Annotated in this window: 308 protein-coding genes, 3 tRNA genes and 1 pseudogene (1 of these 312 only partly in view); 143 read left to right on the forward strand and 169 right to left on the reverse strand. The window is 33.0% G+C overall.

All coding sequences use genetic code 11. From position 1 onward, the window contains the following. Nucleotides 1-506 carry the 3' portion of an SDR family NAD(P)-dependent oxidoreductase gene (locus IEW40_RS06090; RefSeq protein ID WP_188617184.1) on the forward strand. It extends 244 nt beyond the left edge of the window, so only the last 506 of its 750 coding nucleotides appear in the window; the start codon falls outside the window, past its left edge; the stop codon is at nt 504-506. Nucleotides 507-591: 85 nt separating this feature from the next. Continuing rightward, nucleotides 592-1,275 (forward strand): tRNA (adenosine(37)-N6)-threonylcarbamoyltransferase complex dimerization subunit type 1 TsaB, encoded by a 684-nt coding sequence (gene tsaB, locus IEW40_RS06095; protein WP_188617185.1) that lies wholly within the window; start codon nt 592-594, stop codon nt 1,273-1,275. Between the two features lie 38 nt (nt 1,276-1,313). Here the strand turns inward: tsaB and porW are convergent, their stop codons facing one another. From porW to IEW40_RS06125, 6 genes are all read right to left on the reverse strand, one after another. Beyond that, nucleotides 1,314-3,809 carry a type IX secretion system periplasmic lipoprotein PorW/SprE gene (porW, locus tag IEW40_RS06100; protein ID WP_188617186.1) on the reverse strand — a complete coding sequence of 832 codons (2,496 nt, stop codon included), beginning with the start codon at nt 3,807-3,809 and terminating at the stop codon, nt 1,314-1,316. 68 nt (nt 3,810-3,877) lie between these two features. Then, on the reverse strand, nt 3,878-4,447 hold the full coding sequence (locus IEW40_RS06105; RefSeq protein WP_188617187.1) for a Maf family nucleotide pyrophosphatase: 570 nt from the start codon (nt 4,445-4,447) through the stop codon (nt 3,878-3,880). Between the two features lie 83 nt (nt 4,448-4,530). Beyond that, on the reverse strand, nt 4,531-5,049 hold the full coding sequence (locus IEW40_RS06110) for a KdsC family phosphatase (protein WP_188617188.1): 519 nt from the start codon (nt 5,047-5,049) through the stop codon (nt 4,531-4,533). 83 nt (nt 5,050-5,132) lie between these two features. Continuing rightward, nucleotides 5,133-5,882 carry a Rossmann-like and DUF2520 domain-containing protein gene (locus tag IEW40_RS06115; RefSeq protein ID WP_188617189.1) on the reverse strand — a complete coding sequence of 250 codons (750 nt, stop codon included), beginning with the start codon at nt 5,880-5,882 and terminating at the stop codon, nt 5,133-5,135. Nucleotides 5,883-5,901: 19 nt separating this feature from the next. Continuing rightward, complete coding sequence (locus IEW40_RS06120; protein ID WP_188617498.1) at nt 5,902-6,825, reverse strand: glycosyltransferase family 9 protein; 924 nt, start codon at nt 6,823-6,825, stop codon at nt 5,902-5,904. A 44-nt stretch (nt 6,826-6,869) separates the two neighbouring features. Then, complete coding sequence (locus IEW40_RS06125; RefSeq protein ID WP_188617190.1) at nt 6,870-7,289, reverse strand: SufE family protein; 420 nt, start codon at nt 7,287-7,289, stop codon at nt 6,870-6,872. Between the two features lie 127 nt (nt 7,290-7,416). Here IEW40_RS06125 and IEW40_RS06130 point away from each other — a divergent pair, with 127 nt between their 5' ends. From IEW40_RS06130 to IEW40_RS06150, 5 genes are all read left to right on the forward strand, one after another. After that, entirely contained in the window at nt 7,417-8,397 is a 981-nt protein-coding gene (locus IEW40_RS06130) for a GNAT family N-acetyltransferase (RefSeq protein WP_188617191.1), read from the forward strand. A gap of 40 nt (nt 8,398-8,437) precedes the next feature. Then, nucleotides 8,438-9,538: a DegT/DnrJ/EryC1/StrS family aminotransferase gene (locus IEW40_RS06135; RefSeq protein ID WP_188617192.1), complete on the forward strand. Its 1,101-nt coding sequence runs from the start codon at nt 8,438-8,440 to the stop codon at nt 9,536-9,538. A gap of 2 nt (nt 9,539-9,540) precedes the next feature. Then, nucleotides 9,541-10,974 carry an oligosaccharide flippase family protein gene (locus tag IEW40_RS06140; protein ID WP_188617193.1) on the forward strand — a complete coding sequence of 478 codons (1,434 nt, stop codon included), beginning with the start codon at nt 9,541-9,543 and terminating at the stop codon, nt 10,972-10,974. 83 nt (nt 10,975-11,057) lie between these two features. Then, entirely contained in the window at nt 11,058-11,708 is a 651-nt protein-coding gene (locus tag IEW40_RS06145; protein WP_188617194.1) for an acyltransferase, read from the forward strand. Next, nucleotides 11,705-12,097: a sugar 3,4-ketoisomerase gene (locus tag IEW40_RS06150; protein WP_188617195.1), complete on the forward strand. Its 393-nt coding sequence runs from the start codon at nt 11,705-11,707 to the stop codon at nt 12,095-12,097. The genes IEW40_RS06145 and IEW40_RS06150 overlap by 4 nt, the downstream gene beginning before the upstream one ends. Here IEW40_RS06150 and IEW40_RS06155 read toward each other — a convergent pair. Further along, nucleotides 12,085-12,981, reverse strand: coding sequence for a glycosyltransferase family 2 protein (locus tag IEW40_RS06155; RefSeq protein WP_188617196.1), 897 nt, complete (start codon nt 12,979-12,981; stop codon nt 12,085-12,087). The genes IEW40_RS06150 and IEW40_RS06155 overlap by 13 nt on opposite strands. 1 nt (nt 12,982) lies before the next feature. Here IEW40_RS06155 and IEW40_RS06160 point away from each other — a divergent pair, with 1 nt between their 5' ends. Next, complete coding sequence (locus IEW40_RS06160; protein WP_188617197.1) at nt 12,983-14,092, forward strand: glycosyltransferase; 1,110 nt, start codon at nt 12,983-12,985, stop codon at nt 14,090-14,092. Here the strand turns inward: IEW40_RS06160 and IEW40_RS06165 are convergent. Together IEW40_RS06165 and IEW40_RS06170 are read right to left on the reverse strand one after the other, a co-directional pair. Then, nucleotides 14,076-15,014: a glycosyltransferase family 2 protein gene (locus IEW40_RS06165; RefSeq protein WP_188617198.1), complete on the reverse strand. Its 939-nt coding sequence runs from the start codon at nt 15,012-15,014 to the stop codon at nt 14,076-14,078. The two genes, IEW40_RS06160 and IEW40_RS06165, sit on opposite strands and share 17 nt — an antisense overlap. A gap of 2 nt (nt 15,015-15,016) precedes the next feature. Continuing rightward, on the reverse strand, nt 15,017-15,235 hold the full coding sequence (locus IEW40_RS06170) for a uroporphyrinogen decarboxylase (RefSeq protein ID WP_188617199.1): 219 nt from the start codon (nt 15,233-15,235) through the stop codon (nt 15,017-15,019). Nucleotides 15,236-15,382: 147 nt separating this feature from the next. Between IEW40_RS06170 and IEW40_RS06175 the strand changes: the two genes are divergently transcribed. Next, nucleotides 15,383-17,899 carry an ATP-dependent Clp protease ATP-binding subunit gene (locus IEW40_RS06175; RefSeq protein ID WP_188617200.1) on the forward strand — a complete coding sequence of 839 codons (2,517 nt, stop codon included), beginning with the start codon at nt 15,383-15,385 and terminating at the stop codon, nt 17,897-17,899. Nucleotides 17,900-17,938: 39 nt separating this feature from the next. On the opposite strand, the gene IEW40_RS06180 is transcribed toward IEW40_RS06175, so the two are convergent. The 3 genes from IEW40_RS06180 to IEW40_RS06190 form a co-directional block, all read right to left on the reverse strand. Further along, nucleotides 17,939-19,027 (reverse strand): ImmA/IrrE family metallo-endopeptidase, encoded by a 1,089-nt coding sequence (locus IEW40_RS06180; RefSeq protein WP_188617201.1) that lies wholly within the window; start codon nt 19,025-19,027, stop codon nt 17,939-17,941. Nucleotides 19,028-19,079: 52 nt separating this feature from the next. Then, the gene (locus IEW40_RS06185; protein WP_188617202.1) at nt 19,080-19,730 is read right to left on the reverse strand and encodes a hypothetical protein; all 651 of its coding nucleotides are present in this window, start codon (nt 19,728-19,730) and stop codon (nt 19,080-19,082) included. 197 nt (nt 19,731-19,927) lie between these two features. After that, the gene (locus IEW40_RS06190; RefSeq protein ID WP_188617203.1) at nt 19,928-20,458 is read right to left on the reverse strand and encodes a hypothetical protein; all 531 of its coding nucleotides are present in this window, start codon (nt 20,456-20,458) and stop codon (nt 19,928-19,930) included. Nucleotides 20,459-20,801: 343 nt separating this feature from the next. Between IEW40_RS06190 and mnmA the strand changes: the two genes are divergently transcribed. Together mnmA and IEW40_RS06200 are read left to right on the forward strand one after the other, a co-directional pair. Then, nucleotides 20,802-21,989, forward strand: coding sequence for a tRNA 2-thiouridine(34) synthase MnmA (gene mnmA / locus IEW40_RS06195; RefSeq protein ID WP_188617204.1), 1,188 nt, complete (start codon nt 20,802-20,804; stop codon nt 21,987-21,989). A 134-nt stretch (nt 21,990-22,123) separates the two neighbouring features. Further along, complete coding sequence (locus IEW40_RS06200) at nt 22,124-23,353, forward strand: DUF6051 family protein (RefSeq protein WP_188617205.1); 1,230 nt, start codon at nt 22,124-22,126, stop codon at nt 23,351-23,353. A 2-nt stretch (nt 23,354-23,355) separates the two neighbouring features. Here IEW40_RS06200 and IEW40_RS06205 read toward each other — a convergent pair whose 3' ends face one another. The 11 genes from IEW40_RS06205 to IEW40_RS06255 all read right to left on the reverse strand — a co-directional run bounded on the left by IEW40_RS06205 (nt 23,356) and on the right by IEW40_RS06255 (nt 32,470). After that, nucleotides 23,356-23,670 carry a hypothetical protein gene (locus IEW40_RS06205; protein ID WP_188617206.1) on the reverse strand — a complete coding sequence of 105 codons (315 nt, stop codon included), beginning with the start codon at nt 23,668-23,670 and terminating at the stop codon, nt 23,356-23,358. A 7-nt stretch (nt 23,671-23,677) separates the two neighbouring features. Beyond that, nucleotides 23,678-24,421, reverse strand: a complete 744-nt coding sequence (locus IEW40_RS06210; protein WP_188617207.1) for a LytR/AlgR family response regulator transcription factor — start codon at nt 24,419-24,421, stop codon at nt 23,678-23,680. Nucleotides 24,422-24,496: 75 nt separating this feature from the next. After that, nucleotides 24,497-24,787, reverse strand: coding sequence for a 2TM domain-containing protein (locus tag IEW40_RS06215; protein ID WP_188617208.1), 291 nt, complete (start codon nt 24,785-24,787; stop codon nt 24,497-24,499). Next, nucleotides 24,774-25,070 (reverse strand): 2TM domain-containing protein, encoded by a 297-nt coding sequence (locus IEW40_RS06220; RefSeq protein WP_188617209.1) that lies wholly within the window; start codon nt 25,068-25,070, stop codon nt 24,774-24,776. Before IEW40_RS06220 ends, IEW40_RS06215 begins: the two co-directional genes overlap by 14 nt. Before the next feature lie 2 nt (nt 25,071-25,072). Continuing rightward, on the reverse strand, nt 25,073-25,384 hold the full coding sequence (locus tag IEW40_RS06225) for a 2TM domain-containing protein (RefSeq protein ID WP_188617210.1): 312 nt from the start codon (nt 25,382-25,384) through the stop codon (nt 25,073-25,075). Beyond that, nucleotides 25,375-26,721: a 2TM domain-containing protein gene (locus tag IEW40_RS06230; RefSeq protein ID WP_188617211.1), complete on the reverse strand. Its 1,347-nt coding sequence runs from the start codon at nt 26,719-26,721 to the stop codon at nt 25,375-25,377. The genes IEW40_RS06225 and IEW40_RS06230 overlap by 10 nt, the downstream gene beginning before the upstream one ends. Before the next feature lie 17 nt (nt 26,722-26,738). After that, nucleotides 26,739-27,026 (reverse strand): 2TM domain-containing protein, encoded by a 288-nt coding sequence (locus tag IEW40_RS06235; RefSeq protein ID WP_188617212.1) that lies wholly within the window; start codon nt 27,024-27,026, stop codon nt 26,739-26,741. Nucleotides 27,027-27,289: 263 nt separating this feature from the next. After that, nucleotides 27,290-27,946 carry a hypothetical protein gene (locus IEW40_RS06240; protein WP_188617213.1) on the reverse strand — a complete coding sequence of 219 codons (657 nt, stop codon included), beginning with the start codon at nt 27,944-27,946 and terminating at the stop codon, nt 27,290-27,292. A 183-nt stretch (nt 27,947-28,129) separates the two neighbouring features. Further along, nucleotides 28,130-30,343 carry a TonB-dependent receptor gene (locus tag IEW40_RS06245; RefSeq protein WP_188617214.1) on the reverse strand — a complete coding sequence of 738 codons (2,214 nt, stop codon included), beginning with the start codon at nt 30,341-30,343 and terminating at the stop codon, nt 28,130-28,132. A 206-nt stretch (nt 30,344-30,549) separates the two neighbouring features. Then, a complete protein-coding gene (locus tag IEW40_RS06250) occupies nt 30,550-31,455 on the reverse strand; it encodes an AraC family transcriptional regulator (RefSeq protein WP_188617215.1) in 906 nt (301 codons plus the stop codon). A 127-nt stretch (nt 31,456-31,582) separates the two neighbouring features. Further along, nucleotides 31,583-32,470 carry a GLPGLI family protein gene (locus tag IEW40_RS06255; protein ID WP_188617216.1) on the reverse strand — a complete coding sequence of 296 codons (888 nt, stop codon included), beginning with the start codon at nt 32,468-32,470 and terminating at the stop codon, nt 31,583-31,585. A 124-nt stretch (nt 32,471-32,594) separates the two neighbouring features. Between IEW40_RS06255 and IEW40_RS06260 the strand changes: the two genes are divergently transcribed. Beyond that, nucleotides 32,595-34,385 (forward strand): DUF885 domain-containing protein, encoded by a 1,791-nt coding sequence (locus tag IEW40_RS06260; RefSeq protein WP_188617217.1) that lies wholly within the window; start codon nt 32,595-32,597, stop codon nt 34,383-34,385. A gap of 90 nt (nt 34,386-34,475) precedes the next feature. Continuing rightward, a complete protein-coding gene (locus tag IEW40_RS06265) occupies nt 34,476-34,895 on the forward strand; it encodes an endonuclease domain-containing protein (protein ID WP_188617218.1) in 420 nt (139 codons plus the stop codon). Between the two features lie 82 nt (nt 34,896-34,977). Here IEW40_RS06265 and nth read toward each other — a convergent pair whose 3' ends face one another. Then, nucleotides 34,978-35,598 carry an endonuclease III gene (nth, locus tag IEW40_RS06270; protein ID WP_188617219.1) on the reverse strand — a complete coding sequence of 207 codons (621 nt, stop codon included), beginning with the start codon at nt 35,596-35,598 and terminating at the stop codon, nt 34,978-34,980. A 99-nt stretch (nt 35,599-35,697) separates the two neighbouring features. On the opposite strand from nth, the gene IEW40_RS06275 reads away from it, so the two are divergent. Together IEW40_RS06275 and bcp are read left to right on the forward strand one after the other, a co-directional pair. Beyond that, the gene (locus IEW40_RS06275; RefSeq protein WP_188617220.1) at nt 35,698-36,639 is read left to right on the forward strand and encodes an alpha/beta fold hydrolase; all 942 of its coding nucleotides are present in this window, start codon (nt 35,698-35,700) and stop codon (nt 36,637-36,639) included. A gap of 2 nt (nt 36,640-36,641) precedes the next feature. Continuing rightward, nucleotides 36,642-37,088, forward strand: coding sequence for a thioredoxin-dependent thiol peroxidase (gene bcp / locus IEW40_RS06280; RefSeq protein ID WP_188617221.1), 447 nt, complete (start codon nt 36,642-36,644; stop codon nt 37,086-37,088). An 84-nt stretch (nt 37,089-37,172) separates the two neighbouring features. On the opposite strand, the gene IEW40_RS06285 is transcribed toward bcp, so the two are convergent. Together IEW40_RS06285 and IEW40_RS06290 are read right to left on the reverse strand one after the other, a co-directional pair. Further along, nucleotides 37,173-37,682, reverse strand: coding sequence for a GNAT family N-acetyltransferase (locus tag IEW40_RS06285; protein ID WP_188617222.1), 510 nt, complete (start codon nt 37,680-37,682; stop codon nt 37,173-37,175). A gap of 97 nt (nt 37,683-37,779) precedes the next feature. Next, entirely contained in the window at nt 37,780-39,912 is a 2,133-nt protein-coding gene (locus IEW40_RS06290; RefSeq protein WP_188617223.1) for a S46 family peptidase, read from the reverse strand. Nucleotides 39,913-40,009: 97 nt separating this feature from the next. Here IEW40_RS06290 and IEW40_RS06295 point away from each other — a divergent pair, with 97 nt between their 5' ends. From IEW40_RS06295 to IEW40_RS06320, 6 genes are all read left to right on the forward strand, one after another. Beyond that, a complete protein-coding gene (locus IEW40_RS06295) occupies nt 40,010-40,429 on the forward strand; it encodes an META domain-containing protein (RefSeq protein WP_188617224.1) in 420 nt (139 codons plus the stop codon). A 66-nt stretch (nt 40,430-40,495) separates the two neighbouring features. Continuing rightward, nucleotides 40,496-40,759 (forward strand): SemiSWEET family sugar transporter, encoded by a 264-nt coding sequence (locus tag IEW40_RS06300; protein WP_188617225.1) that lies wholly within the window; start codon nt 40,496-40,498, stop codon nt 40,757-40,759. 88 nt (nt 40,760-40,847) lie between these two features. Further along, a complete protein-coding gene (gene hflX, locus IEW40_RS06305) occupies nt 40,848-42,059 on the forward strand; it encodes a GTPase HflX (protein WP_188617226.1) in 1,212 nt (403 codons plus the stop codon). Between the two features lie 637 nt (nt 42,060-42,696). Further along, nucleotides 42,697-43,416 (forward strand): DNA alkylation repair protein, encoded by a 720-nt coding sequence (locus IEW40_RS06310; protein ID WP_188617227.1) that lies wholly within the window; start codon nt 42,697-42,699, stop codon nt 43,414-43,416. Between the two features lie 12 nt (nt 43,417-43,428). Then, nucleotides 43,429-43,752 carry a DUF6122 family protein gene (locus IEW40_RS06315; RefSeq protein WP_308421286.1) on the forward strand — a complete coding sequence of 108 codons (324 nt, stop codon included), beginning with the start codon at nt 43,429-43,431 and terminating at the stop codon, nt 43,750-43,752. A gap of 36 nt (nt 43,753-43,788) precedes the next feature. Continuing rightward, a complete protein-coding gene (locus IEW40_RS06320; RefSeq protein ID WP_188617228.1) occupies nt 43,789-44,859 on the forward strand; it encodes a calcium:cation antiporter in 1,071 nt (356 codons plus the stop codon). Here the strand turns inward: IEW40_RS06320 and IEW40_RS06325 are convergent. Next, a complete protein-coding gene (locus tag IEW40_RS06325) occupies nt 44,856-45,236 on the reverse strand; it encodes a group III truncated hemoglobin (protein WP_188617229.1) in 381 nt (126 codons plus the stop codon). The two genes, IEW40_RS06320 and IEW40_RS06325, sit on opposite strands and share 4 nt — an antisense overlap. A 63-nt stretch (nt 45,237-45,299) precedes the next feature. Here IEW40_RS06325 and IEW40_RS06330 point away from each other — a divergent pair, with 63 nt between their 5' ends. Further along, entirely contained in the window at nt 45,300-46,235 is a 936-nt protein-coding gene (locus IEW40_RS06330) for an ion channel (RefSeq protein ID WP_188617230.1), read from the forward strand. An 83-nt stretch (nt 46,236-46,318) separates the two neighbouring features. Then, entirely contained in the window at nt 46,319-46,804 is a 486-nt protein-coding gene (locus IEW40_RS06335) for a YkgJ family cysteine cluster protein (protein WP_188617231.1), read from the forward strand. Nucleotides 46,805-47,024: 220 nt separating this feature from the next. Here the strand turns inward: IEW40_RS06335 and gdhA are convergent, their stop codons facing one another. The 3 genes from gdhA to IEW40_RS06350 all read right to left on the reverse strand — a co-directional run bounded on the left by gdhA (nt 47,025) and on the right by IEW40_RS06350 (nt 50,461). Beyond that, complete coding sequence (gene gdhA / locus IEW40_RS06340; RefSeq protein WP_188617232.1) at nt 47,025-48,383, reverse strand: NADP-specific glutamate dehydrogenase; 1,359 nt, start codon at nt 48,381-48,383, stop codon at nt 47,025-47,027. 186 nt (nt 48,384-48,569) lie between these two features. Continuing rightward, a complete protein-coding gene (gene dprA, locus IEW40_RS06345; RefSeq protein ID WP_188617500.1) occupies nt 48,570-49,673 on the reverse strand; it encodes a DNA-processing protein DprA in 1,104 nt (367 codons plus the stop codon). Between the two features lie 17 nt (nt 49,674-49,690). Beyond that, nucleotides 49,691-50,461 (reverse strand): rhomboid family intramembrane serine protease, encoded by a 771-nt coding sequence (locus tag IEW40_RS06350; protein WP_188617233.1) that lies wholly within the window; start codon nt 50,459-50,461, stop codon nt 49,691-49,693. 183 nt (nt 50,462-50,644) lie between these two features. Between IEW40_RS06350 and IEW40_RS06355 the strand changes: the two genes are divergently transcribed. Continuing rightward, a complete protein-coding gene (locus tag IEW40_RS06355; RefSeq protein ID WP_188617234.1) occupies nt 50,645-51,751 on the forward strand; it encodes a DUF3078 domain-containing protein in 1,107 nt (368 codons plus the stop codon). 14 nt (nt 51,752-51,765) lie between these two features. Next, the gene (locus IEW40_RS06360) at nt 51,766-52,668 is read left to right on the forward strand and encodes a DUF3078 domain-containing protein (RefSeq protein ID WP_188617501.1); all 903 of its coding nucleotides are present in this window, start codon (nt 51,766-51,768) and stop codon (nt 52,666-52,668) included. A gap of 34 nt (nt 52,669-52,702) precedes the next feature. Here IEW40_RS06360 and IEW40_RS06365 read toward each other — a convergent pair whose 3' ends face one another. The 7 genes from IEW40_RS06365 to IEW40_RS06395 all read right to left on the reverse strand — a co-directional run bounded on the left by IEW40_RS06365 (nt 52,703) and on the right by IEW40_RS06395 (nt 62,088). Further along, the gene (locus tag IEW40_RS06365; RefSeq protein ID WP_188617235.1) at nt 52,703-54,238 is read right to left on the reverse strand and encodes a YifB family Mg chelatase-like AAA ATPase; all 1,536 of its coding nucleotides are present in this window, start codon (nt 54,236-54,238) and stop codon (nt 52,703-52,705) included. Nucleotides 54,239-54,331: 93 nt separating this feature from the next. Next, nucleotides 54,332-54,889, reverse strand: coding sequence for a YdcF family protein (locus tag IEW40_RS06370; RefSeq protein WP_188617236.1), 558 nt, complete (start codon nt 54,887-54,889; stop codon nt 54,332-54,334). Nucleotides 54,890-54,895: 6 nt separating this feature from the next. Then, nucleotides 54,896-56,161 carry a DUF6080 domain-containing protein gene (locus tag IEW40_RS06375; RefSeq protein ID WP_188617237.1) on the reverse strand — a complete coding sequence of 422 codons (1,266 nt, stop codon included), beginning with the start codon at nt 56,159-56,161 and terminating at the stop codon, nt 54,896-54,898. A gap of 216 nt (nt 56,162-56,377) precedes the next feature. Beyond that, nucleotides 56,378-57,922 carry a protein adenylyltransferase SelO gene (locus IEW40_RS06380; protein ID WP_188617238.1) on the reverse strand — a complete coding sequence of 515 codons (1,545 nt, stop codon included), beginning with the start codon at nt 57,920-57,922 and terminating at the stop codon, nt 56,378-56,380. A gap of 64 nt (nt 57,923-57,986) precedes the next feature. Beyond that, a complete protein-coding gene (locus IEW40_RS06385; RefSeq protein WP_188617239.1) occupies nt 57,987-60,356 on the reverse strand; it encodes a penicillin-binding protein 1A in 2,370 nt (789 codons plus the stop codon). A 6-nt stretch (nt 60,357-60,362) separates the two neighbouring features. Next, the gene (locus IEW40_RS06390) at nt 60,363-60,830 is read right to left on the reverse strand and encodes a gliding motility lipoprotein GldH (protein WP_188617240.1); all 468 of its coding nucleotides are present in this window, start codon (nt 60,828-60,830) and stop codon (nt 60,363-60,365) included. Then, nucleotides 60,823-62,088 (reverse strand): PSP1 domain-containing protein, encoded by a 1,266-nt coding sequence (locus IEW40_RS06395; RefSeq protein WP_188617241.1) that lies wholly within the window; start codon nt 62,086-62,088, stop codon nt 60,823-60,825. The genes IEW40_RS06390 and IEW40_RS06395 overlap by 8 nt, the downstream gene beginning before the upstream one ends. A gap of 411 nt (nt 62,089-62,499) precedes the next feature. On the opposite strand from IEW40_RS06395, the gene IEW40_RS06400 reads away from it, so the two are divergent. From IEW40_RS06400 to IEW40_RS06440, 9 genes are all read left to right on the forward strand, one after another. Further along, entirely contained in the window at nt 62,500-63,732 is a 1,233-nt protein-coding gene (locus IEW40_RS06400; protein ID WP_188617242.1) for an OmpP1/FadL family transporter, read from the forward strand. A 12-nt stretch (nt 63,733-63,744) separates the two neighbouring features. Continuing rightward, entirely contained in the window at nt 63,745-65,235 is a 1,491-nt protein-coding gene (locus IEW40_RS06405; RefSeq protein WP_188617243.1) for an SGNH/GDSL hydrolase family protein, read from the forward strand. An 83-nt stretch (nt 65,236-65,318) separates the two neighbouring features. Continuing rightward, a complete protein-coding gene (locus IEW40_RS06410; RefSeq protein WP_188617244.1) occupies nt 65,319-66,257 on the forward strand; it encodes a ribose-phosphate pyrophosphokinase in 939 nt (312 codons plus the stop codon). Between the two features lie 45 nt (nt 66,258-66,302). Beyond that, the gene (locus IEW40_RS06415; protein WP_188617245.1) at nt 66,303-66,938 is read left to right on the forward strand and encodes a 50S ribosomal protein L25/general stress protein Ctc; all 636 of its coding nucleotides are present in this window, start codon (nt 66,303-66,305) and stop codon (nt 66,936-66,938) included. A gap of 127 nt (nt 66,939-67,065) precedes the next feature. Beyond that, nucleotides 67,066-67,617, forward strand: coding sequence for an RNA polymerase sigma factor (locus tag IEW40_RS06420; RefSeq protein WP_188617246.1), 552 nt, complete (start codon nt 67,066-67,068; stop codon nt 67,615-67,617). A gap of 25 nt (nt 67,618-67,642) precedes the next feature. Then, nucleotides 67,643-68,170: a hypothetical protein gene (locus IEW40_RS06425; protein WP_188617247.1), complete on the forward strand. Its 528-nt coding sequence runs from the start codon at nt 67,643-67,645 to the stop codon at nt 68,168-68,170. 3 nt (nt 68,171-68,173) lie between these two features. Beyond that, complete coding sequence (locus IEW40_RS06430) at nt 68,174-68,701, forward strand: hypothetical protein (protein ID WP_188617248.1); 528 nt, start codon at nt 68,174-68,176, stop codon at nt 68,699-68,701. 93 nt (nt 68,702-68,794) lie between these two features. Further along, entirely contained in the window at nt 68,795-70,591 is a 1,797-nt protein-coding gene (gene lepA / locus IEW40_RS06435) for a translation elongation factor 4 (RefSeq protein ID WP_188617249.1), read from the forward strand. A gap of 77 nt (nt 70,592-70,668) precedes the next feature. After that, nucleotides 70,669-72,378: a M14 family metallopeptidase gene (locus tag IEW40_RS06440; RefSeq protein WP_188617250.1), complete on the forward strand. Its 1,710-nt coding sequence runs from the start codon at nt 70,669-70,671 to the stop codon at nt 72,376-72,378. Between the two features lie 34 nt (nt 72,379-72,412). Here IEW40_RS06440 and IEW40_RS06445 read toward each other — a convergent pair whose 3' ends face one another. Continuing rightward, nucleotides 72,413-73,294: a cupin-like domain-containing protein gene (locus IEW40_RS06445; protein WP_188617251.1), complete on the reverse strand. Its 882-nt coding sequence runs from the start codon at nt 73,292-73,294 to the stop codon at nt 72,413-72,415. Nucleotides 73,295-73,691: 397 nt separating this feature from the next. On the opposite strand from IEW40_RS06445, the gene IEW40_RS06450 reads away from it, so the two are divergent. The 5 genes from IEW40_RS06450 to IEW40_RS06470 all read left to right on the forward strand — a co-directional run bounded on the left by IEW40_RS06450 (nt 73,692) and on the right by IEW40_RS06470 (nt 79,219). Further along, nucleotides 73,692-76,400 (forward strand): carboxypeptidase regulatory-like domain-containing protein, encoded by a 2,709-nt coding sequence (locus tag IEW40_RS06450; protein WP_188617252.1) that lies wholly within the window; start codon nt 73,692-73,694, stop codon nt 76,398-76,400. A gap of 161 nt (nt 76,401-76,561) precedes the next feature. Further along, nucleotides 76,562-77,020 carry a hypothetical protein gene (locus IEW40_RS06455; protein ID WP_188617253.1) on the forward strand — a complete coding sequence of 153 codons (459 nt, stop codon included), beginning with the start codon at nt 76,562-76,564 and terminating at the stop codon, nt 77,018-77,020. 127 nt (nt 77,021-77,147) lie between these two features. Further along, complete coding sequence (locus IEW40_RS06460) at nt 77,148-77,828, forward strand: MotA/TolQ/ExbB proton channel family protein (RefSeq protein WP_188617254.1); 681 nt, start codon at nt 77,148-77,150, stop codon at nt 77,826-77,828. 48 nt (nt 77,829-77,876) lie between these two features. Beyond that, nucleotides 77,877-78,272: an ExbD/TolR family protein gene (locus IEW40_RS06465; RefSeq protein WP_188617255.1), complete on the forward strand. Its 396-nt coding sequence runs from the start codon at nt 77,877-77,879 to the stop codon at nt 78,270-78,272. Between the two features lie 68 nt (nt 78,273-78,340). Then, on the forward strand, nt 78,341-79,219 hold the full coding sequence (locus IEW40_RS06470) for a ferric siderophore ABC transporter substrate-binding protein (RefSeq protein ID WP_188617256.1): 879 nt from the start codon (nt 78,341-78,343) through the stop codon (nt 79,217-79,219). Here the strand turns inward: IEW40_RS06470 and IEW40_RS06475 are convergent. Both IEW40_RS06475 and IEW40_RS06480 read right to left on the reverse strand, forming a co-directional pair. Next, complete coding sequence (locus IEW40_RS06475; RefSeq protein ID WP_188617257.1) at nt 79,209-79,427, reverse strand: (4Fe-4S)-binding protein; 219 nt, start codon at nt 79,425-79,427, stop codon at nt 79,209-79,211. The genes IEW40_RS06470 and IEW40_RS06475 overlap by 11 nt on opposite strands. 21 nt (nt 79,428-79,448) lie before the next feature. Continuing rightward, entirely contained in the window at nt 79,449-79,730 is a 282-nt protein-coding gene (locus IEW40_RS06480; protein WP_188617258.1) for a GNAT family N-acetyltransferase, read from the reverse strand. Between the two features lie 177 nt (nt 79,731-79,907). Here IEW40_RS06480 and IEW40_RS06485 point away from each other — a divergent pair, with 177 nt between their 5' ends. From IEW40_RS06485 to IEW40_RS06495, 3 genes are all read left to right on the forward strand, one after another. Next, nucleotides 79,908-81,104 carry a bifunctional folylpolyglutamate synthase/dihydrofolate synthase gene (locus tag IEW40_RS06485; protein WP_188617502.1) on the forward strand — a complete coding sequence of 399 codons (1,197 nt, stop codon included), beginning with the start codon at nt 79,908-79,910 and terminating at the stop codon, nt 81,102-81,104. 41 nt (nt 81,105-81,145) lie between these two features. After that, a tRNA-Val gene (locus IEW40_RS06490) sits at nt 81,146-81,220 on the forward strand. A gap of 32 nt (nt 81,221-81,252) precedes the next feature. Beyond that, nucleotides 81,253-81,327 (forward strand) — tRNA-Val (locus IEW40_RS06495). Nucleotides 81,328-81,488: 161 nt separating this feature from the next. Here IEW40_RS06495 and IEW40_RS06500 read toward each other — a convergent pair. Next, a complete protein-coding gene (locus IEW40_RS06500) occupies nt 81,489-81,680 on the reverse strand; it encodes a hypothetical protein (protein WP_229663392.1) in 192 nt (63 codons plus the stop codon). 392 nt (nt 81,681-82,072) lie between these two features. Between IEW40_RS06500 and IEW40_RS06505 the strand changes: the two genes are divergently transcribed. Genes IEW40_RS06505 through IEW40_RS06515 form a run of 3 tightly spaced genes read left to right on the forward strand, consistent with a single transcriptional unit; the run spans nt 82,073 to nt 83,713 of the window. Beyond that, nucleotides 82,073-82,684: a hypothetical protein gene (locus IEW40_RS06505; RefSeq protein WP_188617259.1), complete on the forward strand. Its 612-nt coding sequence runs from the start codon at nt 82,073-82,075 to the stop codon at nt 82,682-82,684. Between the two features lie 3 nt (nt 82,685-82,687). Then, entirely contained in the window at nt 82,688-83,281 is a 594-nt protein-coding gene (locus IEW40_RS06510; protein WP_188617260.1) for a hypothetical protein, read from the forward strand. Beyond that, nucleotides 83,282-83,713 carry a nucleoside deaminase gene (locus IEW40_RS06515; RefSeq protein ID WP_188617261.1) on the forward strand — a complete coding sequence of 144 codons (432 nt, stop codon included), beginning with the start codon at nt 83,282-83,284 and terminating at the stop codon, nt 83,711-83,713. Between the two features lie 19 nt (nt 83,714-83,732). On the opposite strand, the gene IEW40_RS06520 is transcribed toward IEW40_RS06515, so the two are convergent. The 3 genes from IEW40_RS06520 to IEW40_RS06530 form a co-directional block, all read right to left on the reverse strand. Further along, a complete protein-coding gene (locus IEW40_RS06520) occupies nt 83,733-84,491 on the reverse strand; it encodes a type III pantothenate kinase (protein WP_188617262.1) in 759 nt (252 codons plus the stop codon). A gap of 40 nt (nt 84,492-84,531) precedes the next feature. Further along, the gene (locus IEW40_RS06525) at nt 84,532-86,373 is read right to left on the reverse strand and encodes a M1 family metallopeptidase (RefSeq protein ID WP_188617263.1); all 1,842 of its coding nucleotides are present in this window, start codon (nt 86,371-86,373) and stop codon (nt 84,532-84,534) included. Nucleotides 86,374-86,481: 108 nt separating this feature from the next. Then, a complete protein-coding gene (locus IEW40_RS06530; RefSeq protein ID WP_188617264.1) occupies nt 86,482-88,170 on the reverse strand; it encodes a DUF6909 family protein in 1,689 nt (562 codons plus the stop codon). 261 nt (nt 88,171-88,431) lie between these two features. On the opposite strand from IEW40_RS06530, the gene IEW40_RS06535 reads away from it, so the two are divergent. The 3 genes from IEW40_RS06535 (at nt 88,432) to IEW40_RS06545 (ending at nt 92,071) form a co-directional block, all read left to right on the forward strand. Continuing rightward, nucleotides 88,432-90,627 carry a glutamine synthetase III family protein gene (locus IEW40_RS06535; RefSeq protein WP_188617265.1) on the forward strand — a complete coding sequence of 732 codons (2,196 nt, stop codon included), beginning with the start codon at nt 88,432-88,434 and terminating at the stop codon, nt 90,625-90,627. 45 nt (nt 90,628-90,672) lie between these two features. After that, entirely contained in the window at nt 90,673-91,134 is a 462-nt protein-coding gene (locus IEW40_RS06540; RefSeq protein ID WP_188617266.1) for a GNAT family N-acetyltransferase, read from the forward strand. Nucleotides 91,135-91,429: 295 nt separating this feature from the next. Beyond that, the gene (locus IEW40_RS06545; RefSeq protein WP_188617267.1) at nt 91,430-92,071 is read left to right on the forward strand and encodes a C40 family peptidase; all 642 of its coding nucleotides are present in this window, start codon (nt 91,430-91,432) and stop codon (nt 92,069-92,071) included. A gap of 55 nt (nt 92,072-92,126) precedes the next feature. On the opposite strand, the gene rodA is transcribed toward IEW40_RS06545, so the two are convergent. From rodA to IEW40_RS06570, 5 genes are read right to left on the reverse strand one after another with little or no spacing between them, the layout of a single operon-like run. Beyond that, complete coding sequence (gene rodA, locus IEW40_RS06550) at nt 92,127-93,356, reverse strand: rod shape-determining protein RodA (RefSeq protein WP_188617268.1); 1,230 nt, start codon at nt 93,354-93,356, stop codon at nt 92,127-92,129. Nucleotide 93,357: 1 nt separating this feature from the next. Then, on the reverse strand, nt 93,358-95,334 hold the full coding sequence (locus tag IEW40_RS06555) for a peptidoglycan D,D-transpeptidase FtsI family protein (RefSeq protein ID WP_188617269.1): 1,977 nt from the start codon (nt 95,332-95,334) through the stop codon (nt 93,358-93,360). Then, nucleotides 95,331-95,837: a rod shape-determining protein MreD gene (locus IEW40_RS06560; protein ID WP_188617270.1), complete on the reverse strand. Its 507-nt coding sequence runs from the start codon at nt 95,835-95,837 to the stop codon at nt 95,331-95,333. The genes IEW40_RS06555 and IEW40_RS06560 overlap by 4 nt, the downstream gene beginning before the upstream one ends. Next, nucleotides 95,830-96,678: a rod shape-determining protein MreC gene (gene mreC / locus IEW40_RS06565; protein WP_188617271.1), complete on the reverse strand. Its 849-nt coding sequence runs from the start codon at nt 96,676-96,678 to the stop codon at nt 95,830-95,832. Before mreC ends, IEW40_RS06560 begins: the two co-directional genes overlap by 8 nt. A gap of 21 nt (nt 96,679-96,699) precedes the next feature. Beyond that, nucleotides 96,700-97,725 carry a rod shape-determining protein gene (locus IEW40_RS06570; RefSeq protein ID WP_188617272.1) on the reverse strand — a complete coding sequence of 342 codons (1,026 nt, stop codon included), beginning with the start codon at nt 97,723-97,725 and terminating at the stop codon, nt 96,700-96,702. Between the two features lie 200 nt (nt 97,726-97,925). Between IEW40_RS06570 and IEW40_RS06575 the strand changes: the two genes are divergently transcribed. From IEW40_RS06575 to IEW40_RS06600, 6 genes are all read left to right on the forward strand, one after another. Beyond that, a complete protein-coding gene (locus IEW40_RS06575) occupies nt 97,926-98,339 on the forward strand; it encodes a GNAT family N-acetyltransferase (protein WP_188617273.1) in 414 nt (137 codons plus the stop codon). Nucleotides 98,340-98,411: 72 nt separating this feature from the next. Continuing rightward, nucleotides 98,412-99,689 (forward strand): glutamyl-tRNA reductase, encoded by a 1,278-nt coding sequence (hemA, locus tag IEW40_RS06580; protein WP_188617274.1) that lies wholly within the window; start codon nt 98,412-98,414, stop codon nt 99,687-99,689. Nucleotides 99,690-99,743: 54 nt separating this feature from the next. Continuing rightward, nucleotides 99,744-100,652, forward strand: coding sequence for a hydroxymethylbilane synthase (hemC, locus tag IEW40_RS06585; RefSeq protein ID WP_188617275.1), 909 nt, complete (start codon nt 99,744-99,746; stop codon nt 100,650-100,652). Nucleotides 100,653-100,667: 15 nt separating this feature from the next. Next, the gene (locus IEW40_RS06590) at nt 100,668-101,348 is read left to right on the forward strand and encodes a uroporphyrinogen-III synthase (RefSeq protein WP_188617276.1); all 681 of its coding nucleotides are present in this window, start codon (nt 100,668-100,670) and stop codon (nt 101,346-101,348) included. A gap of 17 nt (nt 101,349-101,365) precedes the next feature. Beyond that, nucleotides 101,366-102,391 (forward strand): uroporphyrinogen decarboxylase, encoded by a 1,026-nt coding sequence (gene hemE, locus IEW40_RS06595; protein WP_188617277.1) that lies wholly within the window; start codon nt 101,366-101,368, stop codon nt 102,389-102,391. 22 nt (nt 102,392-102,413) lie between these two features. Further along, on the forward strand, nt 102,414-103,049 hold the full coding sequence (locus IEW40_RS06600) for a hypothetical protein (protein WP_188617278.1): 636 nt from the start codon (nt 102,414-102,416) through the stop codon (nt 103,047-103,049). Between the two features lie 62 nt (nt 103,050-103,111). Here the strand turns inward: IEW40_RS06600 and IEW40_RS06605 are convergent, their stop codons facing one another. The 19 genes from IEW40_RS06605 to mraZ form a co-directional block, all read right to left on the reverse strand. Beyond that, on the reverse strand, nt 103,112-103,744 hold the full coding sequence (locus tag IEW40_RS06605) for a nitroreductase family protein (protein WP_188617279.1): 633 nt from the start codon (nt 103,742-103,744) through the stop codon (nt 103,112-103,114). A 187-nt stretch (nt 103,745-103,931) separates the two neighbouring features. Continuing rightward, nucleotides 103,932-104,426: a hypothetical protein gene (locus IEW40_RS06610; RefSeq protein ID WP_188617280.1), complete on the reverse strand. Its 495-nt coding sequence runs from the start codon at nt 104,424-104,426 to the stop codon at nt 103,932-103,934. Beyond that, complete coding sequence (locus IEW40_RS06615) at nt 104,426-105,943, reverse strand: GH3 auxin-responsive promoter family protein (protein WP_188617281.1); 1,518 nt, start codon at nt 105,941-105,943, stop codon at nt 104,426-104,428. The genes IEW40_RS06610 and IEW40_RS06615 overlap by 1 nt, the downstream gene beginning before the upstream one ends. A gap of 292 nt (nt 105,944-106,235) precedes the next feature. Continuing rightward, on the reverse strand, nt 106,236-106,646 hold the full coding sequence (locus IEW40_RS06620) for a BrxA/BrxB family bacilliredoxin (RefSeq protein ID WP_188617282.1): 411 nt from the start codon (nt 106,644-106,646) through the stop codon (nt 106,236-106,238). 186 nt (nt 106,647-106,832) lie between these two features. Further along, on the reverse strand, nt 106,833-107,279 hold the full coding sequence (locus IEW40_RS06625) for a GatB/YqeY domain-containing protein (protein ID WP_188617283.1): 447 nt from the start codon (nt 107,277-107,279) through the stop codon (nt 106,833-106,835). 42 nt (nt 107,280-107,321) lie between these two features. Beyond that, complete coding sequence (gene ftsZ, locus IEW40_RS06630) at nt 107,322-109,205, reverse strand: cell division protein FtsZ (RefSeq protein WP_188617284.1); 1,884 nt, start codon at nt 109,203-109,205, stop codon at nt 107,322-107,324. Between the two features lie 41 nt (nt 109,206-109,246). Beyond that, on the reverse strand, nt 109,247-110,623 hold the full coding sequence (gene ftsA / locus IEW40_RS06635) for a cell division protein FtsA (protein ID WP_188617285.1): 1,377 nt from the start codon (nt 110,621-110,623) through the stop codon (nt 109,247-109,249). Nucleotides 110,624-110,642: 19 nt separating this feature from the next. Continuing rightward, entirely contained in the window at nt 110,643-111,473 is an 831-nt protein-coding gene (locus IEW40_RS06640) for a cell division protein FtsQ/DivIB (RefSeq protein WP_229663393.1), read from the reverse strand. A 45-nt stretch (nt 111,474-111,518) separates the two neighbouring features. Continuing rightward, nucleotides 111,519-112,874, reverse strand: coding sequence for a UDP-N-acetylmuramate--L-alanine ligase (murC, locus tag IEW40_RS06645; RefSeq protein ID WP_188617286.1), 1,356 nt, complete (start codon nt 112,872-112,874; stop codon nt 111,519-111,521). Nucleotides 112,875-112,886: 12 nt separating this feature from the next. Further along, on the reverse strand, nt 112,887-113,495 hold the full coding sequence (locus IEW40_RS06650) for a hypothetical protein (RefSeq protein WP_188617287.1): 609 nt from the start codon (nt 113,493-113,495) through the stop codon (nt 112,887-112,889). 63 nt (nt 113,496-113,558) lie between these two features. Then, nucleotides 113,559-114,692, reverse strand: coding sequence for an undecaprenyldiphospho-muramoylpentapeptide beta-N-acetylglucosaminyltransferase (gene murG, locus IEW40_RS06655; RefSeq protein WP_188617288.1), 1,134 nt, complete (start codon nt 114,690-114,692; stop codon nt 113,559-113,561). 91 nt (nt 114,693-114,783) lie between these two features. Further along, nucleotides 114,784-116,016, reverse strand: a complete 1,233-nt coding sequence (locus tag IEW40_RS06660) for an FtsW/RodA/SpoVE family cell cycle protein (protein WP_188617289.1) — start codon at nt 116,014-116,016, stop codon at nt 114,784-114,786. A gap of 24 nt (nt 116,017-116,040) precedes the next feature. Then, the gene (murD, locus tag IEW40_RS06665) at nt 116,041-117,384 is read right to left on the reverse strand and encodes a UDP-N-acetylmuramoyl-L-alanine--D-glutamate ligase (RefSeq protein ID WP_188617290.1); all 1,344 of its coding nucleotides are present in this window, start codon (nt 117,382-117,384) and stop codon (nt 116,041-116,043) included. A gap of 81 nt (nt 117,385-117,465) precedes the next feature. After that, on the reverse strand, nt 117,466-118,707 hold the full coding sequence (gene mraY, locus IEW40_RS06670) for a phospho-N-acetylmuramoyl-pentapeptide-transferase (protein ID WP_188617291.1): 1,242 nt from the start codon (nt 118,705-118,707) through the stop codon (nt 117,466-117,468). Between the two features lie 70 nt (nt 118,708-118,777). Continuing rightward, nucleotides 118,778-120,238: a UDP-N-acetylmuramoyl-L-alanyl-D-glutamate--2,6-diaminopimelate ligase gene (locus IEW40_RS06675; protein WP_188617292.1), complete on the reverse strand. Its 1,461-nt coding sequence runs from the start codon at nt 120,236-120,238 to the stop codon at nt 118,778-118,780. Nucleotides 120,239-120,421: 183 nt separating this feature from the next. Next, nucleotides 120,422-122,449, reverse strand: a complete 2,028-nt coding sequence (locus IEW40_RS06680) for a penicillin-binding transpeptidase domain-containing protein (RefSeq protein WP_188617293.1) — start codon at nt 122,447-122,449, stop codon at nt 120,422-120,424. Beyond that, entirely contained in the window at nt 122,433-122,804 is a 372-nt protein-coding gene (locus tag IEW40_RS06685; RefSeq protein ID WP_188617294.1) for an FtsL-like putative cell division protein, read from the reverse strand. Before IEW40_RS06685 ends, IEW40_RS06680 begins: the two co-directional genes overlap by 17 nt. 53 nt (nt 122,805-122,857) lie before the next feature. After that, nucleotides 122,858-123,751 carry a 16S rRNA (cytosine(1402)-N(4))-methyltransferase RsmH gene (rsmH, locus tag IEW40_RS06690; protein ID WP_188617295.1) on the reverse strand — a complete coding sequence of 298 codons (894 nt, stop codon included), beginning with the start codon at nt 123,749-123,751 and terminating at the stop codon, nt 122,858-122,860. Between the two features lie 31 nt (nt 123,752-123,782). Further along, the gene (gene mraZ, locus IEW40_RS06695; RefSeq protein WP_188617296.1) at nt 123,783-124,250 is read right to left on the reverse strand and encodes a division/cell wall cluster transcriptional repressor MraZ; all 468 of its coding nucleotides are present in this window, start codon (nt 124,248-124,250) and stop codon (nt 123,783-123,785) included. 254 nt (nt 124,251-124,504) lie between these two features. Here mraZ and IEW40_RS06700 point away from each other — a divergent pair, with 254 nt between their 5' ends. The 3 genes from IEW40_RS06700 (at nt 124,505) to IEW40_RS06710 (ending at nt 126,435) form a co-directional block, all read left to right on the forward strand. Further along, nucleotides 124,505-125,266, forward strand: a complete 762-nt coding sequence (locus IEW40_RS06700) for an alpha/beta fold hydrolase (protein WP_188617297.1) — start codon at nt 124,505-124,507, stop codon at nt 125,264-125,266. Nucleotides 125,267-125,365: 99 nt separating this feature from the next. Next, a complete protein-coding gene (yihA, locus tag IEW40_RS06705; RefSeq protein WP_188617298.1) occupies nt 125,366-125,986 on the forward strand; it encodes a ribosome biogenesis GTP-binding protein YihA/YsxC in 621 nt (206 codons plus the stop codon). Then, entirely contained in the window at nt 125,986-126,435 is a 450-nt protein-coding gene (locus IEW40_RS06710; RefSeq protein WP_188617299.1) for a GNAT family N-acetyltransferase, read from the forward strand. The genes yihA and IEW40_RS06710 overlap by 1 nt, the downstream gene beginning before the upstream one ends. Nucleotides 126,436-126,803: 368 nt before the next feature. Here the strand turns inward: IEW40_RS06710 and IEW40_RS06715 are convergent, their stop codons facing one another. The 7 genes from IEW40_RS06715 to IEW40_RS06745 form a co-directional block, all read right to left on the reverse strand. Further along, complete coding sequence (locus tag IEW40_RS06715) at nt 126,804-127,466, reverse strand: response regulator (protein WP_188617300.1); 663 nt, start codon at nt 127,464-127,466, stop codon at nt 126,804-126,806. Nucleotides 127,467-127,469: 3 nt separating this feature from the next. Beyond that, nucleotides 127,470-129,134 carry a tetratricopeptide repeat-containing sensor histidine kinase gene (locus IEW40_RS06720; RefSeq protein ID WP_188617301.1) on the reverse strand — a complete coding sequence of 555 codons (1,665 nt, stop codon included), beginning with the start codon at nt 129,132-129,134 and terminating at the stop codon, nt 127,470-127,472. 72 nt (nt 129,135-129,206) lie between these two features. After that, entirely contained in the window at nt 129,207-129,845 is a 639-nt protein-coding gene (gene msrA, locus IEW40_RS06725) for a peptide-methionine (S)-S-oxide reductase MsrA (RefSeq protein WP_188617302.1), read from the reverse strand. Between the two features lie 42 nt (nt 129,846-129,887). Then, nucleotides 129,888-130,418, reverse strand: coding sequence for a DUF3575 domain-containing protein (locus IEW40_RS06730; RefSeq protein WP_188617303.1), 531 nt, complete (start codon nt 130,416-130,418; stop codon nt 129,888-129,890). 118 nt (nt 130,419-130,536) lie between these two features. Further along, nucleotides 130,537-133,611 carry a preprotein translocase subunit SecA gene (secA, locus tag IEW40_RS06735; protein WP_188617304.1) on the reverse strand — a complete coding sequence of 1,025 codons (3,075 nt, stop codon included), beginning with the start codon at nt 133,609-133,611 and terminating at the stop codon, nt 130,537-130,539. A gap of 137 nt (nt 133,612-133,748) precedes the next feature. Next, nucleotides 133,749-133,970, reverse strand: a complete 222-nt coding sequence (locus IEW40_RS06740) for a DUF2795 domain-containing protein (protein WP_002662059.1) — start codon at nt 133,968-133,970, stop codon at nt 133,749-133,751. A 74-nt stretch (nt 133,971-134,044) separates the two neighbouring features. After that, nucleotides 134,045-135,073, reverse strand: coding sequence for a GDP-mannose 4,6-dehydratase (locus IEW40_RS06745; protein ID WP_188617305.1), 1,029 nt, complete (start codon nt 135,071-135,073; stop codon nt 134,045-134,047). Between the two features lie 370 nt (nt 135,074-135,443). Here IEW40_RS06745 and IEW40_RS06750 point away from each other — a divergent pair, with 370 nt between their 5' ends. Then, on the forward strand, nt 135,444-136,238 hold the full coding sequence (locus IEW40_RS06750; RefSeq protein ID WP_188617306.1) for a DUF2797 domain-containing protein: 795 nt from the start codon (nt 135,444-135,446) through the stop codon (nt 136,236-136,238). 65 nt (nt 136,239-136,303) lie between these two features. Beyond that, complete coding sequence (locus IEW40_RS06755) at nt 136,304-138,406, forward strand: hypothetical protein (RefSeq protein ID WP_188617307.1); 2,103 nt, start codon at nt 136,304-136,306, stop codon at nt 138,404-138,406. A 52-nt stretch (nt 138,407-138,458) separates the two neighbouring features. On the opposite strand, the gene IEW40_RS06760 is transcribed toward IEW40_RS06755, so the two are convergent. The 4 genes from IEW40_RS06760 to rplU form a co-directional block, all read right to left on the reverse strand. Beyond that, nucleotides 138,459-140,573, reverse strand: a complete 2,115-nt coding sequence (locus IEW40_RS06760) for a prolyl oligopeptidase family serine peptidase (RefSeq protein ID WP_188617308.1) — start codon at nt 140,571-140,573, stop codon at nt 138,459-138,461. A gap of 62 nt (nt 140,574-140,635) precedes the next feature. Further along, entirely contained in the window at nt 140,636-141,814 is a 1,179-nt protein-coding gene (locus IEW40_RS06765) for a T9SS type A sorting domain-containing protein (protein WP_188617309.1), read from the reverse strand. Between the two features lie 129 nt (nt 141,815-141,943). After that, entirely contained in the window at nt 141,944-142,201 is a 258-nt protein-coding gene (rpmA, locus tag IEW40_RS06770) for a 50S ribosomal protein L27 (protein WP_002984034.1), read from the reverse strand. A 30-nt stretch (nt 142,202-142,231) separates the two neighbouring features. Beyond that, the gene (gene rplU / locus IEW40_RS06775; protein ID WP_188617310.1) at nt 142,232-142,651 is read right to left on the reverse strand and encodes a 50S ribosomal protein L21; all 420 of its coding nucleotides are present in this window, start codon (nt 142,649-142,651) and stop codon (nt 142,232-142,234) included. Nucleotides 142,652-142,777: 126 nt separating this feature from the next. Between rplU and IEW40_RS06780 the strand changes: the two genes are divergently transcribed. From IEW40_RS06780 to tnaA, 4 genes are all read left to right on the forward strand, one after another. Then, nucleotides 142,778-143,890 carry an acyltransferase family protein gene (locus tag IEW40_RS06780; RefSeq protein ID WP_188617311.1) on the forward strand — a complete coding sequence of 371 codons (1,113 nt, stop codon included), beginning with the start codon at nt 142,778-142,780 and terminating at the stop codon, nt 143,888-143,890. Between the two features lie 28 nt (nt 143,891-143,918). Beyond that, entirely contained in the window at nt 143,919-144,497 is a 579-nt protein-coding gene (locus IEW40_RS06785; protein WP_188617312.1) for a MiaE family protein, read from the forward strand. 60 nt (nt 144,498-144,557) lie between these two features. Continuing rightward, nucleotides 144,558-145,187 carry a DUF502 domain-containing protein gene (locus IEW40_RS06790; protein ID WP_188617313.1) on the forward strand — a complete coding sequence of 210 codons (630 nt, stop codon included), beginning with the start codon at nt 144,558-144,560 and terminating at the stop codon, nt 145,185-145,187. A 99-nt stretch (nt 145,188-145,286) separates the two neighbouring features. Then, complete coding sequence (gene tnaA / locus IEW40_RS06795) at nt 145,287-146,663, forward strand: tryptophanase TnaA (protein ID WP_188617314.1); 1,377 nt, start codon at nt 145,287-145,289, stop codon at nt 146,661-146,663. 29 nt (nt 146,664-146,692) lie between these two features. Here tnaA and IEW40_RS06800 read toward each other — a convergent pair whose 3' ends face one another. Further along, a complete protein-coding gene (locus IEW40_RS06800; protein ID WP_188617315.1) occupies nt 146,693-147,073 on the reverse strand; it encodes a hypothetical protein in 381 nt (126 codons plus the stop codon). Nucleotides 147,074-147,105: 32 nt separating this feature from the next. Between IEW40_RS06800 and IEW40_RS06805 the strand changes: the two genes are divergently transcribed. The 3 genes from IEW40_RS06805 to IEW40_RS06815 all read left to right on the forward strand — a co-directional run bounded on the left by IEW40_RS06805 (nt 147,106) and on the right by IEW40_RS06815 (nt 150,465). After that, the gene (locus IEW40_RS06805; RefSeq protein ID WP_229663394.1) at nt 147,106-148,596 is read left to right on the forward strand and encodes a GFO_1087 family putative carboxy terminal peptidase; all 1,491 of its coding nucleotides are present in this window, start codon (nt 147,106-147,108) and stop codon (nt 148,594-148,596) included. 121 nt (nt 148,597-148,717) lie between these two features. Beyond that, complete coding sequence (locus IEW40_RS06810) at nt 148,718-149,089, forward strand: BlaI/MecI/CopY family transcriptional regulator (protein WP_188617317.1); 372 nt, start codon at nt 148,718-148,720, stop codon at nt 149,087-149,089. Next, nucleotides 149,089-150,465: a M56 family metallopeptidase gene (locus IEW40_RS06815; RefSeq protein WP_188617318.1), complete on the forward strand. Its 1,377-nt coding sequence runs from the start codon at nt 149,089-149,091 to the stop codon at nt 150,463-150,465. The genes IEW40_RS06810 and IEW40_RS06815 overlap by 1 nt, the downstream gene beginning before the upstream one ends. Nucleotides 150,466-150,520: 55 nt before the next feature. Here IEW40_RS06815 and IEW40_RS06820 read toward each other — a convergent pair whose 3' ends face one another. Continuing rightward, nucleotides 150,521-151,027: a DUF6646 family protein gene (locus IEW40_RS06820; RefSeq protein WP_188617319.1), complete on the reverse strand. Its 507-nt coding sequence runs from the start codon at nt 151,025-151,027 to the stop codon at nt 150,521-150,523. 74 nt (nt 151,028-151,101) lie between these two features. Next, nucleotides 151,102-152,325, reverse strand: coding sequence for a PQQ-dependent sugar dehydrogenase (locus IEW40_RS06825; RefSeq protein ID WP_188617320.1), 1,224 nt, complete (start codon nt 152,323-152,325; stop codon nt 151,102-151,104). Between the two features lie 128 nt (nt 152,326-152,453). On the opposite strand from IEW40_RS06825, the gene uvrB reads away from it, so the two are divergent. The 3 genes from uvrB (at nt 152,454) to IEW40_RS06840 (ending at nt 155,736) form a co-directional block, all read left to right on the forward strand. Beyond that, nucleotides 152,454-154,445: an excinuclease ABC subunit UvrB gene (gene uvrB / locus IEW40_RS06830; protein WP_188617321.1), complete on the forward strand. Its 1,992-nt coding sequence runs from the start codon at nt 152,454-152,456 to the stop codon at nt 154,443-154,445. A gap of 16 nt (nt 154,446-154,461) precedes the next feature. Further along, on the forward strand, nt 154,462-154,839 hold the full coding sequence (locus IEW40_RS06835; RefSeq protein ID WP_188617322.1) for a hypothetical protein: 378 nt from the start codon (nt 154,462-154,464) through the stop codon (nt 154,837-154,839). A gap of 99 nt (nt 154,840-154,938) precedes the next feature. Beyond that, nucleotides 154,939-155,736, forward strand: a complete 798-nt coding sequence (locus IEW40_RS06840) for a hypothetical protein (protein ID WP_188617323.1) — start codon at nt 154,939-154,941, stop codon at nt 155,734-155,736. A 17-nt stretch (nt 155,737-155,753) separates the two neighbouring features. On the opposite strand, the gene IEW40_RS06845 is transcribed toward IEW40_RS06840, so the two are convergent. From IEW40_RS06845 to IEW40_RS06860, 4 genes are all read right to left on the reverse strand, one after another. Beyond that, on the reverse strand, nt 155,754-156,014 hold the full coding sequence (locus IEW40_RS06845) for a DUF3820 family protein (protein ID WP_188617324.1): 261 nt from the start codon (nt 156,012-156,014) through the stop codon (nt 155,754-155,756). A 4-nt stretch (nt 156,015-156,018) separates the two neighbouring features. Further along, on the reverse strand, nt 156,019-157,110 hold the full coding sequence (locus tag IEW40_RS06850; protein ID WP_188617325.1) for an AI-2E family transporter: 1,092 nt from the start codon (nt 157,108-157,110) through the stop codon (nt 156,019-156,021). Nucleotides 157,111-157,177: 67 nt separating this feature from the next. Continuing rightward, entirely contained in the window at nt 157,178-157,936 is a 759-nt protein-coding gene (locus IEW40_RS06855) for a hypothetical protein (protein ID WP_188617326.1), read from the reverse strand. 57 nt (nt 157,937-157,993) lie between these two features. Next, a complete protein-coding gene (locus IEW40_RS06860) occupies nt 157,994-158,716 on the reverse strand; it encodes a hypothetical protein (protein WP_188617327.1) in 723 nt (240 codons plus the stop codon). Nucleotides 158,717-158,916: 200 nt separating this feature from the next. Between IEW40_RS06860 and IEW40_RS06865 the strand changes: the two genes are divergently transcribed. From IEW40_RS06865 to IEW40_RS06875, 3 genes are all read left to right on the forward strand, one after another. Next, the gene (locus IEW40_RS06865) at nt 158,917-159,915 is read left to right on the forward strand and encodes an aminodeoxychorismate synthase component I (protein WP_188617328.1); all 999 of its coding nucleotides are present in this window, start codon (nt 158,917-158,919) and stop codon (nt 159,913-159,915) included. Continuing rightward, nucleotides 159,899-160,525 carry an aminotransferase class IV gene (locus tag IEW40_RS06870; protein WP_188617329.1) on the forward strand — a complete coding sequence of 209 codons (627 nt, stop codon included), beginning with the start codon at nt 159,899-159,901 and terminating at the stop codon, nt 160,523-160,525. Before IEW40_RS06865 ends, IEW40_RS06870 begins: the two co-directional genes overlap by 17 nt. Before the next feature lie 70 nt (nt 160,526-160,595). Beyond that, nucleotides 160,596-161,171: a hypothetical protein gene (locus IEW40_RS06875; protein WP_188617330.1), complete on the forward strand. Its 576-nt coding sequence runs from the start codon at nt 160,596-160,598 to the stop codon at nt 161,169-161,171. Between the two features lie 46 nt (nt 161,172-161,217). Here the strand turns inward: IEW40_RS06875 and menD are convergent, their stop codons facing one another. Then, nucleotides 161,218-162,885, reverse strand: coding sequence for a 2-succinyl-5-enolpyruvyl-6-hydroxy-3-cyclohexene-1-carboxylic-acid synthase (menD, locus tag IEW40_RS06880; RefSeq protein WP_188617331.1), 1,668 nt, complete (start codon nt 162,883-162,885; stop codon nt 161,218-161,220). A gap of 211 nt (nt 162,886-163,096) precedes the next feature. On the opposite strand from menD, the gene IEW40_RS06885 reads away from it, so the two are divergent. Next, the gene (locus IEW40_RS06885; protein WP_188617332.1) at nt 163,097-164,113 is read left to right on the forward strand and encodes a right-handed parallel beta-helix repeat-containing protein; all 1,017 of its coding nucleotides are present in this window, start codon (nt 163,097-163,099) and stop codon (nt 164,111-164,113) included. Between the two features lie 51 nt (nt 164,114-164,164). Further along, nucleotides 164,165-165,577: a T9SS type A sorting domain-containing protein gene (locus tag IEW40_RS06890; protein WP_188617333.1), complete on the forward strand. Its 1,413-nt coding sequence runs from the start codon at nt 164,165-164,167 to the stop codon at nt 165,575-165,577. Between the two features lie 31 nt (nt 165,578-165,608). On the opposite strand, the gene IEW40_RS06895 is transcribed toward IEW40_RS06890, so the two are convergent. Together IEW40_RS06895 and IEW40_RS06900 are read right to left on the reverse strand one after the other, a co-directional pair. Continuing rightward, entirely contained in the window at nt 165,609-166,652 is a 1,044-nt protein-coding gene (locus IEW40_RS06895; protein WP_188617334.1) for a PA0069 family radical SAM protein, read from the reverse strand. A gap of 194 nt (nt 166,653-166,846) precedes the next feature. Continuing rightward, nucleotides 166,847-167,143: a hypothetical protein gene (locus IEW40_RS06900; protein WP_188617512.1), complete on the reverse strand. Its 297-nt coding sequence runs from the start codon at nt 167,141-167,143 to the stop codon at nt 166,847-166,849. A 287-nt stretch (nt 167,144-167,430) separates the two neighbouring features. On the opposite strand from IEW40_RS06900, the gene IEW40_RS06905 reads away from it, so the two are divergent. The 4 genes from IEW40_RS06905 to IEW40_RS06920 are packed head-to-tail and all read left to right on the forward strand — an operon-like array spanning nt 167,431 to nt 172,098. After that, nucleotides 167,431-169,251: a KAP family P-loop NTPase fold protein gene (locus tag IEW40_RS06905; RefSeq protein ID WP_188617335.1), complete on the forward strand. Its 1,821-nt coding sequence runs from the start codon at nt 167,431-167,433 to the stop codon at nt 169,249-169,251. Between the two features lie 3 nt (nt 169,252-169,254). Then, nucleotides 169,255-170,079: a Qat anti-phage system associated protein QatB gene (locus IEW40_RS06910; protein ID WP_188617336.1), complete on the forward strand. Its 825-nt coding sequence runs from the start codon at nt 169,255-169,257 to the stop codon at nt 170,077-170,079. Beyond that, on the forward strand, nt 170,076-171,374 hold the full coding sequence (qatC, locus tag IEW40_RS06915; RefSeq protein ID WP_188617337.1) for a Qat anti-phage system QueC-like protein QatC: 1,299 nt from the start codon (nt 170,076-170,078) through the stop codon (nt 171,372-171,374). The genes IEW40_RS06910 and qatC overlap by 4 nt, the downstream gene beginning before the upstream one ends. Continuing rightward, entirely contained in the window at nt 171,367-172,098 is a 732-nt protein-coding gene (locus IEW40_RS06920; RefSeq protein WP_188617338.1) for a TatD family hydrolase, read from the forward strand. The genes qatC and IEW40_RS06920 overlap by 8 nt, the downstream gene beginning before the upstream one ends. A 53-nt stretch (nt 172,099-172,151) precedes the next feature. Here IEW40_RS06920 and IEW40_RS14160 read toward each other — a convergent pair whose 3' ends face one another. From IEW40_RS14160 to IEW40_RS06945, 5 genes are all read right to left on the reverse strand, one after another. Further along, nucleotides 172,152-172,307: a DUF3871 family protein gene (locus tag IEW40_RS14160; protein WP_229663403.1), complete on the reverse strand. Its 156-nt coding sequence runs from the start codon at nt 172,305-172,307 to the stop codon at nt 172,152-172,154. 374 nt (nt 172,308-172,681) lie between these two features. Further along, the gene (locus IEW40_RS06930; RefSeq protein WP_188617339.1) at nt 172,682-173,767 is read right to left on the reverse strand and encodes a Fic family protein; all 1,086 of its coding nucleotides are present in this window, start codon (nt 173,765-173,767) and stop codon (nt 172,682-172,684) included. A gap of 252 nt (nt 173,768-174,019) precedes the next feature. Next, nucleotides 174,020-174,093 (reverse strand) — tRNA-Asn (locus IEW40_RS06935). Between the two features lie 71 nt (nt 174,094-174,164). Beyond that, nucleotides 174,165-175,502: an RIP metalloprotease RseP gene (gene rseP, locus IEW40_RS06940; RefSeq protein ID WP_188617340.1), complete on the reverse strand. Its 1,338-nt coding sequence runs from the start codon at nt 175,500-175,502 to the stop codon at nt 174,165-174,167. Nucleotides 175,503-175,611: 109 nt separating this feature from the next. Next, nucleotides 175,612-176,049 (reverse strand): DUF6646 family protein, encoded by a 438-nt coding sequence (locus IEW40_RS06945; RefSeq protein ID WP_188617341.1) that lies wholly within the window; start codon nt 176,047-176,049, stop codon nt 175,612-175,614. A 114-nt stretch (nt 176,050-176,163) separates the two neighbouring features. Between IEW40_RS06945 and IEW40_RS06950 the strand changes: the two genes are divergently transcribed. Beyond that, nucleotides 176,164-176,913, forward strand: a complete 750-nt coding sequence (locus IEW40_RS06950; RefSeq protein WP_188617342.1) for an amidohydrolase — start codon at nt 176,164-176,166, stop codon at nt 176,911-176,913. Nucleotides 176,914-176,962: 49 nt separating this feature from the next. Here the strand turns inward: IEW40_RS06950 and IEW40_RS06955 are convergent, their stop codons facing one another. The 19 genes from IEW40_RS06955 to IEW40_RS07045 all read right to left on the reverse strand — a co-directional run bounded on the left by IEW40_RS06955 (nt 176,963) and on the right by IEW40_RS07045 (nt 191,541). Next, nucleotides 176,963-177,376: a YybH family protein gene (locus tag IEW40_RS06955; RefSeq protein WP_188617343.1), complete on the reverse strand. Its 414-nt coding sequence runs from the start codon at nt 177,374-177,376 to the stop codon at nt 176,963-176,965. Between the two features lie 54 nt (nt 177,377-177,430). After that, nucleotides 177,431-178,267: a proline and serine-rich protein 1 family protein gene (locus IEW40_RS06960; RefSeq protein WP_188617344.1), complete on the reverse strand. Its 837-nt coding sequence runs from the start codon at nt 178,265-178,267 to the stop codon at nt 177,431-177,433. Nucleotides 178,268-178,500: 233 nt separating this feature from the next. Then, a complete protein-coding gene (locus tag IEW40_RS06965) occupies nt 178,501-179,379 on the reverse strand; it encodes an AraC family transcriptional regulator (protein WP_188617345.1) in 879 nt (292 codons plus the stop codon). A 13-nt stretch (nt 179,380-179,392) separates the two neighbouring features. After that, on the reverse strand, nt 179,393-179,692 hold the full coding sequence (locus IEW40_RS06970) for a thioredoxin family protein (RefSeq protein WP_188617346.1): 300 nt from the start codon (nt 179,690-179,692) through the stop codon (nt 179,393-179,395). A gap of 6 nt (nt 179,693-179,698) precedes the next feature. Then, nucleotides 179,699-179,911, reverse strand: a complete 213-nt coding sequence (locus IEW40_RS06975; protein ID WP_188617347.1) for a hypothetical protein — start codon at nt 179,909-179,911, stop codon at nt 179,699-179,701. After that, complete coding sequence (locus IEW40_RS06980; RefSeq protein WP_188617348.1) at nt 179,911-180,222, reverse strand: rhodanese-like domain-containing protein; 312 nt, start codon at nt 180,220-180,222, stop codon at nt 179,911-179,913. The genes IEW40_RS06975 and IEW40_RS06980 overlap by 1 nt, the downstream gene beginning before the upstream one ends. A gap of 3 nt (nt 180,223-180,225) precedes the next feature. Then, nucleotides 180,226-180,429: a DUF6132 family protein gene (locus IEW40_RS06985; protein ID WP_188617349.1), complete on the reverse strand. Its 204-nt coding sequence runs from the start codon at nt 180,427-180,429 to the stop codon at nt 180,226-180,228. Then, a complete protein-coding gene (locus IEW40_RS06990) occupies nt 180,426-180,632 on the reverse strand; it encodes a YgaP family membrane protein (RefSeq protein ID WP_188617350.1) in 207 nt (68 codons plus the stop codon). The genes IEW40_RS06985 and IEW40_RS06990 overlap by 4 nt, the downstream gene beginning before the upstream one ends. Nucleotides 180,633-180,664: 32 nt before the next feature. Continuing rightward, a complete protein-coding gene (locus tag IEW40_RS06995; protein WP_229663395.1) occupies nt 180,665-181,246 on the reverse strand; it encodes a methyltransferase domain-containing protein in 582 nt (193 codons plus the stop codon). A gap of 428 nt (nt 181,247-181,674) precedes the next feature. Next, the gene (locus tag IEW40_RS07000; protein WP_188617351.1) at nt 181,675-182,466 is read right to left on the reverse strand and encodes a sulfite exporter TauE/SafE family protein; all 792 of its coding nucleotides are present in this window, start codon (nt 182,464-182,466) and stop codon (nt 181,675-181,677) included. A 68-nt stretch (nt 182,467-182,534) separates the two neighbouring features. Further along, a complete protein-coding gene (locus IEW40_RS07005) occupies nt 182,535-183,950 on the reverse strand; it encodes an MBL fold metallo-hydrolase (protein ID WP_188617352.1) in 1,416 nt (471 codons plus the stop codon). Nucleotides 183,951-184,078: 128 nt separating this feature from the next. After that, a complete protein-coding gene (locus tag IEW40_RS07010) occupies nt 184,079-184,867 on the reverse strand; it encodes a sulfite exporter TauE/SafE family protein (RefSeq protein ID WP_188617353.1) in 789 nt (262 codons plus the stop codon). Nucleotides 184,868-184,907: 40 nt separating this feature from the next. After that, entirely contained in the window at nt 184,908-185,522 is a 615-nt protein-coding gene (locus IEW40_RS07015; protein WP_188617354.1) for a Crp/Fnr family transcriptional regulator, read from the reverse strand. 4 nt (nt 185,523-185,526) lie between these two features. Continuing rightward, the gene (locus IEW40_RS07020; RefSeq protein WP_188617355.1) at nt 185,527-185,970 is read right to left on the reverse strand and encodes a hypothetical protein; all 444 of its coding nucleotides are present in this window, start codon (nt 185,968-185,970) and stop codon (nt 185,527-185,529) included. 169 nt (nt 185,971-186,139) lie between these two features. Then, on the reverse strand, nt 186,140-188,134 hold the full coding sequence (locus IEW40_RS07025) for a TonB-dependent receptor domain-containing protein (RefSeq protein ID WP_188617356.1): 1,995 nt from the start codon (nt 188,132-188,134) through the stop codon (nt 186,140-186,142). Between the two features lie 3 nt (nt 188,135-188,137). After that, nucleotides 188,138-189,079, reverse strand: a complete 942-nt coding sequence (locus IEW40_RS07030; RefSeq protein ID WP_188617357.1) for a transporter family protein — start codon at nt 189,077-189,079, stop codon at nt 188,138-188,140. Nucleotides 189,080-189,088: 9 nt separating this feature from the next. Beyond that, entirely contained in the window at nt 189,089-190,138 is a 1,050-nt protein-coding gene (locus IEW40_RS07035; protein ID WP_188617358.1) for a cytochrome-c peroxidase, read from the reverse strand. 60 nt (nt 190,139-190,198) lie between these two features. Next, a complete protein-coding gene (locus IEW40_RS07040; RefSeq protein WP_188617359.1) occupies nt 190,199-191,038 on the reverse strand; it encodes an MbnP family protein in 840 nt (279 codons plus the stop codon). Between the two features lie 134 nt (nt 191,039-191,172). Continuing rightward, on the reverse strand, nt 191,173-191,541 hold the full coding sequence (locus tag IEW40_RS07045; RefSeq protein WP_188617360.1) for a hypothetical protein: 369 nt from the start codon (nt 191,539-191,541) through the stop codon (nt 191,173-191,175). A 136-nt stretch (nt 191,542-191,677) separates the two neighbouring features. Between IEW40_RS07045 and IEW40_RS07050 the strand changes: the two genes are divergently transcribed. From IEW40_RS07050 to IEW40_RS07075, 6 genes are all read left to right on the forward strand, one after another. Beyond that, entirely contained in the window at nt 191,678-193,213 is a 1,536-nt protein-coding gene (locus IEW40_RS07050) for a helicase HerA-like domain-containing protein (protein ID WP_188617361.1), read from the forward strand. 76 nt (nt 193,214-193,289) lie between these two features. Next, on the forward strand, nt 193,290-195,758 hold the full coding sequence (locus IEW40_RS07055; protein ID WP_188617362.1) for a DUF7619 domain-containing protein: 2,469 nt from the start codon (nt 193,290-193,292) through the stop codon (nt 195,756-195,758). A gap of 111 nt (nt 195,759-195,869) precedes the next feature. Then, entirely contained in the window at nt 195,870-197,093 is a 1,224-nt protein-coding gene (locus tag IEW40_RS07060) for a 3'-5' exonuclease (RefSeq protein ID WP_188617363.1), read from the forward strand. Between the two features lie 258 nt (nt 197,094-197,351). Beyond that, entirely contained in the window at nt 197,352-198,551 is a 1,200-nt protein-coding gene (lysA, locus tag IEW40_RS07065; RefSeq protein ID WP_188617364.1) for a diaminopimelate decarboxylase, read from the forward strand. Between the two features lie 30 nt (nt 198,552-198,581). Beyond that, the gene (locus IEW40_RS07070) at nt 198,582-199,001 is read left to right on the forward strand and encodes an energy transducer TonB family protein (protein ID WP_188617365.1); all 420 of its coding nucleotides are present in this window, start codon (nt 198,582-198,584) and stop codon (nt 198,999-199,001) included. Nucleotides 199,002-199,104: 103 nt separating this feature from the next. Then, a complete protein-coding gene (locus tag IEW40_RS07075; RefSeq protein WP_188617366.1) occupies nt 199,105-199,614 on the forward strand; it encodes a hypothetical protein in 510 nt (169 codons plus the stop codon). 26 nt (nt 199,615-199,640) lie between these two features. Here IEW40_RS07075 and IEW40_RS07080 read toward each other — a convergent pair whose 3' ends face one another. The 3 genes from IEW40_RS07080 to scpA form a co-directional block, all read right to left on the reverse strand. Next, nucleotides 199,641-199,844: a DUF2281 domain-containing protein gene (locus IEW40_RS07080; RefSeq protein ID WP_188617367.1), complete on the reverse strand. Its 204-nt coding sequence runs from the start codon at nt 199,842-199,844 to the stop codon at nt 199,641-199,643. 116 nt (nt 199,845-199,960) lie between these two features. Next, nucleotides 199,961-200,956 carry an enolase C-terminal domain-like protein gene (locus IEW40_RS07085; protein WP_188617368.1) on the reverse strand — a complete coding sequence of 332 codons (996 nt, stop codon included), beginning with the start codon at nt 200,954-200,956 and terminating at the stop codon, nt 199,961-199,963. Nucleotides 200,957-201,018: 62 nt separating this feature from the next. Then, complete coding sequence (gene scpA, locus IEW40_RS07090) at nt 201,019-203,142, reverse strand: methylmalonyl-CoA mutase (RefSeq protein ID WP_188617369.1); 2,124 nt, start codon at nt 203,140-203,142, stop codon at nt 201,019-201,021. 432 nt (nt 203,143-203,574) lie between these two features. Between scpA and pflB the strand changes: the two genes are divergently transcribed. Beyond that, nucleotides 203,575-205,800, forward strand: a complete 2,226-nt coding sequence (gene pflB / locus IEW40_RS07095) for a formate C-acetyltransferase (RefSeq protein WP_188617370.1) — start codon at nt 203,575-203,577, stop codon at nt 205,798-205,800. Between the two features lie 86 nt (nt 205,801-205,886). After that, entirely contained in the window at nt 205,887-206,633 is a 747-nt protein-coding gene (pflA, locus tag IEW40_RS07100) for a pyruvate formate-lyase-activating protein (protein WP_188617371.1), read from the forward strand. 86 nt (nt 206,634-206,719) lie between these two features. Here the strand turns inward: pflA and prfA are convergent, their stop codons facing one another. Continuing rightward, nucleotides 206,720-207,802, reverse strand: coding sequence for a peptide chain release factor 1 (prfA, locus tag IEW40_RS07105; protein WP_188617372.1), 1,083 nt, complete (start codon nt 207,800-207,802; stop codon nt 206,720-206,722). Nucleotides 207,803-207,971: 169 nt separating this feature from the next. Then, entirely contained in the window at nt 207,972-208,244 is a 273-nt protein-coding gene (locus IEW40_RS07110) for a hypothetical protein (protein WP_188617373.1), read from the reverse strand. Nucleotides 208,245-208,527: 283 nt separating this feature from the next. Here IEW40_RS07110 and IEW40_RS07115 point away from each other — a divergent pair, with 283 nt between their 5' ends. Continuing rightward, a complete protein-coding gene (locus IEW40_RS07115; protein ID WP_188617374.1) occupies nt 208,528-210,999 on the forward strand; it encodes an FAD-dependent oxidoreductase in 2,472 nt (823 codons plus the stop codon). A 70-nt stretch (nt 211,000-211,069) separates the two neighbouring features. Here IEW40_RS07115 and IEW40_RS07120 read toward each other — a convergent pair whose 3' ends face one another. The 3 genes from IEW40_RS07120 to IEW40_RS07130 all read right to left on the reverse strand — a co-directional run bounded on the left by IEW40_RS07120 (nt 211,070) and on the right by IEW40_RS07130 (nt 215,051). Continuing rightward, nucleotides 211,070-212,677 (reverse strand): fumarate hydratase, encoded by a 1,608-nt coding sequence (locus tag IEW40_RS07120; protein WP_308421289.1) that lies wholly within the window; start codon nt 212,675-212,677, stop codon nt 211,070-211,072. A 175-nt stretch (nt 212,678-212,852) separates the two neighbouring features. Then, the gene (locus IEW40_RS07125; RefSeq protein WP_188617375.1) at nt 212,853-213,560 is read right to left on the reverse strand and encodes an ABC transporter ATP-binding protein; all 708 of its coding nucleotides are present in this window, start codon (nt 213,558-213,560) and stop codon (nt 212,853-212,855) included. 18 nt (nt 213,561-213,578) lie between these two features. After that, a complete protein-coding gene (locus IEW40_RS07130; RefSeq protein WP_229663396.1) occupies nt 213,579-215,051 on the reverse strand; it encodes a DUF5687 family protein in 1,473 nt (490 codons plus the stop codon). Between the two features lie 193 nt (nt 215,052-215,244). On the opposite strand from IEW40_RS07130, the pseudogene IEW40_RS14265 reads away from it, so the two are divergent. The 3 genes and pseudogenes from IEW40_RS14265 to IEW40_RS07140 form a co-directional block, all read left to right on the forward strand. Continuing rightward, nucleotides 215,245-215,442, forward strand: a pseudogene (locus IEW40_RS14265) (zinc-ribbon domain-containing protein); the annotation flags it as partial. 24 nt (nt 215,443-215,466) lie between these two features. After that, nucleotides 215,467-216,087 (forward strand): hypothetical protein, encoded by a 621-nt coding sequence (locus tag IEW40_RS07135; protein ID WP_229663397.1) that lies wholly within the window; start codon nt 215,467-215,469, stop codon nt 216,085-216,087. After that, nucleotides 216,084-216,695 (forward strand): hypothetical protein, encoded by a 612-nt coding sequence (locus IEW40_RS07140; RefSeq protein WP_188617377.1) that lies wholly within the window; start codon nt 216,084-216,086, stop codon nt 216,693-216,695. Before IEW40_RS07135 ends, IEW40_RS07140 begins: the two co-directional genes overlap by 4 nt. Here IEW40_RS07140 and IEW40_RS07145 read toward each other — a convergent pair. The 6 genes from IEW40_RS07145 to IEW40_RS07170 form a co-directional block, all read right to left on the reverse strand. Continuing rightward, nucleotides 216,689-218,344 carry a DNA repair protein RecN gene (locus tag IEW40_RS07145; RefSeq protein WP_188617378.1) on the reverse strand — a complete coding sequence of 552 codons (1,656 nt, stop codon included), beginning with the start codon at nt 218,342-218,344 and terminating at the stop codon, nt 216,689-216,691. The genes IEW40_RS07140 and IEW40_RS07145 overlap by 7 nt on opposite strands. Before the next feature lie 129 nt (nt 218,345-218,473). Continuing rightward, nucleotides 218,474-219,376 carry a type IX secretion system protein PorD gene (gene porD, locus IEW40_RS07150; protein WP_188617379.1) on the reverse strand — a complete coding sequence of 301 codons (903 nt, stop codon included), beginning with the start codon at nt 219,374-219,376 and terminating at the stop codon, nt 218,474-218,476. Between the two features lie 34 nt (nt 219,377-219,410). Next, nucleotides 219,411-220,616 (reverse strand): bifunctional phosphopantothenoylcysteine decarboxylase/phosphopantothenate--cysteine ligase CoaBC, encoded by a 1,206-nt coding sequence (coaBC, locus tag IEW40_RS07155; protein ID WP_188617380.1) that lies wholly within the window; start codon nt 220,614-220,616, stop codon nt 219,411-219,413. A 105-nt stretch (nt 220,617-220,721) separates the two neighbouring features. Continuing rightward, the gene (locus tag IEW40_RS07160; RefSeq protein WP_188617381.1) at nt 220,722-221,045 is read right to left on the reverse strand and encodes a DNA-directed RNA polymerase subunit omega; all 324 of its coding nucleotides are present in this window, start codon (nt 221,043-221,045) and stop codon (nt 220,722-220,724) included. Nucleotides 221,046-221,083: 38 nt separating this feature from the next. Further along, complete coding sequence (locus IEW40_RS07165; protein WP_188617382.1) at nt 221,084-222,070, reverse strand: outer membrane protein assembly factor BamD; 987 nt, start codon at nt 222,068-222,070, stop codon at nt 221,084-221,086. A gap of 105 nt (nt 222,071-222,175) precedes the next feature. Then, a complete protein-coding gene (locus IEW40_RS07170) occupies nt 222,176-222,799 on the reverse strand; it encodes a TetR/AcrR family transcriptional regulator (RefSeq protein WP_188617383.1) in 624 nt (207 codons plus the stop codon). Nucleotides 222,800-222,899: 100 nt separating this feature from the next. On the opposite strand from IEW40_RS07170, the gene IEW40_RS07175 reads away from it, so the two are divergent. The 4 genes from IEW40_RS07175 to IEW40_RS07190 are packed head-to-tail and all read left to right on the forward strand — an operon-like array spanning nt 222,900 to nt 225,369. Then, on the forward strand, nt 222,900-223,529 hold the full coding sequence (locus tag IEW40_RS07175) for a TatD family hydrolase (protein ID WP_188617384.1): 630 nt from the start codon (nt 222,900-222,902) through the stop codon (nt 223,527-223,529). 52 nt (nt 223,530-223,581) lie between these two features. Further along, a complete protein-coding gene (locus tag IEW40_RS07180; RefSeq protein WP_188617385.1) occupies nt 223,582-224,310 on the forward strand; it encodes a tRNA threonylcarbamoyladenosine dehydratase in 729 nt (242 codons plus the stop codon). A gap of 47 nt (nt 224,311-224,357) precedes the next feature. Further along, nucleotides 224,358-224,708, forward strand: a complete 351-nt coding sequence (gene rnpA, locus IEW40_RS07185) for a ribonuclease P protein component (RefSeq protein ID WP_188617386.1) — start codon at nt 224,358-224,360, stop codon at nt 224,706-224,708. A 55-nt stretch (nt 224,709-224,763) separates the two neighbouring features. After that, a complete protein-coding gene (locus IEW40_RS07190; protein WP_188617387.1) occupies nt 224,764-225,369 on the forward strand; it encodes a DUF4126 domain-containing protein in 606 nt (201 codons plus the stop codon). Between the two features lie 55 nt (nt 225,370-225,424). Here the strand turns inward: IEW40_RS07190 and IEW40_RS07195 are convergent, their stop codons facing one another. The 5 genes from IEW40_RS07195 to IEW40_RS07215 all read right to left on the reverse strand — a co-directional run bounded on the left by IEW40_RS07195 (nt 225,425) and on the right by IEW40_RS07215 (nt 230,880). Further along, the gene (locus IEW40_RS07195) at nt 225,425-227,134 is read right to left on the reverse strand and encodes a DUF8458 domain-containing protein (protein ID WP_188617388.1); all 1,710 of its coding nucleotides are present in this window, start codon (nt 227,132-227,134) and stop codon (nt 225,425-225,427) included. 1 nt (nt 227,135) lies between these two features. Then, nucleotides 227,136-227,693, reverse strand: a complete 558-nt coding sequence (lptE, locus tag IEW40_RS07200; RefSeq protein ID WP_188617389.1) for an LPS assembly lipoprotein LptE — start codon at nt 227,691-227,693, stop codon at nt 227,136-227,138. Nucleotide 227,694: 1 nt separating this feature from the next. Next, complete coding sequence (locus IEW40_RS07205; protein ID WP_188617390.1) at nt 227,695-228,987, reverse strand: sigma-54 interaction domain-containing protein; 1,293 nt, start codon at nt 228,985-228,987, stop codon at nt 227,695-227,697. A gap of 56 nt (nt 228,988-229,043) precedes the next feature. After that, nucleotides 229,044-230,477, reverse strand: coding sequence for a tRNA (N6-isopentenyl adenosine(37)-C2)-methylthiotransferase MiaB (gene miaB, locus IEW40_RS07210; protein WP_188617391.1), 1,434 nt, complete (start codon nt 230,475-230,477; stop codon nt 229,044-229,046). Nucleotides 230,478-230,580: 103 nt separating this feature from the next. After that, complete coding sequence (locus IEW40_RS07215) at nt 230,581-230,880, reverse strand: cytochrome C (protein ID WP_188617392.1); 300 nt, start codon at nt 230,878-230,880, stop codon at nt 230,581-230,583. 144 nt (nt 230,881-231,024) lie between these two features. Here IEW40_RS07215 and meaB point away from each other — a divergent pair, with 144 nt between their 5' ends. Beyond that, nucleotides 231,025-232,011, forward strand: coding sequence for a methylmalonyl Co-A mutase-associated GTPase MeaB (meaB, locus tag IEW40_RS07220; RefSeq protein WP_188617393.1), 987 nt, complete (start codon nt 231,025-231,027; stop codon nt 232,009-232,011). 5 nt (nt 232,012-232,016) lie between these two features. Here the strand turns inward: meaB and IEW40_RS07225 are convergent, their stop codons facing one another. Continuing rightward, the gene (locus IEW40_RS07225; protein ID WP_188617394.1) at nt 232,017-232,553 is read right to left on the reverse strand and encodes a DUF4251 domain-containing protein; all 537 of its coding nucleotides are present in this window, start codon (nt 232,551-232,553) and stop codon (nt 232,017-232,019) included. Nucleotides 232,554-232,700: 147 nt separating this feature from the next. On the opposite strand from IEW40_RS07225, the gene IEW40_RS07230 reads away from it, so the two are divergent. Together IEW40_RS07230 and IEW40_RS07235 are read left to right on the forward strand one after the other, a co-directional pair. Beyond that, the gene (locus tag IEW40_RS07230; RefSeq protein ID WP_188617395.1) at nt 232,701-233,507 is read left to right on the forward strand and encodes a M48 family metallopeptidase; all 807 of its coding nucleotides are present in this window, start codon (nt 232,701-232,703) and stop codon (nt 233,505-233,507) included. A gap of 77 nt (nt 233,508-233,584) precedes the next feature. Beyond that, nucleotides 233,585-233,899 carry a hypothetical protein gene (locus IEW40_RS07235; RefSeq protein WP_188617396.1) on the forward strand — a complete coding sequence of 105 codons (315 nt, stop codon included), beginning with the start codon at nt 233,585-233,587 and terminating at the stop codon, nt 233,897-233,899. A gap of 57 nt (nt 233,900-233,956) precedes the next feature. Here IEW40_RS07235 and IEW40_RS07240 read toward each other — a convergent pair whose 3' ends face one another. The 7 genes from IEW40_RS07240 to pgi form a co-directional block, all read right to left on the reverse strand. Continuing rightward, nucleotides 233,957-234,577 carry an outer membrane beta-barrel protein gene (locus IEW40_RS07240; RefSeq protein WP_229663398.1) on the reverse strand — a complete coding sequence of 207 codons (621 nt, stop codon included), beginning with the start codon at nt 234,575-234,577 and terminating at the stop codon, nt 233,957-233,959. Then, entirely contained in the window at nt 234,564-235,376 is an 813-nt protein-coding gene (locus IEW40_RS07245; protein ID WP_188617397.1) for an ABC transporter ATP-binding protein, read from the reverse strand. Before IEW40_RS07245 ends, IEW40_RS07240 begins: the two co-directional genes overlap by 14 nt. Next, nucleotides 235,376-236,125: an MlaE family ABC transporter permease gene (locus tag IEW40_RS07250; protein WP_188617398.1), complete on the reverse strand. Its 750-nt coding sequence runs from the start codon at nt 236,123-236,125 to the stop codon at nt 235,376-235,378. The genes IEW40_RS07245 and IEW40_RS07250 overlap by 1 nt, the downstream gene beginning before the upstream one ends. Before the next feature lie 58 nt (nt 236,126-236,183). Then, nucleotides 236,184-237,554 carry an exopolysaccharide biosynthesis polyprenyl glycosylphosphotransferase gene (locus IEW40_RS07255; protein WP_188617399.1) on the reverse strand — a complete coding sequence of 457 codons (1,371 nt, stop codon included), beginning with the start codon at nt 237,552-237,554 and terminating at the stop codon, nt 236,184-236,186. A gap of 21 nt (nt 237,555-237,575) precedes the next feature. Then, nucleotides 237,576-238,205: a 7-carboxy-7-deazaguanine synthase QueE gene (locus tag IEW40_RS07260; RefSeq protein WP_188617400.1), complete on the reverse strand. Its 630-nt coding sequence runs from the start codon at nt 238,203-238,205 to the stop codon at nt 237,576-237,578. Between the two features lie 81 nt (nt 238,206-238,286). Next, nucleotides 238,287-239,171 (reverse strand): bifunctional 5,10-methylenetetrahydrofolate dehydrogenase/5,10-methenyltetrahydrofolate cyclohydrolase, encoded by an 885-nt coding sequence (locus tag IEW40_RS07265; protein WP_188617401.1) that lies wholly within the window; start codon nt 239,169-239,171, stop codon nt 238,287-238,289. 35 nt (nt 239,172-239,206) lie between these two features. After that, nucleotides 239,207-240,847 carry a glucose-6-phosphate isomerase gene (pgi, locus tag IEW40_RS07270; RefSeq protein ID WP_188617402.1) on the reverse strand — a complete coding sequence of 547 codons (1,641 nt, stop codon included), beginning with the start codon at nt 240,845-240,847 and terminating at the stop codon, nt 239,207-239,209. Between the two features lie 158 nt (nt 240,848-241,005). Here pgi and IEW40_RS07275 point away from each other — a divergent pair, with 158 nt between their 5' ends. Next, nucleotides 241,006-242,436: a glycoside hydrolase family 125 protein gene (locus tag IEW40_RS07275; RefSeq protein ID WP_188617403.1), complete on the forward strand. Its 1,431-nt coding sequence runs from the start codon at nt 241,006-241,008 to the stop codon at nt 242,434-242,436. Between the two features lie 99 nt (nt 242,437-242,535). On the opposite strand, the gene IEW40_RS07280 is transcribed toward IEW40_RS07275, so the two are convergent. The 3 genes from IEW40_RS07280 to lon all read right to left on the reverse strand — a co-directional run bounded on the left by IEW40_RS07280 (nt 242,536) and on the right by lon (nt 247,230). After that, entirely contained in the window at nt 242,536-243,447 is a 912-nt protein-coding gene (locus IEW40_RS07280; protein WP_188617404.1) for a DUF4349 domain-containing protein, read from the reverse strand. Between the two features lie 138 nt (nt 243,448-243,585). Next, nucleotides 243,586-244,698 carry an AI-2E family transporter gene (locus IEW40_RS07285; RefSeq protein ID WP_188617405.1) on the reverse strand — a complete coding sequence of 371 codons (1,113 nt, stop codon included), beginning with the start codon at nt 244,696-244,698 and terminating at the stop codon, nt 243,586-243,588. Nucleotides 244,699-244,836: 138 nt separating this feature from the next. Further along, on the reverse strand, nt 244,837-247,230 hold the full coding sequence (gene lon, locus IEW40_RS07290) for an endopeptidase La (RefSeq protein WP_188617406.1): 2,394 nt from the start codon (nt 247,228-247,230) through the stop codon (nt 244,837-244,839). Nucleotides 247,231-247,480: 250 nt separating this feature from the next. Between lon and IEW40_RS07295 the strand changes: the two genes are divergently transcribed. From IEW40_RS07295 to serS, 7 genes are all read left to right on the forward strand, one after another. After that, nucleotides 247,481-249,619, forward strand: a complete 2,139-nt coding sequence (locus IEW40_RS07295; protein ID WP_188617407.1) for a peptidylprolyl isomerase — start codon at nt 247,481-247,483, stop codon at nt 249,617-249,619. A 127-nt stretch (nt 249,620-249,746) separates the two neighbouring features. Then, complete coding sequence (locus tag IEW40_RS07300; protein ID WP_188617408.1) at nt 249,747-250,691, forward strand: MlaD family protein; 945 nt, start codon at nt 249,747-249,749, stop codon at nt 250,689-250,691. Nucleotides 250,692-250,725: 34 nt separating this feature from the next. Then, nucleotides 250,726-252,054: a 4Fe-4S dicluster domain-containing protein gene (locus IEW40_RS07305; protein ID WP_188617409.1), complete on the forward strand. Its 1,329-nt coding sequence runs from the start codon at nt 250,726-250,728 to the stop codon at nt 252,052-252,054. A gap of 84 nt (nt 252,055-252,138) precedes the next feature. After that, nucleotides 252,139-252,924, forward strand: coding sequence for a (Fe-S)-binding protein (locus tag IEW40_RS07310; protein WP_188617410.1), 786 nt, complete (start codon nt 252,139-252,141; stop codon nt 252,922-252,924). A gap of 75 nt (nt 252,925-252,999) precedes the next feature. Next, a complete protein-coding gene (locus tag IEW40_RS07315) occupies nt 253,000-253,488 on the forward strand; it encodes a hypothetical protein (protein ID WP_188617411.1) in 489 nt (162 codons plus the stop codon). 118 nt (nt 253,489-253,606) lie between these two features. Next, complete coding sequence (locus IEW40_RS07320; RefSeq protein WP_188617412.1) at nt 253,607-254,089, forward strand: hypothetical protein; 483 nt, start codon at nt 253,607-253,609, stop codon at nt 254,087-254,089. Nucleotides 254,090-254,184: 95 nt separating this feature from the next. After that, nucleotides 254,185-255,453: a serine--tRNA ligase gene (gene serS / locus IEW40_RS07325; RefSeq protein WP_188617413.1), complete on the forward strand. Its 1,269-nt coding sequence runs from the start codon at nt 254,185-254,187 to the stop codon at nt 255,451-255,453. Nucleotides 255,454-255,534: 81 nt separating this feature from the next. Here serS and IEW40_RS07330 read toward each other — a convergent pair whose 3' ends face one another. The 9 genes from IEW40_RS07330 to IEW40_RS07370 form a co-directional block, all read right to left on the reverse strand. Then, nucleotides 255,535-255,813: an NIL domain-containing protein gene (locus IEW40_RS07330; RefSeq protein WP_188617414.1), complete on the reverse strand. Its 279-nt coding sequence runs from the start codon at nt 255,811-255,813 to the stop codon at nt 255,535-255,537. Between the two features lie 294 nt (nt 255,814-256,107). Next, nucleotides 256,108-256,842, reverse strand: a complete 735-nt coding sequence (locus IEW40_RS07335) for a sulfite exporter TauE/SafE family protein (protein WP_188617415.1) — start codon at nt 256,840-256,842, stop codon at nt 256,108-256,110. Beyond that, nucleotides 256,833-257,300 (reverse strand): FixH family protein, encoded by a 468-nt coding sequence (locus tag IEW40_RS07340; RefSeq protein ID WP_188617416.1) that lies wholly within the window; start codon nt 257,298-257,300, stop codon nt 256,833-256,835. Before IEW40_RS07340 ends, IEW40_RS07335 begins: the two co-directional genes overlap by 10 nt. A 20-nt stretch (nt 257,301-257,320) precedes the next feature. After that, nucleotides 257,321-258,763 (reverse strand): cytochrome c oxidase accessory protein CcoG, encoded by a 1,443-nt coding sequence (gene ccoG / locus IEW40_RS07345; RefSeq protein WP_188617417.1) that lies wholly within the window; start codon nt 258,761-258,763, stop codon nt 257,321-257,323. A gap of 68 nt (nt 258,764-258,831) precedes the next feature. Continuing rightward, nucleotides 258,832-259,701, reverse strand: coding sequence for a cbb3-type cytochrome c oxidase N-terminal domain-containing protein (locus IEW40_RS07350; RefSeq protein WP_188617418.1), 870 nt, complete (start codon nt 259,699-259,701; stop codon nt 258,832-258,834). A 21-nt stretch (nt 259,702-259,722) separates the two neighbouring features. Continuing rightward, nucleotides 259,723-259,905: a cbb3-type cytochrome c oxidase subunit 3 gene (locus IEW40_RS07355; protein ID WP_188617419.1), complete on the reverse strand. Its 183-nt coding sequence runs from the start codon at nt 259,903-259,905 to the stop codon at nt 259,723-259,725. A 26-nt stretch (nt 259,906-259,931) separates the two neighbouring features. Further along, on the reverse strand, nt 259,932-262,205 hold the full coding sequence (gene ccoN, locus IEW40_RS07360) for a cytochrome-c oxidase, cbb3-type subunit I (protein WP_188617420.1): 2,274 nt from the start codon (nt 262,203-262,205) through the stop codon (nt 259,932-259,934). A 20-nt stretch (nt 262,206-262,225) separates the two neighbouring features. Beyond that, nucleotides 262,226-262,402: a cbb3-type cytochrome oxidase assembly protein CcoS gene (ccoS, locus tag IEW40_RS07365; protein WP_262891244.1), complete on the reverse strand. Its 177-nt coding sequence runs from the start codon at nt 262,400-262,402 to the stop codon at nt 262,226-262,228. 126 nt (nt 262,403-262,528) lie between these two features. Then, nucleotides 262,529-264,901: a heavy metal translocating P-type ATPase gene (locus tag IEW40_RS07370; protein ID WP_188617421.1), complete on the reverse strand. Its 2,373-nt coding sequence runs from the start codon at nt 264,899-264,901 to the stop codon at nt 262,529-262,531. A 105-nt stretch (nt 264,902-265,006) separates the two neighbouring features. Here IEW40_RS07370 and IEW40_RS07375 point away from each other — a divergent pair, with 105 nt between their 5' ends. The 3 genes from IEW40_RS07375 (at nt 265,007) to IEW40_RS07385 (ending at nt 267,409) form a co-directional block, all read left to right on the forward strand. Beyond that, nucleotides 265,007-265,720 (forward strand): Crp/Fnr family transcriptional regulator, encoded by a 714-nt coding sequence (locus IEW40_RS07375; protein WP_188617422.1) that lies wholly within the window; start codon nt 265,007-265,009, stop codon nt 265,718-265,720. Nucleotides 265,721-265,807: 87 nt separating this feature from the next. Beyond that, nucleotides 265,808-266,623: a 3-methyl-2-oxobutanoate hydroxymethyltransferase gene (panB, locus tag IEW40_RS07380; RefSeq protein ID WP_188617423.1), complete on the forward strand. Its 816-nt coding sequence runs from the start codon at nt 265,808-265,810 to the stop codon at nt 266,621-266,623. A gap of 87 nt (nt 266,624-266,710) precedes the next feature. After that, nucleotides 266,711-267,409 (forward strand): RluA family pseudouridine synthase, encoded by a 699-nt coding sequence (locus IEW40_RS07385; protein ID WP_188617424.1) that lies wholly within the window; start codon nt 266,711-266,713, stop codon nt 267,407-267,409. A gap of 31 nt (nt 267,410-267,440) precedes the next feature. Here IEW40_RS07385 and IEW40_RS07390 read toward each other — a convergent pair whose 3' ends face one another. Both IEW40_RS07390 and IEW40_RS07395 read right to left on the reverse strand, forming a co-directional pair. After that, nucleotides 267,441-269,663 (reverse strand): TonB-dependent receptor domain-containing protein, encoded by a 2,223-nt coding sequence (locus IEW40_RS07390; protein ID WP_188617425.1) that lies wholly within the window; start codon nt 269,661-269,663, stop codon nt 267,441-267,443. 106 nt (nt 269,664-269,769) lie between these two features. After that, on the reverse strand, nt 269,770-271,626 hold the full coding sequence (locus tag IEW40_RS07395) for a TlpA family protein disulfide reductase (protein ID WP_188617426.1): 1,857 nt from the start codon (nt 271,624-271,626) through the stop codon (nt 269,770-269,772). Between the two features lie 466 nt (nt 271,627-272,092). On the opposite strand from IEW40_RS07395, the gene IEW40_RS07400 reads away from it, so the two are divergent. Both IEW40_RS07400 and IEW40_RS07405 read left to right on the forward strand, forming a co-directional pair. Next, entirely contained in the window at nt 272,093-272,791 is a 699-nt protein-coding gene (locus IEW40_RS07400; RefSeq protein ID WP_188617427.1) for a sensor histidine kinase, read from the forward strand. Then, nucleotides 272,788-273,486 (forward strand): LytR/AlgR family response regulator transcription factor, encoded by a 699-nt coding sequence (locus IEW40_RS07405; protein ID WP_188617428.1) that lies wholly within the window; start codon nt 272,788-272,790, stop codon nt 273,484-273,486. The genes IEW40_RS07400 and IEW40_RS07405 overlap by 4 nt, the downstream gene beginning before the upstream one ends. 52 nt (nt 273,487-273,538) lie before the next feature. On the opposite strand, the gene IEW40_RS07410 is transcribed toward IEW40_RS07405, so the two are convergent. Together IEW40_RS07410 and IEW40_RS07415 are read right to left on the reverse strand one after the other, a co-directional pair. Beyond that, nucleotides 273,539-275,812: an aconitate hydratase gene (locus IEW40_RS07410; RefSeq protein WP_188617429.1), complete on the reverse strand. Its 2,274-nt coding sequence runs from the start codon at nt 275,810-275,812 to the stop codon at nt 273,539-273,541. 282 nt (nt 275,813-276,094) lie between these two features. Further along, the gene (locus IEW40_RS07415) at nt 276,095-278,875 is read right to left on the reverse strand and encodes a bifunctional aconitate hydratase 2/2-methylisocitrate dehydratase (RefSeq protein ID WP_188617430.1); all 2,781 of its coding nucleotides are present in this window, start codon (nt 278,873-278,875) and stop codon (nt 276,095-276,097) included. Between the two features lie 297 nt (nt 278,876-279,172). Between IEW40_RS07415 and IEW40_RS14270 the strand changes: the two genes are divergently transcribed. The 10 genes from IEW40_RS14270 to IEW40_RS07465 all read left to right on the forward strand — a co-directional run bounded on the left by IEW40_RS14270 (nt 279,173) and on the right by IEW40_RS07465 (nt 290,417). Then, nucleotides 279,173-279,541, forward strand: coding sequence for a DUF2752 domain-containing protein (locus tag IEW40_RS14270; RefSeq protein WP_188617431.1), 369 nt, complete (start codon nt 279,173-279,175; stop codon nt 279,539-279,541). A gap of 309 nt (nt 279,542-279,850) precedes the next feature. Continuing rightward, nucleotides 279,851-281,953, forward strand: a complete 2,103-nt coding sequence (locus IEW40_RS07425) for a TonB-dependent receptor (protein ID WP_188617432.1) — start codon at nt 279,851-279,853, stop codon at nt 281,951-281,953. A gap of 207 nt (nt 281,954-282,160) precedes the next feature. Continuing rightward, a complete protein-coding gene (locus IEW40_RS07430; protein ID WP_188617433.1) occupies nt 282,161-283,288 on the forward strand; it encodes a T9SS type A sorting domain-containing protein in 1,128 nt (375 codons plus the stop codon). Nucleotides 283,289-283,391: 103 nt separating this feature from the next. Next, entirely contained in the window at nt 283,392-284,135 is a 744-nt protein-coding gene (locus IEW40_RS07435) for a T9SS type A sorting domain-containing protein (RefSeq protein ID WP_188617434.1), read from the forward strand. A gap of 88 nt (nt 284,136-284,223) precedes the next feature. Continuing rightward, on the forward strand, nt 284,224-284,910 hold the full coding sequence (locus tag IEW40_RS07440) for a hypothetical protein (RefSeq protein ID WP_188617435.1): 687 nt from the start codon (nt 284,224-284,226) through the stop codon (nt 284,908-284,910). Nucleotides 284,911-284,924: 14 nt separating this feature from the next. Then, nucleotides 284,925-285,437 carry an acyl-CoA thioesterase gene (locus IEW40_RS07445; protein ID WP_188617436.1) on the forward strand — a complete coding sequence of 171 codons (513 nt, stop codon included), beginning with the start codon at nt 284,925-284,927 and terminating at the stop codon, nt 285,435-285,437. A gap of 137 nt (nt 285,438-285,574) precedes the next feature. Next, nucleotides 285,575-286,510 (forward strand): 2-hydroxyacid dehydrogenase, encoded by a 936-nt coding sequence (locus IEW40_RS07450; protein ID WP_188617437.1) that lies wholly within the window; start codon nt 285,575-285,577, stop codon nt 286,508-286,510. A 167-nt stretch (nt 286,511-286,677) separates the two neighbouring features. Next, a complete protein-coding gene (locus IEW40_RS07455; protein WP_188617438.1) occupies nt 286,678-287,934 on the forward strand; it encodes a serine hydrolase domain-containing protein in 1,257 nt (418 codons plus the stop codon). Nucleotides 287,935-288,350: 416 nt separating this feature from the next. Further along, nucleotides 288,351-289,964, forward strand: a complete 1,614-nt coding sequence (locus IEW40_RS07460) for an Ig-like domain-containing domain (protein ID WP_188617439.1) — start codon at nt 288,351-288,353, stop codon at nt 289,962-289,964. Nucleotides 289,965-289,967: 3 nt separating this feature from the next. Beyond that, nucleotides 289,968-290,417, forward strand: coding sequence for a heme-binding domain-containing protein (locus IEW40_RS07465; protein WP_188617440.1), 450 nt, complete (start codon nt 289,968-289,970; stop codon nt 290,415-290,417). 38 nt (nt 290,418-290,455) lie between these two features. Here IEW40_RS07465 and IEW40_RS07470 read toward each other — a convergent pair whose 3' ends face one another. The 5 genes from IEW40_RS07470 to IEW40_RS07490 form a co-directional block, all read right to left on the reverse strand. After that, nucleotides 290,456-290,965, reverse strand: coding sequence for an NUDIX hydrolase (locus tag IEW40_RS07470; RefSeq protein WP_188617441.1), 510 nt, complete (start codon nt 290,963-290,965; stop codon nt 290,456-290,458). Then, on the reverse strand, nt 290,962-291,864 hold the full coding sequence (gene xerD / locus IEW40_RS07475; RefSeq protein ID WP_188617442.1) for a site-specific tyrosine recombinase XerD: 903 nt from the start codon (nt 291,862-291,864) through the stop codon (nt 290,962-290,964). The genes IEW40_RS07470 and xerD overlap by 4 nt, the downstream gene beginning before the upstream one ends. A gap of 76 nt (nt 291,865-291,940) precedes the next feature. Then, entirely contained in the window at nt 291,941-292,360 is a 420-nt protein-coding gene (locus IEW40_RS07480) for a deoxycytidylate deaminase (RefSeq protein ID WP_188617443.1), read from the reverse strand. 46 nt (nt 292,361-292,406) lie between these two features. Next, nucleotides 292,407-293,174 (reverse strand): enoyl-CoA hydratase/isomerase family protein, encoded by a 768-nt coding sequence (locus tag IEW40_RS07485; RefSeq protein ID WP_188617444.1) that lies wholly within the window; start codon nt 293,172-293,174, stop codon nt 292,407-292,409. A gap of 88 nt (nt 293,175-293,262) precedes the next feature. Continuing rightward, entirely contained in the window at nt 293,263-294,747 is a 1,485-nt protein-coding gene (locus tag IEW40_RS07490) for a catalase (protein ID WP_188617445.1), read from the reverse strand. A gap of 186 nt (nt 294,748-294,933) precedes the next feature. On the opposite strand from IEW40_RS07490, the gene IEW40_RS07495 reads away from it, so the two are divergent. The 5 genes from IEW40_RS07495 (at nt 294,934) to IEW40_RS07515 (ending at nt 299,647) form a co-directional block, all read left to right on the forward strand. Beyond that, nucleotides 294,934-295,887, forward strand: a complete 954-nt coding sequence (locus tag IEW40_RS07495) for a LysR substrate-binding domain-containing protein (RefSeq protein ID WP_188617446.1) — start codon at nt 294,934-294,936, stop codon at nt 295,885-295,887. Between the two features lie 221 nt (nt 295,888-296,108). Further along, nucleotides 296,109-297,389 carry a methionine adenosyltransferase gene (gene metK, locus IEW40_RS07500; RefSeq protein ID WP_188617447.1) on the forward strand — a complete coding sequence of 427 codons (1,281 nt, stop codon included), beginning with the start codon at nt 296,109-296,111 and terminating at the stop codon, nt 297,387-297,389. A gap of 73 nt (nt 297,390-297,462) precedes the next feature. Beyond that, the gene (locus IEW40_RS07505) at nt 297,463-297,939 is read left to right on the forward strand and encodes a hypothetical protein (protein ID WP_188617448.1); all 477 of its coding nucleotides are present in this window, start codon (nt 297,463-297,465) and stop codon (nt 297,937-297,939) included. Between the two features lie 191 nt (nt 297,940-298,130). Further along, nucleotides 298,131-298,727 carry an RNA polymerase sigma factor gene (locus IEW40_RS07510; protein WP_188617449.1) on the forward strand — a complete coding sequence of 199 codons (597 nt, stop codon included), beginning with the start codon at nt 298,131-298,133 and terminating at the stop codon, nt 298,725-298,727. A gap of 221 nt (nt 298,728-298,948) precedes the next feature. Beyond that, a complete protein-coding gene (locus IEW40_RS07515) occupies nt 298,949-299,647 on the forward strand; it encodes a YjjG family noncanonical pyrimidine nucleotidase (protein WP_188617450.1) in 699 nt (232 codons plus the stop codon). Between the two features lie 39 nt (nt 299,648-299,686). Here IEW40_RS07515 and IEW40_RS07520 read toward each other — a convergent pair whose 3' ends face one another. The 8 genes from IEW40_RS07520 to IEW40_RS07555 form a co-directional block, all read right to left on the reverse strand. Further along, a complete protein-coding gene (locus tag IEW40_RS07520; protein ID WP_188617451.1) occupies nt 299,687-301,423 on the reverse strand; it encodes an APC family permease in 1,737 nt (578 codons plus the stop codon). Between the two features lie 32 nt (nt 301,424-301,455). Next, complete coding sequence (gene trpS / locus IEW40_RS07525) at nt 301,456-302,424, reverse strand: tryptophan--tRNA ligase (protein WP_188617452.1); 969 nt, start codon at nt 302,422-302,424, stop codon at nt 301,456-301,458. A 492-nt stretch (nt 302,425-302,916) separates the two neighbouring features. Continuing rightward, nucleotides 302,917-303,558 carry a SanA/YdcF family protein gene (locus IEW40_RS07530; RefSeq protein ID WP_188617453.1) on the reverse strand — a complete coding sequence of 214 codons (642 nt, stop codon included), beginning with the start codon at nt 303,556-303,558 and terminating at the stop codon, nt 302,917-302,919. Between the two features lie 3 nt (nt 303,559-303,561). Beyond that, the gene (locus tag IEW40_RS07535) at nt 303,562-304,185 is read right to left on the reverse strand and encodes a lipoprotein signal peptidase (protein ID WP_188617454.1); all 624 of its coding nucleotides are present in this window, start codon (nt 304,183-304,185) and stop codon (nt 303,562-303,564) included. A 19-nt stretch (nt 304,186-304,204) separates the two neighbouring features. Further along, the gene (locus tag IEW40_RS07540) at nt 304,205-304,396 is read right to left on the reverse strand and encodes a DUF6576 domain-containing protein (RefSeq protein ID WP_229663399.1); all 192 of its coding nucleotides are present in this window, start codon (nt 304,394-304,396) and stop codon (nt 304,205-304,207) included. A 144-nt stretch (nt 304,397-304,540) separates the two neighbouring features. Continuing rightward, the gene (locus IEW40_RS07545; protein WP_188617455.1) at nt 304,541-304,921 is read right to left on the reverse strand and encodes a TraR/DksA family transcriptional regulator; all 381 of its coding nucleotides are present in this window, start codon (nt 304,919-304,921) and stop codon (nt 304,541-304,543) included. 94 nt (nt 304,922-305,015) lie between these two features. Beyond that, nucleotides 305,016-308,423, reverse strand: coding sequence for an isoleucine--tRNA ligase (gene ileS / locus IEW40_RS07550; protein WP_188617456.1), 3,408 nt, complete (start codon nt 308,421-308,423; stop codon nt 305,016-305,018). Nucleotides 308,424-308,530: 107 nt separating this feature from the next. Further along, the gene (locus IEW40_RS07555) at nt 308,531-309,025 is read right to left on the reverse strand and encodes a DUF2062 domain-containing protein (protein WP_229663400.1); all 495 of its coding nucleotides are present in this window, start codon (nt 309,023-309,025) and stop codon (nt 308,531-308,533) included. Nucleotides 309,026-309,162: 137 nt separating this feature from the next. Here IEW40_RS07555 and topA point away from each other — a divergent pair, with 137 nt between their 5' ends. From topA to IEW40_RS07640, 17 genes are all read left to right on the forward strand, one after another. Continuing rightward, on the forward strand, nt 309,163-311,685 hold the full coding sequence (topA, locus tag IEW40_RS07560; RefSeq protein WP_188617457.1) for a type I DNA topoisomerase: 2,523 nt from the start codon (nt 309,163-309,165) through the stop codon (nt 311,683-311,685). A gap of 153 nt (nt 311,686-311,838) precedes the next feature. Continuing rightward, complete coding sequence (locus tag IEW40_RS07565) at nt 311,839-312,384, forward strand: hypothetical protein (RefSeq protein WP_188617458.1); 546 nt, start codon at nt 311,839-311,841, stop codon at nt 312,382-312,384. Between the two features lie 94 nt (nt 312,385-312,478). Beyond that, on the forward strand, nt 312,479-312,952 hold the full coding sequence (locus IEW40_RS07570; RefSeq protein WP_188617459.1) for a hypothetical protein: 474 nt from the start codon (nt 312,479-312,481) through the stop codon (nt 312,950-312,952). 27 nt (nt 312,953-312,979) lie between these two features. Further along, entirely contained in the window at nt 312,980-314,056 is a 1,077-nt protein-coding gene (locus tag IEW40_RS07575) for an arginase family protein (protein ID WP_188617460.1), read from the forward strand. An 88-nt stretch (nt 314,057-314,144) separates the two neighbouring features. Beyond that, a complete protein-coding gene (locus IEW40_RS07580) occupies nt 314,145-315,131 on the forward strand; it encodes a glycosyltransferase (RefSeq protein WP_188617461.1) in 987 nt (328 codons plus the stop codon). 7 nt (nt 315,132-315,138) lie between these two features. Beyond that, nucleotides 315,139-316,275: an EpsG family protein gene (locus IEW40_RS07585; protein ID WP_188617462.1), complete on the forward strand. Its 1,137-nt coding sequence runs from the start codon at nt 315,139-315,141 to the stop codon at nt 316,273-316,275. A gap of 6 nt (nt 316,276-316,281) precedes the next feature. Further along, entirely contained in the window at nt 316,282-317,400 is a 1,119-nt protein-coding gene (locus IEW40_RS07590) for a glycosyltransferase family 4 protein (RefSeq protein WP_188617463.1), read from the forward strand. A 25-nt stretch (nt 317,401-317,425) separates the two neighbouring features. Continuing rightward, the gene (locus IEW40_RS07595; RefSeq protein WP_188617464.1) at nt 317,426-318,220 is read left to right on the forward strand and encodes a polysaccharide biosynthesis/export family protein; all 795 of its coding nucleotides are present in this window, start codon (nt 317,426-317,428) and stop codon (nt 318,218-318,220) included. Nucleotides 318,221-318,225: 5 nt separating this feature from the next. Next, nucleotides 318,226-320,730 carry an exopolysaccharide transport family protein gene (locus IEW40_RS07600; RefSeq protein WP_188617465.1) on the forward strand — a complete coding sequence of 835 codons (2,505 nt, stop codon included), beginning with the start codon at nt 318,226-318,228 and terminating at the stop codon, nt 320,728-320,730. Nucleotides 320,731-320,938: 208 nt separating this feature from the next. Continuing rightward, complete coding sequence (porG, locus tag IEW40_RS07605) at nt 320,939-321,841, forward strand: type IX secretion system protein PorG (RefSeq protein ID WP_188617466.1); 903 nt, start codon at nt 320,939-320,941, stop codon at nt 321,839-321,841. Between the two features lie 3 nt (nt 321,842-321,844). Continuing rightward, nucleotides 321,845-322,594, forward strand: coding sequence for an undecaprenyl pyrophosphate synthase (gene uppS, locus IEW40_RS07610; RefSeq protein WP_188617467.1), 750 nt, complete (start codon nt 321,845-321,847; stop codon nt 322,592-322,594). Nucleotides 322,595-322,624: 30 nt separating this feature from the next. Further along, the gene (locus IEW40_RS07615; protein WP_188617468.1) at nt 322,625-325,141 is read left to right on the forward strand and encodes a BamA/OMP85 family outer membrane protein; all 2,517 of its coding nucleotides are present in this window, start codon (nt 322,625-322,627) and stop codon (nt 325,139-325,141) included. A 10-nt stretch (nt 325,142-325,151) separates the two neighbouring features. Continuing rightward, nucleotides 325,152-325,730: an OmpH/Skp family outer membrane protein gene (locus tag IEW40_RS07620; protein WP_188617469.1), complete on the forward strand. Its 579-nt coding sequence runs from the start codon at nt 325,152-325,154 to the stop codon at nt 325,728-325,730. Between the two features lie 33 nt (nt 325,731-325,763). Next, entirely contained in the window at nt 325,764-326,264 is a 501-nt protein-coding gene (locus tag IEW40_RS07625) for an OmpH/Skp family outer membrane protein (RefSeq protein ID WP_188617470.1), read from the forward strand. Between the two features lie 113 nt (nt 326,265-326,377). Continuing rightward, a complete protein-coding gene (locus tag IEW40_RS07630; protein WP_188617471.1) occupies nt 326,378-326,869 on the forward strand; it encodes an acyl-CoA thioesterase in 492 nt (163 codons plus the stop codon). Further along, complete coding sequence (gene rfbD, locus IEW40_RS07635; RefSeq protein ID WP_188617472.1) at nt 326,859-327,725, forward strand: dTDP-4-dehydrorhamnose reductase; 867 nt, start codon at nt 326,859-326,861, stop codon at nt 327,723-327,725. The genes IEW40_RS07630 and rfbD overlap by 11 nt, the downstream gene beginning before the upstream one ends. Before the next feature lie 2 nt (nt 327,726-327,727). Next, nucleotides 327,728-328,414 (forward strand): hypothetical protein, encoded by a 687-nt coding sequence (locus tag IEW40_RS07640; RefSeq protein ID WP_188617473.1) that lies wholly within the window; start codon nt 327,728-327,730, stop codon nt 328,412-328,414. Nucleotides 328,415-328,865: the final 451 nt, after the last annotated feature.

Genomic DNA, 328,865 nt, shown 5'->3' on the forward strand with positions numbered 1-328,865 from the left:
TTAATAATGCAGGAAATGCGCACGGTTTAGAGCCCATTTCAGAGGCCAATGTTTCGGATTGGGATGCGATGATGGATGGAAATGTAAAAGGACTACTCTACGTTTCTCAACCGATTATTAAATTAATGAAATCTAAAAATTCTGGACATATTGTGAATATTTCTTCCGTAGCAGCAAGACAAACGTATGCTAACGGAACGGTTTATTGCGCAAGTAAAAAAGCAGTTGATGTCATTTCCGAAGGAATGCGTCTTGAACTTACAGAATTTGGAATTAAAGTAACCAATGTACAACCAGGAGCAGTAGAAACCGATTTTTCTAAAATAAGATTTAAAGGTGACGAAGAACGTGCCGCAACCGTTTATGCAGGTTATGAACCATTAATTGCCGAAGATATTGCCGATGCAATTTCGTATTGTGTAAATGCCCCAGACCGAGTTTCTATTGCCGAAATTTGTATTTATCCAAAAGCACAAGCGGAACCGAGAACGATTTATAGAAAATAATTTTAGAATTAGGAAATTAGTTAGCGGGATAATATCTTTGCAGTTCGATTATCATTTATCAATCATCATTTATCAATTAAATTCCGTGAAAATCCTCCACATAGAAACCTCATCACGAAACTGTTCTGTTGCCATTTCTGATGGCGAAGAATTGTTATGTCTTTGCGAAGAAGTTTCAGAAAACTACAAACAATCTGAATCTTTGCACACTTTTGTAGAATGGGCAATAGAAGGCGCAGAAATTTCTTTGAAAGATATAGAAGCCGTTTCTTTAGGAAAAGGACCGGGTTCTTATACAGGTTTAAGAATTGGCGCAGCTTCTGCAAAAGGTTTTTGCTACGGATTGAAAGTTCCTTTAATTGCAGTAAATTCTTTAGAAACGATGATAGAGCCGTTTTTAGGGCAAAACTATGATATAATCATTCCATTAATCGATGCGAGAAGAATGGAGGTTTATTGCGCTGTTTATGATGGAAATTCTGGCAAAATGATTTCGGAAACAGAAGCCAAAATTCTAGACGAACAATCTTTCAAAGAATTAGAAGGAAAAAAAATACTTTTTGTAGGAGATGGAGCGAAAAAAGCACAAGAAATTTTACAAATTTCTAATGCAGATTTTAATCAAGAAGTTTATCCTTCAGCAAAATATCTCATAAAAAAATCGGTGGAAAAATTAAATCGACAAGATTTTGAAGATGTAGCTTATTTCGAGCCATTTTATCTGAAAGATTTCCACGGTGTAAAGAAAAAATCTTCAGAAAATTTATAAAAAATAAAGCGAAATTGAAAACTCAATTTCGCTTTTTATTATCTATCTTTTTTAGGTTCTATAGGTTTTAAGGGCAAAGGGTCTGGTTCATTCATTTCCTTATTATTAATTTTTGGAGGCGTTGTAGAACTGTTTGGAGTAAAGTTAGGCTGTATGGCATCATTATTCTTAATTTCCACTTTTTTATCCTCTATTTTGGTGTTTATAGGTTTATTAATAGGATTTCCGTTGGCGTCAAATTGCTCTACTTTTAAGTCGCTTTTCAAAAACTGAAGCATTTCTTTAGCTTTTATTCCTTCAGGTGTTTTAGGATAGTTCAGCATTAATTGTTCTAACTGTAGAATCATAATTTCTTTACCAGCCGTTTTTGCCGTGTTGAATGCTTGTAGCAAAGCAAATTTAGGAATTAATACATCCTTCGGAAATTGCTTTTGCGCATCTTCAATCAGTTTTCTAGAATCTTCATATTTTCCTTCTTCATAGAGTTGGTAAGCATCTGTATATTTCTTCTGAACCTCTGTATCAGAAGATGTAAATTCTGCTTTTTTAGGATTTTTAACAAATTCTGCGATGGAAGTATAAGGGTATTTTTCTAAAATTAGTTGTTTGGCACGTTCAGCATCTTTAGGATTTTTCTCGTAATTCATAGAAAAAATCTGGTAAAGTGCTTGTTGCTCTGTCTCTTCGTCTGTTTTAGAATCTACCAAATCATACAATGTTTTAGTAGCCAAAGGGACATTAGAAAAAAAATTGTCATACATTCTACCAAGGCCTAGACTTGCAGTATCTCTATTTTTTTTGAGGGCAGCGAGTTCTTCTGTTTTAGCAGGAATTTTTTCGATATAGAAATCTGGTTCATACCTTCTAGGATTGGGTGCAGAAGTTATGCCAAGAGCTTCGTTTTTAAGGTCTTCTATAGAATTTTGTTTAGCAGAAGTACGCCAATTGTCTGTAGGGGCTCTGTTTCCCCAGATTTGTTTAAATGCAGATTCTCCCTTAGAAATGGTAGATTGACTGGCAAAATAAAAACCCTTACTTCCTCCGCTGAAATCCATAAAAGAACTGCTATTGTCAGTTCCATTTAGTAAAGCAAAATCAGTAGTTTCGAATTTATTATTTTTCTCTTTTTCAGCTTTTTTGCGCTCTAGCTCTTCTTTTGCTTCTTTGGTTTTTAAAGTTTCAATATGTTTGTTAAAGTAAGCCAATCTCTCATCATTTGACATTTTGGTTAGATTCAGAATGCTGTCATTTTTCTTGATGAGGTAATAGTTTTTAGAAACTTTTTTTATGTTTTCGGTTAGCGATTTCAGGTTTTCTTTTGCTGGAAGATAATTCATTGAAGCATAGGCAGAATCGTAGTAAACTCCGGCACTCAGATAATCATTCTCATCAAAATGTTTTTTCCCAATTTCATAATACGCCAAACCTCTGATTTGGGGATCTGAAACTTTTTCTTTGATAGATTTTCTGAAAAAATCTTGTGCATCGTCTTTTTTACCAGCTTTATTTGCCATTAAACCCAATGCATAATAAAACTCATTTTTACGAGAGGCGTATGTTCCTTTTTTGCTTATTTTTTCTAAATATTCTTTTGCGCCTTCATAATCATCATCTTTTCCATTGAAGGTTTTGGCAATTTCTATTTGAGATTTCACTTCAAATTCAAAATCTCTAGCGTTTTTATAAGCCGTCACAAAACTTTCTCGGGCTTCTTCATTTTTACCCAAACTCGCTAGAATTTGACCTCTTAGAAAAGCAATTCTACTTCTTAATTTCTTATTTTTGTTGAATTGATAAGCTTCTTCTAATTCGGTGATGGCCTCTTCTTTTTTGCCTGCTTCTAGTAGCATTTCAGAGTAGAAAACGCTCAATAATTTTTTCTCAGATTTTCTTAATTTTTCTTTTTTTAAATCTCTGAAATTTTCATCAGCTTGATAATAATCTTTCATCTTGCCATAAGCGTAAGCTTCATAGACTTTTACCAAGTTGAGTCTTTTATCTTTGGCAAAATTTTTCTTCAAAATATTGATGGCGTCTAGCGCTTCTAAAGCTTTTCCTTGAAAAAGTCTGGCTTTGGCTAAAAGAAGATAAGCATCAAAAATCTGTTTATTTTTTTCTTTACCATTAAACAGCATCGAATGTTTTTCAATGGCTTTCAAAGCTTTTATTTCTGCGATTTGAAGTGAGCCTGCTTTGTTGCTGTTTCCAACAGAAGTACCGCCATCAAAATCATCTTCTTTAAAAAAATCTGAAGGAGGTGTAGTGCCCGCTTGAGATGAAAAACCTAGATTTCCCATATTTTCTGGGGAAATTTGTTCTTCGTAAGTAAGCAGTTTAATGTATGGTGCGTAGAAATTATCCTTATAAGATTTTTCTCTATTGGTAAGTTCAGATTTCAAGGCTTCTTGTCCGTTAAAAAGTACATTATATTGAGTGGTGAAACCTTGATATTTTCTATTAATAAAACCGTCTTTTCTTGGCGAACAAGCCAAGATGGTGGTTAAAATCAATAGAAATGGGATGTTTTTTTTCATCGAAGTGTTTTAATAACAAAAATTGCTTTGTTTTATTGTGAAGAGCAATAAATAAACACGTAAAAATACTAAAAATTTTGTAAACCTAATTCTTTCAAAGTTTTGTAAACCAAATGAGTTGGCAATCCCATAATGGTGTAAAAACAGCCATTAATTCTAGAAATTTTTGCCATTCCTAACCATTCTTGTATGCCGTAACTACCAGCCTTATCAAATGGTTGATAATTTTTGATATAATAATCGATTTCTTCCTTAGAAATTTCTGTAAATTCTACCTCGGCAACATCCGTTATGGTGATGATTTTTTCTGAGGTTTTAAAAGAAATTCCGGTGTAAACTTGATGGGTTTTTCCGGATAAATGAGAGAGCATTTCTACCGCTTCTTCCCTATTTTTTGGCTTTCCGAGAACTTTATTTTCAAAAGCAACTACCGTATCAGCTGTCAGTAAAATTTCATTTTCTAATAAATTCCTAAAAGCATTGGCTTTAAGTTCAGAAAGATAAGAAGCTATGTCTTTTACTTCTAAATTTTCTGGAAAAATTTCGTCACAATTGATAGAAATCACTTCAAAATCAAAGCCTAAACTTTGCAAAAGTTCTTTCCTTCTTGGCGAATTAGAACCGAGTAATATTTTCATTTACGATTTGAGATTTGAGATTTGAGATTTGAGATTTGAGAAAATGTTTTAAAGTTAATCAATTATCATTCATCAAGAATCAATTATATAGACTGCGTGTTATCTTCCTCCCAATTTCCTTGCACTTTCATCACTTGTTCTATCACATCTCTTACCGCACCTTTTCCACCATAAATAGGAGAAATATAGTCCGAAATTACTTTCACTTCAGCCACAGAATTGGGCGGACAAGCAGAAATTCCAGAAACTTTCATCATTTTGATGTCTGGAATATCATCTCCCATCGTAAGAATTTCTTCATTATTGAGGTTGTATTTTGCCTTAAATTCTTCGAATTTCTCTATTTTGTGATGCACTTTTGCATAATAATCAGTGATGCCTAAATAATGAATTCTGTGACGAACCATTGGATCATCCCCGCCAGTTATTACACAGATTTTGTATCCTTTTTTCAATGCTTTTACCACTGCATAACCGTCTAAAACATTCATTACACGGCACATATTTCCTTCGGGTAAAAGATAAACGCTTCCGTCTGTGAAAACGCCGTCCACATCAAAAACAAAGGCTTTTATATTTTTTAATTTTTCTAAATGACTCATATAATTTACGATTTGAGATTTAAGATTTTGGATTGATGATTTTGAAAAGAATAATTCGTAATTCTAAAATCGCACATCCAAAATTAAGAATACATTTTCTTTATCGATTCGTTTAAGGTTTTATAAATTTTCAGTTTTTCCTCGTCGGTAATCAGTTGTTCGTGGAGTTCTAGAATTCTGTTGTCTCCTCTCACAGCAGGTCCGGTTTGAGCTAATTTAGGTTCTAGTTCGTGAATTTTCTGCGTTGTTTCATCAATTAAAGGTAAAAAATATTCAAACGGAATGTTTTGACTGTCAGAAATTTCTTTGGCTCTTGCAAATAAATGATTCACAAAATTACACGCAAAAACCGCCGTTAAATGAATGTATTTCCTTTTTTTATTATCAGCAAGCATTACATTTTTTGAAATTTTTGAAGCTAAATTTTTCAAAATTTCAGCATCTTCTTCGTTTTCAGCATCTATGAAAAAAGGAATTTTATGGTAATCTAATTTTTTAGATTTTGAAAAAGTTTGAAGCGGATAAAAAACTGATTTTCTGTAATTTCCTGCCAATGCTTCACGTGAAACAGAGCCAGAAGTATGAGCTACCAAACAATTTTCTTTTTTAATAAGTGCAGAAACTTCTGCAATAGAAGAATCACTAACAGAAATAATATACAAATCTGCTTCTGCAAGAGTTTCTGTAGAAAAAGGAATGTGCAGTTCTTCTGAAATTTTAGAAAGTTCAGTTGCATTTCTGCCAAAAATTTGAGACACTTCTACTCCACTTTTTTTGAAAGCTTTTGCCAAGTGATAGGCTACATTTCCAGAACCAATAATTACGATTTGCATAGTACAAAGGTAAGAAACACTAGGGTTTAATTTTATTTAGAATTTCTGAAATTTCTATTTGGTTAAGGCAAGCGTAATCTCCTCTGTAACAAGGCTTATTCCCAAAAACAGAACAAGGCCTGCATTCTAAATTTTTAATTTCTACAATATCATTTTCAGATTGTCCATAACCTAAAAATCCAGCAAAACAATGGGTAGCGCCCCAAACCGAAACTACTCTAGTTCCTACCAAACTTGCGAGGTGCATATTGGCAGAGTCCATAGAAATCATCAGTTCTAGCTCAGCTATTTTCTTTAGTTCTTCTTTTAGAGAAAGTTTACCAGCTAGAGAAGTTACATTTTCTAATTCTAGCTCCCATTTTGATAAGATTTCCACTTCTTTTTTACCACCTCCGAAAAGATAAATTTGATAATTTTTAGAAAGTGTTTTCACCAATTCTAAAGATTTTTCAATCGGAAGCATTTTTCCTTCGTGCTGTGCAAAAGGCGCAAAACCAATTCCAGATTTTTGAAGAGAATTTTTGGGAAGTTGATGAGAAAGTTTTAGAGAAAAGCCTAATTTCCTGAAAACATCTGCGTATCTTTCTGTAGTGGGTTTCAGAGGTTTTTTAACTTTATTTTCCTTTCTGGTCAATTGTTTTTTTTTGGTTCTGCCTTTGTCTAAAGTTGCCGTTTTTCTTCGACTCAGTTTAAATAAAATCGTCATAATTTTAGAACGAAGAACATCATGCAAATCGGCCACATATCTGGGTTGAAATTCTTGATTAAGTTCTTTCACCAATTTTCTTAGACCAAAAACTCCTTTGTAATCATCTAGATTCACACCACGGAAAGTCAATCGCTCTACTCCATCGAATAAATCTGCAAAGTTTTTTCTTGAAACAAAAACAATTTCTGTATCAGGATTTTGTGCCAAAAATTCTTTTAGAACAGGCACAATCATTGCCACATCTCCAAAAGCCGAAAAACGATATGCTAAGATTTTTTTCACGATTTTAACTGAAACGCTACGGCGTAAAATTTAATTTGCTTAGTCATCGCCATCAAACCATTGGCTCTAGAAGGCGATAAAAATTCTTGCAAACCAATTTTTGAAATAAAATCAAAGTCAGAATCCAAGATTTCTTTAGTAGTATGTCCGCTGTAGATTCTCACCAAAAGAGACACAATTCCTTTCGGTAAAATTCCGTCAGAATCTGCATTGAAGAAGAGTTTTCCGTCTCTGAATTCGGCGTCTAACCAAACTTTAGACTGGCAACCTTTAATCAGATTTTCTTCAGATTTTTTTTCTTCTGGCAAACCTTTCAGTTCTTTTCCCAAGTCTATAATGTATTCATATTTCTGCTCCCAATCGTCCAGAAACTCGAATTCGTCTATAATTTCTTGTTGTTTTTCTTGAATTGTCATTTAGCAAAATTAGTAAAAGTTTTAGATAGAAAAGCATCTGATAAAGGGAATTAATTTATTTACGATGCAGTTTAGTAATATTGTATATTTGTTTTTTGTATTAAAATGGGCAGAAATTTTATCAATAATGAATAAAATTACAATTCGAAATTATAATGAAACTGATTTTGAAGCTTGGAATCAAATGGTTTCTGAAGCTAAAAACAGTACATTTCTTTTTGATAGACGTTTTATGGAGTATCATCAAGAAAAGTTTCAAGATTTTTCATTGATGGCTTTTGATGAAAAAAATGAACTTATTGCCATATTGCCTGCTCATAAAATAGGTAATGAAGTATATTCTCATCTTGGATTAACCTATGGTGGTATTATAACGAAAAAAGACCTGAGAGCAACTGTTTTTTTTGATGTTTTTTCTGAAATTTTAAAATTTTTATTTCATCAAGGAATTCTTTTTTTGCATTGGAAAGAAGTGCCTTATTTTTATCATTCTTACCCAAGTGATGAGTGGAAATATTTAGCATTTGTTACTGAATCTGAACTTTATAGAAGAGATTTATGTGCAGTAGTGAATCTGAGGGAGGAATTTAAAATCTCTGATTCTGTAATTAGAAATGCAAAATGGTGTGAAAATCAGGGCTATTATTATCAAAAATCTGAGCAATGGAAAGAGTTTTGGGAAGAAATTCTAACGCCTGAATTAGAAAAAAGACACCAAGCAAAACCAGTACATCAATTAGAAGAAATTTTGAGACTAAAAGCCAATTTTGAAGGAAATATTTTCTTTTATGGAGTTTTTTTGGCAAACCAATTGCTTGGTGGCACGGTGGTTTTTGTAAACAAAAAAGTCATTCATTCTCAGTATATTTCCGTAAAATCTGAATTTAAGAACAAGAAGGTTTTGGATTTTCTTCATTACAAATTGATTAAAGAAGAATTCAAAGATTTTGATTATTTTGATTTTGGTATTTCAAACGAAGAAAATGGCAGAAAAACCAATATGGGACTGCTTTTTTGGAAAGAAGGTTTCGGAGCTAGAGGAATATCTCAAGATTTTTATAAAATATCGACCAAAAATTTTAGTTTAATAGAAGAAATGTTTTTGTAAAGAAGAAATATTTTTTCTTTCTACAAAGTTCCCTTAAGTAATGATAAAATATCTAGACCTAAAAAAGTTGAATGAACCCTACGAAGAAATCATTCTAGAAAAAACAAGAAGTTTACTTTCTAGCGGATGGTATATTTTGGGCAAAGAAGTTGAAAATTTCGAAAGAGAATATGCCTCTTATTGCGGCGTGAAACATGCTATAGGGGTAGGGAATGGATTAGATGCATTGGTTTTGATATTTAAAGCCTATATAGAATTAGGCAAACTAGAGAAAGGAGACCAAATATTAGTACCCGCAAATTCTTACATTGCAAGCATTCTTGCAGTTATAGAGGCCGGATTAACACCGAAATTGGTAGATGTAAATTTAGAAAATTATAATCTGGACATTCATGCTGTAAAAAAAGCAGTAGAACCTAAAACTAAAGGAATTTTATCGGTACATCTTTATGGTCAAATAACTGAAGGTCAAGAGATAAGAAGTTTTTGTGATGAGCATGGGCTACTGATGATAGAAGACGCAGCACAAGCACATGGAGCAAAAGAAGGCTTGAAAAGAGCTGGCGCAATTGGTCACGCTGCTGGTTTTAGTTTTTACCCCGGGAAAAATTTAGGATGTCTAGGAGATGGAGGAGCAGTAACTACCAATAACGATAAGTTAGCCAATTGTATAAAAGCCCTTAGAAATTATGGTTCGGAAGAGAAATACAAAAATATTTACAAAGGAGTAAATTCTAGACTTGATGAAATTCAGGCGAGTATCCTTACCGAAAAATTAAAAAACCTAGACCAAGACAACCAAAAAAGAAGAGCAATCGCAGAAAGATATATCAATGAAATAAAGAATAAAAATGTGGAAATTCCGTTATGGGATAAGACTGAGAATCATGTGTTTCATATTTTTGGGGTGAGAGAAAAAGACCGAAATCATTTTCAGGATTATCTTCACCAAAATCAAATATATACCATGATACATTACCCAATTCCGCCACATAAGCAAGATTGTATGAAAGAGTTTTCGCAACTGAGTTTTCCTGTTTCAGAGCAAATACACAGAGAAATTATAAGTTTGCCCTGCCACCAGATGCTAACAGAAGATGAAATAAGTTTTATAATTAATGTAATAAATAATTATAAATAGCTGTGATTCAGAAGGATAAAATATTAAAAAGCATAACAGTTTTTGGTGGATTACAATTCTTGAATTTAGCTATAGGGATTATTAGGTCTAAGTTAGCCGCTGTTTGGTTAGGAACACAAGGGGTTGGTTTTTTAGGGCTTATCGTTACAACATTTAACCTTTTGGTAGGAATTTTAAATTTAGGATTACCAACAAGTACGATTAAACATCTTTCAGGTAAGTCTGGCAACACACTATCTAAGAATATAAGGGTAGTTGAAATTTTATCAATTGTTCTTGGGCTAGTTGGAGGCTTAATTTGTTTAATTTTTGCAAGAATTTTATCGGAAAATACCTTTAAAACTACAGATTACACCTGGGCGTTTCAATTATTATCTGTTTCTCTGTTTCTAAAGCAGATTTCTAGCATTTATTCTAGTATAATTCAAAGTAGAGTAAATCTAAAACATCTGGCTAATGCTAATATCGTTGCTAATTTAATTGGGATTTTATTTACATTACCTTTATATTATTATTATAGAATAGATGGTATTATCTATAATATCATGGTAGTTGGGCTTGTAGAGTTAATCGTTTTTTATGTTTTCTTCAAAAAATTAAAATTTGAGAATGCAAAAATAAGTGAGAAAGATTTTGTTAACGAATCCAAAGAGATTCTAGGGGATGGATTTTTTTTTAATCTAAGTGGTAATTTAACGCTTTTATCAAGCTATTTACTCCAAGTTTTTATAACTTATTACGGAGGGATGATAATATTGGGAAATTATTTTTCTGGCTATACCATTCTAAATACCTATGTCTCTATTATTTTTACAGCAATGAGTGTAGATTATTTCCCAAGAGTCTCTAAGAATAAGGAAGATATCAAGGCCATGAACGAAGAGGTCAATTTTCAGATTTTTATTGGCATTGTTTTGCTACTACCTATCTTACTTTTTTTATTAATTTTCTCAGAAATTGTCATTGAAATTTTATTTAGCAAAGATTTTTTAGAAACAGCTTTATACGTACAGATTGCCGTTTTAGGAGTGTTTTTCAAGTTATTTTCTTGGTCATTAGGTTTTATTATTCTTGCAAAAGGAAGCAGAAAAATGATTATTAGCAACGCACTACTTTTCAATGTTCTTTTTATAGTAATACATATTTTAGGATTCTATATAAAAGGTCTTATTGGTCTTGCTGTAGCTTCTAACGTTTACTTCTTACTACATCTGTTGTGGAATTATTGGTTGACCAATAAAAAATTGAACGTAATTGTAGAGAAAAAACAACTAAAATTGTACTTTTATTGTTCATTAATACTCTTAATAAGCATAGTGATTAATTATGTTGCGTTAGACTCAATACTCAAAAAAGCCATACTATCAACTATTTTAGTTTTTTCATCTATTTGGTCATTAAAACAGATGAATTTAATTTTTAAATGGATAAAATGAAAAAAAAATATTTTCAATTAAAAAGTAAAATTAAGCTATATATTAAAATAAATTGGATAAAAACAATATACATTAATTTTAAAATGCTTTCTTTAGACCAAGCAAAGAAATTACCAATTATAGTTTTTGGCAAATGTTCTTTCAAAAATTTAGAAGGTAAAATTGTTTTAGAAGGAGAATCTTTTTTTGGAAGGATAGGAATAGGACAGAAATATCAAATATTTGAAAAAGAGAAAGGTATTTCGGAGTTTCGAATCGCAGGTGAACTAAGATTTCAAGGAAGAGCACAGTTTGGAACAGATTGTAGGGTATTTGTAGGAGAAAACGCGATTTTCACGTTGGGTGATATGGCTTCAATAGGAGGTGATAGTTCATTAATATGCACACAAAAGATTTCTCTCGGCAGATTTTGTAGAATGGGATCAGAGACCTTTATTACTGATTCTAATTTTCATGCGATGAAAAACACCGCAACAGGAGAAATTCATCCAAAATCTTTTGAAATTTGCTTAGGAAATTATAATTTTATAGCCACAAGAGTAACAATAATGGGAAAAACCAAAACACCAGATTTTTGCACCGTAGCATCTTGTTCGTTGATTAATAAAAATTTTTCTGAGTTTGGAGAAAACATTCTTATAGGAGGAGTGCCAGCTAAATTACTTAAACAAAACCTCAAAAGAGATTGGGAGGGGGAGAAACAATCTTTAGAGCATTACTTGAAAATACAATGAATTCCAAAATAATAAATCTTCCAAAAATTGAAGACACAAGGGGAAATCTCTCTGTGATTGAAAAAAATAACATTCCCTTTTCTATCAAAAGAGTTTACTATCTCTATGATGTGCCTAGCGGAGCAGAAAGGGGAGGGCATGCTCATAAGGAACAAGAAGAATTTATTGTTTCTGTATCAGGAAGTTTTGATGTCATTTTGAATAATGGAGAACACGAGGAATCATATACTCTGAATAAACCAAATCAGGGGCTTTATGTAGCCCAAAAAACATGGCGAGAACTTAGAAACTTCTCTTCTGGAGCGGTTTGTTTGGTTGTTTCTTCGGGTGAGTTTGATGAGGATGACTACATCAGAGATTTTGAAGACTTTTTGAACTATTTAAAGTAAATAGATGCTCTGCATTTTAGCTCTAATAGAAAAAACTTGAAAAAATCTACCCAATTGTTGTTTAGATAGCATTGTTCTATACTGTAATGTATTCTTTTTAAAAGAGCTTTATTTTCTTTAGAATTATTCCTTTTTATGGCTTCTGTGTATATCACCATCAGAGAGAGATTAATTTTTTTTGCAAAATTATTTTTTTGATGAAATTGATTGCCTAGAGAATTGTCTAAATTTCTTTTTTCCATTAAAAATTCATCTAGAAAAGCAATTCTATGACGATATGAAAGACGAAGCCAATAATCTAAATCTTCAAAAACAAGACTTTCATTATATCCGTTTAAAAGTTCAAAGTGTTTACGTCTCATCATTGCAGATACAGAACACATGCATAATCCACCACTTAGCAAACTTTCATAGGTGGTTGTGAATAAATTTTGGTCTAAAACGTTTCCATCATCGTTTACCGCAAAGTAATGATTGATAAATTTTCCATTGGCGTCAATATTATTTGCGTTGCCAAAAATTAATCCCACATTTTCATCTTGGCTTAAGAAGAAATTGACTTGTTTTTCAATACAATCTGGTAGTAGTCTATCGTCAGCAGAAAGGTCAATTAAAAAATTACCTTTAGATTTTTTGAAAGCCAAATTAAAAGCTTTGTTATGACTTATTGTGGTTGGCAGATTTATAAAAACTGTTTCGGGGTATTGTAAAAAAAAATTTTGTATTACATCAAAAGAATAATCGCTACTGCCATTATTAATCACAATAAGTTCTATATTTGTGTAAGATTGTTTCACTACAGATTCTAGAGCTTCCCAAACATAAAGCTCATGATTGTAGCAATTACAAATAACAGTTACTAAGGGTGAATTTTCGGTATTCATTATGATGAAAAGCAAAGATAAGGAAAACAAAATCAAAATAGCACTTATAAGTTATTCATTATCTTCTGGTGGACTAGAGAGAGTAATCGCCAATTCATCTATTATGTTTAATGAAATGAATATAGAAGTGGACCTTCATATTTTAGAGGCTGAAATTCACTACCCGTTTGCAGGAACCATTTTTGTTTACGACATTAAAAACAAATCCATATTAGAAAAAATTAGAAAATATGAATTGTTAAGAAAGAACCTAAAAAATAATAATTACAACCTAATTATTGACCATAGGTATAGACTAAGCCCTAGTTCAGAGTTTTTTTGGCAATATTATATTTACAGCAAACAAAAGGTGGTGAATTATATCCATAGCTCAGTATTATTGCATTATTTTTCTTCTTTGAATAGAAAATTAATAAATCTTATTTTCAGGAAAAGACTTTTTTTATCAGTTTCTAAAGAGATTGAATCTAAAGTGAAAATTAATTTTCCTTCGCAAAAAATAAAAACAATATATAATCCAATATCATTTTCAAAACCAGAAATAAAACCAGAAGTTCAGAAGTATATTGTAACAATATCCAGAATGGATTTCGGGAATACTAAGCAAGTAGATGTGCTTTTAGAATGTTTCGCCAAAAGCAAACTGCCTAATAATGATTATAAGTTAATAATTATAGGTTCGGGAGAAAAACAAACAGAGATGGAATTATTGGCAAAACAACTTAATGTTTCGAATCAAGTGATATTTAAAGGGTTTTTAGAAAATCCATATCATTATCTTAAAAATGCTTTTTTTACAACATTAACAAGCAAGTACGAAGGCTTGCCAACCGTTCTAATAGAATCTTTGATGCTAGGAACCCCAGTAGTCTCTTTTGACTGCGAAACCGGGCCAAATGAAATTATTAAAAATGAAATTAATGGACTTTTGGTAGATAATCAAAACAAGATAGCATTTATAGAAGCAATGAATCGTATGATTAGCGAGCCAGAACTATATCAAAAATTAAAATCAAATGCAGTAAAATCTGTTGAAAAATTTTCTATCCATCAGATAAAATATGAATGGGAAAAGTTTTTGAATAAAGAAATAATTAATGATAAATATTAAAATCAATGCCAAATTTTTTCAGGTATCTTTTGCCATAAAGAGCATATCGCAAAATAAATGCAGGCATAGACAAAAGTAATTTCACTTTTGGTTCAATATTTTCTCTTTCTACTTCTTTTAAATAGAATTTTTTTTTCTCTTTATTTCCAAATGTATGAAAATGCAGCGCATATTCAATTCTGTATACATCGAGGAATTTTTTTAAGCTAGGATTATTTTTTTCGTCTTCTAAAAATTGATCAAAAGTTGGAAGTTTTTTTTCATTGATTTTGATTCTAGAAAGACTTTTGTTTGTTTGAAGAAAATTATAAATAACAGTAGTGTTTTTGCAAATTACTACATTGTGCTTTAATGCTATTCTTATCCAATAATCAATATCTTCTCCATTATACAATGTATTATCAAAAAAACCGATATTTTTAATAACCGTATGATGAATAGTGTTGGCAGATGAATTGCCTATTCGGCTCTTTATGCTACTCCCAAAAAAATCTTTTACATAACCCTCATATTCCTCAGAAATATCTATAAATTTACAGTAAGAATATTTACCATCAGCTATTTTAGTTTTGTATCTACTGCAATACATACCCGCATCAGGAAACTTTTTAATCGTAAAAAAAAGATTTTCAAGATAATCATTTGTCCATTCATCATCTGCATCTAAAAAACAAAAGTATTCTCCCTCAGCCATTTCCATACCTTTGTTTCTAGCAATAGAAACGCCTTGGTTATTTTGATGGAAAATTTTTATTCTACTATCGGTAAATCTTTTAATTTTTTCTAGACTAGCATCATTAGAACCATCATTCACGATTATAATTTCATAATCATTAAATGTTTGATTCAAAACACTTTGAAGAGTCTTTTCTATAAAAACCTCTTTATTGTACAACGGAATAATGATACTGAAGTAAGCCAATCTTAGTCTTTTTTAATCAAGTGATAAACTTGTATTACACTTAAAATAGCATTTGGGATAATTACCGGCCAAAGCATCCCACTGAAAACGCCATAAACAACAAAAGCAATGCATCCTACTAAGTTTACAATTCTTATTTTTTTTAAATCCTTTAGCATAAAACTAAGAATTACAAAAATCGAGGCTAGATAACCTACATATTCTGACCAATTTTCGCTCATATATAAAAATTTGGACGACAAATTTACTCTTATTTTTATAAAATAATGTCATTAAGTCATAATAATAGTTTGGTAAAGTATTTGTAACTTTGATTTGTAAATAAGTTTTTGTACTTATTTTCAAAACATTAAATTGAGGAAATTGCTATGGAAAATAAATTCTCAGAAGGCCTAAACAAAGTCTTCAAACAAAGTAAAACTGAGGCAAAAAGACTACAAAGCGAGTTTCTTTCTACAGAACATTTCTTGCTAGGAATTATTAATACGGATAATTCTGCCAAAGAAATTTTAGAAAACTTAAACGCTGACCTTACTCAGATTAAAAGAAAGATAGAAAGCATGAATGTCAATACCAATCCTTTTGCAGAAGAAAAGGATAGTATTTCATTGACCAAACTGGCAGACTACGCCCTAAAAAGAGCCGACTTAGAAAGCAGACAGTATAAATCTTCAGAAATTAATACCGTACACCTTTTACTTGGAATTCTTTATAAAATTGAAGACCCTGCAACTAGTATTTTAGGTTCTTATGATGTTGATTATGAAAGTGTTGCTAAAGAATATCAAGCCATGCTCAAAAATTCTGGGCAGCTCCCAAAAAGTTCTGCGTATGATGACGACGAAGAGAGAGAAGAGTACGGCCAAATGAAAAAGCCTACCGGAAATATAGGAGCAGGAAAAAGCAAAACACCTACGCTAGATAATTTCGGTAGAGACCTTACAGCTCTTGCTTCAGAAGGAAAACTAGACCCTGTAATCGGTAGAGAAAAAGAAATAGAGAGAGTTTCTCAGATTCTATCTAGACGTAAGAAAAACAACCCGTTATTAATTGGTGAACCAGGCGTAGGTAAATCTGCGATTGCTGAAGGCTTGGCCCTTAGAATTCATCAGAAAAAAGTATCTAGAGTTCTTTATGGGAAACGTGTAATTACACTTGATTTAGCAAGTTTAGTTGCTGGAACCAAATACAGAGGTCAGTTCGAAGAAAGAATGAAAGCCATCATGACAGAACTAGAGAAAAATAGAGATGTCATTCTTTTCATAGATGAACTTCACACGATTGTTGGCGCAGGAAGTTCTACAGGAAGTTTAGACGCTTCTAATATGTTTAAACCTGCTTTGGCAAGAGGAGAAATTCAATGCATTGGTGCTACAACTTTAGACGAATACCGTCAATACATAGAAAAAGATGGCGCTTTAGAAAGACGTTTCCAAAAAGTAATGGTAGAGCCTACTTCTATCGAAGAAACCATCTTGATTTTGAATCAAATTAAAGACAAATACGAAGACCATCATAATGTAACCTATACAGACGAAGCCATTGCAGCCTGTGTAAACCTTACTTCTAGATACATTACAGACCGATTTTTACCAGACAAAGCCATTGATGCTATGGACGAAGCTGGCTCTAGAGTGTATATCAAAAATATGAAAGTGCCTACCGAAATTATTGAGCACGAAGCTAAAATTGAGGAAATTAAGGAACTGAAACAAAAAGCAGTAAAAGCTCAAGATTATTTAGAAGCCAGAAGATTAAAAGACGAAGAAGAGCAGTTACAAATGGAACTTTCTGTAGCCCAAGAAAAATGGGACAAAGAAGTGAAAGAGAAAAAGGAACAAGTAACCGAAGAAAATGTAGCTGAGGTGGTTTCTATGATGTCTGGAGTTCCAGTAACCAAAGTGGGGAAAAACGAAATGGACAAATTGGCCAATATGGATAATTTGCTCAACGGAAAAGTAATCGGCCAAACAGATGCGGTGAAAAAAGTGGTAAAAGCCATCCAAAGAAACAGAGCAGGTCTTAAAGACCCAAACAGACCAATTGGAACTTTTATTTTCTTAGGAACTACAGGTGTTGGTAAAACTGAATTGGCTAAAGTAATGGCTCGTGAATTATTCGATTCTGATGATTCTTTGATCAGAATTGACATGAGTGAATACATGGAAAAATTTGCGGTTTCTAGATTGGTTGGTGCGCCTCCAGGATACGTAGGTTACGAAGAAGGCGGGCAATTAACCGAAGCTGTGAGAAGAAAACCATACGCTGTAATTCTTCTAGACGAGATAGAAAAAGCTCACCCAGATGTTTTCAATATTTTGTTACAAATTCTAGACGAAGGTCACGTAACCGATTCTTTGGGCAGAAAAGTAGATTTTAGAAACACCATTATCATTTTAACTTCTAATATCGGAACTAGAGACTTGAAAGATTTCGGTGATGGAGTAGGATTTGGTACTTCTGCCAAAAAGTCTAATACAGATGCCAGAGCAAGAGCAACCATAGAAAGCGCCCTCAAAAAAGCGTTTTCACCAGAATTCTTAAATAGAATAGACGACATCATTATCTTTAATGCACTTGAAAAAGATGATATTAAGAAAATTATAGATTTAGAATTAAACAAACTGTACAAACGTTTAGAAAAACTAAACTACAAAGTTCAGTTAACTGATGAAGCCAAAGATTTCATTGCAGAAAAAGGTTGGGACAAAGATTTCGGAGCTAGACCACTGAAAAGAGCTATCCAAAAATATATAGAAGACCTTTTGGCAGAAATGTTGGTAAACAAACAGTTTACCGAAGGCGAAGAAGTAATTCTGAAACTAAACGAAGCCAAAGATGCTCTAGAAGGTGAAACCTCTATGAAATCTAAAGAAAAAGCTTAAAAATAGAAACCTCCGAAAATTTTTTCGGAGGTTTTTTAGTTAATTAAGAACAATTTTTAATTTGGTTCTTAATGGTACATTTTCTTTACCAAAAAGTTCTTCTCTTAACTTTTCTGTAAAACCTAATTGTTTGTAAAATCCGTTTTCTGTTTCAGATTCTAAAAGTTTAAACATTTTATTTAAAAGTGTGGGTTTTGCAATCTCAAACTCTAAAGGTTCTTGTTTTCTTATTGGTGCTAATTTCATCATCCAAAAGCGAAGTGTTTGTTGTGATATTGTGCCTAATGAATATGCACGATATACTAATGATGAAATTGACATATTCCATTCTAATTTCAAAGATTTTAGTTTCTCAAGTGTTAGTTGTCTCAAAGAAGATTTTATATCTTTTTCTGGAGCTAAAAAAGAAGCAGCAAAGTTATTTGCTTCCGCTTCGATATCTCTGTCAATTGAAATTAAATCTTCAAAGTGTAATAGGAGATGTCCGAGTTCGTGAGCTATTGTGAAAACTTTTCTAGAATTAGGTATTTTATCATTTACTAAAATAACGGGAATTCCTTTCACATAAAAGCTAACTCCATCAAACTTATTATTATCAGAAGAAATAAAATCATAATCAAAAAAATGAATTATTATACCTTTACTTTCTAATAAATCAACAATATTGTTGATTGGCCCTCTACCAATTCCGAATTTTAATCTGATTTCTGTAGCTAAATATTCAAAATCAATTTTAAACTCATTGTCTTTCTCTTTAATAAAATCGTCAGTATTAATTTTAGGAAGACCATCAGCGTCTAAATCTATAATTTCTAAAGCTTCAGAAATAGTGTTGTGTAACAAGTTGAGTCTTGATTCAAAAAGAGCAAGCTTTGTTTTGGTTATTGAGGATAATTTTCTGTAAAATAGTTTTTGATTTACATTTTCTACATTTCTTTTAAAGAAACTGGGTTCAAAATATTCTTTAAATTTTTCAATTTGATTTTCTTCAAGGTTTTTATCTCCTTTCTCTAACTTACTAATAACAGGTTGAGATACACCAAGTAACTTTGCAAACTGCGATTGATTTAATCCATAAAAATCTCTAACAATTTTAATGGAAAATCCATTGTAAGCATTTGTTTCCATTTTATATATTTTTTAAAAAGAACTTTGACTTTTTGATTTCTTCGGGTTAGAACTAAGCTATTGCTGAATCTGAATCAGATTCACCGTTTTGTTTATTTTTTGATTTTATAATGTTTTCAGTATTTACTTTAGAAACCTCTCTAATTCCATATTCTAAAGCGATACCTCCTCCATGATAATATTGCAGATTTACAAAATCTATAAAATCAGTAGTTTTCTTAAAACCAACAAAAAGTATTGGCGGAGAGGTTTTAAGATTTAATTTTGAAATTTCTGCACTCATTTTTTTAGACATTGTAAAAGGCAAGCCTTGTAAAACATCTTCGAATCTTTTTGTTTTCATGCCTTCAACGGTGTTTTCCTTACCTAAAGCTTTGAAACATAAAAAGAAACTATTGTCAACTAAAGCATAAGTCATTCTATAAGTTTCGAAAAACTTGACTCTATGTCTAGTCTTCTCATTGGCTAAAATCCTAGCTTTAAAAATGTCAATAATTGCATTGTTTAGAAGCATTGATTGCAGCGTTTTTTTACTAAAGAGATTAGGTTCGGTTTTCACCAAACCTAAAACTTTAGCATTACCTTCTGTTACTGCTTGATAAGCAGTTTCTAAAATTTCTTTGCAAATATTTGGTCTAAAATTTGCAAGATATCCGGTAAAAGTATTAGTTTTACCAAGAAAATAAAAATTAATATTTTTCATTAAAGTGTAAAGTATTTAATGGAGAAATCAAAAAAGTCAAAGAACTTAAAGCATCTTGCGCGAACAAGGTGCTTTTTTCTTGCATATAAATTATGCACTATACAAAAGTAATAAAATATTTTAATATTAAACAAAATGTGGATAAATATTCTAAAAATATTTATCCACAATAACAGAATTATGTTTTTTATTCATTTTTACAACCCAAAAACAAACCCAACTTGTGGCACAAACCCACTACTGAAAATACTATTATTTTCTTTCCAAAGTACATTATACATTACGCCTAATTGCATATAAGCACGGTTGCCAACTCTGGTCATATAACCGCCGCCTAAAAAGAGTGCAGCTTCATCAAAACCGTATCTTTGTCCTGTAGTTTTATCTTTTTGGTTGATGATGAATTCCTGAAATTGCCCGCTTAGATAGAAATTTCTCCCAAAATAGTAATTAGCAAAAGGGCCAATTCCAAATAAAGTAGAAGAGTAGTAATCTGTATTGAGGAAGTTAAAACCAGCTAAAATACCTGCTTCTAAATTTTCTGTAACCTTATAACCAACTCTAGGTGAAATAGAAAGTCCGAAGCCAGAATTACTACCGAAACCACCAGAAATACCGGCACTTCCTCCGAAAGTCCATTTAGAATTGCCAATTTGTGTAGAACCACCAATCTGCGCAGAGAGACTGATGGATGAGGCTATGAGCAAGGAAAGAATAATTTTTTTCATTTGTTTTTTATGTTTTTTTGATGATTAATTTATAGGTAAATGTATAAAAAATACCAATGTGGAGAAAGTGAAAACTGAAAAGAAACTTATTTTATAGCCCCGATGGAAGCATTGTCTGAGCTCTTTTTAAAATTTTCTTTGTAAGGAGAACCCCTTTTTGCGTTCAAAACGCAGAAAGGGGTTGTGGTTGGGAGAAAATTTTAAAAAAGCGAGTGCGTACAGCGGGACTGCGTGTGATAGAATTTCTAAATATCTTGCTTCTAAAAATTTATGAAATTATTGTTGTAATTTTGCAGCATCAAAACTAAGGGCTCCCGTGAAGAGTCTCGTAAAATTGAAAAAAATGAAAATAGTAGTAGGACTTTCTGGCGGTGTAGATTCTAGTGTAGCTGCCTATTTATTACAAAAACAAGGTCACGAAGTTATCGGGCTTTTTATGCGAAATTGGAATGATGCTTCCGTAACTTTGGAAGACGAATGTCCTTGGATAGAAGACAGCAATGACGCCCTTTTAGTGGCAAAAAAACTCGGAATTCCTTTCCAAGTGATTGATATGAGCGAACTCTACAAAGAGCGCATTGTAGATTATATGTTTGCCGAATATGAAAAGGGTAGAACACCCAATCCTGATGTTCTTTGTAACCGAGAAGTGAAATTTGATGTTTTTCTAGAAACTGCGCTTTCACTTGGTGCAGATAAAGTAGCAACGGGACATTATGCAAGATTAGATTCTTTTACCAATGAAAATGGGGAAGAAGTGTATCAACTTTTGGCTGGTAAAGATAACAACAAAGACCAAAGTTATTTTTTGTGTCAATTAAGTCAAAAACAGCTTTCTAAAGCGCTTTTCCCGATTGGTGAACTCACCAAACCAGAAGTAAGAGAAATTGCCAGAGAAATGGAATTGGCAACTGCCGATAAAAAAGATTCTCAAGGTTTGTGTTTCATAGGGAAAGTTAGTTTGCCGACTTTTCTTCAGCAACAATTAAAAGCCAAAGAAGGTGAAATTGTAGAAATTTTCAGTGATTTTGCTGAATATCACAAAGAAAAACCTGAATTTTCTTCAAAATTAGAAGAACTAGAATATCTCTCAGCAAAAATTCATTACAAAAAATCAGACGGAAAAGTAATTGGCAAACATCAGGGGGCACAATTCTATACAATCGGGCAAAGCAAAGGCTTAGGAATTGGCGGTCACAAAGAATCTTGTTTCCTCATTTCCAGAGATATGGAAAATAATTTGGTTTATGTAGGAGAAGGAAGAAATTTCCCAGGATTGTATAGAAAAGCTTTGAAAATAGATAATTCAGAATTGCATTGGGTTCGTGAAGATTTACGTCTTAAAAACGGAGAATCTATGGAAGTTTTGGCGAGAATACGTTACCGTCAACCGTTAGAAAAAGCCATGCTTTATCAGTTTGAAGAAGGATTTTTCATAGAATTCGAAAATCCACAATCTGCTATAGCGGAAGGACAGTTCGCAGCTTGGTATGTAGGCGAAGAATTGCTAGGAAGTGGGGTGATTTCGTAAAAAATTAAAAATATATACAAAGAGCAGTCTATTTCAGGCTGCTTTTTTTATGTTTAGAATAAGAAAAACCTTATAAATAAGGGCTTTGAAGCAATAAATACTTTTATTTTGAAGTTATAATTAAAATGATGCTTATGAATTACAATGAACTCTATGAAATTTTAAAAGAAAACTTCGAAAAAGAAGGAAATTTTAAGACCATTGAAGACCTCAATGTAACGATAGAAACCATTCATTTTCATTCTAAAAAAGCAGATTTACTCAATGGTTCTTTTTCTTCCACTTCTTGCGAAAAACACCAAACACATTTTAAGGAAAGTAATGAAAATCAAACACTTTACGGTTTTTCAAGTGTCGATGTAAAAGATTTTGACATCGAAAGAAATAAGCATTTTGACTATTATATTCTCAAAAGAGCAGATGTAGAAGTTGCAGAAGGAACGCTTATTTTTTTCCATGGATTGAATGAAAAAAAGTGGGATAAATATTTGCCTTGGGCTTATGAATTGGCTCAAAAAACTAAGAAAGCCATTATTCTTTTCCCGATTGCATTTCACATGAACAGAGCCGAAGAAATCTGGAGCGATAGACATGCGATGGTAGAAATAGCACAATTCAGAAAGAAAAATTATCCCGAAAATACTAATTGTTCTTTTGTAAATGCGGCGATAAGTTCTCGTTTAGAATCTCATCCTCAAAGAATTTTTTGGTCTGGTTTTCAGACATATTCAGATGTAATACAAGTGGTGAAAGATATTAGGAATCAACAAATTAAAAGTATTTCAACTGAAACTTCTATAGATTTGTTTGGCTATTCTATTGGTTCGTTTTTGTCAATGATTCTAAAAATGGCAGACCCCGAAGGAATTTTTGAAAATTCAAAATTATTCTGTTTTTGTGGCGGAATGACGATTGACAGAATGTTCCCAATTTCTAAATACATTATGGACGCAAGAGCTGCCATAAAAATGCAAACCGTTTTTGCGGAATTGTTAAGTTCTGATTTCCAGTCTGATGAAAGATTAGGTCATTTTCAGGACGAAAAATTACACCCTCAGGAAAGTTGGTTCAAAATGATGTTGAGGTACAATTATTTCCAAAAAGAAAGAGAAGAAAGAATTAGAAAACTGCATCATCAAATCAAACTCTATGTCCTTGAAAAAGATGAAGTTGCACCACCCATAGAAGCGCTCAATACTTTGCAAGGCGGTTACAGAAATATAAAAACTGAGGTAGAAATTCAGGATTTTCCGTATGAATATTCGCACATGGTTCCGTTTCCTTTAACCAATAAAATTCAGAAAGAAGTTACGGAAGCTTTTCAGCATTTTATCAATTCTGCAAGTGAGTTTTATAATTGTTGATATTAAAAAGCATTAATAATAACCGCGCCACGTTTTTCTACGCCGTAAATTGTTTTTGCGCCATTTTCATTCAAAAGATTTACAGATTCTATTCTAGATTTTTTTAAAGGAATTTTTATAGTGTCTAGATTTTCATCATATTTAAAAACTTCACCATTAATAATGATAAGGGGATTTTTAGATAAAATTCCATCTGAATAGCCTCTTTTTACTTCTTGGTTGAGGAAAAATTTGTCATCATTTTTTTCTTCTAAAACAAAGGTTTTTGGATGGCAACTCATTAAGAATAGAACAACAAAAGCAGTCAATTTTTTCATATTTCAATTATTTTACCAACCAATCTTTAAAATCTTTCACGCGTTCTCTACTTACCGTAATTTCCTCGGAAGGTTGTGCTTGTAATTCTACTTTATAATACGGTGAAGTGTGGATGTTTTTTATACAATCTGAACTGATGATAAACTGTCTATTCACTCGGAAAAACGTCTTTTCATCTAACACTTCTTCCAGTTCATCTAATGTAAAATCTGTAGGGAAACTTCGTTCTAAAGTTTGGGCGTAAACAATTTTATTTTCAGAATAAAAACAACAAATTTCTTCGGTTTTTATCACCTTTAAATTGTACCCGATTTTCACTAAAATTCTAGACAATTTCGGTTGGTCTTCTTTGATTAAAGATTTCATTTCCAAAGCGTTGTGCGTTTCTTCGGAAGGTAAAAAACTTTTGAATTTTTCAATTGCTTTGGCTAAATCTTCTTCGGAAATTGGCTTCAATAAGTAATCAATAGAATTGAGTTTGAAGGCTTTCAACGTGTATTGATCAAAAGCTGTAGTGTAAATGATGAAGCTTTTGGTAGGGATTTTTTCAAAAATATCAAAAGACAAACCATCGCCTAAAACAATGTCTGAAAATATCAATTTTGGGTGTTCATTTTTACTGAACCAATCTACCGCTTCTTCTACAGAATGAATAGTTGCAACCAATTGTAAATCAGTAAAATTGCTCAGTAATCTTTCGAGTTTTCTAGCAGCTGGTTTTTCGTCTTCTATGATAATTGTTCTAATCATTTTTCAAAAAGTTTGAATTGGTTTGATGTGGTTTGAATTGGTTTAAAAAAGTTAATTGTTAAATAAACAACGCCATCACCTCTTATCTTTATCCATTAATTCTCGGATTTTCTTTTCTTCCCAGTTTTTTCCGAGGAAAAAGTTAGGCAAAAATACAGATAAACCGTGGGAAGCTAAACCTATTCCCCAAAAGAAAGTTCCCCAGAAATTTTTGAATTCAAAATTACCTGTTTTTTGGTGGTTAACGAAAACGAGAAGAATATTTACCAATACAAAAACCAAGGCGTGTATATAAAATCCTTTGATTTGCTTGATGCGCTTTTTAGCTTGTAAATATTTGATATTTTCTTTGTTATAATTTTCCATTTGAGTTGTTTTTAAGGTTTCTTTCAATCATTTTTCTTTCCCAATCGTAATCAAAAACAAAAAGTTTCACAGCTTTTACTGCCAAGATAATCCCCCAAATCCAGAAAATAATAGAAACTCTCCCGAATCCGAAATTAAATTCATTCAACTGAAATATGTTTTCTCTATTGAAAAATATAAATACAATGCAGAAAACCAATACATTAACTCCGAATTTTCTGATTTTTGCTACGTGTTCTCTGGCTGCTTCATATTTTATTTTGTCAAGTTCTCGATTTTCCATCATTATTTATTTTTGAGTTGTTTATCCATTAATTGTTTTGTTTTTCTTTCTTCCCAATTATGGAAATAAGGCACAAAAAGGTAAATGCCATAACCAAAAAGAAAAATGGCCCAAGAAACAACCATCCAAACCGCATAATTTCTTGAAATATCAAAGATGTTTCCGTTGTAATTTTTTCTTACAATTAAGTAACCTATGATTAGAAATCCTAGAACCATATAATAATACGTTTTGATTTCTTTTACTCTCTTTTCTGCTTTTTTGTAAGCAATATTTTTGTTAGAATTTTCTTGATTTTCCATAGCTATTTCCATTTATTAGCGTCTTTTTCTTCTTTTTCTAGGTATTTTCTAATTTGTCTTTCTTCCCAATCTTTGCCAATTCCGAAGACTTGAAAAGCGTGTGCTACCACACCAATTCCCCAACCTAGCATTGGCCAAAATGCCCAATAATAGCCAGGAGAAGTTTTCCAATTGATGATGAATAAAAATGGGATAAAAATACAATATGAGATAAGATTTCCATAGAAACCTTTCAGTTCTTCTACTCTTTTGGCTGCTTTTTCGTAAGCCATTTGTTCTTCTGAAGGAGAGTATGTGTTCATAGCTTTTATTTTTTCTTTTAAAATAGGGAGTTTTACTCGGAAAAAATCTTCTGATTTTTCCACAAAAACATTTCTGTTGGTTAATAAATTATATCTCGAAACAATGTTGGCCAAACCTACTCCGGTAGATTTATTAGGCAATTCTCTGGTTTGCAAATTGTTTTCAATGATAAGGTTTCCGTTTTCTGCAAAGATTTTGATGTTCAAAGGTTTAGAGGAAGTTGCAAAATTATGTTTGATAGAATTTTCAAGCAAAAGCTGCAAAGAAAGTGGCACTACAAACCCTTTTTTGTCTTCGTCTGAAATAATGAATTCAAAAGTTACCGCATCTTCGAATCGGGTTTTCAACAATTCGCAATAGGTCTTTGCAAAATCTATTTCTTCTTCTACCGAAACCAATTCTTTGTCTTTTTGTTCGAGAACATATCTGTAAATCTTTGACATTGAGTTCGTAAACTGTTGTGCTTGCTTTGGGTTTTCTTCAATCAGAGAATCTAAAACATTCAGAGAATTGAATAAAAAATGCGGGTCTAATTGATTTTTAAGACTTTCAAATTGTGCATTGGCAGATTTAGCGATGAGTTTTTGTTCGACTACTTCTTTTTTAGCATTTTGTTTCATAGCCTGCATAAAACCTTTAGCGTGAAGAAATGCCGAGATAAGTAATGCAAAATTGATAAAAAACCAATTGGTAAAATTCCATTTTGAACTGAAAAATTCTGCGGGATTTAAACCTTGAATTAGTACAAAATTGATGTAATTGAGAAGGTATGTTAAAGAAATATTTAAAATTAATGTGCCAAGGATGGCAAAGATTGTTCTTTTATTAGTTTCTTCTGACCAAGAAAATTTTTTGTCAAGATAATCATTTAGAAAACCATTACCAATCCCGTATCCAAAAGTGTACATTACTGAAATAAGGAAAGTATAGATGTAGTTTTCTAATGATTTTTCGGGTGAGGTCAAGAGGAAAAACAAGATGCTTCCTCCGAAACTTATCCAAAGTAACGTTTTAAGGCTTTTTCTAAAATTTTCTATGGAGAACATTTCTAAAAATTTACTAATTATTTGTTCATATATTCTTTAATTTTTCTTTCTTCCCAGTTGTTACCTAGGATAAAATCTGGTGCAAAAACAGACATGGCGTGTGCCAATAAACCGAATCCCCAGAAAAGGGCCGTCATATAACCATCTGTATTAGCAAAACCTTTGTTGGCGATCACACTGTTTGAAACTATAATCATTAGGTTTACACAAATATAAACAATCGCGTGAATGTAAAAACCTTTAATTCTTTTTACTTTTCTTTTGGCCATTTCTAATTTGCTGTTGGTTGTGTTGTAAGTTTCCATTTTTTTAAGTTTTTAAAATTAATATTTTGTGATTGTGTAGATGTTTTAATTTCTTGATGTAAAGGTATTGTAGGAGAGGATGTTTTCAAATTATATGTTACTGAACGGTAATTTTTTTGTACTGAACGGTATTTTCAAGGGTTCCCCTCTTTCAGAAGGGTGGCTGAGCGAAGCGAAGTCGGGGTGTCAAAAAAATAAAAAAACAAAAAACCCTTTTTGCGTTTGGAACGTAAAAAGGGTTTTGAAAAAATCTAATTGATAGTTTATTTAGCCTGAGAGATAAAATAATTCGCTTCGCCTTGTCCCCAATTTGGATCAACAGAAGATTTTATTTTGTAAGTTTTGAATTGTTCCAAAGCTTTCTTGAAAAGTTCAATACCTTTAGATTTACTTCCCCCGAATTGCTCAGGAGTGTAATATAAATCTTCGGCTTCTAGAATGGAAATTCTAGGATTTTCAGGATCCAATTCTTTAGCTTTAGCTAATGCTTGTTGTGCGGCTTGGCCTTCGGTTTGCCATCTTTCCATAGGATTTACCATCATTTTCAATCCGTGGTTCATTTTTTTCAAAAGAAAAATTTCTGCGTTATTTGGCGAAAGCGCTTCAGCTTTGTCAATATAATTTTGAGCTTCTTTTGCTACATCATCTAATTGAGCGACTTGATTTTTCTGCATCAGCTCTCTTCCTTTTTTGATGATAGAAAGAGCGGCATAATAATACGGTTGCCAAAGTGTTTTTTCTTTGTCTCCAATTCTTGCAAAATCATTGGCTTGAGCAGTGTAATCATCAGGATTAGCTTTAGGCATTTCAATCATTTGAACTTTTGGAAGCATCGCTTTTTCGTAAGCAGTTTGAGCGAAGCTGTAAGTTGTTGTAAATGTGATTGCAAGGGCTAAAATGGTTTTTTGTAACGTTTTCATATTAACTGTTTTTTAATTGTTTAAATTTTATGGTTCAAAGATATATTGATAGTTGTGTTTTTAAAATTTTAGTTCACCGAATGGTTGTTTTTCTTAACTGAATGGTTTTTACTACCCCGTCAAAATTTTCTTCTTGGAAAATTTTGCCACCCCTTCTACAGAAGGAGAATATTTACAGGCTATTTATAAATTATTATTAATCGCTTCTTGTGTTTTATCAGTTCCGAAACTGATAAACCAACCTACAAAAACAAAGGTGTCTACTGGTGGTTTTATAGCAGAAGAACGCATTCCGTCACTAGAAAAATTATAACCAAATATGTTTTTAGCTCCTAAAACATTGTTGATTGCCAGAACAAAAACTGAGAAAGATTTTGCGTCTTTTTTACCAATACTAGGCACGTAATTTACACTGAAATTCAATACGTTGTAGTCTTTTACTTTTCCTTGGTTTTTAAGAACTGTATTTCCGTTTTCTTCTACAAAATTGTAGTAAGGTCTTCCAGAATTGTAGTTGTAAGAAAGGTTAAACCCAGTTTTCCATTCGGTGATAAATTTTTTAGCTACAACAGAAACGGTGTGTTTTGCAGCAAAATTTGGGAATAACGCTTGATTGTAGTTCAGATATTCTCTTTTAGAATCTAGGTAAGAGTAAGAAATCCAATAGTCAATATTTTTCAAAGTTTTTTTGTCTCTCCAGAAAAGTTCCACCCCTTTTGCATAACCGCTTCCGTTGTTATTGATGGCAACAGGTCTGTAAAGATTGGTAGAAGTTTTTAGTAAATCTTCATATTTTTTGTAAAAAGTTTCCAATCTTAAGCTTCTTCCATCTACGTTTCTTTGAACTTGAAAAATATAATGGTCAGCTCTCTGATAATTCGGGTTATAATTGGCATCAAAATATCTGCTTTCTGGATTTTGATAAAAAATTCCATAAGCTAATGAGCTTGTCCAGTCCTTTGAAATTCTGTAACCTAAGGCAAATCTTGGAGAAAAATTCCATTGTTTGATGGCGTCTGAATGTTCTGCTCTTGCTCCTACTTGAACAGATAAATTATTGCTAATTCCTAAATTGGTTTCTGCAAACAATGAAGTGATTTTATCTTTGAAAATATAATTTTCATTAGCAATAGAGACCCAAGTTTTCTCTTGAGAGTCATTAAATTCTACACCTGCTTTTATGTTAGAAATTTTATATAATTTTCTTTCGATTACGGCTTTTGCGTTGAAATAATTTCCTTTAGAATCTAAGTCATAACCGAATACTTCCGAGCCGTTTTTTTCATTTTTAAAGTTTAAAATGTTTTGGTTAAAAGTATATGAACTACCTAAACTCAAAGTGTATTTACCATATTTTTCTCTGTAAGAAAGTGAATGAAAAGTATTTTTACCTTTTTGGTTGATTTTGTCAGTATCAGAATTACCTTCTAAACTAGGGAAAGCTAATTTCATAGAACTGCCATCATAACTACCATAATATTTGATAAAACCGCCGCCTTTTGTTTTAATTCTAAAATTTCCGTTACCTCCAAAACTTTGTGGAGCTTTTTCGAAATCTGTATTAAAATTAAGAATTTTTTGCATCAATTCTAAGTTAGAATATCCTAAAGAAGCACCAAAAGAATGTGTACGCTCTTTATTCACTTGCTGAATGGTGCCACTTGCAAAAATGGGAGAAATCCCGAAATCTGCAGAATTTCTTTCTGGCAAATCTATACTTTCTAAAGCCAAAATTCCTGACAATGCTTGTCCGTACAAAGCAGAATAACCACCGCTTGAGAAAACATTTCCTTTAAAAAGGGTAGTGTTCAGCCTATCCATTGCTTTAATTCCTGGAACAGAATTGCCAAAATAATTATTCACCAAATTTCCGTCCATAAAAAACTTAGTTTCAGAGCCTGTTCCTCCTCTCACGAAAAGACCTTCAGATTCTCCTACTTTTTGAACGCCCGGTTGTGTTTCTAAAAATGAGGTGATTTGTGCATTAGAACCAGCGGTAGTAAGAACATCCATTGGTGTAAAAAGTGCTGAAGCGCGTTTTTTATCACTTGCTTCCATACTTCCTGCGGAAATAACTACCGCGTCTATTTCGTTCACCGATTCTTTTAGTTGAACGTTTAAAGCAATGCTTTTGTCTTCAATATTTAAAGGTTTTTCAATTTCTATAAATTTGGGATGAGAGAAAACCAGCGTTAGATTTCCTTTTTCTGTAGTTTCAAATTTGTAATTCCCAGCTTCATCTGTTGTAGCGCCATCATAAGTGTCTTTCAGGGAAACTGAAACGTCTTTTAGGGGTTTGCTATTTCTTCCTAAAACCTTTCCAGAAATGGTGATTTGTGAGAATAAAGTTAGCGATAAGATAAAAGTAAAAGCAAAAGTTAAAATACGAGTTTGCATAATTGTTTGTTTTTGATGGAGCAAAGGTATTTTAGCTTCATTTTGAAATGAAATAAGTTTCACCGAATGGTAAGAATAATCTACTGAACTGTAATTTTTTTAATTTTTCTTTGACACCCCGACTTCGCTTCGCTCAGCCACCCCTCTGAAAGAGGGGAACCCTTCTAACAAATTTAATTCAATTTAGAAATTGGGATTTCAAAAGACTAAATTATAGGAATGCAAAAATCTACCCTACATTTTTTCTCTGGATGTTCTTTAAAATTATTGTGATAAATTTCAAAAGGAAAAGTTCTTTTATATTGATAACCGTTTTCATTCATCCAAAGGAAAAGACTTTGCCACGCTTTTTCAAATTCGTGAATGCCAATAAAGTAACTTCCTACAATATGTCTCCCTTTTGGTAACGTTTCAGGGAAAATTTCGCCATCGGTTTTTATAGGTTCATCAAGTAGCATACAAGCGTGAATTCTCACTTTATCTGGTGCCGTAACTTTGAAACTATCGTGATAAACAGAAATCATTTTCACGTTTTCTCTCGGGAAAAGATTTTTAGAAATTCCCCAAGAAATCAACTTATTGTAAGCATTATCAATATTTTGGACACCTATACTTAAAACAGATGCGAGATTCATTTCGGGCAATTCTTTTACTTCAATTTTTGCGTTGGTTTCCATAAAATTTTTCATTTGATTGATGTTGTAAAGATATTGCTGAAAAACAACTTCTTTTTGTCCGATATTGCTATTCATTGGTAAAATCTTGCTGAAATATTCAGGAGATTTTTTCCTAAAATCCGTCGGAGAAATGCCAAAATATTTCTTGAAAGTTTTGCTGAAAGTAGAATTGCTTTTGAAGCCAACTTCCGAGAAAATTTCTTCTAAAGATTTATTTTTTTGATGAGAAAGCAACATTGCAGATTTTTCCATCCTGTTTCTGGTGATGTATTCTTGCAAGGTTTCACCAATAATTCCTCGGAAAATTCTGTGAAAATGAAACGGAGAATAGTTGCCTGTTTCTGCTAAATTTTCAAGCGAAAGTTCATTGTCCAAATTCTCTTCAATGAAATTGAGTACTTTTCTAATTCTTTTGATGTGTTCTTCGGAAGTCAATTTTTTGTTTTTTACAAATATATAAGTTCTTTCTCTTCAAAAATGGTCTAATCTTGCGAAAAATAAAAGCTCGGAAAATATCTCCGAGCTTTCACAAAAATTTAGTTTGATATGAAGAAAGTGAATTTTATTTTTTAGTTTTTGGTTGAGCCAATTCTATGGTATTATCTGAAGCTGCATAAAAATCTTTGATCATTCTTTCTTGATCATTAATCATTTCTCCTACGGTTTTATCACTTCCCGGCATTTTTGCAGACAGTTGATTCTGCGGGATTTGCCCTCTTATAGAAGCAAAAGGATCTTTTTTGTAGGTTTCGAAAGAAGACTCAAATTTATCTCTAGGAATAATTTTTAATTCTTTACTTCCCCCAAATTGAGCTTGAAGTTTTTCACTGTAAGAAAGTTCTTCAAATTCTTTTAGCTTTTTGTTAGCAGTAAGAACCCAAGAATAATTTTTATCAGCATCTTCTAATTTTACAATTAATCCAGGTAAACCAGCAAATTTATAAGGACCATCAGGAAACGGAATCGCTTCTGTAAACCAAGCGGTCCATTTTCTGCCACCAAATTCTGTGGTAGCTTTTTGGGCATCGTAATCACCTATTTTTTGTTTATCACTTGTAATATTCCACTGAAGAGGAGTTTCATCAATATACCCAAAATCAGAGTTTAGCATTCTTTCGCTAAAGGTAGATTTCATGGAAGGATATTCTTTGGTAATTTTGTATGCAAATTTTGGCATTTGTATGCTTTTTGACAAATCTTTGAAAATGCCAGCTTTTTGCATTTTTTCAACTTCTATCTTTAATACAGAATCCTGAGATACGGTAAGATAATCTCTGTATAATGATTTTTTGTCTGTAATGTCTAAAATCATTACCGCTTTTTTCAAAGAATCAATCCCTTTTTTTGGCTTGTAAGTCAATTCGTAAAAAAATCTGTTGGCAGCAGTTTGTGCACTAGCAAACGCCACTAAAAATAATAAAGCAAAGCTTAAAGATTTATACCATTTCATTTTTTTAATGTTTTCTTAATTAGTAAGACTTTTGAAAAAATGTTACAAAAACAAAAATTTTTTTTTCATCAAAAACTTTCGCAGAGAATTTAATTTATAATTTTGTGAGAAATAGAAATTGAAAATGAAAACATTACGAAACGCAGTGATAGCGATTTTTGCAGGATTAAGTTTAATGATTAGTTGTAAAAAATCTGATATAGCCTTGCCAAAATCCGAAGCCAATATAGACAGCATCTCCTCTAAATATTATGAAGGTTACCTTAAAATGTATCCGCTAGAAGCTACAATGCAAGGCGATTCTAGATATAATGATTTGCTTTCTAACAATATAAGTAATGAGTTTATTTCTAAAGAAATAGAGTTCTACACCGAAACTCAAAAAAAATTAAAATCAATAGAGTATGATGATTTGTCTGATGAACAAAAAACGGTGTATGATGTTCTAGATTATACATTGAAAGATAAAATTGAAAGATATGCCTATCATCCAGAATTGTTGCCTTTTAGTCAGTTCGAAGGATTGCCGCTAGATTTTCCGTTATTAGGAAGTGCCGAAGGAAATCAACCCTTTAAGACAACCAAAGATTATGACAATTGGTTAAAAAGAATAGACGCTTTCGTGGTTTGGATGAATACGGCGGAGAAAAATTTCAGAGAAGGAATGAAACAAAACGTGGTTCTTCCCAAAAAATTGGTCGTTAAAATGATTCCTCAAATGCACAGCGAAGAAATTATTTCGGAGAATTTTGAGAAAAATATTTTTTATGGACCAATTAAAAAAATGCCAAAAAACTTCTCTGAAAAAGATAAAGAAAAATACACCAAACTATACCAAGAAGCCATCAAAACAAAGATTATACCTATTTACCAAAAAATGGGTGATTTTCTGGAAAAAGAATATTTGCCAAAAGCCAGAAACACAGATGGAATAAATGCGATACCGAACGGAAAAAACACCTACGAGTTTTTAGCTCAATCTTGGACGACTACCAATCTAAAGCCTGAAGAAATCAATAAAATAGGGCTTGAACAAGTTGCGATGTTAAGAGCCGAAATGGAAAAGGTGAAAACACAATTAGGTTTCAAAGGAAGTCTAGAGCAATTCTTGACCAGCTTGAAAACCGATAAAAAAGCAATGCCATATAAAACACCAGAAGAAGTAATTGTTGCTTTCAACGGAATTCTGAAAAAAATAGAACCGAAATTGCCTTCAATGTTCAGTAAATTCCCGAAAACTCCTTTCGAGATTAGAAGAACAGAAAAATTTAGAGAAGCGAGTGCAAGCGCAGAATACAAACAAGGAACTCCAGACGGAAAACGCCCAGGGATTTTCTACACCCCAATTCCAGACGCTACCAAATATAATGTAACCAATGGTTTTGAATCTTTATTCCTCCACGAAGCTATTCCGGGACATCATTACCAAGTTTCGCTTCAACAAGAAAATACAGAAATTCCTAAATTTATGAGATTTGGTTGGTTCGGAGCTTATGGTGAAGGTTGGGCTCATTACACCGAAACGCTCGGTCCAGAATTTGGTTTATATACAGACCCGTATCAAAAAATGGGATATTTAAGCGATCAAATGTTGCGCGCAGTTCGCCTCGTTGTTGATACAGGAATTCACACAGGGAAAATGACCAGAGAAGAAGCCATTAAATATTACCTGAGCAATATTTCTGATTCCGAAGAAGGTGCAACCGCAGCAATTGAGCGTTATATGGCAATTCCAGGACAAGCATTAGGCTATAAAATTGGGTCTCTTAAAATTCTAGAATTAAGAGCGAAATACCAAAAACAACTTGGGAATAAATTCAACCTAGCTAAATTTCATGATGAAATTTTGAATCAAGGTTGTCTTCCGTTATCTGTTCTCGAAAGAAAAATGGAACTTTGGGCGAAGAAACAGTGAAGATGACAGAACAGAATTAGAAGGGTTCCCCTCTTTCAGAGGGGTGGCTGAGCGAAGCGAAGTCGGGGTGTCAAGAAAATATTTTAGAAAATGGAAGCCATTAGAATTATAAAATTCAAAAATTATGAAATCAAAAAAAATCTAATAGAGAATTTACCTTACAATCCAAAGTTGAAAGAATTTGCTAAAAATCTAAGAAAATCCAGAAATCTGGCAGAAGTTCTTTTTTGGAATGAGGTAAAATCAAAAAAGTTTCATTCTTTAGATTTTGATAGACAAAGAGTTATTGATAATTGTATTGTTGATTTTTATGTGAAAAGTCTTGGTTTGATAATAGAAATTGATGGTTGGTATCACGAATTTAAAAAAGAAAAAGATGAGGTAAGACAAAAATATTTGGAAAGCCTTGGAATCAAATTTTTTCGAGTTTCTGATTTTGATGTAAAGAGAAATATGATGTTGGTTTTACAAGATTTAGAAAATTTTATTGTTGAAAATTATAAGTTGTAGAAATTTCATTCTAATTTTTTGACACCACGTCATTCGTAAACGAATCACACCCCTCTGAAAGAGGGGAACCCATCTAAGAAAATTACTTTTCAAAAAGCATCTTCGTAATATAATCTCGTTCCTGATTTCCTCTTGCCGGAGAATATTCTCTGCCGTAGAAAATAATCTGGAGGTGAAGTTTATTCCAAGTTTCTTTAGGGAATAGCTTTTTGGCATCGTTTTCGGTTTGTACCACGTTTTTACCTTCGGTCAATTTCCATTGTTTCATCAGTCTATGAATATGAGTGTCGACAGGAAATGCAGGGACACCAAAAGCCTGACTCATTACCACAGAAGCAGTTTTATGCCCAACTCCAGCCAAGTTTTCTAAATCTTCAAAAGTAGCGGGAACTTCACCATTGTGTTTTTCTAAAAGTTGATTGGCCATCAGTTTTAAATTTTTGGCTTTGGTGGTAGAAAGTCCGATTTCTTTAATTAATTCCTTGATTTCGGGCTCTTCCAAAGCAGCCATTTTTTCTGGAGTTGGGGCTACAGAAAAAAGTTTTGGTGTCACTTCGTTTACTTTTTTATCAGTGGTTTGAGCAGAAAGAGCAACGGCAACCAAAAGTTCGTATGGGTTTTTGTGATTCAGTGGAATAGGAACTTCAGGATAGATTTTTTCTAACTCTGTCATTACAATTTTTGCGCGCTCTTTCTTATTCATTTTATGTAAATTTGAACAAAAATAAATAATCTTTGTGAGTTTGCCACTCTATGATGAAAGGAGCAAGATTTTATATTATTTTCCAAAAAAACCAATTAGATGGGAAATACTCTACCAGAAAAAGATTTTTTGAATAGAACTCATCATCAAATCTTCGGACAAGAAAATCTAGACATCAAGGCTAGTGTTTTGATTTTACATGGGATGAAAGAACATTCTGGAAGATATATTGCATTTGCAAAATTTTTAGCAAAAGAAGGCTATAAAGTACTTATTTACGACCATCCGGGGCATGGAAAATCATCTTCAAATGAAGGATTGGGCTATTTTAGAAAAGAAAACCCTCACCAATTATTAATAGAGTACAGTAAAAGGATGTCCGATTTTTTGAAAGAATCTACCCCGAATAAACCACATATTATTGTTGGTCATTCTATGGGATCTTTCATTGCTAGAAATATGATGAAACATTCTGCAAGAGATTTTGATGCGGCAGTAATCATAGGAACTGGCGGAAGAAGACCAGAAATAAAATGGATGAGAAATACTTTTAAACACCTCAATTCATTTGCACATTTGCATAAAAGTGAATGGTTCAATCATTTTTTCGATTTTATCAATAGTTTATATTTCATCAAAGAAGTTCCTTTTGAGCAAGACAGTTGGTTAAGTGTAGATTTAGAAAATAGAAAACAATACAGGGCAGATGAATTGAAGGTCAAAAATTTTTCAATTAATGGATTTTATGGTCTTTTTGCCCTTGTAGAGGAAGCTACCCAAAAAAATTGGGCAGAGAATATTCCCAAAGATTTCCCCATGCTATTTGTAAGTGGCGAAAAAGACCCGATAGGAAATTTTGGGAAAGGAGTAGAAAAAACAGTTTTTGAATTGAAAAAAAACGGGTTTTCAAATGTTTATTTCAAATTATATGAAGAGATGAGACACGAAATTTTAAATGAAGTAATTAAAGAAACCGTGTATCAGGACATACTGAATTGGATGAATCTACAAGTAGAGAATAAAAACTATAAAAATATATAAACATGTTAAAAGTAGGTGAAAAACTTCCAGATTTCCAAGTGGAAAATCAAGACGGAAATTTGGTAAAATCTTCAGATTTTAAAGGAAAAAAATTGGTGGTTTTCTTTTATCCAAAAGCCAATACACCAGGTTGTACCGCAGAAGCGTGTAATTTAAACGAGAACATAGAATATCTTACCAAACAAGGTTTTACCATTCTAGGAATATCAGCAGATTCGGTGAAATTACAGAAAAAATTTCATACCAAATTTGAATTTCAATATGATTTATTGGCTGATGAAACCCACGAAATTTGCGAAAAATTTGGGGTATGGCAACTGAAAAAATTTATGGGAAAAGAATTTATGGGAATCGTGAGAACCACTTTTTTGTTTGATGAAAATTCGGTGTGTACAGAAGTCATAGAAAAAGTAGATACAAAAGACCACGCTGCGCAGATTTTGAAGTAAGTCAGTTTCTCGCTGATTGAGCAGATTAGGCAAATTAAAAAAATAAAGTAATCTGCTTTATGAGCTATGTCTGCAAGCGAATTTTTAAAGTTCAGCTTCGTAATACAACAATTCTTCTGGATCTCCTTCCATGAAGAATTTTTTTTGGAATTCTAGGCCCAGTTTTTCTAGTAATTTTCTAGATGAGTGATTGTATTCTACGGTAATTCCTCCTAATTTTTTCAAACCAAATTCATCTTTTGCCAATTGTTTCAAAAGAGAAGCAGCTTCGTAAGCGTAGCCTTTACCTTCGAATTCTTCAAAAAAAGCAAAACCAATATCTGGTGTTTCTAGATTTGGACGAACGTAAATTCCACAAAATCCAATTTTAGAACTGTCGGATTTTAAAATTACGGTGTAATTTCCAAAACCCATTTTCTCGTGCTGAGGAAACATTTTTTGGATGATGTAGTTTTCTGCATCTTCTAGAGTTCTTATATTTCTATCACCTATGTATTGGTAATATTTTGGTGTGTTCATTATTTTAAAAATAAACTCACTGTCTTCTATGTCTGTTGGTTTCAGAATCAGTCTTTCTGTTTCGTAATCTTTCATATTATGGCTTTAAGCATCTTCGAAATTATGAAAAATATTTCACAAAAAAACCTCGAAGAATTTCCTTCGAGGTTTATATGTAAAGTTTTTTGAGATGTTATTTTCTAATGTCCATCTCTTTTAATAAATAACCAGCACCGTGGTATTTGTCCATTACCCAAAGTAAGAATCTTACATCTAGGTTGATAGTTTTTTGCCATTGTTTTTCGAAAACGATGTCACCAGAAAGTGCTTCAGAATTTCCGTCAAAAGCAAGACCGATTAATTCACCTTTTCCGTTCATAATTGGCGAACCAGAGTTTCCACCTGTAATGTCGTTGTCACTCAAGAAGTTAACCGGCATGTAACCTTTTTTGTCTTTATACGCTCCGAAATCTTTCTTTTTGTATAAATCTAATAATCTCTGAGGTAAATCAAACTCGGCATCGCCTTTTTTGTATTTAGCGACCATACCTGTCATATCCGTATAGAAATTATCTTTTACACCGTAGTATTGTCTATCTTTTCTAATCGGCAATCTGTCTACTTTACCTGTGGTAAGTCTCATAGTTGAATTAGCATCTGGATAGAATGCTTTATCTGGATTCGCTTTTCTAAGACCATCTAGATATAATCTAGTGTTTTTAGCAAATTGGTCATCTGCTTTTACATATTTGTCACCAAACATCATCGCTTCAGAAACCATTACGCCAGAAAATCTGTAAAGCGGATCGTTTTCTAGAGCTTCTTTGCTAGGATTGTCAATAAATTTAAGAACAGATTCTTTAGTTGCGAAAATAGAACCAGCAGTTTGATTCGCCAATTCAGTAGGAACAGCATACTTAAGAACAGGCAATTGATAATCAAATGGTACTTTAGCTTTGTAAAGCGCAAGCATGGTTTGTAACATATCTTTTTCTACTTCCGGATGGAAACCATCATAAGTAGATTCTATTTGTGAGGTCAACTTACCTTTCATAGCAGCTCTTCCGGCAGCATCTTGTTCTGTGTAAGATTTAAGTGCAGAACCAACTCTGAAAGGAATTACAGAATATTTAGCATTTCTTTGGAACTGAGAAGCGTAGTTTCTTTCTAAATTTCTATCAGCAATTAATTTGTAATAAGCTTCAATTTCAGAAAGTACATTGCCATAAGTAGCTTTATTTTCTGGTTGATTTGCCCACTCTTGGAATTTTGCTTCTACTTTTTGTTTGTCTGCAATCGTTCCGTTTTTGTTCACAGATTCTATCGTTCCGGCTCTGTTTTTCCAATAATTAGCTACAGAAGCGTATTGAGAAGCGTAGTCTAATCTAGTGCCAGTGTCTTTGTCCATGTATTTTTTCATGACATCCATAGCAGTTTTAGAAGCATCTACCCAACCTACATAATCTTTGGTAACCAATTGATTAATTCCAAATGAAGTTAAATATCTATTGGTTCTACCTGGGTAACCTACAATCATGGTAAAATCTCCAGGTTGTACTCCTTTTACAGAAACAGGGAGATAATATTTAGGTTTAAGAGGAACATTATTTAAAGAATATTCTGCAGGATTTCCATTGGCATCCGCATAAATTCTGAAAACAGAGAAATCACCAGTGTGTCTTGGCCATTCCCAGTTGTCTGTATCGCCACCGTATTTACCAATAGATTCTGTAGGTGTACCAACCAATCTTACATCTTTATAATCTTGATATACAAAATAATAGAATTCATTTCCATTAAAGAAATCTCTTACCACTACGGTATATTTGCCATTTTCTGAATTTTCTTTTTGAATGGCTTTGTACTCAGCTGCTATAATGGCATTTCTTTCATCGGCAGACATTATATTATTGAGTTTAGCATTTATTCTAGCCGTTACATCGTCCATTCTTACCAAAAATCTTACTGAAAGTCCTTTTGCGGGAAGTTCTTCTTTATTATTCATAGCGAAGAAACCATCTTTCAAATAATTTTTTTCTGGAGTAGAAAGTGAAGCAATTGCATCATAACCGCAGTGGTGATTGGTAAAAACCAAACCTTCTTTAGAAACCACTTCTGCAGTACAACCACCACCGAACTGAACAATCCCATCTTTTAGACTAGAATGGTTCACAGAATAAATTTCTTCTGGAGTAAGGTGCAAACCTTGTTTTTGTAAATCTGTGCCGTTTAATCTTTTAACGAGCATCATCAGCCACATTCCTTCATCAGCTTTTATCTGAAGGAAACTTAGCATAAACGTAAGTAATAAAAATACTTTTTTCATTGAATTTAAAAATTATTGTTGCTGTAAATTTAAGAATTATATGTCGTTTCAGAAAATTGGTATAATTTTAGAAGTATCTGTTACAAAAATAAATATTATGAAAGTAAAAGTATTATTGGTATCCCTTTTTTCAATCCTTTTTTTAGGGATAAGTTGTTCATCTCAAAGTCAATTACCTCATTACAACAGAGAGTGGATGTTGGTTGATTTTCAAGGATTTACCAAAGATGAATTGATGAAAAACAAAGCAAATATCAATTTAACTCAAAAGGAAAAAGGAAACGCCAAAATGGGCTGTAACAACATGTTTTTTTCTTATAAAATTAAAAATAATCACCGAATAGAGTTTTCGCAAATAGGTTCTACCATGATGTATTGTGACGGAAATATGAAACTAGAACAAGATTTTGGGAAACTTCTTCCTACCATGAAACATTACGAAATAAAAGGACATTTCTTAACCTTAAAAAATGACAGTGGACAAACCATGAAATTTATTGCCGCAGATTGGGATTGATTTTTATGATTGATAAATGATAAATGATGATTGATTTTATCTAAATTTGTTAAAATTTTATTATTGATGAATTTTAACCCAGAGATACTTGGCTTAATAGCAGGAACGCTTTCTTGCATTACCTTCGTTCCGCAAATTTTTAAAACTTGGAAATCAAAATCGGTAAAAGATATATCGGTCATGTCTTTTATGATTGTAGTCATCAGCACCTTAATTTGGCTGGTTTACGGAATTTGGAAACAACTTCCTTCAGTAATTTTAACCAATGTTGTGGTTTGTTTATCAGCAATTATTATGCTTTTGCTGAAGTGGAAATATTCTGAAAAATAACCATTAAAACATGCGGGAAATAATTTTCACTAAATTTGCAAAAATCAAGCGGAAAGCAGATTGCTGAATGCCGAAAGCAAAATAATATATGCTAGAAAAAAAAGACCATCAATACGAAACCGCCGTTTTAGTCGGCTTAATTACACAACATCAAGACGAAGAAAAACTCACAGAATATCTAGATGAGCTAGAATTTCTTGCGTTTACAGCAGGTGCCACGGTAGACAAACGTTTTACCCAAAAATTATCACAACCAGATTCCAAAACTTTTGTAGGAAGCGGAAAAGCCGAAGAAATTAAAAATTATGTAAAAGAAAACGAAATAGGAACCGTCATTTTTGATGATGAACTTTCACCTTCTCAATTGAAAAATTTAGAGAAAGAAATGGAAGTGAAAATCCTCGACAGGACCAACCTAATTCTAGATATTTTTGCACAAAGAGCGCAAACTTCTTATGCAAGAACGCAAGTAGAACTCGCTCAATATCAATATCTTCTTCCGAGATTAACTAGGATGTGGACGCACTTGGAACGCCAAAAAGGAGGAATCGGAATGCGTGGACCTGGTGAAACGGAAATCGAAACTGATAGACGTATCATCAGAGACAGAATTACGCTCTTGAAAGACAAGTTGAAAACCATCGACAAACAAATGGCTACTCAACGAAACAATCGTGGAAAAGTGGTACGTGTTGCGCTGGTTGGTTATACCAATGTCGGGAAATCTACGTTAATGAATGCCCTTTCTAAATCTGAAGTTTTTGCAGAAAATAAATTATTTGCAACACTTGACACTACGGTTAGAAAAGTGGTAATAGGGAATTTGCCGTTTTTATTGACGGATACCGTTGGTTTTATTAGAAAATTACCGACACAATTGGTAGAAAGTTTCAAATCTACGCTTGATGAAGTTCGTGAAGCCGATTTATTGGTTCACGTGGTAGATATTTCGCATGAAAGTTTTGAAGACCACATAGATTCTGTCAACCAAATTTTACAAGAAATTGAGGCACACCAAAAACCAATGGTGATGGTTTTCAATAAAATAGATGCTTTTGCCTACGAGAAAAAAGAGGAAGACGATCTTACACCAGCCACCAAAAAGAATGTTTCTCTTGAAGAATGGAAAAAAACTTGGATGGCAAAATCGAAATTTCCAACCGTTTTTATTTCGGCACTTACTAAAGAAAATTTCCCTGAAATGAAGAAAATGATTTATGATGAGGTGCACAAAATTCATATTTCTAGATTTCCTTATAACGATTTCTTGTTTGAGTATTATGATGACGAGGAAAAATAGAATGGGAGCGTTTTAGAGTGGTAGAATTGCAGAGTTTTTGAGTGAGCTCCGTAGGAGCGAAAGGTTTGTAATGCATTAATAAGTACTAAATAAGCTCCGTAGGAGCGGAAGAAAAATGAAAGGAAACGACAATTGTATTATAAAATCGAAAACATTTATTTTCATTTATTTTTTTGGAATAATTGCTCATTTATTTATTTTTTTCTGGCTTCTAATTTTTATTGTATCAGTTGTTTTTGGAGAAAACTTTAAAATCTACTACCTATTTAATATTACATTTTTAATAATTCTAGGTTTGATTTTTTATGCATTTTCAATTTTTCTAAGGTCAATAATGATTACTGAAAAGGAAATTAGTATTAAATTTTTATTCTTTAAAATCAAATGTTATGAATGTCTTTTTTTTGATTACTGATTTACTTCGATTGAAAGAGGAAAAGGAGGTATTTCTGAAGTGTTTTATTTAGTTAAAGACAAAAAACTAAAAATAAGAATTTCAAGCGGTGTGTATAAAAACTATTTTCAATTGAAAGAGGTATTAATTAAAAAAATTGAATATAAAGGAATGTTAGAATTAAATTTTTCGGATAATTTCAATTGTTTTTTAGGCAACAAAATAAATAAACTTCCTTAATTTATGACTCTCCACGACCAAATCTTTGAAGCCCTACAATTTCTTTCCAATCCAGAGAAGAAAGAATTTCTACCCTATTTTTTCAAAACAGGAAAAGGTGAATATGCCGAAGGAGACAAATTCATTGGCGTGGTAGTTCCAGATTCTAGGAAATTGGTGAAAGAATTTTGGCAAAAAGCTGAACTTCATGATGTTCAAGAAATTTTGAAATCAGAATTTCACGAAATGAGATTGGTGGCGCTTTTGATTTTGGTCAACAAATTTGAAAAATCTAAAGATAAAACCGAACAAAAAAGCCTTGTAGATTTTTATCTGAAAAACACCAAGTACATCAACAATTGGGATTTGGTAGATTTGTCTTGCTATAAATTGTTAGGAAGGTATTGTTTTGAAAATCAGAAAGATGATGTTTTAAGAAAACTTTCTAATTCCGAAAACATGTGGGAAAAACGAATCGCTATCGTTGCAACGATGCACCATATTAAAAAAGGAAAAATCTTTGATTTGACCAAAGAATTGGTATTGAACAACCTCAATCATCCTCACGATTTAATGCACAAAGCCAACGGTTGGCTCTTGAGAGAAATAGGAAATAAAGACGAAGAAGTTTTGCTCGATTTTCTAAAAATTCATTACCAAAATATGCCCAGAACCACGCTTCGCTACGCCATAGAAAAACTAGAAGAAGACCTAAGACAAGATTTTTTGAAAGGTAGAATTTAAAATTATATTTTTTTGGAAATAGCTAAAATATCAGTTCATTATTTCTTACACCTTGTTTTCCCGGTGTTTATTGCTTTGTTTTTTTTCAGACAAAACTGGAAAAAAGCTTATCTCATCATGCTATGCACTATGCTGGTAGATGTAGACCATCTTTTAGCAACACCCATGTTTGACAGCCATCGTTGTAGTATAGGTTTTCATCCTTTGCATTCTTATTATGCAATAGTAGTTTATGCGTTAGGAAGTATCTTTTTAAAAGGAGATTACAGAATAATTTCGGTGGGATTATTGTTTCACATGCTGACCGATTTTCAAGATTACTATTGTTGGAATTAGAAAAAGTTGTATTTTTATTGTGCTAATACAATAATCATGAATCTAAAAGGACTTTTTCAGTGGACAGTTTATATTCCGATAATTTCTGCTTTTTTCTACTCTTCGGGTTTGTTAGCTCAGGAAGGATGGTTTAGTGTAATAGGTGCTTTTCTACTTATAGGAAGTGTCTTATCTGCGGTGCATCATGCAGAAGTAGTGGCACATAAGGTAGGTGAGCCTTTCGGAACCATTATTTTGGCGATATGTATTACTATTTTAGAGGTTTCTCTTATTATTTCACTCATGATTGCTGGCGGAGAAAAAGCAATGACCTATGCCAGAGATACCGTGTTTGCAGCGATTATGTTGATTCTTAACGGTATATTGGGGGTCTGCATTTGGATTGGAGGGGTAAAGTTCAAAGAACAGTTTTTTGCCCAATCATCTACCACTACTTCTTTGGTGAGTTTAGTAGCCATTTTAGTGATGACTCTAATTCTCCCTAATGTTACGGTAAGTGAGGCAGGACCTTTTTATAATACTTCTCAACTTATTTTTGTTTCCCTTGCCAGTTTGTTAATTTATGGTACTTTTTTAATGGTACAAACGGTGCGCCACAGAAATTATTTTATAGTAGCTGGGGATAAAGAAAAACCAGCAAATCCGCCTACCTTAAAGAAAACCTTTCTAAGCCTTGGCTTGTTGATTGTCTGTTTGGCAGTGGTTGTTTTTATGGCCAAAGCATTATCTCCTGCCATAGAAGGATTGGTTGTAAAAATGGGCGCTCCAAAAACTTTAGTAGGAGTAATCATTGCAGCAGTAGTACTACTTCCCGAAGGAATAGCAGCCATAAGAGCCGCTTATAATAATAGAATTCAATCTTCCCTTAATTTGGCTTTAGGTTCTGCATTAGCAAGTATAGGTCTCACAATTCCTGCAGTTTCCGTGGTTTGTATTTTATACGATATCCCATTGGTTTTAGGGATTGATAAGATTTCGATTATACTTCTGAGTCTCTCTGTATTTACTGCAATGCTGTCTCTAAGTCGTGGAAAAACGAATATTCTCTACGGAATGGTACTATTGGTAAACTTAGCAGCTTATATTTTCTACATTATTGTTCCTTAAGAGAGTTTTCTTGCCATTTCCATTTTATAAGCCATCAGATTTGCAATATTTTCTGCTTTTGTTTTGGCAGAATCTGCTATTTCCCCAGTGAAGTTTTCATCAATAGTTTGTTTCCAGAGCTTTAGCCACGTTTCGAAATGGTGTTTTTCCATAGCTGCCATTTCGTTGATGGGATAATGTGCTCCCATGGGATTTCCATCAAATTTTACAGTGGCAAACAATACAGATTCCCAGAAAATGTACATTTTGGGCAAGTGTTTTTTCCAATTGACTTGTGCTAAATCATTAAAGAAAAAGCCAATTTCGGAAGTCTTTACTTTATCATAGAAAGCATTGACCAGAATTTTTATATCATGGGTTGTTTTGATATCTTCCATGGCGCTAAATTAAGATAATTTAATCTTATTTCTATAGTTTTAACTTTTTTCTACATTTGTGTTATGGGAAAACTCAATCAAAAAATTAAAGAAGAAAAAGACAGCGGCTTTTCTACAGTGGTTTCCGGAAGATTTACCAACAAAGACGGAAGGTACAATGTAAAGAGAAAAGGGGTCAATTTGTTTGACAGATACAGTTGGTATCATACTTTTTTGCTCTTGCCAAGGTTTAAATTTATTGGGATTTTGGTGATAGCATACGTAATTGCCAACCTTATTTTCGCATCTATATATTACGCCATAGGAATAGAGCACCTTACAGGAATTGATAAAAGTTCACCCGTTCGAGAATTTGTAGATGTTTTTTTCTTTAGCGCACAGACTTTTACTACCGTAGGTTACGGCAGAATAGCACCAGTGGGGGCATTGGCTAGTTTTGTAGCCACTTTCGAAGCGTTTTTAGGATTGCTTTGTTTTGCAATAGCTACGGGTTTATTCTACGGAAGATTTTCTAGACCTAGAGCTTTTATTAAGTTTAGCGAAATTGCTGTAGTAGCACCTTTTGAAGAAGAAATGGCCATCATGTTTAGAGCAGCTCCTTTCAAAAACAATATGCTTTCTGAGGCAGAAGTTACCATTACTGCAGCGATTGAAGAAACTAAAAATGGTAAATTGGTAAGTAAATTTTATCAATTAGAGCCTACACTCCAAAAAATTAATAGCTTTAGCCTCAACTGGACCATTGTACATAAAATAGATAGCAATTCTCCGTTTTATGGTTACACAAAAGAAGATTTTAACAATACAGATATCGAGTTAATCATTATGATTAAAGCTTTTGATGAAGTTTTTGCAAATACAGTGGTGCAAAGAACGTCATATATTACTTCAGAAATTATCTATGGCGCACAGTTTTTGCCAATGTATCATTCTTCCAAAGACAACAAAACCACCATTTTGGATTTGGATAAGATTGATGAATACAAAAGAGTTGAATGATAATAGTAAATGAAGTTTCGTTTGAAAAATTTGAATTTTTTTCAATAAATCTAACCTTTTCATGCAATTTTGAAACTTAGAGAATGGATTTAGAATTTTATAAAAGCCAAGCTTTACAAAAGAATAAAGAACATAAAAAGTTTTTAGAGAGCCTAAAAAAGAAACCTCCGAAAAACTTAGATTATGTTGTACAAGATACTCATGATGAGGTTTTTGAGGAGATAGATTGCCTAGAATGTGCCAATTGTTGTAAAACCACAGGCCCTCTCTATACTGAAAAAGACATCGAAAGAATTGCAAAACATCTCAGAATGAAACCTGCAGATTTTGAAGCTAAATTTTTAAGAACAGACGAAGACCAGGATAAAGTTTTGCAAAATCTCCCTTGTTTTTTCTTAAATGATGACAATACGTGTAGCATATACGAAGTAAGGCCAAAAGCGTGTAGAGAATATCCGCATACCGACCGAAAAAAGATTTATCAAATCAATAATCTTACTTTAAAAAATACGGTGATTTGCCCTGCCGCTTATGTTTTTGTAGAAAAGATGATGGAAAAAATACGTTGAATTGCGTGAGCGATAGTAGCGGAAATCCTTTTTTGTGGCTGGTTTAGCATGGAAAAAAGATTGCAGCGGATAGCGCGGTCTTTTCACAAAAAAGTGAGGGATATTGGCTTTGGATTTTATGAAAAGACACGCCCAAAAATAAAAAGCCTCAGATTGCTCTGAGACTTCTTACCTTTCAAATTTACTTTTTATATTATGGGTTGATGATGAAAATCAAAAATTAGACAACACCCTGAGCAAGCATAGCTTCTGCTACTTTTACAAAACCTGCAATATTAGCTCCTTTTACGTAGTTTACATAGCCTGTTTCGTCTTTTCCGTATTTCATACAAGCATTGTGAATGCCAATCATTATTTCTTTTAATCTGGCATCTACTTCTTCCGAAGTCCAGTTCAATCTAATGGCATTCTGTGTCATTTCTAAACCAGAAGTGGCTACACCACCAGCATTTGAAGCTTTGCCCGGTGAGAATAAAACGTGATTGTCTAAGAAATAATTGATAGCGTCTAAAGTAGATGGCATGTTAGCCGCTTCTACCACACACATACAACCATTTTCTACTAATTTTTTAGCGTCTTCTAGGTCTAGTTCGTTTTGGGTAGCAGATGGTATTGCTACATCACATTTCACTTCCCAAGGTCTCTTGCCAGCATGGAATTCTGCGCTTGGATATTGTTTTACGTAATCTTCAGCTCTGTTGTTACCAGATGCTCTTAGCTCTAGCAAATAATCAATTTTTTCGCCAGTAATTCCGTCTTTGTCATATACATAACCGTCTGGTCCAGAGATGGTAACAGCTTTGCCGCCTAGTTCTTCAATTTTTTTGATAACGCCCCAAGCTACGTTTCCGAAACCTGATACGGTAACCGTTTTACCTTTGAAATCTTGACCTTTAGTTTTTAGCATTTGTTCTCCGAAGTAAACTACACCGTAACCAGTAGCTTCTGGTCTAATGAGTGAGCCTCCGTATGCTAAGCCTTTACCTGTAAGAACTCCGGTAAATTCGTTTCTAATTCTTTTATATTGTCCGAAAAGATAACCAATTTCTCTAGCACCTACGCCTATATCACCAGCAGGAACGTCTGTTTCAGGCCCGATATGTTTGCACATTTCTGTCATAAATGATTGGCAGAAACTCATCACTTCACGGTCAGATTTGCCTGTAGGGTCAAAATCAGAACCTCCTTTTCCTCCTCCCATTGGTAAGGTTGTCAATGAGTTTTTGAAAACTTGCTCAAACGCTAAAAATTTTAATACCGATAAATTTACCGTTGGATGAAATCTAATCCCTCCCTTATATGGTCCGATAGCAGAATTCATTTGGATTCTGAAACCTCTGTTAACTTGTATTTCGCCTTTATCATCTACCCAAGGAACACGGAAGATAATCACTCTTTCTGGTTCTGCCATTCTTTCTAAAAGCTTCATTCCTCTATATTCTTTTTTTGTTAATATAAATGGAATTACGGTAACCGCCACTTCTTTTACTGCTTGTAAAAATTCTGGCTCGTTAGGATTTTTTGCTTCTATTTTTGCAATGAATTCTTGGATTTTTTGTTCAGCATTATAATGTTCCATAGATGTTATGAATTAATACAGACAAATTTAATTTTTTTTTCTATTCTTGCAAGGGTATTTTTAGGTTTATTGATAATAATATAATTTATGTTAAAAAATTTGATAATTTCATAATTTCAATCTGTCTTTTTATAAATATGCAGATAAATTATGAATTTTTAAAGAATTTTAGAATCAATATATTTTTTAAGCGATTGAATATTGTTTCCCAGAATGAGCCTTTATATATGATTTTAGCTCTAAATCTAGTAAAATTGGCAATAATTTAAAGGGTGGTATTTCTAATTTTTCACTTAAATCATCTAAAGAAATTTGCTTGTTTTTAGCAATACAATCATAGATAGGTTGTGCCTCTTGATTCAATGTAATCATCTCAGGTTCAAAAAGACTCGGAATATTTGTTTTTTCCTTATTTAAACCTAACTCATCCAAAATATCTTGATACTTACTGATGATTCTAGCTTTGTTCTGAGAAATGATAAGATTACAACCTTGGCTGTAGGGGTCAGAGATTTTGCCCGGTAATGCATATACCTCTCTATTGTAACTATTGGCATAGCTTACAGTACTCATAGAGCCTCCGCCAAAGGCCGTTTCTACCACAATGGTCAAGCCCGAAAAACCCGCCACAATTCTATTTCTTTGTAAAAAATGTTCTCTATCGGGCTTTTCATTAGAAGTAAATTCTGAAAGAATGGCGCCCCCTCGTTCAAGCATTTCTTTAGCTAATTTTTTATGCTGCGAAGGGTAGAGCAAATGTAGACCATGAGCTAATACACCCACAGTAGAGATATTGTTTTTAAGTGCTTCGGTGTGTGCACAGCCATCTGTTCCAAGTGCTAATCCGCTTACAATCAATAGGTTTTTGTCTTTTAGTAATGTCATAAGTTCCTCTATGAAAGCTTTTCCATAGGGCGTCATATTTCGGGTTCCTACGATAGAGACGGGGATCAAGTTTTCATCATATTCTCCTTTCTGATAGAGAATTGCAGGGGCGTCATCACATTGAGAAAGTAATTTGGGGAGTTGGTTGTGATGGCGTAGTAGAATTTTGATATTGTTTTTTTCGCAAAAATTAAGTTCATTTTCTGCGAATTTTAAAAATTCTTCGTTGCCGATGTCTTTAATGATTCGGCTGCCAAATCCTGGGATTTCTTTTAAAAGCTTTTTTGATAAAAGCCAAGCTTCCTTTGCGGAACCAGCGGCTTCTATCAATTTCATAAAATTTACATCCCCGATGTGAGGAGTAGCTCGTAATGCAACTGAGTATAAGACTTCTTCCTGAAACATTCCCAAAAATAGCAAAATTATTTCTTTCTAATCTCATCTAGTCTTTCCCAAATGTCATCTTTTTTAAGTTTTGGCTTTTCTGTGAAGTGTTCAGGATGGTTCTGTATGTATTCTTGCCATAGTTTATCATCTTTTTCACTATAATAATTAGGAAATTCCCAGATAAATCTTTTCTTTTTTTCCTGGTGTTTTTTCCTAAAAATAATTGCCAATGCTAAGCCTACCACAGCGCCTGAAAGATGTGCCTGCCAAGAAATTTTGCTGGGTTGGTCTAATTGATAAAACAATTCTTCCGGAAATATCCCCCAAATCAAACTCCCATAATATAAAGCGACTACCAAGGCTACTGCCAATAAAGTTTTATCTTTTCTGAAAATACCGCTAAAAAAAATGAAAAAAGCCAATAGATAGACAATTCCACTTGCACCAATGATGCAACTGTAAACAGGTTCTTGACCAAAAAAATTCATCGGGGGCAGCAACCAAACTATCAGCCCAGTGCTTATCCAACCCCATAATAAAACTTGATTGGCCAATTTAGGATAAAACTGAAAAAGCATGAAAAATAATACTGCAATAGGAACTGAGTTTCCGGCGATATGCTCTAAATTTCCATGAAGAAGTGGCGAAAAGACAACTCCCTTTAAACCTTCTGGAACTAAAGGAATTAGAGAGCCATCGCAATGGTCGATGAGGCCTATATTTTGCATAAAAAATCCAATCCACATTGCAGAAAGCATGAGCAGAGGCGCAATTATAGATTTTTTATGGATGACGTTCTTTATCATGATGTATTAAGACTCAAATTGATTGCCAAAGCAATTTTATGGAAAAAATGGCTAATTTTGTTATGAATTTGTTGAAATTATAGACAAAAAGTAACATTTATGCCCTATTGTGTAAGCTTAAAACAAATACATATTGTATTTTTGAGGCATAATAACTTATACAATCAAATATTGAAAGGACAGATGAAAAAGTTTTGGGTTTATTTTTTAATTTTTTGGGGAGGTAATGTTTTTTTCGGACAAATTAATGATTCCAAAAAAATAATCGATTCACTTACGGCAAACAGCTGGAGAAAAAGCCTACCTGATATAGACAGCATCACAGAAGCATCTCTTGTAGGTATTAAAATAAAAGTCAAAGATACCATCATCTTAAAATCGACCAAAGTACTTCCTGAATTGGGCTACGAGGTGCCAATTACTCCTTTTCAACTCATCAAATATAAAGAAGACAAAAGTTGGTTCTTCTTCGGACAAAACAGCTTAGTCTTTAACCAAGCAAGTTTTAGCAATTGGAATTCTGGAGGAAATAACAACATTGGGTCTATTGCTAAAGTGAACTATAACCTTAGTTTTAAAAAAGGAAAACACTTCCTCGAAAACAACTTTCAGTTAGGTTATGGTTTTGTTGCCAATAAAGGTCAAACAACGAGAAAAACAGAAGATTATATCAATATTATGTCTAATTATGGATACGATATTGGCAGAAATTATTATCTCTCAGCAGGTTTGCAATTTGTTTCTCAATTTGCTCCGGGATATGATTTTACAGCAACTCCAGACCCTAACTATAATGATAGAATTTCAAAATTTCTCGCGCCTGCTTTTGTCAATTTAGGGGTCGGTATTTCCTACAACCCCAGCGAGAATTTTCAGGTCATAGTAAGACCAATAAACGGCAAATTTACCATCGTTAATGACCCCTTGCTTCAAAAGAAAGGGATGTTTGGTCTAGAAAAAGATGGAGAAAGCCTTAGAAAAGAACTCGGGACTATGGTCAATTTTCTATACCGAATTAAAATTTACAAAGACATTAATCTGGTCAATAAGTTAAATTTCTTTACCAATTATCTTTCTCACACCGAAAGAGTAGACATTGCCTACAGCGGAACATTAAATCTTAGACTTAACAAGTTGATTTCTACAACAATAACGGGTGATGTTTTGTATGACCATGACCAGATAGCTAAGCTTCAAGTTAAGCAAACCCTTGGCATTGGATTTATCTACAACATAGGGATTGAAGAAAAACCTAAACCTAAAAAACTGATAAAGCCTTTTGCTAATTAAATAATATTAAGATGATGAAAAAAATTTTACTCGCAACATTTGCTTTTTTTGCTGTAGGAGCGTCTGCGCAAGAAAAACCTGTAGATTCTACAAAACATTGGTCTGTAATAGGTCAAAATACTTTAATGCTTAACCAAGCTGCTTTTTCTAATTGGGTAGGTGGAGGTGCCAATAGTTTTGGCTGGCTCGCTGGGGTAAATTATAATTTAGTCTATAAAAAAGACAAAAATTTACTAGAAAATACAATCATTCTAGGTTATGGGCAAAACAACACACAAGGTCTTGGCACTAGAAAAAGTCAAGACATTATTAATTTGGCTTCTAACTACGGATATGAAATTGGAAAAAATTGGTACGCTTCTGCTGGGGTTGGCTTTATCTCTCAATTTACCAATGGTTACGAAGATGGTAACAATCCTGCAGCGAAGAAAATTTCTAATTTTATGGCTCCTGGTTACCTTTCTCTAGGCGCTGGTTTTACCTACAGACCTAGCGAAAACTTTACTTTAACTCTTAGGCCTGCCAACGCCAGATGGACTTTTGTACTAGATAAAGAACTACAAAAAGCTGGAAATTATGGCTTAAAAAATGATGGGGATTCTTCTCTTTTCCAATTGGGTTTCTTTGCAGGCTCTACTTATAAATTAAAACTAATGGAGAACATTACCCTTCTTAATAATGCTTCTGTTTTTTCTAATTACTTAGACCACCCAGAAAGATTAGTGCTAAGTTACGGCGGAGTTCTGAATATGAAAATTAATAAATTCATCTCTACCAATGTGACTCTAGATTTATTATACGACCATAATCAAATTATGAAAACCCAGCTCAAACAAACTCTAGGAGTAGGTTTTGCTTATAATATTGATAATGGAGTGAAATTTAAAGAAGACAAAAGAAATAAAGATTGGAAATAGATTCTACCGAAACCACTGCTCGCCAGTGGTTTTTTTATGCATTCCAAAATTCTCTATCTAGACTTCTATATTGTATGGCCTCTGAAATATGATGAGATAATATATTTTCAGAAAGTTCTAAATCTGCTATGGTTCTAGAAACCTTCAAAATCCTGTCATAAGCTCTTGCCGAAAGATTGAGCTTTTCCATCGCGTTTTTAATCAAATTTTTACTGTCGTCATCCAAAATACAATATTTTTCAATTTCTTTTGGCCCAATCTGCGCATTGTAGTTGATTTCTAAATCTTTGTAACGTTCGGTTTGCATTTCTCTAGCTTTCAGTACTCTTTCCCGAATCGAAATACTGCTTTCGCCTTTTCTTCGGTCAGATAATTGCTCGAATTCTACTTTTTGAACCTCTATATGAATATCAATTCTGTCTAAAAGTGGCCCAGAAAGCTTGTTCATATACCGTTGCATCTCAAACTGAGAAGAAGTGTTATTAGGATCATCAGGGAAATAACCACTTGGGCTAGGGTTCATACTGGCAACCAGCATAAAACTGGCAGGATAATTTACGGTAAATCTAGCTCTAGAAATGGTGACTTCTCGGTCTTCTAAAGGTTGTCGCATTACTTCTAAAACCGTTCTTTTAAATTCTGGCATTTCATCCAAAAACAAAACCCCATTATGAGCCAAAGAAATCTCACCAGGTTGAGGATAACTTCCTCCGCCAACCAATGCCACATCAGAAATGGTGTGATGCGGACTTCTAAACGGGCGAACCGTCATCAACGAAGAATTTTTCTCCATTTTGCCAGCTACAGAATGAATTTTGGTGGTTTCTAAAGCTTCTTTGATGGTTAAAGGGGGCAAAATACTTGGTACTCGTTTTGCCAGCATTGTTTTTCCGCTTCCGGGTGGACCAATCAAGATAATATTGTGCCCGCCTGCCGCCGCCACCTCCATCGCTCTTTTAGCAGTTTCTTGACCTTTCACTTCTGAAAAATCGTACGGAAAATTATCTATTTTTTCTTGAAATTCTTTTCTGGTGTCAAATTCGGTTCTCTCAAGAGGAATTCCCTCGTTGAAGAAATCAATCACTTGCTTTATATTTTCTACGCCATATACTTCTAGGTTGTTAACGATAGCAGCTTCTCTGGTGTTCTGTTTAGGGAGAATAATCCCTTTGAAACCTTCTTCTCTGGCTTTTATAGCAATCGGCAAAACTCCTTTTATAGGTTGCAAACCTCCGTCTAGCGAAAGTTCACCCATAATGATGTATTTTTCTAAATTTTCGGCATTAATGAGATCAGAAGCCGCCAAAATCCCAATCGCAATGCTCAAATCATAAGCAGAACCTTCTTTTCTAAGGTCTGCAGGTGCCATATTGATGGTGATTTTTTTTCCAGGAATTTTGAAACCTACATTTTTGAGCGCAGCATTGATTCTGTAACTGCTTTCTTTGATGGCATTATCAGGAAGACCGACCAAATGGTATCCTATTCCAGGAGAATCTACATTAACTTCTATTGTGATGGTTTGGGCTGAAACACCGTGTATTGCACTTCCATAGATTTTTACAAGCATCGTTACTAGTTTTGTTTGATGTAAAAATAAATAAAAAATTTTAATCAAAAAAAGAGAGATAGTAACAACTAGATAGAATTTGGTTTAAAATATTTAAAAAACTTCTTTATAATAACCAAAAAACTCTCTGGAAACAGCATAGAAGTCTCGCCATTCAAAATAATTTGGACTTGCGCTTTCTATGTTCTGAAATCCTTGTTTTCTGAAAAGCATTTTAGTTCTGGTCTGGTGAAAATATTGCGAAACGCAAATTGCTGTTTTATAGTCTAAGCTGTCTAAAATTTTAATTGAATTTTCTACCGTTTTTTCGGTGTCATTCCCGAAATTATCAACGATAATATTTGGGCTTGAAATCTGATTTTCAATAAGATATTTCTCCATTTCGTTGGCTTCCCAAAATCCTTCTTTTCCTAAACCACCGCTTACAATAATTTTCTTTACTCTTCCGTTTTTGTACAATTCAATGCTTTTGTCAAGTCTGGCTTTCAATCTGTCAGAAAGAGTTCCGTCTTTATTTACTTTATTTCCTAGAACAATGGCTACATCTGCTTTGGTGTTTTTGTCATTCAATCCGTCAAAAATAATAAAAATGGAATGTGCTAAAAACCAAATCCCAAGAAAAGAAAAAACTATTTTGAAAAACTTTTTCACGAATTTTTATCTGTAATTTTTATCTAAAAACCAAAAGAATTCTTCCATTCTATAAATATTATTCGCTATTAAAAAGACGAATAAAATCCCAACAAAAACCGTAAGAAAAGAAAGCATTTTCGGAGAATTTTTATATCCGAAAAACAACCAACCGAGCATCATAGGAACTACGAAAATAAAATGTCCGCCGTAAATGTAAGAAGTGTGCAGACCAAATTTTAAAACACAATGAATGATGATATCCACAAAAAACGAAAGCATCAAAATCTGAACAAATTTGTTTTTGAAATTTTTAAAATAACTCCAAAAAACGAGAATAAGAACCGCCGCAACAAATAGGTAAGGAATTACAGACGAAAAAACATCCATAAAAATAGCGTTGTAATGGAAACCTTTTTTATTGTGATAATCTCTCACCACGAAATTTGAAAAAATCATATTTCCCCCGAAAAACCAAGACGAAATCATATCCCAAAGTGGTGTAACTTTTGGCTTAGAAAATTTCTCGTATTGTTCGCCCGTTTTCGTGAAAATTCTCATATAATCCCAATCTAATCGGTACAAAAACAACAAAACGAAAACCGCTGCTGAAATCACAACTCTAATCACAGCATTGAAAAATGTTTTGAAATTTTTGAATAAATTTTTCTCAAAAAGTATGGGGATATAGACTTTTACAATATTGGTAATCGTTAAACCACCAACTAAAACCGAAGCAAAAGTTAAAGGAAATAGAGAAATTTTCTTTTCTTTTTTGAGTTTTGCCGCTGCGTAATAATTAAAAGCTATCAAAAAAAGCAAGGTGTAAGTATAAGTTTCTGGCGTGAAAGAAAGTAAAATAGGAGTCGTGAAAAATGCAAAGAAAACTGTAATTAATAAATTGATTTTCAATGGAATTCTAACGATGTTTCTTAAATATTTGAATAATTGAACTAAAGCCAAACTCACCGCAAAATTGCTAAACCAAGCCAAAACCAATCGAAAAATTTCGTTCTTTTTACCCTCTGAAATCCAAAGTGCAAATTTTCTAATCCAATCGAAGAAATAATTAGAAAGCGGATGCCTCTCAAAACCACCACCTGTCATTATAATCGAACGATTGTCAAAACTAAAATACGCGTCCCAAGGAATTCTATCGTCAAATATAATTCTGTAATTCAGTGCGATATACGTCCCTAAAACTCCGTAAGATGTAAGGAAAACGATGAACAAAATCCATTCTACCAGATTGCTCGGGAAAATCAGTTTTAAAGTGTCTTTGACTTTTTTCAAGGATAAAATTTTTGCAAAAATAAATTATTTCAACACAATGAGTGGAAATAATTTTTTACTTTATTTATAATCTCTACAGAGATTGAACGTTGATAACGCAGATTTTACGGATTAAAGCAGATTTTCTATTTTATTTTTACAGAAGATTAAATTTATTCAAAAAAATATCAGTGAAAAATCTGTAAAATCAGCGTCATTTGTGTTCCAAAAAAAGGACTAAGAAGAACAAGAAAGCGAACTACAACCAACTACACCTTCATATTTTTCTGGTCTTTTTACTGAAAATTCTGGATAGATTTCTTCGTAAGGTTTTTGCAAAGCATTCCAAAGTTTGTCAAATAATTCTGTTTTTCCTTCTTCCATTTCTGCAATGCAATCGTAAAGCAAATAGTTTCTCAATACAAATTTCGGATTGGTTTTTTGCATCAATTTTCTGCTTTCTTCCCTAGAAATTTGATTGTTTGAAAGTCTTTGTCTATAATTTTCTACAAATTCTATCACCAAGGTTTCATGTTCCTTATTCAAATTCTGATAGAATGATTTTTTGAAATGTTCTACAATATCCAAACCTTCTTCAAGTGTTTCTAACTGATTGAAAAACAACGTATAGTCTGTAGAAATTTCTTCCATTAGTTTTTGCCAAGAAGTGAAAAAATCGGCGTCATATCTTTCTAGTTTTTCAAACCCAAATTTCTTAGCCATCATTTCATCGTGCTTTTTCCAAAACATTTCACTGTAATCAATTAAGATTTTTTCCAGCGCTGCTTCATCTTTAATTAAAGGAAAAAGTGCATTGGCTAATTGAATTAAATTCCAATGAGCAATGTGTGCTTGTTTGCCAAAAGCGTATCTTCTTCCTGGTAAATCGGTAGTATTTGAAGTAAAATTGAGATTGTATTCATCTAAAAAGGAGAATGGTCCGTAATCAATGGTGTTGCCAATAATGCTCATATTATCGGTATTCATCACACCATGTGTAAATCCTACACGAATCCATTCTACAATCATATCGGCGGTTTTTTCACCTGCTTTTTTAAAAAATTCTAGATATTTATCTGTTGAATTTTTATCGATTTCTGGGAAATAATTTTCGATGGTAAAATCTGCAAGTTTTTGTAAAGTATCCAATTCATTTCTTGCAGCTAATAATTCAAAATGCCCAAATCTTAAAAAGGTTTCGGAAGTTCTGATGACAACGGCGCCTTGTTCGAAATCAACATTTCCGTTGTACATAACGTCTCTAGCCACTTTTTCGCCAGTTAAAGAAAGAGAAAGCGCTCTAGTTGTAGGAATTCCTAAATGAAACATCGCTTCACTCATCAAATATTCTCTTATGGAAGAACGAAGAACTGCTCTACCGTCTGCATGACGAGAATAGGGAGTGGCACCAGCTCCCTTCCATTGGATTTCTGTAAATTTTCCTTCAGAATTTTGAATTTCTCCTGCGTAAATTGCTCTTCCGTCACCTAATTGTCCTGCCCATTGCCCAAACTGATGTCCTGCATAAGCCGTGGAAAAAGTTTTTAGATTTTCTGGAAGCTGAGTGGCGTTTAAGAAGTCTTTATCTTCTTGATTTTCAATGCTTCCAAGTCCTATTTCTTTGGCTAAATTTTCGTTGAAATGAAGCAACATCGCTTTTTTAAAACCATAAATTTCAGTGAGAGCAAAAAAGAAATTAGGGGTTTGCCTTTGCGCAGGATTTCCAGAAAAATCTCCCGGAAAAATTTCCAAATATCGTTGTGTAATTGTAGCTAAATTCATTTTGCAAAACTAAAGCATTTCCCACAAAAAACCGCTTCAAAAAGATTGAAACGGTTGATATGTTTTATTGATTAAAATCGATATCTTCTTTGTTGAGTTTATCGTTCATGTTTTCTTCCTTAGGCTTAGCTTTAGGCTTTTCTTCTACCGGTTTAGGATTTTTGATTTGGTCTAGCGTTTGTAAACCGCCTTCGTCACCATAACCACTGCCCATACCTCTTAGGTCGTCACAGCCGCCGTTCCAATCAGATGGTTTTATAAACTTATCATCAGGGAGAATGCCGAGAGATTTGTCTGCCCAAACTTTTTTCATAAATATACCCCAAATAGGAAGTGCCATTCTAGCACCTTGACCTTCGCCAGTGCTCCAAAAGTGGGTAGCTCTGTCTTCCCAGCCAACCCAAACTCCTGTGGCTAGGTTAGGGGTAATTCCCATAAACCAACCGTCTGAGTTGTTTTGTGTAGTTCCAGTTTTGCCTGCAATTTCTACTTCTGCCGGGATGCCTAATCTTCTAAGTTCTCCTGAAGCTGTACCAAATTTAGTAACGCCCATCATAAGGTCTACCATGGTGTAGGCGTATTTTTCGTTCATTACTTCTTTGGTTTCATTTTTTACTTCTTTAATTACCCTACCATTGGCATCTTCTATACGCCATATCATCTCTGGTTTTACATAATTTCCAAAGTTTCCGAAAGTACTATAAGCGCCAAGCATTTCGTAGATGGTGATGTCAGATGAACCTAAAGCTACTGCAAGTTGTCCTCTTGGAATTTCTTCAGTTACACCTAGGTCTCTTGCTAGTTTAATCACATTGTCAGGGCCTGCCATATCCATTAACCTAACAGCAACTGGGTTGAGAGAATTGGCTAATGCTTGTCTTAATGTAGGATTTCCTCCTCTACCAGGAACTCTATAACCTCTTTCGTTAAATGTGGCATTAGATACGGTAGAACAAGGGGTCATACCCAAATTCATAATGGCGGTAGCGTAAACAAAAGGCTTGAAAGTAGAACCTACTTGTCTTTTTCCTTGTTTCACATGGTCATATTGGAAATGCTGCCAATCAATACCTCCTACCCAAGCTTTGATTTCCCCAGTTCCGGGGTTCATAGACATCAATCCTGCTTGTGCAATTTGTTTGTGATATCTTATAGAATCGTAAGGTGACATTTCTGTTTCTTTTTCGCCTTCCCAAGTAAATATTGAAGTTTTGGTTGGTGTCTTGAAATCCATCATAATAGAATCTTCAGAAACGCCAGCGGCTGCCAACTGCTTATATCTTCCGGTACGTTTCATGGCCTGAAGCATAATTTTGTCGATTTCATTTTTCTTTAAGAAATAGAAAGGTCTATTAGGATTTCTTCTTTGTTCTGCGTCAAAGCCTTTTTGTAGATTCGTTAAATGTTCTTTTATTGCTTCTTCCGCATATTTTTGCATTTTAGAATCTAAAGTAACATAGATTTTAAGACCATCACGGAAAAGATTGACGTTTTTACCTGTTTCTTTTTCGTATTCTTCTAAATATTTTTGAATTTCTTTTCTTAAGAAGAATTTGTAATAAGCAGAGTAACCATCGCTTACGTTTTCTACCGGGTGAAAATCTACATTGATTGGTTCTGCTATTACTTTATCATGTGTAGTTTGGTCTATATAGCCGGTTTCTAACATCTGATCAAGAACTACATTTCTTCTCTTAATAGCTCTATCCATGTACCTTATAGGGTTGTTTCTTCTCGGATTTTCTAGCATAGCTACAAAAGTAGCCGCTTCAGAAAGTGTAAGGTCTTTGGCAGATTTATTAAAATAAACTTTAGAGGCGAGTTCTATACCATTTGCATTATGTAGAAAATCGAACTTGTTAAAATATAAGGTTACAATTTCCTCTTTGGTATATCTTTTCTCAAGACTTACGGCTACTACCCATTCTTTAAGCTTTTGGATAGCTCTCATGATGGGATTTGTAGATGGGTTTTTAGTAAATAATAACTTTGCAAGCTGCTGAGTAATGGTAGAACCGCCACCTCTGGCGCCTCCATATCTTATGGCTCTACCTATAGACTTCATGTCGATACCAGAATGCTCTCTAAATCTTTCATCTTCTTTAGCTTGTAATGCATAGATTAAATGTTGAGGCAAATCTTTATAAGTAACAGGGATGGTCTTTTCTTTTTCAAATTTACCCAATAATACCCCGTCAGAAGAGATGATTTCTGAAGCTACATAAATATCGGGATTTTCTAGTTCTTGCACATCTGGCATGTCACCAAGGAATCCTTGAGAAACGGCAAAAAATAGAAACGCAATTCCTAGTACTACTGCAGCTAAGCCTGTCCAAATGTACTTTACCCATTTTTTATAGCCTTGCTTGTTACCGTTCTTTTTAGGAGGAAGCGGAAATGTATGCGTGCTCCCTTGTTTTATCGTGTTTTCCATAGATGATTATGGTTGAGTTGAATTTTCAATTTTTACGCCAATGTCTTCTATACCTTTTAAAGTTTTAGTTCTCATCCCATGTTGCAAGGTAATTTGGTATTTACCATTGCTCGGAAATTTAAACTGAGTTTGGTATAAAAACAAGGCTTCCTTTGTCTCTCCAAATCCCGTACCAATCCATTCTCCTGTAGGTTTGGCAAGTAGGTAATTCAAAGTGTCTACTTTTGAGGTTTTTTCCTTTTCTGCCTTGAAACTCGAAATTAAAAACAAATTATTATAAGGATATTGATTGTTATTTCTTACAATAAAAATGATGTTTTTCGGCTGTTCAGCATCTTTGATATCAAAAACAAATGTTTGTTTCTGGTTTTGTCCCCATTGATTATTGATTTCTTTCATCTGCACGTCTTCATTATTCGGAGCGCAACCAATAACTGTAAGTAAAACGAAAAATATCAAAAAATATTTATTCATTGTTTTTTCTTTTGGGTGGAAACTTCTTTTTATGTTTGAATGGTTTTTTCTGGTCTTTTTGTTCAGGATTTCTTTTTTCAGCAGTATTTTGTTGGTTTTCACTACTGTTGTTAGGGGTTTTGTTGTTGTTTTGTTGGAAATTTCCTTTGTTTCTTTGCTTATTTCTTTTCTTTTCGAAACGGTCTAGATTGTTTTCTTGAATTAAATCGACTGTGACAGGTTTATCATCTAAGGCAAATGACTTAAGGTCCTCTAGTGGAGTAGCTTTTTTGCCTTTTTTGTTCATAGAAATCATCTTTTTCACATCTGCTACATCTATGTCATACCAAGCCATAGAATTTTCTACATAAGCAAACCACATTTTACGTTTGAAAACATCTATTTTTATACAAAAAGCTCTTCCTTTTTCGGTGTCTAATACCGTGTTAGATGAAGGGAAATCATTCAGCGCATCTACATAACTGTCGAGCTCAAAATTAAGACAGCATTTCAACTTACCACATTGACCAGCTAGTTTAAGAGGATTAATGCTTAACTGCTGGTATCTTGCTGCATTGGTATTTACAGACCTAAAATCAGTAAGCCACGTAGAACAACATAATTCTCTTCCGCAAGAGCCTATGCCTCCTACTTTGGCAGACTCTTGTCTATAACCAATCTGCTTCATATCTATCTTGGTTTTGAAAGCAGAAGCGTATTCTTTAATCAATTGGCGGAAATCTACTCTTCCCTCCGCGGTATAATAAAATGTTGCTTTTGCACCATCACCTTGATATTCTACATCGGTAATTTTCATCTCAAGATGTAGATTTTTAGCAATTTTTCTAGCTTGTATTTTTACAGATTCCTCTTTTTTTCTAACCTCTTGCCATATTTCTATGTCTTTTTGGCTAGAAATACGATAAATTTTGGGAGCAAGCTCTTCGTTGAAGTTTTTTTTCTTCATCTGAATTCTTACCAATTCTCCAGTAAGGCTTACCACGCCTATATCATGGCCCGGATTAGATTCTACAGTTACTACGCTTCCTAAGTGCAAAGGAAGTTGGTTTACATTATGATAATAGCTCTTTCTATCGTTTTTAAACCTCACCTCTACCATTGGGCATTTGCTCTGTTGAGGAGCCTTTACCGTAGAAAGCCAGTCAAAAACATTTAATTTATAACTATTGCCACAAGTGTCTACATTAGAACAACCTGTGGTGCTTTTTGTAGCACATGAATGTGTAGAATCTCCGGATGTATTACATCCACAACTCATATATTATATTTTTAATTCTTGCAAATTTAGTATAATTTTTAAATTCTAAAGATAAATAATTTTTTTAGGAGATTCTTACTTTTTTAATTTTTATTATTATTGTTAATTTAACAAAAACATTGAATATAATTTAATAAAATGTGATTTTTGATATCGAATCTATATTAAAAACAATGGCCTTCTAATGCATTACATAACGATTGTTTAACAAATATTTTATTAAACAAGCGTTTAATTATTTGAATCGTATGATTTCTTAAGTGTCTTGTAATGAATTATTTGTGAGTTTTTAATTGTTTTGATGTAAAATAAACAATGGAGTTTGATAACAAATTGTTTAATTTTTTTAATTTAATTTTAACATTTATACATAAAATAATTTTATATTTGGCACATTAATAATTAAATAACATGAAAAGAATTTTAATAACTACAGCTCTATTGGCCGGCGTTATGACTTATGCTGGGGGATTTAGAGTTTCTCTACAAGGAGTTAAGCAACTTGCAATGGCGCACACAAGTGCACACGCCGAAGACGCAAGTGTTGCTTTTTTTAACCCTGCAGGGATTTCATTCATTCCTAACAAACTTAGTGTTGCAGTAGGTGCATTTGGTGCAAAAAGTGAAGTTGAATACCAAAATCTTTCTACGCTTCAATCCTTCAAAACAGACAACCCATTAGGAACCCCTCTTTATGCAGCGATTGCTTATAAAGTGAGCAATACCATTTCATTAGGGCTTAGTGTGGCTACGCCTTTTGGAAGTACCGTAAAATGGGCTGATGACTGGGCAGGAAATGAAATGGTACAAAAAATGGAACTGAAGAGTTTCTATTTTCAACCAATGGTTTCTTTCAAGTTCAATGAATGGGCTTCTATAGGAGGTAGCTTTATTTATGCGAAAGGATTAGTAGATTGGGATAAAGCGGTAAATCAATTAGGAGGTACTCTTAATATCAATGACGAAAAAGCTTCAGGTACTGGTTTTGGGTTTGGTTTTTATTTTAAACCAAGTGATAATCTAGATGTAAGTATTGCATATCGTTCTCCAGTAGAAATGGAGGCAAAAAACGGAACAGCAACTTTCAATATTTCATCTGCTCTTTATCCTAATTTAGGACTTAATGCTCAAGGACAAGATTCGTTTACTGCTACTCTGCCTCTAGTGGAAGAGTACACCATTGGGGTAACCTATAAAGTAACTCCTAAATGGCTAGTTTCTGCTGATTTCAACTACCATGGTTGGGAGAGATACAACAAATTGACGCTTGACTTTGCTAATGCTCCTATTGGTAACCAAGCAGACCCTACTATTTTAAGTACTCCTAAAAACTTCCACAATGCTAAAACTTTTAGATTCGGTACACAATATATGTTTACAGACAAATTTGCCGGAAGATTAGGTTACTATTATGATGAATCTCCTTATACTGATGAGTATTTTATCCCAGAAACTCCATCTTTTGATGCAAGCGTGGTTACAGGAGGTATCGGGTACAAATTCGGAAAACTAGGGGTAGACCTCTCTGCTGCTTTTTCTTTCCCAGAATCAAGAGAGGTAAAGAACGCATATTACAATTTCTATGGACAAGCTAAAGCAAAAGCAATGTACTTTGGACTAGGCTTATCTTATAATGCATTTTAATTTTATAAAACTATGAAAAAGATATTAATTTCTTCTTTAGCCGTTGCTGGTTTACTTTTTACCGTAAGTTGTAATACTGATTTTGAAACGGATGTTAAAGATGTAAAAGTAACTAACGGAACCGCGGATTTTACAAAATATGTGGCACTAGGAAACTCTCTTACTTCAGGGTATAGAGATGGAGCACTCTACCTAGATGGACAAAACGAATCTTATCCCTCTATGATTGCTCAACAAATGAAATTGGCAGGTGGAGCGGCTAATTTTTCTCAACCTTTAATGTCAGATAATTTAGGGGGTATTCCAGCGGTAGGTATTTCTAATAAATTGATTTTAGCGGTTTCTGCTACAGGGGCATTGTCTCCTACAGTGGCTTCAGGCTCTGCAACCAATACCATCGCTAATATTTACAAGCCTGAATCTCCTATTTATAATTTAGGGGTGCCTGGTGCTAAGTCTTATCATTTAGTGGCTCCTGGGTATGGAAATGCTGCAGGATTAGCTACGGGTACCGCAAACCCATATTTTGTAAGATTCTCTTCATCTCCTACTACCTCAGTATTAGCAGATGCTATGAAAATCAACCCTACATTTTTCTCATTATGGATTGGGAATAATGATGTTTTAGGATATGCAACTTCTGGTGGAGATGGCTCTAACCCAATCACTACTGAAGCTTTATTCACTCAAGCTTATACTGCATTAATTACTACTTTGACCTCTGCTGGTGCTAAAGGAGTGGTTGCAAATATACCAGAAGTAACTACCATTCCATTTTTTACAACGGTACCTTACAACCCTGTTCCTCTAGACCAAGCATCTGTGACAGCCTTGAATGCCCAAGTTTTCGGACCACTTAAACAAATCCTTACGGCTTACGGACAAGGCTCTAGATTGAATTTATTAGGACTAACTAATAATCCATTGTTAATCAAAGACGAAAGCCTTACCAATCTATCTACCCAAATTACTACTGCACTTATCGGAGCAGGTGTAAACGCTCAACAAGCAGGTTTGATGGGAATGGTTTTTGGACAAGCAAGACATGCTACCAAAGCAGACTTAATTCCGCTTACAACTTCTTCTGTAATTGGTACTGCTCCTAGCTCTCCTTTGGCAGTGGCTCCTTTTAATAAGTATGGTGTTACTTTCCCATTAGAAGATAAACATGTGCTTATGGCAAATGAAGTAGCAGAAGTGTCTACCGCAACTGGTAAGTTTAATGATATCATCTACAGTTTAGCATCATCTAAAGGCTTAGCTTTCGTAGACGCAAATGCTAAAATGAAAGAACTTTCTAAGTCATCAGGAATCCAATTTGATGGAGTAAAATATACAGCAAGATTTGTAACCGGAGGAACCTTCTCGCTCGATGGGGTGCACCTTACAGGAAGAGGTTATGCGGTTATTGCTAATGAATTTATAAAAGCAATTAATAATAAGTATGGCTCAACGTTGCCAATGGTAAATCCAAATGGTTATTCTGGGGTTACATTCCCTTAATAAATAAATTTTTTTATTAAAACCACCTGATGTTTTTCAGGTGGTTTTATTTTTTTAAATTTGCACAAGTAAAAAAAGTAAAAATGTTAGATCAAGCTACCTATTTGTTTAGTACCAGAACCAGTAAAGTATTAGCAGAAAAAATCGCCGCTCACTACGGTCAAGAATTAGGAAAAATTAATTTCCAACAATTCAGTGATGGTGAATTTGAACCCGTTCTAGACCAATCTGTAAGAGGTGGAAGGGTTTTTCTAATTGGCTCTACGTTTCCTCCAGCAGATAATCTTCTTGAACTATTGTTAATGATAGACGCGGCTAAAAGAGCTTCAGCTAAAAACATTACCGTAGTAGTCCCTTATTATGGTCTTGCTAGACAAGATAGAAAAGATAAACCAAGAGCACCTATTGGCGCCAAGTTGGTAGCCAATCTACTCACTGCAGCTGGCGCTACCAGAGTAATGACAATGGATTTACACGCAGACCAAATTCAAGGTTTCTTTGAAATTCCTGTAGACCACCTATATGCTTCTACTATTTTTGTAGATTATATAAAGTCATTAAATCTGGATAACCTTACCATCGCTTCACCAGATATGGGAGGCGCCAAAAGAGCGAAAAACTATGCCGGTTATCTAGGAGCTGAAGTTGTAATCGCTTATAAGGAACGAAAAAAAGCAAATGTGGTAGAAGAAATGTTCCTAATTGGGGATGTTAAAGACAGAAATGTAATCCTTATTGATGACATGGTAGACACTGCAGGCACACTTTGCAAAGCAGCAGAAATTCTAATCAAAAATGGAGCAAAATCAGTAAGAGCAATGGCTACCCACGCTGTATTTTCGGGTAAAGCCTATGAAAATATAGAAAATTCTCAAATCAGCGAGGTTATCGTAACAGACACAATACCAGTAAAAACGGAATTATCCTCTAAAATCAAAGTGCTAAGCTGCGCTGCTCTTTTTGCTGATGTTATGAAAATGGTGCACGAACATAAATCTATTAGTGATAAATTTATCATTTAATAAAAAAGTAGTATATTTGCACCCTGAAATTTTAAATATTTATAAATGAAATCTATTACAATTCAAGGACAGAAAAGAGAAAACGTGGGCAAAAAGTCTACAAAAGCTCTACGTGATGCTGAATTAGTTCCTTGTGTTGTTTATGGAGGTGAGCAACCAATCAATTTCTCTACTGCTGAGAAATCGTTCAAAAACTTGGTTTACACTCCTGATGCACACACGGTAGTAATTGAGCTAGAAGGGAAAAAAATTGATGCTGTTTTACAAGACATCCAATTTCACCCAATTACAGACAAAATCTTACATGCAGACTTCTATCAATTGAGCGCTGATAAACCAGTAGTTATGGAAGTACCAGTAAGAATTACAGGTCGTGCTAAAGGGGTTGTTGCTGGGGGTGTTCTAAGACAATCTTTCAGAAAATTAAGATTAAAAGCTCTTCCTGCTAACTTACCAGACGAAATCGTAATTGATGTTACTCCACTTAGAATTGGTAACAAATTGTATGTTGGAAGCATCAAAAACGAAGCTTACACTTTCTTGCACCCAGACAATGCAGTAGTAGCTGCTGTTAAGATGTCTAGAAATGCTATGAAAGGTGGCGCTGCTGTTATGGATGACGATGATGATGAAGAAACAGAAGGTGCTGCTCCAGAAGCAGAAGCTGCATCAGCAGAATAATTTGAATCTTTTTTCAAAACATACCAAACCATCGAATTTTTTCGATGGTTTTTTTATGTCTAAAATTTTTTTAATTTTAAATTTAACTTTTTAAAGAATTCATTATCAAAGATAAGAATGCCAATCAATGAAGCTCACGGATAAAGAAATAATCATGCTGATGTCTCAGTCCCAAACCTCTGAAAAAGGTTTGAGAGCGATGATGGATACCTACCAAAGTAGACTCTATTGGCACGTTAGAAGGCTAATTGTGCAACATGATGTGGCGCAAGATGTATTGCAAGATACTTTTATTAAGGCTTTTCAAAATTTTGCCCAATTCAAAAATGATAGCCAACTCTACACTTGGCTCTACAGAATTGCCACCAATGAAGCCTTGCAACAATTGGCAAAAATGAAAAAAATGCAAAAATCAGACGAAGATGCAGAGAATCATATGCAGAGATTAGTAGCAGATAACGCAGACCACAATGCAGAAGAAATTCAGATTTTGTTACAAAAGGCCATACAAACATTACCAGAAAAGCAAAAATTGGTTTTCAACATAAGGTACTATGATGAATTGCCTTTTGAAGAAATAAGTAAAATTCTAGACATGAGCGTAAGTACTTGCAAGACAAATTACCATTACTCCAAAGAAAAAATAGAAAATTACATCAGAGAAAACCACGAATTATAAAAGATAACCATCAAAAATAGAAGTGATGAAAGAATTAGATTTAGATAAATTAGAACGCAAAACCCCTTATACAACTCCAGAGAATTTTTTCGAGGAGATGCAAGCCAATGTTCTGAAACAAACCACTCTGAAAAATAAAAAAGAAACCAAAATCTTTAAACTTAATTTTTCTACCCTAACTTCTATGGCTGCATCATTGGTCCTTGTCTTAGGGTTTACTTTCCTTTGGAAAACCAATCAAGCAGATATTACAACGACAACAGAAACAGATAGCGTGGTCAACGTAAAAACGCATGCTAAAGAAACTAATATGCTAACTAACCAAGACATAACCACCGTCACAGAAGTGCACCAAGTCGCAAAAGAAATACAGAAACAATCAGAAACTACAAAGGCTAATGTACCCACTTCTGGTACTGCTTCTGACATAAAAACAACCGCCAAAGCTGCAGACTTAAATTATGACCAACTCCTTAATTCTCTTACAGACGAAGAGTTGAAAGAACTAAGCAAAAACACAGACCAAGATATATATTTAGAACTTTTTAATTAAAAAATGATGAAAAATACAATATACACCTTATTCCTCTTGATTTTTTTTGTGACCACAAAAGCGCAAGAAACCCCAAGACCAGACTTTAAAAACATGTCTCAGGAACAACGAAGAGAATATATTAAAAACCTTTCTCCTGAACAAAGAATGAAGCTAATGCATGATGCTGCCGCTATGATGACCATCAGAAACCTACAAGTTCCCGCAGAAAAGCAAGAAGCTTTTAAAAAGTTACTCTTTGAATATGGCCAAAGCCAAAAAGCCATCAAAGACAAATTTAAAAACAATAATGTTTCTGAATTTGATTTATCAGACGCAGAAGCGAAAAAATTACTCGACCAAAGTTTTGACCTAGGCCAACAATTGCTCAACAATAGAAAGGTGTATGCAGAAAAATTCTTGAAAATATTAACCCCTCAACAAGTTCTTAAACTCTTTAAACAAGAGGGTAAAATGAGAGAAAAATTGATGGAAAGAAGAGATAAAATGGGACCACCTCCAGGTCGTGGACCTATGATAGATGTTCAATAATGGTTATTATCTAAACTTCGGAAACTTTCCGAAGTTTTTTATTTTCTGTAAATTCCATTAAAATCAATATCTTTGCAAATCATTAGAAAAAGAATGAAAAACATTAGAAATTTTTGCATCATTGCACATATAGACCACGGAAAATCTACGCTTGCAGATAGACTTTTAGAATATACCAACACGGTATCTCAGAGAGAATTGCAAGCGCAAACCCTAGATGATATGGATTTGGAAAAAGAGCGTGGTATTACCATAAAATCTCACGCCATCCAAATGGATTATGAATATAAAGGAGAAAAATACATCCTAAACCTTATTGATACTCCTGGGCACGTAGATTTTTCTTACGAAGTGTCTCGTTCTATAGCAGCTTGCGAAGGTGCACTTCTTATTGTAGATGCTGCGCAAAGCATTCAGGCTCAGACGATTTCTAACTTGTATTTAGCGTTAGAAAACGATTTAGAAATCATCCCTATTCTTAATAAAATAGATTTACCATCTGCCAATCCAGAAGAAGTTACCGATGAAATCGTAAATCTTTTGGGTTGTAAACCAGAAGACGTTTTGCGCGTTTCTGGTAAAACCGGAGCTGGCGTTCATGAATTGCTTGAACAAATTGTGGAAAGAATTCCAGCGCCTGTTGGTGATGAAAATGCACCGCTTCAGGCCTTGATTTTCGATTCTGTTTACAATCCTTTTAGAGGAATTGAAGCTTACTTTAAAGTAGTAAACGGTAAAATTTCTAAAGGAGAGAAAGTAAAATTCATGGCGACGGATAAAGTCTATGAAGCAGATGAGGTAGGAACATTGAAATTAAAACAGGCCCCGAAATCTGAAATTAAATGCGGAGACGTAGGCTATATTATTTCTGGAATTAAAGACGCTAGAGAAGTAAAAGTAGGTGATACCATTACATCTATGGCCAATCCTGCTGCCGAAGCAATTGATGGTTTCGAAGATGTAAAACCTATGGTTTTTGCAGGAATTTATCCTATAGAATCAGAAGATTTTGAAGAATTGAGATTCTCTTTAGAAAAATTAAGATTGAATGATGCTTCTTTGGTTTTCGAACCAGAAAGTTCTGCAGCATTAGGTTTCGGTTTCCGTTGTGGTTTCTTAGGAATGCTTCACATGGAAATTGTTCAGGAAAGACTCGACAGAGAATTTAATATGAACGTAATTACTACCGTTCCTAACGTTTCGTATTTTGGTTATTCTAAAAAAGAACCAGAAGTTCCTATTTTGATTAACAACCCATCAGAAATGATGGATCCTATCGCTCTAGACAGGGTAGAAGAGCCATATATAAAAGCAACCATCATCACAAAATCTGATTTCGTAGGTGCAGTAATGACGCTTTGTATCGAAAAACGTGGCGAAATTGTAAACCAATCTTACTTAACATCAGATCGTGTAGAATTGGTGTTTAATATGCCGCTTTCTGAAGTAGTTTTTGATTTTTATGACAGGCTGAAATCTATTTCTAAAGGTTATGCAAGTTTTGATTACCATCCAATTGGTTTTAGAGCTTCTAAATTGGTGAAAATGGATATTTTGATTAATGGAGATATGGTAGATGCACTTTCTTCGTTAATTCACGATAGCAACGCGTATTACATTGGTAAAAAAATGTGCGAAAAACTGAGAGAACTGATTCCTCGTCAACAATTTGATATTGCGATTCAGGCAGCTCTTGGTGCGAAAGTAATTGCCCGTGAAAACGTAAAAGCCTTGAGAAAAGACGTTACCGCAAAATGTTATGGTGGTGATATTTCCAGAAAACGTAAACTCCTAGAAAAGCAGAAAGAAGGAAAGAAAAAGATGAAGCAAATCGGAAGAGTAGAAGTTCCACAATCTGCATTTATGGCAGTTTTGAAATTGAATGACTAGTTTTTTTCTCACAGAATACACAAAATCCACAGAAATTTCTGTGGATTTTTTTTAATTTCGTCTAAAAATTCCTTTCAATGAAAAAAATTACGCTACTTTTTCTCTTTCAAACTATATTTTCTTTTGCTCAAGATTTTAAAACACCTTACGAAAAAGGCAACGGAAACCAAACCACCACTTACGAAGAAATGGTGAAATTCTATGACGATTTAGACAAAAATTTCGAAAGTATTTCGGTGGTAGAAAAAGGAAAAGATGACAACGGAGAACCTATTAGAGTAGTGATTTTCAATGTTTCTAAAACTAAGAAATTTAAATTTCTAAATCCTGTAATTCTAATCAACAATGGCATTCATCCTGGTGAAAGTGACGGAATAGACGCTACAATGATGCTGATGCGAGAATTGGCTTTAGGAAAAATAAAAGTGCCACAAAATACCAAAGTTGCTGCTATTGAAGCCTACAATATTTCGGGAATGCAAAGACGAGGCAAATTCTCTAGAGCCAATCAAAACGGACCAGAAGAACACGGTTTTCGTGGGAATGCCAGAAATTTTGACTTGAACAGAGATTTTATCAAAAATGATACAGAAAACGCTAAAGCTTTTCAAGAGATTTTTCATTGGCTAGAGCCTATTTATTTTATTGATAATCACGTAAGTAACGGCGCAGATTATCAGTACACTTTTACCTATATTTCTACCAATAAAGAAAGATTGGGCAATTCTCTCGGGACGTATTTTCACCAAGAAATGCAACCGAAATTGATTGAAAATCTAGAAAAAGAGAAAATTCTGAGTGTGCCATACGTTAACATTCACGGTGATACGCCAGACGAAGGTTTCCCAGCATTTATGGATTCTCCAAGATACGCTACGGGCTACACCACGCTTTTTAACACGGCAGGAACGGTGGCAGAAACGCATATGCTAAAACCTTACAAAGACCGCGTAAAAGCTACGTATGAATATATGAAACATTCTATCAATTTTGTAGATGAGAATTACATGAAAATTACAGAAAAAATGATGGAAGAATTCACGAATTATTTGCCTAAAAAGAAGTACACCATCAAATGGAAATTAGACAGTACCAAATACAGCTTTATTGATTTCAAAGGTTATGAAGCAGGCAAAAAACCAAGCGATATTTCTGGTAAACCAAGACTTTTCTATGACAGAAACAAACCTTTTACCAGAAAAGTAAAATTCTTTGATACTTACAAAACCGACAAAGAAATTGTAATCCCAACTTACTATGTAATTCCAAAATCTGAAACGAAAATCATTGAAAATTTAAAACGCAATCAAATAAAAATCAAGGAAATACAATCAGATTCTTTGATTTCTGTGGAATCTTATAAAATTACAGATTTTAAGACAGTAAAATACCCTTATGAAGGTCATTATTTGCATTATGACACCAATGTTTCCAAAAAATCCGAAACACTTCGTTTCAAAAAAGGCGATTATTTGGTGCCAACGAAGCAGATTGGGGTAAAATTTCTACTCGAAACACTAGAACCAGAAGCAATAGATTCTTACTTTAACTGGAATTTTTTTGATGGTATTCTGAGCCAAAAAGAATATTTCTCAGATTACGTTTTCGAAGATACCGCAGCAGAATTACTGAAAAATAACAAAGCACTAAAAACAGCTTTCGAAATGAAAAAAGCAGTAGAAAAAGACTTTGCCGAAAACGGAGCTGCGCAATTAGAATGGGTGTATAAAAACTCCGAATATTATGAAGGAACGGTAAATCAATATCCTATTTATAGAATTTTGTAAAAAGTAAATCCTCAGAAATTTCTGAGGATTTGTATTATCTAGGAAGCCCAGCTTTTTTTGCTTTTTCAGCGCGTTTTATGGCAAGCCCTTCTTTCCAATCCATATATTTTTTCTTGAATTTAGATTTCATCAAATCATCAAATTTTCTTTGTACCGTAAGATTCCAAAGAGAATGTGCTTTTACAGCCCAAGATTTGTCCCAAGCTCTCAGTGAAATAGAGAAACTTCCGTCAAGATATTTCATCCAATGCCACCAACCAGTTGGCATAAAAAGAGTATCTCCGTGTTCTAAGAAGCATTCTATACCTTCTACACCATCTAATGCTGGGAATTTTTCGAAATCAGGATTAGAAATGTCATAATCTTCTAGTGCGTAAGTTGCGTATGGAATTTGGTACAATCTTTCTTTCCACTTGTAATCAAAAAGCAGAATGTGTTTTCTACCGTTGAAATGCGTATGGAAAATATGTGCCATATCAATATCAAAATGCAAGAAAGTGACAGAACCTTTTCCTCCGAAAAACATATTAGGATATTTGTCTAAAAAACCTCCCATTAAATCTTTAGGAGAAAGGTAGTCTTTTAGTAATTTGGGAGCATGTTTTATAGGGTCAAATAAGAAAATTCTTAAATCTGTAGGTGTATTTCTGATGAGCTCTATATAATCTGCAAATTTCATTTTAGCAGCAGAAGCGTTGATGGGCGCTGCAGGATCAGCTTTAGAAGAATCATATAACGGGACTTCTACATCTCCCACCGTTTCTTTCATATAATCTAAGTTCCATTTTTCGTAGGCTGGCCAGTTTTTTGCCATACCACGAATAACTACAGGAATTCTAGGTTTTAGATATTTTTCTTCGAATTCTTCTTTGGTGATATTTTCTACAACATCTATAGGTTTTAAAATTAAAGCCATTTCTTAAAATTTAATACTAATTTACAAAAATAATTAATATTGGGTTAATGATGAAAAATTAGAGTTTAAACCACACTAAATGGGTTAAAAATTTTCAAAAACCCTAAAAAAGTAACTTAGACACATTTCAAAATAGTAAAACAAGGCTTCTACTCTCCATTGAAAACATTTCTTAGGTACGCTAAAATGCATCAATCTTGAATTTTAGATGCACAAAGTTAAAACATCTAGCTTTGCGAAGCGTTTACGCCTTGCTCTCATAAAATAATGAATAATTAAGATAAATTCTTTGCGATTACTTTTAATGAGTTTAACCTATGCATATAATTATTATCTAAACTTTTGTAACATTTAGAAAAAAACTTGTACTAACTTCTTAGTGATAAAAACTTTAATTATGAAAAAAATTGCTTCAATAGCATTCTTATTTATTTTTACAACCCTCATTTTCGCACAAAAAACAATCTCAGGGAAAGTATATGGAGAAGACAAAAAGCCGCTTCCTAGCGCCAGTGTAACCATAGAAGAAATTGGCAAAAATGCCATTCTTTCTTACGCCATTACTGATGCCAACGGAAATTACAAAGTGACTTTTACCTCTAATGATGCTAAAGTAAATGTAAAAGTAAAAGCGTTTAATTATAAAACCACCATTAACCAATATGATAATGCCACACAAACGCTTAACTTCAATTTAGAAGTGCAAGCGACTGAAATTAAAGAAGTTAAACTGAAAACCAAATTGGTAACCAAACGTGGGGACACCATTTCTTATGATTTAAAATCTTTTGAAAGCAAAGCAGACCGTACTTTGGCAGACGTGCTCAAAAAAATGCCAGGGGTAGAGGTGAACAAAGACGGGTCTATCCTTTACCAAGGTGAGCCGATTAATAAATTCTATGTCAACGGAAAAGACCTCATGGAAGGAGGTTATGGCACCATCAATAATTCTCTGCCAAAAGATGCCGTACAAAAAGTAGAAATTCTAGAAAATCACCAACCCGTGAAAATTCTTCAAGATAAATTGGCCTCGGAGAATGCCGCCATCAACGTAAAATTGAAAAATTCTGTCACCATGACCGGTAGAGGTGAAGCATCTCTAGGGGTAGCACCTTCTCTTTGGAATCTGAAACTTTCGCCAATGCTATTTACCCCAAAAGTACAATGGGTTCTTAATTATAAAACCAATAACATAGGTGACCAAGTAGAAAGAGAAAACCAAATTATGGCTTTCGGAAATAGATTCGAAGGCGTGAGAAGAAACTTTTCTGAAAATTCTTGGTTAAGTGTAGAGAATGCAGTTACGCCTAATAATATTCCAGTTAATCGATATTTATTTAATAAAGTACATTACGTTTCTGCAAATTTGCTTACCAACATATCAAAAGATTGGGAGTTTAAGGCAAATACCAGCTATACGAATAATGCAATAGATAGAGAAAGTATTGTAAATACTTATAATGCTAATGGGAATTTAACAAATAGAACGTCTGTAGCTAATAATTTCTATACCAATCAAGCCAAAGGAGAAATTATTTTTTCTAAAAATGCCAATAAGAGTTTTTTCAAAAATACAACCACCTACAATGGACTTTGGAATACAGATGTAGCCAAAACAGTAAACGTTATTAATTCTGACCAAAGAAACAAAACACCATCTAATAATTTTCAAAACTCTTTAAGTGCTATTATTCCTTGGAAAGAAAAATTGGTGAATGTAATGTCTTTTATAAGCTATAGAGATGATAAACAAGACTTATTTATTAATCCGGCTAATTATGTTTTATCTTTGCAAACTGAGGCTCAAAATAGTGATTTGATTCATCAATTTTTAAACCTTAAAACTTTTGAAACCATTCATTCAGCTTCTATTGGTTTTTCTAAAAATAGCTGGACTTTTACCCCAGAAGTAGGTCTCAATTATTCTACCAATAAGTTAATAACTGACCTAAACGGAGAGACCAGTGGAGGAGTTCAGAATTTTGGAACAAGTTATGAAAACAATCTCAAATTCAAAAGTTTAAAGCCTTATGCACAGATGATGGCAAATTTTAAAAAAGGAGGTTTTGAAGCTAATTTAACTTTCCCTGTTAATTTTAATAACATTACTGCTACAGATTCTCAAAATTTAGACAAGTCACTAAATAAAGTCACTTATGAACCGAGATTATTTGCCAGATATGACCTTACCTCTTTTTGGAAAATTTCAGCATTCTCGGGTATAAGTAATTCTTTTGGAACAATAAGTGATATTTATTCTGGAAAGATTTTACTTTCTAGTACCAATTTATCTACAAAAGATACAGATATTCAGCAATCAACTTCTAAGTTTGTAGGATCTGCTTTAGAATATAGAAATCCATTAAATAACATATTCTTTAACGTAAGATATAATTTTAATGACAGAAGTAATAATATAAGTTACAGAAATTTTCTTAATATAAACACTCAACAACTTACAGTTAAGGGATACAACTTAGAAAATGTAGGTAGCTCTAATTCGATTAGAACAGAGCTAGGAAAGTATTTCCCAAAATTTAAAACCAATGCTTCTGTGGGGTACAGTTATTCATTAGGAAAGTCTCAACAATTGCAAGCAATTCTTATAACTCCTAGTGATGATATTTCTAACTTTCCACCACCAACTGAAGCGGATTTCCAAAATGTAAAATCAAATAATCAAGGTATAACTTTTAAATTCAATAATAACTATTTCTCTTGGTTAAGTGTAGACTATAACGCGAGTTTATCTTTTGTTAAATCAGAAATTTTTGGAACTAAATATACCAAAAACACCTCCAAGAATTTTAATCACACACTTTCTACTTATTTGTACCCTATTAAAGACCACACCATTGGTTTTACTTGGGACGAACTTCAGTTCCAAAATGCAGGAGCAACAAAAAAGAATTCTTTCTATGATATTTCTTATCAATATTCTCTAACCAAAGAAAAAATGGATATAGAACTTAAAGTAGTTAATATAGCCAATACCAATGCTTTTGAAGATATAAGATTTGACTCTACACTTAATCAAGTAAGAGAGACATCAGTAAACATCAGACCAAGACAAGTTTTATTAACCGTAAAATTCAACTTTAAGTAATCTATTACAAGACAGCTATAAGAACGCAATATGAATTTATTGCGTTTTTTTTATGATATTTTTTCAAAAAATACCAATCGTTTTATAATTTTTTTATCTTTGTTAAACACATTGCATTTTAAATTATAAACACTTAAACAAAACTTTCTTTAAACACCATTATGAAAGGGATTTTAAAAATCTATCATCCAGAAGAAACCCTTAAATACAACATCCAAAGCACTTATTGCAAAGCGGTTTATCTTAATTCTAAAAATTTCCTAGAAGTAGAAATTATTACTGATGACTCTCTAGACCATGTAGATGATGATTCTCTTCAATACAATTTTCCGCAGCTCTCTTTAGACGTATTTGATTTTCCGATAGATACCAATGAATTGGAAGGCAAAACCTTCAATGTAGAAGATACCGAAGATGATTCTTACACCGAAGTTGATTTGTATGATGACGAGGAAGCTTTTCTCTATGAAAACGAACTCTCTTTTTCTAAAGACGAAAATGACAATCTGCAACTCTTTTGGCAAGGCAAAATAGACGATTTCTATACCGGTTCAGATGAGCCCCTGCTTTTCAAACTGAAATGTCATTTTAAACCAGATGACATAGAAGTAGAAGATTAATCTCACTTTTATCCAATAGATTTTTTTGAAGGAAATTTCTTTCAAAAAGCATCCTCATTTAAGGAATTATCCCATAATTTTTCCTTACATTTATCGTTATTATTAGGTCTAATATAAATTTCAAAAAATGTTTTTACAAGCCAATACATTAGCACAAAATACCACAGTACAAAAACAAGTATTCTCCCTCTGGGACATCCTCTTCAGCGGAGGTATCCTTGGGAATACCATTATGATTGCTATTTTCCTCCTCGGGATTTTGGCACTTTATGTGTTTTTTGAAAGATATTTCTTCATCAAAAGAGCATCCAAAGAAAATCCTAATTTTCTAGAAAATATTAAAGATTGTATTCACGATGGTAGAATAGAAGCTGCCATAGACCTTTGCCGAAGAACAGATTCACCAGAATCTAGAATGATAGAAAAAGGACTTACCAGAATCGGAAGACCCATTTCAGATATTTCTAACGCTATGCTAAACCAAGGGCAATTAGAAGTGTCTAAATTAGAAAAAAACCTCAATTTACTAGCCTCCGCTTCAGGGGCCGCACCTATGCTGGGCTTCCTAGGAACGGTAGTGGGGATGATTATGGCGTTCTTCGAAATTTCTAACGTTACAGGGGCGGTTTCTCCAAAATTGTTAGCATCTGGAATTTACACCGCAATGGCTACTACCGCAGTGGGGCTTTTCGTAGGAATTCCGGCCTATTTTTTCTATAATATCTTGGTTACCAAAGTAGATAGATTGGTGCTCAAAATTCAAACCCATGTCAATGAATTTTTAGACACCCTGAACAAGCCTCTTTAACCTAAACTCAATTTTTACCTTAAACTTAACCTTAACCTCTAATCTAAAATGGAATTAAGACGTAAAAACAGAGTAAGCGCAGAATTTAGTATGGCTTCCATGACGGATATTATCTTCCTATTGCTGATATTTTTTATGATTACCAGTTCTGCCATCAGCCAAAGTGCAATAGATGTTAATTTGCCTAAAGCATCTGCCCAAGACCCTAGCGTTACAGACCCTACCACGGTCACCATCAATGCTGATGGGAAATATTTTGTAAATGACTTAGAAGTCCCAAAAGAACAACTAGAACAAAATATTGTGAAATTAGTAGATGGCACTCCCAACCCTACTTTTACCATCAGAGCAGACGAAAACACCAAGCATAAAGACGTAGTTTTTGCCATGGAAATTGCAGAAAAACATAAATATGGCCTTGCCATTGCTACCGTGCAAGAATAATCATTTGAAACGGATTTTAGACTGTTTTGTGAAAATTAATTTTAAACTGGCTTTAGCCTAAAAGTATATTGGAAACCACTACTCAACATAAAAAAGAAGAAAGAAAAGACCAAATGAAAAGCGCTACACTCACTGCGCTTATCACGGCTTTGCTGTTTTTCCTGATTTTTTATTATCAGTTCATTAGAGAAATTCCGAAAGAAGAAAAAGTAACCACCATGCTCATCAATTTCGGAGACAACCGAAACGGAAACGCCGCAGAAGAACCCTCTAATCAAGAAGGAAGCTTAGCGTCATCAGAAATCTATATCCCCGAAGAACTGAAAACACCTGAACCACCCGTAGAAAAAACGGTAGAAACTCCAAAAGCAGAAGAAAAACCTACAGAAAAATTAGTGACGGGTAAGTCAGAAAAAGCAACCATTGCCAAATCCGATAAAAAAGAAAAAACAACGGATAAAACGACAAAAAATACTGAAAAATCTACCAATAAAACCTCAGACAATAAAACATCTTCCGCCAAAAATACTTCGGATAAAAAAGCACAAGGAGACGGACAAGGTACTGCCGCCATCGGAAATTTAATCAAAGGTAGAGGCTCTAAAACGGGTTCGCAAGGCAATAATGGCACTACAGGAAACGCAGGTGACCCATTAGGTGGAAACGGAAATGGAGACAGCAAAATTGGGGTAGATCGAAAATTGATTTCCTTTATCCCAGGCACCATGGGACGTGGCGGAGAGCAGCCACCACACAATTGTAGCGCCTCTGGCACGGTCAATATTGCCTACACCGTAGACAAAGCGGGCAATGTAATCTCTGCACGCCGTGGCAGCGGCATTTCAGACCCTTGCGTAGTTACTGCAGCGGTAATTTGGGTAAAAAAATACGTGAAAGCAGAAAAAGCATCCTCCAATTCCACAGGGGTTTATAAAATTACTTTTTAATAGACAAAGCTCCAGAAGGGCATTTAGCTACAGTAGAAACTATTTTTTCTGAAGTAGAATTTTCCATCTGCACCCAAGGTTTTTCTTTTGGCTTAAAAACTTCAGATAGATTTTTCACACAATTTGCAGAGTGAGTGCATTTAGATGCTTCCCAAAGTACGGTTACTTCGCCGTTTGTATATTCTTTAATATTGCTATTTTCGTTCATTGTTTTTGATTTTTTTAAAAATTAGAAAAGTACATCTTTATAATCATCAGTTTTATCAAAAACCCTTTTAGCGAAAGGACAAAGAGGGAGTATTTTAACGTGCTTTTCTCTTGCCATTTCTACAGCTTTATGTACCAACTTTTTTCCGATTCCTTTCCCGCCCAGTTTCTCTGAAACTTCCGTATGGTCTATTATTATTTTGTCTTCACCAGACCAAACGTAGGTCATTTCGGCTATGATTTCATCATTTTCTTCAATGAAAAAAATCCCTTTTTTGCCGTTATCTTTTTGTTGGATTTCCATAAAATTTGTTATTTGATGTTTTTCAAAATTAGTGAAAAAGAATGACAATTTAGGTTTAAATTTTAGAATGAAAATAGGTTTCCTTATCTTTGAATAAAAATTTTTGTGTCAAAAAATACGCTAATTTCTTTTTCCGAAAAAGCTTATCAAAAAGCATTGGATTGGCTTTTTGTACAAATGCCCAATTACCAAGTTGATGGGCAAAAAGCCTATAAGCCAGGTTTAGAAAACATTACCAAACTCTGTGATTTTTTTGGAAATCCACAAGATAAACTAAAAACCATTCATATAGGCGGAACCAACGGCAAAGGCTCTACCAGCAATATGCTAGCTTCTGTTCTTCAAGAACAAGGTTACAAAGTAGGTTTATATAACTCTCCTCATCTCATAGATTTTACAGAAAGAATTAAAGTCAACGGCGCTAATTGTGACAAAGAATTTGTCTTTGATTTCATTCTTCAACTGAAAAAGCTACCCCAAGACATCAAACCTTCTTTTTTTGAATTCACTACCATTATGGCATTTGAATATTTCCATCAAAAAAAGGTTGATTTTGCAATTATTGAAGTAGGTTTAGGAGGGAGGTTAGATTCTACCAACATCATTACGCCTTTGGTTTCAGCCATTACCAACGTAGATTTAGACCATCAAAATATTTTAGGAGAAACCCTACAAGAAATTGCCACAGAAAAAGCAGGAATTGTCAAACCCAATGTCCCTATCATTTCTGGTGACGAAAGAGATTTGGTCAAGAATATCATCAAACAAAAAGCCTCAGAAAATCAATCCTTATTTGTAGACGCTACAGAGATTTCTACCCACTTAGAAACAGATTTGAAAGGGAATTATCAAAAAAAGAACATTCGTGTAGTTATAGCATTGGTTAATGAACTTAGGAAACTAAACATCACCATCTCTGACAATTCGATTGAAAAAGGCTTGTTAAAGGTGCATCAAAACACCAAATTCATTGGCAGATGGTTCCAATTTTCTGAACATCCTTTAATCATTTGTGATACGGCACACAATCAGGCTGGCCTCGAAATGGTTTTTGACCAACTCAATAACATTCACAAATTCAAGCATATCGTGTTAGGTTTTGTCAATGATAAAAAAATAGATGAAGTCTTGAAAATTCTTCCAAAAAATGCACATTATTATTTTGTAAAACCCGCAATCAACAGAGGAAGAGACCCAAAAGACTATGAAAAGTTATTGATTCTTTCAAAAATAAACTATCAAATTTTCGATAGCGTAAACGCTGGTTTTCAGGCTGCTAAAATGGTTTGTAATGAAGAAGAAATGATATTTGTAGGCGGAAGCAACTTTGTAGTAGGAGAATTTTTAGAAAAAAATTTGTCAATCCCGCAATAAGTTGTATATTTGCACCACTCAAAACGAGAAATCGCGAAAGAGGGTTCTTAGCTCAGTTGGTTCAGAGCATCTGGTTTACACCCAGAGGGTCGGGGGTTCGAATCCCTCAGGACCCACAAAAAAGGAACGAAACCTTTTCAAAAAATTAGGGTTCTTAGCTCAGTTGGTTCAGAGCATCTGGTTTACACCCAGAGGGTCGGGGGTTCGAATCCCTCAGGACCCACAAATAAAAAATCTCACAGCAATGTGAGATTTTTTTGTTTCTATATATTTATTTTCTATTGTTGGTTCAGAGCATCCCGATTTATCATCGGGAGAGTCGGGGGTTCGAATCCCTCAGGACCCACAGAAATAAAAAATCTCACAGCAATGTGAGATTTTTGTTTATTTTTTAAATTCATTTTTTATTGGTTGTTGCACAAAGTTACAAACTTTATCCAGCAGGGCACTATCTAAACCTGAGTAGTTTCTTGCAGAACTAAAGTAATCAATTTCGACTTCTATTACAATCATTTCCTTTACAGGGTTTTGATGAATATATTTTATTTTTTCCTTAATCCATTGAGTTGAAAACATTTCTTCTGCACAACAACCCACCTTCTTTACAAATTTAATTCAAATAACCCTCGAACTTCATAAAGAACAACCTTCAAAATCATTACTTATACCTCGTATCTCGAAGCTGTCATTTTCGAGTTCTCTTTAGGGTTTGTTCGGCGTTTTTCACAAAAATCCTCAATTTTAAATGTTTTCAATCCTTACTCCTCACTCTGCCAATCCTTACTACTTATTGACAATTAATTTTATCTACATCAAAGGCATAGATAAAGCATAGATAAAGCATAGATAGTGTATGAAAAAGGCATAAAAAATATAGGGAAATACCAGTCCTATTTTCTTTCACTTTAAAGGGTAGCATTTTCTTATTTCCAAATAATTATTATATTTGCATTACACAAATGATACGGATGAAAACTTTTTTAATAACTACGCTTCTTGCGTTGTGCAATTTTGTTGCGGCACAACAACACCCAGAATTCAAAGAGATTAAAGACTATTTTGACTCTCAAAAATCACTTCTTAAAACTGAATTCCAAAAAAAGTATATATCAGAAACCAATCCCTTGGTAAAGGATAGGATTAAAAAAGATTATGCAGTGTTTATGCAAAAAATAGATAGCATAAAAAATGTAGCATATCTAGGCGCCTTAATTCGTGTAAAAAATACAGAAGACTTATCGAAAATTGTGCATCACCCAGAAGTTAACATTAACGCTGAAGAAGTTGAAAAGCCAGAATTTCCCAATGGAATTAACTCTTTAAGAGAAAAAGTAGCTGACCTTTTTTACTCAGAAGGAATCATCCCAGAGGGCAAAGAATTAAACACAACTCTAAAATTCGTAGTAGAAAAAGATGGCAGCATCTCTGAAGTATGTGCAGAGGGAGAAACACCTGCTTTTAACAAACAAGCAGAAATTGCATTATATTTGTTACCAGATAAGTTTAAAAAACCAGGAACGGTAAATGGTAATGCGGTAAGGTATGTTTTTAAAATGCCCATCCGAATGAGATTAGAATAAAATATGTTAAGAATTATATTGTTTTTCTTTATTACTCTAAATGCAAGTGTAGCTGCACAACAGTTGCAAAGTTTGAAGATTATCAAAACGAAATATGATAGCATTGCTAAAGTAAATAAGGAAGAGTATTTACTCGCTTTGAATGAAAATAATCAAAATAAGATTATTGCTGCTCAAAATAAAATAATAGAAGCTGGGTTTAAAAGAACAGCAGATTATAAAAAAGCAGTTGAAGATTTTCTTAACAACCAAAAATTGGCAGCCCCAAGCAATTTACCGATAGACAGTTCTAAGACTGAAATAAGAGCCAGCTACTCTTTGGGCCTTGAAAGGTTGTATAAAGAAGTACATAGTTTTATATCTAAAAACATCGATGTAGGTAGTTCAGAATATGATGCTGCGAGTTCTAAAATTCACTTTTTTGTTCAAAATGACAACACTTTATTTATAGAAAAAGTAGAAGGAACAGATTCTAACTTTAATAGAATAGCACTTTTAGCTTTTTTGATGACAGAAGGCACTTGGACTTCAGCAAGTCAGTACGGAAGAAATGTTAAATCAAAATTTGTTCTACCAGTCACTTTAAAATTAGAATAAATGTTTTCTCACGAATATTTTATGAAAATGGCTCTTCAAGAAGCCGAAGCTGCCAAAAACCTAGATGAAGTTCCTATTGGTTGTGTGATTGTGATGAAGGATAGGGTAATTGCTAGAGGTCATAACCTTACAGAGCAACTGAATGATGTAACCGCACACGCCGAAATGCAAGCTATCACTTCTGCTGCTAATTTTCTTGGCGGAAAATACCTTAAAGATTGCACCCTATATGTGACTTTAGAGCCTTGTGTAATGTGTGCAGGAGCTTTAACTTGGTCTCAAATTTCTAAAGTAGTGATTGGTGCAAGGGACGAAAAGCGTGGTTTTATCAACAAAAATCTTCAATTACATCCCAAAACAGAAATCATAACGGGCATTCTAGAAAATGAATGTTCGGTTTTAGTAAAAGAATTTTTTAAAGAAAAAAGGTAACCCAATCGGTTACCTTTTGTTATTTGTCTTTTCCTAAGAAGTAAAGCCCTTTTAAAGTATGCAGTTTGTCTGCAACATCTATTTTATTGGTCAAGGGTTGATAAACGTGCGAAACGCCACCAGTTGCAATCACAAAACAATTGTCTTTTACTTCTTCATTTATTCTATCTATAAAACCTTCTACCATTCCTAGAAATCCGTAAACCATACCAGAAGTCATACAAGAAACGGTATCGTGGCCTAAGACAGATTTTGGTTTAGTGAGCTCTATTTCAGGTAATTGTGCGGTTTGTTTGACAAGAGAGTTAAGGGAAGTAATAATCCCTGGCGCGATGATTACGCCTAGAACTTCGCCATCTTTATCAATACAACTTGCCGTAAGTGCCGTCCCGAAATCTAGAATAATTTTCTTTTTTTCGGGATAAAGAAAGTGGGCGGCTACCAAATTGGCATAGATGTCTGTTCCCATTTGATTAGACTTATGGTGAACTGGCGAATGCGTTTTTCTGTCAACAATTACAGCTTCTAATCCGTGGATTTTATAAAGAGCGCTACTAATATCGTGTGTCAACTGAGGAACAACAGAGCCTATTATGATTTTGTCAACTTTGGAAACATCTACAAAATAGGTTTGGTATAAAATTTTGAACTGAACAAAAAATTCATCTCTTGTTCTGTATGGTTTTGTATTGATAATCCAAGAAGTGGTGCAGTGGTCATCTTCAAAAAGGCCAAATCTCACATTGGTATTACCTACATTGATAACAATACTTGTCATTTTAATAATTTGAAGCCAAATTTAGCAATTTCACATTAATCTATTTAACTTCTAGAGTATTATTTTCAGGATTTACGTCTGCCAATCTTTGGCTGAAATCTATGCCTATCACTTTCAGTTCGTCTTTTTTATAAGGAATAGAAAAAGTGTATTCTTTTGCGGTCCAATTCCAATAGTCTAACGTTTGGAAATTTCCATAAAAATCAGTTTTTTTAGGACTTCTCATCATATTTAGTGGAATGTGATAATTGATGGTTTTATTGTCTTTAGTTAAAACATTAAAATCAATAGGCATAGGCACATCACTATTATTTACAAGGGTAATTGTAGTGTAAGTGTCTCCATATTTTACATCTTTTATGGCGTAATCTATGGTTTTGGTGGTGTTTATCCAGTAATGATAAAACCATTTAAGATCCATCCCAGAAATTTGCTGTGCAATGTGCATAAAATCTCTATCACTAGGGTGTTTCAAATGCCAATCTTGATAGTATTTTTTCATCACTTTTGATAGGGTTTCTTCTCCCATAATGTAGCCCAGTTCTACCAAAAATAATTCGCCTTTGGTATAAGAAGCTACAGAATAGGCCGTGCCATTATCGTGATGGTCTGCCAACCAAGACGCAGGTTCTTCTCTGCCAGACTTTGCAAAATAAGCGTAACCTTTTAGACTGTTTATAAAAGGATTGGCTTCGTTTGGTTTTGGGAAAAGTTGATACATTACATAACTTTCTGCATAGCTGGTAAAGCCTTCGTCTAGCCAAGGTTTAGTGCTTTCATTAGTGGCTAGCATTTGCTGAAACCAAGAGTGACTTCCTTCGTGGATCATTAATCCTAGTAATCCTTCTAGGCTTCTAGACTCTCCTAAAATCATGGTGCACATTCCGTATTCCATACCACCGTCACCACCTTGTACAAAACTGTAAGTTGGGTAAACATATCTGCCAAATGTATTGTTCATAATTTGAAAATATTTGGTGATATAAGGTTTTGCTTCTTCCCAATATCTAGTTTTTTCGGATTTTTGATATACAAAGAAAACTTTCGGACCATCTGGCACCACAAAGCTTTCTACACTATAATCTTTATCTGCAGCCCAAGCGAAATCTAGCATGTTTTTGGCAGTAAATTTCCAAGTTGCTTTATTGTCTTTGTCTGTTTTAATGTCAGGATTTTCAGTGTAACCCTTTACTTCTGAAGGATTTTCTAAAATTCCACCTGCGCCTATTACGTAATCTTTATCAATTTTAATGGTTACATCAAAATCTGCAAAAGGAGCATGGAATTCTCTTCCTACATAATCAAAAGTTGCCCAACCGTCATAATCATATTCAGCGATTTTAGGATACCATTGCGTCATCGTCATATCAATTCCTTCGCGGTTGTTTCTTCCGCTTCTGCGGATTTGTTTCGGAACTACAGAATCCCAATCCATCGTAAATGTGGTGGTTGAGTTGGGTTTTATTTTTTCGTTGAGGTAAACTTTCATAATGGTTTCTTGTACCTCAAATTTTAGGTCTTTGCCGTTTTGTTTAATCCAATTAATTTTTTGGCTTCCTTCTTCATCTTTTGGGATGGTAGAGAGTCTAGAAACTCCGTTTTCTGCTAATCTTCCGTCTGCATTTTTTCCTTGATTTTGCACCCGTTGATCCATCATAGAACAAGGTTTGAAAGCGTTCCAATACAAGTGGAAATAAACTACAGAAAGTTCATCTGGAGAATTATTGGTGTATTGTATTTCTTGTTTTCCGTGATAAGCAAAATTGGCAGCATCTACTTCTATGTTCATTTTGTATTTGGCGTATTGTTGATAATACGCTTCTTGCTGCGCAGAAAATAATCCGAATGCTAAAAGAAAAATTGCTAAAAATTTTTGAGTCATAGGTGATTTTTTTTCAAAGATAGAATTTTTTGTGTTTTTTATGATGTTATGTAAAATAAAAATCCCCTCAAAAATAAATTTGAGAGGACTATCAATAAATTTTAAGAATTATTTCTTCGTTTTTGCCACCTTAGAAGAATTGAAGATTTTCTCTAAAATCCTTAATGTAATAAGATACGTTGGTTTTACCCCAGTTAATCCTAAACCACCTGAAGAAAGTGTGCTTCCTGTTTCTAGCGGATTATCAGATGCATAGTAAGCGTAGCATACAAACAATTCTCCTTCAATATGTTTTCTAATCATAGATGCAATTTGGATGGCTTTTTGGTAATGTGCGCCTTCCATTTCTAGGCCTACAGTTTTCCAAGAGCTGTTCATAAAATAAGAAAGAATGTCTTTGTTCTGAAGAGATGTTCCTAAAACGGTAAGCATACTTCCTTCGAAAGCTCTCAATTCATCATCTTGGAAATCTTCTAACTTCAAAGCGTTTTCAAACGGATAATTATCGGCAGTTCCTTCGAAAATATGAGAGGTAGGAATCATAATGTCTCCTTTTTCACCAGTCAAAATTCCTGCTTTACCCATGATTGAAACAGATTTTACATTCATGGTATAGGTATTTCCTCCATATTCAAACGGTCGTAGCAATTCGTCCATAATTTCGAAAGCTTGCTCACCGAAAGCGTAATCAAAAACCATGATTACATCATTTCCTTTGTAAGAAATTCCAGAAAATGGAGAGTTGCTGAGGTCGGTTTTAGATAAATCAATCAACTGTACATCAATATTACTTCCGCTGTTGTCATCTATATAAATCATTCCCTTTTCAATAGCGTAATCTAAGACTTTGTCTCTTAGGTCTTTACTGCTAGAGATTTCTTCGTAAAGAGAATAATCTACTTCTTTTTTGGTTTTGTGTTTCAAAGCTGCATTGGCGAAAATCATATTTTTCACACTGTGCATATTAGCAGAAATAATGTGTAAAGGTCTATTAAGCAAATCATTATCGCCTAGCACCTTTTTCACATTAGCTGCCCATTTTTCTCCAAAATAATGGTGACCAACTCTTTCTTTTAAGATAGCACTGAAGTGAACCTCTCTTTCTCTGATTTGTTTATAATCATCATTGCTGGCTTTACCTAGGTGATAAATAATTTTGAAAAGCCTGTCAGGGTTCTTGTCATCCCCGAAATTGTTATAAGCGGTAAGGGTCTCGTCAAAAGTTCTTCCCAGAAGAGAAGAAAGGTGAATGAGTGCCACTTCTTTTTCTTTTCTACTAAATTTTTTTTCTCCTTTTGCAACCTCTTCTATGATGGTCCAAGAGCGTTTTGGTTCTCCTGTTTCGTCTTGTAAGAAAGCTAGGTTTCTAATTTTGTCTGCTTCTATATATAAGAAGGTAAGGTGAGTAAGGATGTCATAGATTTCAGAACGCCCAAGAAGAACTTCTATATTCATTTGACTTTCATCTATTCTATAACAATTTCTTCTGCGTTTTTTTGGTACTATCGGCTCAAAGCTTCCTTTGTCAAAACCTTCGTCTGAAGTAAGGTGTACAAAAGCGCATTCTTCTATACCTTCTGGTAATCTATCTAGTACATATAATAAACCGTCTAATTCTATTTTATTAGGAACGTTCATGGTTCCATAGATTTCTGGGTTTATAATTTTCAACAAGTTTCTTAAGCTCTCTCCCGATACTCCTGAAGGCTTAAAAAATCCTCTGTAAAATAAGTGTCTCATAGAGACGTACAGTCTTTCAATAGCTTCTGTTGTTTCTCTTGCTCTAGAATTTGCCATATTGTTGTTGTTAAGATAAAAGTCTGCAAAGATGCAAAAAATATTTCAAATTATGAAGGATTAGGTTTAAAATATTAACCTTAAGGGTTTTGGGATGAAGAGTCGTGTTAAAAATTTATTAAAAATTTAGATAGCTTCCCTTTGATTAATGTTGTTTTTAATATTAAATTTAATTCATTTTACAAATATACCCCTAAAAAAGATGGGGTAATTTTAATTTGTATTTAAAAAATTGTTAATTTTGTCAAAAATATATTGCCGATGTCAACATTGAGATTTAAAGCGTTAGAAACGCTACCATTCAAAAATTTCAGGAAAGAGAATAATGTAGAGATTCCTGCTAAATTATCAGAATTGTTCTGTGAGAACGTATTTTCTGAACAAACAATGAGAGAATATCTTACCAAAGAAGCATTCTCTTCAATTATTGATGCTATTAAAAAAGGCACAAAAATTCAAAGACACATTGCAGACCAAGTAGCTGTAGCGATGAAAGATTGGGCGATGTCTAAAGGCGTTACTCACTATACACACTGGTTTCAGCCATTAACTGGGGCAACTGCAGAAAAACACGATTCATTTTTTACACCAATAGAAGGAGGTAGAGCTATTGAAAGATTCAGCGGAGGTATGCTTATTCAACAAGAGCCAGATGCGTCTTCTTTCCCTAATGGTGGAATTAGAAATACATTCGAAGCTAGAGGTTATACCGCATGGGACCCTACTTCTCCTGCTTTTATTATGGGAACTACTCTTTGTATTCCTTCTATCTTTATTTCTTACACTGGTGAAACATTAGATTATAAAGCACCTTTATTAAGAGCTTTGCATTCAGTAGACGAAGCGGCTACTTCAGTGATGCATTATTTTGATAAAAATGTAGAAAAAGTAACGCCTACTCTAGGTTGGGAGCAAGAATATTTCTTAATAGATTCTGCATTACACCAATCAAGACCAGATTTAGTATTAACAGGTAAAACATTATTAGGTCACGCTCCTGCAAAAGGACAACAATTAGATGACCATTATTTCGGTTCTATTCCAACTAGAGTTATGAACTTTATGAAGGAGCTAGAGATTGAATGTATGAAATTAGGTATTCCTGTTACAACTCGTCATAATGAGGTAGCTCCTAATCAGTTTGAGCTTGCTCCTATGTTTGAGGAAGTAAACGTAGCCATCGACCACAATTCATTATTAATGGATGTAATGGGAAGAGTAGCTAATAAACACCACTTCAAAGTATTATTACACGAAAAACCATTTGCGGGAATTAACGGTAGTGGTAAGCACAATAACTGGTCTCTAGCGACAAACACTGGAGAAAATTTATTAAGCCCAGGTAAAAATCCTAAGAAAAATCTACAGTTTTTAACTTTCTTTATCAATACCATTAAAGCGGTTTATGAATATGCAGATCTTTTAAGAGCTAGTATCGCTTCTGCTAATAATGACCATAGACTAGGAGCTAACGAAGCGCCGCCTGCTATCATCTCAGTATTTATTGGTTCTCAGTTGTACAAAGTGCTTAATGAGCTAGAAAAAGTAACTGATGGTAAACTTTCTCCTGAAGAAAAAACAGAACTTAAACTAAATGTAGTAGGAAAAATTCCTGAAATTTTATTAGATAATACCGATAGAAACAGAACTTCTCCATTTGCATTTACAGGAAATAAATTCGAAATCAGAGCGGTAGGTTCTTCTGCTAACTGTGCAGAACCTATGACTGTAATGAATGCAATTATGGCAAAACAATTAAGAGATTTCAAGGTAGAAGTTGATGCTCTTATTGAAAAAGGTCTTAAGAAAGATGAAGCTATCTTTAATGTACTTAGAGAATACATCAAACAATCTAAAAACATTATGTTTGAAGGTGACGGATATTCTGATGATTGGGCAAAAGAGGCTAAAAAAAGAGGTTTAAGCAATCTAAAAACTACTCCAGAAGCTCTTAAAAAAGAGATGGATAAAAAGTTTGTAGAATTGTATGAAGAACTAGGTATTTACTCTCACAGAGAAGTAGAAGCTAGAAACGAAATCAAATTAGAAAAATATTCTACAACCATTGATATTGAAGCTAGAGTAATTGCTGATATTGCTAGAAACCACATCATTCCTGCTGCATTAAACTATCAAAACAGATTAATAGAAAATGTAAAAGGACTAAAAGATATTTTCAGCGAAAAAGAATTCAAAGCTATTGCTAAAGAACAATTGAGCTTAATTACTCAGATTTCTGAAAATGTTTCTAAAATTAAATTAGGAGTAGAAGAATTACTTGTCGCTAAAGAAAAAGCAAAAGGAACTTCTGATAGTCAAAAACAAGCGGAAGCATATTGTTTTAATGTTAAAACTTTATTTGATGGAATCAGAGAAGCATCAGACGCATTAGAAATGATGGTAGATGATGAGCTTTGGCCATTAACCAAGTACAGAGAAATGTTATTCACAAGATAATTTCTTATAAGTCCCTCTCAATCGAGAGGGATTTTTTTTCAAACAATGGAAGAAAATTTCAAAATAATAAGAACCAATTCAGAAAATATTGATTTTACAAAATTGGTCAAAGATTTAGACCTGTTTTTGGCCGATATTGACGGAGAAGAACATTCTTTCTATGCTCAGTTTAACAAGATTACTACTATTAAGCATTGTGTAGTTCTGTATGTTAATGATTCGCCAGTATCTTGTGGAGCTTTTAAATTGTATCAAAATGAAAAGGTTGAAGTTAAAAGAATGTACACCAAACCAGAGTTTAGAGGATATAATTTTGCTAAAAAAGTTTTAGAAGAATTAGAAAATTGGGCATTAGAAGAAGGCTTTTCTAAATGCATTTTAGAAACGGGGAAAAAACAAAAATCAGCAGTGAAATTATATCAAAAAATGGGATACAATATCATACCAAACTACGGTCAATACAAAGAAATTGAGAATAGTATATGCTTTGAAAAGGTTCTGAAATAGAATTGGTTAAGTATATTTTAGAATTTAAATAGGATGAACCATATCTTAAAAACCAGAGCATTATAGACAGGTCTTATGTAATTTGTAGATGAGGTCTATTTTATGTTAAAATTTCTTAAAAAAATAAAATTGAGTGCAACCGAAAATAGAGCCTTTCCGGTTGTTTTTTTTTAACATATTAATTGCAAATGTTAAAAAATGTTAAATCTTTTTTAAGACTGATAAATGTCAACACCAAAAAAAATCAGATATTATACATTTGTCCCGTCTAAGAAAAGAAATAACAAGTAATAATATGAAGAAAAGAGTTTTCATTTACACGATTGCGATGATATCGTTTTTCTCTTTGCAGTCATGTGTTACCAACTATGTAGTTTCTACACCTACTCAATACAAAACTAATGCCAATCTAGAGGAAATAGACACAAAAAACCTTACCGCAGCTAATAAAAGCACCTATAATAGTTACAATGTCAATTTTGCCAATGCGCAAAAATCTGAACTAGCAGCAGCTATTACAAGTGCTATTTCATTAGAAAAAACAATAGATGATATTTTGGGTGAGGCAAATACTTACCTTGGCACTCCTTATAGATTTGGAGGAACCACTAGAAATGGAATAGACTGCTCAGCTTTTGTACTCAATGTGTTTGGGGAAACCACAGGTATAGAACTCCCTAGAGTTGCAGCAGAACAGGCTCAATTAGGTGAAAGAGTAGAAAAACAAGAACTTCAAAAAGGTGATTTAGTTTTTTTCTCACAAGGAGGTAGAATTTCTCACGTAGGAATTGTGCAAGAAGTAAGCGCAGATGGGGATATAAAATTTATACACGCCGCTACTTCTAGAGGAGTAATGATTTCATCATTAAATGATTCCTATTGGGGGAGAAAGTTTAGATTTGCAAAAAGAATTATAAAACAACAACCGCAACAGTAAATAATTGATTTAATAAAAAAATCCTCCAAATTAATTAATTTGGAGGATTTTTGTTTTATACCAATGAATTCTTATCTGTATAGTTGAGTTTAAAGAAAATAGCGGTCATGATAGAAAAGGCTAAAAAAGAGCTTCCTCCGTAACTGAAATAGGGCAAAGGTATTCCCACGGTAGGGAAAAGGCCCATTACCATTCCAAGATTGATGGCGAAATGCATCAATAAAACACCTGCAAAACAATAACCGAAAACCCTACTAAAAGTTGTTTTCTGTGTTTCGGCAAGGTAATAAATTCTACCAATGAAAATGGCATAAAAAATAACCAGTAGTGAACTTCCGAAAAATCCCCATTCTTCTCCTACCGTACAAAAAATGTAATCTGTTTCTTGCTCTGGCACAAATTTTCCCTGCGTAACAGAGCCTTCTTTGTATCCTTTACCCCAAAAACCTCCAGAACCAATAGCTGTTTTAGAATAAAGCAAGTTGTAACCAGAGGTATCTCTGAATGCTTTTTCGCCTTTGTAGAGCACTTCTATTCTCTCCCTTTGGTGTTTAGGTAGTTTTTCAAGAATTTTAGGTGTACCATAGCTTATACCTGACAAAAGTAAAAAGCCTCCTGCAAATGAAGCAATGGTAGGAATGGTCCATATAATTCTATTAAAATTAAAAAACAGAAAAATTGCCAGTATAATAAATAATCCTAAAATAATATATATTGGATTAAAAGCGATGGAAAGTAAAAAAACGCTGGCTAAAATAAAACCAATCCCAAACAGCCATCCGCTCAGCCCTTCTCTATATAAAGCGATAATGAAGGTAGTAAAAACAAGCAAAGAACCTACATCTGGAATGCTAAGAACAGCAACCGCAGGAATTCCTATGATGGCAAAAGTAGTCAATAAAGATTTTCTATTATTCCAATTAAAATCTGGCCCAGAAACATAACTTGCAAGCATAAGTGAAACTCCAATTTTGGCAAATTCTACAGGTTGTATGGTAAAACCACCTATTTTATACCAATTTTTTTGTCCTTTTATTTCACTACCTAATACATGCAAACCAAGTAAAGAAATGACACCAAGGATAAAAAATACAACAGCAAAGTTTTCGAAAAACTTGCTTCTCATCATAAAAATAATAAGGCCTACGAATAAAGAGATAAAGAAGAAAATCAATTGTTTTTCTCCAAGTCCACTATCAACACTATAAATGTTGACAACCGCAAAAATAGAAATGGCGAGATATAAAAAAATGCCAAGCTTATCTAGTCCTTCTGCCCATTTCATTTTAAGTTAATTTTTTAGTTTTTTTATTTTTATTATCATTCCTTTTATTCAGTTGTTGTAAACTGTCTTGCAGTTTTTTAAGCCTTATAGAATCTAAATCTTCTTTGGGTTTGCCATGTTCTTTGTACCATTGTCTCTTGTATTCACCCATGAAACTGGCATTAATCATTTTTTTATAAAGATGTTCTCTTTTTAGCGTTCCTGTGATATATTTTTCTGCAATTACAGTACACGCTGGCCCTGCCCAAGTTGCCCCGAAGCCAGCATGCTCCATCACAGCAGCTACTACAATTTTGGGTTTGTCTGCTGGAGCGATTAGAGTAAAAATAGAATTATCTTTTCCTTGCGGTACTTGTGCGGTTCCAGTTTTAGCTAATTGGGTAAAATCACTTGATTTTAGGCTAGCTCCAGTGCCTCTAAGCATCACGGCTTCCATACCCTTCATAACCAAATCATAATATTTCTGATTTTGAACTTTGGTAAGATGTTTTTTCTTAAATCTTGGGTCAGGGTTAGGCTTTCCGTCTATAGATTTTACAATATGTGGAGTGTAGTACCAACCTTTATTGGCAATAGCTGCGGTGTAATTGGCTAACTGAAGAGGTGTGATTAGAACATCGCCTTGCCCCATACCGTTAAAAATAGAACCATTTTGAGTGTATAAAGGATTCCAATTTTTTGATTTTAGATTGCTTCTTTTTTCATAAAATTCACCACTCGGTATTCTTCCTTTTGCGCCAACTGCTAAATCATTATTCATGAATTTATTAAGACCAAAACTTTCCATGATTTCTTTCCATTCATTCACTCCTTTGGTAGGGTTACCTGGATATTTATTCATGATAGAGATAAATGCATAAGAGAAATAGCAGTTACTAGAAACTTGGATGGAAGGAATCAAAGGTTCTGCACCACCGTGACCTTTTATACTTAAACCTCTATAGTAAAAACCTCTTCCGCATGGAAAAATAGTGTTTTCATCCATTACACCCATTTGCATAGCCGCAAGAGCAGTTAATAATTTAAAAGTAGAACCAGGTGGATAAGCTGCTTGTAGAGCTCTATCAAAAGTTGGCTTATTGTCATAAAGGGTGTCTTTTGATAATCGGTAAATATTCTTTTTCTTTTGAGGACCTGTAAATAAGTTAGGGTCAATGTCTGGACCTGTGGCAAGTACTAAGATTTCTCCGTTATTAGGGTCTAGTGCAACAATGGCCCCGTGTTTATTGACCAGCATTTCTTCTGCCATTCTTTGCAAATCATAGTCTATGGTAAGGGTAAGGTCTTTTCCTGAAACTACATCTTTATCTAGACTTCCGTTTTTGTATGAACCTACATTCCTTAATCTAATGTCTTTTTGAATATATTTCATCCCCTTTTCACCTCTTAATTCCTTTTCGTATGACCTTTCTACACCTGTAATTCCGGCAATATCACCAGGAAGATAATAAGTAGAATCTCTTTTGATGTAGTTTTCGTTTACTTGATTGGTATATCCTAATAAATTACCAGAGGTAGTAACTTCATACTTCCTTTGTGGACGTTCTACGATGCTAAATGCAGGGTATTTGAAAATAATTTCTTGAATTCTCGCAATTTCTTCTCTACTCATATCACTCATAAAAGTCATTGGGGTAAGCCTTGAGTAGTATTTATCTTTTTTGAGAGCTTCTACTTTGTTGATAAAATCTTTTTTGGTAATTCTTAAAAGATTACAAAAGCCAAGCGTATCAAAATCTGGCTTCATGAGATTTTGTGTAAAAGAAATCTCATAAGAAGGTTGATTGCCTACCAGAATTTTGCCGTTTCGGTCAAAAATAATTCCTCTTTGTGGGATTACATATTCTATTTTGATAGATGTATTCGCAGCATTTAATGCATATCTATCTGTAAATAACTGTAAATAAGCCAATCTTGCTACAAAAATAATAGCAATGATAAATATGGTAATGGTAATTTTAATATAGGCAGGTTTCAAACTTTTTCTTTGATTTTAAATGCTAATGTGTAGATAAGTACAAATATAATTGAAATAACGCTTGTAATTAAAATATTGAGCATAACTTCAAAAAATCTATCGAATTTAAAAAATTCTATGCTTTGTACTAAAAACTGATGCAAAAAAATACTTGAAAAAATATAAAATAAAAACTGTGACCACTGAAGGTTGTGAAATGAGAAAATATCAGATGATACTTCAGTAGAAGTTTTAAAAATTATGGTTCTGAAATAAGCGATCAAAGTTGTGGCAAACGCATTAATCCCCCATGTGCCTAAGAAGGCATCTATTGCCAACCCTAATAAAAAACTTGCAGTTAAAAAAACATATAAGTTTCTATAAAAAGGATAAAAAAGCACGAAAATGGTGTATATAACAGGGGTGTATTTTCCTGCGATGTCTATTCTATTAAACAAAAAAATCTGTAGCGCAACAAGCACCATCATCATTACAAGGTCGGTAAAAATGTTTCTACTAATCATTTTTTATTGCTGCATCTAGCGTGTCTTGAATTTGTTTAAGTTCTAGTTTTTTTAAATTTCTTACTACGAAAACTTTCTGTAGATTCCCCATTTTTTGGTTCAATTCCACTGAAATGTCCCAATATCCGGTTTTAGAATCTACTTCGTATCCTGCAACTCTTCCTATCATCTTCCCTTGTGGAAAAATAGAGGATTTCCCATCAGTTACTACAGTGTCACCTACTTTTAATGGTACATATTTCGGGATGTCTGCCAAATGCATGGTTCTTGAATTGTCTCCTCTCCAAGTAAGCGTTCCAAAATATCCGCTATTTTTGAGGGCGGCATTAATTTTAATTTTATTCACACTCAAAATAGATTGAACAAGAGCATAGTTGTTGGTGGTGTTCACAACAATTCCCGCAATGCCATTAGGAGCAATTACGCCCATTTTAGGAAAAACACCATGTCTTTTTCCTCTGTCTATGGTAAAATAATTGTCTTTTCTGGTGATGCTATTATTCACAATGTCAGCATCAACAAAAGTGTAAATTTGTCCTCCACCTATAGTGTCGGTAATTCTTCTAAACTGAGGGTTTGCAGACTTGTCTTTACCATAAAGTTCTGACATGAGAGCTTTATTCTGTGCCGTTAAGTCTTCATTTATTTGCTTTAATTTTAGGTAGCTTGTTCCTTGGTCTATGTACCCTGATATCCAAGCATTGAATGCCGTGGTTTGTGCTGCTAGAAACGATTGTTGCATTGAATTTCTACTGAAAATCAATGTTACGGCTATTAACTGTAAGAAAAGAAAGAACAGAAATAATCCGTTCTTACTAAACAATCTAATCAAAAAACCCATTCTTACAGTGGTTTCTTATTATTATTTAATTAGGAAATTGAATTTATCCATATTTTTAAGTGCGATGCCCGTACCACGAACTACCGCTCTCAATGGATCTTCTGCTACGAAAACAGGTAAACCTGTTTTTTTGTGAAGTCTATCTGCTAATCCTCTCAATAGTGCACCACCACCAGCTAAATAAATACCTGTTTTGTAAATATCAGCCGCTAATTCTGGAGGTGTAAGAGAAAGAGTTTCCATTACAGCATCTTCTATTCTGATGATAGATTTATCTAGAGCTCTTGCGATTTCTTTATAGCCTACCATTATTTCTTTTGGTTTTCCTGTGATAAGGTCTCTACCTTGTACCGGAATGTCTTCTACATCTACATCTAGTTCTTCTACTGCAGAACCTACTTCTATTTTCACTCTTTCGGCAGTTCTTTCCCCGATGTATAAATTATGATGAGTTCTCAGGTAATAGGCAATATCATTGGTGAAAACGTCTCCTGCGATTTTTACAGATTTATCACAAACAATACCTCCAAGAGCTACCACTGCAATTTCTGTAGTACCACCACCTATGTCAATAATCATATTCCCTTCAGGTTTCTGTACATCTATACCTACACCAATCGCAGCAGCCATTGGTTCGTAGATTAATCTTACTTCTTTAGCGTTTACTTTTTGTGCAGAATCTCTTACTGCACGTTTTTCAACTTCTGTAATACCAGAAGGAATACAAATCACAATTCTAAGAGCTGGCTGAAAAAGTTTTCCTTTAATACCAGGAATTTGTTTAATAAATTCCTTGATCATATGCTCAGAAGCAGCAAAATCTGCGATTACCCCGTCTTTCAGAGGACGTACTGTTTTGATGTCTTCGTGAGTTTTTCCTTGCATGTGTTTAGCCTGTTCTCCTACGGCAATTGGTTTCCCAGAAGAACGCTCTATAGCTACGATTGACGGCTGGTCAATCACGATTTTATTATTGTGAATGATAAGTGTATTAGCTGTGCCTAAGTCTATCGCAATTTCTTGCGTGAACATATCAAATAACCCCATTTTTCTACTATAAATTTTAGTTTACAAAGATATAAATTTAAACGCATTCTAAATAGAGGAAAATAAAAAAAATAGTTAAAATTTTATTAAATTCTAAATGCTTATTGTATTTTTAAACTTTAAACTTTCAATTTTATTTTTACTTCTTTGAAAATTAAATAAAGTATTGATGATTTTTTAATTAAATTACAGTAAATCAGATGATTAAATTAATATCAGCAGAGGAGACTTATCCTGTAAGAAAAGCAGTTCTCAGAAAAGAGTTTCCAGATGAGCCGCATCAATTTAGTGGCGATTTAGATCCTGATACTTTTCATTTGGGCTATTTCGAAGAGAATGAAATAAAAGGCATAGTCACCATTATGAAAAATGGCAGTGTCGCTCAGCTAAGAGGGATGGCAGTTTCTGAAGACTGTCAAGGAAAAGGCTTCGGGAAAATGCTTATACAGAAAGCAGAAGATATTTTACGAAAGGACAAGATTTCTAAAATCTGGATGAACGCCAGAGAAAAAGCAGTTCCTTTTTATGAAAAATGCGGTTATAAAATAGAAGGCGAAATTTTCATCATAAAACCCATTGGTTTTCATTATTTGATGGCAAAATATTTTGATTGATATTATAAAACAAAAGCATATTCAAATTTAGAAGATATTTATCAGAATATTGATTAAATTTGCAGATTGATAATGAACGCTCACGTAAAGACATATAACACGCAGAATTTCACGGTTTTAAGCATTAGTTATGAGAAAGCTAATGCCGAAATCAGAAGTAAATTTGCTTTTTTTGATGAACACATCAAGAGTTTTGTGAATGAAATTCACGACAAAAAGCTGGGTGATGCCTTTGTGGTTTCTACTTGTAATCGCACCGAAATTTATACCACCACCAACAATTATATGTCTATTGCAGAGATGTATTGCAAGACTGTAGATGTAAGTTTGATGGATTTTATGCAGTTTGTGAATGTCATTAAAAACGAAGAAGCACTTAACCATCTTTTCCGAGTTTCTGCAGGTCTAGAAAGTCAAATTTTAGGAGATTTTGAAATCATTGGGCAGATTAAAAACGCATATCATCGTTTCAAAAAATACAGAAAATTTAGCAATCCTTATTTAGAAAGAGCCATCAACTTGGCCATTCAAATTTCTAAAAGAATCAAAAACGAAACAGGAATTTCAAACGGTGCTGCATCTGTTTCTTATGCCGCAGTTCATTATATTTTAAAAACTCAAACTCAAATTTCTGATAAAAATATTCTGCTTTTGGGTGTTGGCGAAATCGGACAAAATACTGTAGAAAATTTAGTAAAACACGTTTACAAACCAAAGGTTAAAATTGCTAACCGCTCTTTCGAAAAGGCAGAAAAAATTGCTGAAAAATATCACATCCCTCAAATTGCTTTTGACAATTTCGAGGATGAATTGAAATCTACAGACATCTTGATTGTAGCCACTGGTGCGCAAACACCAATCATCTTACCAAAACATTTCCCAAATGGCAAAGAAACTTTGGTGATTGATTTGTCTATTCCTAATAATGTGGACAAAAATGTAGCTGAGAACAAAGCCGTGAAATTGGTAGATATCGATGAGCTTTCTTCGCACATCGAAGAAACGATGGAGCAGCGCAAAAAAGAAATTCCAAAAGCAGAAGCCATTATTAAAGAAATGACCAAAGAATTTTTGGTTTGGGAGAAAAAGAGAAAATTTGCCCCAAATATTCATCAATTCAAATCGGCTTTAAAGAAAATTGAAGACCACGAAATGCATAATTTCCACAGAAAACACAAATATATAGATGTGGATGATATGAAACTAAGTGAAAAAATGATACAGAAAATCACCAATAGATTTGCAAAATATATTATCGAAAACCCTCTAAGAGCAGAAGAAATTACCAAACTAATGAACGAGATTTTGGTAGAGCAACCGAAAGAGGAATTTAATAAAAAGCATCAGTAGATTTTAGATTTACGATTTGGGATTTACAAATTTTCAAGAATTTAAATTTTTATCATGATTAAAATAGGCACCAGAAATTCGCCATTAGCAATGTGGCAAGCAAAAGAAGTAGAACAAAAATTACAAAATTTAGGTTATGAAACTTCATTGGTTCCCGTGCTTTCTTCTGGTGACAAAAACCTTAATCAACCGCTTTATTCTCTAGGAATTACGGGTGTTTTCACCAAAGATTTAGACATTGCTTTGCTCAATAATGAGATTGATATTGCGGTGCATTCTCTGAAAGATGTTCCTACACTTTTACCTCAAAATATAGAAATTTCAGCGGTTTTAGAAAGGGATTTTCCTCAAGATGTTTTGGTGAGAAAGTCTTCTTCAAAAAATAAAAATTTAGCAGAACTTAAAATCGCAACCAGCAGTTTGAGAAGACGTGCTTTCTGGCTCGAGCAATTTCCAAATACTGAATTTTCTGACATTAGAGGTAATGTACAAACTCGTTTGAAGAAATTAGAAGAAGGCGATTTTGATGCTACACTTTTTTCTTTGGCAGGAATTAAAAGAATGGAAATGAAACTCGATTTTGAATTTCTAGAATTTATGATTTCCGCACCTAGTCAAGGAGTTGTAGCGATTGCAAGTAGAATTAATGATGTTGAAACCAGAGAAATTTTACAGCAGATTAATCATAAAGAAACTCAAATTTGTGTAGAAATAGAACGCAATTTTCTACGAACTTTAGAAGGTGGCTGTACTGCGCCAATTGGTGCAATTGCAAAATTCGATGATAATAGAATTTATTTTAAAGGAAAATTAAGTTCTCTTGATGGGGCTAAAACGCTCAATTTAGTTGAAGAATTTAACTATAACAATTCTGAAAATTTCGGAGAGAAATTTGCTAAGGCTATTTTGGAAAACGGCGGACAAGAAATGATGAAGATTATAAAATCTGAAATAAAAAATTAAAGAGCCAATTTTCTTATGAAAATCCTTTTTACCAAAACAGGCATTGAAAATGAAGTTTCCAAAAAATTGGGAGCAGATTTAGCCTTTGATTTTCAGGATTTTATTAACATAAAACATCTCAAAACAAAACCATTTGATTTAAAGAATTATTCTCTGATTTTCAGCAGTGTAAATGCAGTGAAATCGTTCTTTAAAAATAAATTTGAACCTCACGAAAATTTCTTGAATCCTAGAAAGTTCAATAAAATATATACAGTAGGGTTTAAAACAAAATTAGAACTCAGAAAACAAGGTTTCGGAACGTTTAAAGTGACCAAACATGCTAGTGACTTGGCAGATTTTATTATTGATTACTGCCAAAAAGAAAAATTCCTTCACTTTTGTGGTGATTTGGCTTTAAATATTTTAGATGAAAAACTTCCTTTGCAAAATATTTCTTACAAAAAAGTTATCATCTACCAAACGAATTTGCTCTACCCGAAAATTTCTGAAAAATATGACGCGGTAGTTTTTTTTAGTCCGAGTGGAGTTCGTAGTTTTGCGAAGTTTAATTCTTTAGAAAATTTGAAAATCTTTTCTATCGGACAAACTACAGAAAAAGAACTGAAAAAATTCACCCAAAATAGAATTTTCACCAGTAAAGAAAGTAATTTAGAAGATTTGTTAAATATTATAAAGCAAAAAGCGGAAAGCTGATTGCAGAAAGCAATAAAATGATAAAAAACGACTTATATTTAAGAGCATTACGTGGCGAAACTGTAGAAAGACCACCAGTTTGGATGATGAGACAAGCCGGGAGATATTTGCCAGAATTTATCGCATTGCGTGATCAATACGATTTTTTTACCCGTTGTCAAACTCCAGAATTGGCAGCAGAGATTACGGTTCAGCCGATTAGAAGATTTCCGCTAGATGCAGCGATTTTATTTTCTGATATTTTGGTAGTTCCACAAGCAATGGGAATTGATTTCAAAATGAAAGAATCCGTTGGTCCTTGGTTAGACACACCCATCAGAACTTTAGAACAAGTTGAAAATCTGCAAGTTTCTGGTGCGGAAGAAAATCTGAAATACGTTTATGATGCCATCGAAATCACTTTACAAAAATTAGAAAACGAAATTCCTCTCATTGGTTTTGCAGGTTCACCTTGGACTTTGCTTTGCTACGCAGTAGAAGGAAAAGGCTCTAAATCTTTTGATATTGCGAAGTCATTTTGTTTTACTCAACCAGAAGCAGCGCATTTACTTTTACAAAAAATTACAGATGTAACCATTGCTTATCTTAAAAGAAAAGTAAAAAGTGGTGTTTCTGCGGTACAAATTTTTGATTCTTGGGGCGGAATGCTTTCTCCAGAAGATTATCAAGAGTTTTCTTGGAAATACATCAATCAAATTGTAGAAGCTCTAGCTCCTGAAACTCACGTTGTGGTTTTTGCTAAAGGTTGTTGGTACGCTTTAGAAGAAATGACAAAATCTAAAGTTTCTGCACTTGGAGTTGATTGGACGATTACTCCAGAATTGGCAAGAAAATTCACCAATAATTCTATTACACTTCAAGGGAATTTTGATCCTGCAAGATTGCATTCTTCACCAGAAGTGATTAGAAAAATGGTCCACGAAATGATAGATAGATTTGGCAAAGATAAATACATTGCCAATCTAGGACACGGAATTTTACCGAATATCCCAGTAGAAAACGCCGAAGCTTTTATAAGAGCGGTGGTGGAATATAAAAATTAAAACCAATAAAATATCTTTTATAATGAAAAAACTAATGCTATTAGTTGTGCTATTTATTGCACAAATTTCTTTTGCTCAGATAATTAATTTGGGTTCAAAATTTTATAAAGCTGAATTAACCATGAGCAATGGTGCTGTAAAAGAAGGTTATGCAGAACCTGTTTCAGTACATAAATCAAGTATTAATTTTAAGCCAACGAAAGATGGTAAAAAAGAAATAATTGAGCTAACAAAATTAGAAAAAGTTCACTATTATGATGAAAAAGAAGGTAGAGAAGCTATTGCTGAAAGGTTATTAGCTAATAATGGAGATTATAAATCAGAAGCGTTTTTATATTTAATTGAATTAGGAGAAATTTCTTTATATTCTCAAACTTCTGCGTTTTATATTATAACTAATAAGACAATGATTCGTAGAGAGGCAGACATTTCATATTTTTTTAGGTATAAAGATGAAAAAGATGTAACTCTAATAACTATGAAATTTGAAGGAGGAATTGGAATTCCAATAGGATTAAAAAAATTCACTAAAAAAGCCATTAAAGATTTCTTTTCTGACAAATGTCCCAAACTAGTGACGGCTTATGAAAATGATGAAATAAAATTCAAAAAGGATGTTTCTGTTTTCATTGATTATTACGAAAAGAATTGTAAATAATAAACTAAAAATCCTCAGAAATTTCTGAGGATTTTTGTTAATGCAAATAAAATAAGAGTCAATTATTTCACTTCGGTGATAAATTTTTCTTTCGGTTTTCTTACTTTCACTAGTTTTTCTAACCAGTCTTTTTCAGAATCTCTGTAACCCAAAGGTAAAAGTAAAACACTTCTCAATCCTTTTTCTCTCAACCCTAAAATTTCATCTACTTTTTCTGGGCTGAAACCTTCCATCGGAGTTGCATCTACACCTTCAAAAGCTGCTGCAATAATCGCAGCACCAAAAGCAATATAAGCTTGTTTTGCAGTGTGTACAAAATTTTCTTCTGCTGATTTTGGAACATAAGCATTTAAAAGAAAATTTCTGTAATTTTCCCAACCTTCATTAGTCCCACCACGTACTTCGTTGGTTAAATCAAACATATAATTGATTCTTTCGGCAGTGTAAGTATCCCAAGCTGCGAAAACTAAAACGTGCGAAGCATCTGCAACTTGTGGTTGATTGCTAGCCGCTTCTTTCAACTGGTTTTTCACTTCTTGATTGGTTACCACAAAAATCTCAAAAGGTTGTAAACCGCTAGAAGTAGGAGCAAGACGAGCAGCTTCTATAATTCTTTCTACTTTTTCTTCACTTACTTTTTCGCCATTCATTGCTTTTGCGGCGTATCTCCACTGTAATTTATCTAATAATTCCATTTTGTAAAAATTTTTCTGCAAAGTTAATACGTAAAACTACGTATTGTCATTGATTTATGTTAAGAAAGAGATAGAAAAAATGAACCAAGTATACTTGACAATCTTTTATTTATTCAACTCCAAAAGTGAGAAATAATATATGTTGAGAAAGGCACAGAAAAAATAATTAAAAATGTGATTTAAAATTCTAACCTATCTCTTTTACAATACCATTTAGGCATACAATAAGAAATTTCACAGTCTGAAAATAATATTTTTTCTTATTTTTCTTCATGAAATCTAAAGTCGTTAATCCATAAAATATAGGAACAACTTTTTGGGAAGATTTACATTTTGGGCAAACAGAAGTTTTATTTTCATCGTATTGACAGTACTTTTTGACAAAAATATTAATAGAGGTGTCTCCGCTTATTTTGATAAGAAAAAGATTTTTGTCGTAAAATTCATTGTTGATTGTAAATCGATAATCCCCATTTTCAATATTTGAGAATTTGAAATTTCCATCCATATCAGAGGTTGAAAAGTATTCTTTTTCAGAATTGATTTTTTTAAGTTTTATTTCAAATAGAATTCGGTCATACTTTCTATTAATGAGAGTATCTCGTACTTTTCCGCTTAAACTTTGAGCATAAGAAGTTATTGAGAATAGACTTAAAACAAAAATTAGAAGAGGTCTTTTCATTAGTTTTTATTCAACTCCAAAAGCGGTTCTATGTATTGTCTGTCATTACAAAGACGAGGAACTTTATTTTGTCCGCCCAGTTTTCCTCTAGATTCCATCCATTGGTAGAAAAGTTGAGGTTTTGCAGTGTGTATAATCGGCGGGTTAAGCGTCATATTGAGGTAACGTTTCGCTTCGTAATCAGAGTTTAATGATTTTAAAGTTTCGTCAAAAATTTTAGAAAATTCATCGAAATTAGTTGGATGTTTGGCAAACTCTAGCAACCATTCGTGTGCGCCAGATTTGCCTTCTCTCATAAAAACAGGAGCCCCTGTGTAATCTAGAATATGAGCTTCGGTAGCATCACAAGCTTTTTTGAGCGCAGTTTCTACATTGTCTATCATGAGTTCCTCGCCAAAAGCATTAATGTAATGTTTCGTTCTTCCAGAAATCTGAATTCTATGTGGAGAAAGCGAGGTAAACTTCACCGTATCACCGATTAAGTAACGCCAAAGTCCACCGTTGGTAGAGATTACTACAGCATAATTTTTCCCCAGTTCTACCTCTTCCAAAGGAATGGCTTGTAGATTATTTCTATCAAATTGCTCCATCGGAATAAATTCGTAGAAAATACCGTAATCTAGCATCAGAAGCATTTCATCACTGCCACTTCTGTCTTGAATGCCGAAGAATCCTTCGGAAGCGTTGTAAATTTCGTAGTAATTGATGTCTTTGCCTATGATTTTTCGATATTGCTCTTTGTAAGGTTTGAAACTAATACCACCGTGGAAGAAAACTTCTAAATTCGGGAAAACCTCTGAAATATTTCCCTTACCTGTTTCTATCAAAATTCTCTGAAGCAAAACCATCATCCAACTTGGTACGCCGGTTAAACTGCCTACATCTTGGTTTTTAACTTCAGAAACAATGGCTTTCAGTTTGGTTTCCCATTCAGACATTAATGAGGTTTTTTTGCTGGGAACGGTAGTAATTTCTATCCAAAAAGGTAAATTTTCTATTAAAATAGCAGATAAATCTCCGAACTTGGTGTTGAAACTCTCATAGAGTTCTGAGCTGCCTCCTAATCTTAAATTTTTGTTCAAGAAAAGTTGATTATCAGGATGGTTGTTGGCGTAAATAGAGATTAAATCTTTGCCCGCTTTGAAATGGCAATCTTCTAGACTTTCGTCAGAAATAGGGATGTATTTGCTTTTGGCATTGGTGGTTCCAGATGATTTGGCAAACTGACGAATTACACCTGGCCAAGAAACATCTTTGTGGCCTTGTCTTGCTTTTTCTATGTAAGGTTCGAATTCTTCGTAGTTGACGATGGGAACTTGTTGTTGAAAATCTCGATATGATGAGATGTCTTTGAAGCCGTATTTTTTTCCGTATTCTGTTTCGTCTGCATGGAAAAGCTGAGAAAAAAGCACCCCTTGTTGTGTTTCAATAGGATGATTCATAAAATTCTGAATTTGGTCTATTCTCTGTCGAATAAACCAATTAACTGCCATATTGAAAAGTGCCTTTGTTGCCATTGCTCAAATTTAATAAAAAAACCGAATGAGAGAAATGAAATGTGGCCTAAATTTTCTGAGTTGCATAATTAAAATTTGAGCTGAATATGCGCGAAGGATGGTAGTGAAAATCCTTTTTAAATTTTATGAGAGAGGAATAGTGATGGAAAATTTAAAAAGATTGTAACGGACAGCCTGACCTGAGGCGCTGGGAATGTGGCTGTGGAAGGGCGCGCCAAAATTTCAATTTTTTAAAAAATAAAAATCCGCTCTAAAAATTTAGAACGGATTGGGTATGTTTACTCAAAAAAAATTAACAAAATTCTTCGTAAGCTGCTTGTAAATTGGCAGCTATGGCACCAGCAGGATTTCCTTCGATGTGGTGTCTCTCTAGCATGTGCACCAATTCTCCGTCTTTGAAAAGTGCTACACAAGGTGAGCTAGGAGGAAATGGAGCGAAGTGTTTTCTAGCTTCTGCCACAGCTTCGGTGTCGAAACCTGCAAAAACAGTGGTTAAATGGTCTGGTTTTTTGTCACCAGTTAATGAATAAATTACGCCAGGTCTAGCTGCTCCTGCAGCACAACCGCAAACAGAATTTACCATAACTAGGGTAGTTCCTGATTGTTTAAGCGCTTCGTTTACTTGTTCAGGTGTGGTAAGGTCTTGGAAACCTTTATCTGTAAGTTCTGCCTTCATGGGCATTACTAATTCTGCTGGATACATAATATAATATTTAGTTTAAAGTTGATGAATTATTCGTCTGCAAATTTACTATTAAAATTTTAAAATTTCTATCTAAATATTTTATCAAAAGTATGCCAAAAATCTATTAAGACATTTTGACTCTTTTTAAAAAAAATTGCCAAAGATGTCTTTGGCAATTTTTGGGTAATTGTACTGAAAATTTAATTAAGATAATAATTTTTTTACCATTTCAGAGATTGATTTTCCGTCTGATTTTCCGGCTAAAGCTTTGGAAGCAGTTCCCATTACTTTTCCTAAATCTTTGATGGATTCTGCCCCTGTTTCTGCAATTATTTTTTTGATTTCGGCTTCTAATTCTTCTGCGGAAAGTTGGGCAGGTAAAAACTGCTCTATCACTTTCATTTGCGCAGCTTCTACTTCTGCCAAATCTGTTCTGTTTTGTGCAACAAATTGTTCGTAAGAATCTTTGCGCTGTTTAATCATTCTTTGCAAAATGGCAATTTCTTGTTCAGCAGAAACATCGGCTCCTTTGGCTTCAGTTTTTAGCAAAAGAATTTGAGATTTTACTGCTCTCAGAGAGTCTAGAGCCACTTTGTCTTTTTCTCTCATGGCGGTTTTAATCGCTTCGTTTATGGTAAGTTCTAATGACATTTTATTATGTTTAGGCTTTTAAGATTTAGTTGATAGCAATGATTAATCTACATCTTTGTTCAAAAATTTATTTTCTCTAAGGCTCACTGTCCCGTTGTTTTCAGAAAGAAAGCTAGAAATTTGCTGTTGAGAAGGGTTTTCTTGACCTATATTGATATTCTTTCTTTTGAATGCAGGAATGGTTTCGAACTCATTTTCGTTTTCTAAAACTTGGTAACGTGAGTTGAATTCTTTTAGCTTATTTCTTCTTTCCTGAACTTTATCTTGGGCAACATTTTTTTCAATAAATTTGAATTCTTCCTTTGCATAAGATTGAGGAGTTTCTGTTGGTTTTACTTCTTCCGTTACAGATTTGAAACTTGGTTTTATTTCATCTGCATCTTTGGTGAACGAAAAAGTAAATTCTACAGGTCTGTCTTGAACGAAAGTTTTAGTTTCTGTAACTTCAGGTGCTTTTTCCTCTACCTGAAACTTAATCTCTTCCTTTTTTTCTTCTACAAAAAAGCTAATTTCTTCTGATTTTGGTGTAATTTTCTTTTCTTCTGTTTCAAAAGTGAAAGACTGTGTTTCTATCACTTCTTCGTCATCAAAGTTGAAAAGTTCTAACACCCCAGATTCTTTTTCTTCTACTTCAAAGGTTTCTGTAAAACTTTCGATAATAGGATTTTCATCTTCGAAGAATTTTATTTCTTCTACCTTTTCTTGAACTGCAACTTCTTCTGAATCAAAACTTTGAAAAAATTGGTTGGTAGGGAAGTCTGGTTTTACTTGATCATTTTGGTCATCAAGAAGAAAAACGTTTTTACTTTCTCTTATTGAAGCATTTTCTTGTGGTTCATTTACAGCACTGCTTTTCCCAAATGGAGATTCTCTTCTAGGTCTATCTGTTGGTGTGTCTTCTAAAGAATACTTAATTTTTTCTGTAGGACCAGAGTACTTTTGATCTTCTGCAGAAAAACCTGTAGCGATTACTAAAACGCTGATGGCATCTCCCAATTCTGGGTCTGTTCCTACCCCAAAAATAATATCTGCAGTGTTGCCCGCTTCACGCTGAATGTGGTCATTGATGGTGCCAATTTCGTCCATGGTAGCTTCTTCGTTTCCACTTCTGATGAGGAGTAGAACGTTTTTAGCACCTGTGATTTTATTGTCATTCAATAACGGAGAGTCTAGAGCTTTTTTCACCGCTTCTTCTGCTTTGTTTTCACCAGAAGCAGTACCCGTTGACATTAATGCGGTTCCTGAATTTTGTAATACAGAACGCGCATCACGGAAGTCTATATTTACATCAAAATATCCCGTGATAACTTCAGCCATCCCTTTAGCAGCATTGGCAAGAACTTCATCTGCTTTAGCAAATCCAGATTTGAAACCTAAGTTTCCGAATTGCTGACGAAGTTTATCGTTATTAATTACAATCAAAGAATCTACATTGTTTCGAAGTTTTTCAAGGCCTAATTCTGCTTGTTCTAGTCTTCTTTTGCCTTCAAAACTGAATGGTACGGTTACAATACCAATGGTTAAAATGCCCATTTCTTTAGCAATTTTTGCGATAACAGGAGCAGCACCAGTACCCGTACCACCGCCCATACCTGCGGTAATGAAAACCATTTTGGTACTATGTGATAAGACTGCTTTTATTTCGTCTATGCTTTCTAGAGCAGATTTTTCGCCCACTTCTGGGTCAGCGCCAGCGCCAAGTCCTTCTGTAATGGTAGCACCTAGCTGAACCTTGGTAGAAATAGGATTGTTATCTAGAGTTTGTGCATCTGTATTACAAATGATAAAATCTACGCCATTTATTCCTTTCTCGTACATGTGTTTCAGTGCATTGTTACCACCGCCACCTACTCCGATAACTTTGATGATAGATGAAGTTCCCTTTGGTAAGTCAAATGAAAATCCTGTATTAAATGTGTTTTCCATATTTCTTGATGTAAATATTATTAAACTATTGTGGTTATGTTTTATTCTACTTCTTCGAAGAATTTTTTTACTTTTTCTAAAATGGTTTGTCCGAACGTCAGTTTGCTACCTTTCTTTTTTTCTGGCTGAAGTTTTGGCTCTTCTGTTGGCTGAGGTATCGTTTGTTCGATAATGGTTTCTGCCGTTTTTGGAGTTTCTTGTACAGGCTCTGGAGTAGGTGTTTCTTCTACATAATACTCTTCAGATTGTTTTTTATCTCTTATCTTCAAACTTTCCATTAATAAACCAATAGAAGTTGCAAATTCTGGAGATTTAAGATATTGGTTTTTATCATTGGCAATGTATTCATTAGCAAAACCAATTCTAGCATCAAAACCTGTAATATAATTGGCGAGTTGACGAAGATTTTTAAGATTAGAACCACCACCAGTGAGAACAATACCAGCGATGAGTTTTCTCTTTTGTTCGTAAGCTCCGTAAGCTTTTAGTTCTGTATTTACCATTTCTAGAATTTCTTCTACTCTTGCATTGATAATACTTGCCAAAGATTTCAGCGAAATTTCTTTGTCTGGTCTTCCGTGTAATCCCGGGATGGTAACATACGTAGAGTCTTTTTCTAAATCTGGAACCGCAGACCCGAATTTTACCTTCAATTGTTCTGCGTGTTTTTCTATGATAGAACAGCCTTCCTTGATGTCGTCTGTAATTATACCGCCACCATAAGGAATAACACAGGTATGACGAATAATATTGTCTTTGAAAATAGCAATATCTGTAGTACCACCACCTATATCTACAATGGCAACACCAGCTTCTTTTTCTTCTTTGGTAAGAACAGCTTCAGAAGAGGCGAGAGGTTCTAGTGTAAGCGCTTCCATTTCTAGACCCGCTTCTTTTACACATCTTGCAATATTTCTAATGCTTCCCATTTGCCCAACTACCACGTGGAAATTAGCTTCCAAACGCTTGCCGTGCATCCCGATTGGTTCTTGTATTTCGCCTTCAGAATCTACTTTGTATTCTTGCGGAAGAACGTGGATAATTTCTTCGCCAGGAAGCATAACTAATTTTTTCACTTGATCTTTCAGCGCTTCTATATCATCTTCGGTGATATAAGCTTCAGGATTTTCTCTCATGATATAATCAGAATGCTGTAAACTACGGATGTGTTTGCCTGCAATCCCGACGGTTACTTTTTTAATGGGTACGCCAGCAGATTTTTCCGCTTCTGAAATGGCAGCTGTAATAGAGCTAATGGTTTGAGAAATATTATTGACAATGCCTTTGTGCACTCCCAAACTTTTACTTTTCCCAACACCCAATACTTCTATTTTGCCATGCGAATTTTTTCTACCAACAATGGCTACTATTTTGGTAGTTCCTATATCTAGTCCTACTGAATAATCTTGTGTTTCCATATATTGCTGTTCTCTTTTTTTACTGTTTTTTTTCTTCTTTTTGTGCTGACTTTTTTTCTTTCTCTTTTTCTAAAGGTTTTTCTACAATTTCTTGAGGTTTATCTATGAATAGAGAATCTTCCTCAGGTTTGTAACCATCATTGAGTGTAGTTACAATTTGGTTGTCATATTTCACAGAAATTTTAGAATATTTCTCTGGATTTTGATTCACCAAAAATTTTTCTACAAAAGTCTTAAACCCTTTAATTTTAAATTCTATATTATTTAAATCTCCCAATTCTACTTTGTAAAGTCCTTCATTGGTAATGAGATTAAAATTGCCATTTTCTTTAGTAATTCCTGCAAAATAATTCTTGCAGAAACTGTCTTTGTCTATTTTGTCTATTAATTCTACTAGCTTTAGATATTCTTTTTTCTTCACATCACCCGAAACCAACATACACGGGTGCGAATAATTTTTAGAAATAGGGAACTCTACTCCTTTTTTATCTACATAAAATCCTTTACCACCATTATTTAACCTAAATGCAGGAACTCTCTGTAGAATGTCTAAATGCAGTTTTCCGTCTAAGCTCAGATAAACATTGGCACTATCTACAGCGGGCAGTTCATTAAGTTTTTTTTCTAAACTTGGGATGTCTATATCACCTACTTTTTTGGTAGTGTTGTATCTCTCTACAATGGTTTTGATGTCTTTCTCATCTACAAAATAAACGGGAGATTTATCCGACATTTTCACAGAAATATCATCCAAAGGTTTTTCGTTGAACCTCTTCAAAGAGAAGCTCAATAGAAATCCGAAGATGACTACCGTTACTAATATTTTAAGAATTCTCCACTTGTTTTTCATAATTGTGCTCCGAGTTTCGTGTCGCGAGTTCCGAGTTTTTATATATTATTTATCTCCTAGCCAGTTCATAATTGGGTCATATAAAGTGTCTATGTTTCCTGCACCTACCGTTAATAAAATATCAAAATCTTTTTCTTTAATTTTTTCAAAAGCTTGGCTTAAACTACAAACTTCCTTTTTTTCTATTTTTACTTTTTCTAATAACCAATCAGAAGTGATTCCTTCGAAATCTTTCTGCAATTCTCTCGCAGGATAAATGTCTAAAAGCAATAATTCATCTGCTGCGTCTAAACTTTCTGCAAAACCTTCTGCAAAATCTCTGGTTCTGCTGAATAAATGTGGCTGAAACACCACCAAAAGTCTTTTACCAGGATTAAATGTTCTGATAGAACCAATCACTGCATTTAATTCGGTAGGATGGTGCGCATAATCATCTACATAGATTTTCCCATTGGCGAAACTATGTTTCGTATATCTTCTTTTAATTCCTTTGAAGGTTGAAATCCCATTTCTAATGGTTTCAAAATCAGCGCCTAAGCTGTGTAAAACAGCAATGGCGGCTGTAGCGTTTTCTACATTATGAATTCCTGGGATTTCCCAAGAAAATTCTTCTATTTTTCCGTCATAATTAAAATCAAAAAACATTTTTTCTCCTTCTATTCTTAAGTTGTCAGAATAGAAATCTGCCTCTTCGTTTACCGCATATGTTTTACAAGGTCTGCCAATTTTCACCCCTTTTCTCACAAAAAGTTGGTCATTTTCTGGCACTAAATCTGCAAAATCTCTGAAGCCTTGTTCTATGGTTTCGGTGTCTCCATAAATATCAAGATGATCAGCATCTATAGAAGTTACAATCGCCCAATCTGGTGAAAGATTGAGGAAGCTTCTATCATATTCATCAGCTTCTAGCACAGAAATCTCGGTGCCGTTGTAGATGAAATTTGATTTATAATTTTCTGCAATACCGCCCAAAAACCCTGAAAAAGGAAGATTAGCAACTTTGCAAAGATGGGCAACCAAACTAGAGGTAGTGGTTTTTCCGTGCGTTCCTGCTACTGAGATACATTCTGTATTTTCGGTAATTAATCCTAAAACTTTGGCACGTTTTAAAACTTCAAAACCATTTTGATTGAAATAATCTAAAATTCCTAAAACTTTAATTGCAGGAGTGTAAATGACTAAAGTATTTTCATTGTTTAGTTCATTAATTTTTTCATTAACAACATCTTCAAAACTGATAGAAATTCCTTCTTTTTGAAGTTCTGTCGTCAATTTGGTTTCTGTTTTATCATAACCCAAAACATTCTTACCAGCAGCGTGGAAATACCTTGCCAAAGCAGACATCCCGATGCCACCGATACCTACGAAGTAGAAATTGTTGTATGTGTTTAGGTTTTGCATTTTTTTTAAATTTTATCTATTAATTAATATTAATCTTACAATAAACCAAAATATAACTCCAATGATAGAGCATATAAATACGTTTTTTCCGCTTTTTCTGTCTTCTGTTCCAAAACCATAAATGGTTTCTCCATTTGGAAGCGTCTTTTTATAATTCATTAAATAAAGACCAATAAAAATTCCAATTAGTCCTCCTAAAACTGAAAATAAATAACCAATGTAGATTAACCATTTAGGACTAGCTTCTTCGGTTTTCAAATCATCAATTCTTCTCTTATTTATTGCTTTTATAAGGTCAAGGTTAACTTCTTTTCCCCTTTCTTTTAATATTTTTTGAGCGAGCAAATAGTCAAACTTGTTCCATTCTTCACTCTTTAATACAATTTCAATTAATTCTTCATCAGAAAATTCAAAAAGATAATAGTCTTTATTTACATTATCTAAACTTTTGGAAATTAAATCTTCTTCTAATTCTTCAACTTTTTTAAAATTTGCTCTTTCAATTTTTAAGGCAAATTGTTTGGTGTTGTCGTCATTTCCAAAAGTAGAATCTAACCTTGATGAATTGTCACTTAAAATAAAATCAATCCTATGCTCTTTCAATATTTCTATTAAATCCAAAGCATCATCTTTAAAAATGAATTTTCTATATGTAGCAAAATTATCCTCCATTTAAAGACCAGATTATTTTAATTCTTTAATTATTTCATTTACAATGTCTTCCGAAGCTTTTGGTTTGGCAAAAAACTTCAAATTCTGTGACATTTCTTTTCTTACTGTTTCATTTTCACAAATTTCAGAAAGCGTGTTCCAAAATTTTTCTTTCATTTCGGTGTCTTTCACCATTCTAGCTGCATTTTTTTCAACCAAAGTCATTGCATTTTTGGTCTGGTGGTCTTCTGCTGCAAACGGAAAAGGAACTAATAAAACTGGCTTTTTCGCCACAGCCAATTCCGAAATCGCAATGGCTCCAGCTCTAGAAACAATTACATCTGCTGCAGAATAAGCTGTTGCCATATCAGAAATGAATTCCTTGATTTGGATGGAAGCTGGATGTTGGATGCTGGATGAAATTTCAGCAAAATCTAATTTTCCTGTTTGCCAAATCAGTTGATATCCTTTTTCTTTTAGTTTTTCTAAGTTTTCTTTCCAGCCGTTGTTCAGCGTTCTAGAACCTAACGAACCGCCTACCGAAAGTATCGTTAATTTATCTTTTTCTAAACCTAATTTTTCTTTTGCTAAGCCACTGTCAATTAAATCAGTAATCAAATTTTCACGAATAGGATTTCCTAAAAAATGAACTTTTGAATTCGGGAAAAATTTTTCCATTTCTGGATAGGCAGTGAAAACAGCTCTTGCTTTCTTTCCGTTGAAAATATTGGTTTTGCCTGGCAATGAATTCTGCTCTTGAATAAAAGTAGGAATTCCCATTTTTGCAGCAATAAATAAAGCTGGTCCACTTGCAAAACCACCAGTTCCTACAGCGAAATCTGGTTTAAATTCTTTAATTGCTTTTTTAGCTTTAATTAAACTTGAAATCAATTTGAATGGCAAACCGATGTTTTTCAGTAAATTACCTCTGTCAAATCCCGCAATGTTCAATCCTATGATTTTGAATCCTGCTTGCGGCACTTTTTCCATCTCCATTTTTCCATTAGCACCAATGAACAAAAATTCTGCATCAGGGAAACGTTTTTTAATTTCCTGTGCAATGGCAACCGCTGGGAAGATGTGACCACCTGTTCCACCGCCGCTCATTAATACGCGAATTGCTTTTGGCTTTTGGCTACTTGTTTTTTGTTCTAAATTGTTTGACATTTTTATTTTTTTATGATTAATGAATGATAAGTGATGCTTGGTTTTATAGTTGCTTTTTTATCATTCATCAATTATTATTCATCATTTATATTTACGCTATATCATTTATTTCTTCAATATTTTGTTTTTTGCCCATTCCTTCTTCATCAAAAACTTGAATTCTAGAGCTTACATTTAAGATGATTCCTAACTGCAAATAGGTAACTAACATAGAGGTTCCTCCATAACTTATCAGCGGTAATGGCTGTCCTGTTACAGGAATTAGATTAACCGCAACTGCAATATTAACCGCCAATTGTATAAAAATCATAATTCCTAAACTTAGCACCAGTAAACTCCCAAAAAATGCAGGCATTTTGCTGGCTATCATTACAATCCTGATCATCATTATAAGATATAAGGTGATGAGGAAAAATGCCCCAATAAAACCATATTCTTCTACTATGATGGCAAAAATAAAATCCGATGCAGACTGTGGAAGCATTTGTTTCAATGCAGATTTCCCAGGTCCTTGTCCGGTAATTCCACCATGAACGATGGCAGCTTTTGCTTGGTTGACCTGATAGTTTTTGGCTTTTACACTTTCGTCCTCTATTTCTGAGGTTTTCTTAGAATTGGTAAAGGTTTCTATTCGGCTCATCCAAGTGTGTACACGTGAGCTACCGATTAAGTCTGTTTTAAGGGCTAAAAACAAAAATATTCCTATAAAAACAGTAGAAATCCCTAAAAATCCCAAAATATATTTTAAAGACAATTGCCCGATTACCATTACGATTAAAGAAACCATCAAAATCATTAAAGCAGTAGAACCGTTATCTTTTGCAACCAATCCAAACACCAATAAAACCGGTCCGAAAATGTAAAAAATGTTTTCTATAGGTAGTCTTTCTCTAGTAATTCTCTTGGTTAGATATCTACATAAGTAAATAATCAACATTAAATAAGCAAAACTAGAAGGCTGAAATGAAATAGGCGTGCCTGGGATTTTCAACCATCGCGAAGCAGAAGCTCCGTCTATTTTCTGGCCTGCAAACATGGTGATTACCAGTAGAATAACCATAATCCCAAGAAGGATGCTGCTCAGTTTACCGATGTGTTCGTATTTGAAAGCTCCCGCAATAAATCTCATAATTCCTAGACCAAGAAATACAAAAATCATATGCTTCACAACGTGACCAGTAGTGGTACCATTGTGAACAATGTATTCTAGATTAGAACTAGCCGAATACACGGGAAATACAGAGAATAAGGAGATTAAAATAATCACCATCCAAAGTACTTTGTCGCCTTTTAGCAGTTCAAATTTGCTTTCTTGTTCTTCCATTCTTTTACTATTTGCCTTCGGCTTTTAGCTTTTTAAAACTTCTTCTTTAAATAATTTTCCTCTATGCTCGTAATTATCAAATAAATCAAAACTTGCACAGCAAGGAGAAAGTAGCACAGCATCTCCTTTTTCAGCGATAGATTTAGCTGCTTTTACTGCATCTTCTACACTAGCAGTATCTATGATAACTTCTTTTTTGTCTTTGAAAAAATTGATGATTTTAGAATTGTCTAGTCCCATACAAATGATGGCTTTTACTTTCTTTTTTACCAATTCTTCTATTTCGGTATAGTCATTTCCCTTGTCTTTTCCGCCTACAATCCAGACTGTTGGTTGCTTCATACTTTCTAATGCGTAGTAAGTAGCGTTTACGTTGGTTGCTTTGCTGTCGTTAATGTATTTTACACCGTTTATTTCTGCAAAATTCTCTAATCTGTGCTCCACTGCTTGAAAAGTCATTAACGAATGTCTAATGCTTTCATTGCTGATATTCAATAATTTACCAGCGATGGAAGCGGCTAAGCTGTTGGCTACATTGTGAGTTCCCATGATAGAAAGTTCATCTATTCTCATAGAAAACTCGTCTTGTAGTTTTACATATAATTTTTCTCCTTCGGTATAACCTCCTTCATTTAGTTTTTCTTTCATTGAGAAAGGAATTTGCTTCACTCTCAAATCCAATTTTTGAAGCAATTTCTGACTCATTTCATCATCTTTATTATAAATGAAATAATTGTCGTTTTCTTGGTTCTCGGCTATTCTGAATTTTGCTAAAGCATATTCTTCATAGTTGTAATTGTATTGGTCTAAATGATCTGGACTCAAATTCAATAATAATGAAATATAAGGTCTAAAATTCTGAATATCATCTAATTGAAAACTACTTACTTCCAAAACATAATAGTCATAATTTTCTTTGGCAACTTGTAATGCAAAGCTTTTACCTATGTTTCCTCCCAAACCTACATTCATATTATCATTTTTCAAAATATGATAAATAAGCGAAGTAGTGGTGGTTTTTCCGTTACTTCCGGTAATAGCAATAATCTTAGCATCGGTAAATTCTGCCCCAAATTCAATCTCAGAAGAAAGTCTGATTCCTTTAGCTTTAATTTTTTGCACCAATTCTGCTTTTTTAGGAATACCTGGAGATTTAATTACCCAATCTGCTGCCAGAATTCTTTCCTCATCGTGGTTTTTCTCCTCAAATTCAATAGTGTTTTCCTCTAAAATCTTTTTGTAATTCTCCTTAATTTCTCCCATATCTGAAAGAAAAACATCTAGACCTTTGGTTTTAGCTAAAATAGCAGCTCCCACACCGCTTTCGCCACCACCTAGAATTACAACTTTTAAATTTTCTTTGCTCATATTTGTTTTTGTTTGAAATGGTTTGATGTAGTTTGATGTTATCTTTTCAAATTTCATCTTCCAAACATTTTAGTTTTTTTGTTATCTTATCTTTAGCGTAATTAAACAGATAATGGCAAGCATTACCCCAAGAATAATCATTCTGTTTACAATTTTACTCTCGTGGAAACCATCTAATTGGTAATGATGGTGCAGTGGAGACATCTTAAACAATCTGTTATTCTGAGCGTATTCTATGCCATATTTTCTTTTTCTATATTTAAAAACTGCTACCTGAAGCATTACGGATAAATTTTCGATGAGGAAAATGCCACAAAGTACAGGGATTAGTAATTCTTTTCTTAGGATAATTGCCAAAACTGCTATTACTCCGCCCAACATTAAGCTACCTGTATCTCCCATAAAAACTTGTGCAGGATAAGTATTGTACCAAAAGAAACCGATAGTTGCCCCAATAAGTGCAACGGTAAAAATGGTGGTTTCTCCCATATTGGGTAAGAACATAATATTCAGATAATCTGCGAAAATAATGTTCCCAGAGAGATAGGCAAATAAAGCTAAGGTTCCTAGAATAATCACACTGGTTCCGGAAGCTAGCCCATCTATTCCGTCTGTAATATTGGCACCGTTTGAAACGGCGGTTACTATAAAAATCACCAATGGAATAAATACAAACCAAGCCCATTCATTTTGTTGTTCTTCATCCATCCAAAATAGAATTTTGCTATAATCAAATTCATTATTTTTCATGAAAGGAACCGTAGAAATAGTTTCTTTTTGAGGAGGAGCAAAGTTTTGAGCTACATTATTTCTATTGACTACTTGTGCATCTGCATATTTTCTTTTGATGGTAATATCAGGATGAAAATACATAGTTACCCCTACAATTAGCCCTAAACCAACCTGACCAATTATTTTAAATACTCCACTTAGGCCATCTTTATTTTTCTTAATTTTTTTAAGATAATCATCAATAAACCCAATTCCACCCATCCAAATCATAGAGACCAATAACAAAACTATGTATACATTGGTGATTCTCGTAAACAATAAAACAGGGATTATTGTAGCAACAATAATAATGAAACCACCCATGGTAGGAGTTCCTTCTTTTTGTTTTTGTCCTTCTAGTCCAAGGTCTCTTACCAATTCGCCCATTTGCTTATTTCTAAGAAAATTGATGATTTTCTTACCATAAACAAGTGCGATAAGCAAAGATAATAACACGGCCATTGCAGCACGAAATGAGATGTATTTCAGTAAATGCAATCCCGGAATGTCTATTCCGTGGTTGGTAAGGTATTGGTATAGGTAGTATAGCATAATTTTATCATTTTAGATTTTAGATTTCGGATTTTAAATGTTAAAAAACAATAAAAATCTTAATCAAAAATTATTTGCTCATCAATTTATATAATTCTATAATCGTTTCTTTGTCATCAAAATGGTGTTTTACGCCATTAATTTCTTGATACGTTTCGTGGCCTTTTCCAGCAACGAGAACAATGTCTTTGGGTTCGGCGAATTTTATCGCCATTTTTATCGCTTCTTTTCTATCAGGAATTACCGTGAATTTGCTGAAATTCTGCGGTTCTACTCCTGCTTCAATCTCTTTAATAATTTCCGTAGGATTTTCCGTTCTGGGATTATCTGTAGTTATGATGGACAACGTAGATTTTCTAGTTGCAATTTTACCCATTTCTGGTCTCTTGTCGTGGTCTCTGTCTCCTCCACAACCGAAAACGGTAATTAATCTTTCATTTTTTGTACGGATTTCGTTGATGGAATCCAAAACATTTTCCAAAGCATCTGGAGTGTGAGCGTAATCTACCACGAAGAAAATCCCGCCATCAGATTTCAAAGTTTCAAATCTTCCATTTACTCTTTTTAAGGTAGAAATTGATTGTAAAACCTCTTCTTCATTAAAACCTAATTCTACTGCGATGGCAAAAGCCAACAACAAATTATAAACATTGAATTTCCCTGTTAAAGTGGTCCAAAATTCTTTTCCATTAAAATTCAAAAGCATTCCGTTGAAGTCAACTTCCAAAACTTTGCCGTGATAATCTGCCAATGTTTTCAAAGCGTAAGTTTTTTTCTTTGCTTTGGTATTTTGAAGCATTACATTACCGTTTTTGTCATCTACATTGGTGATGGCAACGGCTGTTTCTGGCAATTCGTCAAAAAATCTTTTTTTGGTTTTAAGATATTCTTCAAACGTTTTATGATAATCGAGATGGTCATGGGTAAGATTGGTAAAACCAGCCATCGCAAAATGCAACCCTTCAATTCTGTCTTGGTGAATTCCGTGTGAAGAAACTTCCATAAAAGCAAATTCACAACCTTTTTCTACTGCTTTTGCCAACATTTGATTCAAGCGAATAACATCTGGCGTAGTGTGGGTAGAAGGGATAACCTCGTCACCAATTCTATATTCTACGGTAGAAATTAATGCACTTTGATAGCCTAAATTTTTGAAAATATCAAAAAGTAGAGTCGAAGCTGTAGTTTTTCCATTAGTTCCTGTTACACCAATCAATTTCAAATTCTCTGAAGGATTTCCATAGAAGTTGGAAGCTAATTTTCCTAAAGTTTTAGAAGAATTTTTAACTTGAATGTAATTGATGTCTTCTGTTAAATTTTCTGGTAAAACTTCACAAACGATGGTTTTTGCACCTTTTTCAATCGCTGAATTAATATAAGAATGTCCATCTGAAACCGTTCCTTTGATGGCAATATACAGCGAACCTTCGGTAACTTTTCTGCTATCGAAAACGAGTTCTGAAACTTCTGAATCGAAATTGCCAAAAGTTTCTAAAACTGGGATTTTATGTAATAATTCTCGTAAAATCATTTTTATTTGAATATCAAATACAAAAAAGTTATGAATAAACCTATGAGTAAAAAGTAACTTTGAAAGATTCTTAAATTATTCATCGGATTATCTTCTTTTTTTTCTTTTTCCTTTTCTAATCTTAATTTTAAATAAACCAAACCCATCATTATTAATGGTGCTATTGGATAATATTTTTCCATATTAGTTTTGTAATTCTAAATATATTCTCTGGTTTTTATGAATTACACTACCTTCTTCGGGAAATTGGTTTCTAATTTTTCCTACGCCTTTGTAATCTACTCTGTATCCTTGGTTTTCTAATTGCGGAATAACATTTTTACCCATTAATCCTTTTAGATTGGGTAAAACACCGCTTTTCACCTCTACTTTTACATTAGGTTGCATCATTTTTCTAAGGTCTACTTTTTTATTCGCAAGCATCTCTTTTTCAATGTTTAAAGGTGTTTTTAGGAATACTTTTCCTGCTATTTCTTTAAAAATTGGCGCTGCCACTTTAGCTCCTGAATAACCAATGGATGTATTCGGTTGATTAATCATTACGTAACAAGTGTATTTAGGATTGTCTGCTGGGAAAAACCCTGCAAACGCAGCTTGGTATTTACCTGAACTTTTCCAATATTCAAATCTTGCAGTACCTGTTTTTCCTGCCAGTTTTATGTTAGGAGTATAAATACTTTTGGCGGTACCTTTTTCTACTGTTTTGGTGAGCATCTTGGTCATTAATTCTATGGCTTCAGTTGATGCCATTTTATCTACCAAAACTTCAGGTTCTGCTTGATATTCTATTTTTCCATCATTGACAATTTTTTCTATAAACAGAGGTTTTACCATTTTGCCTTTATTGGCAATCCCGTTGTAGAAAGTGGTGAGCTGCAAAATGCTGAATCTAGAAGAATAGCCGTATGCAAGTGAAGCTAATGCTCCTTTGCTCCATTTCTTATTTTCTGGAGTAACAATAGATGGTGCTGCAATACCCGGAAGTTCTATCTGCATTTTATCAAAAAGTTTCCATTTTTTAAAATGTTTTATAAAAACTTGTGGGTCGTTGCCATAATATTTGGTAATGAGTTTAGAAGCGCCCACGTTACTAGACTCTGCTAATACATCACTAATGTCATAAATCCCGTTTCCTTTAACATGAGAATCAGACATTGCTAAATCAAAATATCTCCATTTTCCGTTTCCTACATTTACAGTGGTGCTCTCATCTATAAAGCCGTCATCCATTGCCGCAAGAAGAGATACCGTTTTGAAAGTAGAACCAGGTTCAGTAGCATCTTTTAAAGAATAATTATAAGCGTCTACATATTTTACGTCATCATCTTGCCCTTCTTTTCTAAGATTCACCATTGCTCTTATCTTACCTGTTTCTGTTTCCATGACCAACACAGAACCGTGGTCTGCTTCGAAATGAATAAGTTGTTTTTCTAATGCAGAGTGAGCAATATCTTGAATTCTTAAATCAATGGTGGTGTAAACATCTTTACCATCTATAGGTTCTTTTACTTTCCAATAATCAATAGGCTTCCATTGAGATGAGTTCACTCTTTGCTCGTATCTAGTGCCATCAGTACCAGATAGATATTTGCTAAAAGCGCCTTCTAAACCAGACTTGCCTATCTCGTTGTCCATTCCTATAGTTCCAGAGCCAATTTGTGCGGTTGCCAATTCTCTCTTATAGTTTCTTTCAATAATTAAGCAACGGTTTTTCTTAAATTTCCCTGTTTTTTTGTCTTCTTTACTGAAGATGGGAAATTTTTTAATTCTATCATATTGGTCGAAATCTAGACCTCTGACCAAAGAAAAATATTGATTGTTTTTGTTTTTTTGTTCATCAAACATCTTTCTGTAATATGCTCTAGATTTTCCAAACATTTTGCTCAAAGAATCGGTCAAACTTCCAATTTTATTGGTATAGGTGGTGTCTTTGATGGTTTTGAAATCCACATAGATGTCATACCTCATTACAGTGGTGGCTAAGATAGAGCCATCTGCGGCAAAAAGATTGCCTCTGGCTGCTTTTAATTTGGCTTCTCTATAGTTGTTGCTGATGAAGTTTTTCTCAATGTCATCTACATTGTTATGCTGTAGGTAGAAAATTCTTCCTAAGAAAACTACAAATACGATGAAAGCTACCCCTGCAAAAAGGTAACCCCATTTCAACGCTTTAGCACGTTTAGAATCGTATTCATTATTTTTCGCTGTCATTTTCTATACTATCTAATTTTATTAAAAGTTTATGTGGATGATTTTCTAAAGAAACCAGAGAATCTCCCTCCATTTCTTTGCTGAGCTCAGACTCCATTTTTACTTTAATCAGCCTGCTTTGTGCATAAGCATTTCTAGATTTATATTCCTCAGCTTGTTCTTTTAATTGGTTCACTCTTTCTATTTTTTGACTCACCAAGTGGTTGCTGTATATCATCACCATCATCAGTGCAAAAATGAGCAAGAAGTATTTGTAGTGAACTTTAACTTCATCACGATTCAAGAAATTCCCTTTTACAATGTCTATAAAAGTGAGTTTCTTCTTGGGTTTATTATATGTTGCTCTTTTTGCCACTTTTTTATCAATCTTTTTAATTGAGAAATCACTTATCAATCATCACTTTTCACTTATACTTTAATTCCTACTCTCATTTTAGCACTTCTAGCACGAGAATTTTGCTCTACTTCTTCTACGGTTGGGATGATGGCCTTGCTTTTTAACAATTCAAAAGCTTTGGTGTAATTTCCATAAATGTCTCTTTGAGGCTCACCTTCGAACATTCCGTTTTTTAAAAAACGTTTTACCAATCGATCTTCTAAAGAGTGATAAGAAATAATGACCAAACGACCGTCCTTTTTCAAAACATTGAAAGATTGCTGAAGCATTTCTTTCAATACATCCAATTCCTGATTTACCTCTATTCTTATCGCCTGAAAAACCTGGGCAAAGAATTTGTTTTGTTTAAACTGAGGAATATAACTAAAGATTTTTTTAAGATCTTCTGTGGTATTTATTTTTTTATTTTTTCTGTAATGCACTATTTCTCTTGCTAACTTTCTGGCTTCTCTCAACTCTCCATAGTAATAAAAAAGGTCTGCCAATTGCTCTTCTTCATAATCATTAATCACTTTTTTGGCGTCTAAATTTTGCAAAACATTCATCCTCATGTCTAGCGGAGCGTCACTTCTGGTAGAAAAACCACGTTCTGCAGCATCAAACTGATGAGAAGAAACACCCAAATCTCCCAAAACACCGTCTACACTAGAAATCCCGTACATTAACAAAGAATTTTCTAAAAATCTAAAATTCTGATTGATGAGCGTAAATCTTTCATCATCGATTGTGTTATTTAGAGCGTCTAAGTCTTGGTCGAAGCTATATAATTTGCCTTTGTCTGAGAGTCTTTTTAAGATTTCTCTAGAGTGACCGCCTCCTCCGAAAGTTACATCTACGTAAATTCCGTCTGGATTGGTAATGAGAGCATCTATGCTTTCGTGTAATAAAACAGGATTGTGGTACATCTAGAGTTATAGGTTTAATGTTCAAAAAATTTTACAGAAGGTCATCAAAACTAATGTTTCCCATCACGTCCTCAGTAAGAGCCCCAAAATCTGCTTCATTGGTTGCAATTACTTTTTCGTAGGCATCTTTATCCCAAATTTCAAAAAGTTCGCCAGCACCAGAAATTACAATTTCTTTGTTGAGGTTAGCAAATAGTTTCAAGTCTTTTGGGATTAAAATTCTCTCAGAAGAGTCTAGCTCTACATTTTTTACCCCTGCGGTAAACATTCTGATGAAATCTGCATTTTTTTTAACAAATCGGTTAAGGCCATTTACTTTTTTCATCAGGTTCTCCCAAGGCTTCATAGGATAAACTTCTAAGCAATTCTGAAACACAGAACGCTTTACTATAAAGTTCTTATCGCCAGAACTTTGCAGTAATTTAACCAATGACGAAGGAAGCTTTAATCTGCCTTTGTCATCAATCTTGCACTCATATGTTTCGTAAAAGTTCATCATTTGGAGCAAATTTATATATTATTTTCTAAAATTTCCCACTTTTTCCCACTTTTATAGTTAATGTTGATAACTTTTTATGAATCATCCTAAATAGACTTAATAGATTGATAGTAAAATACTTAGTTTGATAATTGATTGGTCAACTCATTGGTTTTCAAAAAATAGAAGCTTTAAATAAAAAATGAAAAGATTAGCATTAAATAAACATTCAATTAATCTTAAATTTTGTATTTTTGCGAGATACACGTCATTTTATGATATTTAGTACAAAAAAAGAAAAAAAATACACCTATTTAGAAAGCGGAGAAGGGCATCCTTTAGTTCTGTTACATGGTTTGATGGGAGGCTTAAGTAATTTTGAAAAAACCATTTCTTATTTTTCAAGCAGAGGATTTAGAGTGTTTGTTCCGCAACTTCCTATCTATGATTTACCTATCCTAAATACTAACCTGAATAGTATTGCAAAATTTGTAGCCAGATTTATTGAAGATAAAATTGGTGAAAAAGTAACATTGGTAGGTAATTCTATGGGAGGGCATATAGGTCTTATTCTTACACTAGCACATCCAGAATTGGTGCATTCTCTTGTGCTAACTGGTAGCTCTGGTTTGTACGAAAGAAGTTTTGGCGAAACTTTCCCAAGAAGAGGCGATAGAGATTATATTAAGAAAAAAACCGAAGAAGTTTTTTATAATCCCGAAGTAGCTACAGAAGAATTAATTGACGAAGTTTTCGGAGTGGTGAATGATAGAATGAAGGGAATAAAAACAGTATTATTGGCCAAAAGTGCAATTAAACACAATATGCTACACGATTTGCCGAAAATTAAACAACCAACTTGTATTATTTGGGGAAAACAAGATGGAGTAACGCCTCCAGATGTAGCAGAAGAAATGGATAAACAAATCCCTAACTCTGATTTGTTTTGGATAGACGAATGCGGGCATGCTGCGATGATGGAAAAGCCAGAAGAATTCAATGAAATTCTTTACCAGTGGTTGAAAGATAAGGTATAAAATTTTTAATTGAGATATTCTCGCAGATTTGGCAGATTTGGCAGGTTTTCTTAATCGGCTCTTCTGTTAAATATGCGAGATTTTTTATAAAGAAACAATATGCAAATTAAAACAGCAATTTTTGTAAAATCTAGCGGAAAATGGCAAGAATGCCCAGAGCCTGAAATCCCTGAATATGCATTTATTGGGAGAAGTAATGTAGGGAAATCTTCGCTCATTAATGCGATGATGAATCATAAAGATTTAGCAAAAACATCACAAACCCCTGGTAAAACGCAACTCATCAATCATTTTTTAGTCAATGAAAATTGGTATCTTACCGATTTACCAGGATACGGTTATGCCAAGGTTTCTAAAAGTCTAAGAAAAGATTTTGAAAAACTCATCACCAATTATATTCTCAATCGAAAAAACTTGGTCAATCTTTTTGTTTTAATTGACATAAGACATACTCCGCAAAAAATAGACCTAGAATTTATGGAATGGTGCGGTGAAAACGGCGTTCCTTTTTCTATTGTGTTCACCAAATTAGACAAATTAAAACCGGGTGCTGCGGATAGAAATGTAGAAATCTATAAAGCCAAACTGCTAGAAACGTGGGAAGAATTGCCAGATATTTACATCACCTCTGCTGAAAAAAAAGTAGGGGGTGAAGAAATTCTAAAATTTGTAGAAAAAACCAATGATTATTTGGTGAAAAATAAAGTGAAGTTTCAATAATGAAAGATATTGTTTGGAAAATTAAATCTTTTAAAGAGTTGTCTTCCCAAGAATTGTACGCCATTTTGAAGGTGAGACAAGAGGTTTTCATTGTAGAACAGACTTGTTTTTACCTTGATGCAGACAGTTATGACCAAAAAGCACTTCACCTTTGGGCGGAAAAAGAAGGCCAAATAGTAGCCTATTGTAGAATTTTCAATGAAGGAATAAAATATCCCGAAACCTCTATTGGCAGAGTGCTTACACATCCCAGCGCTAGAAATTTGAGTTTAGGAAAAACACTCATGAGTTTTGCTTTACAAGCGATAGAAACCCAATTTAAGACACGAAAATGCAGGATTTCTGCCCAAGATTATTTATTAAAATTTTATTCTAGTTTTGGTTTTACAGATACGGGCAAAAAATACTTAGAAGACGATATACCACATACAGAAATGGTGAGAAATTAAATTCTCACCATTTTTAGTTCTTTACTAGCGTTATGGTAAAAGAACCGAAGATATAATGATTGGTTTTAGTTTGCGAGTCAAAGATAAACTTTAACAATGTTTTGGCACTACGGGAACCCGGAAAGCAAGAAAAACAAAGGAGAGAAAATAATTTCCTCACCTTTGTTGAAAACTTACTCTATTCAGATGAATTCTAGAAAAAATACCTGCGCTATCTAAAAATTCAAATGATAAGTAAAAAAGACTATATGAAGTTAAATTACTGAATCAAAGATAGGAGAAAGGATAATATTAACATTACGGGTACCCGTAATAGGAGGAATAAAGTTGCTTTTTTTAAAAAAAATACGAAAAATTGATTAATAAAACTAAATGATGCCTAAGTCTTTGCATTTAACAATCAATTCAATATTGTTTTTGGCATTGAGGCTTTCTCTCATGTCATTCAGTTTTTTTTCCAAAGAACTTAACCCATAAGGTTTTATATCATTTTTTTTGAAATGCTCTTCTATTTCTTGTTGCCTATATCCTTTTGATAGCATTGTAATGAGCGTGATGTCGTAATCAGAAAATTCAATAGAATTCTTCTTGATACTAAACCTTATCTCTTCAGGCAAATAATATCCTTTTTCTGCAACTGTAGTGATGGCTTTTTTCAACTCTTTAGCATCGTTTCTGCCTTTGCTTACAAAAGCGTTTACGTTGTATATTTTAAACAAATCTTCTATCGATTTGGGCTTGTTTTCTATAGAAAAAACAACAACTCTAAGTTCTGGGGCTATCTCTCTAGCTGCTAGAATAAGATGTCTACCTGATTTTATATTCTGTTCAAGATAATCTTCTTCAAACGATAAATCTGTAATTAATAAGTCATAAGGGTCATTCTCAAAAATAGATTTTTTAATTTTTGCCAAAGCATCATCACAATAGTTGACAAAATCATATTGAGTAATTTTTAATTCTTCTAAAGTCTTAATGACACCTAGGTTATAGGTTTCATAATCTTCCGCAATAAGTACTTTTCTAAACATCAGTTAAATAGGAATATTAAGAGTAACTATTAATCCTCCTTTAGGATTTTTTTCAAAATTAATAACTCCATCGATTGTGGCAATACGGGTTCCCGTATTGCGAAGGCCTGTTCCAGTTTTTTTTTCTAAATCTTGAATTCCTACGCCATTATCTGTATATTTTATAAAAAGATTTTCTAAATTCTTTTCAAATTTTATAGCGACTAGGTTGGCAAAACTGTGTTTTTTCATGTTCACCATCAGTTCTTGAAGAACATAGAAAAGCTCTTTTTTCTTCTTCTCAGAAATATTAGTCCATAAGTGCTCTGTATTCCCAATAATGATTACTTTGATTTCTTCAGAAGAATAAGAACTCAGCATCAAAGATATTTTTTTGTAAAACTCTAGGGAGGCATCTTCAGATGGTTCGTGGGAGATGTCTCTTGATTTTTCATAGAGATTTTCTAGCTGATCCAGAAGTTTATCTTTAATGACTTCTTCCTTATTCTGAAGTTCTACCATAGTTTGGTAAAGGCCATTGGCAACTACGTCATGTACTTTTTTAGAATATTTAATTTTAGTATTATTTATCTCTCTTTCTTTTTCTAATTCTAGTATCTTTTTTCTCCTTTGATACCAAAAATAGCCACCAAAAATGCTAATTAGGAGTAAGAATAATAAAAAGTATAAACGAAGAATTCTATTTTCCTTTTCTACAGTTTCTGTCTTTAGCTTCTGGTTTTCTATTTGTTTTTTTTCGGTTTCATAACGAATGAGCGCAAACTGATTTTTGGCTTTATTTCTTTCTGTTTGTACGCTGTCTCTTATCAAATCATATTTTTTGAAAAGTTCTTTAGATTTGATAGGGTTTTCTAGAAAGATGATTTTTTGTAAGGCTTCTAATTGATCATCAGGATTGTTTATTTTTTGAGCAATTTCATACATTTTTTTGGCATAGAAAAGAGATTTTTGGGCATTTTTTTCTTTGTAATAATCGGCTAAAGTTGCATAACTAGAATTAAGCCCCCAAGAATCATTTTTCGTTTCTCTTATTTCTAATGACTTCGAAAAATAGGGTAAAGCATTAGCGTTTTTATTCTCAAGAAAATAACTTCTTCCAATATTGTTGAGGGTTCTAGCATATGAGATGCTGTCTTTGGTTCTGAGAGCTCTAGCGTAATATTCTCTAGCTTTTTGGTAATTTCTTAAACCTAAAAAAGTATTCCCAATGTTATTATAATAGATATATTTAGATTCATTATCTTGAGTGGTGTTTAATGCAAGATTATAGTATTTCTGTGCATTATCAAAATTTTCAAGCTCATCATTGGCAAGCGCTAGATTATTGTAATTTGAAGACTTTAGTTGGTTGGTTATACTGTCATTATTTTTAAGGAACTTTTCTGCTTCTAATGAAGTCTCTATTCCGCCAAAGAAATCACCATAGTCGGTTTGAATAATTGCCATATTAATGAGACTTTTTGTAATTCCAAGAGTATCATTAATCTTAAGAAAATCGTTTTTAGCAATGTTATAATAAACAAAGGCAGAATCATAATTTCCAGAATCTCTATAATCACCAGCTTTAGTGTAATGGGCATTTTTTGTAGGAATAGAAGCTGTTTTTTTACTCTTTTCTGAGCAATGAATCAGCGCCAATGCCATAAATAAGAAGAATAAGTTTTTCAAGGTTGTAATTTTCACACGAAATTACAAAAAAAGAGCAGACAAAAAGTCTGCTCTTACAATTTTAATTTCGTTTTATTTCAACAAACCAAGTTCGCCGAAGTGTTTTTTAAATTTAGCTACTTTTGGGCCAACTACCGCACTGCAATAGGGTTGGTTAGGATTTATTTCAAAATAATCTTGGTGGTAGGTCTCGGCACTCCAGAATTTTTCAAAAGGGACAATTTCGGTAACGTATTTGCCATTCCATTGTCCAGATTTTTCTGATTTTTCCATAGAAACTATGGCCTCTTCTTTTTGTTTTTCTGAGTGAAAGAAAATGGCAGAGCGATATTGTGTACCTATGTCATTTCCTTGTCTGTTAAGCGTGGTAGGGTCGTGAAGAAACCAAAATGCTTCTAATATTTGAGAAAATGAAATCACTTTCGGGTCAAAGGCAATTTGTACCACTTCGGCATGCCCAGTCTCTCCAGTGCAAACTTCTTCATAAGTTGGGTTTTCTTTATGCCCACCAGAATAACCAGAGGTGACAGATTCTACGCCTTTCATCATATCAAAACACGCTTCTACACACCAGAAGCATCCTCCTGCAATGGTGGCGTATTCTAAATTTTTGTTTTCCATTTTTTTAGGTTTATTGGGTTGAGTTTTCGTTTCTTGTCCGTTGCAAGAAAGTAAAATAAAACTCATCAAAAATAAAAAAAACTTCTTCATTGAACTATAACGAAGAAGTTTTTATTTTTATTTTGTCAATTGTTAGAATCTATACCCAATTCCTAGCATACCAGTGCCTACAATTCTGTTGTCTTCGTTCCCAGAAAAGTTTCTGCCAATACCTGTGCTTACCTCAAACAAAAGATTGTTTTTTAAAGACCATTTTCCTCCGAATTTAAAACCAAGCCCAAATGCTGTATCTCGGTCTGTAGTGTAGTAACTTCCCGTATTTGAATAATGATAAGTCTCTACATCTGATGAAGAAATGCTAGCAAAAGCACCGATAAAAAATCCAGAAGCTGTTTTTTTACCAAAGTAGTAGTGATAATACGGGGCAAGTTGAAAGCCACTGCTATCAGAATCTACGACATAATCATCAATGATGAATAATGTATTGACTCCTATTCCTGAATTTTCATTGATAATTCTTTCGTAAGATAAGTTTCCGATTCCTAAAACAAGGAAAATAGGATTGACCATGATGTCATTCTTTCTATCAATAGAAGAATTTTCTGTTTGTGCGAAAATTAATGAACTTGCACAAATGGCCAAGAATAAGATTGTTTTTTTCATAAGGTTTTAATTTTAACCAAAAATACTAAATTTTGTGATAATAAATCTTGATTTCAATCAAGATTACAAAAAAAACCGAAGATTTTTCTTCGGTTTTTAGAAAAAATTAAAGTTTTTTTTATCCTGTTGGGATTTCGCCTTTGAACAAGAAAGAAATAATTTCTTTATTCACTTTATCCATCATTTCACTGAATAAGTGGAAAGATTCTTGTTTATAGATTATTAGAGGGTCTTTTTGCTCGTAAACTGCACCCTGAGATGATTTTCTTAAATCGTCCATCTCTTTTAGGTGGTGTTTCCAGTTTTCATCAATAATCCCAAGGCAAATATTTTTCTCAAAATCGTTAATCATAGATTCACAATGGGTATCATAAGCTTCTTTCAGGTCGGTAACAATAGTCATTGTTTTGGTGCCATCAGAGAAAGGAACTTGTACGTTTTTGAACATGTGCCCTTGTTGCTTGAACACATTTTCTATGATTGGGAACGAGTTGTCTTTTAATAAATTGAGTCTGTTTTTATAATCTTCCTCTGCTTTTTTGAAGAGAATGTCTGTTAATTCTTTTACAGATTTTGATTTGAACTCTGCTTCAGTAACAGGAGCTTCCATGGTAAAGTATTTGATAATTTCATATTCAAATTCTTTGTATTGGTTGCCTGCTTTGGTGGCAGAAACGATACTAGCTGCTACATCATAGATTGAGTTGGTAATGTCATATCTTAAATGGTCTCCAAACAATGCATTTTTTCTACGCTTGTAAATTACATCACGTTGTTTGTTCATTACATCGTCGTACTCTAGCAATCTTTTTCTAATACCGAAGTTGTTTTCTTCTACTTTTTTCTGAGCTCTTTCTATCGACTTGGTAATCATAGAATGCTGAATTACTTCACCTTCTTTGTGACCCATTTTGTCCATCATTCTAGCGATTCTTTCAGAACCGAAAAGTCTCATTAAGTTGTCTTCCAGAGAAACATAGAATTGCGAACTACCAGGGTCACCTTGTCTTCCTGCTCTACCTCTTAGCTGTCTGTCAACACGTCTAGAATCGTGTCTTTCTGTACCAATAATTGCTAGACCTCCATTTTCTTTTACATCTCCTTGTAACTTAATATCGGTACCTCTACCTGCCATATTGGTAGCAATAGTTACTACGCCAGCTCTACCTGCTTCTGCTACAATGTCTGCTTCTTTTTTGTGAAGTTTAGCATTCAATACATTGTGCTGAATTTTTCTTAATTGTAAAGCTTTTGATAAAAATTGAGAAATTTCTACCGAAGTAGTACCCACCAAAACCGGCCTTCCTTCTGCGGTAAGTCTTTCAATTTCTTCGATTACCGCGTTGAATTTTTCTCTGTTGGTTTTATAAACTAGGTCTTGTCTGTCATCTCTTACAATAGGTCTATTGGTAGGGATAACTACTACATCTAATTTATAGATTTGCCAAAATTCTCCAGCTTCCGTTTCGGCAGTACCAGTCATACCAGCCAATTTATTGTACATTCTGAAGTAATTCTGTAATGTAATGGTAGCAAAAGTTTGAGTAGCCGCTTCAATTTTTACATTTTCTTTGGCTTCTATCGCTTGGTGAAGACCGTCTGAATAACGTCTACCTTCCATAATACGACCTGTCTGCTCATCTACAATTTTTACTTCGCCGTCTATTACAACATATTCGTCATCTTTTTCGAAAACAGTATATGCTTTTAGCAATTGACTTAGTGTGTGAATTCTTTCAGATTTTACAGCGTAATCTCTGAAAAGTTCTTCTTTTTTAGCAAACTCTTCTTCTTTGGTAAGATTTTGAGCTTCTAATTCAGCAATCAAGGTTCCGATATCTTCAAGAACGAAGAAATTAGGGTCTTGGTTGCCCTGAGACATATATTCTACCCCTTTATCGGTAAGGTCAATTTGATTGTTTTTTTCGTCGATTACAAAATAAAGGTCTTTATCTACAATATGCATTCTTTTGCTATTGTCTTGCATATATTCTCCTTCTGTTTTTTGCAAAAGAACTTTTATTCCTTCCTCAGAAAGGAATTTAATTAAGTGTTTGTTTTTAGGTAAACCTCTGTATGCTTGTAAAAGTTTGAAACCTCCGTCTGTTTTATTACCCGCAGCAATTAATTTTTTAGCCTCTGCTAAAATATTAGAAACCACTTGTTTTTGTACGGTTACAATTCTATCTACAGATGGTTTTAAAAGGTCAAATTCGTGTCTGTCACCTTGAGGAACAGGCCCAGAAATAATCAATGGAGTTCTAGCGTCATCTATCAATACAGAATCCACCTCGTCTACAATAGCAAAATTTAATTCTCCTTGTACCAATTCTTCAGGTGAAGTCACCATGTTATCTCTAAGATAATCAAAACCAAATTCATTGTTAGTACCGTAGGTAATGTCTGCTTGGTATGCTTTTCTTCTAGAGTCAGAGTTAGGTTGGTGAAGATCGATACAATCGATAGTTAATCCGTGGAACTGATAGATAGGCCCCATCCAAGCGGAGTCTCTTTTGGCCAAGTAATCATTTACGGTAACTACGTGTACGCCTCTTCCTGGTAGTGCATTTAGGTAGATAGGCAAAGTTCCTACAAGAGTTTTACCTTCACCAGTTGCCATTTCTGCTATTTTACCACTGTGAAGGGCTACACCACCAATAAACTGGGTGTCATAGTGCACCATATCCCAAACTACTTCTTTACCAGCAGCGTCCCACTTGTTTTTCCAGAAAGCGGTTTCACCTTTTATTTCTACAAAGTCTTTGGTCGCAGCCAATGCCATATCTAGACTAGTAGGTTTTACAGTAAGACCTCCGTTTTGAGCCAATCTTCTAGCGGTTTCTTTTACGACAGCAAAAGCTTCCGGAAGAATTTCTGCCAAAACTTTTTCTTCTATCTGATAAGAATCTTTTTTAAGTTCTTCTACTTTACCAAAAAGTTGCTCCTTTTCATCTACATTGCTCGTGTTTTTGATAAGCTCTTTGGTCTCGTTGATTTGTTTGGTGATATCTTCAGTAGCTGCAGCAATTTTCTTTTTGAATTCAAGAGTTTTCCCTCTCAATTCATCATCAGAAAGTTGACCAATAGCAGGCTCTACTTTTTTAATTTTGTCAACTACTTTCTTAATTTCTTTTAAGTCTTTGGCATTTTTATCACCAAGGAAACTTTTGAGAACTGTATCTAAAAATCCCATAAATAGTAATTTTACTTTTTGCTTCTAGTTGTTCACCATTGGCAAAAAAAGTGAATAATGTTTCATCCCAATGCTTTGGGATATCTATAATTTAAATTAAAAAGCTGACAGCTATGTGCCGACAGCTATTATTTTTTCTAGTATTCGTCTTCGTTCCAAAGGAAATCCTCGTCTGTAGGATAATCACTCCAAACTTCTTCTATACTTTCGTAAATCTCTCCTTCGTCTTCAATCGCTTGAAGGTTTTCTACCACTTCCATTGGTGCACCTGTTCTAATAGCGTAGTCGATTAATTCTGCTTTAGTCATCGGCCAAGGTGCGTCGCTCAAATATGAAGCTAATTCTAATGTCCAGTACATATATTCTAAATTTTTTGCAAATGTAAAAAATTAAAAAAAATTCTAAACTTTTTTATTGTTGATTTTCAACTAATTTACTTGTTGTTTCTCAAAAACCATTCCACAAAAATTTTTATGCCATTTTGATAGTTGGTTTTTGGCAGATAATTGATGAGGTTTTGAGCTTTGTTAATATCAGCGTTTGTTTTTTGTACGTCTCCCGGTTGTATCGGCAGATTTCTTTTAAGGGCAGTTTTCCCTAGTTCTGCTTCTATTCCAGAAAGCATTTCGTTGAGTGTAATTACTTGGCTTTCACCTAGATTGATGGTTTCGTAAACGTTTTTATTACCTTCTACAAATGCTATAGATTTCACAATACCATCTACAATATCATTGATAAAAGTATAATCTCTAGCGGTAGAACCATCACCATAGAATGGGATTTCTTGGTTTTCTGAGATTAATTTGGTGAATTTATGAATCGCCAAATCTGGTCTTTGTCTTGGACCAAAAACGGTAAAAAATCTCAAAAATATCATATCTAAACCATACAAATGATGATAAACGTGCCCTAAAATTTCTGTGCATTTTTTAGTAGCTGCATAAGGCGAAATTGGTCGATCTACATTATCGGCTTCAGAAAAAGGAATTTTTTCATTATTTCCGTATACGCTTGATGATGAAGCGATTACGTTTTTTTTAACCTCGAATTCTTTACACAATTCCCAAAGATTCATTGTACCTTTTATGTTTACTTCTTCATAATCAAGCGGTCTTTCTATGGAAGGTCGTACGCCAGCCAACGCAGCTAAATGCACCAAAACATCTATTTTATGATTTTTAAAAATCTGGTTTAAAGATTCTTTATCTCTGATGTCTGTATAATATAATTTGTAATTTTCTGAATTTGTTTTTTCTATAAGTTTCAGAATGTCAGTATCTTTTTCTGTAAAATCAAAATCGGAAGATAAACCTACACTTTCTAATGTATTTTTGACTTTAATTTGATAATCATAGAAATCATCAAAATTGTCAATATTTATGACAAAATGTCCATCTTTAAGGAGTTGTTCTACCAAATGAGAACCTATAAAACCGGAACCGCCTGTTACTAAATAATTCATTTGTGGTTTTTTACAAAGAATAGCAAATTTAAGAATTTGAAACCGATTTATCTTTATAAAGGAAATTAAATGTATTTAAAGTTAAAATTAAAATGAAAAATGGGATTGAAGTTTTGAAATAGAGATTAGAATCCATAATTCCACCAAAAAAGAGGTAATTTTTAATCCATAAAATCATAAGTAATAAAGACGAGAATAGAATCAAATATTTCTTGTTCAATAAAATTGAAATGAATAATAAAATCAGCCCAAAAAGATTTTCCCAAAAAGGAATAGTAAAATTTTGCTGATTCTAATATAAATCTGCTCAATCAGCAAAATCAGCGAGACAATTAACATCTTTTCCTTATTTTTACTAAAAATTTTCACAATGCAATTCAAAGGACAAATCCTCAAAATGTCTTCCGTTCTAGGAAATCCAATCAATTATTACCTCAATCTTTCAGGAGATTTAATTTCTATGAATCAACTTTTTGGCAAAAATTTACACCTGAAACACGTTGGTTATCAATGTGTAAACTGCGGTAAGGATGAGAAGATCTACAGAATGGGGTTTTGTAAAAAATGTTTTTTTGAATCTCCTTATGCAAGTGATACGATTCTAAAGCCAGAACTTTCTACGGCACATCTCGGCATTGAAGAACGTGATTTAGAAGTTGAAAAAGAAATTCAATTGCAGCCTCATATTGTATATTTGGCTTATACTGGCGATGTAAAAGTGGGCGTTACGAGAGAGACGCAAGTTCCTACAAGATGGATTGATCAGGGTGCTACTTTTGCTTTGCCGATTGCAAGAACCGAAAACCGTTACGAAGCTGGCGTAATAGAAGTAGAACTCAAAAAACATCTTGCCGATAAAACCAATTGGCGAAAAATGCTTCAAGATGATAGAGAAAGCGAAGTAGATTTATTGGATTTTAGAAACCAAATTGCTGATTTATTTCCGAAAGATTCTAAAAATTTTGCATTAGCAAGTGAAGAAATCGTGAAATTGGACTTTCCGTATGAAGCGCCAACCAAAATTACTTCTTTTACACTTGACACAAAACCAGAATTTGAAGGGGTTTTGAAAGGAATTAAAGGACAGTATTTATATTTTAATGATGGTGATTTTATTAATGTAAGAAGCCACGAAGGTTATGTGATTGAGTTGGACATATCGTGATTTAATATATAATATTTCGCAAAATCCGATAAAACAGTCAGATGTTATATATCTAAATTTGTAATATGAAGAGATTTCTAAAAATTTTATTGATTTCGATATTCAGCATCACTGTGATTTTTATGATGGTGGTTTTGGGATTTAGATTTTGGTTAAAAAATAATCTGCCCCAATACATCAAAGAAAAAACGCCGTACAATATTACTTACAAAGATTTAAAAATCAGATTTTTACAAGGTGATATTATCGCCAATAAAGTCAATATTTCAAATAAAAACCTAGATAATCAGGAAGTTATTGGTTTAGACGGTTCTATTGATGAAATTTACATTAGCAATATGGGAATTTATGATGCATTGGTGAACCAATCGCTAAATTCTAATCAAATTAAACTAAGACAACCGAATTTAAAAATCACTTTAGCAAAACCGACAGATAAAAAAAACTTAAAAAAGAAAGCTTCGATTGTCTTTGAAAATGTGGAAATTAATGATGGGAATTTTGAGATTGAAAAACATGACCGTTCGCCATTTTTTAAAATAAAGAAATTAAGTTTAAGTATTGAAAGTCTGAATCTTGCAGAACATGATGCTGTGCGAAAACTGCCCTTCACGTTTGACAATTATACTATAAAAGGGAATGATATAGAATGTTTTCCTAATGAAATTTACAAAATTACGGCTAAAAGCATAGACACAAAATCACAGCAAATTTCGGTGAAAGATTTTGCTCTGCTTCCGCTAATAAGTGAGCAAGATTTTAGTATAAAATATCCTCATCAAAATCTCTTTTTTTTCAATGCCGTGGAAATGATTTTTAAAGACATTGTGCTGAAAAATAATAAAATAACAATTGATAATGTCGTTTTTTCTCAGCCTAAAATAACGATGTATGCCAATCAATTAAAAAAGAAGGAAAAGAAAAATATATCCACATATGAACTAGATTTAAAAAATATAAATTTAAACAACGCACAATTCAATTTATTAGATTCTAAAGGCAAAGAAAAACTTTTGGTTAAAAATATCAACGCGTCTATTAAAGAATTTTTTATGAATGAAGAATCAGCAAAAAATAAAATTCCTTTCACATATAAAAATTACAAAATAAGAACAGATGCAGTGGTTTTTAATGCTAATGAATACTATCGATTTACCTTAAATCGATGGAAGGCAGATGAGAATTCTTGGGACTTAGAAAACTTTTCTATGATTCCTCTGCTCTCTAGGCAAGAATTTAGTAAAAGAATTCCAGCAGAAAGAGATTGGTACGATATCAAAATTGCAAAAACCAAAATTTCGGGAATTGATTTTAAATTTTCTAACAATCAGCCCAATGTAAAAATAACAAATGTCAACACACAAGGTGTAAAGGCCATCATTTACAGAAGCAAATTTCCAAAAGATGATTTGAGTAGAAAAAAAATGTATTCTGAATTGCTGAGAAGTATAAAATTTCCTTTGTTGGTTCAAAATCTGAAAGTTACAGAAGCTTATCTTCAGTACGAAGAAGATAATACCAATGATAATCCTGCTGGAAAATTGATTTTTTCAAATTTAAATTTGAATGCTCATAACATAAATTCTAATAAAGGTTACCAAAATACTATGGTTCCTGTTGCCATCAATTGTCAACTAATGAAAACTTCACCCATGAAAGTTAATTGGAGTTTTGATACCGCAAGAAATGATGATTTTTTTAAAATTTCAGGAATTGTTACCAACCTTCCTGCGTCACAAGTCAATTGGTTTATAAGGCCTTATCTCAATGTTTCAATTGAAGGTGAAGTCAATCATTTGAATTTTGATTTTAGTGGAAGTAATGCTCAGATTTATGGTAAAATGAACATGAAGCATCAAAATTTGAAAGTGAATATAATGGATAAAAACACCAAAGAAAAAAAGAAATTGCTAAGTGCTATCGTAAATCTTGTAGTGAAAGCGAATTCTAATAAATTTCCCGAAAGTGTAGAAGTGAATGTGAAAAGAGACCATACAAAATCTTTTTTCAATCTTTTTTGGAGAGGAATAGAAGATGGACTTAAAAAGACCTTAATTCCTAAAGATATTCAAGAAAAAGAAGACAAAATCAAAAAATCAGTAGAAAAAGTAAAGGAAATAAAGAAGGAAACGAAAATCCTGAAACATGAAATAAAAGAAACTTTTTAATAACAAACCCCGCAAATTTATTTGCGGGGCTGATTTTTGGGAAATAATTCAATTATTTTTTTAATTCTTTAATACCCATTTCATACAACGCAAAGCTCAGAATATCTGTGTTTTCACCAATCACTTGGTCTGTACTTCTACCTGCTCCGTGACCTGCATTAGTTTCAATTCTTATTAAAACAGGTTGGTTGCAAGATTGTTTTTCTTGTAATTCTGCCCCGAATTTAAAAGAATGCGCAGGTACCACTCTGTCATCATGGTCGCTTGTAATTACCATTGTAGAAGGATAGCAAACTCCTTTTTTTACATTATGAACAGGCGAATATGATTTTAAATATTCGAACATTTCTTTGCTGTCTTCCGCAGTTCCGTAATCATAAGCCCAACCTGCACCAGCAGTAAATTTATTGTATCTCAACATATCCAAAACGCCTACACCAGGAAACGCTACTTTGGCTAAATCTGGTCTCATGGTCATGGTAGCACCAACCAATAATCCGCCATTAGAACGCCCAGAAAGTGCCATAAATTTTGGAGAAGTGTAACCATTTTTCTGTAAATATTCTCCAGCAGCTATAAAATCTTCAAAAACGTTTTTCTTTTGTTGTTTTGTGCCTGCATCGTGCCATTTCTTGCCATATTCTCCACCACCTCTTAGATTAGGTACAGCATAGATTCCGCCGTTTTCCATCCAAATGGCATTCACTACAGAGAAACTTGGAGTAACTGAAATGTTGAAGCCTCCATATCCGTATAAAATGGTAGGGTTTTTACCGTTGAGTTTCAATCCTTTTTTATAAGAAATCATCATCGGAACTTTTGTGCCATCTTTAGAAGTAAAGAAAACTTGTTCCGAAACGTAATTTTCTGGGTTAAATTTTACTTTTGGCTTTAGATAAACGTCTGATTTTCCGTTTGCTACATTGAGTTTATAGGTTGTTCCTGGTGTAATGTAGTTGGTGAAAGTATAATAAAGTTCTTTATCTTTTTCTTTGCCGCCAAAACCGCCAGCAGTTCCTTTTCCTGGAAGGGTGATTTCTCTAATCAGCTTTCCGTTATAATCGAATTGTTTTACAAAAGAAACAGCGTCTTTCATATATTTTGCAAAGATATAACCACCACCTGTAGAAACGCTCAATACATTATCTGTTTCTGGAATTACATCTGTCCAAACGCTAGGGTTATTGATGTTGAATTTCTGTAATTTCATATTCGGAGCGTTTTTGTCTGTAAAAACATAAATTTCGTCTCCTTTAGTGTCTACTACGTTGGTGTTGTAATCATATCCTTTTTGAATAGGAATGAATTCAGAATTTTTAGTTAAGTCTTTGATGTAGAGCTCGTTTCCGCTGGTGTTTACTGCTGCGTCTAAAATTAAAAATCTTTCGTCATCCGAAATTCCTGCGGTCATATATCTTCTCTTGAAGCTTTCTCCACCTATAATCAGTTGGTCTTCAGATTGCTTAGTTCCTAATTTGTGGAAATACACTTTGTGCGTATCAGTCATTCCAGATAAGATGCTGCCTTCCTTCGGTTGGTCGTATTTTGAGTAATAAAAACCTTCGTCTTTGTACCAAGCTACACTACTAAATTTACAAACAATGGGCTCGTCAAATATTTTTTTGGAAACCGCATCCATTATGATAATTTTGTTCCAATCGCTACCTCCTTCAGAAATAGAATAAGCAACTAAATTTCCTTTTTTGTTGAATGATAATCCAGATAATGAAGTAGTTCCCTTTTCAGAAAATTGATTAGGGTCTAAAAAAACTTCGGTGTTTCCTGCTTTGTCTTTTCGGTACAAAACAGATTGAGCTTGCAATCCATCATTTTTATAGAAATAGGTATAATCACCTTCTTCGAAAGGAGCGGAAATTTTCTCGTAGTTCCAGATGTCTTTTAGCTGAGAACGAATGTCTTCACGAAAAGGAATTTGGGCTAAATAATTTTGAGTAAAACCTACTTCGCGCTGTACCCAATCTTTGGTGTCATCAGCTCTGTCGTCTTCTAACCAGCGATATGGGTCTTCTACTTTCGTTCCGAAATATTCGTCTGTGTGAGCAACTTTTTTGGTTTCGGGATATTGATAAGTACTTTTCATATTTTGAGAAGAACAGGAGGCAAGAAATATACTTGCCATAATAATTGAGGAAATTTTCTCTTTCATTTTTTCAAATTTTCTCAAAATTAAACAAAAAAACCGAAGTAATTCTTCGGTCAATGATGTTTTTATTTTTTCTCTACTTTAAAATTTTTAAATCCTTTTTCGTTTTTCACCAGTAAGTAATAAATTCCTTTGGGACATGAAGCAATACTTATTTTAGTTGAATTTGGGATACTTTGCAAAACTTTGCCAGTAGAATCCATTAATGTTAGATGATAGTTTTCAGAAGAGTCTTCTGATTTTATGTACACAAAATCAGAACTTGGGTTAGGATAAATATTAACAGAAATTTGATTTTTTAAAATGTCTTGAGCGCTTAGGTTAGACGCGGTTGCTAACCAAATCACGGAATTGATTAACAACGGCTGGTGATTTCCTGAAGCATCAGAGAAGTAACCATCATATAAAGTGTCTCCTGTGTCGCCCGTTCCGTCATCAGGAACAGAGCTATCTCCCAAAGCACAGACTTTGCCACTCCCGTAGTTTGCTGTGGCAAACATCACATTAGTAGTTCCTGTAGTAGAAGAGCCTGTTTTATAGACTAAACCTTGTACAGATGAATTGGCTGTTTTGTCAAGAGTCATTGTTGCTCCAGCAGCAAATTGCATTTGAGTTGGATTTCCTGCCAATCCATGAAGAATGCTGTTGGTAGGAAGATTAGCAAAATTTGAAGTGGTTTGTGAGAAACTCACCAAATCAAATGTAATTCCGAAAGGATTTGTTTTTACAGAATTGCTAGAGAACAAATCGTTCCAAACAGAAGGTGAGTCTATGCCATCACTATCTCTATCACTGTTGTCATGATCAGCAATAATGTATAAGCCACCACCGTTTTTTACAAAATTTATAATAGCTGTTTTCTCAGCTGCAGAAAATTGATTGTTTGGTTCGGTTACAATAAAGACTTTATACTTGCCTAGGTCTTGGGTGTTGGTTGTATCTCCATAGGTTATCTTCCCAGAAATTGGCAATGTTTCTACAGTGTATCCCTGTTTTACTAAATCTACAGCCCAAGCACTAAGAGCACCAGTCCAATAAGTTTCGCTGGTAGAGGCGGTAATTTCGCTTTGTGCAGGGGTGGGAATTCTTTGTGGATTAGATTCTCCACTAGATTTTGAGTCAGCGTCTATTACCCAATCTGCATTTCCTGCCATTTCGTCTTTGGTTGCGTCAAATAAAATTTTTATTTGCGCATTGGTGTAGTATAGTGTAAATATTGCTAGAAAAAGTGTAATTTTCTTCATGATGATTTTTTAAAAAGGGTAGCGAAGTTAATTAAATTAATCTTTTTGGCAAAGGATCTTGGCTTAAAACTTTATTAATAAAAAAAACCTCAGCAGATGCCGAGGTTTAATTTCTATATAACGCTTTAATTATGCGTTGGGTTCTACAGATACGAAAGATCTGTTATTTGCTTTCTTTCTGAAAACTACTTTACCGTCTACTAATGCAAACAAAGTGTGGTCTTTACCAATACCCACGTTATCACCTGGGTGGTGTTGTGTACCTCTTTGTCTTACGATAATATTACCAGCAATAGCTTCTTGACCACCGAAAATCTTTACACCTAATCTTTTAGAGTGAGATTCTCTACCGTTTTTGGAACTACCAACTCCTTTCTTGTGTGCCATTTTGTTTTAAATTTTTATCGTAAATTAATACTATTCTTCAGTTTCTTTTTTAGCAGCTTTTTTAGCAGCTGGTTTTTTAGCTGGCTCTGCTACTTCTTCAGTTGCTTCTTTTTTAGCAGCTTTTTTAGCTTTTGGAGCTTCAGCACCTGCGATAGAAACAATCTGGATTTGTGTTAATTGTTGTCTATGTCCGTTTTTCTTAGCATATCCTTTTCTTCTTTTCTTTTTGAAAACGATTACTTTATCAGCTTGAACATGGTCAAGAATTTCCGCTTCTACAGCGATTCCACTTACAGCCGGGGCACCTACAGTTACTGTTCCGTTTACAGTAAGAAGAACTTTATCAAAAGATACTTTGTCTCCTTTTTCTACTTTCAAACGGTTTACAAACAACTTTTGGTTTTGCTCAACTTTGTATTGAAGCCCTGCTATCTCTACGATTGCAAACATTGTTTATATATTTTTTAGTTAATTCGAGGTGCAAAAGTAAGAAAATTTTTTGAGTTATCCACATTAATGCTAAAATTTTTTATTTAATTTCGAAAATTGTACATTTGGAAATACTTAATAAATGTTATGAAACGAGACCTCTACATCGATTTTGCCAAAGGTTTGGCCACTCTTTCTATTATTTTCATTCACACGGCTTTTTGGAGCGGACAGCTTTATCTCCCTGCCGAAGTAAGAACATTGAGTTTATTGATAGATGTTCCTGTGTTTTTTGCACTGAGTGGATTAACTTCTGGAAATAATGTAGAAAAAACTTTGTACAGGCTCTTGAAATTGCAAGTGACCTATATGATTTTCGTGACATTTCTATTCTTTTTAGACGGAATAATGAAATGGGGAATTTTCGGTATTTTAGGAACTGAAGGAATGCAATCCTATTACACTGTTTTCGGAACTAAATATGGAGTACCCAATCTAAATTCTGCTTTTAATTGGGACATGTTGGGAAATTGGTTTCTCCACAGTTACAGCAATTGCGATAGTTTTCCAGTGGTGATGGGCAGTTTTTGGTATCTCAAAGTCTATTATATTGTAACGGTTTTCGGAGTTTTGGTTCTAAAGTTTTTCCCGAAACACGTAAAATGGATAATTGGAGTTTGCCTAGCGCTCACTATTTATTTCAATATTGATAATGATGTGATGAAAAACTTCGCACCGTATTACCCAAGCGGACAAGTGGGTTACGTGGCTTATTATTTAGCAGTTTTCCTCATTGCAACTCAATTGAAAGGCAAAAGAATTAAAGACGTTTTCGTGCCAATTCTGTATGGTTTGGTTGCTTTGAGCTTGGTGATTGTTTTCTGGTATTTCGGAAATGAAGTTTTCTATAAATTCAACAAACAAAAATTCCCTCCGAAAATTCCTTACATTGTGTGGAGTTTACTGTCTTTATTAACGATTTTTGTTTTGTACAACCGCTTGAAAATTACCAAAGACAATTTTATTAATTACATTGGTAAAAACGCAATATTCTACTATTTTGCTCAAGGAATGAGCTCTTCTGTAGTTTATTTTTTAATTCCGCCATTGAAAGACAATGTAAATACCTGGGTTTTGATGGTTATGATTTATTTGATAAATGTAGCTTTAGCCATTGTTTTTGCAGAAATTTTGAAAAAAGTGGATCAATTTGGCTGGAAAGTTTTAGAATTTTTGAGAAAGAAAACTGCAGAAAATTAATGTAAATTTGCAAAAAAATTAGATACAAATGTTCAAATTAAAACTACCAACAGACCCACGTTGGGCCAATATAGCAGAAGAAAATATAGAAGAAATCTTGACTGACCACGCTTGGTGCGAACAAAAAGCGGCCACCAATGCCATTGGTCTCATCACCATGATTCCTGAGCATACAGAAATTGTAACCGAACTTTTGGCCATCGCTCAAGAGGAAATGGACCACTTCAATCAAGTACACGAAATCATCAAAAAAAGAGGGTATGCTTTGGGCAGAACCAGAAAAGATGATTACGTAAATCAACTGTTTAAATTCATCATTCAAGGAAGTAGAGAAGACCTAATTATTGACAAAATGCTCTTCGCTGCCATGATCGAGGCTAGAAGTTGTGAACGTTTCAAAGTGCTTACAGAAAACATAAAAGACGAAGAACTCAAAGAATTTTACAAAGAATTAATGATTTCTGAAGCCAATCATTACACGACTTTTATTAGCTTTGCAAGACAACTAGGCGACCCCGAAAAAGTAAACAAACGCTGGGAAGAATGGTTGCAATACGAAGGCGAAATCATAAAATCCTACGGAAACAAAGAAACCATACACGGGTAAATCAGCGATTTAGGAATTTCGATTTCATTTTTAAATTGTTTCAGTATAATAACTGTTGAAGTGAAAAAACCAAGTTTTGATAATTATTTTAATCTTTTCTTAAAATCTTTTTTTAAGGGATTGATTATCGTAGGTCCTATTGGAGCTACGCTATATATCATTTTTGTGGTTTTTGATACCATTGACAGCCTTATTCCTTTTGATAAATTTTTTCCTTTCCTCAACAGAACTGGGGTGGGATTCATCTCTTTGATTCTTTTTATTTCTGCGGTTGGTTATTTTTTTAACAAATTCGTTTTCGGGAAATTTATTTTCGAAAGTCTAGACCATTTCTTAGAAAAAACACCCGGAGTTAAACATATTTATTCCCCTACAAAGGACGTGATGAGTTCTTTCGTGGGAGATAAAAAGAAATTCAACGTCCCGGTTTGGGTAAAAACCAATGAAAATCCAGAAATCTGGAGAATAGGTTTCCTCACCCAAAATGATATGTCAGATGTAGGGTTACCCAATAAAGTAGCGGTTTATTTACCCCATTCTTATGCCATTTCAGGCTGGGTAATAATGACCGATTCTACCCATATTTTACCTGTAGAAGGAATGAGCGCCGCAGAAGCGATGAAATTTGCCGTTTCTGGTGGTGTGGCTGGTTTCCACAGTGATAAAAATGTGTTTAAAGCACCAGAATGATTCTAATTAAATAATTGAAAAATGAAAGAGTTAATTATTTTCTTTCATTTTTTTAAGTTTTTAAAAAATTTAATTATTTAATTTTAAATTATTCATTTCATGAAACTTCCTTACGCAGAACCATTTAGAATAAAAATGGTCGAAGAAATATATCCTTCTACACGTGAACAGCGCGAAACGTGGCTAAAAAATGCGCATTATAATTTATTTAATCTAAAATCTTCTCAGGTTTTTATTGATTTGCTTACAGACTCTGGTACAGGAGCTATGAGCGATAAACAATGGGCAGAAATAATGACCGGAGACGAAAGTTATGCAGGTTCTCGCTCTTTTGACCAATTGCAAAAAAGAGTAGAGCAAATTACTGGTTTTCAACATCTTTTGCCTACGCACCAAGGGAGAGCAGCGGAAAATGTCTTGTTCTCTGCCTTAGTAAAAGAAGGGGATGTGGTTCCCGGAAATTCACATTTTGACACCACCAAAGGGCATATAGAATTCAGAAAAGCTCACGCTGTAGATTGCACCATAGATGAAGCTTTTGACATAGAAAACCTTCATCCTTTCAAAGGAAATATAGATTTACACAAACTAGAAAGCGTTTACCTTTCTCATTCCAAAGAAAATATTCCGTTTTGTCTCATTACGATTACCTGCAATACTTCTGGTGGACAGCCAGTTTCTCTAGAAAATATAAAAGCAGTAAAAAAACTTTCAGACCAATATGGTATTCCAGTGATTTTTGATTCGGCAAGATTTGCAGAAAATGCATATTTCATTAAAACCAGAGAAAAAGGACAATCAGAAAGAAGCATCAAAGAAATTTGTAAAGAAATGTTTTCCTACGGAATGGGAATGACCATGAGCTCTAAAAAAGATGGTTTGGTAAACATTGGGGGCTTTATCGCTCTTAATAATGAAGAAGTTTTCAAAAAAGCAGCTAATTTTACCATCATCTACGAAGGTTTTATCACCTACGGAGGAATGGCCGGTAGAGATATGGCAGCTTTGGCTCAAGGACTAGATGAAGCTACGGAATTTGATTATTTGCATAGTAGAATTTCGCAAGTAGAACTGCTTGGTAATCAATTGATAGAGTTGGGTGTTCCTGTCCAAAAACCAATAGGCGGTCATGCTGTTTTTGTAGATGCTTTGAAGTTTTTACCCAATGTAAAACGAGAGGAATTCCCAGCACAGACTCTCGCAATTGAATTGTACAAAGAAGCTGGAATTCGTGGCGTGGAAATTGGAACTATTCTGGCAGACCGTGACCCAGAAACCAGAGAAAATAGATATCCTAAATTAGAATTGCTAAGATTGGCAATCCCTAGAAGAACATATACAGATAATCATATTCATTATATTGCTACTGCACTTAAAAATGTTTTTGATAGACGTGATGAAATCACAAAAGGCTATCACATCACTTGGGAAAGTGAAATCCTAAGACATTTTACCGTTCAACTAGAAAAAGCTTAATAAAAAGCCGAGAAATTTTTCTCGGTTTTTTATTTTAATGTAAAACGAATGGGTTTATAGACTTCTTGACCTTTTACTCTGAAAATGATGCCATTTTCTTCAGATGTTCCTTCTACTTTGTGGTTTTCAATCTTTCTAGTTTCGGCAATCACTTTGACTTTATACACCAATCCGTTTTTGTTTTCTGAGCTGATAGGATGTTTTATTTTGTTGATAATCAAAAAAATAGGCTCTGCCTCTTGGCTCAATCCGAAGGTGACTTCATATCCTTTTTCTCCTGAATTGTTGTACGTAGAGTAGCTTGGGTCTATTACTTTTGGAATTTCTTTAGATTGAAAAATTTGACAAGAAATAAAGGTAAATGACAAGAAAATTCCAATAATTACGTTTCTGATATAGGTCTTTTTCATAAATTTGTTTAAATCAAAAATATAAAATGTATATGTTGAATAAAATAAAAACACTTTTCTTTTTATTAGGAACGTTATTTTTCATCTTTTCTTGTAATAGAAACGATGATAATGTTGGAGATAACCAGGCAGGTGCCAAACAAGTCAATAATTTTGTTTGGAAAGGGCTTAATTCGTGGTATTATTGGCAGAAGGATGTCAGTAATTTATCTGATAATTTTGGAAAAAGTAGTCAATATGTAAATTTTGTAAACGCAAAAGAACCAGATGATTTATTCTATGGCTTGCTTTATGATTATCCCAATACGGATAGATTTTCTTGGATTGTGGATGATGTAGATGCGCTTCAACAACAATTTAGCGGAATTACTAAAGATTCTGGTATCAATTTATCTCTTTTTTATAAAGATGCTGGAAGAGTAAATGTAGTGGGGATTATCAATTATATTGTTCCTAATTCACCCGCAGCAACCGCAGGTTTAGAAAGAGGAGAAGTGATCTATCAAGTGAATGGAGCCAACTTAACCGTTAATAATTATGATCAGCTTTTTAGTGATAGTTTTACTGTGAGTATCGCCCAAACGGTTACTGTAGATACATCGGGAATCATTACTACTGGTGAGAAAAAGAAAGCCAGCATCACCTCAGTGGTATTACAAGAAAATCCTGTAGCCTATTACCAAAAATATGAAATCAATGGTAAAAAAATAGGATATTTGGTCTATAACGGTTTCCAATCTGTGTATAATGACGAACTAAATGCTGCTTTTGCACAAATGAAAGCAGATGGCGTTACCGATTTGGTATTAGACCTAAGGTATAATGGTGGAGGTTCCGTAGAAACTGCTGTCGCACTAGGACAAATGGTGACAGGTAATTTTACAGGCTCGCCTTATGTAATTTATGATTTTAATGATAAACACAATGAATACGACGATTCAGAAGTCCTGAAAAACAACGTAAATACCTATAATTTTGTCAATGGACAAACCCAAAACTCTGGTTCGCAATCGGTCAACAGCCTAGGGCTAACGAAGGTATATGTATTGACCTCTAGAGGAACTGCTTCTGCAAGTGAATTGACGATTAAAGGACTTAGAGCATATATCAATGTGGTAACGGTAGGTGCAGAAACCTATGGTAAGTTTGTTGGGTCTATTACATTGTATGACGCTCCAAGCTCTGACTATACTTCTTACTCTGGTAGAAATACCTCTCATAAATGGGCGATGCAACCCATCGTTTTTTCTTACTACAATGGTAAAAAAGAAGCCAATCCTACCAAAGGTGGAATTACGCCAGACTATGCCATAGATTCTTACTCTTACTTTGGTACACTAAAACAATTCGGGAATACCTCAGACCCTGCGCTTGCAAAAGCTTTAGAATTGATTACAGGAACTAAAGTCGGTAGATTATCTTCGGCAAAAAGTAAATTTTCACTCACTAACGATTTCTTAGGAACCAATAAAACCCTAAAAAAATTCGGAACAGAACTGTATATAGAGAATTTTAAAAAGTAATTTCAAAAGATAGACTGAAAAACTCCAAGATAATTTCTTGGAGTTTTTTTATTTTTTCAAAAAATATTTGCAGGTTAAAAATTTTATTCTACATTTGTAGAGTTAATTTTAATTTTGTAGAATGAAAGATCAAAAACTTACAGATGCCGAAAAAGATTTAATGGAAATTATCTGGCAAAAGAACACTGCATTTATGAAGGATATTATAGAAGAATATCCAGAACCAAAACCTGCAACTACTACGATTGCTACTCTTTTGAAAAGAATGCAGAACAAAGATTTGATAGGTTATAAAACTTACGGAAATTCTAGAGAATATTTTCCGAAAGTGAGTAAAGAGGTTTATTTCAAAGAAGAAATGAACTCTATGATTGATAAATTTTTTAACAGTTCTGCAGCGCAGTTTGCCTCATTTTTTACCTCAAATACAAAAATGTCTCAATCTGAATTGAAAGAACTAAGAGATTTGATAGACCAAAAAATCGAAAACTAATGTTTACCATCGTTTTAAAAATAGTTTTAGTTTCTGCTCTATTATTAACAGTTTACTATATCTTTTTAGAAAGAGAAAAAGTGTTGAAATTCAATAGGTTTTATCTTTTAGGCTCGTTGGTATTTGCGTATACAGTTCCCTTTATTTCTATTACAATTCCAAATTTTGAAAAATCAAAACCAAATTTAATAATAGGAAATGCGCTTCAGCAACAAGCTGTTTTTGTTTCAAATACCGAGCAGAATAATATTGATTGGATGTTTTTAATTCCAATAATATATATATCAGTTGCCTTGTTGTTTTTAGTGAAAGCTATTTTTTCTGTTTACAAAATTTTGAATTTAAAAGGACAAACGTTGATGTATCAGCATCAAAAAATTAAAATTTTAGAAAAGGAAATTGCTCCATTTAGTTTTTTAGGAACTATCTATTTCAGTAAAAATTGTTGGATTGAAAACAAAATAGACCAAAGAATTTTCTTGCACGAAAAACTTCACGTTCAGCAGAAACATAGTTTAGATATTCTTTTGATAGAGATTCTTAAAATTATTACCTGGTTTAATCCGGCGCTGTATTTTTATAAAAAAGCAATGATGAATAATCACGAATTTTTAGCAGATGAAAATGTGATCAATAATTATTTTGAAGTAAAATCTTACCAACATCTCATTTTAGATGAAATCTCTCATCATCAAAATTACCAATTAACACACCAATTCAATTTTTATAACACCAAAAAACGATTTATTATGATGACAAAATCAACATCCAAATCAGCTCATCTTAAAAAGATACTGATTTTACCATTGTTTGCATTCTTTTTTGTAGTTTTTGCAAATAAAAAGCAACCTGAAATTTTAGAAAAAGAAAACTCGGTTTCTGAAACTAAATTTTTGATTAAAAGTAATGCAGATACTTTAAAGCAGAAAATGAAGAAAATGGAAAAAGTAAGTAAAAAAAGCAAAAAAGAGCTTTTATCACCGCCACCGCCACCACCTTATCCTCATCCAAAATCTAAAGTGAAAAAAGACGAGAAGTTAATTCCGCCACCACCACCAGTGAGTAAAATAGAAGCGCAAACTTTGGCAGAATTTCCTGGTGGGAATACTCTTTTAAGGCAGAAATTTTCAGAAAATTTTGATACAAGTAAATTAGAAAACACTAAAGGGATGATTAAAGGAACAATAAATTTAATTATTTCTGAAGATGGTAAAAGTTACAATGCTAGTTATGATTTTGACAATGAAACTTTTAAAAATGAAGCTAAAAAAGCTATGGATAAGAGTTTAGAAGGCGTAGTTTGGAAACCGGGAACGCTTAATGGTAAACCAGTAGCTTCTTCTTTAAAGATGCCAATGATGATGAGTTTTCAATAAAAGAAAACCTTCAAGATTTTAAAATTCTTGAAGGTTTTTTAATAGAATTACAAAATTATTTTGTGATGTCAAATGAAACACCAACGTTTACTGCAAACTGATTGTTCAAATTTCTGAAAAGTTGGTCTTTATCGTTGTATTTTGCAATTGGAAACTGCATTTCTGTGAATAATCCAAAACCTTTGTCAAAGAAATATCTTGCACCAAGATGACCACCAAAATTCCTTAAACCTAAATTTAATCCTGGGTATATATCAATGTTAGAAGGTAAATCCAATACTTTTCCAAGATTAGCATTAAATCTTGCTTTTACATCAAATCTATCCCCAAAATCAGGTTTTATACCAGTAATTTCTTTCACTCCCAATAAATACCCTGCTTGTACTCCAATAGAAAAACTTTCTCCCAATCCATAATCTAGCGTACTTACAATTCCTGTTCCGCCGTCTTGTAGATTAGCTCCAATTTGGAATTTTACATCATCTTTCCCCTTGAAAGCACTGGTTTGAGCGCTAACAAATCCTACAGAGAATACAAATAAACTTGCAATTAATTTTTTCATAAATCGTTTTTTTTAATTCGTCTGTTTTGCATCAAAAATCATTCCAATAAACTAAAAAAAACCTTTATCTAGGGCTATTTTTTAGAAATTTTATACAGTTTTCCACTGTCTGTAATGGCATATAAATGACCATCTTTTCCACTTAAAACATCCCGAAATCGCTCGCCTTGTTCTTCCAAAAGCCATTCTTCTCCAATAACTTTATGATTTTCTATCACCAATCTGATGATTTTTTCTCCGCCAAGACAACCTAAAATCAAATTGTCTTTCCATTCAGGAATACTCCCTGTGTAAAAATCAATTCCACTCATTGAAACCGAGGGGTCCCAATAGTAAATAGGCTGTTCTAATCCTTCCTTTTTACCAATTCCTTCTCCTATAGTCATCCCAGAATACTCTTCGCCGTAAGTGATGGTGGGCCAACCGTAATTAGCACCAGGTTTTATTAAATTGACTTCATCTCCGCCTCTAGGTCCCATTTCTGCTTCCCAAAGCTCTCCATTATTAGGATGAATGGCAATGCCCTGAGGATTTCTATGCCCGGTTGAATAAATTTCTGGTTTCCAACCATTGAAATTAGGATTTCCAGAAGCAGGTTTCCCCTCTTTAGTGATTTTTAAAATTTTACCTAAATAAGAATTTTGATTTTGAGCCAAAGGTCTGGTTTCTAGGTCTGACCTTTCACCTGTACTTACAAACAAAAATCCTTCTCGGTCAAAAGCCAGTCTGCTCCCAAAATGTTTATCTCCATCATAAGTTGGGGTTGCCCTGAAAATGATGCTTGGGTTTTCTATTCTTTTTTCATCATCAGACAATTTACCTTTGGCTACCGCCGTGTGATTTCCTCCAGAGAAAGGTTCAGAGAAAGTCCAATAAAGCATTCTATTGTTTTGAAATTCAGGGTCTAAGGCAATGTCCAGAAGGCCGCCTTGTCCTCTGTTGGCAACTTTGGGTAGTCCTTCTACTTTAGAAATCATTTTTCCGTCTTTTGATATGATGAGTAAAAATCCAGATTTTTCTGTAATGAGAAATCTACCGTCTGGTAAATTGGTGATTCCCCAAGGTCTTCCTAGGTTTTCAGAAATAATTTCTACAGAAATGGGAGTCAAAGTTTTCACTGCTTTTGCCCTTGTCTGCCCTTTAAATGCAGGGGAAATGCCCGTGTTGGGTTTAGATTTTTCAGGATTGCTGGCGTCTCTTACATCAGAAATATTTTGAGCACTAGTCTGGTTTCCCTTTCCGCAATAAATTAAAATAATGAAAACTAAAAAGCCAAAATTGGGGATCAATTTTTTCATAAACAGAATTTTACCAAAGATAATATCTTTTATTCATTTTAAATGGACATCATTTGATGGCTGCTTTTCCATATTTTAATTCTTGAGTATTAATTTTTAGTTCCCCATTTTCTTTGTATTTTTGAAATATGAATTTCAAACTACAATCAGAATTTGCACCCACTGGTGACCAGCCAACAGCAATAGAAAAACTCTCAGAAGGTTTACAAAACGGAGAGAAATATCAAACTTTGTTGGGGGTAACAGGCTCTGGTAAAACGTTTACCATTGCCAATGTAGTAGAAAAAGTACAAAAACCAACCTTGGTTTTAGCACACAACAAAACTTTGGCGGCTCAACTTTTTATGGAATTCAAAGAATTTTTCCCAGAAAATGCCGTAGAATATTTCGTTTCTTATTATGATTATTACCAACCAGAAGCCTACATTGCTACCACTGGAACTTATATAGAAAAAGATTTATCCATTAACGAAGAAGTAGAAAAACTAAGACTTTCTGCTACCGCAAGTTTGCTTTCGGGGAGACGAGATGTGCTGATAGTGGCTTCAGTTTCATGTATTTATGGTATTGGAAATCCTACAGAATTTAATAAATCACTCATTGAAATAGAAAAAAATTCAAGAATTTCTAGAACTGCGTTTCTTCATAAATTAGTTAATGCGCTGTATTCCAGAAGTATAAATGAGTTTGTGAGAGGTACGTTCAGGGTAAAAGGAGATGTGATAGACGTTTATCCTGCTTATGCAGATAATGCCATTAGAATTCAATTTTTTGGAGATGAAATTGAGAAAATTCAAAGTTTTGACCCCGTTTCAGGAAATGTGACTTCTGATTTTGACCAAATTAATATTTATCCGGCCAATTTGTTTGTGACTTCTAAAGAAACCATGAACGAAGCCATCAGAGAAATTCAAGATGATATGGTAAAACAGGTGGATTTCTTTAATTCTATTGAAAAACCGTTGGAAGCCAAACGTTTACAAGAACGTACTGAACTTGATTTAGAAATGATAAAAGAGTTGGGCTATTGCTCTGGAATCGAAAATTACTCCAGATATATGGACGGTAGAGAACCCGGTTCTAGACCTTTCTGTTTGTTAGATTATTTCCCAAAGGATTATTTGATGGTGATTGATGAATCACACGTGACCATTCCACAAGTTCATGCCATGTATGGTGGCGATAGAAGCAGAAAAGAAGCTTTGGTAGAATATGGGTTCAGGCTTCCTGCTGCAATGGATAACCGACCATTGAAATTTCCAGAATTTGAAGAAATGCAAAATCAGGTGATTTATGTTTCGGCAACACCAGCAGATTACGAATTAGAAAAATCTGGCGGAATTTATACCGAACAAATTATTCGCCCAACGGGACTTTTAGACCCAATTATCGAAGTGAGACCTTCTATGAATCAAATTGATGACTTGATAGAAGAAATTCAAAAAAGGGTGGAAGAAGATGAGCGTGTTTTGGTGACGACTTTAACCAAAAAAATGGCTGAAGAACTCACGAAATATTTTACAAAATTCGGAATTAGAACCCGTTATATTCATTCTGATGTAGAAACTTTGGAAAGAATTCAGATTATGCAAGATTTGAGAACTGGCTTGTTTGATGTTTTGGTTGGAGTTAATTTGTTGAGAGAAGGGCTTGATTTGCCAGAAGTTTCCTTAGTGGCGATTTTGGATGCTGATAAAGAAGGGATGCTTCGTTCTCGTCGTTCTTTGATTCAAACCGTGGGTAGAGCTGCAAGAAATGTGAACGGAAAGGCAATAATGTACGCCGATAAAATTACCAATTCTATGCAGAAGTGTATCGACGAAACCAATTACCGCCGAGAAAAACAAATGCAATACAACACAGAACACAACAAAGTTCCGACTCCGCTGAACAAGAAAATTTCTGAAAATTTAGTAGGAAGAAGTAAAGACTTCCCTGATTCTCAATACACTCAAAAGGAAATTATCAGACAAGTTGCAGAAGAACGTGAAGCTCTAGGAAGTGCTGATGTAGAAAAACTAATCGCCGAAAAACAAAAAGCAATGGAAGCCGCAGCGAAAAATCTAGATTTCATTACTGCTGCGAAATTGAGGGATGAGATTGTGGCTTTAAAGAGGTGATATTAAATAAATTAACATGGAAACTACAATTATACTTTGTGGAATTTATAACCTCCTTTTTGGAGTTTTTCATCTATTTTTCTGGAAATTTTTTGGTTGGAAAAAAGAATTGAAAAATGTAAGCAAAGTAAATTCAGGGATTATGCAAATTCTGAATATTCAAATCATAATATTTTTCTTTATTGTAGGGTTTATTTGTCTTAAATATTCTCAAGAAATCCTTCAAACCAAACTTGGATTTGCTTTTTTAGTGGGTAATTTTATTTTTTGGTTGGCAAGAACAGTAAATCAATTTATTTTCTTGAAAATCAACGATATTAGAGTCCATTTTTTAACTGTTATTTTTATTTTAGGAATGATTTTGTTTTTAATTCCGATTGTTAATGCTATATAATTCAAATCTTCTGATTACAAGTAGTAAATTTAGTTTTTGTATAAATACCACTGATTGTATCATTTTTTTTGTAATTTTATCATCTAAAACAAATATACTATGAAAAATTTCTTATTAATCCTTGCTTTTTTTTCTATTACAATTAGTTGTTCAGAAAATGGTTTAGAAGGTCTTTCAACTGTTGAACCTTTAAATTATAAAAACGGAAATCTTTCTACGGGTAAAGTTTCTTCTACTGGTTTGGCTGCGCCTCAAGGTTATGAATTTAGTGAGGTTAATTCTCCTATGGGAATTAGTCCTGGAAGTTTAATGTATTGCTTTTATCTTAATGTTCAGGAAAAAGCTAGATATTATATTTCAGACGATTTTATTATTCCAAATAATGAAAGTTGGAACATTAATAATATTTCGTTTAATATTATCAATTGGCCAGTTTATACTCCGTCTAGTTTTCCTGTAAAAAAAGTTTACATCGAGATTTATGATGGAAATCCAGAACTAGCAACTTCTAAAAAAATTTATGGAGATTTAGACACTAATTTATTTAAATCTGCAACGCCAACAAATATTTACAGAATTAATTCTGGAACTACTAGTGTTAATGATCCAGACTACTCTGCTTTAATCTATAAAGTGGATACCACAATAAATAATCTCAATTTAAAATCAGGACATTATTGGTTTAAAATGATTTTAAAATTTGATTACGGAGAAGATTGGGCATGTTATATTCCGAGATTGCCTGTAGAAGGTAATAACCAAAGTTCTTTTAATGCATATTTCAAAGATATTTATCATAGAACGGTTTTCACTTCGGACGCAGAAGGTTTTAATGGTGCTCCTCTTGTAAACTATGAAGTTCCTTTTGAAATTAATGGTAAAAAAACTATACAATAATTTTTAAAATGAATTGATTAAAACTTATAAACCCTCTTCTTCGGTTTTTCATAATTCACTGCACCACGAAGTGGCATTAATAAATCCATCAATCCGTTAAGTTTTATTTCGTAAATCGTAGAAAGCTGCATTCCCAGTTTTCCTTTGGGCATTCCTTGTCTGTGAAACCATTCTAAGTAAGAAATAGGCAAGTCTGCCAAAACAGTTCCTGCGTATTTTCCGAAAGGCATTTTTACCTCGCAAATTTCTTTTAATATTTCTGGGTTAAATCCTTCCATTTTTCTAAATTTTCACTTCTACACTTTCTTGAGTATCTTGTACATTGGGGTTAGGAGTTTCGTGAGGCTCATCTTCGTGATTTTCAGAAAATTCGTCAGCATAAATTTGCATTAAAAGAATAGTGATAGAAACTAAAATCGGCCCGAAAATCAATCCGAAAAAACCGAAAATCTTTAATCCTAAAATAATTCCAAAAACAGTATTGAGAGGGTGTATGTTTTCTAATTTTTTCAAGAAAGTAAATCTCAAAATATTATCTACCAAACCTACGATGAGCATTCCGAAGGCAATAACTCCTATTCCGCCAACAGTATCTCCACTGGCCAACATAAATAGTCCAACGGGTACATAAACAATGGCGGCGCCTACAATTGGAATCATACTGCCAATAAAAGTTAAAGCAAATAAAAGCAACGGACTGGGCGCTCCGAAAATTAAATAGCCTATCACCGCTACTATGGCTTGTCCTAATGCGACTACAGGAATTCCTACGGCATTGGCAATCACCAATTTTCTGAATTTATCACCAATTTTTTTACCATTAGAACGTTTCAATGGGGAAATTCCCATCAGAATTCTCTCAAAAAGTCGGGCTTTTGTGAGCATAAAATACAGAATAAAAAACATTGCCGAGATGACGGTAAGCGTATTGAGAGTCGTATTAAGAATAGTTGTAGAGACTTTACCGGCAAACTCAGATATTTTTTGTTTGTTTTCTTTGCTTAGAATATCGATGTCTATTTTGCTTTGTACATAATGTGATACCTTGTCTACAAAACCATTGAACTGTTCTGCGTATTGCTGTGCGTTACCGATTTTTTGAACCAACAAATCGATAATGAGATAAGACGGAATAATAATCACAAACAAGGCAATAAGTATTATGACAATGGCGGCTACCCATGATTTCCAATGCCTTTTTTCAACCAAATAAAAATTAAAATTTCTGGAAATAATATAAAGAGTAATGGCTCCTAACAGTGAAGGTAAAAAGTCACTTAAATTATGCAGGATGAGACCAATCAACACTAGAATGATGGCCAGCATAAAGACTTGTCTTATTTTGTTATTGCTTATTTGACTAGACGTATTCATATCATGTAATTAAAAAAAGCAACAGAAATCTCTGTTGCTCTCAAAGGTATAAATATTTTTAAAAAGTTTAGTCTTTATTTATTTCGTATGGGGTGCCACAATAGGCGCAATAAGTAGAATACTGAACTGAGTACACAAAACCTGCCGTTAATAAAACACCTATACAACATAAAAGTAAACCTGATAAAGAAATAAGAAATGTAAGAATGCCTATGACTAAAAAGGTTCCAAAGTCTGAATTGGTGATGTTGAGTGCCTTCTTAAGAGTCTCAATAGGAGTTTGATTTTCAAAAAATATGATAGGTAGACCAATGATAGAAACAATGGCAAAATATATACCAGGTAAAATACAGATATAAAAACCTAGAGTTGTAATGACAGACATTAATAATCCGTATAGAATTAAATTTACTGTGTTTTGTTTGTAACCAATAAATAAGTCTGAAATATCTATATTTTGTTTAGAATTAAATTTATGAGCAATAAAAATTAATCCTGCGCTTAATGGGTATAACAAACCACCCATGATGGTAGAGATAATAATATTAATGATTGAAGAACCTATTCCCATTGACTGTTGTGTAGCAATGATTTCATCAATATCTACCGAACCACCATTTTGTACACTTTCTATGATTTCTTTATACATTTCTTGATTTCCACTAGGTATGAATAGTGAGAAAATAGCCCCAATGACAAATGCAATGATAAGGTACAACAATGCGTAAATAAAAATGCCTTTGTAATTCTCCCAAGCGTGAGAAATAATGCTACCAGATTCTTTCTGTGGAGCTAAAGGTCTTTCGAATTCAGAAAAGTGATTCATAATTTTAATATTTTGTTTACCAAAATTAGTTAAAATTATGAAACTTTTGTTACATAACTACACAAATTTAATACGAAAATAACTTTTAAACAAAGTATAGATAATAGCATTCCAAAACGGAAAAGTGAGCAAAAACCCGAAAAAGAAGATTAATAATCCAGAATAACTGAAAAGAATAGCCAATACAGAACAAGCTGAAACAATGAAAATATTACCCGAAACTACTTTGAAGCTTATTTTCAGAGCTTCTACCAATGTCATTGGCGTAAAATATAACAATGGGGCTACAAAAATGGTGAAAACAATCCAAAGAAAACCCGGGACAACCAATGGCTTTAAGTAAAAATAAATACCTCCCCAAAGCAAGTAATATCCGAAAAATTTGAAAAAATTAGACCCTGAAAATCCAGCAAATAAATCATTGATATTGACCTCCTTATTTTCGTCTTTTTTCTGATATATCTTGAAAAAACCAATATTTAAAGGGTAAATAATAGCCGTAGCCACTATAATCATCATTGAAAAATATTTGAAATTTTCACTCAACAAAATCTCTTGAAACTGCGCAGTAAATGCTTCTGGATCTGAGTACATCAACGGAGAAATGCTGTTTATTTTTGGGGTGATTTCATAATAATTCATTAAAAATTTACCCATGATTAATAAGGTCGAAAAATAGATAAAAGTAAAAACGAATTGATAAAATAGGGTGGAACTCCAGTATTTAAAGGCTTCTTTTAAAACGTAATCTAGACTAATCTTTCTGCTTGCTTCATTCATTTTGCAAAAATAGTTTTTTTATGCTTAAAATACCATCGTTTTTTTAAATTAAATCCATAGAAACTAATGTTTTAAGGAAAAATTAACGTATAAATTAGGTTTTGATTTTTTTAGCGCTATTTTGGATGGGGTTTCATCATAAAAAATCATTTTTCAAGAAATAAAAACGAAAATCATTTTTCAAAAATGTAAATTTGCGTATGCTAAACATCAACCATCAAAAATTCAAAGAGCTAGACCAACTTTCTCAACAGAAAGTGCCTTTCTTTTTTATCATAGATTTTTTGATGGAAAACGTGTTGATTTTCAATCAAAAAGACCTATCAGAAAAAAAGATTTTGGTAGACTTTCCTCATTTCAAAAATATGGAAAAACAAAACTTTATACCCAAAGAAATTCTTTGGAAAGCCTTACCTCAGTCTAAAGAAGAATACAAAAAAGGCTTCGATATCGTTCAGGAACATCTGAAACGTGGAGATTCTTATTTGGTCAATTTTACCTGCGAAACGCCTGTGGAAACCAACCTTAGCTTAGAAGAAATTTTTTACCACTCAAAAGCCAAGTATAAAGTATTGATTCCTAATCAACTCACTTTCTTCTCTCCCGAGACTTTTGTGGAAATTTTAGACCAAAAAATATATACTCATCCCATGAAGGGAACCATAGATGCGGCTAAGGAAAATGCCAAAGAACTCCTAAAAAATGATGTTAAAGAAAAAGCAGAACATTATACAGTGGTCGATTTGCTGAGAAATGACCTGAGCATGATTGCTGATGAGGTGCATCTAGATGAGTTCCAGAGGATTGATTTTCTGAAAACAAGAAACAAAAACCTCTATGCAATGAGCTCTGAAATTTCAGGAAATGTAAAACCTGAATTCCAAGGCAAGGTCGGAAGTTTGCTCCAGAAAATTTTACCAGCTGGTTCTATCTTAGGAGCTCCAAAGCCAAAGACGCTTGAAATTATTTTAGAGTCCGAAAAACACCAAAGAGGATTTTATACAGGAATTGCTGGGTATTTCGATGGGAAAAATCTAGATTCTTGTGTGATGATTAGATACATAGAAAACAAAAATTCATTATATTTGAAGGAGAAACCAAATTGGGTGTTCAAAAGTGGAGGTGGTATCACCCACCTCAGCAGATTAGAAGACGAATACCAAGAAATGAAAAATAAAATTTATGTCCCGATTCATTGAAAGCATCAAAATAGAAGACCAAGAAGTTTTTTTATTAAACCTTCATCAAAAACGTGTGAATGACACCTTTGCCCATTTCGGGGTACAAGGCTCTATCGATTTAGAAAAGATTGTAAAAGACCTAGAAATAGATGAAGATGGCTTTTTCAAACTTAGAATTGTTTATGATTTAAATAAAAATTATAAAACCCAATTAATTCCTTATGCCATTGCAGAAATTAATAATTTCCAATTGGTAGAGAATAACACCTATGATTATGCTTTTAAATTCGAGGATAGAAAAGAGTTTGAAAGAATGAAAACCAAAGCCAAGACAGAGGAAATCATCATCGTGAAAAACAACTGCATTACAGATACTTCATATACCAATTTACTTTTTCTAAAAGGGGAAACTTGGTACACACCAACAACTTACCTGCTAAATGGAGTAATGCGCCAACATCTTTTGGCAACTAAAAAAATTAAAGAAACAGAAATTACACTCCAAAATATCAAAGAATTCTCTCATTTTCAAATGATTAACTCGATGAATGATTTTGATGACATGTTCATCTATCCTATCCAAAGAATTGTAAACCTACCAGAAAGCAGAGAGTATCTAGGAATTTAATTCTGAGGTTTTTAACACAATTTGACATTCTGCAGGAATTTAAATGAATTTTTTTAAAATAATATTATTGATGTCTATACTTTCTACTCTCTGGAATTGTGGCCAAAATAAAAATGATTCCTTAAAGGAGATTACAGAAATAACCAATAAAGAAGACGATTTTGCTGATGTTTCTTTAAATATTTTAAGTAAAACTCATGATGAAAATTATACGTCTTTTGTAGCAAAAAGGATGTGTAATCAAAAGGTCGTTGGACTTGAAGTGTTGCTAGCTAATGATATTGAGCCGGGCGTAATTAATGGTCAAATTTCTCAAAATGGATTCAGAAAGAATGGTTTAATATTGAAATCCATAGGAAAAGAAAGCGATGAATTTTTATCAGCTCTCAGTAAACTTTATTCTTTAAATACTAAAAATAAATTCAAGAAAAATGAGATCTCAGCGACCGTTTTTTCACTTAATTCTGAAAAATTAAATAGTAACAATTCTTCTTACTATAAATTTAAAATATTTTTAAATGATGAAAGTAATGAAGATGATTACGCAGAACTTTACATAAATCTCAATTTTCAAAATCAAAAGTTAGAGATTTTTGAAAAAGATAATGAGTATAGAAAAGCAATAATAAAAGCATTATCTGAATAAATTTTTCATTCAGTTTAAGAAAAATCAAAAATCTGCAAGAGAATTTCTACTTCAAAGCATTGAAATAATTCTTCAAAACATCGGCGTTTTGAATTTCAGAAGTGTTAATTTCTAAAATCTTAGGCTTTTCATCTGCTTTAAAGAAATTATCCAAGGTTCTTAGAAGAGTGTCTTCCTCATCTACTTTGAAATAACTAAATCCAAAATGCTTCGCCAAATGCTCACACGTTTTATGATGTTGGGTGGCAATAAATTCATCTACGGCATTCGTATTACTAGGGCCAGGGATAATCCTAAAAATATTCCCCTCACCGTTATTGATGACAATAATTCTTGTGTATGGCGGTATGTATTGGTTCCAAAGACCATTAATGTCATATAGAAAACTCAACTCTCCGGTCACAAAAACCACTGGACTAGCACTCATCATCGCGTATCCCATTGCAGTAGAGGTGCAACCATCAATGCCGCTGGTGCCTCGGTTGCAAAAAATCTGATGGCTCTTAGAATATGGAAACAATTCTACATATCTTATAGCAGATGAATTAGAAATATGAACATGGTAGTTTTCAGGAATTTTTTGCTCTAACAACTCGAAGATTTTAAAATCTGAAAACGGACTAGAAGAACAAAAATCATCATGCTTTTGGTCTCTCTTATCTCTCAAAATGTCCCAAAGATTGTAATATGCCTGTGGCTCTAATCGAGAGTGATGAAGCAACTGACTGAAAAAAACCTCGGGCCTTGTGTTAATCTTTTCACTCAATGCAAAATAAGTATCTGGAAACCATTGCTCATCTATATGCCAATGCTGTGCAGGTCTGGCTTTTCTTAAAAATTCTTTTACTTTCTTAGAAACTACATTTTGACCAATGGTAATCAATAAATCGGGTGCATACGTCCTAAAATCTTCTTCATTAAAATTAAAAACATATCGGTCGATATGATTAAAAAACTTCTCGTGGTAGAGATTAGAATTGGCCTCGGTTAATACCACCACCGAATGGTTTTTTACAAATTGTGACAAAAGAGTTTCTAACTCAGGGTTTTTATACAATGTTCCCGCTAAAATCAATATCCTTTTAGACTGATTAAATGCGGAAATAAGACCTGATGGAATTTCATATTTTTTATCATTCGTCACCTTTTCTATCTCAGGAAAAATAGGCATCTCATACACCAATTGATACAGAGGTTCAGTAAGTGGGATGTTAATGTGCACCGGACCTTGCTTCTCTATACAAAGTTCTACTGCAGTCTTAATGATTTTAAAGTTTTCTTCTTCAGAATTCTCAGCCTCATCTTCTAAAAGTTCAAAATCTCCAAAAGAATGTTGAGAAAATAAATTCTTTTGGCGAATGGTCTGTCCATCAAAAATATCTACATAGTCTCTTGGGCGATCTGCAGTGAGAATCAACAAAGGAACGTTTTGATAAAAAGCTTCCGTCACAGCAGGATAATAATTAACAGCTGCAGAACCAGAGGTACATGAGATAGCAACAGGCTTTTTTAGAGATTTAGCCATTCCCATAGCAGTAAAAGCGGCACTCCTCTCATCTACGATACTGAAACACTCAAAACTGTCTAAATCTGAAAAATGGATGGCCAGAGGAGCATTCCTAGAACCTGGTGAAATCACCATTTTGTCGATGCCGTATTGTTGTAAAATATGTCCTAATATCTGTATAGTGCGTTTTGCCGAGAATTGTTTCATCTTTAAAATTTGAACTACAAAAATACATAAAGATTGTCTTATAAATAAATCTTAAACTAATAAAATATTCGGCAATAATCTTTTTAAAAATATGATAAATATCATATCTCATAAATCTGCAAGTCACTGAAAATCAGCATAACTTTAATAATGTTAAACAAATATGCAATGCATATATTGTTAATATTGGTAAAACTTAAATTTAAACGCAATGAAAAAAACTTTATTTTTTTGGATGATGTGTTTGGGAATAGGTTTCATGTATTCTCAACCAAGAGTTTCTCTAGAACATAATGGTACTACCACCATTTTTGTAGGCAATAGTGCTTTAGTAAGTGCTTATAACGCTGCAGCAGACGGAGATTTCATTTATTTACCAGGAGGAACATTTGAAGTTCCGAGTTTTGATAAAAAAGTTACCATAATTGGTGCTGGTGTTTTCCCGAATGCAACTACAACAACAGGTAAAACTTTTTTGAATGGTGTTATTACGTTTTTTGATAATGCAGATGGTTTATCATTAGAAGGCGTAGAAGTTACAGGTTCTCTTAATTTTGCTTACAATCTCTCAATTAATAATGTGGTGATCAAAAGATGCGTGATTAATGGAGATGTTAATTTTAGTGGCAATTTACTTAATGCAACTAATTTTTCATTTATTGAAAATGTATTACGAGGAAGTCTAAATTTACCAAATCTAGAAACAGGCTTGTTTTCTAACAATATCATTCAAGGTGTAGTAAGAGATTCTAGCGGAAATATGTTTCAAAATAACATTTTCTTACATAATGACTGTGGATATTATGGAAATGTGGCTCTAATTACTGGAAGTAATAATACTTTTCAAAATAATATTTTCAATAGACAATGTGATAATTTCGTGGGAGGAACAGGAAATAGATTTTTAAAAAATATCTTTGTGATGACTGCAAGTTCTTTTGGTACTACACCTACATTAACAGGAAATTATATGAATGTAAGTTATCCTACAGTTTTTTTTAATCAAACTGGAGTTTCTTTCGAGTATGAACAAGATTATCATTTACAAACTCCCGCTACTTATTTAGGTGTGGACGGAAGCGAAGTTGGCGTTTTTGGCGGACAGTTTCCTTTCAAAATTCAATTAATTCCTGAAAACCCTCACATTTCTGTTAAAAACATAAATCCTACCACCAATTCTAGCGGAGAATTGCAAATAGAAATAAAAGCTGAAGCTCAAAATTATTAGAATCAAATAGATTTCATTATCAATTTATTAAAATTTGAAATCATGAAAAAAATGATTTTTTCAATAATGATTCTATTCTCTTTTTTGAGTTTTATTAATGCTCAAATTAATGGATATGAATATTGGTTTGATAAAGATGTAGGAAACAAAGTTTCTTATACATTATCTTCTCCTTCTGATAACGTTATTGTAAATCAAAATATCCCAACAAATAGTTTGGTAAAAGGTATACATCAATTAAATTTCAGAAGCTGGGATGTTAACAATAAATTTTCTGGAATATTAACTGAATTTTTTTACAAAACTTCTAATAATGCCTCCGTAAATAAAAATATTGTGGCTTATCAATATTGGATGGATAATCAATTTCAAAGTGCTGTTTTAGAAAATGTAACCCCTCAAAATATATTGAATATCAATAAGATAATTAATGTAAATCTCTTGCAAGATGGGCTTCATGTTTTTAATATTAGATTTAAAGATGATGTGGGAAATTGGGGCTCTGTTACTTCAGATTTTTTCTATAAAACGAATAGTATTTCTACAATAAATAGAAAAATGGTAGCTTACCAATTCTGGACAGATAATAACTTTGCAACTGCTACCACCAAAAACGTTTCTGCAACTGAAATTTTGAATGTTAACCAGCTAATTAATGTAAATTCTCTAGTAGAAGGTTTGCATGTTTTTAATATCAGATTCAAAGATGATTATGGTTTTTGGAGCAGCATCACTTCAGATTTTTTCTATAAGACATCTAATAATCCTCTTATTAATAAGAAAATTGTAGCATTTCAATATTGGTTAGATAAAGATTTTCTAACAGCAATTACCGAAAATACTTCTCCTAATGCCATTTTAGATGTAATTAAAACAATTAATTATAATACGATAAATGAAGGACTTCACCTCTTTAATGTAAGATTTAAAGATGATGCAGGAAACTGGAGCGCCATTACTACAGATTTCTTTATTAAAAAAACAGGAGTAATTACACCGAAAAACATCGTTCAGTATGAATATTGGTTTAATGAAGATTACACTCACGTAATAAAGACAGACATTTCGCCTTCTTCTACATTTAATTTGAACACGATTATTCTTCCACAAAATCTTACAACTAAAAATAATATCCTCAATATCAGATTCAAAGATGATTCTGGAGAATGGAGTAGTATTATTTCTGAACCTTTTGAAGATATAACTTTGGCAACGGTAGATAATACCCTTAAAAATGTAGAGTTTTATCCTAATCCTTTTGAAGAAAATCTCAACATTAATTTAGGTAAAAACTACCACGAAGTTACCGTAGAAATTTATGATTTTTCTGGTAAATTAGCTTATCAACAAAAATTCAATAACAAAGATTTGCTGCAACTTCACTTGAGGCTTAACTCTGGAGTTTACCAATTGATTTTGAAAGCTGATGAGAAAATCACTTCTAGAAAAATTCTGAGAAGATAATCACAAGCGAGGTTTTTACCTCGCTTTTTTATTAAAACAACTTCAATTGTTGCGTTCTACTCCCCGTGAAATGTGCAGTAGAAAGTTCTGCCATTTTTCTGTCTTTGAAATACTTATTTCTGCCAATTTCTATGGTTTTATGTATCATTTCGGCAATGTTTCCTTCGCCTTTGTAACGTTCAAAATATCTTTTTTCGCCCAGTTTACCGCCACGCATTTGCTTGATTAAACTAAGTACTTTGTCTTTTCTATCAGGAAAACTCTTCTCTAACCAATCTACAAAAATAGGCTCTACCGCATCATTCAATCTAATTAAGGTGTAACCAAACCAATCAACTCCTGATTCTGAAATTTCCTGAATAATTTTTAACGTCTCATCACTATTTAGCCCTGGAATGATAGGCGCAATCATGGCACCAGTAGGAATGTTGTTTTCTTTCAAAATTTTCAATGCTTCTAATTTTTTTAAACTCGATGAAGTTCTGGGCTCCATTTTTCGGCGCAATTCTTCATTCATGGTAGGTAAGCTCAAAGCGACAGAAATTAAATTCAATTCGTTCATCTGGATAAATAAATCCAAATCTCTCATCAACAAAGCATTTTTAGACAGAATCGCTACAGGATGTCGGTAAGCCAAACACACTTCTAAGATTTTTCTAGTGATTTCTAATGTTCTCTCTACAGGTTGATAGCAATCGGTGTTTCCTGAAAGCATAATGGTTTTAGGAACGTAATTCCTTTTTTGAAAAAATTTTTCTAATAATTCTGGTGCGTTTTTTTTGACCATAATCTTTCTTTCGAAATCTATCCCTGCAGAAAATCCCCAATATTCATGTGTAGGCCTTGCATAACAATAAGAACAACCGTGTTCACAACCTTGATACGGATTCAGAGAATACTCCATCGGCAAATCTGGACTTTTCACTGCGTTGACTATCGTTTTAGGGAAAACGTCTATAATTTGGGTGCTGCTCTTCTCCATCTCCCAATCTTCAGGCTCATAAGAATAACGCTCGAATCTGTTCTTCACGTTTCGCTGCGCACCTTGTCCTTTGATGGGATTTTGTGAATTCATGGGGTAAAAATCTTGATTTTCAAAAGTAGAACTTTAGAACTTACAGTTATTAGAAAGAAGTGGTGAGTTTTCCACAAAATAGAGGATGCTGAAAAACAAGCCTTTTTACTAAAATTTGAAGTGAAAATCATTTGTTTTCAAAAATCTAAAAATTCTAAAGTTTCGAAATGAATACAAAACAAAAAACCACCACATTACTGTGATGGTTTTGGCGCCTTTTTTGCTGTTGCATAGAAATTTACAGTTTTTTGGCTTTTAACCATTTCTATACCTCCTTGAACTTCTAAAACATAGAAGGAAGTTCCGTCTTCTTTTTGTCTTTCTTTGTAGTTGATAATTGTTACCATTGGTTTGAGTTTTTGAGTTAGAACAATACCACCAGGAATCAGAATGTTTTCTGTAAGAATATTGCAACTATCACCTTGAATGTAAATACCGCCGAAAATTTTTCTAAATACCTTAAAAGGTGACGGGGAGTTTCCCCAATTCAATGATGGGTGGGGGTGTTTTGGAGGGGCGATTGCGTTAGAATAATTGGGGTGTGAAATTTTTTTTCAAAAAAATAAGTAATGTACATCACTATAATATTTACTTAAGTAAACTATCCCAAGGCGTTTTCTTCGAATAAAAACTAAAAATGAAAATGTTTTTTTATACAAAATTTTTAAAAAAAAGATTGTAAATTTAAAATCGGAATAAAATTTTTATTAAATATTAGGATTTCCCGTAAAAGTAATATCAATAAAAATTTTAAATTACATTTAAAAATTAAAATTCTATGTGGAAAGACAGTGAAACTTATCTTGATTTATTGAACTTTGATTATTTAGTTGAAGTTACAAAAGACATAATTGAAAATGAAGACTTGTCTCCCTGTACTATTGGTGTCTATGGAGATTGGGGTAGTGGAAAGTCTAGTTTGGTTGAAATGATTCTAAAATCATATGAATGCAATGAAGATTTCTTATGTATAAAGTTTAATGGATGGTTGTTTGAAGATTATGAAGATGCCAAAACAGCTTTGCTAGGTACAATTATAGATAAAATTAAAGAAAAGAGAACTCTTACTGTAAAAGCTGAAGCTGGTGTAAAGAAGCTATTAAAAAATATAAACTATCTTGACTTAGTAAGTAAAGGATTAAAGTACGGAGTAGATTTCATGCTAACAGGTGGACTAGGAACTATTGCAGATATTACACTAAATCAAGTTGCTTCTAAATTAAAATCTGCAGGTCAGGAAGTCAATGATGAGGAAATAAAAAAAGTTCTTGAAGGTACTTTTTCAAAGGAAGAAGTGAGAAAAAATCTTAGAGAGTTTCAAAGGGATTTTGAAGAACTACTTAAAGAAACTAAAATTAAAAAACTAGTTGTTTTTATAGATGAACTTGACAGGTGTAACCATGATACAATTCTAGAAACTTTAGAAGCAATAAGATTGTTCTTGTTTACAAAGGGAACTTCTTTTATAATTGGTGCAGATGAAAGACAAGTAATGTATGCTGTAGGAAAAAGATTCCCAGAAGTTAAAGGAAACCATTTAGATATTGGTAAAGAGTATCTTGAGAAAATGATACAATATCCAATAAAAATACCTCAGTTGGGTATTTACGAGATGGACTTTTATATTACATCATTATTTCTTCAAGAAACTTTCAAAAAAGAATATGCTGAAATAATAGAATTTCTTAAAGAAGAAAGAGAGCAAAACTTCATTAAGTTCGAGATTACTTATGATTTAATAAAAGATAAGTTCGAAGATATTGATGAGGATAAATTAAAAGATGTACTATCAGTCTCAAAACAACTTTCATCAGTACTATCTAACAGGCTTAATGGGAATCCAAGACACTGTAAAAGATTCCTAAACGCCTTATCAATGAGAATGAAAATGTCTAAGTTTAAAAACATAAACTTAGACAAGAAGGTTTTAGCCAAATTAATGCTAATAGAATATTTTAAGGATGATGTATTTAAGAAAATAGGGGAACTTCAAGCTAATGAAAATGGGAAGCCTGAAGAAATTAAATTAATAGAAGAAAACAAATGGGATGAAGTAGAAGCTTTGAAGCTTTGGAAAGATGATTTTTGGCTAAGTAATTGGATTAACTCTGAACCAAAATTATCAGATATTGATTTGCAAAACTACTTTTATTTCACAAGAGAAAGCTTACAAACTACTTTCTTTAAATCTTCTTACTCTCTTAGCTTAGAAGCAGAAAATATCTTAAAAGGTTTGCAAGCAGGCTCTGATACTTTAAGAAATGAAGCCATTAAAAAATCAAAAACTATAAGTGAATTTGAATCTTCAGAGATTCTAAAAACACTTTTTGTTTCAATAGAATCATCAACTGAGATTGATTCAAACTTATTAAAGTCATTTCTTGAATGGGGTGAAGCTAATGAAAATCTACATTCTGATACTTTAGTGAAATTGTCAACTTTACCTGCAAAAGCTATTAAGTTCACTTTCATACCTAATATTGTTGAGTTTGGAAAAGCTACGGGGAAGCTCGAGGATATTAAAGAACTAACAGATAAATGGGGAAAAGAAAACACAAGATTAAAAAGAACAATTGAGCAGGAACTAAAACAAAAATAAACTATGGGAACATCAAGTATGTATGGAGGATATTCCGATGGAGGATCACAAAATAATCCTTTAATACCACCAGATTTTGAAGATAATGATCAGGAAGATAATAATTCACAAAGTCAAAATGAAGACTCTGAACAAGATTTAGAGGATAATAGGGCAGAACAACAAGAAGGACAAACCGTTGAATGGAGTAATGCAAAAACTTTCATGTCAAATTTAGCTTCAGGGAGATCCTCAAATATTAAGGGAGCTGTTTCAAAATATGTAAAAGCATATGGAGGTGCTAAATCTGCTTCAAAAAATGCGGTAGGAGGAATTAAAACAACTATTAATCTTGGAAATTTTGTAAAAAGTATTTCAGAGCAAGGACTGAAAGAAACTCTTGATGAATACAAGATAAACTATAGGGATAAGAGCACAAAAGAAATTCTAAATGAACTAGTAAACATTTTAGCTCCTTCCCCTAATACAAAAGAAGATGCTATTTCAAGAAAGGCTTTGATACTTACAATGGAAGTGTTATATAAACTTATAGAAAAAGAAAACTTAGAGGTAGAAGTCATTGAAAAATTAGATGTAAATATCATAATTCCAACTTATATAGAAGTTTATATTTATCAGAAGCTAATAAATGATTTAGGTTCAAGAATTGAAAGTAATTCTAAAAGTGCAGCAGATGCGGTAGCTATAGAAAAGGATATAAAAGAATATATTCATAATAAGATAGAAATTGTCTTTAAAGGTAAAGAGATTAAAGATTATAAATTCTCTACAAAAGAAATACTAAGCCTTTATAACCAATGTTACACCGTAATAGAAGATTTATTATGAAAGAATTTATATTTAAACTAAATACTGATGATGCATTCACAGTAACCTCAGCAGTTGAAATAGATTTAACTTCAAAAGCAGACTATAATCATACTTTTTTTAAATTATTAAGACCTTTATATCGTATGCCAAGCTTCTTTCAAAATGAGGCATTAGATTTATGGTATATCTCCTTAATTGTGTATTATATTGATAGGAAGGTATTAAGGAAAGGAACATTTGATAATTGGACTAGAGAAGTAAAACTTTACATTCCTGTATTAGAAGTTGATAAATGGAATGAAAACAAGGACTTACTTATAGAAATGATTTCTTACTTAAGTGGTGATATTTGGGATTTTGAGTTTAGAAAAAGAGAGTTAAATGGAAAAGAGACTAAAATATCTGAAAATATTGCTAGAAGTTACATCTCAACCAAGTATGCTCCTGACTGCTTCTGTATGTTGTCAGGAGGACTAGACTCATTTATTGGTGCAATAGATTTACTAAAAGAAAACAAAAACATCGCATTTATTGGGCATTATGGAAGAGGAAAAGGAGTAAAGCCTTTCCAAGATAAGGTCATCTCATTGTTGAAAGATAAATTTGAATTACAAGATGGACAATTCTTTAATTTTAATGCAACACCAATTGGAGGAGTTGAGGATACAACTAGGACACGGTCATTTATGTTTTTTATGCATGCTATTATTTTAGCATCTTGCATGAATAAAGAAGTTGATTTATATATTCCTGAAAATGGATTAATATCTTTAAATATACCTCTTACCAATTCTAGACTTGGAAGTAGTAGTACTAGAACAACACATCCTTATTATTTAAAGATGTTTCAGGAACTATTAGTAAAACTTGGTGTAAAAGTAACTTTAAAAAATCCATATCAGTTTTTAACTAAAGGAGAGATGCTATTAAATTGTAAAGAGCCAGATTTTATTAAAGAACATTACAAAGAGACTATGTCATGCTCACATCCAGATCAAGTTAGATGGGTAAAAGGTAGTTCTGAACCTAAACATTGCGGGACATGTTTGCCATGCACTATTAGAAGAGCTTCTGTTTTAAGGGCATTCGAGACTGATACTACATCATATGAAGATGCTGATTATAAAAATGGGAAAGCTAACATCGAGCTCAGGTCTTATAAGATTGGACTTTTAGATTATGCTAGAAGTGATAATAGTTTATTTACAATTCAAATGTCTGGAAAAATAGATGAGAAAATAGATGAGTATGAAGATTTATATAATAGGGGGATGGAAGAATTAGCTACTTTTATAAATACGAAAAATGACTAATTTTTTATTTGATACTCACGCTCATTTAGATTTGTCAACTAATTTTTATGAGGAAGTTAATAGTATTGAAAAACTAAAAATATACACAATAGCTGTAACAAATCTTCCTCCTCTTTACATTAGGTTTAAAAGTAGGATTGAATCAAAATATATAAAACCCGCTTTAGGATTTCACCCTGAACTTATTGAGAAATACCAAAAGTATATACCTCAAATGTGGAACCTATTAGATGAAGCAAAATATATTGGAGAGGTTGGTTTGGATTATAAGGTTGCAATTAATTCAAAAGCAATTCAATTAAGTTTTTTTGAATCACTTATCCATAAATGTAATGATTTAGGAGGGAAAGTATTAACAATACATAGTAGAAATAGCGTTGATGATGTTTTGTCTATTATAGGAAGTAAGTTCAATAGTAAGTTCATATTGCATTGGTACTCAGGTAATTTAAAAAATATAGATATAGCAGTTGCTAATGGAGCCTACTTTTCTATTAATAATGCAATGTTCAATTCTAATAATGGTTTAAAGATAATCAATCAGATCCCAACTGACAGGCTTCTTTTAGAGTCTGATTATCCTTTTGTAATCAATAAAGACAAAACTCCTTTCAGAGTTACTGATATTAATGAGACTGTTAGTAATTTAGCAAAACTAAAAGATAAGGACTATGATGATATGTTAGGACTTTTAAATATTAATCTTAGAAAAATACTATCATAAAGCTATTTTAGATAAATATATTAAAAAAAGCCCTGCATTAAACAGGGCTATTCCTAACTCAAAAACCAATGATAACCAGAATTACCACTGAGAGTTTTTTGAATACCCTTTGTAAACTCAAAAGCATTCAAATTCCTGTCTAGGAAAGTATCTGTATAACTGCTTTTATTGGCTTGTGTAAATAGGTTGAAAACATCCCAAAGATTTATCCTTCCATCTTGTTGTCTACAAAAGTTATTATCCTCGGGATAATCTTTTACATTGTGTCGATATGGCTATCATTAAATATAAGTAGAAGAATTTTCTTTTTTCTAGTTTAGGCATATGTCGATAAAGCCTATTTTTACCTATAAAAAAAACACCACATTACTGTGATGGTTTTGGCGCCTTTTGCTGGGCTCGAACCAGCGACCCTCTGAGTAACGGTGTCTTTGCGAATGAGGAAAAATAAAGTTTAAATTATTGATAATCAAATGATAAGGCTCGTATAAAAGTATAATTTCCATACAAATTCCATTTGATGGAGAGAGATGGTTTTCTGTATGGGTATTGCAAAAAATCTTGCAAAATTTTATGTTAAGTACTATCTTTTTTCAAGGATTCTTAATAGTTTTTCATTAAGATACAATTTTTCTTTTCCCACTTTCACAGATTTGAGAATGCCTCCATTTTCTAGGGTGTTTAAATAATTACCAACCGTTTTTATATTGCCAATATTTTCCTTCATCAAATTTTGTCTTTTTACATAAGGCAATTTAAATAGAACTTCCACTAAGTCTTTTGAGTAAATTTTAGGAAATTTAGATTTTATTTCTTTAGTCATTTGTTCCATTGAATGCATAATTTGATTGAGCTGATTTAATCCTTTTAAGGAAGTGTATTCTACCATATCCAACATATATAGGATATAGTCTTCCCAGTTACCATTTTCAGTCACCCCTCTTAATTTCAAATAGTAATCGTTCTTATGATTAATAATATATTCACTTAAATAGATTGCGGGAACTTCTAATAAGCCAGACAATTTTAAATACAATAAAATCAAAATCCTACCGGTTCTTCCGTTTCCGTCTGAGAAGGGGTGAATGGCCTCAAACTGATAATGGAGAATGGCCATTTTTATTAAAGGCTCAATTTCATTTTCATCATTGATAAAACGCTCCAAATTTGCCAATTTTTCTCGAATGACACTTTCGCCAATAGGAGGGGTGTAAACAATCTCTCCCTTTGGATTCGTTAGAGTGGTGCCGGGAGTATTTCTTATGGTAGCATCGTTCTGTTTTATACATTGAACAATTTTAATGGAAAGATTAGTGGTTATGAAAGGTTTAGTTTTTAGTTCTTCTAATCCAAGCCATAAAGCTTTTTTATAACCCAACACTTCTTTTGTAGCCGGATTGTCTATTTTCTTTTCTGCTACAAAAGATTGATAGATTTCGTCATTGGTAGTGATAATATTTTCTACTTCAGAACTAGCCTTTGCTTCTTGTAGATATATGGTGTCAAGAAAAAGATGAGGATTCGGCAGGTTCATTAATGTTCCGTTGAGTTGGGCTAGAGCTCTTCCCGCAGTAATTGATTTGCGTAAAATCTTTTTAGTTTCTATATCCGCTTCCGGAGGCAGAAGTGGTAGGTCATTATAGGGAATGTTTTGGTTAAATGTTTTCATTTTTCAAGGGTAAGCTTTACCTTATTTTGTTTTTCAAGTGTAAATATATTAAAAATTTACCTTCGTTTTGGCAATGAAGGTGAATTTTACCTTTGTTTTTTTATTTATATAAAAACAAAGTTGATTTGCTCCCTTGTTGTTTAACCTTAAACCTCTTTCAAATTTACAAGAACTTCTCCCAAAACCTTGCTCAAAACATGCTCAAATAAAAAAAGAGTTTTCGAAACTAATCGAAAACTCTCTTGTAATGGGCGCCTTTTGCTGGGCTCGAACCAGCGACCCTCTGATTAACAGTCAGATGCTCTAACCGACTGAGCTAAAAAGGCTACTCTGTTTGTTTTGAGTGGTGCAAATATAATACGTTTTTACTTTTCTGCAAAATATTTTTTGAAAAAAATTAGAATTTTCCTGCAATTACTTTGTAAATATCTGAACCAAAGATTAATAGCATTAGCCCTAATAAAAAGATTACTCCAATCATTTGAGCGTTTTCTAAAACTTTTTGCGGGACAGGCTTGCCTGTGATCAATTCCCATGTCGTAAATAGGGCGTGCCCACCATCTAATCCCGGGATTGGCAATAAATTTAAAAACGCCAACCATGCAGAAAACATAGCCGTAAAACTCCAAAATGCTATCCAGTCTATCTCCTTAGGCATCATTTTGATGATGGCAATAGGACCACCTACATTTTTATATCCCTTGATTTTTTTGTTAAACATCAATTTAAACTGCTTAATCTGCATTGTAAGTGATTCTACGGTTCTTTCGAATCCTCTTCCTACTGCAGGTAAAAAGCTGTATGATTTGGTGGTCTCTGTTTCTTCTATGGCTTTTTGTGCTAAACTGAAATCTGCCCCAAATCCTATTTTCCCTTCTTTTGTAGTGGTTATTGCAATAGTTTTTAGCTCTCCATTTCTAAGAACTTCCAACTGAACTGGAGTGTTTTTCTTGCTTGATAAATCCTGAGTCAACTCATCCTGAAAGTTGATTTTCTTTCCATCCAATCCTACAATCTTGTCTCCCACTTGTAGTCCCGCTGCTTTGGCAGGTCCTGCTATCAGCGTGTCTACCACGGGCGCAAATCGATTGACAATGTATGATTTTGCTGTTTTTGCACCTAAAATATGGGCAATACCATCTTCGTTGGGCTTGAAACTTACTTCTTTCCCATCTCTTAATACCGTCACTTCATTGGCAAGTAGCATGTTAATAAGTGAAGTCTCTAATCTTTCAGCAGGCTTGCCATCTATTTTTATAATATGATCTCCATTTCTTAAACCCATCATTGCTCCTTCTTCTGAAACAGAAATTCCATTTTGGAATTTGGATAAGTCGTGATACTTTTCTCCTACAGATAAATTTAATCCGGTGTAAATGGCCCAAGCCAAAACCAAATTCACAAAAATACCTCCCAACATTATAATTAATCTTTGCCAAGCTGGTTTGCTTCTGAATTCCCAAGGTTGTGCCGGTTGCTTTAACTGCTCCGTATCCATACTTTCATCCACCATCCCTGCAATTTTTACATAACCACCAAAGGGTAACCAACCAATACCATATTCTGTTTCACCTATTTTTTTCTTCACCAATGAAAACCATGGGTCAAAGAATAGGTAAAATTTCTCGATTCTGCATTTAAACCATTTTGCTGGTAAAAAGTGTCCTAACTCGTGGAGAACTACTAAAATTGAAATACTTAAAATAAATTGAAATATCTGCGTTGCTAATTCCATTAATTGTTATTTTTTTAAACTATGCAAATGTAATAATTCTGTCTCACTAATAATGTACTAATTAAAAAAAGACGCTGAAAAGCGCCTTTAATTTATTGTTTTTTTAATTCTAGAAGTTAAATGATACCCCAAGGCTGCCATTGTTGCCAGCTTCTATAAAGGCCCCTACATTATTATTGAAGAAATATCTTACCCCTAGATGAGCCCCTAGCCCAAAGGTATTGCCTATCACACCTACATCTACTCCAGGGTATAAATCCCACTGACTAGGCATGCCCAATACATCTTGCAGGTGAAAGTTTACCCTCCCAAAAGCAAAGAAATTGTTGTCTTTATTGCTGTCTTTATAGCCGTCAAAGTAAAAATTTGCCCCAGCTCCCAATGAAACAACTTTTGAAATACCATAATCATAAGTGGCAGTGATACCCGTCCCATTGCCCCATCCATTGAAACCTACTTGTACTTTCTGGTCTCCTTTTCCTTCCCATGCCTGCGCAAATGTCGCTTGTCCTATAAATAGGATAAATAATAATGCAATTTTTTTCATACTTTTATTGTTTTAAATTTCTATTTATTAACTCATTTTTTTAACTTTTGTTGTAATGAAATGATTTTTTTATTCATTTTTTTAACAAATTTGTAATTTTATATTGGTAGTAGCATGAAAATCATTGGTTTAAATCAAAATATTATTTGGAAGGATAAACGAGCTAATTTCTCCCTGATAGAAGAAAAATTTAAAAATTGGGAAGCTGATTTGTTTTTGCTGCCAGAAATGTTCAGTACAGGATTTTATATGAAACCTGATGAGGTGGCAGATGAACATCAAGAATCTCTTTCTTGGATGATTTCTTTTGCCAAATCTAAAAATTCTGCCATTGCAGGAAGCGTTTCGGTTAAAGAAAATGATAAGTTTTACAATAGATTTTATTTTGTAAAACCTGACGGAAGTTTCCATTTTTACGACAAGAAACACCTTTTTACCTATTCTGGTGAAGATAAAGTCTACACCTCGGGAAATAATAGAGTAATCGTAGAATACCTTGGCTTTAGAATTTTACTACAGGTGTGCTTCGATGCCAGATTTCCAGTTTTTGCCAGAAATAAAAAAGATTATGATGTAATACTATACGTGGCCAATTGGCCCGAAACCAGAGTCTTAGCTTGGGAGACACTTACCAGAGCCAGAGCCATCGAAAATCAAGCCTATGTTTTTGCTTTAAATAGAATAGGGACTGACGGAAATAACCTAAAATACCAAGAAAGCAGCCATTGCTTTTTTGCGGATGGCTCCGAGATTTCAACTAAAAATGAGGATTTCGTCTTTGCAGAACTGAACCTAGAAAAACTACAAAATTTTAGAAAAGATTTTCCTTTTCTAGAAGATGCAGATGATTTTATCCTAAAATAGTAGGGCGGTACAATAAAATAATGACCTCACAACAAAACTAATGGCTGCATCAACTAGAATGGTCTGAAATAATTTTCCAACCGTCTTTGAACTTCTTGAAAATCAAGGTGTAAACTCCATTGGGGGTGTCTTTTTCACGAATTAATTTCCATTTCCCAAAGACAAAAGCATAGTCTTCTCCTAATGGTTTTACCGAAATGTCTGAAAATTCTAAAATGCCCATTTTCTCTTTATTAGGATAGGTCTTTTTATAATTATCCAATGTTTTTTGCCAACCATAAGTTGGCCCATTAGAGCCTACAAATAGCAGAGCTTCATCTTTCCAATACCCACTCATAAAGGTTTCTAAATCTCCATTGTTCCAAGCTTTTTGTTGGGTGTAAAGTACATTTAAGATTTCTTTTTCTTGTGAAAAAACAAAAATAGAAAATAATAGTAAAATCGCAGCGATAGCCTTTTTCATGATTTTTTTTGTAAAAATAAAAAAAGGAACTGAATTTCAGTCCCTATTTTTTTATTATTGCTTTCTAATATAATCATTCAATTGCCTTGCATAGCTTTCAAAATCAAAAGCATCATACAAATCATAGTAATTGCGCTTGTCTACACAACTCTTATAGGCTGATTTTGCAAATTCTAATCTGTTTTTATCAAAACTAAACTCTTTCATAATGGTTTTAATTTGTCTCGTGCTAAAAGCAGTTCTCCTAAGTTGACTCTTTAAAAAATCTAGTTTTCGGTCATCAAAACTTTGCTTTTTTAAGGCTTGAATAAATGATGAAAACTCCCTGTCATTCATTGTGTTTCCATAAAAATCATTGTTCCCAAATTCATTCGATGGGTCCCAAAAACCTCCATTGTTATTCCCATATGGGTTGTTCCAGGTGTCATTCCAGATGTCCCCATAATTGTTTCTGAGGCTTTGTGTGCCTAGCAAATACAAACCGTAATTAGAAAAATAATCCAAAACCATTCTCGTATTATTCCTAATGTTAATCCTAGTCCTATAAACCAAGAAGTTTCGGTCATAAATAGAAAGGGTTTGGTTGCCAGGATATAAATCAAAAAATCTAAATTTCCCCATAGAATTGGTGATTTTTTGTTGGCCAATCTCTATCGTATAATTTCCCATTTCTGGAATTCTTATAAAAACTTCGGCGTAACCAAAACTGTAAGGGTTATTCCATTGGTAGTTTGGAAACTTTTGCTGCGAATTGCTCCCTCGTAATGCTTCATTGCCTTGAGTTGTTGTGCCTCCCATTTCATTTCTTAAGAGCTCACCCGCTTTTCCTGCCTCCTGTGAATAGATGAAAAAGGTAATGAGAACGGTGAAGAGTAAGTAAATTTTTTTCATTTTAATTAAAGTTTTTTGATGGTGTTTTATTCAATCTAATTTAAATGATTCTAATAATATGCCAAACTAAAATTTAATAAAACAAAAAAATGCAACGCAAAACCAAAACGGCTTTCGTTGCATTTGTATAAAAAATATGAAAAGTTTAGTAATTGTTCTTGTGTTTTTCTAATACAAAAGTACTGCTTTTAAATGCCTTTTTCTTGTGAAATATCTGCTAAAAATGGCAATATTTATCGATTTATATGGTTCCTGAATTCTGATGGTGAGGTTTTAGAATTGGCCTTGAAAAATTTGGTGAAATAAGAGTTGTCCTCAAAACCCAACTGAAAGGATATTTGAGAAATACTAAATTCAGAATTAATGAGTAATCTTTTGGCTTCCAATACAATCCTATTTCTAATAATTTCACCCGCTGTTTTCCCAATTACATTTTTGCAAATAAAATTGAGGTAATTGGCAGTAATCGCCAACTTGTCTGCATAGAATTTTGGGTAGTGCTCTGTACCGTAATTTTCTTCTAATAATTTTTCAAATCGGTAGATTAAATTCTTTTGATTGGTAATATTTATGTTTTCTTCTGGGTCGTTGATTTCATCTATAATCGTATAGAATAATTCTAACAAATGAATTCTAAGTAAATTCTCAGAGTTTTTTGATTGGTAATCTGAACTACTCTTTATTTTTGAAAAAATATCATTGAAAATAGAATGCTTTTCTTCTGGAATTTCATAATAAGAGACCGACCTATTAAAACTAAATAAAGGCAGTTGATCTACACATTGTGATTTGTTGAGAAATGAACTGAAAAAATCTGGCTTGAAATTAATCAAACATCCTAATGAGTTTTTATCGGTAATCCTAAGGTCGTGTACCTGACCTGGAGCTAATATATAGATGACAGGGCCGCCTATCTGGTGCTCTGTAAAGTCAATTTTATGACTGCCAGCTCCTTTTTCTATATACAAAATCTGATAAAATGTATGTCGGTGTGGCTTATGAGGTAAATGCTCATCAGTCAATAAATCCTTCAACTCATGAACAACAATTTTTCGTTCAGAATTTTCATTCGTAATCAAATTACATGCATTGTATACCGGGAAATGAGTCATTTTTTAGTTCGAATTATTGATGTTCGTTGATTAAATTGACCAAGGTATTCACATCATGTACACCACTTGCTCTCCATAGCATTTCACCTTTTTTGAATAATGCCAAAGTGGGAACTCCCCTTACTTGGTATTCTGAGGCTATACTTGGATATTGGTCTACATCTATTTTAATGATTCTTGCTCGATCTCCTACTTGCTCCTTTACTGAAACTAATACCGAAGATTGTACCCTACACGGTTGGCACCAAACGGCAAAAAAATCAATCAAAACTGGGGTCTCTGATTGTATAATTTCTTGAAATTTTTGTGACATTGTTCTTTATTTTTGATTTTCGGTTTCTTGACTCGAAGACATTGGAACTTCGCAGCTTCCAGAAGCACAACCAAATTTGAATATCCCCATCGCAACAAAATACATTCCGAATGGAATGAGCATCCACATTCTATCCATTACAGATTGAAAAATTGCCCAAATTCCGCCAATTAGATAAATTGTTCTTCTAATATTCCAATCCCTTAAAAAGTCTTTCATTATGATAATTTTGATTGTAAACTGCTCCAGCCTCCGCCATTGTATACTTCCGTAAAACCGCTATTCTGCAATATGCTTTTCGCAGCTGCACTCCTAGCTCCACTGGCACAACAGGTAATCACGGGCTTGTTTTTCTTAATCTTTCCTAAATTTTGATTCAAACTCTGCAATGGAATATTTTTTGAACCTTTAATATGACCTCCGTTATATTCTGCCGGCGTTCTTACATCAATTATCTGAGCACCATTTTTTACCAATTCTGCATAATCTACACTTGTTCCTCCGAACAAGTTCTTTAAAAATCCTAACATAACTTATTTGTTTTCTTTATTTTTTTGAAATGATGAAAATATCAAATACCCCATCACCATTCCGTAAACTGAACTATTGATGGGCTTTGACGTGATAGAGCAACTCCCCGTACTACACCCAATAAAATGGTAATAAGCGTAGCCTAGAATGCCTCCAACGAAAATGCCTATAAGGCTTATTTTATACTTTTTAATGAAGTCTTTCATATTTTTCTTTTACAAGTGTTTATCCCAAATAACGTATATAAAGGACAAAAACTAATAATACTCGTTAATAAAAATACTGCCGCTATTGCTAATAAAACAACGGAAAGGGTTCCTGTAATGCTTCCTGAATAGTATAAGTATCCAATTACTACTGCGATGATAATGCGGATGATTTTGTCTATACCGCCCATGTTTGCTTTCATATTTTTTATTTTTATGGTGATTGTTTTCTTTTTTATCTCTTACTAAAATTGATGAAAACTTCTGTATTTTCCCTCGGCTTGATGCTATTGTAACACCGTTCTAAGGTTCTTATTTCAAATTTTTCATTAAATAGACTTCGATACTCTTCTTCTGTTCCTCCAAAAGGGGGAGTAGTCCCTTCAAAATCTCTATCGAATAGTAATCCTACAATTTTGCCGTTTTCTGCTAGCAATTCATGCATTTTTTTGACATATTCTCTCCTCAATTTCGGGTCTAATGCACAGAAAAAAGTTTGCTCTACAATGAGGTCATATTTTCCATGATGTGCAAAAAAATCCCCACAGATAATCTCAACTTCATCTTCTGAAAATTTCTTAGAAATTAATTCACAAGCCTTGGGTGAAATGTCTAATAACGTAATATCCTTGAAGCCTTCCTTCAATAACAATTCTGCTTCGTGTGCATTTCCACATCCCGGAATTAGAATTTTAAGGCCTTTATTTTCTACTTGTAAAAAATATTCCGAAATTGCAGTAGAGGCACTTCCTATATCCCAACCAATTTGGGAGTTTTCCCATTTGTTATTCCAATATTCTTGATCGAAATTTCTCAAAATAAATGTCTTTTAAGGATGGTAATTGTTTTTTAAAGAACTTCTAAAACATTAATTCTATGCAATTTACAAAAAAATAAAACATCTTTTTCTCTTAATAGATTTTTCTAATTATGTTTCCCGTCAATCTTTCATTTTGTGGTAATAATTATAGAAATCATCTATTTTCAGATACAAAAATCGGATTTAATATTGATAGTTTTTGTAACAAAAATTACATAGTGCAATAGATAAAGCTTATATTGACTTAAAAAGGCTTTCAATGAAAACAATAGGATTTATACTTTGCTCTTTTTCATAATTAAAAACGAATATATTTTAAGAAAAACCATTAGCATAGTTGAAGTATAGTTAAAGTATAGTTGAAGTATAGATAAAGCATAGATAGTGTATGAAAAAGGCATATATGTTCTATACTTTTTGCATGGCTATTTCAAGAATGTTTCTTTCGCAATAATATAGATTCCCATAACCAAAACAAACCATCCAAAGGCAGGCTTCAGCTTCCTTCCATTGATTTTTTTAGATAAATACAACCCTAAAAAGATTCCAAAAACAGAGAGTGAGGTGAAAATCATAAGAAAACCCCAATCTACCACCACTTTATCCAGCGTTAAGAAAAACCCTAACAAAGAATTCATCGCAATGATAAAAAGAGAGGAAGCTATGGCCTCTTTCATTTCCATTCCTAGCAGCATTACCAGTGCTGGTACTATAAGAAAGCCACCTCCCGCACCTACCAGCCCTGTTAATATACCTACCAATAACCCTTGTGAAATGAGCAAGGTATAGTTGGGCTCTTGTGTTTTCTTCAGAGGAGTGTCATTTGTCTTTTTAATCATTTTGTATGATGATACCAACATCAGAATGGCAAAAAGGATTAGAAGAAAGGTGTTTTTGGTTAGAATAAATTCCCCCCTTTGAATAATGTATTCTGGTAAATGAGGAACCACCAATCTCCTCGAAAAAATAATTCCTATTATAGAGGGTATCCCAAATAATAATGAGGTCCGGAAGTCAATCTTTCTTTGCTTTATATATCCTGCAGAACCTACCAAGCTGGTAGAGCCTACTACAAACATAGAGAAAGAAGTGGCGGTAACCGCATCTAAATGAAATAGATAAACAAAAATAGGAACGGTCAATATACTGCCACCACCCCCAATTAATCCTAAGATTAATCCGATGATAATTGCAAAAAAGTAACCGATGATTTCCATTTGTAAATACGATTGAAAACAAAAATGCAACACGTGTTGCATTTTTATTATGGTAAGTAATTAATATCTTAAGAAGTGAAGGTTTTACTTTGGCAAACAAAATTGGTAGTAGATACTTTACCAGTTTTTGAAATTCCTGCAAATCCTCCTTCTACTTCTGTGAAATTTCTATAACCTCTAGCTTGTAATATACTAGCGGCAATCATACTTCTGTATCCGCCAGCACAATGTAAGAAAAAATGCTGGTTATTATCCAATCCATTTACCCAATCATTGATATAGGCTAAAGGTTTGTTGTATGCATCTTCTACGTGTTCAGCAGCGTATTCTCCATCTTTTCTTACGTCTATAACTACGTCATCTTTGTGATGTAGAGCAGCAAATTCTTCTGGAGTAATTCTTTTCACGGTGTCTATTTCTTTTCCTGAGTTTTTCCAAGCTTCTACGCCCCCTTTTAGAAATCCTAAAACATGATCAAATCCTACTCTAGAAAGTCGGGTGATTACTTCTTCTTCTGTTCCTTCATCAGAAACCAATAAAATAGGTTGTTTTACGTCTACAATCATCGTTCCTACCCATGGTGCAAAATCGCCTTTAAGGCCGATATTGATTGATTGAGGAACAAAACCTTTGTGAAAATCTGCTGCACTTCTAGTGTCTAAAATAAGTGCTCCAGTTTCTTCGGCTGCCGTTTCGAAATCTTCTACAGAAAGAGGATTATTTCCTTTTTTCATCACATCTTCAAAACTTTCGTAACCGCCTTTGTTCATCGCTACGTTCATTCCAAAGTATTTCGGAGGAGCTGTTAGGCCATCTAAAACTGCTGCTATAAAGTTTTCTTTAGAACTTTGTTTAAGCGCATAGTTGGTTTGCTTCTGGTTTCCAAGAGTGTCTACTGTTTCTTTTTGCATATTTTTACCGCAAGCAGAGCCCGCACCGTGTGCTGGGTAAACAGTAATGTCGTCAGGTAAAGGTAAGATTTTATTGTACAGAGAATCATATAATAGGCCTGCTAATTCTTCTTGGGTAAGATTGGCAGCTTTCTGTGCAAGGTCAGGTCTACCTACATCTCCCAAAAATAGAGTGTCTCCAGAGAAAATGGCATTTTCTTTTCCGTTTTCATCTATTAATAAAAAAGTAGAACTTTCCATGGTGTGACCAGGGGTATGTAAAACCTTTATCTTTACTTTTCCTATTTCGAAAATTTGATTGTCTTCTGCAATGATTGCATCGAATGAGGGTTGGGCAGTTGGTCCGTAAATAATTGGGGCTCCAGTTTTTTTTGAAAGGTCTATATGCCCAGAAACAAAATCTGCATGAAAGTGAGTCTCAAAAATATATTTTAGTTTTACTTGATCTTTCTCTAATCTGTCTATATATGGTTGTATTTCTCTCAAAGGGTCTACAATAGCAGCTTCACCATCAGATACAATATAATATGCACCTTGGGCGAGACATCCGGTATAAATTTGTTCTATTTTCATAATTTTTAAATTTTTATTATTAAGTGTTTTTGTGTGATGCAAAATTGTGAAAGTTTGCCATAGATTTCAGTAACAAAAATTACATAAATGATAGACGCGGTCTATATCAATTTTCTATACTAAATTTATTATAAGAATAATTCTTTCAAAACAGTAATTAGTCCAATCATAAGAATAAACCAACCAAATATTGGTTTCAATTGATTGCTATTTATTCTTTTGGAAATTAAAATTCCAATGAAAATCCCTAAAATGGACAAAGAAGTAAATCCTAATAAGAAATCCCAATCAATTTTTGTAGTATTTTGAGCGATTAAAAAGCCAATTAAAGAGTTTAATGAAATAATGAATAATGATGTGGCTACCGCTTCTTTCATTTTTTTGCCTTGTAAAAGAACAAGTGCAGGAACAATTAAAAACCCTCCACCAAAGCCAATTAATCCTGTAAGAATTCCGACCATTAATCCTTGAGAAACCAGCAAAGTGAAGTTTGGTTCTATTGTATTTTTTAAGTATTTTCTATCTGTTTTTTTTATCATTTTGTAGGCTGAAATTAGCATTAAAACAGCAAAAATGATGAGTAAAAATGTGTGTTTGGTAATAGTGATTCCGAAATCATTAATAATAATATTTGGTAAATTGGGGATTACCAAACTTCTAGAAAATAAAACACCAAAAATAGATGGAATTCCAAAGATGAAAGCGGTTTTATAATCAATTAATCTCTTTATAGAATAATTGATAGAACCAATACTGCTAGACACGCCCACCACAAAAAGTGATAATGCAGTAGCAGTGATGGCATCAAGATGAAATAAATATACAAAAACTGGTACCGTAAGGATGCTTCCACCACCACCTATTAGTCCTAGGATTATGCCAATAATTATAGCGAAAATGTATCCTATAAATTCCATGTTTTTACAATGATGTAAATCTGAAAATTTTCTAAAAAAATTACAAAATTTCTATTTTGTTTCTTCCAAGTTTTACTTTGCCATCTTCTTCTAAGGATTTTAACAATCTAGAAACTACTACTCTTGCGGTTCCTAGTTCATTAGCAAGTTGCTCATGAGTAGTATGTATCATTTTTGTGTTGTTAAGCATAGATTTTTTATGAAGTAATGAAAGCAATCGATCGTCTACTTTTTTGAAAGTCACCTCGTTTACCATTTCTAGCAATTCTTCGAATCTTTTATGGTATAATTTGAAAATGTAATCTAGCCATTCTGGATGCGTTTTTATCAATTGAGTAACTTTTTCTGTTGGTAGAAATAGAATTTCGGCATCTTCCTCTACTTCTGCTTTTACTTTAGAAGTTTCACCGTGTAAACCACCAAGAAAAGACATTACGCAACTTTCACCAGCTTTTATGTAATACAACAAGATTTCTCTGCCGTCTTCTTCGGTTCTCATTACCTTTATACTACCTTTTGTGACGATAGGTATTGAACGAATTCTTGCATTTTCGTCTAATATAATATCTCCAGCTTCGTAGTTTTTAATAATGCTATATTCGTATAACTGAGATAGAAGTTCTGGCGTGGCACTAAATTCTGTTGTTGTTGACATATTTTTAATTAAAACTAATTATTTTAAGAGTATTTTTCCCAAATTCTACTGCGTCACCTATTTTTTTAGATTTTAAAGTCTTAAAAATTGGAGCATCTTCAGATACCGAAATTACATCTTTTTCGGCATATTTGAAAACTGGAACCGAAACTCCCACAAAAATATAATTTTTATCGGTTTCTATTAGGGTTCCTACTTCTATTTCTGTGTGGACTTCTGAAGTAGATTTTTCTAAAATTTGAAGGTTTTGTTTCGCTATTTTTAGCAATTTTTCGTACCGAAGTTGCATATCTTTGGCTTCGCTTTGTCTGGCATAATCTTCTGGATCTAAGGTCTGGTTTTCATCCAGGTCAGATTCTGTCTTATATCTTTCTACGGATGATTTTAGATTATTGATTACTTTTTCTTGTTCATCTATAATGGCTGATATAATTTTTGATTTATCCATAACTTTATTTTTTAATGAATGAAGTCTAACAAATTTAAGTCTTTTTTAGCTGATAAAGTTCTATTTATAGATGAGGTTTGTCACGATTTTAAGTCCCAAAAAACAAAACCTTCTTTGCAATATTTCAGCAAAAAAGGTTTTTAATTAAAGTGATAGTTTATGAAAATTTTTAAAAAGTGTAACTAAATCCCACGTTGAAACTTCTGCCAGGAGATAGAATTCTTTTGGCTTTATCAGTAGAATAAGCTCTACTTAAATGTTCAGAATAAGCTCTGTCAAAAATATTAAGTACATCAAATGTAAGATTTGCATTTTTGAATACATTGTATCTCGCATTGAAATCAAAAACCGAAAAGTCTTTGGTCTTTAACTCTCCAAAATTAGGATTGATGCGATCTTGTTTACCCGAAAATCTGTAATTAACGCCTAAAGTAATTGGCGAAAAATCTGCTTCTAAACTCCATCTGAAATCTAGTGGAGCAACTTCTGGCAAAGGATTATTGGTTTTTATATCTTCCGCATAAGTGTAAGCTGCTGCTAATTCTGTTCTGTATTTTGGTAAAAATTGCCAATTAAATCTCGCTTCTGCGCCAGTTTTATAAGCTTTATCAATATTTTGAATTTGTCTAGTTCCTGGCGAAGACATAGAATATGGCTTTATAGGTACCACAACTCCCGTTATATAATCTTGTAGATGAGAATAAAAAACATCTGCTTGAAAGAAAACATTTTCTCTTTTGTAGGTGTAAATTAAATCTAACTGATTGTTGGTTTCTGGTTTTATGTCTGGATTCCCCACCAATTCGTAAGCGTCTATTCCTACTACAAATCTATTGATAAATCTTTCGGTTAAGCTTCCGCTTCTTTGTGCTCGCCCTGCCCAAATTCCTATTTGTGAATTTTTGGTTAAATTTTGGTTGTAGCCCAAACTTACATTATGGTTGAAGTCACTAGATTTTCCGTCACCATAAAGAGTTTTGAATAATTTAGATAAATCTTTTGCGTCAGCTTCATTGTAGTCAAATCTCAAAGAAACCACCAATTTAGAATTCGGGAAAGCATATTGATATTCATTAAACCAACCTATTTGATTGATGTGAGAATCTTGCCAAGCAGTTCCGTCTCTCATTGGCATTGAGGGAGGCATTGTCATTTTAATATTTTCAGCACCTTCGTGTTTGTAATCAAAGCCTGTATAAAATGTGTTTTTATTCCAAGCAAATTTAGCTTCTGTTCTTGCGCCGTAAGTAGAAGATTTCACATCAGAAACCATTTTTCTATCAGGAGTTCCCATAGAATGTTTCACGTCTGTAACGTAAGAATTAAAATCAATTTGTTTTAAATATTTATGGTTGAATTTTGCCAAATGTTTTAATTGATACATCCACGTTTTGTCATAAATCAAATCCATACTCAATGCCGCAAATTCAACATCTCTCCCTTGATTGGTGTTGATTTGTAGCGTGGTAATGTTATTTTCATTCCATTTGTAATTTCCTTTAGTGCCAATGTTATATCTAAGGAAAGCAGAGCGAACTTCGTTGCCATTCCCATCTTTATATCGCTCGCCTTTCTGATAAGAACCGAATAAATCCCAAACTATTTTTTTTGATGAAACTTGCGTTAAAACTTCATTTCTAATTACATTTCCGTTGGTTTCATAACCTGTAGAAATTCTACCGCCTAATTTTGTTTTGTCTGTAAAAATAGGAGGAATGGTGATGAAATTAATGGTTCCGCCAAAAGAATTTCCGTTTCTGAAATGATAAGGACCTTTGTAAATTTCTGCTTCTTGTACAGTATTTAGGTTAACTTGAGAAACAGCAGGATCCATTCTACTAGGGCAAGCATTGATGGCAGCTGCGGCACCATCTATTACGATGTTTAATTGTTCGTATTTGAAACCTCTCAAAACAGGATCTGTAGCATAATTTCCTGCTTTTCTAATTCCGTTGATTTCAGGTAAAGAATTCAGAAATTTACCAGCATCGTGATTGAGATTGTCAGATTGTTTGGTTTCTAGGTTTTGTTTGTTTTGTGATTTTGTAGTGAGTTTAGTAATTTTTACTACTTCTATATTTTTGTATAAACTGTCTTGTTCTTGTTGTGCAAAAACAACAGTGGAAGCTGCTAAAGAGAGAGCAGCAAGATTTTTAGATTTCATTTTTTAGAAATTAAGATTGATATACAGTGAGTTTCTAGAGATAATCTCCACCATATTATTATTAAGTTTTGAAACAAAAGGATTTTGAAATTCTGCACCTATATTTATTTTTCTGAAAGATGCTTCTAGCCCTGCTTTTCCTAAAATAGCATAACCACCAGTGTTGTGAACAGGGTCTCCTAACTGTACATTTTCAAAATATTTTTCATACTGAACTCCAATCTTTGGAGATAATTTCCAATTATTATAATTCAATATGTAGTAAAGATTAAGTTGAGAGTTCCATTGGTCACCAAATCGGTAGTATTTTTCGTTTTGGTTTTTGAAGGTGTAATCCGTTGTAATTTGGGCAGCAAAATTATTTTTGAAATAGGTGTAATTTACAATTGCTGAATAATCCCAACTGCCTGTTCCTAACTGAAAACTTGGGTTGAATGAACTTGCATTGGCTTCATTGAATTTTCCTGTTGGTATTTTCATCCCCAGTCCGAAGTGAAGTTTCTGATTTTTAATTTTTTCAGTGTTCAGAATCTGATAAATGGCCATTACAGAAATATCTCCTATGCCGTTTATTTTTTGCTTCGGATTACCCTCTTTTTCGTGAAAATGATAAGGAACAGAAGTATAAATTTCAAATTTTTTCCAAACAGGAATTCTAGCCCAAAGTTGAAGCGTGTTGTATCTTTCACTATGAGTTGGTTCAGATTCAAATTGATAAATTTTTGATTTATAATGTTGATTAAGGTATTTGACACCAATGAATTGAGGATTGAGAATGCTCTCAAAACCAGAAGAAGCTCCGCCTGCAGAACAACCACAAGCGTCACAATCGTCTAACAAAAAATGATTTTCAGTTACCCTCGGGATTTGCAAACTGTCTGAAATGTTCTTGCCAAATAGAGTTACGGCAAACGTAGATAATAAAATGATGAATAAATTTTTCATTCTTGAAAATTATTCTGCAAAGGCAGGATTGCTAATAAATTTTTGGTCGCTTAGTGTCTTTAAAAAAGCGATGAGGTAAGTTTTTTCTGTTTCAGTAAGTGGAATTCCTACTTTACCTGGCACTTTTTTAAATTCTGGGTCTAAATTCGGATTGTCAACTACACCATCACTATAAAAATCAAGCAATGCCTTTAATGTTTGAAATCTTCCATCGTGAGTATATGGAGCGGTATATTCTACGTTTCTAAGACTCGGGACTCTAAATTTCAGAAAATCTTCGTCTTTTCCTGAGACTCTTTTTCTGCCCTCGTCCTTAAATATAGGGTGATACGGAATTCCTGTATTTCTGTAAGATTGGTCTGTAAATAAATCTGTAGCGTGGCATGTAGCACATTTATTTTTAAAAATTGTATAGCCTTGTTGCTCATCAGCAGTAAAACTAGCACCTTCATTTCGTACTACTTTATCATACTTAGAATCTGCAGAAATCATCGTAGAAACAAATTGTGTTATTGCTTTCAAAATTCTCTCTGCGGTAATGTTTTTATCACCGTAAACTATGGTAAAAAGACGTTGATAATCTTTATCATCTTTTAGTTTTACAGCTATGTTAGACATGGTTTCGTCCATTTCTACTTCAGTGGTAATCGGGATGATGGGTTGAGTTTCTAAATGCGTAACAGAACCGTCCCACATAAATTTATCTAACCATATTAAATTCTGAATAGGTGGTGTGTTTCTGAAACCTTCTCTGCCTTCTACACCATGGCTAATAGAATGCCCGTGATGTGTAAAAGCATTTTCTTGTATATGACAAAACGCACAAGCTACGGCGTTGTCTTTTGCTAATCTGCCGTCATAAAATAGTTTTTTCCCTAGTTCTACGCCATAAACTGTAGGTTCGTAACCTGCTACATTAAATTTAGTTGCAGGGAAATTAGACGGTAATTTTAAATCTATTTTTGAATTGGTAGGATAATTAATGTCTTCGTCTTTATCACATTGTAAGAGAACAAAAAAACTAAATATCACCACAATCAAAATGAAATATTTTTTCATAGTATAAATAAAGAAAAACTATTGACGAAGTCTTTTCGCCAATAGTTTTTTTTGAAGAAATTAATCGTTATGTACGTGGTCTATATAGAACATTTCAGTCATGTTTTCCACTCCTTGTGCTACTAATGGTTTTGTAGGATGCATTCCTATTTTATTGGTGTCATCTAACACAATTTTATTCTTCCCACTCAAAAATTTATTTATAGAAGCCATAATGTGAATTTGAGGAGCAATATTTTTTCTAACTTTAGCATTGCTAGGAAGAGTAAGGGTAATTTCTTTATAGACATTTGGAGTTGCAGAAACAGTAGGATCTCCTATGTTACCAGAATGAAATTGAAATTTATTAGCAACTATAGGTGCGCTACCAGAAGTGTCACCAAAATTACCTTCAAAATTGGCAAATTTATAACCAGAAGCCCAACTCCAGCTCATGCTGCTAGCTTTTGCTTTGTCCCAAAAAGAAGCCTGTCCTGCTTGCCCTAGAGTAAATGCTTTAGGAGAAATACCCAAACCAAATCTTACTTGTTTGTAATCACCAGCAGGAATGTCTGACAATACAAAATTGCTACTAGTAGCTGTGGTTGCTTGATCTACAATAAATGCACCTTTATCTGGATCGTCATAATTGTATTTTACTTCAGTTCCGTCTGTTTTTATTAAAACTACATTGCTTACAATATATTTCAAAGAAGTAAAAGTGTGTTTTTGCCCAGAAGATGAGGTTAAAACGGTTTGTCCAACAGTAATTGTCCCTACGTTGTCTATAGTGTTTTCAAATTTTAAAGTTAAGTTGTTTTTATCATTTGCACTGAATTCTGCCTCATCATCTCTGTTACACGAGACTAGTGCTAAAGAACTTACCGTTAATGCCAATATAATGTTTCTGAATTTTTTCATTTTTATACAAATTTTAGTTTAAGTATTAATCAAATAGGATAATTGAGTGTTCATTTTTTTGAAAAATGAATACAAACAAATGCGCAATTAAAAATATAATTGCAAAAATAAAGTGTGGAAATAAGTGATTAGGTTTAAACTAAAAATTCGGGCGGTTGAAAACCATTTTTTAAATAACCATCTAGAGTGAGTGTATGGTTAATGGAAACAATCTTGGTTTTAGCTGAAAAAACTACAGGATTTTTAATAATGAATTCTGCATTTTTAGCAGGAAGCACATGTAATTCAAAAGAATACTTAATTTGCGAAATAGGGCTTTCTTCTTTCTGAGCCTCTTTTCTTACCTGACATTTACCAGAACAGTCTAACTCTGGTTTTTGTTTGTTGATACACAATGCTTCGTAATAATCTTTATTAATTTGATAATCAATAAAATAGAGTGAGTTTTGGAAACTGGCCCCAAAAATCATTACCGAAAGCAATATGGAAATGAAGAATTTCATCAGTTTTGCAAAGATATTAATTTGAGTTTAATCAAAAACTGATATTTATCATTTTTTTCTTTTGCGTAGATTTCAATTAAAATTTTCAATAAAGTTTTTGAAATATTACTAAATTTAGGCTTTCAAAAAAACAGAAATGGCAGACAAAACAAAATTTATTGAAGAGCTCAACGCTAAATACCAACCAAAAGGAGAGTACATAGTTCTAGGAAAAGGAATGCTAGACGGAGAAGTAATCACCGAAGTAGATGTAAATATTCCGCTTAAAACCATTAACAGGCATGGCCTGATTGCTGGAGCTACGGGTACTGGTAAAACCAAAACTTTGCAAGTTTTTGTAGAACAACTTTCGCACAAAGGAATACCTACTTTGGTGATGGATATTAAAGGAGATTTATCTGGAATTGCGGTAGAAGGTGAACAAAATGATAAAATAAATGAGCGTTATGCTAAAACCCAATTACCTTATCAGCCTCAATCTTTTCCTGTAGAATTAATGACCATTTCTGCTGAAAAAGGTTTGAAATTGAGAGCTACTGTTACAGAATTTGGTCCAGTCTTACTTTCTAAAATTTTAGGATTAAATGAAACTCAGTCTAGCATAATGTCTATTGTTTTTAAATATGCTGATGATAAAGGCTTACCTTTAATAGATTTAGATGATCTCAAGAAAACATTACAATACGTTACCGATAATGATGCGGGTAAAAAAGAATTAGCAGATAATTATGGAGCTATTTCTCCTGCTTCTTTAGGTGCAATTCTCCGTTCTATTGTTGCTTTAGAACAACAAGGAGCAACGAGTTTTTTCGGTGAACCGAGTTTTGATGTAGAGGATTTATTACAAACAAGAGGCGGAAAAGGCGTGGTAAATGTTTTGAGAGTTGCTGATATACAAAATCAACCGCAATTGTTTTCTACGTTTATGCTTTCGCTTTTTGCCGAAATTTATATGACTTTTCCTGAAGAAGGAGACAGCGGAAAACCAAAACTGGTTCTTTTTATAGACGAGGCGCATTTAATTTTCAATGAAGCAAGTAAAGCGCTACTTTCACAAATTGAAACCATGGTGAAATTGATACGTTCTAAAGGAGTTGGAATTTATTTTATTACCCAAATTCCAGGAGATGTTCCCGAAAATGTTTTGGCTCAGTTAGGTTTAAAAATTCAACATGCATTACGTGGTTTTACTGCAAAAGATAGAAAAGAAATAGACAAAGCGGTAGAAAATTATCCTATTACAGAGTATTATGATGCAGCGAACTTAATTCAAAATTTAGGAATTGGAGAGGCTTTTGTTACTGCTCTTGATGAAAAAGGGATTCCTACACCTTTGGTACAAACGTATTTGATTTCGCCAGAATCTAGAATGGATGTTTTATCTTCTGATGAGATAGATGATTTGGTAAATGCATCAGATTTAGCAGAAAAGTATAATCAAGACGTTAATAAAGAATCTGCTTATGAAATTCTTGCGAAAAGAATGGAACAAGCAGCAGCAGTAGAACAAGAAGTAGAACAAGAAAAATCTACAGCAAGACAACCCAAAGAAGAACCAGGAATGTTCGAGCAAGTTTTAAAATCTAGAGCTGGTAGAACTTTTACTAATACATTGGCAAGAGAAGGTGCTAAATTTGTTTTAGGAATGTTTGGCTTGAAGATGAGACGATAACTGAAATATATCATTAATAGAGAAAAATGAACAATTTTTGCTTCCTTTTTTCTTTTTTAACACCATTGAAAACACCATGAAAACAAAATTATTTTTTCTTTTTGCGCTTTTCTTTTTTGTTAGTTTAGAGGCTCAAGACATTTGGTTTTTAAATACCTCTTTTAAAGACAAATTGCTTTCTTCTAGCCCAACTAATAACATAGCTCAAGATATCAATGGTAATTTTGTAGCTGTAGATAGCAATAAAGATAATGAAATACAAATATCTGAAGCAGAAAATATTTCAATGTTAAATCTTAATGATGAAACAGGCTATGGCTCTTTATCAGGTATTAATGAAATTAGTTATTTTAAAAATATACAAGTTCTTAAGTGTGAAAACAATTATTCATTAAGTACTTTAAATTTAAGTAATCTTCCTTTATTGAGAGAAATTTATGCTTCAAAAAGTAAAGTGAGATATTTAACACTTGTAAACCTTCCAAGCTTAAAAATTATAGATATAAGTGCAAGTGGTTATAGTGGAAATTTTGCAGTAAAAGACTTGCCAAGTCTAGAGAAGATAAAACTAAATGACAATTTTTATCTCAACAATATAAGTATACAAAACTTGCCAATGTTAAATAGCATTGACATTAGTTATGGCAATATTCAAAGTCTTAATATTAGTGATTTTCCAAATTTAAAGGAAATCATTTCTAATAATAGTAATATTTCTAATGTAACTCTGAATAACTTACCACAACTGTTAAAGGTTAATTTTAATATAAATAAAATCGCAGATTTTAATTGTAAAGGATGTGATAATTTGCAAGAAATTAGAATTAGTTATAACAATTTAACGTCAATTGATGTGTCTAACAATCTACAACTTAAATATCTAAATATTTCTAATAATTTGCTAACAGATATAAATCTCTTAAAAAATTCAAAATTACAAGAACTAATTTGTCAATTTAATAAATTGAAATCTCTAGATTTATCTTTAACGGGTGTAGTTTTAGTAGAAGCTTATGTTAATGCATTAGAATTTATTAATATAAAAAATGGTGTTAATACCAAATTAAATGCATCGGTAGGAAATTTGAAATATATATGTTGTGATGAAAGTGAAATAAATACAATTAATTATACATGTGAAGCATGTACGCCACCATCAATAAATTCTTATTGCAGTTTTGAACCAGGAGGAAGTTATAATAATATTTTAGGAAATGTAAAATTAGATATTAATAATAATGGTTGCGAAACTACAGACGCTAATTTTTCAAAACTAAAAATTAAAATAACTAAAGACGGACAAGATGTAGGTACTACAATTTCTGATTTACAAGGTAATTATGAACTATTTACAGATGCAGGAAATTTTGTGCTTACTCCTGTTTTAGAAAATTTAGATTATTATACAGTTACACCGAGTTCAGCAACCATAAATTTTCCAAATACTAACAAAAATACTTTCACTCAAAATTTCTGCGTAGTTCCAAATGGAACGCATAATGATTTAGAAGTACAATTTGTGCCAATTTCACAAGCAAGACCAGGTTTTGACGCAACTTATAGATTTGTGTATTTCAACAAAGGAAATACTACACTTTCAGGAAATGTAAATCTTGATTATCAAGGCAATAAAGTGAGTTTTGTAAATTCAGAATTGCCTCCAGATACTAATGTAAATTCAAATCTAGTTTGGAATTTTACAGATTTAAAACCTTTTGAACAAAAAAGCTTCATTATAACCTTCAAACTAAATCCGCCATCCCATCCTACAGATCCATTAATTGCAGGTGATAAACTCACTTTTACAGCAAAAATTTTCCCAATTAATAATGATGAAACACCTAAAGATAATAATTTAGTTTTACATCAAACAGTTGTAAATTCTGTAGATCCCAATGATAAAACTTGTCTAGAAGGAGACATAATTACCCCAGATTTAGTAGGAAATGATGTACATTATTTAATCAGATTCGAAAATGTAGGAACAGCCAATGCAGTAAATGTAGTGGTAAAAGATATGATTGATACTACAAAATTTGATGTAGAAAGTTTGCAACCAATTAAGTCATCACATCCTTACAGAATGACAATAACAGAAGGCAATAAAGTAGAATTTTTCTTTGAAAACATACAGCTTCCTTTTGATGATGCTAATAACGATGGTTATATTTTATTTAAAATTAAAACAAAGCCAACATTGGTAGTAGGAAATACCTTTAGCAATAAAGCCGATATTTATTTTGATTATAATTTCCCAATTGCAACCAATGAAGCCATTACAACGGTTCAGAATAATTTATCAACCCAAGAATTTTCAAAATCAGAAATTTCAGTTTATCCAAATCCAGTAAAAGACATTCTCACTTTCAAAACCAAGGAAAAGGTAAAAAAAGTAGAAATCTATGATGTTAACGGAAGATTGATAAAAGTAGAACTAGGAATCAGCAATAACCAGATGAATGTTTCTTCATTGAAAACAGGAACTTATGTGATAAAAGTGATTTCGGATAAGAAATATTATCAAACTAAGTTTATAAAACAATAATTTTGTAGAAATTTATCATTCCCACAAATTTTTAAAATGTAAATTTGTGGGAAATTTTATTAAAATTCTGCATTCACTTTTTGCTGAAAGCAGATTGCTGAAAGCAAAATAATGTACACCATAATAGACATAGAAAGCAACGGAGCTGGTTACCGAAAAGAAAGCATCATAGAAGTTGCTATTTTTCGGTATGATGGTCACACAATTACAGACCAATTTATTTCTCTAGTAAATCCTGAAAGTGATATTACTCCTTTTGTGCAAAAATTGACCAAAATCACTCCAAAAATGGTAAAATCTGCACCTAAATTTCACGAAATTGCCAAAAGAATCATCGAAATTACAGACGGTACAACTTTGGTTGGGCATAACATAGACTTTGATTACAGAATGCTTCGACAGAGTTTCAAAAGATTAGGTTATGAATTTAAAATCAATACGTTAGACACCATTCCATTAGCCAAGAAATTAATTCCTGATCAGGACAGCTATTCTCTTGGGAAATTATGTAAATCCATCGGAATTCCTTTGATTGATGAACACCGAGCAAGTGGCGATGCTAGAGCAACTTTGGAACTCTTTAAGTTGTTGAAAACCAAAGATAATAGCAAAGAAATCATCCAACAACATCACGAAGAGAGTAATGCTAAAAACTATATTAATAAAATCAAAGAATTAACCCAAGATTTGCCATCAGAAAAAGGCTTTTTGTATTTTCAAAATGCATCTGGCGCAATTATTTTTGAGGAATATGTTGATGATTTATTTAAGGTTTCAAAGAAAATTTTTAATTCTAAATCCAAGAAATTTGTTGAAATTCAAAACGAAGTAGAGCAAATTACCTATGAATTAACAGGTACAGATACCATTGCTAAGTTGGTCTTAATCAATAGAAATAAGAGCAAAAAACAATTTTTACCGTACGGTTTGTTCTACAAAAATGATAAATATTTAGTTGATAAAAATTCAAAACATCAGGAAAAACCAATTCTAAAATTTAAAAATTTTTCGCAAGGAAATAAAGTGAAAAATTACATCAATCAAGATGAGTTGTTAAAAAATCATCAACTTTTAGAAAAAACCATTTCCCTGAAAAATAGAAACGAAATCTGGATAGGAAAAGGCAGAAACCTTGGTGAAAAGTCTTTCTTGATTTTAGAAAAGGGAAAACTCATCGGTTTTGGATATTACGAACTCTATCACCAGATACAATCTAGAGAAAAACTAAATAAACTACAGATAGAAGTGAAGAAAGTAACGCCAGAAATTACCAACGAACTGAAACTCTCTTTACTTAAAAAAGAATATGAAATTGTACAACTTCCTGAAAAATAGCGCTGAAAATATTGTATAATTGAACATTATCTATTACTTTTGGCAAAAAATTAGATAAAAAATTAAAAATGAACGCAATTCTAAAGATAAAATCTACTTCTTCTAAGGGAAAGAAACACTTTCCTAAGGCTAAGAAATGGTCTTATTCTAAAGAGCTGCAATAATTTTTATTGAAATAAAAGAAATTTACATACGAAGCAGGCTCTTGATAGAAAAGTCCTGCTTTTTTTATGTTTTAAAAATTAAAAATTTAACCCTATGACCAACCAAGATTTATTGAACATTGCACAGGAATTCGGTACACCGGTTTATGTTTATTATGCAGATTCTATTAAAACTCAGTACGAAAAACTGAAAACTTCTTTCGGAGAGCAAACCAAGTTTTTCTATGCTTGTAAATCGCTTACCAATATTAATATTTTAAAATATGTAGAAAAATTGGGCGCCAATTTAGACTGTGTTTCCATCAACGAGGTAAAATTAGGGTTGAAAGCTGGTTTTTCTCCAGAGAGAATTCTCTTCACGCCTAACTGTGTAGATTTGGCAGAGATAGAAGAGGCAATGGCGGAGAAAGTACATATTAATATTGATAATATCTCTATTTTAGAACAATTCGGGAATAAATTTGGGGACAGTTATCCTATTTTTATTAGAATCAATCCGCATATTTTCGCTGGTGGAAATTATAAAATCTCTACTGGGCATATCGATTCAAAATTTGGGATTTCTATTCACCAATTGCGCCACATAGAACGCGTGATGAAAACCACGGGTGTAAATGTAGAAGGACTTCACATGCACACAGGAAGCGAAATAAAAGACCCTGATGTTTTCTTGCAAGGTTTAGAAATTATGTTTGAACTTTCTGAGAATTTCCCAAATCTGAAATATATTGATATGGGAAGCGGTTTCAAGGTTCCTTACAAAAAAGACGAGATGGAAACCGATGTGAAATCTCTAGGTAAAAAAGTAGAAAAGGCGGTTTCTAAATTCAAAAAAGAGACGGGTAAAGATTTCGAACTTTGGTTTGAACCGGGTAAATATTTGGTTTCAAAATCTGGTCATTTTTTGGTGAAATCTAATGTGATTAAGCAAACTACGGCAACTGTTTTTGTAGGCGTAAATTCTGGTTTTAATCATCTAATAAGACCTATGTTTTATGATTCTTACCATATCATAGAAAATCTTAGCAATCCAAAAGGGCCAGAAAGAATCTACACGGTAGTTGGTAATATTTGTGAAACCGATACTTTTGCGTGGGATAGAAAATTGCACGAAGTAAGAGAGAGTGATGTTTTGGTGTTTAGAAATGCCGGAGCTTATGGTTTTGAAATGAGTTCTAATTTCAATTCGAGATTAAAACCTGCCGAAGTTCTTTTCTTAGACGGAAAAGCACACCTCATTAGAAAAAGAGAAGAATTTGAAGATTTATTGAAAAATCAAATTGAAGTTTTGTAAAAAATTATTAACTTTAAACAAAAATAGTTTATGAAAAAATTAATATCATTATTGAGCATTTTATTTTCAATGTTTTTTTGGGCTCAACAAGGTTCTTCTTTAGAATATAAAGGAGGCAGAGAAAAATTAATTTCTGATTTGAATGAAAATCTCATATCTGTATTGAAAGAATATAATTTCAATGGAAATGCAGAAATAGTATTTGATATTAATAAAAATGGTAAAATAGAAAATTTTAATATTTTTCCAAAAGCAGAAGATTCATCTTTTGAAAAAGAAGTTTATAGAGCTGTTCTTAGAACCCAAAAGAATTGGAAGACTGCATTAAACAAGGATGAAGTAAATTCAATAAGAGTTTCAATTCCTATAGAGTACTATATTAATGCGGAAGATAAATCAGAAAAAAGTAATAGCATGCAATATTTTAATAGGACTTTTGTTGCAAGGTAAAAAATATAGAAATATCCTAAAAAGGCTGTAAATAATTTGCAGCCTTTTTTTGTAACTTTAAACTCTAGTTTTTAGAAAAAATCTCAATCCAAAAAATGAAAAAATGAAAAATTTAATTTTTATGAGTTTACTCTTTTCATCATTCTGTTTTGCACAAAATGATTTAGAAGAGATGAGAAATGAAGACCAATTATTGTTGTCAGAAAACGGCAGAAATACTTTTAGATTAGATATTAGACAACCTTTTACACTCAATAAAGTGTATACTTGCAAGAAATCTGATTTTAATTCTCAATTTTCTAAAGCAGAGTTTCCGGGTGGTGAAGAAGTTTTTGTGAAACAACTTAAAAAATATGCAAACGCTTATTTAGATAGAAATTCCTATTCTCTTAATGGAACTTTCTATGTGAGTTTTGATGTGGATAAAGATGGCAAAATGAAAAATATAGTAGTAGAACCTAAAGTTCAGAATGCAGAAATGTTCATCGTTGACCTTAAGTTTTCATTACTTAGGATCAAGACACTTTGGAAGCCTGCAGTTTGTGCTGGAGCTTCAGTGAGTTCTAGGGTAAAGCTGAGATTAGATTTTACAACAGATTTTACAGATTCTTAAATCAAATTTAGATTTAATCGTAAAAATTATTTTTCTGGTTCTATATGAGTTCTACCATATTTTATATCTTCTAAACCTCTTAGGATCACTCTTTTTTGTTCATCACTTAGGTTTTCATCTTTGTGGAATTTATAAACTAGAAATTCCACATACTCTAGTAATTCTTCTGCTAAGTAATCTGGTAAATCTTTTATTAAGTTATTTATTTTTTGTAAAGTAGTGGTTTCCATAGTTGAGAAATTTTGCGATGATAAAGTTACACTGAATTTCAAAAACTCACGAAATTTAGAATATGATTGATTTCAATGATATTTGTTAGGTTTTAAGTTGAAAAATCTTAAAAAAATTATCCTAAAAAAGAAATTCCTAATCCAGGTTTTTCAGAAAGAATAATTTTGCCATTTTTCACAGAGTTTCCATTGGCATAGTCATTAGAAATCAAATTAGCGCCATCTAAATCTGCAAAATCTAGCAAACCAGCTAAAGAACAACCAGCAGAAATTCCTATGGAGCTTTCCGTCATACAGCCTAGCATAATTTTATAGCCTAGCTTTTTGGCTTCTGTTATCATTTCTAACGCAGGAGTTAAACCACCACATTTCATTAGTTTAATATTGATGGAAGAATAATGAGGTTTTAGCTTTTCTAAAAAAGTAATGTCTTGGCAATCTTCGTCTGCCATCCAATTAACTAAATTGCTGTTTTTTAAAATTCCGAAATTCCCTATTTCTAAAGGCTGCTCTATGTACATTAATTTCTGAAATACAGATGTTTCCTGAATAAATAGACAATCTTCTTTGGTGAAACTTGCATTGGCGTCTAGCGCGATATTTCGGTTTAAATTCAATAATTTTTCGGTGTTTTTTAGGTTAAAACCATTGCATTTAACTTTAAATTTGTTCCAAGAACTGTTTTCTATTTTTCTAATTTGTTCATCTATTTCTGCAATCGAAACAGTGATGGAGCTTTCTGCTAAAATTTTGTTTTCCAGTTGATTAATATCTGAGAAGCTTTTGTTTTCTAACTTCCCAAACAAATCCCAATACGCACAATCTAGCGCCGAAAGTAAAAAATGATGAAGCTGAAATTGTTCTAAGAAAGCAAAAAATTCTTCTGGATGAATGATTTTTTGATTTTCAATTCTAGCTTGAATTTCTTTTAATTTCAGAACAAAATCTTCCAGATTGATACCATAATAGTTGATGGCAACGCACTCTCCGTAACCGTATTTTCCTAAATGAGATAATTTTACGACCAAAGCATCTCGCTTGTCATAATTACCGTAAGCGATGGAGAATGTTTCTTTTAGATGAAGTTCGGTTTTGTGGAAATGTAGTTGCATTTACTGTTTTAATTGAAACGAAATCAAAATTTTATTGGTGAATTAGTGGCAAAATAGATGTTTTACTTCAAAAACTTCTCCAAAATCTCCACCGCAGATTTCGGTAAATTAGTTCCAGGTCCGAAAATAAAATCTGCACCATTTTGGTATAAGAAATCATAATCTTGTTGCGGAATTACACCACCTACTACAATCGTAATGTCATCTGCGCCTAATTTTTTTAATTCTTCTACCACTTGTGGAACCAGTGTCTTGTGACCTGCGGCTAAAGACGAAACGCCTAAAATGTGAATATCATTTTCCACGGCTTGTTTTGCTACTTCTTCTGGAGTTTGGAAGAGCGGAGCAACATCTACATCAAATCCCATATCTGCGAAAGCCGTTGCTACTACTTTTGCACCACGATCGTGACCGTCTTGACCCATTTTTGCAACCATAATTCTTGGTCTTCTTCCTTCCTCGTCTTCGAATTTTTGGGTTAAGGAAACTGCTTTTTCGAAATATTCATTTTTATTGGCATTCATAGCATATACTCCAGAAATGGTTCTAATGTTGGCTTTATAACGTCCGAAACTTTCTTCCATTGCATCGCTCATTTCGCCTAAAGTTACTCTTCTTCTTGCAGCTTCAATACAGAGCTCTAATAAATTTCCTTTACCAGATTTTGCGCATTCACGAATTGTATTTAATATTTGGATGACGGACTCCGTATTTCTTTCTGATTTTATTTTTTCTAAACGTTTGATTTGTTTTCTTCTAACTTCGGTATTATCAATGTCTAAAATTTCAAATTCTGGCTGTTTAAGATTTGATTTAAAGGAGTTTACGCCAATTATGAATTCCTCACCGCTATCAATTTTTGCCTGTTTTATGGCAGATGCTTCTTCAATTCTCATTTTCGGAATTCCCGCTTCAATAGCTTTGGTCATTCCGCCTTCTTTTTCTACTTCGTCTATATATTTCATAGCTTCCTCAATCATTTGTTGAGTAATAGATTCTACCAAATAGCTTCCTCCCATTGGATCTACTACGTCACAAATTCCAGACTCTTGCTGAAGGATAATTTGTGTGTTTCTTGCAATTTTTGCCGAATAATCTGTTGGCAAAGCTATTGCTTCGTCTAAAGCATTGGTATGCAGCGATTGCGTTCCACCAAGAGCGGAAGAAAGAGCTTCAATTGCCGTTCTTGTGATATTATTAAAGGGTTCTTGTTCTGTTAAACTCCAGCCAGATGTTTGGGAATGCGTTCTTAATGCTAAAGATTTTTGATTTTGAGGATTAAATTGAGTGAGAAGATTTGCCCAAATATATCTTGCAGCTCTCATTTTGGCAATTTCCATAAAATGGTTCATCCCAATTGCCCAGAAAAACGACAATCTCGGCGCGAAATCATCGATATTCATTCCTGCCTTAATTCCTGTTCTTACATATTCTAAACCGTCAGCTAAAGTATAAGCCATTTCCAAAACGGGCGTTGCGCCTGCTTCTTGCATATGATAACCAGAAATAGAAATGGAATTAAATTTTGGAATATTTTTAGAAGTATATTCAAAAATATCAGCGATAATTTTCATTGACGGAGTCGGTGGATAGATGTAAGTATTTCTTACCATAAATTCCTTCAAAATATCATTTTGAATAGTTCCGGAAAGTTGTTCCTGAGAAACGCCTTGTTCTTCTGCCGCAACAATATAAAATGAAAGAATCGGTAAAACAGCACCATTCATTGTCATAGAAACTGAGATTTCGTCTAACGGAATTTGGTCAAACAAAATTTTCATATCTTCTACAGAGTCAATAGCAACTCCCGCTTTTCCTACATCGCCAACCACTCTTGGATGGTCAGAATCATAACCTCTGTGTGTGGCCAAATCGAAGGCTACGGAAAGTCCTTTTTGACCAGCCGCTAAGTTTCTTCTGTAAAAAGCATTGGATTCTTCGGCGGTAGAAAAACCTGCGTATTGACGAATCGTCCAAGGTTTTTGGACATACATGGTAGAGTATGGGCCTCGTAAATAAGGGGCGATTCCTGCGGAAAAACCTTTTAAGGTAAGTTCTTTACTGTCTTCAGAAGTGTATTTAGATTTTAACTGAAGTCCATCTTTCTCAAAAGAATAATTTTCAGTATTTGAATTAAAACTGAAGTTTTGAAAATCAGGATTTTGATTTTGAATTTTGGTTCTCATTTCAAGAAATTTCTATCAGTAAATTTAATAAAAATTTGCGTTCTAGAAAACTAAGGTTTTTTGGAAGAAAAGTATGCTATCTATCGATTTTGGGCATTTTGATTATTTGGTCAACAAGTGTCTATATTATTGTTAATTATTTATTAATTAAAACATTTTGTTATTAATTTGGCAAATTTAATTTTCTTATTAAAACTCTGTTTAAACTATTTAGCGTTATTACTTATTTCTTCTATCAAAAAAGAAAATTTGATTAAAAAAATCAACCGTAATGCTAATAAAAGTCATATTAATTGGCTTTTGTATGATTTTTTATGTGTCTAACTTTGCCAAACCGTAATGGGAGTTTATAAGAGGGAAATTAATTTTCTTATAAATTTCAAGATGATAAAAGTTTATAAAAAATTAGAAAATATTAAAAATTTAGAAATTATGGAAGCAACAATAGGATTTAAACCTGGTGTTTGGCAAAAAGAAATCAATGTAAGTGATTTTATTAAAAATAACTATACAGAATATACTGGTGACGAAAGCTTTTTAGCTGGTCCAACAGAAGCAACTAATCAACTTTGGGCTGAGCTTTCTGAAATGTTTAAAGTAGAAAGAGAAAAAGGTATTTATAATGCAGAAACTAAGAGACCTTCTCAGATTGATGCTTATGGTGCTGGATATATTAATAAAGATTTAGAAAAAATAGTTGGTTTACAAACAGATGCTCCTTTAAAAAGAGCAATATTTCCAAATGGTGGTATCAGAATGGTAGAAGATGGGCTAAAAGCCTATGGTTATGAGTTGGATGCTGATACCAAAGAAATTTACACTAAATATAGAGTAACTCATAATGAAGGGGTTTTCTCTGCGTACAATGCTCCGATTAGAGCAGCTAGAAATTCTGGTATTGTAACTGGTTTACCAGATGCATATGGACGTGGTAGAATTATTGGTGATTACAGAAGAGTTCCTCTGTATGGTGTAGATTTTTTAATTAAAGATAGAGAAGATTATTTCAATAATATGCAATGTGATGGTATGAGCGAAGAAATTGTAAGACTTCGTGAAGAAATCACTATGCAAATTAATGCATTGAAAGCACTAAAAAGAATGGCAGAATCTTATGGTTATGACATTTCTAAACCAGCCACCAATGCAAAAGAAGCTATCCAATGGTTATATTTCGCTTATTTAGCAGCTACTAAAGACCAAAATGGTGCTGCAATGTCTATTGGTAGAGTTTCTACTTTCTTAGATATTTATATTGAAAGAGATATTAAAAGAGGCGTTCTTACCGAGCAAGAAGCGCAGGAATTAGTTGACCACTTCGTGATGAAACTAAGAATTATCAGATTCCTTAGAACTCCAGAATATGATGCACTTTTCTCAGGTGATCCAGTTTGGGTAACAGAATCTTTAGGTGGTCTTAACAAAAAAGGAGGTTCTTTTGTTACCAAAAACAGTTACAGATTTTTACACACTTTATACAATATTGGTCCATCTCCAGAACCGAATTTAACTGTTCTTTGGAGCGAAAAATTACCAGAAAATTGGAAAAAATATTGTGCTAAAGTTTCTATAGATACGTCTTCATTACAATATGAAAATGATGATATCATGAAAGATTGTTTCGAAGATGACTACGGAATCGCTTGTTGTGTTTCTCCGATGACTTTAGGAAAACAAATGCAATATTTCGGAGCAAGAGCTAATTTACCAAAAGCTTTACTATACGCAATTAATGGTGGGGTAGATGAATTAACCAAAAAACAAGTAACACCAGTAATGCCAAAAGTAGAAGGTGATTATCTTGATTTTGATGATGTTTGGAATAAGTTTGATAAAATGATGGATTGGTTAGCAGAAACTTACATCCAAGCATTGAACATTATCCACTACATGCACGATAAATATTCTTACGAAGCTTACGAAATGGCACTTCACGATGTAGATGTTATCAGAACTCAGGCTTGTGGAATTGCGGGTATCTCTATCGTAGCAGATTCATTTGCCGCAATGAAGTACGGAAAAGTAAAAGTGGTAAGAGATGAAAACGGCATTATTGTAGATTACATCGTAGAGCAACCATACGTTCCTTACGGAAATAATGATGACAATACAGACCAATTTGCCGTTGATATTGTTAAAATCTTTATGGACAAAGTTCGTCAACAAAAAACCTACAGAAACGCTATCCCAACTCAGTCTGTGTTGACCATTACTTCTAACGTAGTTTATGGTAAAAAAACAGGTAACACACCAGACGGAAGAAGAGAAGGTGAACCTTACGGACCAGGTGCAAACCCAATGCACGGACGTGATACCAGAGGTGCAGTAGCTTCTTTAGCTTCAGTTGCTAAACTTCCTTTCGAAGATGCACAAGATGGTATTTCTTACACCTTTGCCATTACTCCTGAAACTTTAGGAAAAACTGATGAAGAGAAAAAAGCTAATTTAATTGGTTTGATGGATGGTTATTTCAACCAAACAGGTCACCACTTAAATGTAAACGTTTTTGACCGTTCGTTATTAGAAGACGCAATGGAACATCCTGAAAAATATCCTCAGTTAACCATCAGAGTTTCTGGTTATGCTGTTAATTTCATTAAGTTGACTAAAGAACAACAACTAGATGTAATTAATAGAACAATTACAGAATGTTTCTAATTTTTATATAAATTCATTTATTTTTCGAGGAGAGTTAGGAAGCGGTTCTTAACTCTCTTTTTTTTAATTTTGTATTTTTGAAAATTATGTCAACACACGGATTTGTACACTCCTACGAAACTTTCGGTACCAAAGACGGTCCCGGAATTAGATTTATATACTTTTTGCAAGGTTGCCACCTTCGTTGTCTCTATTGTCACAATGCAGATACTTGGAACAAAGGAGAAAAAACCAAAATGACAGTAGACGAAGCCTTCCATGAGATAGAAAAAGTAAAAGGTTTTATAAAAACTGGCGGAGTTACCGTTTCTGGTGGAGAACCATTGATGCAAGCTAAATTTGTGCTAGAATTATTCAAAAAATGTAAAGGACAAGGCATTCATACTTGTGTAGATACCAATGGTTATTTGTTTAATGATGATATTAAAGAAGTATTAGAAATTACAGATTTAGTTCTTCTAGACATTAAACATATAGACCCAGAAAAATATTTAAAACTCACAGAAGTAGAGCTAGAACCTACGCTGCAGTTTATGCAATATTTGTCTAAAATCAACAAACCAACTTGGCTAAGATACGTTCTCGTTCCTGATTATACAGACGATGCCGAAGATTTAGAAAATTGGGCGAAATATGTTTCTCAGTTCAAAAATGTAGAACGGGTAGATATTTTACCATTTCACCAAATGGGCGCACACAAATGGAAAGAAATTGGTAGAGAATATCCTCTGGAAAATTGCAGACCATCTGACATGGAAGATGTAAAAAAAGCAGTGGAAATTTTTAGGAAATATGATTTGCCTTTACCGGTTAATCAAAAATTAAATAGCTAGAGATTTTCTGCATCTTTTTGAGAAAAAAAGCACTAAAAAAGCTCCCAAATTTTGAGAGCTTTTTCTGTATATTTTTCAGAAATCCGTTAAATTTCTTCTTGTCCTTTCATTTTCTCAGCATTTTCTGCCATAATCACAGCATCCATCATTTCTTGGATGTCGCCATTCATATAAGCATCTAGATTGTAGATAGATTTATTAATTCTGTGATCGGTAACTCTACCTTGAGGATAATTGTAGGTTTTAATTTTTGCAGAACGGTCACCAGTAGAAACCATCGTTTTACGTTGTGCCGCAATATCGCCAACAACTTCTTGTAATTTAATATCATACAATTTCGCACGAAGCATTTCCATTGCTAACTCTCTGTTTGCCAACTGAGAACGCGCTTGTTGACAAACCACCACAATTCCTGAAGGTTTGTGCGTCAATTGAACTTTTGTTTCTACTTTGTTTACGTTTTGTCCGCCAGCTCCACCAGAACGTGAGGTTTGCATCTCAATATCTGCAGGATTTATTTCTACATCTACTTCTTCTGCTTCTGGTAAAACCGCAATCGTAATCGCCGAAGTGTGAACTCTTCCTTGAGATTCCGTTTCTGGAACTCTCTGAACACGGTGAACTCCCGATTCAAATTTCATAATTCCATAAACACCTTCTCCTTCTACTTTCATCACAAGTTCTTTGTAACCTTTAGACGCTTCAGAAGAATCGGTAACTTCGTGTCTCCAACCTTTGGCTTTGAAGAACATAGTGTACATTCTGTACATATCTTCCACGAAAATTGCAGCTTCGTCACCACCAGTTCCGGCGCGCATTTCTAAGATAATGTTTTTATCATCAGCAGGATCTTTCGGAATTAAAAGCACTTTCAGTTCTTCTTCTAAACCTGGGATTTTTTCTAAGGCTTCGTTTTTTTCGATTTTGGCTAATTCTACAAAATCTTTATCAGAACCATCTGCAATGATTTCGTCTGATTCTTCAATGGTGTTAAGAGCTTGCATATACTCATCAAAAACTTTTACGATTTTTCCTAAATCGCTGTATTCTTTGTTGAGCTGACCATATCTTTTTTGGTCAGTAATTACATCGGGTTGTATGATTAAATCAGCAACCTCGTTATAACGTTGCTTAATTGCTTGAAGTTTTGGGATTAAACTTTTTGACATAGTCTAAAATTATTTGGGTGCAAAGATAAGGAATTTTGCTTGGATGTTAGATGTTAGATGTAAGGATGAAAAAAATCTGCTCAGAAAACTGAACAGATTTTAAATATATTTTGTTTTGCTTTGATATTACTTTCTTCGAATTCAGGGAAGAAAGCAATGTCATCGAAAATTAATGATGACCAGCGTGTAAATAAGGGCCGTCTCCTTTTGGTTGGTTGTAGATTACTTCTACACCTTCTTGTTCTACCAAAGTTTTTCTTCTGATATCTTCTGGATTAAATTTCTTAGTTTTCCCGAAATACTCAGCTAAACCTTCTGTTAACCACATAGGAATTACCACTCCGAAGAACATAAAGATACACCAAAATCCTACTAGGAACATTGTTATAAAATAGACAGTCCATAGGAACTGATAAAATGGCCAAAATCCTGCTAAAAACATAATTTTATTATTTTAGGCAAAAATAAAAATTTACTTCTACTTATGCAAAAATAATTATGTTTTTTTTATGAGTATTGTTTTCTCATTTTTTATGGTTCTTTATTTTAAAAAAAATTGAATAAATAAAATGACTAAATCGATAAAAATTACCTTTTTTAATAGAAAAATATCTTTGTTGTAAACTTTCTTTTTTTTGAAGTCAATTATTGATTTTTTTCATCATTTTATTATGTAGTACGCTATTTATTTCTAGTAATTTTGCAACGAAATTTAATTACAGAAGATGAAAATATTGATTGTAGGCGGTGTAGCTGGTGGTGCCACTAGCGCTGCGAGATTAAGAAGATTGGATGAAAAAAATCCGATAATTTTATTTGAAAAAGGAGCGTATATTTCTTATGCAAACTGCGGTCTTCCTTATTATATTGGGGGAGTGATAGAAGAAAGAGAAAAACTTTTTGTACAATCTGCAGAAGAGTTCGGAACAAGATATGGGATAGATGTTAGAGTAAATACTGAAGTTTTGAGCATTCATCCGGAAGAAAAATTGGTAAAGGCAAAAAATCTTATTACAGGTGAAACTTACGAAGAGACTTATGACAAATTAATACTTTCGCCAGGCGCAGATCCTATAGTTCCACCACTTCCAGGGATAAAGAGTGAAGGGATTTTTACCATTCGTAATGTGACGGATACAGATTATATCAAAGAATATATTACTACTAAAAATGTACAAAGAGCAATAGTAGTTGGGGCGGGTTTCATTGGTCTGGAAATGGCTGAAAACCTTCATGAATTGGGAGTTCAAGTTTCTATTGTTGAAATGTCTGACCAAGTAATGGGCCCTTTAGATTATTCTATGGCTTCTATTGTGCATCAACATTTGAAAACTAAAAATGTAGAATTTTATCTTCTTGATGGTGTAAAAAGTTTTGAAAAATTAGAAGACGGAAGCATTGTTGTTGAATTAATGTCAGGAAGAAAAATCACAGTAGATATGGTTATTCTTTCTATTGGAGTTAAACCAACTATCAAGCTTGCCAAAGAAAGTGGTTTAGAAATTGGAGAAGCAGGTGGAATTAAAGTAAATTCGTATTTACAAACCTCAAATCCAGATGTTTATGCAGTAGGTGATGCAATAGAATTCCCAAGTCCTATTACAGGAAAACCATTTTTGAATTATCTGGCAGGCCCTGCAAACCGACAGGGTAGAATATGTGCAGACAATATTATTCTCGGAAATGTTACAGAATACAAAGGTTCTATTAGTACGGCAATTGCCAAAGTTTTTGATATTACGGTCGCTTCAACTGGTATTGCGAGTAAAATTTTGAAAAAATCTGGAATTAAATATTTAGATTCTATCACGCATTCTGCTTCTCACGCGGGTTACTATCCTGGTGCAATTCCTATGACCATCAAGATTATTTATCAACCAGAAACTGGTAAACTTTTCGGAGCGCAAGTTGTGGGTTATGACAGTGTTGATAAAAGATTAGATTTAATTGCAAGTGTAGTAAAAAAAGGAGGAACAATTTATGATTTAATTGACATAGAACACGCTTATGCGCCACCCTATTCTTCAGCAAAAGACCCTGTAAATATGGCAGGTTATGTTGCCGAAAATATTCTGAAAGGAAAAGTAAAAATAAAACATTGGAGACACGTAAATGCTCAAGAAACATTAAAAGGAACGGTTTATCTAGACGTAAGAACAAAAGATGAATTTGAATTAGGTTCAATTCCTGGAGCTATTAACATTCCGATTGATGAATTGAGAGATAATCTTCATCTGCTTAATAAATCAAATACCATTGTGGCATTTTGTGCGGTTGGCTTAAGAGGTTATTTGGCGGCAAGAATTTTAATGCAAAATGGTTTCGAAAATGTATTTAATCTAAATGGAGGTTATAAAACTTGGGAATATGCAGTAAAAAAACAGAGCAACGAAGATATTTACAAAAATTTGGTGGTTAAAAAAGATGACCATATTTATCAAGCTCAAAATAAATCAGTAAAAGTTTCTAGTGGAAATGCAATAAAAGTTGATGCTTGCGGACTGCAATGTCCAGGTCCGATTATGAAACTTAAAAAAGTTTTTGACACCGCAGATTCTGGAAATGTATATGAAGTTTCGGCAACTGACCCCGGCTTTGCGAAAGACGTAGTTTCTTGGTGTAATATGACAGGGAATAAACTGATAGATGTAACTTCTAACGCTGGGAAAATTTCTGCAATTATAGAAAAAGCAGAACAAAAGAAAACTTCTGTACAAAGAAACACTCAAAATGGAGCTTCTTTTGTGGTTTTCAGTGATGATTTAGACAAAGCATTGGCTACGTTCGTTTTGGCGAATGGTGCTGCAAGTTCTGGCAAAAAAGTGACCCTTTTCTTTACTTTCTGGGGATTGAATATCATCAAAAAAACAGAAAAACCTAGCGTGAAAAAAGATATTGTAAGCAGAATGTTTGAGATGATGATGCCTTCAAATTCAAAAAAATTGGCACTTTCTAAAATGAATATGTTCGGAATTGGAGCTAAAATGATGAGGAATCAAATGAAAAACAAAGGCGTAGCTTCACTAGAACAAATGATGAATGACGCACAAGAAAATGGAGTAGAATTTGTGGCTTGTCAGATGTCTATGGATGTAATGGGCGTGAAAAAAGAAGAAATGTACGATTTTGTACAAACTGGTGGTGTGGCAACATTCTTAGAAAAATCAGACGAATCTAATCTTAATTTATTCTTATAATTTCAAAAGATTTGTGAATATAAAAAGAGAGCGGAATCTTCGCTCTCTTTTTTCTTTTATGTGTAACATTTTAATGTGCCAAAGCTGCAAAAAAGTCATTGCCTTTATCATCGGTAATAATAAACGCTGGGAAATCTTTCACCTCTATTTTTCTCACCGCTTCCATTCCTAATTCTGGGAAATCTACTACTTCTACGCTTAAGATATTTTCTTTCGCCAAAATTGCAGCAGGGCCACCAATAGAACCTAGATAAAAACCACCATATTTTGCACAAGCATTGGTTACATCTTTGCTTCTGTTTCCTTTAGCAAGCATAATCATACTTCCTCCATTTGCTTGGAATTCATCTACATAAACATCCATTCTTCCCGCAGTTGTCGGCCCGAAACTTCCACTTGGCATTCCTTCTGGAGTTTTGGCAGGACCTGCGTAATAAATCGGGTGATTTTTAAAATATTCTGGCATTGGTTTTCCAGCGTCTAATAATTCTTTGATTTTCGCGTGAGCAATATCTCTGGCTACAATGAGAGTTCCGTTCAGTTTCAAACGAGTTTTGATAGGGTATTTCGACAATTCTGCCAAAATTTCTGGCATTGGCTTGTTTAAATCAATTTCTACTGCTGGTTCTAAATGTGGAGCTGTTTCTGGTAAATATTGGCCAGGATTGGTTTCTAATTGTTCTAAGAAAATACCGTCTTTGGTAATTTTCCCCTTAATATTTCTATCAGCAGAACAAGAAACGCCCATTCCAACTGGGCAACTTGCAGCGTGTCTTGGTAATCTAATTACTCTAACATCGTGAGTTAGATATTTTCCGCCAAATTGTGCTCCTATTGCAGATTCTTGACAAATTTCTTGTACTCTTTTTTCCCATTCTAAATCTCTGAAAGCTTGTCCTGCTTCGTTTCCTTCGATTGGTAGATTGTCAAAATATTTTGCTGAAGCTTTTTTCACAGCGGCTAAATTGGCTTCGGCAGAAGTTCCACCAATTACTAGAGCTAAATGATAAGGCGGACAAGCTGCTGTTCCTAAATCCATAATTTTCTCACGGATAAATTCTTCTAAAGATTTATCATTCAGAAGAGATTTTGTTTTTTGATACAAGAACGTTTTGTTGGCAGAACCTCCTCCTTTTGTTAAGAATAAAAATTCATAATAATTTCCTTTTTTAGCATAAATATCAATCTGTGCAGGAAGATTAGAACCCGAATTTTTCTCATCAAACATCGTTAGAGGAACAATTTGAGAATATCTTAAATTTCTATTTTTGTAAGTATTGTAAATTCCTCGGCTCAAAAATTCTCCGTCATCAACTCCTGTGTAAACATTTTCTCCTTTTTTTGCCATTACAATCGCTGTACCTGTATCTTGACAAGAAGGAAGCGCTCCTTCTACGGCAACTGCTGCGTTTTGCAATAAATTATAAGCTACAAATCTGTCATTATCAGTAGCTTCTGGATCATCTATAATTCTGCGAAGACTTGCCAAATGCTCAGAACGAAGCATAAAAGAAACGTCTTCCATGGCTTTTTCTGCAAGAAGTTCTAGGCCTTTTGGGTCAACGGTTAAGATTTCTCTTTCTCCTAATTGTTCTACTTTTACGTAATCTGAGGTGAGTTTTTTATAAACAGTGTCATCCTTTAGAATAGGATACGGATCTTGATAAATAAAGTCCATTTTATTTTTGATTTTTCGATTTACAATTTTCGATTTACAATTTTAGTATTCCAAAAAATCTCTGTTTTAGAAAAAATTTAGATAAAAAATTGAATGGTAAATTTACGGATTTTTACCATTTTTAGCATAAAAAAAGCCTCGAAATTTTCGAGGCAAAAAATGATTTATAATAGGTTTATATGACCACTTGACTGGCAAAATAATTTTCTAATTCTTGCAAGGTTTCTGAGTTAGTTTGTATGTCTTTTACTATAATTCCTTTGTTAATGGCTACAATTCTATTGCAAACTTCTGTAGTGTGTGCTAGATCGTGGCTAGAAATTAGGAAAGTAATTTGCTCTTTTTGCGACCAATCTTTAATTAGTTTTTTTAATTTAATTTGGGTGGTTGGGTCTAGGTTGGCAAACGGTTCATCTAGTACAATAATATCTGGTTCGCCAATTAAAGCTCCTACAATCCCTACTTTTTTCATATTTCCTTTAGATAAATCTCTGATGTATTTCTTCCCATTGAGAATTTCTCCGTTAAAGAAATCTGCAAATTGTCTTAGAAAACTGTCAATTTGTTCTTTTTTCTGATTCCTAAGTTCACCTATGAAATAGAAATATTCTTCGGGAGTAAGATAACCTATTAAAAAATTTTCATCTATAAACGCTGAAACTTTGCTTTTCCAATGTTCAGATTTTGCCACATTTTCGCCATCTACTGTAATGCTTCCAGAGCTGGCTTCTATTAAATCTAATAAAAGACTGAAAAGTGTAGTTTTTCCTGCACCATTATTTCCTACCAAACCAAAGGTTTCTCCTTTTGGGATTTCTAAAGATTCTATATTTAAGACTTTGGTATTTCCGTAGATTTTTGAAAGATTTTGTACTGATATCATTTTTTTGTATTTTTAGAATTAATCATTTTTCTTGAAAGAAGAGATGGCAGAATATTTTTCTTTGATGTAAATTTTTACGATGAAATCAAAGACTTTATCTCTTAGTATAAATCCTATTGCGCCTATAATAGCAATGGTAAGCATAGCGACAAACATTCCAAAGAAATATTTTAAAACCGCAAAAATCACCATTGGAAACAGCATTTTCGGAATGGTTAAGAGCATGTTTTTTAGATTAAATTGATTTTTTTCGCCCATAGATTTGGTGGCTGCGTTTAGATCTACAGGATTTTTATTGTAAGCACCACTTAATAAGGTGAGATGAGAATTAACACCTAAATTGTATAATCCCGCTGCTAAAAAGGTGAGATATAAATCCCAACTGATAAAGGCATAACCAACTGCCAAAACCATGCATAGTATTGTTGCCAAATTTACCAACCACCATTTTGCTTCCAAATATTGTTTGTAGGGAACTTTTTGTGTCATCATTAGAGGATAATAAGAACTGTCCCATGCTGGAACTTTTTGACCAAAAATGAATAAGAACCCACCTGTTACGAAAATCCCCATAAACATTTTCATAAAATCGGTTTGATAGGTTTTAGAAGAATAAATTAAAAGTCCGTAAAAAAGAAACATTACGCTTCCTATTACTGCACTTTTTGCGGCTTTACTTCTTTTAATTAATCTAATGTCATTGTTTAAAAAAGCTCCAAGAGAACCATACTTGTTTAGAAATGCAATGTTTTCTGTTTTTCCTTCTGCTTTTTTTAGTTCTAAGCCTTTATCAAGATAAAAGTTTTTCAAAATATATTGATACGTATAATATCCTAAAATGGTAGCAATTGCAATCGGAATTATAAATGCACCAATTGTACTATAAAAACTATAAAAAATGAATTCTGACAGTCTAGAAATTTCAATGATTTGGTATTTATCTAATAACCAAAGTATTGCAAAAACAATTACAGTTCCGTAGAGCCATCGGTCTTTTCCGTTGATTAAAATATTGATAAAATTATTGATGTAAAACATCGCGAAAGTCCCTAAAAACCACATCAAAACATGTATTAAACTATAATGATGGTAGAGCATTATACCCGCAAAAGGAACCAGAAATAATAAATTTCCCCAATTAAAAAAATTGGTGACAACTTTTAGAAGTGTGTAATTAACGAGTTTTTTCTTCGAAATGTTTTGGGTGAGAAATGGCTTAATGTTCTGCGTAGGAAGCTGTTGCATAAAATACCTAACCGCCAAATCAAATACTAAATAATACAAAAACCATCTAGAAAGTAGAATGAGTGGGTCTATATTCATTTCTTTTTTCGCAAAGAAAAATAGGAAAAATGCAGCGCCAACAAAAATAATTGCAAAATTGGCTAATGCAAATAACGAGAAAATCTTCAAAGCCAGATTAGCCCCGAATTGCGGATTTCTAATGAAATTTTTGATTTCTAATTGTAGCAAACGAAAATACATACTCATAGTTTTAATGTATTAGTTTGCAATCGCAACTAAACGTTACATTTACAAATTCATCAATTCTTTAGCTTGAAGAATTGCAGCGTCTGTAATTTTACTGCCAGAAAGCAATTGTGCAATTTTGGTCAATTTTAAAAAATAATTATTTGAATGCTCTTAAAAAAAATTATATTTGTTTTTTAATTAAAATAAAATTATGCTATTCTTTTTTGGAGTAAATAAATCTAAGCTAAAAAACCATTTTTTGTTAAACAATTGCATATGTCCCCATTGCAATAATGCAAATACTCTTACGACACAAACACACGCTAAATACTTTCATTTTTTCTTTTTCCCAATATTTCCTTTATCTAAAACAACTACAGCTACTTGCAGTCATTGTAGATTACATCTACAAGAAGATAATTTTACAGAAGAAATGAAAAGAGTTTATCAAAATCAAGAAACTCTAAATCCTAATACTAGACCAATATGGCATGGTTGCGGGTGTTTTATTATTCTTTCTTTTATAGCGTTGTCATTAATTTCGGGAATCTTTGCGTATTTTACTTATGATAAAGAAAATAGTAATTCATCAGAAAAAGCAGATTCATTTTCTTTCAATTATTTAAATGATTTAGATAGCTTAACTATTAATCCAAAACTAAAAAATGATACGATTTCCTTAGAAGCAAAAGATTGTCTGGATGAATTTTTAGCTGGAATTGTAAATACAGATAGAATAGAATATTATAGTAAACAAAAAGGCAATAACATCCTCTTAATTGTCAAAATATCTGACATAAAAAAGATTAAAAGTAATACTAGAAAAGAAATTCTTAATTATCTGTATGATTGGTTTTCAATGGATGAAAATTTTAAAAATAAAAAATTCTATATTGCAATTGAGGGACAGTGGAATACCGTTTTGATTTCTACGCCAAAAGGTGTTGATGATGATGGGAAATATGCAAATACAGATTTACTAGATAATTTTTATAAAGAAAATACACCAGTAAAAGATACTTTAAACATAACCATAAAAAAACAAAAAAAATGAGGATAGGGATTTTTAAAAGAGATGTGCTTTCAAAACCTTTGACAAATATAGAGTGCCCGCATTGCAAACAAAATAATACATTAAGAATTGATGTAGCTCATCATTTTTTCAACTTAGGATTACCAATATTTCCCACTGGTAAAACTTATACTGTTACGTGTAATCAATGTAAAAAAGTATTCAAACCTCATCAGCTTTATGCTAGAATTACAAATATTACAAATAGAATTGTTGATAACACTAAGTACTCTTTATGGATGTATAGTTTTTTAATAATTATGGGAATTTTAGTTCCTGTAATTTTATTAAAAGATTATAACAGAAGAAAAGATAATAGCTCTAAAATTAATAATCCTGAAATTGGTGACTCATATCCAATTGAGGTATATAAAGATTCTTATTCTGTATATAAAGTAATAAAAGCAAGTAAGGATAGTGTTTATTTTGTGACTAGTAATTTTTCTACAGATTATGCAGGAATAGACGAATTGCAGAAAACTGATGAGAGCCAATATTCTGATTATATAGTAGTATATTCTAAAGAAGAATTAGAAAAGATGAATTCTAACGATAAAATTCAAGAAATAGTAAGAGAAAAAAATCACTGATATCTCATTAATTCTTTTGCCTGTAAAATGGCGGCGTCTGTAATTTTGCTTCCAGAAAGCAATTGTGCAATTTCTGTTAGTTTTTCTTCTTGATTTAGCGGAAGAATTTGTGTTTGCGTTTTACCAGCAATATCAGATTTAAGAACTTTATAATTATCGTTTCCTTTTGCGGCAACTTGTGCCAAGTGTGTAATTACGATCAGTTGCATATTTTCTGCCATTTCCTGCATTACGTTACCGATTTCGTCTGCAATTCTACCAGAAACACCTGTGTCTATTTCGTCTAAAATCAAGGTAGGAAGTTCTGCATTTTCTGCCATTAATTTCTTAATGGCAAGCATTACTCTACTTCTTTCTCCGCCAGAAATAGCGGATTGAATCGGCTTCAAAGGAAATCCAGAATTCGCTTGAAATAATAATTGAATTTTCTCTTTTCCAAATAAAACGAAATCTTTAGTTGAAGTAAGTTCTACTTCTAACTTTGCTTTTTCTAAACCCAATTGTTGGAGAAGATTTTCTATTTTATTTTTGAAAATAGGGATTGCTTTTTCTCTATTTTTGGTTAAGATTTTGGCTTGTTTTTCTAATGAATTTTCAAGGGAAATAATTTCTTTTTCTAATGAAGAAATTTTAGTTTCTAAATCGAGGAAAGAACTTTGCTCAGCAGAAAGTTCATTCTTAATCAGAAGCAAATCTTCAATTTCAGAAACTTTATGCTTTAAAAAGAGCGCATTTATTCTATCATTTTGCTCTTGCAATGCCAATAAATTTTCTGGATTGGTATCTATGTTCTCCGCTTCGTTTTGCAATTGAAAAAGCGTGTCTTTTAATTCTATATAATTTTCCTCAAACCTTTGATTGATTTCGGAAAACTGTAAAGACAATTCTGCAATTTTATTGAGTTTGTTCTTGATGTCATACAAACTGTCAAAAACACCAATTTCATCTTGGTCTGTTCTTGCAAAAATCTGAGCCAAAAGTTCTGAAATGGTTCCTTTGTTTTCAGCCAAAGAAATCTGACTTTGAAGCAATTCGAAATTTACATTTTCTAGGTTGGCAGCTTCTAATTCTTCTAGTAAAAACTGTTTGTAATCACTTTCTTTATTGCCTTCGGAAAGTTGATCTTTCAGTTTTTCTACTTCTTTTTTTAATTGCAGAAGTTCAGCAAAATCTCTTTGATAGTTTTCTATCAAATTTTTATTTTCAGAAAGTCCGTCTATAATTTTGAACTGATAGGCTTCGCTAAACAAATTAGACGTTTCAAACTGAGAGTGTATGTCTACCAGTTTTTCTGCTAATTCTTTTAAAATATCTAGCGTAACAGGCACATCGTTTACAAAAGCTCTAGATTTTCCACTAGGCAAGATTTCTCTTCTGATGATGGTGTTTTCATCAAAATCCAAGTCATTTTCAATGAAGAAGTTTTGTAAATTTTTAGAAATTTTAAACTCAGTTTCAACAATGCTTTTTGATTCTAAATCTGCAAAATTCTTCAAATCTGCTCTTTCGCCCATAATCAAACGAAGCGCGCCCAAAATAATAGATTTTCCTGCGCCTGTTTCTCCGGTAATGACTTGCAAACCTTCCTGAAGATGAATCTCCAGTTGGTCTATCAGAGCAAAATTTTGAATAAATATTCGGTTGAGCATTTTAGAATTTACAATTTTTGATTTACGATTCTGCGGTTATAAAATTCCGAAGCGTAAATTTATAACATTAATTGTTAATTTATAACATTATCAATTATTAGATGAAGAAAAAATATCAGTCAAAAAAGGTTAATTCCATTTGTTCCATTTAGAATCAGAATCTTTCGGAGAGAAGGTATTCATTAATTGTTTTAGATCAGACATATTCACAGAGCCATTGTTGTTAGAGTTGAAAATATTGAAGATTTCATCTTTTTTACTGTCAATGAGAATGTTAAAAGGATAATTCATTTGGAAATTACTTTCATAAAATTTCAATTTCATGATTTCATTGGCAATGATTTGTTTTGTAGAAATTTGGTCTGCTTTTGCTAGATTATCTAAGCCCATTCTGTGATAATTGTAATAAAAATTTCTAATCGTAGAATTTTGTTCAGAAAGTATGGTGGTGATTAGAGAGCCTCTAGTTCTAGGGCTATCCATTTGAGACCAACCGCTATAGTTTTGATTTTGAGAGTTTTGGGTGATTTGCATGGCTTTGTCAAAGAATGGAGTTCCTCCTTTCATTTGGAAAGTGTCTGCGTCATAACCTAGAATTAGATAGACATAAAAACTCAAAACATCAATTAAATTTTTACCTGAAAACTGTCTTTCGTTGAAAATCATATTTTGATTTTCTAAATATTGGAAAGAAAAATTGGTGTCATTAATGTTAAGAATTGGGGTTTCGTACTGAGAACCAAAAACTGGGCGCACAGATTGTACCACCAGAGTTCCTTTAAAGTTATTTCCTGTTTTTTCTGTTAATACAATCGCGAAACTGCATTTTATTTTTTCAAAATTTTGTAATTTTTTTCCAGTCCAACTTGTATTGTTGATAAAGTCTTTCAGACTCTTTTCCAAAGTTCTATAGAGTTGTAAGTTGCTACCGCCTAATTGTTGGTAATTGACCTGAACCTGAGCATTGAGTTCTTGTGCAAAGCTAAAATTGCAAAAAATGAGTAGGCTAAATAGGTAAAGTAGTTTTTTCATTCAGTTTATATTCGTTTTTTAGAAACGTAGTTTTTCAAGATTTATTGAACTTTTCTTCCACGAAATTCAAAATGTCTTTCGCCACTTCTTCTTTTGATTTTAAGGAAAATTCTTTTTGTTCAGTTTTGGTTATAATCTTGATTTTATTGGTATCTTTTTGAAAGCCAGCGCCTTCATCTTTTAAGGAATTGAGAACAATCATATCTAGATTTTTCTTTTCTAATTTTCCTTTGGCATTTTCTTCTTCATTTTGGGTTTCTAAGGCAAAACCTACCAAAAATTGATGTGATTTTTCTTCGCCCATTGTTTTTAAAATGTCTGGATTTTTTACCAATTCTATGGTGAATTCTGCATCAGATTTTTTAATTTTTTCTTGGGCAACGAATTTCGGGGTATAATCTGCTACTGCAGCACTCATTATAGCAATGTCTGTGTTTTTGTAAAATTTAAAAACTTCGTCAAACATTTCTTTGGCAGAAGTAACTTTATGAATTTCAATGTTTTTGTTGTTCGTTTTCTGAGCGGTTGGTCCAGAAATTAGAATAACTTTTGCGCCTCGTTTTTCGGCTTCTTCGGCAATAGAAAATCCCATTTTTCCTGAAGAATGGTTGCCTATAAATCTTACAGGATCTATTGCTTCATAAGTAGGGCCTGCTGTAATGAGAACTGTTTTACCTTCTAATGTTTTTGACTTTGAAACCGAAAAAAAATCTTCAATTTTTTGTAAAATAGTTTTGTTTTCTGCTAACCTTCCTTGCCCAATTAATCCAGAAGCCAATTCGCCAAATTCAGCAGGAATGACATGATGCCCAGATTTTTCTGCTTTTTCTAAATTTTCTTGGGTTGATGGATGTGCATACATGTCTAAATCCATTGCCGGAGCTATAAAAACTGGACATTTGGCAGACATATAAGTTGCAATTACCAAATTATCACAAATCCCGTGAACCATTTTTGCTAAAGTATTAGCAGTGCAAGGCGCAATGACTAAAACATCTGCCCATAATCCTAGTTCTACGTGTGAGTTCCACGTTCCGTTTTGGTCATAAAAATCTGAAAAAACTGGGTTTTTTGATAATGTAGAAAGGGTAACTTTAGAAACGAAATTCTCAGCAGAAGGTGTAAGTATTACTTTTACTTCAGCGCCTTTTTTTATAAAATCTCTCACTAGGTAATTCATTTTGTAAGCAGCAATTCCGCCAGAAATTGCCAATAGAATTTTTTTACCTTTTAGAGCCATAATTTTAATTGTTTTAAGAAAACGAATTTATTGATTTTTTTTGAATTTTATGAATAAAAAAAATCACAGAAAACTCTGTGATTTTTATATGAATAAGAAATTTTCTTATTCTCTGTCGTCAGTTCTTCTGAAATAGATTTCATCATCGAACCATTCTTTGATGGCAATAGATGTAGGTTTTGGTAATCTTTCGTAGTTTTTAGAAATTTCGATCTGCTCTCTATTTTCAAAAACTTCTTCTAATGTAGAATTATGCACTGCAAATTCATCTAGTTTTTGATGTAATTCTGTTCTGATTTCAGCATTAATCTGTTCAGCTCTTTTTCCCATAATTACTATGGCTTCGTAGATAGAACCTACTTTTTCTTCTATCTTATCTCTATCGTAAGTAATCGTGTTTACTTCGGCTTTTGTATCTTTTACGCTCATTTTGAGTGATTTATTTTATAATTAGTTTGCAAAGATAGTTAATTTCTTTTAATTTTAAAAGTAGCAGCAGGAGCAGGAACAGTAATTTTTGCACTATCTATTCTCATTTTTTTAGCTGCTTCTTCGTCTTTTATTTGTTTTTTGACTTGTTGTTTAAAGTCTTGGCTCTCTTCTAATTTTTTTTGTTTTTCGGTGAGTTCTGCGCGTCTAGCCTCAACTTCTTTTTGTAAAATAGCAAATGCTTCAGATTCTTTTTGTAGTTTTTCTCTTAGTTCTACTGCGTCTTTGGCATTATCCGTTCCTGGAAATTCTTTTTCTACTGTTCTGGTATAAGCTAGAGCATTTTCTAATCTTTCTTTTTTATAATCATAAAATGAATTGATGGCCAATTCTGATTTAGATTTAAGAATATAATTGAAGATTTTAGGTTTCAATTTAGTTGCAGGAAAGTCATTTAATACGTTTTCAAAAGCAATGTCTGCGGCTTTGTAATCAGCCATTTTAAAATATTGTCTTGCGTTTTCATAGGCTTTGAACTCTAGTTTGTAGTTGAGTTCATCTATCATTTCATTGATATTTTTTGCTCTTTCAGAATTCGGATAATTGTTGATAAAATCTTGTAATTCATTAATCGCAGAGTTGGTATTTGCTTGGTCTAGATTATAATCTTGTGAGCCTTCATAGTAGCATAGAGCAGACATATAAGCGGCTTCTTCTCTTCTAGAATCTTTTGGGAAACTTTCAGCAAATCTTTTGAAGTGATAACCTGCCAGTTTGTAGTTTTTATCATAATACTCAGCAAAAGCAGATTTATAAAGAACTTCTGGAGCATCGTCTGTACCAGCTACCAAATTGGTGAGCCTTTCATAAAGGGCAAGAGCATCTGTCCATTTTTTCTTTTCAAATTCTTTGTTAGCAACTTTTAAGATATAATCTTTATCAGCACTAGCCATTGCTAATCTGTGTTCTTTATTACAAGACAAAAGCACCAATGCAATTGCCAAAATAGAAAATGTTTTTTTCATAGATGAAACGGTGGAAACTTCTTGATAATGTTTCCTATTCAGTTTGCAAAAATAAAACTTTTTTCGTCAAAAGATTTATTTTAAGATACTTTAACGTAAATAAGATCAAATTTGGTATCCTAAAAGCGCAAAAACACATAAGTTAAGATGGTTTTTGAGTTTCTTTTCTGAGTTGGTTAGGTAATCTTGCTCATTACCTTTTAGATAAATTTCATAGAAATTTTTGTTTCTAATGGTAAAGACTACTGTACCTAATAGTGTAGAAACTATATCTTCTGATTTTGCAGCTCTTTTAAAAACTCCAGAAACAATTCCTTTTTGTATTACTTCGTCTAAAACTTTTACACAAGTTTGGTAAAACTCTAATAATGTGTTTTTTACGCGGTCGTCATGTCTTAGCTCCTGAGTTACAAAACCATGAAAATAATTATAAGTAAGTAATTGTTTTACAATAAAATTTATAATTTCTTTCAACTGCATTTCTGGTTTTCCATCTTTTATGGTTTGGGTAAATTCAGCAAATGTTTCTCTTGTTTTTTGTACTCTATATTGGTAGAGATTCACCATCATTTTTTCTTTTGAGCCAAAATAATAAGAAATCATTGCAACATTAATGTTTGCTTTTGCAGAAATATCTCTTACAGAAGTGCCCTCAAAGCCCTTTTGGGCAATAAGTTCTTCGGCAACGTCTAAAATTTGTATCTGTTTTTCAGTAAATTTCTTCTTCATTCAAATTTAGTTTGAAAGTAAAGATATAAAAAAGTTTTACTTAAACAAACAAATGTTTAACAAAAACGTGTACATCTATTGATAATTCTTATCTTTGAGGATGTTTTTATTTGATTTTCATCATCATAAAATAGAAAACCCTTGCGGAATTTATAATTTGAGTTTAGGCGAAAATTCTCCTACAAGTTTTTTTTCTGTAGGTATTCATCCGAAAAATATTGGTGAAGATTGGGAAAGCTATTTTGAAGAATTAAAGAAATTTTCGATTTTAAAAAACTGTGTGGCTATAGGAGAGTGCGGTCTAGATGCACTTATTGATATTGATGAGAATCTTCAAAAAACTGTTTTTAAACAACAAATTCTTTGGGCTAATGAAATCCAAAAACCAGTAATTATACATTGTGTGAAGCGTTTTCATGAGCTTGTTCCATTTCAGAAAATCGCAAAAGTACCACTAATCATTCACGGATTTAATAAAAAGAAATCGATAGCAGAGGAGATGCTAAAACATGGTTTTTATTTAAGTTTTGGGAAATCTGTTTTATACAACTTATCTTTGCAAGCAATAATAAAAGAAATCCCAATAGATAAGATTTTTTTGGAAACAGATGATGCTGATTTTGATATTGTAGAATTGTATCAAAAAGTTTCTGAAATCAAAGAGATTTCTTTGGAAGAATTACAAAAAAAGATTTCTGAAAATTTACAATCTATCAATGTTAAGTTTTAGTCTGTAAGCATCACGTAATCTTATTTTTTTGAAATAAAAATAAATTTTTGACATGACAGATTGGTTGCAACGATCCGAATTATTAATAAAACCCGAAGGAATCGAAAAATTAAAAAAGGCTAACGTTTTGGTCGTTGGTCTTGGTGGTGTGGGTTCTTTTGCTGCAGAATTTTTGGCAAGAGCAGGAGTAGGAAATTTAACCGTTGTAGATGGTGATGTGGTAGATATTACTAATGTTAATAGACAGTTACCCGCATTGCATACCACCGTAGGTAGAGATAAAGTGGAGGTGGTAGCCGAAAGAATTTTAGATATTAATCCAGAAATTAATTTGGTGAAAATGAACGAGTTTCTTTCGCCAGAGAGAATGGACGAGATATTAGAACTCAACCATTTTGATTATGTTTTGGATTGTATAGATAGCGTTTCTCCGAAATTGGCATTGATTAAAGCATGCCGAAGAAGAAAAATAAAAATAATCTCTTCTATGGGAGCTGGTGGTAAAATGGATCCTAGCAAAGTAATGGTGAGAGACCTAAGCAAAACCAACAACTGTTTTTTAGCAAAACAAATCAGAAAAAGATTAAAAAAAGAAGGAATCACTAAAGGTTTCCGCTGTGTTTTTTCTACTGAAATTCAAAATGAAAGCAGTTTGAAATTGACTGATGGAAGCAATTTTAAAAAATCTTTTTACGGAACCATCAGTTATATGCCGGCACTTTTTGGACTGAATGCTGCCGCAGAAGTGATTAATTATTTATTAAAAAAATCAGAAGTCTAATGTCTGAAGATGGAAGTCACAAGATTAGTAATTTTAAATTTTATATTTTGAATTTTAAATATCCACAAGAAGAAAAACTGAAACAAAAAAATGATATTTCCTTACTTTTTGAGAAAGGGAAATGGCAAACTTTTGGAAAAATTAGGGTGATTTCGTATTCTTCAGAAGAGATAACTCAGCACAAATTAGGTGTTTCTGTTTCTAAAAGATATTTCAAAAAAGCAGTAGATAGAAATAGAGCAAAAAGACTTTTGAGAGAAGTCTATCGTCTTCATAAAACCGAGTTTTTAGAAAAATTTGGTTCTAATTCTTTAAGTATGATTTTCTATATTTCTCAAGAAAAACCGAAACATTTCAAGGAAATTGAAAAAGATTTCTTAAAACTTTTAAAAAAATAAAAAACATTAGCACGTTTTTTGTAATTTTAGTTTGCGAAATTAACAATTACAAAAAATGTTAGATAACATTCCTTACTTTCCGTACATTCTCAGTGCTTTTATAGGTATTGGTTTGGCTGCAGCTTCTGGCTTTAGAGTATTCTTGCCTATGTTTGCAGTAAGTTTAGCTTCTTATCTGGGTTGGATTCCTATGAACGAAAGCTTCCAATGGTTAGCTGGTTTACCTACTCTTATTACTACAGGAATTGCTACTATTGTAGAAATTTTGGCATATTACATTCCTTATGTAGATCACTTATTAGATACTATTTCTGTTCCGTTGGCTACAGTTGCGGGTTCAGTTTTATTTGCAAGCCAATTTGCAGATTTAGGAACTTTCCCTAGTTGGGCTTTGGCATTAATAGCTGGTGGAGGAACTGCTGCAGCCATAAGTTCCGGATTTGCAGGGACCAGGGCAGCTTCTACTGCTACTACTGGTGGATTAGGGAATTCTGTAGTTGCCACCACAGAAACCGCAGGAGCAGGAATTATGACTTTTTTAGCTTTAGCTGCGCCTATTATTGCAGTGATTATAGCAATAGCATTGGTGGTAATCGTTTTTATTTTTGGAAGAAAATTGTGGGGAAAGCTGAAAAGGTCATTTAATACAGAAAATACTTAATTTTTTACAAACATATTACCCAAAAAATGCCACAACTTTTGATGTGGCATTTTTACTATTTGTGGTTTCTTAATTCTTTGATTTCTTGAATTTTGACTTCGAATTCGTCTTGTCTTTCTGGGTGTTTTTTCTTCAATGCTTCGTATGCGGTAATGGCTTTCGTATATAATCTTTGTTCTACATACAATTTTGCCAAAGTTTCTGTCATTAAATGAGAGATATCACCTGCCTTTTCTTTTACAACGTAATGGGCATCTTCTTTTAGTTGAGAAATTTTAGGATTTTCTTCTATAAATTTATCAATGATTTCAGCTTTCTTTTCAATAATTTTTGCAGGCTCGGGTTCAGTTTTTGGCATTTCTCTTCGGTCTATTTTTAACCAATTTTGCCATGTGTTTACAAAATTTGGAATATTGCTAGAAGTGTCTTCTATTTTTTCTTCAATTACGACTTCTTCTGTTTCTTTTATCATTTGTTCTTCGGCTGCCATCTCAGAAACTTTATTTCCAAAAAATGAAATATTGATTATAGGTTTTTCTTCTATTTCAGAAGTTTGTTCTGCAACTATGTCGTCTTGTTTTATCTCTTCAATAGGTTTTATTTCAACAGGTTTTGCTTCTGGAAAAATTGTTTTTTTAATATTAGGTATAATAGATTCTTGTTTCTCAGGCGCTGAGGTTTTTATGTGAGCATCTAAAGGATTTTGAACAAAAGTCATTGGTTTCCATTCAAATGCAACTTCTGGTTCAGACGTTTCTTCTATGATTTCAATTTTTTCTTCAACTTCAACCACTTCTTCTTTGGTTTCAGAGATTGTAGCTACTTCTTCTTTTACAACAACAAGCTCAGGTTGGATTTCGAATTCTTGAATTTGATTAAAATTAATGTCTTGTTCAGAAGAAGTTTTTTCTTCTGCTTTTTCTGTTGTAATTTCTTGTATTACAGGTTCTTCAGTTTTTGAAGGAATAGAGAATTTAACATCAGGAAGAAAACTGTCAAAAGCATTGAAACTGATTTCTGCTGGCGTAATGTTGGTCTCTTTTATTTGGTCTAAATGCTCTAAAACAATGTCTTTGCTGTAATTTAGGTCTCCTTCTCTGGTTCTGAAGATGTCATTTTGTTTTTCTTCTTCGGCTGCTAGTTCTGCAAAAATCTTATTTTCTAATTCTAAATTTACTTCTTCATTAAAAACCTCAAATTCATTTTCTTTTTTATCCAAAATAGGAGTTTCTATTTCGGTGTCGCCAACTACAGAAATTGGGTGAGTTTCTACAGGCTTTTCTGCTTTTATTTCCTCTGTTTCAGAGGTTATAGTTTCCAAATTTTCAGAACTTATAGTAGAATCTTTGGAAATTTCATCTCCCAATTTATTTGGGATTGATGATTCATTCTCTGTGTTTTCTACAATTTTATTAGCTTGTTTTTCAGATGTTTTTTCTTCTACTATGGTTTCAGGAATAGCTTGATTTGGGGTTTCTGTTTCTTTAACCAAATTTATTTTTTTGAACTTAGTAGGTTCTTTCTTTTCGTTTTCTTTTTTGAAATTAATGAAATGATAAAGAATTTTTTTATCTGTAGTGTAAGCCGCGGTTTTGGTAAGTTCTTGGTGGTAATTTTCTGTATTAAATTGATGAATAGCAGACAGATACAAAGTTCTAATGCTTTGCATATAAGGAAATTTATCAATCTCTGATTGGAGTACCGAAATATCTTCTGCCGAAATATTTTCTGGGCGCTGAATTAATTCTAAAACACGTGCATTCATCTTACCAATTGGCTACAATATCATTAAAAATTTTGTTGATAATCCTCTCATTTACAATTTTAACCTGCGAAGTTTCTATTTGGTTAATATCTAAATCACTGCTGAAAATGGCTTCGTCTGTGTAAGTTCTATCAAAACTTGCTTCTGGGAATTTTTTGTTTTCGTAGTGAACTTTTACTGTTATAACTAATTTATTCTGAGCAGCTTGTATGCTTCCGCCATCTGTGTTGATAGGGTTAGAAATGGCAGTTGGAGTAATGCTATAATCTGTAATTTCTCCTTCCACTAAAATGTCAGGGTTTTCTATTGCTCCTTTCAAAGTGGTTCTTTGTAGAAACCTATTTTGTAGAAGTACAGTAAAATCTTGGCTAAGCGTAGGATTTACCAGAGCAGCATTATTAGGAAAGTTCTTAATCAAAATGGTTTTTTCATCGTGATTTAATGAATTTCCTGTGAATGTGTAACATGAATTAAGAAGAATAATCAATAAAAAACCAAGTAAAAAATTGCCAAGTGATTTTAAATGATGAATTTTGAAATTAATATTTTGAACTTTCATTTTAATCTTCTAAATTATATTGTTTAATTTTTCTGTAGAGTGTTCTTTGAGAAATTCCTAATTCCTCTGCAGCTCTATTTCTTCTGCCTTTGTGTTTTTCTAATGCTTTTACAATTAAATCACGCTCATTGTTGATTAATGACAGAGAAACTACTTGTGGTTCTTCTTCTAGGTCTATGTCTTCTACTCCGTTTTCGTAATCATCAGTAGCATCTGTAATAATGGTGGTAGGATTTTGTACCACTTGATTTTGATTTTCAAAGTACAACAAAGAAGAAGGCGCAACTTGTTGATTTTCAGTTTTGAAAACCTTTCCTATCAAATCTTTTTCTTGATTAGAAAAATTTTGGCTGCCTCTGTTCTTAATCAGTTCCGAAGTTAAGGATTTTAAATCATTTATATCGCTCCTCATATCAAAAAGAATTTTGTACATAATTTCTCTTTCTGAATTGAAGTCTGAGCTAGTACTTCCGCCATTTCCTGGTCTAGAAATCACCGCCGGAAGTTGAGCATTCATTGGGATATATTCTGCCAATTTTGTAGAATTGATGGTGCGGTTCTGTTCTACCACTGTCATTTGTTCCACCAAATTTCTTAACTGACGAATATTTCCCGGGAAAGTATAGCTTTCTAAATATTTTACGCCATCATCTGTTAATTGCAGTTCAGGCATTCTGTATTTTTCGGCAAAATCTATTGCAAATTTTCTGAAAAGTAGATGGATATCACCTTTTCTTTCTCTTAAAGGTGGCATATCAATTTGTACGGTATTGAGACGATAATACAAATCTTCTCTGAATCTGCCATCTTCTATGGCTCTCATCATATTTACGTTGGTAGCAGCTACAATTCTTACGTTGGTTTTCTGAATTTGAGAAGAACCTACTTTCATAAATTCTCCACTTTCTAAAACTCTCAACAATCTAACTTGTGTCTGAAGCGGTAGTTCACCTACTTCATCTAAGAAAATGGTACCACCGTCTGCCACTTCAAAATAGCCTTTTCTGGTAGTAGTTGCTCCTGTAAAAGCACCTTTTTCGTGGCCAAAAAGTTCAGAATCTATCGTTCCTTCTGGTATTGCACCGCAGTTTACCACAATGTAGGGTTGGTGTTTTCTTTTAGATTCTGCGTGAATAATTTTCGGAATGTGTTCTTTACCAACGCCAGATTCTCCGATTACGAGAACCGAAATGTCAGTTGGCGCAACTTGTATAGATTTTTCAATAGCTCTATTTAAGGCCGGAAAATTTCCTATAATTCCGAAACGATTTTTTATGGATTGCAGTTCTGTCATGATTTTGAGATTTGAGGTTTAGTGGTTTAAAATTTTAGAGAAATTCTTAAATTTCTTTAAATCGTTTTCCCCAAAAGTGTGCCTTGTGTACAATCTTCCACGAAAACAGTCACAAAGTCACCAATTTTTTGACCTTCTAATTTGTCAAAAACTACTACAGCATTTTGTGTGGTTCTAGCTTTCCATTGGTTTTTATCTTTTTTAGATTCTCCTTCTATTAAAACTTCATAGGCTTTTCCTACATAAGATTGCATCCTTTTTCTAGAAAGTTCACCTTGTAGAGCGATTATTTCGGCTAATCTTCTTTGCTTAATATCAGCAGGAACATCGTCTTCCATTTTTTTGTGAGCAGGAGTTCCTGGTCTTTCAGAATAAGCAAACATATAACCGTAATCGTATTCTACTTGTCTCATCAAGTCAAGCGTTAATTGGTGGTCATCTTCAGTTTCGCCACAGAAACCAGCAATCATATCTTGAGAAAAAGCAATATCTGGAACTATTTCCTTCGCTTTTTTAATTAAATCTAAATATTCTTGACGTGTATGTTGTCTGTTCATTTTTTTCAAAATTCTATCACTTCCACTTTGTACAGGAAGATGAACATATTTGCAAACATTATCATATTTAGCAATCACTCGGAAAACTTCTTCCGTCATTTCGTGAGGATTAGAAGTAGAAAAACGGATTCTCATTCCCGGAACGGCTTTTGCTACCATTTCTAATAGTTGTGCGAAATTTACCGCAGTAGCTTTTTGCATTTCCGAAGCTTTGTCAAAATCTTTTTTGGCGCCACCTCCATACCAAAGATAAGAATCTACGTTTTGCCCAAGAAGTGTAATTTCTTTATAGCCATTTTCTGCCAAAGCTTTGCATTCTTCGATGATAGAATGCGGATCACGGCTTCTTTCTCTACCTCTGGTAAAAGGAACTACGCAAAAAGTACACATATTATCACAACCTCGGGTAATGGTTACAAAAGCGGTAACTCCGTTTCCACCAAGACGAACAGGATTAATATCTGCATACGTTTCTTCTTTAGAGAGAATTACATTGATGGCGTCTCTTCCGTCTTCGGTTTCTTTTAAAAGATTAGGTAAATCTCTATAAGCATCTGGTCCTACAACTAGATCTACGAGATGTTCTTCTTCTAAAAATTTGGTTTTAAGACGTTCTGCCATACAACCGAGAACACCTACGGTGAGATTGGGTTTGTCTTTTTTCAGATCTTTGAAAGTAGAAAGTCTTTTTCTAACGGTTTGTTCTGCTTTTTCACGAATTGAACAAGTATTAAGTAAAATTAAATCTGCTTCTTCTACTTTTAAAGTCGTGTTGTAGCCTTGTTCATTAAGAATAGAAGCTACGATTTCGGAGTCTGAGAAATTCATTTGACAACCGTAACTTTCTAAAAACAATTTTTTAGAATTTTCTGGTTTTTCTGCAATGGCGAATGCTTCGCCTTGTTTGGTTTCGTCTATATATTTTTCTTGCACTTTTCAAAAATTTTGAGTGCAAAGATAAGGAATTTTATGACAAAATGGCAGTGTTTTTCTGTTTGAAATAAAAAAGCCGCTCTATAAAAGAACGGCTCTATGATTAATTAGAATTACTTACGTATAAATACACCATATCTGCTTGTTGTGAGGTGAGTTTGGCTTTTGGTGCCATCCAATCTACGATTGATTTCCATTTTTCGTCATTAAATTTTTCTACCGTAGGTAAGTCATGACATTTTCCGCAGTTGTTTTCGAATAAAACTTTTCCTTGAGCCATATTTTCATTAGCTGGAGTAGTTGTTTTAATAGGTGTTTTTGTGGCTGTTCCTTTGTTGGTTTTCTGCGATGTACAAGCGATAAAACCAACTGCTATAATTGCAAATAAGATAATTTTTTTCATAAGTAGATGTTTATTGTTTTTAATAGTCATATTTAATTGCTATACTTTTATCAGTGTTTGTGTCTTCAAAAATTGGCGATTAGATATCAATAAGTTTTATCAAATATAATATTTTTTGAAATATGTTTTCTTAAATTTGTTTAAATGAAACTTTCCACTTTAGAATTATTAGAAGGAATACAATCTCAGAACAAAAGAATTCTGGGAAAAGCCATTACTTTGGTAGAAAGCAAAAAGCCTGAACACAGGGCGCAAGCCGAAGAATTGTTAAAAATGGTTTTACCATTAACGGGAAATTCTATCAGAATTGGGATTACCGGAGTGCCAGGAGCGGGAAAGTCTACCTTTATAGAAAGTTTCGGAAAATTAGCCATTGAAAATGGAAAAAGAGTTGCCGTTTTGGCAATCGACCCTAGCTCTTCTATTAACAAAGGTTCTATTTTGGGAGACAAAACCAGAATGGAAGAATTGGCGAAAGATGAAAATGCCTTTATAAGACCCAGCCCAAGTTCTGGATTTCTGGGCGGAGTAGCCAATACAACTTTCGAGACCATGCTTATCTGCGAAGCAGCAGGTTATGATTATATTTTGATAGAAACCGTAGGAGTAGGGCAGTCTGAAGTTTTGGTGGCCGACATTTCGGATGTGTTTTTGTTTTTAAAAATTATAGGTGGAGGAGACGAATTGCAAGGCATAAAACGTGGAATTATGGAGATGGTAGATGTGATTTTCATTAACAAAGTAGATGATGAAAATTTGCAGAAAGCCAAAAACACTAAGCTAGAGCTGCAAAGAGCCTTACAGTTTTTACCCGAAAAAGAGAAAAATTGGAAAGTGCCTGTTTTGTTAGGCTCAGCATTAAATAGAATTGGATTGAAAGACGTTTTTGAAAAAATATCAGATTTTATTCATCTTAAAAAAAATAATGGCAGGTTTGATGAAGTGAGAAAAAAACAAGCCGAAAAACGTTTTGAATATTGGGTGAAAGAATATATTTTGAGTGCGTCACAATCAACTAAAGAGCTAGAAAATCAATACAATGAGCATAAAAAAAATGCTTCGGAGTTGAAATCTAATCCAAGTTCCGAAGCCAAAATATTTGTAGAAAATTTTCTTACTAAAAGATACTAAAATTATTATTTAGTCTCTTTTTTGATTTCATTTCTCATAATATAGCCATCATATGAAATAGCTTGTCTGTCATTAGAATCTATAGAAACATAAGCATTTCCGTTTTTAAAAACTTCAATATATACTACTCTTATGTTACTTACGTCTTTAGGAGAAATAGTGTATACCCAGTTTCCCTTTTTATTTTGAACTTTACTTAGTGTAAAGTCTTTTGATGTGAAATTGTAGCTGTTTTTGCTGGTGTCATAGCTAGGATTAAACAACCTTCCAAAATATGGAAGATTTACCTCTAGTTCTTTTTCTTTAATAACTACTGTATATCCATAATCTAAATCTAGCATTCTGGCAGAATTTGCATTAGGTAAAGAGTTCATTACATTAATCACATCAAAGTTGGTGGGATTGGCGCGTTTAGCCATGAATGTAAATTGGTTAGAACTCGTGAGTTCATCAAAAGTTTTCTGATCTACATACGGTTGCGAAGCGCAAGAAAAAAGAAGTGTTAATAGAAACATTACACTCATTAAAACTGTCTTTTTCATAATATATTTATTTATTGTTAAATACTTAGATACAAATTTAGTGCAAAACTTTATCATCGATTAATGATTTTTTATATAATTACATTTTAATTGCTATTGGAACAATAATTGTTTTAATTTTGTTATATAATATTAAAATCACAAACAATGAAACTTAAATTTTTATTGGGAGCTACAACAATAGCCATAAGTCTAGTAGCTTGCGTAACCAATCCTATCACGGGTAGGTCCTCTATCCAAATAAATGATAATTCACAATTAAATCAAATGGCCTTTCAAGAGTACAAATCTACTCTCTCCAAATCAAAAGTAATCTCTAATAGTGCAGATGCACAAAAAGTGAAATCGGTTGGAATGAATATAAAACTAGCAGCAGAACGATACTACAAATCTATAGGAAGAGAGGCAGATTTACAGTCGTATAGTTGGGAATTTAATCTAATAGACGATAAACAATTGAATGCTTGGTGTATGCCAGGAGGAAAAGTAGCTTTTTATACAGGGATAATGCCAGTTTGTAAAGATGATAATGGAGTAGCGGTTGTTATGGGACACGAAGTTTCACATGCATTAGCAGGCCATGGCAATGAAAGAATCTCTCAGGCCATGATTGCGCAAGGAATAGGAATGGCATCTGGAATGGCTATAAAGAATGAAAAATTACAACAAATTTTTCAAGTTGCATATCCTATTGGCGCTCAGGCTGCTATGCTTAAGTATGGTAGAAATCAAGAATTAGAAGCAGATCAAATGGGGCTTTACTTAATGTCAATGGCTGGATACGATCCTAGACAAGCAAAACCATTTTGGGAAAGAATGGAGGCTTTATCTTCTGGGAATAGACCTCCTGAATTCTTATCTACACACCCGAGTCCTGAAACAAGGAGAGGTGATATAGATAAGCATCTTCCTAAAGCATTAGAGTTTTATAAAGCCGCTGGAGGAAAAATGTAAAATATTTCAATAAATGTATAGACCTTCTCAAAAATTTTGTTAAATTTGAGAAGGTTAGTTTTTTTAAATTAAAAAAAATGAAAAGTATCTCTACTATAGGTATTCTATTGCTTTTATTATCTGTTTTACTTTTTTACCTTACTACAGATTTTGATGTAGAGCAGTTAAAATTATCTCACTTGATGGGAATATTGGGAGGTATAGGTCTTGGGCTAATTATTGGAGGGATAGTAGGATATGTAAGTAAAGGTTCTTCTGTGAAAGCAGAACAAAAAAGAAAAGAGTTTTTACAACTACAAAATGAAAAACTAGAATTAGAAAAACAAGCTGCGGAATTAGCACAGCAACAAACAAAAGGCAACAGCACAACAACTACAGATAATAGTTTTTAAAAAGTGAAGGCGTAGAATAATATCTACGCCTTCATTATTTTATCTAAAAAACTTTTTTTAAAAATTCAATCCTACTCCAAACATTAATAGGCTAGGTCTACTGTCGTATCTTACCGTTGTATTGGTATTATTGTCTATAAATTCTCTTTCATCTTTGCTGAAGGCACCTTCATATCTGGCAGATAAAACAATTTTAGAAATTGTGGCTTGAGCGCCAAATTGGTATCCTAATGTGAAGTTTTTAGTAGCATTTTCTTTAAAATCATTCCATTGATTGTCTGTAGATAAATTGTAAGATGCAACAGGGCCAGCATATATGCCAAGCATTTTGCCCAGAACATCATATCCTACTAAAACGGGTAAATCTACTCTGTTATTTTTGGCTTCGATAGTTGTATTTGCAACAGTATATTCATTCTTAAAGGTGGTGTAATAAAGTTCTGGTTGTACAAAGAGACCTAGCGGAGTATCAATTTTAGCTGAGATACCAAAATTGTAACCAACCGTGTTTTTACCTTTGTCATTATAAATGGTAGTTACACCATTTTGAATATTAGTCCAAGATGGTTTGTCAGATCTATAAAGTAAATTAGCTTTTACCCCGAAGTTCACTTGTGCCATAGACATCAAAGATGCAGATACAAGTGCCATACTTATTATTTTCTTAATTTTTTTCATCTTCTATTTTGGTTGTGACATTATCTATACTTGTTTTATTAATTTTTATAAGATATTCTCTTAATTCCTTAAAGAGCTCTGAAGAATAAACGAAATCTATTAGGTGATTATTGTCTGATGTAATAATAATATCTTTAGTTCCTTCCCATTCTTTGATGCCTTGTCTTAGATAAACAATCTTTTCTCCGATGGTCATTACAGAATTCATGTCATGAGAATTGATAATGGTAGTGGTGTTATATTCTTTGGTAATTTCTGAAATTAAATCGTCAATTATATTTGATGTATAAGGATCTAAACCAGAATTTGGTTCATCACAAAACAAATATTTAGGATTATTTACAATGGCCCTTGCAATCGCTACGCGTTTTTGCATTCCACCAGAAATTTCAGATGGGAATTTTTTTTCAGCGTTTTCTAGGTGTACTCTTCCCATTACTTCTCTCACGCGTTTCTTTTTTTCTGTAAAAGTAAGGTTGGTGAACATATCTAAAGGAAACATAATGTTATCTTGTACAGTCATAGAATCAAATAATGCACTCCCTTGGAAAACTGTTCCTATTTCAGATCTTAGTTGTTCTTTTTCTTTTCTGCCCATTCCTACAATATCTCTACCATCAAACAGAATATGTCCTGCTGACGGCTCATATACATTTAAAAGAGACTTTAAAAAAACGGTCTTTCCAGAGCCAGATTGTCCTATTACTAAGTTAACTTTGCCTGTTTCAAATGTAGTAGAAATACCTTTTAAAACTTCGGTATCGTCAAAACTTTTTCTTAAATCTTTTACCTCTATCATTAGCTTAAGAACATTTGAGTTAAAATTAAATTGGTGATGATTACTGCCACGATTGTCCATACTACCGCTTGTGTACTGGCTCTGCCAACTTCTAGAGAGCCTCCTTTTACATTGTAACCAAAATATGCTGGAATTGTAGCAATTAAAAAAGCAAATACAGCAGTCTTAAAAAAAGCATACCATATAAAGTGAGTAGGCATATACATTTGTATTCCAGTAATGTAGTCTGCAGCTGACCAACTGCCCGTTCCTATGCCTGCTAAGTACCCTCCCCAGATTCCAAAAACTATACTTATTGCTATGAGTAGCGGATTGAAGACTACACTTGCCAATATTTTAGGAAGTATAAGCAAGTTTGCAGAATTTACACCCATAATGTCTAAAGCGTCTATTTGTTCGGTAACCCTCATGGTTCCAATGCTAGAAGTAATATATGAACCAACTTTTCCTGCCAAAACTACAGAAATGATTGTAGGTGAAAACTCTAATATCAATACAGCTTTAGTAGCATATCCTACGAAAGACATTGGGATAGGGATGCTAGAATTTTTGAAATTATTATACATTTGAATAGCCACTACTGCCCCAACAAATATGGAAGTAAACAATACCAAACCAAACGAATTTACCCCCAAATCATTAATTTCTCTCATTAGTATTTTAGAGAAAACCTTCCTCTTCTGGGGTCTTTGAGCTACTTTTCCTAGAAGTAAAAAGTATTCTCCTATTGCGTTTAAAAATTTCAACATAATGGTGCTAAATTACAGTTTTTTGAATAAACTGTTTTTATAGAGTTTTAATAAATTATTAAATAGCGTTTTTATCTCCTTTTATTAATATGAAAATGGTTTTGAAAATGATAACAAAATCTAATATAACGCTCCAGTTTTTTACATAAAAAATATCTGCCAGCACTCTTTTTTTCATTTCTATTTGCATATTTTCTCCATTGTCACCTCTCAATCCTCTTGTCTGAGCCAATCCTGTAATTCCAGGTTTTACAAGGCTTCGGATGCTGTATCTACTAATTTTTGGTTTATAATAATCATCTACCAATAACATATGTGGTCTTGGCCCAACTATAGACATATTTCCTAAAAGTACATTGATAAATTGTGGAGTTTCATCTAAACTGGTTTTTCTGAGGAATTTTCCAAAATTTGTTATTCTGTAATCATTTTTAGTAGTGGTTTTTGTAGATGACTCTTCATTTTCGATCATAGTTCTGAATTTAATACACTCAAAAACTTCATCATGGTAACCATATCTTTTTTGGGTGAAAAATATATTTCCTTTGCTGGTAGATTTTATGATGATTGCAATGATAGGAAAAAGCCAAGATGCAATGAATACTAAGAAAAAAACTGAAAACAAAATATCAAAACTTCTTTTCAATACAGAATTGGTATAATACTCAAGTGGAAATTTGGTAGGGATTAATAGGGGTTGTGATTCTATGTAGCTTAATTCATATTTCATAAATTGCTCTTGAATAATATTTGGAATCAAAACAACTCTTATTTTCTCATTTTCCGCCTCAGTGAATATTTTTTCTTCTAATTTTTTCTCTAATGTATTTTCTGAGGGTAAAAAAATAGTATGAATTCCCTTTTCTTTCCAGAATTTTTTTAACTCGTCTAGCTCAATTTTCTCACTAGGTTGTTCAAATATTTTATAACCAAAATCTTTCCTTTTGGAAAGTGTATTTTTAAGAATATTTGAAGAAAGGTTTTGTGATAAAAACATTACATTTCTATGATTAGCACCTAATGATCTGATGTATTTTAATAAAAAGAATATTCCTGACTTAACAATAAAAAGAATAGTAAAAAGAGTAATGGCAATCCAGAATCTTTCGTATTTTAAAAATTCATTATTGCTAACTCTTGCCAAAAGAATTATTCCCAATAAAAAAATGAAAATATGAGTCACAATTCTCTCTACATATAGGGTGTATATAAGATTTCTGGGGATGTTATATAGCTTAGTTCTCCCACTTAACAAAATCCAAAATAAACTTAATAGTAATAAAGAAAGAAGATTTTCTTCACTTTGAGCTTTTAAATAATCATATTTATTTCTTTGAAGGAAGAAAAATACAAATACAGCCGCAACTATCACAATATCTAATATTATGACTGCTGATTTTAAATATCTAGAATACCTTAGTCGCTGCATATATTTTTAATAAAAACTAATTTAAGGAATATTTAGATATTTATGGGTTTGCACAGAAGCTTGCCATTTTGAATTTGCCAAAATATAATCGGTGATTTTTGGGTACATTTCATTTCTTTTACTCCATTCACTTTGCAAATATAATTTACAATTATCAGAAACTTTTGCTGCTTGTTCTTCCGCAAAGGTAAAATCATGATTGTTGAATATAATTACTTTCAGTTCATTAGCAACTTTGTAGATCTCTTCCGTCGGTAATCCTGTCTTTTTTGGAGATAGTGTAATCCAGTCGAGAATTCCGCTCATTTCATAAGCGCCAGAGGTTTCTATGTGGATGGTACAGCCCAATTCTTTTAATTTTTTGGTTAAAATTTCCAGATTCCACATCAATGGTTCACCACCAGTTAAAACGATGGTTTTGCAATAACTAGCCGCAATTTCTGCAATTTCTTCTGCATTCATCAAAGGATGAAGGTTGGGGTCCCAACTTTCCTTCACATCACACCAGTGACAGCCTACATCACAACCGCCTAGTCTGATGAAATAAGCCGCTTTTCCGGTGTGAGCTCCTTCTCCTTGTATAGTGTAAAAATGCTCCATCACTGGGAGCATTTTTCCTTCTTTTAATAATATTTCTTGTGTCAAATTCATTCTTTAAAGTTCCGAGTTTCTAGTTTCTAGTTTCGAGATTAAAAAAATATTTACCTCGTAACATGTATCTAGAACCTCGACTTAATCTTTATAAATAGTATGTTTATACGCCAAAAGTGTATTTTTCATGAGCATTGCTCTGGTCATTGGGCCTACTCCTCCCGGAACTGGGGTAATCCAACTTGCTTTTTCTGAGCAACTTTCAAAATCTACATCTCCAGCCAAATGATACCCTTTTTCGGTGTTATCTTCTACTCTTGTAATTCCTACATCTATTACTACTGCACCTTCTTTTATCATTTCTCCTTTCAAAAAATGAGGATCACCAAGAGCAGTAATTACGATATCTGCACTTTTTGTAAATTCCTCAATATGAGGAGTATAACTGTGCGTAAGGGTAACAGTTGAGTTTCCAGGAAAATCCTTTCTTCCCATCAAAATAGACATTGGTCTTCCTACAATTCTACTTCTGCCGATGATTACACAATGCTTTCCTTTCGTTTCTAAATTATATCTTTCTAAAAGTGTTAATATACCAAACGGAGTTGCAGGCAAAAAAGTATCCATTTCTAATGCCATTCTTCCGAAATTTTCTGGATGAAAACCGTCTACGTCTTTTCTGGGATTAATTGCCATAATGATTTTCTCCTGATCCATTTGCTTAGGAAGCGGAAGTTGAACGATAAAACCATCTACATTTGGGTCATTATTTAGTTCTTCTATCTTTTCTAAAATTTCTGCTTCAGAAGCGGTGCTAGGAAATTTAAAAAGAGAAGATTCAAAACCTACTTCTGCACAATCTTTCACTTTGCTGTTTACGTAAGCTTTACTAGCGCCGTTGTTTCCAACCAAAATTGCTGAAAGGTGAGGAATTCTCTTGCCGGAAGCTTTTATTTTATCAACTTCTGCTTTTATTTCTTGCTTTATTTCGTTAGAAACTTTTAGTCCGTCTAAGATTTGAGCCATTTTTTACTTTTTATTTTTAGATTTATTTTTCAAATTTACTTATTTTCTTTAAAGTAATTAATCAAACCATTAGTAGATGAATCGTGTGAGCTTACTTTTTCATTGTCAGTAAGTTCTGGGAGGATTTTTCCAGCTAAGACTTTGCCTAATTCTACCCCAAATTGATCGAAACTAAATACATTCCAAATTACACCTTGTACAAAGATTTTGTGTTCGTACAAAGCAATCAATTGACCTAGAGAAAATGGAGTTAGTTCATTGATAAAGAATGAATTAGTAGGTGTGTTTCCCATAAAGGTTTTGAATCTTACTAATTTTTCTATTTCTTCTTCAGATTTTCCTTCTTTTACCAATTCTGCTCTTGCTTCTTCTTCAGTTTTACCAAAAGCCAAAGCTTCGGTTTGTGCAAAGAAATTGGCTAATAATTTCGGCTGATGGTCAGAAACTTGGTTACAAGATTTCACGTAAGCAATAAAATCTGCTGGAATCAATTCTGTTCCTTGGTGTATTAATTGATAGAAAGCATGTTGCCCGTTTGTTCCTGGTTCTCCCCAAATAATAGGCCCAGTTTCATAACTTACATATTCTCCGTTTCTGTCCACAGATTTTCCATTAGATTCCATATCTCCTTGTTGAAGATACGCTGCAAATCTGTCTAAATATTGAGAATAAGGTAAAATAGCGTAAGAGCTCGCATCAAAGAAATTTCTATACCAAATTCCTAAAAGTGCCATCAAGACAGGAACGTTTTCTTTGAAATCAGCTGTTTGTAAATGAACATCGGTTTCGTATGCTCCTTTCAATAAATTTTCAAAATTATCATAACCTACTGCCAAAACAATGCTTAAGCCAATAGCGCTCCAAAGTGAATATCTTCCGCCAACCCAATCCCAAAACTCAAAGGCATTTTCTTCTGCAATTCCGAATGCTTTTACCGCTTGAATATTAGTAGATAAAGCTACGAAGTGTTTCGCTACATCTTCTTCTTTTCCAGCTTTTAAGAACCAATCTTTTGCAGAATTAGCATTCGTCATGGTTTCTTGTGTAGTGAACGTTTTAGAAGCAACAATAAAAAGTGTAGTTTCTGGGTTTAAATTTTTCACCACTTCGGCGATGTGATTTCCATCTACGTTAGAAACAAAATGAACATTTAATCTAGTTTTGAAATGTTTCAAAGCAGAAACCACCATTACTGGTCCTAAATCTGAACCTCCAATTCCGATATTTACCACATCTGTAATTTCTTTTCCTGTAAAACCTTTGTGTTCTCCTGAAATTACTTTTTCAGAGAAAGTTTTCATTTGGTGAAGCACTTTTTTGATGCCAGGTTTTATGTTTTCTCCGTCCACCAAGATTTCTTTATCAGAAAAATCCCTCAAAGCAGTGTGAAGAACGGCTCTTTTTTCGGTTTCATTGATTTTTTCTCCCGAAAACATCGAGTTGATTGCAGCTTTCAGTTGGGTTTCTTCTGCTAATTGAAGCAATAAATCAAAAGCTTTTTGGTCAATTAAATTTTTAGAAAAATCAAATAAATAATTATCTCTTTTTACTGAAAATTGATTGAAACGCTCTGGATTGTATTGAAATAGCGTTCTTAATTCAAAATCATTTTGTGCAAAATGTTCGTTAAGTGCTTTCCACGCAGCCGTGTTTTCTGGGTTTATTTTTGGTAACATAATTTTAAAATTTTTAAAAGGTTTTACATTAAATTCAACTTCATTTCATCGAGTGTCTTTTTTACGAGTGCAAATTTACGGAAAAATGAACGGATAGAAAACTTTGAGAGAATGATTTAAATTACTAATTTTAAAAATGTAATTTTTAGTTAACAAATATGCTTTCCAGAAGAAAATTTATCCAAAAATCTAGCCTTGGTTTTGGTTTTGCAATGATGCCTACAAGTTTCAATTTTTTTGATTTGAATGATTTCGTTTCTCAAAGACCAGAACTTTCGAAAAGAAAATTTGTTTCAACAGCGGTAGAAAATACCATTAAAAAAGTCAAAAAATCTATTGCAGATTCAGAATTGGCTTGGATTTTTGAAAATTGCTTTCCCAATACTTTAGATACTACCGTTCACTATTATCAAAAAAACGGAAAACCTTACACTTACGTTATTACAGGCGATATTGATGCGATGTGGTTGAGAGATTCTTCGGCACAAGTTTTTCCGTATTTGAGTTTGGCAAAAGATGATGAAAAACTCAAAAATTTACTAAAAGGCGTGATTAATAAGCAAATTGAATTTGTTTTGCTGGATCCTTATGCTAATGCTTTTTATGATGATAATCAAAAGGTTAGCGAATGGAAAAACGATTACACCGAAATGAAACCTGGCGTTCACGAAAGAAAATGGGAAGTAGATTCACTTTGTTATGTAATGAGATTGTCTTACCATTATTGGAAAACAACTGGCGATGCTTCTATTTTTGATGAAGATTGGAAAAATGCAATGCTTCTAATTCTAAAAACCTTCCGTGAACAGCAAAGAAAAGAAAATAAAGGGCCTTACAAATTTCAACGAGGCAACGGAAATCCGCTCGATACTCAATTTGGTGGCGGTTACGGAAATCCTACGCATAAAAACGGACTGATTCACTCGATGTTTCGTCCTTCTGATGATGCTACTTTTTATCCTTTTTTAGTTTCATCTAATATGTTTGCTGTAGTTTCTTTAAGGCAAATTTCTGAAATTTTTAAAATGAAATTTTCAAGTTTAAATATTGATAATCAATTTTTTGAATTGGCTAATGAAGTAGATGAAGCGATTAAAAATTATGCCGTTTTCGAACGAAATGAATTTGGAAAAATCTATGCTTTAGAAATTGATGGTTTCGGAAATGCACTTTTTATGGACGATGCCAATGTTCCGAATTTGCTATCGATTCCGTATTTAGGTTATGCCAATTTTCACAATGAAATTTATAAAAATACCCGAATTTTTTCTTTAAGTAAAAGCAACCCTTGGTTTAATGAAGGGAAATTTGCAAAAGGAATTGGCGGCCCTCACGTTGGCGAAAATAAAATTTGGCCACTTGGTTTGATTATGCAAGCTCTCACAACTGATGACGATGAAGAGATTTTCTATTGCCTAAAAACTTTGAAAAATACGCACGCTGGAACTGGTTTTATCCACGAATCTTTTGATGTAAATAATCCGAAAGATTTTTCTAGGAGTTGGTTTGCTTGGGCTAATACGCTTTTCGGGGAATTGATTTTGCATTTGTATGACAAGAAACCAGAGATTTTGAAAAGAAAATTTTGATTTTAATCACCCGCAGATTTCGCAGATTTTATAGATTTTTTTGAAAATCTCTCGCTAATTCAGCTGATTACTTATCTGCTAAATTAGCGAGAGATAGATTTACTCTTTGTTTTCAAGACTTAAATTTTTAGAAACAGTTTTTCTTTTTCTCCAAAAGTAAAAACCAATTCCAGAAAATAATAAGATTGGCCAAATGGTAAATAAGCCGACAATAATTTCTTGAGTTAAATAAAAACCTTTGATTATGGCATTTTTAACATCATAAAAGAAATTGTAACGGTATTGATTGTCAAAGTTTTTGGTGTTGGTAACCGCGATAGAAGAAATTCTACTAGATGGTTCTTTTAGGTGAAGGTTTACGGTGCTGTATTTTAGATTGTCACTTAGATTGTAAGTTGCTAGTTTTTGGTTGTTTTGTTCGAAGAGATTATTGTCTGCTAAATTTACTTTTTCAGAGTTGTTTTTAATAGTTTGGATGTTGCTTTCTGTTTTCTTCATTCTTTTTTCTTCTAAATCTGCCATCATTATATTCGCCGAAACATCTTCTGCGCTTATGTTTCTAGTGTGGAGAAAAAGATTAGATTTATTGACGAATTCTAAAAATTCACCTAGTTTCACGGTAGGAACCCTTACTGCAATATCGTTTATTTGCCTGAATTCTCTTACCAATTTGGCATCTGCATCATTTATCGGGAAATTTTCTTCAGAAATAACCGAAGAACTCATCTCGCTTTTGGTTACAAAGCCGCCCATTTCTTTTAGTTGTTTTTCTATGCCAATAGTGGTTTCATAAACATCTTTTACTTCCATATCTACTTGAGCAGTTTTTACAAATTTTTTACCTTCTATTACTTGAGTAGCTGCCATAGAAATACTGTCAGAGGTTGATGCAACGGCTGCGCTGTCCACAATTGCTGGACTTCCGTATTCAGAAATTTCACTTTTTTTACACGCGATTACGCTGATGGTTACGGCAAAAAATACAGCCGCAGTTTTAAGATTTGAGTTCATAACTTTGAGGTTTTAGATTATCGATACTCAAAGTTCAATAGTAATTCTTTGTAAAGTTTGTAAAAGAAATTTTTAGTTTTTGTAAACTTGATTTTCAATATAAGTATCAGGATTTCAGTGTTTTGTAAAATAGGTGTATTAATCTTTCTCTTCCAGAGTGATGGTTTCGGAGATTTTTACACGTCTTTTTTTCTTGGTGGGTTTGTCTTCTTCGCCTAAAAGTTTTCCCCAAGGTTGAAGTCCTTCTACACGTTCGAAAATAATTTTGATAATCGCTAATGCCGGGATGCAAAGAAACATACCAGAAATACCCCATAATTGTTCTCCGATTATGATACCTATAAAAGAGAATAATGCATTGATTTTTACTTTAGAACCTACTACAAACGGGAGGATGATATTTCCGTCAAATGCATGTATGCCGATGTATGCTAAGAAAACATAAACTGTAGTAGAAGCACTGCCTGTAGCAAACGAAATAAAACATGCAATCAACATAGAAATTACAATGCCTAAATAAGGAATTACGTTTAGAATTCCAGTAAGTACACCAATCAGAATGGCATATTTTACCCCTAAAATACTCAACACGATTGAGGTAATTATAGAAACAATAAAAATCTGAATAATAAGACCTGAAATATATTTTTTGGTCATATTTTGAATTTCAGAGACAATGTCTTCTACTTTTCCTTTGTGCTTTTCATCAAATACATTCACAATAAATCTGTTGAGAATTCTTCTATAGTTTAAAATAAAAATAAAGAATAATAGGCAGAAAAACATAAATCCTAAACCCGAAGAAAATATGCTTAATGTAAATCCTAAAATAATTCCAGAAGAAGAGAGTAGTTTATTGAGTCCCTCATTTAGATATTTGAATTGTTCGTTGGTGTTTACATCAAAAGTTCTGGAAACCCATCTTTGTAAATCATTGAAAACGGTAATAAATTGTTTTTCTAAATGGGGTAAATCTTTGCTGAAACTAGACAACTGTGTTCCGAAAAAAAAGAAAAGCAAATATATTGATGAAAGCAAAATAAGCAACGAAATCATAGTGGAAAAGGAACGAGGAAATCTTAATTTTTTTTCTAGAAAATTAGAAAAAGGTAAAAATAAAAGAGCTAATAACAACGCCAAAAAGAACGGCGCAAGTATGCTTTGTCCTAATTTTACAAGGTAACCAATTCCGATAATGCTGATGATGGCTAAAGCTAATTTAGAGATAAATGGAAGCGACAGCGATTTCATAATGCTTAATTTTTGATAAAAATAATAAAACCTCACCAAAGATAGATGAGGTTTTGTTTAAATTTTGAATAAATGTAGTTTATATGCACAAATGCATTATTGATTTATTTAAAGTTTTAGTGCATTCGTGGCAAAAAATTACTTCTCAATCGCCAATTCCACCACTTCGCTCATGGTTTTTACATAGTGGATTTTTATATTTTTGAGATATTTCTTGTTGATTTCTTCTACATCTTTCTTGTTGTCATCGCATAAAATTACTTCTTTTATATCTGCTCTTACAGCTGCCAAAAGTTTTTCTTTAATTCCACCAACTGGCAGCACTTTTCCACGCAAAGTAATTTCACCCGTCATTGCAAGATGTGGTTTCACTTTTTTATTTAAATAACTAGAAACCATACTGGTTAGCATCGCAATTCCTGCACTTGGTCCATCTTTCGGGGTGGCTCCTTCTGGAACGTGAACGTGAATGTTTTTATTTTCGATATCTTCTAAAGAAATGCCTAAACCTTCGTGTTTTGCTTTGATGTATTCCAGTGAAATAGTGGCAGATTCTTTCATTACATTTCCTAGATTTCCTGTCATCGAAAGGTTGCCTTTTCCTTTGCTTAAAATGCTCTCTATGAATAAGATATCGCCGCCTACTGAAGTCCAAGCTAAACCTGTAACTACACCCGGAACATCCATCATCTCAGATGAGTTTTTAGACATTGGTACACCTAGAATTTCATCTATTTTTTCAATAGAAATTTTTGGTTCATACTCTCTCTCCATTGTAATTTGTAAAGCAACCCAACGAGAAATTTTAGCAATTTGTTTTTCTAAATTTCTTACACCACTTTCTCTGGTAAAAGCTTCTATTACGTGTGCAATTTCTTTATTTCCTAGTTTATAGGCATCTTTTTGGAGACCAGTCTCTTCCATCTGTTTTTTGATAAGGTGTCTTTTGGCAATTTCAACTTTTTCTTCTATCGTATAACCAGATAATTGAATCACCTCCATTCTATCCAAAAGCGGAGTTTGTATGGTAGAAAGCGAATTGGCAGTGGCTATGAACATCACTTTCGATAAATCGTAACCAATTTCTAAGAAATTATCATAAAAACTGTGGTTTTGTTCTGGGTCTAGAACTTCTAAAAGCGCAGAACTTGGGTCACCGTGAATTCCTTGTCCCAATTTATCAATTTCATCTAATACAATTACAGGATTAGAAGTCCCTGATTTTTTGATGGATTGTAGCAATCTTCCTGCCATGGCACCAATGTACGTTTTTCTATGACCTCGGATTTCAGACTCATCGTGCAGGCCGCCCAGACTCATTCTTACATATTTTCTGCCTAATGCATCTGCAATAGATTTTCCGAGGGAAGTTTTACCAACTCCAGGAGGGCCTACCAAACACAAAATCGGTGATTTCATATTGTTTTTGAGTTTTAGAACCGCCATGTGTTCTAAAATTCTCTTTTTGATGTCTTCTAAACCAAAATGGTCTTTATTAAGTACTTTTTCGGCTTTAGGAATATCAAAAATATCTTTAGAATAAGTGTTCCAAGGTAATTCTGTGAAAAAGTCTAAATAATTTCTTTGCACATTATAATCTGGCGCATTCGGGTTTAGACGTTGAAGTCTTTTCAGTTCTTTCTGGAAATGTTCTTCAATTTCAGCGTTCCAAGAGATTTTTTCGGCTTTATTCTTCAGTTCTTCTACGTCTGTTTCAGTTCCGCCGCCCAATTCTTCTTGGATGGTTCTTATTTGTTGATTAAGAAAATATTCTCTCTGTTGTTTGTCTAAGTCTTTAGAAGTTTTTTGGTGAATTTGGTTTTTTAATTCTAATTTTCTGAAATCATCGTGCATTAGTTCATAGCATTTTTTGGCACGATTCATCAATGATTTTTCTTCTAAAAGTCTTTGTTTTGCCTCTGAACCGAAATTTCCGTTGGTACAAATAAAATTGAGTAAATCTTCTTGATTTTCTATATTTCTAATCGCAAAATTAGCAGCACCAGGAATGTTTGGGTCTAAGTCTATAATTTTGATTGCTAGATCTTTAATGTTGTCTATTAAAGCTTCGAACTCTTCTTTCTTTTTGGTGGTAGAGTCCTTCAATTTTTCTATTTCAGCTAAAAAATAAGGTTCTGTCTGAATGTAATTTTTAATTCTGAATCTTTGCACACCTCTTGTAATTGCTGAGATATTGCCATCAGGTAATTTTATGATTTTAATGATTTTAGCGATGGTTCCTACGGTGTACAAATCTTCTTCAGTAGGATTTTCTAGATTTGAAAATTTCTGACTCACCACGCCAATCAAATCGCCTATTTTGTGAGAATCTTCTAGTAGTTTAATAGATTTTTCTCTTCCTGCGGTAATTGGGATGACCACTTTTGGGAACATCACCATGTTTCTTACAGGCAGTATTGGGAAAACGTTTTGTGCTTTTTCTTGTTTGGTTTCAGTAGTATCTTCTTCGGCTACTATGCTGAAACCGTCTTCTAATAAATTCTCTAATGCGATATCTTCTATTTCAATCATAATTATACAAAATTTTGAAAAATGACAATTTGTCATTTTTATTTCTAGGAGAATTGATTTTATAAGACAGAATTCAATTTGTCTTTTCATTTTTCCTATTATAATTATAAGGCACAATAGTTATGCCAAGAATGAAATTTGACAAATTTTCCTTTTTTTATTTTACAGGTTTGAAAATGAGCGATAAAATTTCTGTATTATATTAAAATTGCGTATTTTCGCACACTGATTTTAAATACTTATATATAAAATGTCAATTACAGCTTCAATAAGAAAGAGACCTTGGTTATTATTGGGAATGATTTTCATCGCGCTATTAGCGTTTTTGGTAAATCCAGATAGTATGGATAAAATGTTTGGTAAAAATCCAAATATTCTAGGTAAGGTAAATGGTGAAGAAATCACAAGAGATGAATTTAATGATCAATTAGGTTTATTGCAACAACAATCACAAGGGCAACCACAGCAAGGCTTAGAAGAACAAGCTTGGCAAACTTTGGTGCAGTCTAAACTCATCAAACAACAGTTTGAAAAAATGGGATTGAAACTTACTGATGAAATCTTCTGGAACCAACTTCAGTTTGACCCAATGTTTTCTATACAAAGTGCTCCTCAAAATTATGATGAGAAAGGAAACTTCAAATTGGCTCAAGTTAAAAAACAAATAGAAGACCTGAAACAAGGAGATGTAAACCAATATAATGAGTGGTTAAAAGTGAAAAAATCCATCGAATATAGAATGATGGCAAGACAACTTTTTGCAAATGTCTCTACCGGAATTACTGCCAATAAAAAAGAAGCTACTGAACTTATTAAGCAAAGAGACCAATTGGCAAATATCGATTTTGTAAAAGTAGATTACACTAATTTTGCAGTAAAAAATCCTGTAAAAGTTACAACTAAAGATCTAGCAGACTACATTCAAAAACATCCTGTGATGTTTAAGTCTCCTGCGTCTAGAAATCTTGGAATCGTGTTTTTCCCAGCTAAAGCAAGTGCTGCAGACGAAGCATTAGCATTGAAAGATATCAATCAATTATACAATGTAGGTGTAGATAATGGAAATGGTCTTGAAAGTTTCAAAAATACACCGAATGATTCTATGTTTGTAGAATTAAATTCTGAAGCACAGATTAAATATTCATATGTTTCTGAACAAGAAATTCCGCAAGAGGCTCAAAGTTTTGTAAAAGGAGCTTCAGGAGGTCAGTTTTTTGGGCCATATAAGTCTGGTGAAAAATATTACGTTACCAAATTGGTAGGTAAGAGCGAAGCTACGCTTCCAAAGCATATTCTTTTTGCCTATAAAGGAGCAATGAGAGCAGATGAAAAACAAACCAGAACTAAAGAACAAGCTAAAAAGTTAGCTGATAGTATTGGTGCTTTAGTGAAGGCTAATCCAACAAGGTTCACAGAATTTGTACAAATGTCAGATGAGCCAGGTGCTGCGCAAAGAGGAGGTGTTTTAAATTGGATTTTGCAAAACGATAATAGCTTAGCAAAACCATTCGGGGATTGGGTAAAAGCTAATCCTAAAGGAGCTGTAGGTGTTGTAGAGACAGACTTCGGGTATCACATTATTGCTAACGAAAATAAAATGCCAGTTTATAAGATTGCAAACTTGGCAAAAGACGTAAAAGCATCTAAAGAAACTGAAAATAAAGTATATACAGAAGCTAATACTTTCATTCAATCTATTCAAGGGAAAAGTTTCAATGAATTTGCAAATGCTGCTAAAAAGAAAAACTTCAACTTCCAAAACCCTAAATCTGTACAAAGATTTCAAGGGCAAATACCAGGTTTAGGAAGTGATAAAGATGAAGAGATTTTAGCTTGGGCATTTAACGGAGAAAGAAATAAAGGTGATAGCAATATCTTTACTACTGGTAATGGAGATTATGTTGTAGTGTATGTCAATGGAAAACAAGAAGCTGGAATTGCAGACCCAGAATCTGTTAGAGACCAAATAGAGCCAATTGTTAAAAACAAACTTTTAGCGAAAATGATTATTGAAAAAATCAATAATGCAAAAGCTGGAAGCCTAGACGCAGTTGCAAAATTATTCGGTACAACTAAACAAAGTGGACAAGTAAACCTGTTCTCACCAATGATTGGAGGTGGCATGGAGCCTAAAGTAGCTGGTGCAGCTTTTGGAGTTGCTAATAATAAGGTTTCTGCTCCTGTAGAAGGATTTACTGGGGTTTATGTAGTGACTAGAAAAAATATTACTACGAACAAACAACCTGGTGATGTAAAACAAATAATGCAAGCAATGCAGCAGCAAAATGCTCAAATGTTTGGTCAATCTTTATTGAAAAGTTTGCAGGATAATGCTGATATAGAAGATTATAGAATAGAAGTTTGGGAAAAAGCTTCACAATCTAAATAATTCAAAATTCATAATATTTAAAAGCGACTTTTTTTAAGGTCGCTTTTTTGTTAAGTTAATCTGTATATTTTGTAACATTCCATTCTTTATAAAAGTAGTATATTTGCGCTTTATTAAATAAGATACAGTGAGATTTACAAGAGAAATTAAAGCAGGATTGATCGCCTTATTGGCAATTGTTGGTTTCTTTTTCCTATTTCAATTTATGAAAGGAAAAAGCCTCTTTACTACAGATAATATTTACTACGCAAAATTTGATAATGTAGAAGGTTTAGAACAATCTAATCCGATTTCTATTAATGGATTAAAGGTAGGTCAAGTAGAAAAAATTATTCCTCAAACTGCCCCAGACGGAAAACTATATTTTGTAGTAAAACTTTTGGTAGATAAACAATATAGTTTTTCAAAAAACTCTAAAGCAGAAATCTTTGAACCTGGGATTATGTCTGGAAAAGAGCTTAGAATTAGATTAGTGTATGACAAAGCGCCTTTAGCCAAAGATGGTGATACTTTACAAGGGGCGTACCAATCTTCTCTTATGAATAGTCTTTCTTCTCAAGTAGGCCCAGTTAAAGACCAATTGCAAAGTGTTTTGACTAAAGTTGATTCAGCCGTTGCTTCTGCCAATAAAATGCTAGATGAACAAAATAGAAGAGAGATCAAAGCGCTTTTAATGAGTTTAAACCAAACGGTTGCTTCTTTTAAAGCCACTTCTGAAAGCACCAATAAATTGATTTCAAGTAACCAAAAAGGAATAGAAGACGTAGTTTCTAATGCTAATGAAACCATGAAATCTGCAAAAAATGCAGTGGATAAATATGGAAAAGTAGCAGAAAATATCGATACTAAAAAACTAAATCAAACAGTAGAAAAATTGTCTGAAGTTTCTGGTAAACTAAATGCAGTAATAGCTGGCATAGAAAACGGACAAGGCAGTTTAGGTAAACTTACCAAAGACGAAGCTCTTTACAACAACCTAAATGAAACTTCTACTAATCTGAATTTGCTGATTAAAGATTTAAAAGAAAATCCTAAGCGATACATAAATATTTCTGTTTTCGGTAAAAAATAAAAATCGTATTTTTGAAGGAAACAAAAACTTTGATATGCAATATATAGATAATGTTTTATTCCTTCTTTTGTTAATTGTAGGTTTCGGACTTTTCTTTAAAAGTTTAAAAGAAATCTATAGAAACATTAAGCTAGGAAGAGAAATTAATCGTACAGACCATCCTTCTGAAAGGTGGAAAGTAATGGCTAAAGTGGCTTTAGGGCAAAGCAAAATGAAAGCAAGGCCTGTAGCAGCCATTCTTCACTTATTTGTTTATGTTGGTTTTGTGATTATCAATATTGAATTGATAGAAATCATTGTAGATGGAATTTTCGGCACACATCGTTTTCTAGCTTCCATTTTCGGAGATACATTGTACGGTATTTTCACTGCAACTTTAGAAATTTTAGCAGCATTAGTAGTAATAGCTGTAGTGGCATTTTTTATCAGAAGAAACGGAATCAAAATTCCTAGATTATCTTCTATCGATTTAAAAGGCTGGCCTAAAAATGATGCCAATTGGATTCTTTTAATAGAATTTGCATTGATGATGGCTTTCTTCAAAATGAATGCAGCAGATTATCTTTTAATGTCTAAAGAAGGTTTGGTTCATGGCAGTTTCCCAATTTCTTCAAATTTAATTGCACCAATTTACAATTCGCTAGGTTTTGGTGAAGGTTTTTTACATTTTATAGAAAAAGGAGCTTGGTGGTTTCATTTTGTAGGGATTTTATTCTTTATGAATTATCTTTATTATTCTAAACATTTGCACATCATTTTCGCATTCCCAAATACTTGGTACGCCAATCTTGAGAAAAAAGGAAAATTCAATAATTTAAGTTCTGTAACCCAAGAAATTAAATTGATGATGGACCCAAATGCAGATCCATATGCTGCACCGCCAGAAAGCGCAGAGCCACCTGCAAAATTCGGGGCAGAAGATGTTTTTGATCTCAATCAAGTTCAGTTACTCAATGCGTATTCTTGTACAGAATGTGGTAGATGTACTGCAGTTTGTCCGGCAAATATTACAGGCAAGAAACTTTCTCCACGTAAAATAATGATGTCAACTAGAGACAGAATAGAAGAAGTCGGCAAAAATATCAACAAAAACGGAAAATTTTTAGACGACGGCAAGAAACTTTTGAATGATTACATCACCAAAGAAGAACTTTGGGCCTGTACTAGTTGTAACGCTTGTGTAGAAGCTTGCCCTGTTTTGATTGATCCACTATCTATTATTTTCGAAATGCGAAGATTTATGGTGATGGAACAATCTGCAGCGCCACAAGAATTGAATATGATGATGACGAATATTGAAAACAACGCAGCGCCATGGCAATACAATCAAGCAGATAGATTAAATTGGGCAAACGAAAGTTAGATTTTGTATAAAATTCCAAGTAAGGAGTACAATATTCTTTATTAAAAAATATTTAAATTAATACATAATACATTTTACATTAAAATGGATTTACATATAAAAACAATGGCAGAATATGCTGCCGAAGGAAAATCTCCAGAAGTTCTTTTTTGGGTAGGTTGCGCAGGAAGTTTTGATGATAGAGCCAAAAAAATCACCAAAGCTTTTGCAAAAATCCTCAATAAAGTAGGGGTAGAATTTGCGGTTCTAGGGCAAGAAGAATCTTGTACTGGTGACCCAGCAAAACGTGCCGGAAACGAGTTTATTTTCCAAATGATGGCACTTACAAACATCGAAATTCTTAATGCTTACGAAGTAAAGAAAATCGTGACGGCTTGCCCGCATTGTTTCAATACTTTGAAAAACGAATACCCAAGTTTAGGCGGTAATTATGAAGTAATGCATCACACGCAATTGCTTCAACAATTGATGGAACAAGGAAGATTGAAAATAGAAGGAGGAAATTTCAAAGGCAAAAAAATCACTTTCCACGATCCTTGCTATTTAGGACGAGCCAATGATGAATACGAAGCACCAAGAGTTTTGCTAGAAAAATTAGATGCAGAATTGGTGGAAATGAAACGTTGCAAAACCAACGGATTGTGCTGTGGAGCAGGAGGTGCACAAATGTTTAAAGAACCTGAAAAGGGCAATAAAGACATCAATATCGAAAGAACAGAAGAAGCTCTTGCTTTACAGCCAAATGTTGTAGCAACAGGTTGCCCATTTTGTAATACCATGATGACAGATGGAGTAAAACATTTTAACAAAAATGAAGAAGTTGCTGTAAAAGATATTGTAGAATTGATTGCTGAAGCAGAAGATTTATAAAAGTCGGAAGCCAAAAGATGGAAGTCAGAAGTGTTTCTTCCATTTTCTAACTTCCATCTTCCAAAGTTAAGAATTATGAAAATAGATGAATCAACGATAGTAGAAACTAATGATTTTAAAGTCATTATTTATCCTGCTTCTAGAGCTTTAACAGCTAAAGAAGTAAAAGAAATTACAGAGAAATTGTATGATTTTCTCCCCACTTGGAACGCTCACGGAAAAGGATTAACATCTTCATTTAAAATAGACCACAAACAATTTATTATCATTACTGTAGATGAAGAAAAAGTGCAAGCTTCTGGCTGTTCTATGGATTCTCTAAATGGTGTGATGAGAGAGATAGAAGCCGAATATCAATTAGGAATTTTTGATAGAATGAAGGCTTGCTACAAAGAAAACGGAGAGGTGAAAACTATGAAACTCACTGATTTTAGAGCCGCTGTTAGAAATGGCGAAATTTCTGATGAAGTAGAGGTTTTTGATTTTTCAAAAGATACTTATGTGAATTATTTGTTAGACTTTTTACTTCCTTTGAAAAGAAGTTGGGCGGGTTTTATAAAATAAAAAAATAATAGAATCGGGCTTATTGCTCGATTTTTTTTGGAATTTTTTTTAATTAAATTTTTTTAAATCTCTAAAATTCTATCTTTGTAAAATGAAATTAAAAATTTTGTTTTATTCAATGATTTCAATACTTCTTTTCTCATGCAGAGGAGAGGATGCAGGTGATTTACAAAAAATTGATCAAGTGGTGAATCTGTATATTTCAGACAAAAATGGTCTAGATTTGCTTAATACAGAAAATGCTACAGCTTATAAAAAGATAGCGCTTCTAGATCTCAATGATCCCAATACTGCTTTTAAACCGATTACCACGTTTTCTATAAAAAAAGATGCAGGCAATGTTTCTTATTTAGATTATGCAGCAGGTGCAACTAGAATTTTAGAAACTACTTCAGGTCAATATCCTGAAAATTACCAATCAGAATTTTATATTAATCTTACCAAAACAATTAGTGATGTTGAAGTCACTGACCTTGACACGATTAAAATTCTATATTTAAATGATCCGAATTTTTTTAAAGTCTCGAAAATTTGGTATAATAACAAATTGGTTTTCACAAAAGTAAGTGATGAAGCTAATATTGTAAAAATCGTGAAATAATTCCGTAAATTTGCAACAATCATTTGAGATTTGATATGCAATTCAATAAAGCAACTCATTTCAAATCTCAAATCATAAATCTCAAATTAATAAAGATGTTACAAGTAAGTTTTTTACGTGAACAAAAAGAACGCGTAGTAGAAGGTCTTAAAAAAAGAAATTTCAAGAACCTAGAGTTGGTAGATGAAGCTATTCAACTAGATGATTTAAGAAAAAAAACGCAGTTAGAGTTAGATACTCAGCTTTCGGAAATCAATAAAATTTCGAAAGAAATAGGTATGCTAATGAAAGATGGTAAAAAAGATGAAGCAGAAGTTGCAAAGTCAAAAACTGCTCAGTACAAAGAATCATCCAAAGAACTTACGGCTAAACTTTCGGAAATAGAAGTTTCTCTCCAAAATATTTTATATCTTATTCCTAATATTCCTTATGAAAAAGTAGTGGCTGGTGTTTCTGCTGATGATAATGAGGTGGTTTATCAATCTCACGAAGTTCATGGTTTAGGCGAAGGTGCTATCCCACATTGGGAATTGGCGAAAAAATACAATTTAATAGATTTTGAATTGGGCGTGAAAATAGCGGGTGCTGGTTTCCCAGTTTATTTAGGAAAAGGTGCTAGGTTGCAAAGAGCTTTGGTTCAATATTTCTTAGATAAAAATACAGATGCAGGTTATCTAGAAGTGAATCCTCCACACGTTGTAAACGAAGCTTCTGGTTACGGAACTGGGCAATTACCAGATAAAGAAGGGCAAATGTACCATGTTGGTTTAGATGATTTATATCTTATACCAACAGCTGAAGTTCCTGTGACTAATATTTACAGAGATGTTATCATAGATGAAAAAGATTTGCCAATTAAAAATACAGCTTTTTCACAATGTTATAGAAGAGAAGCTGGTAGTTATGGCGCTCATGTTAGAGGTCTAAATAGACTTCACCAATTCGAAAAAGTAGAAATTGTAAGAATAGAAAAACCAGAGAATTCTTATGCAGCTTTAGAAGAAATGGTAGCTCACGTAAAATCTATTTTAGAAGATTTAGAATTACCTTTCAGAATTTTGAGACTTTGTGGTGGTGATATGGGTTTCACCTCTGCTATGACTTATGATTTTGAAGTGTGGAGTGCGGCGCAAGAAAAGTGGTTAGAAGTTTCTTCTGTTTCTAATTTTGAAACTTTCCAAGCGAATAGATTAAAATGCAGAATAAAAGGTGACGGAAAAACACAATTGGCACATACTCTAAATGGCTCTGCAATGGCCTTGCCAAGAATTATGGCGGCTTTATTAGAGAATAATCAAGTGGAAGGAGGCATTAAACTTCCGAAAAAAGTAGCAGAATATGCCAGATTTGAAATGATTGATTAAGAATAATATTTTTTATGTTATAAAACAAAACCACCGAAATTTCGGTGGTTTTGTGGTGAAAGTAAAAGTGAATTTTCACATTCATACATATCCTTTAATTACATTTTTAATTTTATTTTTTCTGAAAAATTGAAAAGCGGTTTCGTTTATCTCTTTTGCTCCATTTAGTTGTAGAAGTATATTTCCATAATTGTTTTTGCCAAAGTATTCTACATCAGCTTTTACTAGAGTGTAAGGTACATTGTATTGATAATCAATAGTGTCTATCAAGTCTTTAAAAGTAATGTTTCCTTCTAGAACTATTTCTACTAATGGAAATGTTTCTTTTGCGTGTTCTAAATTAGGTAATGTAGATTTCATAATATTTTTTTGTGATGTGATTTTGTAGTATAAAAAAACTCTTCCAAAATAATCGGAAGAGTATATCATATATTATTAAGTTTTTATTTAATAACTAGCCTCCGATTCCATAGTTTATGCATTGCTGCATGTTATTTGCGCAATTCTGTGAATTTGAATTTTGAATTATATTTTTTAGGGATTGCTTGTTCATTTTTGTTGTTTTTCCAAAAATTATAATACAAATATAAGGGTTAGTTATTAAAAAATATATTTTTTTAATAAAAATTTCATTAAAATAAAGGGGGGTATTGTTTAATGACAGTTTTTGTCTGAATTTGGTTCAGAATTTTTTTGTTTTTCTACCTTCAGTGCTTCTTTTTTAGGGGATACGTAAGGAATACCTAATTCTAATCCTCGTAATATAAATAAACCGCCAAGGGCTAACATAAAAATGGGAACAATTTTAAGGATTTTATTTCTTACGGTTACATTTAGTAAATTTCCGAAGAGAACAGCTGCAAACATAAAAGGAAAAGTTCCCAAACCAAAAAGAGCCATAAAAGTGGCGCTTTGCCATATTCCACCGGCTGCTAAACTTGCAGTAAGTGCCATATAAACCATACCACATGGTAAAAAACCGTTGAGTACTCCAGTAAGGAATCTGGATGAATAATCTGATTTTTGTAGTAATCTCCCTAAATTTAGTTTTACTTTTAAAAGAGCATTATTGATAGAAGGGATTTTTGAAGCAAAATCACCACCAAATGAAAATAGAGCCATTATGATGAGTAAAATGCCAGAGAGAATGCTGATGTATTTTTGAAATCCGGCTAACTGAAAACCTTCTCCAACGATGCCTACCAATGCACCTAAAAATGAATAGGTGAAGATTCTTCCAAATTGATATGTAAGGTTTTGTAGATGAAAATTGACTTGTTGTTTTTTTGATAAACCTAATGAAAGAGCAATTGGGCCGCACATTCCTAGACAATGAAATCCAGAAGCGAAGCCTAAACCTATTGCTGCAATTATTAGTGCTATTTCCATATTATATCATAATCTACTTGGTAATCTTTATCAGATTTTTTCCAACTTACTTTCAACGTGTAGGAGCCTGTGCTTAGCTGCTCTTTTGGGATTAAAAATGTATTGTTGGCATCAATCTGTATATTTTCTTTTTTGTCTTTATATTTGTCATTGGTATTATACAGTTCATAGTGAACTTGGGCGTTGGCATCTATAATTTCTTTAGGGAAAGCAATTCTAATACCATATGGTAATTGCGCAAAGAAAGGTTTTTTAGACAATTCTTCGGCATTTTTTTTGGCGTCTATTACTTTTTGATAATTTAATTCGTCTGAATAATAATTGTCTGATACTAATTCTGAATTATCATTACCGTTTGGGAACGCTAATTTTGCATAGAAAAATATCAAAAAAAGAATAAAACAAATAAAAAGTCCAAGAGCTATAGCAATACCGTGCCCCCATGTAAATTTTTTCATAAGAAAAAGATTTTATAACGTTAAAATTGCAATTTAAAAGGACCTTCAAAATAGGTGTCGAAAGTGTCTAGAAGCTTTCCATTTTCATAAACGCCAATGGTAATGTTTTGTTTTGGCTGTTTAATTTCTTTTTCTGGGAAGCTAATGCTTACAGTACCTTTTAGAAGTTTGTCTCTTTTCAGCAAAATTACATTATCTCCGCTAAAAATCACTTCTCCGTTATTAGGTTTTATCACTTTAATTGTTACGGTATGGTCTATATTAGACTTATTGAGGAAGGTATAGTTGTAAGTATTGTTAATTTTACCATTTTTAATAAAGAAGCTACTACCAGCTGGTTTTATAAATTTTGCCTCTAACTCTCCTCTGTTGTTTAGCAAATATCCTAAAAATCCTAAAAGAGCTATAAGAACGAAGCTGTAAGCTTTCATTCTTGTGGTAAATTTGAATTTTTGTTCTTTTTCTATTTCGTCTTGAGTAGCGTATCTGATTAGACCTTTAGGAAGGCCAGTTTTAACCATTACTTCATCGCAAGCATCTATACACATGGTACAGTTGATGCATTCTAATTGTTGACCATTTCTAATGTCTATACCAGTAGGGCAAACTACTACACATTGGTTACAATCTATACAATCTCCTTTACCTTCAGCTTTTCGGTCTTCACCTTTTCTCCATTTAGAACGGTTTTCTCCACGTTTAAAGTCATAGAAAACATTGATGGTTTCTTTATCAATCAATACACCCTGTAATCTACCGTATGGACAAACTAGCGTGCACACTTGTTCTCTGAACCAAGCGAATACAAAATAGAAAAGTCCAGTGAAAATGAGCATTACAATAAAATTGCTAGGATATTCTATTGGGCCACCTTGCATGATTCTTAGAACTTCTTCGTAGCCTACAATGTACATGAACATCCAATGCGTAATGATGAGTGATATGATCACATAAATAGACCATTTAAGTCCTTTTTTAAGGGTTTTTTCTGAATTCCAAGGTTGGTTTGCTAGCTTTATTTGCTTGTTTCTATCGCCTTCTATCCAATATTCTATTTTACGGAAAACACCTTCCATAAATATTGTTTGAGGACAGATCCATCCACAAAAAATTCTACCAAAAACCACAGTAAATAGGATGATAAATACTAAAGAGGTAATGGCACCTAAGGCAAGAATGAAGAAATCTTGTGGGTAAAATGGTTGCCCAAGGATAAAGAACTCTCGATCAATGATATTGATTTTGAGTAGAGGATTTCCATTTATTTTAATAAAAGGAAATATAAAAAAAACGGCTAATAAAAAGACCGTAACGATGTCTCTGTAATTGGTGAATCTTCCTTTTGGTTTTTTGGGATAAACCCATTTTCTAGCTCCAGATTGATCTACGGTAGATACCGAATCTCTAAAAGTTTCTGCCTCAATTACAGCGCCTGTTCCTAATTGTTCTTCTTTATTAGCCATTTTGTATTTTTATTTATTATAAAAAATTAACTTTTCATATTTTTATAACAAATTATTTTAAAGCTTTATTACTTTTCCCAAGTTGCTTTTTCTCCTTGTGGAGCCGCTCCACCAGTTGCATCTGGCATTTCTTGGTTAATGTGGTAAACGTAAGCAGCAACTTTTTCAATATCGAATCCTGTTAATACACCGTTTTTACCCCATGCTTGCATAGTAGGGTTATTAGTACTACCGTTTTCAACCATATAGAAAACATTTTTAAATAAAGTTTTTTCTGGTTGGTTAATCCAATAGTCGTCTGTAAGGTTTGGCCCGATACCACCTTTACCACCTTCACTATGGCAAGATACACAGTTTGTCTTGAAGATTTGTTCTCCTTCAGCTATGTTATCTGCAGAGTACTTAGCATTATCTATTGTTGGCGGCGGAGTCTTTTTCATCCAATCTTCTACAGACGCTATTTGTTCTTTGTGCTCAACTTCATATTCTTTATCAGGATGAGCAAAGTCTGTAACTGCATAAGCTATTAAATAAACTACTGCATATACTACACCGAAATAGAATAAGCCTAACCACCATTTTGGTAATTGGTTATCTAGTTCTTTAATGCCATCAAATCCGTGGTCGATAAGAATGTCTTTTTCTTCAACATCAGATTGTTTTTTGAAAGCACTATCATACAATCTTTTGAAGTAAGGAACTTCTTTTTCTTTAAGAAAAGTTGCTCTTTCTTCTTCTGTCATTAGTTTGAATCTCTCATTTTCAGCTAATCCTGAAATAGCATTACCGATGTAAGCTAGGATAATTCCTATTACAGTAGTTGCCCAGAAATATGGAGAAGATAAGAAAGAGGTATTTTGTACAAACATGTAAAATACAAATACTAGTATAAATAGTATCATTAGTATGTTTACAAATACGGGTGTTCTATGTTTCATGATTTTTTAAATTTTTAGAACTTATATGTTTTTATCATCTTCTAAAGGAGCTTTTTCAACCTCAGAATAATGTTTTTTAGGTCTACTAATAACATAATAAACTGTGGCAACGAAGAATAAGATAAACAATATCATAGAAATTGTTTGGTAGAGGCCAGCATTTTCTACATTGGCTAGTATATCTTTAAAATTACTTGGTATCATATTGAAAAAACTCCTTTATTAAGATTTTAGTTATTACTTGCTGTTTTTACATCAGCAGTTTTAATATCTGTACCTAGTCTTTGTAGATAAGCAATTAATGCTACAATCTCTCTTTTTTCTAGAGGTACAAATTTGTCTCCTTCTTTAGCTTTTTGTTCTTCAATAGCTTTTTTAATTTCAGGGTCTCCAGAATAGATTCCTTCTACTACTTTTGCAGCTTGTGCATCTACTAATTTATCTACATTATTAATTTCCTCATCTGTATAAGGAGCTCCGAATACGTTTTTAAGAAGACTAATTTTGTCTTTAGTTTTAGTTCTATCTAGTTCATTATAGATTAACCAAGGATATCTAGGCATGATAGAACCTGGAGAGGTAACTCTAGGGTTTAGCATATGTTTGAAATGCCAAGTATCTGGGTTTTTACCTCCTTCTCTATGTAAATCTGGCCCAGTTCTTTTTGAGCCCCAAAGGAATGGTCTATCAAAGACGAATTCTCCAGCTTTAGAATATTGTCCATTTTTACCATTAAATCTTACCACTTCATCTCTGAATGGTCTAATCATCTGAGAGTGACAAGAATTACAGCCTTCTCTTATGTATAAGTCTCTACCTTCTAATTCTAGTGGTGAATAAGGTTTAACAGAAGTAATAGTAGGCACATTATCTTTTACCGTTAATGTAGGTATAATTTCAATCATACCACCAATAGCAAGAGCTACAAATGATAGTAAAGAAAGATATAGCGGCATTCTCTCTAACCAAAGGTGTTTGCTTTCTCCTTCTTTTCTTGCAGAACCTATGTTTGCAAGTGCAGGAGCTTCTACTGGGGTGTCTTTTAAGAAAGAACCGCTTCTTACCGTTGCAATTAAGTTGACAACCATTAAAATAGCGCCAGAAAAATATAATAAACCACCTACAAATCTCATTTGATAGTAAGGAATAACCGCAGTTACAGTATCTAGCCAGTTTTTGTAAAGCAATGTGCCATCTGGGTTAAATTGTTTCCACATTAATCCTTGAGTGAAACCAGAAATATACATTGGAACAGCATAGAATATAATACCTAAAGTACCTAGCCAGAAATGCCAATTTGCCAATTTCACAGACCATAATTTAGTTCTCCAAAGAATCGGTAATAAATAATACAACATACCAAATGCAATGAAACCATTCCATCCTAATGCACCAATGTGTACGTGACCAATTACCCAGTCTGTAAAGTGACCAATTTTATTTAAAGTTTTAGTAGCTAAAAGCGGACCTTCGAAGGTTGCCATACCATAGCAAGTAACAGCTACTACAAAGAATTTTAAAACAGGATTTTCTCTTACTTTATCCCAAGCTCCTCTCAATGTTAATAAACCATTAAGCATACCTCCCCAAGATGGAGCAATAAGAGCAATAGAAAAAGTAGTACCTAAAGCTTGAGCCCAAGCTGGTAAAGCTGTATATATAAGGTGGTGAGGACCAGCCCAGATATAAACGAAAATTAAAGACCAGAAGTGAATGATAGAAAGTTTGTAAGAAAATACAGGTCTATCTGCTGCTTTTGGCATGAAGTAATACATTAAACCTAATACAGGTGTAGTTAAGAAAAACGCTACCGCATTGTGACCATACCACCATTGTACTAGAGCATCTTTTACCCCAGCATATGCAGAATAAGATTTCCAGCCGCTGAAAGATAAAGGTACCTCTAAGTTGTTGAAAATGTGAAGCATGGTAATACCAATCCATCCTGCAATGTAAAACCAGATGGCTACATATAGGTGTCTTACCCTTCTTTTAGCAATTGTACCAAACATATTGATACCAAATACTACCCAAACTAGCGCAATCATAATGTCAATTGGCCATTCGTGTTCTGCGTATTCCTTAGAAGTATTAATCCCCATAAGGAAAGTAACCACTACAGTTACTACAATTAATTGCCATCCCCAGAAATTAATCCAAGAAAGAACATCACTAAACATTCTTGCTTTCAATAATCTCTGAAGAGAATAATAAACACCAGCAAAAATACAGTTCCCTACGAATGCGAAGATTACAGCACTAGTGTGTAACATTCTCAATCTACCGAAACCAAATGCTCCTTGTGTTTTTACTAGACCCATAATGTTACTGTTTGCACTCACTGTAGAGTCGTCAGTACCGAAAATAATTTCCGGAAGTTCTGGGTAGAAAAGCAATGCAGCTACGATTAACCCTACCAAGAAGCCTACCACTCCGAAGACTACCATGGCATACAGGAAAGCGCGCACAATGCTGTTGTCATAACTAAACTTTTGTGTTTCCATATTAACTAATCACTTTAATTTTATTTCTTTACTTCAGTTTTTTCTTCAATTTCATTATTCTTCTCTTCCAGTAATATTCTTACAGCCGGAGATTCATCATCTTCAAATTGTCCGTTTTTTGCACTAATAATAAAAATTATTAGAAAGATAATTGCGAGCGATACGCTACAAATTATCATCAAATAGAGTATTTCCACTATTTACAAATATAATAAGGAATTAATGCCCAAATTTAAGGATTTTTAATGATTTTAGTCATATGTTCAAAAAACAAAACTAATTTATAAAAATTCTAAATAAGATATTTTAGTCTTAATATTAAATTAAAAATATTTTTTGGCTCTTAACCAAGTTGATAATGAGGTGAATGCAACTACACTTATAGAGCTTACAGGCATAATGATGGCAGCAACTAAAGGAGACATTTTACCTAAAATTGCTATCGATAATCCGACTACATTATACAATAAACTTACAATAAAAGTCATTTTTACAATACTCATCGCATCTTTTGTTAACGAAAAATAGCTCTGAAGTTCGGTTAATACTTCACCATTCATTATGACGTCTGAACTTGGAGTAAAAGAATTGCTATCATCTGCTATTGCAATGCCAATATTACTCTGCTTCAGTGCGCCAGCATCATTTAATCCGTCGCCTAACATAGCTACTTTTTTGCCCTGTTCTTGTAGAGATTTTATGTATTCTAGTTTGTCTTCAGGGGACTGGTTAAATCTCATTTGTGTGATATTAGGGATTAATTCTTTTAAGATTTCTTCTTCAGAAGAATTATCTCCGCTCAGTACATGCAATTCATAATGATTAAGATGCCTTGCCATGTTAGATAGCCCTTCTCTGTATTCATTCTTAAAAATAAATTTCCCTAAAAATTCATTTTCACATTGGATATAAACAGCAGTTTCCAAAGATTTTGATTGTTGGTTTGTAAAACTTGCAGAACCTATTTTATATCGCTTACCTCTCAATTCTGCTTCATAGCCTTTTCCTGCGGTTTCTGTAAATTTTTCGATGGTGAAATATTGATCTTCTGTTTCTATAAAATCATACAAAGATTTAGAAAGTGGATGGTTAGAATTTTTGAGTAAAGATTTAATATTTTTTATGTCAAATTCCGAAATCTCCTTTCCTTCATAAGAAATATTTGCCTTTTTATTGTAAGTAATAGTACCTGTCTTATCAAAAACTAAAGTATCTATTTTCGCCATTTTTTCTATGGTAAGCGCATCTTTTACATACATTTTGTTTCTGCCCAAAATCCTCATAATATGACCCATGGTAAAAGGAGTAGAAAGTGCTAAAGCGCATGGGCAAGCTACGATTAAGATAGCAGAAACTACCTGAAACATTTTCTCAAAATCAATTTGATACCAATAAATTCCTGCTAGTAATGTAATTCCTAAAATAATGAAAGTGAAATATTTAGATATTTTGTTAACTAATGTATCTAACCCAAGTTCTTCTTTTCGGAAAGCTTCTTTGTTCCAGAGTTGAGTAAGGTATGATTGATTAACAGTTTTGATTACTTCTAGTTCTAGAATAGAGCCGATTTGTTTACCTCCTGCAAAAATTTTATCACCAGGCTGTTTAGAGATAGTAGCGCTTTCGCCTGTGATGAAGCTGTTGTCTATGTTTCCTTCACCATTGATCAAAATTCCATCTACTGGTATTATTTCTTGATTTCTCACCAAAATTCTGTCGCCAACTTTTATTTCAGAAAGTAAAATATTTTCTTGCTTACCTCCGAAATCTACTTTAGTTACTGCAATAGGGTAAAAAGATTTGTAATCTCTGTCATAAGATAGGGCACTGTAAGTTCTTTTCTGGAAATATTTTCCAATCAGCATAAAAAACAATAGGCCACAAAGAGTGTCAAAATAACCAGGGCCGTAATCTGTAGCGATTTCATAAATGCTCCTACCAAAAAGCACCAAAATCCCCAAAACAATTGGGACATCTATATTTACAATTTTATTTTTAAGTCCAAACCATGCCGATTTGTAATAGTCAGAAGCAGAATAAAATACAACTGGGATAGATAGCAAAAAAGTAAGAAATCTGAAGAATGGAGCAAACTCTTTTAACCAATAATCTGCAGATGCACCAGTGTTTAGATATTCTGGGAAGGCAAACATCATTGCATTGCCAAATGCGAAACCTGCAATCGCCATTTTAATGATTAAACTTCTATCAACCGGAGCTTCTTTTTTCTCAGCTGTTTCTAATGATATAACAGGTTTGTAGCCAAGGTTAGTAAGAAATTTAGCCAAATCACTAAGTTTTAACTCATTTTGGTTAAAAGAAACCTGTAGTGTTTTTCTGGTAAAATTTACTTGAGAATATTTAATATTTGGATTGAGCTCTTGAAGGCTTTCTAATAGCCAAATGCAAGAGCTACAATGAATCACAGGGATTTTAAATGTAACTACTGTAGTATTTCCTTCAGAAAAATCTACTATTTTTTCGAAAACTTGTGGAGTGTCTAGATAATCAAACTGAGTAGAGATTTCGTCTGGTCTTACGCCAGAGTTTTTATTAAGTTCATAAAAATTCCCGAGATTATTTGAATTTAAAATCTCGTAAACGGATTTACATCCATTGCAACAAAACACCTTCTCATCGAAGGAAATTCTATCTTTTTGTATTTCTTGCCCGCAGTGGAAACAATTTTCTGCCATCTGTTTATTAAAAATGCAAAAATAAGACAAAAATAAATTATGATAAATTTTAAAAAAGTCGTAATTTTGCAAACTGATATTTAATAACTTATATACCTTATTCTTATGTCGTTAGAGAAACAACAGTTCATAGACAGTAAATTCCTTAGTGTTTTTAATGACAAAGCATTTAAAGAAATTTTGTCTAAAGAAGATTACAATAAATACATAGAAGCGAGAAAAACAGTTTTCTTTAATAAAGGAGAAGCTCTTTTTGAAGAAGGCAGTCCTGTAGAAGGTGTTTATTTTATAGAAAATGGAACTGCTAAGTTATACAAATTAGGATTTAATAGAAAAGAACAAATTTTAAGATTCATTAAAGAAGGTGATATCATTGGTTATCGTTCTTTATTAGTAGGTGAGGCATACCAAGCAACTGCTGAAGCAATGAGTGATTTGCAAGCTATATTTATTCCTGGTGATGTTTTTTTACATTTATTAGAAGTAGACCCTCAGCTTTCTTATGCGATGCTTCAAAAGATTTCCTTCGAGTTGGGCGAAAGTTCTAACACAGTAACTTTCTTAGCACAAAAAACAGTAAGAGAAAGATTAGCAGAAGTATTACTCCTTTTAGAACAAAAATTAGGAACAGATCCTGAAGGGTTTATCAAAATTTCATTAACAAGAGAAGAAATTGCTAACCTAATAGGAACAGCTACAGAAAGTGCTATTAGATTAATTTCAGAGTTTAAGCAAGATGATTATATTGCAGTGGAAGGAAGAAATATTAAAATCCTTAACCACGAAAAACTAAAAAAATTAGGACACGTAGTTCTTTAAAATATTTTCAAGTTCCAAGTTTCTAGACTTGGAACTTTTATTTTTAGTAACTTTGAAACATAAACCATAAACTCTGAACATAAGATTATGTCTGTACACTCAGAAATAAAAAAAGTAACTACCGAAACCTTACGAAAAATGAAATTCGATAAGGAAAAAATCACCATGCTTACCGCCTATGATTATACCACTGCCAAAATGGTAGACGCAGGTGGTGTAGATGCAATTTTGGTTGGTGATTCTGCTTCTAATGTAATGGCTGGCCACGAAACCACACTTCCTATAACTTTAGACCAAATGATTTATCATGCACAATGTGTGGTAAGAGGTGTAGATAGAGCTTTGGTAGTAGCGGATTTGCCTTTTGGAACGTACCAATCAGACCCTCAGAAAGCATTAGAGTCTGGCGTAAGAATGATGAAGGAATCTGGAGCGCATGCCATAAAAATAGAAGGCGGAGAAGAAATAGCAGAATCTGTATCTAGATTAGTAAAAGCAGGAATTCCTGTAATGGGGCATCTCGGTCTTACTCCGCAAAGTATCTATCAATTTGGAACTTATAAGGTAAGAGCAAAAGAAGACGCTGAAGCTGAAAAACTTCTAAATGATGCGAAAATTCTAGAAAAACTGGGTTGTTTTGCATTGGTTTTAGAGAAAATACCTGCTAGTTTGGCAAAAAAAGTTTCAGAAAGCATCAGTATTCCAACTATTGGGATTGGAGCGGGTTCAGATTGTGATGGCCAAGTATTGGTCTATCATGATATGGTTGGTATGAATAAAGGTTTTTCGCCAAAATTCTTGAGAAGATATCTTGACCTTTATACCGAAATTACAGGGGCGGTTTCTCAGTATGTAAAAGATGTAAAAGACGTAAGTTTTCCTAATAAAGAAGAAAGTTATTAGGAAAAATATTCTTATAATAAACTTAAAAGTTGAGTGCAATTGCTCAACTTTTTCTTTATTTCATAAATTTGTATTTTAAATATTGTAATGTCTTCAAAAAACGAAAATATTTCTTCTCAAATCCTCTACGAAGATAATCACCTACTTGTTATTAATAAAAAAGTAGGGCAATTGGTGCAAGGTGATAAAACCGGCGATGAGTCTTTGCTAGATTCTATCAAAAATTTTATTAAAAATAGAGATAATAAACCTGGAAATGTTTTCTTAGGTTTGGTTCATAGAATTGATAGGCCAACTTCTGGTTTGGTGATATATGCCAAGACTTCTAAAGCGCTTACAAGGCTTACTCAAATGGTGAAAAACCGTGAAATAAAAAAAACATATTGGGCAGTGGTAGCCAAAGAAATGATTCCTCAGTCACAACGTTTGGTGCATTATCTCAAAAAAAATGAAAAAACCAATAAAGCTACAGTTTTTACAAAACCTACAGATGGTGCTAAAGAAGCAATCCTCACCTACAATATCATTAAAACTTTAGATAATTATCTGCTTTTGGAAATAGATTTAGAAACAGGAAGGCATCACCAAATAAGAGCGCAATTATCTAAAAACGGTACATCTATAAAAGGTGATTTAAAGTACGGTTCACCACGCTCTAATCCTGATGGAGGAATCAATCTTCATGCTAGAAAATTAGAATTCATGCATCCTGTAACTAAAGAAAATATAGAAATTACAGCGCCGGTTCCACAGAACGATGCTGTTTGGCGAGCTTGCGAAGGATAAAAAAATCCGAGAAATTTCTCGGATTTTTTCTTTATTGATTAGGAAGACCAGAATCATCTTTTTTGTCTTGTTTAATGAGGTTCGGGTCTTCTTTTGCCAATTTATTTTTGGTAGGAAGTTTATAATTAATAGAAATTCCAAAATTTTGAGAATCAAAATTATTCCCGAGATATAAATTAGAATTGTTATAAAGTGAAGTTACAGCATTTACATTGGTTCTAAAGAGGTCATTGGCAAATACAGAAACCGTAAGTCTATCTTTTAAGAATTTTTTGGTAGCAGTTAGGTCGAAACTATTCATCCAAGGTTTTTCCATTCTGTAGTAATACCAATTTCCTTTGGTCATTGTGCCATAATTAGCTACTAATTTTATGTCTTGAGGTAAAATAAATTGTGCCATGATATTGAAAATCCAAAATCCTTTGTTATTGTTATTAGGAAGTTCATGAAATTGATATCCTGCATAAACATAAAGGAAATTCATTTTATCAGGATTGATATTGAATTTCATGGTTTCTTTTAAACCTTTAGTAAAAAGCATAAAAGGGATGGGTAATCCAAAATTGAAATTATGAATTTTCATAGAAGATACATTAACAAAACCATTGCTCACACCATAGGCTTCTCTATTGTCAATAATAGGTTTTTCTTCAAAAAAATATTTCTTTTCAGCAAATTGAATCGATTGGTTCTCTGCCAAACTCATATTATAACCAATAAATGCGTAATCAAAGACAGAAAGCTTCGCTTCGAAATTATTAAAAATAGTAGGTTGTAAATTAGGATTTCCTCCGAAACTGATATTTCCGTTTTGGTAATTGGTATTATTTGGGTTGAGCCAAGAAATATTTGGTAATTGTATTTTTCTATTATAATTCAAAGCAAAATAAATCTGCTGCCCGAAATTATACTGAATACTTGCATTAGGAAAAAGACTAAATTTTTTAAATGGGATTAAATTTTCTGTCAACTTTCCGGTCTTCAAATCAACTGTTTTTCCAGAAATGTCATAAGCTTCTGCTCTGGCTCCTAAGGTAAAATCAAATTTCTTTTTCTTAGCTTGAATTTCTGCATAAGTAGAAGTGGTTTGTCTTTGGTATTCTAGATTGGTAACTCCAAAAGAATCGGTATCATAATCTAATCTTTCAAACAATCCACCAATTGAAATTTTCCCTTCATCTAATATTTTAATTGGTTGAGAATAATCAATTCTGAAAGTGGCTACATTTTGATTGGAACTTGTCTCTAAATTATTGTTTTGAGTAGTAGAAGTAGATTCAATGTATTTTTTTCCATCTAAAACATAGTCAGAATCAAAAGTGTTATAACTTGCATTCAAGTCTAATTTTTTGTTTTTATCGTCAAATTTTACTTGATAAGTTACACTTAAATCTTTTCTCCAGTTTTTAGTTTCTCCAAAGTCTTTGGTTGTATAATCATCTATGCTGTAGATGTAATTGGGAGCGGTTCCTGTTCTATTGGCAATAAAGCCATAACTGTTGTTTTCGGTGTCATTATTATTGTGGTTAATATCATAATTGACCAATAATCTGTCTTTTCCTATATCAAAAGTAAGCGCAGATTTCACAAAATAACCTCTATTGAGTTGCTCTGAAAACACATTAGAAACTTTATCAATAATAGATTCTCTGTAGGTTTCTCTATAATTTTGTCCGAAATTAAGTTGCCAACCGAAATATTTATTTTTGGCATTTAATAAAATTGAGTTATTGGTTCTGTTTCTGTATTTTTCGTAATTGGTGAAAGCGTATCTTCCTGTATAAGTAGCAGAAAGATATTTTTGAGCATTTTTATTGGTGATAATATTGATGATTGCACCACCAGAAGTAGCAGGAAATTCCGAGCCGGGTTGTGTAACCACTTCTACTCGTTCTACAGAATTGGCAGGCATTCCCTCTAGAAAAGCTTGCAGTTGATTTCCGCCAATGTTCAGCGGTCTTCCGTCCATATAAACATCTAATTGTTTTCCTTGGTACATCATTCCAGCTACATCGGAGACGATAAGTCCGGGTAGTTTTTTCAATCCTTCGCTTAGATTACCAGTATTTAGATGCGCTTGTTCAGAAAAATCAAAAATAGTTCTGTCTGCTTTTTGTTCTACGGCTTTTTTGGTCTTGGTAATGGTTACACCGTCTATTTGTTTTTCTTTTGCCGTGTCATTTTTATTGGTTTGAGAAAAACCCAACTGCGAGATAAACAACAACCCTGTTGCTATAATAAAATTTCTTTTCATATTCATTTTAGTTCTCCTTATAAGACAACTGAAATCTTATTTTGTTACATCAAAAAAGTCACTCTTTTTTTAGAGTGACTTTAATAAGTTTTTTTTTAAGATAATTTTATAAATTTTCTGCAATTAATGCTCCTAAATTGCCGTCATAACCTTCGCTTCTTGAAATGATATTTCCTTCTTTGTTAATTATTATTTCGCAAGGAACTCCTTTGATTTTAAAGCTTTGTGCAACTTTGTCATCTAAGTCTAACAATACATTGAATGTGTATTTGTTGTCAGAAATAAATTTTGCTACTGTTTTTTTAACGTCTTCAGGTTTTTTGTTTTCTTGTACATCTACAAAGAAAAACTCTACATCTTTACCTTTATATTGATTCACTAATTCTTGCATATGAGGAAGTGAAGATCTGCAAGGACCACACCAAGTCCCCCAGAAATCAAGCACTACAATTTTCCCTTTGTAATCAGATAGTTTTACTGTTTTTCCTTCTAAATTTGTTAATGAAAAATCTTTGGCTTTTAAATCACCACCGTAATATTTATAGAGTTCTTGTTGCGCTTTTTTAGTTGCTATTTTTTTGTTTTCTGTTCTTAATTTTTCAATTTCTTGGGTTGGTAGATTTTGAGATTGGTAAATTTCAGATAGTTTATGGTATAGATTATCACTTATATTATTTTCTTTCAATAAGTTATAGATGTAGTTTTTTACAAAATCGTTTCCTTTTACTTTTTCTGCTGATAAAACGTATCTTTCTCTATTGCTGTCATCTATAAAATCAAAATTGATAAACTTACTTTGTTCAGCGAATGCTTCTTGGTATCTTTTCTGCTTATAAAGTATCATTCCTAGGGCATCAGTATAGAACATAAATTTTTGGTCATAGTTAGATTGGGCATCATATTCATTCAGAGTATTTATCTTTTCACTGTATATTTCTAGTGATTTTCTTGCGAGTTTTTCTGCAAAATCTAGGTCTTTTCCTTCAGAATTGATGCGGTCTCCGTCTGCAAGCTTCCAAGCAGTTTCATTATATAAATTTGCAGTAAGCCAATTATTAGAAATTTCTTTTTCAAATTTTTCTATTCTCTCCCAATTTTTTTCTTCAATTGCTTTTTTAAGTAAAACTGTTCTAATTTGGTCAATGGTTTGTATGTCATAAAAATGTTTTGAATATTTTTGAAACTCAGAGATAAATTGATTGACTATAGTTTCATCTAATTGAAAATCAGGTTGTCTTATTTTGTCAAAAAAACTATCAGAAAATTTAGATTTAGCTAAAAGTCCTTTGGGATATTTTTCTAAAATGATTTTAGAAAGTTGCTCTTCTTTGTCGAAATTATTTGCATTTCTATAATAAAAGATTGCTTTGACTAAACTATTTTCGTCCTCTTTATTTTCCAATTCTTTCGCATATTTTTCGGATAACAATTTTCCTTTTTCTGGATTAGCTTTATTTACAGCAATTAGATATTTAAAATAAGTTTCAGAGTAATCTTTTAATTTAGGATAGGTCTTAAATAAGTTTTCAAATTCTGATGATAATTTGGCATCAGGATAATTGAGTTTAAAAACATAATTAGCAAATTCCATCAAAATGAGTCTGTCTGCTTCTGGTTCTCCATTTTTAGTATTTTTTAAATAATAAGTAAATGCTTTGTCTTCATTTTTATCGGTATAAGTTTCATTGTTATTTTTGAAAATCATCATTACCGTTTTTATAGAATCAGGGAGTTTAATGGTGAACTCATATTTAGAATTCACTTTTTTTAGTGGTGATTTTCTTTCTCCGATACTGCTTATGTAATTGGCATATACATTATCTGGAACATTGATTCCTTTTTCTGGTTCATAAATAAATACGTTTTCTTTGCCAGATACAACTTTGTTTTTAGGGTAGATTTTAGAATTTTGCGAGAAGCTAAGAATACTTAATAAAGTAAACAAAATGGTTATTTTTTTCATTTTAGATTGATTTTTATTCAAAATTATATTTTAATAGCTTAATACGATTGTTAAAATCTGCTAAAACTTACATTTCCTCTATCAATACTTTTTGCAGATAAAAATGAGGGTTTTGTAGAAAAGCACTATACTTTTCTAGGATATAAATACTAATTTTGTAAGAATGAGAAAGTTCACATTGCCACTTATACATATTATAGTCTGGGTATATTTATTTTATACTATGCTTTTTATTAGTGTAGAAGACGAATCCATATTTGCCAGCCTTTTAACATATTCTACGATTTTAATAAATGTAGCAACTTTTTATTTTAATTATTTTTTTATTTTACCAAAAATCACGTATAATCCAAATACCAAAAAAACAGTAATAAGTATAGTTATTATTATTTTGTTTTATGTTTTTCTGAAATATTTCATAGAAGAAATTTTAATTATTAAAATTTTAAAAACAAAAGTTCTATATATGAAAGACAGTTTTATTTGGTTTTTAAATTTCAGTATTATTCAATCTACCATGCCAATTTTGTTCAGTAGTTTTATATGGTTTATTGACAATTCTTTCAAAGTTGAAAAAGAAAGACAAGAATTACTCCAACAAAAAAACGAAGCCGAAATGTCTCTTCTGAAATCACAAATCAATCCGCATTTTATTTTTAATACCCTTAATAATATTTATTCTCTAGTCAATCAAAAGTCTGATAAATCTCTGAATGCCATAGAAAAATTGGGAGATTTGTTAAGGTTTTCTACTACAGAAATTAGAAAAGACTTTACCAGTTTACATGATGAAATTCAATATCTTAAAAATTATATAGATTTAGAAAGTTTAAGGATTTCTACCCCAGAAAATATTCTTTTTGAAGATAAAACAGAGAATAAAGATTTGAAAATTGCACCAATGATTCTCATTCCGTTTGTTGAAAATGTTTTCAAACACGGTAATTTGAGAGATTTTCCGCTTGAAATTTCCATTGAAACAAAAGCGAACCAATTGTTATTTCATCAAAAAAATAAAATTTCAAACTTAGAAAAAGATAAAAGTTCAGGAATTGGAATTGAAAACGTAAAAAAACGACTTTCCATTATTTATCCAGATAAGCATCAACTTGAAATTTTGAATGATGGTGAGTTTTACGAAGTAAATTTGATGGTAAATTTATGAAAATTAAATGTTTAATAATTGATGATGAACCTCTAGCAATTCGTTTGTTAGAAGATTATATTTCTAAAACCTATTTTTTGGAGTTCGGGTTCTCTACGGTAAATCCGCTGATGGGTTTACAAAAAATGAAAGAAGAATCTTATGATTTGGTTTTTCTAGATATTCAGATGCCAGAACTTAATGGGATGGATTTTTTGAAAATCATTAAAAATAAAACGCCCATCATTCTTACAACAGCCTATTCTGATTTCGCCCTAGAAAGTTATGAATACGGAGTGGTGGATTATCTCTTGAAGCCCATTTCTTATGACAGATTTTACAAAAGTGTTTTGAGGGTTAAAGATCGATTTTTAGAGAATTCTTCAGAAAAATCAATCATAGAAGAAAATGATTTTTTCTTTGTAAAATCTGAAGGGAAAAAAGTAAAAGTACATTTTCAAGAAATTCTTTATATAGAAGGTTTGCGAGATTATGTGAATATAAAAACCACGTCAGACGAGTTTATCATTTTAGAAAATCTTAAAAACTTAGAAAATTTGCTTCCTAAATATTTTAAAAGAATTCATAAATCGTATATTGTAAATCTTCAGAAAATCACTTCTATTGATGGCAATAAGGTTTTTATAGAAAAATTTCCCATAAATATTGGCGAAACTTATAAAGTGTCTTTTCAGAATTGGTTTAAGAGCCAATAAAAAACCACCCGAAAAACTTCGAGTGGCAATCAATATATTTAAAAATCTAATTTTAAGAATTTTTGGCCTCTTCCGCAATCAAATTCAAAGCAGAACCCGCTCTAAACCATCCAATTTGCTGCTCATTATACGTGTGATTAGCAAGAATGGTATCTGTAGTTCCGTCTGCGTGTGTTATTAAAATTTGAAGTGGAGTATTTGGTGCGAAGCTTTCCAAATTGATGAAGTCAAAAGTATCATCTTCCAAAATCTTATCATAATCTTCAGGATTGGCAAAAGTTAGTGCCAACATACCTTGTTTTTTAAGATTCGTTTCGTGGATTCTCGCAAAAGATTTTACCAAAACCGCTTTTACACCAAGATGTCTTGGTTCCATAGCAGCGTGCTCTCTAGAAGAACCTTCACCGTAATTTTGGTCTCCCACTACAATAGAAGGTACGCCAGCTGCTTTATAAGCTCTTTGTACAGCAGGAACTTCGCCATATTCTCCAGTCAATTGGTTTTTAACTCTATTGGTTTCTTTGTTATAGAAATTTAATGCGCCAATCAACATATTATTAGAAATGTTGTCCAAGTGGCCTCTATATTTTAACCAAGGTCCAGCCATAGAAATATGGTCTGTAGTGCACTTTCCTTCTGCTTTAATCAGAAGTCTTGCACCCGTAATATTTTTACCATCCCAAGGCGCGAAAGGTTCTAGCAATTGCAATCTATCAGAAGTAGGCGAAACGATAACTTCAACAGAAGAGCCATCTTCTGCAGGAGCTTGATAGCCATTGTCTTCTACAGCAAAACCTTTAGCTGGTAATTCATCGCCTTTAGGTTCTGCTAATTTTATTTGTTCACCATTTTGGTTGGTTAAAGTATCAGTAATTGGGTTAAAATCTAATCTTCCAGAAATTGCTACAGCAGCTACCATTTCAGGAGAAGCTACGAAAGCGTGAGTATTTGGGTTACCATCTGCTCTTTTTGCGAAATTTCTATTGAAAGAGTGAATGATTGAGTTTTTTTCTTGTTTTTCAGCGCCTTCTCTGTCCCATTGTCCGATACAAGGTCCACAAGCATTGGTAAATATTCTAGAATTTTCAAATTTTTGGAAACTAGCAATTAATCCATCTCTTTCTGCGGTATATCTTACTTGTTCAGAACCTGGGTTGATACCTAAGATAGCTTTTGGTTTTACTCCTTTTGCTACGGCATCTTCTACAATAGAGGCTGCTCTAGATAAATCTTCGTAAGAAGAGTTGGTACAAGAGCCTATTAATGCCCATTCTATATCAAGAGGCCAATCATTTTTTATTGCTTTTTCTCTAAATTCTGCAACTGGAGTTGCTAAATCTGGAGTGAATGGACCGTTAAGATGCGGAGTTAATTCAGAAAGGTTGATTTCAATGACTTGATCGAAATATTTTTCGGGTTCTGTATACACTTCTGCATCGCCAGTTAAGTGTTCTGCAATTTTATCAGCAGCATCTACTACGTCTTGTCTTCCTGTTGCAGCAAGATATCTTCTCATAGAATCATCATACCCGAAAGTAGAAGTGGTAGCACCAATTTCTGCACCCATATTACAGATAGTTCCTTTACCAGTAGCAGACATTGCAATAGCACCTTCGCCGAAATATTCTACAATAGCACCCGTTCCACCTTTTACGGTAAGAATACCTGCAACTTTCAATATTACGTCTTTTGGAGCAGTCCAACCGTTTAATTTTCCATTTAATTTTACCCCAATCAATTTTGGCATTTTAAGTTCCCAGGCCATTCCTGCCATTACATCTACAGCGTCAGCTCCACCAACACCTATGGCAACCATACCTAAACCTCCCGCGTTTACGGTGTGAGAATCGGTGCCAATCATCATTCCACCAGGAAAAGCGTAGTTTTCTAAAATTACTTGGTGAATAATACCCGCTCCTGGTTTCCAGAAACCAATACCATATTTATTACAAATAGATGAAAGGAAGTTAAAAACTTCGTTGTTCTTATTAAGAGCTTCTTGTAGATCCTTGTCCGCACCAATTTTTGCTTGAATTAAGTGATCTGCGTGTGCTGTAGATGGTACAGCAACTTTGGATTTACCAGCTTGCATAAACTGTAAAAGCGCCATTTGAGCCGTTGCGTCTTGCATAGCCACTCTATCCGGAGCAAAATCTACGTAAGAATTTCCTCTTTCGTATGCTTCTGTAGCATTACCTTGCCAAAGGTGTGCGTAAAGAATTTTTTCTGCTAGTGTAAGAGGTTTTCCTACCACTTTTCTAGCTGCTGCTATTCTTTCTGGGTAGCGCTCATACACTTTTTTAATCATGTCAATGTCAAATGTCATATCATTTATTTTTTATGATTAGGTCTGCATTAGTTATCTAAATGCCGTATATTGGTGTTGTTTTTACATCAAATTTTATTCCTACATAATTGCTAAAGTATTAAAAGAGTCTATGATTCGAATTATTAATACCTATTAATTCTTGAATGAAATTGAATTTTATGTAAGGCTAAAATTAATATTATTCTGTGAAATATTAGGAATTAAAACAAAAAAATGGAAGACTTCATAAGAAATCTTCCATTGTTATTTAAAAATCTTTCGGCTTTAAATTAAAATAAATTAATGTCCAACTGTTACCAATTCTTTGATTGATGGAACAAATGTAGTTAAGTCGATGCCTTCTACAGCTTCTTTGTATTCTTCGATACTTGGTATTCTGCCTTTGATAGCTGATAAAACAACTACTGGAGTAGAAGCTAATAGAGATTCTCCTTTTTTACGTTCAGAATCTTCTACTACTCTTCCTTGGAAAAGGCGAGTAGAAGTTGCCAGAACAGTATCTCCTTTCTCTGCTTTTTCTTGGTTGCCCATACATAGGTTACAACCAGGACGTTCTAGGTACATCATATTTTCATATTGAGTTCTAGCTTCGCTTTTCGGAGCGGCATCATTAAATTCAAAACCAGAATATTTTTCTAATAATTCCCAATCACCTTCAGCTTTTAACTCATCTATGATATTATAAGTAGGAGCAGCAACTACAAGAGGCGCTTTGAATTCTACTTTACCATTTTGTTTTTCAAGGTTTCTCAACATTTGAGATACGATTTTAAGGTCACCTTTGTGAACCATACAAGAACCTACGAAACCAAGGTCAACTTTTTTCTGACCGCCGTAATACGTAAGGTCTCTGATGGTATCGTGAGTATATCTTTTGGAAACATCATCGTTATTTACATCTGGATCAGCAATCATTGGCTCTACGATTTGTTCAAGGTCTACCACTACTTCAGCATAATATTTTGCGTTAGCATCAGGAGTTAAAGCAGGTTTTTCACCAGACTTAATTTCAGCGATTCTCTTATCTGCCTTGTTAATTAATCCTTGAAGAACTTGTTTGCTATTGTCCATTCCTTTATCAATCATAATTTGGATTCTGCTTTTTGCAATTTCCAATGATTCGATTAAAGTATCGTCTTCAGAGATACAGATAGAAGCTTTAGCTTTCATTTCTGCAGTCCAGTCTGTAAATGTAAATGCTTGATCGGCAGGAAGTGTACCGATGTGAACTTCGATAATTCTACCTTGGAAAACGTTCTCTCCATCAAATTGTTTCAACATTTGAGCTTGTGTAGCGTGTACAACATCACGGAAATCCATATGAGGCTTCATATTTCCTTTGAAAGTAACTTTTACAGATTCAGGGATTGGCATTGATGCTTCACCAGTTGCCAGAGCCAAAGCTACAGTTCCAGAGTCAGCTCCGAAAGCCACTCCTTTAGACATTCTAGTGTGAGAGTCACCACCAATGATGATGGCCCATTCATCTACAGTAATATCGTTAAGAACTTTGTGAATAACGTCTGTCATTGCGTGGTATTCACCTTTCGGGTCACGTGCAGTGATTACTCCGAAATCGTTCATAAATTTCATTAATTTAGGGATATTAGCTTGTGCTTTTTTATCCCAAACTGAAGCTGTGTGACATCCTGACTGGTACGCACCGTCCACAATTGGAGAAATTACTGTAGCAGCCATAGATTCTAGTTCCTGAGCGGTCATTAGACCTGTAGTGTCCTGAGAACCAACGATATTAACTTCAACTCTTACGTCAGAACCTGCGTGTAAAACTTTACCTTCTGGAACGCCAACTGCATTTCTATTAAAGATTTTTTCAACAGCGGTAAGTCCTTGTCCTTCGATAGAAATTTCTTTAGACGGTGCAAAAACAGTAGGAGCAGTAATGCCTAAAGTTTTAGCTGCAAATGTTTGGATTTTCTTACCAAAAACAATTGCGTATGAACCACCTGCTTTGATAAATTCTAATTTTTGAGGAGTAAATGATTTTGAAATATCTTTCAACTCAACATCTCCGTTGTATAATTTTTTTGTTTTGGTGTTAATTGTGAGGACAGTTCCTGTAGCTACAGAATATTTCTCTTCTAAAATAATGTCACCATTTTCGTTTCTTACAGGGTTGCCATTTTCGTCTGTTTTCTTTACCCAGTTTTGAAGGTCGATTCCAATACCACCCGTTACGTCAACTGTAGTTAAGAAAATTGGAGAAATACCATTGGTTCCAGCTACAATAGGAGCTATATTAACGAATGGGATATAAGGGCTTGCTTGTTTTCCTGTCCAAAGTGCAACGTTGTTTACCCCAGACATTCTAGACGATCCTACACCCATTGTTCCTTTTTCTGCGATGAGCATTACGCTAGCATCTGGATGTTGTGCTTGCAATGCTTTTATTTCTTCTTGTTGAGCAGGAGTCATCATACATTTTCCGTGCAATTCACGGTCAGAACGAGAGTGCGCTTGATTTCCTGGAGATAATAAATCGGTTGAAATATCACCTTCAGCAGCAATGTAAGTCACTACTTTAATTTCTTCTGGAACATCTGGAAGTTTGGTGAAAAATTCTGCTTTTGCGTAGCTTTCAAGGATTTCTCTTGCTATTGGATTGTCGTTTTTAAAAGCATCTTTCAGTCTATCTGTGTCTGCTTCATAAAGGAAAACTTGTGTTTTAAGAACTTCCGCAGCTTTTTTTGCATTCTCGGTATTGTCTCCTAAAGCCAAGTCTAGCAATACTTTGATAGACGGTCCTCCTTTCATATGAGAAAGTAGTTCAAAGGCAAAATCTGGTGTGATTTCTTCTACTGAAGAGGCTCCTGTAATTATTTCTTTTAAAAACTGAGCCTTTGCACCAGCCGCAGGGGTAGTGCCCGGAAGTGTATTGTAAATGAAAAATTTCAAAGAGTCAGCTCTGTGTTCGTTGGCTTGATCTTTAATTTGCTCGATGATTGCGCTTAGTAAATCTGCACTGTCAATAGGTTTTGGGTGAAGACCTTGTGCTTTTCTTTCTTCGATTTCCTGGATGTAATCCTGATAAATATTCATAATTTTTGTTATCTTTTCAAACTTAATAATAGATGGTTTACTTTTACTGAAAAGTAAATTTTCATGATGATAAATTGATTGTTTTCTAGAAAGTTAGTTGTTTAAATCTTCTAGATGAGATGTTGTTTAGAACTTCTTTTTTCGTTCAAATATTTATAATCATCAATCCTTTTTATAAGGTTTTCAAAAATAAGAAATTTTAATTTTCAGAGGATATATTTTCAGAAAATTTTATAAATAAAGCATATATTTTAAATCAATCTTGTAAAATATAAAGTTTAGAATTACATTTGTTTTATGTACAAGGATAAAAAAAATTGGTTTTTTGTAGTAACAATATTGTTAATAGTGGGTTATTATTATCTTCTCAACCCTTATGAACAAAAGGATTTTTTTATTTCTTGTCCGTTTTATAATGTTACTGGCTATCAGTGTCCAGGCTGTGGAAGCCAAAGAGCTTTCCATGAGGTTTTGCATTTTAATTTTATAGAGGCTTTTAAGCAAAATGCATTGTTTTTGTTGTCTATTCCTTATGTTTTGTTGATTATATTCACTAGTTTTAACAAAGAAAAACACCAAAAATTGCGGTCAATATTACTTGGGAATAAGACTTTGCTATTTTTATTGATCATTTCAGTTCTTTTTGGGGTTTTTAGAAATTTGTAATTACTCTTTGTTTTTAAAATATTGGTTCTGAGAATAACGGGATTGCGCCCCGAGTTGAGCGGAACTCTCCCGAGAAAATATTTTTTAAGAAATTAAAAAATATTTTCTCGGGAAGTGGGAGCGGAACGAGGAGATTTGGCGCCATAAAAAAAATTATTATCTTTGCCGTAAGAAAAAGGGGTGCTGTAATAGGCTGAGATTATACCCAAAGAACCTAGAACAGGTAATGCTGTTTAGGGAAACGTCTTTGATGTATTTTTCGCACGTGGCATCCTTTTGTTCGATTTGTTTAATTTTAAAAAAATCAGAATGAAAGGATTTATTATTTTAGGGCTTAGCGCAAGCTCTGTTTTGTCTGCGCAAACAGATTCTACGCAGATTAAAGAAATTCAGGAGGTGAGCTTCACGAGAAGGCTGCCAGTTTCCAAAGAAATTATTAACGTACAAAAGGATTTGGGTTCTAGAAATTTAGGTCAAGATTTGCCTATTTTGCTTAAGAACCAAATGTCTGTTGTGGCAACTTCTGATGCGGGAAATGGTGTCGGTTACACTGGTTTCAGAATTAGAGGAACCGCAGGAACAAGCATAAATGTAATGCTAAACGGTGTTCCGTATAATGATTCTGAAAGCCAAGGAACTTTTTTTGTGAATATTCCTGATATGGCGAGTTCGGCATCGCAGATTGTGATACAGCGTGGTGTGGGAACATCTAGTAATGGAACGGCTAGCTTCGGGGCGAGTGTGAATATTTTGACGAAAGATCCAGAAAAAAAACCTTACGCTTTAGGGCAATTTAGTGCGGGTAGTTTTAATACGATGAAAACGTCTTTTGAAGCGGGAACAGGTAAGTTTTTGAATAATATGCTTTCGGTTTCTGCGAGGTATTCTACCATAAATTCTGATGGATATATTGATAGGGCTTTTTCTAAACTGAGTTCTTACAACATCAATGCGTTGTTTGAAAAAGGAAATACCAAATTGAGATTTTTGACTTTTGGTGGAAAAGAAAAAACCTACCAAGCATGGAACGGAATAGATGCAGCTACATATGAAACCAATCCGAAATTTAATTATTCAGGCGCAATTTATGATGCTAATGGAAATATCACTGATTTTTATGACAATGAAACGGATAACTATTGGCAAAAGCATTACCATTTACTTTGGGAACAAAAATTTTCGGAAAAATGGAATTTAGAAACCACGTTTCACTATACCGATGGTAAAGGATATTATGAAAATTACAAACAAGACGCAAAGTTTTCTAAATATGATTTGCCGAACATCACCGAAAATGGAAACACCATTACCAGAACAGATTTTATCAGAAAAAAATGGTTAGATAATGATTTTTATGGTGTAGTTTCTAATCTTTATGGGAATTTTGAAAGTCTAAATTTGAATTTCGGAGTAACTGCTAATCAATATTTCGGAAGGCATTTTGGGAATGTTTCTGGGGTAAAATACACCAATATTTCTGAACATGAATACTATAGAAATAATGCATTAAAGAACGAAGTTTCAGTTTTTGCCAAAGCGATTTATAAATTTAATCAATTTGAATTTTTTGGGGATTTACAGGTTAGAAATATTGATTATAAAACCTATGTAATAGATGCAAATGCCGAAGAAGGTATGGATCTAACGCAAAAATGGACTTTCTTTAATCCGAAATTTGGATTGAATTACAAAATAGAAAATGGAAAAATTTTCTTCTCTTATGCGCAAGCACACAGAGAACCAAATAGAGATGATTTGTTTGCTAATCCTAATACAAAGCCAGAACAATTACACGATTTTGAATTGGGATTAGAGAAAACTTTTGGGAATTTAGCTTTTACCGCCAATGCTTATTATATGAATTACATTAATCAATTGGTTTTGAGTGGAGAAATCAATATGGTGGGTGAATTTATTAAAATTAATTCTGGTAAATCTTACAGATTAGGAATAGAATTGGGAGCTGTAGCCAAATTGTCTGAAAAGTTTACTGTTTCTGGAAATCTAACACTTAGCCAAAACAAAAACGTTGATTTTAAAATAGAAGGAAATAACTCTGTAACCGAACTAGGTAATGCGGCCATTTCTTTCTCTCCAAATATCATTACCAATGCAATGTTGCAATATAAACCAATAAAAAACTTACAACTCAGTCTTAATAATCAATACATAGGGAAACAATATCTAGACAATACTGAAACAAAAGAATTGCAGTTAAAAGATTATTTTTTGACGGATTTCAATGCTCAATATGAATTCAAAATTGCAAAACAAGAAGTGAGTTTGCAGTTTTTATTAAATAATATTTTTAATAAAAAATATGTAAATAATGGATTTGTGTACTATGGGCCTTATTATTATGCACAGGCAGGAAGAAATTTTATGCTAGGGCTTAATTTTAGGATAAACTAGTGGTTTTCAGTGAATTTTCTAATTTTTCTAATTTTTATTTAAAATATTGTTAATCAGCAATTTGTATTGTCTTATAAATGAGAAAATAAAAATTATTTCAGCTTAATAATTAGTTGAAAATCAATGAGTTTTGATTTTTTTTTGAAAAAAATTTTTTTATTTTAAATTTTTGTTAATTTTAGATTATTAATCCTAAAAAAAAATATTATGAAAAAACTTTTATTTTCTTTCTTATTTTCTGTTGTTTTTGGCCTATTTAGCTCACAATCAATTGGTCTGATTGGTGACTTTAATACGTGGTCAGGTGATGTAGTTATGGCTACTACGGATAATGTAAATTATACTCTCACTCACACTTTTACTGCAAATGGAGGCGTGAAGTTTAGACAAGATGGTGGTTGGGGCACTAACTGGGGAGGAACATCATTCCCAAGTGGAACAGGTGTGCTTAATTCTCCTAACAATATTCCAGTTACTCCAGGAACATACAACATCACTTTTAATAGAACAACTGGTGCATATAATTTTGTGTCAACTATTGTTTCTGATAATATTAGTTTCTATGGAGGGTTTAATAGCAATGCAACTCCAGGTGAATCTCTTTCTACACCAGATGGTATTACGTATTCTAAATCTGATTTTTATTTCAATGCTGCTAATGTTAAGTTCTATAAGTCAAATGCTCCAATTACAACATGGGGAGGAACTACATTCCCTTCTGGTAATGCTGTAGAAAATGGAGGAGATATTCCTTTGACATCTGGATATTACAATATAACCTTTAACAAAAACACTCTTGCTTATTCATTTGAAGCATCATCTGTCTCTCTTATTGGAGATGGTATTTCAGGAGGAGGTTGGACTACAGATATAGCTCTTACATCTACTGATGGAGGTAAAACCTTTACAAAATCAGGATTGCAACTTGTTGCAGGAGGAGTTAAGTTTAGAGTAAATAATGCTTGGGCAGTTAATTGGGGTGGCACAGCCTTTCCTTCAGGAACAGGTGATTTTAATAGCAGTAATAATATTCCTACAACAGCAGGAACTTATGATGTTACTTTCAACAGAGAAACCGCAGCTTATACATTTACAGCATCTACTATGGCAGTAGTCGATATTAATAAATCTAAATTTAAATCTTTTGTTTCAGAAGGAAAATTGTATACTTCTCAAAAAGGAAATGTAGATATTCAAGTGTATGATTTTAGTGGAAAATTAGTAAAAAAATTGAACGCTAATGTTTCATCAAACAACGGTTTAGAGCTAAATTTACCACAAAAAGGAAATTACTTAATAAAAATTAATAATGAAGTTGTAAAAATATCATATTAATTATAAAAAAAGAATTAATTTTACAAGGCTGCTATTTTTTAGCAGCCGTTTTTGAGATTAAACTTCACTAATAAAAGTATAATAACCTTAAAAATTTATAAATATGAAAAAATTTTATTTTTTAGTACTTACAATTTTATCCATTGGTTTTTTTAAAGCTCAAGGAGATGCAGGTATTTTTGAATCTTATGCTATTTTGAATATCAATGGAGCGGGTAATGTTTACTACGACTTACAAGCTACTACAGGGAATCCTGATTTTCAAGGAGCGGATTTGGGAACCTTCAATTCTGGTACTGAATCTTTAGTGTTTGCAGGCGGAGAAGTCAAGACTTGGAAAAACGGAGACGCTGATGTTACTGGTTCTAAAATGTTTTACAGAATAAGTTCTGGTACGCCATCAGGAGTATTTCAAAATTTAACCTTAGGATTTCAACAAGATTTGGGTTTTGGAGATCAGAAATGGGGAACTGTATCTGGAAGTCAGAACATCATACAAGGATTACCTATTGGGACCTATATGATTGAAGTCTATTCTGTAGCTTATACTAATAAAGGTGAAAAATATTCTAGTAACTCTGGCGCTAATTATAGAGCTTATTTTACCATTTCATCTAGTTTGTCAGTTGGGGATATCAGTAATGCTAAAACTAAATCTTTTGTTTCAGAAGGTAAACTGTATACTTCTCAAAAAGGGAATTTAGACATTCAAGTGTATGATTTCAGTGGTAAATTGGTTAAAAAACTAAATACTAATAGTTCTTCAAACGGGTTAGAACTTAACTTGCCTAAAAAAGGAAATTATTTGGTAAAAGTTAATAACGAAGTAGTGAAAATTGCTTATTAATCACCAATTATAGAAAAATGAGGCTGCTAAAATCTAGCAGCCTTTTTTTGTAATGTAACTCAATAAAAAATGTTAAATTTGTGCCGATATGAATTTAGGACAATATCTTTTTAGTTATCTGCAAGAAAAAGGAAGTGTAGAACTCCCTAATTTTGGCGTGTTTTCTCTACAGAAAAAATCAGCAATCCTAAATGAAAAAGAAGCTACACTTCTTCCGCCTACCTACGAAGTTTTTTTCGAAAGAAATGAAAATATTATTAACTCTGATTTTTCTAAATATATTTCTGAAAAATCAGAAGAAAATCTTTTCATTGTTCAGTCAAAATTAAAAGATCAAATACAATCTTGGAAACAAGAATTAGCAGAAAATAAAAAATTCTCGGTAGAAGAATTAGGAGAATTTTCTGAAGAGAACGGCAGCCTAAAACTTGCTTCTAAAAATAGTTTTGCACATAGTTCTAATTTTTTTGGACTCGAAGAAATCAACCTGAAAGAAATTAAAGAAAAAAAAGCAACAGCCGAAAAAAAAGACTCAGAAGACGATTATGTTTTTAGTAAGTCTATTCTTTGGGCTTTCCTTTTTATTATTCCTGTTGGTGGGATTCTTTTTTTAGCTCTTACGCATCAGGACAAAATTTTTGGCAAAAAATCTTTTGATATGAGTGTTAAAACTTCTACGCACAGAATAGAAGAAAAATCTGTGATTAAAAAAGATTCTGCAAAAAAAGATTCTACCAAGAGCCTTAAAAAAGACTCTTTGAAAACTTCTAAATAAATCTGAAATTTACAATGAAAAATAGTAAAAAATGTTCAGAATCACATACTGTGATGACTAATATCGTTTTGCCAAACGAAACCAATTCTCTTAATAATATGTTCGGGGGAGAACTTCTTGCCAGAATGGATAGAGCTGCCGCCATTGCTGCTTCTAGACATAGCCAATCTACTGTAGTTACTGCCTCTGTGAATCATGTTTCATTTAAATATCCCATTCCAGAAGGTGGCGTAGTAGTGGTAGAAGCACAAGTTTCTAGAGCTTTTTCTACATCTATGGAAATTTATTGTGATGTATGGTTAGACAACCCAATTACCAAAGAAAAAATACATACCAACGAAGGAATTTACACCTTTGTGGCGGTTGATAAAAATAACAAGCCTGTTTCTGTACCAGAATCAGAGCCCGAAACAGAACAAGAAATAGAAAGATACAATGCAGCACTCAGAAGAAAAGAACTTTCTCTAATCCTTTCCGGAAGAATGAAACCTGCAGATTCTGTTGAACTCAGAAAATTATTTGTTTAAATACCTTGGCTGTAATCGTGAAGCTGTGAAATCGTGAATTTGTAAAACTGTAAGATTGCAGTTTTATAGTGTTTTTTAATTTCTCAATAAACGATTTTACGGTTTTACAAATCAACAATTTTACTTTTTTAAAAAAAATGAAAATCTTACTTCTAGACCATAATCATCCATTAATTACAGAGCAACTTCTAGCCAAAGGTTTTATTTTGGAAGAAGATTTTACTTCATCATATGATGAGGTTTTACAAAAAATCGACCGTTATGACGGAATTATCATCAGAAGTAGAATTCCTCTTGATAAGAACTTTTTAGAAAATGCCAAAAATCTGAAATTTATCGCTAGAGTAGGTGCTGGAATGGAAAATATAGACCTAAATGCAGCTAAAGATTTAAGCATAGAATTGATTAATTCTCCAGAAGGCAATAGAGATTCTGTGGCAGAACATGTGGTAGCAATGCTTCTAATCCTTATGAATAGATTATTCATAGCTTCTATTGAAGTTAAAAATGGAATTTGGAAAAGAGAAGAAAATCGTGGAGATGAGCTTCTAGGTAAAACTTTCGGAATTATAGGTTATGGAAACATGGGGAAAGCTACCGCCAAAAGACTTTCTGGTTTTGGGGTAAAAGTAATTTTTCACGATATTTTGCCAGATTTAGGAGATGAATTTGCCACACAAGTTTCATTAGAAACATTGCAAAAAGAGGCTGATATTCTTAGCCTTCATATTCCTTTAGACAATTCTACTAAATATCTTGTAGATGAAAACTTCATCTCTAAAATGAATAAAAATTTCTATTTTGTAAATACTGCTAGAGGTAAAAATGTGAATACTTCTGCTTTGGTAAAAGCTATTAAAAATGGTAAAATTTTGGGAGCTGCATTAGATGTTTTAGAATATGAAAAGTCTTCTTTTGAAAATTTAGATTCTTCCTTGGATAATGAAGATTTGCAGTTTTTGCTCACTTCAGAAAAAGTGATTGTTACACCGCACATTGCAGGTTGGACCCATCAAAGCAAAGAAAAATTGGCGCAATTTATCGTAGATAAAATAGTAGCTAAGTTCTATTAGTTTTCTAAATTTCATTAAAATCAATATTCTACGATAATTTTTTACATTCTATCTAGAATTCAATAAATTATTTTTCATTTATTTTGTTAAAAAAATCTTAATGTTTTTGCTGTTTCTAGAATTTTATGTCAAAAATAGTAAATTGCCCAACCTAAAAAATACTTTAAATGAAGCAGAAATTTGTAGCATTTTTAATTCTTTTCTTTCTTTTAGTTTCTTGTAAAAAAGATGAAAATTCTTCTCTTAAGAATGATTTACCCAATTATGGTAATGTAGAGCTAGATGATGTTTTCAACAAAGAAGATTCAAAATTAATTAATGAATCAGAAATCGAAAATACATTACAACTTTACTATGATAAAGTATGGGAAAAAGGAGAATTAAGCGGAGGCTTTTTGGTAGCAAAAGGTGATAAAATTCTCTTCGAAAAATATAGAGGTTACGCCAAGGAAAATGACCAAATTCCCATCACAAAAAATGTTCCACTTCATGTAGCTTCTGTAAGTAAAACTTTGACCGCAATGGCGGTTCTTAAATTAGTAGAAGCGGGTAAAATAAAACTTCACCAAAAAGTAACCGATTTTTTTCCAAAATTTCCTTATCCTGAAGTAGAAGTTTTTCATCTAATTACGCACAGAAGTGGTCTCCCAAAATACGAATATGTAATTGATGAAATGAAGCTCAATCCGCCACATGGCAAATATTTTACCAATCAAGATGTACTAGATTTACTCATTAAAAATAAACCAGAACTCGCAAGAAATACCAATACAGGTTTTATGTATTGTAACACCAATTTTGCGCTTTTGGCATTAATTATAGAGAAAGTAACTAAAAATTCTTTTCCTATTGCCATGCAAAAGATGATTTTTCAACCATTGAAAATGAAACATTCTTATATTTTTCAACCGAAAGATTCTCTTAGAGCGGCTCAATCTTTTTATAATAGAGGAAACAAACTTTTTCCTAATGATAAGTTAGATTGGATTTATGGTGATAAAAACTGTTACACCACGCCAAGAGATTTGCTTAATTTTTCTAAAGCGATGTTTTCTGAAAAATTTTTAAGAAAAAGCCTCAAAGATTCTATTTTTCAACCTTACAGTAACGAAAGACCTGGTGTAAACAATTACGGAATGGGTTTTAGAATGAAGAATTTTGACAACGGCGAAAGATTAATTTATCATAACGGTTGGTGGCACGGTAGTAATTCTTCTTTTTCACATTTATTAAAATCTAAAGTCACCATTATTGCCATCGGGAATAGGTTTTCTGGTAGAGTGTATTCTGCATTGGCGCTTTCGGGGCTTTTTGAGGATTTTCCACCTGAAAAAGAAAAATTAGCAAAAGTTCTGAGTGATGAAAAAGAACAACCAAAAGAAATTTCTGAGCCAAAAGAAGTTTCAGGAGATGTAACTGAGTAAAAAAGTAAACTATTTTGAGTTATTTAATATATAGATTCATCATTTACTCCTTCTAATATATTTTTTACTCTTTCGGACGTGTTTTTTACTTATCTCAACCTTCAAAATACTAATCCAGATACGTTCAAGAATATTCCAGATAGGTTCTGAAGTATTCAGTTGGGGTTGTTTAACCTAAAATTTGGGGTTCGGAACCCCAAAATCCGGGTCTAAGACCGTAAATTATAGGTTAAGTAAGGTATAATTTCTATTAAAGAACCGCAAAATATAGGTTGGAGACCTCAAAAGATGAGTTCAGAACCATAAAATTTGATTTCGAGACCAGAACGCAGGAGTTTGAAACTAAAAAATCATAAACTTTCACAACTTATTTTATTAATAGAAAAGGTATTCTTAATTTTGCTCAAATTTCATTAATGAAAAAAATATTTTTTCTTCTCTTAATCAGTTTCGTGGTGGTTTCTTGTGCCAGAGTTGGTTCGCCAGATGGTGGTACAAAAGATTCATTAGCGCCCAAATTTTTAAGTTCTAATATTGATACTACCAGAATTAATGTTCCTAGAAACATTAAAGAACTTCGTCTAGATTTTGATGAATACGTAATGCTGAAAGATGTCAGCAAGAATTTAATTATTTCTCCGCCCATCAAATATAAAAAAGTAATTCCTTCTAATCTTGCCAATAAATATGTTCTGATTCAGTGGGAAGATTCTCTGAAAGCCAATACTACCTATAATTTTAATTTCGGGAATGCCATTGTAGATAATAATGAAGGAAATATTTTACCATATTTTAATTTTGCTTTTTCTACGGGTGATAAGATAGATGACACCTACATCAGCGGAACGGTAGAAGATGCCATGGCTTTTAAAAAGAAAAACGAAACCGCTAAAGACAATAAATATGTGGTAGGATTATATCCTATAATAGACGGTAAAACAGACTTTAAGCAAAAGCCAAGTTATATCGCAAAAGTAGATGAAGAAAATTATTTTGAACTCAATTATCTGCAAAAAGGTGATTATATTATCATTGCTTTTGATGACGAAAATCAAAACTCTATTTATGATGCGGGTAAAGAAAAAGTGGGTTTTCTGAAAGATAAAATCACCGTTTCTGATAATGTGAAAGGCGTAAAATTAAAATTATACCCTTCTAAAAAAGCATTTAAATTTATAGAATCTAAACCAATTTTTGGTGGAGCAATATTGGCCTTCGAAGGAAATCCTGAAAAAATAGACGTCAAATCTATTTCTCCGCAACTGTCAGAATATAAAATTGAACACCAGCCCAAATCTGACACCGTATATATTTGGTTTAATGATGCTCAAAATAAATTTGATCCTAAAGCCAGTACGCAATTGGATTTTAGTTTTGATACTTCTCAAAAACAAGATACTGTAAGGGTTTATTATAAACCAGTGAAAGATGAATTCAAAATAGAAAATAAAGAAGGAAGCCTTCTTGTTCCTAGTCAATATTTTAAAATTACGGCTAATCTTCCACTTCAATCAATTGATACTAAAGATTGGAAGCTGGAATCTGATAGCGTGGCAGTGAATTTCAATGCTAAAATTTCAGAGAAAAATCCTTACAACATATTAGTTTCAGCGGATTTTAAACTAACTAAAAAATATGCGTTGACTGTAATTAAAGGCTCTGTGAAATCTTATTTTGAAGGGATTCTTAAGTCGTATAAATTCGAATTTCAAGCAGACAAGCCAGAAAATTATGGCGGTTTTGTGATAAAGAAATTTATAAATAAACCAAAATCTATGTTTTGGGTAGAATTAACCAATGAAAAAGGAGAGGTGCTGTATTCTAGATATACCAATGATGATATGGTTTCTTTCACCAATTTAAAACCAGCGGTTTATATTGCAAGAATAAAAGTTGATGAAAACGAAAACGGAACTTGGGATGAAGCTGACTTTGCAAATAATATTTTAGCAGAGCCAATTTATATTTTTGAAAAAACAATAGAAGTGAGACCACTCTGGACTATAGAAGAAGATTGGGAAATAAAATAAAAAATGAAAAAAGTAATATTTTGGATATTAGGGATTTTTGTGGCGATACAGCTCATCCCGATTGATAGAACCAACAAGCCCGTAGATAAAACTCAGAATTTTGTAGATGTTATAAAACCACCAAAAGAAGTAGTGCAAATTCTAAAAAATGCGTGCTACGATTGCCATTCTAATGAGGTGAAATATCCTAAATATGCTTATGTAGCGCCTATTTCTTGGTCTGTGAAGCATCATATCAACGAAGGTAGAGAAAGAGTAAATTTCTCTATTTGGACTACCTATAATACAGACCAAAAAAATCACATCATAGACGACATTATGGAAACCGTGGAAAGCAAAGAAATGCCTTTAAAAGGATATTTGCCAATGCATCCGGAAGCAGACCTTACTGATGCACAAAGAAAGGTTTTTAATGATTATTTCAAACAATTACAGAAATCTGGTAAATTCTAAATATAAAAAAAGCTCCAATTTTTGGAGCTTTATGTTTTTTATAGGTAAGATTCAAAAAATTTTCTTTGAGAATCAAACGCAATATCATCCAGATTAATTTCTGATTTTTTAACCCAAATGGTTTCAGAAATTTCGTGGAGTTCTAATTTTTTTACTTCAAATTTTTCTTCTACTTCATATTCGAAAAATAAATCCAGAGTGTTATAGTCTATTTCTTTGTAGTGATAGACATTGGGCAAACTCATCAGAAATTTAAGTTTTTTGGTGTCTATTTCTAGTCTCAGTTCTTCCCAAAGTTCCCTAGTACAGGTTTCTTCAGCGCTTTCTTTAGGGTCTGTAAAGCCTCCAGCTAAATCTAGTTTTCCAAGTTTAGGATTTTGATTTCTTTTGGTTAAAAAAATTTCGTCACCACATTTTATCACTACTGCTACTGCTGCAGCACAGTTATGATACATTACAAAATCGCAATGACTACAAGAAAATTTTTTGTCTCCATCAAAGATGAGAGATTCTTTACCACACTTTGGACAAAATTTTAAGTGTTTCATATATTTCTAGGGTGATATTTTAAAATCACATCGTGCAACTCTTCTGTTTTTAAATGGGTGTAAATTTCTGTGGTAGTAATGCTAGAATGACCAAGCATTTCTTGTATAAAACGTAAATCTGCACCATTCTGAAGTAAATGAGTTGCAAAGGAATGACGGAATGTATGCGGAGAAATGTTTTTTCTAATTCCAGCTTTTTCGGCCAATTCTTTGATGATAATAAAAACAATAACACGCGACATAGCAGAGCCTCTGCTGTTCAAAAATAGAATGTCTTCGTATTTTTTATTGATTTTATTATTGATTCTTACATTTTCTATATAATTCTTGATTAGTTTAGAAGTGTATTTTGCCAAAGGTACAAATCTTATTTTTTTTCCTTTTCCTTCTACTTTGATAAACCCTTCTTTGAAATTAATGTCAGATATTTTTAAGTCAATTAATTCAGAAACTCGAAGTCCACATCCGTATAAAACTTCAATCATGCATTGGTTTCTAATTCCCAAGTCTGTGCTTATATCTATGCTTTTTGTGATTCTTTCAATGTCTTCTGTGCTTAGCGTGTCAGGCAAGTAGAGGCCTAATTTAGGGCCTTCTAGTAGAGTGGCGGGATTATCTTCTCTGATTTCTTCTTCTAATAAAAATTTAAAGAAAGATTTAATAGATGAGATCCATCTAGCTTGTGTTCTTTCACTGATTTTTTGTTTGGATTGTTGAACCAAATATTCCTGTAAGTCTTCATAACTTATAGTTTTTGGTTTAGCACTCTCTAAATTTTCTTCAGCATAAGTTTTAAATTTTCTAATGTCTCTGATGTACGCATCTAGAGTGTTGTCGGAGAAATTTCTTTCAAACTTCAAAAAGTTTGAGAAATTCTCAATCGTTTCATTCCATTCCATTTGTGTTTTTCTTCTTTTTTAATTGTGTTTTTCGAATAATACTAGTTTTTTAATGTGTTTTTAGATTTAGTTTATTTTATAAAAAGTTTTGTTCTATTTGTAAAATTTCTACATTTGATTGTTGTAAAAAATTTAACCCTTCCTCATCAGAGTATTTATCTATAAATACTAATCTTTTGATACCCGCTTGTAAAATGAGTTTACTGCATTCTTTGCAGGGTGATAGTGTTAGGTACAAAGTTGCTCCTTTTGCAGATTGCGTACTTGCAGCTAATTTTAAAATAGCATTGGCTTCGGCGTGTAATACGTACCAATGGGTTTTTCCTTCTTCGTCTTCGCAGCAATTTTCTGCTCCAGATGGCGTGCCATTGTAGCCATCAGAAATAATCATTCTGTCTTTTACTATAAGTGCGCCAACTTGTTTTCTTTGACAATAAGAGAGTTTTGCCCATTCTTTTGCCATCTTCAAATATGCGATATCAAATTTATTATGCATAATATTATATGAATGCAAAAATCGTGCTAAAGCCTGATTTTTTTTGTTAAAAATTAGGTTTTCTTTTGTTTATAAATGCTGATACCCCTTCTTTTTTATCATCAGTCTCAAAAAGTTCTGCGAAAGATTTTATCTCTATTTCATAACCGTTTTGATTATCAGATGCATTAACTGCTGCAATAGCTTTGGAGATTCCTTGTGGAGAATTTTTAGAGATTATAGAGGCGAGTTCTATTGTTTTTGGTAGAAGATTTTCTATTGGATAAACTTCGTTTACTAAGCCAATTTCTTTAGCTTTTTCTGCGCTAATCATTTTAGCAGAGAATATCATTTCATTTGCAATCCCTTTCCCTACTAATTTTGGTAAGCGCTGAGTTCCGCCGTATCCTGGGATTAAGCCCAAAGTAACCTCTGGCAAACCTAACTTGGCATTTTCTGAAGCATACCTTATGTGGCAAGACATTGCAAGTTCTAAACCGCCACCTAGTGCAAAGCCGTTTACAGCTGCAATAACTGGTTTTTTCAGGTTTTCAATTTTGTTAAAAAGCAAGTTTTGACCATTTCTCGCTAGTTGTTCGGCTTCATTTTGGCCAAAATCTGAAAATTCTTTGATGTCAGCACCAGCAACAAAAGATTTTTGTCCACTACCTGTGATGATGATTACTCTACAATCTGTATCATTTTCTATGAGGTCTAACGCTGAACTGAGCTCAGAAATTGTTGCGCCATTTAGTGCATTAAGACTTTCGGGTCTATTGATGGTGATGATGCTTATTTTTTCTTGTCTTTCAAGAATGATGTTTTCAAAAGTCATATTATGTTAAGTTTTTTGTTTTTAAACTTGTTTTAAAAAAAACCAAGCAAATACTGCTTGGTTTGTATCCAATAAATAGAATAGCACTTTATTTAGTATGTTTCATTACATTGTCGTCTATTTTTACACTAAGTCCAGAGGCTACTCTCATCCCCAGCTCTACATTTGCTCTGAAGAAATGACACAGTTGACGGTTGATTATTAGATCTTTGTTTGGTCCGTCTATTTTATTCATGTGTCCTATGATGTTATTCACAAGATTAGTTCTTTCTTCTGTGTTCATAGCTTTAGTGTAAAGTAATCCAGGTTGTGTGTAGTGGTCATTATCATCCTCGTTTCTATCGAAGTGAGCGACAAAGTTGCTGTCTAAATCTTCTTCGAATTTTTTGTAAGAAGCGTCTGGTTTTATATCGTCAAAACTATTAGGGTAATAATTAGGCGCGTCTTCATAATTTTTAGCATTTGCCATGTAACCATCTCTTTGATAGTTGTTTACTTGGAAAGGGCAACGGTTAACTTCTAGTTGATGTGCATTTACGCCCAATCTGTATCGGTGCGCATCCGGATAAGAAAATAACCTGCCTTGAAGCATTTTATCTGGTGAAAAACTAATGCCATCTATTAGATTGCTCGGTGAAAATGCAGATTGTTCTACATGGGCAAAATAATTTCTAGGAATTTCATTAAGTTCCATTTCGCCAACTTCTATCAAAGGAAATTCGCTTTGAAACCAAACTTTGGTAATGTCAAAGGGGTTCCACTTGAATTCTCTAGCTTGTTCCTCCGTCATTACTTGGATGTACATCGTCCATTTAGGGAAGTCTCCTTTTTCTATGGCGTTACATAGGTCTTCTTGTGCGAAATCAGGGTTTTCTCCACTCATTTTTATAGCTTCGGCATCTGTGAAGTTTTTGATTCCCTGTTTTGTTTTTAGATGAAATTTCACCCAAACTCTCTCGTTTTTAGCATTTATCATAGAGAAAGTATGAGAGCCAAAACCATGCATGTGTCTGTAGCCAAATGGTGTGCCTCTATCGCTCATCAAAATGAGAACTTGATGAAGGCTTTCTGGATTTAAGCTCCAAAAATCCCACATCATGGTATGAGATTTTAGGTTAGTTTTTGGATGTCTTTTTTGAGTATGGATGAAATCTGGGAATTTTTTGGCATCTTTTATAAAGAAAACAGGCGTATTATTGCCCACCAAATCCCAATTTCCGTCTTCGGTATAAAACTTCAGAGCAAAACCTCTTGGGTCTCTAGCGGTGTCTGCGCTTCCTTTTTCTCCTCCTACAGTAGAAAATCGGGCAAACATCTTGCAAGTATTTCCGATTTTAGAAAACAATTTTGCTCTTGTGTATTTTGTGATGTCATTGGTAATTGTAAATTTTCCATAAGCACCAGTTCCTTTAGCATGAACTACTCTCTCTGGAATTCTTTCTCTAACAAAATGCGCCAAGTTTTCTTGAAGGATGAAATCTTGAAGAAGTACAGGTCCTCTAGCACCTACAGTTTGAGAATCTTGATGCTCAAAATAGGGTATTCCTGATGAATTGGTTAGTTTTTTGCTCATTTTTACTGATCAATTTTTTATGAAAAATCAAATGATAAAATTAAGAGGAATAAATTAGAATTCAAAGAATAATTAATGAATTAAATCAATTAGTTTTTACAAATAAAATCTTAACATAAATAAACTAATAAAATTAGTTTAATTCGTGGTTCTTCTCTATATTTGTAATAGAAATTATACATATTTATGAATATTCAACAACTAGAATATCTAATAGCAGTAGATAAATATAAGCATTTTGGTAAAGCTGCACAAGCGTGTTTTATAACACAGCCTACTTTAAGTGCTATGATACAGAAGTTTGAGGATGAAATGGAGGTTAAAATTTTTGACAGAACCACTCATCCTATCAGAACTACAGATATCGGAGCGCAAATTATAGAGCAAGCAAGAGTGGTAGTAGATTCTGTGATGGAACTTAAAAATAAAGCGAGCATTCTAAACAATGTTTTGGCTGGTAAAATTAATTTAGGAATTATTCCTACAGTTTCTAGTTTCATTCTTCCGGTAGAAATTTTTGAGTTTTTATCCAATAATCCAAAAATTGAATTGAATGTGAAAGAAATGACCACGGAAAATGTCATCAAAGCATTAAAGTCAGGAGAGTTAGATGCGGGAATTATTTCTACCCCATACGCAGAGGCGGATGAGTTTTTTGCAGATTTCCTTTTCAATGAAGAATTAATGGTCTATTCTGCACAAAAAATAGCAAAAGATAATGACGATGAGTTTATAATGCCTAGTGACGTAGATGTAAACAAAGTATGGTTATTAGAAGAAGGCAACTGTCTTAGAACGCAGTTTGAGAATATATGCCATCTCAAAGAAAATTCATTAAAGCCTAAAAATCTAGATTTTATGGCTTCTAATATCAATACACTTATTCACATGGTAGATAAAATTGGTGGACTTACCGTTTTGCCAGAATTGGCAGTGTCACAGCTCTCGGATGATCAAAAGGATAAAATACATCATTTCAAAAAACCATTTCCTTATAGAGAAATCAGTTTAATTTATTATAAACCTACCTACAAGCAAAAGATTTTAGATGAATTGGTAGGTTCTATTAGAAAATCAATGGCTAATAAATTGAATTATAACGAACAGCCTCAGGATTTTGTAATGATAAGCCCACAATAATCACAAGCTCTGCTAAATTTGCAGAGCTTTTTTCATAACTATTTTGAAATTAGAAAAATACTCTGTAATTTTGCAACTCAAATTTCAGAGGAAAAATTTGGACTGATTGCAACCTCAATAAAAAATGCTAAAACAGATAATTTCTTTTTAGTTCTTGGTGGCTTTCTTTATCTTTTTTTCTGCTGAATAATATTAATCTTAATTATTGAAAAAAGAAGAATATGCCTTATTTATTCACATCTGAATCCGTTTCAGAAGGACATCCAGACAAAGTAGCAGACCAGATTTCTGATGCGCTAATCGATAATTTTTTAGCTTATGATAAAACGTCTAAAGTAGCCTGCGAAACTTTAGTAACTACTGGTCAAGTGGTTTTGGCAGGTGAAGTAAAGTCAGAAGCTTATCTAGACGTGCAAAGTATTGCTAGAGAAGTAATCAATGGGATTGGTTACACCAAAGGAGAATACATGTTTAATGGCGATTCTTGTGGCGTGATTTCAGCTATCCATGAACAGTCTCCAGATATTAACCAAGGTGTAGACAGAGTTTCTGGTGAAGCAGATTTTGAAACCAAGGCTAATGCACAAGGTGCAGGAGATCAAGGAATGATGTTTGGTTATGCAACCAATGAAACTGATAATTATATGCCACTTGCTTTAGATTTAGCTCATTCTATTCTTAGAGAATTGTCTGCCATCAGAAGAGAAGGTAAAGAAATTACTTATCTTCGCCCAGATGCTAAATCTCAGGTTACTATAGAATATTCTGATGATCATAAACCACAGAGAATTGATGCAATTGTAGTTTCTACTCAGCACGATGATTTTGCAGAAGATGAAGAAATGCTTGCAAAAATCAGAAAAGATATTGTAGAAATTCTTATCCCTAGAGTAGTTGCTCAACAAAAACCAGAAATTCAAGCATTATTTAATGACCAAATTAAATACCATATCAACCCAACTGGTAAATTTGTAATTGGTGGGCCTCATGGTGATACGGGTCTTACAGGAAGAAAAATTATTGTAGATACTTACGGTGGTAAAGGTGCTCACGGTGGTGGTGCTTTCTCAGGTAAAGACCCGTCTAAAGTAGACAGAAGTGCTGCTTATGCTACCAGACATATTGCTAAAAACCTAGTTGCAGCAGGTGTAGCAGATGAAGTTTTGGTGCAAGTTTCTTATGCGATTGGTGTAGCAGAACCTTGTGGTTTATTCATTAACACTTATGGAACTTCTAAAGTACAGATTAATGATGGCGAATTAGCCAAAAAAGTTCAAGAATTATTTGACCTAAGACCTTATGCAATTGAGCAAAATTTGAAATTAAGAAACCCAATTTATCAAGAGACTGCAGCTTACGGACACATGGGAAGAGATTACTATGTAGCAAGTAAAACTTTTAATAAAGGACAAAAGAACGAACTTACTCTAGACAATCTAGAGTTTTTTACTTGGGAAAAACTAGACCGAGTAGAAGATGTGAAAAAAGCTTTTGGATTATAAGAGTTCATTAAATTTATAGCAGATAAACCGTTCATTTATGAGCGGTTTTCTTATTTTTACACAAAAATTTAAGATGAATTTCAAAAAATATATATTATTCTATTTCCTGATTGTGTTTTCTAGTTTTTCTAAAGCTCAGATTACTACACATCCTACCATTTTTGCAGGATATCAATATCAAAATCAAAGTTTCGGAGAGTTGGGAGCAAGATTTATTTTCTTAAAAAAAGATGATGTAATATACAGACTTTCTGGTTCGGCTTTAGTGGGCTCTGTACATCGTAAATTGATGGTTTTGCCAAAAATTCAGGGAGATGTGCTTTTAAATTTCAGTAAAAATGACGACATTAAACATTCTTATTATTTTCTTTTAGGAGCAGAAACTACCAATAAATATATAGCGCCAAAAGCAGGTGTTTCTCTTTTTGGGATTGTAGATTTTACTGGGGGTTATGCCATTAATTATGGTCATCAATTACTTAATGGTAAGGAGCTAAAAGGGCTTAATTTTAATTTTAGCATTAATATTCCATTAGTAGTTTTAGAATAATTAAGAAAATAATATCAGTCATTTTAGTAAATTTCTGAAAATTTGTTTTGATATTGTTACAATTTTTATAAATTTGTCATTAATAACAGTAAACCATATACTATAGATCAAAATTTACTTCATTTAATAAACCACTAAAAACCGAGAAAACTTGCTTAGCTGCTCGTTTTCTATTATAATGAAGTAAAGTTATGGCTACTACACTACTTACAGACAGTTTACTCATTGCTAAATACCAGCAAGGTGACGAAAGCGCCTTATCTGAATTAATTAGGAGAAATAAAAAAGAACTCTATTCATTCATTTTCTATAAAATAATGGATGAAGAATTAGCAAATGACCTCTTCCAAGATACTTTTGTGAAAATCATTATTTCCTTAAAAGAAGGAAGATATAATGATGATGGTAAATTTATACTTTGGGCAAAAAGAATTGCTCATAATCTAATCATTGACCATTTTAGACTAAAGAATAAATACGTAAAAATCTCTGAAACCACCTACGAAAATGATGAATTTTCCATATTCGATTTGTTGAGAGAAACCGAAGAAAACATAGAAGATAGATTGGTCACCAATCAGATTTATGAAGATTTAATGAAGATTACATTGTTTTTACCAGAGAATCAACAAGAAGTGATTAGATTGCGTTTTTTTGATGGGTTAAGTTTCAAAGAAATTGCAGAGCAAACCAATACCAGTATTAATACCACATTAGGTAGAGTGCGCTATGCGCTAATTAATATGAGAAAAATAATGGAGGATCATCAAATAATTTTAACAAGGTAATACAATAAATATTAGGCAGTTTCGTTATGTAAGTAAACAACCAAATTAAGCCTATGAAAAAAAATTACCCTCTTAAAAATCCGATTCTGATGCCCAAAAAATCTACTATTGATTTTTTATTGAGTTTTTCAAAATCCATTGTAGTGATAAAGACAAATCATCAAAGATTTATAGTTTCTAAAAATTAAATTAAAAATTTATTTTACTTAAATTTGTGCCCTATGAAAAACATAAGGCACATTTTTTTTGACCTAGATAATACACTCTGGGACCATCGTAAAAACGCTAAACTTACCCTAGAAAAACTTTTCAAAAAATATCAGATTCAAGAGAAATTTCAAATAAAATTTGAAGATTTTCATGCCAAGTATGATGAAATCAATGAACATCTTTGGGAGCTCATTAGAGACGAAAAAATAAATAAAGAATACCTTAGAAAGCATCGTTTTTATGATACTTTTTTGCATTTTGATGTAGATGATTTTGAACTAGCTCAGATTTTTGAGCATCAGTTTTTAGATGAAATCATTGCTTATAATGAATTAGTGGAAGGAAGTATTGAAATTTTGGAGTATTTAAAATCTAAAAACTATACAATTCATATTATATCAAACGGTTTCCACGAAGTTACTCACCGAAAAATTGACGGTTCTGGCATCAGAAAATATGTAGATACGGTGACTAGTGCAGATGATGTAAATGTGAGAAAACCCAACCTTAGGATTTTTGATTACGCACTTAACCAAGCTAAAGCAGAAAAGTCAGAATCTATTCTCATTGGTGATGATTGGATTGCAGATATCGAAGGCGCTCAGAATTTCGGAATTGAAGTAATTTTCTTTAATGCTTTGCTAGAAAACAAAACTGAAGAAGGCTTGATAATCGTCCAAAAATTAGAAGAAATTAGAAGTTATTTATAAAATTAATCCCTTTCAAAAATTGAGAAAGGGATTTGTTTTTTATAAAATTAATCTAACGCCACCTAAATCTTCTACTCTGTGGCTAAATCTATCGCCAGGTGAAGATATAAACATAAAATTTTTAGGAATATTCCATCGTTTACTGAGTTCATCTACTTTTTCAGGGGTGAATTCACCTTGTTCTATAATGTATTCCATATCAACTTCGGGATAGGCTCTGTCTAGCGCGTCAAAATCTACCAAAAATTGTTCTGTAGGTTTTTGATATTCTTTTAATACTGAAACTATTTTTATTTTGTTGGTAGTTTCATTTTCATGTAAGTACATCATCACCTTGTTCAGAGATGCTATGTCATCACCTTTAGAAAAGAAAACAAATTGTTGTTTGGTTAATTTTTTTATAGAATTATATAAAGATCTTTCGCTCATAACGGTGTGCTTTCTATACTTACCTTGAACAGAATTTAAAACTTTTGCCATAAAAACCATAATGTCTTTTCTCGCCAACATTGCTGAGATAATTAAAATAGAAGGCACAAAATACGTAAGGAAAGTCACTAAATATTTAGGATTAGAAACTATAGTTCCATATATGGCAATAACTACAGCAATTAATGCAATTAAAACAGAAAACGGGCTTGCAATTTCTGGCCTAGGTAATTTGGTTCTTCTTAGTTTTAACAAGATATTACCAACTGCAAAAAACGCCATAACCGTTAAGAATGACAAAGCGTAAACGCCAGCCAATGGCCCTATCTCTCCTTTGGTTACAAATAAAACCGAAATGCATAACAAGAAGAATAAAGCCAATATTCTATAAGTGCTTCCTTTTTTGTTTTCCTTTAAGAAATAGTTTGGGAGAATTCTATCTAGTGTCATTCTTTTAATTAAACCATTTACCCCAACAAAAGAGGTAAGAACCGCGCCGCTGAGAACAGTAACTGCATTTATAGAAATAAGTGTAGCCAAATATTTTCCTCCCGTAAGTTCTGCCATATGAGAAAGAAAAGAATTTTTATATTCGTTTACCTCAGAAAGCGGCATAATCGAAATGGCTAAAATGGCCATCAAAGGATTAAGAACAGAAACAGCAATCCACATATTTTTTAGCGTTTTCGGGAAAACGCCTTTGTCTTGTTCTTCTACAAAATTGGCAGAACTTTCAAATCCAGAAATTCCGAGCATGGCAGCACTGAAGCCCAAGATTAAAGCCTTAAGAATTCCGCCAGATTGTAATGGCATTTTCCAGTTTTGGATAAGAATATCTAAACCATTATTGGCAATAAAGTAAACTGAAAATATGACCAAAACGAGCATTGAAACCATATGAAAAACAAAAATTACCAATGCTACAATGGCACTTTCGGAAATTCCTAAAATGGTAATTCCCAAAAAGAAAAGTAATAAGAAAAAGGTAGCCCAAATTACATTGAAACTTGGGAAAATATGATGCAGATAGTGCATTCCTTCGCTTGCAGAAATTACGGCAGTTGCCATATAAGACAAAATGGTAAGTGTAGCTGCTAGTGCTGCATTACTTTTGGAGGAAGAATTAAGTAGTACATTGTATGCGCCACCATTTAGAGGAAGTGCACCTACTACTTCGCCATAGATTTTTCTAAAAAGAAAGAGCGTTCCCGCTACCATCAAAAGGGCAATCCACGCATATTGACCAGCTACGCCAATCGTAAGTGCAGAAACGTACAGTACAGATGAGGTAATGTCGTTTCCGCAAATGGCAGTAGCATTCCATTCATTTAGTTTTTTGTGTGACATTATTTGTGTTTGTTTTAACACAAATATACAAATTACATTCCTAAACTAAGTCGTACTCTTTTTAAAGTTTCAGCTGCTATTTTTCTGGTTTTTTCTGCACCTTCTTGTAATTTGGCGTCTAGTTCAGAAAGATTGTTCATATAATAATTGAATTTTTCTCTTTCTGTTTTGAAATTTTCTAGAATTAAATTCAATAATTCAGTTTTTGCATGTCCGTAACCGTAATTTCCACCCAAATATTTAGCGCGCATTTCTGCAACTTGGGTTTCATTGGCCAATAAAGAATAAATGGCAAAAACTTTACAAGTATCAGGGTTTTTCGGTTCTTCTAAAGGTGTAGAATCTGTTTCGATAGACATGATTTGTTTTTTCAAAGCTTTGTCTGCCAAGAAAATATTGATAATGTTTCCTCTAGATTTAGACATTTTGTTTCCATCAGTTCCCGGAACGTATTTCGTATCTTTTTGTAATTCAGCTTGTGGAAGCACAAAAACTTCACCCATTTGATTATTAAATCTTGCACCAACATCTCTTGCCATTTCCAAATGCTGCAATTGGTCTTTCCCAACCGGAACTATTTCAGCATCGTACAATAAAATATCTGCCGCCATCAACATAGGATAGGTGAAAAGTCCAGCATTTACATCTTCTAATCGGTCTGCTTTATCCTTGAAAGAATGCGCCAATTGCAATCTAGAATACGGGAAAAAGCAAGACAAATACCAAGAAAGTTCACAAACTTCAGGAATATCAGATTGTCTGTAGAAATAGGTTTTTTCGGTGTCTAAACCACAAGCTAACCAAGCTGCAGCAATTTCGTAAGTGTTTTGTTTTAGTTCTTCAGCATTTTTAATTTGGGTTAAAGAATGCATATTAGCTATAAACAAAAACGATTCGTTTTCAGATTTTTTAGATAATTCTATGGCAGGAATGATGGCTCCCAAAAGATTTCCTAAATGTGGAGTTCCTGTTGCTTGTATTCCGGTGAGGATTCTTGACATTTTTTTATGATTGATAAATGATGGTTGATAATTGATTGTAAAGTGGAGCAAAAATACGGAAAAGAAAAAACTTCAAGAAATTTCTTGAAGTTTAATATTTTTTAAATTTTATATTATGAAATATTTTTTTCCAAGGAAAAAGATAAATAATAAGAAAAATTGATAGAAATTTTATTTGTCTAATGTTTTTTTCTGACCTTCCAGAAATAAAATACTTATCAAAAGTTTCGTCGTATAAAACATTTACTTTGTCAAATTTTTTCTTTGATTTACAATTTCCTATTTCAATATAATAATCTTTATTATTTATGATAACTTTGATTATAGAATTTCTTTTGAATCCACCACAACTAAGATCTAATATTGTTGTAGTAATAAAATTATTATTCTGCTCAATTTTTTTGTGATGAAAGTAGAAATATGAGGAAATTAATACTCCAATAAAAATTAAAGCAATAATGTACAATTGATTTTTGTAGTAATATTTTTCTATCATTTAATCTCCACTTTCTTCCCGCCAAATTTCGGCTCAACTTCCAAAAGAAAATCTATAAAAACTTTAGCTCTGGCAAAATATTCTCTGATTTTTGTTTTAATGCCAAAATATTTATTCACGTCTTTTGCATTGAAACCGTAAGCTTTTATTCCGTAGTGTTGCGCAAGGAAAACTGCTCTTTCGTTGTGAAATTTTTGCGAAATAATGATAAAAGAATTTTGTCCGAAAATTTCTTTGGCTCTAACTACAGAATCTAATGTTCTGAAACCTGCAAAATCCAACACAATTTTATCAGCAGGAATTCCTCTTTTTATCAATTCTGCTTGTATGTCTTCAGGTTCGCTATAATCTTTGATAGAATTATCTCCGCTAATTAAGATGTATTTTATTTTCCCAGATTTGTAGAGTTGTTCTGCGGCATCAATTCGGTTGAAAAAGTAGGCATTTTCTATGCCGTTGCTCAGGAATTTACCAGTTCCTAAAAGTAAACCTATTTTTTTGTTGGGTATTTTTTGGACATCGTACGTGACAAAATCTTTGGTTTCAGTTTCTATTTTATGATTTGCCCACCAAACAAAAAGGACTGAAATTCCGAAGAAAATCAATCCGTAAATGATTATTTTTTTAAGAATTTTCATACTTTAAATATCTAAACCATTAGGAAAAGCTTTTTTTCTAAAAATAAGCAATAATGCTGCCCCTACAGAAATTGCGGCATCTGCAACATTAAAGATATAACTGAAAAATTCAAAATGTCTTCCTAAAGCATTGAATGAGAACAATGGGAAATGAAACATATCTACCACGCAACCTTTCATAAAGTGAGAATAGCCTTCCCCGAAAGGAACCAATTTAGAAACTCCACTGTAGCCAATCCAAGTATTGGTAGATGCATCATAAAAAGAGCCACTATCGAAAATCATTCCGTAAAACATTCCGTCTATCAGATTTCCTATAGCGCCAGCAAAGATAATAGACATTGGGATGATAAGATAATTAGAAGCGCCTTCTTTTAGCCATTTTTTGAAAAGGTAAATCATTCCGCCAATTAAGAAAACTCTTAGAATTACTAATAAATATTTTCCTAAAAGTCCACCAAACTGAATTCCGTAGGCCATGCCAGGGTTTTCTACAAAAGTGATTTTCCACCAATCTAAACCGAAAACATTAATACTTTCATTAATGCTAAAATGCGTTTTTACGTAGATTTTAGAAGCTTGGTCTAGCAATAAAATTAAAAATGTAATAAGAGCTATTTTTTTCAAAACAAAAATTTTAAATTAGTTATTTCTGAGAAAGTTCGTTTAGTCTTTTGCGGTCTTTTTCGTTTAAGTCGTCTATTCCGTTTTTTCCCATTTTACTTAAAAGATGGTCTATTTCTTTTTCCCTTTCTCTCTTTGCTGCATTATACCTATCATCTATGGTATAATTCTTAGTCTTGTCAGTTGAAAACTTTTCTTTGATTGTGTTTCTCATTAGAAATACAATCAACACTAAAATGATTAATCCAATAAAAATAGTATTCATAATGCGATGCAAAAATATAAATAAAAGGTTTATAAAGTGATATTTTTTTCACGATATAAACCTTTAGTATTTTGTGATAAATTTTAAAAAAAATTATCTCTGCATATTTTTAGCTTCTATGCTTAGTGTAGCATGTGGTACAGCCTTTAATCTTTCTTTTGGGATTAATTTTCCAGTTACTCTGCACACACCGTATGTTTTATTTTCAATTCTCATCAGTGCGTGTTTCAGGTCTCTGATGAATTTTTCTTGTCTTCCAGCTAGAATAGCATTTTGCTCTTTGCTTAATGTTTCTGCACCTTCTTCGAAAGCCTTGAAGGTAGGAGAGGTATCATCTGTACCGTTGTTTTGGTTGTTGATAAAACTCTCATTAATCATCGCTAAGTCTTTTTCAGCTTTCTCTATTTTAGCTTGAATTAATGCTTTGAACTCCTTCAGTTCCGCGTCACTGTATCTTACTCTATCTTCTGCCATAATGGTTTTGTTTTTTTGTTAAAAATTGTTTGATGGCTTTTGATTAAAATCGGTTTAATTAAGATTTAAACAAATTTCTAAAATTTCAAATACTTCAAACTTTTTCAACGTTTGCTTTAAAATTCACTTCATCTATTTCGATTTCTTCCGAAATTGGAAGTGAATTTACAAATTCTATTTTATCTGACAATACTTCTGTACAAATATATTGTTCATTGTTAGTAAGTTCTTGCTTGAAAGGGCAATTTTCTTCTAATTTGATTGTAATTCTATCTGTTAAGTCAAAATCTTTATCTTTTCTTAAATTCTGAATTCTATTGATGAATTCTCTTGCAATTCCTTCTGCTTTTAAATCATCTGTAATAGTTAAATCTAATGCTACTGTAGTTTTTCCTTCACTGGTAACGGTCCATCCTGGAATATCTTTCGTGAAAATTTCTACATCTGCTAGGTTGATTTCGTAACCAGAAATCATCATTTTTCCTTCTTTTTCTAAAGCAGCAATTTGCTCCGAAGTCATATTGTTGATTTCACCAGCTACCGTTTTCATATCTTTTCCTAATCTTTGACCTAAAGATTTGAAATTCGGTTTTATCTGTTTTACAATTAAGTGAGAAGCTTCTTCTGCATTGATCAATTGCAATTCTTTTACGTTGACTTCTTGTTTGATGAGTTCTGAAACTGCCAAAATTTGCTCTTCCGTTTTCTTATCCAGAACAGGTATCATCACTTTTTGAAGCGGTTGACGAACCTTCACGTTTTCTTTCTTTCTTAAAGAGAAAACCATAGAAGTGATGGTTTGTGCCAAATGCGTTTTTTCTACCAAATTTTGGTCGATTAAACTTTCATCCACTTTCGGGAAATCTGTTAAATGAACAGATTCTGCGTTATCTTTTCCTGTAACCGCGTTCAAATCTTGGTACAACTGGTCCATAAAAAACGGAGCAATTGGTGCAGAAATTTTCGCCACAGTTTCTAAGCAAGTATATAAAGTTTGGTAAGCCGAAATTTTGTCTTCGCTATAATCGCCTTTCCAGAAACGTCTTCTGCAAAGTCTTACATACCAATTACTTAAGTTGTCGTTCACAAAATTGTTAATCGCTCTTGCTACTTTCGTAGGTTCGTAATCTTCATAAAATTCGGTAACATCTTTCACTAAAAGATTTAATTCAGATAAAATCCATCGGTCGATTTCAGGGCGATTTTCTACTTCTTTTTCAGAATAATTAAATCCATCAACATTCGCATATAAACTGAAGAAAGAATACGTGTTATAAAGCGTTCCGAAGAATTTTCTACGCACTTCGTCTATTCCTTCTAAATCAAATTTCAGATTTTCCCAAGGATTGGCGTTAGAAATCATATACCAACGCGTTGCATCGGGACCATATTTTTGTAAAGTTTCAAAAGGGTCGATTGCGTTTCCGAGACGTTTCGACATTTTTTGTCCGTTTTTGTCAAGAACCAAACCGTTAGAAACCACGTTTTTATAAGCAATAGAATCGAAAACAGTAGTTCCGATTGCATGAAGCGTGTAAAACCAACCTCTGGTTTGGTCAACTCCTTCTGCAATGAAATCTGCTGGGAAAGCTTTTCCGCTGTCAATCATTTCCTTATTTTCGAAAGGATAATGCAATTGTGCATAAGGCATAGAACCAGAATCAAACCAAACATCAATCAAATCAGATTCACGTTTCATAGGTTTTCCAGAATCTGAAACCAAAGTAATGGCATCGACAATATTTTTGTGTAAATCTATTTTTGCATAGTTTTCGGCAGACATATTTCCGATTTCAAAATCTTTGAAAGGATTTTCTGTCATCAAACCAGCTTCGATAGATTTTTGAATTTCGTTCACCAATTCCTCTACAGAACCGATTACTTTTTGCTCCTTCAAATCTTCACTTCTCCAAATTGGCAAAGGAATTCCCCAATATCTTGAACGAGAAAGATTCCAATCGTTTACATTTTCTAACCAATTCGCAAATCTTCCTTCACCAGTTGACTTTGGCTTCCAATTGATGGTTTCGTTCAGTTCTACCAAACGATTTCTCACCGAAGTCATTTTCACGAACCAAGAATCCAAAGGATAGTACAAAACAGGTTTGTCAGTTCTCCAACAGTGTGGGTAACTGTGAACATATTTTTCTACTTTGAAGGCTTTGTTTTCGGTTTTTAGTAAAATCGCGAGTTCTACATCCCAAGATTTTTCAGGCGCAGTTCCTTCGTCATAATATTCGTTTTTAATATATTTTCCGCTAAATAATTCAGGAACGTTTTCACCTTTCAAGAATCTTCCTGTTAAATCTACCAAAGGAACGAGGTTGTCATTTTCATCTTTTACCAACATTGGCGGAATTCCGTTTTCTTGCGCAACTCTGTTATCATCTGCCCCGAAAGTTGGCGCAATGTGTACAATACCAGTTCCGTCTTCCGTGGTTACAAAATCTCCGATAATTACTCGGAACGCTTTTTCAGGATTTTCTGCGGGTAAAAACCAAGGGATTAATTGTTCATAAGTAGTTCCTGCTAAATCTTCGCCGGTAAATTCTGCTAAAATTTGGTAAGGAATGGTTTTACTTTCAGCAGTGTAATTGGCAAAATCTTCATCAGTTCCTTCTGCAAATTTTTTCCCGAATTGTTTTTCCAATAACGGACGAGCCAAAATAATAGTAATAGGCTCAAAAGTATATTGATTGAAGGTTTTCACCAAAACATATTCTATATCTCTACCTACAGCAAGAGCGGTGTTAGAAGGCAATGTCCAAGGAGTAGTCGTCCAAGCCAGAATGCTTAGATTCGAAATTTGAGATTCGAGATTCGAGATTTTCTCTGTTGCTTTTTCAGAAAGTTGTTTTACTGAAAACTGAGCTACAACCGTAGTGTCAGAAACATCACGGTAAGTTCCAGGTTGGTTCAGTTCGTGAGACGAAAGCCCAGTTCCTGCTTTTGGAGAATACGGTTGAATGGTGTAACCTTTGTACAATAAATCTTTGTTGTACAATTGTTTTAGCAACCACCAAACCGTTTCCATATATTTTGGTTCATAGGTAATGTAAGGATTGTCTAAATCTACCCAATATCCAATTTTTTCCGTCAAATCATTCCAAACATCGGTGTAACGCATTACAGCATTTCTACACGCTTGGTTGTATTCTTCTACAGTAATTTTTTTACCGATATCTTCTTTGGTAATTCCGAGTTCTTTTTCTACGCCTAATTCTACAGGCAAACCATGAGTGTCCCAACCTGCTTTTCTGAAAACTTGTTTTCCGTTTTGTGTTTGAAATCTGCAGAAAATATCCTTCAACGCTCTCGCCATTACGTGGTGAATTCCTGGCATTCCGTTGGCAGAAGGCGGTCCTTCGTAAAAAACGTATTCAGGTTTTCCTTCGCGTGTTTCTACGGATTTTTTAAACGTTTCATTGGTTTTCCAAAAATGAGCAACATTGTCTGCTACAGCATTTAGGTTCAGTTGCTTGTATTCTGTGAACTTCTTCATTATATCTCGGTTTCTACTGTTAAATTTTAAGTCTGCGAATATAATGATTTTTCGTGAATTTTTTATTAAGTTTTGTTTAAAATTGTTGGTTTTAAGAGAGTTAAGATTTAATGGGTTTTCTCTTTCTTTTCTTTGAAAAACTTCATCAAAAAGTAGAAAATAAAACCTGCAATCACCGAAAAAAGACTTGCGAAGATTAAACTACCTATGATATATTGCAAGAGATTTTCTTTTACCGTTTCTAGGTTAAATTCTTGTTCTGTTAAAGGTTTTTCTCCACTAATAAAATAAGAGCCAAAAAATAGAGAAGCTGCAATAGTAAAGGGGACGAAAAATGGTAAACTGATGATTTGAGAAAAAATAAAACTCAGAAATTTGTTAAGTTTAAGAATGACGGCAAGTGAAATTACCAACACCGAATGGAATCCCCAAAAAGGAGACAAACCAATAAAAATTCCTAGGGCAATAGAAAAAGCTTTGTTCTTATTACTTCCGTCGGTCTCTAAAATGTTTTCTTTGAAAAATCTCTTAAAACCTTTCCTGCGAAAATATCTGTAGAATATTTTCTGACTTTGGATGGAATTTTGGATGAAGTTTTTCAATGGAACATAATTTTTACAAATTTAATTTATTTTCAAATGAACATTATTTAAATGAAAGTTAATTTGACTTTAATCAAAAAAAATAAGAGAAAAACTTGGTTTAAAAAAAACTTCCTACTTTTGCAAAAATTTTGTGTATGTCAAAAAATTTAGTAATCGTAGAGTCACCAGCAAAAGCGAAGACCATTCAGAAATATTTAGGGAAAGATTTTGAAGTGAAATCCAGTTTCGGACACATCAGAGATTTACCTAAAAAAGGAATGGGAATTGACTTGAAAACCTTCACGCCAGATTACGAAGTTTCTGCCGATAAAAAGAAACTCGTAACAGAATTGAAAGCGGCAGTGAAAAAAGCAGAAACAGTTTGGCTCGCTTCCGATGAAGACCGCGAAGGGGAAGCTATTGCGTGGCATTTGGCAGATGAATTAAAACTAAAAGACGACAACACAAAACGAATTGTTTTCCACGAAATTACCAAAAATGCGATTTTAAAAGCGATTGAAAATCCTAGAAAAATTGATCAAAATCTAGTCAATGCGCAACAAGCAAGAAGAGTTTTAGACAGAATTGTAGGTTTCGAAATGTCGCCAGTTCTTTGGAAAAAAGTAAAAACCGGACTTTCAGCTGGTAGAGTTCAATCAGTTGCAGTGAGATTGGTAGTAGAAAGAGAACAAGAAATTAGAAATTTTAAATCAAGTTCAAGTTATAAAGTTGAAGGCGTTTTCACGAATGCTGAAAAACAAGATATTTCTGCAAAACTAAAGAAAGATTTCACTAAAGAGAAAGAAGCGGAAGCCTTTTTAGAACAATCTCAAAATGTAGAGTTTAAAGTCCTCAATGTAGAAACTAAACCAGGTTCTCGTTCTGCTTCTGCACCTTTCACTACTTCTACTTTGCAACAAGAAGCGAGTAATAGATTGGGTTACAACGTAACATCTACCATGAGAATTGCACAACGTTTGTACGAAGAAGGTTACATTACTTATATGAGAACCGATTCTGTGAATTTGTCTCAAGAAGCGATTAATTCTGCTAAAGATTTTATAGAAAAAGAATTTGGGGCAGTTTATTCTTCGCCAAGAAATTACACAACGAAATCTTCATCTGCACAAGAAGCGCACGAAGCGATTCGTCCGACAGATTTTTCTGTAAAATCGATTGGTGATGCTCAACTCAATAAATTATATCAATTAATATATAAGAGAACTTTGGCGTCTCAAATGGCGAATGCGAAAATTGAAAAAACCGTCATCGAAATCGGAAATTCTGCTTTGCCAAGTCATTTTGAAGCACAAGGTGAAGTAATTGTGTTTGATGGATTTTTAAAAGTTTATGGAATTACAAAAACCGATGAAGATGACGAAGAAAACAACGAAAAATTGCTACCAAAAGTAAAAATCGGTGAAGTTTTAAGCTATAAAAAAATTACTGCCACCGAAAAATTCACCAAACCTGCTGCAAGATATACCGAAGCTGCTTTGGTAAGGAAATTAGAAGAATTAGGAATAGGGCGTCCTTCTACTTATGCTCCTACAATTCAAACGATTCAGAATAGAGAATATGTTGATAAACGCGAGATTCTTCCGCAAGAAAGAGAAATCGTGAAACTTTCTTTAGGGAAATCTGGTGTGAAAAAAGAAGTTTTGACTGAAAAATTTGGTGGTGATAAAAATAAATTTGTTCCTACAGATATTGGTGAAGTGGTGAATGAATTTTTAATCAATAATTTCAATGAAATTTTAGATTACGGTTTCACGGCAAAAGTAGAGCAAGATTTCGACGATATTGCCAATGGTTCAGAAAAATGGAAAGAAACTTTGAAAAGTTTTTATGATAATTTCCACCCAAAAATTGAAGATGTAGAAGAAAATGCAGACAGAGCAACTGGCGAAAGATTGCTAGGAAAAGATCCGAAATCTGGTAAGAATGTGTATGCAAGAATGGGACGTTATGGTGCGATGATACAAATTGGTAAAGCAGATGACGAGCAAAAAACATACGCTTCGATTATGCAAAATCAAAATATCTCTACCATTTCTTTAGACGAAGCTTTAGATTTATTCAAATTGCCTTTTGATTTGAAAGAATTTGACGGGAAACCAGTTTCTGTAGGAGTAGGAAGATTTGGGCCTTACGTAAAATGGGGAGAAGCATTTATTTCTGTAGGAAGAGGAACTGATCCGTTTTCGGTGACGCAAGAAATTGCAGAAAATTTCATCAAAGAAAAAATGGAAGCAGATGCACCAGTTGCTACGTATAAAGGTGAACCTGTAACGAAAGGAACGGGGAGATTTGGGCCTTTTATCAAATATCAATCAATGTTTATCAATGTTCCTAAGAAATATAATTTTGATAATTTATCTCAAAGTGACATCAATGAATTGATAGAAGCGAAGATTGAAAAAGAAGCCAACCGATACATTCAGCAATGGGAAAAAGAAAAAATTTCTATTGAAAACGGAAGATGGGGCGCTTTTATAAGATTTGGGAAAGCAATGCTGAAAATTCCTAAAAAAGAGGACGGAAGTAAATTTGAAAACGAAGAACTTTCTACCATTTCTCTTGATGAGGTGAAAAAATGGATTGTTGCTCAAGATAAAACGGCTTTTGCTGAAAAGAAAAAACCAGCGGTAAAGAAACCAGCAACGAAGAAGAAATAAATTTTTCACGCATTGAGCGCAAAGATTTAGAATAAATATTAATTAAAGCGGACTTTGGTTCGCTTTTTTTAATGGAAAATTATTTGGCTTTAGCCAAAACTTAAATTTTTAGGTGCAGAAGTTATTTTGTAAGTTTGTGGGAAAGGAAAAAATATGAAAATTCTTAAAGGTTGTCTTTCAGTGTTTTTAATTTTTGTTTTAATTATTTCTACAATTATTTCTATTTTCTTTTATAAGAAATCAAAAGCACATCAATTACAATATGATAAGGTAAATATTGTTTTGATGCAGTATGAAAATAAAATGAAAGAAAGAAATGCTATAGTTTTCAGAAATTACTCTGAAAAAGATAGTATATTTATTTTGGCGAAAAAATCTGATTCTATTTTAAAGATTAAAAAAAGTTTAAAAGAACTTTTGTGGAACGAATTTTATTTGAGCAGCAAAACTTATGGAAATAAAAATTTTGAAAAAATTGATGAAGAATTAAAATATTTGAATATTGATTATAATGGGCTGTTAAATGATTATCAATTAGCTTTTACAATTTTCCCAGCTAATTTGGTTAAGAATGAAACTCATAAACGGTTTGATTTTTTTGATGTGAGTTATGCAGGAAATAATGTTGAAAAAATGAAAAAAAGAAAAGAAGTAGAACATTGGGTTGAAACAGGAGAATGGAAAGCCGAAAAAAAATAGATACAACGTTCTAAGAGTTTGGGGCGGGTTTTTATATAAAGAAATTTTCTTTTAGCAGAAGTTATTTTGTAAGTTTGTAAGAAAGGAAAAGCCAATGAAAAAAGTATTCGTTTTCTTTTTATTCGTTTCAAATTTTATTTTTTCGCAGAATTATTTTGAAATTATAGATTTAAAGTCTTTCGAAAAAATTGACAACTATTGTGATTTAATTTCAACGAATAAGAATTTAAAAATAAAAATAATTGAAGGTGAAATTGAAAATCTAAATAAAGAAGTAATTGGAGGTTTCAGCATTTATGTTTATTACGATGAATTGAAGCACAAAAAAAGAATCTTACAACATACTTCGGTTAAATCATCAGAGACTATTGATTGTTACTTTTATAATGATGAAATTGTAAAAGTTATTATTAAGGAAGATAAATTTGAAAACAATGAATTAAAAAACTTGTCAACAGCTCATTATTATTTAAATAAAGGAAGTATTATTAAAACTTTTGGAGAAAATATTTGTAGTGATGCACAGTTGAAAAAGAAAATTGAAGATGTTTTAACTTTTTTAAAATAAATGAAAATATAATCAGAATCAAAACCAATGAACATAGAAGACATAATAATTCCTCCAAAAAAAATAGAAACTCAACCTTGGCAATTGGGTCATGTAATCACGAATGAAATTCCAGAAAATGGTATTTTGTTGGTTTTTTGTAGCGATTACAGAGGCGGAAAAGGAAATGCAGTTGCCAAAAATTTTGATACGGTAAGAGAAGAATTTTATAAACTTTCGAAATTTGATTTTGAAATCCCAATTTGTGATTTGGGAGACATTATTTCTGGAAAATCGCTTCAAGACACCCATTATATTTTACAAGAAATTCTTTCGGCGTGCTTGTATAAAAATACGGTTCCTATTGTTGTTGGCGGCGGAAATGATTTGTCGATTGCGATGATTCATGCGCTTAATTTCCATCAAAAAAACATTAGATATACTCAAATTAATAACAAAATAGAACTTTCTAACGAAGGCGAAGAAATCTCTGAAAAGAACTTTTTGCAGAAAATTTTCAATTCAAAATTATTGAGTTTGAAAGATTATCATCATCTTGGTTATCAAAAACATTTGAACGAAATTGATGCAGTGAAACTGATGAAAAGTGTAGAATTTGATGTGGTGAGATTGGCAGAAATGATGGGAAATACCGATAGAATTGAGCCTTTCTTTAGAAGAGCAGATTTGGTAACGCTCAATTGTGATGCGGTGGAAAGTTTTGCAGAAGCTTTTTCTGTAAATCCTCAAATTAATGGTTTGAACAGAAGGGAAATTTGTGCCGTGATGAAAGAAGTAGGTTTGGGAGAAAATCTGAAAATGGCGGGGATTTTCAACTTTAATGCAGATGCAGAAAATATTCTGAACCATCAGTTGTTGGCTCAAATGATTTGGTATCTTTTGGAAGGAATTGATATCCAAAAAACGCATCCTAAAGAAAGAAAATATGATACTTTTTGGGTGTTGATTGATGATAGAGAATTTGCTTTCAAACGCGATACTTTCACAGGATTATGGTATTTCGGAAGTGACGAAAATATACAAAAATGTGTGCCTTGTTCGCAATATGAATATGATTTGGCGAAGAATGGAGTTTTGAGTGAAAGATTAATTGTGAAGTCGTAAAACTGTAAAATCGTGAAGTTGTAAAATTGTAAAAAATTTTAAGCGATTTTACGACTTTACAAATCAACAACTTTACGAAAAAAAATAAATGAAAATATCTGTAATTGTACCAGTTTATAATGTAGAAAATTACCTAGAGAAATGTCTGAATTCTCTGGTGAATCAAACATTGGAAGAGATTGAAATTCTGGTGATTAATGATGGCAGTACAGATAATTCTCAAAAAATAATTGATGATTTTCAAGAAAAATTTTCTCAAAAAATTAAAGCTTTTTCTAAAGAAAATGGTGGTTTGAGCGATGCTAGAAATTTTGGAATTGATAGAGCTTCTGGCGATTTTCTCGCTTTTGTAGATTCTGATGATTACGTTTCTGAAACTATGTTGCAAGAAATGTATGATTTGGCAATAAAAAATAATGCCGAAATGGTGATTTGCAACCTTCAAAAAGTAGATGAAAAAGGAAATGTGACTCAAACATTGAGACAAATTCCGAATATGCCAGAAAAAATTGATTTGGAGAAAAACTTTTCGGTATTTTCTGATATTTCTTATTTTGCGTGTAATAAAATTTTCAAGCGAGAGCTTTTTGATGGGAAAAGATTTCAGAAAGGAATGCATTTCGAAGATATTGAACTGATTCCACAGATTTTGCTTCAATGTAAGACTATTGCAAAAACAGATGCTTTTCATTATCAGTATTTTGAGCGAAGTCATTCAATCTCAAAATCCCATACAGAGAGAGGTTTAGATATTTTAAAAGCGGTAGAAAATGTGGAGAAATCTTTTGAAAACTCAATTTATTCTTCTAGGCGAAAAGAGTTGAAAGGATTTCAGATTTTAGAAGGAGTTTATACGTTTTTGGCTTATATGGCTTTTGTAAAAGATGAGAGAGTTTTTAATAAAATGAACCTTCAATTAAAGAAATTTATTAAAGAACGAGATATTTCTTTGAAAGAAATCTTTATTTATAAGCGTTTTGGAAGAAATTATCTATTATCTTTGCCTTATAAAAAGATGATTTATTATCTTTTGTGTTTCTTTGGTCTAGAAACGTTAATGAGAAAAATTTTATAAAACACAAATGGTATTTTTACATCCAGTATTTACATTGTTATTTGTATTTATGGCAGTTTCTAGCTATCTGGAGTTGTATGTTCTTAAGAAAAAAACACCTATTTTTCTATTAATATCTGCAGTTTTACTTATTGTTTTTTCAGGATTTAGGTATTTTGTGGGAGCAGATTATCCAATTTATAAGAATTTGTACTCAGGCTTTTCTTTATATACAGAATATTCTGATGTTTGGAAAAAAGCTACATTTCAGCCTACTTCTGAACAGATAGAGTGGATTTATGTTTTATTAAACAAAATTTTGTTTGATATGGGGATGCCATTTTATATGGTAACTTTTATAATGGTATTAATGTCTGTTTCTTTGAAATTTACCACGATTTACCAAAATTTAGCTTTACCTGTTCTTGGAGCAATGATGTACTTTATGCCGTTGTATTTTTTTGAAGATTCGGGGCAGATTCGGCAAGGGATGGGGGTTGCAATTTGCGTTTTTTCATTTAAATATATCAAAGAACGAAATCTACCAATGTTTATTCTGATGATGTATATTGCATTAGGATTTCATAAAACTGCAGTAGTTTTTTTTCCAGCATATTGGATTGTGAGGATTCCTATGAATAGTACTAGGATTTTAGTAGTTATAGTAATTGCTATTTTATTGTCGCCATTTGAGATTTTTAGAATATTTGGAAGTATTGTAGAATCTGTCGGCTCTCAGGATGTATCAGATGGTTATGCAGGTTATGTAGATGATAGTCAGTTTGGTCAGTCAGTAACCTTTGGTTTGAGTGATATCGTTAAAATATTTTTTATTTATGTTATTGTAAGATATGATAAAGATGCATGTAAAGAGGTTTACTATTATGAATACATGAGAAATTTAGCAGTTTTTGGATTGTTTTTGTACTATATTTTTAGAGGGAATAGAATATTTGCGATTAGATTACCTGGGGCATATATGTTTTTTATGAGTGTTTTTGTAGTGCCTAGTATTATTTATGCAGTTAAATTTAAAGTTCAGAAAATACTGTATTCAGGATTTATGTTGTATCTATTTTTGATGTATTTTAACTTTTCTAAAAATAATGGGAGGGCTGGTAATTTTACAGCAGATAGATATAAAAATTATTTATGGCTTAACTAGAATTGTATGGATAAGATAGACCTTTTATTAGAGCAGATAAATTTCCCTATTTTTTATTTAAAAGTGGTTTTGTCTCTTGTTTCATCATTTCTCATTACATGGTATTCAATTCCTACAATTATCAAAATTTCAAGAAGAAAAAACTTAATGGATGAGCCAGGACAAAGGAGTTCTCACGAAAGGAAAATACCGAATCTAGGCGGAGTTGCTATGTTTTTTGCAATTTCTGTTTGTGCGTCTATTTTTGCATATCAATTATTTGATTTGTATAAATTTTTATTTGCTTCATTAGTAATTTTACTTTACGTGGGGGTGATGGATGATATTGTAGTTATGAGAGCTTATAAAAAATTATTAGCACAATTAATAGTTTCTACATTATTAGTCATAGGATCTGATGTTAGAATTCGGAACTTATTTGGGGTTTTTGGGGTGTATGAATTAAACTATTTTCTAAGTGTAATTTTCAGTATTATCACTTTCATTATTTTGGTAAATGCATATAACTTGATTGATGGGATAGATGGCTTGGCAGGGTTTTATGGGGTGATTTGCTTTGCTTTGTTTGGTGTAAGTTATTACAGATTAGGTGAGTATAACTATCCTTTGGTTATACTTTCTACAAGTATTATAGGAGCTGTAGTAGGTTTTTTGTATTATAATCTGTCAGAAAAAAGCAAAAAAATATTTATGGGTGATACTGGCTCTATGCTTTTAGGTTTTTTGCTAACATTTACTGCAATTTGCTTTATGGATATATTTATTGTTAAAAAGGAACAAGGTGCTGTTTTTTATCATTTAAATTCTGCACCTGTCATAGCAGTTGCGGTTATGATTTTACCCATTATAGATACTTTAAATGTTATTATTATTAGACTAGCAGAGAAGAGATCTCCTTTTGATGCGGACAAGAATCATATACATCATAAATTACTAAAGTTAGGACTCACTCACAAGAGAGCGACTTTTTATATTCTAATTTATTATTTATTTATCATAGTTGTTTCCTATGCTTTAAGACATATAGATGTCAATATATTGCTCATTATTATTCTAGTTTTAGGATTTATTGGAGCCTATTTGCCAGATTTTTTTTTAAAAAGAAAAATTAAAATTAAATATTAACTTTGTTAAAGTTTTAAAAAATACAATGAAAAAAACAAATTTTATAGTCTTATTATCATCATTTCTATTATTAGTCTCATGTTTAGGCATTAAGGATGTAAGGTATTTACAACCAAATGAGAATTTACAATTAAATTCTGAAGGGTTAATTCCTTATGAAAACATTCCTAAATACAGAATTACTAAATATGATGTTTTGAAGCTTAATGTAATTACCACCCCAAAAGGAGACGCTGCCCAATTTTATTCAAGTCTTAATGTGCAACAAGGAGCATCTGGAGGTGATTTTTACTTCACAGGATTAAATGTAGATGATGAAGGATTTATTTATGTACTTGGCATGGGGAAAATAAAAGCTGAAGGGAGAACTACTACCGAAATTGCCGCAGAAATTCAACAAAAAGTCAATGAAAATTTCATGCCTGAAAAAGCAGAAGCTAGAGTCTTTTTAGAAGGAATCAGGTATTCTTTTGTGACAGATGTCAATGGAAAGAATTTCACCAAAACGGCTACAAGAAATACATTGAGTATTATGGAGGCCATTGCAGAAAACGGAGGATTAGATAGGCAGATTGACCGAAAAAATATTATAGTGTATAGAAGATTTCCAGAAGGAATAAAAAAAGCACAGATTGATATAACAAGAGAAGATATCCAAAATTCACCCTATTTCTGGGTTCAAAATGGAGATATGTATGTTTTTAATACGAGACCTAGAAGTTTCTATGGCTTTGGAAAAGAGCCCATACAGACTCTTACAACGGGGGTAAGTTTACTTACTACGGTGTTATCTATTTATTTATTATTCACAAGATTTTAAAAAAAATGATTCCAGAAAACAAAACAAGAGAAGCGGCGCAAGAAGAGAAAGAAAAAGTCGGATCATTTGATTTTTTTAATGTTGAGCATTTCATTAAAAGATTAATAAAAAATTGGTATTGGTTTTTGATTCTCGGGGTAGTAGGCTACTCAATCGCATATGTGTACAATAAATATTATGCGCAGAGAGTATATGCGTCTAGTACGGTAATTAGTATCTCAAATAACTCATCTAGTTACTTTACGCCCAGTCAGTCTATTAATTTTATTTGGGGACAAGGTGGGAATACCGAAGGTTTGTTTCTGAAAAAACTTTTGATGTCTCGTTCTCACAACGAATTTCTTTCTCAAGAGTTAGACTTGTTTGTGAATTATAGCACAAAAGGAAGACTTAAAAGCACTTATCTTGATAGAAATGATTCTCCTGTATATTTTGTTATTGATAAGAGTCATTTGCAAGCAGTAAATCTGCCTATAACATTAATCCCGAAATCAGGAGATCGATATGAAATAGTATTGCCAGAAGAGTTTGGTGTAAATATGCTATATGATTATCAGGCAGAATCATTTAAAAGAGTGCCAAAAATTACGAAAGTATCTAACAAAACAATTTCTTTGAATGAATGGTATGTTACTCCATTTTTGAAATTTAAGTTGGTTAAGAACACGCTTCCAAGAGAAGTAGAGGTAGATAATGTAATTGTTAATTTGGCCACCATTGACCAGACAGTAAATGATATTAAGGCTAATCTTTCTGTAGATTTTGATACGGAAATTAGTTCATTTATGATTATTACTAAAAAAGGCTATAACCTTAATAACACCGTAAGTTTTCTTAACCAAAGTGTAGAAGCTTTAATAGAAAAAAGAAAAAAGGATAAATCATTAGTTGATATCAATACAGTTAAATTCATTAAAGATAACCTTAAAAAAGCAAGGATAAAATTAGACTCTAGTTCCGCTGCATTAAATGCGGTAAAAGTCAACGAAAAAATGACAGACGAAAAAGGGAATGTAGAAGGTGTCCTAGAGCAAATTAAATCTTTAGAAGAAAAAAAAGCGGATATAATTACAAAAATAAATGCATTAAACACCATCAGAAATTCAGTAAGCAGAAATATAGATAATCTTATAGATATCAACGCTGCTGGTGTAGAAGATGCTAGTTTTAATACCTCAGTTTCAGAATTAAAAGCGCTGCATAAACAAAGAGCTGAAATGGCAAAAATCTATACGCCAAGGTCAGAGCCTATGCAAGAAATCAATAGATTGATTAGCGAAGCAAAAGTTATGTCTAATAAACATCTCAATAGATATTATGATGTCTATGGTGACCAATTGGCTAAACTGAATACAAAAATTATTAGCTACGAAGAAAGTCTAGGAGATTTACCTTACAAACAACAAAAATACCTAGATGCAGAAAGAGGATATTCTATAAATGCAGCAACCTATAATACCCTTCTATCTAAATTGTCTGAAGCAGAGATGAGGCTAAAAGTGAATATTTCTGATATTTCTGTAATAGATAAAGCTAAAAATCTAGGACAAGGACCTATAGCTCCCAATATTGCATTTACCAGAAACGCTCTAGTAGGAGGATTGTTACTTTTGCCATTTTTAATACTTCTCATCATAGAATTATTAGATAATAAGATTAGAGTAATAAAAGAAGTGGTAAATGCGACAAAATTACCGTTACTAGGTGTTATCGGAAAAAATAATCATGATAATAATCTGACCGTTTTAGAACAACCAAAGTCTTCAGTTTCAGAAGCTTTCAGAGGAGTGCGAGCCAATCTTAGATTCTTGTATAATGAAGATGGTAAGAGCAAAGTTATTTTAGTTACATCATCTATCGGAGGAGAGGGTAAAACTTATGTTTCTATTAACATCGCTTCAGTATTAGGACTTAGTGGTAAAAAAACAATACTCTTAGGAATGGACCTAAGAAAACCAAAGATTTTTGGAGATTTTAATGTGAATAATAAATACGGTATTTCTAATTATCTTACAGGGGAAGTTACCATGGAAGAGATTATTAATAGAACTTCTATTCCACATTTAGATGTAGCTACTTCTGGCCCTATTCCACCCAATCCATCAGAATTATTGATGAGTGATAAAAATAAATTTTTCATAGATGAGTTAAAGAAAATCTATGATTTCGTAATCATAGATTCACCACCAATAGGTTTAGTTGCTGATTCTTTTGAGCTAATGAAATATACAGATGCCAACGTGTATGTAGTAAGACATGAATATACTGAAAAGTATATGCTAAAAATGATTACAGAAAAATATTATACCAAAGAAGTGCAGCATCTAGGGCTAATATACAACGATTTTTCAGTAGACAAAGGCTATGGTTATGGCTACGGATATGGCTACGGTTACGGCTACGGCTACGGCTATGGTTACGGCTATGGTTACTTCGAAGAAGATGCCGGTTATGAAGAGCCTACTTTAATCAAAATTAGAAATAAAATCAAAAAAATTTTCTATAGATAGTTTAAATGCTCCTTCTTATAAAAAGGAGCATTTTTATTTCTTAAACAATAATTAGATTTAAATTTGGTTTTACATTATATTAATTTATTATTTTTTTATGCTTTTTACAAAAATATTTAACTTAACATTAAGATTAGTCTTAATGCAAAAATGTTTTATATTTGCACATTAGTAATTAGCTGAAAGTTATAGATAACATACAGCACCAATGAGGAGAAACATAATAGTAATTTTTGCCATTTTGATGGGTAATCTTTTTGCATATGCACAAAGACACGAAATTGGTATACAGTTAGGTACAAGTAATCTGGTAGGGGATATTGGCAAAACAAAGTATCTTAACCCATTTCCCGATAATTTAGATAATATTTCTAACGAAGGAATACCTTTTTATGCGGCATTAATGTACCGAATGAATTTTAACCCACATCAATCGTTGAGGTTCAGGTTTGCGTACAACCATGTTCAGTTTAATGATAAATATGCTCAGGAGTATTACAGACATAACAGAGGTCTTTCTGGTGGAAACTCTATTTATGAAGTTTCGGCTATTTTTGATTATAATTTCTTGCCAGTCAACGATGAACAAAAAGGAATGCTAAGTCCTTACATTTTTGGAGGAATTTCGGGTATTGTTTTTTCAGGAACAAAAATTACGGCTGTAAATGATTTCAATAGAGATGCTCTGGGAAATGCAATAGCTCCTAGCACAGATGAAGACTTCAATACTGATTTTACTTATGGTAAAAGTGCCAGCAAGTTTTCTCTAGCAATTCCTTTTGGTATTGGATTGAAGTATAAATTTAATTACAATTGGGCCGTTTTCGGTGAATTTATGTTCCGACCTACCTTCACAGATTCAGTAGATTATAGCCAGTTAGAAACCAGTGACGTAGGAATGTCATACAATAAAGACATTTTAGCATCAGCCAATAGTACAAAATCATTATTACAAACAGAGCCTTATCTTACAGTTGCTAAAAATAGAGTAGATGAATATTTAAAAACAAGAGAAGTAGGGAATATAAATTCTAAAGATTGGGTAAATACAATCTCCATTGGGATTTCTTATTCTTTCGGAAGACCTGCTTGTTATTGTGTAGATAAATAAAAAATGGAGCAAAATTTACTAGATATCATTGATAAAAGAAATGTCCCTAAACATATAGCCATAATTATGGATGGGAACGGAAGGTGGGCCAAATCTAGAGGTGAAGAAAGAACCTATGGTCATAAAAATGCAATATCGGCCGTTAGAAATGCAATAGCAGCTTGTGCCAAAGCGGAAGTAGAATATCTTACACTATATACTTTTTCTACAGAAAATTGGAATAGGCCTGAAGATGAAGTAACCACATTAATGACACTTTTGTCTGAAAGCTTAATTAAAGAATCAGATGAACTGATATCAAAAGAAATAAGAATGCACGTAATAGGTGAGATTAATCAGCTTCCTGAACTTGTAAAGGAACAATTGATGAATGTGGTTGATATTACGAAGAATAATTCTAAAACCAATCTGGTATTGGCTCTAAGTTATGGTTCTCAAAAAGAAATTCTAAATGCAGTAAAGGATATTGCTAAAGAAGTAAAAGAAGGAAAAGTAGAATTAGATAGCATTGATGAAAAAATGTTTGAAAACTACCTTTACACTAAAAACATACCTCCTGTAGATCTGCTCATTAGAACAAGCGGAGAAGTAAGAATTAGTAATTTTTTACTTTGGCAAATTGCTTATGCAGAATTACAATTTTTAGATATATATTGGCCAGATTTCACAGAAGAAGATTTATTTCAATGTATACTAAATTATCAAAATAAAGAAAGAAGGTTCGGGAAAACTAGCGAACAAATTATTAATTAAAATAAATTCATAGCAAGAATAATTATACCAATGAGATATATTTTCATCCCAATTTTAATATTTTTTACTTCTGTTAGCATTTCTGCGCAGGTTGCACCCAATCAAGAAACTACTACACAAAATCAACAGTCTAGCTATATCTTAAAAGATATAGTGGTAGATGGAGTTAAAAAATACTCTCCAGCACAAATTTTAAGATTTACTGGCCTTAGCAAAGGAGAAACGGTAGATGTGCCAGGACAAAAAATCAGCAATGCTATCAAAAAATTATGGGAAACAGATTCTTTCTCAGAGGTTGAGGTATATGTAGAAGATATCGACGGACAAAGTGTAGTTCTTAAATTTCACTTACAAGACTTAATGGAGCTAGGTGAAGTAAAATTCACAGGGAAAGGAGTTGGAAAATCAAAAAGTGAAAAACTAGCAAAAGATAACAATCTAAAACCAGGAACCAAGATTACCAATAATCTTATCTCTACCTTGAGCAACAAAATTCCTGATGAATATAGAAAAAAAGGATTTGCAGATGCCAAAATTACAATCAAAGACAAAGTAAATGCTAATGATGCTAATCTTCTAGATTGGACGGTAGAAGTAGATAAAGGGAAAAAAATCAAAATCGCAAACATAGATTTTGAAGGTAACGAGCAAGTTTCTGATAAAAAACTCAAGAAGAAAGGCTTCAAAGATACCAAACAGAAAAGACTAAGCATCTCTGGGGTTTTTAAGCCTTCTAAATTCATTAGAGAAAAATATGATGAAGATAAAGTTAACCTTATCAAATATTACAACTCATTAGGTTTCAGAGATGCTAGAGTTCTCTCTGATTCTGTTTGGAGAAATGATAAAGGTTTTAACATCAATGTAAAACTTAACGAAGGTAAAAAATACTATATCGGTGATATATCTTTCATTGGTAATACATCTTACACTACAGAAGCTTTGCAAAAATTATTAGGGTATAGAAAAGGTGAAATCTATGATGCTGTAGGTTTTAATAAGAAAGTAGGAGAAGATGGTGGTAAGGAAGATGATTCTGATATTAAGTCACTATATCTCAATAATGGGTTCCTTTTTTCTAATGTAACTCCTGTAGAAAAAGCAGTAAGAGGTGATTCTATAGACATAGAAATCAGAATTAAAGAAGGCGAAAAAGCATCTTGGAATAGAGTAACTTGGTCTGGAAATACCACCACTCATGACCATGTTGTATTGCGCTCATTACGCACAAAACCAGGAAATTTATTCTCAAAATTAGATATCAAGAGAACTTATTTTGACCTTGCAGGAATGCAATTTTTTGACCCACAACAAGTTGGGCAAGAAGTACAGCCAAATCCACAAGACAATACAGTAGATATTCATTGGACTCTTGTTGAGAAAGGTTCTTCTCAGGTACAATTACAAGCAGGTTACGGAGGTAATTCATTCATCGGAACTCTTGGTTTGACTTTTAATAACTTCTCACTAAGAAATTTCTTAAAATTCAAAGATTTTAGACCAGTGCCACAAGGTGATGGGCAGACATTGTCTATTCAAGCTCAGGCTGGGCAATATTTTAAAAACTACAGTTTGTCATTTACAGAACCTTGGCTATTTGGTACAAGGCCTACAGCACTTAGTATTGGTCTTAATCATTCTGCTGTAAATTATTCAGACCAATTTGGAGGGTCACAAAAATTAAATATTTTCTCGGCTACCGCAGGTCTTAATAAGCTATTGAATTGGCCAGATAATTATTTCTCTTTATACACAGGAATAGCATTCCAAAGCTATAATTTCAGCAATTATCCTTTCCAATTTGGGTCTACTACAGTTTATGATGGCAATGTTAATAACTTTAGTTTCAATGTAGGGTTAAGTAGAAATTCGGCGGGTTACGACCCTATTTTCCCTACCACAGGGTCAAATGTAGAAGCTTCTATTAAATTTACCCCACCATATTCTTTATTCCAAAAAAAGGACTATACCAACATGTCTGCAGAGGAAAAGTATAAGTGGATGGAATTTTTCAAAATCAAATTAAAAGCAGATTCTTATACCGAAATTTTAGGGAAATTAGTTCTTAGAAGTAGCGCAGAAATGGGCTTCTTACAAGGGTATAAAAAAGAATTAGGAGCGCCACCTTTCGAAAGATTTTATGTAGGAGGTACAGGTTTGTTCGGAGGTAGATTTGATGGTAGAGAACTTATTCCACTTAGAGGTTATGAAAATGCATCTACTGAAGGGGGAACTAATACAGATATTACGCAAACTGGTGGAGGAACTGTTTACAGTAGATATACCGCAGAATTGAGATACCCTATTTCTTTAAACCAAACGGCCAAAATTTTCGCCCTTACTTTTGCAGAAGCAGGTAATGTCTGGAACAATTTTTCATCATTTAATCCGTTTCAGTTAAAAAGATCTGTAGGGGTTGGCGTTAGAGTTTACATGGGGGCATTTGGACTAATTGGTTTCGACTTTGCTTACGGATTTGACAAATATATAGGTGGTAGTGAGCCTTCTGGATGGCAAACTCACTTCTTGATGAACCAATCTCTATAAGATAAAAACAATGAAAACGTTTAAACTTCTCATTTCTTTTTTAATTGTTATATTTGCGAATTCCTATTTCTTTGCACAAAAGATTGGGGTAGTTGATACAAATTATATACTGAGCAAGTTGCCGCAATACACAGAGGCTCAAAATAGATTAGATGCTCAAATTAAAACTTGGGAACAACAACTTCAAAAAATGCAAAGTGAGTACGAAACTAAAAAAGCAACTTTTGATAATGAAAAAGTACTCTTGATTGGAGAACAACTCAAACAAAAAGAGACAGAAGTTAAAAATTTAGAAAAAAATATTCAAAAATTTATCGCTGAAAAATTCAGCGGAGAAGGAGAAATTAATAAGTTTAGAGCCAATCTTGCAAAACCTTTTCAAGACCAAATTTGGAATGCCATCAAAACTATTGTCGATAAAAATACTTTGGGCATAGTTCTTGATAAAAGTAATAACATAAGCGTTGTTTTTTTAGACAAAAAGTATGATTATACTGATAAAGTTTTAGAACTTTTGCTCAAAACGCCATCCAAGGATATAAAGGCTAAAGACAATAAAAATGATGCTAAATCAAAAAATAAAAAATAAGTAAAACAATAAACAATTAAAATTTTTAGGAAAATGAAAAAAATAAGCATTTTATTTGCAGCAGTAGTAATGTTCATGTCGTTCGGAGTTGCAAAAGCACAAAAAATAGCTACAGTCGATGTTGACGCTATTTTAAATATTATGCCAGAAAAAATTAAGGCAGATGAACAATTGAAAGCGTTTTCTACAGCTAAACAAGCTGAATTAGAGAAAGCAGCTACTGCTTTCCAAACTGAAGTTCAAAAATATCAAGAAGGTGCTGCTAAATTAACTCCTCAGCAAAGAGAAGCTAAAGAAGCAGAATTAGGTAAAACTTCGCAACAACTCCAACAAATGCAACAAGCTGCACAAAAAGATTTAGCCGAAAAATCTGATGCTGCTTATGCTCCTATTGACAAAAGAATAAATGATGCCATCACTAGAGCTGCTAAAGCTAATGGTTATGATTTTATTTTTGACTCTGCAACCAGAGGTTTAATCTACAAAGCTGGTCCAGATGCTACACCAGCAGTTAAAAAAGAATTAGGACTTTAATAAATTCTAAAATACCACAAGCCACCTTCCAAGAAGGTGGTTTTTTTGTTTATTTTTGTACCATGTAATGATAAATTAATTATCCAAATTTTAAATTATTTTAAATTCTACAAATGATTAAAGAAATTTCAAGTACCGTTAAAATCAGATTTAGTGATTGTGACCCAATTGGTCATCTCAATAATGTGAAATATTTAGAATATATGCTCAATGCCAGAGAAGATCATGTAGAAGATTTTTACGGATTTACTTATGAGCAATATCTAAAAAAAACAGGTTGCACATGGATTGCCATTCAAAATGAAATAGCTTACCTAAAAGAAGTAAAAGCCAATACCAAAGTAATCATCAGCAGTAAAACCATTGAGATGACAGACAGAGTTTCTAAAGTAGAAATTCTGATGAAGAGCGAAGACCAGAAAACCATCAACGCTGTTCTTTGGATTACTGTAATCTATTTTAATATGAAAACCAGACAATCTGAAGCATTACCAGAAAACGAAAAAGAGTTTTTTGAAAAATATTTAGTAACAGTAGACGAGAAAGAATTCAAAGATAGAGTTCTACATTTCAGAAAACACAACAAAGCAATCAATGGAAACTAAAAAAATACTCGTAACTGGCGGTAATGGTCAGCTCGGACAAAGCATTCAGAAACTTTCAAAAGATTTTCCAGAATTTGAATTCATTTTTACAGATTCAGAAACTTTGGATATTACCAATAAAGAAGATGTTTTTGATTTCTTTTGGAAAAACGAACCCTCTTTTTGTATCAACGCAGCAGCTTACACCGCAGTAGATTTAGCAGAAACAGATGTTGAAAAAGCATATTTAGTTAATGCAAACGGCACCGAGAACCTTGCCGAAGCTTGTAAAGAATACAATGCTCAGTTTATACACGTTTCTACAGATTATGTTTTCGACGGAGAAAACCAATTACCTTACACCGAAGATGATTTTACCAACCCAATCGGAGTTTACGGAGCATCAAAACTCTCAGGCGAAGAACTTGCGCTAGAAGTTAATCCTTGCACCGTTATCCTTAGAACATCTTGGGTATATTCAGAATTTGGAAAAAATTTTGTGAAAACAATGCTCAATCTTTTTGCCATCAAAGAAGAACTTGGGATTGTTGCAGACCAATTCGGGCAACCAACCAATGCCAATGATTTAGCACAAGCCATTATGAAAATCGTAAAATCAGAAAAAATTACCCCAGGAATTTTTAATTTTTCTAATGCAGGTAAAATTTCTTGGTTTGATTTCGCTTCTAAAATCAAGGAATTGTCTCATTCTAATGTAAAACTAAATCCTCTAGAAACTTGGCAATATCCTACACCAGCCAAAAGACCACAAAACAGCACCCTAGATTTAGAAAAAATTCAGAACATCTATCAAGTGCAACCAATAGATTGGCAAGTAAGCCTTGCCAAATGTGTAGAAATTTTAAAAAATGAATAAAGATGATTAAAAAAATTCTATACCTATATATATTATTATATGCTGGTTTCTGTTTTTCACAAACAGTATTTCTCACCGAAGCCAAAAACATTGGCGAAAACAAAGACAAGTTTCTATACGCTTTCTACAAAAAACCAGATTCTACCATTGCCAAATATTTAGGCAAGATAGAAGTTTCTGGATTTTCGAATGACGATGTTGCAATCTTTAATGAAATATATAAAAAAGCCAAAACCATTTCAGCCAATTATTTTTACATAAACACACCAGAAAATATAGAAGGACAAAATAAATTCAATCCCAATTACTACACTATATATATATATGATGTAGAATCCTCCAAAATCAAAAAAGAAGAAAACCAAATTTACTTAATCAATCCAGAAAAAGAAACCGAAATAAGAATCAATAATAAAAAAATAAAACTTCCAGCCAGATCTTATATTAAATATGATTTGTCTAGAGATAATATTACAGATATTTCCGTAGGCAAATTTTTAGGCTCTAGAATCAAGTTGCAATCCAAAGACGGACAAGCAGAACAGTATTTCCAGATTTCAGGAAAAAAATTCTCCGCAAGTTCACCTTCTAATCCTGGTATCAATTTCAAAACAGGAGACTTCATCAGACTAGAAAAATCTTACGCACAATTTTTAATCAGCATTTATCAACCAATAATTATCAACTAAATTAAAAATTTTTATTAGGGCAGCTCATCCGCCCACCGTTCCCGCTTCCCAAATTCCGAGCAAAAACCAGCACCATTTTGGGAGAGCTCCACTCAGGTCGGGCTGCAACTACCCGCTCAAAACAAATTTTCATCACAAAAAGACATAAGCTTTAGTTAAGAAAACATCTTAACTAAATTTTTTTTTATTTCCATTCCAAAGAAATTTCCAAAAACTCCCATAAAAACGCTTGGATTTATAATATGCTTCAACAAAAAAAAAGAAAACCCCAACCCCTAATTTTATTAATATGACAATATAAAAGATTTTTCGGGTGGTATTTTTGAAAAATGTTCAAAAATAAAGGTAAAAAAATACGAAATTTTTCTCTCTAAAAACCAGAGCATTAAGATAAATAAAGAGATAAAACACAAAAAATCTTTCAAAAGATTTGGATTGAAAGGTAAAAAGG

This window comes from Cloacibacterium rupense, from assembly GCF_014645495.1.
GTDB classification, from domain to species: Bacteria; Bacteroidota; Bacteroidia; order Flavobacteriales; family Weeksellaceae; genus Cloacibacterium; species Cloacibacterium rupense.

What these genes read in the sequence shown, in the direction of transcription:
- IEW40_RS07180 (WP_188617385.1), top strand. Translation starts at nt 223,582, where the DNA reads ATGACAGATTGGTTGCAACGATCCGAATTATTAATAAAACCCGAAGGA.
- menD (WP_188617331.1), bottom strand. Translation starts at nt 162,885, where the DNA reads ATGAAACAATTCTCGGCAAAACGCACTATACAGATATTAGGACATATT.
- IEW40_RS06350 (WP_188617233.1), bottom strand. Translation starts at nt 50,461, where the DNA reads ATGATAAAGAACGTCATCCATAAAAAATCTATAATTGCGCCTCTGCTC.
- IEW40_RS06950 (WP_188617342.1), top strand. Translation starts at nt 176,164, where the DNA reads ATGAAAATCATTGGTTTAAATCAAAATATTATTTGGAAGGATAAACGA.
- IEW40_RS06395 (WP_188617241.1), bottom strand. Translation starts at nt 62,088, where the DNA reads ATGAGTTGTGGATGTAATACATCCGGAGATTCTACACATTCATGTGCT.
- IEW40_RS06840 (WP_188617323.1), top strand. Translation starts at nt 154,939, where the DNA reads ATGAAAAATTTCTTATTAATCCTTGCTTTTTTTTCTATTACAATTAGT.
- IEW40_RS07565 (WP_188617458.1), top strand. Translation starts at nt 311,839, where the DNA reads ATGAAAATTCTTAAAGGTTGTCTTTCAGTGTTTTTAATTTTTGTTTTA.
- IEW40_RS06170 (WP_188617199.1), bottom strand. Translation starts at nt 15,235, where the DNA reads ATGAGCGAAAATTGGTCAGAATATGTAGGTTATCTAGCCTCGATTTTT.
- IEW40_RS06515 (WP_188617261.1), top strand. Translation starts at nt 83,282, where the DNA reads ATGTTTTCTCACGAATATTTTATGAAAATGGCTCTTCAAGAAGCCGAA.
- IEW40_RS06330 (WP_188617230.1), top strand. Translation starts at nt 45,300, where the DNA reads ATGGGAAAACTCAATCAAAAAATTAAAGAAGAAAAAGACAGCGGCTTT.
- IEW40_RS06415 (WP_188617245.1), top strand. Translation starts at nt 66,303, where the DNA reads ATGAAATCTATTACAATTCAAGGACAGAAAAGAGAAAACGTGGGCAAA.
- IEW40_RS07070 (WP_188617365.1), top strand. Translation starts at nt 198,582, where the DNA reads ATGAAAAAATTAATATCATTATTGAGCATTTTATTTTCAATGTTTTTT.
- IEW40_RS06755 (WP_188617307.1), top strand. Translation starts at nt 136,304, where the DNA reads ATGAAGAGATTTCTAAAAATTTTATTGATTTCGATATTCAGCATCACT.
- ccoG (WP_188617417.1), bottom strand. Translation starts at nt 258,763, where the DNA reads ATGGCTAATAAAGAAGAACAATTAGGAACAGGCGCTGTAATTGAGGCA.
- IEW40_RS07010 (WP_188617353.1), bottom strand. Translation starts at nt 184,867, where the DNA reads ATGGAATTTATAGGATACATTTTCGCTATAATTATTGGCATAATCCTA.
- metK (WP_188617447.1), top strand. Translation starts at nt 296,109, where the DNA reads ATGCCTTATTTATTCACATCTGAATCCGTTTCAGAAGGACATCCAGAC.
- hemE (WP_188617277.1), top strand. Translation starts at nt 101,366, where the DNA reads ATGATAAAAAACGACTTATATTTAAGAGCATTACGTGGCGAAACTGTA.
- IEW40_RS06610 (WP_188617280.1), bottom strand. Translation starts at nt 104,426, where the DNA reads ATGAAAAGACCTCTTCTAATTTTTGTTTTAAGTCTATTCTCAATAACT.
- mraZ (WP_188617296.1), bottom strand. Translation starts at nt 124,250, where the DNA reads ATGATGAACTTTTACGAAACATATGAGTGCAAGATTGATGACAAAGGC.
- IEW40_RS07275 (WP_188617403.1), top strand. Translation starts at nt 241,006, where the DNA reads ATGCTTTCCAGAAGAAAATTTATCCAAAAATCTAGCCTTGGTTTTGGT.
- pflA (WP_188617371.1), top strand. Translation starts at nt 205,887, where the DNA reads ATGTCAACACACGGATTTGTACACTCCTACGAAACTTTCGGTACCAAA.
- IEW40_RS06780 (WP_188617311.1), top strand. Translation starts at nt 142,778, where the DNA reads ATGAAACGAGACCTCTACATCGATTTTGCCAAAGGTTTGGCCACTCTT.
- IEW40_RS07265 (WP_188617401.1), bottom strand. Translation starts at nt 239,171, where the DNA reads ATGGCTCAAATCTTAGACGGACTAAAAGTTTCTAACGAAATAAAGCAA.
- IEW40_RS07375 (WP_188617422.1), top strand. Translation starts at nt 265,007, where the DNA reads ATGTCGTTAGAGAAACAACAGTTCATAGACAGTAAATTCCTTAGTGTT.
- IEW40_RS07530 (WP_188617453.1), bottom strand. Translation starts at nt 303,558, where the DNA reads ATGAAAATTCTTAAAAAAATAATCATTTACGGATTGATTTTCTTCGGA.
- msrA (WP_188617302.1), bottom strand. Translation starts at nt 129,845, where the DNA reads ATGAAGAAGTTTTTTTTATTTTTGATGAGTTTTATTTTACTTTCTTGC.
- IEW40_RS06820 (WP_188617319.1), bottom strand. Translation starts at nt 151,027, where the DNA reads ATGAAAAAATTAATTGCAAGTTTATTTGTATTCTCTGTAGGATTTGTT.
- ftsA (WP_188617285.1), bottom strand. Translation starts at nt 110,623, where the DNA reads ATGGAAACACAAGATTATTCAGTAGGACTAGATATAGGAACTACCAAA.
- IEW40_RS06505 (WP_188617259.1), top strand. Translation starts at nt 82,073, where the DNA reads ATGAAAACTTTTTTAATAACTACGCTTCTTGCGTTGTGCAATTTTGTT.
- lptE (WP_188617389.1), bottom strand. Translation starts at nt 227,693, where the DNA reads ATGAAAGTTCAAAATATTAATTTCAAAATTCATCATTTAAAATCACTT.
- IEW40_RS06145 (WP_188617194.1), top strand. Translation starts at nt 11,058, where the DNA reads ATGCTTTCTTTAGACCAAGCAAAGAAATTACCAATTATAGTTTTTGGC.
- IEW40_RS06335 (WP_188617231.1), top strand. Translation starts at nt 46,319, where the DNA reads ATGGATTTAGAATTTTATAAAAGCCAAGCTTTACAAAAGAATAAAGAA.
- IEW40_RS07015 (WP_188617354.1), bottom strand. Translation starts at nt 185,522, where the DNA reads ATGTCAACAACAACAGAATTTAGTGCCACGCCAGAACTTCTATCTCAG.
- IEW40_RS06325 (WP_188617229.1), bottom strand. Translation starts at nt 45,236, where the DNA reads ATGGAAGATATCAAAACAACCCATGATATAAAAATTCTGGTCAATGCT.
- IEW40_RS06190 (WP_188617203.1), bottom strand. Translation starts at nt 20,458, where the DNA reads ATGAAAAAAATTATTCTTTCCTTGCTCATAGCCTCATCCATCAGTCTC.
- IEW40_RS06945 (WP_188617341.1), bottom strand. Translation starts at nt 176,049, where the DNA reads ATGAAAAAAATTGCATTATTATTTATCCTATTTATAGGACAAGCGACA.
- xerD (WP_188617442.1), bottom strand. Translation starts at nt 291,864, where the DNA reads ATGGAATGGAATGAAACGATTGAGAATTTCTCAAACTTTTTGAAGTTT.
- IEW40_RS06815 (WP_188617318.1), top strand. Translation starts at nt 149,089, where the DNA reads ATGTTTACCATCGTTTTAAAAATAGTTTTAGTTTCTGCTCTATTATTA.
- IEW40_RS07295 (WP_188617407.1), top strand. Translation starts at nt 247,481, where the DNA reads ATGTCAATTACAGCTTCAATAAGAAAGAGACCTTGGTTATTATTGGGA.
- IEW40_RS07460 (WP_188617439.1), top strand. Translation starts at nt 288,351, where the DNA reads ATGAAAAAAATATTTTTTCTTCTCTTAATCAGTTTCGTGGTGGTTTCT.
- IEW40_RS06540 (WP_188617266.1), top strand. Translation starts at nt 90,673, where the DNA reads ATGGAAGAAAATTTCAAAATAATAAGAACCAATTCAGAAAATATTGAT.
- IEW40_RS06985 (WP_188617349.1), bottom strand. Translation starts at nt 180,429, where the DNA reads ATGAAAGACTTCATTAAAAAGTATAAAATAAGCCTTATAGGCATTTTC.
- IEW40_RS07195 (WP_188617388.1), bottom strand. Translation starts at nt 227,134, where the DNA reads ATGAATGCACGTGTTTTAGAATTAATTCAGCGCCCAGAAAATATTTCG.
- IEW40_RS06920 (WP_188617338.1), top strand. Translation starts at nt 171,367, where the DNA reads ATGACTAATTTTTTATTTGATACTCACGCTCATTTAGATTTGTCAACT.
- IEW40_RS06600 (WP_188617278.1), top strand. Translation starts at nt 102,414, where the DNA reads ATGAAAAAACTAATGCTATTAGTTGTGCTATTTATTGCACAAATTTCT.
- rplU (WP_188617310.1), bottom strand. Translation starts at nt 142,651, where the DNA reads ATGTTTGCAATCGTAGAGATAGCAGGGCTTCAATACAAAGTTGAGCAA.
- porD (WP_188617379.1), bottom strand. Translation starts at nt 219,376, where the DNA reads ATGAAAAAACTACTTTACCTATTTAGCCTACTCATTTTTTGCAATTTT.
- IEW40_RS07080 (WP_188617367.1), bottom strand. Translation starts at nt 199,844, where the DNA reads ATGGAAACCACTACTTTACAAAAAATAAATAACTTAATAAAAGATTTA.
- ileS (WP_188617456.1), bottom strand. Translation starts at nt 308,423, where the DNA reads ATGAAGAAGTTCACAGAATACAAGCAACTGAACCTAAATGCTGTAGCA.
- IEW40_RS07120 (WP_308421289.1), bottom strand. Translation starts at nt 212,677, where the DNA reads ATGGACTTTATTTATCAAGATCCGTATCCTATTCTAAAGGATGACACT.
- IEW40_RS07025 (WP_188617356.1), bottom strand. Translation starts at nt 188,134, where the DNA reads ATGAAATCTAAAAATCTTGCTGCTCTCTCTTTAGCAGCTTCCACTGTT.
- IEW40_RS07575 (WP_188617460.1), top strand. Translation starts at nt 312,980, where the DNA reads ATGAACATAGAAGACATAATAATTCCTCCAAAAAAAATAGAAACTCAA.
- IEW40_RS06205 (WP_188617206.1), bottom strand. Translation starts at nt 23,670, where the DNA reads ATGAAAAAATTGACTGCTTTTGTTGTTCTATTCTTAATGAGTTGCCAT.
- IEW40_RS07405 (WP_188617428.1), top strand. Translation starts at nt 272,788, where the DNA reads ATGAAAATTAAATGTTTAATAATTGATGATGAACCTCTAGCAATTCGT.
- IEW40_RS14270 (WP_188617431.1), top strand. Translation starts at nt 279,173, where the DNA reads ATGTACAAGGATAAAAAAAATTGGTTTTTTGTAGTAACAATATTGTTA.
- IEW40_RS06380 (WP_188617238.1), bottom strand. Translation starts at nt 57,922, where the DNA reads ATGAATTTAGCTACAATTACACAACGATATTTGGAAATTTTTCCGGGA.
- IEW40_RS06590 (WP_188617276.1), top strand. Translation starts at nt 100,668, where the DNA reads ATGAAAATCCTTTTTACCAAAACAGGCATTGAAAATGAAGTTTCCAAA.
- IEW40_RS07320 (WP_188617412.1), top strand. Translation starts at nt 253,607, where the DNA reads ATGATTTCAATACTTCTTTTCTCATGCAGAGGAGAGGATGCAGGTGAT.
- IEW40_RS07485 (WP_188617444.1), bottom strand. Translation starts at nt 293,174, where the DNA reads ATGACTTTTGAAAACATCATTCTTGAAAGACAAGAAAAAATAAGCATC.
- IEW40_RS06465 (WP_188617255.1), top strand. Translation starts at nt 77,877, where the DNA reads ATGGAATTAAGACGTAAAAACAGAGTAAGCGCAGAATTTAGTATGGCT.
- IEW40_RS07585 (WP_188617462.1), top strand. Translation starts at nt 315,139, where the DNA reads ATGGTATTTTTACATCCAGTATTTACATTGTTATTTGTATTTATGGCA.
- IEW40_RS06445 (WP_188617251.1), bottom strand. Translation starts at nt 73,294, where the DNA reads ATGGCTTTAATTTTAAAACCTATAGATGTTGTAGAAAATATCACCAAA.
- IEW40_RS07250 (WP_188617398.1), bottom strand. Translation starts at nt 236,125, where the DNA reads ATGTTGAAATTTTTAAACGCAATAGGAGAATACTTTTTACTTCTAGGA.
- IEW40_RS07620 (WP_188617469.1), top strand. Translation starts at nt 325,152, where the DNA reads ATGAAAACGTTTAAACTTCTCATTTCTTTTTTAATTGTTATATTTGCG.
- bcp (WP_188617221.1), top strand. Translation starts at nt 36,642, where the DNA reads ATGTTAAAAGTAGGTGAAAAACTTCCAGATTTCCAAGTGGAAAATCAA.
- IEW40_RS06410 (WP_188617244.1), top strand. Translation starts at nt 65,319, where the DNA reads ATGTTAGATCAAGCTACCTATTTGTTTAGTACCAGAACCAGTAAAGTA.
- IEW40_RS06425 (WP_188617247.1), top strand. Translation starts at nt 67,643, where the DNA reads ATGAAAGAATTAGATTTAGATAAATTAGAACGCAAAACCCCTTATACA.
- IEW40_RS06235 (WP_188617212.1), bottom strand. Translation starts at nt 27,026, where the DNA reads ATGGAAACTTACAACACAACCAACAGCAAATTAGAAATGGCCAAAAGA.
- IEW40_RS07505 (WP_188617448.1), top strand. Translation starts at nt 297,463, where the DNA reads ATGAATTTCAAAAAATATATATTATTCTATTTCCTGATTGTGTTTTCT.
- IEW40_RS07355 (WP_188617419.1), bottom strand. Translation starts at nt 259,905, where the DNA reads ATGATACCAAGTAATTTTAAAGATATACTAGCCAATGTAGAAAATGCT.
- rseP (WP_188617340.1), bottom strand. Translation starts at nt 175,502, where the DNA reads ATGGAATTAGCAACGCAGATATTTCAATTTATTTTAAGTATTTCAATT.
- IEW40_RS06400 (WP_188617242.1), top strand. Translation starts at nt 62,500, where the DNA reads ATGAAAAGAATTTTAATAACTACAGCTCTATTGGCCGGCGTTATGACT.
- IEW40_RS06105 (WP_188617187.1), bottom strand. Translation starts at nt 4,447, where the DNA reads ATGAAAATATTACTCGGTTCTAATTCGCCAAGAAGGAAAGAACTTTTG.
- IEW40_RS07570 (WP_188617459.1), top strand. Translation starts at nt 312,479, where the DNA reads ATGAAAAAAGTATTCGTTTTCTTTTTATTCGTTTCAAATTTTATTTTT.
- IEW40_RS07600 (WP_188617465.1), top strand. Translation starts at nt 318,226, where the DNA reads ATGATTCCAGAAAACAAAACAAGAGAAGCGGCGCAAGAAGAGAAAGAA.
- IEW40_RS07340 (WP_188617416.1), bottom strand. Translation starts at nt 257,300, where the DNA reads ATGAAAAAATTTACATGGGGGCACGGTATTGCTATAGCTCTTGGACTT.
- IEW40_RS06230 (WP_188617211.1), bottom strand. Translation starts at nt 26,721, where the DNA reads ATGTTCTCCATAGAAAATTTTAGAAAAAGCCTTAAAACGTTACTTTGG.
- IEW40_RS07170 (WP_188617383.1), bottom strand. Translation starts at nt 222,799, where the DNA reads ATGAAGAAGAAATTTACTGAAAAACAGATACAAATTTTAGACGTTGCC.
- IEW40_RS06215 (WP_188617208.1), bottom strand. Translation starts at nt 24,787, where the DNA reads ATGGAAAATTATAACAAAGAAAATATCAAATATTTACAAGCTAAAAAG.
- IEW40_RS06640 (WP_229663393.1), bottom strand. Translation starts at nt 111,473, where the DNA reads ATGAAAAACAAGTGGAGAATTCTTAAAATATTAGTAACGGTAGTCATC.
- IEW40_RS07435 (WP_188617434.1), top strand. Translation starts at nt 283,392, where the DNA reads ATGAAAAAATTTTATTTTTTAGTACTTACAATTTTATCCATTGGTTTT.
- IEW40_RS07470 (WP_188617441.1), bottom strand. Translation starts at nt 290,965, where the DNA reads ATGAAACACTTAAAATTTTGTCCAAAGTGTGGTAAAGAATCTCTCATC.
- IEW40_RS06120 (WP_188617498.1), bottom strand. Translation starts at nt 6,825, where the DNA reads ATGATTGTGCCTGTTCTAAAAGAATTTTTGGCACAAAATCCTGATACA.
- IEW40_RS06990 (WP_188617350.1), bottom strand. Translation starts at nt 180,632, where the DNA reads ATGAAAGCAAACATGGGCGGTATAGACAAAATCATCCGCATTATCATC.
- IEW40_RS06430 (WP_188617248.1), top strand. Translation starts at nt 68,174, where the DNA reads ATGATGAAAAATACAATATACACCTTATTCCTCTTGATTTTTTTTGTG.
- IEW40_RS06570 (WP_188617272.1), bottom strand. Translation starts at nt 97,725, where the DNA reads ATGGGGTTATTTGATATGTTCACGCAAGAAATTGCGATAGACTTAGGC.
- IEW40_RS06460 (WP_188617254.1), top strand. Translation starts at nt 77,148, where the DNA reads ATGTTTTTACAAGCCAATACATTAGCACAAAATACCACAGTACAAAAA.
- IEW40_RS06850 (WP_188617325.1), bottom strand. Translation starts at nt 157,110, where the DNA reads ATGAATACGTCTAGTCAAATAAGCAATAACAAAATAAGACAAGTCTTT.
- dprA (WP_188617500.1), bottom strand. Translation starts at nt 49,673, where the DNA reads ATGTTTCAGGAAGAAGTCTTATACTCAGTTGCATTACGAGCTACTCCT.
- IEW40_RS06200 (WP_188617205.1), top strand. Translation starts at nt 22,124, where the DNA reads ATGAATTACAATGAACTCTATGAAATTTTAAAAGAAAACTTCGAAAAA.
- IEW40_RS06175 (WP_188617200.1), top strand. Translation starts at nt 15,383, where the DNA reads ATGGAAAATAAATTCTCAGAAGGCCTAAACAAAGTCTTCAAACAAAGT.
- IEW40_RS07215 (WP_188617392.1), bottom strand. Translation starts at nt 230,880, where the DNA reads ATGAAAAAAATTATCTTATTTGCAATTATAGCAGTTGGTTTTATCGCT.
- IEW40_RS06960 (WP_188617344.1), bottom strand. Translation starts at nt 178,267, where the DNA reads ATGAAAAAAATTTACTTACTCTTCACCGTTCTCATTACCTTTTTCATC.
- IEW40_RS07545 (WP_188617455.1), bottom strand. Translation starts at nt 304,921, where the DNA reads ATGGCAGAAGATAGAGTAAGATACAGTGACGCGGAACTGAAGGAGTTC.
- IEW40_RS07040 (WP_188617359.1), bottom strand. Translation starts at nt 191,038, where the DNA reads ATGAAAAAATTCAGAAACATTATATTGGCATTAACGGTAAGTTCTTTA.
- IEW40_RS06805 (WP_229663394.1), top strand. Translation starts at nt 147,106, where the DNA reads ATGTTGAATAAAATAAAAACACTTTTCTTTTTATTAGGAACGTTATTT.
- IEW40_RS06255 (WP_188617216.1), bottom strand. Translation starts at nt 32,470, where the DNA reads ATGAAATGGTATAAATCTTTAAGCTTTGCTTTATTATTTTTAGTGGCG.
- IEW40_RS07520 (WP_188617451.1), bottom strand. Translation starts at nt 301,423, where the DNA reads ATGTCACACAAAAAACTAAATGAATGGAATGCTACTGCCATTTGCGGA.
- IEW40_RS07490 (WP_188617445.1), bottom strand. Translation starts at nt 294,747, where the DNA reads ATGAGCAAAAAACTAACCAATTCATCAGGAATACCCTATTTTGAGCAT.
- IEW40_RS07175 (WP_188617384.1), top strand. Translation starts at nt 222,900, where the DNA reads ATGTTTTTATTTGATTTTCATCATCATAAAATAGAAAACCCTTGCGGA.
- IEW40_RS06450 (WP_188617252.1), top strand. Translation starts at nt 73,692, where the DNA reads ATGAAAAAAATTGCTTCAATAGCATTCTTATTTATTTTTACAACCCTC.
- IEW40_RS07400 (WP_188617427.1), top strand. Translation starts at nt 272,093, where the DNA reads ATGAAAGACAGTTTTATTTGGTTTTTAAATTTCAGTATTATTCAATCT.
- mnmA (WP_188617204.1), top strand. Translation starts at nt 20,802, where the DNA reads ATGAAAATAGTAGTAGGACTTTCTGGCGGTGTAGATTCTAGTGTAGCT.
- IEW40_RS06965 (WP_188617345.1), bottom strand. Translation starts at nt 179,379, where the DNA reads ATGACTCATTTCCCGGTATACAATGCATGTAATTTGATTACGAATGAA.
- IEW40_RS07085 (WP_188617368.1), bottom strand. Translation starts at nt 200,956, where the DNA reads ATGCAACTACATTTCCACAAAACCGAACTTCATCTAAAAGAAACATTC.
- secA (WP_188617304.1), bottom strand. Translation starts at nt 133,611, where the DNA reads ATGGGATTTTTAGATACAGTTCTCAAAAGTTTCCTTGGTGATAAAAAT.
- IEW40_RS06560 (WP_188617270.1), bottom strand. Translation starts at nt 95,837, where the DNA reads ATGATTAGTAGAAACATTTTTACCGACCTTGTAATGATGATGGTGCTT.
- IEW40_RS06855 (WP_188617326.1), bottom strand. Translation starts at nt 157,936, where the DNA reads ATGAATCACTTTTCTGAATTCGAAAGACCTTTAGCTCCACAGAAAGAA.
- IEW40_RS07305 (WP_188617409.1), top strand. Translation starts at nt 250,726, where the DNA reads ATGCAATATATAGATAATGTTTTATTCCTTCTTTTGTTAATTGTAGGT.
- IEW40_RS06455 (WP_188617253.1), top strand. Translation starts at nt 76,562, where the DNA reads ATGAAAGGGATTTTAAAAATCTATCATCCAGAAGAAACCCTTAAATAC.
- IEW40_RS07245 (WP_188617397.1), bottom strand. Translation starts at nt 235,376, where the DNA reads ATGATAGAGGTAAAAGATTTAAGAAAAAGTTTTGACGATACCGAAGTT.
- IEW40_RS07415 (WP_188617430.1), bottom strand. Translation starts at nt 278,875, where the DNA reads ATGAATATTTATCAGGATTACATCCAGGAAATCGAAGAAAGAAAAGCA.
- IEW40_RS07590 (WP_188617463.1), top strand. Translation starts at nt 316,282, where the DNA reads ATGGATAAGATAGACCTTTTATTAGAGCAGATAAATTTCCCTATTTTT.
- IEW40_RS06970 (WP_188617346.1), bottom strand. Translation starts at nt 179,692, where the DNA reads ATGTCACAAAAATTTCAAGAAATTATACAATCAGAGACCCCAGTTTTG.
- IEW40_RS06825 (WP_188617320.1), bottom strand. Translation starts at nt 152,325, where the DNA reads ATGAAAAAATTGATCCCCAATTTTGGCTTTTTAGTTTTCATTATTTTA.
- rfbD (WP_188617472.1), top strand. Translation starts at nt 326,859, where the DNA reads ATGGAAACTAAAAAAATACTCGTAACTGGCGGTAATGGTCAGCTCGGA.
- IEW40_RS07285 (WP_188617405.1), bottom strand. Translation starts at nt 244,698, where the DNA reads ATGAAATCGCTGTCGCTTCCATTTATCTCTAAATTAGCTTTAGCCATC.
- IEW40_RS06110 (WP_188617188.1), bottom strand. Translation starts at nt 5,049, where the DNA reads ATGAGTCATTTAGAAAAATTAAAAAATATAAAAGCCTTTGTTTTTGAT.
- coaBC (WP_188617380.1), bottom strand. Translation starts at nt 220,616, where the DNA reads ATGGCTCTAAAAGGTAAAAAAATTCTATTGGCAATTTCTGGCGGAATT.
- IEW40_RS06260 (WP_188617217.1), top strand. Translation starts at nt 32,595, where the DNA reads ATGAAAACATTACGAAACGCAGTGATAGCGATTTTTGCAGGATTAAGT.
- IEW40_RS07455 (WP_188617438.1), top strand. Translation starts at nt 286,678, where the DNA reads ATGAAGCAGAAATTTGTAGCATTTTTAATTCTTTTCTTTCTTTTAGTT.
- IEW40_RS07035 (WP_188617358.1), bottom strand. Translation starts at nt 190,138, where the DNA reads ATGAAAAAATATTTCATTTTGATTGTGGTGATATTTAGTTTTTTTGTT.
- IEW40_RS07480 (WP_188617443.1), bottom strand. Translation starts at nt 292,360, where the DNA reads ATGCATAATAAATTTGATATCGCATATTTGAAGATGGCAAAAGAATGG.
- IEW40_RS06660 (WP_188617289.1), bottom strand. Translation starts at nt 116,016, where the DNA reads ATGGAAGAACAAGAAAGCAAATTTGAACTGCTAAAAGGCGACAAAGTA.
- IEW40_RS06135 (WP_188617192.1), top strand. Translation starts at nt 8,438, where the DNA reads ATGATAAAATATCTAGACCTAAAAAAGTTGAATGAACCCTACGAAGAA.
- IEW40_RS07205 (WP_188617390.1), bottom strand. Translation starts at nt 228,987, where the DNA reads ATGACAGAACTGCAATCCATAAAAAATCGTTTCGGAATTATAGGAAAT.
- meaB (WP_188617393.1), top strand. Translation starts at nt 231,025, where the DNA reads ATGAAACTTTCCACTTTAGAATTATTAGAAGGAATACAATCTCAGAAC.
- IEW40_RS07235 (WP_188617396.1), top strand. Translation starts at nt 233,585, where the DNA reads ATGAAAAGTATCTCTACTATAGGTATTCTATTGCTTTTATTATCTGTT.
- hflX (WP_188617226.1), top strand. Translation starts at nt 40,848, where the DNA reads ATGCTAGAAAAAAAAGACCATCAATACGAAACCGCCGTTTTAGTCGGC.
- IEW40_RS07540 (WP_229663399.1), bottom strand. Translation starts at nt 304,396, where the DNA reads ATGAGAAACACAATCAAAGAAAAGTTTTCAACTGACAAGACTAAGAAT.
- IEW40_RS06750 (WP_188617306.1), top strand. Translation starts at nt 135,444, where the DNA reads ATGCAATTCAAAGGACAAATCCTCAAAATGTCTTCCGTTCTAGGAAAT.
- IEW40_RS07350 (WP_188617418.1), bottom strand. Translation starts at nt 259,701, where the DNA reads ATGAAACATAGAACACCCGTATTTGTAAACATACTAATGATACTATTT.
- mreC (WP_188617271.1), bottom strand. Translation starts at nt 96,678, where the DNA reads ATGGGTTTTTTGATTAGATTGTTTAGTAAGAACGGATTATTTCTGTTC.
- IEW40_RS06210 (WP_188617207.1), bottom strand. Translation starts at nt 24,421, where the DNA reads ATGATTAGAACAATTATCATAGAAGACGAAAAACCAGCTGCTAGAAAA.
- IEW40_RS06480 (WP_188617258.1), bottom strand. Translation starts at nt 79,730, where the DNA reads ATGGAAATCCAACAAAAAGATAACGGCAAAAAAGGGATTTTTTTCATT.
- IEW40_RS07075 (WP_188617366.1), top strand. Translation starts at nt 199,105, where the DNA reads ATGAAAAATTTAATTTTTATGAGTTTACTCTTTTCATCATTCTGTTTT.
- scpA (WP_188617369.1), bottom strand. Translation starts at nt 203,142, where the DNA reads ATGAGAACCAAAATTCAAAATCAAAATCCTGATTTTCAAAACTTCAGT.
- IEW40_RS06475 (WP_188617257.1), bottom strand. Translation starts at nt 79,427, where the DNA reads ATGAACGAAAATAGCAATATTAAAGAATATACAAACGGCGAAGTAACC.
- IEW40_RS07005 (WP_188617352.1), bottom strand. Translation starts at nt 183,950, where the DNA reads ATGAAAATAGAACAAATTTATACCGGATGTCTCGCCCAAGGTGCATAT.
- IEW40_RS06910 (WP_188617336.1), top strand. Translation starts at nt 169,255, where the DNA reads ATGGGAACATCAAGTATGTATGGAGGATATTCCGATGGAGGATCACAA.
- IEW40_RS06545 (WP_188617267.1), top strand. Translation starts at nt 91,430, where the DNA reads ATGAAGAAAAGAGTTTTCATTTACACGATTGCGATGATATCGTTTTTC.
- gdhA (WP_188617232.1), bottom strand. Translation starts at nt 48,383, where the DNA reads ATGGAACATTATAATGCTGAACAAAAAATCCAAGAATTCATTGCAAAA.
- IEW40_RS06355 (WP_188617234.1), top strand. Translation starts at nt 50,645, where the DNA reads ATGAAAAAGTTTTGGGTTTATTTTTTAATTTTTTGGGGAGGTAATGTT.
- mraY (WP_188617291.1), bottom strand. Translation starts at nt 118,707, where the DNA reads ATGCTATACTACCTATACCAATACCTTACCAACCACGGAATAGACATT.
- IEW40_RS06125 (WP_188617190.1), bottom strand. Translation starts at nt 7,289, where the DNA reads ATGACAATTCAAGAAAAACAACAAGAAATTATAGACGAATTCGAGTTT.
- IEW40_RS06365 (WP_188617235.1), bottom strand. Translation starts at nt 54,238, where the DNA reads ATGCTTGTAAAAATCTATGGAAGTGCAATACACGGTGTTTCAGCCCAA.
- IEW40_RS06320 (WP_188617228.1), top strand. Translation starts at nt 43,789, where the DNA reads ATGAATCTAAAAGGACTTTTTCAGTGGACAGTTTATATTCCGATAATT.
- IEW40_RS06525 (WP_188617263.1), bottom strand. Translation starts at nt 86,373, where the DNA reads ATGACTCAAAAATTTTTAGCAATTTTTCTTTTAGCATTCGGATTATTT.
- IEW40_RS06310 (WP_188617227.1), top strand. Translation starts at nt 42,697, where the DNA reads ATGACTCTCCACGACCAAATCTTTGAAGCCCTACAATTTCTTTCCAAT.
- IEW40_RS07165 (WP_188617382.1), bottom strand. Translation starts at nt 222,070, where the DNA reads ATGAAAAAAACATTTTCTATTTTGGCAATTGCATTGGTGCTTTTGTCT.
- IEW40_RS07450 (WP_188617437.1), top strand. Translation starts at nt 285,575, where the DNA reads ATGAAAATCTTACTTCTAGACCATAATCATCCATTAATTACAGAGCAA.
- IEW40_RS06890 (WP_188617333.1), top strand. Translation starts at nt 164,165, where the DNA reads ATGATTTTTTCAATAATGATTCTATTCTCTTTTTTGAGTTTTATTAAT.
- IEW40_RS06500 (WP_229663392.1), bottom strand. Translation starts at nt 81,680, where the DNA reads ATGTTTTCAACTCAATGGATTAAGGAAAAAATAAAATATATTCATCAA.
- IEW40_RS06980 (WP_188617348.1), bottom strand. Translation starts at nt 180,222, where the DNA reads ATGTTAGGATTTTTAAAGAACTTGTTCGGAGGAACAAGTGTAGATTAT.
- uvrB (WP_188617321.1), top strand. Translation starts at nt 152,454, where the DNA reads ATGAATTTCAAACTACAATCAGAATTTGCACCCACTGGTGACCAGCCA.
- IEW40_RS07465 (WP_188617440.1), top strand. Translation starts at nt 289,968, where the DNA reads ATGAAAAAAGTAATATTTTGGATATTAGGGATTTTTGTGGCGATACAG.
- IEW40_RS06895 (WP_188617334.1), bottom strand. Translation starts at nt 166,652, where the DNA reads ATGAATTCACAAAATCCCATCAAAGGACAAGGTGCGCAGCGAAACGTG.
- IEW40_RS06295 (WP_188617224.1), top strand. Translation starts at nt 40,010, where the DNA reads ATGAAAGTAAAAGTATTATTGGTATCCCTTTTTTCAATCCTTTTTTTA.
- IEW40_RS07515 (WP_188617450.1), top strand. Translation starts at nt 298,949, where the DNA reads ATGAAAAACATAAGGCACATTTTTTTTGACCTAGATAATACACTCTGG.
- IEW40_RS06845 (WP_188617324.1), bottom strand. Translation starts at nt 156,014, where the DNA reads ATGGAAGGATTTAACCCAGAAATATTAAAAGAAATTTGCGAGGTAAAA.
- IEW40_RS06405 (WP_188617243.1), top strand. Translation starts at nt 63,745, where the DNA reads ATGAAAAAGATATTAATTTCTTCTTTAGCCGTTGCTGGTTTACTTTTT.
- IEW40_RS07060 (WP_188617363.1), top strand. Translation starts at nt 195,870, where the DNA reads ATGTACACCATAATAGACATAGAAAGCAACGGAGCTGGTTACCGAAAA.
- IEW40_RS06510 (WP_188617260.1), top strand. Translation starts at nt 82,688, where the DNA reads ATGTTAAGAATTATATTGTTTTTCTTTATTACTCTAAATGCAAGTGTA.
- IEW40_RS07630 (WP_188617471.1), top strand. Translation starts at nt 326,378, where the DNA reads ATGATTAAAGAAATTTCAAGTACCGTTAAAATCAGATTTAGTGATTGT.
- IEW40_RS06625 (WP_188617283.1), bottom strand. Translation starts at nt 107,279, where the DNA reads ATGTCATTAGAACTTACCATAAACGAAGCGATTAAAACCGCCATGAGA.
- IEW40_RS07370 (WP_188617421.1), bottom strand. Translation starts at nt 264,901, where the DNA reads ATGGCAGAAAATTGTTTCCACTGCGGGCAAGAAATACAAAAAGATAGA.
- qatC (WP_188617337.1), top strand. Translation starts at nt 170,076, where the DNA reads ATGAAAGAATTTATATTTAAACTAAATACTGATGATGCATTCACAGTA.
- IEW40_RS06530 (WP_188617264.1), bottom strand. Translation starts at nt 88,170, where the DNA reads ATGGCAAATTCTAGAGCAAGAGAAACAACAGAAGCTATTGAAAGACTG.
- IEW40_RS06155 (WP_188617196.1), bottom strand. Translation starts at nt 12,981, where the DNA reads ATGAATACCGAAAATTCACCCTTAGTAACTGTTATTTGTAATTGCTAC.
- IEW40_RS06760 (WP_188617308.1), bottom strand. Translation starts at nt 140,573, where the DNA reads ATGAAAGAGAAAATTTCCTCAATTATTATGGCAAGTATATTTCTTGCC.
- IEW40_RS06535 (WP_188617265.1), top strand. Translation starts at nt 88,432, where the DNA reads ATGTCAACATTGAGATTTAAAGCGTTAGAAACGCTACCATTCAAAAAT.
- IEW40_RS06130 (WP_188617191.1), top strand. Translation starts at nt 7,417, where the DNA reads ATGAATAAAATTACAATTCGAAATTATAATGAAACTGATTTTGAAGCT.
- IEW40_RS06185 (WP_188617202.1), bottom strand. Translation starts at nt 19,730, where the DNA reads ATGAAAAATATTAATTTTTATTTTCTTGGTAAAACTAATACTTTTACC.
- IEW40_RS07260 (WP_188617400.1), bottom strand. Translation starts at nt 238,205, where the DNA reads ATGAATTTGACACAAGAAATATTATTAAAAGAAGGAAAAATGCTCCCA.
- IEW40_RS06520 (WP_188617262.1), bottom strand. Translation starts at nt 84,491, where the DNA reads ATGACAAGTATTGTTATCAATGTAGGTAATACCAATGTGAGATTTGGC.
- lon (WP_188617406.1), bottom strand. Translation starts at nt 247,230, where the DNA reads ATGATTGAAATAGAAGATATCGCATTAGAGAATTTATTAGAAGACGGT.
- IEW40_RS06745 (WP_188617305.1), bottom strand. Translation starts at nt 135,073, where the DNA reads ATGAATTATTTAGTAACAGGCGGTTCCGGTTTTATAGGTTCTCATTTG.
- IEW40_RS06360 (WP_188617501.1), top strand. Translation starts at nt 51,766, where the DNA reads ATGAAAAAAATTTTACTCGCAACATTTGCTTTTTTTGCTGTAGGAGCG.
- IEW40_RS06225 (WP_188617210.1), bottom strand. Translation starts at nt 25,384, where the DNA reads ATGGAAATAGCTATGGAAAATCAAGAAAATTCTAACAAAAATATTGCT.
- IEW40_RS06905 (WP_188617335.1), top strand. Translation starts at nt 167,431, where the DNA reads ATGTGGAAAGACAGTGAAACTTATCTTGATTTATTGAACTTTGATTAT.
- IEW40_RS06835 (WP_188617322.1), top strand. Translation starts at nt 154,462, where the DNA reads ATGGAAACTACAATTATACTTTGTGGAATTTATAACCTCCTTTTTGGA.
- tnaA (WP_188617314.1), top strand. Translation starts at nt 145,287, where the DNA reads ATGAAACTTCCTTACGCAGAACCATTTAGAATAAAAATGGTCGAAGAA.
- porW (WP_188617186.1), bottom strand. Translation starts at nt 3,809, where the DNA reads ATGAAAAAAAACATCCCATTTCTATTGATTTTAACCACCATCTTGGCT.
- IEW40_RS06800 (WP_188617315.1), bottom strand. Translation starts at nt 147,073, where the DNA reads ATGAAAAAGACCTATATCAGAAACGTAATTATTGGAATTTTCTTGTCA.
- IEW40_RS06290 (WP_188617223.1), bottom strand. Translation starts at nt 39,912, where the DNA reads ATGAAAAAAGTATTTTTATTACTTACGTTTATGCTAAGTTTCCTTCAG.
- rsmH (WP_188617295.1), bottom strand. Translation starts at nt 123,751, where the DNA reads ATGTACCACAATCCTGTTTTATTACACGAAAGCATAGATGCTCTCATT.
- porG (WP_188617466.1), top strand. Translation starts at nt 320,939, where the DNA reads ATGAGGAGAAACATAATAGTAATTTTTGCCATTTTGATGGGTAATCTT.
- IEW40_RS07595 (WP_188617464.1), top strand. Translation starts at nt 317,426, where the DNA reads ATGAAAAAAACAAATTTTATAGTCTTATTATCATCATTTCTATTATTA.
- topA (WP_188617457.1), top strand. Translation starts at nt 309,163, where the DNA reads ATGTCAAAAAATTTAGTAATCGTAGAGTCACCAGCAAAAGCGAAGACC.
- IEW40_RS06265 (WP_188617218.1), top strand. Translation starts at nt 34,476, where the DNA reads ATGGAAGCCATTAGAATTATAAAATTCAAAAATTATGAAATCAAAAAA.
- nth (WP_188617219.1), bottom strand. Translation starts at nt 35,598, where the DNA reads ATGAATAAGAAAGAGCGCGCAAAAATTGTAATGACAGAGTTAGAAAAA.
- ccoN (WP_188617420.1), bottom strand. Translation starts at nt 262,205, where the DNA reads ATGGAAACACAAAAGTTTAGTTATGACAACAGCATTGTGCGCGCTTTC.
- IEW40_RS07160 (WP_188617381.1), bottom strand. Translation starts at nt 221,045, where the DNA reads ATGAGCGTAAAAGATACAAAAGCCGAAGTAAACACGATTACTTACGAT.
- IEW40_RS07145 (WP_188617378.1), bottom strand. Translation starts at nt 218,344, where the DNA reads ATGCTCAACCGAATATTTATTCAAAATTTTGCTCTGATAGACCAACTG.
- murD (WP_188617290.1), bottom strand. Translation starts at nt 117,384, where the DNA reads ATGAGCAAAGAAAATTTAAAAGTTGTAATTCTAGGTGGTGGCGAAAGC.
- IEW40_RS07050 (WP_188617361.1), top strand. Translation starts at nt 191,678, where the DNA reads ATGGCAGACAAAACAAAATTTATTGAAGAGCTCAACGCTAAATACCAA.
- trpS (WP_188617452.1), bottom strand. Translation starts at nt 302,424, where the DNA reads ATGTCAAGAATCCTCACCGGAATACAAGCAACAGGAACTCCACATTTA.
- panB (WP_188617423.1), top strand. Translation starts at nt 265,808, where the DNA reads ATGTCTGTACACTCAGAAATAAAAAAAGTAACTACCGAAACCTTACGA.
- IEW40_RS07425 (WP_188617432.1), top strand. Translation starts at nt 279,851, where the DNA reads ATGAAAGGATTTATTATTTTAGGGCTTAGCGCAAGCTCTGTTTTGTCT.
- IEW40_RS06440 (WP_188617250.1), top strand. Translation starts at nt 70,669, where the DNA reads ATGAAAAAAATTACGCTACTTTTTCTCTTTCAAACTATATTTTCTTTT.
- IEW40_RS07020 (WP_188617355.1), bottom strand. Translation starts at nt 185,970, where the DNA reads ATGGATAAATCAAAAATTATATCAGCCATTATAGATGAACAAGAAAAA.
- IEW40_RS06680 (WP_188617293.1), bottom strand. Translation starts at nt 122,449, where the DNA reads ATGACAGCGAAAAATAATGAATACGATTCTAAACGTGCTAAAGCGTTG.
- IEW40_RS06485 (WP_188617502.1), top strand. Translation starts at nt 79,908, where the DNA reads ATGCCCAATTACCAAGTTGATGGGCAAAAAGCCTATAAGCCAGGTTTA.
- IEW40_RS07335 (WP_188617415.1), bottom strand. Translation starts at nt 256,842, where the DNA reads ATGGAAATAGCACTAATAATTGCAGCAATAGGTTTAGGCTTCGCTTCT.
- IEW40_RS07115 (WP_188617374.1), top strand. Translation starts at nt 208,528, where the DNA reads ATGAAAATATTGATTGTAGGCGGTGTAGCTGGTGGTGCCACTAGCGCT.
- IEW40_RS06385 (WP_188617239.1), bottom strand. Translation starts at nt 60,356, where the DNA reads ATGGAAAACACGATAAAACAAGGGAGCACGCATACATTTCCGCTTCCT.
- IEW40_RS07230 (WP_188617395.1), top strand. Translation starts at nt 232,701, where the DNA reads ATGAAACTTAAATTTTTATTGGGAGCTACAACAATAGCCATAAGTCTA.
- IEW40_RS07390 (WP_188617425.1), bottom strand. Translation starts at nt 269,663, where the DNA reads ATGAAAAGAAATTTTATTATAGCAACAGGGTTGTTGTTTATCTCGCAG.
- IEW40_RS07240 (WP_229663398.1), bottom strand. Translation starts at nt 234,577, where the DNA reads ATGAAAAAAATTAAGAAAATAATAAGTATGGCACTTGTATCTGCATCT.
- IEW40_RS07280 (WP_188617404.1), bottom strand. Translation starts at nt 243,447, where the DNA reads ATGAACTCAAATCTTAAAACTGCGGCTGTATTTTTTGCCGTAACCATC.
- IEW40_RS06955 (WP_188617343.1), bottom strand. Translation starts at nt 177,376, where the DNA reads ATGAAAAAGGCTATCGCTGCGATTTTACTATTATTTTCTATTTTTGTT.
- yihA (WP_188617298.1), top strand. Translation starts at nt 125,366, where the DNA reads ATGCAAATTAAAACAGCAATTTTTGTAAAATCTAGCGGAAAATGGCAA.
- IEW40_RS07310 (WP_188617410.1), top strand. Translation starts at nt 252,139, where the DNA reads ATGGATTTACATATAAAAACAATGGCAGAATATGCTGCCGAAGGAAAA.
- lepA (WP_188617249.1), top strand. Translation starts at nt 68,795, where the DNA reads ATGAAAAACATTAGAAATTTTTGCATCATTGCACATATAGACCACGGA.
- IEW40_RS07255 (WP_188617399.1), bottom strand. Translation starts at nt 237,554, where the DNA reads ATGCAGCGACTAAGGTATTCTAGATATTTAAAATCAGCAGTCATAATA.
- IEW40_RS07430 (WP_188617433.1), top strand. Translation starts at nt 282,161, where the DNA reads ATGAAAAAACTTTTATTTTCTTTCTTATTTTCTGTTGTTTTTGGCCTA.
- IEW40_RS07385 (WP_188617424.1), top strand. Translation starts at nt 266,711, where the DNA reads ATGTCTTCAAAAAACGAAAATATTTCTTCTCAAATCCTCTACGAAGAT.
- IEW40_RS06390 (WP_188617240.1), bottom strand. Translation starts at nt 60,830, where the DNA reads ATGAATAAATATTTTTTGATATTTTTCGTTTTACTTACAGTTATTGGT.
- IEW40_RS06810 (WP_188617317.1), top strand. Translation starts at nt 148,718, where the DNA reads ATGAAAGATCAAAAACTTACAGATGCCGAAAAAGATTTAATGGAAATT.
- IEW40_RS07640 (WP_188617473.1), top strand. Translation starts at nt 327,728, where the DNA reads ATGATTAAAAAAATTCTATACCTATATATATTATTATATGCTGGTTTC.
- IEW40_RS06420 (WP_188617246.1), top strand. Translation starts at nt 67,066, where the DNA reads ATGAAGCTCACGGATAAAGAAATAATCATGCTGATGTCTCAGTCCCAA.
- IEW40_RS06675 (WP_188617292.1), bottom strand. Translation starts at nt 120,238, where the DNA reads ATGATTTTACGAGAATTATTACATAAAATCCCAGTTTTAGAAACTTTT.
- murC (WP_188617286.1), bottom strand. Translation starts at nt 112,874, where the DNA reads ATGCAAAACCTAAACACATACAACAATTTCTACTTCGTAGGTATCGGT.
- IEW40_RS06245 (WP_188617214.1), bottom strand. Translation starts at nt 30,343, where the DNA reads ATGCAAACTCGTATTTTAACTTTTGCTTTTACTTTTATCTTATCGCTA.
- IEW40_RS06160 (WP_188617197.1), top strand. Translation starts at nt 12,983, where the DNA reads ATGATGAAAAGCAAAGATAAGGAAAACAAAATCAAAATAGCACTTATA.
- IEW40_RS06240 (WP_188617213.1), bottom strand. Translation starts at nt 27,946, where the DNA reads ATGAAAACGTTACAAAAAACCATTTTAGCCCTTGCAATCACATTTACA.
- IEW40_RS07225 (WP_188617394.1), bottom strand. Translation starts at nt 232,553, where the DNA reads ATGAAAAAGACAGTTTTAATGAGTGTAATGTTTCTATTAACACTTCTT.
- IEW40_RS06930 (WP_188617339.1), bottom strand. Translation starts at nt 173,767, where the DNA reads ATGAAAACATTTAACCAAAACATTCCCTATAATGACCTACCACTTCTG.
- IEW40_RS07190 (WP_188617387.1), top strand. Translation starts at nt 224,764, where the DNA reads ATGTTAGATAACATTCCTTACTTTCCGTACATTCTCAGTGCTTTTATA.
- IEW40_RS06885 (WP_188617332.1), top strand. Translation starts at nt 163,097, where the DNA reads ATGAAAAAAACTTTATTTTTTTGGATGATGTGTTTGGGAATAGGTTTC.
- IEW40_RS07110 (WP_188617373.1), bottom strand. Translation starts at nt 208,244, where the DNA reads ATGTTTTTAGCAGGATTTTGGCCATTTTATCAGTTCCTATGGACTGTC.
- IEW40_RS07410 (WP_188617429.1), bottom strand. Translation starts at nt 275,812, where the DNA reads ATGACATTTGACATTGACATGATTAAAAAAGTGTATGAGCGCTACCCA.
- IEW40_RS06875 (WP_188617330.1), top strand. Translation starts at nt 160,596, where the DNA reads ATGTCTATACTTTCTACTCTCTGGAATTGTGGCCAAAATAAAAATGAT.
- IEW40_RS07055 (WP_188617362.1), top strand. Translation starts at nt 193,290, where the DNA reads ATGAAAACAAAATTATTTTTTCTTTTTGCGCTTTTCTTTTTTGTTAGT.
- IEW40_RS07510 (WP_188617449.1), top strand. Translation starts at nt 298,131, where the DNA reads ATGGCTACTACACTACTTACAGACAGTTTACTCATTGCTAAATACCAG.
- IEW40_RS06765 (WP_188617309.1), bottom strand. Translation starts at nt 141,814, where the DNA reads ATGAAGAAAATTACACTTTTTCTAGCAATATTTACACTATACTACACC.
- IEW40_RS07495 (WP_188617446.1), top strand. Translation starts at nt 294,934, where the DNA reads ATGAATATTCAACAACTAGAATATCTAATAGCAGTAGATAAATATAAG.
- rpmA (WP_002984034.1), bottom strand. Translation starts at nt 142,201, where the DNA reads ATGGCACACAAGAAAGGAGTTGGTAGTTCCAAAAACGGTAGAGAATCT.
- IEW40_RS07045 (WP_188617360.1), bottom strand. Translation starts at nt 191,541, where the DNA reads ATGAAATTCTTCATTTCCATATTGCTTTCGGTAATGATTTTTGGGGCC.
- IEW40_RS06575 (WP_188617273.1), top strand. Translation starts at nt 97,926, where the DNA reads ATGATTAAATTAATATCAGCAGAGGAGACTTATCCTGTAAGAAAAGCA.
- IEW40_RS06785 (WP_188617312.1), top strand. Translation starts at nt 143,919, where the DNA reads ATGTTCAAATTAAAACTACCAACAGACCCACGTTGGGCCAATATAGCA.
- pflB (WP_188617370.1), top strand. Translation starts at nt 203,575, where the DNA reads ATGGAAGCAACAATAGGATTTAAACCTGGTGTTTGGCAAAAAGAAATC.
- IEW40_RS06115 (WP_188617189.1), bottom strand. Translation starts at nt 5,882, where the DNA reads ATGCAAATCGTAATTATTGGTTCTGGAAATGTAGCCTATCACTTGGCA.
- hemA (WP_188617274.1), top strand. Translation starts at nt 98,412, where the DNA reads ATGAACGCTCACGTAAAGACATATAACACGCAGAATTTCACGGTTTTA.
- uppS (WP_188617467.1), top strand. Translation starts at nt 321,845, where the DNA reads ATGGAGCAAAATTTACTAGATATCATTGATAAAAGAAATGTCCCTAAA.
- IEW40_RS06180 (WP_188617201.1), bottom strand. Translation starts at nt 19,027, where the DNA reads ATGGAAACAAATGCTTACAATGGATTTTCCATTAAAATTGTTAGAGAT.
- IEW40_RS06730 (WP_188617303.1), bottom strand. Translation starts at nt 130,418, where the DNA reads ATGAAAAAAACAATCTTATTCTTGGCCATTTGTGCAAGTTCATTAATT.
- IEW40_RS07125 (WP_188617375.1), bottom strand. Translation starts at nt 213,560, where the DNA reads ATGATATCAGTACAAAATCTTTCAAAAATCTACGGAAATACCAAAGTC.
- IEW40_RS06710 (WP_188617299.1), top strand. Translation starts at nt 125,986, where the DNA reads ATGAAAGATATTGTTTGGAAAATTAAATCTTTTAAAGAGTTGTCTTCC.
- IEW40_RS07000 (WP_188617351.1), bottom strand. Translation starts at nt 182,466, where the DNA reads ATGGAAATCATCGGTTACTTTTTTGCAATTATCATCGGATTAATCTTA.
- IEW40_RS07580 (WP_188617461.1), top strand. Translation starts at nt 314,145, where the DNA reads ATGAAAATATCTGTAATTGTACCAGTTTATAATGTAGAAAATTACCTA.
- IEW40_RS07130 (WP_229663396.1), bottom strand. Translation starts at nt 215,051, where the DNA reads ATGAGTATGTATTTTCGTTTGCTACAATTAGAAATCAAAAATTTCATT.
- IEW40_RS06275 (WP_188617220.1), top strand. Translation starts at nt 35,698, where the DNA reads ATGGGAAATACTCTACCAGAAAAAGATTTTTTGAATAGAACTCATCAT.
- IEW40_RS06605 (WP_188617279.1), bottom strand. Translation starts at nt 103,744, where the DNA reads ATGGAATTATTAGATAAATTACAGTGGAGATACGCCGCAAAAGCAATG.
- ftsZ (WP_188617284.1), bottom strand. Translation starts at nt 109,205, where the DNA reads ATGGAAAACACATTTAATACAGGATTTTCATTTGACTTACCAAAGGGA.
- IEW40_RS07615 (WP_188617468.1), top strand. Translation starts at nt 322,625, where the DNA reads ATGAGATATATTTTCATCCCAATTTTAATATTTTTTACTTCTGTTAGC.
- rodA (WP_188617268.1), bottom strand. Translation starts at nt 93,356, where the DNA reads ATGAAATGGGCAGAAGGACTAGATAAGCTTGGCATTTTTTTATATCTC.
- IEW40_RS07030 (WP_188617357.1), bottom strand. Translation starts at nt 189,079, where the DNA reads ATGAAAAATTTATTCATCATTTTATTATCTACGTTTGCCGTAACTCTA.
- IEW40_RS06615 (WP_188617281.1), bottom strand. Translation starts at nt 105,943, where the DNA reads ATGGCAACAAAGGCACTTTTCAATATGGCAGTTAATTGGTTTATTCGA.
- IEW40_RS07395 (WP_188617426.1), bottom strand. Translation starts at nt 271,626, where the DNA reads ATGAAAAAAATAACCATTTTGTTTACTTTATTAAGTATTCTTAGCTTC.
- hemC (WP_188617275.1), top strand. Translation starts at nt 99,744, where the DNA reads ATGATTAAAATAGGCACCAGAAATTCGCCATTAGCAATGTGGCAAGCA.
- IEW40_RS06220 (WP_188617209.1), bottom strand. Translation starts at nt 25,070, where the DNA reads ATGGAAAATCGAGAACTTGACAAAATAAAATATGAAGCAGCCAGAGAA.
- IEW40_RS07135 (WP_229663397.1), top strand. Translation starts at nt 215,467, where the DNA reads ATGAAAAGAGTTTATCAAAATCAAGAAACTCTAAATCCTAATACTAGA.
- prfA (WP_188617372.1), bottom strand. Translation starts at nt 207,802, where the DNA reads ATGTCAAAAAGTTTAATCCCAAAACTTCAAGCAATTAAGCAACGTTAT.
- IEW40_RS06150 (WP_188617195.1), top strand. Translation starts at nt 11,705, where the DNA reads ATGAATTCCAAAATAATAAATCTTCCAAAAATTGAAGACACAAGGGGA.
- IEW40_RS06870 (WP_188617329.1), top strand. Translation starts at nt 159,899, where the DNA reads ATGTCCCGATTCATTGAAAGCATCAAAATAGAAGACCAAGAAGTTTTT.
- IEW40_RS06860 (WP_188617327.1), bottom strand. Translation starts at nt 158,716, where the DNA reads ATGAATGAAGCAAGCAGAAAGATTAGTCTAGATTACGTTTTAAAAGAA.
- IEW40_RS06715 (WP_188617300.1), bottom strand. Translation starts at nt 127,466, where the DNA reads ATGTTTAGAAAAGTACTTATTGCGGAAGATTATGAAACCTATAACCTA.
- IEW40_RS06740 (WP_002662059.1), bottom strand. Translation starts at nt 133,970, where the DNA reads ATGTACTGGACATTAGAATTAGCTTCATATTTGAGCGACGCACCTTGG.
- IEW40_RS07315 (WP_188617411.1), top strand. Translation starts at nt 253,000, where the DNA reads ATGAAAATAGATGAATCAACGATAGTAGAAACTAATGATTTTAAAGTC.
- murG (WP_188617288.1), bottom strand. Translation starts at nt 114,692, where the DNA reads ATGTCAAACAATTTAGAACAAAAAACAAGTAGCCAAAAGCCAAAAGCA.
- IEW40_RS07445 (WP_188617436.1), top strand. Translation starts at nt 284,925, where the DNA reads ATGAAAAATAGTAAAAAATGTTCAGAATCACATACTGTGATGACTAAT.
- IEW40_RS07140 (WP_188617377.1), top strand. Translation starts at nt 216,084, where the DNA reads ATGAGGATAGGGATTTTTAAAAGAGATGTGCTTTCAAAACCTTTGACA.
- IEW40_RS06620 (WP_188617282.1), bottom strand. Translation starts at nt 106,646, where the DNA reads ATGTATCCAGCAGAATTAGTAATGCCCATGAAGGCAGAACTTACAGAT.
- IEW40_RS06700 (WP_188617297.1), top strand. Translation starts at nt 124,505, where the DNA reads ATGATATTTAGTACAAAAAAAGAAAAAAAATACACCTATTTAGAAAGC.
- serS (WP_188617413.1), top strand. Translation starts at nt 254,185, where the DNA reads ATGTTACAAGTAAGTTTTTTACGTGAACAAAAAGAACGCGTAGTAGAA.
- IEW40_RS06300 (WP_188617225.1), top strand. Translation starts at nt 40,496, where the DNA reads ATGAATTTTAACCCAGAGATACTTGGCTTAATAGCAGGAACGCTTTCT.
- IEW40_RS06865 (WP_188617328.1), top strand. Translation starts at nt 158,917, where the DNA reads ATGCTAAACATCAACCATCAAAAATTCAAAGAGCTAGACCAACTTTCT.
- IEW40_RS07440 (WP_188617435.1), top strand. Translation starts at nt 284,224, where the DNA reads ATGAATTTAGGACAATATCTTTTTAGTTATCTGCAAGAAAAAGGAAGT.
- IEW40_RS06285 (WP_188617222.1), bottom strand. Translation starts at nt 37,682, where the DNA reads ATGAAAGATTACGAAACAGAAAGACTGATTCTGAAACCAACAGACATA.
- IEW40_RS06975 (WP_188617347.1), bottom strand. Translation starts at nt 179,911, where the DNA reads ATGAAAGACTTTTTAAGGGATTGGAATATTAGAAGAACAATTTATCTA.
- lysA (WP_188617364.1), top strand. Translation starts at nt 197,352, where the DNA reads ATGACCAACCAAGATTTATTGAACATTGCACAGGAATTCGGTACACCG.
- IEW40_RS07625 (WP_188617470.1), top strand. Translation starts at nt 325,764, where the DNA reads ATGAAAAAAATAAGCATTTTATTTGCAGCAGTAGTAATGTTCATGTCG.
- pgi (WP_188617402.1), bottom strand. Translation starts at nt 240,847, where the DNA reads ATGTTACCAAAAATAAACCCAGAAAACACGGCTGCGTGGAAAGCACTT.
- IEW40_RS07330 (WP_188617414.1), bottom strand. Translation starts at nt 255,813, where the DNA reads ATGAAATCTACATTACCTAATTTAGAACACGCAAAAGAAACATTTCCA.